A 461,373-nucleotide genomic window follows, 5' to 3' on the forward strand; every position below is an offset into this window, starting at 1 on the left:
ATTGTTGATGTTCCGATTAATCTTAACAATAATTACAAAACAATACACTACTGTAATGTTTACGATAATCGAAAAATTCCTTTTACGAAGCTTGCATTGAACAGTCTTTTTTGCTATACTGCTCGGCAGCACTACAAAAACGGAGTTTATTATGAAAAAACGAATGTTGATTATTATCGCATCTTTATTTCTTTTTTGCAGCACAGCGTTTGCAAAAATCGGAATCGGTCCCGAGCTCGGATTTTCCGGAACATATTATTATAGCGGCTACATAGGTCTTTCACTTAAACTTGAAAAGCCGAACCTTGTATTTACCGTCATGGGCGGAGGCGGCTATTGGGGCGGTACACTTGGATTAGCAGTTGATTATTGGTTCTTAAATAATAAAATTCAAGATCTTGAGAAGGGGGCTACCTTTAACTGGTATATCGGTGTAGGCGGAAAAGGCGCTGTTAATTTTTTCAATTATTATGGAGCAGCAACAAGTGCAGGCGGCTTAATTTTGGCACGCATGCCGGTAGGGTTTAATTTTTTTGTTTCACAACAAAAAATAGAGCCGTACATTCAGCTGGCTCTTGGTCTCGGTGTGGGTTTTTATCCGAAATATAAGTATGGTCGAACAAGCGCATATTTTGCTTGGGAAATTCCTCTTTCAATCGGTTGCAGATTCTGGATTTAATATTTTTGAACGCCCTTATTAGAGGGCGTTTTTTTTGGGTTGATAGATATCTCTAAAAACTCGGTTAGTTTTTACAGATTTAAAGATATTTTATTATCGGTGAGGTTTGGAGGCTTATGGAAAAGAACAAAACAAAGTTAATAATGGAAGCGGATGCTCTTGACGGCTATTTAACTGAAAAAGATGCTGCGTATTTAAAAAAAATGAATAGTTTATATGAATCGGCAATGCTTTCATTTAAACAGTTTGCAGATGGTGATGAAAAAACTGCGGAAAAAAATATTATTGCCGCCTATGATGAGATGGGACAGGTTATGCAGGAAATCTGCAAGGAAGTGTCTTCGCTCAAAGTTTATTCATTTGAAACTCAACATGAAAACCACGCCGAAGCTTCACGAGTAATTGCAAAATTACGCAATATCAATACCGGGCATAACGAATTTATTTATTATACGCAAAGAGCCTTTGAAATGCTTTTTAAACTTGCGTATCGAGGAAAACACGAAGATAGAAAAAATTATCTTATTTCAAAAACGCCGGTAACCGACCCTGTGCAAAACTATGCAGTACATAAAATTACCGATATCGATTATAAAATCGAAAACACGGTCCAATGCGTAATGCTGCGCGGAGCTTTATTACCCTCAATGATTGTTTCAAAAGAAATTGAAGAATACTCTTCTCACGGATATGTAACTCCTTTTGCTTTTTTTAAAATCAACCGTAATGATACTCGCCAAGAAAATAACATGCAGTATATTCTTGATTTGAATAAATCCTATTTTTCTCTTGAAGACCTTGACGGGAAAGATCTCATTTTTGCGGATCCGATGAATGCTACAGGTGGCAGTTTGGTAACGGTTGTAAAATATTTGCAAAAACAAGGCGTAAAGCCAAAGTCAATTAGCTGTTTCCATGTAATTTCCGCATTAAAAGGCGCTCTTCGTATTGCCCGAGCTCTTGATAACTGTACCATTTATACGTTATGGATGGATCCGGTTTTAAATGAAGCTGCTTATATTATGCCTGGCTTAGGCGATGCGGGAGACCGATTAAACGGCATAGATACCCACGAACATCCGCGAAACATTATTCAGCTGCTTGCTGATTACGGTGCAAATATTGCCGGCTTGTACCGCTCTCAAATTCGAAAAATTGAAGAAACAGTATTGGGAACATAAGCATATTGTGAATTTACACTGAGGAGTAAAATGTATAAGATTTTTGCAGTTATGATTTGTATCGGAAGTTTTACCTGCCTATATGCAAAAGGAAATGCGGATGCTATTCCCGCAAAAGAATTTTTTGATATTGCGGAATCATATGAAGAGCTCAAAAAATATGATAAGGCAATAGAGTATTATGCATTGGTGGCAAAAACTAAGGAGTTTAAAAATGCGGCCGAGTATAGTATTGCCCGCGTGTACGGCTTGCAAAAAAACTGGAGCGCATCGGCTGCAATCCTCAAAAAGCAACATAAAGCGGCGCCGGAAAATATTCAAATCGCAACTGCCTATGCCTATGCGCTTGCCGCATCGGGGCAAAATAAGCAGGCTTTGGCAATGTATAAATCCCTTTACGATTCCGATACCGAAAATCCTGAAAAAGCTATGAATTATGTTCGGATGCTTATCGGCACAAAAAATTATACGGAAGCGGAAGACTTGCTTAAAACTCTCACAAAAGAGTTTGAAGGGAGTGAGGAAATAAAAACTTTGCATGAACTTTCTGAAAAACTTGAAGCATTAAAAAATCCGCCAAAAGAAAAAAAAGAAGATTCCAAGGACAAAAAGCAAGACGAACAAAAACCGGATTCCGATATAAAGCAGAAAACTGAAAAAACTTCTTCCGAATCAAATCCGCACGATGCGCAAAAATCCGGTAAACAGGATAAAGAAAAACAAAATGCCGCCGTAAATAAAAAGCAGGACAAAAACGCGCCCGCTATCGAATCTAATCAAAAACAAGAAGATAAAAAGCCCGCCCTTGATGCCGACAAAAAAAAGGAATGAACAAGACGGATGTTCTGCAAATTCTCGTACCGATAAAATAAGAAATACTTTTTAGCTTTTTGGTTTGGAAGAGGCAAGCGTAAGTTTTTTCTTTCGAAAAAAAGAATCGGATTCTTTGAGAATATTAGTATTAATCAATTCAGTAATTAAAAACTTAAAATCTTTTGCAGTCCAATATTTTATGCGAGTTTTTAACTGGTCAACCAACTCCTCCGAAGTATAAAGGAGATTATTTTTTTGCACAAAATTGCAAAGGGCTTTTTCATCCGCGCAAAAAAAATTTGCAGTGCCATTGCACACATCGCAGCCGGCACAGGCAATTGTCTCGTCCCCCGGATTGAGGGCAACCGCATTTTTTTCTCCAAGTGCATGCAGCAATACTGTTCTACGACAGCGCTTGCTTTCGGCAAAATCCCGTAAAACCATTGAGCGCTGTTGCTGCGTTTCTGACATTGTGGCAAGCTTTTCGGAATCTTTCGGGCTCCATAAAAGTACCGCCTCTGCGGCTTCCCGGTCGCGCCCGCCTCGTCCGGCTTCTTGCACATATGATTCCGCAGTGGGAGGAGGGTCAAAGTGAATTACGGTTCGTACGTTTTTTTTATCAACTCCCATTCCCCACGCGCAAGTTGTTACCAGAATTGCGGAATCATGAGTATGAAACCATTGCTCAACTTCGGTTTTTTCTTCCCGCTGCAAGCCTGCATGATAAAAACGAATGTTTTTATCATGCAGGGTGTTTCGTAAAAAAGCGGCAATGCGTTCTGTTTCCTTTCGTGTTGCACAAAAAATCACTAAAGGTCTTTTTCGAATTTCAAGCTCCGCAAGAAGAGCCGGCTGCTTTACTCTGCAATGCCGAACTGCATAGCTAATGTTCAGGCGGTCGGACTCTCCCCGGACGATATGCGCTCGTCCCTCAAAAAGAATTTCGGAAATGCGCGAAAGCACTGCATCTCCGGCAGTAGCGGTGAATGCAGTAACAGCCGGAGGGTTAAGCTTTTTGATAATTGAAGCAAGCTCAAGGTAAGCGGGACGGAAACTGTCGCCCCACTCACTGACGCAATGCGCTTCGTCAATCGCAAGATGTGCAATACCGATTTTTTCAATTTCATTAAGTACCTGTCCCGCTAAAAGAATTTCAGGATTTGCAATAATAAGTTTTGCTTTTTGATGTCCGTTTTCGCCTTTAAGTAAGGAAAAATTATGCTGGCGCTCTTCAGGGGTTTGTCCGCCGCGAAAAAGAGCGGGCTCAAGTCCTGCTTCCTTTAACCGCCGATACTGGTCTTGCATTAAAGCAAGTAAAGGATAAATAACCAACGTCGGTTTATCCAGCAACAAAGCAGGAACTTGAAAGCAAAGTGATTTGCCCGCTCCGGTAGGCAGAAGGACAATTTGCCTGCCGCGCAAAATGCCGTCTTGGTCATAACGTTCAAAATTTTCGCAATCAGCGTCCGGATCTTTATGGGAATTTGTTTTTACTTGCTGCTCTATTGATTCTTCCGCACGGATTGCATCAAGTATATTTGCAATCGCAAGCCGCTGCCAGGGAAATAAAGTGGAAATTCCGAAAACAGTTTCAGCACAGAGCGCAACAGCATCAAAACTTTTTCCCAAGCTATATGCGGGATTATCGGAATCAACGTGCGGACAAATATCTCCTTCCTCAGCGAAAAAAGGTTCCGCAAAAGTTTTCATTTTTATCGGGTGTTCTTGCATATACTTATTATTAAAATAAAAATTCAAATCGGCAAAAAATTGTATAAAAAGAGTTCGACACAACGGTTTCATTTTGACGTCCGTGTCAAAATGAAACCTACGAGTTTTAAAGCTTTGTAAACTGCCTTGCTTTAAAACATCGTTTCTGTTTGGAACCACCGCCGTCCGTGGCGGTTCTGAGTTTTTGACGTCCATGTCAAAACCAAAACCTGCGAGTTTTAAAGCTTTGTAAACACTCTTGCTTTAAAACGTCGCTGCTGCTTGGAACCACCGCCACGCCCTGATTTTTAGTATTCTTGATTAAATCAGTGCTGCGAGTTTAAAAACTCCTATTTATGTCGGTGCGGTAGTTTTTAAACATCGTTTTACATTGTTCTGATTTTGCCATCCGTGGCAAAATGAAACCTGCGAGTTTTAAAGCTTTGTAAACGGCCTTGCTTTAAAACGTCGCTTCTGTTTGGAACCACGGGCGTCCGTGCCCGTTCTGAGTTTTGACGTCCTTATCAAAACCAAACCTATGAGTTTGAAAACTCCGAGTACGCTGTGGTAGTTTTCAAACTCAATTCTGTGTGGAACCACCGCCGTCCGTGGCGGTTCTGAGTTTTTGCCGTCCATGGCAAAATGAAACCTGCGAGTTTTAAAGCTTTGTAAACGGCCTTGCTTTAAAACGTCGCTTCTGCTTGGAACTACGGGCGTCCGTGCCCGTTCTGTGTTTTGCCGTCCATGGCAAAACCAAACCGTCTGCTTGGAGCCACCGCCATGCTCTGATTTTTAGTATTCTTGATTAAATCAGTGCTGAGAGTTTAAAAGCATCAATAAGAAATTGTAAAATTGAAGCTTTTAAACATCGTTTGAATTTGTTCTGTTTTTGACAACGGTGGGTAAGTTTACCATAGGAATATTGAATCTGCACGCACGTCATTGCCAACACCCCAATCACATGCCAGCAAATTAATTACATCCCAGTCGAAAAAAAATACACACGACTTGAATTTACAGATTCCACAGTCAAGCGAGAATAAACTCTTGCAACCCCGTAATAAGGGTAAAAATTTCCGAATATAATGAATTGACATTTTATTTGTTATTCGGTATACTTATTCAAACATGACGACTGATGCAATTAGTCTTTTCGCAAATGCAAAGATTAATCTTCATCTGGAGGTTCTTGGTCTTAGACCGGACGGTTATCATAACTTGCTAAGTATATTTCAGCGGATCTCTCTTGCTGATACCCTTACGGTTATAAAACGTCCCGAAAAGAAAGGCTGTACCGTATTTTCTCCGTTAATGGATTTACCGAAAGAAAATACTTTAACACGTACTTATGAGCTTTTTAAACAAGCGACGGGTATCGGCTCAGGTGTGGATATATATTTATTAAAACATCTTCCTGCAGGATCAGGATTAGGAGCCGGTTCTTCAAATGCCGCAATGTTATTGCTGGGGCTGGATGAACTTTTTCAGGCTGATTTAACTGCCGAGCGATTAAAAACAATTGCGTTAGGCGTTGGAAGCGATGTTCCCTTTTTTTTAGGGAATAGCGCGGCAATTGTTTCCGGGCGCGGTGAGGAAGTATGTCCGCTTCAGTCAAGGGTCGATTGTTTTGGTCTTTTAATCTGGCCGGGTGTTTGTAGTTCAACTGCGGAAGCGTTTAATCTTATTGATGCAAGGTATAATTACGAAAGTTATGATAGAGATAAGAAGTTTACGGATAAAAACAAGCTTGTTTCGGCGTATGCCTTGGATTTTAAGCATTGGCGCTTTTTTAACAGTTTTGAAACGGTGCTGCAGGATAAATATCCTGCTATCCGAAAGGCAAAAGATGATTTAATTCATTCGGGGGCGACCTTTTCAATGATGAGCGGAGCAGGTTCTTCAGTATTTGGTTTATATCAAACGGAAGAACAGGTAAAAATGGCGTACAACATGCTTTCAAAGCAATGGAATTGGTGCCAAATGTTTGTTATGCTTGCTTAGTTTATATTAGGGATGTCGAAATACTGGCTCTGCAAATAGTAATTGAAGGGGGCTCGAAATGAAGGTAACAGATGTTCGGATACGAAATGTAAACACGGAAGGGAAGCTTAAAGCTTACGTAACCGTCACTTTTGATGACTGTTTTGTTCTGCATAATGTCAAGATAATTGAAGGCAAAACAGGGCTTTTTATCGCAATGCCAAGCAGAAAAGTGCGCTCAGGAGAGAACAAGGATGTAGGTCATCCTATTTCACCTGAGTTCAGAGCGGAAATGCAACGCGATATTCTTGCCGCATATGAAAAGACTCTTGAAGCGGAAAAGGGAGAGATCTAAGTTATAATTAAAAATAATTATGGCATAGAAAAAACCGAATCTTGAATAAATACAAATAAAGCTCTGTGTGAACGGAACTTTTAAAAAATTTTATAATCCGTACTTGATGCGGTTATTGGGACGTCGGCAAGTGGTAAGCCAACGGCTTTTGGTGCCGTCATTCCGTAGGTTCGAATCCTACCGTCCCAGATATGGAGGAAACCTCCAAGGCTGTTTTAAGCGTTTTATTTTAATCTTCTGTAAATATACCGTAATTTTACATTGTATATCACTACGGAAGATCCTTTTTATTTTATGAGGAGTTCTTTAGTTATGGGTCAGAGAATATTAAGCGGTCGGCGCAGAACCGGCTTGGGAAAGGCTGCTGCTGCACGATGCCGTCGAGAAGGACGTTTACCTGCTGTTATGTATGATAGATTTGGAAAGTCCATTCCTATTGATGTTTCTCAATACGATTTTTATAAGTTGTTTAGGAATATTACCGAAAGTACCATCATAACCGTTAAGCTTGATGATAAAGATGAGTTTGAGGTTTTTGTAAAAGACTATCAACATAATATTATTACCGACACAGTTGAACATGTAGACTTTTACGAAGTTGAACGAGGAAAGGTGCTTCGTACAAAAATACAACTACGCCTTTCAGGTTCTCCGGAAGGAGTTCGACAAGGAGCGGTACTTGAATCGGGACTTACAGACATTGAAGTGGAATGTTTACCGAAAGATCTTCCTGAACGCATTATCGTAGATGTAAGCAAGCTGGATTTAAATGAGGCTTTGCATGTCCGCGATATAAAAGTACAGGGAGAAGTAAAAATTCTTACCGATCCTGATTTACCTGTCGCGACCCTCAAATTCGTACATGTTGACATACCTGAGACAACCGAAGGAGAAGGCGAAACAGAAGAAAAAGCCGATTCAGCAACTACTGAAAAAACTGCTGAGTAAATACCGGGACCGCAGCATTCAACTGTATAAAGAACCTGCATGCTGCGGCATACTCTCCTATGGCAGACAGTCTCTTAGATGCCGTTCTACAAAATCTTTCCTCGATTCTTAAAGTAAAAAAAACTTATCGCCTGCTTATTGCTGTTTCAGGCGGTGCGGATTCTCTTGCTTTATTAACAGCTCTGCACACAATTAATACCGATTTTAATCATAGACTTTTTGTAGTAACCGTCAATCATAATATTCGTGAAAAAAATGAGACAAAAGCGGATGCCGACTTTGTTTCTTCTTTTTGTGCGCATTTACAGCCGCCTGTTCCTTGTATAGTAAAAACAATTCCGGCAGGCAGCGTAAAGGAGTTGGCATCTATCCGTAAAACAGGTACTGAAGATGCTGCTAGAATACTGCGGTACCGCGCCTTTGAAGAAGCCGCAATAGAAGTTTCTGCGGATTTTATTCTCACCGCGCATAACAAAAATGATATGTACGAAACAATTCTCATGCGATTGTTTCAAGGAGGCAGCCCAAAAAGCATTGCAGGAATTCCGCTTGTCCGCGGAAAATACCTACGCCCCCTTCTTACTGTCGAAAGAGCCTCAATAGAAGCATTCTTACGCCAACGTAATATTTTTTGGCGTGAAGATAAAACAAACTTTGAACAAGTATACCTAAGAAACAAGATCCGACACACCCTCATTCCGGTCTTACACAGTGTTTTTGTCGGATGGCAATCAGGACTCGATACCGCAATAGCACGCATCAAGGCGGATTCGGATTATTGTGATACCCTGTTAGAAAAAAAACAAAAAAAAGCAAATAAGTTTTGGCAAAAATACAGGGACGCCTCACTTTCTCTTGACTATGCTTTTTTTACCTCGTTCCCGCTTCCGCTGCGCATTCGTCTTATACAGCAAGCGTGTAATCTTTTAGAAATACACAAAAGAATCCCCTTTGCCTCAATTCAACGACTCGCACTATATTCCGGCAAGAAAACCGTGCAAACGTCTGGTATCAAACTCTTCCGTGAAAAAGATCTCCTCATTTTTTCAAAAGCCGACACTCATATTGCCCATAGTCAAAAAATGGGCTATCTTTTATGGATAGAAAAGACAGGAAACTATAAAAGTCCGATCGGAATTTTTGAGATACGAAAAAAAAGCACAGGCATTTTTATTTTTCTTAATCCAGATTATGAAGGCATCGGCCCCTTTCCACTTCCTCTTTGTATACGGTCATGGCTTGAAGGAGATATGCTTACGATAAAAGGCGGTAAAAAAAGTATAAAAAAATTGTTTACCGAATGGACTGTAAGCTTAGCTCATAAAGAAAATATGCCGATTATAGAAGTAAGGGGAACTGTCCGTGCGATATATGGAAAACCCTTCGGATATAAAAACCGGTTTTCGGAAAACAACTGATGTTTAAGCAAAAAACAGTTGTCAACATATTAACCGGCTTTTGTCATAATTCTAATGGAGCGATTAATGAAAAGGTTATTGCGATCGGTTTTTGTTGTATTTTTTATACTAGGTATATCTTTTGTTTCTGCACAGGATTCCGCACAAGCAGTCAATGCGGCGGCGGCATTAAAACATCTTCAGTCTGCAGCGGAAAACTGCGCACAGCAGAAATGGCAAGAAGCATTGTTTCAGGCACAACTTGGTTCAGTATACGATGCAAAACTTGCCGATTTGCCGTATATTGAGGCTCTTTGTTATACAGAGCTTGGCTATACCCGTGCTGCGGCTATTGAACGCGCTGAACTTGCCTCCTCTCTCGGTATGATGTGGCGCCTTTACGATGCCACCGCAATCAATATTCTCCTTGCAAAATTATACACCGAAACACTGAGATACGATGAGGCGTTAGCCGTACTTGCAGATATCCCCTACCCTTCCGCAGACAGCGATTTTTATACTGCAGTTGCCCTTTACGGACTCAAACGTTTTTCGCAAGCAGAGGATGCCATTGTATCTTCTCTTAACCGATGGGCATTTGATTCCCGTTTCCCTAAACTGTTTTTTTTGCAAGAAAAAGATCGGACACCCTCAGCAAAAGCAAAAAGGATTGCATCCGATATCATCAGTAAATTATACGTTTGGCAAGATTCCGACCCCGAAGTATTATTGTATGCGGTTGACTTTGAGCCGAATACAAAAGAAGCGGTGCGGAAACTCAAAATCTACTTAAACATGTATGCCCAAAACAACAGCACACAAGAGCCGTATGCACAGGCATTTTCTATTCTTGCCGCCTTAAAATACGGCATTATCAATGAAAAAACAGCGGTAGAGCGATTTTTCAACCTCACTCTCCCGTTTAAATTTGCCGATTCACAAGAAACACCCTATCGATTCTTTTTTACCGACCTTTTAGTTGACTTTTGTAAATTGATAGGAGATTCTAATTTACGAAAGCAAATGGCAGCAGATCTTTCAACCTTTAACGGCGTACTCGTTACCGATGACAACAGAGACGGCATTATTTCGTCAAAAATATTATACACTTCGGGCAGACCGCAATTAGCGGAATTTGATACCGATCAGGATGGTATTGCCGAATATACAATAGATGCTTCTTACGGAACTCCTACAAAAATTATAGGAAAAGCAGGAGCATACGAGGTAGACTACGATACGTATCCTTGGATCAATACCGTAAAAACAAAAAAAGGCGTGTATACTTTACGCCCCGTATCTTTTGCATGGAAACCGGTAGAACAACGCTCTCTCAATATAAACCTATTTTCTTTAACAAAAAAGTATACCGACTTTTTTACTCTTAAAACAAAAAATGTATCCGGTTTAAGCGAGCGGGAATTAATTTTTGCGGCAGCGTATTATGAGTATTCCGATGATATGATCGAAGGCGCAATAACAAAAACATATTTTGATAAAGGAGTGCCGATATCATCAGAAACACGGATAAACGAAATTCCTTACTCGGTTTTATATTATGTCAACGGCAGGCCTTCTCAAAAAAAGATTGACCGCGATGGGGACGGCTATTTTGAAACAATTGAAAAGTATTCACCAAAGGGCAAGCTCCAAATAGTTCTCACCGATATTAATAAAAACAAACTCTATGAGTACTCGGAAGAATATCTTACCAACGGGGATATTACAAAAAAATGGGATAACGATGAAGATGGAACTCCTGAAATCGTATACACTCAATTTAAATCCGGAAATGCACAATGTAGGTGGACACATCCGGTTACCCGTCAAAAGGTTATCGTTGAATATAAACAAACCATTCCCGCAAAATTAACCGCAAATGACAAAGCAGAAGCGATTATCAAAGATACAAAATTTCCTCTGTATTGGATTCGAAAGCCGCCCGTTTTTTCGGAAACAATTACAAAAAAAATATTGGAAGTATTTAACGAAACCAAAGCTCCGGTTGTTTCATATTTTGTTGAAGTAAACACCGTACCGTTTTTTGCGGTGCGATCGGGAGGATATATTTTTGTTGAGCAGCTTGAAGAAATGCAGAACGAGCCGGATAATGACAAAATATAAGCGCAACATTCTATCGGTTTTTTTTTGCACCGTATTGATTATTTCTTGCAAAAATTTCGATACAGTACAAAGCACCGGAGATTTTTCAAAAACCGCAAGCATCAACTATGAAATTTCACTTGCGCGAAAAAACTTTGCCGATAAGCCCTTGCAGGGGCTTTGCCGCGCCAAAGTTTTATTGCAAAACACATCCGATAATGCCGATGTTTTAAACTTATACCGCGATGCGGTGCAAAATGCGCAAAAAGCCTTTCTGAGCGCAGCAGAAAAAAAAGATTGGTACACTGCGCTGATTTTTTATCAATCCTTGCAGAGTCTTGGAGAAGCGCCGCAAAATTGGACAGAGGAAAAAATACGCACTGCACAAAAAGCAACATGGAAAGAATTACACCGCGATATTCTATTAGAGATTTTTGAAGATACAAAAGCAACTCCGCAAGATGAGGCACCCTCAATTCAAACCGTTGCAAAAATGATAAAAGGAACTACAACCGTTTGGGTTGATAAAGGAATACGAGTTGAAAAAGGCAGAGGCTTTTCCGACAAGATACTCGGCTCCGGTTTTTTCATCGATAAACGAGGATATTTTATCACTAATTATCATGTAATTCAAAGCGAGGTAGACCCAGAATACGAGGGGTACTCAAGGGTGTATATTAAACCATCCGCAAATAAGAATGTAAAAATTCCTGCAAAAGTAATTGGCTGGGATTCTATTTTTGACCTTGCGCTATTAAAAACCGAAATTGAACCCGAGGTTGTTTTTAAACTCGGCTCATCCGAAGGCTTAAGCATCGGCAGTAAGATTTACGCAATCGGCTCCCCTGCGGGACTGGATAAAACCCTGACTTCAGGAATTGTATCTGCTAAAAACCGCAAACTGTTTTCTCTCGGTGATGCGCTGCAAATTGATGCTTCAGTAAATCCCGGCAGCTCAGGCGGGCCGATTGTCGATGAAAAAGGAAATGTGCAGGCAATTGTTTTTGCAGGGCTTGAATCGCTTGAAGGACTTAACTTTGCTATTCCGGTTGAATTTCTCAAACTCATTCTGCCCGACTTATACCGCGGCGGAAAAGTTGAACATTCATGGCTCGGTGCATTCGGGCAAGTATTGGCGCCAAGAGCCTTGTCGAACACAAAGGGGGTTAAGCTGCTGTATACAATTCCCGGCTGCCCCGCCGCACTTGCAATAGTTCCCGAACAAAGCATTATCACCGCTATAAACGATACCCCGATTGATACAATCGAAAAACTGCAGCAAGAGCTTTTACATTACAGCCCCGATACAATCATCAAAATATCGGGTTATGCGCTACAGGATAAAAACAAACCCGACACTATAGACTCGTATGTAAAAAAAGACTGGTTTGTACAAACAGCTGCCCGCCCCGAATTTCCGGTAAAACTTATTTACGAAAAAGACCTATCATATCGTGCGTTCACGCCGCTGTTCGGATTTGAATTTGGCTCAACCGGCAAAAAAAATACTTATCGCGTTGAGCGAATTGTTTCCGGAACCTTTGCGGACGAAAACGAATTTACACAAGGAGACGTGATAGAAATTCAAAGAGTGCGAATAAATGAAGAAAACAAAGTAGTTATTGCGGATGTGTATGCGAAACGCAGAAAAGCGGGTTATTTTGATAGCTTCATGCAGTTCGGGCAGTATCTGGACAACCCCCTGTTTTTTTAATATAGTATGACCCATGTTTAATCCCGATAACATTCGTAATTTTTGTATTGTCGCTCATATTGATCACGGAAAATCCACCCTTGCAGACAGACTTATTGAAAAAACAAAGGCTGTTTCGGAGCGAGCCCAGCGGGCGCAAATGACCGATGATATGGATATTGAACGAGAGCGCGGCATTACAATCAAAAGCCATGCGGTGCGCATCCCTTATACGGCTCAGGACGGAAAAGCATACATACTCAATTTTGTCGATACGCCCGGACACGTGGATTTTACCTACGAAGTTTCCCGCGCTATTGCGTCATGCGAAGGTGCTATCTTAATTGTGGATGCAAGTCAGGGAGTTGAATCTCAAACGCTTTCAAACATGTATCTTGCGCTTGAACACAATTTGGAAATTCTTCCCGTTATCAACAAAATAGATTTACCTGCGGCGAACATCCCGGAGGTATTGCATCAAATCGATCATGATTTAGGACTTGATTCTGAGCAGGCTGTGCCGGTATCCGCAAAAACGGGACAAAACATTGACGCACTTTTTGAAGCGATTGTAACCCATTTTCCGCCGCCCACCGGTTCGGATAATAATCCTTTACAAGCACTCATCTTTGACTGCAACTACGATCCGTATCGAGGTGTTATTATTCATGTACGCGTGTTTGAAGGCGTTTTAAAACCGGGAATGACCATACGTTTTATGAATAACAAAGCCGAGTATAAAATTGAAGAAACCGGTGTGTTTGTTTTTGCGCTGGTTGCAACCGAGTGTTTGCATGCAGGCGAAGTCGGTTATATTATCGCAGGCATAAAAACCGTTTCAGATGTAGGCGTCGGCGATACCATTACCGATGCAAATGCTCCCTGTGCGGAACCCTTAGCGGGTTTTAAAGAAATAAAGCCGGTGGTTTTTTCGTCTGTGTATCCGGTTGACACCAATGATTACGAAGAGCTGCGGGAATCTTTTGAAAAATTAAAACTAAACGATGCAAGTCTTTCATGGGAAAAAGATTCATCGCTCGCTTTGGGACACGGGTTCCGCTGCGGTTTTTTAGGACTTCTCCATCTTGAGATTGTGCAGGAGCGATTAGAGCGAGAGTTTGACCAGTCGGTTATTTTTACCGCCCCCTCTGTGCGCTACCAAATTCATTTGCGCAGCGGAGAAACTATCATTTGTGATAACCCCGCGGATTATCCCGATGAAACTAAAATAGCATCCGCCGATGAGCCGTATATTAAGGCAATGGTTATTACGCCTACCGAATATCTCGGAAACATTATGAGCCTTTGTATGGAAAAGCGCGGTGTGCAAGCCGGTATGAATTACCTTGACGAAAAGCGCGTAGAAATGATATACGAAATGCCGCTCGCCGAAGTGCTTTTTGATTTTTACGATCGGTTAAAAAGTGTCAGCCGCGGTTATGCGTCATTTGATTATGAACTCATCGAAATGCGTCCCACCGATTTGGTAAAGATTGATATTTTAATAAACGGAAAATCCGTTGACGCCCTTGCGCAGCTTGCCTACCGCCCGAATGCGTATAAAAAAGCATCGCACGTATGCGCTCAGCTCAAGGAAGAAATCACTCGTCAGCAATTCAAAATCGCCATCCAAGGCGCCATCGGCAATCAAATTATTTCGCGCGAAACAGTCAATGCTCTGCGCAAGGACGTGCTGGCAAAATGCTACGGCGGCGACATTACCCGCAAACGAAAACTTCTGGAAAAACAAAAAGAAGGCAAAAAGCGCATGAAGATGATCGGCGATGTTGAGCTGCCGCAGTCCGCCTTCCTTTCCGTATTAAAAACAAATACCGATTGAGCAAAACTTCTCCTGTAATATGCATCACAGAAACATTTTATAATTAACTTGCTGTTATACAAATCGGAGCACCACAATAAGGGCTTAGGAATTCAGCATCACTATGGTAAGTTTACTCACCGTTGTCAAACTCAAAACGGGCACGGGCGCCAATAGTTCTAAACAGAAACGATGTTAAATCTCTTTATACAAAAAAATATATTCTTACTTGATAAATAAAATATTTCTGATAAACTATGTATAGCGTTTAATCAAGTTTATAAAAAATTTTTTGTCTTTAATCTGTGATAATTTCACCCCTATAAGTTTTCAATGAATATTTCGCCCCTATATTTTACCGAGGTGAAATTATTGACTTATTACATTACACTGGAGGAATGAAATTATTTATGAGCATTGATCAAATTACACGAGGACATGTTATCGCCAACTGCTTAGAAGGGAGATGTACGGTACAACAGGCTGCGCTTCGATTAAACCTTTCACGAAGACGCGTACAGCAATTAAAAAAGGCGTTCAAAGAAAAGGGTTTAGCAGCAATGCTGCATGGCAACAGTCAGCGTCCCTCTGCAAAGAAGACCTCGAAAGAAATTGAGCAGCGATTACTTGCGCTGCGAAGCGATCCCGCATTGTCAAAAAGCAATTTTTTGCATTTTCATGAAATAGTAACTGAAGAATATCAATTGCAGCTGTCATATTCGACTCTGCGCCGTATTCTGTTATCACATGGAATTTATTCACCAAAGAAAAGACGAACACGAAAGAAGGTGCATAAAACGCGCGAGAGAAGAGCTTGCTTCGGAGAGCTGTTGCAAGTGGACGCAACCCCGTTTCCTTGGTTCGGCGGGAAAGAAAAATCCGCATTACATGCTTTTATTGATGATGCGCGCGGAATGATTACCGGTCTTTATTTATGCAAAAACGAGTGCCTGCTCGGATATTTAGAAGTTCTGCGGCAGACACTCGAAAATTACGGACTCCCTGCCGCTCTTTATCCGGATAAGTGTAGCGTTTTTTTTGTTAATGCAAAAAAACAGTTATCCATTGAGGAGCAATTACAAGGAACCAAGGAACAAGTAACACAATTCGGCAAAATTATCAAGTACTTAGGAATCGATATGTTCCCGGCTCATTCATCACAAGCAAAAGGACGTGTTGAGCGATTATGGCAAACTTTACAAAGCCGACTCCCTGTTGAATTTGCACGACGCGGAATTACAACCATAGAGCAAGCAAATCAATTCTTAAAAGAGTATATCGGTATTTTCAACAAACAGTTTGGTGTTCCTGCCTGCGATTCATATTCAATGTTTGTACCGACGCCAAAAACACTCGATCTTGATAAACTGTTGTCATCGGTTATTACGCGCAAACTTTCAAGCGGATCTACCATCTCAATCAAAAACCATTTGTTTAAAATTGAGCAGAATAAATTCGGCGCAGGCACAATGGTAAATGTATTGATTTCCCAAAAGCATGGTATACGCGCTTTAATACATGATGAATTCTATCCGATTGTACCGCTCGATGATATATACCGAACCGATACGGTTGGACGAACCGGAGACCTGCCTCAAGTAGTTATTGACTTGATTTATGAATTCTTACTTAAAGATGCAAAAGCAGGATAACTCGATGTGTTAAGGGGTGCAATTTTCATTGCAAAATTAACCCCCTTTAGGGGTGAAATATTCACTGGTTATTGACACACGTACTGTTTAAAAACAATTGCACCGTTATATACCGGAATGTTTGTCAGGTTTGTATTTTTAATATACTATTCAACCTCAAAGGTTTACTTGCGTTGCCGGCACTACTGTAGCGTTTTGTAATTAAGTTCCTGTTATAAAAATAGGAGTATCAACAATAAGGGGCTGCGGATTTAAGCATTCCTATGGTAAATTGCTCACCGTTGCGCCGTGTCGGACTCAGAACCGCCACGGATGGCGGTGGCTCCATGCAGAAACGATGTTTTAAAGCAAAGTAATTTGTAAAGCTTTAAAACTCGCAGGTTTGGTTTTGACATGGACGTCAAAACTCAGAACCGCCACGGATGGCGGTGGTTCCACGCAGAAACGATGTTTTAAAGCAAGACTGTTTGCAAAGCTTTAAAACTCGTGGTTTAGTTTTTGACAAGGACGTCAAAAACTAAACCGTTGTGTCGGACTCTTTTTTATAAAATTTTTTACGTTTTTGGTAAAATGTATTAAAAAAATTTAATCGAACTTATTAAAAAAACGCTGTACTACCCTAATAATAGACAAATTGATTATTCATTGTAAAGAGCAGTTTATAAAAGTCTTGAAAGTATGTTAGTATAGGCTGACTGATGTTTGCCAGATGATCTTAACCGTGTTGATAGCTGTTGCAATTTATGCACCGTTATAAACTAAGTTGTTTTTGCTCTGTCATTCATCAAAATAAAACCATCACTCGAAAATCATCGAGTATCCTATAGGAGGGATTTTTATGAAAAAAGGATTAGTCCTTACCATTACTTTATCACTTTTTATATTTGTTTTGGCCTTCGGCTGCTCCAAGAACAATGAATCTGCGGAAAAAACTTCTCAGCAAGATTCTACACCGGTTGCAGAGGTTGAGGTTAAGGATATCCACGGAACCGTAAAGGTTAAGGTAAAACCTGAAAAGGCTGTAGCGTTGGATAATAGAACGTTTGAAACGCTTGCCGATTGGGGTGTAAAGCTTGTCGCCGTACCGAAAGGTGTTATGCCGGCAGACAGTCCTTACGTAAAAGATGCATCAGTTAAAAATATCGGTAACCATCGCGAGCCTAATTTGGAAATAATTGCAGCTGCAAATCCCACCTTATTATTGTAGGGCAGCGTTTTGCAAGATATTATAAGCAGCTTAAGGAGTTAGTTCCTACTGCCGCCATTGTTGATTTCAGTTTTGATGTTTCGACTAAGGCTGAAAAGCCCGGAGATAACTTAATCAACGGATTAAAAGACGCCACAACAGCTCTTGGGCAAATTTTTGATAAAAACAATGAAGCAAAAAAATTAATTGCTGATTTTGATAAAACTATTGCCGATGTAAAAGCAGCTTATAAAAGTGAAGATACGGTTATGTCCGTTGTTGTTTCAGGCGGAGAAATCGGATTTTCCGCTCCTCGCAGGACGCGTATGGGGACCGATGTATGAAATCTTCGGATGGAAGCCTGCTCTTACAGTAAAGGATGCGTCCTCAGATCATAAAGGCGATGATATTTCCGTTGAAGCTATTGCACAAAGCAACCCGAAGTGGATTTTTGTTTTGGATAGAGATGCCGCAATTTCATCCGCAAAAAATGCAAAACCCGCAAAGGACGTTATTGAAAACTCCCAAGCACTTAAAAATATTAGTGCGGTAAAAGAAGGACGTGTTGTCTATGCACCGAATGACACATACACAAATGAATCAATTCAAACCTATATTGAGTTATTCGGTAACTTGGCAAAAACTCTTTCTAAATAAAGAATTTTAGAGCATAAGATGACTACACAACCAACCGTTGAGGCAGAAAAGCCTCAACGGTTTGACCGAAAACTATGGACTCCTGCTTTTTTTATCGCAGTTGTAGTGATAATTGCTTTGGGAGTAGCTTCTCTTTTTACCGGTGTCTACGATATACACGGACAAAAAGACGGCTGGCAAATGTTTTTTATTACACGTGTACCCAGAACAATTTCGCTCATGTTGACAGGAGCTGCGATGGCAATGTCCGGTATTGTAATGCAGCTTTTAACTCAAAACAAATTTGTTGAACCGACAACAACCGGCACCATCGAATGGGCAGGACTCGGACTCATCTTTGTTTATGTAACAATTCCGGGACCGACTTTAATGCAGCGAATGACAGGCGCAATAATTTTTTCGTTTGTCGGAACAATGATTTTCTTTTTGTTTTTGCGGAAGGTGCGTCTGCGCTCTTCGCTCATTGTGCCTATAATCGGCATTATGCTTGGAGCAGTTGTTTCGGCTCTGTCAACATTTATCGGTCTTGTTTTTTCCATGACTCAATCGTTGGAAGTATGGTTTGCCGGCTCCTTTGCTTCGGTGCAGCGGGGACGCTACGAGTACTTATGGATAATTATTGCAATTACCGTTGTTGTTTTTATTTTTGCCGATAGATTAACAGTTGCAGGTTTAGGTGAAGACATTGCGACAAACCTCGGATTAAATTATAACCGAATTATTTTATTCGGCACTGTTCTTATTTCTCTTGCAGTAGGAATAGTTGCCGCAGTTATCGGGCACCTGCCATTTCTGGGACTTGTAGTACCGAATATTGTATCAATGTTCCGCGGTGATGATCTACGTTCAAACCTTCCTTGGGTTTGCGTGTTGGGAATGGGAACTATCACCCTTTGCGATATTATTGCGCGCACAATTATTATGCCCTTTGAAGTACCCGTATCTCTTATTTTGGGAACAATAGGAGCTGCGGTTTTTATCGGTCTTTTACTGAAGCAGAGACGGAGGAAGATAAAAAGATGACGAATAATAATTTAACTCAAACATGTTTACATAATGGTAAGCGAAGTGCAAAAGCTTTTCGCTCCGCAAAAGAACAGCGGCATTATTTTTACATTTTATTCGCTTTTTTTGCCTTGGGCTTACTCGCATCTTATGGACTTTTAGTTTATAAAAATCCTGTACCCGTTAGCTCGCCGTCTTTTTTGCCGGTGGTAAAAAGGCGAATGATTGCGGTTACCGCAATGATAATTGCCGCAACTTGTCATGGGCTTTCTACAGTTGCCTTTCAAAGTGTAACAAACAATAGAATAATTACGCCTTCTCTTTTAGGCTTTGAAGCGCTTTATTCTGCAATCCATACAAGCACAATCTTTTTTTTCGGAATTACCGGCTTAATGCAGTTTACCGGAATATATGCTTTTATCATACAAATTGTGATTATGGTAGGTGTATGTCTTTTGCTTTACGGTTTTCTTTTATCCGGAAAATACGGAGACTTACAATTGATGCTTTTAGTCGGGGTTATTTTGGGAACAGGCTTGCGCTCTATTTCGGCATTTATGCGAAGACTGCTTGCTCCATCCGAATTTGATATTTTACAAGCAAGACTTTTCGGCTCGGTAAATAACGCGGATCCGGTTTATTTTCCTGTGGCAATCCCTTTAGTTTTAGTTACCTCTATTTTACTCTTGTTTTATTCAAAAAAATTAAACGCACTCTCCCTGGGAAGGGATGTTTGTACTAATCTCGGCATTCCCCATAAAAGATGTGTTATATACACTCTTATCTTAGTTTCGATACTTATGTCCGTTTCAACGGCACTGGTCGGACCTATTACGTTTTTGGGTTTTTTAGTTGCGGCATTGACATATCAAATTGCCCCAACATACGACCATCGCTATGTTTTTCCGATGGTTCTGGCAGTTTCGTATACAGTACTTACCGGTGCATATTTTTTAATGTATCATGTATTTAGTGCGCAGGGCGTAGTCTCGCTCATTATTGAACTGTTTGGCGGACTTGCATTTTTAATTGTGATATTGAGGAAGGGAAAATTATGATCGAAGTAAAAAATGCAAAAAAGAAATATTCTAAAGAGGTTCAAATCGGACCGCTTACAATTAATATACCGGAGGCGGGTATTACTTCGCTGGTGGGACCGAACGGTGCGGGAAAATCTACAATGCTGCTTATGATTGGCAGACTTTTGGGTCTTGATGAAGGGCAGATTTTAGTTGCGGGCTTGGACACGGTGAGCGCTAACTCGGAAGCCTTGGCAAAGGTTCTTGCCGTGCTGCGGCAGGAAAATCTTTTTGTAACCCGCCTTACTGTGCGCCAGTTGGTCGGCTTCGGGCGTTTCCCGTACACAAAGGGAAGACTCAATAAAGTAGATGAAAAGATTATCTCAAAATATATTGACTTTTTGGGATTGACAGATTTGGAAAACCGCTATCTTGACGAGCTTTCAGGCGGACAGCGTCAGCGCGCATACGTTGCCATGGTGCTCTGTCAAGACACGGATTATCTTTTGCTGGATGAGCCGCTCAATAATTTGGATGTTTCCCGGTCGGTGCAAATGCTTACCCATCTTCGCCATGCCGCAGACGAATTCGGCAAAACTATTGTTATGGTTTTGCATGATATTAACTTTGCTGCCCGCTATTCCGACAGAATATGCTGCATGAAAGAAGGCAGGATTGTTGAATTCGGCACGCCTGCGGAAGTTATGCAAGGCGAAAAACTAAGCAAAATCTTTGAAACTAAAATAGAGATTATACAAGGCCCATACGGACCGATTGCAATATATTAGTACAGCGTTTTTTGACATCTTCAATTAGTTTTTTTAATTCATTCAATATAAAAGAGTCCGACACGGCGCAACGGTGGGCAGTTTACCATAGGGCGAAGTTTTGAAAATTTACTGTAACTTCGCCAACGAGTTTTAAAGCTTCAATTTTACAGTTTTATGTTGATGCTTTAAAACATCGTTTGGAATTTAGCAACGGTGAGTAAGTTTACCATAGGAATGCCTGCACCGCGCTGACGCCAAGCAAACTCCCAAAGCATCGCACGCCAAAAACCATCCCCCGACAGTCTGCGCGCACAGCAGAATGTCTATCATTATAATGCTAGACTCTTTCTCTTTTTTTATGTGGAACCACGGGCGTCCGTGCCCGTTCTGATTTTTCCATCTGTGCGTAATTTACCATAGGAATGCTGAATCTCTAACTCGTTAGTACAATGCAGCAAATAATATAACAAAAACTTACTTACAAAACCGTTTTCTTAATAAAAGAGAAAGTTTGTCGATTTACAATTGATCGATAAAACTTTTATCGTTGTGAATATCTTCCGCAAACTTGTATAACCGAGCTTAAAATTTCTTCTTGACTTTTGCATCAAACGCATTAATCGATTCTTCTTTTTGTTTATTTTAAATTGCAGTTTTTTATTTTCTCTTGCCTGCTTTTATTTACACTTGATTCATTCTTTACCGATATGAAAAAAGCAGCTATAATCTAAACGGAAAAGACAGGTTTTATTTGTTTGAATTATTATTTTAAAGGATTTTTTATGCGGATATGTTTTAAAAAAATTTTAGCAGTGCTTCTGCTGGTTCTTAACACCGCAGTTATGCAGGCGGAAATATTCAGGTTCAAATTTAAAGACGGAGAGTCTTACCGGATTAATTCTTTGGTAATCGAGGATGTATTTGTAAACAATTTTTTTAGCCACACTGCGGAAATTACCAATAGAATAACCGTTGATATTTCCGATGTAAAACCGGAAAGCGCGGAAAATCGTCTTTCCGCCTTACACACCTGTACTTTTATGACTTCAGAGCGGAACTTACATAAAACTTTCCGCTGGGGCAGAAACTACGAAAGCGTTTTCAGAAGGGACGACCTCGGCGTATATACGATTGAGCCCAAATATTTTATGCCGGTGGTACGAAACGTGCCGGTTTTTCCAGAAAAAGACTTAAAACCCGGCGACACTTGGGAATTTGAAGGAGAAGAAGCGCACGACCTGCGGGACGGATTTGATATTCAAACTCCTTTTCGGGTGCCTTTTACCGTAGCATATACTTATAAAGGAGAAATTGAAAAAGGCGGAAAAAAATATCATCATATTATTGCGGAATACAATTTACTGTATAATGTTCCGCCGCAGCTTATTGCAAAAAATCAGCATAAACTTCCCACCCTCTATCCGGTACGCACAATCGGCTATTCAAAGCAGGATTTATACTGGGACAATGAGGCGGGCAACCTGCCAAAATATACTGAAACCTTCAAAATTCAGCTCATGCTCAATTCGGGGCGAACGCTGACTTATGAAGGCACCGCTTCAGCTGAAATTACCGAAACAAAAAAACTGGACAAGGCAGCAGTTGCCGAAGATTTAACTCAAAAAATAGAAGAGCTCGGCATCGAAAATACCACTATCAGCCAAACAGACGAAGGAATTACCATCAGCATTGAAAACATTCAGTTTGAGGCCGATTCTGCGCGGCTTTTGTCTTCCGAAAAAGAAAAGCTGCAAAAAATCGGACGCTTATTGCAGGACTTTCCCGATAAAGAGCTGCTTATTTCCGGACATACCGCCCTGCGCGGCACCGCTGCGGAACGCCAAAAACTTTCAGAAGAACGGGCGGACTCCGTTGCGCGCTATCTTGAAGAAATAGGCATTCGCGATACGCAACACCTTTACACCCGCGGTTTTGGAGCTCGTCGTCCCCTTGCCCCCAACACCAACGAAGAAAACCGGGCAAGAAACCGCCGTGTTGAAATAACCATTTTGGAAAAATAAAATCCACCTCCTTTTTGGACCTATTTTTTGCATAAGCATTATAAACCGCACCCACTTACGCAAGAAAAATACAAACGTAGATTTGACGGCACTACTACAGCGTTTTTTTAATAACTCGATCCGTTTTTTTTAATACGAACTATAAAAAATTTTGTAAAAAAGAGCCCGGGTTAGTTTTTGACATCCGTGTCAAAAACTAACCCATCTGCGTGGAACCACCGCACGGTATAATTTTGCCGTCCATGGCAAAAACTAAACCACGAGTTTTAAGAGCACTTGGAAAAAATTTGTGCTTTTAAAACATCGCTGCTGCGTGGAACCACCGCACGGCATAATTTTGCCGTCCGTGGCAAAAACTTAACCTGCTAATCTTGACCCTAAAACAGGAAAACACTCTAAGTTGTTGTAAATCAATAACTTACCACTTCTTTTACAAAAAATCAAAATGAAAATCTATACTGTAGTAATTTTTGTAACAAAAATGAACTGCAGAACATGCAGATAAGTCGTTTGAACTCTGTTTCGGCGAGGCAATTCGGTTATCTGTTCAATAAGTCAAGGCATCGTAAAAGATAGTTTAGCATAAACTCATCTTTTAGGTTGCTTTGTGCAATCTAAGCACAACGAAATATCGGCTAGGGATGAGTCGTTGTGCTGCTATTTGAGGAAAGACGAAATAATTTTTCGGGTCAATTATTTCGTCTTTTCATAGACGAATCCTTTTAAGCACGTGAGACGACCCGATTTTAGTCTTGCGTGCTTTTTTTTATCGGTTTTGGAAAAATTGAAGTCGGAAGATGAGCTAATGCATTTTAAAGATTGCATTGAGGCAAGTTTAATGTAGGAGAAGTATGAAAAATGAATATTGAGGAAATTAAAAAATTATCTTTAAACAGAAGGAAGACAATAGCGAAAAGCGAAAAGACGCCACAAAATATTTTATTGTCTCTTGCCGCAAGCGATCCTCATCGTTATGTACGGGGTGCGGTTGCAGAAAACATAAACGTAACAGCAGATATTTTAGAAATCTTATTAGAGGATGATGACCTATATGTACGGAATAAAGCACGTGAGCGGCTGGGACTTTTTAAGCTCCGTTTATCAGAAGAGCGAGAAAAAACGATTGAGGAAAAAGCGGAAGATATAGAAGATGAATGCGACTGCTTGGCTGATTTTGAAGCAAGAAAAAAAGAACAAGAAAGATGGGCAAAGGGAGCGGAAATATGTATTCCTTTCAAGTAACGAAAGATGGATTTGAATTAACAGACAGAAGTACAGGGCTAATTGTTAAAACGGGAACTTTCAAAGAATGTTGCAGATACATCATCGAAAGTGAAAATAAAAAATCTATAAACCACAAGAAGGAGTAAAAAGATGAGCGAACCTATTACCAAAGTATCCGAAACAATCAGCTTTGAAGATGATTGCACTTTTGGGAATGTTGAAACAAAGCTTTCTAATGGCTGGACTGTTACGCAAAAATTTAGCTGGAGCTTTGATAGTTATTATGAACCTGAAATTGACTATCAATGCGAAGACGTCGGGGATTTATCCATTTTTGACAAAAACATGGAGCCTTATTCTAACGAGCTGACCAGCGAGGAAGAAAAAGCGCTTGCGCGGTTATGTATAAAAGACGCTGATGAATTGACAGACGCCGTATATCAACAAACGGACTGGAAATCACTAGCGGAAGAAGTGCGGGAATACAACAAAAACCCTTATTCATACTATGGAGTAACTCCACTTGATTTTATTTAAAAGGTAAAACGGATGACAAAAGAGCAAGTAATTAAAAGTATGACATTTTTTAGGCACGATAAGTACATGTATATCTTTTGGCGGAATGTATATAACCGTCAATATAGCAACGTATCCGGAAGCAATAAATGCTCCGGCGCATGTGAAAATTGCAAATGCAAAAACAAGAAACAAGGAGTAACAAATGGAAAACTTAGTTAAACAACTTTTAGGGAAAGACACAAACTATGTGTTTACGAAGAGCATGGCAAAGGATGAGTGGCGCAACGCACGCCGCTCAAGTATCGGCGGCAGTGATGCCGGTGCAATCATGGGACTTAACAAATGGGCAAGTCCATTGACGGTATACCTTGATAAAAAAGGCTTACACTCATTTGAAGGGAACATGTTCACCGAACGCGGATCATGGCTTGAAGACCCGATCCGCCAGCGATGTAGAGAAGAGTTCGGCGTACTCATCGAAGAAGTGCCGTACATGTTTTACAGCGGCGAACAAAAATTCATGAGTGCAAATATTGACGGACTCATCTATGTTCAAGAGCCGAAAACAATTTCCGGCATTGAAGTATCAGGTCTTGGCGGCCATGAGATTAAAACATCTCAGCGTGGAGACGGCTTTGGAGAAAATGAAATCCCCGATAGCTACTTTGCGCAAGTGCAGCACTACATGTCCGTGCTCAATCTTGATTGGTTTGTTTTGTCGGCGTACATCATTGATAAAAATGAATTAAGACATTATGCCATTAATAGAGATGAAGCGTTTATTACTCGCCTTGTGAAAGCAGAGAAAACTTTTTGGGAAGACTTTATTGAAGAAAACATAATGCCTGCTCCTTCCGGAGTGGATGCCGAAGATGAAGCTATCGCAAAAATGTTTGAGGGTGCAGAAAACACACTCATCCTTGATGGTGAAGCTGAAAGCATGTCGGCAGAATATCTTTTAATTAATGCACAGATAAAAGAGCTTGAAGAAAAAAAATCAAAGCTTTCATCATCTCTCAAATTAAAGATCATCGAACAACAAACCAACAGCGAAGAGAAAAAAGCAAAAGCTGTTGCCGGTAAGTACAACCTCTCATTTTCAAAATCAATACGAAGAACAGTTGACTCGGAAAAATTAAAAAAAGACGGATTGTATGAGCAGTATTTGAAAGAGAGCGAAGTTGCAATGCTGCGCATTACGGAACCAAAAGCAAAATAAAGTAAGGAGCATTTTATGTTATTGAAAAATATTGAAATTAGAAACGTGCGAAAAATCAAACAAGCCGAGATTGAATTTCACGGTGCCGGTGTACAGGTAATTCAAGGACTTAACAAGTCAGGCAAAACAACAATTGCGCAATCAATTGCATTAACGCTTGGCGGCAGTAAAGATTTTGTGCCGGGAATGATAAGTGCAGGAGAAGAACAAGCGGAAATTATCGCGTATACAGACGATGAATTAAAAATCCGCACACTCATCGGCGAGAAAGTAACGCAAGATGTTTCGCAGCTTGATGAGCTAACAGGTCGCTATGCAAAAGTTTCAGGCGGCGTGCGCGCTTTTCTTGATTCAATTCGCTCAGGTCTTGAAATGCCGTTTGCAATTAAAGATTGGACAGACGAATCAATTATCGAGCTTTTAAAAGAGAGAACAGGGACAAGCGAAAAAATTGCATTGATTGATGAAGAATTAAAAAGACTTGAAGAGGCACGAACACAAACAGGACGGGATAAAAAACGGCTTGGCACGCCTACTCCTGTTCCGAAAGTAGAACATGCAAAACCGATTGATGAACTGCAGGCGGAAAAAGAAAAAGCGCAAAACTTTTTATCAACTCTTAAAAATGCCTTTTCTAACATCAATCAGGAAATGCACACGCTAAATATTGAATCGGAAAGCGATATTGATGCTGCAATTCAGCGGCTTGAACTTGCAAAAGAGAATTTGCATAAATGGCTTTCAAAAAATCATAAGCAATATTCAAAAGAGGATATCGCCGAAATTGACGCTGCAATTCTTGAGTGGAATAAAAATGAAACAGCTGCAAACGCATACGATGCCTACATTGCCGCTTGCGATGAAATTAAAAAGCTTGAAGATGAATATAACGGACTGACAAAAAAAATCGAAGCAAAGCGGCAAGAGCGAAAAGACACACTTGCAAGTATGGACTTAGGTGTGTCCGGATTGGAAATAAACGAAGACAATCAGCTTGTTCATAATGGTGCAATTCGCGGAATTACAAAAACGAACACAATCGGCAACTGGTCGACAGCGCAAAGCATACAAGTATTTTTTTCTCTTGGTGTACGGTTTTCCGGCGAAATGAAAGTGATGGTTGTTGATAACGCTGAAAGTCTTGACGAAGCGCACACTGCAATTATCTCAGAGTGGGCTGAAAAATCGGGCTTCCTTGTAATCATGCTCAAAGTTGGCGATGTTCCGGAAGAATTAGAAGAGGGAATCATCTATTTGAAAAACGGAGAGGTTGTAGCAAATGAGTACAGAATTTAACAATGAAATAAAAATGCGAACAACCGCAATCTGGGTTGGGTTCAGGGTTACAACAAAAGATGGCAGCCCGTGTGAAGTATGGAACGGTGGTAAGAAAATAGCGGAGCTGCAAAGCGACAACTGGGAAAACATTGCTGTCCCGAATAACGCAGAAGAGATAATCATTAAGGGGTATGACATACAAGAGTTGTACTGTTGTGGTAGTCAACTCACCGCATTAGATATAAGCGGCTTAACAAGTTTGAAAGAGCTGTACTGCAACAACAATCAGCTAACCACATTGAACGTAAGCGGCTTAACAAGTTTGCAATGGCTGGACTGCTCCGACAATCAGCTAACCGAGTTAGACGTAAACGGTTGTACAAGCCTGCGACTGCTGGACTGCTACGACAATCAGCTAACCGAGTTAGACGTAAGCGGTTTAGTGAATTTAGAAGATATTGACTGTTCCGAGAATGACCTAACCGAATTAAATGTAAGGAATTGTAGGGCTTTACAAAGACTGAACTGCTCTTTCAACCGACTAACTGAATTAGATGTAAGCGGCTTAACAAGCTTGCAGTATCTGAAATGCTACGGCAATCAACTTACCACATTAAATTTAAGTGGTTGTGCGAGTTTGGAGGAGCTGGAATGCTACCGCAATCGACTGACCGAATTAGATATAAGCGGATGTACGAGTTTGCAATGGCTGTACTGCTACAACAACAAACTAAGTGCCGAAGCATTCAAAAAACTTTTTGAAGATTTACCTGAAAATAAAGGTGTGTATTGCGAAGCGGTTTTATACGCAGATTTAGAAGAAGAGAACAACTACCATTATTTTACGCACCCGACTGAATTAGCAGCTGCTTTTAAAGCAGCAGAAGGTAAAGGCTGGCGGTTCTATAAAGATTTTGCAACATCTGAAAACAGATTATAAAAAAGGAGTAACAATATGAACACGATTTGGTGCGATACGGAAACAACCGGATTAGAGCCTGAGAATTCGGGAGCCTTTGAAATTGCATTTATTTTTGCGGGCAAGGGAAAGGTAACTTGCGAGCGTCTATTTAAATTGAATCCGTTAAATGAAACTATTCTTTATCACGAAGAAGCTGCAAAAACACACGGTGTAAGTGAAGAAGAAATCAGGTCTTTCCCGCCTGCCGAAGAAATAGTGCCGAATATTGCGAATTTTTTTCAACAAGCAATTCACGTATTCGGAGACGGAGAGAAGCTCACCTTTGCTGGGTATAACTGTAATTTTGACTATCGGCATTTAGAAGCATTGTTTAATCGCTGCGGGCTTACACTTGCCGATTATTTTTCCAAACAGTTTGACGCATTGAAGTTTGTAAAAAAAGCAACAAGACAAAAAGCTATTCCGCGTCTTGAGAATTTAAAACTCGGAACGGTTTGTAAATCTCTTGGGGTTAATCTTGAAAATGCTCACACGGCGTTGGCAGACATTCAAGCGACACAGGCTCTTTGTATCGAGCTTTTTAAGCGCGGTGTAAAAGTAGAATAAGAAAAGCACATTTGTGCTTTAACAAAAACAGAACTGAAGGAGTAATGTATGAACGTAAACAACACAAACAAAAATCAAGTTACCGCTAAAACAAAAGGCGGCGACTTGCGGTCGATGATTATGGCAAACATGGATATGTTTAAGATGGCATTGCCGAAGGCGATAACGCCTGAACGAATGACTCGTATTGCAATGACAGCGGTTACACGGAACCCGAAGCTTGCTCTTTGTAATCAAAATTCTTTTTTTGGAGCTCTTTTAACGGCAGCTCAATTAGGATTAGAAGTAAACACGCCGCTCGGGCAAGCGTATCTTTTGCCTTATGATAGTAAAAATGGATTGCAATGTCAGTTTCAACTCGGTTATCAGGGCATGCTTGAACTTGCCTACCGCAGCGGACAATTCAAACGCATTAAAGCGGTAGTAGTCCACGAAGGAGATGAGTTCACCTACTCATATGGCTTAAATGCAATTCTTGAGCACACGCCAAGCGGCAACGGAAATCCTACCCACGTATATGCTTTATACGAACTTACTAACGGCGGTGTTGATTTTGAGGTTTGGACTTGGGAAAAAGTTATGCAGCATGGAATGACTTTTTCAAAAAGTTTTGAAAACGGACCGTGGCAAACTGCCCCTGAAGAGATGGCAAAGAAAACCGTTTTAAAAGCTCTTTTAAAATATGCACCAAAGGCGGTAGAACTTGCGGAAGCGGCAAATCTTGATGAAGGCATCATCGATAAAAAACTTGTGCGTAATGACGGAATAGCAGAAATTGTAACAAATATTGAATATACGGAACCGGTGCAACAACAAACAGCGGTACAATATGCAGAACAGGATCCGGTAAACGCGAATGGAAAAACGCGCAGTTCCGAAAGACAAAAATCCGGAGCTGCTGCACAGATGAGCAAAGAACAACAAATGGAAGATGAGCAAGCAATTGAAAAGTTTGAGCTGCAGCAAAATGCGATTTTTGACATTGCTCCTGAATTCCCCATGTGATGAGGTAAAAGTCAGATGAAGGTTACAGGGCAGTACTTAGCGCGTAAAGTTTATTCAAACAATGTTCATTTTGTCATGCTCAAAATCGATGATAAAAAACAAGCTGACTTACTGGACACGCTATTCAAACGAAAAGCGGAACGAGACGCAAGAGCTGGACACGAATCCCTCTTGAATGTTTCGTTTAATTTGCAATATCGAGAAAAGTCTTATAAACAATTGCGCACGGTTTTTGCCCTTGTAACTGCAATCTTTATTTCGATGGATGGGCGGCTTCCGACTGAGGAAGAAAAATACGCATTGTATTTGGATTTGCTTGATGTGTATGCACTTAAAACGCCGAGCAAAATAAAACCTGATACTCTGCGAACAATTCATCTATCTGAATCAAACACCTTTGAAGCCGCTCATTTTATTAACGGACTTATGCTGCACCTTGCAACCGAATGCGATTTAGATTTGGATTTGCAATCCGATGTAAAAAATCTTTTATGGGAATGGGAACTGCACAGAGGCGGTGAAGAAAAAGACCCGCTTGATTATTACGATACGGAATGCACGCAACTTATTTCTGAGGCGGACTGGCGGGAACTTCATCAGTACAGTGAAGCAAGCGGACTGCATGAGGCAATTCATCTTCATCATATCGTAACGCGTGGAGCGAATGCGGCGGCAATCGATAAAGCGTGGAATTGGTGCGCCTTAACTTCTGACGAACATGAGCAGCTGCATCATTACGGCGAAAAAGCATTTTTAAAAAAATACCCGCACCTTGAAGGCAAGTTTAAACGAGCCCACAGAATGGCGGGAAAACTATAACCGATGAGGAGGTTTATATGGATAAGGTAACATTAGAAACCTTAAACAGCGGAGCAGTTATCGACCTTTTCAATGTTGAGCTTGAAAAAGTTTTAAAAAACATGGAATTATAGAAAAAACCTGACAGGGGGAAAAACAAATGGATAAAATACGAATGAGAACAAATGCGGGAAGCATTAAGCTGCGTGTTACAACAAAAGATGGCAGCCCGTGTGAACTGTGGAACGGTGGTAAGAAAATAGCGGAGCTGCAAAGCGACAACTGGGAAAACATTGCTGTCCAGAATAACGCAGAAGAGATAATCATTAAGGGGTATGACATACAAGAGCTGGGCTGCGACAACAATCAGCTAACCGCATTAAACGCAAGCGGTTGTACAAGATTGCAAGAGTTGTACTGCAACAACAATCAGCTAACCACATTAAACGTAAACGGTTGTACAAGCCTGCAATGGCTGGACTGCTACGACAATCGACTGACCGCATTAAACGTAAGTGTCTTGACAAGCCTGCAACATCTGGACTGCTCTTTCAACCAGCTTACCGCATTAGATGTAAGCGGTTTAGTGAATTTAGAAGATATTGACTGTTGCGAGAATGGCCTAACCGAATTAAATGTAAGGAATTGTAGGGCTTTGCAAAGACTGAACTGCTCTTTCAACCGACTTGCTGCATTAGACGCAAGCGGTTGTACAAGCCTGCAAAAGCTGTACTGCAACAACAATAAACTAAGTGCCGAAGTTTTCAAAAAGATTTTTGAAGATTTGCCTGAACGCAAAGAGAAATGCGGAAGGGTATTGTTATATAAAGACGGCGATAGCAACTACAAGGATTTTACGCAGCCTCCCGAACTTGCAGCCGCCTTTAAAGCTGCAAAAGCGAAGGGTTGGAGATTATATAAAATTAATAATGATGATTTGATGGAATTATAGAAAAAACCTGACAGGGAGGAAAACAAATGGATGGAATAAAAAGAGAACAACCGCAAAAAAGGGGTAACATATGAAATCAAATTTTAAAAGCTGTATTTTTTCAGAAACAACCAAAAAACAAATTGATGCAATGACGGATATCAACATGAAATTACGCTTTTATGAAGCAGTTACTAATTACGGAATTTACGGTATAGATCCGGATTTTGAAGGGATTGATTTACTTATTTGGATTCCAATGAAGGATATCATCGATAACGCAACAAACAAACGAGGAGCTCCTGTAGGAAATGCTAATGCCAAAAAAGCTAATAATAAAACTAGCGATAGCGATACAGAACAAGAAAAACAAATAAAATATAATGAAACAAAAAAACTGCCTAAAAATATAGAAAGCAATTCAGAGCAGAAAAAACAAATGGATTTAATTGAAAACAAAGAAAACAATTCAAAACAAGAAAAACAAATAAAACAATTGAATTCAATAAAAACAAATAAAACAATTCGCCCTAATGATAATGATAATGTTAATGTTAATGTTAATGATAATGTTAATGATAATGTGAATCATCCTCCTCCTGAAGATACAGCAGGACAAGATATATATACATGTTCTGACAAACAGGAGGATGAGGAGGTTTTCTCTGACTTTTCAGAAAACGAAAATTTAACCCAGCTTGCAAAAGACATATACGGGGTTTTTGTTGAGGCGGGAATAAACAAACCAAATACCTTTTTGCTCTTCTTGCAGCGAGACTTTCAGCTTGGACTTGATAAATTACGGGAGCAGGCAATTCCTGTTACCCCTGACATTCTTGCGGCATGCAAAAACTACGCAAAGGTTTTGGCGTTAAAAAAACAACAAGCAACCTGGTGGAACTTTACCGGCGGGTTTGACGGTTTTTGCGGGAAAAACATAATCCTTAAGTTTTTGCCAGAGCGATTTACTCTCACGCAGTTTGAAAAAAATAACCGCTCCCCGCAGGCGGAGAAGGATTATTCAAAACAGGATTTTTCGCAAAGCAGCATTGATGAGTTTTTCGGTAAGCCACAACCGCCGCCACAGGTGGTGAGTGCTGACGTCGGCGATGAACTAGAGGGCGTTATGTTTTAGGGGGTAAAAGACTATGAGAGTTTTAAAACAAGGGAAATGGCAACAGGTAAATATTACGCAATCTTTTTTGCCGGACTATTTGCGGCAATCAAAAGCTTTATGTAAAACACACGGTGAATACAAATGCCTCATTGACACAAGAACAAACGAAGCATCCCCTTGCCCTCTTTGTGAACAGGATCGAGAGCGGGCGGAACTCGAAACGCAAAAAGAGCTTGAGCAGTTTGAAGCACGCTTAAAAAAAATAGACGGGCTGCCCAAGCGGTACCGCAATGCCGGCTTTAAAAATTTTGTCGTTGACGAAAAAAACAAAACCGCACGGGATAGCGTTTTGTCGTTTGCGAAAAATCCGAATAACAAATGGCTTTTGCTGCTCGGCAAAAACGGCACCGGTAAAACTCATCTCGCGCATGCTGTGCTAAAACTAACGGGCGGCATCTTCCGAGATTTTGACGACGTCTCAACCGACTTACTGGACGCACAAGCGGGATACGGCGCAGGCTTAAACAAAACGCTTGATAAATACGCTAATGCGCCCATGTTGGTGATTGACGAAATTGACAAGGTGAAAAACACCGAAGGGCGCATAACTTGGCTTAATACAATCTTGCGCCGCCGTTACAACGAAATGCTGCCGGTTGTGCTTGTTGGAAACATTGACCTTGAACGTCTATGTCAAATTATAGACTTGCACGGAGGAGAGGCAATGCGGGACAGAATTAAGGAGTTGGGTATAGTTGTCAATTTTAATTTTGAAAGTTATAGACCCGTTTTAAGAAATGAGAAGGAGTGAAGAAAGATGGACAAAGACCTGGAAATACGAAGGCTATAAACAACCATAAAAATATAAGGAGTTTTATTTATGACAGACTTAAACAAAGTAATGTTAGTTGGGCGGCTTGTCCGAGACATTGAGCTACGCTATACGGCTTCAGGAACAGCCGTAGGGAATATCAGTCTTGCGGTTAATCAAAGCCGCAAGGTTGGCAATGAGTGGCAAAACGAAGTAAGCTTTTTTGATTGCCGGTTATGGGGTAAAACGGCAGAAAGCCTTCAGCAGTATTTAACGAAGGGCAAACAGATTGCAATTGAAGGCTCACTGAAACAAGAGCGATGGGAAAAGGACGGGAAGACACAAAGCCGCGTAATCATTGATGTTCAGTTTGTGCAGCTATTGGGCGGGAATGAGAGAGCGAGCGGAAACTCGGGCGGGGTGTTAGGTAATTACAATGCGGCGGATGAAGAGGCTATACCGTTTTAGTTTTTAACAAATAGGAGGAATGAAAATGGATTTAACAAAAAAGATTAATGATTTAATCAAGGCAAAAGATGAACATGGACTGGATGCGCTTATCAATAAACATGGCGGGCATATTTTTAAAGCAGAGTGTCTTACTGCAGTAGATCTTGTTGGAATAAAGGGAGAGTGTTTTTACAGCGATTCTTTTGAAGAAGCTTTGAAAAAAACAAAGGATTATTTAAGGCCTTTGCAACAAAAAGAAGCCAGTCTTTTAATATCTCTTGAATTAATAACCAAGATTTTTGGTGGAGGCTTAGAATACTGCTGCTATTTACATTTCATCCGCTTGCAATTATTTTTAATTTGTCTATACTATAAAAAGTATTATTTAAATTCTTGAGAGTAACCTAGCCGTGCCCTCAATGAACATTCTTAAGCGTCTTGTCTTTTTTTAATAAGGACAAGGTTTGTTCATTTTTGGGGAAGTATGCTGGGGGAGAAACAAGAACACTGTTCAAATTTACAACACGCCAAAAACGCCAAATGCGAATCTGAAATCCACGACTTTATTGACTCCCTTTGTAAAGAGAGCTTTTACGGGGAACTCATCTTTTATTTTCAAAAAGGAAATATTGAATATTGCCGCACGGTTTCACGTATTCCAAAAAATGAAATAATAAAAAAAGTACAATCTCAACAAAAGAAAAAGACCTCCACTTGCAAGGAGGTGAATAAATGATTGTCTGCCCTTCATGCAAGAAGCCTGTCAAATATATTGCCTCAAAAGATAACACTATTCTCATCGTAAACGCCGAATTAAAAACGCTAGTCAATGAGCGCGGGCGATTTATTCAAGGATATGAACTGCATGAATGTCCTTCTGAAGTTGCAGCAAAAACAATACCGACAGCGGAGGCGCAAGCATGAAAAAAGAAAAAGAAACTCCACCTGAAAAAAAGCCGAAAGAAAAACTAAAAAAGACAACCGCTGCAAAAACAAGCGCCGCAAAAAAGAGCGTAAAAAAAGAAGCATCGCTTTCGAAAAACGACGTGCTTATCAGTATGGAAACGTTTGATGTCGGCGATGCAAAAATAACCGAAAAAGAAAAGCGGTTTGTGTTCTGGTATACCTATCCCGGAAGCGATGCCTTTATGGTGCAAGCCCGCGCTGCAGAGCTGGCGGGTTATAAAAGCCCAACGAGTGAAGGCTATCGCTTGCGCAAAAAAGATACTGTTGCAAAGGCAATCCGGTATGTATTAGACACCAACATAAAAAAAGACCTCGATGAAGAATATTATAAAATACTCGAACTAAAAAAAAGGCGTATTCATTATGACTTAGCTGATTATGTAAAGAAAGAACAAAAGACAATTATAACCAAAGAGGGTATCGAAAAAATAATTGAAATTGAAGAGCTGAAAGATTTACAAGACCTTACCCCGCAGCAGCGGCAGGTAATTGACGGACTGGACCTTAAGGGCGGCAACAATACATGGGTGTATATTTTCGCCGATCGGGATAAAGCAATGGCGGATATTATTCGCATCCGTGAAAAGCTTTTTGAGCGAGAGCAAGGCGATGAAGGGGATAATATTGAGTTTGTTGCGGAGATTATCAAAGAGGGCTTGGCGTTAAAAGTTTCCGCACGTAATAAAAAGCGCGCAATAAGCGAATCGGCCGACTTTCTCGAGCTGAGCAATGAGGGCAGCGAGGAGTTTTAAAATGATGAAAAGAGCCTATTTACGCCTATATTCGCCTATATTTTTGCCGTTTTTTACCCTCTTTTTTCTGTTTTGTGCCGCACAATTGCAGGCGGCGGAGGTATAAAAATGGGGGCATTGTTTACACCGGATGAGCGGCTTAACTATACAGACGCCTTTATAAAAGTAGATGAAAAACCGATTGACCTGGACTTTTGGCAAGAGCGGTTTTTAATGGATGCACAGCGGCATAGTATTGTTTTAAAAAGCCGCCGTACCGGGTTTTCATTTATCACCGCCCTAAAAGGCTTGGTAAAAGCGATGGATGGTAACCGCACAAAATACGTAAGGCAGTTTGTAAGTTATAACGAAGAAGACGCAAAAGAAAAAATACAATACGCACAAGAGTTTTATGCATCCATTCATCCGAAGGCAAAAAAGAAACTGCGCTCCTGTACAAAAACTGCAATGGAGTTTTACGACAAAAGCGGTAAAACAGTAAGCCGCCTTATTTCAATAGCGTGCCGTCCGCCGAGAGGGCGCGGAGGCGATATAGTCTTTGATGAGATGGCTATATACCCTGAGAACAAGGCGGAAGTTATTTACACGGCAGGCATCCCTGTAACAGCGCGCGGCGGGTGCGTGGAAATAGGCTCCACTCCTCTTGGTAAAATCGGGCGGTTCTACGATGTGTTTATCGACAAGAAAAAATACAGAACCTATAACCGCTACACTATTCCCTGGTGGTTTTCTGCAGCACTCTGTACAAACGTTGAAGAGGCGGTGCGCAACGCTCCCGCAATGGATACAGAAGAGCGGGTGTATCGCTATGGAACGCCTCCTGTTATTGAAGCCTTCGAGGCAATGCTTTTAGAAGACTTCCAACAAGAATTTGAATGCACCTTTATTGATTCAGCGTTGAGTTTTATTACCCTTGATTTAATCTATGCAAACACGCCGGGTATGAGAGCGGAAGACCGCACTGAAGAAATTAGAGGCGGCAATATTGAAGATGCAGACATTGAGGATGAAAAAGACCTTGAAATAAAAATCTTTCGTACAAGCGATGAGCTTTGTGCAGGTTATTCTCGCGAAGAACATGGAGCCCTTTATTTAGGCTATGACGTAGCCCGTTATCGGGACGCCGCCGTTATTTATGTTTTGGGCGTGGTTGACGGAAAAAAAAAATGCGTTGCGGAAATAGAAATGAAAAATAAAAAATTTGAATATCAGCGCGATGAAATCAGAAAGATAATGAGGCAGTTACCTGTTGTACGCGGCTGCATTGACCGCACAGGGCAAGGCTTAGACACAACAGAAACATTGCAAAAAGAATTTGGAGAATCAAAACTTGAAGGTATTGATTTTACGACACCGGCAAAAGAAGTGCTTGCGATGGGTGTCCGTACCGGTTTGGAAAAAAGGGAATTTTTATTGCCCAACGACCAAAAATTTCGCAAGCAAATTCACTCAATTAAAAGAATACCGAGTGCAGGCGGGAGCTTCCGCTATGATTCAACGCGGGATAAAGACGGACACGCCGACAGCTTTTGGGCGTTTGCCCTTGCCAATCATGCGATTATTGGGAATACGGCGCAGGCGACAACAGGCTTTTATCAACAGGTAAAACAACGGAATGAAGCCGGAAAAAAAGAAACAAAAAAAAGCTCAAGCAGGCGGACTAGAGGAAAGACCCTTGCGCAAATTGATAAAAAGATAAAATAACCATGATGAGATGAGGGGGAGGAAAATACGTCATGAGAAAACAGAATAAAAAGAACAAACGGAAAGACAAGATTAAAAAAGCAGTAAACACCGGGCTTGCTTCAAATGAAGTGCAGGTTGTAGAAAAGGCTGTTGCGCCAAATCAAATAAAAACTGAAGAAATCGACGTTGATAAAATGGTGCGAAAACAAGTTGCTCGCCGTACGGCATTTTCACAGCAGAGTGCCCTCTTTGGCACAGTAGACAAACAAAAAGGCTTGCAGTCGCTTTTTTACGACCCGTTACAAATGAATACGAACGCATGGGGAAGAGTGCGGACTCTATCCCCGTATTACGGCAGGCAAATATCCTACCGCATTTTGCGCCGAGTATCAGAGAAGGCATGGGTTCTTAATCTTTGTATTAGTAACCTCATTAGAAAAGTGCGCCCCTTCTTAAAAGTGTCTACCGATGAAAACACGCGCGGGTTTAGAATTATTGCAAAAAGCGCGAAAGACAAAAAAGAAGGTATGAATGAAAGAGAGCGGAAAACCGCCGAAGTGCTTGCCGATTTTATGCTTAAGACAGGAGATATTCAAGACAATAACCGCGAAGATGATTTGGATGCGTACGCCTCCAAAATAATCCGGGACATCTGCCAGCTTGACCAAATATCAACCGAATTACAGCGGACACGCTCGGGAGAACTCGGAGCCTTTTGGGCAGTAGACCCCGCAACGATTGAAATGTCATTACCGCAAAGCGAAGAAGAAACCGGCATAAAATACGTGCAGGTTATTAACAATATTCCGTATGCGTTTTACAGCCGAAGCGATTTTATATTCACTTGCATGAACCCGAGAACCGATGTTGAGCGTTCCGGATACGGATATTCAATTGTGGAACAAGCAATCGATTTAATCACCTCCTCGATAAATACTTTCATGTTTAACGCAGGTTTCTTTGTCGAAAACAAATTGCCGAGAGGAATGCTCTTGCTTAACGGCGATGCCGATCTTGATGAGGTCGAAGAAATTGAAGACTACATTGTCAATCTTATGTCGGGCGCACCGTCCAGCCAGTGGCGGGTGCCGATTATCCCGAGCGGCAAAAGTGCGGGCGGCGAAAGCAATCGACGCTTTGAGTGGATAAACTTACAAGGCAGCAATAAGGATATGGAGTTTCAATCATGGTTTGACTTGCAGCTTTCCGGCATTGTCGGGCTTTTCGGCTTCAGTATGGAAGACCTAGGGCTCCACTCCCAAAAGTCAGCACCGCTTATCGGAGCCGATGTAAGCCCTAAACTCGAGGCAAGTAAAAGTCTTGTGCTTGGAGACATGCTCAGCTTCTTACAAAAGCACCTTAATAAAATCTTGCAGGAAAAGAACCCCGATTATGAATTTGAGTTTGTCGGTTACGAAAAAAGCGATTCCCGCCTTGTCTTAGAAATTGATAGAAGCGAGGTAGGAACGTTTAAAACAATCGATGAAAAGCGCATTGAAAAAGGCTTAGAACCATTTAATGAGTCATGGTCTACCGTACCGCTTAATCCGCAAGTTGTACAGATTCTTCAATCAGAAAAGCAGCAAGATGCAGGCGGTATGTTCGGCGGCATGGGCGGTATGATCGATGATGAAGAACATAACGAAGGTGATGATGAACAAAATGAAGGCGATAACGATGGGCAGCAAGCCAATTCGGAAATCGAGCAAGCGGAACAGGATGCGCCGCATGGAGGAGATAAAAACAACAATGAAAATAAACAATGGAATAATCTATCAAAATCTTTCGGCATTAAAAGAGAAGCAATACGCATAGCAATATAAAGGAGTTTAAATTATGGATGGGAGGAACAATATGAAAATTACACGAATTTTTATTTTAATTGTCGGGCTTGTTTTGGCAGGCGTATTATTTATGAACTACGGACAAACCGTTCCGATTGATTGTGTCGGGGCAGCTATTATTTTGGCTGGCGGCGCATTCGGCGTTTATGATTGCGTAAAACGCAATAAAAAGCGGGCACTTATTCCGCTTGGAATTAGTCTTCTAATATTGATTATAACAGGCTTTGTGCGGTTTAAAGGGCTCATAGTCCTTGCTGCTGTCGGGCTTGCGGCGTTCGTTGTGTACGCCTATTTGAGTTTTTATGAGAAGAAAAAATAGCTAATCATTTTGCCTTTCAGAAAGCACGTGCGTTTTTTTTACTCCTTTTACGCAAGATGTTTTTCTGAAAGGCGTTTTTTAACGGGAGAAAAAAGAGATGAACGAGATAACAAAAAATAAAACGACGACGACATCTGTACCGCCTAACCTTACATTTCAAAGTAAGGTTGAAAACGCCGGAACAGAGTTTGAGCAAAATGAAATATTGAAAATTGATACCGTAGAAAACCGTCAATATGTAAATGCGCGGGAACTGCATATGCAATTACAGGTTGGCAGAGATTTTTCAACATGGATAAAAGAGCGTATTGAGAAATACAGCTTAATCGAAGGGAAAGATTATCAATCTTGCTCACCGAATTTGGGGAGCGAGATTCACGGCGGGCAAAACAAAAAAGATTATTTACTAACCGTCCAAGCCGCCAAAGAATTGGCGATGGTAGAAAACAATGAGCAGGGGCGGAAAATACGGCAATATCTTATTAAGGTTGAGGAAGCGTGGAACACTCCCGAGATGATAATGGCAAGAGCCTTGCAGGTTTCCCAAAACACAATCAATTCATTAAATGAAAGATTAACCATAGCGGAAAAAACAATCGAAGCGCAAAAACCGAAAGTAGAGCTTGCCGATGCCCTCACCTCAAGTAAAGGGGCTATCAGTATGGCGGAAGCGGTAAAGGTCTTACACCTACCGTTCGGGCGCAATACCGCTTTTAAAATGCTGCGGAATGCAAAAGTCCTCAATGCAGATAATATCCCATACCAAGAATATATCAATCGGGGCTATTTTAGAGTGCGGGAAAGCAGCTGGAGGAATGCAAAGGGCGAAACAAAAATATCACTGGTAACAGAAGTTTTCCAAAAAGGCATGGATTATTTACGCTCATTTTTTATTAACAAAGAGGTACTATCGGCATGAGACCACCATTAAGCTATTACGGCGGCAAACAGCAGTTTGCAAAAAAGATTGTATCACTTATTCCTGAACATAAAATCTACTGCAAACCCTTCTGCGGAGGTGCTGCTGTTCTGTTCGCGAAAGAACCCTCACAAGCTGAAGTCATCAACGATACAAATGCGGAAATCATCAACTTTTACCAAGTTGTACAAGAAGACTTCCCTGCACTCCAAAAAGAAATTATGAAAACGCTGCATAGCCGTGAAATGCACCGACATGCCCGCGTAATCTACGAAAACCCTGACATGTTTGATACGGTAAAAAGAGCATGGGCTGTATGGGTACAAGCTAATATGTCATTTGGAAATCGTCTTAATAGTGGTTTCGCATATGCAAAAAAGAATGAGAGTATAACAAAGACGATTGTAAATAAAATAGATGAGTTTACGGATAAAATATCGAATAGAATTAGAATGCTGCAAATTGAAAATTGCGATGCCTTAAAGGTTATTGCTTCCCGCGATACAGCCGGTACATTCCACTATATCGACCCGCCCTATGTAGGTACAGATCAAGGACATTATGACGGTTATACGCAACAAGATTTTGATAACCTTTTAGAAACATTACAAAACATAAAAGGAAATTTCTTGCTTAGTTCTTTTAGAAATAAGAAGCTATCCGAATACACAAAAAATAATAAATGGTATCAAATCGAATTTAAAATGGTAAACACAATGACACAAAACGGAAACAAAAAAAAATCAAAAAATAGAGGTTTTAACCGCAAACTATCCTATTAGCCTTGATAAGGGGCAAGAGGCAAAAAAAGAAGATAGCAGCATAGGGCAATCAGAATTAATCTTCGAAAAAGAATTAAGCGAGGAGCGTGCATGAAACTCTATATCTCGGGCGGAATAACGAATGTTCCGGATTATAAAACACAGTTTAAAGCAGCAGAAAGGAAGCTAACGGAAAGCGGCTATACGGTTATCAATCCCGCCGATTTTGAATTTACCGAAGGGGCAACTTACGATGAAAAGATGCGCTTTGATTTAATGCAATTGTTAGGATGTGATGGAGTAGCTCTTTTAGGCGGCTGGGAAAAATCAAAGGGAGCGAACATTGAGGCTTCGACCGCATTGAAAGTCGGCATCCCTGTTTACGATGTTGATTATTGGTTGGTAAATGGTAAAAAAGAACGAGACGAGGTAGGTGCATGAAAGACTCTATGAGAAAAACACGCCTATACGTATTTAATCGAGACGGTTTTAAATGTACCGTTTGCGGTAAAAAAATAGATTGGACAACAGGACAGATGGCGCACAGAATACCAAAAACAAAACTAAACATAAAAAAGTACGGGATAGGCATTATAGACCATGCTTTTAATTTGCGAACAACATGCTCATTAAAATGTAATTCAGCCGTTTTAATTGACAACAATCCGGCAGAAAAAGAACAGCTCATTGAGGCGATACGGAGGCAGGGGAAGAGGTGAGCTATAGTCATTGGCATAAATATAAAACAGCCCCTAAAGAGCAGCGCACGGCAGACGGCATAGTTTTTGCAAGCAAGGCGGAAATGTTACGATACAAGGAGTTAAGACTTTTAGAAAAATCAGGCGTGATAAAAAACCTTGAATTACAACCTAAATTCTTAATTATCCCTGCAACGGAAAAAGGCGGAAGGGCAACCCATTATGTCGCCGATTTTCGCTACACGACAAAAGGCGGGGTAGAAATAGTCGAGGATGTGAAGGGTGTTAAGACGGAAGTGTATAAGCTAAAGAAAAAGCTTTTATTATGGCAATATCCGGAAATCAATTTTTACGAGAACAAAGTATAAAAAAGTATACATGATGAGAATAAAACGAGGAGAAAAATGAAAATAAAAAATATAGAAATTGCAATTAGCGGCATAACCGAAGAAAACAAAAAAGAAAAACTAAAAAACCTTGTGCGGGTGCTTTCCGCCTTCCTTAATGTGCCCTGTGAGTTAAACGGAGAACTGTTGGAAAAGGCAAAAACCCATAAGTACATTAAAAAAGAGTTTAAAAACGGGCAATGGGTGTATACATACGAAACCGACCGCAAAACCGCACGGGCAAAGGTTGAGGTTTGCACAGCCAAGCCGCTTGCGGTTATACCTGAAAATGCAAAAAAAATAGGAAATAAATTTATCAAAGAGTGGCAGAAAGATTGGCAGCGTAACCCTGAAAAAAGAAAATGTCCCGCATTGAATTATACTAAGATAAGCTTTGGTAATATCAGCTTTAAGCATATAAGTCTTAAAGGTGGAAATAAGCCGAGAGGAAAAGATAAGACTGCGGAACGTGTAAGCTTGCTCCCTTTTGCCAAAGAAATATTAGAGGGTGAAAATAAGGGGGTTTGCCATTCAGTACGGGTTGAAAAAGACCTTGTCTATTATGAAATTATCGGAAGGGCAAACATAAACGGAAAAGAAGAAGCAATCAGTGTTATTGTTTCAAAATTCAAATCAGATGCTAAAAAATATATTTCAGTAATAAAAAAAGCCGTCTCCAAAATACTTCACAGAGACGGTTCAAATAATAATCATGCCATGGACGGCGGCACGTGCCACATCAACCCTTTGCAGGGGCAGGCCTTACATAGAGATAGTGAAGCGTATCTCCGTAAGTTCGAGTCGTCATTATCCAACACGGCAAGCGTGAATACATCACGTCCTACAACTGAAAGTAGTATATCACATTCAGATAAAAAAATCAATTCAGTAATAAAAAAAGCTATCTCTATATTGCTTCACAGAGATAGCCCCTCGAGTGTTACGGGCGGCGGACTGGCTAGCAGCGACTTTCGTCCTGAAACTGTCCTTCAAAGAAGGTTAGCCCACAATGGCGGTGAAGCTATCAACCAAAGCTTATTCCTGCCGCCTTACCCCAACGTATCACGTCCTACAACTGAGGATATTGTACCACAGACAGCGGAAAAAAACAAGTCATATCCTGATATTATTTTAGAAATAAAAAATCCCACACCGGCAAACAGTCAAGAAAAGTTTTTAAAAGCAATTAGAGCCGTATCAAAACAGCTTGATATACCGATAGGTATTGATAAAGAGCCAAGCGAAAGCGGGGAAAAGCATATTTTTCCGATTAAGCAGGAGCTTGCCGAGTATTGGTATAATTTATACCCGCTCATTCTCCAATCACTCTATGAAGATATTGCCTCTGTTTTAGGTTTGCCGATTATGAATATTGAAATCGTGCGCAAGGCTCTTTTTTCAAGTACAATTGAAAACTTGAGAAGCTTTTTAATAAGGTTTTTTAATCTTAAAAATACAAAATTACGTTATAACGGAAAAATCATATTTAACCCTGAAACGGGGGAGCCGCTTAAAAAAAAGGATTTTGACGCACTCATTAAGGCAATTGAAAACGTGCTCAATATGAACACAAAAGAGGCAGCCAAAAAAATAACGCTTGATGCGGTTACCACAGAAAAACTCTTAAAAAGAATAGCAAAGCTTTCATCCGTTAAGGATATGGAGAAGCTGTCAATCGGTGAATTAAAATACAAAGGAAAAACATTTGAGTGGATACGCGAAGATTATCGCAACCTCGAAAGCGTTTTAGGAGAGCCATTATCACGAGCGGAAAAAGCCCGCTATCAAGTATGCGAAGACTATGCTACTCATTTAATCACGAGGGCAAATGATGAGATAAAAAATGGGATTAAAGAAACATTGCTTGACGGAATTAGAGGGCGAAAATCAAAGTCGGAGATATCGCAGGAGCTGTATAATAAATTTGCACAAGAAAATCGCAGCTGGAAAAGAATAGTTGATACCGAAACGGTAAACACGGCAAACCTCGCGCGGGTTCTTGATGAAGTGCAGGAGGCGAAGCAAAGCGGCAATGCTGAAGGCGGAAAAATATATTTTAAGCGTTTCGAAATGGCGAACTGTTGCGAAACCTGTAAAAAGTTTAACGGCGTAATAGCCCTGTGGTCAGATGTTCCGCTTGCAAGTGATAAAATAAAAGACCCGTATGCGAGTGTTGCAATTTGGGAGGGGAAAGAACCTGATGCAAAAAACAAAACCTTAGTGGTCGGTGCTATTCATCCGCATTGCAGGGGCGGTTGGACGCGGTGGGGAACTGATGAAATGAACGCAATAATCGCAAAACAAAACGGCAAAGAAAAAGAATGGGATGCTGCTGTTGCAGCGGTAGAAAAAGAATACAAAGCAAGCGGAAAAAAGAAGGTGCCGATAATTTACGAAATGCAGCTTGCCGAAAAATACAAGCAAATGTACGGAGAAAAAAAATAAGCACTAATATTTTTATACTTGCAAAAAATAAAAAAAACAGTTATACTGCCGGCGGTTGATACAAGAGTATCAATAACTGATATTTTACAATTTTAGCTGTCTGCCGTTGTATGGTTCGTGCTTTAAGAACGCAGCGGGTAAAACGGATAGGTGAAAGCGGCACTTTTAAAAGAAGGCTGTGAATTTATTTACAAAATCTAATTTTAAGGGATACAGAGCACCCTTTTTAGATTGACGGGGATAGTATGCCCTTGTAAGTAAGTTCACAGCCTTTTTTTATTTTTTTTTGATTTTAGGAGGTGTTACATGGAAAAAGCAGCGGGGATACCGCCTATCGGGTGGGGCGTTATTTTAGTTATAGCCTTCCTTATTTTTATCGTGATTATGATGAAGGGCATCCGCTTTGGGATGGGCGATAAAAGCCTTTCTATCGGGAAGATGGACGAGAAAATAGAGGACATAAAACAAGATATTGAGTTAAAAGAAAAAGAGGCGGAGCGGAAAACGGCAATGGTGATGCACGACGAAGAATTGCGGAAAAGTCTTTTTAAAAAAAGCATGGATATTGACGCACACTTAACCGCCGATTTGCGGCGATCGGTGCGGCGTATGGATGAAAAGATAGCGACAATGTTTGAACCGTTTATCCATTGCCCTTTCCCGTCAATATCTACAATCAACATTATTAAAGATGAATTGAACGAGCGGCTTGACTACAACAACATGCGGGAGAAGTTAAGCGGCGATGAGCGCAGGGCGTATCTAAACGATATCCTCAAAGATATTAGAGATGCCTACTCAACATTTTTATTGCGTATATCAAAAGTATCATGTGGCGAAAAATATCCTGAATGGGCGGAGGTAAAAAAACCCCTAGAGCAGCTTATATCAGAATGGGAGGACGAAGTTATTGACCTTTTCACAAAACACATTGAAGAAAAAATCCGCATGTATGAAATGTCAAAGCGATATTTTAAAACAGATGAATACATAGAAAACAGTATCTCATATCCAATCGAAAAAAATAAAAAATACTTATCAAAATTGAAAAATGTCAGTGTCAAAGGAAGTGAAGGGGGAGTAAATGAGCTTAGATGAGTTTGTAAAAAAATATCTCGGGAAAAAAGTAGACTATGACGGGCATTACGGCGCACAGTGCGTTGACCTTTTCCGGCAGTACTGTAAGGACGTGCTGAAAATCCCACACACAGGCGGAGTAATCGGCGCAAGCGAGTTATATACAAAATATGAAAAGCTGCCGCTAGAGATGAAGTATTTCGAGCGAATACCGCGTACAAAAGGAAAGCCGCAAGCAGGGGACGTTGCAGTTTTTATGCCGACAAAAGGGAATAAATACGGGCACGTGGCAATTGTTATTTCGGCAGACAATGAAAGTATGCGCGTATTTGAACAGGATGGCTTTGCACAAACGGGGACGTATATTGTTACCCGATCGTATACCTATATTTTAGGTTTTTTGCGAAAAAAGGAAGGGATTGGATGATTGTCGGTAGATGTTTTGTATTATTTCTTTTATTCGGTTTTGCATTTGCTGCGATATTTTTAAACCTGTTTTCAGGAGAGGAACATGAAAAATGAAAAGATTATTTTTTTGCTTGCTTGTCTGTTTTTGTTTTCCGGCTGCTGCACACGAGGCGGAATACACAATCTCGGAGACGGAGTTAATAAGGTTAGAGACAATCTGTCAAAACTTGGAGACGAGCAAACAAGCGCAGCAATTACTAATACAGAGCTTGAGGGAAAAATTGAACAAAGCGGCGAGCTTGCAAGCGAGCTTGAAAAATCAATTACAGATGGAGCGGGAAGTATTGAAGAGTTTAAAAAAATCCTACAGCGCATACGAAACAGAGGCGCAGGCGGCACTAAGCAAAATGACGGAAGACAATCACAAAAAGGAGTTGAAAATTGAAAAGCAAAAGCGGGCTATTGTGATTTTGTCAGCTGTTGCTGGAGCGGCTTTTATTGCTCTCGGTGCGATGGTGTTTTTGAAGGTAAAAAAACTATTTTAGCAGGAGGTACGAGAAACCTTGAATATTGATAACAGAGTTCTTGCAGTTTTGCGAGTATGCAAAAACGAAGCGGAAATAGAGGATAGTTTTGAGCGCTTTCACATTAAAAATTTAAAAGACAAGCAAATCTATCTTTTAACTGCAATGCTTAATAATGATTATAGCATGACGGATGGAAAAACAACACAAAAAGAATTGTATAAAATGACAACTGCCTTGTTTTTCAATGTAAGACGGTTGTCAAATGTTCTTAATAAGCTAGATATGCTGGGGCTTGTGTTAAAAACAGAAGAGGAGACGCCGCCTCTTTTCAAACAATTAAAAGCATGTAAAAGCAAAGAAGACATTGACTCCGTTTTTTCTCATGCGGGTATTGATGAGGCGAGCGAGCGCATAGAGAGCATCCGAAACTGAGCGTACAAGAGGAATACGAATTTGAATGCGAAGTATTACTTCATAACGGGCAATTACACTAATTATAGTAAGGAGAAATAAATGATATTGACAATTAGACAAGATGAGCATTTTCGCATAATGAAAACACTGAGCGGTTTTATAGAACTTGATACTGGAAGCGAGCGGATGGAAAGAGTGTTGGAAAAAGCGGTAGGACATAAATATATCCGAAAGGTGCCGAAAAAAAGCGGTAAGGGATTTTATTATATGTATGCTGAAACGTTTAAAAAGCCTTTTACTTTCTTAAAAACAATGTTTAATATTCACTCAAAAAAAATAGATGATGAGTTTGAAAAAGAAAGCATTGCGAAAAATTACGGTGTGGATAAACAAACATACGCAGCGCATGTTCTTGAGTACCTAACCAATAGGCTTAAATGGGATGGGATTTTCAGTAAAAAAGAATCACGAGAAAAATATAAGACAGCTGTTAAAAAGCCTGTAAGCGGCACAGCAGAGCCAGCGGGCAAAACGCAAAGCAAGGGAGAAAGCCCTGAGAATAAAAAAGAAACTACCAGCCAAACCGAAAAGAAGGCGCAACCGGTACTGAAAATAAACCGCAGCCTCATGTATAAGGTGTGGAGCTTATACAATAAACAAGAAAAAAGCGTAAGTGTCGGAGATGACGACGGAAACAAAATAGGCGGAGCAACAGTAAAAGAAGATTTAAAAAAACTTACCTCAGTACTTGAGACGGGTAAGTCTTCAAGTGTGCACCATAAGGACTTAGGTGAAATAATCGTTGATGTGGGAAATACCGGAAAGTCCGGCTATGGGCTAAAACATATTATTGAACAGCGTTATAGCAAGGACGGAAAAAATGAAGATGAAATTACGGCTCTTTGTATTCTTTTGCAAGATGCAATGAAGGATGGTAGTTTTAGAAAGAATGACAATCATTTTGCTGAAATAATAAAAAATGGAGTAATGGCTGTTGTGTCAAAACAACGGAATGGTGATAAAGAACAATGGCTTTTAACCGGATATGATTTGCATAGTAAAAAAGAAGAGGCAACAGACGCTATACAGACGGTGATCGCCAAATATAGCTACACGCCTGAATTCTCCGATTTAAGAAAACAGGTGGGAGCTGTTACCGCCTCTCTACAGACCAGTATACCACAATCCGGCATAAATAGCAATCGCTCTGAAGCAATGAAAGGAAATCAAAACGCAAAAAAAGATTTTGCGGCGCAAGAAAAAGAGCGGGCAAAAAAGAATGAAGCACGCAAAAAAGAAGGCTTACCGCAAACGGGGCTTTTCGAACGGGAGAGCGCACTCAAAGACGCAACATGGGATCCGAACAGTGAGCAATACCGTTATCGCGACACCGGCTATATTGCAGGCAGTCGCAAGGAGCTTGCTCAAAACTATATTAAGCAAATGGCAAAAGCCGAAGAGCAAATACTTGAACATGAAATCGACTGGGAAGGGTTAGAGGAAAACCCTCGAAGCGCAAAAGAGCTTATAAAAAAATCAAACGTGTTCGGCAAGGTTAATTTTAATACGCTGATAAAAAACGGCATGGCAAGAGGAGCGGCTTTTTTAATCGACAGAGTCTATGCTTCTGTTGCAACAGAAGCTTTCGACAATCCCGAAGGAAGGCATAATTATGTTATCGCAATAAACGGTTTACGTGGGCGGTTGGAAGATTGTAAAACAGTACAAGATGTAATAGATACTATTAATGAAATAAACGATGAAAGACAGGGAGTGTTTTTATCAGTTCGACAACAACAAAAATACTTAGATTTAAAAAAAGAATACGATGAAGTGCATAAAAAAAAGCATGATATTGAAATGAAAGAAACTGCTTTAATGGATAAGTTACGACGGGAGAAATACGGAGCTAAAATAAGTTTTACTGAGCTTGAAAAAACTCCCGAAATACAGGCGTTTCAAAAAGCAAATGGATGGGATTCAAATGTTGATGTAGGGGATGGAAAAACTCGATCCGGATATTTTGAAAAAGAAAGGGTGGCAGCACGGGAAAGGCTTCAAGCTTTTGAAAAAGAAGCAAATGAAAAAGCCATTGCCTCAAATTCACTTTATGCGGCGTGGAACTCGTTAGGAAATAAATTTATCGCCACGATAAACTACAGCGGTTTTGGCGGGTCTGCAACTTTTGAAAAGCACATACAACAAGCAAAACACGGAAATTATGATAATTGGGAATGGAAAGAAACAGGAACACTAAAAGGGAAACGTTCTGCAAAGGGAAAAGGACGGGCAATTTTTCAATTGATTGTTGCTTCAAAATTCAGTAGAAAAGGCGGGCGAAATGTAAAAGCACATTCTACCGAAGAGCTTAAGAAAATGTTTAACTTGCGAGACATTCAGTCCGGGAATTGGGTATTGAAAGACCCGATGAGCGCAAAGTTTCATGTTGATCATGCGTGCGAGGCTTTTGCAGATTTGGCGGATATTACCGGCATTCCAGATAGTCTTATTTCACTAAACGGACGGCTCGCTCTTGCAATTGGATCGAGAGGAAAGTCAAAGGCTGAGGCACATTATGAACATGTGGAGCGTGTTATCAACCTCACAAAAATGAAAGGAGGCGGAAACCTCGCACATGAATGGTTTCACGCTTTCGACAACCTCATTTCAGAGGCTATGGTAGGTGGAAAAATCGATGTTTTCTTAACAAACCCTATGAATCATTTAAGCAAAAAACAGCAAGACCTACTTACTGAGTATATGAGGATAAAAAACAATACTTCATATTCACAAAAGTATAAGGATTTCCTACTTGACACCCAAAGAGATAAACTGAAAAAAGCAGGAATTACTCCTCCCGTAGAAAACAGTCAAGAAGAACACGTACTGCAAGTGCGGACAGCTTTTGACAATCTTGTAAAAGCTATGACAGAAGGGAATACACCGATTAAACAAGAAGTTGAGTATTCAAGTGCAGACTATAAGCTTGCAAAGTTCAATTTTGATAAAGCCACAAGCGGGCTCGCAGAGAAAATACGGTATGCAGGCAGCCTAGAAAAAGCAATTGAGCTTGCACACAAGTTCTGGGGAATACCAATTACAAAGAATGAGGTAAAACAGAAAAACGAATGGATTAGAATGATTTGTGCATACTACGGAAACGCTGAAGGCGGACGGGCAGCAATTGATAGCGGCAAAAAGGGTTCTGCTTTTCATGAAGATGCAAAAGCTCTTGACAGCGGGAAAGCAAAACCGTATTGGTCAGCTCCACATGAAATGGCAGCACGGGCGTTTTCTGCATATATTGACGATATGCTAAAAGCAAGCGGAAGAAAAAATGATTATCTTGCATATGCTACCGAAAATGATGATTATGACAGTGGGGATGACGAAAATGTAGCGAAGCCTTACCCCGAAGGCGAAGAACGAAAAAAAATCAATGCCGCCTTTAAGCAGCTTTTTGACGTTGTAAAACAAACAGGCGCGATCCGGAAAGCGATAGCGGTTGAACAAAAGAACACAGTTAAAAAAAACATAAAGGAAAAGATACGATATATTTTAACGGTAAAAGTTCCTGTCAGCAAAATGAAAAAATCATTTGAAGAAGGCGAACACCCTCGAGGCGAGAACGGAAAGTTCACGGATAAGGGGAGCCTGAAAAGCGTTTCAGATGTTTTTGATATTTCTGATGATGATTTTAGCAATTCAACGAAGAATTTTAAGTTGCCAAGTTTACCTGATTTTTTTTTAGCTACCATTGGCGTTGAGAAAAAAGATGTTTTGCTCAAGAGGTCAATAATCGAAAAAAACGCAACACGCCATGAAGAGATTGCCTCTCCATCTGAAAGCAAGATGATTCTTGCAAATGCTCTATACAATAATAATATTGCAATGCTTTGCAAACCAAGCAATAAACCTAATTATTGGTCAGCTGTTAAAGTTGGGGAAAATTATTGTGTTGCGGTAATTGATACGGATACAAATAAGAAATATCACGAAATTGTTGGTTGGAGAAAAGTTAATAAAAAGGGATATGAAAAAATGATAAGACAAACCAAGCGTGAGGGCGGGCAATTCCTCATAACGAACGGTAACTCCGAACGGTCAGCTGCCCTTTCTGATCTTACGCTTGGTTTAAAAAGTATCGGGGACGCACAGATACAAAAGTCTCCCGCATACGTCCGAAACGCTTCCCCGTCTACTTCTAATATACCACAATCTGCGGAAAAATCAAGCATCCCAAAAGCTAAAGACTTCTTAAAAAAGAAAATGCCGTTATGGGAAAAACCTATAAACGGCATTCAAAAATCATCTGTGGACGGGCTCCCCACAATCAGCCGTTTGGATAAGTCCAAACCCGGCAGCCCCCGACTTTCTGCTCGTGATGATACCTTATTATCGTCTAATACTGCGGAAAAATCAAGCATGCAAAAAGCGATGGAAAAAGCCTTTATAAAAGTATTTGTAAAAAAGGTAGCGGAAAATATCTATAAATCGCTTACGTATTCAGGATACCCGTTACAGGGCAGAACAAAAATACACGGCATGGATATTTCAATCGAAAATAAAAAAGGCAGCGTGCGAAGCGGCGTTGATAAAGACGGGCACGAATGGGCTATTAAGATGGCGTATGATTATGGTTACATTCGCGGCACTGTCGGCAAAGATAAAGACCATGTAGACGCTTACATCGGGAACAATCCCGAAAGCGAACAAGTATTTATTGTGCACCAAAACGACCCGACAACCGGTACGTATGATGAAGACAAGGTTATGCTTGGGTTCAATTCCGCAGCGGAAGCAAAAGCCGCCTACTTGCGCCAATACGATAGACCTGGTTTTTTCGGCAGCATGGATGAAATGAGTATTGAGGAGTTTAAGGAAAAAGCATTTGATAAGAAAAACAAGGGAAAGATGATTGCGTAATGTGGCGATGATTTGTCAAAGATAAGGTGTCATCAGCTAATGTAGTATTCTCATTTTTTTGAGGCAATTTTTTTTGTGATATACTGCAAAAAAAGAGGTGAGAAAATTGAAGGAGGCAATATTAAGAGTAGCGGAATGTGGGAGTGGCTATAAATTTCAAGGCTCAAGATTTATTCACTTAAGCCCCGATTCCGGAGAAGAATTCAGAGATGAATTTTTAATACCGTTTCTTAAAAAAAATAAAACCGCGTGCCGGTTGTGTGTTGACTTTGCCGGCACTGTTGTGTTTACTCCGGGATTTTTGGAAGAAAGTTTTGGCGGAGCAATTCGGCGCGGGTTTCAAAAAGAGGTACAGAAAATTCAATTTAAAAATATTCCGCCTGAAATAAAAAAAGAACTTTTACGGTGGATAAGAAAAACAAGGGAAAGATGATTGCGTAGAGGCAAACTCATTACTTGACGTACAAGGAAAAATAGTATATATTGATAAAAGCTGCTTTTATTGGCAGCATTTTAATAAACCTGTATAGTACGGCCTCCCACTTATCCGGGATAGGTCGGAGTTACGGGTTTTTTTTTACCTATGGAGGAAAATTTCTATTCGTTTGCAAGTTACCGATATAACCGAAACCGATTTTGATTTAGTTTTACGGCAAAAAGGCGTTGATATGAAGATAGGGATAGATATAGCCACACTTGCCTATAAAAAACTGGCTGATCAAATTGTTCTTATAACAGGTGATAGTGATTTTGTCTCTGCTGCAAAACTTGCACGGCGGGAAGGTATCGATTTTATAGTTGATCCAATGGGGCATAAAATTTTACCTGATTTAATGGAACATATTGACGGCTTACGATCATATTATAGGCATAAGCAGCTCAAAGGCTCATTTGGACAGAAAGAACAAGATGTTACATTATTTCCTTATTAACTTAACTGACTGTTGAAGAAATGTTTTCAATAATGAAAGAAGTTGCGGAAACTGCACTTCGATATTACATTTATTGAATTCCCCTCTTGATTATTTTTAAAAAAAATATATAATAAGTGCAACAGATTAAAAATAAAAATCTGTAACTGATATTTTACATTTTTAGCTGCTTGCCGTTGTATGGCTCTTTTACGGGCGCGGCGGAATAACGGGCAGGAGAAAGCGGCACTTTTAAAAGAAGGCTGTGAATTTATTTACAAGGTCTGAAAATGAGCAAGGACTCTCATTTTTTACGACTGACGGGCGAGGTACGCTCTTGTAAGTGAGTTCACAGCCTTTTTTTTTGCTTTTTTCAAAAAAAGCTAAGGGCAGTTTTTGGAAGTTTTAAACTCCTTGCACTCTGTTTCGGCGAGGCGAGGGTTTAAGCTTCCGTTATCAAAGCATGAGGAGGGGAACAAGAGAAAACGATGGACGAAAAAGAGAAGCGTATTTATCTACAGATGGAATTAAAAAAAGGCTCTTTTTCAAAAGATGAATCGGGGGATTTTATTTTTGATGTTGAGGCAAGTAATGAAAACTTAGACCTTGAACAGCAAAAAGTTTTACAACAAGCCCTTCTTGATTCAAAAGACTACTTTTTAAAAAACGGGGTTATCAGCAAAGACCATTTGCACCAGTCAAGAATTCTTGAGGGCGGAAATGCAAAAATGGTTTTTGATGAAGACTACGTTATCGGAGAGCCATTGAGCGTGTACACAGACGGCAGCTCTACTCGTGTTCGCGGCAAGCTCTACAAAAACAATAAATACGCAAAGAAGTTTATCGAGCTATTGGAAAACGGCTCAACACGAGTTAAGGCAAGTGTCGGCGGCATTTCTCCAATTGTAGAAAGAATCCAAGAAGGCGGGACGGATTTAGGGCGCATTGTTTCGGTGTTATGGAATGACTTGGCTCTGACGATTGCTCCGGTTAATCCGACTGTCGCTCCTGCATATGTAGTTAAGTCTTTAAGCAGCTTAGAATTTGTGAAGGCACTGTCAGCGGGCTACGGCACCGATTCGGAAGCCTTTACCGGCGGGAGGACTTTAATTCCCGAAGATATCGAAGGAAATAAGAGAGGGAAAAACGAAGATGGAAAAAACATTTTAACTGCATTAGTTGAAAAAGTGGTTGATGGGACTATTACGGATGAAAGGGAGGCAAGAGCCTATTTATCCGGATTAGGCATTGAAGAGGATACAGCTGAAAAATATATCCAAGCTGTACTGCAAAATCAAGAAAATATTTTGGAGGATTTTTTAATGAGTAAAGGAAATTACTGGGATGATGTTATGACCAAAATGCAAAAAGCATTTGGTAAGTCAAAAGGGAAAGAGGATGACGAAAAAAAAGAAGACGAAAAGCCTGAATTAGATGATAAGGACCTTATCGATGATGATGAGGAACTTGAGGGTGTTAGCGATGACGATGACGATGACAAAGATAGCGAAGAGTTTGTTACAAAAAGCCTTGATGCAACAGTAGCCTTAGGCGAAATAACAAAGAATATTGCAGAACTTAAAGAACAACTCGCTACGCTTACTAAGTCTTTTCAGCATAGCCGCGAAAAACAAGAAGTCATGGGAGAAGGTTTAACCGCTGCAATGAAGCGGGTTGAACAACTTTCAAATGAGCCCTTGCCGCGCAGTGCTGTTATTTCAACACGCGGACAACAGCCGATGGCAAAAGGCGGTGCTGCTGCAATGGTGCGGCATGGGCAATTTACACAAGCCGACAAGGAGACCGCAATGGAGGTGCTTTCAAAAGCAATCGAAAACGGCGAGATAACTTTACACGAATTCGGAAAAATTGAAGCACAAATCAATAAGTCCCTGCAGAATCCCGCATTCCAGCTTGACCAAAAGTATGTGCGGTTTTTGCAGGAAAAGTTAACAAAATAAGGATGAGGAGGAAAAAAGATTATGGGTTTTTTTACAACAGTAGAAACAGCTTCTGTGAGTGAGGCAGAACTTTTAAAATCATTGCAAGCCGGTTACCAAACCGACTCTGCACAGATGGTAGGCGGACGAACTTTAATACCTGAGGATATTGAAGGAACAATGGTTAATGCTATGCGCGAGCAAAAGGAAGATTGTAAGTTTGTAAATAGTGTTAAGAAAAAATCAGTGAACTCGACTATTCATGAGTATAATCGCCGCACCGGTGTAGGTAATTATAAGTACCTGACAACGGAAGAAGGCGGAGGCTCTGAAACAAGTGATCAAGAGCTTGAGCGAAAAACTGTAAAGATTAAATATCTGCAAGACCGCAGAGCTGTTACCGACCAAATGGCATTAGTTGACGGTTTTGAAGATGCGTACACAAGTGAAAAGATAGCAGGTACTCTTAATGTTTTAAAAGCTGCTGAATACTTTTGTTTTCATGGTGATGAAACTGTCGTGCCTACACAGTTTGACGGTGTTTTGCGTCAGATTGAAAAGTCGAAAAATGCAAACATTTACGATGTCCGCGGCAAGAGCATTGCAACGGTGGGCGAAAGAATAATTACCGATCCTGTAGGAATGATTTTTGAAGCGGGCGGAGATGCCAATAAACTTTTCTTTCCGCCAATTTTGGCGCAAGATATTCAAGACCTTATAAGGGACCGAATCCGCTTTGGTACTTCAGGAAGCGGTGCAATGAACCTTGTCGTTGACCAGTACCCGACGCCGTACGGTTCCACTATATATTTTGGGCAGGAAGCCGGTGCAGATAAGTTTTTCCATGTAAAAGGCTTAGTTACTGCTGACGGTTCGCCTCTGAAACGCCCGAAAGCTCCTACTGAAGTAACGACAACAAGTGCAGCCGATGGAAAATCAAAGTTTGCGGCAGCCGATGCCGGAAATTATAAATACACCGTTCACTCAGTCAATAAATACGGAATATCGGACGGCAAGGAAATAGACGCTTCTGTTGCGGTAAGTGCAGGACATAAGGTTACTCTTAAAATAAAAGCAAGTGCCGAAAACACAGAATCAGGCTATGTTATTTGCCGCTCTGCAAAAGACGGGGATGTAGTAATGGAGATGGTGAGAATAGGAAAAGATGAAAGCGGAACAACCGAGTTCAATGACTTCAACATCGAATTGCCGGGTACTGCTCAAATGGTTTTCTTAACTGAGAAAAAAATTCAGGAAGTAATTAACTGGGATCAGTTCTGTCCATTGCGTTCACGTCCATTGTACGAAAGTAACAGAGCCGAGATACCTTTCCTCATTCAGCTTTTTGCAGCTTTGGATGTTAAGGCTCCCGAGTGGTGCGCTATTGCAAAAAATATCGCATACAGAGGCGGCTTATATTACTAGGTAAAAGCAAAAAGAGCTAGGAGTGCTTAAGTCGTGAAATCTTAAGCACTTTGAAGCTCTTTTAAAAAAACAGGGGGTTATTATGTCAAAAAAAGAAACTGAAAATAAAAAACAGGGGGTTATTATGTCAAAAAAAGAAACTGAAAATAAAAAACAGGGGGTTATTATGTCAAAAAAAGAAACTGAAAATAAAAAACTTGATGCAGCACAAAACAATCAAGAAACCGAAGGAGGAAATAAATTAACCGAAAACACTTCCGGTGAAAATCAAAATCCTTCAAACGAAAATACGAGTGTTCAAAATGAGGAGGCTCTGAAAACCGAAACGCAAAATAACAAAGATGCTGCGGGCGGAGAAACTCAGAAAGAGAACACAGACGTAAAAGAGGAAAATAAAAAACCTCAAAAGTCAACCGGCAGTAAAAGACGTATTAAAAATGAACAACTCAAAAAGAAAAAAATCATTGTCTTTGACGGTTCTACAGTTTCGTTCGATGAAAAAGGAATAGCGGAGCTTGAAGAGAAATACGCTGAATATCTTTTGACTATTCCTACTTACTCTGAAGTATAAGCTAAGGAGTGTATAAATGCTTGAAGTGGTTAGTGCTAAAAATTATTGCATTATCAAAATGCCAAACTCTACACAGGAATACAGGCTTGAAAGGAAAGCAGGTATTGACGGCGAGTGGGAAACGCTGACCGCTTCAGGCTTTATAAAAACAACAACGGAGCCTCCCGTTCCGGTTAAAGATGTTTACTTAGATAAAAATGTCAAGGACGGCGTCTACGGGTATCGGGTGCAGGATGTAACAAACGCCGCAGCGGATTGGGAGTATTCAGTTTGGGTAAAGTGCGGCGCGGGAAAACCTGTCGGCTATACATTCGGCAATTATAAAGCACCTGAAGGACAGTGGGGCGAAATTGTTACGCCGGATGATTTACATTACACCTATCTTTGGGGTGTTGATTTTAGGGCAAGTAACGGAATGCCTTATACTGATGAACAGGTGCGCTTTCATATCAACTCTTCGCTGCGTGAAATGGAGCGAAGGCTCAATATTACAATTGAAAAAAAACGCATCGCTTGTGAGCCGCAACGGCGGGGATTAAAAAAAGGCGTTGACTATGACGAAGAAGAATCGTTTTATAGTTTTCATCAATCCCGCATTCAGCGGCAGGGATTTATTCCTACGCGGAAAAGACCTGTTATAAAAGTTTCAAAGCTTGATTTATTGAGCCGCACCGAAAAGGTGCGAAGTCTTATGGATTGTTACACGCTTGATAAAACAAAGGGCTTAATCAAATTTTTTAATCGTCCTTTTAGAATGAGCGACACACGAAAAGCAATACACACTTCTATTTCTCCTTATGGAGCTGCGACATGGGAGAGCAATCTTTTTTACAGTATTGATTATGTTGCAGGTTATGAAAGCTCTGACGATGTGCCGGCGGATTTGCGGGCAGTAATCGCAAAGCTCTGCGCTGTTGAGTTATTGAATATCATTGGAGACGGACTTATCTCGGGCTTTTCATCTTCAAGCCTTTCGATGGATGGAGTAAGTGAAAGCTTTAGCTCCACTCAATCTGCAACCAGTGCGTACTATGGCGCACGCATTAAGGTGTATGAAGATGAATTAAAAAATTATATCGAAGAAAACAAAATGAAGTTCGGGCATGTGGTGATGGGAGCGTTATGAGAACAGTTTTACTATTGAGAAAATCAGCTGAAAGTGAAAAGTTTATTTTTAACGCAATAAAGAAAAAAATACTTGACTATTTAGCAAGCTTAGAAAAAAAAGAAAAAGCGGCAATTGAAAAAGCTTTTTCAAAAATGCTTATGCTTGCAAAAGGTGGCAAGGGTTTGCCTGTCGGCACGGTACGAGATTGGAAGGGAAAAAAGTTTATTAAAACTGCACCCGGAAAATGGAAGCCGAAATATGAAAGCCATTCACGCGGTGCAAAATTAGCGATTAGTGCGTTAAAGAAAAAGATTGCCGCTTGCGATACCGCAAAAGACATGATGAATGTTATGCTTGAAAACAGGGACAGGTTTAGCGACAAGAACGGAAACCCCTTACCCTTTGTTCAAGAGTTAAGCAAGTTTATTACAGAGACGCAGGAAAAGAAAAGAACCGGAGGTGCAAGTAAAAAAGAAACGTTATCAGAAAATGATAAGAAATATTACAAAACACTGCTTATAGACACTGCGGAAAAATTTCGAGTAGGTACCGGGACAAAGGACGAATATCAAAAATACTTAGGAGAACCGATTAATACCCCCTTAGGTATTGTGAAAATGGGAGAAAATCAATACCAAAAATTTGTAAAAAATAATAGGCAAGATTTATTCATTGCAGCTCACGATACATTAAAAGACCCCGCTCTCGTATTTACGGCAGAGAATGGGGCAAAAGTATACACAAAATGCTTTCTAACAAGTAAGGGAAAACAGAAAAACATTGTATCAATTACGATTGATAAGGGCGATGTTTCTGTATCAATTTCTACACATGAAGAACGGCTTAACCAAATATTTAAGAAAATAGAAAAAGCCGGCATTCTTTATGAAAAAGAACCCGGCTCACGAGACGGCACTGTACACCGAAAAGGTGCAGCCGATAGGGATGGCATTACGCACATCCCTACTACTAGTATACCTGATTCTGATAAAAAAACAAGTGCCGGTTTAGAAAAAAATCACAAGCAATATTATGCGGCAGAGCATACAAGCGGCGACGAGGCGGGAAAGTTTACGAATAAGGGAGCTGAAAAGAAATGGTATGAAAAGCCTCCAGCAACAGAAAAAGAGTTACTCGATTTTGCAAAAAGGGCGATAGAAGAAAACGCAAACGAAAGGCTTTTTGTAGGACATGTAAGCAGTGAAGCACAAAAAAGAATAAAAGAGGTAACAGGCTTAGATGCAAAAAGTATTATTCTTGATAGCAATTCTGTTCGACATGTGATGAACAAAGAAGCTCATAATTTGGAACTTGAGGATTTGAAATATATGCAAGAAGTTATAAATGATCCATCGAGTATAAAATTATCAGAACGAAAGCATCGTTATAACCCTGTAATTGAGTTTCGAAAAGACATTAATGGAGAAATAACATTTGTCGAAGAGTTTCGATCTAACAGAGGACAGCTTGAATTAGTTACGTGTTATCGAAAAAAAAGAAAGTCTGCCGTCAAGGTCTCAATGCTGCGTAAAAGTACGCCCCCTGAGACTAACGTCCGAAACTGTGATGACGGTCAGACAGATATAAGTATATCACAATCACAAGAAAAATCAAGTATAAAAAAGGCAGGATAATTTATATGCTGTATTTTTTAAATAGACCGCTCATTTTAGAGCACGTAATAGTAAAAGCTTTTGATGATTATTTTAAGGCATTGCGCACACAGGAGTATTACCGGAACTGGAGTATTCACGTTACGAATGAACACCCCTTTTCTTTGATGATACCTGATTTTACTTATAACGCAAGTATATTCCCTTGTGTTGTGGTGTCAACCGAAAGCGATGAAAAACCTTCGGAGTTGATGAACCTTGTAGAAAGCAGTTTTTTTATTCTTGAAAAAACGGATATCCCGTTACTTGAAGAAGAAGGCTATGTACTTTGCGATGAGTTAAAAAAAGATTTAGAAAATGAGTTTGCAAAAAAAGAAAAGCTCTGCGGAGTATCACGGGTAATACGGCGGCAAGAGCGGATAAGTATAGAAATATGGAGCGAGAATATTCAGCTGAAAAATGAATTGTATGAAATGTGCCGCTTGTTTCTTGCAGGCGGCATAAAGGATGCGCTTGCCGAATATCGCAAGAAAAATAATGTAGTCATTTTTGACAACACCATACAGGGGGATCGAAGCGGGAATTTTAATTATGACTTCGGGGTAAAACTTGCAGGCAGCCGCTTAAGTTTTAACGCTGATTATTTTATTGAGCAATCAATAATCGATACAAAAATCGATGGAAATAAAAACATTATTTGGGAGGTGATTGATAATGTCAAAGGAAGTAAGTGAAAAACAAATAGGTATTACTACATTTTTTCAAAACCGCAAGGGTGAGTATGATGATGAGGTAATTTTTGTTTTGCAGAAAATGTATGCGGATGTGGCATTCACAGAAGCGCAGTGGGTTTTAAAAGTGAACGAGTTTTTAGAACAAAAAATTGTGTAAGGATTTGGGAGGAATAACAATGGGAGTAAGACCAAGAATTTTCGAAAGTGCGGGACGGAGGACAAGTCATCTTCAGCCGGGAGTGTTTTCTCGATCCGCGTCAATTAAAGGGAAAGGCGGCGGGGTTTCCGCAAGTAATCTTGTAGTTTTAGGTTATGCAATTGCGGGAAAGCCGAATACATTATATGAGTTTGGCTCTCTTGAAGAGGCACAAGCGGTATTAAAGGGAGGCGAATTGCTGGAGGGAATAGCACACGCCTTTAGTCCGGCAAAGGGCTATACACCGCAGAGCGTTTTTGCAATGCGTGTCGGAAATGCGGAGCAAGCAACCCGAACACTTAAAGCGGGCGGAACGGATGTATTAAAACTTTTTTCTAAAGAATACGGAGTTGGAGCAAACAGCTTACAATTAAAGCTTACCAATGATTCAGGTGCGCACACAGTAACTCTTGTGTTGAAAAACGGCACAAAGACTGAAACTATCGGACCGATTAAAAATGAGCTATTAAAAATAAAATATACCGGCACGGGGGCAGCCTGCAAAGTTTCGGTACACACCGATGCGTTAAAAATTGAAGTGCCCGATAAAACGGTAGACGGCATAGAAATTCTTTTTGAGGAATATCCGACTATTGAAGCTGTGGCAAATAGGCTTATTGCAAAGGGCTGTTATGTTGCGTCAATAAATACAAATGCGGAGCCTACCACTTCATCGAGGGAATTAGATTTTATTGCAAAAGAAACAGCAAAAAAAGATGAAGACTTTTTTATGTTCGGCAATCTTTATGCAATGATTAAAAAACTTACCGAAAGCGATTTTATCGACAAGGTAGAATTACTTTCGCATGATAATAATCTTCCTGAAACCGATTCAGATTTTGTCAATTTTGCGGGAGGTGTCGGCGCAAGTGAAATAGCTCTTGAGTGGGTTGCAGCATTGCAAGCTTTAAAAGCGGAACAAATCAATATCATTACAACACCTTGTCAAGATGAGATGATACACAATCTCATTGTCGGACATTGTGAACTTATGAGCAGTGTTGATAACCGCAAGGAGCGAACTTGTATTTTAGGCGGCGGCGTAAACGAGACAAATGAAAAATCAATTGAAAAAGCGAAAATGTTTAATAGCCGTTTATGTTCTTACACAGGTGATTCAATTAAAGCAGTCAACCCGATGACGGGGCGCATTGAAACCTTCCCCGCTTCATATTTTGCCTGTAAGCTTGCAGGCTTGGAAAGTTGTCTTGCAATTAACGAGCCGCTTACAAATAAGGTTGTTGATGTTGTTGAGTTTACTAAAAAACATTCGCCTACCGATTTTAAAAAACTTATTCAAGCAGGCGTATTGGCAGGCGGTAAAAATGATGACGGAGCACTTGTTACAATTAGAGCTATGACAACCTATCAGGGAGACACCTTACAAGATGTTGAGCGCAGTATGGTGCGGGAATCAATATACATGAGCATGGATTTACGCCAACGGCTTGGAGCTGCAATCGGCACACCGGGAATATCCGGAAGTTTAGAAGATGATTTAGCAACTCTTTTGCAGGCGGCTAATGATTGGTTTAGCGCAGGCTTAATTTTAAAAAGTGATGACGGGGAGCTTATTTGGGGCATATCAACTCGAGAAGAGGGGGATACAACATTTATCACGTTTAGTAGATATTTGGTAGCTCCAAGAAACTTTATTTTTATTACGGAAAACAATCATGTGTATTCCGGATCGGCTGTTACGGTCGCTATATAATTTTTTTAGGAGGATAGGAAATGCCATTACCGAGAGTAAGTGAAAAAATATTAACCGAAGGATACCGCTGTTATGTTAGATCCGGGAAAAATGCGAGTACCGCAAAAGTTATAGGCTTTGTAGAAAGCTTTCGCGCTTCTTTATCGTACATGACACAAGAGGCACGAGTACTGGGAGAATTAGTTCCTGTGTCGATTGATGCTCAAGGAGTTTCATGCTCAATAAGCATGTCAGGGTTTTTACCATCGAAGGATGTAATAAAAAACGGTATATCGATAAGTAAAACAAATGATGTAAAGATATCGCTTTACACCTTTTTCCCCAGTCCGAAATCAATCCGCGATGATAAGGTTGTTACGAAAATTCCATACATGGACTTCAAGGATGAAGACAATGGAAATATAGTAGCAACGTTTGAAGGTATTATCGTTGATTCAGGAACTATAAGCGGACAAGGTTCAAGTTATGTAAAAGGCGATGTAAGCATGAAAGCTCTTGATTGGAGCGTACAAGAACACAACAATTCATTTTTGAAATAACATAAAAAGGAGCAATAAAAAGAAATGGAAATAAAGGTAGTTGAAAATGCGGTGCCTGTAACGGGCACGGATATTGAAAATAAATCTTTAAGCGATTCAAAGCGCGAAGATTTATTTATACAGCTTTTGCTTGGGCAGGATGCAACAGGCGAAATAGAAACTTCGCGCGGAAGTTTTACGGTAAAGTTTCCGAAAGAAAAAGACCGCCTGCAAATTGGGCGTCTTATGGGTATAAACAGATGCGGTATTCCTGCCACAAGTTTTGATATTGATACGGAAACCAGGAATCTTGTTTGTTCAACGTTGAACGTGGTTATCGTTAAAGGACCTGAATGGCTTGAGGCGGTAAAGAAAAAGCAAAACGGTTTTAGATTTGAGGAGGTGCCTTGCGATGAGTTTTTAATCGAACTCTACCAAAAGGCATGTGAGTTTCGTGATCAGGTGCAAGAACGCCTTAAGGCGGGGACAGAAGAGCTTACAGGAGTATCTACCGGAGAAAGTGCTGCTCCTATTGTGGACAATGGTATTTTTGACGGGCTTGAAGGAAGTGCCGACTGATGAATGGACGTTAAAAATACTGTATGAGTTTTCGCTTGAGTATGATAGAGATGAATTTAGAATGCTTAGGCAAATGGAAAAAATGGAAGAGCAAAAAGTTGCGGCTCCTAAAAAAGCCGTAATGAAAAATCTTGGGTATTCTGAAATGGATTTGTTAAAAGAATAGGAGGAATATAGTGGCAATGACAATGCCCGCGCTTGGCAAGGCGCTTGAAGATTTAACAAAAGCTTATAATGATTTAAAAAAAGAGCTTAAAGATAACGGCGGTATGCATAATGCGTTATTTCTTGCTGTAGAAAAATCATTAAAAGCTGTACAAGCGGCAGTAAGTGTAGATGATTTTATAACAGGACAAAAAGAAAAGGTTCTTACCGACAGTACTCCTGTAAGTTTACAAGGATTTGTGCAAACGGTAAAAGATGAAGACGGTTTTATTCTTGTTGCAAATGGGCTTGATGTTTTTAAAACCGGAACGAGGTATGGTATCTCCTCTGATTTTAGAGCAACGACTTATGTTATACCCGATTATGCGCAAATTGTTTGCATGAGCAATAAACGCGGCGTATTATCTGAATCTGATAAGATACAAGCTATGGCAAACGGGAGCATAAGCCTTGAGTTTTTATATGAGCCTGATGCTCCCGATGAAGAAATATCTTTAAATTTTGTCGTAGGAAATAATGAGGGCGAGTATAAGGGCGAAGTTGAGTGGAGCAATATAAAAATTGAGACTATCAGTTTTGAGTTTTCACAAAACCAAAAAGAGATGGCACAAAAAGCTTTAGATGCGCACGTTGAAAAAACGGAACACTACCATAATGTAATTCGGAATAAGAACGGCTCAATTGCGGTGCCCAATCCTCAAGGCGATAATGAAGCTGCAAACATGAAGTTTGTAAAAGAGGAAATAAAGGCGCATCTTGCGGAGCTTGTCGACAATGCGCCTGAAGAGCTCGATACACTCAAAGAATTGGCGGACGCTTTAAAAGCAAATGAAGATGGAATGGCGGCAATAAACGCAGCCTTAACAAATAGGTATACAAAGACAGAGGCTGACGAAGCCTTTATAAAGAAGGCTGCGTTTGCGTTAAGCGGTACGACACTGGAAATCACCTTATAAACAGAAGGAAATTGATATGGCGTACGGTTTAGGCAAAAATTCACCTGTTACTCTTGCACTTGGGAAAGAAAGTTATGAGGCGATGATTGAAAGGCACGGGCAGTATGTACGCTGGAGAGTTGCTAAAAAATGCCCCTGTGTTTCTACGGGAAACCAACCGGATATTCATTGTAAAAAATGCGGGGGCTCTGGCGAGCTGTATTCGTATCAAAAAAAGTATACGGATAACGTGAGGCTTTCTGTTTTTGACGGGCTTATCGAATTACCGGAAGACATAGCGGATTGTGTTATAAAAAGTATTTACAACTATGCAGGCGTTTTGTTCGAGTTTAAAAAAGAAGATCGTTTTATTCAGCTTCAAGACAAGGAGCATACGCTTACGCAAGGAGAGACGGTAGATATAATTTTTGAGCAAGAATTAGTTTGCATTTTAAAAGAAACAAAGGCAGAGCGTATATGTAAAGGCTTTTATCGTATCCCTGATTTACGCATGCCAAAATCGACTATCGAGGGAGTATATTACAGCCCCTGTTGCGACATTCTAAAAATAGAAAACTTAAAAAGCGAAGATGGTGCCGATGTTGAAATTCTAAACTATTATAAAGATTGCATTGAAGTTCTTAGCGAAGAAGATTATCCGTATTTGATTGCAAAAAATATTGAATACATAAAACCTGTAAAGTTTATTGTCTTATCGCAAAACTTACACAAAGAAAATCTAGCCTTAATTCAAAAACACAATGGGGATGCGGTTTGCACCTTCCCGTATAAGTTTGATGTTTCCGAAGGAGATATTATTACAATTATTTCAGGAACAATGACTAACAAGGTTATTGTAAAACGAGGGAGAGAAACTGCAGATGATATCATCCCTGAATTTTTTGTTGACTCAATTGATTTAATTGAAACTAAAACAAGTGTTTTTAAAGAAGGAGAAGATTTTATTTTGATTGGGACAAACCGTATTCATTGGCTTGGAGCTGCAAAGCCTGAAGCGAATGAGAGCATGTCAATAACGTATCGGTATAATCCGACATATCGGGTTTGTCAAAATATTCCTTCCTTGCGAACAAGTGAGGATCAGCGCATACCGCGCAAAGTGGTGCTCAAACTATTTGCAAGTTATCAAAATGCTCGGAGGGTACACACGAATGGTTAAGATTAAAATAACAGCGGATAATCCCGCATTACAAGAACTTGCGGCTGCGGTAAAAAAAATAGGACGATCCGATATTCTTCCTGCAACCGATGCAACGTTTCAAGGTTGTGCAAAAATGGTAGCGGACTCTTGGAGAGCCTACGGTCAGGGACAAAAAGATATTCCGGGAGTGCCGCCGATGAAAAAGCCTTCAAGCAATTATTCAGGCGGTGTAAAGGTAAAAAAAAGCGCACCGCTTGAATACACAATATCGAATGAATCTAAGGCAGCCCCCTTACTTGAATACGGCACCGATGGTTATGATATGAAAACAACGCATCCATACGGGAAAAAAAGCAGGGTAAGTAAACAAAAAAATCCTAAAACAAAAATGATAGAACTCATTCCGTATTTGATTGTGCCCTTTAGTTGGGGAACGCCGGGAACCGTAACGTTTCAAAACACAATGACAGAAGACATTTATGCAATTGCAGAGCGCATGAAAAAAAGTGTTGTAATGGAAGAAACGCATTTTGAGGAAAACTGGGCAGGAGAAGCTATTGAGCGGCATGAATATACGTGGGCAGATAGATTAAACGAAAATGACTTAGGCAATGCAGACGGTATGGTAAGAATGTCTGACACTCCGACAGGTAAGTCAACCTATTGGACGTTTAGAATTATTTCCGCTAAGTCTCCGAAGAACAGCTGGATAAATAAGGGCATTCCCGCCCGCAATGTAACGGAAGGTTTAAAGGCTTTGCATGAAAAAGAAATAGCCGATGCAATCCAAAATGCCCTTGCAACCGATTTAGGGTAGCAATAGAGGAATAGACGCGTATGGGAATGAAAGAAGTTGCGATTAAGCTTAATTTAGAAACCGGTAGTTTCTCATCATCTGCACAAACGATATCCGATGCTTTTGATAAAATGCTTGGCAAGATGAAAGAAGCACAAGAAGTCGGCAATTTTGATTTAGCAGCACAGTATGCAAAATCGGCACAACAAATGCAGCAAGTGTATAACGGCATGGCAAACGGGAATCAAGCCGGAGGCGGAGGAATTGCAGGGTTTAATAATACAGTAGGGGGCATTTCTAATACTGCACAATCGGTTATCGGACAAATTGGTGCGGGCGATGCTGCGGGCGGTGGATTAACACTTTTAGGGAAAGGAGCCGGTTTACTTGGTAAATTAGGAACAGGCGGAGCAATTGCAGGAGCAGGACTTCTTGCGGCAGTTGGCGCCGGTTGGGGGGTAAAAAAACTTTCAGACCTTTATACATCGCATGATGATGCGGCAGAAGCATTAAATGCAAGCCTTAATAACACCATGCGCACTCGCTTTGATTTAAGTACTAAGGAAGGACGTGGAGAGTGGCGGCAATTTGCAAAAGATTATCCCGAACGAAAAAATGATTTTGAGATAAGTAAAGACGGTAAAACCATGATTGAAACATTGGAAAGCCGTTATAAGGTGAACACAAAAAATATAGAAGATGCGTTTACAAAAGCAAGTGCTGCCGCAAACAGTTTCAGCTACTCAATGGAAGACGGGTTGAGTATGGTTAAACACCTTACGCAATACGGACTTTCTTCGGGCAGTTATGATGTTGCCCGTAATGTTTTCGGCTGGTCAAGAATGATGGGAATCCAAAAAGAGGAGGCAGCAGATTTTAAAGGTACTTTTTCCCGTTACGGAAATAAGGACGCGGACAGTTTAGCGCAAGCATATCGAGCGAGCTCTTTTATGGGAATGAAGGAAGGCCAGTACAGTGAAACACTTGGTTTATTACAAAATATTTTTACTGATGGTATATCAAAAGGGTTTACAAAGTCGATTGCTGAAATAGGCAGCACAATGACTTTTTTAAAAAATGCAAGCGGCAATAATCCGTTATGGATGGGAGAACAAGGCGCAAGTCGATATCAGCAATTAAATGAAAGCGGGCGCAGTGCAACATCTCTTTCTTCGGTTTCGGATATCTTAACGTACCGAGCTATTGCAAGTTTATCGGATGCAGAAAAGGCACGCATATTAAAAGAGCACGGATTAGAATCGCAAGGCGGATATCTTGATAATATGCAAATTGCGGAACTTGGATTTTTACCGGAAATATACAAGAAAAAAATGGGTCTTTTTGAACAAATGTCGGGAAAAGGTAATAAAGCAGGGATGATCGAAATGATTAGAAAAGATACCGGCTTTGACTATATACAGGCGGCGCAGTTTTATGAGTTGATGAACAACGGGGAAATAAATAAAGACGCATATGAATCAATAACAAATGCAAGTATACGCCCTGAATATACCTCACGTGTCGGAGCATCTACCGGTTCTGCCGAATTGTGGAGGACTTGGACAGCTGAATTGGGAAAAGGTCCGGCGGAACTGACAAAATTTCTCTCGGTATTTTTATCCGGCACTCGCCAAGAAGAGTTTAATACGGGTAAGCTACCGGGCATAGGCGAAGGAAGTGTAAATAATGTTTCACTAATAAAAGAATTACAACAAAGAAAACAAGATTTAGCATTTGAACTCCAGACTCTGTATAATACCTTTTTCCCCGACCAAGAAAAAATTAAGGAAAATACGGAAGAGTTAAAAAAGATAAACGCGCAACTTGAGTTATTATTGAACGGGGAAATAAAGGTTGAAAGTCGATGATGATCACCATTCACAAAAGCCCGCAGCCAAAAATAGAAATCTTTGATTATAATGCGCCAACAGTGCCTGCTTTTACATTATCGGCACAAACCCATGAGTATACGCAACTTTTAAGCTATTCGTTTACCGAAAGCACAATGGATTTAAAGGGGCGTTTTCAGTTTAGCATTGCAGGCGGAGACAATAATCTTTTTAATGAAATACAGCCGCTTCAAATTGTAAAGATTTACGAGGGGGCAAATACTCCTGTGTTTATTGGTGTAATTGCAAATAAAGATTTAAGTTGCACAATGAGTCAAGGTGGCGTGCAACGACAAATCAATTTTTCCGGGATGAGTATTACGGGGTTAATTGCAAACTTTCAGCTCATTCTTGATATTAAGTTTTTATCATTAACACAAATAATGAGTGCGGAAACGATAAACAAGGATATGGTGTTACGCATAAATGAACTGCAAACTAAGGAACCTTTAAAAATAAAAAAGTTTTTAGAGCTTACATGGGATACATATTTAGGCTATGTAGGTGTTAGATATTTAAAACCTACCGCAGATAAAGCTCCGGTAAAAGGAAAGGCGGGAGAATCAAATAAAATAGTCTATGACATAATTAAAAACTTTATGGGGAATGATTTTTTTGAAGTAGGAGAAGCAGAAAGTATTCCTGTGCCGATTGCTAATACCTTTTTTAATCAAGGAATAAATACGGTACAACAAATATGGCAAACGATTTTAGCGCCTCCTGTGTATGAAATGTTTTCTCGGGTGAATGAAAAAGGAAAAACAAAAATAGTTGTTCGTGAACTTCCATTTAGTTTTAGGGAAAACGGAATAGTGCATAACCGTTGGGGCAAACTACCAATAAGAAAAATAAAATCACCGCACCTCGTCGATTATTCATTGCGTTTAAGTATTGATGAAGTGTACACAACTTTTTTTGCCTATATCGAGGGTTCTTCTCTTTCGGCTGATCAGTACATTGTAATTGAGCAAACTGACGGCGACAAAATAGAAAAAAAGATTTTACAAGTTGATGAAAAAAAACTTAAAACATACGGCATGAAAATGTTACAGGTTGCTTTCAGAGGCTATAAAAAACAAACGGAAAAAACGGAAACAATTACCAATGCAATGCACAAACTTTCTTTGCGCCTTCGCTCTTGGTTCGGGCGACTTGACGAAATGTACACAGGAAGCATTCGCATTATCAACGATTTTTCTGAAAAACAAATACGCTGCGGAGAGCGAGTAAGCTTTTTAGGCGGGGAGTTTTATGTTAGAAGTTGCGACCATTCATGGTCCTACGGAGGGACTCCCACAATCAGCCTACAAGTAATACGAGGCGGAAAGTATAACAAGGGAGGAGAGTTTGTAAAAGTAATGCCTGAAATGGGAACAAGCAATATCGAACTTAAATTTGACGGGGAAGAAACGAATAGTTTAGTAGATATAAGTTGGGCGAGGTAAAAAGCTATGAGAATTGTAATACGAGAGCGAAGCGGACAGGTTACCGGGCAAGTGCCGCTACAAAATACAGTGCCGAGAATAGGCATGTGGGGAACAGTAACCGATGTTGACTCTACAAGAAATGCGGTGAATGTTCGACTTACCGGCGGTGTGTTATTGGAAGATGTGCCGGTTGCCAGCTTAGACGAGTGGATATGCGAGTTTAAAGATGAGGGGTATTTATCGGGAAGCAGAAACTTACCGCCTGAAAATGCTCGGGTTTTTGTGCTGATGCCTACAGGCACCTTTGAAGGCGCTTTTGTTTTATGCTCAAGCCTTTCGATGTTTGAAAAAGAACATCAAAAGAAATTTATGAGCACAAAGGAACAACGCACTGAAAAAAATGTTGAGCGGCTTCGGGTGCGACCGGGAAAATGGATTGAAAAATACAATTATAAAACGGGACAGCTTGAACTTACCTCTTCGAATGAAAAGGTAAAGATCGCAATTACTGATGATAACAATAAAAAGGAAGTGAGTGTAAACGCTTTCGGCGCAAACATTACAATTGACAAAGACGGCAATATTGCCGTGAAGGCGGCAACGGATAAAAAAATAAGTCTTAACGGCGAAAACTTAAGCGGTATAGTAAAAGCCGATGAACTAAAAACGCAGCTTGATAAGATGAGCGATCGTATTGATAAAATGGTAAATACTTTTAACGGGTGGGTTGTTCTTCCTAATGATGGAGGTGCTGCTTTAGCTACCGCAATGAAAACCGTAATAGGCACTATGGTAAAAGAAGATTTTTCAAATATAAAAAATGACAAGGTAGTGCACGGAGGTTAAGCAGTGAGACAAGGATATTTACGAGAGGGATTATGGCAGAATGTATACCTCATTGAATTTTATGTTGACAATAATACTTCCCCGTCCGAGTCTTTTGCCTTCGGGGTACCGCCTGAAAGTGAAGAGTTTGTTTTAACGCAACGGAAAACCGAAACTAAAACTTTTGGCGGACTTGTCATTGATGACTATGGTCATGATGCGCTTAAAATAACGCTTTCAGGAAGTACGGTAAATAATGAGCTTAGGCGAATGTACCATACAACCGGATCGAGTGAGTATGTTACCGGCGAAGAAGAAATATTTAGGCTCAAAACATTGCTTGAAAAATACAAAGGTAATATAAACACGCTTGGAAAAAAAATCCTTTTATATGATTTATCAAAACATACAAATAGGAGCAGACGAAAAAAAACGATTGACAGTTTTTGCTGGCAAGTGTATCCGGGCGAATTTAAAATAAAGCGAACAAAAGAAAAGCCTAATGTATATACGTATTCAATTGAGTTTACCGCCATTCCGGCCAAAGATACCTTTGTGTTTTATAATACAATCTTCGGAGTTGATTTTAATAAGGCCTTTGATGCAATTGAACAGTATTTACAAAAGTTAGAAAAAAGTTTGAGTTTTTTTAAATCCGTCTTAGAAAAAATCAACGAGGCGAGGCGTTTTGCCGCCGCCTGTAAAGAAGTTGCCCTGTATGCGATAAGCGGTACTATTAACGCCTTTAGGATACTGCTTGACGACACTTTTCAACTTGGCCATTCAGCTATTGCCTTATACCGAGAAACAGTCGGAGCAGAAGGAATACCTGCACTTATTTTTGAAACGGGTGATTTTGTTGCGGCAATGCTTATTGATTTTATGACCAACATAAACGTATTGGCAAACAACATACATGCAATGAGTAAAAAAGAATTTTATATTCCTGCTGGCGTTTTTGAAGATTGGGAAGTTACTATAGAAGAACTTGACGCCTTAAGTCAGCTGCAGTGTAGCGGCATTTACAATGAACTATGTGCCTTATCTGTCTCTGCTCAAATGGAACGACCGAAAGAATACACATTACCGGTTGCACGTGGCGCTGCAATAACCACGTATGGAATGCAAATAGGTTTAATTACCGATGGCATGAGTTTTGAAAGCATCGCCCAAAATCATTACGGAGACAGTAGCAAAGCGTATATTATTGCTTCTGCAAACAGCGCTGGCAGTATTGATGATTTAAGCGCACGCGGACAAAAGAATGTGCTAATCCCAGTGCTGGAGCGAAGCGCTTCTAATTATCAAAATAGGATAATCGGTTTAAGCGGACAGCGCGATAATTACGGGGTCGATATTGCGTTAGACGAAAACGGGAATATTTTACTCAACGAGCTGCAAACAGATTTTAAATTTGTTACCGGCAGAAGAAACATATCGCAAGCGGTACTTATGCGCTTGCGTGAAAATATTAATAAACGAGTGATGCTGCAGCTTTATGGAATTAAAACAACAATTCCCGACAGTGAAAGTGCAGGCTCGGCTTATATTTTATCAAGCATAATTCAAACACTCAAACAAGAATCGCGTATTAAAGAATTGTTGAGCGTTTCTTTTAAAGGAGATGGGGACGCTTTGCGAATTGATATAGAATACACCGATATTGGCGGACAGCGGCGCTCTTTAAGCGAGCTTATATAACGGAAGATGAACAGGAGATAAAAAAGAATGGATTTTGATTATAAAATAAAAACCTTTGATGAGATTTACACCGAAATGCAGCTAAAGGTATTCGGTAAAATACTTACCGCAACGGACGCTAACTCAGGCAGTGTGCTTTGCTCTTTATTAGAGGCAACTGCACGGCTAATTGCTGAAGCGTATTTGCATTGCCAAATAGGGTATGCAAAATACTTACAAGATTTAGTGGAAGGGGCTTTTGGCGTAAAAAGGCTTTTAGGAACTAAGGCAAAGGGGAAGGTTGTTTTTTTTACCGAAAAAGGAAAACCTGCCGCCAGTCATCTTTATATAGCGGTAGGAACCGAAATTGCCTGCGGTGATACTGTTTTTGTTACCACAGAATCGGGAATGATAGATAAAGGGACGGAACAGTCAAATCCTATTTTTGCTGAAGCAAAAGAAATAGGAGAAAAAGGAAATGTGCCATCTGAAAGCGTTGACACTATTTTAAGCGGCTTACATTCAAGTATTGCGGGAGTAAAAAATATACGGCCGTTTGAAAACGGTACTTCCGCCGAAACCGATCCGGAGCTGCGAAAGCGATTTGTAAATTATTTACGAGGCTTACAACGGACAAACTTTTACGGGGTAAAAGAAGCGGCTCTTAGCACAAAAGCATATCACGTGAACGTGGTATTATGTGCGCCGCCAAAAGATATTCCCACCCGAGATTTTGACGGAAACCCCATAACAGAGCATAATGTAAATTGTGCGGTGTATGTTTGCGACAAAGAAGGAGAGTGTTCAGGGGCATTACTTGATGAGGTGCGCAAAACATTACGCGGAGACGGCACGTATAACAATCCCGGATATACACCTGCGGGTGTTCATCTTGCTGTCGCTCCCATTGTTGCAGACAGACGGTTTCAAGGGGAAGGCAATAAATTAAATCTTGAAATATTTTCTGTTCTTCCTGATAAAGAAGAGGCAAAGGAACGAGTACGAAAAAAGGTTATAGAGTTTTTTCAAGGCTTTGAGGTAGGTCAATCTCTTATTATCACTGATTTAATTCTTGCCGTCAGACAGTTTGATTGGGTTACCGATGTAATCATTAAAGATATGAACCTTCCGCAAGGCAGCGCAAACCCTTCCGCAACTGAGTCGCATAAACTCTTGGTTGTAAAAGAAGAAGATGTGCTTATCACAATAAAACAACAGGGGTAGTAAATGACAATACAAGATTTTTTTTCAACTGTTAAAACAAATCCGTTTGAAATTGTAAAAGCAAGCGATATGGACGTAGGGTTCCAATCGATTGTCGATAATGCAAGCTTTCTTGTACGCTTAGCGGTACAGGCAGAACATGATTTTATCATAGGCGGACAGGTTACACCGATAAAAGATAGCTTAAGCGTACGGGTTTCCCCCTTTATTGCGTTTAACAAAAAAACACAACGGCTTTTGTGTAAGGGTACGGAAACGATTGTAGAACTTAAAGCCGCCCACGCAACGAAAAATAGAAGAGACGTACTTTTTATTACCGAAAAAGGTTGGGTTGATTTTAAAAAAGAAAACAGAGCCCGTTGGTTTGTTGCAAGAGGAAATGCGGGACAGACAGGGCAAGAAAACTCAGGGTTTGCAAAGGTAGAACCGCTTAATAAGCGGCAAGCGTTTAAGGTTGCACTTGCCGTTATAAGCGGAGAAAACAATTCAGGAACTGCAAAGTACTGCGATGAAGAATGTGTAAAACTAGGTGAAATATCGGTAAAAGCATCTCAGACAAAGTTCGGCAAAGAAGATATTTTTGCGGTAAGTGCCTTAGCTGAGAATGAAGAAAATGTAGGCTGGACAAATGAAACAATGAGAACCTTCTCACTTGCACCGATGAGCAAAGCGGCAATGCGCTTTTTTAAAATCCATAAACCGGACGGAACACTAAAAGATGGTGTTGTCGGAAAATCAAACCTTGCGCTTTCAGGCGGCGACATGTTAACCGGTGATGATATTGTGATTGGAAAAAAGATTGCAGTAAAAGCGGGCAGCATAAATCCCGCAACAGGAGCATTTGAGTATACTATTCCATTTGTCGGTACCGAGCGCCTAGAGTTTACTATTTTCGAGTCTGCAAAAATAAAAGAAGTTTTTGATGTTGTTTTTAATGCCTTTGCGTATGTGTGGAAAACATTTATCGCAAATGATGCCGCCGTGTATCGATATGCGCAAGGATATACCGATTTGGGGATTGCTGATTTAAATAAAGTTTTTTTTGAGGCTTTGCAAAAAGAAATACAGGAACGCATTGCCGCAATTGATAAGGAAGCGAAGGAGCGTAAAGAAGCCGATGCGGCAATTAAAACATTTGCAGAAGAAGCAATTGCACAGGAAGCACAAGAGCGCAAAGAAGCTGATGAGAAGGAAACAAAAGAGCGCAAAGAGGCGGATGCAGAAATTAAGACGTTTGCAGAAGAAGCAATTGCACAGGAAGCACAAGAGCGCAAAGAAGCTGATGAGAAGGAAGCAAAAGAGCGCAAAGAGGCGGATGCAGAAATTAAGACGTTTGCAGAAAAGGCAATCGCACAGGAAGCGAAGGAGCGTAAAGAAGCAGATGAAATAGAAGCTACAGCGCGCATTGAAGGCGATAAACAAATTAAAGAGTTGGCAGAAGAAGCTATCAGCTTATCGGTTCCGGAAGGTTCAACACTCGGTATATATGATGATGAGGAGCACAAAACATTTTTAAAGCTTGACGGTAAAAGTTTTGAGCCCGCCGAATATCCGCGCTTTTACGAATACTGGAAAGAACATTTAGCTTTTTTAGGTGAAGACAATGAAAAAAAGCCTTTTTTGCCGCTTGTTGAAACAGCAGACTATACCCGATTAGGCGAGGTTGTCAGCTTTATCGGAACGGATTACCACCATGAATTTTTGTTGTGCGATGGGGGACCTTTTAGCCCTGATGTATACGCCGAGTTTTACGAGCAGTACTGGAAAAAACATTTAAGCCACTTAGGCAAAGATAGTATCGGGTGGCCATTGCGCCCTAAACTGGAAGGCAGCATTGCAGGCAGCAATGTATACATTAAAGCCTTGCCGCATGTCGAACATGAGTTTATTACGCCTGTTATTAAAACAGGAAAATAAGAGATACGGGGAGGAAGGTAAATAATGATAACGATAAACGGAACGGAAATAACAGAACTAAAATATAATGGTGTAGAGATAGAAAAAGCTATCTGTAACGGCGTGGTGGTGTTTGAGGAAAGAAAGAAAAATCCGGGCGATATCAGTATAAAAACGTCTGCGGATAGCATTAAGCTGCGTGTTACAACAAAAGACGGCAGCCCGTGTGAACTGTGGAACGACGGCAAGAAAATTGCGGAGATGCAAAGCGGCACGCATCAAACAGTTAGTATCCCGAATAACGCAGAAGAGATACTTATCAAGGGTAAGGATATACAAGTGCTGAACTGCCAACACAATCAACTAACCGAATTAGATATAAGCGGATGTACGAGTTTGCAAGAGCTGTACTGCCAATACAATCAACTAACCACATTAAACGCAAGCGGTTGTACAAGATTGCAAAGGCTGCACTGCGACCGCAATCAAATCACCTCATTAAATATAAGCGGGTGTACAAGCCTGCAACATCTGTACTGCTACTACAATCAGCTAACCACATTAAACGTAAGCGGCTTAACGAGCTTGGAAGTGCTGGAATGCTACCGCAATCGACTGACCACATTAAACGCAAGCGGTTGTACAAGCTTGAAAAGGCTGGTCTGCTTCAATAATCAGCTGACCTCATTAGCCGTAAGCGACTTAACAAGTTTGCAATGGCTGGACTGCTCCAACAATAAACTAAGTGCCGAAGTTTTCAAAAAACTTTTTGAAGATTTGCCTGAACGCAAAGAGAAAGATGGAAGGGTATTGTTATATAAAGACGGCGATAGCAACTACAAGGATTTTACGCAGCCTCCCGAACTTGCAGCCGCCTTTAAAGCCGCGAAAGAGAAAGGTTGGAAGTTCTATAAAAATAACTGGAGTACAGAAATATAAGGCAGCGGTATGAGAATAGTAATAGACGCTGATGTTTCAAAACAGATTATACATACTCTCAAAAGATTATCAGAGCAGCAGTACTTTCATGAAGTGTTAAAGCTTATGCAGAAGACTTTTGTAGAAAGCAAACACCCGCGCGATGAAGCCGGAAGGTTTACGGATAAGAGAGAAGAAAAAACATGCCTTAAAGAAAATATCAGCTCGGCAAGTGATGTAAAACAAGCTCTTGAAGCGATTAAAAATACAGATATTGTAAACAAAAAGACGGGGATTATTGCGCGCATTTCTTCTACCGGAATTAACAAAATGATTTCAAACAAAGCGGTAGAAAAATCTGAAGCTAACGGTTTTACACGGCAAGAACATTACCGAGCCGCTGCGCAAATTAAAGACTTGTTTGAAAAAGCGCATTTAATAGAAGCTCGAGCCGACAAAAATAATGATCCGAATATTCAATCAATTAAAAGGTTTTATTCATCGGTAGTTTTGGAAGACGGGCGGGAAGGAAAAGCTTTAATCACTTTAAAGGAAACATACCAGAGCGGGCATAGAATTTACACTGTAGAACTTAATAGAATAATAAAGCCGATTGATATGCGCAAAGCTGTAGCCCAATACGCTCAATCGGCTTATAGTCCTAGTACGTCAAAAGGGTGGGAGACTACAGACACCCACGCCCGCACGAGGACAGAGCAAAAGGCCCCAACTGATTTTAGTATACCACATTCACAAAAAAAAGCAAGGGCGCAAAATGCAGCCTTGCCGAAGGATTTTGTATCGAGGTGTAACATGGTAAGCATTCAGCTTATGCTTTTGAAGTGGGATATAGCCGCAATACAGGAAGAAACAGACCGCCGTAATAATATGTATGACTTGGTTTTAAAGTCTTTTAACGGAATTGTGCAGGAATTAAAAAAAACACAAGGTAGTAAACAAAGGAGGCTATGAAATGAAAAAAAACCCGATAGGGAAACGATTAAAAGAGTATACCGCAAGCGCCATCAACACCGGAGGCGAAGTGTATGAAAAGATTATGGCAAGTGGAAAAGAGCACGCGGAAGAGCAAGGGGCAATTGAAAATGCGCTTTGTCAGTTATTTGATTTTATCGATTATTATCGGCAACCTGAAATCTTTAACCATCAGGGAACGCATTTATTAAAAGGGCTGAATTTTTTTTCAGGGCTTAAAAAAAGCCGGCAAGAACCATACTCATCAACAAAACATAAATACAAAGCGATGATGATACGGGTTGATGACGATGCGCCGCTTGATACGGTATGGGGCACCAAATGGAATGCGGAGCATGCGCTGCGGTATTACTTTAACAATGATGATTGCTTTGTGATGGAGTTTACCAACGAACAAGAAAAAAACCTTTTAAAAAATCAATTTATTTCTGACGGGTGGCAGGTTGACGGATTGCCGGTAGAAAAAAGCCCGCATTTAAATGATCAGGCAAGCTTGGTAAACGTGAACGGCATTCGCATGATAAACAACACCGTATTACAAACCGCTCAGGCGGTACGCATAGCGAAAGGCATTTACTCACTGCATTTTTTTATTCGAGGAGCAATGCGAAACAGCAAAGGCGTATGGCAGGGAAAACTCAATCTAAAAATTGTGCGGAAAGACGGTGCGGCAATTTTTACGAAAACCTACAGTTGCGGCATGCATTGGGAAAACATACAGGAACACCTGTATTTTGAACAAGACGGGGAATACGATTGTATCTTTACGTGCGAAAAAAACGTTGACATTGATTTTATCAACTTATTTCCGGAAGTACCGTATCCATCACTTTCAATACTGATTGGGCACGGCGGCATGCGGGATTTATTTTCAATCTTTTTTGCGCCGCACGTAGCGGACCCGAAAGATAAAGACGATGAAAAAAACTTTAAGGACAATGAGTTTATTGTCTTTGATTTACTGGACAAATACAAATTTTGGTTTCCGTTTGCAGATGACTCGGAAAGCAAAAGAGAACGGCTGCGGCTTAAAATTGATTTTAACGACAAACACTGGGGCTACTGGACGGAGGACATCCGCTGGCTTGATTTATTATACGTGTCGGCACTGCTTGACTCCTTACTACCGGTTGGTGTTAAAGTATTTACGATTATTTCCTCACGGAGGGGAAGTTAAAAGATGCAAAACAAATCGTAAAAAAAAATTATAAAAAAGAGAGCGACACGGCGCACGGGCGAACCCTTAGAATTTTTACCTATGGTTCGCCAACGAGTTTAAAAGCTTCAATTTTATAAAACAGTGTTGATGCTTTTAAACATCGTTTAGAATTGAGCACGGGCGAGCCCTTAGAATTTTTACCTATGGTTCGCCAACGAGTTTTAAGGCTTTAATTTTACAGTTTTGTAAGGAATTCAGTACAAAACAGTATACGAAAAATACAAAGAACAAAACAAACGGGAGGTTGTTATGGCGTTCAAAGACAGAAAGGTACTAACAACGGTAAAGGTTAATCCATATGAGATTGCAAAAGCAAGCGATATGGAATTCGGATTTAGGAGTATTCTCGACAATTTCAGCATGCTGCTTAATGCTATCGGGGCAACACACACGCCGCTTGTCGATGAGGCGGGATTTAATAATAGTAACGAGCTTAAGTATGTCGGGAAAAAAGAAAAAGATTTTATTATCGGCGGCGGCTTAGTTGATGCGGGCAATAAACAGCTGCGCCTTTTGCCGATCTTGGCATTTAATAATAAAATCGGGCTTTTAATCAGTGATGGACTTGATAAAGATAATAAGCCCATCGAGATAGAAATAGGCAGCGGCTCAGGCAGTTTTATTCTCACGCATCAAGAAGATTATTTGTACCGAATTGAAAGTGTGTATATCGGCAATGCCAATACGGGAGAAGAGACAAGCGGCACAACGGCGAATATAAAAAAGAGCGATCCGATATGGGATGAGTTTCAAACGGAATGGCGGGGAAGTTACCGTGTCGGCGAAAACGATACTATGCAGGTAAGTACCTTTAACAAGCGGCAAAGCCAAGCGGTACGCTTATTTGTTGATTTTGGTGCACTGGTACCCCGCGCAGCTGATGCCAGCGCGAATATACCCGACGAGCGCAGCATTTGGAGCGAACGGGTAAAAATTGCCGAAGTGCTGGTATGTTTTAAACGGAACGAAACAAATTGGATTTATGAAATGCAGCCCATAACAAAAGACGATGTGCGCTTTGTAACCGCCCGCTGCTATTTTGACTGGAGAGTGCAAGAAGAAGTCATAGAAAAAGCAAAGGCGGCGGATTCGGTTTGGGTACAACATGCAAAGGTGGCAAAACCAAACCAGAATGCACAAAACCAGAAAGCCGAAGAAAAACGGATTGCAGGCATAAACCTTGACAACAAAGCATGGCGGGCGGAGCATTATAACTACCGCTGGACGGCGGAACACACCCGCACCTACCGGCTTGGCAGCATTGCCGAAATCAATGAGCAGCTCTACAAAATGCACAAGTCTGACGGCGACATAAAAGAACGAGTAATACGGCTTGACCATATCAACCTACGCCCGGAAGATCCAAACGCATTGCGCGCCGAAAAAATCCCGATTGACCTTGTCGGCAATGCGGATATTCCGCTGCCGTATAACAAGGAAATAAAATCCTACGATGATGTCAAAAAAGGCTTACGTGCCATTGCCGAAACATTGCGGGGAGATTTGATACCGGTCGGACCTGATGACGGAAGCGGAAACAGTGATATCTCCTTGCCGCATAATAAAAAAATAGAATCAAAAGAGAATATAAAAAAAGGCTTACGTGTCATTGCCGAAACACTTATTGCGGCGGATGAAAAAACTAATACGGTTAACACAACACTCAACAAAAAAATTGATACGGTTAACACAACGCTCAACAGCAGGATTAACAGAGTCGGCGAAGTTTTAACCAACCACATAAACGCTACCAACGTCCACAGCGCAACCAGCGACCCAACCGCCCACCGCATTGCCATGCGCGACGGTAATGGTAGAATGCAGGTTGCAAGCACCGACAAAAACTCAGGCGAAAGCATTGTAAACGTCAACTTCCTTACCAGCGAATGGAGCCCCGATTTTGTCATGAAAGTACTGCGTACCAAACTCATCACCAACCAACAGGAATTCGACCTCTGGGTAGGACAAGAAAACCCGAACGAAATGTATACTTTTGTCTACTTAAAAGGAGAATTTAGATCAAAACAAACGATCGACCTTGTAAAAATAGGAACAATGGAAGTAACAGGATATCCGGCGGCAAAGATATCAGCATATTCTGAACGTAGTGGGCGCAGTTTTTATACAGGAATGAAAGGAGATGGCAGTGATCGGAAAGTAATGAATATTAATCTATTATCGAATGACAGTCGGAATCTCTACTACAACTGTAGGCTCGGCATTGAGAAATGCACCTGTATTAACTGTATAGTTGATATATACAGTAGCGCAGGGGGTCGTGATGAAATTGTCGGATTTTCTGAAAGCACTTGTATAAATTGTACGGCTGATGTGAGCGGAGCAAGTGGCTATGATGGAGATAAGAACATCCGTGACGGAACTTATGGTTCTGGTGCTATCGGTTTTTACAAATGCGACAGTGAAAACTGCACCGCAACCGTACAAGGTGGATACGGCGGCAAGGGTTTTGGAGGCAATGAAACATGGAGTGACGGCGGCAATGGTGGAAACGGTGGCAATGCAATCGGGTTTAGCTATGGTTCTGTTAGCAACTGTTCTGTAGAAGCAAGAGGCGGATCGGGTGGAGACGGTGGAAGGGGTAGCCGTTTTTCAGAAATAAATCCTATTCATTACAGTGGATGGGATGGTGGGCATGGTGGCTCTGGAGGAGATGCGAAAAGTTATTATGGAAGGATATAATAAACGTACAGTCAAAAAAGCCCCTAAGGTATATAATAGGGAATAGTAGGAGGATACTATGCGACGTTATAGTCAAGAATTTAAACAGCAGGCATTACAACTGTCTGATGAAATCGGCACAAAAGAAGCGGCGAAGAATCTCGGTATTTCATACGGGACGCTGACCGATTGGCGAAAAACGAAAAATCGCTATAAAGCAAGCGACGGAGCTGCAACGGCAAAAGCTATCGTTTTGGATGAGCGAGAGAGACAGCTCCAACGCGAAATCAAAGAGCTCAAAGAAGCCAACGAAATCTTGCAAGGCGCACTCGCTTTTTTCGTGAAGGGCTGGAAGAAGTGAAAAAAAGCACTATCTTTGCATATATTTTTTACACGTATGAAAATGCCGACGGCAAAAAAAGCCATCCGGTTTTGTCGATATGCAAAGCGTTAGGCGTCAGCGAAAGAGGCTATTACAAATGGAAACAAAATCGTAATAAACCGAAACGCTGGCAGCTTCTTCTGGCCGAAATACATAAGATTATCGAGGAAGATTATTACAATGATAATTATGGCGTTGTGCGAATGGTGAGCGCTCTTAAGCAGCGAGGCAATCCCAAGTCGTATGCGACGGTACGAAATGCCATGAAAAAGGGAAATCTCCTGCATGAAAGCCGCAGAAGTCCTGACGGACTTACCAAAGCGGATAAAAAAGCGCAACGACCTGAAAATTTAGTAAAGCGAAACTTTTATGCATCAGAACCGGATACACTCTACTTCACGGACATAACAGAAGTTCCCTGCGCTGACGGAAAATTATACATCTGTCCGATGTTCGATGCCTGTGGCGGAGAGATTGTCTCGCTTGCGATGGATAGTAATATGAAAAAAGAGTTGTGCATACGAGCACTAACCGAAGCGTTTGAAATGAGGCAGCCTGGAGCCGGAGTCATAGTTCACAGTGATGCCGGAAGCCAATTTACAAGCATAGCGTATAAACAAACGCTTGGAAAATTCAAAGCTATCCAAAGCATGAGTGATGTTGGAAAATGTTATGACAATGCGCGCATGGAAAGTTTTTTTGCAACACTAAAGAAAGAACTTTTATATAGAATCGATACAACAAAGATGATGCGGGAACAAGTGAAAACGCTTGTATGGCAATACACCATGGTCTATTACAACCGGAAAAGAATCAGTACGGTTAATGAGGATGGCTTACCGCCGACATTGTATCGGCTGAAAGTCACAAAGAAAAAGAATGGAGTGGCTTGAACATACATTTAGGGGATAAAAATACTGAACTGATATTGACATTTCCACTGAACAAGTGTCTTCTCTTCCCTCTAGCGGCGGGGTGCAGGGGTGCCGTAACGCCCTGCATGCGAAGCATAAGCCAGTAAAACCATGCGTAGCATTAACGAAAAAGCCGGGGTCTAAAGGGCAGCGCCCCTTAATGCGAAGCATAGGCAGGTCTAAGGGCTGCCCAAGCCCTTAATACAACGCATCAGCGGGGTTCAAGGGGCAGCCAGAACCGCCCCGTATTTCTTGGAAGAATTATCCCCCTATGCGGAAAAGATTCATGTAGCAACGGAGGACGGCTCATACGGCAGCAAGGGTTTTGTAACGGATATTTTAAACCCAAAAGATTTTGATTTAATTTTATGCTGCGGGCCGAACGCAATGATGCAAAGCGTAAAAAAAATCCTCAACGATACTCCCGCCCTCTTTTCCTTGGAAAGTCACATGGCATGCGGAATCGGTGCCTGCTTAGCATGCAGCGTCCGCACCGTCGAAGGAATGAAACGGGTGTGCCGCGAAGGGCCGGTTTTCCCCGCAAAGGAGGTATGCTTCTCATGATGAAAGTTGATTTATGCGGCATAGAATTAAAAAACCCCGTTATCGCCGCCTCCGGCACCTTCGGCTTTGGCAGAGAGTTTGAAGAGTATATTGATTTAAGTCTTTTAGGCGGCATTTCCACTAAGGGACTTACCCTTGAAGCACGCGAAGGCAATCCGGGCATTCGCTCGTTTGAAACACCCGCCGGAATGATGAACAGTATCGGTTTGCAAAACCCTTCGGTTGAAGTGTTTATGCGCCACGAGCTGCCCTATATGGAAAGCTTGCACACGGAAATTATCGCCAATGTCGGCGGAAGCAAAATTGAAGACTATGTGCAAAGCGTCACCCTTTTGGAGAACACCTCCATTCGCATTATTGAGCTAAATATTTCCTGCCCGAATGTAAAAGAAGGAGGCATGGCATTCGGCATCAAATGCGAAACCGCATACCAAGTAGTATCGGCGGTGCGGAAGGCAACCCGCAAAAAACTGATGGTAAAACTTTCCCCCAATGCGGAAAACATACGGGCAATGGCGGCAAGCTGCGTGGAAGCGGGTGCGGATATGCTTTCGTTGGGGAACACCTTTAACGCATTAGCAATCGACATAAAAAAGCGCAAGCCGGTATTCAATAATATCACAGCGGGACTTTCAGGCCCCTGCATTAAACCCATTGCCCTGCGCATGGTGCGGGAGGCGGCAAAGGAAGTTGATGTTCCGGTTATCGGCCTTGGCGGCATTATGAATTGGCAAGACGCGATAGAATTTATTATGGCGGGAGCCGCCGCCGTCCAAGTAGGTACGGCAAACTTTACGGATCCGACCGTAATGCTAAAAATCATTCGGGGAATCGAGCAATTTATGCACGATGAGGGAATTAAGGATTTATCCGAAATTCGCGGAATCATATAAAACAAGATAGCAAGGAAGAACATTTATGACGGACACTTATATGGAAGAGAATTTACAAATTTTGCAGGACTGCGAGGCGGTACTTCAGGGACACTTTTTATTATCATCGGGTAGACACAGCGACGGCTATGCACAATGTGCCAAACTCTTAATGTACCCAGACAAGGCGGCTCAGGTTTTAAGCGGCGTGGTGCGAAAACTAAAAGAACTCAAAATTGACAAGGTTATCGGCCCCGCAATGGGCGGCATTATTGTGGCATACGAAATCGGAAGACAGTTGGGCGTGCCCGCCATGTTTACCGAACGCGAAAACGATGTAATGACGCTGCGCCGAGGTTTCACAGTTGAAAAAGGCGATCGCATTCTTATCACCGAAGATGTCATTACCACCGGCAAATCAAGCTTGGAAACTATCGAAGCCCTGAAAGACTTCGGCGTGGAAATAGTAGGCCTTGCCGCCATAGTAGACCGCCGCAACGGCGCCGACTTCCCCTATCCGGTGTATGCCGCATTGGAATTTAACGTTACCTCCTACACACCGGAGGAATGCCCGCTCTGCAAAAAAGGACTGCCGCTGGTAAAACCGGGCAGCAGAAAAAAGTTTTAAACCAACTCATAGATTTAGTTTTGCCATGGACGGCAAAATCAGAACGGGCACGGACGCCCGTGGTTCCAAACAGACAGGTTTGGTTTTGACACGGACGTCAAAAATCAGAACAAATTCAAACGATGGTTAAAAACTACCACGCCAACATACATAGGAGTTTTTAAACTCGCAGCACTGATTTAATCAAGGATACTAAAAATCAGGGCGTGGCGGTGGTTCCAAGCAGACAGGTTTAGTTTTGCCATGGACGCAAAATCAGAACAAATTCAAACGATGTTTAAAAGCATCAATACAAAATTGTAAAATTGAAGCTTTTAAACTCGTTGGCGAAGTTACAGTAAATTTTCAAAACTTCGCCCTATGGTAAGTTTACTCACCGTTGCGCCGTGTCGAACTCTTTTTTTATGCATCTTATACAAAGATTTCGGATGCGGCGGGGGCGGTGTAGTTTTTTTCGAGCATTGCCTTGTGGGAGAGAAAGGCGGGGTCGTCAAAGGATTTTGCACCTGTGTGGCAGTAAACCAGACAGGCTTGGCATTTGATGCAGATTCCGAATACATTTGCGGGGTCGTCTGCCGCGATTGAGCCCATCGGGCATACTTTAATGCATACGCCGCAGCGGTCGCATTTTGTCATGTCGGTAATCGGTTTTGCTTTTAAAAAATTGGTAGGCTGCCCGTCCAAACCGAGCGGTTTGTAATAGCCTTCAAGTTTTTCGTTGCCTCGTACCGCAAGGGCGGGAAAATCCGTTTGGGTTTTCAGTTTGTCCAAAACGGCGGTGCATAAATTGTTCAGAAGGTCAAAATCGGTTTTGTCGGGTCTGGTTAACGCAATGTCTGCAAAAGCGTGTTCGCAGACAAAGGCGCCGGCGCCGATTACCCGGAAATTATTTTTTGTCAATTCGCTTTGCAGCTCGGTAAGCGAGTTGTCAAAACTTCTGTTGCCGAATGTTACCAAGGCAACCGTGAGTGCTCCGTTCCCCTGAAAAAGCTCTTGCACAAAAGGCAAAACTTTATTCGGGATTCTTCCCGCATAGGTAGGAGTGCCGAAGACAACAAGGTCTTCAGCGGAAAACTGCCTGACCGCAGTATGGTTTTTGGGAAGGGTAAAGTCGTCCGTTTCGAGCGGAACCGCAAGATTGTCCGCAAGATTTTTTGCACACTGCAGTATAATGTTTTTTGTTTTTCCCGTTGCGCTGAAAAAAACCGCTTTTACCTTTTTGATTGTTGCCATAATTTACCTCCGCATTTTAACACCGGTAACATAAAACTAAAATAAAAAGTTCTCTATATTATAAAGTATATTTTTAAAAGAATCAAAACATTGACGAGTTTCGGGAAGGCTTGTGATAAAAATTTGCCCGTATCGTTTAGCGATTATCCGCTTGTCCAAAAGGGTTACAATGCCGCGGTCTGATTGGGAGCGCATAAGCCGCCCGAATCCTTGTCTGAATTGAATAACCGCCTCGGGTACACTGAGACTCATAAAGGAGCTGCCGCCCGCCGAATCTATTGCATCAGCCTTTGCTTTAAACACTGGGTCGGTAGGAACCGAGAATGGGAGTTTTACCAAAATAACATGGGTTAAAGATTCTCCGGGAACATCAATGCCTGCCCAAAAAGATGTAGTGGCAAAAAGGCTGCTTGATACATTCTCTTTGAAAAAGTTCAGAAGGCGGCTGCGGTCATCTTCTCCCTGTTGTAAAATTAAAAGGTCGGTATCTTTTAAGGCTGCCCGCGCATGAGCGCATGCGGTTTTAAGCGATTCATACGAAGTAAAAAGCACTAGGGTTTTGCCGCCGCTAAGCTCAATCATTTCTGCAATTGCCTTGTTAATCCAGTTTTGAAATTCCTTGTCATCGGGCGGCGGCGCATCAATCGGAACATTTAACAGCACATTCCGCTTATACGGAAACGGAGAAGGAAAGGTTTTGGTTATCAGCGGTGCGTCAATCGGAAGATTTAAGCCGGTTCTGTTAAGCCAGTAGTCAAAACTTTCTCCGATTTTAAGCGTTGCCGATAAACAGATAACCGTCCGCATTGGAAAAAACACCGCATCGTGTAAAAGCGATGCAAGGTTAAGCGGCGTTTGATGAAAGCGCACCGTCTCTTTTTGTGCGCTTCTTATTTTCTCAATCCAAAACACTTTTTCAGAGAGTTTTTTCCACTGCTCAAAACTTTCCGCCGTTTCTTTTAGTTCACGAAAACGCCATAAAATAAGCTTTGCATCCTGTACCGTATCTTCAGATTGCTCATCATCACTGACTGTGTCAATCAGGGCGGTAAAATGCTGTATCACTATTTCAAGATTGCGTCGAACTGCGCTCAGCTTTTGGGTAAGCGCATCCCTTTGGTACGGCAGCATTTGCTGAAAACTTATCGCCCCCGACGAACAGAGCGGAAGTGCCTCCGAATCCAAAACAGCATAGGCTGTTTGCAATTCAAAAAGAGTTTTTGTAATTTCCGGAACGATTTCATCTGCGTGCGCAATGGTAATCAGCTTCGGTAAGACTCCGATCGGTTTTCCTTTTTTGTGGCGATAAAGGGCGTTTATCTGCCGCTGTAATTCAAATTGAGAAAATGTTTTAGAGAAAAAACTTTGCGCCGCATCTTCCATAGTGTGTGCTTCATCAAAGATGAGCCGTTTGAACGGCGGCAAAACGGCGGTTGTTTGGTAACCGTATCCTTCATAGCGAGCTGCGAGGTCGGCAAATAAAAGATGGTGGTTGACAATTAAAAGAGAGGCTTTGGCGGCTTCTTTTTTTAATTTCATCACAAAGCTGTCGGCATAATACGGGCAACGCCGTCCAAGACAGTTATCCGATTCGGCGCACACCTTTGCCCAAACCTTATCGCTCGGGACAAAGGGCATTTCTGCCTTGCTCCCGTCTGCCGATGTTGCCGCCCATGCTTGAATCTTTTTTATCTCATCATAGTCATCATTGAAAAGGTCGGGCTCCTGTAATGCCTGCATAAGGCGGCGTATGCAAAGATAATTATGCCTTCCTTTCAGCAACAGTACTTTTAAATCTTTTGCCTCTTTTCCGATAATTTTTTTTGCGGAAGGCAGATCCTTTTCCATGAGTTGCTGCTGCAAGTTAATGGTGCCGGTAGAAATTACCACCCGTTCCTTGTTTTGCAGTGCCCATTTTATTGCCGGAATAAGATAGGCTAAACTTTTGCCTACGCCGGTGCCCGCCTCAAAAACTCCGATTGAATCGTTATTAAAACAGTTTGCAATTTCTTCGGTTAAGTCAAGCTGCGCATGCCGCACCTCATAACGCTCAAAAAATGAGGCAAAACTTCCGGTCTCATCAAGGTACTCCACAATTTGAGCGGTATCAAGCGGAATAATTACAGGCTCGGAATCCTCATCGCTTTCAGTATCATAAAAGATTTCGGAACTTTCAACATCGTAGTCATTTACAGAGTCGTGATACGCCTCATCGCTGAAATCATTGAGCTCGCCGAAATTATCGGCATCGCGATAACCATCATCGCTGAAATCGTCAAAGGAGTTTTCTTCCGTGTCTGAAGGGTCAAAATGCTTGCCGAATAGTTTAGCCGAGTTTTTCATTGATATAAACCCGCGGAACGCGCTTATTGATATCACAGGTAATTTCATACGGAATAGTGCCGGCTATTGTTGCAAGCTCTTTTGCGCTGTTGTTTTTGACGCTGTTTTCCGATGGGCCGAAAATAACGGCGGTATCCCAGCGCGTAACGGTCGGCTCCGAACCGAGGTCAACCATGCACTGATCCATACAAATCCTGCCGACAATTGGATAAAAAGTATCGCCGATTCGCACTTTAAGTCCCGGAGAAAGAGCGCGCATCAAACCGTCCGCATAACCGATAGGCAAGGTTGCAATAAAGGTGTCCTTATCCGCATGCCATTTTCTGTCATATGAAATATCGCTGCCTTGAGGAGTGCATTTTATCAGTACCACCTGACTGACTAATTCCATAACCGGTTTGAGCGGTATTTTATCGGCAAGACAATCAGACGGAGGATACCCGTACACAATAATGCCGGGGCGCACCATATCAAATTGCGCCTCAGGATATTGGAGCACCGCCCCCGAATTTGCCGCATGCACAATTCCCGGGTCAATTCCTTTTGCCCGCAGCGCATCAAGTGTTTGCGTAAACAAGGCAAGCTGCTTTTTTGTATACGCGATATTTTCGGGGCTGACAGAGTCCGCAACCGAAAAATGCGTACAAACTCCTTCCAGCTTTAGGTTTGGCAGCTGCACAATTTCTGCCGCAAGCGTAATTGCATCTTCCGGCTTGCACCCGATTCTGTTCATGCCGGTATCTATCTTTAGATGTACCGCTTGCACGGTTTTCATTCGAGCCGCTTCTTCATTTAAGGCATGAATAAATTCGCTGTCAATAACTAAAGGATGAATATTGTATTCTATTATAGAATGAATCTCTTCAAGAATAGGCAAACTGAGTGAAATAATCGGCGCCACAATTCCCGCATCCCGCAGGTCAATCCCTTCTTGAATAGAGGCCACCGCCAAACTTGAAACGCCCGCACGAATTGCCGCAACCGCCACACGAAAAGCGCCGTGCCCATAGGCATCAGCTTTCACCGGCAAACAAATTTTCACCCCCGGTTTTAAACGTTTTTTAATCTCTGCAATATTATATTGTAAATTATCCAAATGAATAATAGCCTTTGTCGCTCTCATACTATACCCGCAATGAAATATCGATAATTTGCACAGTGTACCGCTTTGCCGAGAATTTTGCAATGGTACAGAAAATCTTTTGAAAGCGTTTTAACCGCCCTTTAACATGCTAAAAAGGCTTTTTTTTATTATACTAAAGCGAGTTTTGGCAACCCTTGACTTCTCCGATTGCCGATTAAGCAGTACAGCGTTTTGTAATTAAGATGCTCGTGTACTCATTGCGGCATTAACAATAGTTGCGTGCACATTCAGCATCACTATGGTAAATTGCCCACCCTTGCAAAATTCCAAACGATGTTTTAAAGCATCAACACAAATATATCAATCAGAACGGGCATGGACGCCCGTGGTTCCACGCAGCAGCGACGTTTTAAAAGCACAGACGCTTTCAAGTGCTTTTAAAACTCGCAGGCATAATTTTGCCATGGACGGAAAAATTATGCCGTGCGATGGTTCCAAACAGAAACGATGTTTTAAAGCAAAACTATTCGTAAAGCTTTAAAACTCGCAGGTGTAATTTTGCCATGGACGGAAAAATTACACCGACTCGTAGGCGAAGCGAAAGGAAAACAGGTAAAGCTTCGCCCTTGCGCCGTGTCGGACTCTTTTTTATAACAGGAAGCTTTAAAACTCGCAGGTTTCATTTTTTTCTTCGTTGTGATACAATCAAGGCGAAAAAACGGTTTGTGTATTTTGTACTCGGCGTTTACGACCGAGTAAGCAAGACGATACTTTTTGTTTGACAAAGTAAACAAACTAAATAATTATTTGAGGAGACAGAATTGACCATACCTGAAAGATTAGCGGCATTACGAAAACGAATGGCGGAAGAAGGGATCGATGCGTACTATATTCCTTCTTCGGATGCGCATCAAAGCGAATATCTTCCGAAATATGCAAAAACGCGGGAGTATATATCGGGATTTACGGGCTCGGCAGGAACGGCGGTGGTAACCAAGGATAAGGCGCTGTTGTGGACCGACGGGCGTTATTTTTTGCAAGCGGAGCAGCAATTGCACGGCAGCGGTTTTGAGCTTTGCAAAATGGGCGAGCCGGGCGTACCGAGTATCGAAGAATTTTTTCAGCACGAGTTACGGGCGGGTGATACGCTTGGGCTTGACGGTAAGGTAACCGCCGCCGCTTCGTATCGGCAGCTGAAGGACTGTTTGCCCGCAATTCGTTTTGTTGCCGACAAAGACCTTGTGGGCAGTATTTGGAACGACCGCCCCGAACCGCGGTATAGTACGGCGTATATATTGGAACAAAAATACACCGGCAAAAGCGTGAAGGAAAAGCTTTCCGAAGTGCGGGCATTGCTTGCAGAAAAAAAATGCGACGCAACGGTTATCGGTGCGCTTGAAGATATTTGCTGGCTGTACAATATCCGCGGCAGCGATGTGAAATCAAATCCCGTGCTTACTTCGTATGCGATTATTGAAAAAACGCAGGCGAAGCTTTTTATTGACCCACGCCAAATGCCGAAGGATGTAGAGGAAGCATTACGCAAAGAAGGCGTTGACTGTTATCCATACGAAGCGGTGTTTGAGGCGGCGGCAAAACTTGACGGTGTAGTGTTCATTGATCCGTCCCGCACCAATATTTATTTGCGGAATTGTATTCAGGCAAAAGTGCTTGAAGGGATTAACCTCACCAGTATTCTTAAAGCGGTAAAAAATGAAACGGAACTTAAAAGCATTCGCAACGCAATGCTCAAAGACGGTGTTGCAATGGTGCAAATTATAAAATGGATAGAAGAAAATGCGGACGCACGTATCAGCGAATGCGATGTTGCCGATAAGCTTTTGGAATTCCGTGCGGCGCAAAAGGATTTTATCGAGGCAAGCTTCGGCACTATTTCGGGATACGGGGCAAACGGCGCGATTATCCACTATGCGCCGCGGCCGGAAACCTGCGCAACCCTTGAGCCGAAAGGATTCCTGCTTTTGGATTCGGGCGGGCAGTATCGGGACGGCACAACCGATATTACCAGAACTATTCAGCTCGGGCCGCTTACCGAAGAAGAGCGCGAAGATTATACGCTAGTATTAAAATCGCATATTCAACTTGCGATCGCCCAGTTTAAAGCCGGCACGCCGGGGTATGTGCTTGACGGTATTGCGCGCCTCCCCTTATGGAAGGCGGGCAAAGATTATAAACACGGCACCGGACACGGCGTAGGGTTTGTGCTTTCAGTTCACGAAGGGCCGCAATCAATCTCCAACCGCTATACTATCAATGTGCCGCTTGAGCCCGGCATGGTAACGTCAAATGAGCCGGGAATGTATGTTGCGGGCAGTCACGGAATTAGAATAGAAAATCTGACGGTTACGCAAGTTGCAATCGAAAATGAATATGGCCCCTTTTATTCGTTTGAAACCGTAACGCTGTGCCCGATTGACACTCGGCCGGTAATTAAAAGTTTATTGCTGCCAGAAGAGCTTGCATGGCTGAACAATTACCACAAACTGGTTCAGGAAAAACTGAGCCCGCTGTTGGATGCCGAGCACCAAGCCTTTCTTGCCGAGCGGTGTAAGGCGCTGTAATGTCATTAAACTCTGCGGAAATAAATCTCATTTTAAAAGAGTTGGATATCGAAGGCTCCTATGTGCAAAAAATAGTGCAGCCTTCGTATTCCGCATTGGTGCTGTTCCTGTACAAAAACAGGGCGATAAATCTTTTTATCGGGTTGGAAGGCGGTGCCTGCCGTTTGCACGAAACAGCGAAGAAAATCCCCAAGTTTGAAAAGCCCTTACGCTTTATGGAACTTTTGCGGTCAAAAATTCGCGGTATGAAAATCACGCAGGCGGAGCAGCTGCACAATGACCGAATTATTAAAATCAGCTTAAGCGGCGGCGATGAAAAACTTTTTTTGTACATCAGACTTTGGAGCGGCGCGGCGAATATTATTTTGACGGATTCACAGCAGCGGATTATCGACGCCTTTTATCGCCGCCCAAAACGGGGCGAAGTTTCAGGGGCGCTTTGGAATGAGCCGGAGCCGCCGCAAACCGCATCCGTTTTTTCAGTGCGTGAATACGATAGCACAAAAAGTTTTAATCAGGCAATAGAGGAATGGTATGACCAAAAAGCACCGAAGGTATCGCGGGAAGCCTTATTGGAGCAGGCGGAAAATCTTTACGGTGCAAGAATTGATAAACTGCGCGCGGTAATTAAAAAACTGACCGCCAAGCGGCAAACTTTTTCTCAAAACGAGCAGCTCAAACATCAGGGTGATTTGCTTTTAAGCAATTTGCATTTGATTAAACCCAATAGCGATTTTGTTGAGCTTGAAGATTATACCGCACCCGGCACCGTTTTGCGTATTCAGCTTAACCCGCAGAAAACCGCAAAAGAAAATGCCGCTTTTTATTATGAGCAATATAAAAAAGCGGTTTCCGGTTTGCAAGCATTGAGCGAAGATATACAGGCGGCAGAAAACAGAATTGCCGGTTTACAAGCCGAACTAGCAAATATCAGAGCCGAAGAGAATCCCCGCCTCATCGAAAAACTGCTCCGCAAGCAGCCTGCCGCAACCAAACAAAAACCGGCAACGCAAAAAGAAAAAACAGGCTTAACCTTTTTTGTTGACGATTGGACATTGCATGTCGGCAGAACAGCGGCGGAAAACGATTCCCTATTGCGCCATGTTGTAAAGGGTGCCGATCTTTGGCTGCACACCCGGGATTATGCCGGCGGGTATGTGTTTATCAAAGCCAAAAAAAACAAAACAGTGCCGCTTCCCGTTTTAATCGCTGCCGGAAACCTTGCCGTTTTTTACTCAAAGGCGCGCAAAGCAGGCGCTGCGGATTTATACTATACACAGGTTAAGCACCTCCGCCGCGCAAAAAACGCTCCCAAAGGAACCGTCCTGCCCTCCAACGAAAAAAATCTCTCCGTCAAACTTGACCCCAAAATTCTAAAAATGCTTGAGTCGTGCAGAGCGGACTGAGAAGAAAACTTTTGTGCTTGTGTAAAAAGTTTTATAAACCCCATTACAGTGCCGCTTCCACGCAGAAGCGACGGTTTTCCTGTCCCATCAAAACGAAAGACAAAATTCGAGCGCTGCCAGTAAGCCTATGGTAAATTGCCACGGACGTCAAAATCAGAACGGGCACGGACGCCCGTGGTTCCATACAGACGGTTTAGTTTTTGACACGGACGGCAAAAATCAGAACAATGCAAAACGATGTTTAAAAGCATCAATATAAAATTATAAAATTGAAGCTTTTAAACTCGCAGCTGTGATTTAATAAAAAATACTAAAAATCACAGCAAGGCAGTGGTTCCAAGCAGAAACGATGTTTTAAAGCAAGACTATTACAAAGCTTTAAAACTCGTGGTTTAGTTTTTGCCACGGACGGCAAAAACTAAACCGTTGTGTCGGACTCTTTTTTATAAAACTTTTTACATTTTCCAGAGCCTTAATCGTAGTTGTGGCAAAAAAGACCGCAGTTGCAAAAATATTCCATTACCTTGAACCAAAATACTACCAATTTATAAAACGGTATTTTAAACTCACCAACCTAGTTCTATATTAATTACTAAATACAAATTATTCGGGCGTTCCCCTTCGTGCGGCGTTTTTATTTCTGGCGAACGCCGCACGGAGGGTCGGCGTACTACGGGCTCCGGCTATCGCCTGCGGCTCTTTTTGCGCTATTTTAGGCGCGCAAAAAGGATCCGGCTTCGCGCTTTTGAAAAAGCGCGAAGCCGCCCTCCGTCCGCCTAACGCAATGCCTACAACTCAAACAGGTTTTACTCTTCTTAATACCGGTTATTTTTTTCATATACGCACGCCCTGCATTCCCGTTCAGGGCAGGCATAAAAATTTTTGTATCTGTATTGTGAGTTAGCCCCTAGTATAACGTTTTGTAATTAACTTCCTGTTATACAAATTGGAGTACTAACAATGAGGGAGTGCGGATTTAAGCATTCCTATGGTAAATTGCTCGCCGTTGCCAAATTCCAAACGATGTTTAAAAGCATCAACACTGTTTTGTAAAATTGAAGCTTTTAAACTCGTTGGCGAAGCGGAGACAAATTATTAACGCTTCGCCCGTGCGCCGTGTCGAACTCTTTTTTATAAAATTTTTTACGTTTTGGGTAAGATGTATTAAAAAATATAATCGACTTAATTACAAAACGGTATACCTGCAATGACTTACCGAGAAAATATCGCTAAAAAATCTAATGTTTAAAGAAAAGCTTCTAAAAATTAATATTTTTAGAAGCTTTTTTATACTTATAATCCGCCTTTTTTAACCTCAAAATGGCTGAAGGTCATTGCAAAGGAAGCCCTTCCCTGACTTACCGAACGGAGGTCGGTGGAAAAACCGAACATTTTTGCCATCGGTGCCTGTGCATGCACCACATCAATATCGGTTTTAGAATCCATCCCCAAAATAAGCCCGCCGCGTTGGGTAACAAGACTCATTGCATCGCCGACAAATTCTTTCGGACTTGCAATATCGACATTCATTACCGGCTCAAGCAATTCAGGCGAAGCTTTTCTGCACGCCTCGTCAAAGCCCATCGCCGATGCCGCCTCAAAGGCAAAAGGAGTTGAGCTTAACTCGTCATACTCGGCGGAAAGGAGGGTTACGCCGACATCAACGCAAGGGTACCCGTACTGAATACCCGAACCGAAAGCGCCTTCGATTCCGTGTTTTATTGCTTCTAAAATTTCTTTTGGCACTGCATGAGACGAATACGCACCCGAAACCGCTTCTTTTACATTTGAGGTAAATAAATTTCCTTCCCCACGCTTACGAGGTTCAATTTTGAGCGTGAGTTTTGCGGTGTTTTCTTTTCCGCCGAGCATCTTACTGAAAGCTTCAGTATGTTCAACAGAGGCGGTAACGGATTCGCGGTAGGTAACTTGAGGATTTCCCACGCGGGCGGAAACCTTAAAATCATCAAGCATGCGAGTGGTTAAAACCTCAAGATGAAGCTCTCCCATACCGGAAATAATCAGCTGCCCCGTTTCAGCATCTTCCCGAGCGGTAAAGGTTGGATCTTCCCGCGATAAAATTTCAAGCGTTTCTTTCAGTTTTGCCCGTTCCGACAAACTTGACGGCTCAATCGCAACGGAAATAACCGGCTCGGGGAAGTGCATGGACTCAAGCAGGATGGGCATCCCCTCGCTGCCAAGCGTATCGCCGGTTTGCGCCGTTTTTAAGCCGATAAAAACCGCAATATCACCCGCCTGTACCGTATCCATAGACTCCGATTTATTGGAATGCATACGTAAAATGCGATTAACCCGCTCCCGCTTTTTTTTGCCGATATTCATAACCTGTTCGCCTGCGCGAATCTTTCCCGAATACATGCGCACATAGCAAAGCGAGCCCGCTTCCCGATCATACTGGATTTTAAATACCAGTCCCAACGGTACACCACTTTCCTTGCAGGGAATGGAAACCGTTTCCTCTTTTTTTATTTGAATGCCTTCTGCCGGTGCTACCTCATCGGGAGCGGGCAGGTAATCAACGATGGCATCGATTAGCGGCTGCACCCCCGTGTTATGCCGCGCTGAGCCGCATAAAAAGGGAATATATTGCCGATTCAGCACCGCTTTCCGCAGCTCTTTTTTTATCAATTCGGCGGAAGGTTCTTCTCCCTCCAATAAGAGTTCGGTAACTTCATCCGAGTATGAAGAAATCACGTCAAGCATTTTTTCGCGCCAATTTTCAGCTGCTTCGCGGTTGGTATCCGAAATCGGCTTCCGCTCAAACTTTTCGCCTTCACTTGCCTCATCCCATGTAATTTCTTCCATTGTAATGAGGTCGATAACACCGCTAAAGCTCTCCGCAGAGCCGATAGGGATTTGTAAGGGAACCGTTTCGATAGCGAATTTTTTATGCACATCCTCCATCACCGAAAAAAAGTCAGCACCAATCCTATCCATTTTATTTACAAAACAGATTCGCGGTACCTTGTACCGGTCAGCCTGACGCCAGACGGTTTCGGTTTGCGGCTGTACCCCGCCGACCGCACAAAGCACGGCAACTGCTCCGTCCAGCACACGCAAGGAGCGTTCAACCTCGGCTGTAAAATCCACATGACCGGGCGTGTCGATGATGTTTATTTGAAAATCGCGCCAATATGTTGTAGTTGCGGCAGACTGAATAGTAATTCCCCGCTCCTGCTCCTGCGCCATCCAATCCATCGTTGCAGCTCCGTCATCAATCTCTCCGATACGATGAATTTTTCCGGTATAAAATAAAATGCGCTCGGTTGTGGTAGTTTTGCCGGCATCAATATGCGCCATAATGCCGATATTTCTCATTTTTTCCAACATGGTGAAAATCCTTAAACTGATTTGCTAAAAAGAAACGGTGTATTCTTTAATAAAACTGGAAATAAGTGCAGAATAAGACATGTCCGTTTGTAAACTCGGATAGTATAACGGAAAAAAAATAAATTTTCAAGTTAGTTTAAAAGAGCCACGACAAGAGCTAAGAAGATTTTTATTCTTTCCTTTGCAGTAAAAATAATCTTTTTTTTAAGTGTTTCGTGAAGAATTAGATTGATAATGCTTGTGCTAAACTGCCGAACGGGTCTAAACTCATTGCGTAGCGCTTAGCTTTCACCTGAATATTTTTTGCCGTGAATATGTTCTACCCGTTTGAGAATTGCAAGTGCCCATTTGCGAATAATGTTTTGGTTCATTGCGGCATTCTTGTCTATCGTGGTGTTCGCATCTTCTTTGAACGTAACATCCAAATGCCAATGCATACTTTCTATCGCTCAATGTCCGCGCACCGCTTTCATAAATAAGTCGATATGAGCAGCCAAAGAACTGATGTAATACCCGTCGTTTGATGGTCGTTTTCTCTCCCGTTATGATAACGGTTTCAACCATACTGGTAGTTTTTATGCCTTCCCACTTACCATTAATTGCAAACCATGTAATGTCATCAGTTATATAGTATTTTCTTGTTTCAAATTGTCCGTGTGCTTTTTCAGATGTACTTCGGTAATTTTCGCACGCTGTAAGGTTTTCTCGTATCTCGTCAATACGAAAATAGTCAGAAATATTATCGGTGAGCGTTTGTCCGAGTGTGTAACCGTCTTCATTGCAATAGGCGCTGACGATGTGCGGGATCCGTATCGTCTCCGCTTTGCAGCTCGGGATATACCGTTCCGAATTCTTCCATATCCATAAAAGCGTTTTAGCCGCTTATCTCGAAAGAGTAAAGAGTTTTGCTTATGTGATCAGGGCTTACGCATGAACAAGGTGAGGCTGCCCATTGAACCCCGCTTTATGGCGGCTGTTGGCTGCTGCATTTTTGAGGATGCGAAAGGGATGGGAGTGGAAATTGTGCCGCCGATTGTATTTGTACAAGGAGCAACTTATGGACGTTAGGGAATAACGTTGCTGGTTTTTCGCAGAAGAGGCGGCACAATTGGAGCGGACAGCCCGGTTTTTTCATTTAAGGTCTAATGTCAAAAATGAAAAAATTCGCCCGTATGATTATGACTCTGCCGAAATGTTATAGAAAGGCTTCTATGTCAAGTTCGCCGGCAAAGCAGGCAGTCCAATAACGGCGGAGTATGAGTCAAACACGCTGCGTAAGTTTTGAGTATGGTATCTCTCGTGCGGAATTATAGATTATACCTTGACCTTTTAGCACTTTTACGGTAACATTTTTGCATGGGATTTGCTACAAGTCAGCAGCTTAATAAATTTTATGACTCATATAAAAATATTGATGTAACATTTACAAAAGATGTTATACAGGCATTGAGTTTGAATACGCAACAAGTGTATGTACGGTGTGCCGGCAGCCAATGGCCATGTATTATCAATTCCGCATCTATGGTTGGCGCAAAAATTATAGCAGGCAAAAAAAGCGGTTTGTATGCAAAAATTGAAGAAGGACACACAAACCTCAGCATACGTTTTTTCTTTTTTGAACCGGGAGCAAAAGATAGTCTTTCTTTTTTTGTTTCTGCAAAACTTATCGATACAACTCCGTACAGAAGTTCTGCCGATTTGGTAATTTTCAGCTTAGAATATACACAAAGAGCTCCCGATGATTTAATCGAAAAGTTGGGATTTTTACTTGAAGCAAATATCAGTTCAACAAAAAGAAAAGAAGAGCGAATTCAGCTTGACCCTGCCTCTATGCGGAAAATGAACTTAGCAAAAAAAGAAACTATTGTCTTTATTCAAGGTATTCCGAGACGTTGTATTTTACGAGACCTCTCTTTTTCCGGAGCGAGATTTATTATGGTCGGAGTTGGTTCCTTTTTAAGTCAAAAAGGGGCTATGCTGAAAATTGATTTTGAAGAGCCCGATGTTAATATCGGTATTCGAGGAAAAATTGTTCGAGCGGAACAGGTCGAAGGCAGAAAAGATCTTGTTTCTCTGGCGATGGAATTTACGCCGGGAACCGTACCGATGATTTATAAAATGCACCTCAATCAGTATTTCTCTCATAGCAGAAATATACCTCCCTTGAAATCTGAACAACAACCGGTACAAGAAACGAATCAGCAAATTCAAAAACCGCAAGAACGGAACCCCGCGGAGCCTAAACAGGCGGAAATTCCCGGCGGATTAAATGATCTTAACCTTCCCGATTTTACCTCATGAAAGAATTAGACTCGCTTTTTTTTATACAGTTGCCTGAAAATTATACGATCGCCTCTGCAATTCCGGACTTTGATCCTTCAATCCCGCTTCCTATTCAGTTGCCCGCCGGCGAAGAAAACATTCAGCCAAAGGAAATTACGCAAGAGATGATTCTTGCAGGAATGCTCACTGTTTTCGCATACGATCGGGATAATTTGCATACTCAATATTATCGCGATATTTTCCTCAATTTAAAACCGAATATTAGAGCTGAAATGACAGAAGCAGCTATCATTAAAACAAAAAACGGAGACTTTGAACTCGCGGAAGAACTTCTCCTTGCATTAGAAGGTTTGTTTTCCGCCGATATGTTCACAAAACTCAATCTTGCACTATTAATGGAAGAACGCAGCCGTTTTTATCGGGAGGCGGGAGCCGATGACGAAGCGGATTATTACAACGATGAGGCTTTTCATTTTTATAAAGAAGTTTTAGCTGCAGAACCGCCTATTCCGCAAGCATTTTTTAATGCAGGGTTTTTCTTTATCAAGCAGAGCAATTACGCGAAAGCACGTTCGGTTTTTGAAACTTACTTACAATTGGAAGATACAACAACAGACACCGCAGAAACTCGGAAGCAAAAAGCGCGAGATCTTATTGACTGGATAAACACACAAGCGCTTGATGATGATTTATTTAAAGAAGCCTATGACTTCATGCAAATGAATCAAGAGGAAAAAGCTTTAGAAAGGATTAGAGAATTTCTTTCGCATCATCCTAAAGTTTGGAACGCATGGTTTTTACTCGGCTGGGCATTACGCCGACTAAACCGTTGGGAAGATGCAAAAGCCGCCTTTTTGCATTGCCTTGAACTCGGGCAGGATAACGAAGAAATAAAAACCGCATACAGCGATATTTGCAATGAACTTTCCATCTGTTTAACAGAATTAAAAGAATATCAAAAAGCTGAAAAATGGCTGCTTTCCGCTCTTGCCGAGGAGCCTGAAAATATAAAAATTATCTCAAATTTGGGCAGCCTTGCGTTGAAAAAAGGCAAAACTGAAGAAGCAAAAGGTTTTTTCCGCACTGTGTTGGAAATTAACCCCACTGATAACCTTGCAAAAATGATGCTGGCGCAGTTGAACGACTAAAGCGAATAACTTAAAACACGTACGAATGCTTTTGCAGTCGCTAAATTGCTGTAACGCTCTGCAATTACCTTGCTAGTATAACGTTTTTTGATAACTTGATTATTTTTCTTAATGTATTTTATACAAATCGTAAAAAGTTGTATAAAAAAGAATCCGACACGGCGCAACGGCGAGCAATTTACCATAGTGATACTGAATCCACAAGCAGTCATGGTTAGCGCTCTAATTACTAACAGCAACTTAATTACAAAACGCTACAGTAGCACAGGCGAAACCTTGGAATTTCTCCCCTTGTTTCGCCTACGAGTTTTGCCTGTTTACGCTGGAGTGTCAGGCAAAACATCGTTTAGAATTGAGCACGGGCGAAACCTTGGAATTTCTCCCCTTGTTTCGCCTACGAGTTTTGCCTGTTTACGCTGGAGTGTCAGGCAAAACATCAATACAAAACTGTGAAATTGAAGCCTTAAAACTCGCAGGCACTGTGAGCAAGAAAAACTAAAACTACATTCAGAACGGGCACGGAATCCCTTGGTTCCACATCTGATTTGAGTATTGTGATTTTATGAAAATTAATTATTGCTTGTATCATGCGTCTGCATTGTTTTTTATAAAAAATAGGTATATAGTAGTAAGTATAGTGGTTTTAAAATATTGCTCGGAGAAGACAGTTTAGTTTTAGTAAATTATAAAGGGAGTAACAATGAAAGAGCTGAAATTTATTAAAAAAATAGGTATTGAATCAAAGGATTTTACCGCAATTAAAGAAGCAGTGGAAAAAGCGGAAAAAAATACGGATGGAGAAATTGCGCTTGCAGTTATTAAAGAGTCCGATGATTATTCGAAATATGAGCTTGTATCGGGGCTTATAGTTGCTGCCGCAGCTTTTCTTGCACTGTTGCCCTTTTCAGATTCGATAAACTGTTTTTTAAATACTACATTTTGGTATCCTGCAACATGGTATTTGCCGGCTTTTGTCGGTTTGATTGCAGCTGTCGTTACGGGTATCTTTTTTATAATAGCAAATATTCCTGTTGTTGATAGATTCATTATTCCTAAGCGTGAAAAAAATGAACGGGTATATACCCGTGCTTTACGTCATTTTATGGAAAGCGGAATTTATAAAACAAAAAACAGAGCGGGGATTCTTATTTTTATCTCTGTGATGGAGCGGAAGGTTTTTGTGTTAGCCGATGAAGGCATTAACGCAAAAATAGAGCATGGTGAATGGCAGAGCGTATGCAATAAAATTTGCGATGGGATAAAACAAAAACAGGCAGGAAAGGTACTTTGTGAAGCTGTGGCTGACTGTGGGGAAAAGCTTGCAAAATATTTTCCGGCAAAAAATATTAATCCGAACGAATTGCCGGACGGCTTAGTGGTGTTATAAAAAACATACTTAAATTGAAATCCTAAGAAAACTCTATTTTTATATGGCGCATTCATAGTTTACCGAGTGTGCGGGTTTTTGTTTTTATAGCTTTCATTATGCAAAAATAGACAGGCTTACACATGAACAAGTGGCGGCTACCCCTTTGCAGTAATAGGAGTTTTCAAACTCGTATAACGTTCTGTAAGTCGGTACAAAGCTTTAAAACTCGCAGGTTTGGTTTTGCCACGGATGACAAAAACTCAGAACAATGTAAAACGATGTTTAAAAGCATCAATACAAAATTAACAAAATTATAAAATTGAATCTTTTAAACTCGCAGCCACTGTAAACAAGAATGCCAAAACTACATTCAGAACGGGCACGGACGCCCGTGGTTCCACGCAGAAGCGACGTTTTAAAGCAAGACTTTTTGCAAAGCTTCACCCTTTCCCTAAGAATCCGCCTGGGAACCAATGCCTATATCCTTTTTATTGTGCAAACTATTTTCACTTATGTCTAACTCACAATAAAAATACAAAAATTTTCATGCCTGCCCTGCAAAAATGAATAATGCTCTTGACATTTTTTGTGAAATACGATATTTTGCTTTCGTCTTCCATACGGGCGCTTAGCTCAGCTGGTACGAGCGTCTGGTTTACACCCAGAATGTCGGCGGTTCGATCCCGTCAGCGCCCATCACTAACCCATTGCCACATAAGGACTTACAGCATTTTATACTTTCCTGAACTGTCTCGGTATCAACAAGGAGTATGTCGACAATGGATTATTAATCCCTTAAACGAATACCTTTCCTGTTTTTCCATTCATCAGATAACAAACCAAAAGATTATAATGAGAAACTCAGTGTTTATGTCGATACAGGGGTTCGTTCTATTTTTCATGCGAATAATTTCATCGCGTTGAAAATTAAGAAAAATTATCCGGTGTGCTAAAATAGCTTGTAAGCCTTACTGAGACATCCGCTGTTATTTTCCGGTTTTTCAGAATATCCCGGTGCTATCATAAAATAGGAGTTCCCAACTTATAGTTTTGCTCCTTCAGTATAACGTTTTATAATTAAGCTGCTGTTTACTTATCGGAACATCAACACTAATGGCTTGCAGCTTCAGCATCACTATGGTAAGTTTACTCACCGTTGCGCCGTGTCGAGATCTTTTTTATAAAATTGTCTTGATTTGTATTATTAACATGTCTTGTTCTTGTCGTGCGCCGCATTATATTTCTCTTGATTTTTTTGCCGATATTGCATAGACTGAAAGCCATGATAGGACTGATTTATTTTTCAAAAAATAACGCCGCGCAAAAATTACTCGACAGTATTTTAAATGCTGCAAAAGAAAAACACGCCGATATCCGGCTGATTGACGGCAACCGTATGACGGAAACCGATCGATTAACCCCGTATCAGTATTTGGCTGTTTTTATCGGAGATAAATCGTTCTTTCAAAAAAAGCCCGACCCTAAAACTTTTGACATACTAAAAAATCATGGGAATCTGCAAGGGAAAAAAGGGGCGGTGTTTACTCTGCAAAACGGCTTTTTTTCTCAAAAGTTTTGTAAAAATGTTATGGAAAATCTCGAAGCAATGGGTATGCTCTTAGATTATTTTAAGCTTATAAAAAACACAACCGACGCCTCAATCGCGGGGAAAAACATCGGCTAAGCAAATCGGGAGCCCCATCAGCATGGAAAACTACTATCGCATTTTAGGAGTTCGCCCTTCAGCCTCAATCGTAGAAATCAAACACTCTTTCAGAAAAAAAGCAAAGCTGCTGCATCCGGACATACCCTCAAATGCCGCATCTTCTGCCGACAGAAAAAACAGAGAAAAAGAGATGCAGCTTTTGATAACCGCATACGAAGTGTTAATAAACCCGAAGCTGCGAGCCGAGCTTGATACATTTTATGCGCGCTTTCAAAAAGAAACAGTGGATTCCGGTTTTGATTACCGGCTTTGGCTTGTCGGACAAACCGATTTGGAAAGCAGAACACAGCTGATAGTTTTTGACCTCTTTCATAATCTTGAAGAAGAGGCGGTGGCGGAATATTTGCGATTACGGGCGGCTCCGAAAAGTTTCTGGCTTTCACTGTATATGGATCGGGAAGATTTTATGGACTTCGGGTTTATCCTTGCGGAAGAATTATATTTGCGGGATCATCATTACGAAGCCTTTGTTATTCTGGAAGAGATTATTTATGAAGAATTAAAAAAAAATTATTTTAAGCATTTTTTCCCCGAAGTTTTAAAGCTGGCAAAAACTCTTATCATCGGAAAAATTATTCCGGCATTAGGCGATGACATTGCGCTTGAATGTTATGAAGCAGCGGTTGATTTCGGTTTTGAATCAAGTATAACCGCAGAGCTGTATAAAAAAATGGGGGAATGCCATCTACGAATAGGCGATAAAGAGCTTGCCATACACTGCTTTCGGCAAGCCCTTGCATTAAACCCGCGAATACGCGGCATAAGCAGTACAAAAATGCATACTATTTTGGAGAATATATGATACGCATTAAAACAAAAGAACAGATCGACGGAATTCGCCGTTCCTGTAAAGCTTTGGCTCAACTGTTTGAGGAGCTTATTCCTCATGTAAAACCGGGAGTCAGTACAAAACAATTAGACGATTTTTGTGTTGACTTTATTACTAAAATAGGCGGGAAGCCCGCATGGTATGCGGAAGGCTTCCCCGGTGCAGCCTGTATTTCCATCAACGAAGAGGTTATACACGGTGTGCCGTCAAAAAATAAATTCGTTCAAGAAGGTGACCTTGTCTCCCTTGATATCGGCATCGATTTGGGCGGTTATATCAGCGATGCATGCAGAACCGTGCCGGTCGGTAAAGTAAGTCCCGAGCGGCTGCAATTGCTGGAAGTTACCACAAACTGTTTGGCTGCGGGAATTGCGGCATGCCAAGCGGGAAAACGCGTTAAGGCAATATCAAAAGCGGTATTCGAGCTGGCAAGTCAGTATAATTACGGCGTTGTTTACGAGTACTGCGGGCACGGCGTAGGGCTTTCCGTACACGAGCCGCCGAATATTCCAAATGTCCCTTATCCCGGCGGACCGAATGAGCGCTTGCGAGCGGGAATGGTTGTTGCCATTGAGCCGATGATCAACCTCGGCACCGATGAGGTTAAAACACTTTCCGACGGTTGGACTGTTGTAAGCGCCGACGGCTCCTGCTCCTGCCATATGGAAAACACCGTCGCCATCTTTGAAGACCACACCGAAGTGCTTACCATCCTCGATTAGAGTACCGGTTTTTATTCATTCAAATACGGATTATAAAAAAGAGTCCGACACAATGGTTTCATTTTGCCATCCGTGGCAAAATGAAACCTGCGAGTTTTAAAGCTTTGCAATTTATTTTGCTTTAAAACATCGTTTCTGTTTGGAACCACGGGCGTCCGTGCCCGTTCTGAGTTTTGCCGTCCGTGGCAAAATTATGTCTTGCGAGTTTTAAAGCTTTGCAATCTGTCCTGCTTTAAAACGTCGCTGCTGTTTGGAACCACCGCCGTCCGTGGCGGTTCTAATTTTGCTATCCATGTCAAAAACTAAACCGTCTGTTTGGAACCACGGGCGTCCGTGCCCGTTCTGAGTTTTGCCATCCGTGGCAAAATTATGCCTTGCGAGTTTTAAAGCTTTGCAATCTGTCCTGCTTTAAAACGTCGCTGCTGTTTGGAACCATCGCCGTCCGTGGCGGTTCTGATTTTGCTATCCATGTCAAAAACTAAACCGTCTGTTTAGAACCACCGCTACGCAGTGATTTTTAGTATTTTTGATTAAATCACTGCTGCGAGTTTAAAAGCTTCAATTTTGTAATTTACTGTTGATGCTTTTAAACATCGTTTGAATTTGTTCTGATTTTGATGTCCGTGTCAAAAACAAAACCGTCTGCGTGGAACCACCGACATCCATGGCGGTTCTGAGTTTTTGCCATCCGTGGCAAAACCAAACCTGTGAGTTTTAAAGCTTTGTACCGACTTACAGAACGTTATACGAGTTTGAAAACTCCTATTACTGCAAAGGGGCAGCCGCCCCTTGCTCATGCCTAAGCCCTGAAAAAATGACCACAAGTATATACAGGAATAAAAAATTTATGTAACATACCTGTAAATTTTGATTTCTTAAAAATTTTTTATAGGAGACGTTGCTATGAATTATTTTGTATTAATCGGCGTTGCAATTATCATTATCGGGTTTATTGCAAAGCTTGATGTAGTGGCGGTTGTGCTTATTTCTGCACTTGCAACCGGACTTATTGCAAAGCAGGGATTTATTGCGGTGCTTGATTCGATCGGCACCGGCTTTGTAAATAATCGGTATATGAGTTTATTTTTTATTTCCTTTCCGGTTATTGCGATTATGGAACGCTACGGACTGAAGGAGCGGGCTGCGGATTTTATCAGGAAGATTAGGGGTGCAAGTGCGGGAATGGTAATTTGGCTGTATATTTTAATTCGTACAATAGCCGGAGCTTTTTCGATTCGCTTAGGCGGACATGTGCAATTTATTCGTCCGCTTATTCTTCCGATGGCAGAGGGTGCGGCGCAAAAGCACGGCACATTAAGCGATGAGGATATTGAGGGAATTAAGGCACTTGCGGGCGCCTCGGAAAATTACGGAAACTTTTTCGGGCAAAATATTTTTCCCGTTGCCGGCGGAGTTCTTTTAATCACGGGAACGCTGCAGGAACAAGGGGTTCCGGTAAGCAATGCTGATATTGCAAAATACTCGATTTTAGCCGGTGTCGCGATGTTGGTTATTGCTTTGGTGCAATGCTGGCTTTTTGAACGCCATCTTAAGAAAGGAGAAAAAAACAATGCTTAGTGCTATTTTTAACAACAGTATTTTAATAGATGAAATCGTATACGGGCTTTGCGGAATTGTTTCGATTGTAACCGGCTATCTTGCACTCAAAGGCAAAAAGACTCCGATCGGAACTTTTTTATTCTGGACTATTTTGGGTTTACTTTTTATGTTCGGTAAAGCTTTGGTGCTCTATGTTCCAAAAGGAGGTGCGATTATCGGCGGACTGCTTATTCTTTTAGGTGTGTTAACATTAATCAAGCAGGTAAAAATGGGAGAATTTGCACCGCTTACAAAAGAAGAAATTGAAGAGAACTCAAAAAAGGTAATGAATAAGATTTTTATTCCCGCCCTGCTTTTGGGAGTGGTTGCGATGTTTTTGGCGCAGGTAAAAAGTTTTAATATCGCAATCGGTACCACTGCCGAAGGAAAGGCTATTATCTTCGGATTTTCAACTGCGCAAGTAGTTGGACTTGCCTCAATTATCGCTTTGATTGCGGCGGTGCTTTTGACAAAACCGAGCTTGAAAAATACGGTGCATGATACGTCAAAGATGTTGATGCAGGTAGGTTCTTCAAGCCTTTTGCCGCAATTGCTGGGAGTACTCGGTGCTATTTTTGCTACAGCCGGAATCGGTACAATTATCGGGAACTTTGCGGGCGCGATTGTGCCACAAGGAATTCCGGTATTGGGCGTTATCACCTATTGTCTGGGTATGGTAATTTTTACCATGATTATGGGAAATGCTTTTGCGGCTTTTACCGTTATCACCATTGGGGTCGGCATACCTTTTGTAATCGCACAGGGCGGTAATCCTGCGGTTGTCGGCGCCTTGGGAATGACGTGCGGATACTGCGGAACCTTGCTTACGCCGATGGCGGCAAATTTCAATATTGTTCCCGCCGCTATTTTGGAAACGAACGATAAATATGCGCTAATTAAAACTCAGGCTTTTTTGTCTGCATTTTTAATTGTTGCACATATTATTCTGATGTTGTTGTTTGCTTTTTAATTGATAGTGATAATAGGAGCAATAATTGAAAGAGTCTGAAACAGAGTCTTGTTTGCTATTCGGTCAAGCAAGTTTTGCTCCTTAAGCCGCTAAGGCAAAACACTGCATAATCACTGTGTTTTTTAAGATTGCTTAAATTAATTGTCTTAAATTTTTTATAGGAGAGTAAAATGAAAATATTGGTTACGGGCTTTGATCCCTTCGGCGGAGAGCGCATTAACCCCGCAATAGAATCGGTAAAAAAACTGCCTGATACGATTTTAGGTGCGGATATTATCAAACTTGAAATTCCGACAGTGATCGGAAAGTCTTTGGATAAAATAAAAGAGGCGGTAAAAAAAGAGAGTCCCGATGTTGTGCTCAGTATCGGGCAGGCGGGCGGCAGGTCCGACATCACGGTTGAGCGGGTTGGTATTAACATTGACGATTGCAGAATTAAAGACAATGAGGGTAATCAGCCGATTGATACGCCGGTAGTAAAAGACGGCCCCGCCGCATACTTTGTTACAATCCCGATTAAGGCTATTGTGGAAAAACTGCGGACAAAGGGCATTCCCGCTTCGGTTTCCAACTCGGCGGGAACTTTTATCTGCAATCATGTTTGTTACGGCGTTGCGCACCTTGCCGCCTCAAGCAAAAAACCGATGAAAAGCGGCTTTATTCACATTCCGTTTTTACCCGAACAGGTTACGGATAAACCGCCGCTCACGCCGTCCATGGCTTTAGACACCATCGTGCACGGAATCACACTCGCCATTGAGGCTATTATCGAAAATGATACGGATATAAAAGTTTCTGGCGGCAAAATTTGCTGAGGTTTTAACAACTATTTTTATGCTGCGGTTTAAGCGGCGAACTGAAAGACCCGATCCATTTTATCAAACGCATGAACCGTTTGCTTGAAGCATACCCTATTTATAAAAAAAAGAGAGGCAGCGTCCTCTCTTTTTTTGCCCATTGTTTTGTGTAGAAGCTTGTAATTAACTCCCATTATAATAGGAGCATTGACGATAATGGCTTGCCGATTCAGCATTTCTATGGTAAATTGCCGCGAATGCTAAAATCAGAACGGGTATGGACACCCGTGGTTCCACGTAAAAAACAGGGGGTCAGTACAAGTCGTCCTGCTCTGCGCGCAGAGGCTGTCGGGGGATGGTTTTTGGCGTGCGGAACTTTGGGGTTTTGCTTGGCGTTAGCGAGGTGTAGGCATTCCTATGGTAAATTACCCACCGTTGCGTTGTGTCGGGCTCTTTTTATAAAATTGTTTATGATTCATTAAAAACGCATCGAATCATCAAAAAATGTTACACAAGGAGAAGAGATGAAGAATTCAAAGAAAAAATCAAAGGAAAATCCGGTAGGTATTTTTGCAGGATTTGCCCTTTTGTCGAAAGCTCAATGGGATAAGGCAAAATTTATTTCCGATCTCAAAAAAAAATGGGGTTTGGACGCGGTTGTAAACAACGATGGCTGGGACAAGCGTCAAGATACATTAGCCTTCGAAGTCGGTAACATGATAGCAATGGTCGGTTTTGCATCTGTTCCTATTCCAAACGCCGAAGCGGAGGAAAATGCAAAATATAACTATTTATGGAACAAGGCTGTCGAAATGGCAAAGGCACACAAAGCTCATCTCGTAGTCGCGGTAGTTGGTAAAGAGAAAAACATAATAGAAAAAGGCAAGCTTTTCAGCAAAGTTATATCCTGCCTCTGCGATCAGGATACTGTTACCGGTATTTATGTCAATGGAACAGTGCTTGAACCGCAATTTTACAAAGATTACGCCGAAGTACTAAAAGACGGGGAGCTTCCTATTATGGTATGGATTTGGTTCGGGCTGCATCCGACGGAAACCTTTCGTGTATGTTGTTATACCAATGGGCTGAATGTATTCGGCAAGCCTGAAATGGAAATTCTGAACGCCGATGCCAATCCCAATGATGTACGGGATTTTCTTATTGATATGACATACTATGTGATAGATGCCGATGTAACTTTGAAAGGCGGAGAAAAAATCGGATTTTCAGACAATGATGTACACACCATCACTCGCAGTAAGGGCGTGTTCTTGCCCGGAATGACGCTAAAAATCAGTTATGAACCAAAAAAGCCTTTTGACGAAGAAGATTGATTGTGCGTGTTAAGTAATTTTGAAGACTTCTTAGAGCGATTGAACGGAAAAATCAAATAAAAGATACACTAAATCTGACAATGACTGCTCATTAAAGGTTTTTTTACGTTCGCTTGAAGGCTAACTGAAAACTTTGGAGTTTTTATTTCCGTCTAAGTATATTACTGCCTTTCCCGGTGTGGCTTCATCTCGTTGTGGGAATGCTTGAAATATGGCTTTAAAGGCATCTTTAGTCAGTGTGTTTGTAGCAGCGCAATGTGGTCAGTTTGGGTAGGCTGCTTATATTTAAGGATGTGAGTTGATTGTAACCGCAGAATAATAAAACCTATTTTTATAGTGGCTTGACACCCTGCTATTAGAGTATTGCAAAGATTTTATATTTTTTTATATTGTAAGGGTATACATTTTTTTCTGTTTTAGGGGGGTATAATGACAAGTGATACCGGTTTTAATCAACATGAGGCGATAGATCAAAGTAACGTCGCATTACCAAAACGAATTTTAGTGTATGATTTAATTGCAAATACTGCATGAATGCTGACAGCGGTTATAACAGTTTTAATTTCCGGGGCGATGGATGCTTCAATTGTGAATACAGCCTTAGCTTCAAAATTTTTTGTTGCTACAATTGTTATTCCGCCAGCGATAGTCATTATAAAGTATAAAAAACTTAATAAACACTTACAAAATTGGAAAGAAGATCTCCTAAGTGCTCAAAAAGCCATAGTAAGCTACCAACGAACTGTACCTGTAACTCCTATTGCGGTTTCTCTTGTTTCTCCGCTTCTTATCAGTCTTGAAACGGGAATAATTAAAGACTCTAATTTGTTTATGACATCCTATGTATTATCTGTTGGAAATGTTTTTGCTGTAGCGAGTTTTTTCGCCACACTCACAATTAGGCACCTTGAGAAATCTACAAATTTTATTCCATTAAATAAAGATTTACTCGGAATGTCGCTGACGAGTAAAATATTTATGATAAGTTTTTTTTCTTCCGTATCAATTGCTTTTCTCACACTCCTTCCATTCTTAAATAAAAATTTTGAACCTGAGTTTATAAATCTGGTTACTCGGCTTTTACCTTTGCATATATTTGGCATTGGATTTGCTGTTGTAAATATTGTTTCCGTTATGCGTGGAAATATAAATAGACTTATGCTTATTTATGACAATATTGAAAATTTATCTCACGGAAATTATAAGCTTGACGACATTGTAATTACTTCGCGGGATGAAATAGGTTTTTTAATGACTAATTTTAACTCGTTTTTATCATTTAACAAGCAATTTTTAAAAGATATTGACGTAGCGATAAATAAATCGAATGTAGTTGCGGATGAACTTGCCGCAAATATGAATGAAACTTCGGCAACTTTGCAACAAATAAGCGGAAATGTAAGTTCGGTAAATGAAAGTACACAAATGCAAACAAGCGGTGTGCTTGAAACCCAAGCAACAATAGAGCAAATTGCAAGAACGATTGAAAGCCTTGACAGAAATATTGAACATCAGGCAAGCACTGTAGCCGAATCCTCTTCTGCCATCGAAGAAATGGTTGCGAATATTCATTCGGTCGCGGATGTCTTGGAAAAAAATGCGATATCAATTGCAAATTTGGATAAACAGACGCAGACAGCTACGAATTCAACTCAAGAGGCCGCCACTCACATAGAAAAAGTTGTAGAGGCTTCGGAAGGTTTGCTTGAAGCGTCAAACGTTATTCAACATATTGCAAGTCAAACAAATCTTTTAGCAATGAATGCCGCAATTGAAGCCGCACATGCCGGAGAAGCCGGAAAGGGCTTTGCCGTTGTTGCCGATGAAATTCGAAAACTTGCGGAAGAAGCCGGTACACAGGGAAAACAAATTTCCGTAGTACTTAAAACGCTTCAGCAAGATATTGAAACTGTTGCTAATGGTGCCAAAACAGTTGTTACACAAATTACCGAAATATCGAATTTAAGCTATGCAATACGGGATCAGGAAACTGTTATAATGAATGCAATGGAAGAACAAACCTCCGGAAGTACGCAGGTGCTTGAAGCAATAAGGGATATTACTAAAATTACCGAAGAAGTACGGTTAGGTTCGGGTGAAATGCTTACGGGAAACACCGAAGTCGGAAAAGAGATGACACGTCTTGCAAACGGTGCACAGCAAGTTCAAAATAGTATGCATGAAATAAGCGGCGGAACAAACCAGATCGCAAGTGCTGTTGAGCAAATTATAACTATGAGTGAAGAAAACAAAAAAGCGATTATAACAGTGATGGGGCATTTGGCAAAACTTAAATTTTAGTCGATGCTGTATTAATTTAATAAGCTGGTGGAGAGTTTTTTAATAACTCGATCCGTTTTTTAATACATCTTGCAATAATCGTAAAAAATTGTATAAAAAAGAGTCCAGGTTAGTTTTTGCCGTCCTTGGCAAAAACTAACCCACGAGTTTTAAAGCTTTGCAAACAGTCTTGCTTTAAAACATCGTTTCTGTTTGGAACCACCGCCGTCCGTGGCGGTTCTGAGTTTTTGCCGTCCTTGGCAAAAACTAACCCTGCGAGTTTTAAAGCTTTGCAAATACTTTTGCTTTAAAACATCGTTTCTGTTTGGAACCACCGCACGGCATAATTTTGCCGTCCATGGCAAAATTATACCTGCGAGTTTTAAAAGCACTTGAAAGCGGCTGTGCTTTTAAAACGTCGCTGCTGCGTGGAACCACGGGCGTCCGTGCCCGTTCTGAACTTGACAACGGTGAGTAATTTACCATAGCGATGCTAAATCCACCAGCCATCATTGCTGATGCTTCACCTTGCATAACAGTAAGTTAATTACAAAACGCTACACTAAACTAAAAATCTTATCTTCCCAAAAGAGCTGCAAAACTCTTGATAAGATCATCGAGATAATAAAAAACTTGAAGCTCGTACAAGCATTATTGAAAAAAGAAAAGCCGACCGCTAATAGCCGACATCAATTCTTTGCTATCGGCTATTAACTTAATTTATGGAAGCGGTGTGCGGGCAGTAAAGCGATAAAAAGTATATAGAAACATTAGGATCTTGCATCCAAATCTCCTGCAAAGAAAAAACAAACAGCTTCGTGCTTTTGTCGTGCGCAATTATTATAAACTGTATTCAAAACTTTAAAAATAAGATATTATTTACAGATAAAAATATGCTTTAATTATCTGTGGAGGTTATTATATGAAAAAGAATGAATTAGATTCTATCGCCCTTTCTATAAGGAGTTTATCAATTGATGCAATCGAAAAAGCTAATTCGGGGCATCCCGGCTTACCCTTAGGAGCTGCCGAGCTTGCAGCGGTTTTGTATGGTAATATCTTGAAATATAATGCGGAAAATCCGAATTGGCATGATCGGGATCGCTTTATTTTATCTGCGGGGCATGGCTCCATGCTCTTATACTCAATCTTACATCTTGCCGGTTATCCTGTTACGCTCGATGATATAAAAACGTTCAGACAAATCGGATCCGTGTGTCCGGGGCATCCCGAATACGGCTACACTCCGGGAGTGGAAGCGACAAGCGGGCCGCTTGGTCAGGGTGTTTCGATGGCGGTAGGCTTTGCAATTGCCGAGTCAATACTTGCGGCAACGTATAATACGCAAGAATATGAAATCGTAAATCATTATACGTATGCCTTAGTTGGTGAAGGTTGTTTAATGGAAGGCGTCGCATCGGAGGCGTGCAGTTATGCAGGAACATTGCAGCTCGGAAAACTCATAGTTTTTTATGACGAAAATAAAATCAGTATCGACGGGTCAACCGAGATAGCTTTTACGGAAGATGTTGAAAAACGTTACGAGGCTTATGGATGGCAGGTGCTGCGCGGGTCCATGTATAATTATGATGAGATTGAAGCATTGGTAAAAAAGGCAAAACAAGATACGCGCCCTTCCCTCATTATGCTAAAATCGGTAATAGGAAAAGGGGCACCCACTGTTGAAAACTCTGCGGCGGCACACGGCGCACCGCTTGGAAAAGAAGGTGTTTTAGCGGCAAAAAAAGCTCTGGGGCTTGATCCAAGTAAGCCCTTTTATGTTGCCCCCGAAGCATATGCGGCATTTGCAGAAAAAAAACAAAAAAACGCCGCGCTTGAAAATTCCTGGAATACGGTTTTTGAAAAGTGGAGTAAGGCGTATCCCGAAAAGCGAAAAGCATGGGATCAGGCATTTACAAAAGGCGGAGTTTTAGCAGAGCTTTTAGAAAAGGTTGAGCAACCTTCCTACACAATAGAAGAAAGTATTGCAACAAGAGCGGGTTCCAAAAAAGCGCTTAATGCGTTTGCAAAAGTTTTGCCTAATCTTGTAGGTGGCTCAGCGGATTTACAAGGACCGAATGCGGTTGGAATAGACGGAGCAAAAGCTTTTTCCGCTTCTAACCGCAACGGTCGATATTTACATTTCGGCGTGCGGGAATTCGGCATGGCCGCGATTATTAACGGTATGCAATTACATGGCGGATTACGCGCTTTCTGTGCAACCTTTGCGGTTTTCTCCGATTACCTGCGCCCCGCATTGCGCCTTGCCGCTTTAATGAAAATTCCTTCCATTTATGTTTTTACCCACGACTCGATTTTTGTCGGTGAAGACGGCCCGACGCATCAGCCGGTTGAGACCTTGGCATCCTTACGTGCTATTCCGAATACATTGGTATTACGTCCCGCAGACGCTGAAGAAACCTCTGAAGCATGGCGAATTGCCCTCGCACATTCAACGGGACCGGTATGCCTTATATTGAGCAGGCAAAATTTACCGATACTCAAAAAAGAGGATAGCAATTGGCGAAAAACTATTGAATGCGGCGCGTATATTGTGCAAAAAGGCAGTGATACGCCCGAAGTCTGTATTCTCGCAACCGGCTCCGAAGTAGAGCTTGCATTGCGTGCTGCCGCTTTAAGCGGAAAAAAAGTCCGCGTTGTTTCGGTGTTAAGTAAAGAAAGCTTTGAAAAAACTCCCGAAGAATTAAAACGAAAAATAACCGGAACTGCAAAAATCATCACTGCCGAAGCGGGAGTCCGCCAAGGCTGGGAAGGATTGACGGAATCTCCGCAGAATTGTTTTTCTATTGAGCAATTCGGAGAGTCCGGCCCTGCAAAAAAAGTTGCCGAACACCTCGGCTTTACTGCGGAAGCTCTTGCAAAACTTTTATAAACAGATATTTTTAGTAAACGCTTTGCAAAAAACGTTTACTGAAAATACACACCGGAAACGGTGCTTTACTCAACAAAGACAGTGCAGCCTTTTGCTATTTTAAAACTTGAAGGTTACCTGCAAAAAGTTTTTAAGCAAAAATGCTAATCAAAACAATTGTAAAAACAATGTGTAAAAATAAGCATTTTTAAAGAGTCCGACACGGCGCAAGGGCGAACCCTTGGAATTTCTACCTTTGGTTCGCCTACGAGTTTTAAAGCTTCAATTTTACAGTTTTGTGTTGATGCTTTAAAACTTCGTTTAAAATTGAGCAACGGTGGGTAAACTTACCACAGGGAAAATGTTTCAAACCGAAAACATTGCGGACAATTCTCAGATCTGCCTGTGTACACGTATTCCTGCTCATAGCATTTTCGTAATTCCCAATACTAAAATATAAAAAAAACTTCCATCCGCCTTTTATCCACGCAAAAATCTGTCTTCAGGAACTTCGGCAAAATAGTGTTGCAGGCGTTTTTCGGCTTCGGGGATGTCCTCGGCATTTAATAAAAGGGTTTTGCAATAATGCGCAAACGTGAAGTTGTCGCAGTAAAGCGCAAAAAAACGCTGCATTCTTGTTTTCCAAAATTCTTTCGGCTGTTCTTGCTGCAAAAATTCTAAAAAAAGCAATGCGGTTTGGTAAAGGTCAATAGGCTTTTCAAACTGTTCGCCCCTTAGCTCGGCAAAAATCCACGGCTTTTGAATCATTGCTCTGCCAATCATCCAGCCGGCACAAGGGTACGACGATTGCATCCGCTGTAATTTTTGGAAAGAGTTGATGTCGCCGTTTCCGTAAATCGGAATGGGAAATTCTTCCGCCAAGCGGTGCGTAAATTCGTGCTTTGCGGGACGGGAATACTTTTGTTTTTGGGTGCGCGGGTGCAAAGTTATCAGTTCGCCTCCTTCATCAATAAGCATTTGTACAAAGGAGTGCAAAAACGCAGTGTTTTCCGTTATTCCGAGCCTCAATTTTACACTCAGCCGAAATGCTCTCCCCTGCGTTTTCTCATATTCATTGATTGCCTGCCGCACCGTCCGCACAAAGTGCGCGGTTTCCGTAAGCGGTTTTTGCATCCACGCAAAGCCCGCTCCGGATTGTACAATTTGAGGAGCGCAGCAGCCCATATTGAGGTCAACGCCGATGCCGCCTTTTTCCAGCACAATGGGAACCGCCTTTGCGGCGTATTCCGCATCATTTGAGGTAAGTTGCCACACAAGTTTTTCAGGCGCCGGCGCGGTATGCAAATACCAATCCTCAAATTGTCCTTTGCACACAAGAGAGGGACAATGAATCATTTCGGTAAAATATTCATCCGGGTCTGCAAATTGATGAATAAGCAAGCGTAAACCGGCGTGGGTAAGAGCTGCCATCGGTGCGGAAGCAAGAATCATACAAAAGACTGTAATACAATTTCGGATAAAAATCCAGTGCAAAAATTTACGGAATAAAAATTGAGTCCATTAATTTTCTATATTAGAGTTACAGAGTTTTTTATAGAAATTAAAAAAACAGTGAATTTTTGTAACCGTTTAGGGATAACTTTTTTAAAATTTTATGATATACATTTCTTGCAAATATTGTACAGCCGTTTATAAAAACGATGTAAAAAACGATATTTGCTATCAAAAGATTTTGGAGGTATATAAATGAAAAAATCTATGATTCTTCTTTCTATGCTTATCGTAAGTATAGCCCTTGCTTTTGCCGCAGACCCGGCGGAAGGTTTATGGAAAAGCATTGATGAAAAAACCGGAAAACCGACCGGCGTTTGGAACATCTATGTTGAAAATGACAAATTGTACGGAACAATGCTTGTTTGCATGGATCATAATCCGAAAGCAGCAGTAACCGCCTGCAAAGACAGCTACCCCGATTTTCCGAAAAAAGGTAAGGTCAAAAACATGGCGCTTGTAGGAACTCCTTTTATTTATAATTTGGTAAAAAAAGCGGAAGGTTCCTGGCATAAAGGCTATATCATTGATCCCGCAAACGGAAAGCGTTACCAGTGCAAAATTAATTTTAAAAAAGCGGACGGCAAAAAATTCAAGGTTGATACCTTACAAATGCGCGGCGAAATCGGGCTCGGAATAGGTCGTAATCAATGGTGGGTAAAATCTTCACCCGAAGAAGTGGCGGAATTGATTAAATCAAATGTGGTAAAACACGAGTTTGTCGAAGCCACCGAATAACGCATGTGGCTGCCCTTTTAAGGCAGCCGCTATTCTTGAATTATCAATATAAACAGCCGCGGATACACAAAATCTATAAAAACTTCTATCGGCGTTTTACAGCCAAGGATTTACGCCTGACATAATTTGATTTACGCCTGACATAATTTGTAATTAAGTTCACATTCGAGAATATGTCGACAATAAAGCTTACCGAATAAAACATTCCTATGGTAAACTGCCCACCGTTGTCAAACTCAGAACCGCTACGGACGGCAAAACTCAGAACAATGTAAAGCGATGTTTAAAAACTACCACACCGACATAAATAGGAGTTTTTAAACTCGCAGCACTGATTTAATCAAGAATACTAAAAATCAGGGTGTGGACGCCCGTGGTTCCACACAGAATTGAGTTTGAAAACTACCACATTTGTATAATAGGAGTTTTCAAACTCATAGGTTTGGTTTTGCCACGGACGGCAAAACCAAACCGTTGTGTCGAACTCTTTTTTAATAAAATTTTTTATGATCTCATATCAGATGAATTAAAAACATTATTTGAGGATATTAAAAAACGCTACGCTAAGTTATAATATCGAATCTACCAAAGCTTTAAAATCTTTATCAAGATTTGTAGAATTTTCTTTCGGTTTAACTGCAAAAAGTCCGTCTTCCATACTGATAATGCTGTCTTCGCTCGATAAATCAATCAATTCTTCCGCTTCGGCCTCTCCTACCGCTTCTAAACTTACGGTTGCTCTTTTATCAAAATAAGGAGATATAAATAAGCTGTCGGTATTGATTTTAGGAAGATAGGTAACTTCGTCGGCGTCGGAGGCTGCAAACAAAGAATCTTCAGAAAAATTACGTGGTTGTTCTGCATTGTTTGTAGCTTCGAGGATCGTGTTTTCGTTCATAGTTGCATGCAAGAGATTCTTTTCGCCCGCCGTTTCTATTTCATCTGCCAAGTCTTCCACACTTTCTAGCTCAGGAATATCGTTTTCAAAAACTTCTTGTATAACTAAACGATTTTCATCATCAGCATATATATGCTGAGTATTTTCTATTATTATCGGTTTTTCTTTTTTCTCTTCGGTTAATATGGAAACCATATTTTCCCACTCCTTATTGAGTAGTGCATCTATTTCTTTCTCATGTTTAATCAGAAATGTTCTGCTTATGCCGTTTTTAAATTCAGCGTCTATTTCTCTTCGTCTATATAGCATCTTTTCTTGAATTTCTTGTCGGTTTAATGCTTGTTTTTCTTTAAAAAAATCCTGCACTATCTGATTATAAAAATGCTCAATTCCGGTTTTTATCTTTGTAAGCGGATCCCGCCTGATATTGATTAGCAGGAAGCAAAATAAAAAAATGGTAACAAACCCGACAATAAGTAAAAAACCTTTAGATGATCGACTGAAAATAAATAAATTTTCAGGAACAAACTGTGCACATGCTCCGTATTTTGATTCTCCGCTGAGTACAATCCAGCTGATATTATTTGCCTGTATCGTTTTTTCCTCATTAAAATTACCGGACTCCCATTCAGTTAGTAAAAATTTTTTTATAGTATCTTCATCGCAGTATGGTAACCCAAGTGCAACTCCTTTAAAGGAAAAATCATCATCATGTATAAATTGCACGTTATCCGCAATTTGAAGTTTGTTAAGTGTAAATAAATGAGAAGTCAAAGCCTTTGTTGAAAGATAAAATAAAATCTTTCCGCGATAGTTATCATAAACAGTATAAAACGGCAAAGAATATACAAAGCTATTGCTTTCAGCATCCAGCAAGATTTCCGGCGTGTCAAGAGTATTGAAAAAATACTTAATCGGAATACTATGATTGGCAGCGTTATAGGTCTTATATGCAATACCGGCATCTTTTTGCGCCACAATATCTGATTTAAAAGAGCTAAACAAAAGAGAGCCGGTTTTTGGGTCTATAATACGGATACCTTTTAACCCGACAGTATCCGTTAAAAGCTTTTCTATTGCTGCTTCATATTCCATAGTATCTTTGCTTTTATATCCGATACCGAAATTCTCTTTTACTTCCTGCAAATTTGAAAATGCGGAAAAAGCTTTTAGTTTTTCTTCATGCCAGGTATCAATTATTGCTATAAGTTTATCTAAATGTTCATCCATTGTCCTCAAAACAGCCGGTTTATATAAATTTTTTTCAACAACCCGAAACAAGGTCTGTCCCTTTAGCAAAAAAAGAACTTCAATCAGAGCAAAAAGAATAATAAAGCAAAACAGTGCTTTAACACCGACACGCACAAAAACCTCCAAAACTTGTATTACACAAATAGAATTATATAACATTTTGATTATTTTTTCCAGCATCGGCACATTTTAATTTTATTACGCGTGTAATTTTTACAATTGCAACAAACAGTGGTTATTAAGAAAGGCATCGCTTTTGAAATATAGGCTTTTAAGCGGCATAAAGCATATTTCATAAAATATTGTTTGTACTTTGTCCGATTTTTCGCTTTGTTAAAATTCGGTTAAAAAGACACAAAAATCTTGTGTTCCGGAATGAGGTATTGTATAATACAAGCCATGAATACAAAGCGGAAAAAAATGACATGGCGAGTATATCTTGCCTACGGTGCTGCTGATTTATACGGCGGAGGCTGTTTTTTTATTGTAACCACGTTTTCCATGTATTATTTGGTAAACGTAATCGGTCTTCACCCGGTTCTCGCCGGTTTAATTCCCGGAATCGGGAAATTTTGGGATGCGGTTTCCGATCCGATGATGGGGTATATTGCGGATAATACACCGCAAAACAGGTTCGGAAAAAGGCGAGTTTGGTTTTTAGTTTCTATTGTTCCGATTGCCCTCTCGTTTATTCTTATTTGGTTTCCGTTCAGCGGAGAAAGTCAAATTGGAAAATTTATTTTTTATACAATAGCCTATATCATATTTTTTACAGTTACAACGGTATCCTATGTGCCGTACGCAGCCCTCAGTGCGGAAATAACAAAGGATTTTTCAGAGCGCAATAAGCTTAACAGCTCCAGACTCATGTTTTCGTTTATTGCGACCTTGCTTGGCGGGCTTTTAGCTCAGCCGATTATTGACTATTTCAATGGCAGTAAAACCGGTTATTTTGTAATGAGTTGTGTTTTTGCCCTCATTTTTGCCCTCCCATGGATACCGCTTTATTTTGAAACATGGGAATTGCCACAAGATGCCCCGCAGGAAAAAGAAAAAGAATCGTTTATTAAAAATTTTCTTTCCCTGTTTAAAAGCCGCTCATGCAGAATCCATATTGCGATGTATGTATTTTCGTATGGAACGTTAGATATTTTTATGTCGCTCATTTTATTCTATATTGTGGATTATTTGAACAAAGGAAGCGTTTTTGTTATCGCACAAGGCACATTGCTCATTGTCATGATGTTGAGTTTGCCGATACACAGTTATTTTATAAATAAAAAAGGACATAAACCCGTGTATCTTACCGGACTCATAATATTTGCACTTTCAATTTTACTTATGGCTTTTCACCAGCCGAATACAAGCAGTATATTTTTAATTTTAAACATGGTTATCATGGGCATTGGCATTTCCGCGAACAATCTTATTCCGCATCAGCTTTTGCCCTTTTTATCGGATATTGACACGGTGATGAGTGGCAAAAATCGGGCGGGAACGTATTCGGCGGCAATGTCTCTTATGCGTAAACTGTTTTTAGGTCTTGTAATAATGACCTCTATCGGTTTTGTGCTAAGCGCTATCGGATATAAAACCCCTGTTCCCTCAATTTTAACTCAGGCGCAATTGAACGAGGCGAAGGAGTTGAGCAACAAAAATAACACGCCGTTTGAAAAAATTGAAAAATATTATTCATTACAGGAAGACGGAAATCTGCACTTAAAATACCTGAGCTTGGATACTGATACTATTATCGCAAACCTATACAAAAAAGAGCTCGAGAAGAAAAATAAAAATGCGGAAAAGCATGCCTCATTTTTTGAAAATAAAAAAACATTTCCTGAAATTCCTTCAGAGATTTTTGAAAATTTTATAGCGGCATCTTTTGATAAAAAAGATTTTTCCCAAGCGAACAGTCTTTTTTTCCTGACCTCATCGTATACAAAAGAAGGAGCGGTGTATAAAAAAATTGAGCCAGAAGGATTTTACACAAAAGACGATCTTTACCATTTAAAGGAAACACTTGATGCAATAGACTTTAAATATTCAGGCATCGGGCAAGTGCAAAAGCCGCAGCAAAAACAAAGCACGCTCATCGGTATAAAAACCTCTTTCATTCTTATGCCGCTTTTTATGCTTATGATTGCAATTATCATCGGCTTTCAATTTAAACTTACCCCTGAAAACCACGCAATCATACTTACAGAGATTAAACGCCTCGAAGCAGGCGGCAAAAAAGAAGACGCCGATGAAAAAACAAAAGAAGTTTGCGAGCTCTTAATCGGTATGCCCTACGGAAGAACGGTATAAGTGTTTATCTGAAATGAAGGCACAAGGGCGAAACCTTGGAATTCTACCTTCGTTTCGCCTGCGAGTTTTAAAGCTTCCTGTTATAAAAAAGAGTCCGACACGGCGCAAGGGCGAAGCTTTACCTGTTTTCCTTTCGCTTCGCCTACGAGTCGGTGTAATTTTTCCGTCCATGGCAAAATTACACCTGCGAGTTTTAAAACTTTGCAAACTACTTTGCTTTAAAACGTCGCTTCTGTTTGGAACCACCACCGTCCGTGGCGGTTCTGATTGATATATTTGTATTGATGCTTTTAAACATCGTGTGGAATTGAGTAAGGTGGACAATTTACCATAGGGATGCCGAAATCCTGTTTTAACATCCGTGTCCGTTCTGAGTTTTGCGTCAGGGACAAAAGTAATCTGCGAGTTTTAAAGCGCTGGTAAAATTTGCAATATCTTTGGCATTTCTAAATATTAATTCCTAATTTTGCCTTAAGTGCATTTTGCAATTCTTGCGAAAAGTTCAAATTAGCGTTTTCTGCCGCTTCTGCAAGCCATGCCGGCAAGGTTAAATTTTTGCGAACGCTTTTTTCCTGCGTTAAATATTTTTTATCCGTTTTTATCAATGATATGAACTCGGCAGCTTTAGGTTTTTTAATTTTCTCAATACTTGATGGCAGCGGCAGTGTATGGCCGTCTTTTAGCATAAGATATACTCTGCCGGTCAAAGCTTCCTCCGCCATTATGATTGCCTCTTCCAAGGTATCGCCGCATGTCGCAAGTTCAATATCATGGAATACTACAGAATAACCGCTGCCTTCTTTATAAAATATCGCTGGATAAATATACATAATGTTACTCCTTTAAGCCGGCTTGTTTTAAAATGCTCTTTACAACAAATTGAGGCAGTTCTTTACCGCCATGAAACAGAATAGTAACTTTACCGCTTTTTATTCGGTGCCTGTAATGATGGTGAGAGCCGACTACTTCAACTTTAAACCATCCGTTTTTTTTGATAATCTTTTCCATTTCCTTAAAATTCATAAATCATTATACGCATAAACACGCATTTTATCAACGAGTTTTAGTATTTTTGCTTTTTCATCATGTATACTGTATTCTTATAAAAACTAACCCGCGAGTTTTGAAAGCACTTGGAAAAAGCTTGTGCTTTTAAAACATCGTTTCTGCGTGGAACCACCGCACGGCATAATTTTGCCGTCCTTGGCAAAAACTAAACCACGAGTTTTAAAGCTTTGCAAATAGTCTTGCTTTAAAACGTCGCTTCTGCGTGGAACCACGGGCGTCCGTGCCCGTTCTGAATGTAATGTTTGCTATTCCTGTTTACAGTAACTGCGAGTTTAAAAACTTTCTGTTATAAAAAAGAGGTCGACACGGCGCAAGGGCGAACCCTTGGAATTTCTACCTTTGGTTCGCTACGAGTTTTGCCTGACTTACGCAGGAATATCAGGCAAAACATCGTTTGGAATTGAGCAACGGTGAGTAATTTACCATACTAATGTTTAATTCGATAAGCGGTATAGTCGATTCATTCTCGAATGATAACTGAATTAGAACGGTATACAACCACACCATACTTGAAGTTTTCAAACTCATGGGTTAGCTTTTATACAATTGTTATGATTTGTACACGCTTGCATTGTCCGAAAGAGCTTTCAGCTTTTCAGTAAATTTTTTACCAACTGTTCCTTACGCCGCCAGTTTTTATCAACTTTTACTCGAATGTCAAGGTCTATTTTATAGGGAAAGATTTTTCGTAAAGTCCTGATTGCGGTAATGCGGATATTTTTTATCACTGCCGCATCTTTGCCGATGAGCATAGCTTTTTGTCCTTCTCGATCAACAGCGATAAAAGCTCTGCACCATAACACTTTCCCGTCTTTTTTCATTTCGAGATCTTCAATTCCTACGTATAACGCGTGGGGGACTTCTTCCCGGGTATGTAGGATTGCCTGCTCCCGAATAATTTCCGTTATGCGAAATGCAGGATCTTGATCCGTATAAAAATCGGGCGGATAGAGGGGTTCTCCTTCGGGAAGTAAGGTCATTAAACAACTAAGCAGCTCATTAATTTTTTGATCTTTTTCTGCAGAAATTTGAATAAAACGATTAAGCGGGATTTCCGATAAGCGATTGGTAATATTGACGGTTAAAAGTTGAGGTTTTGCTTCAGGTAAATCAACTTTATTTAATCCGATGACGATTTTATTTTGCAGTGTCGAAAGAAGCGCACAAATAGATTCTTCTTCAACACCGAATTCTTTGGAAGAATCTACAAGATACAGAATTGCATCGGCTTCAGCAAGTTTTGCACAGGTTATTTCTTGCAGCTGTTTGTTAAATTTTTTTTCCGAAGCGTGGTAGCCTGGCGTATCGATAAATACAATTTGTCCTTTGTTTGTGTTAACACTTCCTCGCACCGCATTACGCGTTGTTTGAGGAATATCGGATACAATGGAAACCTTTTCTCCGCAGGCAGTATTTAAAAAAGTTGACTTTCCTGCGGAGGGTCTTCCGATAATAGTTACAATTCCGCTGCGCATTATGCTGTTGCCGTATGCGCGGGGCAACCGGTAAATACAAGTTTATTTTCAAGCAGTACCAGAACTTTTGTCGGACAGCCGGAAACGCACAGGCCGCAAGAATCGCATAAGGTGTAGTCGGTAACGGGTATTCCGTTTATCACTTTAATAGCACCTTTTGGACAGTTTCGCTCGCACTTCATACACTTAATGCAACCGCGCTTACAATTCTTCATTATTTGTGCTTTTTTTGGATTACGGCAGCTGCAAAGCGCAAGGGCACCCGTTCTCGTTGTCGGTACGGTACGCAGTATCTGCTGCGGACATTCCGCTACACAAATTCCACAACCGGTACACTTATCATAATCAACATGAGGCAATCCGTCTTCTTTTATATGAATTGCATCAAAAGGACAAGCACGCTCGCAATCGCCAAAACCGATACATCCCCAATCACAGTTTTTTAAACCGTTGATCGAAATTTTAACTGCTGTACAGGTTTGTATACCGTTATAAGAAGCTTTATCCTTACAAACATCGTGTGAACCTTGGCATAAAAGCACACAAACTTCAGATTCCGCAGTTCCGCCTGTGCCGAGAATTGCAGCGATTTTCTCGGTTACGGGAGCTGCACCGACTTTACAACCGTTTACCGGAGCTTCTCCCGTAGCAACCGCTTCGGCAAATCCGTCACAGCCGGGAAATCCGCAAGCACCGCAGTTTGCCCCCGGAAGCGCATCTCTGATTTGTGCAACTTTTTCATCAACCTCAACAAAAAACAATTTTTTAAAAAAGCCAAGCGCAAAGCCTAAAAGGAGCGACAGCGCAAGGGAGACGACAAGTGTTAATACTAATGAATGCATACTCTTCTCCTATAAAAATTCTGAAGAATTGTTAAATAATTCCGGCAAAGCCGCCGAATGCCATGGAAATTAATGCAGCGGTAACAAAAAGAATCGGCGTCCCGCGTAAGTATTTAGGAACGGGAGCTACATCGATTCGTTCACGCAACCCGGCAAATACTACCATCGCCAAAACATATCCAAGGGCACAGCCGATTGAATATACCATAGATTGCAGAAAGCTATAATCTTCGGCAATAACGTCGAGGGTTACCGCTAAGATTGCACAGTTTGTGGTAATTAAGGGTAAATACACACCCATTGCCGTGTATAAGGCGGGGGCGGATTTTTTCAGATAAAACTCTACAAGCTGAACCAAACTCGCAATAACCAAAATAAAAATCAGTGTTTTTAAAAATCCAAGATCGTACGGAGCCAAAACATATAGATATAACGGATAGGTTGCGGCGGTCGCTAATACCGTTACAAAAAGAACAGCCCATCCCATACCGGTTGATTTTTTTAAATCGGATGTCATTCCGATAAAAGAGCAAAGAGCCAAGAATCTCATAAAGACAACATTCTTTACTAAAATTGCGGAAACAAATATTTTAAACAAATCGCTTATATCAATTCCACTCATTCTTCCGTACCTCCATTCGTTGTTTTTTCGGATTGTTCATTGTTTTTGCCACCGGTTTTTTCACTGTTTTCAGATACCGGTTTTTCTTCTTGAGCAGCGGGAGTTTGAACAGAGCCGGTTTGCTCCGTGGCTGCCGCAGCTTGCCGTTCCGCAGCTTGTAATTGTAAAGCATTTTCTATCTTTTTCTTCTTCATATATGCAACAAGGTCATTAAACCCGTAAGTTGCGGAGATTAAAACGGCAAATACAAAAAAGCCTCCGGGAGGGTTGGAAAAGAATTTCATAAAATATCGATCACTGTACAATACATGTCCAAGAATAGCCCCCGCACCGAGCAGTTCTCGAATAAAAGAAATAGCAACTAAGACCCAGGTATATCCAATACCCATGCCGAGAGCATCAATAACGGATTTTCCGACGCTTTCTTTAGAAGAAAAGGATTCGACTCGTCCCATAATAATACAGTTTACAACAATAAGCGGAATAAAAACGCCCATTGAAGCTGAAAGCTCAGGGGTAAATGCCTGCATGGAAAGGTCAACAATCGTTGTAAAAGCCGCAATAACGATAATAAATACCGGAATTCGAATATCGTTCGGGATAAGTTTTCTAAATAAACTGATAATTCCCTCACTCATTACAATAACAAAGGTCATTGCCAACCCCATTCCCAAGCCGTTAACGGTTGTGGTGGTAATTGCCATACCCGAGCATAAACCAATCATCAATATAAGCAGCGGATTTTCTTTTAATAATCCGTTTGTAAAAATCTTCATATAATTATTCATAGCTTTCCCCTCTTATTGCCGATTCATAAAAAGCGTATGCAATTTTTCTGCGGAAACAGGATCCGGTGCTTTGCCGCCATAGTTTTCAGCCAAATATCCCGCACCGTAATACGCCGCAAGCCGTACCATATTTGCCAAGCCTTGTACGGGAATTGTAGCCGCACTTATTGCATCAATAGTGAGCTTTTGAGATAATCCTTCATCAAACAGTTCATTTACCTGCATTCCCGTAAAAGGACTGCACAAAGACTCATCAAGTTTACGCGCAGCAAATATATCCGTATCTTTTGTTTCATTTATACAAACTTTGAGTACCCGACCGTTCATATCAATTCCAACCACTACAGTCGAATGCGTATAGGTAATATCATCCATTTGAATAGCTATACCGCGCACTTTTCCCCAACTCTTTACTATCCATGCGCCCATACTGCTGATGGGACCGTACTCACTTTCGATCTGAAATTGAGAAGAAATATCTTCAAATACGCCGTTAGGAAATATTGTCGCAAGCGCTCTGTCCGGAGGCATGAGGGTGTTTTTTACCGGCTTTTCGGCAGGTTTTTCCGCAGGCGTTACTTCACCCGCCTTCGGACAACCGTAGTTTTCCGCTAAAAAATTACCGGCAAAAAGAGATGCCGCTTTCACCATATCGGCAACCGCTTTAGACGTAATGGTTGCCCCGGATATAACCGCAATATCTTCTCCGAGTTTAAAGGGATCATCAACCAATTTATTATCAAACTGGGTAATAAAAGGAGGCTCAGCAGCTAAGCTTCCCAATCCCGGTGAATCGGTAAGCTCAAGAAATTTAATCATTTTAAGATTTCGATTGGTATCAACGCCGACTAAAATAGTTGCATCACCAAAAGTATGTCCGCTAAAAGTGATCGTCATACCGATTGCCTTCTCTCCCTGCTCCGCAATGTACGCATCTCCGACAGTACTTGCTTCTATCTGACGAGGCAGCTCTGTGGTTACCTCTTTAAAATTATCAGCATCAGGGAAAATCACTTTTAAAGCTTCGCCGATTTTTCCTTTTTTTGCAGCTTCAATGCGAGGACTTGTTTGCATATTTACAGCGGCAAGCGCAAGGCACGCGATAACCGAATATACCGCCAGGGTCAAAGCAAGTTTAATCATCTGTTTCATTTGCTTTCTCCTTTTTTTGAATCCCGCGGCTTTTTCACAAATCCGTATTTTTTCGGGATTAGCCTATCCAGGAAAGGTACAAAGGCATTCATGATAAGAATACTGTACATGACGCCTTCAGGGATTCCGGCAAAGAGTCTGATAAGTGCGGTAATAATGCCGCAGCCCATACCAAACCCAATGCGTCCCAAAGGTGTAACCGGCGTGGTAGCATAATCCGTTGCCATGAAAACAGCGCCAAAAACCAATCCTCCCGACATGAGACTGAGTAAGGGGTCAACACCGGCAAGAAAACTGATGACTACCGTAGTTACAATCATTGAAACAGGAGTCCGCCAATCGATTACTTTCATTACGATCAAAAAAACCGCGGAAAGAAGAATAAGCAGGATACTTGATTCTCCTACACAACCGGATCGATCGCCGATAAACATGTGCAGATAAAGGTCGTTTGCAGAAGAGTACCCGAGTTTTTCCGCAAGTTGTGTCGCTGTAAGCAAGCCATGCTCACCTCCCGGTTTTAAAAACCCAAGAGGAGTTGCCGAGCTGCAAGCTGCCAGCATATTGTTTTGTGTGGTTGCAGAACCGACAATATCCCATCGCCAATTTTTAGTGGAAATCCATGAGGTCATCGGTTTTAAAAAGCTGACAAACATAAAAGCACGCCCGAGCAGTGCGGGGTTAAAAGGATTCGCCCCCAGCCCGCCGAAAAACTCTTTTCCAACGATTATCGCAAAGACTCCACCTAAAATAATGTAAATGATTGGTAGTGTCGGCGGTATGACTAAACCGAGCAAGGTTCCCGTTACTACTGCGGAAAGATCAGACACGCGCGAATCCCGATAAAATACGCGACGATAAATAGCTTCCGTGGCAACCGTAGTAAGCACACTTAAACATATTCTTGAAAAAGCCATCATTGAATAAATGTATACACTAAAAGCCACTTGAGGAACCAAAGCAAGCAGCATATACATCATGAGCTTTTGCGTTGTAACCGGATTTACAATATGAGGTGCAGGTGAAAGAAAAATTTCATTCTTATCTGATTCAGCCATTATTTTGCTCCTTCCGTTGATTCTGCCGTAGCAACTTGCATCTTCGCTTCTTTACGTTTTTTAGCTTCTTCTTTTTCTTTTTGCTTTTTTCGCTCAGCGATAACGGCACGCTTACCGATTTTTATCCATTGCACCAATTGTACCCGTGCAGGGCAAATATACGAACAGGTGCCGCATTCAACACAATCTAAAAGCCCACAGCGAACCGCCATATCGTAATTATGCGCTTTTAATGCACCAACCATAAGCACGGGAGTAAGCCTGCAGCTGCAAACACCGATACATCTTCCGCAGCGAATACAAGGGCTTTCCTGATCAAGCGAAGCCTCTTTCTCGGTTAAAAAAAGAATTCCCGAAGTGTTCTTTTGAATAGGAAAATCCGCATTCTTCATAGACATTCCCATCATCGGACCGCCTGAAATAATCTTAATGATACCGGTATCAAGCTCAATCGGCTCCGGAATAAGATCCCCAACGCAAGTACCGATCGGAGCTACTCCGTTAAATGGTTTTTTGCAGGCATCGCCGCTGACTGTAAAAGGTCTATCAATAAGCGGCTTACCCAACCTGAAAGCTTCGGAAACAGCTTTTAATGTACCAACATTCTGTATCGCACAACCGATAGAAAACGGCAAACCTCCGGAAGGAATCTGCCTGCCGGTAGCTACTTCCACCAAGTTTTTTTCACCACCTTGAGGATATTTTGTTTTACATAATTGAATAGATATATCGAAAGAACCGGATGTGTCCGGACGATCTTTTAGTTTTGCAAGTGCTTTTTCCAAAAAGGGAACAAGGTCTGTCTTGTTATCTTCCAAAACAATGATCCCCTTTGAAGCACTCAAAATATGCATAACAATGGAAAGTCCGTCAACAATATCATCAGCACTGTGATACATTGTTGCTGCATCGGTTGTAAGATAGGGCTCACATTCCGCCCCGTTTGCCAACACATACTCAATCTTTGTATTGGGCGGAGGAGACAGTTTTATATGAGTAGGAAATGCCGCTCCCCCCATGCCGCAAATACCGCAATCTCTTATACGAGCGATAGCTTCTTCCTTTGTGCAGGAGAAGGGATCAAGCGGAGGCAAAAATTCTTCCCGATTTTCTTCATCTATTTGAATCATAATACAAGGCATCTCAGTATTTCCAAGAACAAGATGATTTTCGATCTTTTTTACTGTTCCGGACACTGAAGAATGAACGGGAACCGACATCTTATGCTCGGATTCGGCTATTTTTTGACCGCGCGCAACAGAATCTCCGACCTTTACAATCGGATTATTCGGTACGGCAGACTGACTGACAGGGATCCATACTGTTTTGGTAGAAGGAAAAACCTGCACAAAAGCATCCGAGGCGGGCACGTCCTTTTTTTCAGGAGGATGGACTCCCCCCTTAAATGATTTGATACTCATAATCCTATAATACACGGAGTCTAAAAATCCGTCAAGCAAGAAAATAAATTTAGAGTGAAAGAGGCGGAAAATATCCGCTTTTATCTTACTTTAAACGAAAACCTCTTAATACAATTATCTGCTATAAATATTCCATATTTAGCTTGAAGTTAGCCCCGCTTTTGAGTAGCACTCTAACGATGTGTAAAAACTGCCGCATCGTCATATCGGAAGCTTTTACACTCGCGCAGTATTTTTTTAATAAACTTACCGTAAGTTTTAATGCATTTTATAAAAAAGAGTTTGACACAACAGTTTAGGTTTAAAGCTCTGCAAAGTATCTTGCTTTAAACCATCATTGCTGCATGGAACCGCAGGCATTCATGCCTGTTCTGATTTTGACATCCGTGGCATTTGATAAACCGCAATCCATTATCGCTGAATGTCTCGATCAGCGTAGCAGTAAGTTAATTACAGGACGCTGCACTCATAGGCGAAGCAAAAGAGAAATTGCAACGCTTCGCCCCTACATAAGAACCCGCATTGGAACCACTGCCTGTATCCTTTTTATTGTGATAACTATTTTCACTAATGTCTAACTCAAAATAAAGATACAAAAATTTTCATGCCTGCCCTGTCAATTTAAAGTGAAAGAGTACGGAAAATCCCCGTTTTTATTTTATCTAAATGAGACCCGCTTATGCAATATCTGCCAGTCTAGCATTTTTTTGCTATCGGCGTTTTCTTGTTCATAGTGGCTGTAAGTTTAAAAGTTGTGTTCTCAATGAGTGCATCGGTGATTTTACAGTCTCTTATCGATACGAAGTACGGGGGTAACCTCTAAGCCTTGTATGCAAGGTGTAAGTGATAAAGTTTTTTATAGTATGGTAAGTTTGCCCACCGTTGCACCGTGTCGGACTCTTTTTAGTAAAAATTTTTCAATTCTCATTAATTTAATTTTACTATCGGCGAAGTAAAAAATATTGCGGCAGCAAAAAAAGGTTGCACTCCATTAAAATGTGTAGGATTTCTAACAACATAGAGTCTGCAATAAAAGTTCGGCGCACAATGCCTTTGCGTTTGAGTGTCCAAGCGCCGACAAAACCGGACTGTTTTTATCTGATAAAAAGCTTTTCAAACAGTATTGACAGAAATATAAAAATGAAGTAAAGTACATTCCGTTGCATATGCCAACTTAGCTCAGCTGGTCCAGAGCACGTGATTTGTAATCTCGGGGTCCAGGGTTCGAATCCCTGAGTTGGCTGAGCGAAGGGGAGATACCCAAGCGGTCAACGGGGGCAGACTGTAAATCTGTTGGCTTTGCCTTCCAAGGTTCGAATCCTTGTCTCCCCAAAGGGATTGCTTTCATCAAACGTGAGCAATCCCTTTTTTTATTTAATTTATGAAAAATATTGTTTTTTCATTATACCTTTTTGTACTTGGAGGCTTTGTATGAAAAGGCCTTTTTGGGAAAGCGGTTTGTATTTTTCATGTACACGCTGTTCCGCCTGCTGCCGTTTTGATCCCGGTTTTGTATATCTTTCCGAAACGGATTTTACCAATCTTTTACACTGGTCAGAGCTTTCCGAGGATGATTTTATAAAAAAGTATTGCCGTTGGGTTGAAAAAAACGACGGTTATGAGTATCTTTGTTTACAAGAGAAGCCTAATTATGATTGTATTTTATGGAATGAAGGATGTGTTGCGTATCAATATCGTCCTTTGCAGTGTTCTGCCTATCCTTTTTGGTCTTCGCTGTTAGTCGATGAAGATTGGTGGAATGTAAATGCGACGGGTTGTCCCGGATGTAATCAAGGGGCTTACCATGCTCCCGAAGAAATCCGCGCCGCCTTGCTGAAAGAGCGGCTGCAACCTCCGATTAGGCGTAAAAAATAGGGGAAGTGTATGCGAATACATTTTTGGGGTGTTCGAGGGTCGATATCCGCCCCGATAACACCCCTACAGATACAATCAAAGATAGCGGCTGTTGTTCAACGTATCTCGGAAAAAGATATAAAAACGCAAAAAACCAGGGAGCAGTTTATTGCGCAGCTTCCCGAATGGATTTACGGCACTGTCGGCGGGAATACTACCTGTGTAGAGATAGAAACCAATGACGGCGAAACACTTATCTTTGATGCCGGTACCGGTATCCGTGAGCTTGGAATTGATCTTACGCGCAGACCCGATTACAGGAAGAAAAAACATACCTACCATCTCTTTTTTACCCATTTTCATTGGGATCATATTCAAGGACTCCCCTTTTTTATCCCCGCTTTTGATCCTCGCAATACTATCATTGTATACAGTACCAGAAAAAAAGCAAAGGAATTTCTTGAAGAACAGATGAAGTATCCGTATTTTCCGATTTCGATGCTCGGAGAAGACGGTTTTGCCGCCAAATTTGAATTTCGGTATATTAAACCGGACGAGCCGATTATTTCGATTGGAGATGTTGATATCGGTTGGCATCGGGTGCGACATCCGGGCGGGTGTAATGCGTACTCGATAACTGAAAAAAACGGGAAGAAAGTTATTTTTTCTACAGATACTGAACTGCGCGAGCAGGATTTTGAAAAAAATGAGGGGAATAAGCTTTTTTACAACAACACCGATTTGATGATTATTGACTCTCAATATACGGTGCCTGATTCAATTGAAAAACAAGGATGGGGACACTCGACCTTTTCTATTGTAATTGATTTTGCGGCAAGCTGGGGAATAAAGCAGGTAGCGCTTTTTCATCATGAGCCGACTTATGATGATAAAAAGCTTTTCAGTATTTTACGGAGTGCCGATTTATATCGCCAGCATACACAGGTTAATGAATTACGAGTTTTTCTTGCACAGGAAGGCAGGGATATTATACTGTGATGAAAAAAGATATTCCGTATGTTTTTACCGATGAAGAATTAAAAGCGCTCGCTCTTTTTTTTAGAAATTCCGATTTAGAGGTTCCGCAAACGCTTTCCAGGCTTTCAATTTTTGCGGAAACGTATATATATAACCAAATGACCATTAGCGAAGCCGAAGCGTTTTTTACTAAAGAACATAAAAAACGGAAAAGATAAGCGTTTTGTTAAGTTTCGGCTTTTATATCTCTTAAGGTATAAGGAATATATGGGAAAGAAAAAAAAATACATATATCTGTGGTCTGCATTTGCAGGCGTTCTTTTTATTATCGTTATTGTTCTTGCCGCTTTTCTTGCCGACTCTCCGGTTATTACCACGAACGCAGACAAGGATGAAATAATTTTTAGTATTGAAAAAGGAGCGGGCGCAAGCGCTGTTGTACATAATTTAAAAACCGAAGGGCTTATTCGATCTGAATTATTTGCAAAAATATATATAAAACTGCGTAAGCTAACCTTAAAGGCAGGAAATTATCGGCTTTCCGCAAATCTTTCAACAAAAACTATTTTGCATATACTTGATTCAATGCAAAATCAGGCATTAATCCGGATTACCATCCCCGAAGGCTTAACTTTGAGGAAAACAGCCGAACTTTTTGAAGAAGCGCAAATTATTCCTGCCGCCGCCTTTATTGCCGCCGCGGAAAACACTCAAATGCTTGCCTCTTTCGGAATTACCGCAAAAACCGTCGAAGGCTTTTTATATCCGGATACCTACATGTTTGCCTTGGATGAAACTGCGGAGGCGATTGTGAATCTGATGCTAAAAACATTTTTTGCGAAAGTGCGCACCATACCGAATTTTCCGAAAGAGTCCGAAAAAATTTTTGAAACGGTTATTTTAGCCTCTATCATTGAAAGAGAGTATCGGCTTGCTTCAGAGGCACCGAAAATAGCCGGAGTTTTTGTAAATCGGCTTAAAATCGGCATGGGGTTACAGTCTTGCGCAACAATTGAGTATATTATTAACGAAATCCATGGAAAGCCGCATCCTGACAGGCTTTTTAACAGAGACTTGGAAATTGATTCTCCTTTTAATACGTATAAGTGGCGCGGATTACCGCCTGCACCGATTGCAAATCCCGGTTTAACTGCACTTTCTGCAGCCGCAAATCCAGAAACGCATAATTTTTTCTATTTTCGACTTGAGGATGTAAAAACGGGAAGTCATGTATTTACCAAAACCTTAAATGAACATGACAGAGCAGGCGCGCTTATTTTGAAAAAGGCGGCGGGGAAATAGCTGATGGCAAAAATAACCGCGCAAACAATTGATGCCGTTAATGATAAAACCGATCTTGTTTCCCTTGTGGAAAATTATACACATTTAGAGCGACGCGGGCATGATTGGTGGGGATGTTGTCCCTTTCATAATGAAAAAACGCCGTCTTTTCACGTAGTTCCCGATAAAAAAATGTATTATTGTTTTGGCTGCGGGTCGGGTGGCTCTACAATAAAGTTTCTGATGGAAATGGAAAAAATCCCCTTTGCTGAAGCAGTGGAACGCTTGGCAAAAAGAGCGGGAATCCCTGTTGAGTACGAAGGCGGCGGATATCAACCTTCCGAAGACAGTGTTTTCAGGGATCAGCTGCTTGAGCTTTATGACAGAATAACAAAAACATTTCACCATTTTCTGATGCATACCGAGCAGGGAAAGCCCGCTTTAGATTATTTGAAAAGCAGAGCTGTAAGTGCTTCCGTCATTGAAAGTTTTAAACTCGGGTTTGCGCCCGAACAGCGCTATTGGTTGTTTAAGTTTTTAACAAAAAAAGGATATTCGGCGGAATTTTTAGCGCGTTCAGGACTTTTTGCCCGCAAAAACCCAGAAAGCTCTTTTTTTGCCGGCAGAATTATTTATCCTATTACCAATAGGCACGGACAGGTTATCGCTTTCGGCGGAAGAATCCTTTCCGGAAACGGACCGAAATACTTAAATACCGCGGATATTCCTCAATATAAAAAGGGAGAAAATCTTTTTGCCTTTTATCAAGCACTCCCTGAAATACGAAAAACAAAATCCGCAATTATTTGTGAAGGTTATATGGATGTTATGGCGTTTCATCAAGCGGAGATTCAAACCGCTATCGCCCCGCTCGGTACCGCACTTACAGAAGAACAAGTGCATCTTATTCATTCATTTGCGGATACGGTATACCTTTGTTTTGACTCTGATACAGCCGGACAGGCCGCCACATATAAAGCAATTAAGCTTTGCCGAACATCAGGGCTTGATGTACGAGTGTTAAATATTCAAAAAGGGAAAGACCCTGCCGATATTTTATTAAATGAAGGGAACGACGGCTTGAAAACTCTTTTAAAAAATGCTATATTAGATAGTAATTATCTTATGAAAATTGCAAGCAATACATACGATTTAGGAACCCCTGAAGGCAAACATAATGCGGCAGCTTTCCTGTTTCCATATATTGAAGTATTGGAGTCGGATATTCAAAGAGAATCGACAATCAACAAAGCGGCCTCAGCTTTCGGTATAAGTCAGCGAGCTTTATATGCGGATTATCAAAACCGCAATCAGGCAACCCCCTCACCGGTAACACAGCCGAAACAAAGGGCTTCTGTTGGAATTAAGCGTAGTGCGGAATTGCGGGTTGTACTTGCCGTTGTTGCAAACCCCGAATTATTTAAAAAATTGCGCTATTCGTTAACAGCAGACCACTTTGAAGACGAACTTGCAAAAGATTTATTTATCGTGCTGGAAGAATGTTATCGCGCCGATGCCGACACTTATGACAGCTTATTTTCCCGTTGTCAAAACGAAGAACTGAAAAACCTCATAAGTGAGACTATTATCAGCGGAGAGTTTTCTCAAAATGCGGAAAAAATTGTCGATGACGGCATACGTTTTATTAAGCGAAACATTCTTTTTAAACGGAAAGACGCTATTGTTGGGAGGTTGCGTCAGCTTTCCGGAAAACCGCATGCGGAAGAACTTGAGCAGCTTGTAGCGCTCCTGAGCGAAAAGCAGCGGATTGATGATGAGCTGCAAGCATTAAAAGAAAAAGCATAAGCGACTTTCGTATATGTATATACGTAAAATTGTTTGCCCTGGTAGAGCAGCTCAACGCTTAGTATAGATAGTAGTGGCATAACTGATTTTATACCGACTGACGGTAAGGGAGAATTAATGACAAATATTGCGGGAAATCCTATTTTTACGGAATTGTTGGTTTACGCAAAAGAAAAAAAATCAATCACTTGGGATGAAATATATAAGTTTTTGCCTGACGGAATGGCAGTGTCCGAAGACTTGATGGACGAGATTGCCGAGTTTTTAACGCAAAAGAAGATCTATATCCTCTCCAATAATGAGGACGAAAACGAAATTGACTTTGATCAAAATGAAGAAGAACTTGATTATGAGTCTGAAGAGTTTGAAAACGAGGATGAATCCGGAGAAGAAAAAGAGGAAACACAGAAGAGACTGCTTGTAAATACAAAAGACTCACTAATAGACGATCCGATTAAACTATATTTACGCGATATCGGGCAAGAGCGATTACTTACCGCAAAACAAGAAGTCATCCTTTCAAAAAGAATGGAAGACGGAGAAAATATCATTAAAGACGTTATTCAAAATTCTGGAATTCTTATTCCGGAATTTTATCAAATCGGTAAAAATATTTCTAAAAAGGCCTTTGCAGTCATAGATCCCGCCGAGCAAAACAAGCCGCGCAAAGAATTAAGCGAAGAGATTGTTGATAAGCGCCGATTAAAGCAAGCGTATGGCGATTCTTTAAAAACTGTTTTTTCGGAAATTAAACAGTATATGGCGGCAAAAAAACATTTAGACGACCGCGGAGAACCGATTGCAACCTTTATTGAAGACCCTGCCGCAATAAAACAGAGGAAAAAGCTCTTAAATAATTTGCAAAAAATAGAATTGCAATCCGAAGAGCTGGATCGATTTTCTAAAAAATTTCTTGATACCGCAAAAAAAATAAAAGAATTTCGAAGAAAAAAAGAGCGATGCGAAAAACAATTAATGATTTCAGATTTAAGCGACATGCGAAAAATCGGCAGGAGTCTTGCAATTCCTCGTCAACGGGCAAAGCTTGAAGATGAGCTTGGTATGTCTTCCGACGAAATTCAGGAAATTTACACTCAAATTCAAAAAATTACTCGAAGATTGCGAAAAATTGAGTATGATTTTGAGAATAACATTGATGATATTATTGTAATGGCGCGGGAAATCCATCGCGGTCATACAATGCTCAAAAAAGCAAAAGATAAACTTATCAATGCAAACCTCAGACTTGTTGTATCAATTGCAAAAAAGTATACTAACAGAGGGTTGCTCTTTTTTGATCTTGTACAAGAAGGTAATATCGGACTTATTAAAGCGGTAGAAAAATTCGAGTATCGGAAAGGGTATAAATTTTCTACGTATGCAACTTGGTGGATCAGGCAGGCAATTACCCGCTCTATTGCCGACCAAGCAAGAACGATTCGTGTACCCGTCCATATGATTGAACAAATCAATAAGGTTGCTCGGGAATCCCGTCAGCTTTTACAAAAACTCGGCAGGGATCCAACCGATGAAGAAATTGCAACGCAACTTTGCTGGACAGTAGAAAAAGTAAAACAAGTAAAAAATGTTGCACGGGAACCTATTTCGCTTGAAACCCCGATCGGAGAAGAAGAAGATTCTTCTCTCGGAGACTTCATCCCCGATACGGAGATAGAAAATCCTTCAAATGTTACGGAAAAAATTCTTTTACGAGAAGAAGTGCAATCCGTACTTTCAACCTTACCGAGCAGAGAGCACGAAGTGTTAAAAATGCGTTTCGGGCTTGACGGTGATTACTCTCAAACATTGGAAGAAGTGGGTTTATACTTTGATGTTACGCGGGAGCGCATTCGACAGATAGAAGCAAAAGCCTTACGCAGACTGCGTCATCCGAGACATAGTCGCAGATTAAAAGATTTTTTAGATAACTAAAGAGGTTAGGAATGGTAACAACAGACGTTTTTGACAAACTACGGGAATTACAGGATATTCTTGCGGAAAAAAATGAGCTTGAGCAGCAGATTTTTGAAGCTCCAAAACTATTGGTTGCACAGGAAGAATTGCTCACTCGGTATAAAGAAGGATTTATCAAAAAAAATGCAGAATATGAGGAAGTCAGAAAGGCTATCGGTGCATTAAAAGCGGATCTTTTTGAAACCGAGCAAAGAAGAGAAGCGGCGGAAGCAGCAATGGATAATATTTCCACGCAAAGAGAATATGATGCGCTGGATAAAGAAATTCAGGAAGCAACAAAACAAGAAGAAAAAATCCGCGCCGAAATGGTAAAGCTCGATACTCGATATAAAAAACTTGATGAAGAAATTAAACTTGATCAAAATGAAATTGCGCATCAGGAAAAAGAGCTTGAAGAAAATAAGGCTGTTATTGATACAAACATACAAAAAAAACGTGATAAAATAAAACAATTGGAAGAAGAAGAAAAACAGCTTTCTCCCGACCTTGATGGTGATACGCTTTTTAAATTTGAGCGTATTATTAAAAGCAAGCAGGGTGTCGGCATTGTACCTGTGCAAGGAAATATTTGTTCCGGTTGTCATATGATTTTGCCCGCGCAATTTGCAATTGAAGTGCATAAGGGAAAAAGCATCATGTATTGTCCCTATTGCAGTCGAATTTTATATTATCAGGAAACAACCGGACCTGAAACCGCTTTTTTTGATGAAGAAGATATGGGCGGTTTGGTTGATCTGGTTGATGAAGATACCAATGACACCGTCTCTGATAATTTTGACGATGATTGAATTGTTTATAGTAACAGAGGACTGAAGATAACCGCTGCAAACAGTTGCAGAGGAAAGTCCGGACTCCTTCGGAAATGATGCCGGTTAACGACCGGGCGGCAAGGGCAAAAGTTCTTGCCGACAGCCAGCGCAACAGAAAGTATACCGCCTTAGGGTAAGGGTGAAACGGCGGGGTAAGAGCCCACCTCATTCCGGTAACGAGAATGGAATGGCAAGCCTCATCAGGAGCAAAATCAAGTATGCAAAGGATGTTCCGATCCGATAATTTGCGGGTTGATTGCATAAATTTATATAGTGATGTATAAATAAGACAGATGGTTATCTTAAACAGAATCCGGCTTATTCGGTCCTCTGTTTTTTTTATAATAAATTAATCAATTAAAGAGTGCTATTAAAGATAAAGATGAAGCAAAAACATAAAAAATATACAAGTTTTAGCCGGCAAAAAAAATTTCCCGTTCGAATCCTCATAGTTATTTTTATTTTACTCTTATTAGTTTCCTCTATTGTGTTTGGTATACGATACTACAAAAAATATTATGCAAGTTTACCTTCAATACGTTCGGTTTATAAGGATTGGAATGAAAATAATTATCAGGCGGTATATGATAAAACGGAAATCTTGTTGAAACGCAGACCCTTAGACGGAGAAGTCCTTGCTTTGCACGGATTCGCTTCATATTATATTTTTTCGGAGCAAACAGATCTCTCCATAAGCTATACTTATCTGAGTACCGCTGTTACATTTTTACGACAAGCCTTATACTTTGCCGCACAAAACGAGATTCCGAAAATTTCCTATGTGCTTGGAAAAGCTTATTATCAACAAGGCTATTATTATGCCGATCTTGCCGTGAAATATTTAGATAACGCATATAATGCGGGCTTTCAGGCAGAGGATTTATCAGAATTTCGCGGTATGGCTGCGGCAATGCTTGGAGACATTCATAAGGCAATAGACTCTTTTACTCAAACCCTTGTCTCAAATCCTTCAGATCTGGTGTTGTATGCTTTGGCGGAAAACTATGCAAAAATCTCAGATTCTGAAAAGGCTAAATTGTATTTTTATGATACAATCGATAAAACAAAGGATATTCTTTTAGAATTAAAATGCAGGAACAAACTTGTTTCTATCTATTTGGAAGAAAAAAATTTTTCAGAAGCGGAAAAAGAAATACACACCGTTTTGGAAAAAGATATAAACTCTGCGGAAGCTCATTATAACTTGGGCGTAATATATGAAGTAAAAGGCGATATTGTCAAAGCACGCTCTGAGTGGCGAAAGGCTTTACGCCTGAACCCTTTGGATGAGCAAACGCGAACAAAATTAAATTTGAAATAACTGGAGGCTGTATGGGCTTATTAAAAAGATTTTCTGCGGATATTGGTATTGATTTAGGTACCTGTAATACGATTATTTATGTAAAAGGGAAAGGGATTGTTGTCAATGAGCCTTCCGTTGTAGCGGTGGAGCGGGGAACCAAATCAGTGGTAGCAGTTGGTTCCGAAGCAAAGCGAATGCTTTGGAAAACGCCCGGCAATATTATTGCAATACGTCCTCTAAAAGACGGGGTTATTGCCGATATGGACACAACCGAAAAGATGATCCGCTACTTTGTATCAAAAATTCTTCCCCGACATAGATTGATTAAACCTCGCATGGTAATCGGCATTCCCAGCTGTATAACCGATGTTGAATGCAGGGCGGTAAACGAAAGTGCAAGCAAGGCGGGCGCCGGTGAAGTAAAAGTGCTTGAAGAATCCCTTGCGGCTGCGATAGGCGCTCACATTCCTATCCATGAGCCTGCGGGAAACATGGTTTGCGACATCGGTGGCGGCACCACCGAAGTTTCCGTTATTTCACTGCTCGGTATGGTTGTAACAAATGCAATCCGCGTTGGCGGCGATGAATTTGATCAGGCAATCATTAAACATGTCCGATCGGTACACAACTTAATCATCGGAGAGCAAACAGCAGAGCGGCTTAAAATAGAAATAGGAAACGCTTCTCCCGAAAAAAATATTGAAAAGGTTGAAATCAAGGGTACCGATGCTATTACCGGCTTACCGAGAAGGCTTGAAATAGATTCTGTGGAAGTTAGAGAAGCCCTTAAAGAGCCAATCACACAAATCGTAGAAGAAATTAAACGTACGCTCGCGCAGACTCCTCCGGAACTTGCCGCGGATATTGTAGAGCGCGGGATTGTGATGACAGGCGGCGGCTCTTTGCTCAAAGGATTGCCAAAACTCATTTCTAAAGAAACGCATGTTCCCGTTATCCTTGCGGAAAATCCAATGGATTGCGTTGCGATAGGCGCAGGACTCTATCATGATGTGTACAAGGATATGTCCGGAGACAGAAGTTTATATGCCGGTTTGAATACATAATGAAAAAGAAATTTTTTTTTCGGTTTAATTCGGATTTATTTTTACTTTGCCTTTTTCTGCTCATATCTTCTATTTTTATGGCATTTTCAGGCGGTGATTTTATCGTCAGATTCAAGACCGTCGGATTTACCGTAACATCGGGAGCTGAAAAAGCAGTAACCTCAGCATCTTCATTTATAACCGACACAGTGAGCGCTGTGCGGGAATTGGCACAGTTAAAGATAAAATATGCGGAATTACATAATCAATTAAAAGATTATGAACTTTTGCAGCGCACCAATGCGGATACAAAAAAAGAAAATAGAGAGTTACGCAGTCTGGTCGGTTTCTCGCAGGAAATAGCCATAAAAAACATTCCGGCGGAAATCATCGGTTTTGATCCCGATAATTTATATTCCGGTATTTTAATAAATCGAGGTGTAAAACACGGAGTCAAAAAAAACATGCCGGTAATTGCTTTTCAAGGCACAAATATGGGATTAGTCGGAAAGGTTGTGCAGACAGGCAGAGGAACAAGCATGATAATTCCGCTCTATGATTACCAATGTTATGTAGCGGCAAAGCTTGAACAGACAAAATATCGCGGATTAATAAACGGACAAGGCAGAGATGACTTCCCACTTCTTATGCGATATGTAAGAAAGCATGCGCGCGATGATATTCAAATAGGAGACCGGGTAGTAACTTCCGGAGAAAACTATTTATTTCCTAAAAACATTCTGATAGGCACAATTAGAGAAATAAAAATGCATAATTATGAAACGTCTTTGGAGCTTTCAATAGAACCCGCGCTTGATTTTTCAAAATTGGATTATGTCTTTGTACTTGATCTTTCCGAGTTACAAAAGGAGCTTGAATAATGAAAAAACCGGTTTTCTTTTCGGTTCTTGTAGCCTTTTTTTTAGGGGTATTTGAGACATCAATTCTTGCATATTTTTCTTTGTTACCGGTATCCCCCGACTTGGTGTTAGTGCTTATTTTATATCTTGCAATTTATAATGGGAGTAGAATCGGTATTTGGACAGGCTTTTTTTCAGGCTTGGCAATTGATTTCCTATCTATCTCTCCTATAGGGCTGCATTCCTTTACTTTCACTCTTATCGGTTATTTGGTCGGTAAATTATACGACAGATATAATCTGAATAAATTTTTTGTTCCCATTGTATTAGCTTTTTCCGCTACACTAATAAAAGCAGCTCTTTTTTTTGTTCTTCATCTTTTATTCGGTACGAATATCCAAGTATACAATGTTTTGGGATTAAATTTCTGGATAGAGGTCGGAATCAATGCTCTTTGCGCACCGATTCTTTTCGGATTGCTTAATATATTCCCTACGGTTTTTCAATTTCGGGAGTCTGTAATTTAATGTATAATAAATCTGATAAACCTGATCATAATGTTGAAGCAAGAATTCGGTACTTTACAATCTTTGTTTTTATTGTGATGGGTTTATACGTATGGCGTTTGTTTTCTATTCAGATATTACAGGGAGAAACTTTTAAAAAAAAGTCTCAAAATATTTCTCAGCGCAGTAAAATGATCCCTGCACAGCGCGGAGAAATATTTGACAGAAATATTGACTTACCGATGGTATTAAATACAAATGCTTTTGCCGTCGATGTAACACCGGGAGAAATTCCGCGCGACAGCTTTGATACCGTTATCAATAAGCTTGCAGGAATTTTAAACGTTTCCGTCAATGATATACATAAAAAAATTCCCAATACGATTAAACGTTCTTTTCAAACAATTGAAGTTAAGGCAAATGTCAGCTATGAAAATATAACAAATATTGCCGAGCGCATTGATGAGTTGCCCGGCGTTTCCTGGCATTCAAAACCGGTTAGAAACTATGTTGATACCGGCTCCTTTTCGCACATTATCGGGTACGTCGGTGAAATCACAAAAGAAGAGTTAAAACATTTTTACAGCAAAGGATATAAACAAAATAGCGTAATCGGAAAGGCAGGCATTGAAAAAGAGTATGATGAGGTATTACGCGGTGTTGAAGGGAGTGAGTATCGGACGGTTGACGTACGCGGCAGATATATAGAAAATACCACCGTCATAAATCCTCCGAAAAGCGGCAGCAATCTTGTGTTAACAATAGATAGAAGAATACAAAAACTTGCAGAACAAGCATTGGGAGAGCGAATCGGTGCTGCGATTGCCTTAAAAGCCGCTACGGGAGAAATCCTTGCAATGGTCTCGTATCCTTATTTTGATCAAAATATTTTCACCAAAGACAATGCAAACGAACTATATGCAAAACTTTTACGAGACACAAAGGATCCTTTATTAAATCGCGCGGTTAATGCCGGTTACCCGCCGGCTTCCACTTTTAAAATTGTCATGTCTTCCGCAATTTTAGCGGAAAAAGCCTATCCTCCTGAAAAAACAGTTGATTGTCTCGGAGAGATAGAGTACGGGAATCGGCTTTTCCGTTGTCATATTCGAAAGCCTGGCCACGGAAAAGTAAATTTAAAAATTGCGCTTGCACAATCCTGCGACATCTATTACTGGACGGTTTGTCGTGATTATCTTGGGATTGATAAAATGATAAACTATATCACTGAATTCGGCTATGGTGATTTTACGGAGATAGATTTACCAAGCCAGACAAAAGGTCTTGTCCCAACGCCGCGCTGGAAAGAAAGACGGTATCATGAGAAATGGCTTGATGGCGATACTATGAACCTTTCGATAGGACAGGGTTATATGCTTGCCTCTCCATTGCAGGTTGCAAATATGGTTGCGATGGTTGTGAACAACGGCATTATTTACAAACCGCATTTATTAAAAGAAATTCAAGATCCGGAAACCAACATGGTGATTCTTGAAAAGAAACCTGAGATACTTAAAAAATCAAGTATTGCTCCGGAAGTATTTGCTCAAGTGCGATCCGATATGCACTATGTTGTTACGCAAGGCTCATCTCAGTACGCGATGAGAAACAAAACCGTACGTCTTGCGGGAAAAACAGGTACCGCAGAAGTAGGCTTCCACGATAGATGGCATTCATGGATGGCTGCGTATGGGCCGTATGATGGGCCGGCAGAAGATGCGATTGTGGTGGTAGTATTAGTTGAAGCACGAAATCAATGGGAATGGTGGGCACCCTTTGCAACCAATATTATTTTTCAAGGGATTTTCGCCAATCAAAATTATGAAGAGGCAGTTGAATCTCTTAGATCCTTAGGTATTTCTTTAGGAATACGGACGGGAGTGCGACAAGAATGACCATAAAAAAAATTACGAACTTTGATTATTTGTTACTTCTTATTGTGCTGATTCTTACCGGAATAGGAATTTTATTTATTTATTCATCAGGAGTAAATTCAGATGGAGTTTCCGTATCAAAGGAGTATATTAAACAAATTATCTGGGCAATAACCGGTGTTATATTATTAATTGCTACCACCTTCTACGATTATCAAAAATTTAAAGACAGAACTTTTTTGCTGTTTATAATTGCATTGCTTTTTCTGGTTTATACTCCCATTTTCGGTCATTATTCAAAAGGTGCAAAAAGCTGGATAGGCATCGGCGAATTCGGCATTCAAATCTCAGAGTTTACGAAGGTAATTTATATTTTGTATCTAGCTTATTATCTTGATAAATCAAAAAATGAAAATCCATTTAAACGATTTATAAAAGCATCCTGTATTATGGCAATCCCTATGGGATTAATTTTACTGCAACCAGATCTGGGAACCGCCTCCGTATATATACCGATATTTTTAATTATGTGTTTTATTGCCGGGCTTCCTTTACGTTTTGTATTCGGTCTGCTAAGCATAGTACTTTTAACTCTTGTATTTACCTTACTTCCGCTCTGGGAAAAAGCAATTATACAACATCCCGGAATTGCAACAAAAATATTCAGTAATAAATCCGTTTCCGCCTTGATATTTTTATCCTTGGCAACAACAGTGATTATTGCGGCAATAGGCTATATGTGGGTAAAAAGAAAGTATTACTATTGGGTAACCTATGTACTAATCCTTATCAGCCTTTCGTTCGGGATTGCCCTGGTCGGTATTCGCGTATTAAAACCATATCAAATGATGCGCCTTATTATCTTTTTAGATCCGAATGTTGACCCCTTAAATGCGGGCTGGCATATTTTGCAGTCGATGATTGCAATAGGCGGCGGCGGAACCTTTGGAATGGGATTTTTAAAAGGAACTCAAAGTCATTATCGATTCTTGCCGCAGCAAAGTACGGACTTTATTTTCAGCATTCTATCGGAAGAGTGGGGGTTTGTCGGCGGCGTTGCTGTTTTCATGCTATACTTGTTGTTCTTTATCAGAATATTGCTGATCATGAAGCATACCGATGACTTGTATGAAAAACTTATTGCAAGCGGTATCCTTGGAATGTTCTTTTTCCACTTTATCGTAAATGTGGGAATGGTTATGAGCATTATGCCGATTACCGGAATTCCATTATTGCTTTTATCTTATGGTGGCTCTTCTCTTTGGACTGCAATGATTGCAACCGGTTTACTCATCAGTATTGATTTGCGTCGGGTATAAAATCAAAGACAATAATAGCTCATCAAAGTTCAGCTTTTACATAAGAGTCTTTCTGCAAACAAACCTGATCGGTCTGCCATCGAAACATGATTTTTAGTGGACACGGATATCCTCTCGATAAATGCTTCGCGAGTTTAGGTAAAGAAGTGCACCATTAGAATCAGAAAGTTTGCCCGTAAGAAGATACTTTACTCGGAAACTTAGCCCTTGTGTAGAGCGAAGCATCAGTAGGAGTTTTGTGGATTCAGCATCACTATGGCAAATTGCTCACCGTTGGCGAAGTTACAGTAAATTTTCAAAACTTCGCCCTTGCGCCGTGTCGGGCTCTTTTTATGATAGGAAGTTTTTAAACTCGTAGGTTAGTTTTTGACAGGAATGTCAAAATCAGAACTGCAACAGACGCCCCTTGCAACTTGTAGGTATTCGCTATAGAATGGCGTTCGTATGGGTACACAACATCGAAAAGAATTACCGGTTTGCGGTTTTGAGGCGGTAAAGGCGCTGGTAAAACAGCACCCCGAAAAGATTTCTCGGCTTTTTTTTACGCAAGAGCGGGCAAAAGCCTTCGGCGATGCTAGCAAATATCTTGCGGCAAAAAAGCGACTCTATCGAGTGGTTGAAGAAGCCGATCTTGAAAAGCTTTCACTGTCGGTGCATCACCAAGGGGTTGTTGCAATGATTGAAGAGCCGGTTATTCCTTTAATCGATGAGCAAATCATTGACGGCTGGGCGAAGGATAGTGCCGTCGTTTTGTTTTTAGACCGCGTGGGGAACTCCAACAATCTCGGAGCGATTATTCGCAGTGCCGCTTTTTTCGGTATCCCCGCCGTAATTATTACCGATGAAGACCCGCAGGCAAAAATTACCACATCCGCATATCGGGTTGCGCAAGGCGGCATGGAGTTTGTAACGATATATCACACTCGTTCAATACAGTGGCTATTGCGTGCCTGCGAAGGAAAAATCACTCGGATAGGCGCCGACCATCGCTCCTTCCGCAATTTGAACAGCTTGCCCACCCTACTCTCCCCTGATGAGGCGACAATGATTATTCTCGGCAATGAAGAAACCGGTTTGTCGGAGGCTTCAAAAAAAGCCTGTGACCATCTGGTAAAGATTCCCGGTTCGGGCGCTATTGAAAGTTTGAATGTCGCACAGGCAGGCACGCTTTTCTTAGCCGCCCTTGCGGACATTCACCGGCAAAGATAAGTTTATCAAAAACTTTTTTTGAATTTGGGAAAAGCGTTCTGCAATTTTGTCAAACCGAAATCAGGGTTAATCGCAGTACTCATGGTTAAAAAGAGCTTCGGGAAAGCGGCGCTGCAATCCACACGCCTTCGGCACCGAGATAATCTTTTTTCTGACCTTCGATTAAAAACTGCACTGAATTAACGGTTGAAAAAGCGGTTGCGGTGAACACAACCTGTGAAAGCTGAGCAAGATAGCCTTCTATTCCATATTGGTTAAACTGAAACTCTTCGCTAACGCTGATGGTTGCAACTCCGTCTTTTACATAAGCGCTGCGCAGCTTTGTCCCGGCGGGAATTAAGCTGCGGTAATTCTTACTCCGCTCACTTGCATTCGGCCCCTGAAAAAGCGCATTCAACGCATCTGACATCGGAGAATCGGACTTCGGCAATTCCCGCGTTGTTTCCTGCCGGGTAATTTTCCCGTCAGAATCAATATATACCCAAAAAATAGTTGTAGTACGTTTTTCCGGTTGAGGCTTTTGCACCTGTGCCGCCGTTTTCGGCTTTTGTTCCGGTTTTGCCGGCATCTGCCGCTTTTGCGTTTGCTCGGGTTTTGACACTGTGCTGCTCGGCTTTTTTTGTTCTTGAGACGGTGTTTCTTTCTTTATATTTTTGGTATCGGTTTTTTGAGCCGATTTTGCCGGCTGGTTTTTCACTTCTTTTTGATCGGGTTTTGTATCCTGCTTTTCCGGTTCTTTAACCTGCGGCTCCCGAACCGCAGGCTTGGGCTCCTCAGGCTCCTGACTACCGTCCCCCTTCGCTTCTTCTTTCTCTTCTTGTATGCTGATTTCCGGTAAAGAATCGGAAGCCTCTTTCTCCTTCTCTGTTTTCTGGTTTTTTGAAAAAAGTATATCCTTCGCCTGTGTTTTTTCAAGCACGGCTGCAATGTTATCTTTGTTTAAAAAGAAAAGAACAATAAAAAGTAAAATTAGCGCTATCCAAAAAAGGCATCCGAGCGACGCCCTGTTTTTTCTTTGTTTTGCCATGCCTGTATCATACGCTTTCATATGAGAATTTTCAAGGGTTTTGCCGGTTTATATTTAAGACTTACGTTTCATATTCTCAAATAATAGATTGCACTGAATTCTATTGCCGTGTTCTTTTGATACAACACTCCGTTTTTAATCTAACCTTATACAAATCATAATTTTTTTATAAAAGAGACCGGGGCGAAACCTTTGAATTTCTACCTTCGTTTCGCCTACGAGTTTTCCCTGTTTACGCTAGAGTATCAGGGAAAACATCGTTTTGAATTGAGCAACGGTGAGTAAACTTACCATAGGCATACTGTAATTTTCGAATCGTACCTGCCCATTATTGGAACGGCAGGTAAAACATCACTTCTGCATGGAAGCGCCGCCTCCCCGTAATTTTTAATACCCTTGCTCAAATCACGGTTACGAGTTTTAAAACTTCACAAACTGCCGTGCTTTAAAACATCTCAGCGGCGTGGAAGTGCAGGGGCCTGTTCTGATTTTTCTATTTATAGCAGCTTACTACAGGCATACAAAATTCTGTAAGCCCATACTGTTGACGCTCCCTATTAGTATAGCGTTTTGTAATTAACTTCCTGTTATAAAAATTGGAGTATTAACAATAAGGGGCTGCGGATTTAAGCATTACTATGGTAAATTGCTCACCGTTGCGCCGTGTCGAGCTCTTTTTTATAAAACTTTTTACGTTTTTGATAAGATGTATTAAAAAAATTTAATCGACTTATTAAAAAAACGTTATATTAGTATAAGAGAATCAATTACTGAACGCATACTATTTCATTTCACAAAGTATTTTCAGTAATTGATCCGCTTCTTCTTTTGTGTTAAATGTTGAGAAAGATACCCGCACCATTCCCCGTTCGTATGTTCCCATTGCCTTATGATAGAGCGGAGCGCAGTGCAAGGCAGGTCTTGTTGCTATCTGTCCTTTTTCCCACAGATAATCGGATACTTTTTTTGATGCGTAGTTTTTATAATTAAAAGATACTATGCCGCCGTTATTTTCTATTTCATTATAGAGCACAGCTCCTGTAAGATTTTTTAAATTTTCGTATACATATTTTGCAAGATCTTTATTATGTTTTTCTATTTTTTCTATACCGTATTTTTTTACGTATCGAACTCCTTCAAGTAAACCCGCATTTGAATGCACATTGATTGTTCCGTACTCAAATATGTCGGGCATTTCTTCTAGTGTTTTTAATTTTGAGTTTCCGCCGCCGCCGGTAAAAACTTCATGCAAGTCAAAATCTCCTACTCTGATTATTCCGCCCGTGCCTTGCGGGCCGTATAAACCTTTGTGTCCTGTAAAGCAAAAAATTGTTTTTGGATATTTACCTTTGTTAAATTTTATATTGATTACGCCGGCACTTTGGGCGGCATCAATTATGAGATATAAATTATTCATAAGGCAAAAATCATATACCACTTGTAAATTTGTAACAATTCCGCTGACGTTTGACATATGGGTTATAACCACAGCTTTTGTTGTAGGCCGAATAAGTTTTTCTAAAAAGCTGAGGTCAATTTCTCCCTTGTCGGTTAAGGGTAAAAATGATATTTCCACTCCTAAATTATTAAGATGATACAAGGGTCTTAAAACAGAGTTGTGTTCTGCGAGTGAAGTTATCACATGGTCGCCGCTTGCCAAAATTGAATTAAGACTCAAGTTCAGCGCTGTTGTTACATTGCTCGTAAGTGCAATATTTAACGGTTCATCTATTCCAAAAAATTCCGCCAATTCACTTCTCAGGGTATAAATTTTTCTTAAAGAGTTTACACTCATATCATAGGTTCCCCTTGAAGGGTTGGCGAAAGCCTGGGAGTTTATACTATCGCGTACCGCATCTCCCACCTCTTTCGGCTTTATTAATGTTGTTGATGAGTTATCAAAATAAATTATGTTACCATCATCCATAAAAATAAATCCCGTCTATGTCTTCTTCTTTCATTATTTTTATAACTTCCTCATAATTTTTTTCCCACACTTTCAGTGCAAACCCGCAATCACTTTTTATTTCATTCGGTACCGTTATTAACCTTGTATTAAATTTTTCGGTTTTCGCTTCATTAGCAACCGCACGGTTTGATGATTTAAAAGTTATCAGATAATAGCCTAGCATGGCTTAACTGTTTTTTTGCTTATCATTAAATCAACTATGGTATCCATATTTGTAATACTTCCGACGCACAGCGAATCTTTTACGTTATAGTTTTCAAGACAAAGCCCGCAAGATAAAATTTTTGTTCCCTTCGCTTCCATGCTTTTTAAATCTTCAATAGTGTTTTTATTTACGGTTGTAAGTCTTACCCCTTTGTTGTAACAGATGATATGCGTCGGGATTTTGTCTTTTTGCGATAACGAATACACAAACCCTTCAAGAAGTTTTTTTGAAAAATCTTCATCTCCGACCCCGAGTCTATCTGATGAAAACACTACAATAAATTCATCACCTTCATTGCTCATCTTTGTTTCCTCCGATCGCACTTCTCCTGTTTTTGTGAAATAAACATTGTAATCTTTTTCTTCCTTTGTTACTTCTACTTTAAATCCGAGTTGAGAAGCTAACTTGGAAAGATTTTGAGTTGCTATTTCATTATCAACAATTACCAGTATCGTATCCGGATTTTTTTCACTTATCAATTTTTTTGTAAGTATTACCGGCCGCGGACATAAAAGTCCTCTTGCATCAATTTTTTCCATAAATTACCTCACTATTATTTTTTTATTTTCCTTCGGCACAATTTCGCCGATTATACTTGCATCAATAGCATTGCCTACAAGATCCTCGCAAAGTTTTTTTGCATCTTCTTTTGCAACGCTTATTAAAAGTCCCCCTGAAGTTTGAGGATCAAATAAAATTTCTTCCATTGCAAAGTCATTAATTTGAAAATCAACAAGAGATTCAAAACTGTTTCTGTTTCTCTGTCCTCCTGCGGTAAATAAAAATTCGCTTGCAGCTTTTTTTGCACCCTGTAAAACTTTAATGTCCTTTGTATTGATTATTGCAGTTTCATGCACCATCTCCGACAAATGTCCTATGAGCCCGAAACCAGTAACATCGGTGAGAGCTCGCACCGCATAGTTTTTTATAATTTCAAGGGCATATTTATTAAGAGTACGCATTGAAGCAACCGCAGCTTTAAAATCTTCTGCATGTATTTCTCCGACACTCATGCCGCTTGACAGAAGCCCTACCCCTAGAGGTTTTGTTAAGACTAACATATCTCCGATTTTCGATGTATTGTTTTTATAAATCTTATCAGGATTTACAACACCGAGAACACAGAGTCCGTACTTTATTTTAGGGTCATGGATTGAATGGCCGCCAACCAAGGCAACCTCTGCTTCTTTTAATTTTGATGCCCCGCCTTTTAGAATGTCTTCCAAGATTGCCTTATCTTCATCTTCAGGAAAGCACACAAGGTTGAGTGCGGCGACAGGTTCCGCTCCCATTGCATACACATCCGATAGAGCATTAGCTGCCGCAATTTCACCGAATATAAAACCGTCTTCCACCATTGGGGGAAAAAAATCCGCCGTTAAGACAACCGCAATTTCATCACTGAGTTTTATAACCGCCGCATCTTCATTGCCCGAAAATCCTTCAAGAATTTCTTTACGATTAAAAACATCAATGCTTTCTAAAATTTTTTCAAGGGATCCTGCCGCAATTTTTGCATTACAGCCGCCGCAAACATTAAGTTTCATATTATCACCGCCTCTATAATATCACTATTTCTCCTTTTGCGCAAGCTAAAATTTACTTAAATTTTTATGTTTATATAATCTTTCGGATAAAACTAAACTGCTCGTCTGTTTTGCAGTTTCAGAAAAATCCGGACTTCCATTACTGCAGCGTTCTGTAATTAACTTCCTGTTATACAAATCTGAGCACCAACAATGAGAACTTCCGGATTCAGCATTCCTATGGTAAATTACTCACCGTTGCGAAATTCCAAACGATGTTTTAAAGCATCAACATAAAACTATAAAATTGAAGCTTTAAAACTCGTTGGCGAAGTTACAGTAAGTTTTCAAAACTTCGCCCTATGGTAAATTGCTCACCGTTGCGCCGTGTCGGACTCCTTTTTATAACAGGGAGTTTTAAAACTCGTGGTTTAAATTTTTTTCACCGGACGTCAAAAATCAGAACGGGCACGGACGCCCGTGGTTCCACGCAGCAGCGATGTTTTAAAAGCACAAACTTTTTCCAAGTGCTTTTAAAACTCGTGGTTTAGTTTTTGCCACGGACGGCAAAAACTAAACCGGAGCTCTTTTTTATAAAATTGTCTTGGTTTGTATACAATATTAAAAACGGGGAGCTTATCAAAAAACGCTGTATTAGGATGCTGCATTGTTTTTTATTTTTAACACCATGATGGCTTCCAACACTGCCCCTCCGATTGCTCTCGCCTTATCTGAAATTGTATTGCAGTCTGTTTTTTCTCTCGGGTCAACATCCGCTATTTTCATTCCTTTAAAAACCTTATACTCATTTTTTATTAAGCCGCGTAAAACCCCCGCTATTTTAGCTTTGATTTCATAGTCATCCACCACGGCGATTACCTCATCTGTATGAACAATATCGCCGATGTTTTTTAAATTAGTAATAACGCCTTCAGCCGGAGAATGTATAACCCTTTCCGCACTGAACCCCATGATGGCTCCCGGTATTCCCGTATTTTTTTCTGCTCCTCCGCTAAATATGAGGCGCCCTAAATTATGTCCTCTATTAGTTTCTATTCCAATATGACAATCTTTACCTGCGGTAAAACCCGGACCGAGCGCCACCACTCCTTTTGCCATTTGCATACCGGTTCCTAAATTTTTTTTTGCAAGAATTGCATCAACCATAAAATCAACTTTTATGCGTTTTAATGTCTCACAATTTTCATCTACAATTATCGCTACTTTATTTTTTTTCCATGCGTCGTGTATGTCCGATATGGTTTTACATAGTACGGCTTCAATGTCTTCAACCGTAGCCGTGCCTTCATATACGGCTTCGCATAACGCAACACTTCGTCTAATGGCACTTGGAGTTTTGCATTCAAGAGCAAGAACTTTAAAACCTGATCTATGCAGTTTTTGAATTACGCCTGTTGCAATATCGCCCGCACCTCTTACAGCAATTACTTCATCCATTTAATGCCTCTCGGTAATCATTTTCATCATCGATATCAATAGCTTCTCTTTTATTTTTGATGAGGACTGCTTTATGATTGTCCTCTTTTATTAGTTTAACTCCGCCTTCATCCGCTGTTAAATTGAGTAAATCGTTTTTGTATTTGTTCGGAAAAATCATTGGCCCTCCGCGTTTTTTTCCATACACGGGATGAACTATTACATGAGGATTTAAATTAAATTCTCGCAGTAATTTTTTAACAGTCGTTTCACTAATAAATGGTTGATCGGATACAAAAAACATATAGCCCTTTGAATTAAGATTTGTCAGTCCTGATTTTATTGACTCACTCTTTCCAAGAAAAGCTGTCGGATTTTCTTTTACAACTATTCCACGTTTTTGTCCATAGTTTCGTATATCCTCATCATTGGTTATTAGAATTTTATCTTTAAAATCAAACTTGGATACTAAGTCAAGCACGTATTCATAAAGTTTTTTCCCATGCAAATTTACTTTCAATTTATTATCGCCAAATCTTTTAGAAAAACCGCTTGCCAATATTATTGCACTAATTTCATTGGCATTGAGTACATCAAACACCAACCTTCCTAAAATAAATTTAATATTTTCAAACTCATCTTCAAATTCTTTTATTACGCTCTGAATTTTATTTACCTCGTTTTTTTCTTTAACGCAATCCATTTTAGTAAAGTATAAATATTTTTTGCCTTTGAAGTTTTTGAAAATACCGTACGGAGACGCTATAATGTTTTTATAAATCTCTTTTGTCATGCTTCCCTTAAAATTAAATTCATTTTTAAAAGCATCTGATTCATAAATATTACTTTCGGTAATTTCTTTATCATAAATGTCTATTGGTATTACGCCAATTGTTTTAGTTGTTCCGTTCAAAATTACCGGCTCATTTTCTTTCCATGCTTTTAATGGCAACTGTTTTGATCCGTCTGCTTCTATTAAGATATAATCAAAATCTTCTTTTATGCTTTCTAAATCATTATCGTTAATTCCGTAAAGTTTCTTATTTTTGATAGATGATGATAGGATAACTAAACTGTTTTTTTTAATATCATTTTTTTGTTTATGGTATGTTTTTAAATCGGTAAACAAAAATTCATTTTTATCCGGCTTAACATCGGCAGACAATTTTGTTGAACTGGTTAAAAGAACTTTGCCGTGCATTTTAAGTTCTCGCGCCAAAGTAAATAAGAGCGTGGTTTTTCCACCGGAGCCTGTTATGGACACAATATCTTTTTTATGTATATTAAATTTTTTATAAAGCTCCATACGATTTTTCCTTAATAATTATAAATCCAAGAATAGTAAATCATCATATTTATAATACAGTATTATCTCTTTGTTAATATTTTTATTTAAGTACGCAAGAGTATCACCATGTATATTAAACTCAAGTAGTATGGTTTTATTATTAACGGATAATATTCCGATTAGTTTTTCTATGTCAGAGATAAGATTTTTTAAAATTCCTTTAACTGCAAACGCGTCATGTATGCTATCAAGATAAAAGCATTCGGCTCTCAGTGAAACGCAGGGAGTATTTATGTTTTTTGATAGGTTTATGTTATAGTCTACGAGCGTCGGCATACCGTCAACAAGATTAACCGCACTGAAATTTTTATGTCCTAATATTTTTGCCGACTCAATATTTTTAGGATGTTTTATTATATTCTTTGAACCGAAGTCTACTACTTTACCGTTGGAAAGAATTAAGATTTCATCACTAAGTCTATATGCCTCATTCTTATTATGTGTAACAATTATCCGAGGTATATCAAAGTCTTTTAAAAAACTTATAATTTCCTGTTCCATATCCCATTTCAAATTAGTGTCAAGCGCAGAAAAAGGTTCATCCAATAATATTATGCTTGGATTTGTAGATATTATTCTTGCAAGAGCGACTCTTTGTTTTTCACCTCCACTTAAATCTTTCGGATACCTGTCTTTTAAATGATACACTCTAAACTTTTTTAACAAGTCATGTGCGGTGCTTATTTTATCTTTGCCTTTCATAAAATAGGTTAAGTTTTTCTCTACCGTAAGATGAGGAAACAAGGCAAGACTCTGAAACATATAACCGACACCTCTGTCTTTTGAATCAATGTTAATATTAGTGTCCGTATTATACAGCATCCTATCCGATACCTTAATGTAGCCCTTATCCGGTTTTATCAGACCTGCAATTGATTTCAGTGTTAGAGATTTACCCGATCCTGAATGTCCGAGAATACCCAAGGTTTTTGTTTTTGTTTTAAACGATACATCAAGGCTAAAATTTTTATAATCTTTTTTGATACTGATTTCTATCGCCATTTTTTCATTCCAAAAGTATTGAGGAGTATTATAAAAATAAAACTCAAGGTTATTATCACAAGAGAATACTTTAATGCCAACATCTTATTTCCTGCTTGTACCGCACTATATATTGCGGTAGATACTGTTTGAGTTCTGCCGACAATATTTCCGGAAATCATTATTGTTGCACCGAATTCGCCTATAGCCCTTGAAAAGGATAAAACGATTCCCGCAAGCAATCCGTCTTTTGATAAGGGTAAAAGAATTTTCCAAAATATTTTTCGTTTATTCATGCCAAGCGTTTTTGCTGCATCCAAGTATTCTTTATCAACTTGTAAAAACGATCCAAGGGCTGTTCTATACATTAGCGGAAAACTTACCACAACCGCCGCTATCACTGTTGCCCAATACGAAAAAACTATTTGGAAATTGAGCAAGTTATATATCGGCGCAAAGACTCCTCGTGCGCCGAAAAACATGAGCAATAAAAACCCGACAACGGTTGGAGGAAGTACTAACGGTAAAGTAAATATTCCGTCAAATAATGCTTTGTATTTTGTTTTCATAACAAAGTTAGCGGCAAAAATCCCTAAGAAAAATGTTATGAATGTGGAAATTATTCCTGTCTTAACCGATATTTGAAGCGAACTCATTTTACTTTAAATCCGTATTTTTCGTATACTTTTTTTGCGTCATCCGATTTTAAATATGCAAAAAATTTTTGTACCTCTGTTTTGGATTCGCTACCCTTTATTATGGCTATGGGATAATTGACAGGACTATGTGTTCCTTCGGGAGCGGTGTCCAAAATATTTATCTTATCTTTTTCGATAAAGGCATCTGTCTTATAAACCGTTGCACAATCCACATTGCCGCTTACAACCCAATCCAGAGACTGTCGTACATCAGCAGAACTTACCATTTTAGTTTTTACAAAATCAAAATTTCCGATCTTTGTAAAAATTTCTTTACTGTATGCTCCCACCGGAACAGATTCTGGGTCAGCAATCGCAATTTTTTTAACATCGCTGTCTTGAATAGTTTTAAACGTCAGAATTGTTTTTGAGTCTTTCGGTGTTATCAACACAACTTCATTTTCCAATAGTTCAAATCTGGAGTTTTTATCTATCAGATTCTTTTCTTCCAACCTGTTCATCTGTTTATCCGCAGCCGAAAAGAAAATATCACAAGGGGCATTTTCTTCAATTTGAGCTTGTAATGTCCCCGAGCCTGCAAAGTTTGCAAGTATTTCTATGTTATTATCTTTTTTATAAATATCGATAATTTCCTTTATTGCATCTGTCAATGATGCCGCCGCCGATATAAAGATTTCTTTTTCTTCCGTTCGCTTATTCTCATTGCAAGCGGTAAATAAAAAAATCACAGTTAAAATTGTTAGTAGTATTTTCCTTGTCATATTGTCTCCTAAAAATATTTGTTAAAAATTTTTTCCGAATAAGATTTTACCTCTTCTTCAAACTTTTTATAATTTTCTAAAAACTGTTCCGCATATTCTGTAAGTGTACTTTCTCCTCCGGTTATACCTCCTGATTTTCTATCAACTATTTTTGAACCAAGTTCTTTTTCCATATTCCCTATCATCTTTAATGCCTTGGAATAGGACAGCCCCATTTTTTGTGCTGCTGTTTTTATTGCGCCTTCTTTTTTTATTAAGGTTAATAAATCATACACGCCGGGGCCGAAAAATTTATTCTCATTAACCAGTGTTATTTTGATATAATGATTAAACTTATTTTTCATCTGCTATCATCAACCTTTGCGCAATCATTTTTTTCATTGGTCAGTATTTTTAACGCATGAGGAATTGCAGTGATAATAAACCCTAAGTTTTCAACCGCAGCTTTCGGACTGCCCGGTACATTAAGTATTAAGGTGTGATTTCTAATCACGGATACTGCCCGCGATAAAATTCCGAAGGGAGTTATTTCCAATGACCGCCTCCTCATCTCTTCTCCAAAACCGGGTACAATTTTGTCTGCAATTTTAAGTGTCGCTTCCGGAGTAACATCTCTTTTATTAAAACCGGTACCACCGTTTGTGATAACTAAATTTACCTTTTGAGAATCGGAAATTTCAATTAGTAAATTTGAAATGGGATTAATTTCATCCGGTACAATATCATAACCGCAAACTTCAAAAGAATGCTCAGTAAGAAAATCTCTTAATGCAGGGCCGGTTAAATCTTTTTTATTTTCATAGTAGCTGCTATCGCTCACGGTTATAATATGGACTTTAAACATACCGCATCACCTTTTTTTATTGCGCCGCCCTGTATAACTTTTGAAAAAACACCTTCTTCGGGCATTATACATCTTCCTACGATATCTTTAATCTCACAGCCTTTATGGCAATCCTTACCGATTTGCGTTACTTCCAACTCCGCATTGGAAATAATAATCCTATCGCCTATTTTTATTTTTGAAAAATCTATTCCCGATATGAGTAAGTTTTCTCCAAAGATTCCATGTTCCATTGGTATTTTTATCGTATCCTTAAATTGTAAAAAACTTTCATACGATAAAAGACTCACCTGTCTATGCCAGTTTCCTCCGTGTGCATCATTTTCTATTCCGAAATTTTCTATGAGATTTGCCTCTGTAACTTCTTTTTTAACGGTTTGTCGTTTCGGACTTATATTAATTGAAATCAGTGTTCCCATTTAACCTCCTAATTCATTCATGCTATATGAACTTTCGCTTTTTTTGTTAAATATATTTTCCATCGGTTTTAGCAGTATTTCCTGCGTAACCCTTTTTAGAAATTCATCTTTCGTTATGCTTCCGTCAATATAATCAAGCGTACTAAATCCGGTATCATAACATAAGCAAAATACAATTTTGCCGTCGCTGTCTAATCGTATTCTGTTACAGTTTTTGCAAAACGAATGTCCAAGCGCATCTATAAAACCTATTTTTATTTTCAAGTTATCATAGGTAAAATATTCTGCAGGCCCATTGCCGAGTTTTCCGTTATATCTTTTTTTATTTTTATAAACCTTGGATACAACGCAGTCAATTTCTTCTCTTGAAAATTTATTATACGCCTTTCCGTTTCCCATAGGCATAAGTTCAATAAATCGTAAAATTAGATTATTATCTTCCGCAAACGTAATAAGATTTAAAATTTCTTTATCATTAAATCCCCTGATGAGTACCGTATTAAGCTTTATATTTTTATACCCTCGTTTTAAAAGCAGCCTAATATTTTCTTTTAAGTTTTGAAGCTCTCCTCCAGTTATGTATTTATACATACTATCGTTTAGAGAATCAATGGATATGTTAACGCCGTCCATATAATTAATAATTTCATCAATATATTTATCAATTAAAAGTCCGTTGGTTGTAAGTGTTATCTTTGTAAATTTTTTACTCTCTTTTAAAGATTTTACTAAATCCATTGTATCCTTTCTTACCAGCGGTTCCCCTCCCGTAATTTTTATTTTTTTTATCCCAACCTCGCTAAGCGCTAATAATACTTTTTCATAATCTTTTATTTTAAGCAAACTTTCTTTATACACTCCGCATTCGGGCATACAGTATTTACATCTCAGATTACAATTCTTTGTAAGTGAAACTCTTATATAGTCTATTTTTCTGTTAAAGGAATCTTTAAGTTCTATTATACTCACCGCTTTTGCCGCCTGATTTGTGAACTAGCTTTATATCGGATATTACCATTGAACGATCGAGCGCTTTTACCATATCGTAAATGGTTATAAGAGCAATTGACACTCCTGTTATAACTTCAATTTCAATACCTGTCTTTGCATAAATCTCCGCTTCGCATACGGCAATAACGGAATGCTCAGTTTCATCCAACTCAAAACTCAACGCCAGTTTTTCAGTATTGATAGGATGCGTCATTGGAATTAAATCGGAAGTTTTTTTTGCAGCCATTATTCCCGCAACTTGCGCAACAGTCAGTACATCGCCTTTTTCAATTTCTTTATTTTTTATTTTCTCAAAGACATTGTTATTCATCGTAATTTTTCCGCACGCAACAGCTTTTCTTTTGGTAACGCTTTTATTCGAAATATCAACCATTCGTGCATTGCCCCTTTCATCAAAATGAGTCAGTGTATTCACAGTAATCCTCCATGCCCTAAAGAAATCAAATATTCTTTGGTAATTATTTCTCCTGCCGCAATCTTTGGCAAAATTAAATCAAAGACAGTTTTTTTATTAAATATAATAGAGCCGGGCAAGCCCAAAACTGCAGTCCGATTTTTATGCGCAACTAAAAACATTGCCCCCGGAAGTACCGGCGTCCCATACGAAACCACATGATCGGCATAAGCTTTTATTGCACCGGGAGTTAAATCATCGGGGTCTACACTCATTCCTCCCGTGCATAAAATTAAATCGCAGTTTTTTTTATCTGCTGCGCGTATTTCAGTTAGAATACTGTCTATATCATCTTTAGAATAACTGTGATGTATAATTTCAAAATCAAAAGGAAGCAATTTTTCAGTAAGCACCTCTTTAAATCCGTCTTTAATTTTCCCGCTGAATACTTCAGAACCGGTTGTAATAATTCCAACCCTTTGTTTTTTATACGGTAAAACTTTGAGTATGTGTTCACCTTGCGCACTATCGAGGCAGTTTTTAATTTTTTCCTTTTTTATAATAAGCGGAATAGCCCGCGTCCCTGCCAACACATCTCCTTCTTTAATTACAGAATCATTATACTTAGTTGCAATCATAACATCGGGCATTGAATTAATTGTATGTAAAAGTTTAACATTAACTTTAAGAAGCCCGTCAATTTCTGAAATTAAATTTATTCTTCCTTCAGATACATCCGATAGTCTAATGTTTTCTCCCGCGCAAATCCCTGCAAGAATTCTTGCAGCATCTTCCTCATGGTAGTGCGTATCATCAAGCTCATAAACATAGACATGCTCTTTGCCCATTGATAAAAGCACTTCTATATCTTCTTCTTTTATAACATGTCCCCTTTTGAATCTTGCGCTCTTGCTTTTACCAGGAATGATTTGAGTGAGATCGTGAAATAAAATTTTTCCCACCGCATCTTTTGTCTGTATTACTTTCATTATTTACCTTCCATAAAAAACATTGCGGAATCATCGGAGCGGAGCAGCTCTATACTCGCCGATAATTTCAGCGGCAATACTGATTGCAATTTCTTCGGGCGTTTGTGCACCTATATCAAGTCCTATCGGAGAATGAATTTTATCAAGCATTGTTTTAGAGTACTTATCTGAAATGTTTTTAAACATAAGCGCCACCTTCCGCTTGCTTCCAATTACACCAATATATTGAGGATTTTTTTCAAGAACTTTTTCTAAGACTATGCTATCCGATGTATGTCCTCTTGTAATAATACAGACATAATCATCAGAAGTTATATTGACGGTATCAATATCTTCATAGCCAATCAAAATTCTTTTAGAGTTTGGAAAATCTTTCTCTTCTAAAAATTCAGCTCGCTCTTCTACCACAACGCTGTTTAATTTTAGGAAATCTAAAATCTTAACAAATGCTTTTGAAACATGCCCTCCTCCAAAAACAAATACTTTTATTGAATCTTTCACTAAAAGCTGAAAAGAATTTCCGGAAATAGTTTCATTCGGAAAAATTTCTCCGTCAATATTCGCAAATATGTTTAAGCGTTCTAAATCAAAAATCAGTTTGGTTTCTTTTTCTTTATAATTTTCAATTAGCCGATTAAATATTTCCAAATAAATTTTATTTTTTGTATCAATATATTTTAAAAATATTTTATTTGAACCGCCGCATACCATACCGATTGAAGCGGCCGTATTGTCGGTTAAAATATATTCTTCTATCGACGAGGAATTTTCTTCTATGAGAGATTTTGCTTTTTTAATAGCTTCATTTTCTATAGCTCCGCCTCCGATTGTTCCTTGTGCCAAACCGTTTTGTGTTACAATCATAGATGCTCCAACCTCTCTTGGAGATGATCCCTTCTTATCTATAATCGTTGCAATTACAAAGGGTGTAGTTTTTAAAAACAACTCCCTTGCAAAAACAAATGTTTCTATCATAGAATTCTCACCTTCTCATTACTGCCCAATCAAATATGGACAAGTTTTTTAGTATGATTAAAAACTCAAACTCTTATTACACCTCGTGTACCGTTTTTTTATAACTCGATCCGTTTTTTATACATCTTACAAAAATCAAGACAATTTTATAAAAAGAGATCGACACGGCGCAACGGTGAGCAATTTACCATAGGAATGCTGAATTTGCAAGCTATCATTGCTCGTACTTCGATTACTAACAGCAACGTAATTACAAAACGTTACACTAGAGGTTCATGCCCTGATAAAAACTTCCTATGCATTTTTTCATAGGAAGTTTTTAATTTATTATTTCTTATACGCCGTTTCTTTTAACGGTAAATTTGTTCTGAATTTTTTATCAAAGGCATAGTATGCGCCTGCCGCCGCCGGAGCTGTCGGAATGGTTGTAATTTCCCCTACTCCTATTGCACCGTACGCTTCTTTTATTCCCTCTTTCTCCACGATTATTGAATGAACCTTGGGACTGTTTGTTGCTTTTAAAAGCCCTAAGGTTCCGTACTTAACTTTCGGAACGCTATTTTCCAGCGGAAAGTCTTCCGTTAGCGCATAGCCGAGCCCCATCACTACTCCGCCTTCAATTTGCCCTTCAAGCGCTTTTTTATTAATCGCCCGTCCGATCCCGTGGGCGGCATATACGTCTGCCACCTTTCCGCCATCATCAAGTATTACCACCTGTGTTGCATACCCATAGGCTAAGTGAGATTTAGGATTTTCTTTAGGCGAGCCGAGCGGATCCGTCGGATCAAAATATTCATAAAAATATTCTTTACCCTCAAGCTCTTCCAAGCTTGAATTTTTGAGGTCTTCTAAAAGAAGAGCGGCAGCACCTCTGCAAGCTTCTCCGGTAATAAGAGTGTGCCTTGAACCTGAGGTTGTTCCAGAATCGGGAGAGTCTTTTGAATTAACAACCATAAACTTTACCTCATGTTTTTTAAGCCCAAGTGTTTCACAGGCTATTTGCACAAGAACGGTTGCTATTCCCTGTCCGATATCCGTTGCGCCTGAATATATTTCTACCGTTTTATCTTTTACCACAAGCTTACACCGTCCTTTATCCGGCAGCCCGACTCCTACTCCGGCATTTTTCATAGCGCAGGCAATTCCCGCTCTGTCTTTATTTTTTTCGTATACCTCTTTTACCGCAAGCAAGGTTTCAACAAGAGACGTTGAGGGGTCTGTTATTTGACCGTTCGGCAACACCTGCCCCGGTCTTATTGCATTTCTGTATCGGATTTCCCACGGGCTTATTCCTACTTTTTCCGCAAGTATGTTTAATAAACTTTCAATGGCAAAACAACTTTGACAAACTCCGAATCCTCTAAAGGCACCCGCAGGAGGATTATTTGTATAGAGTCCGTATCCGTTAATTTCCGTGTTTTGATAGTTGTACGGACCTACCGCATGCGTACACGCTCGTTCCAAAACCGGCCCGCAAAGCGAAGCATAGGCACCCGTATCAAAATAGATATCGGCTTTCATTCCCTGCAATATTCCGTTTTCATCACAGCCGATTGTAAACTCCGCTTCCATCGGGTGCCGTTTCGGATGCGTGTTAATGCTTTCCTGCCGTGTAAGTTTAACCTTTACCGGCCGCTTGAATTTATCCGCTGCAAGAGCCGCATGCGGTTGAACGGACATATCTTCTTTGCCGCCAAAGCCGCCGCCCACAAGCATGTTTTCAACAACAATCCTCTCAGGCTCCCACCCGAACATTATAGCGATTTCTTTTCTTGTATCGTAAACACTTTGATCGGAAGAGTATACTTTCACTCCGTTATTGTATGGAAATGCCACCGAACATTCCGGTTCGAGAAAAGCATGTTCGGTAAACGGTGTGGTAAATTTATCCGTTACAATGTATTTAGAGTTTTCCAATGCTTTTGCGGCATCTCCTCTCGCAACATGTTTTTCCGCGCACATATTTCCTTTTTCGTGCAGTTTCGGAGCATCTTCACTAAGTGCCTGTTTGATTGTGCTGACCGGTGTATGAACTTCATACTCAACCTCAATTAAGCTTAAGCCTTTAAGAGCCGTCTCATCATCTTCGGCAACCACAAGCGCAAGATCATCTCCGACATATCTTGTAAAGTCTCCTTCAGCGATAAATACGTCCCAGTCCTGAATAATATGTCCGATTTTATTATGGGGCACATCTTTTGCCGTAAGAACACCGATAACACCTTCAAGTGCTTCCGCTTTTTCGGTATTGATGCTTAAGACTTTCGCCCGCGGATATTTTGATTTCAGCAGTCTTCCGTATGCCATGTTCTCAAGGTAAAGATCATCGGTATACATTCCCGTTCCCAAAACCTTATCATAAGAGTCTATCTTAATAGTGTTTGTTCCGACACCTGTTTTTTCATCTTCTTTTTCAATTGACTTTCTGTTATGTAATATATCCGAAGACAGTTGTATCGCCTCAATAATTTTAACATATCCGGTACATCTGCATATATTGTTACGGATTGCGTGGCGTATTTCTTCTTCTGTAGGATTATCATTTGTATCATTCAGTGCTTTTGCAGCTATAACCATTCCCGGAATACAAAATCCGCATTGAACGGCTCCCGCAATACTAAAGCTATGAGCATATACTTCCTTTTCCCAATCACTCAAACCTTCTACGGTGATTATAGTTTTCCCGACACTCTTCGCTACAGTAGGAATGCACGCCTTTGTCGGCTTTCCGTCAATTAAAACAGTACAAGTACCGCAAGCACCTTCACTGCATCCGTCTTTTACCGAAGTGAGCCGTAAATCATCTCGTAAAAAACGAATAAGTTTTTTATCTTTGTCCGTCTTGTAATTTAAGCCGTTAATGTTTAACTCGTACACTATACCACCTCCTCAATCGGTTCTTATTATTGCTCAAAAGATACAGCAGTCGGTATTGCGCTATCGACTGCCGCATCTTCTCATATTATTTTGCGATGTCTTCCGCTTTTTTCGGAATTATAACATTTAAAATTATTGCACATAGAGTCGCAAGAACTACCGGAGATGAACCTATTGCCGTCTTCACCATTAAAGCCGTAGGCCCGTAAACTTCAACATTAAAGAGTTGCGGCACAGCCGTAACTCCCATACCGATAGCAACCGAGAGTCCGATTATGCTTGTATTTCTAAAACTTAACGGTTCTTTCGCAATAAGCTTGATACCCGTCATGGTAATTGAAGAGAATACGGGAATTGTCGCTCCGCCAAGAACCGGTGTAGGTATTGTCGTAAGCAGCGCACCGAACTTCGGAATTAATCCTGCTATTAAAATAATAATCGCCGCTTGGGCAAACACTCTTCTGTTAACAACCTTGGTCGTGCCAACTATACCGACATTCTGACTGAACGTTGCGGTCGGCAATCCGCCTATAAGAGATCCAAGCATATTGGTAATACCGTAAGCAATAATTCCACCGCTTAATTCTTTTTCCGTCGGCTCTCTGTCAAGCCCTCCTACGGTAGTTGCTGTAAAATCCCCGATTGCCTGAACAGAGTTTACAATAAATAAAATTACAAAAGATATAATTACCGATGTTTCAAATTGCGGTGCAAAATGAAGTATGGGATTTTGATTAATAATTATACTTGAACTTGCTATCTTGGAAAAATTTACCAATCCAAGCGGTATCGAAACAAGATATCCGATTATTATTGAAATCAATATTGAAGAAAGTTTGATAAATCCTTTTCCAAAATGATTTAAAGCGGTTACAATTGCTAAAGTTAAAAATCCTACAAATAAATTTTTCGGATTTGCAAAGTCTTTTGCCATAGCATTACCGCCGCCAATATATCTGATGGCTATCGGATACAATGAAAGGCCGATTGTAAATACAACGGTTCCCGTTACCAGCGGCGGGAACAAAGGCTTTAAATACTTTACGAACATACCGAAAAGCAATGCACAAGCACCGCCGACAATCATCGCTCCTACTATTACACCTATTGCCTTCTCGGAACCGAATGCAGGATTCTTGCTGTATGTAGAAGCAACCGATTGCATTGTGGGAACATACGCAAAACTGACTCCCAGTATTACCGGTAAGCTTGAACCGATTTTTTTCCCTATCGGGAAAAGCTGCACCAGTGTTGATAAACCCGCTATCACCAATGACATTTGTATAAGCAACACCAAATTGTCTTGTGACAGATTGGCTCCCGCCACTCCACCTACCAAAAGCGCAGGAGTGATGCAGCCTACTATCATTGCTACAACGTGCTGAAATGCCATCGGCATAGTTTCATTAAGACTCGGTTTTCCTTCTAATTGGAACAACAACCCTTTTGTGTCTTTTTCCATAGTTTTCTCCCATAAAAGTCCAGTCGCTACCTAGACTTTTTCAATAGTTTGTTTACAAACAAAAGCAAATCGACAGCCGCTTACAAGCACGGCAATCGCCACCCTGTTTGTTTTATATGCTCATAACGCTCCATCAATCGCCATGCAGCGGAATCTTTGCAACGTTTTTAAGCCTTACTAAAACACACGCCATCCTTTCATCGCCGGATGCCGTCATCATTTGCGGAACACAGGAAATACAATTTTTCCGCATCTTTTAATAATCACCAAAGAACATCAAACGCTTCCGTCTTTGAGTTAATTTTTTCATTCCGTGTCGGGCGTTGCGGTTTGAACTTTTTCGCACATCCGGCACAGTTTCGGCTGCGGAGATTAACACTTACAAACCGCCGGGCTTTCCGGGGCTGGCAGTATTTTTCCGCGGGAATTATGAGCACGGTACCGTCGAACAAGTTTTGAAAAACTTGTCCAACGCTCCTCCAATCCCTAACGCAGGTTGATATTTTGCTTAGGAACCGTTGCAAAATAGCAACTTATCGGCTGTTAGCGTCAGTGCGCACCGCCTATCACATCTCCTTCCAAATTTCAGCAGCACGAATTCTTGATTCGCTCATTATTTTATCTACATCAATTCCAAGCACTTCTCTATCTTTCATTACAATTTTTCCGTTTATAACCGTGTGTATGGTTTGTTTTCCGCTTAGCCCGAAAACCAGATGACCGAACCAGTTATCTTTATGCATCGGAGTTGGAGGGTTATACTCTGCAACCGCAATATCGGCGTAAGCACCTTTTTCGATAACTCCGAGATTTTTATTAAAGTATTTGGAAAGTATAATAGGATTATTTGTGAATTGCATTTGTTTTGTTTCCGCAAAGCCAACAGTCGGATCGGAAGCTTCATGGCTCATCAGGATTTTTGCAACCTTCATGGACTCATACATATCATTTGTATATGCATCAGTGCCAAGGCCGACTACAATACCTTTTTCCAAAAGCTTTAACACATTGGTTGTTCCCACCGCATTATTCATGTTTGACTCGGGATTGTGTACCACATTGGTATTTGTTTTTTTTAATATATCCATCTCACCCGCATTAATATGCACACAGTGAGCCGCAATAGTTCGCTCGCCTAAAATATCAAAATCAAAAAGCCTGTTGACAATTCTTTTTTTGTATTTTTTTAAGCATAAGAGTTCATCCTCAAGCCCTTCAGCCACGTGGATATGATACCCGTCATAAACTCCTTCCATTGCTTCTCTTACTTTATAAAGAGTTTCATCCGACACGGTAAAAGATGCGTGAAGCCCGAAAAGCCCTTTAATCATATCGCTTTCATTTTTTTGAGCAGCCTTGATAAAAGCTATGTTTTCTTTAATTGCCCTATCCCGTACATCATCACCATATCTGTCGGTTACTTCATAACAAAGGGAAGTTCTTATGCCGAGTTTTTTTGCCGCCTCCGCAATGATAAATAAAGAGCCGTCTAAAGACTGAGGCCCCGAATGGTGGTCAATTACGGTGGTAACCCCGTTCATAATAGAATCGATATACGTGGTAAGCGCATTGAGCTCAACATCTTTTTCCTTAAGTTTGCTGTCCAATGACCACCATAAATTTTCAAGCACATTGAAAAAATTATCGGTAGGTTTGGTTACGGATATGCCTCTTGCATAGGCGGAATAGATATGACTGTGAGTGCAAATAAAACCGGGAAGAATAATTCCTCCCTTTGCATCAAGAATAGTTTCTGTCTTGTAGTGTTTTTTAATTTCATCGGAATTTCCGACATCGACAATTATATTGTCTTTTATATAAACAGCGCCGTTATCGTAGAATGTTGAATTCTTGTCATTTGTTATGACTTTGCCATTTGTTATTATCATGCATACTCCAAAATCAGACTGAAAACTCAAATCTATCTGATCGAAATTTAATTTATTGAAAACCGATGTTAAAAAACAAAAATCTTCAGCTTTCAACGCCGTGATAAATTGTGAATACTCATTATTTAACAGTCATCTTTTAAATTAAATCACTATTCATTTTTAAAGATGATGTTAAACATAATAAACCCCGCCCTCACTGTTAAAGTAAGCGGCATTTATTCTTTTTATATTTTATCGCTATAGTGTGAATATAGTATACAGTGTAACACAGCTTGCTTTTTACGTAAACTGTTTTTTTAATATATCCGGTAAAAAAATTCAGCCGTCACCAGCAGCTCAAAAACTGTTTTATCAATCTCCCCCATCTTATGTAGTAACGGCTTCAGCATTCCGACGGTAACGGGCACGGATGCCCGTGGTTCAAGGCAGCAACGGCTCAAAAACTGTTTTATCAATCTCCTCAATCTTATGCAATAACGGCTTCAGCATTCCGATGGTAACGGGCACGGATGCCCGTGGTTCCAGACAGCAGCGATGTTTTAAAGCAAAAGTGTTTGTAAGGCTTTAAAACTCGCAGGGTTTGTTTTGCCATGGACGGCAAAACAAACCCGTTGCGCCGTGTCGATCTCTTTTTTATAAAGAGTATGAAAAACGAATCACGTTACCGGAAAACCCTGCAATCAATAAAACCGTTAAATTAAAAACCAGCGGCTTCAAAAAACAATCAATTTTCCGACTGTTGTTTTCATTCTATATAGTACGGCATGTCTTCCGCAATTTTACTATATATATTTTTAAGTTCTTTCGGCAGTTCGCCAACCCCCTCATCTCCGTTTAGCCGATAATAAAATTCTCCTTGCTTTTTATAAAACCCCGGATTTTCAGAATTATGAAAATCATCAAGCGTATTAAAAATTGTTATTCTGTCTTTATAAGGGCGCGCAGGCTCAATGCAATAAAACTGACAATTTCCGCATTCATTACAAACAGAATCGATATGGACTATTATTTTTTTATCATCTAAAACCAATTCTTCGTTTGCTCTATTCGGACACACCCTTATACAGTTTTTACAAAGAACTCTGCATTCGTATGAATCATCTTTAATTCCTTCAAAGCTCTTATGTAAATCATATTTTTTTCTTTCTTTTTCACTCTTTATATAGTTTTTATTTTTAAGCGAGTCTTTTCTTAATGCTTCGATTTTTTCGGTGTCTGTTATTTTGTTTTTCTTGTATTCAACCTCTTCCAACTTATCAGCAAGTTGTTTTAGGTTATCAAGCCCTGCCGGCTTCAAAAGAACAGTGCATACGGTTACCGGAAATATGCCCGCATCAAATAATTCTTTAATATTATTTTTATCCGCTCCGCCCGAAAAGCTTATCGGAAGTTTTCCGTCAAAGGCTTTTGAAAGTTTTGCAGCTGTTGCAATTGATAAAGGATACAGTGCTTTCCCAGACATATACATATCGCTGCCCGGGAGCTCTCGGTTATTTATTGCAACTTGGAATGTATTTGTAAGCTTTACGCCAAATTCCAAATTTAAATTTTTTGCTAAGTTCTGAAGATTTTTTATCATTACTACCGCATCGTCAAATTGTAAATCGATATCAAATTGATGACGACCGAATTGTATATAATCATATCCCATCTCATCTAAAACTTTTCTTACATACTCATAGCCTAAGAGCGTCGGATTACATTTAATATACGTATGAAGTTTTTTTTCGGTGAGTATGTATTTTACTATTTTTTCTATTTCTTCAGGCGGAGTTCCGTGCATTGTAGAAAGGGTGAGAGAGTTGCATATATTCGGGCTTATAGATTCTATAAATTCTCTGTCAACTTTTTTAAACATCGGCAATAGTTCGATTAAATCTTCCTTGCATTGTTTATATACTTTTGTATTACGCGCGTCTTTTAAAGTTTCAATAAACTCATCAATCAGAGGATGTTTTATGCCTTCAAGATTATACCCTACCGACATATTAAAGATAAATCCTTCAGGCGAACCTAAGTCTAATTCTTTTGCCAAAACTTTACATACAAACCATGCACGTACATATTCATCTCGCGCAATATCGGCTCTGAATTCACTTGACCATTCAATATTATACGCTTCATCATCGGCACGTATACAAGGTCTTTGTATTCCCAGTTCTTCTCCATAAAGATATTGCACTGTTTTTAATTCTATAAATCTTGCTCCGCCGACATAATCGGCTGCAATATTATGTGCAAGCTGGGTATGCGGCCCTGCCGCAACGCCAAGAGGCGATTCCAAGTCAGAACCGAATATTTTTAAAACCTTATCATTGTTTTTTTTAAATATACCTTTAACATTATATATTGTTTGTTTCTTTTCATATTCAGTAAATATGTGTTTGAGTATGTTTTTAAAGCCAACGCCATACATTGTATCGCTCATAGATACCTCCCTGTTTATGAATTACAAACTTGAATCTTTACCGTCCCAAACAGTCTTTAAATAGTTGTCCTTGTCGGTATCTCCTTCTGTTGAAAAACAAAGTACAATCGATGAAGAGTCAAGTCCTATTTTTTCTTTTATATTTTTAAGACTATCATCCGTCATAAGCTTTGATACAACCCCTGCCGTAACCGCACCGGATTCTCCAGAAATTATTTTCTTATCATTTTTAAGAGGATTACCCAGCAGTCTCATTCCGTGTGCGGCAAAACAATCATCAACCGATAAGAAACTGTGTGCATATTTTTTAAGTATCGGCCAGCCGACGGTTACCGGTTCTCCGCAGTTAAGCCCTGCCATTATTGAATCCATATCTCCCGTAACAGGATGGAGTTTGCCGTCATCCGCCTTAGCGGTTTGATACAGACATGCCGCTTTATGCGGTTCAACAATAACGATTGTGGGGATGGCATCTTTCATTACATTCGCAAAAAAGCCGGTAACTGCGGACGCAAGCGAGCCTACACCTGCTTGCAAAAAAATATGCGTAGGAAGCGAGCCCTTTTCTTTCAGTTCATTATATGCTTCATATGCCATTGTCATATATCCTTGCATGATATATCGGGGAATATCTTCGTATCCTTCCCATGATGTATCCTGCACTAATATGCCGTTGTGTGTTTTAGCATACTCATCTGCAAGGCGAACACATTCATCATAGTTGTATTCGTAGATATCGGCATCGGCATTTTCAGCCCGTATATTATCAAGCCTTTCACGGGCGGTTCCCTTAGGCATAAAAACTTTTGATTTTTGCTTTAATTGGTTTGCAGTCCATGCAACACCTCTGCCGTGATTGCCGTCAGTTGCCGTTGCAAAAGTAATTTCTCCTAATTTTTCTTTTATTTCTTTTGAGATCATTCGTTCATAAGGAAGGTCTTCCACACTCATACCAAGTCTGTCCGCAATATAACTCCCGATCGCAAATGATCCGCCAAGTACTTTAAACGCATTAAGGCCGAATCGATATGATTCATCTTTTACAAAGATGTTTTTAATTCCCAAATAATTTGATAAATGCGCAAGTTCTACAAGAGGTGTTTTTTCATATTGAGGAAAGCTCTTATGAAAATTTATTACGCGCTTAGCTACCGTATCATTTATAAAACGTATATCAACATCCCGGGGGTCTTTTCTCATAGAAGCCAGTAATATTTTTTCCATAGTTATTCCTTTCCGTTATTTTTATCGGTTAAAAGTTTTGTGTAACATGTTCTTCTTACATGTTCGATATGTAAACAATGAGCTATCATAGAGATAGCTCATAATGTTTAACCTTCGATATACATTGTCGGCAGTGCGGCATACACTGCGGCACAAGTGATTAAATCTTGCTTAAATGTTATTTCGTTCGGCGCATGAGCCTGATCTTCCGCTCCCGGTCCAAATCCGATTGTCGGAATTTTGTGCCGCCCCATAATTGCTACGCCGTTTGTCGAGAACGTCCACTTGTCTACAAGAGGCCGCGAAAATCTCTTCTCTTCTTCTTTTTTTATCGGAGGAGAAATTCTCTTATCCCCATAAAGTGCTTTGTATGCTTTTTCCAAAGCGACTGTTACTTTATGGTCTTTAGGAATTACCCACGTCGGAAAATAGCACTCTTGTTCATACGAAAGTCCTTTCCAAGACGGACGCGCATACTTATACATGGTAACCTTTGCATTGTGTTTTTTACAGGCGGGCAAGTCTTCAATTTCCTTAATGCAGCTTTCCCAAGTTTCTCCGGCGGTCATTCTTCTATCAAGAGATATAGCACAAGAATCGGCTACCGCACACCGCGACGGAGATGTAAAGAAGATTTCAGAGGTTGTTACTGTTCCTCTTCCAAGGAAATTTGCTTCTTCATATTCGGGGTTATATTTTTTATCAAGCATCTTTACAAGGCCTTTGATTTCAACACTGTCATCCGCCGGATTCTCGTTTAAGGCTTCAACCTCTTTTAAGATTTCAGCCATTTTATAAATAGCGTTGTCTCCGCGTTCGGGAGCGGATCCATGGCAGCTGACTCCGCTTACTTCTACGCGAATTTCCATTCTGCCGCGCTGTCCCCGGTAGATACCGCCGTCAGTCGGTTCGGTGGAAACAACAAACTCGGGCTTTATACCTTCCTGTTCAATCATATAAAGCCAGCAGTTTCCGTCGCAGTCTTCTTCTTGCACAGTACCTGTTACCAAAACTTTGAACTTATCATTTAAAAGTCCCAAGTCTTTCATAATTTTTGCAGCATATACCGATGCAACAGGGCCGCCAAGCTGATCGCTTGTTCCTCTGCCGCCTATTGTATGTTCGTCTTCATAACCTTCATACGGATCAAACTTCCAGTTATCCCTGTTTCCGATGCCTACCGTGTCAATATGTCCGTCAAATGCGATTATCGTCTTACCGGTTCCCATTTCTCCAAGCACATTGCCCTGCTTGTCAATCCATGTTTTATCAAATCCGACCTTATCCATTTCCTGTTGGATTCTTTTTGCTTTTTCACCTTCTTCACATGATTCACCCTTAAGCTGTACCAAATCTCTTAAGAATTTAATCATATCTTCGTGATATTCAGCCGCTTTTGCTTTAATTTTTTCAAAATCCATGTTTGCCATTTCTATCTCCTTATTGAATTACTTATCATTAATTCTTGCCGTATCTTTATTCCAAAGCTCTTCCAATTTTGCTTTGGGATTTTGTATTTTTTGTAGGAAAATCATTGCTGCGATTATATACGGTTTAAAGCTTGCTTCGGTGTACAGCTCTTTTCTGTATTTATCAAAAACTTTTTTATCAACTTCTCCCGCTTCACAGGAAACGCCGGTAATATCGGCAGGGAGCGGGTGTCCATAAAGAGCGTTCCCGTTTTTTGTCAGCTTCATAAGTTCTTCGGTAACTGTCCAATCTTTATGCGTTGCGTTTTGCTTAAGAAGTCTTTGCTCAAGTTTATCTATTCCGTCAAAGTCGCCCCTGCCATAGAGCTCTGTTCTTTCTTCCATTGCCGCAAAAGGCGCCCACGATTTAGGATATACAATATCGGCATCTTTAAATGCTTCTTCCATAGAGTTTGATATTGTAAATGAACCGCCGTATTTTTTAACATTGTTTTTTGCAACACCGACTACATCTTCCATTACGTTATATCCTTCCGGATGTGCAAGGACAACATCCATGCCGAGTCTTGTCCAAAGCCCTATGCCACCTTGAGGCACCGATAAGGGTTTACCGTATGACGGTGAATATGCCCATGTAAGCGCAATTTTTTTGCCTTTCAGGTTTTCAAACCCGTTAAAATAATGTGCAAAGTGGAGTGTGTCAGCCATCATTTGTGTCGGATGGTCTATATCGCATTGTAAAGATATCACGGTGGGCTTTTGCTCAAGAATGCCTTCTTCATATCCAAGCTTTACGCTGTCGGCAAATTCTTTTTGATATGTGTGTCCCTTTCCGATATACATATCATCCCTGATACCGATAACATCCGCCATAAATGAAACCATATTTGCGGTTTCAAGCAATGTTTCGCCGTGTGCAATTTGAGATTTCTTTTCGTCCAAATCCTGTACTTCAAGCCCTAAAAGATTACACGCCGATGCAAAAGAGAATCTTGTTCTGGTTGAATTATCTCTGAAAATCGAAATCCCAAGTCCGGAATCAAATATTTTTGCAGACTTGTTATTTTCGCGCAGCTTTCTGATAGCATCCGCAACGGCAAATACCGCTTTCAACTCGTCATCGGTTTTATCCCAAGTCAGAAAAAAGTTCTCATTGTACAGTCCTTTAAAATCCAACTTGTCCAAGCTTCCGATCAACTCTTTAAAATCCATGTTAAACCTCCACAATTGTTTTAATTGTTTTATTCTTGTATCGATTTTTCAATTTCGCCAAGATATCTGTAAATTGTTTGGGCGGATATATCCAAAAGTTCCGCAACCTTATTAACCGAGCCCTTATATTTAAATACATTTAATTTATAAAGCTCCCGTATAGGATTGCCTTCCGATTCTATATTCTTAACAGGAATATTTCTATCCCAATGCACAAATACATTTCTTATTATTCCTTCAAGGATTGAGTCCATTGATTCGTCAAAATAATCTTTTGAACCGGCAAGATTTTCTTCAAGCCCGTAAAGCACTTCATTGGTGTAAAAGTCTCTAAACTCCAAATACTTTGTCAGGTCATAATTTACGCAAAGCAAGCCTATAAGCTCTCCGCCCTGTTTTATATAGTATGTAGATGCTCTAAACACCCGCTGGTTAGACTCATTGATGATGATATAATTTAAAACACAATCATGTTTCCGATAATCGCTTCGCATTATTTTCTCAAGCGTATATCCCGTTATCTCATCACCTACTTTTCTGTTTGAAAGTCTTCCGTTTACCATAAAAATTATTTTGCTATATCCCTTGTGATAATCCCGCAAAACCACTTCGCAATTTGGTCCCGCAACAACCGAAATAAACTGCGCAATAGAAATGTATTGCTCAAGAATTCTTTCTTTTTCGTCCCTCTCTATGATACCTGCCTCCTCATTATTGTATAATAAAAAATTACCCAAGTCAACAATTTTTAAGAATTTTTTATTGCATTTTGCACTATTTTTACTCTTATTTACAAGTAAGAAAAACCTGAATTTTCTTAAACCTATCGCACCGCAGCGTATGCTTGTTCGCGTTTTCTAAAGACAAATGCTCCATCCCCTTTCTTGCCTAAAAATTTTCCATACTGCGCAACAAGTTTGCCTCTTAAAAAAACCATTGCAATGCTGCACTTACTTTCAAAACCTTCATACGTATTATAATCGCAAACAGAGTGTTGTGTTTTAACGGAGATGGTTTTTTTCCTATTGGGATCTATTATTGTGATGTCGGCATCGGAACCGACTTTTAATGCGCCTTTCTTAGGATACATTCCGAAAATTTTTGCGGCATTTGTACTCATTACCTCAACAAACCTGTTTAAACTCATTCTTCCCTTCATAACTCCTTCGGAAAAAACAACCATAGGTCTTTCTTCAACGCCCGGTGCGCCTCCCGGTGAAGCGGTAAAATTTTTTATATGAGGAAGTTTATCTCTTTTTAAATTGAACGGGCAATGGTCTGTCGCCACAACTTGCAATGTTTTATCTTCAAGAGCGTTCCATAACGATTCTCTATCAGCTTTTTTTCTCAGCGGAGGCGCCATAAGGTATTTCATCCCCTCCTCATCTCCGTCTTCAAAATACTTTTCCTCCGTCAGCGTTAAATATTGGGTACATGTTTCAGCATAAAGATTTTTTTGTCCGAGAGCCCTTCCCAATCTAATTCTTTCAACCGATTCATGGGCAGAAGTATGAACAATGTATATCGGCCCGTCTCCTATCAATTTTGCTAAATTTAAAAGCTCATCAACAGACTCCGCCTCTGCTTCATTTGGTCTTGAATACGCATGATAAATAGGGGAGATTTTGTTCTCGCTGACAAATTTATTTCTTAAATAATTGGTTATCTTATCATTTTCGCAATGAATGGTGAGAAGCCCGCCCGCTTTTTTCATAACCTCAATAATCTTATAAAAATCAACCTCATTCATTGCGTATCCATAGGTTGAGTATGCTTTAAAAGACGCAATGCCTTCGTTTTTCACGATATCATATAATTCTTCCAATATAGAATCATCAACGTGTTGAATAACACCATGGAAAGAATAATCAACAACGGACTTTTTCCCAAGCTCTTTATAATTGTTTAAAGAATAATGAAGATTACACCCCTGAGGCCCAAAGGCAATATGGTCTATAATCATCGTAGTTCCTCCGCATGCGGCGGCAATCGTCCCTGTATAAAAATCATCTACAGAGGTGTACGTTTCGGATTGCTTCAGTTCCATATGCGTGTGCGGATCAATAAGCCCCGGCATCACATACAACCCCGCCGCATCATACACTGCCTCACAAGTCTTTTCCTTATGCGCAAAGTCGCCAATCCCTGCAATAACTTCGCCCTCAATAAAAACATCCGCCTTTTTAACTTCTGAATCGGTTACGATTGTTCCGTTTTTAATTAATATGTTCATTATTTTACTTCCTAATTGTGTGAGATAGGTTGATTATAGTACATCAAATAATAGCTTGCAATTAGAACAGAGGAATTTTTAAATTTTGGGCATTCCTCGATACCTTGTAAGAGTTTTAAAGCTTTGTAAGCAGACTTGCGTTAAAACATCGCTGCTGTGAGGAATCACAGACATGTGCCACAAAAGGAGAAATACCTTATACCTTCTCCAGATATTTTTCCAAAAGTTTGCACGCCGCCTGTTCATCAACTGTTGCGATAAGTCCGGCGGAAGCGAGTAGGTAGGATTTGTCGAGCAGGAATGTGCAGTTTTTCGGTGCGAGGTAGTTTTCTTCCATTTGATGTATTGCGCAGAGTATGCGCTCGGGAGCTTTGCTGTGTATTAAAACGCCGCCGGTTCCGATAAAGTATTTTACAAAGCGAAGGTCTTTTCCGTTTTGCTGAAACATGGTGCGGGTTGATGTGGGTACTTTTTTTACAGTGCCTACATGGCGTTTTAAAGCTTCTTTTGCGGCAATATGCGCCATAATTTGGTCAAACTCATATTCATCGAAAGTTTCCGGAATATAGGCGGTGTTGCGAAAGCGAAAATCCGTTTTTTCTTTTGCGTTTTCTATGCCGAATTTCCGAAAAGCTTCTTCGCCGACCGATTCATAGAGGGCGCAGGCGGAATAGCGCATGCCCATGTCTCCTTCAATGGTTCTTTTTTCGTACGGGTCTTCAAAAAGCGGGGAAAGAATGTTTTCTTCGCCGTGAAAGGATTTTGCAACCGAATGAACATCCGTTGTGGCTCCGCCAATGTCAACCGCCATTACTTCGGCTCCCTTCACTTTTTTAACTGCGGCAACCGCCTTTTGCACCGCAACCGGAGTCGGTAAAAGGATTTCAAAATTTTTTGAAAGTTCGTGAATGCCTTTTGCAAACGCAATTGTGTTTATAAAAATATTCCCGATTGTTTCCCGCAAGGGTTTATAGTTGACCACATTGGTTGCGGGCATAACGTTTTCAGTAAACACGGGAACGATGGGGGACTGCTCAAATATCGCTTTGATTTTCGGATTTGCGGCGGTGTTGCCGGCAACAAGAAGCGTTGCGTTTTGTAAATTTGCGGCGGACAATTTTTCTGCATTTACTATGATGTTTTGCTTGTTACCGTTTTCGGTTCCGCCGCTTAACACAATAATGTCCGCTCCGGATTTTTCTATCTCTGCTACATCCTCATCGCTTAATTCATACGAGTATATTTTTAAAATCCGCCCGCCCGCACTCAGGGAGGCAAGCCGTGCAGCTTCCGTTGTCAAGCTTTTTGAAAAGCCTATCACAACGATTTTTAATCCGCCGGATGCGGAAGAGCAGCCCAAAATCCTGTCATAATCCGCAGCGCCGGCATCTTTCAACTTTTGAAAAGCTACATTAAAACCGACGGCGACATCCGTTTCAACAGTTGTGTATGCGGATGCCGCAGCCGTTACTGCATTTTTTTCAGTATCTACTATATGTAATTTTGTGTATGTTGAACCTAGATCGACCAACAAATACTTCATCAGAGTTTTGTCTTTACAATCTCCATAATTTCGGCATCATTTTTTTTCACCAGTGCTTGCACCTCATCCATTTTTTTATTGAGCTCAGCTTTATATGCCTCGTCTTTTAATGAATTGAGATTAATGCGTACGTTTAAAAATGCGCCTTCAACCGCAGCCTTTATATTGATAAGAGCAACGGCAACATCGGTTATCGCATTGGCGTTTCCGGTTTCCGCAAGCTCTTTTGCATAAGGATATAACGCCGTAACCTCTGTTCCCAAAGAAAGCGGGACGGCAATTGCTTCCTTATAACCTTCCTGAATTTTTGCCGACCTGACTTTTTGTTCAGACTCGGTTTCTTTCGGAAGCTTCATCGCATCCATAACGCCGTTAAAAGAGTTTGCATCCTTGTCAATGCCGTCCACAAAGGTATCTTTATATTTACCGCAAACTTTTGCAATCTCTTCCATTCTTTCGGAAACATCGAGGTATTTTTTCTTGCCCACGGTAAGATTTGCAACCATGGTAAGAAGCCCCGCCGCAACAGAGGCATTAAGCGCCGCAATTGAGCCGCCGCCGGGAGCCGGCGAATTTGATGCGGTCTCATTTACAAATTCTACTACTGTTAAATCTTTTAACATATTTCTCCTATAAAAAATTTTTATACGACAGGTGTTTTTACCCTGCCGTATAAAAACACAGTTATTACGTGATGTTTTGCCTCTTGTAAAAAATTGTATAAAAAAGAGCCCGACACGGCGCAACGGTGTTATTTTGGCATCCGTATCGCAATACCGCCTGCGAGTTTTAAAAGCACTTGAAAGACGAGTGTGCTTTTAAAACATCGCTTCTGCATGGAAGCCGTCGCCATCAGTAGCGGGTACCATACGAATGCTGCATTTGCCAAACCGTTATGGGCAACGCTCCGATTAGCATAACAGCAACTTAATTACAAAATACTACACCGGCACGTTTAGAGGCAAAACCCAACAAATACCCCAAGCAGACCGGACAAGTCCGCTCGGGATACTCCTCTTAGAACAATCCGCTGACTCGGCCGTTGTTATCAATGTCCATGTTTTCAGCGGCGGGAATTTTCGGCAAGCCCGGCATAACCATGATATTTGAGGTTTGCACCACGATAAAGCCCGCACCGTTTGAAACCCGCACATCGGTAATTTCTATTGTGAAATCTTCAGGTGCGCCCATTACCGACGCATCATCGGTAAATGAGAATTGGGTTTTTGCCACGCAGATAGGCATTTTATCAAGTCCGAGCGCTTCCAGCTTTTTCACTTGACCTTTTGCGGCTTTGGTAAATACCGCGCCCTTTCCCCGATAGATTTCTTTTACGATTGTATTTACCTTTGTTTCGATAGAATCGTTTACATCGTAAAGATATTTAAAATCCTTTTTGCCTTCGTCAATCAGCTCCACAAGTTGTTGCGCCAAATCTTCGGCACCTGCGCCGCCTTTTTCCCAGCACTCGCACAATGAAATTCTCACGTTAAGCTGTTTACAAAGCTCTTTCAGTTTTGCAATTTCAGCATCCGAGTCATTTGCAAATTTATTTATTGCAACAATTGCCGGCACGCCGAATTTATGCACGTTCTCAACATGGCGTTTTAAATTGGCAAAGCCTTTTTCCAATGCCGCAATATTTTCAGCTTTGAGCTCGGTTTTCGGAACTCCGCCGTGCATTTTAAGCGCTTTTATTGTTGCCACAATAACAATTGCATCCGGAGAAAGCCCCGACATTCTGCACTTAATATCCATGAATTTTTCAGCACCTAAATCCGCACCGAAGCCCGCCTCGGTTATCGCATAATCGCTTGTTTTAAGTGCAAGTTTTGTGGCAAGAATAGAGTTGCACCCATGCGCAATATTTGCAAAGGGGCCGCCGTGAATAAACGCCGGCGTGTTTTCAAGCGTTTGAACAATGTTCGGTTTTAGCGCATCTTTTAAAAGCATGGCAACCGCACCTTCCGCTTTTAAATCGGAAACCTTCACCGCAGAACCGTCTTTTGCATACGCAACAATAATTTTTCCTACCCGCTCTTTCAGGTCGGTAAGCGTTTTTGACAAGCATAAAACCGCCATAATTTCAGATGCAACGGTAATCATAAAATGGTCTTCACGCGGAACGCCGTCAGCCTTTGCGCCCAGCGATATAACGATATTTCTGAGAGAGCGGTCATTCATGTCAAGAACACGTTTCCAGACAACTTCCCTTGTGTCGATATTAAGCGCATTCCCCTGATGAATGTGGTTATCTATCATTGCCGATATTAAATTGTTTGCAGCGGTTATTGCATGAATATCTCCGGTAAAATGGAGGTTTATATCTTCCATCGGAACTACTTGCGCATATCCGCCGCCGGCAGCGCCGCCTTTAACGCCGAATACAGGCCCCAACGAAGGCTCTCGAAGTGCCACGGCGGATTTTTTTCCTATTTTGTTAAATCCTTGTGTAAGCCCAATCGAAACGGTTGACTTGCCCTCTCCGGCAGGAGTGGGACTTATTGCCGTTACCAAAATAAGCTTTCCGTCTTTTTTGCTTTCAAGCCGATCCAAGGCCTCCCAAGAAATCTTCGCCTTGTATTTTCCGTAGTTTTCCAATTCATCGCTTGAGATTCCGATTTTTGCGGCAACATCCGCTATGGGCTCAAGTTTTGCTTCTTCCGCTATTTGGATATCCGTTTTAAATTCCATATTATTCCCCAATCAATAATGTTTCCAAAACCTGCTCGGCTTTTAAATCCTCAATTTGCATATAATATGCGGCGGAATCTATTAGAGCCTGTAAGGGGAGGAGCCCGATAAGTTCGGTATTTGCTACGCTTACGCCGTACCGCCGTGCTTCGGATTTTACCATTTCAAGTGCTTGATATATCGCAGTTTTTTCAAAGTTTACCAGATTCATCGACACTTGCACTTGATTTTTTTCTTTTAACTCAAGTCCGATTGCTTTTACAAACCTGAGCCCGCCGCCGATAAAGCGCACCTTTTTGGCTATTTTATCCGCTACTTCCAAGTTGGGCGTATTCAAATTGACATTAAACGCCACAAGATGGAAGCGCGCACCTACTGCGGTAACACCCGATTTTGCATTCATTTCTGCGGGGCCGAAATCAGGCTTCCATTCAGAGTCTTTAATTTTGTCAAAAAAGCCCTCGTACTGCCCTTTTCTGATGCTAGCAAGATTTGTCCGCTCGGGTTTTGTCGCCGCATCTTCATACAAATACACCGGAATTCCCATATCGCCGATTGCTTTACCGACCTCTTTTGCGTATTCAACGCATTCCGCAGTGGTGGTTTCGGTAACCGGAATAAACGGAATAACATCAACGGCGCCCATTCGCGGATGTGCTCCTTGATGCGTGCTCATGTCTATAACTTGAGCGGCAACCTTTACCGATTCTATAACCGCTTTTACAACAGCACTCGGCTCTCCGATTACTTCAACAACAACGCGGTTGTGATCGGCATCGGGCTGATAATCGATAAGTCTGACATTTTCTTTTGCTCTAAAGCATTCTACTATCTTTTCGATTTTTTCCAAATCTCTTCCTTCGGAATAATTCGGAATACACATTACTCTCTTCATAATAGCCTCCTAAAAAGTTTTGAGTAATTATAAAATTTCGAGCTTCGCAAGCAAAATTGCAAAGCGAAACTCGACTGATATCATTAAAAAAATAATTTTAAACAGATTTTAAATTTCCAGTTTTACCGTTTTTGATACTTCGTTCAACAATTTGCCGGTTCGTATGGCGTCGGTTGCTTTTTCAAGCTCATCATAGATTTCAATGTTATCATCTTTTTCGATAAAGTTTACGAATTCCCGCATAACTTTGTACGCAACGCCTGTCCCCTTCCCGAATTGATATTTATTGTCTTCCATTTCTTTTCTGAAATCAAGGGCTTGAGCGGCGATCATAAGCTCGGCGGCAATAATCCTTGTAGCGTTTTTAACCACTTCGCGCGCCTTTCTGGCCGCCCACTGCCCCATCGAAACAAAATCTTCTTGATTTTCGCATGAAGGAATGGAATCCACACTTGCCGGGTGCGAAAGTGTTTTATTTTCCGATGCAAGGGCGGCAGCCGCGTACTGGGTAATCATAAAGCCGGAATTAAGCCCCGGATGCTTTACCAAAAATGAAGGCATTTTTGAAAGCTGCGTGTTTACCAATCGCTCAATTCTTCGCTCCGAGATATTTCCTATTTCCGAAGCAGCTATTGCAAGAAAGTCAAAGGGCTGTGCCATCAATTCTCCGTGAAAATTGCCGCCGCTTATTACCTGCCCCGCTTGCGTGATAATCGGATTATCCGTTGCGGAATTTATTTCTATCTCAACTTTTTCTTTTACATAATTGAGGGTGTCTTTGCTTGCGCCGTGAACCTGCGGCATACATCTGAACGTGTATGAATCCTGCACCCTGATTTCCGCAGTATGCGTAATATATCCGGAATCCGCAAGCAATTCCCGCAAATTCTTTGCCGTTGTAAGCGAACCCTTATGCGGGCGTATTACATGGAGCTCTTCATAAAAGGCGTCTATAATACCTCGTGCAGATTCAAGCGACATTGCGCCGGCAATATCCGCTATTTTTGCAAGATTGATTGCATCGTAAAGGGCAAGGGCGCCTATGGCGGTCAACACCGTTGTTCCGTTGATAAGGGCAAGCCCTTCTTTTGCGGCAAGTTTGATTACCGGTATTCCCGCCTTTTTCATAGCCTCGCCGCCTTGCAAAAGTTCTCCATTATAGTACGCTTTCCCAAGTCCCAACATGGGCAAAACCATGTGCGCAAGAGGAGCTAAATCTCCGGATGCTCCCAGCGAACCTTTTTCAGGTATAAACGGAAGAAGATTTTTGTTTAACATGTTCAGCAATGTTTCCACGGTGGAAAGCCTAATTCCGGAAACGCCTTTTAAAAGAGAGTTTATCCTTATGAGCATTACCGCCCGCACCTCATCTTCTCCGAGCGGATCCCCGAAACCGCTTGCATGCGTTCGTATTAAATTTTCCTGAAGCTGAGCATTATCTTCTTTTGATATACTCACACAGGACAGCGAACCGAAACCCGTATTGATACCGTATACGACCCGCTCTTCTTCAACTATTTCCTCAACATATTTTCTTGACTTTTCAACCGCTTCAATGCTTTTTTTGTCCAGCTCAACTTCCGCATGATTTCTTGCGACGGCAATTACCTGCTCTAAATCAAGATTATTTCCTGATAATATAACCTTCATAGTGCTCCTTCTTGCTTATAAGATTTTATTTATGAGCGCCTCTAAAACCATTAGAGACTCTCCTTAGATTTTTTTGATACTTTTTTGTAATTTATTTAGCATGATTTTACTAACATGCTGCAATAAGTTGTTTTTTAATAAAAGGTAAACCTCTAAAAACGGATGTTTTTAGAGGTTTACACCGCGGTCTTTTATAAAATCATTGCGGCAATTGTTCCGAATATAATAAGCGAAATATTATAATGCATAAATGTCGGAACGCATGTGTCCCATATATGGTCATGCTGCCCGTCAACATTAAGACCTGCCGTCGGCCCCAGTGTGGAATCCGATGCCGGAGAACCTGCATCCCCCAAGGCTCCCGCAACACCGAGCAAACAAGCAATAGCCATCGGGCTAAATCCCAGTTTTACTCCAAGCGGAACATATATGGTTGCAATTATCGGAACCGTACCGAATGAAGTTCCTATTCCCATCGTAATACCTAAGCCTATTAAAAGCATTATTATAGCTCCGATTAACTTGCTTCCGCCAATAAGGCTTGCACTTGCTGTAACAAGCGCATCCACACCGTTTGTAGCTTTTATTACCTCCGCAAAACCTGCTGCAACGAGCATTACAAAGGCTATAAAACCCATAAGCTTAATGCCCTGAGCGATAACGTCATCAACTTCTTTTATTTTGATTACTCTTGTCACCATCAGTATTAAAATACCGGCAAGACCTCCGAGCGGCATCGAGCCTGTCAAAATCTGAATTACAAATGCGGCGACTATAGCAATGATCGTAAATACTTCGCGTATTCCAAAGTTTGCATCTTCTCCGGTATGTACAACTGTATCAGTTGCTTTGTATTCTCGCGGTTTTCTGTACGAAAAGAATACCGCAATAAAAAGACCTAAAATCATACCGCAACCCGGTATTAACATAGCCTTCCATACGTTGGTAGTTTCAAACGGCAGTCCGTTTTGCTCCATTGCTTTTGCAATAATTCCATGGAAAATAAGACCGAAACCTGCAGGAATTGCCACGTATGGCCATTTTACGGAAAAGGTTAAGCCACAAGCCATCGCCCGTCTATCCAATTTCATATTATTCATTACAACCAACAAAGGCGGAATTAAAATAGGAATATACGAAATATGAATAGGGATTGCGTTTTGTGAAAAACAACCTAAAAAGGCAATTATAAGAACAAAAAGTATTTTTTTATTCTTAAGTCCTTTGGATAACTTTACTGCCAGCAGCTCTACGATCGACGTCTGGCTTATAGCGGCCGCCAAAGTTCCCAACAAGATATAAGACAATGCTGTTTCCCCGTTATTGCCCATACCGCCGATGAGGATACCTACCGTTTCGGTAAAGCCCAACCCTCCGACAACTCCGCCAACCATAGCAGAGATCATAATAGCAATCAAAACATTGACTTTAAAAAGACATAATGCTGTCATTACAATAACAGCTACAACTACAGGATTTAACATAAAACCTCCTTATAATAACTACTTTAAACGCTATCATGAGAAAACAGAGCTGTCAAGTTTTTTTTATACTGTGTCTTTAATCTGTGATAATTTCACCCCTATAAGTTTTCAATGAATATTTCGCCCCTATATTTTACCGAGGTGAAATTATTGACTTGTTACACTAAACTGGAGGAATGAAATTATTTATGAGCATTGATCAAATTACACGAGGACATGTTATCGCCAACTGCCTAGAGGGGAGATGTACGGTACAACAAGCTGCGCTTCGATTAAACCTTTCACGAAGACGCGTACAGCAATTAAAAAAGGCGTTCAAAGAAAAGGGTTTAGCAGCAATGCTGCATGGCAACAGTCAGCGTCCCTCTGCAAAGAAGACCTCGAAAGAAATTGAGCAGCGATTACTTGCGCTGCGAAGCGATCCCGCATTGTCAAAAAGCAATTTTTTGCATTTTCATGAAATAGTAACTGAAGAATATCAATTGCAGCTGTCATATTCGACTCTGCGCCGTATTCTGTTATCACATGGAATTTATTCACCAAAGAAAAGACGAACACGAAAGAAGGTGCATAAAACGCGCAATAGAAGAGCTTGCTTCGGAGAGCTGTTGCAAGTGGACGCAACCCCGTTTCCTTGGTTCGGCGGGAAAGAAAAATCCGCATTACATGCTTTTATTGATGATGCGCGCGGAATGATTACCGGTCTTTATTTATGCAAAAACGAGTGCCTGCTCGGATATTTAGAAGTTCTGCGGCAGACACTCGAAAATTACGGACTCCCTGCCGCTCTTTATCCGGATAAGTGTAGCGTTTTTTTTGTTAATGCAAAAAAACAGTTATCCATTGAGGAGCAATTACAAGGAACCAAGGAACAAGTAACACAATTCGGCAAAATTATCAAGTACTTAGGAATCGATATGTTCCCGGCTCATTCATCACAAGCAAAAGGACGTGTTGAGCGATTATGGCAAACATTACAAAGCCGACTCCCTGTTGAATTTGCACGACGCCACATCACAACCATAGAGCAAGCAAATCAATTCTTAAAAGAGTATATCGGTATTTTCAACAAACAGTTTGGTGTTCCTGCCTGCGATTCATATTCAATGTTTGTACCGACGCCAAAAACACTCGATCTTGATAAACTGTTGTCATCGGTTATTACGCGCAAACTTTCAAGCGGATCTACCATCTCAATCAAAAACCATTTGTTTAAAATTGAGCAGAATAAATTCGGCGCAGGCACAACGGTAAATGTATTGATTTCCCAAAAGCATGGTATACGCGCTTTAATACATGATGAATTCTATCCGATTGTACCGCTCGATGATATATACCGAACCGATACGGTTGGACGAACCGGAGACCTGCCTCAAGTAGTTATTGACTTGATTTATGAATTCTTACTTAAAGATGCAAAAGCAGGATAACTCGATGTGTTAAGGGGTGCAATTTTCATTGCAAAATTAACCCCCGTTAGGGGTGAAATATTCACTGGTTATTGACAACTTTTTTTCTTTCTCTTGACCTTTTAAGAAAATAACGATATTATAATGTAAATCTATTTTTAAGGAGTGCTTAAGTGCCCTGCGGAAAAAAACGAAAAAAGAGAAAGATAGCAACACATAAACGTAAAAAAAAGCTGAGAAAGAATCGGCATAAGAATAAGAAATAACGATTTTACAGCGAATTACTATCTTTAGCAGACGAGAAAGGGGTTGATAAAAAGAAGAGCTTTTTTGCAACCCTTTTTTTTGTTCTACCTAATTTAAGATAAATCTATACGTTCTCTTAGTTTAAAAGAAAACAATTGCGGATTGTAAGTGGTTTATGTGTTTTATTTTTACACATACGCTCGGGAAAAAATATGAATCAGGATTTATTATCAAAAATAAAATCGCCTCAAGATTTAAAAGACTTATCTGCAAAGGATATTCCTTTGCTTGCAGCGGAAATTCGTAAAACAATTTTACAGGTAGTAAGCAGTAACGGCGGACACTTGGCAAGTAACCTTGGCGTGGTTGAGCTTACAATTGCCTTACATAGAGTGTTTTCCTCTCCCGAGGACAGCATTCTTTGGGATGTCGGGCATCAATGCTATACTCATAAGCTCTTAACCGGAAGGTATGAAAGGTTCCATACGCTACGTTTAAAAGACGGTATTTCCGGTTTTCCGAAGCGGGAAGAAAGTATCCATGATGCGTTTAATACGGGACATTCGTCAACGTCAATTTCCGTTGCGGAAGGCATTTTAGCCGGAAATCGCTTACAAGGAAAAAGAGGAAAAGTTATTGCCGTAATCGGAGACGGGGCGCTCACTGGCGGTATGGCGTTTGAAGCGCTTTCCAATACATGTCAAGAAAAAGACAGTGATCTTATTATCATTTTAAATGATAATAAGATGTCCATCAGTAAAAACACCGGCGCCATATCGGAGTATTTAAGCCGGCTTACCATGCGCGCCGGCTACCAGCGATTAAAATATCTGGCAAACAAGGGTCTTAATGCAATTCCTTATGTCGGACCGAAGCTGCGGGACATGCTTTGGCGTTTAAAACACGGTGCAAAGGGGTTCTTTTATCGAAATAATATCTTCGTTGATTTCGGATTTGAATATGTAGGACCATTAAACGGGCATAATGAAAGAGAGCTTGAAAAAGTTTTACTCAACGTGAAAAAGCTTAATCATCCCGCAGTTGTGCACGTACAAACTGTAAAAGGAAAGGGGCATCCGCTTGCAGAGCATAATCCTTGCGCTTTTCACAGTGTTGGCCCCGTTGTGCTTGCCGAAGGAACTATAGAAAAAAACGAGACTATTACCTTCACGGAAGCATTTTCGCGGGCAATTCTTGCAGAAGCAAAAAATGATGAACGAATTGTGGCAATTACTGCGGCAATGTCTGACGGAACAGGGCTTGCACCTTTTGCGCGCCTTTATCCACAACGTTTTTTTGATGTAGGTATTGCGGAACAGCATGCGGTTACCTTTGCCGCGGGATTAACGGTTACCGGGCTTAGACCTATTGTTGCCATTTACAGTACGTTTTTGCAAAGAGCAATCGACCAAATTATTCATGATACCGCAATACAAAATCTTCCGGTTATTTTTGCAATTGATCGCGCCGGAGCGGTTCCGGACGATGGGGAAACACATCAAGGCATTTTCGATTTAAGCATCCTCAGAACGATACCGAATATGAATATTCTTGCTCCCGCTTCAGCGCAAGAACTTGCCCTCATGCTTCATTGGGCACTTGCGCAAGACACGCCGATAGCAATCCGTTATCCGAAAACACGCTGCGCCATAGAACAGGATGCTTTTTCACTTCCGGTACAGACCGGCAAAGGCGTTCTCATCCGCCATAATGATAAATCAAAAATTCTTTTCGTATGTACCGGCGGTATTTTTTCGGAGGTGCAGACAGCCTCAAATATGCTCGCTCATAAAGGAATATTCAGCGATATGTATAATTTGCGGTTTGTTAAGCCGGTCGATAAAGAGTATTTTCTCTCAATTGCAAAGAACTATTCAATTGTTATTTTTATCGAAGACGGAGCAAAAATAGGAAGCATTTCGTTTGAGCTTCAAACTGAATTACAAACATCGTATGCAAATATAAAAACCGCTCTTTTAGCCTTTGAAGATATGTTTTATCCGCATGGAGCTCGACTTGATATTTTGATGGCGGCGGGACTTTCTCCCAATCATATTGCGGAAAAAGCCGAAGAACTGATTATGCAAACCATAAAAATTTTGTGAGGTTTAGATCATGGCTATCGTTTTTAACTGCGGGAAAAATATTACCATTCAAACAGAGTTACCGGCATTCATTCAAGGAATCATAAACGTAACGCCGGATTCATTTTGGGAGGGAAGCAGAACACCACAGGCAAAAGCCGCGGCAGAGCGTGCTTTGCGCCTCATTGAAACCGGCGCCGATATTATCGATATTGGCGGAGAATCTACCAGACCCGGTTCGGAATATGTTTCTGCCGAAGAAGAATGTGGGAGAATCATTCCGGTAATAGAACTTTTGCGAAAAGAAACCGATGTCCCCATTTCGGTGGATACCAGAAAAAGCTTTGTTATGAAAGAAGCTTTTAAAAAAGGCGCAAATATTTGTAATGATATTTCCGCATTAGAAGATGACGATGATATGGCGCAGCTTATTGCTTTGGAAGATGCAGCGGTTATTTTAATGCATAAAAAGGGAACGCCGGCAACTATGCAGAATAATCCGCAGTATCACAATATTATAACTGAGGTGCGGGACTATCTTTTAGCGCGAGCCGCCTACGCAGAAAAATTCGGAATTAAAAAAGAGCGCATAATTCTTGACCCGGGAATCGGCTTTGGAAAAACCGCTGCGGATAATTTTATTTTGGTTTCAAACCTTGACCGGCTTTGTGATGCGGAATACGAGGTGTTAGCAGGACTTTCGCGCAAAAGTTTTATCGGTACCGCAACCGGTCAAAACCAAGAAAAAAGACTTGCGGGAACAATTGCCGCAAATATGATTGCGATACAAAAAGGAGCCCGTTTTTTACGCGTACATGATGTGGAAGAAACCCGCGATATGTTGAGCGTTTTAAAGGAAATACAAAAATATGCAATTCATTAGAACGGTTTTTACCCTTTACACCGATTATATCCAGCATATTTTAGACATCGCGTTACTTGCATTTTTAATATATAAAACCTATGAAATACTGATTCAAACACAGGCTGCTCAATTATTAAAAGGTGCGCTATCTCTTTTAGTAATCTATGCCATAGCCTTTGTATTTCAACTGCAAACACTGCTTTGGTTACTAAAAACAATTACAGCGGGAATCGTTATCGGTGCGGCTATTGTTTTTCAACCTGAACTGCGTAAAATCTTTCTTAAGATAGGGCAAGGGAGTTGGCTCCGTAACAATACATTATCCAAACAACGGCATATTGATGCGACAATAACAGCTGCTGAAATTCTTTCCGAAAAAAAACGCGGCTTACTTATTGTATTTGCAAGAAGAAATAATTTAAAAGATATTATCGATACCGGAATCCGTTTAAATGCAGAAATATCTTCTTCGCTTATTGTTACTATTTTCGGACATGACACGCCGTTACACGACGGCGCAATTATTGTACAAAACGGAATAATTGTTGCAGCCGGTTGCTTTTTACCTCTTTCCGAACAACAGGATATTAGAAAATCTTTTGGAACTCGCCATCGAGCCGCTCTCGGCACAAGCGAAGAAACCGACGCCGTCGTACTCATCGTTTCGGAAGAAACCGGGGCAATAAGTCTTGCATATGATTCAAGGCTATATTATGATTTAAGTTCAACCGATGCTTTGCATCAACTGGAACACTTACTTGATTTAACCATACGAGATACAAAAGAGCAGGGAGGTGCTGAACATGAACAAAATGAGTTGGCTTGAATCTCTTGTTCACAATTGGCCGGCAAAAATTCTTTGCCTTGCGCTCGCTCTTTTGCTCTCTCTTTTTTATAAGGGCAGCTTACAAGAAAGACGATACATATCTGTACCGCTTATCATAAAAAATCAGGGAAGCGAGCTTGTTCCCGCAACTACTTATCCGCGAATGATAAAAGTTTCTCTTTCAGGAGAAAGCGAAAGTATCGGTCCCATCCGAGAAACGGATATCATTGCGTCTATCGATATTTCAAATTATAAAAATGAAGGAGAATTTAAAATTCCGATAGATATTCAATTGCAGGGTACTGCCTCAAATATTAAACCGCTGGAAGTTTCTGCAGAGCCTGCGAATATTTTTCTTAAGCTTGAATATGATATCGAAAGGAAGGTACCCATAGTTTTATCGATAAAAGGGAGCCCTCCGGACGGTTATCAAATATCGGAATCAAATATTAGTCCGGAATTTATAACCGTAAAAGGACCGTCTTCAACTGTGCATGCATATGAAAATTTAAACACCGAGGAAATAAATGTCAACGATAAAACCGCTACTTTTTCGGGAGTGGCAAATATCGTCAACACAAATCCTCTTATTTCGGTAATCGGCAATTCGCAAATACAATATAACATAAAGATTCAAGAAGTTGCCACCTTGAAAACATTTGAAACCTCAATAATAAATATAACTAATGTGGCGGATAATCTTCTGGTTTCTTTTGATCCGATAAAAATAAGCGCACAAATTCAAGCACCGAAAAAATTGCTCAAGATGCTGAGTCCCGACTTATTTTTTTCGCTGTCGTGCAAAAATATCACAGAACCCGGAACAGCAATTCTTCCGATACAAATAAATTTACCGGCAGGAGCATCCGTACTCTATTATACACCAAAAGAAATGCAAATAACCGTTACCGAAAAAACGGAGGAAAAAGAAAAAAGTGATTCTGGGAATCGGGATTGATATTGTAGAAATACAAAGAATGCAGAAATGGAGAAATAATAAAAAACTTTTGGAGCGTTTTTTTCACAGTGAAGAAGTGCGTTTGTTTTATGATTGCGGTAAAAAAAATGAATTTCTTGCAAGTAGATTTGCCGCGAAAGAAGCCTTTGGAAAGGCGCTCGGCACGGGACTCAAAAATATTAGGCTGAAAGAAATACAGGTAACAAAAAACATCAACGGAAAACCGATATTAAAGATTTCGGGAAATGCGGAAAATGTTTTCCGTAATCTTAAAGGAAAATATCTGCATCTTTCACTGAGTCATGAAAAAAACAATGCCGTTGCTATTGTAATTATAGAAGGAGAAAAAAATGATTAGAAGACAACCGGAAAAAAATGAAAAAAAAGAATTGAATATTTCCTTTTATGCAAAAGATCAAATTGAATGCCCTATTTGCGGAACAAAATTTAAAAAAGAAGAGTTGCATTCAGGCGGAGGCAGGTTGATTGCAGGGGAACTTACTGACGAGTTAAGAAGAACATACGAAAACTCTGAAAGATACGGAGAAATATTTCCACCGATTTATCAAATTGTTGTTTGCCCGAAATGTTTGTACGCAACTTTTTTAAATGATTTTAGAAATATCGATAAGGATACAATAAAAAAAATTTTTGACACGATGGAATCTCGCTATCTTTCCGTAAGAAGATTAATTCCGACTGTTGATTTTAATACCATGCGAACCTTATCCGAAGGGGCTGTTTCTTATTATCTGGCAATTTTATGTTATGATGCTTTTGATAAGAAATTTTCACCGACCATTAAACAAGCGGTTTGTGCTTTGCGCGCCGCATGGCTTTTTTCAGATCTTGGTACAAAATATCCTGAAGAAAATTATACCTATGTCTCTTCTCTTTTTTATCAAAAAGCACTTTTTTTCTATCGAAATGCGGTTGAGCTTGAAAGCAAGGGAAAGGAAATGATTGCAGGAATGCGATCGTTCGGTCCGGATACTGATAAAAATTACGGATACGATGGGGTCTTATATTTAAGTTGTTTGCTTGAATATAAATATGGTTCAAAAAAAGATCCCGAATTGAGAAAAGAGCGAATGCAATATAATAAACGAGTGCTTGCAAAAATGTTCGGACTCGGTAAATCCTCAAAAGAAAAACCCGGTCCCCTGCTGGAAATGGCGCGTGATCTTTATGATAAATTTAAACTTGAGTTAAATGAAGACGACTAAAACACATGGAAACTCAGCGCAATATACTTTTACGTATCTCTTATGACGGAACTTTTTTTTCAGGTTGGCAAAAACAGGTAAAAAACGGTATAGAAACATTTCCAACTATTCAGGGTGAGATAGAAAAAGCTGCATCAAAAATTCATAAACAAAAAAAAGAAATTATTGGGGCGGGAAGAACAGATACCGGCGTGCATGCAATCGGACAAGCTGCGAATTTTTTTACCGAAATACAAACGATAGAAGCAAAAAGTTTTATTCCCGCCTTTAACTCACTTTTGCCGAAGCAAATACGAGTGGTTGATGCGCAAGAAGTTTCGCCTCAATTGCATGCGCGTTTTTCAGCACAAGCACGCACATACCGCTATTTTATACAATGTGCAAAAAGAGAGTTTGCTCATGAACAAGCATATTGTTGGCAAATAAAACGGTATCCCGATATCAGCACATTAAATCGATATGCAGCCGTTTTGCGTGGAGAGCTTGATTGCACCAGTTTTTCTTTTGCAAAGGATCAGAGCGCCAGTAAATCCAGATATATTTTCTCCGCTCATTTTTTTATCGAAAAGGATTTCCTTGTTTTTGAGATTTCCGCAAACGCATTTTTATGGCGCATGGTTCGCTCTCTTACCGGAACGCTTTTACGTTGCGAAAAAGAGCACTACACTCAAAATGATTTTAAAAAAATTCTCGAACTCAAAGATAGAGGATTAGCAGGACCTACCGCCCCTCCGCAAGGGCTTTTTCTCTGGCATATAACATATCCGGAAGATTTATTAAAGGGTACATAATTTCCGGCATAAGGTTTTGTAATTAAGTTCACATTCAAGAACATATCGACAATAAAATTTCCCGAATAAAAGATTACTGCTAGTAAATTGCTCACCGTTGCTAAATCCCAAACAATGTTTTAAAGCATCAATACAAAATTATAAAATTGAAGCTTTTAAACTCGCAGCACTGATTTAATCAAGAATACTAAAAATCAGGGCGTGGCGGTGGTTCCACGCAGCAGGATGTTTTAAAGCAAAAGTATTTGTAAAGCTTACCGGATTCAGCATCACTATGGTAAATTGCTCACCGTTGCTCAATTCCAAACGATGTTTTGCCTGATACTCCAGCGTAAGCAGGCAAAACTCGTAGGCGAACCAAAGGTAGAAATTCCAAGGGTTCGCCCTTGCGCCGTGTCAAGCTCCTTTTTATAACAGGAAACTTTGAAACTCGTAGGTTTGGTTTCTATAAGATGCATTGAAACAGGATCGAGTTATCAAAAAAACGTTACACCGTATTTAAGAATCACGTTCAATACCGTATAACGGAAAATAGCTTTTTTGTATAATATGCTTCCAAGAAAATTTTGTTTTTATTTGCCGGATCGCATTTTGTATAATCGCGGAATAAGCCGGAATTTCAGAAACAGTGCGGCAGTTTGCGGCCGGAAAGGTGTTAATTATTTTTATAAGCGTATCCCTTAAAACAGTTTCATGCAGAAAGATTTTTTCATCCACGCTTAACTCCGAAATAGTTTTTCCGTTCGGAATAGGAATCCGGTATAAAAAGCCGGTTTTTTTGTCTTCAATCTTTGTTAGCCCGCCGATAGCATGCGCTATGGGAATAGTTGCAAATATTTGTCCGATAAAATCTTCAAGACCGCAGGGTTCAAACAGACTCGGCAAAACAGTAAAATCAGAAGCAGCGGTTACCAGCCTTGCAAGAGATCGATTGTAACCCTTAAAAAAAATGCAGTGCCCTTGAGCATCTTTTGTAGCCTTCATACAAAGTTGCTCAAGCTCGGCTTCTCCCTGCCCCATGATAAAAAAACGGGTTTGAGGAAACTTGCCGACTATTTGAGGAATAATTTTCAGTAAAATATGTATTCCTTTTTGTTTTACAACTCTCCCGTGGTACATAAAATAAATAGTCGGTTCATTGCTTGGATAAAAATTGCCAAAACATTTTATGCCCTCATACTTATCAATATTTTTTCCTTCAGCATCTGCAAGAGTCTGCAATAAAAATTTTCTATTTTTATATTTACCCTCATAGTTGTTTTCTTCAGGATTAAAGGTAAAGGGAAGAAGGGAAACCGATTTTTTCATCGGATCGTAATGATCATAATCTATGCCGTTTGTAATTCCTATAACCGAGATGTTTTTTTCTTGTAAGGCGTAAGAAAATTTTTTAGAAAAATCTGAAAGCGCCGGGTTCACTAATTCTTTTGCATACTGTCCGGAGACTGTGGTAAGAACGGCAAATTTAACTGCAATCAGAAAAGGTTCAATTCCCTCCCCTGCCCTTGCGCAGGATAAAATTTCATCAGTAAAACCGGTTAGCTTTTTAAAATCTTCATAATCATAATGCGTTTGTCTATATCCGTCTCCTGCATTATGAATGGTAACAATCATTTTAGTGTTTGCAAAAGAGTCTGCGAGATATTTTTTTGTCATAATAAATGCCGGTAATAATGCAGTATGCGCATCATGGCAATGAAGAATATCGGGCGTTTTATTAAAAAATTCGGCATAAAAGGCAACCGCTTTTTGAAAAAGAATGTTCATTTCAGGCGTATCAAGATAGCCCTCTCCTTTCTTAACTTTGATACTTGAATGCGCATTAAAATGCTCAGCCTCTTCTTCCGAATAAGTATAAACATTTTGTTTAGTATTAAATATTTCCGTATCAACAAAAATAAATTGTACCTTTTTTTTTGTCAAAGAAAAATATCGAACCGTATGCAAGATGTCGCGTATTGGGATTTTTGTTTCCAAAATAGGAACTGTTGATAGCGGCGGCGAGCAAGCATATTGCGGAAGAAAAACTTTCACCTTTAAATCAAGAGACGCGCAACCTGTTGCAAGAGATTTCACAACATTTTTAACGCCCCCCGCTTCGGCAATACCTGCATACTCTCTACTTACTAACCAAAGTTTTTTATGTATCATGGTGCAGATCCTTTGTTGCAAAAATATCGGGTCTTAAAACTTCGGCTCCGAAAATATATATGGGGGAAGGTTTTTGTTTTCCATAAAAATGAATAAGTACCCGAATTGTTTTTTTTAAACTTTCAGGGTATTCCGGCTCGCAAGCGCAAAATAACGGAATATTTGTCGCAAATTTTCTTCTCCGTAATGCGGCTGCAGGATTTAAAGCATCCAGATCATCGGTAACAGTAAATTGAATTGAAATAATATCTCTTTCTTTTATTCTATTTTTGGAAAGGATTTCTTTATACAAAGATGAAACTTTTTCTTCAATATCATCTTTTGCATTTTCACAACAGACAGCTCCGCGAACAGCAAATAGTTTTTTAAAAAACATTTAAAGACCCTTAGACAAGATAATGATGACAGTGCCGGTTATCGAGATAATAACTGCAAAAATAAATGCAAAAAAACTTATCAGCGATAAACGTCGATATGTTTTAAATTTTGTACGCAAATAAAAATATAACTCAAAGCAAAATGCAAATATGCACATAAGAGAAAGAAATAATCCGCATCCTGAAATAATTCTTAGTAACAATAATTGGCTTTCATCAAGGAATCCTTGAAAATTACCAAAGAAATAAAAGAGTAAGAAAGAGATAAGGAGCACAGTAAGATATATAACCGATCGATGTAAAAATCTTACCGTTAATTGTTTTACTTTCGATTGCATTGCATCCATAAATATACTAAAACATACTAAATTTCATTCTATTCAAATAAAGAACAAACATGTTCGTCCGTCTTTATGCCTAACGTTGACCATATCCGAATTTCAATTTTTAAAACTGCGAACCAAAAAACGGTTACAACGTGCTTTCAAAAATATATCTTTTATTTTAAAATTTAAAATAGTTATTAAAACAGTCTTTTAAGATAAAATACCACCGCAAAATTTTGCCTTTTATTGAAACAAAAATTTTATACGGTGGTATTTTATAGCAAGAAAGCATATAAGGTGGTAATTTACCCTTATCTCTTGTTTGATCGCTTCCAAATTTGCATTTTTTCAGCTTCTTTTATAAGTTGATCACGAAAATCCGGATGTGCTACCGAAATTAAAGCTTCAGCCTTTTGCCAAGTAGAAAGACCTTTTAAATTCACTTTTCCGTATTCAGTAACAAACCAGTGCACGTTTGCCCTTGTGTCGGTTACAACAGATCCTGTTTCAAGGGTTGGTCGAATACGCGAAGAAACGGTTCCGTCTTTTTGCGTAAACGTTGATGAACAACAAATAAAACTTTTTCCGCCTTTTGAAAGGTACGCTCCAAGCACAAAGTCAAGTTGGCCTCCAGCACCGGATATTTGTTTTACTCCCGATGTTTCAGCATTAACCTGCCCGAATAAATCTATGTCAACCGCGTTATTCACAGACACAAAGTTATCGATTTGAGAAATAACTCGTACATCGTTTGTATATGATACGGGGGCTGCCATACATTCGGGATTATTATGCACATAATCATATAGTTTTTTTGTGCCCGCAGCAAAGGCGTATACCTGTTTGCCGGTATCAATCGCTTTTTTTGCGCCGCTTATTTTTCCCGCCAATGCAATATCCACAAAAGCATCAACATACATTTCAGTGTGCACGCTGAGATCTTTAAGATCCGATTTTGCAATCATTGAACCAAGCGTATTGGGCATTCCTCCAATACCGAGCTGTAAACACGCGCCGTTTGGGATTTCTTCAATAATAAGGTTTGAAATTGCTACATCAACTTCTGTAGGCTCCGCTTTGTTCGGAATCTCCGCAAGAGGCGGGTTGTCCCCCTCAACGATCATATCTACATCGGATATATGCACCTTATCATCAATCCCATTAAGACAGTTCGGCATGTTTTTATTTACTTCTACAATTACAACGGCCGAACAGTCGATAAGGGCTTTTAAATGTGAAGCACTTAACCCAAAATTAAAGTATCCTTCACTGTCCATCGGAGCGACTTGAAAAACAGCAACATCCACATGTTTTATATTTTCGGTATACCAACGCGGTAACTCCGAATATCGCAGTGGACTATAAAAGCCAAAGCCCGCGGCAGCCGCTTTTCGCTCAATCCCGGACATATGCCAGGAATTCCAAATAAAGTGATTTCCCGGATTTTCAATTTTAAAAATCTCGGGCATCCATACCAAAACGCCGCCGCGAATTTTCACATCTTCAAGTTCATGCATTCTTGCGGCAAGCGCTTTGTCAACGGCAACGCTCGTATTAACACACCAGCCGTAGTCAACCCAGTCACCTGATTTTATTGTCTGTGCGGCTTTCTCCGCAGATGTAAGTTTTTGCTTATAAAGCGTAGAGTAGTCCATATTTTTCCCTAAAATTATTAGTTTTAAACAACGGTTTTAAACAAAAATAATTATTTATTTTTAAAACCTTCATTCTTTTCTTTATTCACAAAAGCCGTCATGGCCATCTTTTGATCTTCCGTGGCAAAGCAAGCTGAAAAATACTCGGTTTCGATCCCCAGGCTTTCTTCAATAGGAACCTGTATTCCCTTATTTATTGCCGTTTTCGCATTTTTAACTGCAATCGGTGCCTGTGCACAAATAAGCTCGGCAAGTTTCATTGCTTCTTCCATAAGTTTTTCAGGCTCCGTAATTGCCGTTACAAGACCAATCGATAACGCTTCATCGGCTTTTACATGGCGACACGTATAAATAAGTTCTTTCGCTCTTGCCGTGCCGATAATCCTCGGTAATCGTTGTGTACCGCCAAACCCCGGTGTAATACCGAGCCCGACCTCCGGTTGAGCAAAACGTGCTTTATTTGAAGCAATGCGAATATCGCATGCCAAGGCAAGCTCACAACCTCCACCTAAAGCAAAACCGTTTACCGCCGCAATAACCGGACAATGTAAGTTTTCAATGCGTGTAAATATACCGTGTGCAAACTTAGCGTACTCTGCCGATTCTTTAGGGTTTTTATCCTTCATTTCAGCGATATCTGCTCCGGCAACAAAACTTTTTTCTCCGGCACCGGTTATGATCACTGCGTATAGATCGTTGTTTTTTTCAAGTTCGGTAACAACTTTGTCAAGGTCGGTTAACACTTCGGTACTTAGCGCATTGAGCACGTTCGGTTTATTGATCGTAACTATCCCGATATGATTCTTTATTTCTAATAATACTGAGCTCATTTATACTCCTTAAACTATTATCAATTAACTAAATACGGTTATTTTGAGTAATCAAAAAAGCCTTTTTTAGTTTTTCTGCCTAATAATCCTGCCCGCACCATTTTTTTAATAAGCGGACAACAACGATATTTGCTATCTCCTGTTTCATGATAGAGGACATCCATAATTGCCTGTACCACATCAAGTCCGATTAAATCGCAAAGCGCTAATGGTCCCATCGGATGGTTTGCCCCCAACATCATTGCAGTATCGATATCTTCTTTTGAGGCAATGCCTTCCTGCAGAATAAAGGCTGCTTCATTTATCATCGGGATGAGAATTCTGTTTACGACAAAGCCCGGCGCTTCTGCAACTTCTACCGGAGTTTTATCAAGTTTTTTAGACACTTCAATAATTGCATCTTTAACGGTATCCGGAGTATTCATTCCTGAAATTACTTCAACCAGTTTCATTCGATCTGCCGGATTAAAAAAGTGCATTCCAATTACACTGTGCTTTAAGCCTCTACCGATTTCGGTAACCGATAGAGAAGATGTATTTGTTGCAAAAATTGTCTCTTCCTTGCAAATTGAATCAAGCTCGGTAAAAAGATTTTTCTTTGCATCCATTGTTTCCAGAATTGCTTCAACAATTATGTCCGCATCTTTTAGATCTTTAAGTTCGCCGACTTTTAAGTTTCCTTTTGTGGAATTCGCTTCATCAGCCGTTATTTTTTCACGACTTACGAGTTTATCAAGATTCGCAATAATTTTATCAACTCCGCCTTGTGCGAATTCTATTTTTATATCACAAACAGTAACCTGATATCCGTGTGAGGCAAAGGCAGTTATTATTCCCTGTCCCATCGTACCGGCACCTACAACACCGATTTTTTTCATTTTATACTCCCAAATAAATAAACATATAAATCAAAAGGTTCTGAAACCATTCACAACCTTTTGATTTTTAACTTAAGCCTTATTTTTCTTCTTCATTCATTGAATCAATGATGGCTTGAGCCAAATCATCAATTTCTTTTTCTTTGTCTCTACCCAACGCGGAAGCCAAAGTCAATCGCTCATTTAAGATTGTCATGTTCTTCATGTTCTCTTCAATGAACTTTTGCATCAGGTCTCCGGATCTACATGCCCATGAGCCGTTTTCGATTATACCGATTGTTCTGTTTTGCATATTCAGCATTTTCATCTCATTAAGGAAGTTTTCCATAACGGGATAAATACCTAAGTTATAGGTAACCGATGCAAGAACCAAGTGCGAATACTTAAACACATCGGCAATAAGATACGATACATGTGTGCTTGATACATCGCATACCTTTACGTTTGTCATGCCTTTTTCACATATTTTGCTTGCAAGACATTGAGCCGCATTCTCTGTGCTGCCATACATTGAAGCATACACAATAAGCACGCCCTTTTCTTCCGGAGTATATGTTGACCAGTGATTGTATTTATCAATATGGTACATAATGTTATTTCGCCAGATAAGTCCGTGCAAGGGGCAGACGATTTTTATTTTATCGAGTACTGTTGCCGCCTTTCCCAAAAGCAATTGAACGTGAGGGCCATACTTACCAACGATATTACAGAAATATCGCCTAGTTTCATCAATCCAATCCCGATCGTAATTAACATCGTCATTCCAGAGTTTTCCGTCAAGCGCAATAAAGGAACCGAAAGCATCCGCTGAGAATAAAACACCGTTTGTCAGGTCAAGAGTGATCATAACTTCCGGCCAGTGAACCATCGGTGCTTCAACAAAGGTAACCGTATGTTTTCCAAAGCTGTATGTATCGCCCTCTTTAACCTTAATTTGAGCATGGGTATCAATCTTATATCCAAACTGATGCATTAACATAAAGGCTTTTTCGGTTGCGATAATCTTGCACTTAGGATAGATGCGTAAGACTTCAATCATGCTGGAGCAGTGATCCGGCTCAAGGTGGTTTACTACAATATAGTCAAGCTCCCGCCCGTTTAAAACGTGTTCCAAATTCTCCAGCATCTGTCGTGCAACAGACCAGTCAACAGAGTCAAAAACTACCGTTTTTTCGTCCATGAGCACGTATGAGTTATAAGAAACTCCATAAGGAATTGGGTGAATGTTTTCAAACAAGTGCGTTCGGTGATCATTACCGCCTATCCAATATAAATTATCTGTAACTTTTCGTACACAGTGCATAAAAATCTCCTTAATTCTATGATCTGAATTCTATACTTTTAAAAATTGTGCATGTGCACATTCTTAAAGTCCTCTAATTGCCGAATCAATAAAGTTTTGCTTTGGTTCGGCACATTCCGGACATACCCAATCTTCCGGTAAATCCTTGAACAAGGTTCCGGGAGCGATATCGGCTTCCTCATCCCCAAGCTCGGGCACATATTCATACGCACAACCATTGCAAACATAAATCGGTCCGATTGGCTCCGGTTTTGGAGCGCGCGGTCTCTTTATTTTAACCATCGGCGGAGCCGGCTTCTTCTTTTCTGTTCCCAGTTCCTGTATCAACAGCGGTAATATCTCATTTATATCACCGATAATGCCGTAATCGCAGTTCTTGAAGATCGGAGCATTTCCGTTCTTGTTGATTGCAACGATGGTAGATGCCTCTTTAATTCCCTTTAAGTGCTGTTTTGCACCGGAAATACCACAGGCAATATAGAGGTTACCGGTAAATTTCTGTCCGGACATACCGACATATCGGTTAAGCGGTAAATATTTTAATGTTTCCGCAACAGGGCGTGAAGCTCCGATTGCCGCACCTGCAGCCTGTGCAAGGGCTTCAATAAGCTGCATATTTTTCTTATCTCCAACACCCTTACCCGCGGAGACAACTCTTTCAGCCAATTTGATAGGTGTATCAATCGGAATACCGACAGTAAAGTCATATCCGTCAGCCTTTAGTGTATCAACCAGAGCCTTGACCTTTTCTTTTGCATCTCCGTCTCTGAATATATGATTCTTGCGAATGCCGGTTACCAGAGAAGGCTTTTTCATAGCGCTGCGGCTTGCACCACCACCGGTAGCTTTTCCGATTTTTCCAAGCAAGTGAGAAGCAATAACAACACGTTGGATTTCGTTTGTTCCTTCATAAATAGTGGTGATTTTTGCGTCGCGATAAGCTCTTTCAACCTGCATACCTTTGAGGAATCCGCTTCCTCCGAAAATCTGAAGCGCATCATTTACCACTTCAAGACAGATGTCCGAAGCATACATTTTTGCCATTGCAGATTCCATACTGTAGCTTTCATGATTCTCTTTTAATTCAGCAGCAGAATAAATAAGGAACCGAGCTGCTCTCAATTTTGTAGCCATATCGGCAAGTTTGAAAGAGATGCCCTGGTGTACTCCGATAGGATTTCCGAACTGCTCACGCTCTTTTGCCTGCTCAAGAGCTTCTTCGTAAGCACCTTGTGCAATACCGAGTGCTTGCGCTGCAATACCGATACGACCGCCGTCAAGAGTTGCCATGGCAATCTTAAAGCCCTGTCCTTCTTTTCCAAGCAAGTTTTCTTTCGGAACTTTTACGTTATTAAAAATAAGTTCCGCAGTAGAGGATGAACGGATACCGAGTTTATCATAGTGATCGCCGAACTCAAATCCCTGCCAGCCTTTTTCAACAATAAAAGCGGAAATACCGCGTGTACCGATATCAGGAGTAGTTACCGCAAACACAACATAAATATCAGCAACAGGGGCGTTGGTGATAAAAATTTTTCCGCCGTTTAAGATATAGTGATCGCCTTGCAAAACGGCTGTAGTTTCCGTTCCGCCCGCATCACTTCCCGCATTTTCTTCTGTCAAACCGAAAGCACCGATTTTTTCGCCTTTCGCAAGAGGAGTTAAATATTTTTTCTTTTGTTCTTCTGTTCCGAATGCAAAAATCGGAAAACTGCCCAAAGACACATGTGCAGATAAAATAACGCCGGTTCCTCCGTCTACTCGGGAAAGCTCTTCTACCGCTATGGCATAGCTTAAAATATCCCTTCCGGCTCCGCCGTACTCTCTAGGATAGGGAAGTCCCATCATTCCCATTGAAGCAAATTCTTTAATTACTTCATGAGGGAATTTGTTCTCCTGATCCAATTCGAAAGCAATGGGTTTTACTTCAGTTTCTGCAAAGTTCCTAATTGCCTGACGCAACTCTTCATGTTGCTTTGTCGTCTGAAATAGCATAGTTTACTCCTTACTATATTTTTGTTTTATATTGAAAGAAATTCAGCATACTCTATATTGTTTTTTTACATCACACATTTTTATATTTAATCTATACTTAATAGAGGAACAGCCCTGCAGTACAATAAACTGCTCCTCCGATTAACTTAGTCAACCGTCTTGATAATAACCGCAACGCCTTGCCCACCGCCGATACACAGCGACGCCAGTCCTATTTTCTTTTTTGATTTCATCATTTCATGGATAAGCGTTACGAAAATGCGGTTTCCTGATGCGCCAACCGGATGCCCTAATGCAATCGCACCGCCGTTAACATTGGTTTTTGCAAGCAAGTCCTCTCGTTTAATTCCGTGCTCTTCGATCAATTCATGAATAACACCGAGTGATTGTGCGGCAAAAGCCTCATTCAACTCAATGAGATCTATATCGGAAAGCTTTAAACCTGCGTACTTTAACGCGTTTCGGATAGCCGGAACAGGACCAAGCCCCATTGTTAAAGGATCAACTCCGCCTTGCCCGATACCGATAATTTCAGCAAGCGGCTTAAGATTATGCTTTTTAACCGCTTCTTCGCTTGCGAGAAGTACAAAAGAAGCTCCGTCGTTTATCCCCGAAGCATTTCCTGCAGTAACCGTGCCCCCTTCTTTAAAGGCCGGCCGCAACTTTGCAAGTTTTTCCGGCGTACTTGTCCGGTTCGGATGCTCATCGGTATCAAAAATAGTATCGCCTTTTTTGCCGTGAATTGTTATCGGAACAATTTCATCTTTAAATTGCCCGGAATCAACCGCTTTAATAGCCTTTTGCTGAGAAGCATATGCAAACTCATCTTGTTGCTCTCTGGTTATATTATACTTTTCAGCGATGTTTTCAGCGGTAATGCCCATATGAATATTTGCCCTTGCATCGGTAAGAGCGTCATAAATCATGTGGTCAACGACTTGCCAGTTTCCCATCTTATTTCCGGTGCGAGTATTTGCCGGTACCAGATACGGAGCCAAAGACATTGATTCCACTCCGCCTGCAATTACAATATCATTAAATCCTGTTTGAATAGACATATGCGCTTCCATAACGGATCGCAAACCCGAACCGCATACCATATTAGTCGCATGCGAGCAAACTGTCTGCGGGATCCCTGCCTCCAACGCAATAGTACGAGCGATATTCTGCCCCAACCCGGCACCAAGCACATTTCCGCAAATCAGCTCATTTACATCCTCAGCCTTCACATTAGACTCTTTTAGAAGAACCTTCACCACTTCCGAACCTAAATCCTTAGGCTTTACCGTAGAAAGTCCCCCAAGAAAACTTCCGATGGCAGTCCGTTTTGCGCCGATAAGGTATACTTTACGCAATTCCATTTATTGCCCCCTCAACCTATTGTTTTAGTTTGTATTATTTCTGCAATGTATAAACAAACTAATAACTAATCTTACTATGGGATTTTTGCCTTGTCAATCTTTTTTTTTAAATTGTCTTTAATCTGTGATAATTTCTATACTGACCTCCGTTTCCTCGGTTTGACGGGAAAGAAACATCCGCATTACCTGTTTTTATTGATGATGCACGCGGAATGATTACCGGTCTTTATTTATGCAAAAACGAGTGCCTGCACGGATATTTAGAAGTTCTTCTTAAAAGAGTATATCGGTATTTTTAACAAACAGTTTGGTGTTCCAGCCTGCGATTCATACTTAATGTTTGTACCGACACCAAAAACACTCGTATAATGTTTTTTTGATAACTCGATTATTTTTCTTAATGCATTTTATACAAATCGTAAAAAATTTTATAAAAAAGAGTCCGACACAACGGTTTGGTTTTTGACATCCGTGTCAAAACCAAACCTATGAGTTTGAAAACTCCTATTATACAAATGCGGTAGTTTTCAAACTCAATTCTGTGTGGAACCACGGGCGTCCGTGCCCGTTCTGATTTTTGCCGTCCATGGCAAAATGAAACCTGCGAGTTTGAAAGCTTTGTAAACGGCCTTGCTTTAAAACATCGCTTCTGCTTGGAACCACCACCGTCCATGGCGGTTCTGAGTCCGACACGGCGCAAGGGCGAAGTTTTGAAAATTTACTCTAACTTCGCCAACGAGTTTTAAAGCTTCAATTTTACAGTTTTGTGTTGATGCTTTAAAACATCGTTTTGAATTGAGCAACGGTGAGCAAACTTACCATAGGAATGCCGACACCTCGCTGACGCAAAGCGAAGAAAAAAACCGTATCAATGCCTCTTCCCTTACTGCCGGTGCAAGTTTTTTAAAGCGCTTGTATTTTAATTTTTTTTCCGTTTTTTATCTGTTTTAATAACGGCAGGTATTTTGCCGGAACTTGTCCGATGACGTTTACCCTGTTGTCTTGCGGCAACGTTTTACGGATGAGTTGGATTTCCCCGCTGTAGCGTAAATAGTTTTCGTTATCTATGGTAAGCGCCCCTTTTATGCGCTCTTTAATAATGCCGACAGGAATGCGATTGCCCTGCGCCGCATAGTCCCGCGATTCTTGGAATCGCAATAATCGATTTGGGGAATCGGAGCGGATGGTGAAAATCTTTTCATGCAAATACCGATAGTCTTTTTCCAAAACAATCGGCACTGTGATAATATCCTCGAGGATGAATGTTTGTATATACTTGTATTCCTGAGAACTGATAATGCCATCTCCGATGAAAACTCCAGTTACGCCGTATTTTTTTACCATTTCAACATAGGCGGCGTAGGGTGATATGTTCCGATGCTTTTCTAGCGTGGGCAAGCCTTCATGCAAAGGGCCGCGTAAAAAAGTATCGCCCGGAATAAATGAAAAAACTTTTATACGCTGCCGGCTTAAATTTCTGTTAATTTTTTTAAAGGTTTTTCCGTCAAGCCCTGTTTCAGGGCGCGGATAGTAATTGTGCATTGCAAGGCATTTACCGCCTTGTTTTTGCAGTTCGATAATATCGCCTGTTTTTAAGGTTGAGGCATTCAGACAAAGGGGGATTTTTTGTGAAAGAGCCGCTGTTTCTTTAAAGGAAAAACCGTAGTCAAGCCGCAGCATGGAAATGCGCAGTTTTTTTGCAAGCTCGGCAGCATCTTTTTCGTCAAAGACGGTAAGCGTTTTAGGAGAAACATCGGCAATAATATCGTAGCCCATATCTTTGAGGGCATGACACATGGCGAATGCACGCTTTGTGTAGTCGGGATCAAACTCTTCCGTAATATGCAAAGAGGTAAAAATCATTGCCTCTTTTGTAAACAAAAGGGGCAAGTTATTTTTTACCAAGTCAAATTGAGATATAAATACCGACCAACCAAGCATATTAGTTTGATTCTAAATCTTTTGGCTTCATGACAAGTTTGGTGATAATAAAACCGGCAATATATGAAACAACGAGTCCGATAAAATAATTGAGCATGTGCTGCGGCTGTATGATTGCAATGGCAACAAGTCCGGACGGGCCCCATGCGCTTGACATTACATGCGTTAACATAACGTATGCTCCCCCGAACCCCGCTCCTAAGCCGGCTGTAATAAAGGGTTTGAACAACGGCAAGGTAACGCCGTAAATAAGCGGTTCCCCTACGCCTAAAAATCCTGCGGGTAAGGCGCCGGCGATAACTTTTTGCATTCTTTCATTGCCGGCTTTTTTTGCCATTACATAAATAGCAATTGCGGCGCCGACTTGTCCCGCGCCGGCCATTGCCAATACGGGGAAAAGGGAAACACCGCCCATTGCTTCAAGCTGTATTGCGTAAATGGGAATTAAGCCGTGATGCAAGCCCATAAGCACCATCGGAAGAAAGAGTGCGGATAATACATAACCGCTTATTACGCTGATAACGGGGTTTGGCGACATGATAATAAGTTTTAATGCGGCAACTAAACCGTCTGAAATAAATCCTGCAACAGGCATAATAATAAACACAAAAAGAATGCTTGTAATTAACATAGTTATAAACGGGGTTATCACAAGGTCTAATACATCGGGAATTTTTTTTCGTAAAGATTTTTCTATCTTTGATAAAATCCATACTCCGGCAATGACGCCGATAACGCCGCCTTTTCCCGTTGTTAAGATAGAGTTTAACGGAATCTCTTCATTAAATAAGCCGAATATTTTTGAAATTGCAACAATATTTGCACCAATGGAAAGTCCGCCTATCATACCGCCTAAAGCTTCCGTTGCACCGAAAACCTTTGCCGCATTAATTCCCGTATAAATAGCAAAATATCCGAGGAAAGCAGCGCCGATAAGCGAAAACAACAGCTGCACAATCTTCCAAAATCCGGTACCCGCAATAACGCCCTGCCCTTGTAATGTACCGATAAGACTTGCAAATCCGTTAAATAATCCTGCTGCAATAATTGCGGGAATGAGCGGAATAAAAATATTTGCTATAATCTGTATCATTTTTTTTAAGAAATTTTGCTTTTGTCCGGTTTTAATTCTTTCTTTATTTTCCTGCCAGCTTTCGGTAACACCGCCGGAGTCTTTTCCCGTAAGCGCCAAAACAACATCAGTTACTTTTTTTGCCTTCCCCGGGCCAAGCACAACCTGAAAACTGTCTCCATCGGAAATAAGCCCTAAAACACCTTCTGTGCTTTTTAATGCGGACTCTTCTACCAATGAAGCATCAAAAACGGTAAGACGGCATCGCGTCATGCAGTTTGTAACACGTACCAAATTCGATTCTCCGCCGCAAAGGGTGATAATCTGTTTTGCCAACTCTTCATTATTCATCCTGTCCTCCTAATTTTTCAGCGCTTGCATACAGTCAAGAACCGAAAGATACAATCGATAAACAAACAGCCGTTTTGACTGTTCGTTTTCACGCTTACTTAAAGCAATTTGTATATATGCCCTTCCGCCTCTGCAAGTTTTTGGCGGGCTTCTTCTACGCTGACATTGAGCAAAAGAGCGGTGGCGGCAAGCTTAACGCTGCCGCCTGCTTCGTCTAAGGTTTTACGCGCCGCCTCCCTTGTACAGCCCGCAACATTCATCACATTGTTTTCCGCCCGTACATGCAGCTTTTCGTTTGTCTGCATAAGGTCAACCATCATATTTTGATACACCTTTCCGATTCCAATCATGCTGCCGGTTGAAATCATATTCAATACCATCTTTTGAGCAGTACCTGCTTTCAGCCGAGTGGATCCGGTTAACACTTCGGGGCCGACAAGCAACTCTATTGCAACCAATGCTTCGGCGGAAATTTCCGCATTTTGCGTACAGGAAACAGCAACTGTTTTGCAGCCGAATTCTTTTGCAAATCTAAGACCATGTACCACATAAGGAGTTCTGCCGCTTGCAGCCAAACCGATAACAATATCGTTTGGAGAAATATTTTTTGCACGCAAATCCTGTTCGCATAACGTATGACTGTCCTCGGCTCCTTCAACCGCTTTTATGAAAGCCCGCTCGCCGCCCGCAATCAAACCGATTACAACCGTATCCGGCACTCCGAACGTAGGCGGACACTCCGCCGCATCAAGCATCCCCAACCGCCCGCTGGTACCTGCGCCAATATAAATAATGCGTGCATTCTTTTTTAAAGCTTCGGTGGCGAGCGCTATCGCTTCGGCAATCTGCGGCAACTGCGATTTTACCGCTTCAATAATGCGAGCATCTTCCGCATTCATAAGAGCCGCTATTTCCAGCGGACTCATTTTATCCAAATGCATAGAACGAGGATTCCTTTTTTCCGTTGCCAACAATGAAAGATCAATCATATTTACGCCCTTGCCAAATTAGGTAACTCTTACCCCTTTATTATATGCTCTGATATGGCAGTTGTCAAGAAAAACCGAATCTAGCTTAGGGCTTACGCATGGACAAGGGACTGCCGCCCCTTGAGCTCCGCTTATGCGTTGCATTAAGGGCTTCGGCAGCCCTTAGACCTGGCTTGCTTCGCATTAAGGGGCTGCTGCCCCTTAGACCCTGGGAAATTCCAAACGATGTTTGAAAACTACCGCTACTTAAAATAGGAGTTTTCAAACTCGTAGGCGAAGTGAAAACCGGAATGTCAACACTTCGCCCTTGCTGCTGGCGCAGGGCTTTTTTCGCTTATGCTTCGCATTAAGGGCTTGGGCAGCCCTTAGACCCGCCTTTGCTTCGCCGCGAACCTGTCCCGTAACCCCTGCACCCCGCCGTTAGAAATGTAAATTTTAGAACGGGCATGGACGCCCGTGGTTCTAAACAGAATTGAGTTTGAAAACTACCATAGTTATATAAACAGGAGTTTTCAAACTCATAGGTTTCATTTTGACACGGAAGTCAAAATGAAACCGTCGTGTCGGACTCTTTTTATAAAATTGTCTTGATTTGCAGTAAAGAATTAAAAATCTAATTGAAGCTATCAAAAAAATGTTGTGCTTGTTTATGCAATACCTTCTTTTCCCCGCCCGCTTGAAAACTTCCGATAATTATGTAGAATCTTTTGTATGTTGAACATCATTTCATGGAATGTAAACGGTATTCGAGCTGTTGAAAAAAAAGGTTTTGCGGATTGGTTGTATAATGAATCGCCGGATATTCTTTGTTTGCAGGAGATTAAGGCGCGTAAAGAGCAGGTGAGCGGGGAGTTGCTGGCGCCGGTTTGGGAAGGCGGAACGTATAAAACGTTTTGGCAGCCGGCGAAGCGCCCCGGTTATTCGGGGACGGCGCTTTTTACGAAAAAAGAGCCCGACAACATCCGAATAATGGATTTGGAGGAATTTGACAGTGAAGGGAGGGTAATTGCCGCTGATTTTGGAAAGCTGACGGTGATTTCCGCGTATTTTCCGAACTCGCAGGATGCGGGGGCGCGGCTTGCATATAAACTTGAGTTTTGTGCGGCAATGCGTGAGTTTTGTGATAATTTGCAAAAAGAGGGGCAGGATGTGATCCTCTGTGGAGATTATAATATTGCGCATAAACCGATTGATTTGGCAAATCCTAAAACAAATGAGAAAAATCCCGGCTATTTGCCCGAAGAGCGGGAGTGGATGGATGTTTTCACCGGTGCGGGGTATGTTGACACTTTCAGGCATTTTTGTGCGGAGCCCGAGCACTATACGTGGTGGACGTATCGGTTTAAGGCACGAGAAAGAAATGTCGGGTGGCGTATTGACTATCATTGCGTAAATGAGGACTTTTTGCCGAAGGTGAAAAGTTCAATTATTTTAAAGGATGTTTTCGGCTCTGACCATTGCCCGATAAAACTAAGCGTTTCAAATTAAAAGCCGATAGTACAGTGTATGAAAATTAAATATAATGCACCGGTTACCCTGACTTTCAGTTTTATTTGCATCGGAGTTTTGCTCATTAGTTTTTTCTTATCGAAGAATTTTGTTTTTCAGTATTTTGCGCTTCCTTCTTCGCAGAATTTTCAGCCCGCGAATCCTTTTCATTATTTGTTATTGTTCACGCACGTGTTCGGACATACGGACTGGGAGCATCTTATCGGGAATCTTGCTTTTATTCTGTTGCTCGGTCCGATGCTGGAAGAGATTTATAGCTCGCCGGTAATGCTTTTGATGGTTGCAACCACCGCCTTTGTTACGGGCGTGGTCAATGTCTGTTTTTTCCCCACCGGTTTGATGGGCGCTTCGGGCATTGTGTTTATGATGATTTTGCTTGCTTCGTTCAGTAATAACATGAAAAGCGGTATTCCTTTAACCTTTATTTTGATTGTTATTTTATATATCGGAAGAGATATTGCGGATGCGTTTACCAATGACAATATTTCTCACCTTGCACATTTGGTGGGCGGGCTTTGCGGCAGTTTGTTCGGATTTTTCAGACCGACGCCGCAAGTGCGCAGGCGAAGTGTAAAAAAAGCTGCAGCGGCAACGGAAGAGTGATGTTGTTCGGTAAAAACAAAGGATTTTTTATAAAATATTTGGCAAAACAGAGTTAAATGTCTATAATTTAAGAGACGTGTTGATTTTACAATTTTATTTGGAGGTAGATACATGGCGGATGAGTTTAAATATACGGTAGAAGGTAAGTTCGGGGTGCTTTCAGAATCAAATGCCGGCTGGAAGGTTGAGTTACGGTTAATTTCGTGGAATGAACGACCGGCAAAATATGATATACGGAGTTGGGCGCCGAATGATGAAAAAATGGGGAAAGGCATTACGCTTACCCGCAATGAATTGGCAGCCTTAAAAGATTTGCTCAATTCAATGCAGATTTAAGCGCAAAGGTTTTATTTTACCGATTGGGCGGCGGCAACCGCGAGCTCATCGCAGAGCTCGTTAAATTTATTGCCGGCATGCCCTTTCACCCAGTTCCATTCAGGTTTGAGTTCACTTGAAAGCTTGTCAAGTAAAAGCCAAAGGTCTTGGTTTTTTACCGGCTGCTTTGAGGCTGTTTTCCAGCCGTTTTTCTTCCATTTTTGAATCCATTCGGTAATACCGTTTTTCACATATTGAGAGTCGGTATACAGGCAAATACGGGCTGAGGCATAGTTTTGCGAAATAGCTTGCAAGGCGTTTATTACCGCCGCAAGTTCCATGCGGTTGTTTGTCGTAAGCTTTTCCCCCGCTGATTGCGTAAACGGCTCTTTTCCGTCAATTACCATCACAAATGCCCAGCCGCCCGGCCCGGGATTCCCGGAACAGGCTCCGTCAGTATATACTTCAATTAAAGATTCTGTGTTCATTATAGCTCCTGTTAAGAATTTATTTTATGCAGTTATCATAGCATAAAAGGTTTAAGGATTTTAAGGGATTATAAAATGCCGAAAAACCTCACACAAATCCTCTATCCAGTTCAAGCAGGTTTTGGTAGTAGGGGTTGTTTTTTGCGAGGTCGTGCGGGGTGCCTTCAAGGAAGGGTTTGCCGTTTTGGATAAAGATAACCTTGTCCATTGCCTCAATGCCTTGCAGGTGGTGAGTAACCCAAAGGACGGTTTTGTCCTGTAAGGTTTTAAAGAGGGTGTTTAAAAGTTTTTGCTCGGTTACGGGGTCAAGGGAAACCGTCGGTTCGTCCAATAGAATGAGGGGTGTGTTTTTTAAGAGAATTCGGGCGAGGGCAAGCCGCTGGCGCTCGCCGCCTGAAAAGCGTTTGCCGCCTTCGTATAAAACGGTTTGCAAGCCTTCGGGCAGGGATTCAACTTTTTTGCGTAAATCTACCTGCTCAAGCGCATAGAGTATTTCTTCGTCGCTTGCGGTTTCTTTTCCCAATGCAAGGTTGTTCCGTATGGTGGTGTTAAAAATAAAGGGATTTTGCTGTAATAAGCTCACGTATTCGCTGATGTTTCTGCCGAAATCGGCGGCGGGGATTTTTGTTTTGCCGAAGTCAAACAAAAGGCTTCCCGCTTGCGGCTGTATGTCTCCGCGGATAAGTTTTATCAGGGTGGATTTTCCTGCCCCGTTTTTTCCGAGTACGACAATTTTTTCGCCTTTGTTCATTTGCAAAGAAAAATCGGAAAGGAGCGGCGCATTAAGCCTGTAGGTAAATTGCACGCCGTTTATATGCAGCGCGGTAAAGTCCGATGGTAAAACCGCGCACTCACACTCGTTTTGTACTTTTATTTGTAAAGAGTTCAGGCGTTGTAAGGAATCTTCGTAATCGGTGAGTTCGGTGATTGCCTCCGAAAGCGGTAAAAAGGCGTCGGTGAGCGGGAAGATTGCAAGCACAAAGGCGGCAATCCAGTTTTTCCACAGTGTGAACGCCGGTGTTTCGGGCAGAATATAGTTTCCCGCCCAGCAAATAACGGTTACGACAATCGCCGTATACCAGATTTTCTGTATAAGATTGCGCCTTCGATTGAATGCGTTGAGCGTGCTTTCGGAGCTTTTTAATGTTTTTTCCTGTTGTTTTATTTTTTGCAAAAACAGCTCTTGTTTGCCGGAACAAATCCAATCGCCGATGCCTAAAACCGCATCGGTAAGTCCGGTATACAGGGCGTTTTTATGTTCTTTTTGCGTTTTTTTATGCACTGTGTTTATACTGAGTGAGAAAAGAGGCGCAAGTACGGCAAGCATAAAGATTGCGATGAACATCCACAGGGCAAAAAGCGGCGAAAAGAGGCCGAAACCGAGTACAACTAAAAAGTATAAAACCCATGCGGTAAGCAGGGGTAAGATGCTGCGGATATACAGATTTTGCACATGCCCGATATCATCGGAAAGGAGCGAAAGAATATTGCCGCTTTGGTACCGCTGTTTGTAATTCATTGCATCGGTTTCGAGGTCGCAATAGAGTCTGCGCCGCAAAAATGAGGTTATTTTCAGCACCCAATTATGGCTGACAATTCTTTGCGCGTATTTAAAGGCGGGTCTGCCCACGCCGAAGGCTCGCAGTAAAACCGCCCAAATAGCAAGCACCTGAAAATGGTTTGGCATGGTTGCCGCCAAGCTGATTAAAAAGCCGGAAATAAACATCAACGCTGCCGCACAGGAAAAATATAAAACGCCGAGGAAAACCGAAAGCGCGTACATGCCTCTGTTTTTTCGCACGTAGGTTTTTACCCAGGTGTCTTTTTTGAACGCTTTTCGCAAGTTTTTAAGCCGTTTAATCATTGCCGCCTCTCAGTTCCGCAACTAATTGCGTATACGCACCGTTTTTTGCCAAAAGCTCTTCGTGCGTTCCTTGCTCCGCAAGCGCTCCGTTTTCTAAAACAAGGATAGTGTCCATTTCGCGCATCCAATGCAAACGGTGTGTGGAAAAAAACACCAGCCGGTTTTCAAAAAGCGGCAGCATTGCCTTTTTGATTTCAAGCTCGGTTTCGATATCGAGGTGGGCGGTTGGTTCATCAAAAAGGATGATATGCCTGTCGTTGGCTAAAAACGCCCGCGCAAGGGCAATACGCTGTGCTTGTCCGCCGCTTAGGGCTCGTCCCTTTTCTCCGATGAGCGTTTCAAAACCTTCGGGGAGGGATTCAATAAATTGCAGAAGTCCCGACTGTTCAGCCGCTTTTTTTACCTCATCGAGGGAGGCGGAGGGTTCGTAAAAGCGAATGTTGTCGGCAATGCTTGCATGAAAAATATAGGTGTTTTGCGGTATGTATACAATTTGTTTTTGCCAGTTTTTTTCGGTAAGATGGGCGGAGTGCTGCCCGTTTATGCTGAATCCGCCGGAATTCGTATCGGGCTGCGTAAAGCCTGCAAGTAAATCTATCAGCGTTGATTTGCCGGAACCGCTTTTTCCGATTATGCCGATTTTTCCCGTTCCGTTCCATCGAAAAGAAAAATTATGCACCGCAGGTTTTTCGGAATTCTTATACGTGTAGGAAATGCCCGTGCAGGCAAATTCGGAGTCTTTATTCCATAAATTGAGTTGCACGGTATTTTGCTGCAAGACAATTTTTTCATCGATAATGTTTAAAATTGCGTGCAAAGCGTTTTTTCCGTCAAGGGTTGCGTGATAGTCGTTTGCAAACTCTCTTAAAGGTAAAAAATATTCAGGCGCAAGAATTAAAATAAACAGAGCCGGAAAAAGCCGGATAGAGCCCATAAAAAGGCGGGTTCCTAAAAGCAGGGCGATGACTGCAATCGACAGGGTGGTAAAGAAGTCAAGCGCAAAGGTGGAAAGCATTGCCACTTTCAAGGTTCCCATTGTTGCCTTTCTGTAGCGCTCGCTCACGTTAAAAACACTGTCCGCATGTCCTCGGCTCTTGCCTAAAATTGCAAGTGTTTCAAGGCCTTGCAGGGAATCCATAAAATGGTTTGATAAAAGTTTGTAAGAATCAAATTGACTGTCCGCCTTTTTTTGCGCCGCAAGTCCAAGTAACATCATAAATACAATGACAATCGGATATCCGGCAAGCATAATGCCTGCGGAAAGCGGGTCTGCTATAAAGGCTGCAATAATCGTTATAACGGGGATAAGAGCCATATTCAGCATTTTTACCGGCACAAGCGCAAGATATTCTTCAACACGCAGGATTCCTTCCAAGCAGGTTACGGTTAAATGAGCGGCGCCTTCTTCGCGTACCAAACGCGGCCCTAAAAAAAAGATACGGGTGAGCAGCTGTTCGCGTAACCGCTCCCCTTGTTTTGAGCTGTATGCGCTTATCTTTTTGTCGCGAATAGCGTCAATACTATGGCGAAGGAAAAAGGCTAGGGCAAAAATCAGTATGGGCATAAGCTGGGAACGCAAACCGGCACCTTTCCATAATGCTGAAAGCGTAAGCGAAAGGTAAAATGTTTGTATTATAATAAGAACAGCTTGCAGGAACGACGCCTCCGCAAGCTTTATCATCAGAGATTTTATTCCGTTAAAGCGAAATAGTTTTTTATCAAACAAAAATCAACCTCAGCATTTTATTCTTTCACTGAATGAATAGTATGCAAAAATCTGATAGCCGAGGACAAAGGGCAATAAGCAGACGGTAACAATCGTCATTACCAGCAATGTGTATTCGCTGCTGCTTGCATTTGCAATAAGAATGCTGTTTTCCGGGGCAATGGAGCTGACCATTACACGCGGGAACAAACCGACAAAAAGCAGCAATACAAGAGAAACAAAACTAAGACTGCTGGCTATAAATGCTTTTCCCTCTTTGCCGTTATACACGGATAAGGCAGCCCAAAGACTTAATGCAACAATAATGAGCAGTGAAGAAATGGTCGAAATCGGACGTAAAAAAAAGAAGTCCGTGGAGAAAAACAGTAACACGGCAAAAAGCACCAAGCCGACAAAGAGCACCAGATATAATTTTCTTGCCCAATCTTTTGCCCGCATTCGTAAATCTCCGTCCATTTTAAGTGCAAGATAATTTAAGCCATGCAAAAGACAGAGTACCGTTACGGCAACGCCTCCGACAAGAGAGAAAAAATCTATATAATCGAAAAAGCCTGCGACCATATTTCCCTTTTCGTCAATAGGCATTCCGCGAACCATTGCGGTAAACAAAACGCCGAGGAAAAATGGAGCCATAAAACTGCTGATCCCGAAGATAAAATCCCAGATTCGTTTTCCCCTTGAAGTGGGCATTTTTGCACGGAAAATAAAAGAAACGCCGCGTAAAATTAAACCGACAAGCACTAAAAAAAGAATAAGGTAAAACCCGCTGAATAAAGCCGCATACCAATACGGATATGAGGCAAACATTGCGCCTCCCGCGGTTAGCAGCCAAACCTGATTGGCGTCCCAAACATGCCCGATTGAAAGTTGTATTGCATCGCGCTCTTTTTCATTTTTTCCCATAAGAAGATGCAGCATCCCGACGCCGAAATCAAAACCTTCCAAAATAAAAAAGCCTGAAAAAAGTACGCCAATTAAGGCAAACCATAAAAGTTGTAAAAAGCTTATATCACCGAACATTATTTGTCTCCTTTTTCAAACGGATCAACGTCTGCGGGTTTACTTACTGGCGCATATGACGAAGGCCCTTTTTTGAATTCAAGTTTCATTAAAAAGATTAAAACCGCCGCAAGAACGGTAAAAAGCATAAAGTATACAATATTTGTAAACAGCAAAGAGGCTGCCGAAACATTTGGCGACACACTGTCCGCAATGGTAAACACACCGTAGACCGTCCACGGATACCGCCCGAATTCAGTGATAAGCCAGCCTGCAGTGGTGGCGACAAACGGAACAAAGGCGCAAAGAGCGATAAGAAAAAGCAGCCAGCGTTGTTTTTCAATCCATCGAAGGATGAGTCTGCTTAAAAGAAATAAAAACATCACACCGAACGAAAAGCCCGACATAATTCTGAAGCTCCAAAACAAAGTCTTTGTGGGAACATAATAATCAGCCCGCTCTCCATACGTTGATTTCAGTTTCCCGTATTTTTCAACAAACTCTTTTTGAATAGTATTCATTCCTTTTATCGGTTTGGAGGTTCCTGAAAGAATTCCGAGCATATACGGCACTTGTCCGATCGGTTTTGTTGTTTTGTTTTTAACATCAATTGAGGCCATAATCGTCCATGGAGCATTCGGTTCGGAATCTTCATATAGACCTTCCATTGCGGCAAATTTCATCGGTTGATCGTGAAGTAATGCTCGCATTTGTAAGTCTCCGATAATAAAAAGAGCCACAGCTGCAATAACTCCATATGTAAGCCCCATTTTAAGGGATTTTTTATAAAATGATAGCTCCTTTTTTTTCAGCATTTGAATAGCGGAAGTTCCTGCTATAAAACAGGCGGCAACTAAAAGAGCCGCTGCCAATACGTGTGTGTACGCATACCATGTTTGGTCATTTGTCAGCAATGCAAAAAAGTTATCAAGTTCCGCACGTCCGTTACGCACGGTAAAACCTACTGGTTTTTGCATAAAACTGTTTGCCGCAAGAATCCACAACGCTGAAAGCATGGAGCCGATTGCGGTAAGCCAAATAAACGCAAGATGTGCTTTTTTACTGAATCTGTCCCAGCCGAACATCCATATACCGATAAAGGTTGACTCCATAAAAAAGGCAAGAAGAGCTTCTACCGCAAGCGGTGCGCCAAAAATATCACCGACAAACCGTGAATAATTAGACCAGTTCATTCCGAATTGAAATTCCTGAATGATACCGGTTACCACTCCTACCGCAAAGCTGAGTAAAAACATTTGTCCCCAAAACTTTGTCATTTTTTTATATTCTTCATCGCCTCGTCTTACATATCTGGTTTCCATAACTGCTACCATAAATGCAAGTCCGATGGAGAGAGGTACAAAAAAGAAGTGGAACACCGTTGTCATTGCAAATTGAAAACGTGCAAGACTTAAAATACTCATAATACGTACATCCTTATTTAGAGATTTTAGCAATTATTTAATTATACGCCAGCATTATATATCAATTTTTTATTAGTGGCAATTCTTTCCGCATGGTTAACAGAGTTTACATATGAAAATTTTTGTATTTTTATTGTGTGAAAGACATTAGTGAAAAGAGTTTATACAATAAAAACCATACCGGCATTGGTTCCAAGACGAGTTCTTAGGGCAAGGGCGAAGCTTTACTATTTTCCCTTTGCTTTCGCCTACGAGTTTAAAAGCTTCAATTTTACAAAACAGTGTTGATGCTTTTAAACATCGTGTGCAAGGCAGGTCTAAGGGCTGCCCAAGCCCTTAATGCAAAGCATCAGCGGGGTTCAAGGGGCAGCCGCCCCTTATTCATGCGTAAGCCCTATCTATTACAATACTACTGGAAAAAACACTGTAATTATGATACAGTGTGCCCATGTCGGACATACATCTAAAATCATCAGGGAAAGCAAAAAAGCTGTTTAAAAAAGCTTTATATGCGCCGAAGCTTCCTATTCAAACGATACGCAGTAATTATGATGCTTTTTTTTATTCTCCGTATATTCCCAACCGGGTTGATGTTTCTACAAAGGAGATTGCGGGGATATCTGTTGATGTTCTCAATCCTGAACTTGCAATTACCGGTCGTGTTATGCTTTATGCGCATGGAGGGTCATTTATAAGCGGCTCAAAAAAGGCTTCAAGAACGCTTTGTGCTTTAATCGCGCACCAAGCAGGTGCAAAACTTTTTTTACCCGACTATGCGCTGGCACCCGAACATCCTTTTCCCGCAGCGCTCGAAAATCTCTATACCGTATATGCTTCATTAATTGATAAATTCGGATTTTCGCCTTCCAATATCATTTTAAGTGGAGACGGCGCGGGAGGGGGGCTTGCGCTTGCACTTGTACATTACTTACACGAAAAAAAAATCGTAAAACCGGCGGGACTTGCGCTTATTTCACCGTGGGCTGATTTAACGGTGGAAAACATGGTAAAACAAGCATACGGGAAAAAAGATCCTCTTTTCACAAAAGATATTTTTCACAACTGTGCGCTACAGTACACGTATTCAAATAATCTGAAAAATCCGCTTGTTTCTCCCTTGTTCGGAAACTTCAGTGATTTTCCTCCGGTTTTTATACAGTGCGGGCAGTTGGAAATGCTTTCTGCGGACGCAAGCGAAATTGTAAAAAAAATCGAAGCTGCCGGCGGTTCTGCGGAATTTGATATCTGGGAAAATCGATGGCACCTTTTTCAAGCAATGGAAGATTTTGTACCTGATGCGCATCTTGCAATAGAAAGATTCGGAGCATGGATAAAAAAATTATTTAAAGATAACGAATAGCTGCAAAATCGCTTTAAATACCATGTAACCGGCATTTTCACGCATTGTTTTACAGTATATTTTTACATTTAGGAGTTACATTATGAGAAAAAGAACCTTATTTATTACCGTTATTTGTATGGCAGTCTTACTTGCCTCCTGTGCTTCTACGCAAACGGAAACAGAAAAACAGCCGGCAGCAAAAGCCGAGCAATTTTTTGATTCAACTTTTGTCGGTATTCTTCCCGCTGCGGATGCACCAGGAATCAACACCCGTCTTACATTGAATGCGGACTACACCTTTAGCTGCACTCAGCAGGGACTCGGAAAGGTGTCGGATGTTTTTAAAGAAACGGGAAAATGGGAATTTACAGCGGAGAAAAAAATACAGTTGTTCCACGATTCGGGAATGGTAACCTATTATAAAATTATCAACGAAAATGAAATTCAACTTTTAGGTATCGAAAATGTTGATGAGCTGAACTCTCCGCTTGCAGAATTTTATATTTTAAAAAGAGAGACAAAATAACTTCTCATACCGGTAAATTTTCCGTGTTTTGCGATTCAAACTCATGCAAAACACTAACTGCGACGATGCTTTGCTTGTTTTCTAAAACAAACAGGCAAAGCTTGTTGACGCTATTTTGCTTTGAATAAAAACAAAGCTATTGCTCTTCTCCCTTTTGCAGGTCAGCAAATATAAAACAATTCCAACACGATAAAGACATTCCTTTTTAATTCAGCGGTTGCACAAATAAGCGGGAATATTAATACAAACACCACAAAAATTGTATTGTAGACTACGCGTGTAACGTTTTGTAATTAACAAGCGGCGTGAGGATTTAAGCATTCCTATGGTAAGTTTGCTCACCGTTGCGCTGTGTCGAGCTCTTTTTTATAAAATTGTTTACGATTCGTATAAAATCATAGCATTGTCAAAAAAAACGTTACACCGGCGTAACTGAAGCCGTTTCGCAAATACATTCGGACTGACACAAGAAACATTGCTTGATTAGCCTCATTGAAAAACAATTTTTCAAAAAAAGATGGATAAACTCTTTGTAATTTTATAATCTTAGTGTATAGTGGTTTTTATGAAACGAAAAATAAAATTGTTTTTTGATAAGCAGAATTTACGCAGAATGATTAACCAAACAGCAAGTTACTCCGAGATAATTATTGCGGGAATTATGCTTGTCGGAATTATTCTTCTTTCGGTGCGGGCATTCAGCGGTATTGTTACTATTATAACAACCTTTTTTACCGAAGACTCTATTCCGCCGGTGTCGGAATTTTTGTCTATTGTGTTTGAACTTGTGATTGGAATTGAGTTTATCAAGATGCTGGTAAAGCGCACACCGGCGAGTGCCATTGAGGTGCTGCTCTATACCATTGCACGAAAACTTGTTGCCGACCACGGAAGCATGCTGGAATCTCTTTTAGGAGTTGTTGCGATTGCGATTCTTTTCGCAACGCGGAAATATTTGAATGACCCCGAAATTTATAATCACGAGTTAGAGGGCGACTATATTGTCAACGGCGGCACCAGTATTCAGGAAGTAAACAAACGTCTTGGAGCGGATTTTGATGCGGCAAAAGGAAACACGGTTGCCGGGTATCTTTTTAACTACTTAAAAAAAGAGGGAGTAAAACCAAGCTATCGATTAAAAACCACCATCGGCGATTTTGTGTTCGAGATTTATGAGATGGACGATGATCTTATTCGACATATAAAAATTACACCGCTAAAATAGGTTTACTCGTAAGTACATTTTTTACTGAAAATAAGTCCAAGTTGGCGGAACCCTGCGCTTTCCATTGTGGTATAAAAATACGATGGCAACCATCGGTCGGTAAGTTGTAAAAAGCGAAACATGGTATCATCTGCAAAGCTTATCGCTTTGTGCAATAATTCTTTTCCCAGCCCAAAACCGCGATACTCGGGTAAAATACGAAAAACAGGAATTTCTAAACTTTGCCCCTTAGAAGGAAGAAGCAAACAGCAGCCGATTACTTCTTCGTCATTTTTTATCAAAATCACCGTACTGTTTTCCGTATCTTTCAAAGCTATTTCTTCTATGCACAGTTCTTGCAACAGGCTGTACTCAAAAAGAGAAAAAGCATCTTGATTTTCATGATTCAAAGGCATTGCTGAAGAATCTCTTAAAAAATCAATTAAAAAAGAAGATGAAAGCGTTTTTAGCGGCACGGTTTCAAAAACAAAATCTTCTCGAATAAGGTCGCCGGTTTCCTCTTCTTCAAAACATAGCGGCTCTAAGTTGTGTTGCTCCCGCAAATCATTAAACCATGCATAAATTACCGCGCGCATTTCCGCTTCTTTAAATTTATACCAGCGATGTTCAATTTCAGGAAAGTCTTTTAGTGCTTCTTTAAAGTTTTTAAAAACTCCCTTCCGCTGCGAAAAAATATCACGCAGTTGCTCTCTTAAAACAGGATTACGGATTTCCGCCGTAAACCGCTCCATAACTCTAAATCCGCAGGAGGAATTCCAATCGGGAATAGCATAGAATCTATTCTCCGGTTCATTCTCTATTGCTGTTATTGCATCCGTTTGATTGATACATTTACCGGTTTGAATATCAAAAAGATAGCGGTCATGTTGATTTTCCATAGCGAAAATAAGCTCGCCTATTGTTTCAGGCGATAGAAAAATATCCATACCATTTGATATTATCATGGAAAAATGATATAATAAAGTCCTCAAGGAATGTTAGGAGGTTATAACATGAGTGATATTGTTTATATTGAGGGACGAGAGATTCTTGATTCAAGAGGCAACCCCACTGTAGAAGTAGATGTCGTATTAAGTGACGGAAGTTTGGGAAGAGCCTGTGTTCCTTCCGGGGCTTCTACCGGTGAGTTTGAAGCATTGGAAATGCGTGACGGAGATAAAAACCGATACGGCGGGAAAGGTGTATTAAAAGCGGTTGATAATGTAAACACGCTTATTGCCGAAGAGCTTGACGGTATGGATGCTTTAGAGCAAGGCGAAATTGATGCGGCAATGCTTAATCTTGACGGCACACCGAATAAATCAAAACTTGGCGCAAATGCAATGCTCGGCGTTTCGATGGCGGTTGCCCGCGCTGCGGCGGATTGCATCGGCATTCCTTTGTACCGCTATCTTGGTGGTGCCCATACTTTCCAAATGCCGGTTCCGATGGCAAATATTATTAACGGCGGAAAGCATTCGGATAATAAAATAGACTTTCAGGAATTTATGATTATGCCGCTCGGAGCGGACTCTATTCATGAAGCAATTCGCATGAGTGCGGAAGTATTCCATGCATTAAAAGCATTACTGAAGGCTGACGGAAAAGCAACCTCCGTCGGAGATGAAGGCGGTTTTGCCCCCGACCTCGATAACGAACAAGCGCTTGAATATATTATGAAGGCAATTGCAAAGGCGGGATTACAACCGGGTGCCGATATTTCTATTGCGCTTGACTGTGCCTCATCGGAGCTTTTTGATGAAGGAGACCGAAAAGGCTATAAGTTCTGGAAATCAAATCCGAATAAATTGTTTACCGCAGTCGAAATGGTAGAGTTGTACAAAAAATGGGTTGATGCGTATCCGATTGTTTCAATTGAAGACCCGCTTGATCAAAACGATTGGGAAGGCTATGCACATATTACCAAAGAACTTGGCAATAAGATTCAAATTGTCGGAGACGACTTTTTTGTAACCAACACCGAACGTCTTGCTCGCGGAATTAAGGAAGGCTCTTGCAATTCAATTCTTATTAAATTGAATCAAATCGGCACGGTAACCGAAACGATTGATGCAATCAAGATGGCACAAAACGCAGGCTACACAGCCGTTATTTCCCACCGCTCAGGCGAAACCGAGGATGCCTTTATTGCAGACCTCGCGGTTGCCCTTGAAACCGGACAGATTAAAACCGGATCTATGAGCCGCAGCGACCGCATCGCAAAGTATAACCAGCTTATCCGCATTGAAGAAGAGCTCGGTGTACAAGCACGCTACGCAGGCGCCGCAACCTTTGCAAAATTTAACCGCTAAACGTTTTTAACGGTTAATCGTAAAAAAAGCTGCCCGAAGAAGGCAGCTTTTTTTTTAAGCTGATCTATTGCATTATCATAAACAATTTTATAAAAACTAAACCGTCTGCGTGGAACCACGGTCGTCCGTGCCCGTGCCGAAATCTACATTTCTCTGGTGCAGGGGTTAAGGGGACGGGAGCGCGGCGAAGGATAAACCGGCAAGACTAAGGGCAACCCCAAGCCTGTACAATACACATTAGTATGGTAAATTACTCATCGTTGCTAAATTCCAAACGACGTTTTAAAGCATCAACATAAAACTGTAAAATTGATGCTTTAAAACTCGTAGGCGAAGTTAGAGTAAATTTTCAAAACTTCGCCCTTGCGCCGTGTCGGACTCTTTTTTATAAAAATTTGGTTTCGTATTGGATACATTAAAAAACTATTGGAATTAACACACCAAAGCGGGGGCAAGGGGCGACAGCCCTTTGTTCATGCATAAGCCCTGTACAAAGAACCGAGTAAACGGTTGTTATTTTCAGGCAGGTCAAATATAAATTATTATCCGCAAAATAATTCGGGGGATAATCCTGAAAATTATTGTTATGAGGTTCTCTGCTATGTTATTTATCAGCCATTTCAAGGATTAGCCCTATTTCACCTTCGGAACGTTTTAGTGCATTTGCGATTGCTTCAATAGTCCACCCGCTGTTGTAAAGTTTAAGCACATTTTCTCGTGTTTCGATTGAGGGAGAGCCGCTTCCTGCAGTTTTTGCCGGCATTTCAGATTTTAGAAGGACTCCTAAAAGCTTTAACTGGCTTTCGGAATTCTTTGAAATTTCCTGTAATCTGGTTTCGGTTGCCGCAAGCCATTCCCGGGCATTTTGCATCTTTTCGATCCGCTCTTCCATCTCTTCTAAAAGAGAATCTATTGTTTCCATTTGTGCCCGAACGGCTTCGGTTTTGTTTTGATTTTCCAAAACCACGGTTAAATCATTTCGTACGCTTTCAAGCTCCGGAGAAACGGTGGTTAGTTCCCCTTTAAAGTCTTTTATATTATTTTCGAGCGCTTTAAGATTTTCAAAGGCATCGTCAATATTTTTTACCGTTTGATCAAGTACAAGACCTTTTTTCTCAAGCCTGTCATATCGGGTATTCACATCACTGATACTTTCTTCAATTTTTCTGATTTGAACTTGATACTGCTGCAAATCATCATTGACAGCATTAATTTCCAGAATCTTTCTATCCATTGACTCTGAAAAGCCTTCAAGTTTTGCAAATTCTCCTTCAAGAATGTCAATGTTTTTTCGCTCTTCCATAAAGCGAGCTATTTTTTGCTCGGCTTCTTCTTCTAAGTGTTTGACTTTTTCATATTGTAAGCTGAGCTTATCCATTGTATCCCGATAAATTTCAAACTTGGCAATTTCATTAGTGATTCTTGTGATATCTTCTTCAAGTCCTGCTTTTAATTCATCTGCGCGCTCAAAAACCTTTGTTTGATTAATAAAGGCTGCTTGCCTTTTTTCAATTTCATCAAGGCTCTGTGTAAGTCGCTCGGAATCGTTTTGTATTTTTGTCAAAAGTCCTTCTTGTGTGCTAACGATTTGAGTTTGTAACGATTGAATCATATCTCTGACTGTCTGCAAAGATGATTCAGTTTCAAAAGTTGCCTCACGGATTTTTTTGTCGATTAGCTGACTCGCCTGCTCACAGTCGTTTTGTAAGGTTGCCGTTACGGATTCCGCATGATTGGTTAAATTGTTTTTTACATTTGCAATCATCTCATCCATTTCTTCAAATTTTTTATTTAATTCTTCAAAAGCTTCATCGCTTTTTAACGCAAATTCTTTATATTGAGAATTATATTTTGCATCAAGATTTTCTATTGCAGTCTCGGTCAAAGCTGCAAAACTGCTGATTTTTCCGTCAAATAAGCTCCGGGCATCCGCAAATTGTCTATCGCTTCCGGTTTTCCAGGATTCAAGGTTCTGATGTATTTCGGCAAAATTTTGTTCAGCCTGCGTTTTTATATTCTCTATATATTCTGACAGTTCTTTAGCGTTTGCTTCTAAATCCCGCGTTTGCGTTTTTAGCGTTTCCTGCATTTTTTGTTGCATGTCCAAAACTTCTTCTTCCAACGAGATGCTTGCTTTTTCTTTTAAGGTTTCTGCGGTGTTTTTCAGTTCTGTAATATATTGTTCAAGACTTTGATCGTTACCGCTAATTCTTCGTTTAAGATTTTCTTCTATTTGAGAAACTTGTTGGCTCAATTTTAAAAACTGCCCATTGTTCTCTTCCGCAAGTTTTAGTAACCGTTGTTTTAATTCTTTTTTATACGCATCTTCAATATCACGGCGGGATGATTCGTTTTCGGAAGCAAGTAAAGTCAACTTTTCTTCCAAATCATTACGCCACTCATCAATACGAATATTTAGCACATCCCCGCGCTTTTGCAAATCTTCAAAAAAGTCATCTTGAAATAGCTTCAATTTTTCAGATGCATTTGCATATGCGGTATTCTTTAACTCATTTAGTTCATTATTGATTTCTTCCATTTTGGTTATCAAGGTATTATACCGTTCGGTGAAGTTTGCCTCAAAACCGGTTTGCTTTTCTTCAGCAATCCGCACATAGTCATTAAAGCTTTGCTTGAATTTTTCTTCAGTTTCTGTACTCAGTTTTTTGAGCTCTTCCTCTAATGTGTCAATCCCCGCGATTGCTTGTTCAATTTTATTGTAGCGAAATTCCACCTCTTTTTGATAGTTAATAAATTTAACATTAGACGATTGCGAGAGTTTCGTAAGGCTTTCATTGAGCGTTGTGGAAATTGTTTGGAGCTTTTCATGAGAAGCTGTGGAAAGCGTTTGGATGTTTTCATTAAGCGTTGCAGCCAATGTTTGTATTTTTTCTTTTAAACCTGTTTCCGTGTGTTTAAAGGTGTTTTGAATTTGAACCGAATGCTCGGTTGATTTATTTTCTGCGTTGCTTATCTTTTCAAGTAGATTTTGCACCTTAGCATCTACTTTGCTTTCAATTTCGGCAAAATCGGTTTTCATAACGGAAACATAAGATTTAGCTTCCTCTGTCCAGCCTTGTTTAAATTCCGCAGCAAGTTTTTTTGTATCCGCGAGATTGGTTTTTATCTGTTGATCAAGCACAGCGGAGCGCTCCTCAAGCGTATTTTTATACTTTTTAATCCGCTCAATCGTTTGAGATTCTAATTTTTTAAATGCTTCATCTTCAAAATTTTCCGCTTTTTTTGCCGCATCCTCTAAAGCTTTTTTATATAATTCATTCAGTTTAATGGCGGCAACCTCAAATAACGATTCGGATTTTCTTTCAGTGTCGGTAAGGCGCTTTTCAAGCTCGGAAATTCCCTCGGTAATTTCGGCAAAAATATCCTTTTTGGCGTCTGCAAGATTTTGTGCGTTCTCCGCTCTAAAGGTATTTTGTACTTCAGGAAGAGCATCAATTATTTGTTGTAATTCCGCTTTTGAATCGTGGATAGCTTTTCCTAAAGAATCTATAAATCCGGACTCTTTAGTAATTTCAGTTAAATTTTTTTGTGCAACGGAAGTTAATTCCATAAGTTGTTTTATTGTTTGTTCCGAGTTTTTTGCATGTTGATCGATACTTTCGATGGTAGCACTTCTTACCGCAAGTTTATCGGCTTGTTGCATAAATTTATCATATATATCATCAAGTCTTTTTACCGAAGCAAGGGCTTGTTCCTGTTGCACGCTGAGCTCAATGCCGGCATTTCGCAGTTGATTTGTTTTCTCGGTTACAAAAGCTTCCAGCTCTTCTCTGACTCGATCTCCGTACTTCTTTGCTTTTTCAATCGATCTATTGTTTTTATCCATTTGACGCGATAAAAGAACCATTCCTAACGAGATTGCGGAGGTTATCGCAACGATTAAAAAATATTCCATGTTCCCACCTTATGATAAATCCTGCTAAGTAATTTTTTATTTTAACAGTATTACTGTATCATATATTGTAATAATTGACGATAGTCGGAGAAAAAAAAGTCAGCGCCTTGTATGCGCTTTCCGAAAATCCTTGAAAATCCGCTTTGTATACCAACCATGCAGCCGGCAGCTTTTGCCCCTTCAACATCATAGTTATTATTGCCTATATAAAGTATCTGATTGCAAGGCAACTTAAGTTTTTCTGCAAGTGCATAAAATGAAAGCGGAGAGGGTTTTAAAGCGCCCACTTCTTCCGTTCCCAATGCGGCATCACAGAGGGGCAAAACACCCCAAACATCATTTTTTTGAGATGGAGGAAAGTCGGAAAGCAGGGCAATTTTATAGCCGTGTGCTTTCAGCGTTTTAATTGTTTGCAACATATGGGGAAATGGTTTCACTTTGTCAAAATATTTTTTCCAACCTTGATAAATCTCTGTTTCTATAAAATTTTTTACCGCTTTTGCATCTTTTCCCGTTTTTTCCGCAATAAGCGTAGCTTGCAAATCAAAAAAATCAGCAAGAGGTTCCTCAGGATTTTCTATTTGAAGTTTCCGCAACTTTTTTCGAACTTCCCCAAAGGCAATCATAAGCTTCAAATGCCGAATCATAAAGGGAGTAATTCGTAAAAAAAAATGCTCTTCGGGGTACAATGTGCCGTCTATATCAAAGGCAACTGCTTTAACAATCTTAAGTTTTTCAATGAGTGTTGCCATAAGATATTATACAATAGAATAAAAGATTTTGTCTATTATAAAAATCAAGTGATTTATTGCTGCTTTTTGCATGACGGCCGCATCTTACAGGATCCTTGGTGCTACGATAATGTTTTGTAATTACGTTGTTGTTATACTATTTGGAGCATTAACCATAACGGCCTGAAGATTCAAGCATTACTATGGTAAATTGCCCACCCTTGCGAAATTCCAAACGATGTTTTAAAGCATCAACACAAAACCATAAAATTGAAGCTTTAAAACTCGTTGGCGAACCAAAAGTAGCAATTCCAAGGTTTCGCCCTTGCGCCGTGTCGGGCTTTTTTTATAATAGGGAGTTTTTAAACTCGCAGGTTTCATTTTGCCATGGACGGCAAAAATCAGAACCGCCATGGACGGCGGTGGTTCCAGGCAGAAATGAGTTTGAAAACTACCACATTTGTATAATAGGAGTTTTCAAACTCATGGTTTAGTTTTTGCCATGGACGGCAAAAACTAAACCGGGACTCTTTTTTGTAAGATGTGTTAAAAACGGATCGAGGTATTAAAAAAACGTTATACCGGAAAACTTGCTCTCCATGCATATGGCTTCTTCTTTGTTGACAGTAGATTTTCCTCATGTTATTTTGTTTTTATGAAGTCCGGAATTATGATAGATTCAATTTATGTGGAAGTATGGCGTAAAAATATAAAAACTATTCGCTTGGTAATCAATCCCAGAACGGGGGAGCCGCGCGTTTCAGCTCCGATGCATGTTTCCGATGAAGAGCTTTTGCGTTTTATAGAAAAATATGCTGAATGGATTAAAAAAAATCGAAAAAAAATGAAAGCTCGCAGGGACGGACGGGAATCACAGCGCCGACTTAATGAGGGTGATACGGTTCCGCTTTGGGGTGAGCCACACCGGATTCGCATAGATTTTGACGCAAAAAGAGCTACTGTTTCTGCCTCTGAAGGGGTTCTTCATTTTAAATTGCCGCATGGCGCTGATATCATAAAGAAGAACGAAGTTTTGGAGCGTTTATACAAGAGAGAGTTAAAAACTTTTATTGAAGAAATTTTACCCCACTGGGAGAATAAAACAAAAGAGAAAGTGTCGGTAATTCGATACCGTAGTATGCGCTCAAGGTGGGGAACATGTAACCCGCGCGATAAAATTATTACATTGAATACAAAACTCGCCGCTTTTCCGTATGAGTGTGCGGAAGTTGTTTTAGTGCACGAGATTGCGCATTTTAAAGAAGCCTCGCATAATGCAAAATTTAAATCGTATTTAACAAAGTTTTTACCCGACTGGAAAAAAAGACAGGATTATTTAAAAGAGGCGGCATATTAACGGAGCACTGTTAAAAATATCGATTTATTGTTATTACCGCTTCGAATAAGTTTGCCGACATCTGTTTAATGCTGATCGAGTAAACATTTTGCAATTAAATTGCTGTCATACCTATCGGATTATCAACAATGTCGGCTGATAATTTCGGCATTTCTATAATAATTTGCCATGAATGGCGCCGATTTCATGCAAACACGATGTTTTAAAAGCCTAATATTTTTCAAGAGCTTTTAAAACTTGTCGGCTAGTTTTGCTTAGGATTTTTTTCGCCCAACTCCCGTACCTGATTTTTCAACTTAGCTGCGTCCTTTGATTGCTTTGCAAGCCGAGCCGCCAAAAGCCGCGACAAAAAAATACCGTAATGAGGATATTCTTCAATCAGATGCATAAATTGCATCTTAGGAATTGAAACAAGCGTTCCTTCTCCGATTGCAACAATGGTTGCGGATCGCTTATCATTTAAGAGAAACGCCATTTCTCCGATAAAAATATCTGCAGGTGTAAGCACTGACAAGAGTTTATTGTCTACGTACACCGCATATCTGCCGGAGCAAATATAAAATAAATGATTTGACTCTTCATTTTCTTTACACACAACCTGCATATGTTTAAATGTCAGCATTTTTTGTGATTTTAAAATTGCCGGTGTAAGGTTTGCTACGTTTTTTTGGTTTGGAATTTCAAACGAAACCTCATTTCCAATATCATTATACCTAAGATTTTGTATAAAATTTTGAATAATTTTTATGCCCATGCCGTGCAAATCAGGTTTAAATTCAGCCTTAAGTCTTGATCGCCAATCAAACCCTTTTCCTTCATCTCGTATACTTATCTGAGTACGCTCGGGAGTAATATCATAGGTTATATACACCTTTTTTTTGCTTATCTCAGGCTCCTTTTGTTTTATGGCGATAAGGTCCAGCATATTTTTTCCCTGACTGAGCCACGCTGTTTTTTCTTCATAACTGATATTGCAATTTCCATGCTCAATTGCATTCAGCAAAAGTTCCATCATTGCATTCTGGAAAGAGGTGCGCTCCGAATCATTTATTCTATTGGTATTATATAAATAAGTGCCAATTAAACTGGTGTAAAAAATAATTTCAAACGGATCAGTATTGCTTATAAAATTACCGTGTTCATGTTCTTCAATACTATTATGCATTCCCCGGTTAAATAAAAAATGCTGATGTCTGTCGATAATTTTTATAATTTGCGAAGAGTGATTTTCAAAATCTTCACGAGTCGCTACAAATAAAAAATTCGGCTCTTTTTGTCTTTCAAGGGTCGCTTTTTCACTTGCGGTATTTGTGATAGCAATAACTCCGCCGAATAAAAGCCAAGGATCATCGGTTATAATTTTAAGACATGATTTTGCATCAACCGCAGGATCTCCGAAATCAATTATTTTGATTTCAGGCATTTCATATTTAAAAACGGAAACAGCTTCTTCATAAGAAGATAGTGTTTGAATAACAATATCCGATTTCGTATTGCGGTATGCTTCTGTTACTGCTTGAATGGTTGACGGAACAGTGGTTACAATAGGAAATTTTTTCATCGTTATACACCTCAAAAATATATAGATTACTTGTAAAAAATTCTAAATAAGTTTTCAAGTAACTTCACTATACACAAATTTTCTACTCTTTCATATAGCCCGGTAAAAACATCGATATAATTAATGTAGCGTTTTTTTGATACCTCTATCCGTGTTTGATATATCGTAAACAATTTTATAAAAAAGAGTCCAACGGTTTGGTTTTGACGCCCATGTCAAAACCAAACCTTGCGAGTTTTAAAGCTTTGCAAATAGTCTTGCTTTAAAACGTCGCTGCTGCTTGGAACCACGGGCGTCCGTGCCCGTTCTGAGTTTTGACAACGGTGAGTACACTTACCATAGGGATGCTGAAGCCGCAAAACCATTACTGTCAATATACTGAACTGATATTGACATTTCCAGATGCATTAAGGGCTTGGACAGCCCTTAGACCTGCTTATGCTTCGCATTAAGGGGTGTGCTACGTATGCAATTAAATTTATGCCTGGCATAATTAAATTTACGCCTGACATAATTGGATTTATGCCTGACATAATTAGATTTATGCCTGACATAATTAGATTTATGCCTGACATAATTAGATTTATGCCTGACATAATTAGATTATGTCTGGCATAATTAGATTTACGCCTGACATAATCCAGTTGGTTACGAGGTTGTCGGAAGTTTGTGTCGGAGGGTAAAAAAATTACAAGGCCGGTGCAGTGCACCGACCTTGCAAAAGCTGTACCGGTTTGGTGGAATTATGGAATGGTTTGCAATTTGCCGTCTTCGCCTATTGTATATTTGGTTGGCGGAGATGTCGTTGAATTGGGAGTAACCGTGAATTTGGTATAATTGGTTTTGATATCTTCGCCTCCATCATCGCTAAGCACTTGTACGCTGTTACCATACATTTTCGGTGTAATTTGAGCAACAGGATTTTTTGTTAAGTTTTCGTTCTTATCAATATAAATGGTTTCAGTGTCACTTAAATACACGTCATTGGCGTCAGTAAGAGTTCGACTACTGCCGAATGTTCCGATTTGCACATTCCCCTTGATTTTAAATGGTGTAGAATTTAAATTACCAACATAGACTCCTGTACCTGATCTATCTGAGACGGTGCCTGCAGTTAGCTCATTTTCTGTGATGGAAGAGTTGCCTTCCAGTATAAAAAAATTGTCAGTGCCACTTGAGTTTCTTATAAGAATTCCTCCTCCTTTTTTATCAGCTTTGCATTTAGTTACCGTAAGATTTGTTGCAGTTCCTTTTCCTTCGTTAAAGAAAATGCCCCCTCCGTCTGTTTTCGCCACACATTCTTTTATCTCAACGTTTGCTAGAGTGAGGGTTTCTTTTGAAGCAAAGTAAATGCCGCCGCCATCTTTTATCGCATTGTTTCCGCTGATAGAGCCGTTTTCCATAGTGAAACTTCCTCCCTTCTCTACGACTGTTCCCTCTTTCACATACACACCGCCGCCGTTTCCGCCACTGGAGTCGTCTCTGGTAACTTTGTTGTTGGAAATGCTGCCACCGTTCATAGTAAAGCTGCTTTTCATTCCTATGTATACCCCGCCGCCATTGCATGCCGAACCAGTAGCTCCGATACTACCTGCCTCACAGTTTAGTATATTTAAGTTTGTTAGTGTAACGGTACCGCCTGCTGCTAAAGAATCTCCGCTTACCTTTATACCGCCTCCCTCTGAACGTACCTTACAGCTTTCTATTCTTAGGTTGTCAGCTTTTAAAGTAGCTCCATTATATATATAAATGCCGCCGCCATTTTCGCCTTCGCAACCGCTAATTGTTGTGTCGTTTATTGTAACGGTAATTTTATCTCTCATATAAATGCCGCCACCATCCGGGCAGTAGAAAGCGTTGTGTCTTTTACAATCTTTTATTGTGGAATTTTTTATGGTTGCAGTTGTAAGTGCTGTTCCTTCCAAATATATTCCGCCGCCGGGTCCTCCGATTTTAGTATTACACTCATTTATTGTGCAACTGTTTAGAATACATTGCTTATCGCTTTTAAAATATATGCCGCCGCCACTATTGCTTGCCGTGCATTTTTTTATCTCAACCGTGTTCATGGAAAGAGAGCCGTTCATTAGATAAACACCGCCGCCATATCCGGTCTCGTTACAGTTTTGTATGGTAACGTTGTTTAGGGTGAGCGTTTTGTTTGAGTCAAAGTAAATGCCGCCGCCACTATTGCTTGCCGTGCATTTTTTTATCTCAACCGTGTTCATGGAAAGAGAGCCGTTCATTAGATAAACACCGCCGCCATATCCGGTCGCGTTACAGTTTTGTATGGTAACGTTGTTTAGGGTGAGCGTTTTGTTTGAGTCAAAGTAAATGCCGCCGCCGTTCTGCGGAAAAGTGGAGATACCGCTTCCATCTATTATAAGGTCTTCGATGGTTAATGTTATATTGTTATCATTGCCGGTATTAAATCCCGCATGGATGGCAGGCTTTGAAGCAGTTGTATTTTTTATACAAGCACCGGACAATCCCTTAAATTTGATGTGGGCATTATTAGCTTCTCCGGTATTCAAAAAAAATCCTTTTACTTCTCCATCAATATAAATAGTAATTTCCTGCCCTATGCCTAATGTTTTGCAGTGCGCCCAAGCTTTGTTCAGCGTAAGAAATGGTTTGGCAATGGTACCGTTACCCTTAGTGTCATCACCTGCCACATTTAATATGTTTTTTGCAACATCATCGGACGTTTGCAACATCATCGGACGCTACAAAAACATCGGTTATTTTTATAAGGTTGGTATTTGTTATCGTGAGTGTTTCACCCATGCTGGTGCCGTCGTCTTTGTACCAATTACTTCTCCATCAATATAAATAGTAATTTCCTGCCCTATGCCTAATGTTTTGCAGTGCGCCCAAGCTTTGTTCAGCGTAAGAAATGGTTTGGCAATGGTACCGTTACCCTTAGTGTCATCACCTGCCACATTTAATATGTTTTTTGCAACATCATCGGACGTTTGCAACATCATCGGACGCTACAAAAACATCGGTTATTTTTATAAGGTTGGTATTTGTTATCGTGAGTGTTTCACCCATGCTGGTGCCGTCGTCTTTGTACCAAGTATTTGTTTTCATGCCGGGGTATACCACTATGCCGTTTGCAAGGTATTTGCCGATTATTGTGCCTCCCTGTTTAACCGTGAATACCGCCGTGTGGATACCGGGTGTTGCATTATCAACCTTAAATGTCCATGTGCCGGAGGGGCTTTGTTCAACTTTTTGCAAGTTAGGATCAGGATCATTGCCGTCATAGGATTCAAGTTCCAGTGTATTGCCAACGCTGCCTATGTTGATTTTTAATGCAATAGAGCCGTTTCCTGAACCGACCGGCTTTAGGGGTACAAAAACCGTGCCAGCTGCCGAGGGTGTAATTGTTGCGCTGCCTTCCATGAGCTTATCGCCGCCCATTTCTGCCGCATACGCGGTAAGGGTAATAGTCCATGTAACGCCGTTTTTAAGCGGTAAAAGTATTTCACCCGCCTTTTTTCGCCCTTCCGAGGTAACTTCGGGTTCGCCTGCCGCTGCAGCCTTTGCCTCATAGTACCAGTTAGCGGATGAAGACAGCTCTGACGGGTACGCCGACCGCGCGGGGCTTCCCACTTGTATGCGTATAATGCTTACATCGTCCGCAGGGCTTTCCCCGCCGCCCTTCACCGGATTATTGCAACCGCCAAGCACAAGCGCAATAAGCGCTAAAGTCGATACAATTAATTGTTTTTTTATAGTCATTCTTTTTCCCTCCTTACATTATGGGGTGTAGCTTTTTATTTTATTTTGCGGATAATCTGAGCCCTTTACTTTTGCCGCTATTGAATCAGGGGCATTAAAATTAAGTGGATTTTCCGGAACCCACACTATAAAAGAAGGTTCTCGTGCTGCTTTGGGTAAAGCCCTGAGCCGTTGCATACACTTCAAGCTTGTAGCTCTTGTTTTGCTCAAGTGTTATGCCGTCGGCAGATATGGTTGCAAAGCTGCCGGCGGGCGTTGTCCCTTCGGTCAAGCGGTAGAACACTGTTGCACCGTGTGTTACACAGGAAGCGGTCAGGGTTACTCTTGTGTTTCCGATGTTGGGGTACAGTTTTATCGGAGACGTTGTCGAACTGCCGTCAGCATTTACATCGCCGGTGCCTGACCTAAGCGTCATTACTACGGAGGCACAAACGTCTGCGGGGTCTATTTTGTAATAGAAGGTTCTTGTCTCGCTATCCGTAAAGCCGTCAGCGGTTGCGTATACTTCAAGCTTGTAGCTCTTGTTTTGCTCAAGCGCTATATCGCAGGGGCTGTTTGTTTCCTTAGCGATACCTGCGAATGTTGCCGGCAATTCGGTTAGCGTATAATGTATTTTTGCACCCGGTGTTCCGGAAGAAGCGGTAAGCGTAACTCCCGGCTGCCCGGCAGCTGTTCTAAGCTGTATAGGATCTGCCGCCGTGCTGCCGTCCGCATTTACAGTACCGCTTAGTACTGTACCCGTATCGGGTTTAAGCGCAATTTGTGCCGCTTGAGCTTTTTTTTGCGTAATACTGCCGGTTGTTTTTGCGGATTTTAAGCCTTTTAAATCGGTAAGATAAAAACTGTATCCGGTAACACCTTGCCCTGAGCGTACCTGAATACCGGTATTGTAAAAAAGCATCCAGTTCCGTGCCGGTATTTCTTTAGAAGTTGAATCCATTTTCTCAACATCAGCGCGGGTAATAAAAGATTCCGAACTCGGCTTTTTAAAATCATCGTTTTCCACCCCAAGCCCGTATGACTCTTCTTTTGTACCGCTATTCACAATAATTTTTGCAACATCCTTATGCATAAGTTCCCCGTTCATAAGCTGATCCGCCATTTCGGGAACTTCCAGATAAAACGCATAATACGAAGGAGAACCTGTGGTTTTGCACAAACCTTTTTCGCCTATTTCAGGCGGCGGCGTATTGCACCGCAGCTTAAAAGAGTGGGATTCTGCAAACTTGCGCCCGGTAGAATCATACAGGGTAATAGTCGCCCCAAGATCAGTCCGACCATACTCATTTTTTTGTAAAAAATCTTTTTTATAGGTAAGCCTTAAATTGTTAGCGTCTATTTGCTCAAGCGTATAATCGGTTCCTAGCTGCGGCTGCGTCGGTGTGTCAAAAACAATAATATCCTGCGGAGCGGACGCAGCGCTCGGCATGATAAACGTATACGATTGAGGATCACGCACCTTTAAGGTCAGCACCGCATCCGCTTTTGAATGCACCGAAGGAACAGTTTCGGCATCGGCAACAAAAGTAAAATCCGCCTGAGTTACCATTGCCTGCTGCGTCCAATAGGCGAAATCCGTCTCAATATCCGCCCTAAACTGATTACAACTTACAAGCTCCGCCGCAAACAAACTCACCGTAAGCATTTTTAACACTATTCTGAAAGGATTTTGCATTTGAATTCTCCCCGTAAAACGTTTTTTCAATGTGCTTAAAGGCTCCGCCCACACACAAGGCGGCGTATCGAACCGCCGCACCTCATACATATCTAAAAACCATCAGACTTTTCCATCCCAATACGCCGCCAAAAACACCGCCGGCGAAAAGTCCGAATACCGAATGATACTACTTTTAGTATATATCAAAAACAAGGATATTTCAACGTATAAAAAACAATTTACCGGGCATTACCGTATGGCACAAGAGGCGTCTGCCATTATGTAGGCAGATCGGCTGCCCACCCTGAAGGGTTGAGTGTCTACCTTTATAGAGATGGATTGCTCCCCCGCTTTTGAAAACTGCTCGTTTTACCGCATTGAAATCACAAGTGTGGCATTATTTTACCGTTCTCAATACCTGCCGCCGATTCACACATATGGGTGTGAGGTGTTCACACGTATGGGTGTGAGGTTCAACAAACCCTTTCTCACACACAAACGCTTTTATCCTTGCATGAATGTTCCTTTTTGTTTATCATACCACATATGAGTGAAATAAAAGAAATAATACAATACGATGACTTTGCAAAACTGCAAATGAAAACAGGTAAAGTTTTGGAATGCATAAAAGCCGAAAATTCAGATAAACTTTATATTCTACAAGTTGACATCGGCGAAGAAAAACCGCGCCAAATTGTTTCGAGTTTGGTGGACTATTACACGGCGGAAGAACTTGTCGGTAAGGAAATTATCGTGCTGGCAAATTTAAAACCCGCAAAAATGCGCGGACATATTTCTGAAGGGATGCTTCTGTGCGCAGAATCCCCGGACGGCAAAACTTGCGTACTTTTAAAACCTGAAACTTCCGTTCCGAACGGTACTGACATCACCTAAAAAACCTGCCCACAGAAGAAAACTCGTAGGCGAAGTCTTGGCAATCGTACGTTCACTTCGCCTATGAGTGTAAAAACCTTGCAAAATGCCTTGCTTTAAAACATCGCTTCTGTTTGAAACCACCGCCGTCCGTGTCGGTTCTGAAATTTACATCTCTCTGGTACAGAGGTCAGGATCGCGGCGAAGCATCGGCAGGTTTAAGGGCTGCCTAAGCCCTTAATGCAACGCATGGGGGTGCCGGAATAACAAGTTTGCCGTTTGTGGTATGCAGCAGCAAGCTTTGAGTGGACGAACGAAAAGCCTTGCTCGAGTAAAGCAGAAAAGGCAAACTTTTATGGAGGCAGGGGGCTTGCCCCCTCCATACTTTAAAAGAGAAAAAGCGGTTTTAAGTTTTAGCGTATTCGTTTGATGATTGCCGACAGGGTTTTGTCTTTTGTGATGAGCAGCAACACGAGTCCCGCTGCGGAAAAGATGCAGAGGTTTAAGAAGAGCGGAACGCCTTGCCCGATGAGTCTGCCGTGCCCTGAAAATAATCGGTAAATTGATTCTCCGAAAAAGTACAGCGGCAAGGCGGCTATCAATGAAAAAAAGGTGATTTTAAGGATAAAGGCTGTTGAGCTTACCAGTACCGATTTTATATCGATGGTTTCTTTGCGACGTAAAAATGCAAATAGCAGGATGGTGTTTGCAATGCTTGCCAAGGTGAGCGCAAGGGCAATACCGCCGCCTCGCATCGGTAGTACAAGGGTCAGTGCAAGGAGGATGTTTACCGCAAATGACGCAATCCCTGCGATGGTCGGGGATTTCGGATCGTTTTGTGCGTAGAAAGCGGGGGCGATAATTCTGTTTAATGCAATCGCGAAAAGGCCGACAATATGCCAGCGAAAGGCATCAAGGGTTAAGCGCACCGATTCATCGGTAAAGGTTCTGTTTTTATAAATGAGGGTGATAACATGCTCGCCCGAAAGCAGGGAAAAAACGGTTGCGGGGATGGTGATAAGTGCGATGATTTTTGTTGCCTGTATCAGAAGGTTTTGAAAAGCCGCCCAGTTTTTTTTCATTGCGTAGCTTGTCATGTCAGGCAAAATTACGGTTCCGATCGAAACGGCAAATACGCCCAGCAAAAGCTCTTGCAAACGCAGCGAGTATTGCAAGCTTGAAGCAATGCCGGTGCCCGCAGCGGTGGCAAGCGCGGTTGAGATAACATCATTTACCTGATATGCCGCCATGCCGATGATGGTCGGCCCGATCAGGCGCAGCACTTGTCGGGTGCCGGGGTTTTGAAGCGTGCGCGTGAGCGATATAAGGCGAAAGCGAAAACCTTGCCGCAGCACAAAGGGGAGCTGAAATCCCGCCTGCACAAATCCGCCGATAATTACGCCGATTGCCATTGCGAGGGCGGCGTTCTGCAAGGGTTTTGCAAATGCATAGGTTGCGCCGATGATAATCAGGTTAAAGAGTATCGGTGTAAAGCCAGCCGGTGCGAAGATTTTTACGCTGTTTAATATTCCTTGAAAAAAGGCTGCAAGGGAGATGAGCAGCAAGTACGGGAACATAATGCGGGTGAGCAAAACGGTCAGTGAAAAGTCGCTTTTAAAAAAGCCGCTGATGATCGGCGCAAAAAGGATTCCTACGATAACTACGCAGGAAGTGGCGAAGCTTATCAAGGTAAACGTGGCTGAAAGGAATTCTTTTATATTTTCTTTTTGCTCGACAGAGTCGGGCTCTTCCAGATATTTTTTGAAGGTGGGGATAAAGGCAACCGTAATACTGTTCTCGGCAAAAAGGCGGCGCAAGAGGTTCGGAATCATAAAAGCAACGGTGAACGCATCAGCCATTGCCGTTGTGCCCATAAACGAAGATTTTGTCATCTCCCGAATTAAGCCTAAAATCCTTGAACCGAATGTAAGAATTGATAGAAATGCGCCGCTTTTAACTAACGATATTTTTTTCATAACCGGTATGATACCCCCACGTGTATTCTGTCGGAGTATAGTATTTTCACTCGGAATGTACAAGCGGCTGTTTTTACCCCGTGGCAGCCTCTGAAACAGCGGGGCTTATTTTTTGTCGATTGAGCGGGAGGCTACAATGTCGATGCCGGTGCCGAGCACGTTTTGAATAATAACATCGCCCATTGTTACCGGTGCGGAGACGGAAGTTTTATTGATTTCCGTCATAACCTCAAAGATTTTGCCTTTCGGAATGGGGGCGGCGGTTTTTACGGGCAGCATGGGGATTTTGCTGTTTGAAATGCGCACGGTGGAGCTGATGTTTCGTCTTGGGTCGGTCATTTCCTGTAAGCCGTATTCCAAGCCGCGTTTGCAGCTGTTTCCGGTTACAATATATTCGCCGTTTTTTTCGGTAACGGTTAAGCGGCACCCGATCGGGCAAGAAACGCAGATAAACTCTTTCATAATGATGACTCTCCTTTTGATGATGCCGGCAATTCCACTTCCGAGGTGATGGGTTCGGTCAGGTCTTTGATTTTTTCATATCCCAGCGAGATGGTAACCATTTCGGAGGGCACCATATGCGGCACCCGCTTTTTTATCAGCACCGTATCTCCGGAGCGGACAATAACCGACGCATTTGTATAAATGGCATCCGAGCGCATAAAAAGGGTTACGCCGTCGGGATTGTCGGTCAACACTTTCGGCGGCATCACATAGCGGATTCCTTTCAGGGGTTTGCAGGGAATAACTTTTGACGGCAAATCTTTTCCCAAGGCAAACAGGGCGGCATTTTTGCCGGCAATGCGGCTTTCTTTTGTTACAAAGTCCACAATGTCATGCACATGCAGTACATTGCCGCAGGCGAATATGCCGGGAATGTCGGTTTGCATCATGCTGTCAACAATGGGGCCGTTGGTAACCGCATTAAGCGAAACATGCGCTTTTTTTGAAAGCTCATTTTCGGGAATGAGTCCGACGGAAAGCAAAAGCGTATCGCAGGGGTAGTATTTTTGTGTTCCCTCAAGTTCGTTAAATTGAGAATCTATTTGAGAGATGGTAACTCCTTCGATGCGGTCTTTTCCGTGTACATAACTGATGTTATGGCTTAAAAAGAGCGGAATGCCGTAATCGTCCAAGCATTGGGCAATATTTCTGCTGAGTCCGCTTGAAAAGGGCATGATTTCCACTACCGCTTTTACCTTTGCACCTTCCAAAGTCATGCGCCGCGCCATAATTAAGCCGATGTCGCCTGAACCGTAAATTACCACTTCTTTGCCTACCATGTAGCCTTCAATATTCATCATGCGCTGCGCCATGCCGGCGGTGTATACTCCTGCGGGGCGGTATCCTTTTAAACTGATTGCGCCTGCCGTCCGCTCGCGGCAGCCCATTGCAAGCACCACCGCCTTTGCCTCAAGTATTTGTAAGCCGTTTTTGTTTATAACGGTAACTTTTCTGTCTTCGGAAATATCGAGCACCATGGTGTCAAGCATAACCTGAATATCAGTGTCTTCTACCTGTTCAATAAAACGCTGCGCATATTCAGGACCGGTTAATTCTTTTTTAAATTCATGTAATCCGAAGCCCGCATGAATGCACTGATTTAATATGCCGCCAAGCTCATGGTCGCGCTCTACAATTAAAACGGAGTCGGCGCCTGTTTTTACCGCTTCAAGTGCCGCACCTAATCCCGCAGGGCCTCCGCCTATTACTATTACTCCGTATGTCATTTTGCCGCCTCCTTGAGCTTTCCGATTACAATTTCAGAGCCTTGATGGTCTTTGAGAATCTTTTCCATCGGAATATGCAGCTCTCTTGAAAGGATTTCCATTACGCGCGGGGCGCAAAAGCCGCCTTGGCATCTGCCGGCTCCGGGGCGAACTCTTCGTTTTACACCGTCAAGGGTTCGTGCGCCGGCGGGTTTGTGTATTGCCTGTACAATTTCGGCTTCGGTAATGGTTTCGCATCGGCAAATAACATGTCCGTATAAGGGATTTTCTTTAATCAGTTTTGCCTGCTCTTCGGGCGGCAGCAGAGCGAATTGAGGAATGGCTTCCCGCTCCGCCTTAAAACTCTGCTTCGGCTGCAATACACAACCTTCTTGGTTTAAGAGTTCGGCAACATATTCCGCAATTGCGGGCGCCGATGTCAGCCCGGGAGATTCTATGCCGCCGGCATGGATAAAGCCTTTTGCGTTTTTTGAGGGGTAAATCATAAATTCACCGGTGTTCGGCCGGGCACGCACCCCTGAAAAAACACGGATTGTTTTGCGTAAATCAAGACTCGGCACTGATTTTTTAGAAAGCGTGTCGAGCTGCCGCAGACCGTTTGTGTCCACTGACACGTCTTCAACACTTTCAACATCAGTGGCGGTAGGGCCTACCATGATATTTTCGTGATAGGTGGGCGTCACTAATATTCCCTTTCCCATTTTGGTCGGCGCCTGAAAAATAACATAGTTTACCAGATCTTTATAACTTTTATCGAGAATGCGGTATTCGCCTTTGCGCGGGCAGATAGTGTAATCATGGTCGCCTACAAGGGCGGCGATTTTATCCGAATATAAGCCCGCCGCATTTACAATATATTTTGATTTATAGGTTTGGTCTTTTGTTTTGATACGAAAGCCGTCGGACTCTTTTTGTATATCAAGCACTTTTGAGTCGGTTTGTAAACGTACACCGTTTTCAATTGCGTTTTCCATAAACGCGCAGGTCATATTAAAGGGGCAGATAATGCCGGCGGTTCCGCAAAAAAGAGCTCCTACCGCTTCGGGCGAAATATTCGGCTCTTTTGCGCGCAGCGTTTGCGTATCCCAAATTTCCATTCCGGGAACTCCGTTTTTTATGCCGCGCTCGTACAAGTTATGAACCGCCTGCATGTCGTCATCAGAGAAGGCGACAACCAGTGAGCCGCATTGTTTAAAATGAAGGTGCAGCACGGGGGCTAACTCTCGTATTAACTGATTTCCCCGCACGTTTAATTTTGCTTTTAAGCTTCCTTCTTTTGCATCGTATCCGCCGTGCACAATGCCGCTGTTCACTCTCGAGGTTTCCGCACCGACTTCGGGATTTTTTTCCAGCAATACCGTCTCTAATTGATATTTGGAAAGTTCCCGCGCAATGCAGGCACCGACAACGCCTCCGCCAATAATAACTACATCAAGCATACTCACTCTTTAAGCCCTCGCTCTTTAAAATATACATACCGCTCCGCTGTATTCGCAACCTTTAAACGATTTCGTAAGCGCCTCCCTCATAACAAGTTTTTATGAGGGAAGCGCTTGCGTGTTTTGTTAATCTTTTTCCCAGTCCATTGCGCGTTTTACCGCTTTTTGCCAGCCTGCGTATTTTTCGTTGCGCAGTTGCTCCGTCATTGTGCCGGTGAATACCCTGTCAACCGCCCAGTTGTTGACAACATCCGCCTGGTCTTTCCAGAATCCTACGGCAATTCCCGCAAGATAAGCGGCACCGAGGGCTGTTGTTTCAAGTACTTTCGGTCTGTGAACCGGAACATTGAGAATATCGGATTGGAACTGCATTAAGAAATTATTTGCAGCGGCTCCTCCGTCAACCTTTAACTCTTTTAATTTGATGTTTGCATCTTTTTCCATTGCGGAAAGCACATCCTTTGTTTGATATGCAATAGATTCAAGGGTTGCCCGCACAATATGTTCCCGTTTTGCCCCTCTGCTTAAGCCTACAATAACGCCGCGCGCGTACATGTCCCAATAGGGCGCACCCAGTCCGGTAAAGGCCGGAACAACGTATACGCCGGCGGTGTCTTCAACAAGACCGGCATAGTACTCGGTTTCCGCTGCATTGTAAATAAGTTTTAGCTGGTCGCGCAGCCATTGCACCGATGCGCCCGCCACAAAGATACTTCCTTCAAGCGCGTATTCAACCTTATTTCCGACACCCCAGGCAATCGTAGTTAAAAGCCCGTTTTTTGATTCAATCGGTTTTTCCCCGGTATTCATAAGCATAAAGCATCCGGTGCCGTAGGTGTTTTTTGCCATTCCTTGCTCAAAACAGGTTTGCCCGAATAAGGCTGCCTGCTGGTCGCCCGCAGCTCCGGCAATCGGAATAGCGGCGCCGCCAAAGGTGCGCTCATCGGTTTTGCCATATACGCAGGAAGAGGGTTTTACCTCGGGAAGCATGGATTTCGGAATCCCGAGTTCTTGTAAAATCTCATCATCCCATTGCAGTGTGTGAATATTAAACAGCATGGTTCTTGAAGCGTTGCTGTAATCGGTTACATGCACCTTGCCGCGTGTTAAATTCCAAATCAGCCAAGTGTCAATATTACCGAAAATTAGGTCGCCTTTTTCAGCTTTTTCGCGCGCTCCTTCCACATTGTCCAATATCCATTTTACCTTAGTGCCTGAAAAATACGCATCGATGATGAGTCCGGTCTTTTCGCGTATTTTGCTTTCCCAGCCTTTTGCTTTTAGCTTGTCGCAAATATCGGCGGTTCTTCTGCACTGCCAGACGATCGCATTGTAAATCGGTCTTCCGGTAGTGCGATCCCAGACAACGGTTGTTTCGCGCTGGTTTGTAATACCGATTGCGGCAACCTCATCGGGGCGAATAGCCTCTCTTTCAAGTGCTTCGCGGGCAACACCGCTTTGACTTCCCCAAATTTCCATCGCATCGTGTTCAACCCATCCTGAATGCGGGAATATTTGTGTAAACTCCTGTTGAGCGGTGGAAATAATTGTTCCTTGTTTATCAAACACAATTGCGCGGGAACTGGTTGTTCCCTGATCAAGTGCTAAAATATATTTTTTCATAAGAGCCTCCTAAATTAATTAAAACAACGCCGTATAAGCAAGCGCGCCTAAAACACCGCCGATTATCGGCCCTACAACGGGTATCCACGAATAGCTCCAATCACTGTCGCCTTTTCCGCTGATGGGAAGAACCGCATGGGCAATTCTCGGTGCAAGGTCGCGTGCGGGGTTAATCGCATAGCCGGTAGGCCCGCCCAATGACATACCGATTGCAACAATCAATGCCGCAACCGCTATCGGGCCAAAACCTTCCGCCCAGGAATTCCCTCCGATAAAAAGAATACCGAACAAAAGCATAAAGGTGCCGATGATTTCTGTTATGAGGTTTGCAACTGGATTCCGTATTGCGGGAGCGGTACAGAAAACAGCCAATTTTGTCGCCTTATCTTCGGTTGCCTCCCAATGGGGTAGATATGCAAGCCATACAATAACCGCGCCGATAAAGCCGCCGATCATTTGCCCCGCAATATACGGAAGCACTTCAGACCAGGGTAAATTGCCTATTGCCGCCATACCGAGCGTTACCGCAGGATTTAAATGAGCACCGGTAAATCTTCCTACCGCATAGATTCCCATCAATACGGCTAGCCCCCACGCAATAGTGATGACAACCCAGCCCGCATTTTCCGCTTTTGATTTTTTTAATACAACGCCGGCAACAACCCCGTCACCGAAGATAATCAGTACGGCGGTTCCGATAAGTTCCGCTAAAAAATTTGTCATATAAGCCTCCTTCCGGCGATTTCAATAGCACAGGTTCTCGAGAAATTCCTGAGCCGATGAATAACAACCGGCTCTTCCTTTTCTTTATGCAGAGAAACGGAAGTTTAGTTGAAAATAGTTATAAGCGCATTTTTCGCTTATAAATAGTTTCGCTCAAAGCATGCTTGTATGATAAGTATACCATAAGAACCGCCGGAAAGCAATATTTTTTTTATAGTTATAAGACTATTATCAAACGAAACAGATTTACGCATGAAAATTTTTATATCTTTATTGTGTGTACGGCATCAACAAGCAGCTTGCGGATTGACGCATTTCCATGGTAACCGCCATGGGCCTCAAACGATGTTTTAAAAGCACAACTGCTTTTTTAAAACTCGTGAGTTAGTTTTTGCCATGGAGGGCAAAACTCAGAACGGGCACGGATGCCCGTGGTTCCACGCAGAAGCGACGTTTTAAAGCAGGACTGTTACAAAGCTTTAACACGTCGCGGGTTAATTTTTGCCTATGGTAAGTTTACTCACCCTTGCTCCATTCCAAACAATGTTTTGCCTGATACTCCAGCGTAAGTAGGCAAAACTCAGAACCGTCACGGACGGCGGTGGTTCCACGCAGAAACGATGTTTTAAAAGCACAAACTTTTTCCAAGTGCTTTTAAAACTCGTGGTTTAGTTTTTGACAAGGACGTCAAAATCAGAACGGGCACGGACGCCCGTGGTTCCACGCAGCAGCGACGTTTTAAAGCAAGACTATTTGCAAAGCTTTAAAACTCGCAGGTTTCATTTTGCCACGGATGGCAAAATGAAACCGTTGTGTCGAACTCTTTTTTATAATAGGGAGTTTTTAAAATTCGCGGGTTTGATTTTGACACGGCCGGCGTTTTTGTTATTGCGCTTTTGTTTTGATTTTTTCTTGCGCCAGCCGCAACGGTATCTTTTCTTCTGCGCGCGTAGGAAGATGCTTCAGCGTAATTTGCTGGTCTTCGATTGAGCCCGCAGATGTTTCGGGAAAGATACCCCACGGGATATGCTTTTTTTCGGCATAGGTGTACTGTTGCGCCATTTTTTTTGGATCGGGGAAAACCTCGCACGGGATTCCGTGCTCGGTGAGGTACGCCGCTATTTGCTGGTTCCGCGCAATGTCCGCATCGCCGGTGCAAAATACCAGCGCAGAGATAAAGCCTTCATCTTTGTTGATTTTGCCAAGTTGCTCCAGCCCCGCAAGAAGCCTGTCCAAACCGATGGAAGCGCCGGTGCCGCTGATGTTCTCTTTCATGTACAAGCCGGTTAAATTGTCGTATCTTCCGCCCGAGCAAACCGAGCCGATTTCCGGCAATTCGGTTAAGAAGGTTTCAAATACCACACCGGTATAATAATCAAGTCCGCGTGTAATTGACGGGTCTAATACATAAAACTCATTGATGCCGAGTGCTGAAATCAGCCGATAAATTTCACGCATGTGTTCGGTGTCCGCAGCGGGACCTCCAGCAAGTTCTTCAATATAGGCAAGCGTTTGCTCAAAAAGCTCGGGCTTTACGGCAGGAACACCGCCTTTAATATAGCTTAAAATCTTTTGTGCGGAAGCTTCATCGGATAAGGCGGTCAGCTCTTCCAGAACCTGCGCTTCGCCCACCTTTGCCAGTTTATCGACAATACGCAAAACATCCGCACTTTTTTCAGTCAGCTGCAGCCGCGTTAAAAATCGATTAAAGATTGCCCGATGAGACACGTGAATGAGGATTTTATCTACGCCAATAGCTTTTAAAGACTGCCGCATAAGTTTGAGTATTTCAAAATCCGTGCAAGCGGCATCGGAGCCTACAATGTCAAAATCGCATTGCACAAATTCCCGAAACCGTCCCGCCTGCGGCTTTTCTCCGCGCCACACTTTTGCGATATGGTAACGCTTAAACGGAAAATACAACTGCGAATAATGCTCGGCAACAAACCGCGCAAAAGGCACAGTCAAATCAAATCGCAGCGCAACATCTCTGCCGCCGTTATCGGTAAACCGAAAAACCTGCTTTTCCGTTTCGCCGCCGCTTTTTCGCAGCAGCACATCGGAGTACTCAAGTGCCGGCGTATCAATCGGCACAAATCCCGCCTCCCTGAAAACCTCAGTAAGTTTTTCTATTAAAAGGGCGCGCCTAATCTCCGCCTCCGGCAGAAAATCTCTAAAACCTTTTAGTATTCTTGCAGAAATTAAATCACTCATAATTAGGCAGTATACAGATTTTATTTCTTTTACGCAAGGTATAAACAACTTTTGCAAAAACCGATTCAAAAACAAAACTCGTTATTTGAACTTTTCGATAATCGATGTTGTCTATCATTACAGGAACAACTATCACGTTTTTCTGATAACCTGACCGGTTTTTAAAACATTTAATACAAATTATAAAAAAGAGTCTGACACAACGGTTTGGAACCACGGGCGTCCGTGCCCGTTCTGATGTTGACAATGGTGAGTAGTTTACCATAGGAATGCTTAAATCCGGTTTTAACGTCCGTGCCTGTTCTGAGTTTTTGACGTCTTTGTCAAAATGGAATCCATGAGTTTGAAAACTCCGAGTATAGCTGTGGTAGTTTTCAAACTCATTTTATGTGGAGCTTCCGCACGGAAGGGATATGTCCAATACAAACTATTCGGCTTGGAGTTTTTTATTTACGAGGTCCGTTGCCTGTTGCGGGTTTGCTTTGCCTTTTGATTTTTTCATAACCTGCCCCATGAGCCAGCCTGCAACGTTTGTTTTTCCGTTTTTCCAATCTTTGATTGCTTGCGGGTTTTCAGTAAAAACCTGCGAAACAATGGTTTCGATAAAAGCGGAATCGCTGATTTGCTCCATGCCTTTTTCAGCAATGATGGCGTTCGGCGCTTTGCCGGTGGCAAGCATTTCCGCAAACACTTCCTTCGCCTGCTTGCCGGTAATTTTTTGCCCGTCAATCGCGTTTACTAATTCGGCAAGCATCGGCGGCGTAAAGGGAAGTTCTTTCAACGAAATATTTTTTTCGTTCAACACCGCAAGCACTTCCGCTAAAATCCAGTTCGCTGTTTTTTTCGGATCATGGGCGGATTTCACCGCCTGTTCAAACCAGTCGGCAAGCTCTTTTTCCGCAGTCAAAGTTTGCACATCAAAGGCAGAAAGGTTATATTCTTTTTGGAAACGCTCGCGCTTTGCCGCAGGAAGTTCCCCGACAGACTCTATCGTCGATTGAATATAGCCCTTGCTAAGCCGCAGCGGTTTAACATCGGGCTCCCGCATAAAGCGGTAATCAATCATCGAGTTTTTGGTTCTTTGAATAACCGTTTTTCCGTTCGGCTCGTCCCAACCCATTGTGCGTTTAAAGCCGTCGGAGTATAGCTGACGGTCTGTTTGGAATTCTTCAAGCTGGCGTTTAACTTCGTATGCGCACGCATCGCGAACCGCCCTGAATGAGTTCATATTTTTTATTTCGGAAATCGGCGTGCGGTATTCTTTGCCGTTTTCGATAATTTTTAAGTTAATATTTGCATCGCAGCGCATCGCCCCTTCTTCAAGGTTGCCGTCGGTAACGCCGATGAATTTCAAAATCTCCCGCACTGTTTGCATGTACTGAGCAGCTTCCTCAGGGCTTTTCATATCGGGTTTTGAGACAATCTCGATTAACGGAACGCCGCAGCGGTTATAATCAATATAGCTGTGCGCACCCTCAATATGCAAACTCTTACCGACATCCTCTTCCAAATGAATACGCTCAACGCGTATGTTCCGAGTAACAGGTTTTCCCTCGGCATCCTGTTCGGTAATTTCCACTACTCCGTTTTCGCAGAGCGGAATATCATACTGAGTAATTTGATAGCCCTTTACGAGGTCGGGATAAAAATAATGCTTGCGGTCAAATTTGCTTTCAGCGTTAATAGTACACCCAAGGGCGGCGCCCGCTTTAATGCCGAGCCGCACATATTCTTCGCTGATAACCGGCAATGCCCCCGGCAACCCGAGACAGACCGGGCACACGCGGGTATTCGGCATGCCGCCATATCTATTTTCGCACGAGCAAAACGCCTTTGTTTTGGTTAATAATTGACAATGTATTTCGCAGCCGATAATAACTTCGTACTCTAATCCGTTTTCTGTTTTATTCATTTGTGCTCAATCTCCCATGTTTTTGCCAACCGAAGAATGTTTTTTTCGTCAAAATGTTTTCCGACTATCTGCATTCCGATCGGCAAGCCGTTTTCGGTCATTCCGGAAGGAACCGATACAGAGGGAACCCGCGCAAGGTTTACAAAGGTAGTAAATAAATCGGAAAGATACATTGTTACGGGGTCATTTATTTTTTCGCCTAATTTGAATGCGGGTGTCGGCGCAGTCGGACTGCAAATAAAATCATAGTGCCGCAGAGTCTCGGAGGTTTCCCGCTCAATTCGGGCGCGGACATGTAAACTTTTTTCGTAACAATCTCCCGAAAAATGATGAGACAGCACATAGTTTCCGGTAATAATCCGCCGTTTTACCTCGGGGCCGAAACCGTCGGAACGGGTGGCAATGTATAATTCATCATACCCTTTTCCCGGGTCTTCACGCAGTCCATAACGGATACCGTCAAAGCGCATCAGATTGCTTGCAGCTTCAGAAACGGCAATCACATAATAAACCGGCACCGCCGCATCCAACACAGGCAAGTCTATTTCCTGCGTTTGAACTCCGCTCATGCGGAGCCAATCAAAAAAATCCACCATTGCCTTTGAAACATCGGCGGCAAGCGCCTTTTGGTGAATAAATTCTTTGGGCAAGGCAACCTTGATATTTTTCAATTCTTCTTTTGAAAACGGCTGTATGGAGCTTAAACCGGCAAAATCAATATCGGCGCTTGTTTCATCGCGCGCATCCTTGCCCACCATAACGGAAAGCGCAAGAGCGATATCGTCGGCGCTTTTTGCAAAAAGCCCTACCTGATCAAGCGAGGAACCAAAGGCGACAACGCCGTATCTGCTTAAAGTGCCGTAGGTTGGCTTTAAGCCATACAATCCGCAGTACGAGGCGGGCAAACGCACCGAGCCGCCCGTTTCGGTACCAAGCGAAAGAGGCGCCTGACTGCCGGCAACAACCGCTGCGGAACCGCCCGAACTTCCGCCCGTGGTGCGGCTCCTGTCAATCGGATTTCGTGACGGGCCGTATATCGAGTATTCCGTCGAAGACCCCATTGCAAACTCATCCATATTGGTGCGCCCGATCGGTATTGCACCCGCTGCGAGCAGCCGCTCAATAACAGTTGCGTTAAAAGGCGCCGTATATCCTTGCAAAATCTTGCTGCAACAGGTACACGCCTCGCCCTTAATCGAAATATTATCTTTTACCGCAAAAGGCAGCCCCAAAAGCGGCTTATCCGCCGCACCGCCGGAACCTCGCTCCTCATCGGCCTTTTTCGCCTTCTCCTCCGCATCGGAGAAAAACTCTATAAACCCGTTTAAGGGAAGATCGTTTTTTGCATCATCCTCATACGCTTTTTTAAAAGCCTGCACTATTTCCAAAGAGCTTAACTCCCGCGAATCGAGTTTTTGTTTAAGCTCGCTAAAATTCAAATTACAAATATCCATACGTAACCCCTAAGCCCCGCTTCCCAAAACTTTCGGCACACGGAAATAGCCGTCCATATATTCGGGAGTCATTTTCTTTAATCCGCTTTGATCAATGCCCTGTTTTATAACATCCGAGCGAAGCTGTGTTTCCGTTTGCACATTCTCATCGCAAAGTTTTTGGTCGGGCTCATCATATTTTGATAAAACATCAAAATACTGCACAATTTGTTCAACTTGTCGAGCGGTTTCTTCGCGGTTTGCATCATCTGCTGAAAGGCGGGATAAATACAAAAGATTATCAAAGATTTCAGGTGTAATTTTATGTTTTTCCATTTTGAAAAATCCTTACAAAAAACTGAGGATCGCACAAAATACTATATCTTTTGCGCGTGTTTTACTATACCAAAAAAAGGTATTTTATGGAAGATGATTATTTTAGGAATCACGGCGTCCGCCGCAAATGAAAAACAGCGGCATCCTAATACCGTCAGAAAACAACCCCGACTCTTTCAAATAAAACGAGTCCGACCCAACGATTTAGTTTAAAATCTTCTATTGTATCGGTGTAATAATGCAACATTATTTTGATATCATCAATAATAAAAAGAGTCCGACACAACGGTTTGGTTTTGACGTCCTTGTCAAAACCAAACCTATGAGTTTGAAAACTCCTGTTTATATAGCTGTGGTAGTTTTCAAACTCAATTCTGCTTGGAACCACGGGCGTCCGTGCCCGTTCTGAGTTTTGCCGTCCGTGGCAAAATTATACCTTGCAAATTTAAAAACTCCGAGTATGCTGCGGTAGTTTTCAAATATCGTTTGAAATCAGTACTCAAAAGTCAGGTTCAATGGGCACAGCCCTTTATTCATGTGTAAGGCTTGCGAATAACTATTGCCTGCTTCTTCAAAAGAGTATAGAATACTGTATAATATCGATGGGAGGTAAATATGAGATTCAAAAACAAAGTAGTTGTTGTTACTGGAGCAAGTTCCAGTATGGGAAGAAAGATTGCGCTTGATTTTGCAAAAGAAGGAGCCCTTGTCGTAGTTGTTGCACGAAGAGCCGAGCGGCTTGAAGAATTAAAAAACGAAGCCAAGGGACTTGAAGGAAAAATCCTTCCGTATCCGGGCGATATCAGTAAAGATGAAGTCATTGAAGGTATGATTGATTTTGCCGTTAAAGAAGGCGGAAAAATTGATGTGCTTGTAAATAATGCCGGAATTATGGATGAGTTCAAACCTGTTGCAGAAATCACTCGTGAGCTTTACGAAAAGATTCTGAATGTTAATCTTTACGGACCGCTTATGGCAACAAAAAAAGCTGTGTCTGAAATGCTTAAACAAGCAGACGGAGGAAACATCGTAAACATTGCCTCAATCGGCGGAACAAACGGTGCCAGAGCCGGTGCGATTTATACCGCATCTAAACATGCAATAGTGGGTATTACAAAAAACACGGCATACATGTATACACATAAAAAAATCAGATGCAATGTCATTTGTCCCGGCGGCGTCGACACCGAAGTAATGGACAGCCAAAAGAATTTAAGTCAGTTCGGACTTGAAAGAGTTATGGCGGGCTTAGACTCCACGATAACACCCGGGAAGGTAGAAGATATTTCCGCCGCCGCTTTATTCTTGGCGAGCGATGAATCAAAGTTTACAAACGGAGCAGTTCTGGTTGTTGACGGAGGCGTTTCCGCAAATTAATTTTTACTAACGGTTCGTGAACACCGGTTTGGTTTTGACGTCCTTGTCAAAACCAAACCTGCGAGTTTTAAAGCTTTGCAAATAGTTTTGCTTTAAAACGTCGCTTCTGCATGGAACCACGGGCGTCCGTGACGGTTCTGAGTTTTTGACGTCCATGTCAAAACCAAACCTGCGAGTTTTAAAGCTTTACAAATTACTTTGCTTTAAAACATCGTTTCTGCGTGGAACCACCGCCACGCCCTGATTTTTAGTATTCTTGATTAAATCAGTGCTGCGAGTTTAAAAGCTTCTATTATAAAAGAGTCCGACACGGCGCAACGGCAGGCAATTTACCATCGGAATGTTGAATCCGCAAGTCATTATTGTCGTTTCCTCGATTAACATAGCAGCTCGTTAATTACAGAATCTTGTACCGGTTATACGCACAGCAGAAAATCTATACGGACTCGCTTCTATTCAACATATTTTTTTTTCTATATAATGGCTTTGAAAAATTTTTATCGGAGTGGTTATGATAGAGATTACCAACATTTCAAAGACATACGGAAATTCAAAAGTTAAGGCAGTCGATACTATTTCAGTACAGGTACGCAGCGGCGAGATTTTCGGATTTCTCGGGCCGAACGGTTCGGGAAAAACAACAACGATTAAAATGATAACCGGAGTGCTCAATCCCGATTCGGGACAAATACTTGTTGACGGCATTGATATTGCCGAAAATCCCATGGAAGCAAAAAAAAGAATAGGCTATGTAAGCGATAATCCCGAACTTTTTTCTCAGCTGAAGGCGGTGGAATATCTTAATTTTGTCGGCGATGTATACGGTGTGCCAACAGATCTGCGGCAAGAACGAGTGGAACGCTATGCGAGCCTTTTTGAAATAAACGAAGTTTTAAACAGCAGCATCGGGAGTTTTTCTCACGGGATGAAACAAAAACTTTTGATTACTGCAAGCCTCTTACCCGATCCGGCGGTTTGGATTCTTGATGAGCCGATGGTCGGCTTGGATCCAAAATCCGCATTTCAATTAAAAGAGATTATGAGAGAGATGGCAAATGCGGGCAAGTCGGTGTTCTTTTCCACGCATGTGATGGAAGTTGCGGAAAAACTTTGTGACAGACTTTCGATAATCAGCGCAGGAAAAATAATGTTTGAAGGAACGCTGCAAGAATTGCGGGAGACGCGCGGGGAAAACAGTTCTTTGGAAAAATTATTTTTGGAATTGGTTGATACGGATCGACTTTCCTCATTCGGAAATTCGGATTCAGCATTTGATAATGAAAACCCCGAAAATGATCCTAAAAAAGACAAGTAAAAGAGCGGCGATATGAAAGTATTTTTTAGATTAGTTAAAATATATTTAGCCTCAACATTTAATTTTAAAAATTTAAAAGAGCAGATAAAAAAGAAAAAGAAAGGACAACCGGGCGAAAAAACGTCCAAGCTAAAAGCATTCGGTATGATAATTCTTTTTGCATTATTGCTTGTAGCGCTCTTGTTTTTTTTCGGAGGAGCGGCTTACAGCTTATACACGACGGCAAAAGCGCTTCACAATATGAATCTTTTGTTTGAAATTTCAGCGGCGATTATTTCCGTTTTTACACTTTTAATCGGATTTATGCTTACCACTTCCACGTATTATATCGGCGATATTGAAGAGCTTTTTTTGTCGATGCCGATTAAACCGCGGGCTCTTTTCGGTGCAAAGTTTGCCGCAAATTCTGTAAACGGAATCCTTACCTCCGTTTCTTTTTTTGCGGTTCTTTCGATAATTTACGGGATATTCGAAAAGCCTCCATTTTTATTTTATGTTTATGCGCTTGTTTGCGCACTTGCCATACCGCTTCCGATGATTGCGCTTTGTTATTTTTTTAATATTCTAATCATGCGGTTTACCAATTTTTTAAAAAACAAAAACCTCATTTTGACCGTCAACGGAATTATAGGTATGGGGTTTGCAATAGGATTTAATTATATTCTGCAATCCGCAAAGGGAACTCCCGATGAAATTTTACAAACGCTTGCTTCGGGAACAGCGGCACTGCAAGATTTCGGCGCATATTATCCGCTGGTAAAATTTGTAGGAGTTGCTTTAACACAGCCTGTTTCTCTTTTCGGCTTTTTTTCGTTGTTTGGATTGCTGCTTGCCTCGATGGTGCTGCCCGTCTGTGTTATATTTTTTATGTCAAACATGTACGCAAAAAGTTTAATCGGTTTTGGTGAACATAGGGTCAAAAAACTTGAAGCAAAACACGTTTCTCAATATATCAAAAAAAAGATAAAGGCAGCACCGCTCCTTTATACCTGCGTAAAAAGAGAATTTAATATGATGAACAGAACGCCGATTTATCTTTTGAACGGCCCCTTATCGATTATCTTTTTACCGATTTTACTGATAGTTATTTTCAGCGCAAAAAACAACGGGTTAAAAATGTCTTCGGAAATTATGCAATTTATCGATACGAGTTCGGTATTTGTAATTACCGGTTTAGCCGCAGGCATCTTAGGCTCAATGACTAATATTGCGGATACCGCTGTTTCGAGGGATGCAAAATTTATTCCGATTATTAAAAGCTTTCCGATTGATATAAAAATCTTTATGTACGCAAAGCTTATTCATGCAATGATTTTCGCTGTCTTTGCAACAATAATCATTGTAGGCTTTGCCGCCGTTTTTTTTAAATTAAGTATTTTATATATCATTTTTGCCTCTTTAATTTCGCTGGCTTTTTCTGCAATGCTTAATCTGGTTGGTTTGTTTTTAGATACCGCAAAACCGAAATTGCACTGGGATAATCCTGTAAGCGCAATGAAGCAAAACTTAAATGTTATGTTTGTGATGTTTTTTAATCTTATAATTATGGGAATTGCCATAGTCGTATTTTTTTTAAGCCGCAACACATATGATTGGGTACTTCTTATCTATTTTGCGGGCATTCCTGCGGCGGTTTTTTTCGTATTGCTCAAACCATACGGTATTTTTGCAGAAAACAAAATAGCTAAGATTGAGTTGTAAAAGCAAGTACACCGTTCTGTAATTAGTCCAGCACAAGAGAGCAGCTCAGTACTACCGGATTTGCATTCCTATGGTAAATTACAATGGACGGCAAAACTCAGAACAATGTAAAACGATGTTTAAAAACTACCACACTGACATAAATAGGAGTTTTTAAACTCGCAGCACTGATTTAAGCAAGAATACTAAAAATAAGGGCGTGGCGGTGGTTCCATGCAGAAACGATGTTTTAAAAGCACAAACTTTTCCCAAGTGCTTTTAAAACTCGTGGTTTAGTTTTTGACACAGACGGCAAAACTCAGTACTGCCACGGATGGCAGTGGTTCCACGCAGAATTGAGTTTGAAAACTACCACAGCGTACTCGGAGTTTTCAAACTCATAGGTTTGGTTTTGACAAGGATGTCAAAACCAAACCGTTGTGTCGAACTCCTATTTTTTTAAATTTTTTCGATGTCTTTTTAAATAAAGCGTCGATAGTAAAAATATAATTGAGATATCAAAAGAATGTTTTATACCGTATCGATAAAAGAAGTGTTTTTTCTGCGGTTTTTAATCTTAAATTTTACCGATTTTCACACTAACCGAGACTCTGCATTACAGCTGAATTCCGGCCGGTATCCTTTTCTTCTCCGGTTTGTTTCAATTTTTGCAGCTAAAAACCGATAATATTGGCAAGCAATACGATATGCGATATACTGGGGCGCAATTACAGGTACCGAATTCAAAAGCTTTCCATAGTATTGGGCTGGAAAGTCTATCGTGAGAAGTCAAAATCGCCGCAAAAACCTCATAAACAGAGTATTAAATGCGGATTTTACAAAAACATCAAAAAGATTTCTCTAACATACGCAGAAGTTTCGGAGCGCCAATGATTCTTTCTTTTTATTTTAATTATGAGTGTGGTAAGTGAAACGAAATAGTCGGCTAAAAGTAGTATTTTTCTTTTTTTCTATTTTTTCTTGTCAGAGTTCAAAAGATGCGCCTGTCCCGATAGAACAAGCCGTTGTTGTACCCAAAAATGCAAAAGAAACAATACTAAAAACCCCCGACAAGGAAGAATTCATGGAGGAGCGGGCAAATCTTAATATACTGAGAAATATTCAAATAGGCTCCCCTTATTCATTTCGGAAAGCCGTAAAACAAATTCAAGAGGACAGTTTAGGTTTAACAATAAATAATCGGCTTTACTTGCAGCTTATCACAAGGTTTATGCGTTATTTATACCCTTTTGAGCCGATTTCATGGAACACCCCCTTGTACACTGAAGAAAATGTGTTTTTAACCGCACTCAATAAAATTGAAAGCGGAGAATACCCGTATGAATTATCTGAAAATGATTTTCTTTCGTTGATCATTCCTCCTCTGCTTCTTACCGTTAAAAACATAACTATAAGCAAAACTCATTTAACCGATATTTTACACAGGATCCAGGCTGCACAAAAACTCATGCCGGAATCCGTGTTGCCGGCTTTTTTGCTCGGAAAATATTTTGAGCTGCAGGGAAGTTCTTCTAAAGCGGAAACCGCTTACCGACTGGCATGGGAAATAGCCCCCTCGTGTTACCCCGCAGGAATTCAGTATGCCCGATTTGCCGCTGCGGGAGGGAATACCGAACAGGCAAAAAGAATCGGCAATCAACTTTTACAAAGATTTCCGGACAATATCGAAATTTTTCTATTACAAGCAGAAATCTATCTTAAATTAAAAGATTTAGATTCCGCAGAACCCTATATAATTGAAGTATTAAAGCGAAGACCTGAAAATACCGCAGCTTTATTACTGCGTATTCAAATTCTTATTGAAAGAAAAGAGTATCTTAAAGCAAATGCACTACTTGACGCCTATGCGACAAAAAACAGAACGGATAAAGAGTATCTTTTGTTTCGTGCAAGGGTTGCAAAAGAGTGGATAAAAAATTTTGCTTCCGCAAAAGCCTATATTGAGCAAGCATACCAATATTACCCTGAAAATATCAGTGTTTTACTCGCTTGCGCTGAAATTTGTTTTGATACCGGAGAAACCATTACGGGCATGGATGCAAACGATTTTATTACAACTATTTTAAAAAAAGATTCAGAGAACATGTTTGCGTTAAAGCTTTTAATAAAGAACGACATTGCACTGGAAAAATGGCAGCAAGCTATTCCGAGAGCCGAGCATTTAAATGCAAAATACCCCGGTGATGAAAATAGAGAATTGTTGATACAGGTATATATCGGTGCAGGCAACACGGAGAAAGCGGTTAACCTTGCGCGACAATTATATAATGCAAGCGAAAATCCTTCCGATGCCCTTATTTCGTTATACTTGGAAACTCTTTATGCATCAAAAAATTTTCAACAAATTCGTTTCATTATTAATGGAAAACTTGATTCCGCACGCTCACCGCTAAAATCTATACTATTATATTATCAGGCAATGCTCTCAACCTCGGAAGATTCAAAACTCGGACTTTTGCGTTCAAGCTTGCTTGCAAACCCGCGCAACAAGCCTTCCCTTTTTGCTATGTATACGTGGTATTATCGAAGGCAGGATTACCGAAAGGCACAGTACTATCTTCGGCAGCTTATCGCCTTGGATCCAAGCAACCACTATTATGCAGACTTGGCAAAAAAACTTGAAACTATCATTGAGTAAGTTTTCATATCCTATATCATTTATGTAAATATCGATTCTATTTAACGATTGATACTGGATTTTTATTATAAAATAAATTAATATAATAATCATGGATGCAATGAAAATTTTGAGACCGCTTTTCGAAAAGGGAGATTTAAAACAAAGCATTGCGCTTGCTGCGGTTGAACATCAGGATTTGGAAACCGTACAACACGAAGGCTTGAATTTTATTACAGCTTCTATTTTGGCGGATGTCCCTACCATAAAAAAAATGGATTTAATAAAAAAAACAGGAGCTCTGTTTGGATCGAAGGATTACTGCGATTTATTAAATCAAAAGGTATTTACCATTCATCCCGCAAAAAGAGATATTTTAAGAGAACAAAAAGTTTTGCTCACTGATGAATCAATCAAACCTCATTATGCCTGGTATAATATTTTTGATATTGCTTTTCCGTGGCTGCCGCTTTCTATTTTTGAAGATTTTGTTGTTTATTTGCATGATGACAAAGGGCTTGTTCTTGATAAAGAAACGGTGAATCTTGTGAAAGAAAATTTTACTAATTCCAAGCGTTATTCAGAACGAGAGCTTGAAACCTGCTTTAACTCTTCCCTATTCCGCGACCCTGAGTAAAAAATTTCATGCAGAATGCTAATCTCTAAGCTGTTCTCTGTTTACAGATCCGGATAAAATATCTATACTCATTTTCTTATGAATATTCTCTTTTTCAGCACCTTGTATACTGTTTTTTTCAGTATCATATTGCAAGCTTTTCCTTTTATGCTTTTGGGAGCATTTCTTGCTTCAATATTGCATATTTTTGTCTCCGATCAATTAATCATAAAAATATTTCCGAACAAGAGCGGAATAGGCTTTTTAACCGCCTTATTCAGCGGGTTTATTTTTCCCGTTTGCGAATGTGCAACTGTTCCACTAATGACGGGGTTGATAAAGAAAAAAGTTTCAATGCCCATTGCAGTAACTTTTATGCTCGCCGCCCCGATTGCAAACCCTATTTCGATTATTGCAACCTTGTATGCATTTTCGGAAATGCCTCTTGTTGCGGTATATCGGGTTTGTTTTGGCTTGGCAACAGCCCTTATTATCGGGCTTTTCCTGCTTTTATACCCCGATAAAGATATTCAAAAAGATGAGACGGCAGAAGCCTGCGCTTGTGCATGCGGGCACGAACACGGCGAGCATTGTCATGAAGATCGGCACGCAGACTCGTTTAAAGAAAAGCTTATCGCACTTTTCCTCCATACTGGCGACGAATTTTTTAATGCGGGAAAATTTCTCATTATCGGTGCTTTTTTTACCGCCGTGATACGGGTCGCAATCCCCGAAAATATTTTTTTCTTACACGCAACATCCGGACTCTTAGGCATTTTAATACAAATGCTCTTTGCCTTCCTCTTTTCAGCTTGTTCAACATCCGATGCTTTTATCGCAAAAAGTTTTTTAGGGCGCTTTAACCTTGCCTCTGTGATGGGCTTTCTAATATACGGTCCGATGATGGACATCAAAAACCTATTTATGCTGCTTTCCATGTTTAAAAAACGTTTTGTTATAGAGCTTGCGCTCATTGTTACCGTTTTAAACATACTTGCGATTTTCGTATTCACACATATGTTTATGTAATAAAAATGCGCATAGATTAAAAGAAAATAAATGAGAGAAATAAAAATGACTAAAAAAAACTATTTTGATATACAAGAAGCCGGACAAATCCTTGTCCTTTTTATCCTTGCCATTACTTTCCTGCTTACCATATTTTCAGGATCAGTGTACGCGTATGTGCATAAAAGGCATATCCCGATGATTGTTTTTGCCGCTTGCACTTTCATGCTCATTGCGATACTTAAAATAGCCAAACTGCAAAACACAACAAATTGTTCACATAAAAAGCCTTGGTACCTCATCCTTTTCCTGCTTGCGCTCGCACCCTCTTTGCTGCCCTCAAACAAGAGTCTTTCGATTTCTTCTTTAAGTTTTAATATGGATACGGGAACATCGCTTGTACAAAATCATACGCCTATAAATCCGTTTACGGACAACGGAACCTCCGCAGCGCAGTTGACAAACGGAAAAATCATTATGAATGATATCGATTTCGGAAAGTGGCTACCCGAACTCTACTTGCGATTAGATTCTTGGACGGGAACAGAAATCGAAATAAGCGGAGCAGTTTGGCTTCATGATTCATTTACCGAAACACAATTTGCAATCGGAAGGCTGTTAATGGTCTGCTGTGCGGCGGATATGCAGCCGGTAGGTATTCTCTGTGAAAGCAAAACTCCCTTACATCTTGCCGATGATGAATGGGTGCTCGTTTCCGGTATCGTGGAAAAAAGCGCTTACGAAGAAGGCTTTGAACCGCTCATCCGCGTACATTCGGTAAAAAAAATCCCCCGTCCCGCCCAAGAGTACGTATACCCCTTTTAGGTGTTTTTAACAGCCCCAGAGCATACGCATAGAAGAGTAAAAAACATTTGAGCATTGCGGTTTGCGCTTTTACTCTTCTATGCATTGCCAAAGCGCTTTTTGATCGATTATTTTCAGCTACAACAAAACAATGCCCGTTTTTACATTACCTCAAGGAAAGGAACCGGTGAGGGGTTTACTTGGCTGCCGTTTATGCTCCGCATTACGTGGCCTTCGCCCCTTAGCCCTCGGATTTCACTTGTTGCTGCGCAGGAATTTGTTCGCTTATGCTTCGCACACAGAGCTCAGTTTCTTATGTACTGTCGATTGAGAGGAGTTTCCCTATTTCTTGCCGACAATCGACCTTTCAGTCCTTGCAAAGCTTTGCGTTTTATGTTAGTAATACTTTACGGGGGATTTTAGAAAATATAAAGCGATGAAATATTCTATACCGACAAATTTAGCAATAGTGGCATGCCCTGGCGGAGAGAGTTTTGCGGACGAAACAATTAAGCATCTAACGCATATTTATGCACGGAGGTTTCGTCAAAAGCTGGATAGGCTTTCCAAACGATATAATCAGGATAAATCCGAGCTTATAAAAAATATTAATTTTTATACCGATTTATTTTCTTCAAGCTCTTTTGCGAATAAAAATATTTCGGATTTTCGAGTTCCGAAGTTTAAGGTTGATGCCTTATTTACCTATTTTATGAATGGGGAATTCAAAACGGAGATTAATGAATGTATCAGAGGAAAGGATGTGTTTATCTTTCAAGATGTGGAAAACCATCAGGTCCTTACGGTTAATCAGGGGAAAAACAAGCAAAGGTTTTCCGTGAATGACCATCTGATGTCCTTAATTGTAACGATTGATGCGGTTCGTCATGCGGGGGCTGCGCGGATTACGCTTGTGGTGCCGGTATATCCGTATAGCAGACAGCACAAGAAAAAAGGACGGGAAGGTCTTACTGCAAGTTTGTTGGGGCAGCTGTATGAAACCCTCGGTGTCAGTCAAATTATCACACTCGATATTCATTCCAGAGAAATTGAAAATGCTTTTCATTCTGCAAGAATTGAAAACTTGCATGCAAGTTACCAAATTATTCGCGAACTTGCAAAAATAGAAAAACTTTGTGATCCCGATGAGCAGTTTGTGGTTGTGTCCCCCGACAGCGGTGCAATTGATCGAAATAAGTTTTATTCTACAGGTTTAAAAAAACCGCTTGCAATGATTTACAAAGAGCGGGATTATTCGGTTATAACACAAAATGCAAAACAGAGTAATATTATCAGCATTAATTTGCTTGGAGATGTAAAGGGGAAAACCGCTTTTATTGCCGATGATATGCTCGGCACGGGCGGCACCTTGCTAAAGGCAATGGAGTTTTTAAAAAGCAAGGGCGCAAAAAAAGTTATTGCCGCTATAAGCTTGCCTTTTTTTACCGGCGATGCTGTTAGACTTTTTGATGAAGCCTATGCAAAAGGGCATTTTTATCGCATTATCGGCACTAATGCAGTGTATCACGAAGAGCTCCTTACTAAAGAATGGTATATTAAAACCGATGTTTCGGGGCTTTTTGCACAGGTTATTGCCCGTTTGCATCATAATCAATCTTTAAGCGGCCTTTTGGATAACCGTGATATTATTGAGCGGCTTTTGCACGGAACAAATACTCCAAATCAGGATAGCAAAGGCACAAAAGAAACCACATAATGAATTCAGGAATTTTTACTGCCGATATCGGCACTTCCTCTTTAAAGGCTGCGGTGATTAATGATGAAGGGGCACTGTTACAGTATAAGCGGATTTATTTTCCGGAGCCGGTAACCGCCGAAAGTTGGTTCACAAGCTTGATCCGAGCCTTTGATGTCATGTCTCAAAAGAATACAATAGAGGCAATTTGCATTTCGGGAAACGGACCTTCTTTTGTTGCGGTTAGCAATACCAAGAAAAAAAAAGATTTTCTTTTACTTTGGAATGAAAAAGCTCCGCGAGATTTTTCTACACCGCCCTCTATTTTTTTGCCGCGTGCACTTTTTTTTAAAGAATGCTATCCGCATATTTTTCAGTCTGCGCGATATCTTCTTTCAGGGCCTGAATATCTTATTTACAAACTTACCGGAGAAGCGGTAACCGTGTTGCCTGAACAGCGGTACACGGCGGCATATTGGGATGATAAACGGCTTGCAGCTTTAGATCTTGCGCCGGAGCTTTTCCCGCCTTTTGTGATGGCGGGAACGAAGGTCGGCACGTGGAAAGGAATTCCGGTTATTTGCAGCGTCCCCGATTTTCTTGCTGCCCTCATCGGCACCGATACTTTGGAAGCGGGGAAAGCCTGCGATCGCGCGGGTTCAAGCGAAGGTTTAAATATTTGCATACAAGAACGCCCCGAAAATGCTCGCGGGTTGCGGTTTTTGCCGTCAATAATAAGTGATTTATGGAATATTTCCTACCTTATCCCCGATTCGGGAAGTAAATTTGCAACCTATTTACAAAGCACCGGATTTGGCAAAAGAAATTTTTACTCTTGTATGCAGGCAATTTCCAAACTAGAAATAAGCCTTGATAATTCGTATCCGAATACAAAAATCGGCGAAGGAAAAATGCTGGTAGAAACCATCGGATTTGAGATCAGAAAAGGCTTGGATTTACTGGAAAGCGTAAGCGGATACAAACCGGTGTACGCGGTTTCGGGCGGGCAGGCACAGGACAGGATCTGGCTGCAAATAAAGGCGGACATCACCGGCAGAAGCTTTGCCCTCCCCTTTATTCACGATTCCGAGCTTACCGGTAATGCCGCCCTTGCATACACCGCCCTCGGAAAATACCCCGACCTCGGCACGGCGGCGGCAAAGCTTTGCAAAATAAAAAGAATATATACCCCGAATCCTGAACATTACGAAACATATACGCGGAAATTTAATAAAAGCCTCGCTTTTGAGTGCTAATTCTAAACCATGCTTAAAAACCGCTTAACATTTTTGATACCTCCCTCCTTTTTTCATTTTATACAAATCAAGACAATTTTATAAAAAAGAGCCCGACACAACGGTTTGGTTTTGACATCCTTGTCAAAACCAAACCTATGAGTTTGAAAACTCCGAGTACGCTGTGGTAGTTTTCAAACTCAATTCTGTGTGGAACCACCGCCATCCGTGGCGGTTCTGAGTTTTGCCGTCCATGGCAAAAACTAACCTGCGAGTTTTAAAGCTTTACAAATTACTTTGCTTTAAAACATCGCTTCTGCGTGGAACCACTGCCATCCGTAACAGTACTGAGTTTTGACGTCCATGTCAAAAACTAAACCGTCTGCTTGGAACCACCGCCGTCCGTGGCGGTTCTGAGTTTTGACATCCTTGTCAAAACCAAACCTATGAGTTTGAAAACTCTCCGAGTACGCTGTGGTAGTTTTCAAACTCAATTCTGCGTGGAACCACCGCCATCCGTGGCGGTTCTGAGTTTTGCCGTCCATGGCAAAAACTAACCTGCGAGTTTTAAAGCTTTACAAATTACTTTGCTTTAAAACATCGCTTCTGCGTGGAACCACTGCCATCCGTAGCAGTACTGAGTTTTGACGTCCATGTCAAAAACTAAACCGTCTGCTTGGAACCACCGCCGTCCGTGGCGGTTCTGAGTTTTGCCGTCCTTGTCAAAACCAAACCTGCGAGTTTAGAATTGAGCAACGTTACGCAATTTACCATAGTAATGCTTAAATCCGCAGTCCCTCATTGTTGATACTCCGATTTTTATAACAGGAAGTTAATTACAAAACGCTACACTACCGTTATCTACCGGAAGGTTCATACAAGGGGCATTTTTTATGTCTCGGCATTTCCGGTGCCGTCTGCAAACGGCAGAGCAGCGATACTTTGAAGATACGGACAAAGCTGAACCATAGCGGCAGGGCATTGGAACCCTCCAAAGCAGGCAGACACGCTGCCCGCTAAGGGTCTTGTATTTTGTCGGTATTTTGATATACAGTAAGCCATGCAATATTTTAAGAATAAACCGCTAGTCTTCTTACTCTTTTTGTTTCTTTTTTTGAGTTTTTTTCTTTGTTGTAAAAAGAACCACTTGCAGCAGATGGAACGAGAAGATTTATTTAGTTTATCGTATGGGAGCTTCGAGAATCAGATAAATCTTTTTGAACTTGAAAGCAGTTATACTCGACCTGACAGTCAAATTTCTATGAAAGACGGAATTTTCTATATTTCCAATTCCGCTTCCGGAAAAATTATGCAAATGACCTCTTTCGGTGATTTGCTTTCTATAATATATAACGTTGATAAGAATCCTCAACCGATATTCACCAATTCTGAGAATTCGCAAACAAAGGCGACAACCCGTAAGTCGGTGCAGTATCCCTTAAATCATCCGACATTCTTAGCGATTACCGACAATAAGCAGCTTTATGTGGTGGACAGCGTTTTTTCGGATCGGGTTGAGTATGATCCCGAGGAGAATCTTGCTTTAACCAATATTGTCATTCACTTTAATGAAGAAAGTGAATTTGTTAATTATATCGGGCAAGAAGGAATTGGCGGCACGCCTTTTCCTATTATCGAAGGACTGTATACCAATACAAAAAATGATATCATCGTTGTGTGCCAGACTACACAAAGTATAAAAGTATATTGGTTTTCAGCTGACGGAGAACTTCTTTATAAGGTGCCCATCTTTTTTTCCTCATTACCATCTCCATATCGAGAGGGAGGCAGTTTTTTTTCTTCCGTAGAAACTGTCGTTCCTGATTTTAATGCAATGGGACTCTATGTTAAAATTGATTACTATACGGAAGAAATTGATCCTGAGACGCAGGTGAGTGCTGGCATTAATTATGATAAAAGCTGCCTATATTTTTTGGCAATTGAAACAGGAAAATACGAAAACAAAATCGATATTGCCCCGCATGAAGAAACAGAAACGGACGCCGCAGGCACAAACACAAATAAAAAAGTTTTTTCTCTGATAGGTATCAGTCAAAGCGATAAAGCGTTTTTCATAACACCCACCGCTAAAGGTTATTTGCTTGGAATCCTCGATTTAAATTCTCTCAGGCTGCTCAAGCGTGATTTAATAATTACTCAAGATGAACAAGTATATAATGCACTTAATCTTTCAACTAACGGAATATTATCGGGATTATTGGCAAAAAACAATCAAGCAGAAATTGTTTGGTGGCGTACGGACAAAATTATAGGAGAGTCTATTAGATGAAAGAGTCAAACAATAATCCTGACAGTTTAGAAACAAAAGCATCTGACGAAGCTGCCCCGCCTTTACGATACAGTAGAGAAAAGAGACTCGCCCGCAGCTCTGAAGCGGTCAGGCGTATGCATGAGGAAGATTATATACAGCGACCGGGATTATTTCGATCGTTAACCGCAACCCGATCGCTACGAGCTCTTTTTTTTGCAATCCTATTATTAGTTGCGGTTAATTTTTTTATTTTTTTCACACAGTCTACAAAAAACAAGGGAACTGTGGCGGGTGTTGCCTGTGTGCTTGAATCAATGATATATGAAAAAAGCACTTTTGCAACAATCACATTATTGGAAAACAAAAAAAAAGCGGAAGAAAAAGAGGTTGCAATATCCGTTCGATTCCTTTCGAAAGACGGCACGCTTATTGATAAAAAGCAAATTCAAAGTATTTATATCGGAGCGGAGGTACCGCTTTCTGCAAAAAGCGATGAAAAAGAAATAGCTGCTGTTGAAGCATATGTTACTGTTAATGATAAAGCAATTCTTTTAAAACAAAAACCGCGCGGAGCAAAATAAAATATAATAACAAGGCTTAGCAACCAGTATTTCCATAAGGTAGTTTCTCAACTGTTAAAATAAATTTTTTATCGAGCTTTTGACCATTTTTTAAAAAAAAGGTATACTTTTCAAATGAAAAAATTTTTTTTAGCGTATAAATTTTTTCTCTTGCCCTTACCGGCAGTTTTTTTTCTCTCATGCTCATTTAACTACACTGATAAGGCGCAGGAAGACGGCGCAAAATATCCGGATATGGTATTTTCAGAAATACAGATAAGAAGGCATGAAAACACAACTTTGCGAACCGAAATTTTTGCAAACACTATTGAGTTTTACGTCGGAGAACAGGTTTGGGCAGGTGAAAACGTACGCTTTACGCAATATGATGAAAAAGATAACTCCGAAGCACTGCGCGGCACTGCCGGTTTTTTGCTTGCATCTGAAAAAGAAAATGAATTTCGGCTTGGAAACAAAGTAGCAATTGAATTTTTAAAAGATAAACTTTCCGCACAAGGAACCGCCTTTGTATGGAAAAAAAATGAGCATACACTTTTAGCCCCGGAAAACGGCATTGTTTCCATAAAAAAAGAGAACGAGATTGCCATTGAAGGTAAAGGCTTTGTAGCGGACAGTCAGGCAAAAACTTTTGCGTTTCAGGAAACCGTTTCCGGCACCATCTATCAAAAAGAACAAAAAGCGGAAGAAGCTTCCGACACCGAAAAGGAGCAAAAATGAAAAAAATTGCGGCGATACATATCTTCTTTTCTTTATCTCTGGTTCTTTTTGCAAATTCAAAAATAAGCTTTTCTTCCGACAAACTTGAAGGCTCCGCAGGGAAAGACAAAACAACAACCATTTTAACGGGAAATGCATCAGTTAAAATTGATAACCTTCAAATTAAAGCGGATAGAATTGAGCTTTCCGGAAAAAACTATCGGTTTATCAGTGCCACCGGAACGGTAAGCGGAAAAGATGAAGAGAAAGGCTTGGAATTTTCCTCATCAGCATTAAACTTTGATCGCGATACCGAAGTAGCTGAGTTTTTGGGTTCTGTTTCGGTAAAAGATACCAAAGAAGATGTATTGGTAAAAGGCGAGCGAATATCCTATAATAAAAAACACGAAACAATGCTTTTACAAATGAACATTGAGTTAACACAAAAAGATCTCAGTTGTAAGGCAATGTTCGGCATGTACTATCGAAAAAAATCTCTTCTTGAATTAACCGGCAGACCCGAGGTTACAAAAGAAAAAGATATTTTTAAAGCGGAACGAATTACGGTTAATCTTGATACAAAAGATATAACCCTCAAAGGAAAGGTGAGTGGATCCATAATCGAAAAAGAAAAGAAAAAAGCCGATACGTCCTCAAAAACCGAAAATACATCCGCCGAAAAAGAAACGAGTCCGGAGAAAACCCCCACTATAAAAGAACGCGACAATACAAGTACTGGTAAGCCGAATTTGGATTCTGCAAATAAAGCGGAAATAACTATAAACGATTCTAAAGGAAAAAATTAATGAATGAAAATATAAGCCTTGACGAAATAGAATCCGACGGATTAGAAAAAAGCTGTTCTACAGCAAGTGAAAATACGGAAAAAGTTTTGCAGGAGTTTTCCGATTGGAATATAACACTTGCAGAAGAACAAAAAAAAGTTTTTACCGGATCAGTGCTGCGCGTTGACAGCTTAAACAAATATTTTAGAAAAAAACATGCGGTAAATTCGGTTTCCTTCTCAATGCAGCAAGGCGAAGTTGTCGGCTTACTCGGACCGAACGGAGCGGGGAAAACAACCTCCTTTTACATGATTGTCGGCTTTTATCAGCCAAATTCGGGGAATATTTACCTTGACGATTTGTGCATTACCGGCTTGCCCATGTATAAACGCGCGCGGGTAGGAATTTCCTATTTGCCGCAAGAGCCCTCTGTTTTCAGAAAACTCTCCGTTGAACAAAATATTTACGCAATACTTGAAACTCGTCCCGATTTAACCAAAGCCCAGCGAAAAGAGCGGCTTGAATTTCTTCTGGAAGAATTCGGCATTACCGCAAACAGAAAACAGCCTGCCTACACCCTTTCGGGCGGTGAGCGGCGCCGTACCGAAATCGCTCGCGCCCTTGCAATAGAGCCAAAGTTCCTTTTGCTTGACGAACCCTTCGCCGGCATTGACCCCATTGCGGTGCATGATATTAAAAAAATAATCCGCCTGCTTTCCACTCAAAAAATCGGCGTACTGATCACCGACCATAACGTGCGGGACACCTTGGAAATCACCGACCGCGCCTACATCATCAATCACGGACAAATTGTCGAGCAAGGCGGAAAAGAAACAATACTTAACTCCGAGGTTGCGCGCGCGGTGTACCTCGGCAGTGAATTCAGAATGTAAGCTAAAACCTTTCTGTTTACAAAAAAACCTGAGCTTTTTGATTCGGGCGTGCCCCTCCGCTTACGCTGCGGGTCGGCGTACTACGGGCTCCGCTATCGCTTCGGCTCTTTTTGCGCTATTTTGGCGCGCAAAAAGGATCCGGCGGACAGGTTTTGAAAAACCTGCCCGCCGCCCTCCGTCCGCCTCACGCAAAATGCTTCGCATTAAGGGCTTTGGCAGCCCTTAACCTGCCTTCCCGACGATGTTTAAAAGCATCAACACAAATATATCAATCAGAACCGCCACGGACGGCGATGGTTCCACGCAGCAGCGATGTTTTAAAGCAAGGCCGTTTACAAAGTTTTAAAACTCGCAGGCGAAGTGAAAGCCAGAATGTCAACACTTCGCCCTTGCTGCTGCGCAGGGCTTTTTTGGCTTATGCTTCGCCGCGATTCTGACCCCTTAACCCCTGCAGCAGAGGAATGTAAATTTCAGAACGGGCACGGACGCCCGTGGTTCCAAACAGACGGTTTAGTTTTTGACATGGACGTCAAAATTAGGTCGTTTGGTTTCACGCAGAAGCGATGGGTTTCCTGTCTTATCAAAACGGAAGACAAAATTCGAGAGCTGTCATTAAGCCTATGGTAAGTTTACTCACCGTTGCGCCGTGTCGGAATCTTTTTTTTATGAAAAATGATACAAGCGCTTTGCGAGTTTACAAGTTTAAATTGTACAATTATCTACGAGATTCTTCCCGAATCAATATTGATTACCGTATCCGCAATTCCCATTGTGGATTTTCTGTGGCTGACCAAGAGGATGGTTTTATTTTCTTTTTCCCGTAAAAGCGATTGTAAAATAACCGCTTCGTTTAAGCTGTCAAGATTACTTGTCGGTTCATCAAGCAGAATAAGCGGTGCCTGATGTAAAAATGCGCGGGCAACTCCTATTCGCTGCCGCTCGCCTCCCGAAATGCTTAAACCGAGTTCGGCAATTTTTGTGTCATACCCTTGGGGAAGGGTCAAAACAAAATCGTGCAGGTTTGCTTTTTTTGCCGCCGCAATAACCGTATCTTTTGAGGCAGCCCTGTTTGCAATAATCAGATTTTCATACACACTCTTGTTGAAAACATAGGTGTGTTGCGTTACATAGGAAATTGCTTCGCGCAATGAGGCAGTGTTAATTTCTTTTAAGTCGGTATTATTTATTTTGATGTTGCCCGATTGCGGATCGTAAAACCGCATAATGAGTTTGAGTAAGGTGCTTTTTCCGCTGCCGCTTTTTCCGTGTATGCCGATGATTGTGTTTTTTTTCGCAGTGAATGAAATATTTTTAAGTACCTCTTCGGTATCGTATGCAAAACTTACAGAGTTAAGTGCAAGCGTTTCAAAGCGAATGTCATGCTTATCGGTAACATCGGTGATTTCAGGTTTTTCTTCCAGCAAGGAAATAACCCGCTCCGCACTTGCAAAGGTTTGAATTAAATTTGTGGAAAGATTTGTTACCGCAATAACCGGCCCGAAGCTTGACATAAAAAGCACGGCGGAAATAACCATGCCGATAAAAGAGATTGAGCCTGAGGCAAACAGAATACTTGCGGCGGCAACCATTGTTATATCAAAAATTAAAATGCAGGCCTCAGAGACCGCACGATTTAATCCGCTGAAATTTTTTATTCGTTTAAAAAGAGAATCAACTTTGTTGTTTTTTTCTTCAAGGGTTGCTTCTCTTTTTGCAACAAGGTTGAAGAAAAAGATTTCTTTCATGCCGCGTAAAGATTCTAAAAAATAAGCATTAAGGTCGCCGACTTGCGCGCGGTATTCAGTGCCCAGTGTTTTTTCTTTTTTAGAAAACACGAGCGGTAAAAACAATCCGAGCACAAGATAGGCGATTGCTGCAATGCTTGCAAGAATCCATGAAATGCGTACAAACAAAAAAATAAAAATACTTGAGCAGATAACAGCGATTGAAACAGGTGCAATTGTATGTGCGTAAAAAACTTCAAGTAACTCAATGTCGGCAGTAATGATGGATAAAAGCTGCCCCGAATCTTTTCGCTGTAATTTTACAAAGGCAAGTTTTCGTAATGATTCAAAAACCTTGTCTCGAATAAGCGCTAAAAGTTTGAACGCAATATAATGTCCTGAAAGCTGCTCAAGATAGCGCAGCACTCCGCGCGAAAGTGATAAAATAACAAGTAGCACAATAATTGTTTTTATCGTAAAAAGGTTTTCCGCTCCGGATACCTGTAATACTTGCAGCACGCCCGCCGCACCGAGTACGGGAATAAAGGTTGCCGCCATGAAGCCGGCAACGCCTGCAATAATCGTAATAACCATAATAGGCAAAAGCGGTTTTACAATGTCAAAAAGTTTTATGATAAGCTGAAATTTAGTATAACGCATTTTTTTCTTCTCTTATTTTTTCTAAGTTTTGTTGTTGGGTAAATAGTTTTGCATACACTCCGTTTACATGCAAAAGTTCCGAATGTGTTCCGAGTTCGCAAAGAGTGCCGTTTTTCAATACCGCAATACTGTCTGCGTGCACGGTATTTGCAAGCCGATGCGAAATCATAATAATTGTTTTCTGTTTGCTTAACTCGCGAATGTTTGCAATAATAATCTCTTCGCTTTCAATATCGATATTACTGGAAGCTTCGTCAAAAATATAAAGCGGCGCATCAAAAAGCAAAGCACGCGCTAACGCTAAGCGTTGGATTTGCCCGCCCGAAAGATTTTTCCCTTGTGTTTCAATTTGAAAATCAAGTCCGCCGTTTTGATGAATAAATCCGTCAAGCCGTACTTGTTGCAAAACGCTAAAAAGCTCTTCATCGCTTGCATCAGACTTTGCAATTAAAAGATTTTCACGCACGGTTCCTTTAAACAAATAACTGTCGCTGCTTACCATGTGCAGATATTTACAGCGAATTGAATCCGGAATTTTTTTTATGTCAAAATCATGTATGGTAATTTTTCCCGTATAGTTTTTTTGCAAGCCGGTAAGTAGCGCCGCAATACTTGATTTTCCCGAACCGCTTTCGCCGACAATCGCATACAGCCCCGCTCCGGGAAAGGAAAGTGAGAAGTTTGTAAAAAGTTCCGTTCCTTCAGTATATGAAAAAGAGAGCGACTCAATGCCGATTCCGCAACCCTTTGCATTATCCATCGCATGTTCAAACTTAGTTATAAAACCTGAATCATACTCCGTCTTTTCTTCCTGAACATCAAGGATGGCAAAAAGTCTGTCGGCGGCGGTAATGCCGTTCATTGCAACATGAAAAAAAGAACCGAGCAAACGGAGCGGTAAAAAGAATTCCGCAGACAAAAGAATAAACAAAAGAGCACCGCTCATAGAAAGATTTCCCGCCTGCATTTGCAAAATCGAAACAATGATTCCTAAAGCAGCGCCGCCGTATGCGAATATGTCCATGAGGGAAACCGAATTAAGCTGCATGGTTAAAACTTTCATGGTTATTTTTCTGAACTCTTCTGCTTCCGCACGCAGCTCTTGTTGCTTATGTTCATCATCGTTATACGCTTTTAAAATAATTAAGCCTTGCAGATTATCAAGAAAATTATCGCCGAGTCCTGTGTAAATTGTAAAATATTTTTTCAGCAAACGTTTGGCAACTTTCTGCACCGCGATAATCGAAAGCGGGATAAGCGGCACGCAAAGAAAAAGAATAAGCGCCGCAATAAAATTGATTGGCGCTAAAATAATAAACAACGTGAGCGGGGCAATCATGCTGTAAAAAAACTGCGGAAGATACTGCCCGAAATACATATCAAGCTGCTCAATACCTTCCGAACCTATTTGCGTAACCTCCGCTGAAGAAACAACTTCGCCGTAGTTAAGCTTTAAGGAAGTAATTTTATCATACAGAAGTTTGCGCAATGTTTGCTTTACATTTTTACTTGCCCGATACGAGCAGTAACTTGATTGCCTTGCGCTTACAATTCGTATAAAAAAAACAAAAATTAAAATGCCTGCAAAAAAAACAAGCTGCCTTTTGGACGGGAACGATTGGTTAAAAACAATTTCAATTCCTTTTACAATGATGGCGCTGATTGCAATATTGCAAAGCAACGCAATCCAATTATAAAAAACAATCAGACGTATCCATTTTTTAGAATCTTTTACAACAGTCATTAATCGTTTATGAAACATAAAAATCCCTTAAAAAAATTACTTAAAAATAACAGACATGTTACTATAACGAAATGAAGAGATAATAACAAGTAAAGATTTTGCTTACAGCATCGGTAAGGCTCTTATTGCTTAAATATTTTAAAACAGCATGAGTATGGTAAACTACTATAACGTTTTTTTGATAACTCGATTATTTTTCTTAATGCATTTTATACAAATCGTAAAAAATTTTATAAAAAAGAGCCCGACACGGCGCAACGGTGAGCAATTTACCATAGTAATGCTTAAATCCGCAGTCCCTTATTGTTGATACTCCAATTTGTATAACAGGAAGTTAATTACAAAACGCTACACTACCCACCGTTGCTAAATTCAAAACTCGTAGGCACTGTAAACAAGAATAGCAAACATTACATTCAGAACGGGCACGGACGCCTTTAAAAAATGATGGCTTTTGAACATCCTTTGCAATTTTCCGGGGCATAAGGGGCGGCCGCTCTTAAATTCAAAGCACCCTTTACAAGATTTTCGTATTTGCTATACTACTCTTATGAGAATTCTTGTTGGCGGAATTAGCCATGAATCAAATAGTTTTAATCCGATTATTACCGGAATAAATGATTTTGTTGTGTTTCGGGGTGAGGAAGTTTTAACTAAGGGGCTTTTGCCTTATTATTCTTCAACCGGTATTATTGACACGCTGCGCGGATGGGGCTGGGAGGTTGTTCCGGCGTTAGTGGCGCGCGCAGTGCCGAACGGGCTTGTGCAGCACGAGCTGTATCAAAGTTTAAAGGCTGAGTTTTTGCACTATCTCGATGAGGCTTTGACAGAAGCTCCGATTGACGGAATTTGTCTCGGCTTGCACGGCTCTCTGAAGGTTGAAAACCTAGGTGCTGCGGAAGGTGATTTGCTTGCGGCAATTAGAGAGCGGCTTCCCGATGTTCCGCTTACGGTTGCGCTTGACATGCATGCTACTGTTACCGATGAAATGATTCGCTATTGTGACGGAATTGTCGGATACAAAACCGCCCCCCATATTGATTGTTATGAAACCGGTGTGCACGCTGCAAAACTTTTGCGCAGTGCCTTTGACTCAGGTAAAAAGCTTTGCATAGGACGGGTTTCCATTCCGATGTTAATTGCGGGCGAAAAAAGCGAAAGTGCGGAAGAGCCGATGAAAAGTCTTCTAGCCGCTTGTGTTGAGGCTGAAAAGCGGGACGGAATTCTTGCCGCCTCTATTTTACTCGGCTTTCCTTGGGCTGACTGCGAGGATAACGGCGTAAGCATTGTAACCGTTTCCGACGGCTGCCAAAAGCTTGCCGACGAAACCGCAAAAGAGCTTGCCCGCAAGTTTTGGAGCGAACGCCATAATTTTCGGTTTAGAGCCGAGCATTATGATTCAGTTTCTTCCATACTAAAGGCAATTGAAGCGGTTACCATAAATAAGGAACAGCCTGTTTTTATTTCCGACTCGGGCGATAATCCCACAGCCGGGGCTACGGGCGATGCCACTGAATTGTTTGAAGCAATGCTTTCTTTTAGCGATAAAATACAAAGCCTGCCCACTCCGCTTTTATATTCAGGATTTTTTGATGCACCCGCCGTTGATGCCTGTATGCGGGCAGGAGAGGGCAAAACGCTTGATATTACAATCGGAGGCAATTGGGATAAAATCAACGGTACGCAAATTCCCTGCACCGTTAAAGTTTTGCGCTTGGTAAAGGACTACGGAACATATCGCTCAAACCTTGCCTTAGTTGAATACAAAAACATGCACATTGTGCTTACCGGTAAGCATATCGGCTTCGGGGATGAAAACCTCTTGCCCGCACTGGGGGTGAACCCTTTGGATTATTGCATTGTAACGGTAAAGCTCGGCTACCTTGAAGCATGCTTTCAGGATATTGCGGCGCGCGCCATTATGGCAACCTCAAAGGGCTGTTCAAATGAATTGCTTGAAACGCTTGACTATCCTAAAACGCGAAAACCGATTTATCCGCTTAATAAAAACATGGAGTGGAGCTGTTAAGCTTTCGCGTAAACGTATAAACTTAAACGTAAAAAACAGAACAGAAGAAAAAAGGAAAAAAGATGAAAAATATTACGATTGAAATTTGCGCAGGCTCCCTTGATGATGCCCTCCTTGCCGAAAAAGCGGGCGCACAGCGAATTGAGCTAAACTCAAGCTTATTCCTCGGCGGCTTAACTCCTTCACTTGGAACCCTGCGCTTAGTAAAACAAAAAACAAAACTTAAAGTGCTCACGATGGTGCGCCCGCGGGCTGCCGGCTTTTTCTACACCGAAGCCGAGTTTGAAACAATGAAAGAAGATGCACGCATTTTTATTGAAAACGGAGCCGACGGAATTGTATTCGGCTTTTTAAATGCCGACGGCACCCTTGATGCGGCACGGTGCGAAGCTTTGTGTAAAATCGCAAACAGCAGGGAAACAGTTTTTCACCGCGCAATTGATGTAGTGCCCGACCCGCTAAAAACCCTCGATGCTCTTATTGAGCTCGGCATTACCCGCGTGCTCACAAGCGGACAGGAACCGACCGCCCCCGAAGGAGCGGAATTAATTGCGGAAATGGTGCGCCATGCGCGCGGTAAAATAGAAATCCTTCCGGGCGGCGGCATTACGAAAAAAAATGCTTCCCGCTTGGTGCAGGAAACAGGCGTAAGCCAAATACACTTTGCCGCCCTCTGCTCAAAACCTGAACCCTCGGTGCAGCACAACCCGAAAATCTACTACGGCGGTGCCCTCTACCCGAACGAAGACCGTTTTGAAATAGCCGACCTTGATGAAATGCGGCGAATTATCGAAAAGGTAAACTAACCCGTCTTGCGTAGAAACACGGGCGTCCATGCCCGTTCTGAAATTTACATTTCTCCTAGCGGCGGGGTGCAGGGGTGCCGTAACGCCCTGCATGCGAAGCATAAGCCAAAAAAGCCCTGCGCAGCAGCAACTGCCATCCGGGGTCTAAGGGGCAGCGCGCCCCTTACCACAACACACCTACACTATAAGTTTTTGTACCGCTTTGAACTCATCGGTGCCGGCAACGGAGTTGAGGTCGAACATAACGGATTCGACATTAGTGATAACCGCTCCAAGGTCATTCATTTGGTGCAACGCATTGTGTTTATTCCGCAAATCGCGTGAACTAACCGCATCTTCGCAAACAAAAACCTCATACCCGAAGGCAATCAGATCGCGCACGGTTAAAAGCACACAAATATGCGTTTCGATACCTGAGATAATAATTTGTTTTTTATTCTTTTTTGTTAAAGCTTCCGTAAAGTTTTTTTCCAGCATACAGGAAAACGATGTTTTTTCAATAGCCGTACTTTTTACACTGTCAAACAAACCTTTATTTGTATGTCCCAAACCTTTCGGGTATTGTTCGGTAAAAAGCGTTTCCAGCTGCATGATATTTGCCATCTTCGCCAAAACAACGGCCTTTTTCAGCACCTCCTCTTTTTCCTGCATAATATCAAGAAGTTTATCTTGAATATCAACAAACAAGATAAGAGCATTTTCTCTTTTTAATTTATAATTTTTCATACAATCCTCCCTGTGGATGAAATAAACAGAATTTACTAAACCTGCTGTAAACAGTATACAATAGATGTTTATTTTTTTCAAATTCTATAAAATATTTTAAATTTTATAGAATGCGAATAAAAAAATACTGTCAAATCCCTAATCTTGTGTAAAAGCCATGTATAATATTTAGCCTCTTTGTCTAATCAAACACAAGATATGTTCTATCTGTGCGTATCCATTTTCGTGAATGTCAATAAGAACTGGCGAAGCCCTTAATGCAACGCATAAACGAATAAATTCCACACGACCTTGTATCTTTACTTCGCCTGCGAGTTTAAAAACTCTGAGTAAGGTGCGGTAGTTTTTAAACATCGTTTGAATTTGTTCTGAGTCCGACACGGCGCAACGGCGAGCAATTTACCATAGGAATACTTAAATCCGCAGCCCCTTATTGTTGATACTCCGATTTTTATAACACTAACTTAATTACAAAATGCTACACTGGCACTTATAAGCGGAGTTCAAGGGGCGGCAGCCCTTTATTCATGCGTAAGCCCTGCGCATAATTTTACTTGCGTCTTTATTATCTTCATGTTATAATTCAATTGGAATAGAGTTTATAAACATATTCCTATTAGTTTTTTTAGTTTTTTATTTTATACGCCGAAAATATATGCAAAGGAGTCTGCTATGAAATCCCACCTCAAACTTAAATGGAAACTTTTATTATTAATCACTTTATTATCACCGGTGTTTTTTACCTGTAAGGGGAATGTCGGTCTTGGTTCTACCATAGACATAACCCCGCCGACGGTTCGCATTGATTCTCCGGAAGCGGCGGGAGCCCCTGCGCGCGGTTCTTTTGTAATTAAAGGAAAAGCCGAGGATGATACGCAAATAAAAAGCGTACACGTTATGTTACTTGATAGCAACGGCGGCCTTAAATCCTCAGGGCATGCAGAACTGAGCGATAAATCCGGTGCATCCCGCTCAACGGCGAAGGATGTGCGGGAGTGGTGGATACTTTTTGAAAACAAAATGGAGGGCGGAAAACATGTGTTGCCCGACGGAGAATATACAATAAAAGTTGATGTTGTGGACGAAAGCGGGAAAACGGCAACAACGACCACAAAGTTTACGATAGACAATACGCCTCCTGTGTTGGTACTGCATCGTCCGAGCACGGTAATGAGTTCGGAGACACCTGACCGGTACGGCAAAGACCTGTGGTTGGAAGGCATGTCAGCCGATGATGCGGGGGTTTCAAAAATAGTTATGCGCGCGTATGCAGACAAAGAGGGTACAACCTTGTTGGCGGAAAAGACCCTGGAAAATGTTCCGCCGACGGTAGAAATTAAAGTAGGCTCACGTAACGGCAGTAACAATGGCAATAAAAAGGATGATTTTTATAACACGATTTATAACAAACGTGGAAAAAATCCGGTGTACTGCACGATAGAAATATTTGATAATGCAAAGCAGTATACAAAAGAAGGAGCAAGTGGCGAAGGGAACAGCACCACAAGCTATTACTTATATGCACCGTTGTATGATGAAGTATTCTCGTTAGTAAACACAAACGATATATATAGGGCATTTGCGGGGTTCAATATTGCTGAGGATAAGGGGCTTGATAAAGGCAAGATTATTTCCCTGCTTTCAAAAGACAACGCCGCCGTCAGCGAAGCGTTCAAAGCGAATGGAAAAGAAAAAGGCTCTTTTACACTTGATCCGGATGCGAGTCCTGAATATGAACTGCTCGGATTTCAGGCGGTTGCAGAAGACGCGGGTGTTGATTCGTATAATACAATAGGAAAGGGCAGCACGATAACCGTGCAACTTTCAGCGGGACTTGATAAGGCTCCGCTTGATAAGAACAGTTTTGTCTTTTGCTACATGACAAAAGAGACGTATGAAAAGTACAGAAAAGATCCGGCGCTACAGAGTTTTGGTCAGACTCCTGAATCATTATTTAAAGACAATTCTAAAAAAGAGATACGAGACGGGATAATACAACTTGATGCAAAACTGACCCCGCAAGGCACCTCCTATATAGCGACCTATACCTTTAAAGACAAGGAGTTAAAAGTTAATCACCCGTATGTATTTATAGCGGCAGGGCGTGAGAAAAAGGGGAGAAATAAGCTTGGGAATCAGCTAAGAATGAAAACCGAGACTGCCGGTAATTGTATTTACGGATTTAAGGTTGCAGGTTTGGTAGACATCGAACCGCCGCGCATTCTGCCGGAATATCCGCAAGAAGGAGTTCTCTTTGATCCTGCAAAAAAAATTAGCGCCATTATTTTTGATGCATCCGGAATACAAGAAGCAAAAGTTCATTATCGATATGGGAATGGGGAAGAAAAAGAAGCCCTTCTTTCACCTGAAAGCGGAAAAGCAAATATGTATACCGCGGCACTGCCTGCTGCTGACCTAAAAGAGGGTCAGTATGAAGTATGGTTTACAGCAATAGATAAAGCGGAACCCCCGAATACAAATACAGGAGCAAACAGCAAAATAACGGTAACGTATGATAAAGAGGATCCGGACATTAAAAACGTACAAGTGAATGGAACAGCTATAAGTAATGGTGGCAAACTCAATGTTAAGTCGAATGATATACACATAACCGGAGAAGTTATAGAATCGCATGGACTTGAGTATTTGAAAATAAAAGGCGACGGGGTAACCTTTTCTTCTAGTGGTGACGCCTACAGCTTTGACCGAACACTGTCACTTGACGATGGAGACCATTTTATCAAAATTGAGGCAAAAGATAAGGCGGGGAAGGTTAGCAGTATAGAATTTACTCTTTGTGTGGATACGACAGCGCCTACGTTTGATGAGATGAAAGTTGCAGAGCAATCTGCAAATAATGGCAGCAGTCTTATTTCAAACTCGCAAGTTGTAACAATTACCGGAAAGGTAACCGATGGTACAAATAGCAGCGGAATAGATGTGGTAGAGTACTCATTAGATAACAGAGCCACATGGAGATCATTGGTCGGAACTCGTGAGCAAAATGGAATCTATATCATCAATGATTTTGTATCAGTAAATATTGGTGGTGCAAAAACCATACACTTACAGGCAAAAGACTATGCAGGTAATAAAACAGAGCAATGGTCGTGTAATGTTACGGTAACATCAAATATCCCGACCATAACATTAGAGGTGGTTCCTCCCACTGCCGGTAATAGCAAAACATTTGAGCGGAACGGCTTAGTTTACTTGAAAGGTACAACGAATATTCAAATATACGGGCAAATGGAGGGTGCAAGCGGTGCCGAGTCTTTGGAAGTAACCTTAAAGAAAGACTCTATTAGCGCCGATTTAGACGTTTTATTTGCCGAACCTAATAAGGTTCGTGATCTCAAAATACAGCCGAATAATAACGGCTTAGCTGCTTCATTATTTGCGGTAAAAACCGGAAGCAAAGACGGTGAATACCGGATAACCGCAAAACAAGGTACGCACGCTAAGACGGTTAAACTTATTATAGACAACACGCCTCCCAAGGTTGAGTCAAGAGTGCCGTTTTATGATCCGGCTTCGTCCACCGAAGTTTATAAATTTAATTCTCTGCAAAAATTCTACGGTACCATTACCGATGGCAGCAGCGGCTCGGGCGTTAAAAGCATAACCGCTAAGATTGACGGGGCTGATCACGAACTCATACGTACAGGCGGCGCATGGGAATCAAAAGAAGTTCCTTCTATTAAAGAAGGAAATCATATGTTGGTACTTAACTATGAGGATAATCTTGGAAATAAAGGCACCCAGCTTGAAATTCCGTTTGTATATGATAAGGCAGACCCCAAAATTAGCGATGTAAACATAGGGGCCAATACTATTGATAACGGCGGAAAAATCAACGTTAAATCTAATAGTATAACAATTAAAGGTATCGTTACGGAAACGAATGGGCTGGAATACATACAGGCAAAGGATGGCACTAATACCAAGAAAGCGACTCTTGTGGGTCAACTTGCACCAGATGGAAAAAATAATTTTTCATTTGACTTTACCGATCTTGTAGAAGGGGAGCATCCCTTTGAAGTTGAGGCTAAAGACAAGGCAGGAAAAAATAGTGAGAGGTTTGCATTTAAGGTTTTTGTTGATACAAAAGCACCTAAACGTATGGATATCAAAACGGATGATGCTAACGGGGAAATAAATGGAACTGATTTATTAGCAACAAGCAGCACGGTAAAGATAAGCGGCAAGGTAAAAGATGACGCCCCTTCAAGCGGTATCGATGTTGTTCAATATGTTTTAACAGATACCACTCCTGACTGGACAAAGGCAAGTTCTTTCAGTCTGAAGGGAATTAGCGCTGAGCTCGACTTTGAAGGCTATGTACAGCTTGAAAAGGGCAAAAAGCTCCACATTAGAGCCTTAGACAAGGCAAAAAATCCTTCGGAGCTACAAAGTTATACTGTAACACTTGATACGGAGCCGCCGAAGGTTACGCGGCTGGAAGTTGCTGCAGTAACCAGCGCTCAGCATACACAGGTTATTCCCGCCACAGCGACAGAACCGTATTACGGAAAGGGTAAGCTGCAAGTAAATCTTACCGTCTCTGATGACACGGGGGTACAGTCTGTAATGCCCATCATAAAGAAAGACGGGATAGCCTTGTCAGAGGCTGATTCCAAGGGCTTTTTTGCTAACTTTGATACTGATTTCAAGAAGGCAGTCGACGCAAACAGTAAAGAGCCGGCCATTCAGCTGACTATAAAAGATGGTACGCAAGACGGCACCTATGAGATAGGCTTTAAGATAGAGGACAAAGCAAAGCCGAAACCGTGGGAAAAAAGTGAAACCATTACCTTAGTAATAGACAACAAGGAGCCTGTGCTTACACCTATTGTTCCGGTTGAAGGGCAACCGTTTTCTAACCAGAAGGTTGCTTTTAACGGTACTATTTCCGACATAGGTTCCGGAGTAGAAGAGGATAGCTTTACATATGAAGTCAAAGACTCAAACGGAGTAGTTGTGTCTGCAACGCCAATTACGATAACCGGCTCATCATGGAAAATAGATGGTGTTAACTTAGGAACGAAAGAAGGCGAAAAGACAATAACCTTTAAAGCAAAGGATAAGCTTGGAAATCCCACTGAAGAGACAAAAACGGTATATTATGATAAAGCTAATCCTACACTTACCGAGGTGAAGGTAAATAATCAACAGGGAAACCTTGTGTACGTTAAGAAGGACGTTTCAACACCTCAAGCAGAAACAAAGGTAGTAATTACCGGACAGGCAACTGATACAAATAAGATGCAAAAGGTTGCGGTTTTTGAAGGTGCGGAAGAAAAAGGAACTACTGCGTGTGATGTGGACGGAGACTGGTCTATTGAGCTTGCGGTACCGGGCACACTTGCGGAAGGTATCCATAACCTTACGATAAAAGCAATTGATATCGCGGGTAAAGAAACCATCGCAAAAAAAACGGTTGTTGTGGATACAACGGCGCCTAAGTTAGACATTACAACACTTGGCGACAAAACTATATTAAGCAATGACTTCTCAGCCTTTAGCAGTAAGTGGATAGGTATTAAACCGATAACGGTAGCAGGTTCCGCTCAGGATACCGGTACAGATCCCGCCGGCATAGATCGTGTGGAATACGCGTTTAAAAAAGGGACTGCGAATATTCCCAACGATGCGTGGAGACTTTTGAACCTTACTTCTACTGCTAATAATGCGTACAGCTTTAACGAAGAGTTCGCAATTCCGTCCGATGCTGTAGCGCTGCATTTTAGGTGTATTGACAAGGCGGGAAACGTAACAGAGCTGACACCGATCGCATTGCAAATTGATTCAACTCCACCTCAGCTGGAAGTTACGGAAATAGACGGAAAAGCCGGGTATAAAACCGCTGTAACAGTGAGCAAAAAAGATATTAGTATCAAAGGCGCGGTAACTGATCTTAATGCAGCGAATCAAAAAGAATCCGGTGTTGCAAAAGTAGTATGGACATTGGATGGCAGTGCTGAGAAAGAGCGTACTGTATCCCAGAGTGGTGAATGGGCGGTTTCCATCCCTGCGGCTGAAATGAAAGCCGGTATGCTTACGATTACGGCTATTGATACGGTAGGTAATATCTCCGCACCGAAAAACATTGTGTTCTTACTGGACGAAGACGCTCCTACTGCAAAGATTATCAATTTTGATGCGAACAGTACGCAAACCGGCTCTATCACGGTTAAAGGCTTAGTGGAAGATATCGGTAATGCCGGTGTGGATAGTTCCGCAACCGCATGGAAAATCGTAAAGCGTAATGATCCAGACCCTGAAGAAGATAAAGCAAATTGGCCGGAAAAAGATGACCTGAAAGGTTGGAAAAAGGTTGATAAGCCTACTGTGGGGAACTGGGAAATAACAACACTCGATTTGAGTAGATACATTACCGCAGACGGCACCACAGCCAATCAATATAAAAGCGAGTATGCTGTGCAGCGGGGTGCTGACATCTTGTTTGATTTGCCGCTCTATGTTTTTGTAAAAGACTCTGTCGGAAACGCAAAGGTTGTAAAACTGAACATCCTTGTTGATCCTGCGGGCGATATACCGGTAGTAAAAATCTTATATCCTCAGAAAAACGGCGATACGGTAGGCGGTTTAATAAAAATATACGGAACCGCAGCGGTTAACGATCCTGCTAAAGGCAGTGTTGAGAATGTGTATATTCAAATTACCAAGAACAAAGACGGAAATGGTAATCCTACATTTGATTCACCCTGTACATTTGGCGGCAAAGAATGGTGTACCCCCGGTACTACTCACGGTGTACAATTAACTGCGGATGAATTCAAGGCAGGTTCCGGTTTTTGGGCTCTTGATATCAATAGGGATAAAGAGTTTGAAGAAACCGGAAATAACACGCAGCAAACCATTTGGTTCAGACTGCGAGGCAAAAATACAACCAACAAATTCGGTGCATGGACAGAGCCGTTTAAACTGATAGTCGATAAGAATGCACCAAAAATAACTGCTGCAAAAGTTGCAACAGAAGGCAATATCGGCAGTGCGCCTACCGGCGACTTTGACAACCGATTCTATGTGCCCAATATGTGGATAAAAGGCGCTGACTTGTATCTTTGTGCGGACTTATCCCACACAGCGGGGATAAAGTCGGTAGAAGTATCGGGAACACTGAACTGCTTACAGAGCAATCGCCAGGACTTGAAAGACGATAAGATAGTCGGCGTTAATATTGCTGGAACGGGAAAACAATGGTTCTTTGAAAACCCGTCAGGTTCTAAAAACTATCAAATGAGAATTCCGCTTAAAACAACGGATAATCCCGGTTCAAATAATGAATTTAGCATTACGGTAAAAATCACCAGTAATGTAAGCACTTCGGGACAAGAATCAACGGCGGAGAGCACGTGGACTCTTAAATACGATAATGCTAAGCCGGCGGCGGTGTTTGGTGCAAAAATCAAAGCGTCACCGATGAAAATTTCGGGGGCTTCCTTTACCGATGCAAGCTTAATCGATTCTAAGATTGATACGAATAGCATGTATGTATTTGCAGCCGGCGAGGCACGTAAAATTACAGGCTTTAACGAGACTTCTGGCACGGTAACGCTTGAAAGCGCTCTTTCCGGTGAAAGTTCGGGGTATATAATCTATAGTCCTGCAGACTATACGTGGAACACAGGTGCAGGTCTCTGTACGGTGGAAGGTATCGCCGATGATGTTGGCGCCGGCGTAAAAACGGTAAAGGCAGCCCTTAAGATTAATGGCACGACAACGCCGGATAAAGTGCTGAACTTCCCCCAAGCGAACGGATTGACCTCTGACATAGGAACATTCGTAATATGGAAGGGTGAGGTTAATACAACGGGCATTCCTGACGGCCAAGGCATGCTTACATTTACCGTAACCGACGAGGCAGGGAATGAATCTACAAGCTCGGTAACGCTTAAGCTTAAAAATAATCCGTTGCAAATTAATAAGCTGGGTATTGGCACAGACCTGAACTATAGCGAAACAATCGGCGACGGTGAAGGCGAGTTCGCTTGGCAAAACATTAGTTACCTGCCCGATACTGATAGCGGTGTTGATCGGGTAACAAAGGATTGGAGCGGAACGGTAACTGCTAACCTTAGCTTTAAAAATCCGAATTCTCAGATAAAGGTTGAATCCTCGGGCGGCAATGGAACAATCAAGTACACGCTTAAATGCGGTACTGAGACAATCCACAGCTTAGCAGACCTGCCTACCGGCGGCATAATCCCATTAACTGCGAATGATTTTGCCAAAATCGGCCAAGGCAATAAAACATTAGTGCTTACCCTTTGGGATGCGGCTGCCGGTTTAACGCAAGGTACGGACACCTGGAAAGCCGAGGCAACAATAACTGTGAAAGTAGATACAACGGATCAATTTGCACCTACTGCAGGTATTAAGCCGCTCCATTGGACAAGCAAAACCGACAACAGCTTGTATAAGAACAGCGAGCTACAGGGGCATATCGAACTAAAAAATGGTACAAGCGGCAATGACAAGGTTTCGGGCAAAATCAGTATACGCGGAACCGCACAGGATAACCAAATTATAACGGAAATCTGGGCGGCTATTACCGATTTTGAATTTGCCGCCGGCATTCAAGTACCGGTCGAAGCTAAAAATGCGGATCGAGGTATAAAAATTGCCGAATATAGCAGAAAGACAAAAGAATGGATATACTGCTTTGATCAAAACAACAACAAATATGTCCGCTTTAAAGATGGTACGCTTCAATTCTTTGAAGCAAGCAATGCTTGGAAAGAATATACATGGGATAATGCGGAAAATAAATGGTACCTTGGGCCGGAGTCTGCAAAAACCTATTATGGACAGAAAGATGTTTCAAATACGGGGTGGTTCTTTGAAGTAACCAAAAGCACGTTTAGTCAAGACAGCGGACATGACATTGCATGGCAACTTGATTGGGATACCGCAAGAATTAAGAATATTGCGGGCAAAAACAAAACGGTAAAGCTCTTTGTCAAAGACAGTACAAATTACAGTTTGGAAAAGGCGATTACTGTTGATGTTGTGCCCTATATAACCAAGGTTACAACTGCTCTTTCTGCTATGAATCAATCGAAACCGTCCGAAAATGACAGGACTGCGCTCGGGCACTACCCTGTATGCAGTGATGAAACAATTACGGTAGAAGGGTTTAACCTTACGGATGCTGTTTACAAAATAGGCGGTACTAATCTCGGTGCAGGAGCTGCTATTCCTAACGGTGCAAAGATAGCTGTAGCAAGTGCAGCTGCTTCGGGTGACTTAACAGCCGTTGTAAATGGGGTTTCCTCAATCAACAACAGCAATAGTAATGCCGCCATATACAACCAAAAACCGAACGGGCTGAACAATAATACCTTAACCGATGACGTGTTTATTGATATTTGGCAGTTCAACCCAAAAGCGGTTTTGCCTTCAAACGGTACCGTTGAGGATGCGGTAATGAAAATTAATCCTAAAACCGGTATAATTGGTTTTGCCTTTGCAAACGGCTCTAACCTTTTCAGTATGCCAAGCGACTCTACCAGTTATACAAAATGGCAACAGAACTGGGATGACTACGGTGCTATCGGCCTTGCATATGATCCTCAAGGAGGTGCGCATGGGGTTGCCTCGGTGCGTGACACGAATTATGACAGTGAACAAGCAGGTCCATTTACTTATTTTCCTGCCAAGGATGTGGCTCCCGGCGGCAGTAGCGCTGGAGAAGGCTATAAGGGAACAGGAGGCTATAGGCTTGAAAGCCTTGGGACAACTATAGATAACATGAATAAGAAACGTATACAATCACCGAGTCTTGCTATAAGCAAGGAAGGAAGGTACCTTGCTTATTACGATATGCTAACCGACCAGATACGCTTTAGACATAAAAGTCAGTTGTTAACGACTAGTGTTTATAATAAGCCGACGGTAACACCGGTAGACCATTATAGTCTTATTGCAGGCGGCCGAACGGGTAACACTGCAGGCGAATTTGTATCAATTGCGGTAAAGTCTGGGGATACAGAAGCTGACGATGTGGTAGTTGCCGTATGGTACACGGGCAGCTCTCTAATGTATGCCTATAAAACAAATCCTGCAAATGACACCGATGCGGATCAGACTGGCAGCAGGGACGGGTACTGGTCTAAACCGAAAAAGGTGTTTGAAAATCTCTCCAGTGTCGGTGAATACTGCCAAATAGCGGTTGACAAAAATGGTGGTATTCACATTGCCGCCTCTGATGTTGGTAATACCGCATTGGTATACGCTTATATGTCTGACTATAAGGGTGTCGATCTTAAAACATGTACGATTGATTCGTACGGTATTATCGGAACGCATATTACCCTTGATGTGGCTTTATCGGAAAAAGGAAAGCCCATACCCTATATCGGTTATTTCTCAAATTCGGCGGGAAAACCGAAGCTCGCGTATCTTGTTGAACCCAATGACCCGGCTGAATTTGAACAAACAGCGGCGGGTGCCGTTTCTGACAAAATGACCGGCAAATGGGAAATTACACTCGTACCCACGCAGCAGCGCGTACGGGAAGGTCGTGTTAATGCCGGTGTATGGAAAGCTGCAGGTGTTATAACAAAATCAACAAAGGGGACAACTACCCCACAGACCGGGTCAACGTCTGATACGGGGAACGTTTACGGCAACGAAACAGCAAATCCTGTATTAGGATATCTCATCCGACAAAACTGGGCTGTAGAAACCGCCCAAAAGAAATAAGGCTCAAAATGTATAGCTGAAATGCAGGGCATTCCCCGCACGGGGAATGCCCTTTTTTTAACCGCCCTGTCCTGCGTGCAATTGTCGGAGGGCGGGGTTGGCGTGCGGAGCTGTGGGAGTTTGCTTGGCGTTAGCGAGCTGTCGGTATTCCTATGGCAAACTTACCCACCGTTAAAACTCAGCACGGGCACGGACGCCCGTGGTTCCAAACAGAAGCGATGTTTTAAAGCAAGACTATTTGCAAAGCTTTAAAACTCGCAGGTTTCATTTTGCCATGGACGGCAAAATTATGCCGTGCAGTGGTTCCACGCAGCAGCGATGTTTTAAAAGCACAAATTTTTTCCAAGTGCTCTTAAAACTCGTGGTTTAGTTTTTGCCATCGACGTCAAAATCAGCACAGCCACGGACGGCGGTGGTTCCAAACAGAAATGAGTTTGAAAACTACCACAGCGTACTCGGAGTTTTCAAACTCATAGGTTTCATTTTGCCACGGACGGCAAAACTCAGAACCGCCATGGACGGCGGTGGTTCCAAACAGAAATGAGTTTGAAAACTACCACAGCGTACTCGGAGTTTTCAAACTCATAGGTTTCATTTTGCCACGGACGGCAAAACTCAGAACCGCCATGGACGGCGGTGGTTCCAAACAGAAATGAGTTTGAAAACTACCACAGCGTACTCGGAGTTTTCAAACTCATAGGTTTCATTTTGCCACGGACGGCAAAATGAAACCGTTGTGTCGGACTCTTTTTTATAAAATTGTTTACGATTTGTATAAAATATCGAAAAACGGGTTAAGTGATTAAAAAACGCTATATTAATTTACTTACCTTACTGCATCTTTTGTAAAAATATAAGGAACTGTCTGGCAGCAGTTTTTAAAGGCTTTCCGTAGATTCTTTTGTAACGTTTTTCGGTCTCTGTTTAAGAAACGAAAGCTTTGTCTCCGAAATAATAATTGCCAAAACGATGAGCGTGCCTCCAATAAAAAGGGCAACTGTCGGTTTTTCGCTCGTAAAAATAATAGAAATAATAAGTGCAAAAAGGGATTCCAGCGAATAAATAAGCGAAGCGGTGGTAGCCGGCGTATTTTTTTGTCCGTGGAATTGCATCGGAATTGCAACTGCTGTACAAAGCACCACAAGATGGAATATTGCAAACAACGACTGCGTATTCCAAACAGTTTGAGAATTATCTTCAAACAGAACAGTAATAACAAGGGCAAGCAGACCGGCAAAAAAGAATTGTACAATGGTAAGCAAAATCGCATCAAGGTTGCGCACAATCCGCTCAATTACTACCAGTTGAATCGAAAAAGTAACGCTGGTAAGCAGGGCAAAAACATCGCCGAGGTTTGCCGCAGCGCCGCTTTCTTGGATAAGTGCAGGCAGGGAAATTGAGCCGATTCCGATAATGCAGATAAAGGCAGCGCTGATGTTATACCCATCGAGGGGCGTTTTGTTCATAAAACGGCTGATAAAGGGCACCAGCACACAATAACCCGCAACTAAAAAAGCACTTCTGCCGGGCAGTCCGCCAAAAGTCAGTATGCCGATTGTTTGCAATGAATAACAGATAAAAGCAATCGCCCCGAGTATTCCTCCGGAGATAATATAGCGCATGTTGACGGCTTTCAATCTCTTATAAAAAATAATGCAAAGCAGCACAAACGAAAGCCCGAATCTGAGCGCAAGCAGAAAATTCGGTTTAAAAAATGCGGCCGAGTTGCCAAGCACGGTAAAAGAGCTTCCCCAAATAAGAGTAACAAGCAAAAGTTCCACTCGGGATTTAATTTCCTGTTTTGAAAAAGACTGCATAGCGCAGACTATACAAAAAAAACGAAAATTATAAAAGCGGGTACCGGTGCGGCGCACAACAAGAGCATGAACAAAGGGCGCCTGTCCTTTTACCCTCGCTTTTAATACAAACCAAGACAATTTTATAAAAAGAGCCCGACACGGCGCAAGGGCGAGCAATTTACCATAGGAATGCTTAAATCCACAAGCCCCTGCCAACGATCTGATTAACCCAAGGCTTACGCGAGGTACAAGGGGCGGCAGCCCCTTGTACCTCGCGTTTAAGTGCCGATCCCAAGCGATGTTTAAAATCGGAAATTCTCATTTTTAGATTTCGATTTTCAACTCGTCGACTTAGTTTATCACAAATATAAAAAACGAAGTCATGGACTCCGCTATCGCTTCGCTTTTTTTTACGCTATTTTAAGCGCGCAAAAAGGATTTGGCTTCGTCCGCCTAATGCAAAGCTTTATTACCACAACAGCTCTCCCCTATCCACATTGTCTTTTTCACGTATCTTCATATAGATCCTTTTCATAACAATTCATGTAAAGGTTCTTGAGCTTGCCGCTATTCATTCGCTGCTTAAATTCTTGCTTGAATTTTTCAGTATGAACATTTATACTGCAAGAGTGCGTAAGCATTTTATTTTTATTTTTTTACTTTTCTCTTATACTTGTTTTGCGGATTTAGATATTTCGAATTCTTCCTTTTATGATTATGATAATGCACAACTTTCCTTGCGGGCAATTCAGCTCGCGTATCCCGAATTGGAAGCTCATGTGGTATACGATCCGCAGGCAAAGGATTGGTGCTTGCAAACAAAAAAGGAAACACTGTACTGGGCACACGGAAGAATGTTGTCGAAAAATGAAAAAGATCGATGGAACGAGTGGCGAGCGCTTATCGATTATTTTTATCCTGACACTCCTTTTGATCCGCAGTATTTAATAAAAGAAGAACTTGAGCGTTTAAAGCCCCGGAATCTTGCGCCTTCCCGAGCCAAGATGAAAACATATAATAATGCTTTTTTTAAGCTTTTATACGGGAATTATACAAAGTCGGACATATTGAAAAAACTTACCCGCCGTTACACTTTTTTGGGAAAACCGATATTTATACACAAACATATTGCCGGCAAGTTAACTGCCGTTGAAAATAAAATCTTTGCAAAAGCTCACCGCTCTCCTGAAGTGCGTCAGTTTGTTAAAAATGTTTTGAGAGCTGACGGGTTTAGCTGGCGAAGTATTCGCGATTCTGAACAGCGCAGCAATCACAGCTGGGGAATTGCACTGGATATCCTCCCAAAAGATTGGAAAAAATATAATGTATACTGGCTCTGGGCTGCACATAAAAAAGAAATGTGGATGAAAATTCCTCCTAAAAACCGCTGGAGCCCGCCTCAAGAAATTATCGATATTTTTGAAAGTGAGGGGTTTATTTGGGGCGGTAAGTGGATGCTTTGGGATACCATGCATTTTGAATATCGCCCCGAGCTTATCATATTACAAAAACTCCTTTCCGAGAATAAAGAGTATCGGTATCATGAGGAAAACATCCGTATTTCTTCTGAGGATTTTCCGCCCGATTATTTTTTACCGGAGGTTGTTTTTGCAGAAAAAAATATACTGAAAAAAAACCACCCGGTGTCTAAAAGCGAATTATTTTCTGACGCGGTAAAAAATACGCTTGCACAACAACAAACGTTATCTGCCGTATTGAACGTATCTTTTAAAAAATATATTTTTATTCCCGTGCAAGAACCGAAAAATATACAAACCGCAGTTTTTGCACTCATTAATCGACAAACAAGTCAATTTGCAAAAAACAAAAAAGCGATGCAGCATAAAAGAGAAAACATGCTGACAGATTTTAAAACTGCATATATTTCGGTTCTGCAAATTCTTGAAAACCACAAAAAGGCGACTGCAATGCTCCTCCCCGCATTGGTCCAGGATAATAGAAAACTGCAAGCTCGATCCGAACTCTATATGCAGGCAATTAAAAACGCCTCAATTGAAGCAAAAAAAATCCGCGCAAAACACCGAATAACTTCAAAAGAAGAGTCTGTAAAAGAAGCCCTCCTTTTTGCGACTACCATGGAAAAAAGGCAAAAAGATAGTATACATTCACTCGGCATTATATCGCCGGTAAATATTTTTCCTGAACACTTCGGCATATTCGGCAGTTTGAAAAACGCTCTTGTTTTTGCCAAATCCTATGATTTAAAACAAACAACTGCCGAAAATTTTATAAACCCAATTATCTTATCCCGCTAATTGCGCGGATACAATGCGGATAACCAACTTGGAGTATTAGCATGATTTCTATCACAGAGATGAGTTTTTTATATTTTATCCTCGGCAGCTTATCGGCAGCTTTTTTAATCTTTTTTATAGGCTTGAGCATGGGTAAACTTACCGCAAGAAAAGAAATGCAACGACTTTTAAAAGAAGCCCGTGAAGATGCGGTAAAACGCTCTCGGGCTGTACTCGGCGGGCAATTTTCAGAACAGATTGCGCCCTTTTTACCCGGCTTCCCCGCAGACCCTACGGAAATTCGTTTTATTGGAAAGCCCATAGATTTTATCGCTTTTGTCGGCAACTCCATGGAAGATATTTCAGAAGTGCTTTTCATTGAAGTAAAATCAGGAAAATCGGAGTTAAGCAAAACGGAAAAATCTCTTAAACGAGCTATTGAAAGCGGTTTTGTTCGCTGGGTTGAGTATCGAGTACCGCCGTATTAAATTAGTTGTGCTTTGTAAACAATTCCGGTGTGTCGAACTCTTTTTAAAATGTACTTAATTATTTTTTAAATCTGCAATCAGGGCAACCTAAGATATGAATGTGTTTGCTTTCGTCCTTACGCTCAAAAAGCCGCGCAATCAGGTAAGATTCTCCACCGAGCTTTTTATGGCAAACAGGGCAAGATCGTTCAACATTAGATTCAGTATGCGGATAGCAGTGCGGACAGCCGTAAATATAGCAAAGTTTATCGTCCGAATCGGAATACACTGCAGACTGCACACGTTCGTTCTTTTTTAACTTTTTTCCGCAAACAGGGCAAAACCCTGGATCGCCGGCTTTTCCATATTCAGGTATTTTTTCCTGCCCCGCTTTTTTAGTGAACATGCTGAAAACAGCGTAACCGATCACTAATAAAAAAATACCAACAAATGTTAATATAAGCCAAGAAAACGGAGATGTAATCATATGTGGTAGTATATACTTTTTTTCGTTTTATTGCAAAGCCTTTCAAATACAAAGAACCGGAGTTTATGCATAAAAATTTTTACCTCTTTATTGTGTGAGAGACATCGGTGAAAATAATTTACACAACAAAAAGCATACCACATTGCTTCCAAGACGAGTTCTTAGTTCGAGGGCGAAGCTTTACAATTTTTCTATACTTCGCCTCCGAGTTTTGCCTGGTTACGCCGGAGTATCAGGCAAAACATCGTTCGGAATTGAACAACGGTGAGTAACTTACCATAGTAATGCTGAATCTACACGCCACTTATGGTTAATGTTCATAAGTAATTTCATTCCTCCAGTTTAATGTAATACGTCAATAATTTCACCTCGGTAAAATATAGGGGTGAAATATTCATTGAAAACTTATAGGGGTGAAATTATCACAGATTAAAGACATTTTATAAAAAAGAGCTTGACACAACGGGTTGGTTTTGCCATCCATGTCAAAAACTAACCTGGCTGCGTGGAACCACCGCCATCCGTAGCGGTTCTGAGTTTGACAACGGTGAGCAATTTACCATAGTGATGCTGAAGCTGCAAGTTAATTATGATTAACACTCAAAGTAGTATAACAGCAGCTTAATTATACAAAACGCTGCACGAGTTGAGACATCGAAAGGGCGTTGTTGCAGGGTGTTTTTCAGATTTGTTTTTTCGGGTGTTTTAAAATTACCCATGTTGTTCCGCTGCCGCCGTCTTTGCTTTTAGGATGTGTGCATTCGCCGGCAAGAGGGCTGCCTTCCAAATAGTTTTTAACAAATTTTTTAAGGATTGCTTCTCCTTCGGAGTGGTTTCCCTTTCCGTGAATAATTGCAATTTTGCGGAGGCGTTGTGCTGCGGCGGCGGAAAAAAAATTATTTAAGGCAATCTCCGCTTCATCCGTTGTTAAGCCGTGTAAATCGATTTCGGCATCAGGGCGCATTGCACGTATTTTTTTCCGTTGCTCTGCAAGGCTTTCGCTTTGTTTTTCCGCAAGCGCTTGTGCATCTTTGTCGATAATTCCATAGCGTCTTAACGCAAGCTCCATCGGATGTATTTGCTGACGGTTTTGTTCATTCATCAATTTTTCTATAGCACTTGCCGGGTGTTTTTTAGTTGAATCGGTTTGTTTTTTTTGTGCGGAAATTTCCGTGTGCATATCCCATTGCTTGAGAATTTCAGCAAAGCCTGTGGAGTTTTGAAGCGCTTCGTCAAAGCTTGGTATCTTATTTTTCTTAGCCATGAGACCCTCTATTTGTTATGGTAAAAAAGCAGAAAATCTTTTTGAATCCAGCCGTAGGTGTTGTTAATTGTTTTGACATAATACCAAAGTCCCGCCTTTTTTTCAATGATAAGTGTTTCTCCTTCCATTGGTTCTGCAATGACAGAAGCAGATGTTTCGGGAACTGTATAAATAAGCGGATTTTGGTTTTCTATTGAGCGGCAAAGAGCGGTTTCTTTAAAGATTGAAGCGCGAGAAAGGATGTGAAAACTTATGAGTACAAAAAAGATACTAAAAAAAACAAACAAGACCAAGAATACGCGTTTTTGGTTTTTCATTTTTACAAGGTGGAATATAATTGCCGCAATAAAAAGAATCACAAATGCCGAGAAAAAGAGTGTTAGTTTTGGAAGCGAATGGACGGGGAAGCTTTTTTCAATTCCGAGTTTAGCTTCAATTTCTTTTTGTTGTTTTTGAAGCGTATAGGTGAAAAAAGAATTTCGCTGTTGTTTTCTCAGCTGTGAAAGTTTTTTTATAAGCGGCGCAGTATCCGCCTGTGCTCTTTTTTTGGGTAAAGGCTCTTGTGCTGGTTTTATAAAAGCGCTCTCCGTAAAGCTCTCGTGTGTAGCGGATGCCTCTTGTGTAAATTTTGCATTGGGGTGTACCTGAATTGTTTGCGGTTGTGTTTTTATTTCCATACCGTCTGAAAGCATAATTGTTGCAAAGGGAAGACTTATTTCTCCGGAAGTGATTGGCGTCCATGTAAATTCAGCAGCGATATACAGGTATTCATTTTTTTCTTTTGAAATAAATTCATCGTTTTTTGAGACTACCGCATTTTCCGGTGCGGGACAATACACGGATTTAATACGTACTCCTTTTTTTGCGCTTTCCGCATTATTAAATTCTCCGCAAAGAAAAAGGGGATATGTTTTGCCCTGTATAATTTTTTCTGTATTGCTGTGTGTGCTGTTTTCCGCCTCGATTATCCATGTGAATTGGGTTTGCGTCGAAAGAGGCGGTGCGGTTACTGTTAAAGAAAAGGGATCTGAAACTTTAAATTGTTTAGTTTTTGATTTTATAAAAACGGGGCCGATTGTAAATTCTCCCGCAGAATGAAAAACATAGGTATAGGTAATTTCTTTGCCTTTAGCGCCGGTCATACTGTCAACCGCAATTCGCTCTGCACTTTTCGGAAGGTTTTCAATGAGAAAATCCGAGTCGGCATCTATTTTGTAAATAGTAAATTGCTTACTTATGCGTATGCCGATTTTAAACGGCGCTCCTTTTTGGATAGTATTTGTTAGTAAAAACAATGCGTAAGCTTCATCAGGAAAAAGGATAGTAAGCGGAAAGAACAAAAGCAGTCCTAAAAAAATTAATAATCGTTTGCGTGCGGTTTGTATTCTTGTTGATTTTTCTTTTTCCATTCCTCTTCCTCCTTTTCGCGTATAATAGTTAATATGATATTTTCTTCAGCATTGATTTTTGTTTCGATGGAAAGAGACCGTGTTGTTTCTTTTTCCGTAATTGTTTCGTTTTGCTCGGCTGCACGTTTACTGATTTCATAATTTATTTTTGAATCACTTGCAAAGGGTTCCAACTCTAAACATTGTTTAAAAAATGAGACTGCTTGTTGATAATGCTTTTTCCGGTATGCAATAATACCCGATTGATACAGAATTGCTGCTTGCAGTTTTTTGTCTTCCGGATCGCTAATTTTTTTTAATCGATCGTTCGCTGCATCGATTTCATCTTGCATAAGATAAGTTGATGCAAGAGCGAAATTTGCATAATCGGCGGAATCCTTACTTTTTATTTGTGCAGCTTTTTCATGTGCGTCAAGAAATTTTTTAACCGCCTTGTCCCAGTTTTTATTTTTCCATGATAGATATCCGAAAATCATAGTATTTTTTATTTCAAAGGTTTCTGTGCAGGAAAGAAAAAACAGAGAACAAAACAGTACTAAAAAAATCGGTTTTATTTTTTGCATATGGAGCCTTCTATAAATAGAGCGATACAAAATAAAACTATCGCTATTGTTATAAATTCAAAAACTCTGCGTACAGGTTTTTGAATATATGTAAATTTATCCATCGCTAAATCGGTTTTATTAATTGCTTCAAGAATTACCCATGCGGAACCGCTTACACTCGCAGAGGTATACATACTATTATTTGCGGCAACTTTTACAGCCTCTTGTAAAACAGTTTCATTCAAAGAAGAGCGATGCAGGGCGGCTTCTCCTTTTTCATTGACAATTGAAACATCCCCGCCTTCTATTGTTCCAAATCCGACGATGATAAGCTGTATGCCGTGCCTTTGTATTTCTTTTGCAGCTTCTAAAATATTTCCCTCGCTTTGTTCTCCATCGGTGCAAAGAATAATAGTTTTTGCGGTTGCTCTGTTTTTCGGAAAAACCGCAGCTGCCTTTAAGAGTGCTTTTTGTAAATTTGTTCCGCTTGCCGTGTAAGAAGAAGGAGAAAGACTTTCAATTGCTTTAAGCAAAACTTCGTGCTCAAAAGTGAGCGGCACGGATAAAACCGAATCTCCCTTTACCGCCAATAAAGCACAGGATGCGTTTGAAAGTTTTACGGTGAGGAATTCGCAAAATCCTTTTGCAAGATTAAGTCGAGACGGTTTAACATCTTTTAAGGTCATGCTCTTAGAAATGTCAACAGCAAAAACCACTGATACGCCCTGCCTCCGAACTGATTTTATTTTTGATCCCCATAAGGGACCTGCTGCCGCCAATACAATAAAAATCCATGCAAAGGCAAAAAGGATGTTTCGTATGATTAAAAAGGGTAGAATGCTTTTTTTATGTTGTGCAAAAGAATAGGCGGCATTAATGCGAAAAAGTTTTTTTAAAGAAAAAAACACTGCGGGAATAACGAGTACAAGCAATAACAAGAGTCGGGATTTTTCAAAATAAATCATAGGTACGCCTTCATCAGTATTCTTCGTATTATCCAAACAAGGATAAAAGAAAAAACCGCAAACAGAATAAGCGGTTGCCATAACGGAACTTCTTTCACTTCGCTAAACCGCGCGGGAGTCGGAGAAATATTTTGAGAAATGTTTTTGAATATTTCCTGTAAAGAGGCAAAAGACTTTGCCGAAACATAGATGCCGTTTCCGCGGTGTGCAAGTTCTCTCAACTCTCTTTCATTGAAGATTGTTTGTAATGTTCCTTCTCGCTTTTCGCCGGTTGAAGGATCAACATATTCAAGATTTGCATAGCCGTCTTTGCCTATCCCGATAATATAAAATCCGATTTTTTTGCTTTTAATAAGCTCTGCTGCAAGATTAGGATGAATTTCACCGGTGTTGCTTTCTCCATCGGTGAGCAAAATAATCGATTGTGTTTGGACTGTGTTTTTTGCAAAATGAGCTGCGGCAACAGCGAGTCCCATACCTAAGGCGGTACCTTCTCCAAGCTCGCCTATTTGCAAACTGTTCAATCGTGCAAAAAACTGTTCATGCTGAATGGTCGGCGGAATAACTAAAGCCGCCGTGCTCGCAAGTGCGGTAAGCCCGAATGCATCGGCAGGATAGGTTTGCACAAAGTCGGTAATAATATCTTTCGCTGCCTGAATTCTTGTTTTTTCGTTTATGTCTTTTGCCGCCATTGAAGGACTGATATCAATGACAAACATGATTGAGTTTGCCGTTTCCGTATATACATATTCTGTTTTTAATTTAACCGGTTCCGAGGCGGCAACAATCAAAGCAATAAGCGATAAGAACACAAGAGACTTTGAAAGGAAGGAAAGGCCTCTCATCTGTGAAGACGTTTTAATTATTGTATCATTCCAGTTATGAAGGGTAAGAGAAAAAGAAAGCGGTTGAATAATAGCATGTTTTCGTAAAAAATAAAAAAGAGGAAAAATACAAAACAACACTAACGCGGCAGGGCGCAAAAAACTAATCATGCGGCAACGTCCTTTGTTCCAACTCTGTTTCTAATGTCAGTATCAACGGATCCGCTGCATCAATTAATTCTTTTTGCAGCCTCAAATGCTCTACTCCCTTATTATTCCCATACCTTCCCAGCTCAAGCTTTTGAAGCATTTGTGCTATCTGCGCCCCCGCTTCGGAATTTTTTTTTGCATTCTTTTTAACGGCGTAATTAACCTCCGGGTATGTAAGAGCGCTAAAAGAAGCGAGTTTTTCTTTATTTATAAAAGCGCTTGAAAAAATATATACTCTAAGAGCTCTTTCAAAATTTTTATACCATGTTTTAATCTGCACTTCATTTAAATGCTGTCTTGCTCCAAGCTCTCTTTTCAATTTTTTAATTTGTTTTTTAAATTTTCTGACTCTTCTTTTTGCCGGAAGTTTTTGCAGGAAAAAATACAGATACTTTTTTAATAAAAATATGATAAGCAGCAAAATAAAAACAAAGACAATCCCCGCTGCGATAATCCCGTACATAAAATAAGCGGTACGTGATGATAAAAGAGGAGCCCTTGCTTCTTGCAAAGTATTAGTCTGCGTTTTTTCCAGTATTGATGATACGGTAATATCCGGAATTTTAATTCCAATACCTTTTGATGCAAGATCCGGAAAATGTATGAGTCCGGAATCCCAAGGGATAAAATGAATCGAAAGATGCGGCTGGTTATTTCTTTCAATAATCATAATCTGAGAAATAGTAATCGCCGGTGTTTGAATCGGACTTACAAGCAAGGCTTCTTCGATATGAAAATTTTTCAAAGAAGATATATCGGATTTTGAAAGCGGAATAATTAACTCCGCCGGATCCCCGACAAAAATTTCCTGTGGAATTAAAAGCGCTTTGCTCATATATATCGTTCCGTATATTTTTTTTGCGCGTGCGTCTTAGATCTTTGTGAAAAAAACGAATAGAGTATTTTAAAACTATCTTGTTCGATTGGAAACAAAAGCGGCGCTGCCCCTGCGCGGAAACAAAGAGCCTTCCAACGATGTATCTCTTCAGTGTACAAACGCTTTCGCTCTTGCATAAACTGCTTTGAGCTTGTGGGCAGCGAAAGCCGTATACCCGTTTCAGGGTCGGTAAAAGGAATGAACCCTCCTTCGGGGATTTTTTTATCCGACGGGCTTATCAATCGAACGGCAATCAGATCATGAGTTTTTCCTAAAAAAATAAATTCGCGCTCAAAGCCCTCTACCTTAAAGTCGGAAATAACAATAACCATTGACCGTGTATGTAAAACCTTTGCGCTTGTTTGAAGTGCTTCGGCAAGTGCTGTTCCGGGCGATCCCGGTTGATTAGCAAATACATCGCACTCTTTTAAAAAACACAGCACCGCATTTTTTCCCGCCCGCGGCTCAAAATATTTTCCAATCTTTCCATCGAAAATTAAACCGCCAAAAGGAGTTGCGGTATGCAGCGCCGCAAATGAAAGCAACCCCGCCGCCTCTAACGCTTTTGATTTTGCACTTACACAGTCAAAACAGGATTCCATTGAAAAAGACAAATCGACAATGATGAAAATTTGCAGCTCTCGCTCTTCCTTATACAATCGCACATACGTTTTACCGCTGCGCGCCGTAAGATTCCTGTCGATACTGCGAATATCATCACCGATTTGATACTTACGCACCGAATCAAATTCAATCCCCTGCCCGCGGAAACAGGAATTAAACGTCCCCGTTCGCATTCCCTCCGCAAGATAAAGCGCTGAAAACTGTAACTTTTTTGCCTTTTCAATAATAGAATCCGAATTCATACCGCTGATTGTATAAACATTTCCCATCTTTTTCAACATGCCCTGCCCGCACAACAAAAGCATGAAAAATCTTTTAAACCTTGAGTGTGGTTATTTGTTTGATATTTCGATTAGATTTTAACTCACTCAATACAAATCGTAAACAATTTTATAAAAAAGAGCCCGACACAACGGTTTCATTTTGCCATCCGTGGCAAAATGAAACCTACGAGTTTTAAAGCTTTGTAAACTGCCTTGCTTTAAAACATCGTTTCTGTTTGGAACCACCGCCGTCCGTGGCGGTTCTGAGTTTTGCCGTCCATGTCAAAACCAAACCTGCGAGTTTTAAAGCTTTGCAAACAGCCATGCTTTAAAACACCGTTTCTGCATGGAACTACGGGCATCCGTGACGGTTCTGATTTTGCCATCCGAGCTCACTTTGATTAAGATAATAGCAAGTTAATTACAAAACGTTCCATTAGTTTTGCAAAACACAGGGAAATAAAAAATCGGTGTTACTATTTGGGAATAATTTTGCCTCTTACCTCCGAGGTGCGTAAATGGCAACAAAGTTGTTCTGAAATTTGCATTCTTCTGCTGCCGGAGTGAGTTTACAGCCCGCTTAATGCGAAGCATAAACGCGCCCTGCGCATGCACAATGTAAATGCCTAACGAAATAAGCTGTTCTTCCATGTACAAACCGTTTCTTGTTTTTTAATTGAATTGAGTCAAAAGCACCGATAAAAAATGGAGCGTAAAGAATATAAAACAAGTAGAAAGAGAAGAAAATTTTAACTAAAAAATACATGAAAGTGTAATTAAATACAAAAAAAAGCGAGTTGCTTTCGCAACTCGCTTTTTTTAAATCATAAAAAGATTAGAAAGAAACCTTGCAGCCGAGCTTGAAGCGGCCATTATGTTCTGTACCGGCACTTTTCTCGATAAAGCCTTCGTGCTTGTTCTTCACAACCTTACCCTGCTCCCAATCAGCAGTAAGTTCAAGTCTTTCAAGCGGGCTAAAGGTTAGACCGACATTATAGTAAACTCCAAACTTGGGCTCTGCGTGATTAGTTTCCCCATAGAAAGAAGCGTAAGGTTTGAGCCACATGGAATCGTTTATGTCGTATTTGTAATCAGCATAGACTTTCAAGCCTATAGGCACAGTCTTAGGAGATACCGGTTTAGAAAGAAGATGGTGTACGTATATCGCAGCACCTGCATTTAAATTTTCAACAAGGAAATTTGCCTTTTTTTTATCACCCTTTGTTTCAAATTTTGCATAGATACTCATATCAACTTTATCTTTATTTGACTTATAGAAAGTATTTTCGTTTCCAACATAAACACCTGCACCTACCCACTTATAGGTGGTATCAAAAAGCATGTCCCAAGCGAATTTTTTCTCGCCGTTTACAAATGGTTCGCCGTCAAAAGCGAGGACAAGACTTAGATCTTTTACAGGCTCTGACGTAATTTTTGTACCGAAAGAAACATTAAAATAATTACCTTTTTCTGTATTATTTTCCCAGTCTTTGTGAGAACAGAAAGTGGTATTTATATCAAAATTAAAACCGATATATTTCAGATCACCCGGTTTATATGCAACAGAGGTGTAAAAGCCCATTCCATATCTATTCTTTGTAGCGGGAGTATCTTTTTTTGTAAGGCCATCGACTTTTGCATAGTATTTACCCTTTTTAACTTCAAGATCTTTATCTGGCGACACTTTTTTGAAGTTACTTGTAATTTTAAAACGTTGATTATCAAGCATTATATAAGATGCTTTTTCTTCCGCTTCCTTTCCATATACAGGCTCTAATTCTACATAAGTTGAACCTTTCGCTAGAGTCGCTGGCCCCGTAATGAGGGCATATTGGGGACTTCCTTCATAGTCGGATTTCCCTTCGGTTTCCCAGTTACGGTTCGATCCAAATTTTACACCTGCATCAAGATCAAGACCGCTATTTCCGATATTGTCTTTTTTATACCCGAGAGTGGTACCTCCTGCTATATCAAAGCCCGGTTCAAATTTATAGCCGCTCTTGTCCCAATCGTCAGCCTTTAGAGGGTCCCATATCTGGGCATAGTTTACTTTAAAGCCCGGCTTCTTATAAATTTTTAAGTATGCGTCATAAAAGTACAAGGTACCTACAATTTCGTCTACTTTTCCGGTAAAAGCAAAATCTTTTTCCTTTTTTGACTTATTCTTACTTTGAATTCCAAGCTCTACATCCTTTATGATAACTTCCGCATATACGGGTGTATCTGCTTTAGAGGTAAAACTTTTCTTTTCAAAAAGCGGAAAGCTTACCTTCCATGAGGCTGAATTTTTAAAGCCGTGAGCAATTGAATCCTTCGTAACTTTACCTGCTCCAAGATCAATTCCCCATTCAAGCGTTGTGTCTCCCTTAATTGAGGCTTTAGCCCCTGAAGTAAGAGCATAAACTTCGGGCTCTTTTGCAGGCTCTGCGGCAGCCGCCTTCTGTGCAGGCTCTGCGGCAGCCGCCTTCTGTGCAGGTTCTGCGGCTTCCGCCTCTTGTGCAAACGCAATGCCTAAAGCAAACGCAAATATGCTAAAAGCAATAAGATATTTTTTCATTAAAATATCCTCCTTAATATAATTGTATTTGAAAGAAGTAACACTTCTTTTATTCAAACACCTCGTAAAAAGTCTACATGAAGTTATGGTGATTGTCAAGTTTTTTGTAACATTAAATGAAAAAACTTGTTTGTGTATGAAATTGTTTTTTTAGTTTAATATCAATCTATAAAATGTTTTATACAGTATTTTTAATAAAACAACCGAGTCTTTCTTAATTTTATCTCTTTTAAATTACTAAATTTATGATATACTATTGCTGACAGGAAGGAGGCTTACGTATGAAAATCCTAATGGTTACCAGTGAGGCGGTTCCCTTTGCAAAAACCGGAGGACTTGCCGATGCAGTTTCAGCTTTGGCGCTGGCATTACGCAAAAAAGGACATGATGTTCGCATTGTTATGCCTCGCTATTATAAAATTGACAGAAAAAAACTGAATGCGATCCCCGGTCCTTTAAGTATTCACATCGGGCATCAGGAATTTTGGACTGCGGTTTTTGAATCGGTTTTGCCTAATTCGGACGTTCCGATATATTTTATCGATCACGAACAAAGTTTTGGCAGGGACGGTATTTACGGCTCTTCCGCGGAACCGGATTTTTCCGATAATCCTATGCGGTTTTCAATTTTATCGCATGCGGCTTTTCAGGTTTGTCGAAAACAGCATTGGTATCCGGATATTATCCACGCTCATGATTGGGCAGCGGCACTTGCGCCGGTTTTACTGAAATTTAAAGCATCGCATACAGCGGAATTTTCAAAAACAGGATCCGTTTTTACCATTCATAATATCGGCTATCAAGGAATATACGGCAAAGATAAATACCCTGATACCGGACTAGACTGGAATTATTTTTATGCCGCCGGTTTTGAAGATTGGGATAGAATTAACTTTTTAAAAGCGGGAATTATTTCCGCCGATAAGCTTACCACCGTTTCGCCGACTTACGCAAAAGAAATACAGCGCTCCGAATACGGATTTAGAATGGACGGGATTCTTCGCTATCGATCGGAAGACTTAACCGGAATATTAAACGGTGTCGATACGGAAATCTGGAATCCGCAAAAAGATACGTATATTCCTTTTCAGTATTCTGCAAAAACATTAGAGAAAAAAGAGAAAAATAAAGCCGCCTTACAAGAACGGATGGGGTTACCGGTAGACCCTGATCAGCCTCTGTTCGGTATGATTACCCGCCTTGTCGATCAAAAAGGCATTTCAGAGCTTTTCGGCCCCGCATACGGATCCGCATATAGGATTTGCACCGACATCAAATTGCAAATGGTAGTACTCGGCTCCGGCGACCGCTGGTGCGAAAATGAGCTTTCAGCTCTTGCATCAAAGCTGCCGAACCTCAAAGTATATATCGGCTATGACGAAGCTTTAAGCCATTTAATAGAAGCGGGAAGCGACTTCTTCTTAATGCCTTCGCGGTATGAACCGTGCGGCTTAAATCAAATGTATTCTTTATTATATGGAACTTTGCCGATTGTACGAAACACCGGCGGGCTTGCCGACACGGTAGAAAACTACAACGAACGCACCGGCGAGGGCACCGGCTTTATGTTTAACTACGCAAGTCCGCAGAGTATTTACGACACGGTCGGCTGGGCTGCATACGCGTGGTTTAATAAAAAAGATCATATTCTTGCAATGAGAAAACGCGGTATGGCAAAAAAATTCGGCTGGAATATTTCCGCCGATAAATATATTGACGTGTATAAACGAACTTTAAAAGACAGAGGGTTTTGATTTTAGGGAGTAAAATACTTTGAGGTAAAACTTTAGATTCCCTTAAACGTGCTCATCCGCAATTTAGTGTGCGGAGAAACTTTCGGCACTGCTCTGTAAAGCCCGCTTTTCAGAGGGTCAGTAACAATAACCGACCCTCTGTAATTTACTAAACGATAAGCCGGTAAATAATCTAAGGTATCGTTTTTTGACATCTTTAATTAGTTTTTTTAATCCATTCAATATAAAGGAATTCGACACGGCGCAACGGTGGGCAGTTTACCATAGGGCGAAGTTTTGAAAATTTACTGTAACTTCGCCAACGAGTTTTAAAGCTTCAATTTTACAGTTTTATGTTGATGCTTTAAAACATCGTTTGGAATTTAGCAACGGTGAGTAAACTTACCATAGGAATGCTAAATCCGCACGCACCTGTCAATGCTCCGATTTGTATAATTAGGAAGTTAATTACAAAATGCTACACTAAGGTATCGAATAATTTATATGTTGTATAATGATATCGATAATTAATCGTATAAAAAAAACAATTTTTTTCAATTATCTTTATTAAGATTTTTACAAGCTGAAAATAAATGCGGCAGTAAAATATATTACAAACACCAGATTGCCCCATCCTCCACGCAAAATAATTCTATAGGGCTGCGGAAGTTTTTCCCATATAGATTGTAAAAAGTAGGTAGCAAGCGGTGTAAAAACAACGAACCATCTTGGATACAACGTTTTGCCAAACACGATAAGTACAGCAAGAGACAAAAGAAAAATACCCATAATCGATAATGCAATTTTTGCAAGAAAACTGATATTTTTTTCAACATAATCAAGTCCGCGCTTATCATCACACCGTCCGATGAGTCCAAAATAGGTAAAATGCGAATGATAAGCACCTCCAAGTATAATTCCAAAACAGGCAAGAAGGCTTATGACAAAACCGATTATTTTATATTCCTCTGCGGCGGTGAGCCATATATTAAAGAAACCTACACAATAAAAAAATGCAGCAATCGGACCTAATAGTCCGCCAATTCGCAATCTTTTTTCGGATATATTTTTCATTATCTCGATTACGGGTTTAATAGTTCCGTCTATTTTAAAATCATCTTTTGTAAAATACAAAAGCATATCACCGCAAAACATTAATAAAGAACCGAACAAACCTGCGGCAGCAGTTAAAATTATGTACATATATAACTCCTTAAATAAATATTGTAAGCAAAAGTTTACATAATTATAGCATATAAATTCAAGTAGTTAAAATTACGCCGATAGTAAAATTAAGCTGGAAAAAGTGCACCAAGCAACGGTGATACACTGACATCCATATTAACCACCACGAAAATAAGGAGGAGTGTACACCGCATATAAAGATTTTTATACAACAGAACTTGTTTGGATAGAGGAGTACTGGAAAAAAAGACAAATGTGAGTGAAATTGCCGATAGACTGAATCGCTCGCGTCAAACAATTTACAATGTAGTCAACTATTTAAAAAAAGGTGGCAGCATTCAACAGTAGTATGAACGGTACAAAGCCAACAAAAAGAACTGCGGGTTATCAGTAATGATTATATTATTCGATATGAACATAGATTCTTTCAAATAACAAAATCAAATAAAAAACTCCCAAGATCGAAAACAGCAATTACAGTACGGGAGCTTTTGGATAGAACAATACGATTGGTATGGAATAACATTAAACTGAATTTTATAGAACTTAATAATAAACCAAACAAGGAGGTCGCCAAAGCTTGCTCCTCATAATAAAAAGAGGACATTTTTATAGTGGCTTGACAATTCTTTGTTATAATGCTTGACATTAGCCCTTGTTTTCGGTTATCATGCCATATTCAAGTTTGGAGCGGTGGCCGAGTGGTTGAAGGCGGCGGTCTTGAAAACCGTTGTGCCGCGAGGTACCGGGGGTTCGAATCCCCCCTGCTCCGAATTATCGCTATTTGTAATTTATAAAGTATTTGGAGTGGTGACCGAGAGGCCGAAGGTGGCTCCCTGCTAAGGAGTTATACCCCAAAAGGGTATCGGGGGTTCGAATCCCCCCTGCTCCGTTATCACACAGCAACTATTTGGTTGCTAAAAATCTGAGACTATAGCTCAGCTGGATAGAGCGTCAGATTGCGGATCTGAAGGCCGGCGGTTCGAATCCGCCTAGTCTCATAAAAGAGATTTTCTTTCCGAAAATCTCTTTTTGGTTTTATCTTTAGGAGAGATGCGAGAGCGGTCGAATCGGGCGGTCTCGAAAACCGTTGTACCGCAAGGTACCGGGGGTTCGAATCCCCCTCTCTCCGCTATATAAGTATAATCTCTGATAAGATAAAGCACATCTTTTGGAGAGATGTCCGAGTGGTCGAAGGTACACGATTGGAAGTCGTGTGTGCCCGAGAGGGTACCGAGGGTTCGAATCCCTCTCTCTCCGTTCCGGGGCCTATGCAAGGAATGTTTTTCGAACCCGCCAGGTCCGGAAGGAAGCAACGGTAGATTAATTATTTCTGTGCCGTAGTGTCCCCGGTTTTTATTTATATAATTAAGTACAACCGGTCTTTTATTTTCACGAATAGTCAGTTAAATCTTTATAACCTTCTTCCAAAATTCAATTTTTTACGGTATACTGCATACATGGCATTAAACATTTTTATTACCGATAATCGATTACAATTCAGCCGCAGCTTAGCGGAAATGTTAAAAAATAATGGAGATACTGTTTGTATAAGTTCCGAAACTCATCCGAACGCTGATCGTCCTTTGCGAGAAATTTATTGGAACAGAAAATCCCCTTTTTCACTGCAATCTTTGCACTTGGAATTAAAAAATCTAAACATCACTATTGATGCGGTAATTTTTATATTTGACGGACCTGCCTATATCGATCTTTATCAAAAAGATGACATTGCCGGAATCGATACCACTGTAACCGATCTGATTTCCGCAAATATGAGCCTTGCATATGTATTTTCAAAATTTTTTCTAAAACAAAACCGGGGAAAGTTTATTTTTATTCATAGAGAAATTGCAACCGGACAGTCTAATGCTCCGCTTGCCGCCGCATCAGGCGCTTTCATCAGGATGGCGGAAGAGGTTGTCCACTCAATGATAAAAGAAGAAAGCCCGCATCTCCAAACTTTGCTGGTAAAACTTGAGGGCACCGAAGACGACTCTTTTATCCAATGGATTACTACCCAATTGAGCCTTCCCGTCCTTACTCGGAGCCCGGGACGATGGATACGTGCAGGGCAACGAGGTTTTTTCGGAAAATAAAAAATACTTTTGGGAACACTCACTTTTTTCGGACACCCGCCTTGTCCGGCTTAGCGCCGTACCTGCCGCCCGAAATCGTTTTAAAGCTCTCTTGCGGTATTTGGTGTGAAAAATACCGCAAGCAGATCTTGTTCCGCTAAAATTACACGCCGTTTTTATCTGCGGCGGTCTTTGGCAAGCAGAATAAGCCGAATAAGACTTGCCACAGCGGTTAAGGCTGAGGCAATATAGGTGAGAGCTGCGGCAGTGAGTACTTTTTTTGCACCTTGTAACTCTTCTTCGCTTAAAATTGCGTTTTGCTGCAAAAGTATGAGTGCTCGGCGGGATGCGTCAATTTCCACCGGTAAGGTTACCAGATAAAAAAGCACGGCAACGCCAAAAAAAATAATGCCGAGATTTAATAGAATATTTATGCCGAAAATAAGCCCCGCCATCGCGAGGTAGGGACCTGCCATTGAGCCGATGTTTGCGACAGGAACCAACGTGCTGCGCAGCACCAGCGGTCCGTAATGCAGTTTATCTTGAATTGCATGACCTGTTTCATGTGCCGCAACGCCTACAGCCGAAACTGAGGTTTTACTGAACACCGGTTCCGAAAGGCGCAGCACTTTTTTTGACGGATCATAGTGATCGGTCAAGTCTCCCGAAACCTTATTTACTTCAATATTTGAGAGTCCGTTATTTTTTAAAAGAATTGCCGCCGCCTGTGCACCGGTTATGCGTCTTCTGGTTTCAATTTCCGAAAACTTGCTGAATGTGGATTTTACCTTAAATTGCGCATAGAGTGAAAATAATAAGGTAGGCACAATCAAAATTAGATAATAAGAGTCAATAAACATAAAAGGCTCCTTTCGCTTGCATTGATTTTATAAAAAGTATAACGTAGCACTTACGTAAGATATAATATACTCAATTTTCGGAGCTTTGTCATGTTTCAGTATCTGATTTTATTTCTTTTTTTAGGGATTGAGGGCTTTGTCATTTTTGTGCTTGCGGCGGGAATGGGGCTGTATTTCGGTTTTATGCGCAAGCTGCCGCAGCCAAAGTTTTCTTCCGAGCTCCGTCCCGATTTTACCGCTGTTAAAAAAACGAAAATACTCACCGTGTATATTACCGACTTCCCCGCAAAAATAGAAAACAAAGCGGAAAATGCGGCGCTTATTGTGCCGACTCAAAAGCAAAGTGATTTTCGCTCATTCGGTTTAAAAACCGCGTTACGCATGCCGGAGGTTTTAGCAAGTTTACAAAAAACCTCCCGGTGCACTTCATTCAATTTTATAGTAGGAAACACCGGCATTATTTCCCTTGCGGAATTTCTGGAAACCTCCAAAACGGAATTTCCTATTGCCCGTATCTCCGTCATTGAAGATTTTCCCGATATCGGTGCGGAATATAAAGAGGCTTTGCAAAAGCTTTTACGCATTCAGTTTTTTTGGAAGCCTGTTTATGCCGTTTCCGTACTGGTTAATACAATCACCGGCGGTGCAAACTTTCGAAAACTACGCACATTGCGGGAAAAAGCTAAATCCTGGGATTCGGCATAAAAGATCGTGCAGAACGCCGCTCAAATCGATACTTTCATATGTTGAGAGTGAGGGTTCTGGTTCCCTAAATCCTTTAAAAAACGGAGGCTTACGTATGAATATAGGTTTGGTTTTGACGTCCGTGTCAAAACCAAACCTGCGAGTTTTAAAGCTTCAATTTTACAAAACAGTGTTGATGCTTTTAAACATCAGTTGAATTTATTCTGATTTTGACGCCTGAGGCACAACCAGCCCACGAGTTTTAAAACGTAAAGCCGAAGGGGACAGCGAAATGTCAAGACTTCGCCCGTGGCGCGCACCGATGAGCGGCAAAAAAAAGCGCAAGCTGTTTTTATCGTAAAAAGAAGAAACAGCTTGCGCTTCGTTTGGATGGGGCAAGAAACTTACTTATCGGATTTTAGCCCGCTTAAATACTCATTAAAGGATTTACCAAAATCGTTTTGAATTTTTTTCTCCAGTCCGGTAAAAATCTTATTGTCGGCACTAGATTTAGCCAAATGGATTTCTCTTCCGCTTACCGAATAGGGAACTAAAACCGTACTTGAACCGGTTTCGGTAAATTCGGCATCCAGCGAATACCTAACCAATATTTTATTATTGGCTTGCACTTCTCCATCAGCAAGAGAAAGCTTTGCGACTAACGTATAGTTCGGATTTTCATTAGTGGATGTATTAAATCCCTCAGCCGATAAAACCTTTGCAAAAGCCGATTTTATTTTTCCGTGATTATCGCCGTCAACAGAGATCACAATATGAATATTTTTTGCAACATCCATACACTTCAACTTTAAAGATTGGGCAGTCATTCCCTTTTCTTTCGCCAAAGCATGGGCACTCGGTTTGATTACCGAAAGGCGTGCTCTATATATAGCGTTTTCCGCTGCAACCAGATATGCGGAGCGGTACCGAATAAATTCGCGTATTGTGTTTTTATCCGTATCGGGAATTTGAGTCAATTCCGCAATAGTCCTCTCATTTGCATTTATTTTTTCCATATACGCTGATGCCGTTTTTGACTTATCCAATACCGCTAACGCATAGTGAGTTCCATCAGGGGAAAGCCAGCGCTCCTTTATTTCCACGCCTATTAAATCATCAACATTAGTAGAAATAGAAACGTTTTGCCCTACATTTTTAGTCTTATTCACTTTTTCAGATTGTCCGTCCGTTACCGAACTCGTGTAATTAAGTTCCGCCTGCGTTTCGATAGAAATTTTCCGGTCGAAAATTGCCGCTAAAGCTTCAAGAGCTCCTACCTCAGCCTCTTTACGCGACTGTCCCGTTCCAAGAGCCGTTAAATACCGCTCCTCGGGATATACGTTTGGCGCATCGGTAACCCAAACAGGAGGGTCTTTTTTCCCTTGTTTGCTTCCCGCCGCATATACCCATACCGAAAAAATTGTCAAAACTATAAAAAATGAAACTACTCTAGGCATAGCGACTCCAAAAGGTTCAAACCCCTTTCCTGTACCTGTACATTATCAAATACTTCTTCATATACGACCATATTGTCCCCCAAATAACAAATTTTTACGTTATATGTACCCGGTTTTAACCGAATATTTGCAACAGAAACTGTTGCAGGAAGGTACGCCGCTTGCCGCGTATCCGCCCGTATTGCCGCATCAATTTTTTCAAGAGCAAGCGGCAGTGATTCTTCCGCAATATCAAGTGCTATTTGCGCGAGAGTTTTTAAAAACCCATTTTGTTCCTGCTGCACGCGTCTTCGTGCCGCAATAATCGCAGTTGCCGAAATAATGGTTACCGTTAATTTTTTTGCTACCCCAGCCGCAAACTTTGCCTGAAACTCTTTTCGTGCCTTCAGCGCAACATTTTTTTTTACATTTACGCCGAAATCTTCAAGCAAGGTAAGCGGGTATGTTTGAGTAGCTCCCGTTTCGGTGTCTGTTAAAGCTACTCGTATATTTTTGACCTTTGTAACATTTTCGCCGGCTACCGTATAGACTGCTTTAAACCGCATCGGTGGAAGTTTAAAAGGAGTTCCGGCAACCGTTATGGTCTTTCCGTTTGCAAGTTCGGAGCTTTTATCATGCTCCGGAGGATAGTAAAATACCCGTTCTTCCTTTTTTGCAATAAACCCGGAAAAAGCAAGAACATTCAGACTCGCCATTCCGGATTCTCTTTTTAAACTCATATCGATATTGATTTGTGGATTAAGCACTTTTAAATAGTCTTTACTGAGCCTTGCGCCTTCCGTATCGCCGTTTGCATTTCGCATAAGGGCTCCCAAGTAATAGGCGGTTGGCGATCCTCGGTATAAGTCTGCTTCTGTCGGTTTAGGAATAACCTCCTTGCTTATTTGTTCAGGTTCAATCCCGAAAGCGTTAAATGCTTCCTGCTCTTGGACAGAAGGGCGTTCATCGGAATCAAACCCGCGAATCAAGTCAACCTTACTGCTCTCATCTTTAATAAACCATAACGAGCTTCTGCTTTCACGCCCTACCTTGACTTTTTCATCATCCACCTTTTTTATTTCTACAACCGCATCTTCAAGCTTTCCCATATGGTAATAATTCAAAGAATTTAAAATATTGAGGTAAAAGCTTTCAAACTGAGCAATGCTGCGTAAATCGCCTTCGTCTAAAAGCCGGTCTCCTTCATTAAAATTCTTTGACGACAGCTGATAATCCTTTGCGTAATGGGCAATAGCACCGATATCAACATATTTTAAAACATTGTTTTCTTTTCCATAGCTTTTCTTTTGCAGCATTTTCACGCAGAGCTGGTAATCCTTTTCGTGAAATGCTTTATCAAACGCAGCTCTATTAAACCGCGTCGATGCGCATGAGAAAAAAACAGGAATCACGATACCGAAAAGCACATAAAAATATCTGTGCTTTTTATCTAACGGCCCCATGTAAAAATAGTTCCTTTACACTAGTATCTAACCTTATTTAATTTTATAACTTTTTTTATATCATCATTAAACCCGCTCCAGATAATTTTATTTGTTTCGATATTGATAAGTTCCGCAGAAACATGGTAGGTGCGGACCATTTTACTGCCCGCTTTTTGAACAATGGATTTTACCGCTCCTTGCAGTAAAAAATCCGCACCGGTTTCATTCCCTAAGGCCTTCGCGGTCTCTTCGCTGGCATTTCCCATGTTTTGCTCATCACGTTCGGCACGAACCTCTTCGCGGCTTCTGCTGTCTGCAACGAAATCGGCTTTACCGCTTTTTATGATAGCCGATTGCATTTTTTTTACGATAATTGACGTATCAATATGCTCGGAGCTATCATTTCTAAAAGTTCCGACAATAAATACAGGTAGCGCATTATTTTTAATCGAAAAGCGTTCTATTCGCGGCGAACTGATACAATCATCAATTAACGCTTCACAAACAATCCGCACATCGGTGTCGTTCCAGTAACCGCTTATGTCGGTTACTGCAGAGGAAGGAACTCTGGTCACTCCTGTAGTGGCGCAAGACATACATACTGCTGCTATCACTAAAAAAACAATAAAAAAGCTCTTATTTTTCATTTTATAAATTACCTCTTAGTATTTTTGCCTGTCTTATTCGTAATCACAGTCCTTTTTCCATAGACTGTTTTACCAAGTCGCGAGCTCTTATCTGTTCCTCGGTTTTCGGTTTGATTCCGTTAATTGCATTTTCGATTAGTTTATCAAGCGTTTTTCTCGGAACGCTATACAAGGCAAGAACCGTGTAAAAATCACCTTCGGGCTCTCCTTCGGCATCAAAAAAACGTCTTTGCACCCAATAATCGCTTTCGCGTTTGATGCCGTTGATTTCAGCTTCGCTGACAGTATGCACAACTTCCTCGATGTATGAATCGAGCAGGTCTTTGTTGCCTACGGCAGCGGCGGCACCGGTGTCCCTAATTCTTTGGGAAATCATTCGAGCCAGCTCACTAGCTGCCTGAAAATTCCTCAACCATAATTGACCGCCTTCCAAATCTTTTGACTTTTCAGATTCAAATTTAAAAATATACATTTTCTCATATTGAGCCATCTGTTCAATTTCGTTACGCTCCATTGAAACCCAGTCAGGCGGAGCTTTGTCCCATTTCTGGTTTTTGTGATCAATAATCACCGGCTTATTAATACCTCGTTTTGTTGCGCAACCGAACAAAAGAGAAACAACCGCAAGTCCTAATACAATTTTTGCTGCAATTTTCATACATAAATCTCCTTAAAAATAGTTTTTTGCAACTCTGCTTATTAAATACCGAATACTCTTTTACCCATAACTGCTTAGAAATGTTCTTAAAACCATTACAATCCTCCTCATCACGAACATATATTATGAAGTATATATCACTGTTGAACAAAAAGCAAAAAAAAACTGGTTAAATATCAGTGGTTTTATTAGAAAAGCATCTTTTTTGAGATTATCAATAGTAAAGAACTTGTTGCGCCGCGCCTCAAATATTTTCAAGGTAAGCTTACAAAACCCCCGAAAAAATAACGCTGATAGCGGCGAAGATATACTGCTGCTAAAAAATGCGTGAATGCTTTGCTTACCGCATTCGCATCGGCCTCCTTATCTTTTGGAAAAAAGTTTTGCCTTTTGCCGATGCTTGCGGACGACCGGACAAAATCAGAAAATATTGGACACTTCGGCAGCGGAGACTTAAAACCTGGCAGCGTTTTTTTGGTGACTCGATCCGGTTTCAATACATTTTATACAAATCATAAAAAATTTTATAAAAAGGAGCCCGACACGGCGCAACGGTGAGTAATTTACCATAGTGATACTGAATCCTGCAATGCTTCGTTGTGCATAACAGATAAGTTAATTACCAAAAGCTACAGTAATCAAAAGAGCGTGACCGAGTATATTTTACGGACATAACGGAATCTATTTGTTCAAACGGAAAGTTATACATCTATCTGATGTTCGATGCCTGTGACGAAGCGAGTGTCGATCGTGCAACGGATGGAAACATGAAAAAAAGCTTATGGACACAGGGGTAACCGAAGCGTTTGAAATGGGGCTGCCAAAACCCTTATCACACCACATAACCAAAACTCTTTACTCTTTCGGGATAAGCGGCTAAAATGCTTTTATGGATATGGAAGAATTCGGAACGGTACATCCCGAGCTGCAAAGCGGAGACGATAAGGATCCCGCACTTCGTCCGCGGCTTTTGCGGGATTTTCAGGGACAGGAAAAGATTAAACAAAACCTGCACGTTTTTATACAAGCCGCACGGGAGCGCTCCGAAAGCCTTGACCACCTGTTTTTAATCGGCCCGCCGGGGCTGGGAAAGACAACTCTTGCGCAAATTACCGCAAATGAGCTTGGCGTTGAGTTTAAGGTAACCGGCGCTCCCGCCTTAGATAAGCCGAAAGACCTTGCTGGTATTCTGACTACCCTGACCGAGCGCAGTGTGTTTTTTATTGACGAAATCCACCGGCTTAAACCCGCCATTGAGGAAATGTTGTACATTGCTATGGAAGATTATGAACTTGATTGGATTATCGGGCAGGGGCCGGGAGCGCGCACTGTGCGGATTCCCATTCCGCCGTTTACCCTTGTGGGCGCAACTACGCGGGCGGGGATGGTTTCAAGTCCGCTTATCAGCCGGTTCGGTATTGTTCAGCGCTTTGAGTTTTATACCGATGAAGAGCTTGCTTCCATTATTGAGCGTTCCGCAAAAATACTGCAAATCCGTATTGAACCGAGTGCCGCTCTCACGTTGGCAAAAAGTTGCCGCGGTACGCCGCGGGTGGCAAACCGCCTGTTGCGCAGAATGCGTGATTTTGCCCAAGTTGCCGGTAAATCAAGCGTTACTGAAGAGGTTATCGCCGTCGGGTTAAAACGCCTGAATATTGACAGCCTCGGTTTGGAAAACCATGACCGGCAAATCCTCCGCTCTATTATCGAAAACTACGGCGGTGGCCCCGTCGGTGCGGAAACACTTGCGATATCCATCGGCGAATCGCAGGACACCCTCGAAGACTATTATGAGCCCTACCTTATTCAAAGCGGCTTAATCCAGCGTACCCCGCGCGGACGCATGATAACCGAAAAAGGCTGCCGCCATCTCGGAATGTCGGTGCCGGAGCAATCGGCGCAAAAAACTCTTTTTTAAAGTACGGCGACTGTCAGCCGAATCGTACCGCAAAAAAAAATTTACCGCATCGGAGCATTTGTATGAACACAAAAGATTTTGACTTTTACTTACCCGAACACCTCATTGCCCAAAAGCCTTCGGGCAAACGCGGCGAAGATAAACTCCTTCTTTTGGATAAAAAAACGGGAGCTTTTTCAGACCGGCAGTTCAGCGAGCTGCCCGATATTTTGCCGCCGAATGCACTGATGGTTTTTAATAATTCAAAGGTGCGCCGAGCGAGAGTGTACGCAAAAAGTAAGGATAGCGGTGCGCAAACGGAATTTCTTTTGATTGACTCTTTGGATGACGGCAGGCTTTGGCAGGCGATGACCAAAAAGGCAAAGCGGCAGCGCATCGGGAAAACCTTCCTTTTTGATGAAGGAGTGGAGGCGATGGTGGTTGAGCCGCCCGCAAACACCGACACTTCTGCGGAATTTCGCTGGCTGCAATTTAATACGCCGATTACCGACAGCTGGCTTGAAACGCACGGGCATATTCCGCTGCCGCCCTATATTCGCCGCGAAGACACCGAAGAAGATGCGAGCCGCTATCAAACCGTGTACGCACAAACAACAGGCTCCATTGCGGCGCCGACTGCGGGGCTCCACTTTACCGATGAAATACTGCAGCGCATAGACGCACGCGGCATTGAGCGCACCGCCATAACTTTGCATGTCGGGCTGGGCACGTTCCTTCCCGTACGCACGGAAAAAATCGAAGAACACCGGATGCACACCGAAAAGTTTTTTATCACCGATGCAACCGCCACAGCGATTGAAAAGGCAAAGCGGGAAGGCAGACCGATTATCGCTGTCGGCACCACCTCGGTGCGCAGTCTTGAATCCGCATGGAATCCCGACACGCAACGCCTAATGCGCGGAAGCCAATCAACCAATATTTTTATTTACCCGCCTTATCAATTCAAACTGGTTGATATGCTGTTTACCAACTTTCACACGCCGGAATCCACCCTGCTGATGCTGGTTTCCGCCCTTGCAGGCAAAGACCAAATCCTCGCCGCCTACGCCCACGCCGTCGAACAGGAATACCGCTTCTTTTCGTACGGCGATGCAATGTTTATTCGGTAAAAGTACCGCGTGTTTCCATCCAAACTTTAGACACGTGCTGTAGTGGTTTGTAATTAATTTGACATTAAAAATGTATCAACAAAATCGGCGTACCGGATCTGGCATTCCTATGGTAAGTTTACTCACCGTTGCTAAATTCCAAACGATGTTTTAAAGCATCAACACAAAACGGTAAAATTGAAGCTTTAAAACTCGTTGGCGAAGTTAGAGTAAACTTTCAAAACTTCGCCCTTGCGCCGTGTCTGGCTCATTTTTATAACAGAAAGTTAATTACAAAACGCTACACTAGACTCTTTTTTAATATAACGTTTTGCGGCAAGCGGCAATCGGAATAAATTAAAAACGTTTTGTGGCGGTTGTTTTTATTTGTGCATATGCGGTGCGTTTTGTATAAAACTTGACGAATAAAAATAATTACAGTATGCTTTGCAAAAATACAGAAACAGGTTATGAGGATGTAGTATGAAAAAATTAGCCGGTTTTATCGGAATGATGACAGTGTTGTTATTATGGAGTACTTGCGCAGGCGATCCGGCGGTCGCAACGTCGCGGTCTGCAAATATGATTGTGGTGGAAGTGCCGAAAAACGGTGAATTACAGGTGTACATTAAAACTGCGGATAATCGAGCCGTTACCATACGTGGTTCAGAAACGGAAATACTGTCGGCTGCCGATGAAGGAGGCGAGCTCGATGCTAAGGTTATGCAGCGCGTAAAAGCACGGGGGACAAAACTTTTGTTTACCGGAGCCATTGTTGAATTTGATATTACGGATAATGGGACGGTTAATGCTCTTGATGTTTCCGCTTGTCCTAAGCTTGAGGTTTTGCGGTGTTCCGGGAATCAGATAAAAAGTTTGGATCTAATTACCAATAACGTGCTGAGAGAACTGTACTGTGGAAATAATCAAATAAGCGCTCTCAATCTTAAAGCACAAAAAAATCTTGCAGTGCTCCATTGTGAAGGGAATCTTTTGCGCACGTTGAATTTGACTGCCGCAAAAAAACTTACAGAGCTGCAGTGTTCGGAAAATGCAATACAGACAGCCGAGATGGATGCATTACTGAAAACCCTGCCGATGCGAAGTAGTGAGTCCTCTGCAGAAGCACGAATCCATGAATCAAACCCAACGGAGAATAACCAAATGCCGTCGGCTGATGCAATACAGGAAGCTGAGATGAAAAGATGGAAAATTCACGTTGGCAGCGATCAACAAATAAACGAAAACTAATTACACAAGGAGGTTCCCCGAGGTTTTAGGGGTATCAGTACTATGAACAAAGCACAAGAATTAATTAATTTTATCGAAAAGAGTCCGACTGTATTTCATGTTATCCAAAATGTAGCAGATATTTTAACTGCACACGGATACAAGCAATTACAGCAGGCGGATACGTTTAGCCTTGTACCGAACGGTAAATACTTTATCACAAATAATGGCAGCGCAATAATCGCATGGCAAATGGGTTCCGCCGCAATTACGGAAGGTTTTCGCATTATCGGCAGCCACAGTGATTCACCGGGTTTTCGAATTAAGCCAAATCCGGAAATCGTTGTGCAAAACTCTTTTATCACACTTAATACCGAAGTGTATGGAGGGCCAATTCTTTCCACCTGGTTTGATCGTCCGCTTTCAATTGCCGGAAGGGTAGTGCTGAAAGGGAAGGAAGTTTTGCAACCGATTGTGCGGCTTATTGATTTTAAGCGTCCGCTTTTAATTATTCCGAATTTAGCAATACATATGAATCGGGAAGTAAATGAAGGGTATGCGTATAACCGACAAAAAGATACCTTGCCCTTGCTTAGTATTATTGATGAAAATCCTGCAAAAGAAGACTTTTTATTAAACTTGATTGCGCAAGAAGCTGATTGTGCTCTTTCGGATATTCTTGAATTTGATTTATTTTTATACGATGTGCAAAAAGGCTCAATACTGGGGGCGAACAACGAATTCTTTTCGGTAGGAAAAATAGATAATCTCGGTATGGCGTATGCTTCGGTTGATGCCTTGGTGCAAAGCGCATCAACTCCTTTTACCAAAGTGGTCTGTATTTTTGATAATGAAGAAGTCGGCTCTTCTACTGCGCAGGGAGCGGGAAGCCCTTTTTTAAGTGATGTGCTTAATCGAATTGTGCAAACGCAAGGTGATTCTGAAACTTTCCAACAAGCCCTTGCCGCATCTTTTTTAATTTCAGCAGATCAGGCACACGGTACACATCCGAATTATCTTGAGAAAAATGATATTACGAATTTTCCGATTATTAATAGAGGGCCAGCAATAAAACTTGCCGCTTCAATGTCATATGCTTCCGATGCGGTATCGGTCGGCGTGTTTAAACAGGTTTGCGAAAAAGCGAATGTCCCCTGTCAGACATTTGTGAACCGATCGGATATACGCGGCGGGTCTACAATAGGGCCTATCAGCGTGAGAAATCTGAATATTAAAACTGTGGACGTTGGTAATCCTATTTTAGCAATGCATTCGGTGCGTGAACTTGGCGGCGTACAGGATCAGGAATCGATTACCGAAGCGTTCAAGGCTTTTTATCGGTAAGACGTTTTGCGGTTATCGGTCAAAGGCTCATAAGTGTCTTTTCCGATATTTCGGGTTTTTTAAAACTGAAAGTACAAAAAAAGACCGATAAAAAGCTGCTCGCTGCAACAGCTTTTTATCGGCAAACATTAAGGAGGTCGATATGAAAATCAACAGAACTTTTTTACAGACTGTCATCTATAATATCGAATCCAAACTGAAAAACTTTAGCAAAAATAACTCTTTTTCATTTTTTCGCTCTTTTTTCGTAGGCGAATAGTTTACCTATCTCATTATTTACAATAGATTTGTATTAGTATCGACAGGAGGTTTTTAAATGAATTTTCAAGAGATCTTAGAAAGGCGGCAAAGTTGTCGTTCTTTTGATTTTGAGAAAAAAATTGAAGATCAAAAATTGCAGCGAGTATTGGACGCTGCCCGCCTTGCACCGTCAGCCTGTAATGCACAGCCGTATGAACTATTTGTGGCACAAGGAGCTGTTGCGGAGGCGGTGGCAAAAACAAGGGCTATTGGAATGAATAAATTTATGGAGCAATGCAATACGTTTATCATTCTTTCCGAAGATAGTTATAATTTATTGGCAAAAATCGGCGCACAAATTCAAAGTAAGCACTATAAATCAATTGATATAGGTATTGCCGCTGCACATATTGTGTTGGCTGCTGCTGCGGAAGGTTTAGAAACTTGCATTATCGGTGCATTTAGCGAAAAGAAATTACAGGAAATTCTCCATACGCATAATAAGATTACACTTATTATTGCGATCGGGTATGGGAGCGAGCAAAATATTTTGCGGGAAAAACAACGGAAGCCTTTTAACGAGCTGATAAAATACTTACGTTAATCGTTAATATAAAAGATTTTATATAGTATAGCGTTTTGTAATTAACTTCCTGTTATACAAATCGGAGTATCAACAATAAGGGACTGCGGATTCAAGCATTCCTATGGTAAATTGCTCACCGTTGCGCCGTGTCGAGCTCTTTTTTATAAAACTTTTTACGTTTTTGGTAAGATGTATTAAAAAAATTTAATCGACTTATTAAAAAAACGTTACAATAGTTTGAAGCAGTGAATGCAAACTGCGTTAAAAGATTAATGCGTTATAAAACTTCCGCTTCAAGACTCCCTTTTGCGGGGGTGATAATCAGTTTTGTTCTTTTCGGAACAGAGCTCGCATCTCGGATTGTTTTTCCCTGTTCATCGCGCACAATAGCATAGCCGCGATTTAAAATAGTTTGAGGATTTGCCCCTTCAATGCTGTGTTGCAAAAGGTTCACTTTATGCCGAACCTTTTCCAAACGCGAGGAAAAATTTCGCAGCAGAGCTTCTTTTGCATCATCAAAGCGAAGCAAAAAAGGTTGTTCTATTCTTCTGAATTTCATTTCAAGGGTTTCCGGATCAAATCCTGAGATCATAAGTTTAATATGTTCAATTCTGGCGCGCATTAACGAAATAAGTATTTCCCGGTCTTCGGTAAATTTATTGATAATATCATCAAGGAGCGGTGCCGCCAATTCCGCTGCTGCAGAAGGTGTCGGAGCCCTGAGATCCGCAACATAGTCGGAAAGCGCCCAGTCCGTTTCATGCCCGACTGCGGAAATAACCGGAATATTTGATTCGGCGATGGCTCGCACTACTTGCTCATCTGAAAACGGTAAAAGATCTTCAAGCGAACCGCCACCTCTTCCTACAATAATAATGGAAGCAAGTTTATGTACGTTTACAATTTTTAATTGGGCAATAATTGATGTGGCTGCTTCCGCCCCCTGCACCGCCGCAGGCAGTACTAAAATATTCACCTTTTTATTTCTTCTTGTAATAACATTAATTATATCTCTTACTGCGGCGCCGGTGGGGCTGGTAATAACGGCAATAGTTTTTGGAAAAAAGGGAAGAGTTTTTTTCTTTTCAGCATCAAACAAGCCTTCTCGTAAAAGCTTGTTCTTTCTTTCTTCAAGGAGTCTTAGAATGTCGCCTTCACCCGCAAGCTGCATTTTCTCTGCGATAATCTGATACGATCCGCGTTGTTCATATACGGAAATATTTCCGGTTATTTGTACCAACATTCCGTCTTTTGGTTCAAAGTTTAATGCCCAAAGCTTACTCTTAAACATAACCGCTTGCAATAACGCCTTATCATCTTTTAATGCAAAATAAAGATGTCCGGTGCTGGATGGTTTACAGTTTGAGATTTCTCCCTGCACCGTACATCGGCTTAAAGACCCTTCAAGTAAGGCTTTAATTTCTGCGGTTATTTCTTTTACTGAATAAACTTTTATCATCGACTAACCTCTTTTTTAACCGCGACTATCGGCGGAAATATATAAACGGTAAAAATAGACATGCGGCTAAATAACCGCGAATGTTCCGTAATTGAGCCGCCATTGTACTAGCAGGGGCATTAACAATAAAGGCTTACAGATTGATTTAGCACCACTATGGTAAATTACTCACCGTTGCTCAATTCCAAACGATGTTTTGCCTGATACTCCAGTGTAAGCAGGCAAAACTCGTAGGCGAACCAAAGGTAGAAATTCCAAGGATTCGCCCTTGCGCCGTGTCGAACTCTTTTTTATAAAATTTTTTACGATTTTTATGACATGCATTAAAAACTGATTGAACTATCGAAAAAAATGTTGTATCGGCGATGGCGATTGAGTTTAATTGCTTTTTGTATTAAGCAGTTTTTTGATAACCTGCTTTATTTGGTTTACTCGTTCCCCTTGCGGATATACCGCAATTGCTTTGCGTAAATAATCGATAATTTCTCCGGTCGCAATCTTTTCCGAAACCGCATAGGTGTATGCCGCCTGATACCAAAGAGACTGTTTTTGCTCGGCGGTTAAAAATTCGGACTCGGCTGCTTCTTTATATGCATCGCCTGCGGAAATTAAATCGTTTACACGAATAAAAGCTTCGGCTTTTATGTTTGCAATTTGAAAAAGGTATTTTCCACGCAATCCCGTTTGATTATTCGGATCCGCTTCTATGACCTGTGTGCGCAAAGAATCATAACGTGGAGAAGAGGATGCATAAACAATTTGTAAAAAATCATCAATAGCGAGGGCTTTTTCAGTTCCTTCAGCTTTTCTGATGGTATTACGGGCGGCGATTATCTTTTGACGTTCCGGTAAAGACTGCGCTATGAAAGCGGAAAACGAATCCACAGTATTCACTTCGGGAGGAATAATTTTTGCAAAATACACATCGCCCTCAAATGTTTGGAGAATCAAAAACGGAACTTCCGTTACTTCGTATTTTGTAAAAAGAATATGATTTTCTTTTAACGTTTTTTCTGAAAGCGCATCGTTGTTTTTCGGAATATCAACCACGGAAAGCACATAGTCTTTTGAGAATCGGTCAATAAACTCTTTGGTAAAAAACCATTGTTTAATAGATTTGCATTGATCATTCCAGTCGGAGCCGGAAAAATAAAGGAGTAAATCCTTCTTTTCATCAATCGCTTGTTTTTTTGTGTCCGGAAAGTCTGTATGCCAACTGTTTTTTTTTGTTGCACAGCCGGTTAGAATTATCAAGACAATAAAAAGAATAGAATATATTTTTTTCATAAAAACTTCCTCACCTGTAAAAATACCAATTGAACATTAAGTTATTGTGGTAACTATCGAAATAGTGAGGAAAAGTATAGGGAAAGCAATTTTTCTTGTCAATAAGCCGAAGCAAGAGCATAAAAATAAAATCTTACATGTATGGGCGGGGAGCCGATATTTAAAATCGAAAACTTTCATTTTCGGAGTTTAGTTGTAAAGCTGAGTATAAAGAAATGTTTTATACTCAGGCAGATTCTGAAGCAAAATCAGGGTGCGCCCTTTTACGCTTTGCCTGCGAGGTTGTTTTGCAGCTGAATGGGGTGCATTGCTTTTTATCAAAAATCGTATATGATAAAAAGCGACGGATAAAAAATTTGGGAGGTAAAACATGCAAAAAGCAACTTCAATAATTACGCAGTCTGACGGAGAAAAAGTTTTTTTATACGAGTGGATTCCGGACGGTAATTTTCGCGGAGTTATTCAGCTGGTGCATGGAATGGCGGAACATGCCGGACGGTATGCGGAATTTGCGGGCGCTGCAGTAAAAAACGGCTATGCGGTTTTTGCGGCAGACCATCGCGGGCACGGAAAAACCGCAGGCTCAAAAGAGAATTTAGGTTACCTTGCGGATAGTGACGGTTTTAATCGCGTACTGGAAGATCAAAGAGAAATCAATGCGATGATTCAGCAGCGGTATCCGCAAAAACCTGTTTATTTGATCGGACATTCTTTCGGTTCGTTTATTTCACAAGGGTATATAGAAAAATATGCGGATACTGTCAAAGCCTGCATTTTAATCGGCACAAGCGGTCCGAATCCTGCCGCCGGTGTCGGGAAACTTCTGGCGGATAGTATTTGCGCAATCAGAGGCAGAAAAAAAGTTTCTTCACTTTTGCAGGCGCTTTCGTTCGGATCGTTTAATAAGGGAATTAAGAATCCGCAGACGCCGACTGACTGGCTTTCCCGCGACGCAAACGAGGTTGCAAAATACAATGGCGACCCTTATTGCGGATTTGCCTGTACGGCGGGATTCTACCAAGACTTGTTGGGCGGCTTACGACAAATTCATCGGAAAGAGGCAATGGCTGCAATCCCGAAAGAGTTTCCCGTTCTTTTGCTTGCGGGGGCTGCCGATCCTGTTGGTAATTACGGAAAAAGCGTAAAAATGCTGGAAGCAATTTACAAAGGCAATGGAATGAAAAATGTTTCCTGTGTTTTATACGAAGGAGCCCGACACGAAATTTTAAATGAGACAAATAAAACCGAGGCCATGAAGGATATTTTTCAGTGGCTGAACAAAACCTGAAAAAACGGCGTTTTTGTTTTGCCGACACAAATGGCGTGCAATTTACTTGAGCGCAACGCGGTATGCAAGCAAAAAATCGAAGTTCGGCTGCGTATTTTGCAGTTTAATTTCCGCGGTGATTCCGTGTTTTACAGGCGTTGTCAAAATATCAAATGTCCATTGCAATGCCCCGCCGTATTTAGGCGCATTCCATTCATGTACCGGATCAGCCTTTTTTTGTTTTTTTACCGCATTGGAGCGATCAAAAAAACCGCTTGCGGCAAGGCTCATTCGCTTTTGGATATTAAAACGGATTGCGGTTTCGATACCGTATTTTTTTATACTATATGGATTTATCTTTTTTTGTTGAAACTCGTACTGGAGGCCAATGAAGAAAAAATCAAAATATCTTATGCCGCTTGGGAACCACTCTTTTATCGATTTTATTTTTAAACTGTTTTGAAGTTTATATGTATCGGCTTTAAAGGTGAATAGATTTTTTTGCTCCGCAATTTTATGATTTATATTCACTGCGGCACCGTAATCAAAAGCAATTTTTTTTGTTTCATTTTTTTCGGTAGTAAAATATGAAAAAAACATTCCGCGTGCTTCAAGAAAATTCCATTTAAAAATGGGCTGCACAAAAAAGGCAATCTTTTCTTTTTGCATGGTATTGTGCAAACCGATGTAATCTTTACTAAGATATGAAGTCCCTAAATTGATTCCCGCATAGCGGTAAAATATGTCAACTTCCGCTCTGCCCGCTCCGCCGATTTTTTTGTCAACCTGCATGTTCATTGCGGCGAATATTTGTGTTGCAATAATCGGATGTACAAAAACTGTGCCGAATGCCAGTACGGTATTATACGGATGATACGCAAAATTTTTTTTATTCACTTTAAAAAATTTCGGTTCAGGATAAAATCCGCTAAACATCGACACCGCAATTTTATCGGTTTTGTTTTTGCCGATTTTTGCCTTCCAATCGGCAGTCACATAATAGTTAAACCCTTTTTTGGGAATATGTATTTGTGCAGCATCTTTTTTTGTCAAAGCCTTCGCTATAATACTTTCGGAATCGGTTTGTGTATTATTTTCCGCAAAAAAAACAACTGAAAAATCCGTAATACGAAACTCAACCGCGTAGTGAATTTTTTTGCTTAACTGAGAAAAATTCATCGATTCTTTACGTGGAAAAATAATTCCTGTAAAATTCGGCTTTAATGCTGAAAAAGCCGGTTTTGTTGCCATGGTTTTTAAGCCTGACAGAGAAGCTGCTCCGACAAAAAATGTAAGCTGCGGTAATACTTTATCGGGATATTTTTTATGTAGGCGCTCAAGCGGCATAAGCATTAGACCGAAGTTTTTTACACGAAGAGAAAAATCGGGAAGCGGTTCGGGACTGTGCAAATTTAAAAACGCTTTATAGACATCCGAAGACACTCCCGCAGAAAGCAGATATCCTTTATGTAATTGCATTTTTTGATTTAAAAATGCTTTTTCAAAATCTATCTTTTTGTCCTGCTCTTCATTAGTATCTTTTTTAATTAAATCGAAATCTTCACTCTCTTCGTCAAGCAAAGCCGTAGGACTATTATCTTCTAATATAAAAGCGGTTTCGCCGCAGATAAAGCCGCTGCCGATAAAAAATAAAAACAGCAGGCAAAGCAGCTTTCTATATTTTGTGTCGGTTTTCTTTTTTCCCATATAGTTATATTGGGAAAAAAGATCTGTTTTGCCATAGTTTTTATGCGTTTATGCTAAAAATACGCAACAATATTTACGGAGATACATCCTGCACATGTTCATTGTTTTTTCGTACCTCTTTGAAAAAACCGGTTACAATAATGATCATAATTATTCCCAGCGGAAAGGCGGCAATAATTGATAAACTTTGCAGCTGATTGAGTGTTGATTCTACAAAGATAAATGCGGCGGGCAGTAAGATAAATACAATTGCCCAAAAAGCGCGCAATGCCTTATGCGGCTCTTCATCTTTTTTTAATTGACGCTGCGAATATGAAGCGATAACCAAAGTGATTGCGTCAAAGGTGCTTGCATAAAGGGCTATCATGGTCAGAATCAAAATAACAAAGCCGACTTTTGCAAACGGGAGTGTTGTCAGAATATGCATAATTACCACGGAGGGAACGGCCCCTTGGGCAAGCATATCCGCAGCAGATACGATTCCGTGCGTTTCCAAATATAAGCCGTAATTTCCCAAAATGATAAACGAACAATAAGTTCCCGCAATGCCGCAGGCTAAGCCGCCGAGAATCGTATTGCGGACGGTTCTTCCTTCGGATATGCTTCCGATAAAAAACGGCGTTGCAACAGACCACGCAATCCAATACGCCCAATAAAAAATAGTCCAGTTTTGCGGAAAGCCGTTTCCGCCATCGCCTGAAAGCCGCAACGGATCCATCCACGTGGACATTGAGAAAAAGTTTTGAACCATTTTTCCGATGCCGCTGATTCCCGTTTCGATTAAATAAATTTTCGGTCCCGCTAAAAAGAAAAAAGCAAGTAGGGCGGAAAAGCAAATGACGGAAATTTCCGCAAGCTTTGATATGCCTTTTATTCCGAGCAAAACCGCCGATGTGTAAACAAGAGCGATAATAAATAAGATGATTAAGGTCAAAATTCTTGATTCGGGAATTCCGAATAATCGGGAAACCGCCAACGAAAGCAATGGTGTTGCAAGAGAAAAAGTTGTTGCCGTTCCTGCAAGCAAGCCTACCACCGAAAAAATATCTATGATGTGCCCTAAAACACCGTCAATGCGTTTTCCCAATATCGGACGACATGCTTCCGAAAGTTTTTGTTTAGTACCGCCTTTTACGTGCAGCATATAGGCAAAGGCAACGGCGAGCAAAATATAAAAAGCCCACGGCGTTATGCCCCAATGGAATAAAGGATACGCCGATGCCCAATCCTGTTTTTCTGCAAGCGTCATTCCCTGTTTTGCAAAAGGGGTAGAAGTAAAATAATACGCCCACTCAATCAGCGACCAGTATAAAATATCCGCTGCCATCGTGGAAGTAAAAATCATTGAACCCCATGCAAAATTTGAATAGCGCGGTTTTTCCAATGTTCCTAACCGTATGTTGCCGTATTTTGAAAATGCAAGCACAATGGATACGATGACAAACCCGAGTCCTATCAAAATATAAAAGAAGCCGAGCTCATTTACAAATAAGCTCCATAAACGATCAATAATTCCTTTCGCACCTGTCGGAAAAACGATGAGTAAAAGCGAAACAAGAATGATAACCGCAAGCGGTGCGATGGTAATAAACCAATCAATTTCGTTTTGTTTTTTTTGTCCTGTTTCTTTCATAAAATCTTTCCTTTGTATGAATTATGTTACTGCTTTTAATAAAAGAGTCTAATTTAGTTTTTCATATCTGATTTGATTGCCATCACCGCAGTGTAATAGTCTTTTGCATATCGGTACATCTTTAAACCGTATTCGCCAAAGGTAACACCGAGCACCTGTTTATAGCAGGTCCAAAGTGCCCATAAAAAACCTGCAAGAGCTACATAGCAAAATACACGCAAGCGTTCTTCTTCTTCCGGCTCTCTTTGAAAATATCGATACATTAAATCTTCAATCTGTGCTCGGTTAAAATATGCGTAAATAGAAAACATTGCGATGTCGGCAAGGGGATCGCACATACCGGCGTACTCCCAGTCAATGAGTTTCACTCCGTCTTTATAAAAAATAAAATTATCAGGAATTAAATCAATGTGTGTTAAAGCTAAAGGCTTTTCAATTGTATCAAGTAAATCCAAAAGCTCATTCATTTTTGCGCGCACCTCGTCATAATCGTTATACAAAATACCGTGCCGCTCTTTTGCAATCTTTTCATAAAACTCAATACGCTCTCTAAAATTAAATTCATGCGGAACAGTTATTCCCGAATTATGCAGTTTTCGGGCAAACCTCATACACATATCTAAATCATCAGGATTATTTGCATCCGCATTTCTGCTTCCTTCTTTGAACTCGGTAATTTTTATGCCGATTCGACTGTCAAAATAAATAGGATCATCGGAAATATGAAGCGGCTCAATCGCTTTATAAACGTCAGCCTCCTGATGGCGGTTAATCAGTTTTTCAGTTCCTGCACCAGGAATTCTGAAAATATATTTTTTCCCATTAAGCTCAAATAAAAAGGATTTATTTGTCATGCCGAAACGTAAGGGCTTTAAACAATTTATGCGCATTTCAGGTTGATTAAATACTTCTGAAATAAGATGCAGCCATTTGTCATTAGTGGAAATCATATAGGATGAATCAAAAAGCCGCAGCTCATCCAAAGATTCAAATTCATACACTTGATTTTCAGGCTGTTTATTTGCAAACATTACCAGCTTGTCAAGGTTTCTGATAAAAACATCTTCCCAGTACCACTCGTCCGTATCGTCACGCAAATACGCTGTTTCAATCATTGGAATAATTTTCTGAGAAAATTCTTTTGAAAAATACACCGGCCCGTACATAACCCAGCCGTTTCGCCCGCCGACTTTAACACTGAGGATTTTATCGTGCAAACCTGTTTTTAACACCCACTCTTTTGTCTTTCCAGAAACCTTTATCGCCGAGTACCAGGAATCATATTCATGCGAATGATACATGTTTTCCCGCAACCAATTATCGCTTGAAAGTATATAGGTATTTTTTAATTTGTCCCGCACGTGATACAGAGTTGAAAGATTATTCTTTGTCTCATAATCAGGATTGTACACAAGCTGTACATTGTATTTATCGATTAAATATTCAAAAGTGTCTTTTAAATAGCCGACCACAACGGTTATATCCGTGATTCCGACTTCTTGCAACTGACGGATTTGACGCTCAATCATACGCTCACCGAATACTTCAAGTAAACCCTTCGGAGTTGCATAGGTAAGCGGCACAAAACGAGAACCGAACCCCGCCGCCATAATGATTGCATTATCAACCTCACAGGACTCATATTTTTTTTGAGCTTTTGCGGTAAGTTGCCGCTTTCCCAAAGTAGGAATCCCTTCTGTCCGTAAAAAGCCTTCGTATTCCATTGAAACCAAAATCTTATTTACATATGCAAGAGAAATATCTAACTGATCCGCGATCTCGCGTTGCGTTATTTTAGGATTTTTTTGCATAAGCTCAATTATTTGAAAATAGCGTCTTTTCATGGCGAGCATAATACAAAAATAAATGTTCACTGTCAATATATTTATAATACAAATGTGAACATGGTGTTAAAAATATATAAAATTAAATAGATAAACGACCAAATATAACTTTGAATTAATTACGGAACGCTTACCGAAAAACATCGCTTTTAAAACTCGCCCGCCGATCTACTCCGCAACAAGAAGTCGAATAAAAGGGAAAAATTAAGTTTTAATCCCATAGCTTCCACACTTTTATACGTAAGCCCCTATTTAATTCTGTGGGGCTTATCATGAAAAAAATACATAAGAAGAGTAAAAACAATAATCAGAGCTGCCACGAATGGCGGCGAAGCGTTTTTTTAAAAATGCAAAGCCGGATAAGAGAAAATTTTCAACCCGCAACGCCATATTTTAAAAATGTATATTTACAGCAAAAGCTATCCCGTTTCCTCTTTTTTCTTTATATTATATGCATGATTATAAAAACAATTGATGATTCTGTTTTACTCAGACATTTCACTACAATACAGCCGGACGGTATGTCTATTTTTATGCTTGGTAATGGACAGGTGCGCGGTGCTTTTTTTCACGGTACCCGTTTTGTTAATCAGATGCGAATGCAGCATACGCTCGGCATTCTTGAAACACTGGTGCTCGGACAGGCATGCCTTTGCGGAGCTTTACTTATTCCGACAATGAAAGGCAGAGATCGCGCCGTTTTTCGGTATGATACAAAGGGGCCGGCTGCAGGTTTTGCTGTTGAAGCAATGAGCGAAGGCATTGTACGCGGCTATTTATTTCAGGATCCAATCCCTGTTGAGGAGGCTCCGAAAAATTGGGATTTAGCGCCTTATTTCGGCGACGGCTTTGTACGGGTAATCCGGTTTCCAGAAGGAGCCAGGGAACCTATCTCTGGTTCGGTTGAAATTAAACATAAAAATATAGCGAAAAATCTTACGGAATATTTTTTGCTTTCCGAGCAAACCCATACGGCATTTAACACCGGCATTCAATTTGATTCACAAGGGAGAGTCATCGGTGCAGGTGGTTTGTATTTGCAGGTCATGCCCGGAGCGGATGAGTCTTTGCTGATTCAGGCGGAACAAGCTTTTTCCGCATGTCCTTCAATCGGTCAATGGTTTGCCGAAAACGGCACTCGAGAAGATATTATTTACGGACTACTCCGTGGCATGGAGCCTGAAGTATTACTTGAACGGGATATCTCGTTTTTTTGCCCTTGTTCCGCCGAAAGATTTTTAGAAAAAATAAAAACATTACCAAAAGACGAGTTACGAGACATGTATGAAAACGGCCCCGAAAATATTGAAACCTATTGCCATTATTGCGGTTCAGAGTATACCTATCCGAAAGAAGTTTTAAACGGTTGCTTTTAAGCTTTGCAAAGTATTTTAGCAAGCAGGTATTTTCTAATATAGTAGAGTAAAGTTTTTGATAACTCGACTCGTTTTTAACTCATTACTACAGATCGTAAAAAAATTTATAAAAAAAGAGTCCGACACAACGGTTTCATTTTGCCATCCGTGGCAAAATGAAACCTGCGAGTTTGAAAACTCCGAATACGCTGTGGTAGTTTTCAAACTCAATTCTGTGTGGAACCACGGGCGTCCATGCCCGTTCTGAGTTTTGACGTCCTTGTCAAAAACTAAACCGTCTGCGTGGAACCACCGCCACGCCCTGATTTTTAGTATTCTTGATTAAATCAGTGCTGCGAGTTTAAAAACTCCTATTTATGTCGGTGTGGTAGTTTTTAAACATCGTTTTACATTGTTCTGATTTTGCCGTCCGTGGCGGTTCTGATTTTGGCAACGGTGGGCAATTTATCATCCGCTACAAATTGACGCCTCCGAGTTTTGCCTGTTTACAATAAAGCACAGACAAAACATCGTTTGGAATTTAGCACGGGCGAACCTTGGAATTTCTACCTTTGGTTCGCCTACGCTTCAATGTATAGCTACGGTTATGTTTTCATCTATTTGCGCAAAACAATTGTTACCTTGATGAAATAAATACCTGTGCTTGACTTTTACTCTATAAATTATTTATACTCTTAGTGAGTAAAAATACGGTCAAAAAATCTTAACTCGATTATTTACCGGTTAAGTAAATATAGCAGTTTATAATTTCAACATATATTACACTGACTCATACATTAGAAACTCCGATACTGAATCGGCATTTTAAGGATATCTTATGCGAAAATATTTTTTTAAAAACTTACGATTTCAAATAATTTTTAGTATGCTTATTCTGGCTTTTTTAATGGTCATAACCAACATTATCGGTTTTGCGGTATTTTCAAAAAAAAGAATTCAGAACATGATTTTTGAAAAAGGAATGAACCAAGTGATTGCAACGGCAGATTATGCAAACTATATTCTGAATAATTCAAAAGACTATCTAAAAGATTTATAAAAATTGGTGGATTCCGAAGCGAAAAAAAACTCCGTGGCATATATGGTTATAATTGATACCAATGTTACCGCAGTCGCTCACAGTGATCATATTAAGCTCGGAAAAGTATACGATGATGATTACACGATTGACGGATGTACACGCGGAAATATTAAAACGTCTCGATTTTGGGCAGATGTTCAAAACACCTGGACATACGATATCATGTATCCTATCTATAAAGACGGAAAACTTTTCGGCTCACTTGATGTAGGCATTCCGGAATCGGGGATTCTGGAAATACAAAATGAAATCATACGCGTGCAAATAATAATCGGAGTGCTTGCCTTGTTCCTCGCTACGATTTTTTCATGGGCAATAACTCTTCTAATTACTAAGCCATTAGCGGAAATAACAAAAATCCTACGAAATATTTCGGAAGAGGAAGGAAATTTAACACATCGGCTGAAAGTAAGCCGCTCCGACGAACTTGGGCAGGTTGCTTTATATTTTAATAAAACGCTTGACAAAATACGAAATTCCGTTAATGCGGTTGCCGAAGCAACAAAGGGAATGAAAGAGGTAGGAGGAATCCTATCCGCCAGCGTAAACACAACGGTTGATTCATCGGAAAAAATTATTGCAAATACCGGAAACATGGAAGAACAAATACTTAAACAAAATGATGAGATTAAAAAAACAACGGCATCAATCAATGAGGTTTTCGGCTCTATCGAAAAATTAAAATCAAATATTGACAGTCAAGCGAACACTGTCGAAGAATCTGTTTCCGCAGTTACAGAAATGATTTCAAACATTCGTTCAATTTCTGAAATTTTGCATAAGAACACGGATACCATCAGTTCTCTTGGAATAGAAACAGGTTCAGCTCGAGAAGCAACGGCACAGGCAACCGATATGACAAAAAAAATCAGCGAAGCATCAAGCGGTCTTATGGAGGCGAGCGCGGTTATCCAGCATATTTCAAGTCAAACAAATCTTTTAGCGATGAACGGCCGCTATTGAAGCAGCCCATGCAGGATCCGCAGGCAAAGGATTCGCCGTTGTTTCGGAAGAAATTAGAAAGCTTGCCGAAGAATCCGGCATTCAGGGAAAGACAATTTCAACGGTACTCAAAAATCTGAAAAAAGACATAGATAAAATTACCAATGATTTCGACACCGTCCAGAAACAGTTTTATAATATTTTTAGTTTAGCAGAATCGGTGAAGGGACAAGAGGAAATTATTATGCACGCGATTTTTGAACAAAACACGGACGACGAGCAGGTTTTAGAAGCTATGAGCGAGATCAATACAATTACCGCTGATGTACGTAACGGAGCAGAAAAAATGCTCAATGAAACAAAAAGCGTTTCCGGAGATATTGTCGGGCTTACAGCTGCAACGGATAGCATCGATCAAAGCATTAGAGAGATGACAGATACGCTAATCGAAATGGCTTCGGCTGTTACTGCCCTTCAAAAAGCAGATGATAAAAATAATGCGAATATCGAAACTCTTATAAACGAATTGTTACAATTTAGAATATAAGGGAAAATAGAAAACCTGAATTGTCAAATTAAGCTAGACGCGGATACACAAAATCCATAAAAACTTCTATCGGGGTTTTGTAAGTATGTTGCTGGTATACTAATCCGCGCAGCAACACTAACGGCTTTGCGAATTCAGCATTCCAATGGTAACCGCCGCGGATGGCAAAATCAAACCTGCGAGTTTTAAAAACGGATAGAGTTATTAAAAAAACGCTGTGCTAACTGTTCTCGCAAATCCGTATTGTGACAAAGCAAATATCTTCTTTGTCGTCATTGTCCAGTGTTTCGTATGCAAGGGCAAGGCTGCCGTCGGGGAGTTCCGCTAAGCATGAATAAGCAAAAAATTTGTCGGCGGCGGTAACGGCAAGTTCAAGCGGACTGCCCTCGTTCCACAGAAAATCAAGTTGCCATTTGTCGCCGTTTTTTACCAATGCGCCGATTTTTACCGTGCCTGCCGAGCGCGTGCGGTCTAAGCCGTTTGCATATGAAAAAGCGACAAGCGTTTTATTCTGTAATTCCGAAAGCCGCTCTAAATTGATTACCGAAATTAAGTTATTCACGGTAGCCGTAAACCCTGCAAGCGGTTGTGCTTCCGACCATGTTGCGCCGCCGTCATTGCTTTGACTCATCATAACACCTTGAAAGTCGGAACGGCTGAATATAATCAGCGCTCCGTCAGGCGCTTCGATAATTGCGGACTCCGACATTTTATGCACAGGGGTTTTGATATAGCGGCTATGCTGCCAGGTTTTGGCTTCGTCATCAGTCCAAAAAACGGCAACACGTTCGGCAAAATGTGCGCCCCATGAATTTGCGGTAGAGCCTCCGTAGGCGGAAAAAAGCAGTCTGCCTTTATGCGGCGCCTTCTGTTTTAAAAGTCCGCAGGTAGGCGAAACAAAAAACGAACCGCTCAGTTCGTCCGCCGGTTTTACCATATAGGTGATGTCAAGCGGGGCTGCCCAGTTTTTTCCGTCGGCGCTTTCGGCATACGAAAGGTAATTTCCGCCGCGCCAAACTTGAAAAGGCGCGATAAACATCCAAACGTGCGCATGAGTTTTACCGCCGGTAAGCGGCAGACAATTTTCCGACTCGGTTAACGGGAGCCGCACCTGCGCGCAAAACAGGGGTTCTTTCATTTTCTCATCAGAAAATAAATACCCCTGTTTATTCATCCACGTATGCGTGTCCTCATCGGGGAAAGAATCGTTTCTGATTTTGCCGCCGCGCACGGGAACACTGTAACAAAAAACACTTGAGTCAAAAATTTCCGCATCTTCGGGAACGCATAATGATTCAATCGCAGCTGCTGAAGGGTTTTGCTGCAAACCTTGAAGCCGCTCGGAGGGCTTCCTCAAAAATAAACGCGGTTCCCCGTCGGTGTTGTCATAGGCAAAACCTTTCATGCCAGTTGCGCCTCCGCACAGTCCCGTGGAATGCGGCGCGGAAGTGGTTACCGTAATAATTTTGCCCGACTCCGTTTTGCCCGCTGCCGTATCGCTCATGCCGATTCCGTACTGCAAGCGGTTACAAAAAGCCGAGTCGGCAGGAATCAGCACATCATCAAAATCATTAAACAGAATCGGATCGCTCCAGCTTTGTCCGCAATCGGCGGAAATCCTCGCCATTGTCGAAACTTTATTTGAGTTATCATCCTGATGCGTAAATCGCGCATCGCAGATAAACAAGAGCTGCCCGTCAAGTCGGGTGATAAGAATCGGAATACGGTATGTCTTACAGTTCGGCAATCCGTCCCGAATTAAGCTTATCGGTTTTGACATTTCCAACGAATACTGCATATGCCACCCCTATTTTCAAAGTGTATGCGAAAATTTTCCCGTTGTCAAGTATAATTTAGAAACTGCAGGAAATATAATCGAGTAGAACGTTTTGTAATTAACTTCCTGTTATAAAAATCGGGGTATCAACAATAAGGGACTGCGGATTTAAGTATTCCTATGGTAAATTGCTCACCGTTGCGCCGTGTCGAACGCAGAACCGCCACGGATGGCGGTGGTTCCATGCAGAAGCGATGTTTAAAAGCATCAACACTGTTTTGTAAAATTGAAGCTTTTAAACTCGCAGGTTTGGTTTTGCCACGGACGGCAAAACCAAACCGTTGTGTCGAATTCTTTTTTATAAAACTTTTTACGTTTTGTATAAAATGCATTAAGAAAAATAATCGATTTATCAAAAAAATGTTATACTAGTTATTAAAAGACTGTTATCGCAGTATTGAAATTTCTACATTGTGTAAAGCGGGAGGTTTTGGTATAATCGGTTTGTGGATAAAAATACTGCCGCCGCAATTATTCATTCCTCATTATTTAAATCCTTTGTGCAGCTCGGGATTGATAGAGCCGCTTTTATTTCCGCATGGTTGCGGGCGCATGCGGTGCCACATACGGTTGTTGATATAAGCGGAAATAAAAATATTATTGTGCGATACGACTCGAGCGCATATAATCCGATTTTTAAAACAAAGATTTTGGTCGGGCATTATGATCGCGCAGAAGGCACGCAGGGGGCGAATGATAATTCAGCAGCGTGTATGCAGTTAATGCTTTTTGCGGAACATCTTGTACACGTGCAAGATTTTCATAATATTAAAATTATTTTCACGGAGGGAGAAGAAAAGGGCGCAAAGGGAATTCGCAATCAGGGGGCGTATGCGCTGGGCACCGGCTTGCGCAAACTGCGTATGGATAATGAAGAAATCTACGTGTTTGATTGCTGCGGCAGAGGTGATACGCTTATTCTTTCTGAGTCCGGAATTTACGGGCGGGATTCCGACAAAACGCAAGGGCTGCAAGCCTTCCACGAACGCTGTATCGGCTATGCGCAGAGAGCTTGTCCAAACAGATTTTTGTCTTTGCTTACACCGTATAGCGATAATGCGGGGTTTATTGCGGCGGGAATTACCGCACAGGTTTTCACGGTTTTACCCGCAGTTGAAGCGGGGATTTTGCTGAAAAACATTCCGGTACCGAAAAGCGGAAGAGCGCAGGAGCCCCGCCGGTTTTTCTCTTTTCAGAAAAAAAGCAAAACCGCCGCAGAAGAATTGACCGACCTCGTAATCAAAAATAAAAAACCTGATCCGGATTCTCCCCTCGCCGCACTTATTCCAAAAACATGGCAGCTCATGCACACCGAAAAAGATGCCATAGACTCTTTAACTCCCGAAGCCTTTTTGTTAATGTTCCGATTTTTGCGATTTTTAGAAACCGTAAAAGAACCGTAAGTGCGGACGGGTTATGGCTGTTCAAAGAGTTGTTCCTCAACGCAGGCAAGAATGCGTTCTTTGCCAAGTTTTTTTGAGGCGGAAGAGGGAATAATTGATTCCGCATCAACAGAGAAAAAATCCACCCAGTTGCGGGTAACCTTTGCAAGGTCGTTCTTTTTTAGTTTATCCGCCTTAGTGCCGACAATCACCACTTTGATATTATAAGACTGAAAAAAAGCAATACTGTTTTTTTCAATTTCTCCGGGCTCGCGGCGCATGTCTATTAAAAAGAAAATAGTTTGTAAGTTTTGCCGGTTTGTGCAATAGTCGTACAGCATGCTGTCTATTTTTTGTATAACGCCGCCCGAAACTTTTGCATACCCGTATCCGGGTAAATCAACCAAGGCAAAAATATTTTTCTTTCCCGCAATTTCAGAAACAGGCACGGCACTCGGTCTGTTTACCAAAAAGAAATTTACTTCTCTGGTCATTCCGGGGCGGGAGCCGGTTTTTACCAAATTCTTTCTATTAACCAGCATGTTAATCAGCGATGATTTGCCGACATTTGAGCGCCCGAAAAAAGCGAACTCGGGCACAGGAAGACTTGGATACTGTTCGGGCTTTACCGCTCCCTTGATAAATTCCGCCGAGATAATTTTTATTGCCATTTTATGTCCACTACCTTTTACATAATTTTAAAAAAGTTTTTTAAGATTAAATTGCTCTTTTGTTTTTTCATATCCGCAGCTTTGATAAAATCGATGGGCATCCGTGCGGCTGCTGCTCGAAACAAGCCGTATGCCGTGTGCTCCCGTTTTCTTTGCCCAGTCCTCTATCGCCGCAAGCAGCTTCCTGCCAATGCCCTTTCCGCGATGCTTCGGCGAAACCGCAATGCTCATAATATTTTTCATCGGAGCGGAAAACAAAAGTTCATAATTATTTGCATGTACATATCCGACAATCTTCCCCTCATCTTCCGCCACAAAGATTTTATCTGTATCCCGCTGTAAAATTTTTTCGATATTTTCTTTTGTGCCCTCTAAATAAAAATCATATCCCAACTCATCTCTGTTTAAGAAAAAAATCGGCTCGGCATCACTGGCCTTACATTCACGAATAGTCATTATCCCTCCCAAAATTCAAAAGCTAAAATTCAACACAATATTTCTCTGACGGAATAGTATAAGAGTTAGGAATTATATGCAATGGCGCTGAATAAAAAACTTGGAAAGCTTTACCTGGTACAACAGTTTGTAATTAAGTTTATATTCGAGAGAGGATGAGGGAGAATGTATCGACAATAACGCGTACCGAATTAAACATTCCTATGGTAAATTACTCACCCTTGCGAAATTCCAAACGATGTTTAAAAGCATCAACAGTAAATTATAAATTCGTATAAAATATCGTGCAGTATATTTTTTAAATACAAAGAGAATTTCTGTAAAGTCCAAACCATAGCGTCCAAAAGAGCAATAACAGGATAGTTTATTGTGAAGCGGTTACTGACTGCGAGCGGGACAAAATCAAAATATTTTGTTAGAATTGTCAAGGAGGAAATTATGGTGCTTACGGGAGCTTTAGTAAACGGAATTGTAATTATAGCCGGCTCATGCTTGGGCTTACTTTTAAGAAAAGGAATTCCGAAAAGAATCGGTGAAACAGTTATACAGGGAATGGCGCTGGTTGTATTTTTTATAGGATTTTCCGGAGCACTTAAGGGACAATATATTTTAATTGAAATTATTTCAATCGCAATAGGCGCAATTATCGGAGAAGTCCTTGATTTGGAAAAGAAAATTCATCAACTTGGTTATATGGCAGACAAACTTTTTAAAGCTGTGGGAAAAGATGTCTCGCTGTCAAAAGGCTTTGTCGTGGCAAGCCTTTTGTTTTGTGTCGGAGCGATGGGAATTGTCGGCGCATTGCAAAGCGGCATGCAATTAAATCACGAAATCTTATTTGCAAAATCTCTCATTGACGGAATTACCTCAATAATTCTGACAACTACATTAGGTGCGGGCGTTGCATTGTCCGGCCTTATGGTATTTTTATATGAAGGCGGTATTGCGCTTATAGCAAAATTAATTGCGCCGTATTTAACCACTGAAGTTATTAATGAAATCAATTGCGTAGGCTCTATCATGATAATCGGTTTAGCGTTTAACATGCTGAATATTACAAAACTGAAAATCATGAACTTTGTACCGGCAGTATTTATTCCGATCATCCTGCTTGCAATTTTTAAGTAGAAGAAATTGAATCCGATTCAGCATTTTTTTGACAACTCGATTAGTTTTTAATACGTCTTATACAAAAGAGTCCGACACGGCGCAACGGTGAGTAATTTACCATCGGCGAGAACTAAACCTACGTGTTTACAAACAAAACTTTAATATTTAGGGTTTTTGTTTGTAAACATCGCTGCTGCGCGAAACCACGGGCGTCCGTGGCGATTCTGATTGTGTTTTTTGCCAAACCGCGTGTAAAGTTACACTGTGCTAGTGTAGCGTTTTGTAATTAACTTCCTGTTATAAAAATCGGAGTATCAACAATAAGGGACTGTGGATTTAAGCATTCCTATGGTAAATTGCCCACCGTTGCTCAATTCTAAACGATGTTTAAAAGCATCAACACTGTTTTGTAAAATTGAAGCTTTTAAACTCGTAGGCGAAGCAAAGGTAGAAATTCCAAGATTTCGCCGTTGCGCCGTGTCGATTTCTTTTTTATTAAATAGAGAAAATGGTTTTGCTATACAGGCTGCAACTTAATTTTGCGCCGATGTTTGCGGAATATCTTTTTTATAGATGAGGGCGGGGGCTTTCCCGAAGCCTTCAAATCGGGTAAAGGTTGCAATTTCGTAAAACCCTTGTTGTTGATAAATATATTTTGCCGCGGTCCACTCATTGTGCACAAGTAAAAGTTGGGTATCGATTTTCGGGTAGTCCGAGCAGATGGTATCAATTGCCGAACGAAAAAAGAAACTTGCCAGGCTCTCCGTTTTTCCGTGTCGCAGTACTTTTTTTCCGCGATTGTTTTTTGCCAGCGCAAACGAAGCAATATATAGTACTTTTCCTTCTTCGCGATGTCTTTCCTTAGCCGAATGCCCGAGTGCAAAAAATTCATCTTTCATTGGGGGAAGCTCTTCCCATAGCTCAGCACTCAAATAGGCAAGAATTTTTTCTTCTTCCGCTCGTTCGCCTTTTGCCGGAGTTTTGCATAAAAGATAAAAACAGTTGCCCGCATGACGGATCCTTTCTGCAAAGGTTTCGGGAGATTCCACAATTTCCGAAGAAAAACTTTCGGTTTCAATTTCTAAAATACGCGGCAAATCTTTTTCATTCGCAAGGCGCAAGCAAAGTTCATCGGGTTTGATCTGTTTCACCGCTAATTCCGATTCAATTGATTTTGATTTGTCTGTTTGTCTCATAATAAATTTGCCCATAAACTATCAATCGTTATATGTTTATTATATGGATTGATTTAGCGTTTCTTGTTTTCAGTTCTTTCGTAACGATTTTACCGTAAGTCTACAAATTTTACAAGCAGATGTAATGTACAGACCGGAGCTTGCAGATGAAAAATAACCACATATAAATATTTGAGGAATAGAAAATTATATTAGGTTGATGGCAAAATTATTCCTGCAATAGAAACGGCGCGGCAAAATACGGGTATCTGCAAAATGCCTACTGTACAGTCTTATTTTTTTCTGTTAAGCTTGTGCCATGACAATCAAAGAAAAACTCAAAATTTTACATTCGCTTTTTTGGGCTTTTTTTAAGATAGGCTCAGTAACTTTTGGCGGCGGTATTGCGATGCTACCGATTCTTAAGCGAGATTTAGTTGACGATAAGAAGTGGCTGACCGAAGAGGAAATTATCGATTATTTTGCCATCGGGCAGTGCACGCCGGGAATTATTGCGGTAAATGTGGCAACGTTTTCGGGCTATAAAAGGTTGGGGCTTTTGGGAGCAATTATTGCTACTGTGGGAATTGTAACTCCTTCAATTATCGTTATTACCATTATTGCAGCCTTTATCAGCAACTTTCAGGATATTGTCTGGGTGCAAAAAGCATTTAAGGGTATCAATGTTGCCGTTGCCATGCTTTTAATTCGGGCTGTATACGATTTCGGCAGAAAAACAGTGTTTGATATTGCGACTTTTGCTATTGCCGCCGCCGCCTTTATAGCCATGGCGATGTTTAATGTGTCGGGTATCATTATTGTGCTTTGCTCGGGCTTGCTGGGCTATGTTTTTCAGTATTTTAAAGTGAAGGCTGAAGGAGGAGAAAAATGAGTTTGCCTGCATTGTTTTTTCTTTTTTTCTATATCGGGTTTTGCACAATCGGCGGCGGTTTGGTTTCTATCAGTATTATGCAGCAGGAACTGGTTTCGCGGGGGCTCATCTCGCCGGAGAACTTTTATGCAATGGTTGCAATTTCTGAATCAACTCCGGGACCGATCGGAATCAATATGACAACATACATCGGCTATGAGCTTTACGGTGTAGTCGGCGATTTAGTGGTAACAACGGGTATTGTTTTGCCGTCTTTGATTACTATTGTGTTAATTGCAAAATACTCATCAAATTTTCAGGACACCCCGATAGTAAAGAAAACTTTTTATGGCTTACGAGCGGGAGCTACCGGTATGATTGCCGTCGCTGCATGGAATGTACTCAATGTTGCATTGCTTACTGTTCCGCGCTTTTTAAGTACAAAAAAAATACTTGATATCGGGAACTGGAAAGCAATAGGCTTTTTTACTCTTTTATTTGTGCTCAGCACGATTTTTAAAAAAATCCATCCGATAGTATTTGTTGTTGCCGGAGCAATTTTAGGCGTTTTGTTTTTTTAAAACCACACCCCGTGCGCTAAGGCTTTGCCTATGGTAAATTGCCACCCTTGCGAAATTCTAAACGATGTTTAAAAGCATCAACACTGTTTTGTAAAATTAAAGCTTTTAAACTCGTAGGTTTCATTTTGCCATGGACGGCAAAACTCAGAACGGGCATGGATGCCCGTGGTTCCAAGCAGAATTGAGTTTGAAAACTATCACAGCTATATAAACAGGAGTTTTTAAACTCATAGGTTTCATTTTGCCACGGACGGCAAAACAAAACCGTTGTGTCAGACTCTTTTTATAAAATTTTTTACGTTTTGGTAAGATGCATTAAAAACGAATCGATTTATTAAAAAAACGCTGTAGTAGGAGATACAAGAGGCTCTCTAAAGAGAAAAGTTTATATATAAGGCAACGCCCAAGAATGTATGATTCTCGTTCTCCATGCGTAAGCCCTGATTTAATCTCTCCCACGACAAGAGCTGAGAAAACTCTTTTCATGTACAGCGGATAATAAGTCGATATTATTTTTATCGCTCTCGTTGCAACAATCGCAAATGCCGATGAATGGACTGAAATAGAAATGTTTGCACAAAAAATGAACAGTTTTTTAGGCAATATATTGCACTTGAAAACGGCATCCCGACACATGACACCATCCGCCGTGTTATGGCCCATCGGAACACAAATGAACATTGCAAAAATGATAAAAAAAGAGTGCAAAGCTGATTATGTTCTTGCGGTAAAGGAGAATCAAAAAACGCTCTACGATGATATTTCTGACTATTTTCGTATTGACGAAATAAGAGAAAACCTTACAGCGTGCGAAAATTACCGAAGTACATCTGAAAAAGCACACGGACAATTTGAAACAAGAAACTTTTATATAACTGATGACATTGCATGGCTTTCAAATAAGAGCAAGTGGGAAGGCATAAAAAGTATCGGCATGGTAGAAACCGTTATCACAAAAGGAGAGAAAACGACCATCGAACGGCGGTATTACATCAGTTCTTTGGCTGCTCATATCGACTTATTTATGAAAGCGGTGCGCAGACATTGGGCGATAGAAAGTATGCATTGGCATTTGGATGTTACGTTCAAAGAAGATGCGAACACCACGATAGACAAGAATGCCGCAATGAACCAAAATATTATTCGCAAATGGGCACTTGCAATTCTCAAACGGGTAGAACATATCCACGGCAAAAAATATTCAGGTGAAAGCTAAGCGCTACGCAATGAGTTTAGACCCGTTCGGCAGTTTAGCACAAGCATTATCAATCTAATTCTTCACGAAACACTTAAAAAAAAGATTATTTTTACTGCAAAGGAAAGAATAAAAATCTTCTTAGCTCTTGTCGTGTGAAAAACCTGGTATAACGTTTTGTAATTAAGTTGCTGGTATACTAATCGGGGCATTGGTAATAATAGCTTGCAGATTCAGCATCTCTATGGTAAGTTTGCTCGCCGTTGCGCCGTGTCGGGCTCCTTTTTATAACAGGGAGTTTTCAAACTCGTGGTTTAGTTTTTGCCACGGATGTCAAAACTCAGAACCGCCACGGACGATCGTGATTCCAAACAGAAGCGACGTTTTAAAGCAAAAGTATTTGCAAAGTTTTAAAACTTGCAGGGTTGCTTAAATCATTTCATGCAAATTAACGATAAGTTTCGCGCTAAAATTTGCCGATAACAGATAAAAGGAGTATCTTTTAGCAGATTATCCTTTGTTTTAAAGCCCACCGGTAGGAGTACAGTCCCCCGCCTGTCTGGTAATTCAAAGCAAAAAAGACTATAATGCAGGATAATAAACATTAAATCGCAGAGGAAAATTTCAGGAATTACTTCATGCCCGCTTGAGCGGTTAATATACTAAATTCCTCAAAAACTTTTTAGTTAAGGATACAGGTTAAGCAAGTGTTTGAAATAGCACAGGCTTGTTTAGCTGCCCGAGTTTGTTTTATATTTTGCGGGCAAAACATTGTTGATTGGATGCAGTTGGTATGAGTCCGAATTTTATCCGGCGGATATACTGCGGGATAAGCTTTTTTCGGAATTTCATGATTTCTCAAAATTTTTTACTTTAAGGAGAGTATATGCTTCAAGACCTTTCATCAAATGCACGAAGACTGCTGATTGAGTTAAGCCAAACAACCGCCAGAAGATTAAACGCAAATCTTTTGCAGCCGGAGCATGTTTTGCTTGCCTTGGTGCAAAATAAACTGGGCAAAGGCTTTGAGCTTTTAGAAAAACTCAATATCAATTTATTAAGTTTTCAACTTGTTCTTGAGCAAAGCACCCCGTCTCGTGAAGGGCCTCCCGTATTGGGCGAAATTCCTCCGTCGGGCAGAATAAAAAATATGCTGGATGCTGCGGCAATAGAAGCTCGAACACTGCGCCACAATTATATCGGCACCGAGCATATTATTCTTGCCTTTGCGCGAGAAGAGCAAAGTTCTTTGGCGCAGCTTTTTACTCAGGAAGGGATTCTCCTCTCCGATGCCAGGAGGATTGCGATACGTCTTTCCGCTCCCTCCGAAGCTGTAAAACCAAAACAGGATAAACAAAGCATTTTACCGGAATTCAGCACCGACCTTACGGAGATTTCTCAAAACGGTGAGCTTGACCCGGTTATCGGCAGAGCGAAAGAAATTAAGCGCGTTATTCAAATTCTATCCCGAAGACGAAAGAACAACCCCGTTTTAATCGGAGAGCCGGGCGTCGGCAAAACGTCAATCGTGGAGGGACTGGCTGCAGCAATTATCCGTGAGGAAGTTCCTCACTCTCTTTTAAACAAACGGGTTATTGCCCTTGATTTAGGTTCAATTATAGCCGGCACCAAGTACCGCGGGCAATTTGAGGAGCGGCTCAAGCGTATTTTAAAAGAAGCTTCCGATTCTAAAGATATTATTCTCTTCATCGATGAGCTGCATACCCTCATTGGGGCGGGCGGCTCGCAGGGCTCCCTTGATGCGGCAAATATGCTCAAACCCGCACTTGCGCGCGGCGACATTCAGTGCATTGGAGCAACCACCCTTGAAGAATACCGTAAATACTTTGAAAAAGACGCTGCCCTTGAACGCCGTTTCCAAACCGTTATGATTAACGAGCCCTCATTTGAAGAAACCTGCGAGATACTGCGCGGCTTAAAGTCAAAGTATGAAGAGCATCACCGCGTTGAATACACCGAAGAATCGATTGTTAAGATTGTAGAACTTGCAAAACGCTATATACCCGATAGGTTTTTTCCCGACAAAGCGATTGACGTAATGGACGAAGCGGGCGCAATGAAAAAAATTGAGCATGATGAAAGCCCAAAAGAACTTGCGATTATAAAATCTAAAATAGAAGATCTCAGCAAAGAAAAAGAAGCTCTTGTTGCATCGCAAAATTTTGAACAAGCGGCTATTGTTCGTGATGAGGCTAAAGAATTGCGCACCCAGCTTGCACAATTAAAAATGGAACAGCAAAATGAACAGCCGATTGTTTCCATCCTCTCCGAAGATATTGCGGAAACGGTTTCGTTAATGACGAATATTCCAATCCGCTCGCTGGGTGAAGACGAAACAAAACGAATTATGAACATTGAAACAGAACTGCGCAAAAAAGTTATCGGGCAGGACGAAGCGGTGAGCATACTTTCAAATGCAATCCGCCGTTCTCGCGCGGGCATTGCATCGCCCGAACGCCCCATCGGTTCTTTCTTATTTTTAGGCCCGACCGGCGTCGGAAAAACGCTGCTTGCAAAAACTCTTGCGGAATTCCTTTTCGGCTCCGCCGAGTCGCTGATTAGAATTGACATGAGTGATTATATGGAAAAACACAACGCATCCCGCCTTGTCGGAGCGCCGCCCGGATACATCGGTTTTGAAAACGGCGGCATGCTGACCGAAAAAGTGCGTCGCCAGCCATACTCGGTAATTCTGCTTGACGAGATCGAAAAAGCACATCCCGATATTTTCAATCTGCTTTTGCAAGTTTTGGAAGAGGGAGAATTAAAAGACAATCTCGGACACACGGTAAATTTCCGCAACACGGTCATTATTATGACAAGCAATGCGGGGTCTCGCTCTATTACAACCGATCGGCAACTCGGTTTTACCAATTCAACCGAAGGTATTATAGATTACGCCGATATTCGGGCAAACGCACTCAACGAAATAAAAAACTTTTTCTCGCCCGAGTTTATCAATCGGCTTGATGAAACGCTTGTCTTCATGCCGCTTGGCAAAAAAGAAATAGAATCAATTTTGATGATTGAGTTTGAGAAACTTTTTGCGCGGCTTAAAAAGAAAGATATTCATTTGCATCTAAGCGATGAAGCAAAAGAATTCTGTATTGAAAAAGGCTATGATCCGGCATACGGCGCCCGCCCGATGCGCAGGCTTTTGCAAACGGAAATTGAAGACCGCCTTGCGCTTTTAATCATCGACGGCACCGTTTCTTCCGGCGACACTGTTGACATACAGATAGAAGGGGACGGCTTACAGCTTACCTGCCAACCCGGAATTATCGGCTTGCCGCAAGAAACTTCGGACATTCCTATTACCTGTGAACCCGAGGTTTAGTCCTTTTTCAGGCGGCAAAAAAGGCTTTTTCCATATATGCGTGAAAAGATAATTGTAGGCATTGATCCCGGGCTTGCCTCTGCCGGATACGGCGTGGTAGCGCAGTCGGGAAGTCGACTGCGCTGCCTCACGTACGGTGTAATTCAAACAAAGCCTGAAAACACACAAGGAGAACGGCTTGCGATAATTTTCGATTCCATCGGCGGAGTGCTGAAAGAGTTCACCCCTGATGCAGCCGGAATTGAAACCCTTTATTTTGCAAAAAACGTAACAAACGGATTATCAGTCGCCGAAGCGCGCGGAGTTATACTTTTAGCATTTGCACAATGGCAAATCCCTGTACGGGAATACGCCCCCAACGCCATAAAAAAAACCGTAACCGGAATAGCGCAAGCAAATAAACATCAAGTGCAAGAATCGGTCAAAATCCTATTAGGCTTAAAAACCGCACCAACCCCCGACCACGCCGCCGATGCCCTCGCAGCCGCCATTACCGCCGCACACACAGACAGCTTTTTGTGAAAACCCTAAAAAACGCTTTTATTCAAAAACTACAGTGCAGCGTTCTTTCAATACCTGAATTGTCAAGTTAAACTAGACACGGATGTACAATCAGAACGGGCACGGACGCCCGTGGTTCCATGCAGAAACGATGTTTTAAAGCAAAACTATTTGCAAAGCTTTAAAACTCGTAGGTTACTTTTTGACACGGATGTCAAAATCAGAACCGCCACGGATGGCGGTGGTTCTATGCAGAAATGAGTTTTGTCCGTACAAAAAAGTAAATGGGCAAAACTCATTGTGAAGCATTGTACACGGATGTACAATCAGAACGGGCACGGACGCCCGTGGTTCCAAACAGAAGCGACGTTTTAAAGCAAAACTATTTGCAAAGCTTTAAAACTCGTAGGTTACTTTTTGACACGGATGTCAAAATCAGAACCGCCACGGATGGCGGTGGTTCTATGCAGCAATGAGTTTTGTCCGTACAAAAAAGTAAATGGGCAAAACTCATTGTGAAGCATTGTACACGGATGTACAATGCTTCACATGCGTTAGGCATACGGAGGACGGCGAGCGCTTTTTCAAAAGCGCGAAGCCGGATCCTTTTTGCGCGCCTAAAATAGCGCAAAAAGAGCCGCAGCGACAGCGGAGCCCGTAGTACGCCGGCGGTTTGCGAGTGCGTTGTTTCGGCATGCTATAAAACAAAGCCGAATTTTTATACGCTTCAAACCGCAACGCCCCGATTGGGTATTATTTAGATTCTCCGCGGAGTGTACGTTTCGCTAAAAAGCATAGTGATGAAATTACCCTTGATTAACAACGGGTATGATTTGTCTATTTCATTTTTTAGCGTGAAAGTGTAAAATGAGGATGGCTATAAAACAAATGCGAAAGGAAATAATTATGACAAATGATATTGCGGCGCGTGTTCAAGCGTGCAGGGATTTTTTTGATACAAATGCAACAAAGCCGTATGCGTTTAGAATTGCGCAGTTGCAAAAACTGAAAACGGCATTGAAGGAAAATCAGCAAAAACTTTTGAATGCGCTTTACTCGGATTTGCATAAAACCGAGATGGAAGGATATTTTTCGGAGCTCGGAATAGTGTATGAAGAATTGAACTTTATAATGAAGCATCTAAAAAAATGGATGAAACCGAAAAAAGTAAAAACGCCGATCGCGCAATTTCCCGCAAAGAGTTCAATTCTTTATGAGCCCTTCGGTACCGTTTTGATTATGTCACCTTGGAATTATCCGATTAACTTAACGCTTGCGCCGTTAGTGGGCGCCATCGCTGCGGGGAATTGTTCAGTCGTAAAACCGTCCAATCAAACGCCTGCAACTGCTGCGGCGCTCAAAAAGCTTTTATCCGAAAATTTTCCCGAAGAATATATTTCCGTGGTGGAAGGCGGCAGAAAAGAAAACACCGAGCTGTTAACACAAAGGTTTGATTATATTTTTTTTACCGGCGGTATACAGGTTGGAAAAACTGTAATGGAAGCGGCGGCAAAACATCTTACGCCGATAACGCTTGAACTTGGCGGGAAAAGTCCTTGCATTGTAGAAAAATCCGCAAACATAAAAATTGCGGCGCGGCGTATTTTATTCGGTAAATCCTTGAATGCCGGTCAAACCTGCGTTGCGCCCGATTATCTTTTAATTGACGAAAGCATAAAAGAAGCATTTATCGCGGAAGCAAAAAATGTTTTCAAAGAGTTTTTCCCAACGGAAACATATTTGCAAATGCAGCTGCCGCGAATCGTAAATGATAAACACTTTGAGCGACTCAGCAATCTTTTACACGACGGAACGCTTGTGGTCGGCGGCAGCACCGAAACAAACAGCAGATTTATTGAGCCGACAATTATCGAGAATATTGATTTTGATTCTCCGATAATGCAGGAAGAAATTTTCGGCCCGATTTTGCCGGTTATTACTTACAAAGATTTGAATGCCGCCATCAGCGAAATTAAAAAACGGGATAAGCCTCTTGCGCTGTATCTTTTTACCGAAGATAAAAGCATAGAGAAAAAGATTTTAACCGAATTGTCATTCGGCGGCGGCTGTGTAAACGACACGATTGTGCATCTTGCAACAAATTATTTGCCTTTCGGCGGAGTCGGCTATTCCGGCATGGGAAAATATCACGGCGAAGAAAGCTTTAAAATTTTCAGCAATGCAAAAAGCATTTTGAAAAAATCAACTCTTTTTGATTTAAAACTGCGCTATCATCCCTACTCCGAATCAAAATACAACACCATAAAAAAATTTATGTAAAGAGGCGCTGTACAAGCTTCCCATACGGAAGCGTTCGCAAAGTAGATATTCCAAATGCGCGGTGGTTTTTATGCGCGGATTTTATACCACGCAACTCCGTTGTCATCGATTGTCTCAATTACTTTGCCCAATTGAACAAGATGTAATAAATGAGCGGCGGCTTCTCCGGCAGCAAACCATTTTTGCGAAGGCGGAAAGTTCTCCCAGTTTTTAGCGCGAATATCCCAGTGCATACGGCAGGTAACATCTCGGACTGTCAGAGCTTCGTCTTGGCGCAGGATAGACATAATTTCGTCAAGCCGCACTCGGTGATGATGCAGTATTTCGTCTATGCGCTTATTCACATCATCAACAAGAAAGCGATGCGAACTGAAAAGATGGTCAATGGAGTAGTTTTTTATTTTGTTGAGGTTCTTCATGTATATCCCCAGTGAATCTCCGAATTCTTCTCCCCAATAAGTTATATTTGGAGTGATTTTTCCTAAAATATGATCTCCGCAAAAAAGAATTTTTTTCTCCGCTTCATACAAGCCGAGCATGCCGGGTGTATGCCCCGCTTCGTCTAAAAACACAAAGTGAAAATCACCGATACTCAATGTATCGCCGGGCTTACAGGGAATATAAGAGAAAGACTTTTCGGACCTGTTTTTAAATCCCGGATGCTCCTCAATTTTAAGCCCTTCTATATCCATCCCCTGCCTATGAGAATTTTTTATAATTCTTTGCCAATGGGAACTCTCTTTTTTAAAACCGTTTTTTATAATAGCGCCGTCAACCGCCGAAAGATAAATTTTCCTCACTCCTTTTCCCTGCAAAAAACTTGCCAACCCTATGTGATCCGCATGAAGATGCGTTAAAAAAAGCGCCGTGTTATTTAAATCAATTTTTAATTCATTCAGAAAAAGCATCATATGCTCCCGCACTTCCTCATTGTTAAAGCCGGTATCTACTATGAGCGATTCTTCCGGAGTTTTTATGATGAATATATTGATTGATTTTAAAGGATTGCCGGTTAGCGGAATCTCTTTCATAAAAATATTTTGATAAACTTCTTTCATTTGTTTCCCCTAAACTTCTTATCGAAGTTTTTTCATTTCTTTTTCCTTATGTAAAATATTTTATAATTATAGCACTATCAATCTATTATTTATACTGATTTTAGTCCAATCTTTGCAATTAAAATTTTTAAAGCATAAATTCAGCTGTGAGTTTTTAAAAAATCTGCTATACTGTCTTTTGACGACGGAATGTTTTGTAAAGGCTTGATTAGTTTTTGCAAAATATCAAAATCGCAATGGAAGGAGATTCTAAGACAGTTATTTTAGCGGTCTCCAATACAATACGGAGGATAAAATGAAAATCAATTTAATTGAGCCTTTGGGCGTTAAAGCGGAAATTATCGAAGATTTGGCAAAACAATTCAGCGTGCAGGGGCATGAATTCAAAGCCTATGATTCTCTTACAAAAGATATTGCCGAATTAAAAAAGCGAACCGCCGATGCTGATGTTGTCATGATCGGCAGCAATCCGCTTCCGAACGAAGTGATTGAAAATGCAGAGAAATTAAAATTACTCAGTGTTGCGTTTACCGGAATTGATCATGTGGGGCAGGCGGCATGTAAATCAAAAAATATTGTGATAACAAACGCCGCCGGCTATAGTAATGAGTCGGTTGCCGAGCTTGTCATCGGTTTTGCCATAAATCTTTTACGAAATATGAAAGCTGCAGACGAGGCAACAAGAAAGGGCGGCACTGGGAAGAGTCTGATTGGAAACGAACTGATGGGTAAAACCGTTGGTATAATCGGAGCGGGGCGCATAGGCACAAGGGTTGCAAAATTATTTAAAGCATTTGATTGCGAGGTATTTGCGTATAGTAACCATGAATCTGATGAACTGAAAAAACTTGGCGTAAAATATTTTTCGCTTAATGAAGTGATGAAAAACAGTGATATAATAAGCCTGCACTTGCCGCTTAACGATTCCACAAAGGGTTTTATCTCAAAAGAAAAAATTGCACTTATGAAAGAAAATGCTTTTTTGATAAACTGCGCACGCGGACCGATTGTTGATAATACCGCACTTGCCGAAGCGCTTAATGCCGGAAAAATAAGAGGAGCCGCAATAGATGTATTCGATATGGAGCCACCGATTCCGAGCGACTATCCTCTGCTGCATGCAAAAAATACAATTTTGACACCGCACGTTGCATATGCAACAGATGAATCCATGATTACAAGAGCGAAGATAGCTTTTAGCAATGTCTATGCTTGGCTAAACGGTAAGCCTAAAAATGAGGTTAAATACTGATACCGTTCCGTAATTAGCTTTCTGTGTACTAATCGGAGCATCCACAATAACGGCGTTCGGATTTAAGCATTCCTATGGTAAGCCGCTCTCGGATGTCAAAAATCAGAACGGGCACGGACGCCCGTGGTTCCACGCAGAAACGATGTTTTAAAGCAAGACTGTTTGCAAGGCTTTAAAACTCGTGGGTTAGTTTTTGACACGGACGTCAAAATCAGAACGGGCACGGACGCCCGTGGTTCCAAACAGAAACGAGTTTAAAAACTACCACACTTCTATAATAATAGAAGTTTTTAAACTCGTGGGTTAGTTTTTGACACGGACGTTAAAACTCAGAACCGCCACGGACGGCGGTGGTTCCACGCAGAAACGATGTTTTAAAACAAGACTGTTTGCAAGGCTTTAAAACTCGTGGGTTAGTTTTTGACAAGGACGTCAAAAACTAACCAGGGGCTCTTTTTTATAAAATTTTTTACGATTTGTATAAAATACATTAAGAAAAATAATCGAGTTATCAAAAAAACGTTATAGTAGGGTATAAAAATTACCCCTTAAAGAGTCTACCATATAAAGCGTACCAAAAATTATCGCTTTAATGACAATTTTTGGTAATACGGTTTAAATCTCCTGAAAAAAAATTGTGCTTTAAAACATCGTTTGCCTTTGCCATCCCCGGCTGTTTTATCATTACGCGAAAGGAGGGCTGTATCGAAAAGAAAACTTTTTAAAAAATTTCTAAAAAAAAGGGATTTAAAATATCTTTTAAATCCCTTCGCAGTTATATTACGTTTTATGATATTTTTTTATTCTTCCTGCACGCTGTACATCTCAAAAGGGGATATTGCGTTTTTATGTTTATTCACAAGAGCCGGAATGGAAAGCAACACCGCATCTTGAAAAAGCGGTATTTGAAATTCTCCCTTGAAAGGGGGTGTTCCGTCAAAAAAAGTAACCACAAGCGTATGATTTTGTCCGCGCAATAAGATTTTATCTCTGTCGCCTTTAAACATTTCTATTGAGTCTTCATTATTCAGCTTAATTTCAAAACCGGGTATCGCTTTATATGAGCCGTCTGCGGCATCTCTATTGTCAAGAAGAACCGTATGTGTTCTTCCAAATAAAAACATTATACAAAGCAACAATACATATATTACCGCAAGCGAAATTCGAATGATAATTTTTATTTTCGTATTTTCAATACGGATCATGATTTAACCTCACTTTGCATTCTCAGTAATGCACGTTGTTTCTCTGCATTACGCTGTGTTTTCATTGCATGCATAACCAACGAAAGCGCAATAGCCGCATAACCTGAAAACTGCCTGAAATACTCGCCGATCATTGCCGAGTTAAATAAATGTTGCCCCGCCATCGGAGTAACGACGTATAAAAAATGCAAGAGGATTACACCTAAAAACACATTGGGAATTGTTGCCTTGTTTACCGATGCTCCTCCTACCAAAATTGCGGCGGCGGCAAAAAAACCTGTTTGATCGTGAGCGTTATAGGTACTTATGTTTCCCATGTTTTGTAAGAAAATTATTTGACCGAAACATGCTAAAACCGTAGAAATTACAATCGCAAGAATTCTCGTCCTTTCAACATCAATACCCGCTGAATTTGATACCGCCTGATTTTGCCCGATTGCGCGCATATCCTGTCCCAGTTTTGTTTTCTTAAACCAAATAATAAAAAAACAAAGCGCAATAATAATGAGATAAGATAGCAATGGTATTCTAAAACCTAAAATATTTACCGGCAAGGCGGAGTCCAACACTTGACGTACCGGCGCAAGTTCAAGCGTATTTCGTACACCGTAACCGCGGGAAAGGGTAATCGCTTTATTGTGCATCGGAATAAGGGAACCGAATAAATACAATACAAAAAACTGATATACACCCGTAAAGAAAAAGCCCAGAATATAGCTTGTTACCATTTCTCTTCCGCGTGCGTTATTCAGAACCGATCCCGCTATCCACCCAAGAATAACAGAAAGCGGCATCCCGATGAGAGCGGCAAAAACCAATCCATATATTCCGCCTATTCCCCAATCCATTGCGATGATCAAACCTATTTGCCCTGCCATCGCACCGAGAACCATACCGAAATTGATTCCCATCCCCGCCATAATCGGAATAATAAGAGAAAACACTAAAAAAGAATTTCTTCCGATACGGGTTAAAATCTCATTGATAATATGATGCGCGGAAAGTCCTGAAATAGGAATTGCAATAAATGAGATCGTCAAAAATAATAGTGATACAAGGTTGTCTGCCAAAAAATCTATTAGTGAAAAATTTTGTAATTTGTTTTTAATCATATTCATCTACCTTGTTACCTGTGTTTTTCTGGTAAGCGCATATAAAATCATTCCGTTAGAAAGAACGATTCTAATTACTTCCGACATATCGGTTTGCAAAATACTGTTAATAACCGAGGGAGTCATTGTCAAAACTCCTTGGAATAAAAGCGTTCCGATGATGACATTCAATATTGAAGCTTTGTTAACCGATGCGCCGCCTATGAGTATGGCTGCAACTGCCGGGAAAGGCATAAATAGCGGCGCTTGATATAATTGAATAAATCCAAAACTTTGTTGGTATAAAAGAATTCCCACTCCTCCGGTAGCTGTAGAAACAATAGTGCTTATTGTTCGCGCCCTTTCGATATTGATTCCGCTTGCCCGAGCAAATTCGGGATTTGATCCTACAGCGGTAATTGCCGTGCCTGTTTTGGTGTGCATAAAAAGTTTCATTAGAGCAAAACAAATAGAAACAAATAAAATGAGCATAAGCGGAAATTCAAATTTTTGAATTTTAATAACTAAATGCGTGCTGAGTATTTTATCCCAAAATCCTTCAAGGCTTATAGTAGTACGTAACCCGCGCCCTGCATATGCCCATACCATGTTTGCACTTGAATACGGTAAAAGTATCCACATGATGGACATGAACATCACCGCAGCAAAGCCGATATATAAAGCAATAGTCATTTCTTCGCCTTTTACCCTATTCAACATAATACCATATGCCCAACCGATAATACTTGAAAAAAAGACTGAGAAAATAATTGCGAGGGTAAATCCCATAGCGCCTTGTGCCCCGGTTTGCATTGCAAGTGTTGATCCGAGCAATCCCCCGATGATCCCCAGAGAAAGTCCGAAATTTAATCCGCAACCAGCTTGTATCATCGGCACCAGAGCAAGAACCATCAAACTATTCATACCGAATCGATTTATAAGATCTTTTAAAGATGCGCCAATGCTTACATCTACAAAAGGCGCCACTATAAAAAGAGAAAGTAAAAATAGAAAGATAATAACACGCGGCCAACCGAATTCTCTTAAGAATATTCTTATTTTTTCCATTTATTTCACTCCGGCCATATATAAAGCAAACTCTGCAGGCTCTTCTTTTGGAGAAAGTATTCCTGCCATTTTCCCTTGAAAAACAATGCCTATTCTGTCACAAACCGAACGCAATTCTTCAAGCTCACTGGAAACTATAATAATTGTAGTTCCCTCTTCTTTATTCAGCTTTCTCAGTGCATCAAGTACAAGAGTTTTAGCCCCCACATCTATTCCCCGTGTCGGCTCCGCTACAAAAAGAATTTTCGGATTCATGCAAAATGCTTTTGCCAAACAAATTTTTTGCTGATTCCCTCCGGAAAGCTCCTTTGCTTTTTGTTTTGTACTTGTACATTTTATTTGCAACATATCAACGTATTTTTCTGCAAGTTTTTGCATTGCGCGATCATCGCGCACTTTTATCAACTTTCCGAAAAGGTTGATAAGGTATTCATCTTTTACCTGCATAGCAGTAAACGCAATATTCCACTCTAATGTTTCATCAAGCAAGAGTCCAACCCCGCGCCTATCTTCAGAGACAAAAGCAATTCCCTGCTCCAATATTTTTTTTGTATTATTCAGTTCAAGTTCTTTTCCCTCAAAAGTTACAGTGCCACCGCAGGTAAAAAGTCCCATAATTCCATTTAAAATTCCAACCTTTCCCTGTCCGGCTAATCCTCCAATTCCAAAAATCTCTCCTTGACGAACTGAAAAGCTTACATCGCGCACAACCTCTCCGGGCATATCAACCCAAAGATTTTTAACATCAAATAATACCTGCCCAAAATCTTTTTCTTCAGTATCTTTTACTGCTTTTTTTATATCGCGTCCAACCATAGAGGCAGCTATTTCTTTTATACTTGTCTCTGCAATGGGTATATCTTTAATTGATTTCCCATCCCGCAAGGTTACCACTCGATCACAAATATCCATAACTTCCTGCAATCGGTGAGATATAAAAATGATAGCAATTCCTTTTGCCGCTAATTTTTTTATAGATTCAAGCAAGATTTTTGCTTCGGATTCGGTAAGAACAGCGGTCGGTTCATCAAGTACCAAAATTCTGACATTTTCCCGGTCAATCTCACGGGCAATTTCAGTAAACTGTTTATGCCCGACCGGCATTTCCGACACATGTGTCCGCGCGTCAATTTGAACGCCAAGTTGATCAATGGCTTTTTGCGCACGCTCACGCATAGCCGCTCTATTTAATAAACTGAGTCGTTCCCCGAAAATATCCGATAAAAGACTCGGTTTTTTGATTTCTCTATTAAGCATGATGTTTTCCGCAGCCGAAAACCCCGGAATGAGCGAAAATTCCTGGTGCACCATTCCGATTCCGGCATCAAGCGCATCAAGCGGAGACTTAAATTTTATTTCTTTGTGGTCAATGATTATCCTGCCGCCATATCCGCCGGTTTCCGCAATAACGGGCATTCCGAACAAAATGCTCATAAGCGTGGTTTTCCCTGCACCGTTTTCTCCGACCAACCCGAGAATTTCGCCTTCATGCAAATCAAAGGTTACGCCTTCCAACACCTGCGTGCCTGAAAATTCTTTTGTAACATTATCCAGTGATAGTATTGTAGTATCTCTACTCATCTTCTTTATAACCAGTAAAAACCTTCATCTAATCATAAGACAACGGAAGCATTAGAGCTTCCGCTGTCAACCAATTAGGTTTTAACAAATTATCCAATTTTTAGGAGGCTTTTAGATAATTTATTTTTTAAATTTAATGGTGAAATATTTTACCGGAACTTCCTGTATTGTGGTGGGTAGGAAGTCTTTCCCGAAAATATACGTATCCATAAATACCAGCGCTTGGTTTTTTGCACGAACACCGGTATTTGCATCAATATAAAATTCACTCTTCCACTGTGCGCCGGGCGTAAAGGTTCCGAGGGCTTTTGACAGATCGTTTAGGCTTCCCTGTTTTGCTTCACCGTCAATAATTCTGCGTGCATATTCTCCAAGCCCAACCGATAAGGTAAAACCGTAAGAGAACGCCCAAGTACCAAACCTGCCGGCTCCACCTTTGGCGATAACCGCTTCTTCAACTTTCTTCAAAATCTTTGAAAAATCCTTTGCCTCATTGGAAAGGTCAATACCCAAGGCTCCGGGGTATCCCATCAAAGGAGAAGGAAGATCGGCTTCTACAAAAAATCCGCCGTAAGCAAAAAGCTGTTTTAACAAAGGCTCGGTGTGTGCATCGTTTGTACAGAAAAACACCGTGTCTTTTCCGTATTTTTCAATCCACTGCGGAACTTTTTCAAGAATAAACTGTTGAGCTCCCGCAACTCCTACATCACTTGTCGGATCGGGTGCAGTTTCAAAAATAAATTTTAATCCTAAATCGTTACATGCCTCTTCCATTATTTGGCGGCGAAGACCTAGTGTTTCATAGGACATATGCCGCGGGAAAGAAATATGTACGAAATTCTTTGCACCGAGTTGTTTTGCCGCCCAGGGAATTGTATAGCCACGCGTAATAAAGTCATTATTGACTGCCATGTCCGCTGCTTGTTGAATAACAAGCGGATCTTCGTGTGGCTCACCTACCAGCAGTAAAATATCGGGATTTTTCTCTCTTACGCGTTTAAGCGCTTCGGCTGTACCGGGTACGCCTTGATTTACGACAATCGCTTTCATGAGTGGATCATCGGCGAGCGCAACAATCTGCGAAATAGTGGTTTCCTGCTGAGACATAAAATCATCCGGATAGGTGATATGGGTAATCATACCGCCGTCTTTTGCAGCCCCGTACAGTTCAATCAGCTTCTCAGCTCCTCGCAAATCATCTTCTGATTGCGATACTGTTCCGGTTACAATACCGATATGATAGGCGGCTTTTGCCTGCGATGCATTTCCAGCTGATTTTTCTTCTTCTTTTTTTGAACAACCGCTTGCCAATAGGAAAGCAGCCGCTATAAGCATAAGAAAAACACTTCTTTTTAATTTCATAAAACACTCCTTTTCTAAGTGATAGGTAACTTTATAGGAATAGTTTAAAAATGTCAAGCGATTCTCTGTATAAATATACAAAATAAGTGCATAAATATTGTTTTTTATGCATCGTTTTAATGCTGCCCGTTTTGTCCCGACAGTTTTATGCCGCCCCTAATTAAAAAATGCCAAAAACAATCCTTATGGAAGTATACTTCTCAAGAAATAGAGGGTTCATATGTAGAAAAGGTGTTAGACTTATGAATTATTATTTAATAACACAACAATTATAAAACAGAACACCTATTACGGTACACATTGGAAGATTAGTGTAACGTTTTTTTAATAAGTCGATTCGTTTTTTACTACATCTTACCCAAAACGTAAAAAATTTTATAAAAAAGAGTTCGACACTACGGTTTGGTTTTGACGTCCTTGTCAAAACCAAACCACGAGTTTTAAAGCTTTACAAATAGTCTTGCTTTAAAACATCGTTTCTGCTTGGAACCACTGCCGTCCGTGGCGGTTCTGAGTTTTGACGTCCTTGTCAAAACCAAACCTATGAGTTTGAAAACTCCTGTTTATATAGCTGTGGTAGTTTTCAAACTCAATTCTGTTTAGAACCGCGGGCATCCGTGCCCGTTCTGAGTTTGACAACGGTAAGTAAACTTACCATAGGGCGAAGCGTTAATAATTTGCATCCGCTTCGCCAACGAGTTTTAAAGCTTCAATTTTACAGTTTTGTGTTGATGCTTTAAAACATCGTTTGGAATTGAGCAACGGTGAGCAATGTACCATAAGTGATGCTGAATCCTCAAGCAGTTATTATTGATGCTTCGATTAACATGAATGGAAGTTAATTACAAAACGCTACACTGGGACGAAAGACATATTTAAGTAATAGACAATTTGCATTAGCGGACGACTTTTGGAAAGCTCAAACCGCAACGCCATAAATATATGATTTTTCTTCTTTCCCTACGAACCCTGTAACACACCGCTACCTGAATTGACAGCAGAGTTTGTTTTTTTTATAATAAGCCGGTTATGCGGAAAGGAAACTGAAAAGCGCTGTGTGTGCAAAATTGCATGCGTTTTGCCTTACCTGCATGCTAAGCCAAGCAGATACACTGTGAAAGTTGAGTAATCCCATAGCCGAATTTTTGATTAAGAGGCTTTTTATGGGAAGATTTACGGGAACAACTGCCCGCGGGTTAATTGCACCGATTGTGCGTAAAGGTGATGATATTGTTGCAATTGCGGTAAACACTTTGCTTGCCGCAGCGGAAGGTGAAGGGTTCACCATTAAAGATAAAGATGTGTTAGCAATAACCGAATCTATTGTCGCACGAGCGCAGGGTAATTATGCAACAACCGAGCAAATTGCCGCAGATACCAAAAAAAAGTTCGGAGATTCTCCGCTTGCCTTGGTTTTTCCTATTTTAAGCAGAAATCGTTTTTCTCTGTGTTTAGAGGGTATTGCAAAAGCAGGTAATAAACTGACGGTAATGCTCAGTTTTCCTGCTGATGAAGTTGGAAATCATTTGATGGATCCTGAAATTTTTAATACGGTAGATATAAATCCGCGTCAAGATTCTTTTACCGCTGAAGAATTCAAAAAAAGATTCGGGCAGTATAAACATCCGTTTACCGGCATAGATTATATAGAATTTTTCCTTTCGATATTGCATGCATATAATAAAAACTCTTCGGTACTTATTTCAAATAATTTAAAAGCAATTGTACAGCATGCGGAAACGGTTATTGCCTGCGATATTCATACGCGGGAAAAAACAAAGCGTTTTTTGCAGTCTTACGGAGTAAAAAAAGTTTACGATCTCACCGCTCTTTTAAATGAGTCGGTACAGGGAAGCGGGTACAATACCAAATACGGATTGCTCGGATCAAACAAAGCATCGGACAATTCGGTAAAACTTTTTCCGAATGACTGCACTGAAATTGTCAACGCAATCCAAAAACAGATAAAAGAAAAAACCGGTAAAACAATTGAGGTCATGGTATACGGAGACGGTGCGTTTAAAGACCCAGTGGGAAAGATTTGGGAACTTGCCGATCCGATTGTTTCTCCCGGATTTACCTCAGGATTGGAAGGCACCCCGCATGAATTAAAACTGAAATATCTTGCCGATAATACCTTTGCCGATAAATCGCATGAGGAGCAGGAAAAAGCAATTGCCGAATATATCCATAAAAATAAAACACAGGTAGCCGATGACGCTGCAGAGCGGCAAGGTACAACTCCGCGAAGACTTACCGATCTAATCGGCTCGCTTTCAGATCTTACCTCCGGCTCCGGTGATAAGGGCACGCCAATTGTGTACATTCAAGGGTATTTTGATAAATTCGGCGAATAATTAAATCTTAGTGCAGCGTTCTATGATTAGCTTACTGTTATGCTGATCAAAACATCCAACGATACCGGATTTAAGCATTCCTATGGTAAGCCCTTGCTAAATTCCAAACGATGTTTTGCCTGATACTCCAACGTAAACAGGCAAAACTCGTAGGCGAACCAAAAGTAGAAATTCTAAGGGTTCGCCCTTGTGCCGTGTCGAACTCTTTCTATACATCGAAGTTTTCAAACTCGCAAGGTTTGGTTTTGACATGGACGTCAAAACTCAGAACCGCCACGGACGCCCGTGGTTCCGAGCAGAAAAGTAGCGCAAAAAGAACCGAAGTCCATGACTTGGTTTTTGTAGTTACGCAAACCTAAGTCGACCGGTTTAAAACCGAAATCTGAAAATAAGAGTTTTCGGTTTTAAACATTGCTTTACATTGTAGCACGCGGCGGTCTGTAGGTGTTAAGTTCCGGCAAAGTGTAAGGTAAAGCCAGCTTTCTGTACGCTGCAAACTGCAACGCCCGTATATAAAACGGGTTCCCAAATTTTTATGTAATTTTAGCGGATATTTTCTCCTGCCTATTTTATCCGTAATTGAAACTTAAAGCGAATGCGCATCGTTTTGTTTTTCTCTGTTTTTGTTCAGGGGAGCTGTTTAAATTTCATGAAGCAATGCATCCTCCGCAAAAAACTTCTTGTACTCTTGCGGTGTTTATGTTACTCTTTGATTATGTTTAACAGCATTAACGGTGTGCTTACCGAAAAATCTTCGGAGAGTATTTGTATAGAAACGCATGGGATTGAATGGAGTGTTGCGGTTTCCGCAAAGAGTTTGGATAGCTTCGGAATGGTCGGAGCAACGGTTCGAGTTTTTACGTGGTTGTATCATCGTGAAGATCAGATGCGGCTTTTCGGTTTTCCTACACGAGAAGAAAGGGCTTTGTTCCTTGACCTTATTAAGGTGGACGGGATTGGGCCGAAGCAAGCGTTGCGAATTCTCTCGGGGATCACTGCGGAAAATTTGGAGACAGCACTTGAAGAAGGTGATGTTCATTTACTGCAAACAATTCCCGGGGTCGGCAAAAAAACTGCACAGAAAATGGTGCTTGCATTAAAGGGACAGCTTTCCAATATTCACGAAATCGGAAAGTCGGCAAGTATACCGCAGTCCGAGTTTGAGGATATTATTCAAGCGCTGGTACAAATGGGGTATGATCGAAAGGCGGCAACGGAGCAAGTTGAAGCGGCAGCGAGTGCTTTGCGCAGTAAGGGCGCTAACCCGCAAGAAAATGAAAACGAGTTATTCAGATCCGCAATTGTTGCCTTAAGTACTGGAAAATAATATTTTATAATTCCGGACTATTATCTTTGGTAACTTTTAAAATAGGGAATGTATGAAAAGAAAAACCATATTAACGGAAAAAACCGCCATTGATTATATTCGCTCAAAAACCGACTTTTTTTCCGCAAACGAGCGATTGGTATGTGAAGAAATCGGAGACGGAAATATTAATTATGTGTTTAGAATAAAGAGTGTGGATAGCGGACTTTCAGCTATTATCAAACAGGCAGATGCGCAAACACGGGTACGTCCCGACGGGTATCTTGACCCTGCAAGAAACACGCGGGAGGCGGAAGCCTTACAACTATATGAAAAACTTTTTCCGCAATCGGTTCCGCATGTTTTCCTGATTGATACTGAAAACTCATGTATGATTATGCAGGATATCGGCGAATATAAAAATTTAAAACAAGAGCTTTTGCATAATAACGGTGTTCCCTGCTTTGCCGAATGTATTACCGATTTTATCGTTAAAACGCAACTGCCACTCACTGATTTTATTTGTCCGCCTCAAGAAAAAAAGGAATTAATTTGCCGATTTATGAACCCTGATCTTTGTGCAATTACCGAAGATTTAGTGTTTACGCATCCCTATAAAGATGTCAGAAACAGGAATATTCTTTTTAAACCGAATGAGGATTGGCTTAGAAAGAATGTGGAAGAAAATACGGATTTGCATGTGTATGTTGGTAAACTTAAGTTGAAATTTCAAAATATGCCGCAAAGCTTAATTCACGGGGATTTGCATTCAGGCTCTGTTTTTGTAAAACACATAAATGCAAAAACCCTTATAAAGGTTATAGATCCTGAGTTTGCTTTTTTCGGTCCGATTGCATACGATGTAGGGAATGTTTTTGCGCATCTTTTTTTTACAAAAGTCTATGCGGAAGTACACAATTTTAAAAAAACTGAAACTTGGGCAAAAGAAAATCTTCATGCCCTCCCGACTCTTTTTGAACAAAAGGCTGTACAATTTTTAAAAGCCAATACGGTTGATCCCTTATATCGAAATGATTCTTTGATTAAAGATTTTGTACAAGAAATTCTTGCCGATGCACAAGGCTTTGCGGGAACAGAAATAATCCGGCGAGTAGTCGGCTCGGCAAAAACGCCGGAAATAACAACACTGTCTGATACGGAGCAAAGAATTTTTGCAGAACAAAAACTTATCCAAACGGGTATTCAATTATTAATGAAATAATTATCTAAACCCGTGAAGAGCGCAAAATTTTTTAATACTTGTCAAAAGTATTCCGATACTATATTTTGAGAAATCCTTGGAAAAATTACAGGTCTGCAAAGGTTTTTATCTGTGATTGTAATTACTGTTAAAAAAGGAATTAAAACATGCTTTGTATTTATTTTGAAGTTCCATACCGACGGCAACTCATGCGGATTGCTCCATCCGAAACAGTAGAATTTTTTACTAAATTAAAAGATATGGCTTCATACAATGGAGCGAAAATTGCTGAAATCCAATTCAATCATATTTTTACATTTATTGAAGAAAGCATTGCGCATGTATTTTCTTGTACAAGATTTTTGCAGGCAACGTATAAGCTTCTTAAAAAAAATGCTTTTCGGTTTTCCGAATACCGTATTGTAATTGACGATTTGCCTACCTCAGACACAGAAAACCTTATAGATCATTTTATGCATTTTCAAAAAAAACTTATTCCTGACAGAGGATTTTTTGTCACAATGACTGCGAAGCAGGTTTTAAAAGAATACATGAATTTCCAATATGTTCCGGAAATTGATATGTACCAAATGATTTCATTTACGCAGCCTTCAAATAAAACCGACGAAAATCAAATCGAACCAAACAGTTTTATTGTTAATCAATATTCTACCTGTCCTGCAGCCTTGTATAATTTTTTCAGTATGCATCCTGTTAACGAAAAAGATTTTACTATACTGAATACCGAAGAAAAAAAAGTACTTGCCGAAACAAAAGCATCTCTTGCATTTTATAAACGATATCGTTTTTCTGCTGAATTTCCTCAATACTTGGCAGATGCATTTTTGCAACACATGGGTTTATGTTGTAAACTCTACCGAAAGGCATATAAGATTGATGATGCACCGATCATTTATGTAGAGTCCATTGAAGATGAAGAAAATTATAAGCAAGCTGAAAAAATACTCTGGGCAAGCTCATCATCGCCTATTAGAAATATGCCGAAGTCAGAGGCGAATATAGATGATATTCCGCAAGACCTTGCGGAACTTATGTATACAACAATAGTTGCATCTCATTATATTTTTGCAGATGAGATGGAAGATTTTTTTCTTTCATTAAAAAAGAATGCCGGCTTTTTCTCCGACCTGCTTTTGCAAATGGACAGATATGGAATCACATTGATTAAAAATAATATTTATTCTGTTCCGATAAGCATTTTTACTACGCTTGAAAAAAAGATTCAACAGCGGAAAGAATATCTTTTTAGATTTGTTGCCTCTTTCCTTTGGAAAAAATATCAGGCAGGAAGTTTGCATGCAGATGATAACCTTTGTGCAATTTTTAAAACACTTCATTCAGATTCTACTTCCATATTCTTTTTGCATAATTTCTTTGATAAATATTCGGATGTAAATATTCTTCATGTAGATATTGATGAGTATCAATACGAGCCTTTTTATGCGGTAATAAAAAAATATCAGCAAGCGTTGCGGTTAAGTTTTCAAGGAGATCCGCTTGGAGCATTTCAGGCAACAAAATCAGTGCTGAGCATTTTGCAAGAGGATCATTTTTTAGCGGGAGAATACCGCACCTTTTCTCTTTTAGGATTTCTTTCTTTACAACAAAATAAGCTTAGCGATGCGGTAACGTACTTTGACTACGCTTTAGATGATGCCGAGAGCTTACGTGATTCAGGATTTATTTGTGAAGCACTTTTTCATATTGCAATAACTTATTTTTTACAAAACAATATTAGCCAAGCGCAAACCTTTTTAATAAAACTCTCAGATGCAATTAATATCTACTTTGAACAAACATGGAAAATTCCAATGCTATTTTTACGCGGTAGAATTGCACTTAAACTCGGAGAGCATGAAAGTGCGAAAAAAATATTTGATGAGGCAACGGATTTAGCAGAACTTTATTTTGACCAATGGAAAACACTCTGTATAATATGGTCTGCACGCGCGGTTTCATTAAACGGGAAAACACACCTTGCACAAAAAGTTTTTCTTGACCATATATACTCCGACACTGATGCCGCATTATTTTTCTTGGAATCATTACTCCTTTCACCTATCAATAATGATGAAATTTCCAACCTCCATATTCACTTTGATGATATGACTCTTAATCAACTGCATTGCCTTTCCTCAAAAGATACAAAAATTTCAAACGGATATTCATTTGCGGAAGATTTTATTTGGGGAAGAATATATGAGCAATCGATATGCACAAAAATGTATCAATTTTTTTTAACATATTATCGATGCAGAATTCATTTATTGCAGAATAAAGAAGAGGATAAAATTACTCCTGAGCTGAGTAAACTGGAAGAAGCTGCAGGGCAAGCTCTTCATATTAACGATCCGTTCGCCTCTATCTACCTGTATCTTTGCTTTGATATCTATTCGCAGATAGAAGGAACGGAGAGTGCTTCCGCCAGCGCCTATTTAAGCAAAGCGTTTAAAGCAATGCAGTACTCAATTATAAATATCGGAGAAAACAGCATCCGCCAACAATTTATGCAGGACAATGTATGGAACAGCAAACTCTTTTCCGCTGCTCAAAATAATAAACTTATTTAGTGTAGTGTTTTTTTTGATAACCCGATTGTTTAACTCACTCAATACGAATCATAAACTTTTATAAAACTAATACAGCGTTTTTTTAATAAATCGATTCGTTTTTAATACATCTTACCAAAACGTAAAAAATTTTATAAAAAAGAGTTCGACACAACGGTTTCATTTTGCCGTCCATGGCAAAATGAAACCTGCGAGTTTTAAAAGCACTTTAAAGCAGCTGTGCTTTTAAAACGTCACTTCTGTTTGGAACCACCGCCGTCCGCGGCGGTTCTGAGTTTTTGACGTCCTTGTCAAAAACTAAACCAGGAGTTTTAAAGCTTTGTAAATTACTTTACTTTAAAACATCGTTTGGAATTTCGCAACGGTGAGCAAACTTACCATAGTGATGCTGAAGCTGCAAGCCTCCTGTTGATGTTCCCATAGGCATAACAGCAACGTAAGCACAAAACGTTCTATTAGTTGTTTTGGGATAGTATTGTTTTTGACTTCAGTAAAATTAAAAAAGCCGGCAGTGTTTTAGCCGGCTTTTATTATACTTTTTAAACAAAAGTTTTTCTTGCTGTTTGCAAAGCTTCTCACATCAAGCGTTATAAACCAAATGCAAGCAATCAACCTCCCTGATATTGAAACCAGCGCGCAAGAAAACCCGCAATTTGTTTGAACGGTGTAATTCCCGTTTTTGAGTATTCTTCTAAAGCAAACCCCAGCTTTAAAAACCCTCTGCTTATGGCGGCTAATCCCGATGTCAGCATAAGGATACCGAAGATGATTATTAAAATCCCGGAAATAATTTTAACCGCTTTCATATGCTGTTTAAACCAATTGAGGATCGGTTCCGCCTTATCAAAAAAGAGTCCTACCAATAAAAACGGAAGCCCCAACCCGAGTGAATACATGGCAAGCAGCAGCGCCGCATAAAGCGCATTCCCTGAGCTTGCCGCATAAAATAAAATTGAGGACAAAATAGGTCCGATACAGGGCGTCCAGCCTGCGGCGAAAAGCATTCCGAATAAAAATGCTTTCACGGGGCCGGCGTTTTTCATATCAGTGTGCCCCCGCTGCTCGGTGCGCAAAAAAGGAATAAAGTCAAAAATAATATTGATCCCTAAAAGTATGACTAGCCCGCCGGCAATTCGAGTAATAATTATAAGGGATCGCCCGCCGGCAAGCTGCATTCCCCCGCCGAACAAAAGGGACAGTAATACAAAAACAGCGGTAAACCCCAAAACAAAAAACAGACTGCGGAAAAATAACTGCAGCCGCGCCTTTCCTTCTCTGATATTGCTTACAGACTCTCCTGAAATAAACGAAAGGTACACAGGGATAAGCGGCAAAACGCAAGGACTTAAAAACGAAAGTAAGCCCGCCAAGAGAGATCCTAAAATTCCGGGAGCACTATTCATTTGCCAACTCTTTAAAAATTTTAATAATTTCAGGCTGATCGTATTCAAGCCCGCCGATAACAACGGCAACGATTTTTCTTTCTTTATTGATTACATACGTGGTGGGAATTCCGCGTGAAGCAAAAATCGAACTCCATGTACCGGACTCGTCAAGATACACTGGGAAAGAATATTTTTCTTTAGAAATAAACGCTTCTACCTGCGATTTTGATTCTCCGACATCAACCGCTACAATTTGAAAATCAGTTCCCTTCATAAGCTTGTGCATTTTTTCCAGTGAAGGCATTTCCGCGCGGCAGGGAGGGCACCACGTTGCCCAAAAATTAAGCAGGGTTATTTTTCCATGCAGATCATCCGCTTTTATTGTACCGCCTTTTAAGCCTTCAACAGAAAAATCTGCAGGGATATCCATCGGCTTCGGATAAATATAAAATCTAAATTGTTCAAGCTGCCGAATCCCGCTTGCGGTTTTTGAATCCGCTTGAGCTTCTTTCTCTGAACACCCAAAAAAGAACAGCGCAACCATAAAAGGCAGCACCATGGTTTTAATATTTTTACTAAGTCTATTCATAATTTTAATATACTTGAAAATAAAATTTTAGGCAATCTTTCGTATTACAATGACTGAAAAATAATGTAAAATCAACACGGGCTTTGTTACATACGCCATGATAGTAGTATCACGCCCATTTGATACCTCGATTAGATTTTTAATACAGCCGCTATAAATCATAAAATAAAAAGAGTTCGACACAACGGTTTAGTTTTTGACGTCCATGTCAAAAACTAAACCACGAGTTTTAAAAGCACTTGGAAAAAGTTTGTGCTTTTAAACATCGTTTCTGCGTGGAACCACTGCCATCCGTGGCAGTTCTGAGTTTTGCCGTCCATGGCAAAACCAAACCTGCGAGTTTAAAAGCTTCAATTTTACAAAACAGTGTTGATGCTTTTAAACATCGTTTCTGCTTGGAACCACCGCCGTCCGTGGCGGTTCTGAGTTTTGCCGTCCATGGCAAAACCAAACCTGCGAGTTTAAAAGCTTCAATTTTACAAAACAGTGTTGATGCTTTTAAACATCGCTTCTGCTTGGAACCACCGCCATCCGTGGCAGTTCTGAGTTCGACACGGCGCAACGGCGAGTAATTTACCATAGGAATGCTTAAATCTGCACTCCCTTATTGTTGATACTCCGATTTTTATAACAGGAAGTTAATTACAAAACATTATACTAGTATAACGTTTTTTAATTAAGTTTATATTCGAGAGCGTCGGTTATAACCGCTTCAGAAACATCGAGATCATCAAGATTGTATTTCCAATGGAATACGACCGGCTCTTCATTAATCTCGTCAAAGTATTTATACAGTCGATTAACTAGCTCTGTTTTTGATTTTACTCTCATGCCCCGCAACAGTTGTCTTGTTAGTTTGCTGAAAAATCCTTCAATCATATTTAACCACGAACCATGTTTTGGCGTAAACACAAACTCAAATCTTCCCGGTACCGTTGAAAGATATCGAATGGTTTCTTTGGAGGTATGTACTTTTAAGTTATCCAAAATGATTCTAATTTTATCTTCTTGCGGGTATCGTTCATCAAGTATTTTAAGAAATTGTACATAATCTTTACTGGTGTGACTGTCGCTTACAAGAGGAATGGCATCCCCCGTCTGTAAATCAATGCCTGCTAAAAGTGAGAGCGTGCCAAGCCGTTTGTATTCATAATCACGGCGAATGCATTGATGGGTTTCATCAGCAGGTAAATCATCGCTTGTCGTCGCGATAGCTTGTATGCCGGGCTTCTCATCATACGAAACAACATGGATATTCTTCCCTTCTTCTGTCTGTAATGGCTTATTTTCCTCAAAATAAAGTTCAAGTTGCTTATAAACGAGCAAAACATTGTGCATTTTTCTATCACAGTCAGGGTCTCTGTTTTCACAGTAATATTCTATTTTGTAAGGTTTAATGTCTGCTTCAGTTAGTATTTTAAATACCGTTGTTTTATGGATAGTAGCGAGCCGTAGGTATCCTGCACTTTCAGCGGTGGTGTTAATATGCTTTGTTAACAGTGCGTAAGTCCATGTTTCTGCAGCATACCCAAAAGTAGTCGGTTTTTGACAAGCGAGATTTATAATCCACGATTTCTCTTCATCGGTAATTTCCGGATTGTTTCCGCGTCCGGGTGCATCGGTGAGAGCATGCTCTACGCCGCCCTGCTTATATTTCTTAAGGCAGAGCGCAACGCTTCTATACGTATAGCCTACCTTTCCGGCTGTTTCCTTAATGGACAGCCCCTTGCTTTTAAGCAAAAGTATTCGTGCACGCGTAAGCGTTTGTGCTTGGATTGTTCGTAAACGAACAAGTGATTCAAGGTACGTGAGCTCTTCAGGATTTAGTTCAAGTTTACTCGGCGGTTTGGGCATGCAATACTCCTTAGTGATAAAAAACTGTTGAGATAGTATCACAAACCAAAGAAAAATACAATATACTTTTCAGAAAAACGTTATACTACAATAGAGCATATCTCGTGTTTAGTTAAACAAAACCCGACATTATGCATGGTTTTTACACAAGATTAGGGGCTTGACATTACAAAAAACGATTTGTGTTATATAACAACCTCTTTGCTTTAGGGCACCTCTAAAAACCCCCTTTAAAAAAGATTAAAAAGATGATAAAATGAGGTATGAAACAAAAAGGATTATTTGATGAAGAAGATCGTTTAAGAGTATTAAGTAAGCTAGGAGATAGTCTTGAAAAATTAAACGAAAAAATAAATTGGGAAATATTCAAGCCCCTATTAAAAAAAGCATTAACTAAAGAGCCAAAAGGTTTAGGCGGAAGACCTGCATACGATTATGTAATGATGTTTAAAATAATAATTTTACAAAAATTATACAACATAAGTGATGACCAAACGGAATATCAAATAAACGATCGGCTATCCTTTATGAGATTTTTAGGATTGGAATTAAAAGATAAAGTACCCGATGCAAAAACAATATGGCTTTTTAAAGAAAAACTCATTGAAGCGAGAGTATCAAAAAAATTATTTGAAAAGTTTGGAAAAGAATTAGCTAAAAATAACTTAATAGGAAAAGAGGGAACGATAATAGATGCGACAATAGTAGAAGCACCGATACAGCATAACAGCAAAGATGAAAATGAACAAATCAAAAACGGAAAAATTCCTGAACAATGGCAAGAAAAACAAAATAAGGCAAAATTATCGCAAAAAGACTGTGATGCGAGGTGGACAAAGAAGCATAAACGTAATTATTACGGTTATAAAGATCATATAAAAATAGATAAAAAAAGTAAGCTTATATTGAAAGCAACGGTAACAGCAGCCAATGTTCATGATAGTAGAGAGTTAAAAAATTTAGTTGAAAGGAAAGATGAAAGATTATACGCAGATAGTGCCTATATAGGAGAAGAAATAGAGGGGATTTTAAAAGCGAAAGGGATAGAAGGACAAATTTGTGAAAGAGGAGCAAGAGGGAAACCTCTTACTAAAAAACAAAAAATCGGTAACAGAAAAAAATCAAAAATACGGGCAAGAGTTGAACATGTATTTGGCTTTATGACAAACTCAATGAAAGGTATCTATGTAAGAACGATAGGACTAGCTCGTGCAACATTTTCGATAATAATGATGAACTTAACATACAACTTATGCCGATATTGCTATCTAAAGAAGTAAAATGAGAGAGCATATAGGTAATAAAATGGAAAAGTAAGAGAACTAAGATAAAGAATCCAAGTTTTACACTAGACAATTTATAAAAAAGCTACTAAAATAATAAATAGGTACACTAAAAAATAGGTTTTTAGAAGTGCCCTTTAGTACCTCAACGGCAACAAAAACAAACAAAGGATAAAGAAATATGGCACCACAGTATTTTATACTCATAATTGCAGCTCTTTTAATCTATGGAATTGTAACCATGATCATCTTCAAAAAGAAAAACCGCGAAGCAAAGGACAATTACCTGTCCCTCTATCCTAACTCCTGCAAAGTCTTTTTGAAGAGCAGCTTCATTGGTGTTGCATCCAGCAACATCGAAGTTCGCAGCATCGACGGAGTCAAAGCGGCATTTGCAGACCACGAAAGTATTTACGTCAAGCCGGGTAAAAGCGTTCTCGAAGTCAGGTTTACCTCCCATCGCAAAGGTGTTGTTTTCAAAAACGTCCATGCAGCCACCGACTTCATCCCTTTTGAAGTCGACCTTCAGGAAGGCAAAGAATACACCCTCTCATTCGACAAGAACAATGGATTCCAAATCGCAGAGCGAAAATAGCATCGGCTCGAGGATGCTTAGGTAAATTTTTCATGCTTGTAAGAATTTTGCGACGATAGCAAATTTTTAAAGACAGAAGGCTTTATGCGGCTTTCTTTTTTCCCACAGGTTTGCTTTTAATAGCGCATTTGTGGTTTTACTTCCCATATAATGATGAATTAATTATCCGCCTCCACGACAAGAGTTGAGAAAACTCTCGTCATATATGGCGGATAATCAGCCGATAAAAAGTCCGTAAAACATTTTATAAAAAATTACTGTTACCGAAGAATTAACAGATACCCGCCGGCAATGGCAAGTAAAACATACAGTATCCGATATCATTTTTGTTGTTCTCGTTGCAACAATCGCAAATACCGATGAATACGAAAAACCAACGTGATATCTACTGAGGAAAATACGGGGTGATGGCTAAAAAACGGATGCAGATTATGAAAGGCTGTGAGGGGTTGTGTCAGGAGCCGCATGAGACGGCAGCTATTTTGCCACCGTCTTATACATCGCTATCGGCCTAATTGAAGCTTAGAGGTTTTCCTTTAAGAAGTCTTCTATAGCTTTTGCTGCGGCACTTTCGTCATCTCCCTCGATTGTAATAGTAATCGGTGTTCCTTGTTTAATTCCAAGACTCATGATTGCGATCATTCTTTTGCCGTCTGCTGTTTTGTCATTTCCGGAAATGGTTATTTTACTGCTAAATGTTTTTGTAAGAGCAACAAGCTTTCCGGCAGGACGAGCGTGTATTCCAATCGGGTCGGTAATTGTGTAAGTAAATGTTTTCATTTTATCTTCTTTGTTAGTATACATAAATTTGACAGTCCTTTTAGGAATTTTTCTGTCAGTTTTCTGCCGTTTTCAGCATGATGCCAAAAACGGCGTTTGATTGATATGTCGGTTTGTAAAATCAAGCACATCGCCTAAAATGACTATCTATGTACTTTGAGTTTATACCATCCGAACTCTATTTTATTCATGAACCGGTTTCTTTGTCAATCCTAAAAGCAGCGCACCAACGATGGATCCTGCCAAAAGGGCAACAAGATACATAAGCGCACCTCCTACCACCGGGAAAACAAATATTCCGCCGTGAGGAGCCATTAAAGTACAGTTTGCCGCCATTGAAATACCGCCGGCAAGTGCCGAACCGATGATACAGGCCGGTAAAACCCGTAAGGGATCGGAGGCTGCAAAAGGAATAGCCCCTTCGGTGATAAAGGAAAGCCCCATAATAAAGTTTGCAGGGCCTGCCTTTCTTTCTTGGACAGTAAACTTGTGTTTGAATATAATGGTTGAAATAGCGATTGCAATTGGTGGCACCATTCCGCCGACCATGACGGCTGCCATAATATTGTAATTGCCTGCCGCTATTGAAGCGGTGCCGAATACATAGGCGGCTTTATTTACCGGACCTCCCATATCGACGGACATCATCCCTCCAAGGATAATACCGAGTATAATGCTGCCGGAGCCTGATATTCCGGAAAGTGTAGTATTTAAAACCGTGTTCAGTGCTCCGATGGGCGGCTCAATTACAAAGGTCAGTATCAAGCCGGTAACGAAAATCCCGAGAAGCGGATACAACAAGATAGCCTTAATTCCGTCAAAAGCTTTGGGCAAACCTGAAAGAAGTTTTTTTATCAGCTGCACACAATATCCCGCAATAAAGCCTGCAGCCATTGCACCGAGGAAGCCGCTTTTTCCGTTAGCGGCAATGTATCCGCCGACAAATCCGGCAACAAGCCCCGGACGGTCTGCAATACTCATCGCAATAAATCCGGCTAATATCGGCAGCATAAAGCTAAAAGAACCGCCGCCTATTGACATAAAGATTTTTGCAATCGGTGTTATTGAACCGAAGCCTGAGCGTTGATCGACAGGCAGAGAATTGAGATCAACAGTTAATCCGTCAATTAAGAAAGCAATAGCGATTAAAATACCGCCGCCCACAACGAAGGGAAGCATATATGAAACGCCGTTCATAAGATGAGTATAGATTACATGAGCTACACTGTCTTTTTTATAATCTTCACTTTTATGTGCTGCTCCCGTATCATTTTTTGCATGATAGATTGAAGCATCTCCCCGCATTGCTTTTTCAATAAGAGTCTCGGCTTTATTAATTCCATCAGCAACTTTGCACTGGATGAGCTTTTTGCCGTTAAATCTTTCGAGCGGAACCTGTGTGTCTGCGGCAACAATAATGCAATCAGCTTCCGCAATTTCAGCTGCGGTCAGTTCGTTTTTCGTACCGCCGGTTCCCCGTGTTTCTACTTTAATGGTACAGCCCTTTGCAAAAGCATGTTTTTGCAAAGCTTCAGCCGCCATGTAAGTATGCGCAATACCGGTGGGACAGCCAGTTACCGCAAGGAGTTTTGCTTTTGCGTTTTCTGTCGGTTGGTGAGGCATTTCCTGTGCATCTTTTTCAGACTCTGCTTCATCAATAACAGAAAGGAATTCATCAATATTTTTTGCTTCAAGAAGATTTTTTGTAAAATCCTCATTGAGTAGCAGTGTTGAAAGTTTGCTTAAAACATCAACATGCACATTATCCTTTGTTTCCGGAGCGGCAATAAGAAAAAGTACTTTTACTTTTTCTCCGTCCGGAGCATCAAAGTCAACCCCGTTAGAGAAAGTCATTGCCGCAAGGCCTGCTTCTTTTACCGCATCGCTTCTACAATGCGGAATTGCAACCCCGTCTCCTACCGCAGTGGTAGCCTCTTCTTCGCGGGCATATACTCCCTTGGCATATTTTGCCTTATCCGCAATTTTTCCGCTTGCTGCCATTAAATCAATAATTTGATTAAGCGCATCGTCTTTGTTTCCTGCAAATCCGTTTAGTGAAATACTTTTCGGATCAAGCAAATCTCTTATACGCATAAATCCTCCTATAAAAAGTTTTTCCTTCGCTTTTTTAAAACATTGCTTGAAAAAGCTGAAGTTAATAAGTTATGTTTTGCAAACAAAATATGAAGCAAAACTCATCAGATACACAGACAGGAGATTTTAACCTGCTTGTGTGATATTAAAACCACAGGCACTGTTTTCCGTGTTTTAATTTCCGTATTAAAAATTAAACTGCTGATTTTTAAGCAATTCTTCTACCTGATACCGCTTTGCAAGCTCTTCGGAAAACGCGCTTGCAGAACCGGTACACAAACCCATCTTGAAAGCTTCGGTGTATGAATTGGTTTCTAAAAATCCCGCAATAAAACCAGCTACCATGGAATCTCCGGCGCCGACTGAATTTACTTTTTTTCCTTTTGGAGCGGCGCTTTGATACACCGATCCTTTTTCGTTTATAAAGAGCGCTCCGTCCCCTGCCATAGATATGAGTACATTTTGCGCGCCAAGCTCTCGTATTTTTTTTGCATAAAAAATAATTTCTTCCGTTGTAGTAATTTCCGTATCGAAAATTTCCGAAAGCTCATGTTTGTTCGGTTTAGTTAAAAAGGGTTTATATGGGAGCGTATTTTTTAATAAATCTTTTGTTGCATCGACAATGATTTTTGTTTTCTTTTTTTGTAAGAGTTTCATAATATCAACATAGAGAGTTGAGGAAAGCGTAGATGGAATACTGCCGGCAAGAACAAGAATATCATCATCTTGCAAGGCGGCTATTTTGCTAAAAAGTTTTTCCACATCCGCAGCTTCAATAGATGGTCCTTGTCCGTTCATTTCGGTCTCTTCATCGGATCTCAGTTTTACGTTGATGCGGGAAATTCCGTTTTTAACGGAGATAAAGTCATTGGTAATTCCTTTCTCAGAAAGCATGGCGCAGATTTTATCGCCGGTAAAGCCCGCGGCAAATCCGAGCGCAATTGAGTTAAACCCAAGGTTACGCAACACAAGGGAGACATTAATCCCTTTCCCACCGACATTAATCCGCTCGGCGGTAACTCGATTTAACACACCGGTTTGGAAGTTCGGCACATCAATAATGTAATCAAGTGAAGGATTAATTGTTACGGTATAAATCATTTTTCACCTCTCATAATTTTTTTATCCTACCTCAATAATATTTCTATACTCTGAATATGAGGAGTCCGGTAAAGTTGACGTAATAACGGTCGCCTTCATAAAGTCGGCAAAGGTAACGCTGGCAAGTTTTGAAAATTTGCTTGCATCGCAGATAACATAGCGTTTATGCGTACGTTTCATCGCAGCCTTTTTAATGAGTGCTTCACTTATGTCGGGCGTGCTGAAACCGGTATTCGGGCTCACCCCGTTTGTTCCCCAAAAACCTTTAGTAAAATTATATTTTAAAAGAGATTCTATTGCTTCTTCTCCGACGACCGCTTCGCTGGTTTGTTTAATTTCTCCGCCTAAGATATAGGTACGAAACCCCCTCTCCGAAAGGCGCTCCGCATGGGAAAAACTGTTTGTAACAAAAGTAATATTTTTTTGACTGATGAAATCGATCATGCAACCCGTTGTAGTCCCCGCATCAAGATACACAAAATCATCTTGTTGAATGAGAGAGGCGGCATAGCGCGCAATTTCAAGTTTTTCCGATTGGTTATGAGTTTCGCGAGAAGAGACTGAAACATCTTTTGTGCTGAATGTTAGGTCTTTTGTAATTGCGCCGCCGAAAACTTTTGTAAGTCGACCTTGCGAATGCAGGCTGTTAAGATCTCGGCGAATAGTTGATTCGGAAAAATGCAATTTTTCGGCAAGCTCTTGCACCGTTACGGATCCTTTTACATCAATAAGAGAAAGTATTTTATCAAATCGTTCTTCTGCAAGCATTTTTCTAAATTTAAATTTTTAAAGTGATTTTAATTAAATTGAGCAAGTCTTTAAAATTGCTTAATTTAATACTCTTAACATATAGTTTTATTATAAATCCTGTTTTATTCAAAGTCAAGCAAAATAATTCAAATTCAAGCAAAACTATCCAAAATAAATCAGATTTTTTTTGATTTAACGGCTGTATAAAACGTGAACAGGATATTTTTAGTAAAACAAGGTATTTGCCGAGTATTTTTACTTTTGACTGGACTTTTTTGCTGATATTTAGTATCTTATATTAAGAATGATTATTAATATTGAATGGAGGTAATTTATGGAAAATTTTAATTTAATCGGTAGAAAGATTGCTGATTTTAAGCTTCCCGCGTATCATGACGGAAAGTTTATTGAGGTTTCAAATGAAACAATCAAGGGGAGTTGGGCAGTATTTATGTTTTATCCTGCGGACTTTACCTTTGTTTGTCCGACAGAATTAGCTGATTTAGGACATGTGTATCCTCAGTTTAAAGAAATCGGTTGTAAAGTTTTTTCCGTTTCAACGGATAGCGAATTTGTTCACAAAGCATGGGCAGACGCAACCGATACAATCAGGAACCTTCCGTATCCGATGATTTCCGATAAAACAGGTAAGTTTGCCGATTCTTTCGGGATTTTAATTCATGATGCATGGCAAGCACTGCGCGGTACCTTTGTAATTGACCCGAACGGAATTATCAAGGCATATGAAGTGCATGACCTCGGAATCGGACGTGATGCTGATGAGCTTTTGCGCAAGGTAGAAGCTGCTCAGTTTGTGGAAAAGCACGGCGACCAGGTTTGTCCCGCAAAGTGGAGACCGGGCTCAAAGACTTTGACCCCTGGAATTGACCTTGTAGGCAAGCTCTAATATTTTCCCCGTTTTTTGAAAAAGCCGGTGCGTTTTAAAGCGCACCGGCTTTTTTTTATTTTTCTGCTTGCATATTTTAAAAATACGATATAATTAATAAATATTACTTAAAGGTTGTTTACTGTTTTATGTACGATCCGGTTTGTTTAAAAAATTTCTCACTATACCGCATTTTGGCACGGAATTCTCTCTCTCTCTCTCTCTCTCTCTCTCTCTCTCTCTCTCTCTCTAAATAAATAAAACCGCTTCATTACCGGAAAAAACTAAGTCCGGTTTTCAATATAGTTTCTTTTCGAAGATACGTTTTTTACAACTTCAAAAACTTTTTATTCTTTTTTTCTTAAACCGACGTTATTTGTCGGGTTTGGTATGGTATGCCGTTTTTAAGAATAAAATAAAGCGTACTATCACCGTTATAAAATGCGGACTTCCGAGCTTTTTTGATTACCGAAAAAGCCATAGTCAAAATATACACGCAGCCATACGGCTGCAAAGGAGCATTATTATGAAAAAAGCAGTATTTTTCTGCTTGTTGTTGGGTGCGGTGTTTGCAACCGCTTTTGGTCAGGAAGAACCGCAGGAACCGAAAGAGCCTAAAAAAAATTGAGTTCCTTCTGTCGCCGACAGTTGGGCTGTCAGACATTGAAATGGGGCCGATATCAGTGGTAAACGCTAATGTAGGTTTAGACGCTGGACTTATAACAAAAAGCGGATTTACCGTCATGGCTAATAACCATGTTTTAATCGGCGGTGCACTAAAGTATTCTGATTCTGTTTCTTATTATGATTATGATAGGCACTTTAAAGCTAAAATGAGAGGCGTCGCATGGCTTGGAACATTGTTGTTCGGATATTCCTATCGCGGTGTCAAAAATTTATACATACATGCTTCCGGCGGTATCGGCATTCAGTATGGAGGATTCGGTTCAACAGCAGGATCAGAGGAATCTGTTAGTTTCGGCTTATTAAACCTCAGCTTTCCTGCAATCCGTTTGGCTGCACAATACTATTTTACCGATTTAATCGGTATCAATATCGGTTTGGAAGATGCGGTCGGTTGGGGTTATAACAGCATCAGTGGGAGCCGGTGGCTATGCGCAAACACCTTTACGCTTAAAGTCGGCCCCTCATTTAGACTGTAGTCGTGTATGACAGCGCAGCAACGCAGCTTTTGCTGCGCTGCCGGCTTCGGCAAGCGGCGGTTCCAAGCAGATGGGTTTGTTTTTGCCTATGGTATGTCTACCCGCCGTTGCGAAATTCCAAACGATGTTTTAAAACATCAACACAAAACTGTAAAATTGAAGATTTTAAACTCGTAGTTTAGTTTTTGACAAGGGCCTCAAAACTCAGAACGGGCACGGACGCCCGTGGTTCCACGCAGCAGCGACGTTTTAAAAGCACCGCCGCTTTCAAGTGCTTTTAAAACTCGCAGGTTTCATTTTGCCACGGACGTCAAAATGAAACCGTTGTGTCGAATTCTTTTTATAAAAAATAGGCGATTCTAAAAGGCAGCGAGTCGGTAAATCCTATTTTTTTATAGGCAGTGATGGCGGCAGTGTTTTTTACCTTTACAAAAAGCGCAAGATTTTTTCCCGCCTGCATTCTGTCCCGTACGAGATGAGCGGTAAGGGCGGTTGCAAGTCCGCGGGTGCGATAGGCGGGGAGCGTGTATACGCCGCCTATTTGGTTCCAGTTGAAGCCTTGCGCGTTGGTTCCCGCTTTAGCAATCGGGGTTTCATTTATTGAAGCGTGAAAAATTATTTCCGATTGCAGCTTTGCTTTTAGCTGTTTTAAACAAACAGGAGTTTTTACCGTTGCCGTATTTGAAAGCACTTCGGTATTTTCATAATCAATTTGCAAGGGTAAAAGTTTCTCCGCATCATCTAAGGTTGAGCGGGAAAAGTGTACACCGGAAAATTGTATACCGGCAAAAAAGTTTTGCTGTATTTTTTCGAATGCGGTGAGCAGCATGAGGGTGTAATTTTCAATTCTGGAAGGACTTTTTGCAAAGTATCGCTTGAGCAGTGTTTCAAAAAGTATGGTTCTATCCGCAATGCCCATAATTGAATGAATTGAGAATTCAAGGAAATAGCCGGCAGCTTGTTCAATTAAGGAATCGCTGATTGATTCATCAATATTATGAAGGAGTATGCCGTTTGCGGTAAGTAAAAGTACTCCGCAAACTTTTTGTGGCTTTGGAAAAACTGCATAAAACAGCAAGCACTTGCGCACAAAATGTTTCGGGCTTTTTCCCAAAAAAAAATCTCGTAATTCACGCAGTTTTTCCGCCAGGTTTATACTATAAGCTTCTCGCAATATAATAAATTGAATTGCCTCGTCAATATTTTTTTTAGTAATTGATTTAAGACGATATTGCATAGGTTATTGCTTTATCGGCTTTTTGCCTTTCGGGATAAAGTCTCCAAGCAAAGCGGCAAAGGCTGCCGCAAAAGAATATCGAGAATAACTGTATACTGCAACGGCAGATTGTATTGCAGGCAGCTCTAAAAGAGGTACAGGAGAAAGCACCGAAATAATGACATAATTTTTATGCGGAAAAAAACGTAATAGCTCTATAAGTTTTTGCTGAGAGTATGAATCGGCAAGACAAAAAATAACAGTATCCGCATTGCGCACTTTATAAGAAAGCGAGTCCGAAAGGTTTGAGGTTTCCGCCAAAGGGATGCGTTTTTTCCCGACTTTTAAAAAATCTTGATAGCGCCCCGCAAGCAAAACGTTTTGCAAAGACTTTTGAGGAAGCGGAATATTTTTGTTTCGTACTATTGTTACTGCATGTGCCGCAATCGATAGAAAATATTGTTCGCTTTCAGGATCAGGCAGTTTTTGCGGGATAGAGGCAATATCGGGAAAGATTGGGGCACTTTTGCCGCTTTTAAAATAGTTGAGTTTCGCAAGCAGTATTTTATAGGCGGCATTTTTAACTCTTTCTTTAAACGCAGGATTTTTTCCCATGTATTGCAGATTATGTTTCCAGAATGCATCTTGCTCACGCGGCGTTGTGGAAGACTCAATAATATCATTGCCCGCCTCGAGCGCGAGTTGTACCGCCTTTTCAATATTCCCTGCATAGCGAATTGCGCCGTGCATCATCATATCATCGGTGATGATCAGTCCGGTAAATCCCATTTTTTTTTGTAAAATATCGGATAAAAGATAGCGGGAAAATGTTGCCGGAATATTTGATTTTAACGCATTCGGAAAGCTGAGGTGTCCGCTCATAATTGCGGGAACGCCGGAATCAATTAACATCTGAAACGGAAGGAGCTCCCTATTAAAAAAGACTTCTTCAGATATTAAGATTTCAGGCAGTCTTCCGTGACTGTCTATGCTGGTATCTCCGTGCCCGGGGAAATGTTTTGCCGTTGTAAGCACACCGGCGTCCCTACTGCCGCGCATAAAGGCTGCCCCTAAAATGCCGGCTGATTTCGGATCATCTCCAAAAGCGCGCGGACCGATAATTGAAGAATTTTTATTAGTTAAGAGATCGACCGCGGGGGCAAAGTTAATATGTATCCCGAGAGTAGCAATTTCTCGTCCGATATAGAAGCCTGCATAATACGCATCCTGCGGAATTCCTGAAGCACCGAGCGCAAGATTTCCCGGTGTTTCGGACGTAAGTCCTTTGACGTGCCGAATCCATCCGCCTTCTTGGTCGGTTGCTACAAATAAAGGAATAGAAAAACGGCATTTTTTTGCCGTCTCTTGTAAGTGATAAATTGATTGCGCAAGCTCAATACTGTCATGTGTGTTCCAACCGAAAATTTTTATGCTGCCTAAGCCTTTGTTTTTAACCCAACCTGTCAAAATATCGGTGGGCTTTTGTCCCGCCCAACCGAACATAAAGGTTTGTGCAAGCAATTCCTCATCGGTCATTGCCGAAATAATTTGTTCGGCAAGTTGAGGCGCAGGGAGATCATCATAAAAGCTTGGCAAAGAAGCTTGTTGTGCAAAAAAAACCGAGCAGGGAAATAAAAAAGAAAACAGCATTATAAGCTGTTTTCTTTTTAACCAAGTTACATACATCAACCGTTTAATTTGTCAATGTACCCTGCTGCACTATGTGCCGCAATAGCACCGTCCGCAGATGCGGTAATAACCTGTCTGAAAGACTTGGCACGAACATCGCCCGCGGCATATAGACCGGGGATTGAAGTTTCCATTTCTTCATTTGTGATGATATAGCCGATAGAATCTTTGTTTGCGTCAGGGACAAGATCGGTGATCGGAACCATACCGACAAAGAAGAAAACCGCATCACACGCAAGTTCTTTTACTTCACCGGTATTCTTATTCTTTAAAACAACACCGGTTACATGCGATGAACCTTTCACTTCTTCTATGATAGTATCCCACTCAATTTTGATATGCGGATTTTTCATTGTGCGCTCCGCTAAAGCTTTTTGTGCTCGCAACTCATCTCTCCGGTGTACCATCGTAATTGTTTCGGTTAAACGAGATAAAAACATTGCTTCATCGCAGGCTGCATCACCGCCGCCTACCACGACAATATGCTTATTCCGGAAAAAAGGACCGTCGCAAGTTGCACAATAGGAAACTCCTTTACCGTAAAATCCTTCCTCACCGGGAATACCCATCTTTCGGTGCTCCGCTCCGGTTGCAAGCACTACTGTCAAACTTGTATATGTTTTATCCGCTGTTTTAATCGTAAATACAGAGTCTGTTTTACTCAAACTTTCAACATTTTCATATACAATCTCCGCTCCAAAGGCAATCGCTTGTTTGCGCATATTTTCCGCATATTCATATCCGCTGACAGGATCCGCATAACCGGGATAGTTTTCCAAGGAGTCTATTAAAATCGCCTGCCCGCCATGCGCCTTACCTTCAATCACCAGGGCTCTTAAGTTTGCACGACACGCATATTGCGCTGCAGTAAGCCCGGCCGCTCCGCCGCCAATAATAATAATATCGTAATCTGTTTTCATACTATAAATGTACGGAATTATATATAAATTGTCAACAATAAGAGTTCTTATTATTATTTAAACTTTTTTTAAAATTGAGAAGAGTCTGCGAGTTTTAAAGCTTTACAAACTGCTTTGCTTTAAAACATCGCTTCTGTTTGGAACCACGGGCGTCCGTGCTCGTTCTGAGTTTTGACAACGGCGAGTAAACTTACCATAGTGATGCTGAATCCTCAAGCCGGCTGTTAATGCTTCGATTAACATATATGAAAGTTAATTGCAAAACGGATTATAAAACTGAAACTTTTAAACTCGAAGGTCAAGCTGTTTTGCTTAAAACATACTACGGAACAGAAATCAGAATCGCCACGGCGGGCGGCGACGGTTTTTCAAAAGTGCGAAGTCGGAATCTTTTTGCATGCTAAAAATAGCGCAAAAATAACCGGAGCCCATGACTTAGTTTTTGTATTTGTGATAAAACTAAGTCGACGAGTTTAAAGCTAAACCTAAAAATGAGCGTTTTCGATTGTAAACATAATTTTAAAAGTCGTGTTTTGCAACAGCTTTGTGTGGTATATGCAACCCTGAAACCGGCATTGCCGTGAATGATGTATTGTGCGATTTTATTACTGTCAGGAAATTGGAACTATATGAATAAAAAGGGGCGCTGGCGTTTAGCTCAAGCTTATGGTATATTTATAAGCGATTTAATTTTCATTAGCAAAAACCTCTCCGCAAATAGTAAGCAAAAAAAATCGCAGAGGATGACATAAAAAAATGCACAAAAAAATAGAACCTAAAATAATTGAGCAGGCAGTATATTTTAATCCGTACCCCGGGATAAGCATTCATCATTATTATACTGAGTCTAATAAAATTTATCGATACGATGCGGGGAACCCCGATGAGCATGAGTGGACAATTAGAATTGACCATTGCAGGATTGGCAGAATGGAAGCAGAATTTGAAGGAGACAAGTTTGCGTATATTGATTCAGGAGATTTAGTTATCAATTCAAATGATTGCAAAATGGTATCGTCAAGATTTCCCTGCGGAGCTTACGAAGGATTTAGCATTATTATAAATGAAAAGCTGCTGCCGAAAAATGTAAAACTATTTTTAAAAGAATTACACTTAGGTTTGGGAAGCATCAATAATAAGTTCGGCTTGCGAATGTGGTATACAATAGAAACGGAAAACATAATTAAAGATGTTGTTGATTTAATTTATAAATTGATTAAAGTAAAAGATGAAAAATATTTATTTTTAAAATGTATAGAGCTCTTGTATGTGCTTAATGATTTAAATCCGGATATTCAAGAAAAATTTTATAGCTACAACCAACCTGAAATAAAAAGAATTAAAAAAGTAATAGAATCCATAAAAGATTCTGAATTAAGTTATATAGAAATTTCAACATTAATACAACAATCAAATATAAACCAATCAGATTTTTATCGACTCTTTAAAAAAATTTGCGGCTTATCTCCAAGAGCGTATCTTAACGGGCTTTTGCTTAGCCGTGCCGCCCTACAATTAGCTACTAGCGATAAAATGATTTGGGAAATTGCAGTTGAAGCGGGTTATTCCAATTTCAGTAAATTCTCAGCATCATTTAAAAAAACTTATGGAATAAGCCCCCGTCAATATCGGAAAAACAATATAAGTACGGAGCATTTATAATAAAAACGGAGCAGAAACCAAATAGGAAAATTAGTATAATTATTGTTAGTTCTAGCTAACAATAATTATACTAATTTAAATACGGAGGATAAAATGAAAAGAAAATATATTGTAGGTTTTGTATTGGTTTTGTCGGTTTTTATTATTTCGTACGGAGTACAAAAATCCGGAAATAGTGAAATAAAAAAAGACGGTGTTCTTAATATCGGAGCAATCGGAGCGTTTAAGAATTCAAAAGAGGGCGGAACCTTAGTATTCGATACACTTACTCGAATCGATCATAATTATCACGCCTTACCGAGTTTAATCCGCTCATGGACACCGAATAAAAATTATACGGAATATAACTTAGAAATAAGGGATGATGTAAGTTTCCATGACGGCACTAAGCTTAATTCTGAAATTGTAAAATGGAATATTGAAAAAGGCGGAGTGATTTATTATGCAAGCTATAGTTTTGTTTTAGAAAGCATTGATATTATAGATGAAACGCATCTTAAGGTAAAATTTTCGGAACCGAATTTAAGCTTTCAAAGCGACTTAGCACTGATTCCTTGCATTCCGATTAACGGTTATACTCAGGAAGGAAAATTTGCAACCCATGTAGGAACAGGAGCATATCGATTTGAAGGTACGGATTCAGGAGGGGTTACTACACTAATACGAAATGAAAAATATTGGGATGCCGATTTTAAAACGGATGTAAATAAAATTTTATGGCACGTAATTCCCGACGAACAAACAAGAAAGCTGGCATTGGAAAGCGGTAAGGTTGATGTTATTGGTCTTAGTGAGCACTACATCTCCATGCCGTATTCCGTTATCAATGAGCTGAAAAAAAATAATCGATTTGAAATTATAAGAGAAAACGAAGATTCTTATACCAGTGTCGGCTCGCTGGTGCCTAACTGGAAAAACGGAGTTTGTGCGGATAAAAACATAAGGCTTGCTCTTACAAGCATGTTCGATCGAAAAACTTTGGTAAAAAATATTTTCTTCGGAATTCCGAAAGCTTGCGGGCATGTGTACAATCCTAAATTTGATGACGGACCGAAAAATCAAAAGGCATTTGAGTATTCGGAAGAAAATACGAAACGCTACTTAGAAAATGCCGGATACATTATCGGAAATGCAAATAAGCCAACCGTTAATGCGAAGGGCGAGCCCTTAAAACTAAAAATTATTTGCGGCGATGAAGAATATGAAAAGGACTTACTTCTTTATATTGCTGATGTAATGAAAAAGTGGGGTATTGAAACTATTGCAACTTCGTTGGATGTAGCACAAAGAATGAAAACGCTTGCCGCAGGCGACTATGACATACATATACGGCATCCGTGGTTTGTACCGCTTATTGGGAGCATAGGATATATGGGATTTTCTCGGGATCACAGCGAATACGGAATTGGACTTTGCATAAATGATGAGATGTTCGAAGCAAGCAGCGGATATCTTAAAGCAACAACTGAGGAAGAGGCAAAAAACTATGCGGCAAAGATTTGGGAAATTCAATATAACAACGCAGTAACCATCCCACTGTTTGCTGACTTGCGATACATTATTCACAATAAAAAATTTAAAAACTTTCATTTTGATGGTAGTGTATTCAAAATTGATTTAAACGGAGTTGTATATCGATAATGAAATTATTGCGACGACGGTGGTTTAGAAATATTCTTTTCTTTTTTCCGATACTTATAATTATCACTCTTATTGCATTTGCAATAGTTTATTTTTCTCCTGGTGATGCAGGGAATTTACTGTTGATGAAGCATTTGAGTAAAAACATTGTATCAAAAAGCGATGCCGCCGACTATGCAAGACGACTTGGATTTGATGGAAGTTTTTTTGAACTCTACGGCAAATGGATGAAAAATATTTTGCGGGGCGACTTCGGGCGGTCTGCTTTAAACGGCGAAACGGTAATAAAAGTTTTTTGGAGTAAATATAAGATTACCTTTTTGATGGCTTTAATCAGCATTGCAGTGGAGATAATTATTTCTTTTTCAATGGGCTTGTATGCAGGAATAAAAAAAGGTCTGCGGCAGATCGCTTTATTAACTTTTGGGCTGTTGTCAGCTGTGCAATTCCGCCTTTTTGGATTGGCTTGATTGCACTTTGGTTTTTAACAATTAAGCTCCAATGGAAACATGCAATAGGCTATTCCGGTATTACAAGCCTTATTATCCCCGCACTGATTATGGGTGTAATAAGCATGGGCTTTATGTCAAAAATTGTAAGAGCTAAAACTCGGGATGTGATGAACAAGGGCTTTGTTGAATTTTCGTATTCGCAGGGTTTGAGTAATTTTGATATTTTAATATACCATGTGCTTCCTCATGTGCTGCCTGCCGCAATTTCTATTGCAATTTTAGATTTATCTTCGTTTTTAGGCGGCGCTGTTTTAATGGAAAAAGTTTTTAACATTCCGGGATTCGGAGATACTTTAATAGAAGCAATTAAATTTAAAGATTACTTTTTAATCAGCGGTTCGTTGTTTTTTATTGGGATAATGATTTGTGCTCTTAATCTTATTGCCGATACAATCTACCCAAAACTCGATATGAGAAATGAAAACGAAATCGGAAGCTTGAATAAAAGGGAGCTGCTCTATGCAGAAAATTATTAAAAAAGAAAAAACGTTCAGACTGCTCAGCTTATTTATTATTCTCTTTGTTTTAATTGTCTCCTATTTGAGACCTGCCCATGTATTAAATTTTAATGAAAGATTGATTCCACCAAGCTTTTCGCATATTTTCGGAACAGATCACATGGGTAGAAATGTGTTTTTTTTGAGCATCGAAGGTTTTAGAAACACATTTTTAATTGCTCTTCTTTCACAAGTTATTCCGTTTTTTTTCGGGGGGCTTATCGGAGCTGCTATAGGTTTTTATAAAACAATTTTCGATGAGTTTTTGCTGCATCTAATGAATATTATGCTTACTCTGCCAATGATTTTATCTGCAATTTTTCTTAGCGCAGTTATCGGCAATGGGCTTATCACTGTTTTAATAGTTATTTCTATTTTTGGATTTGTCTATAATATTAAGTTAGTCAGAGCGGAAATATCAGTGGTTAAAAATGAAGACTTTATACTTGCGCTTCGTGTAAACGGCGTATCGGACTTATCAATTTTTATTCATAACATTCTGCCGCGCGCATATTATCTTTTACTTCCAATACTGCCTTTAATTATTGCACATAGCATGATCGCTGTTTCATCGTTTTCATTTTTGGGAATGAGTTTTGATCTTAGCACACCGGAGTTGGGAACAATTTTAAAAGATTCATTACGATTTTCCGGCAGCGCTCCGTGGCTTATTATCTTTCCGGGACTTTTTCAATTTATATGCGTGATGATTTTTACAAAGTACTCGGACTTGTTGGAAGAAAGATTAAAACAGGGAGGCGGCGTATTAAAATGAAAGAGCTTTTAAAAATTGAAAACCTCAGTATTTCTCTAAATGAAAAAAAGATAATAGATAGCGTCTCGTTGAGTGTTCAAAAAGAAGAGGTTTACTTTTTAGTCGGAGAGACAGGCTGCGGCAAAACAATTCTTGCTAAATCAATTTTAGGACTTACTCCTAAAACGATGAAAGTAAACGGTGCAATTAAATATCTTTCCGCAGAAGGCGAATACATAAACTTGCGCGAAAACTTTTCGTGTTTAAAAGATTTAAGAGGAAAAGAAATTTTATGGGTACCGCAAAACACTAACAGCGCATTAAACCCCTTACTCAATATGGAAAAGCAATTTTTATTACCGATGAAAAAAAGATTGGGGCTTAAAAAACAAAATGCACGAAAAAAAATCTTAGAGCTTTTTAAAATGCTTTCACTAAATCCCGCCGAAGAAATTTTACGCTGCTATCCTTATGAATTATCAGGCGGAATGAAGGTTCGCGCGATGATAGCAATCGGGCTTGCCTTAAATGCAAAGCTGCTATTATTAGATGAGCCTACAAAGGGTTTGGATGCAAGCTCTTGTCTTGAATTAATGAATTTACTTTTTAAACTTGTCAAAGAATATAAAATGAGTATTTTGTTTATCACGCATGATTTAAGAATTGTGGAACAATATTCGGAAAACATTGCAGTTATGCATCAGGGAAAAATTGTTGATAGGGGTAAATATCAGCATGTCGTTAGGGAAAACCCGAAAGCCTATGTGAGGGCTTTTTGGAAAGCCCTCCCTGAAAACGGAATGGAGGTGCTGTGTGATGCCTAAAGTTATTGCAGAGTTTCAAGATGTAAGTATTTCATACGGAAAGAAAAACACCACAGAAATATTAAATAATGTGCATTTAAAAATTTACGAAGGTGATGTCCTCGGTATTACAGGCGAATCCGGTTCAGGTAAGTCAACCCTTGGGTTTGCGCTTACAGGATTAAAATCAATAAGCAGGGGAAAAATTATTTCCCCTTTAAAAACAGTTGGCATGGTTTTGCAAAATCCGGAAACCGCATTCGATCCGTTAAAAACAGTCGGCTGGACTCTTATGCAAACTAAAAGAGCATATCTTAAACGGAATTCTTTGACGGTTGATAAAAATATAATTAAAACCGAATTAAAATCTTTTTTTAAAGACTTTGCAATTACCCCGTCAAGACTTAATGATAAACCGCAAACTTTTAGCGGCGGAGAGTTACAACGAATATCAATTATGTGCGCCCTGCTTTCAGGTTCAAAGCTAATAGTTTTAGATGAAGTAACTTCAATGTTGGATGTTATTACGCAGGCAAAAATTATGCATCTTTTATTGGCACTTAAAAAAGCATATAGATTAACCTATGTATTTATCAGTCATGATATTGAATTAGTAAAAAGGGTTTGCAATAGACAGTACCAAGTTGTTGATAAAACACTTGTGCCTGTTAATTAATTTGCATGTTTTAATTATTTTTTAACTAGTTTTTAACTAGTATAACGTTTTCTAATTAAGTTCATATTTGAGAGCGTCGGTTATAACCGCTTCAGAAACATCGAGATCATCAAGATTGTATTTCCAATGGAATACGACCGGCTCTTCATTAATCTCGTCAAAGTATTTATACAGTCGATTAACTAACTCTGTTTTTGATTTTACTCTCATGCCCCGCAACAGTTGTCTTGTTAGTTTGCTGAAAAATCCTTCAATCATATTTAACCACGAACCATGCTTTGGCGTAAACACAAACTCAAATCTACCCGGTACCGTTGAAAGATATCGAATGGTTTCTTTGGAGGTATGTACTTTTAAGTTATCCAAAATGATTCTAATTTTATCTTCTTGCGGGTATCGTTCATCAAGTATTTTAAGAAATTGCACATAATCTTTACTGGTGTGACTGTCGCTTACAAGAGGAATGGCATCCCCCGTCTGTAAATCAATGCCTGCTAAAAGTGAGAGCGTGCCAAGCCGTTTGTATTCATAATCACGGCGAATGCATTGGTGGGTTTCATCAGCAGGTAAATCATCGCTTGTCGTCGCGATAGCTTGTATGTCGGGCTTCTCATCATACGAAACAACATGGATATTCTTCCCTTCTTCTGTCTGTAATGGCTTATTTTCCTCAAAATAAAGTTCAAGTTGCTTATAAACGAGCAAAACATTGTGCATTTTTCTATCAAAGTCAGGGTCTCTGTTTTCACAGTAATATTCTATTTTGTAAGGTTTAATGTCTGCTTCAGTTAGTATTTTAAATACCGTTGTTTTATGGATAGTAGCGAGCCGTAGGTATCCTGCACTTTCAGCGGTGGTGTTAATATGCTTTGTTAACAGTGCGTAAGTCCATGTTTCTGCAGCATACCCAAAAGTAGTCGGTTTTTGACAAGCGAGATTTATAATCCACGATTTCTCTTCATCGGTAATTTCCGGATTGTTTCCGCGTCCGGGTGCATCGGTGAGAGCATGCTCTACGCCGCCCTGCTTATATTTCTTAAGGCAGAGCGCAACGCTTCTATACGTATAGCCTACCTTGTCGGCTGTTTCCTTAATGGACAGCCCCTTGCTTTTAAGCAAAAGTATTCGTGCACGCGTGAGCGTTTGTGCTTGGATTGTTCGTAAACGAACAAGTGATTCAAGGTACGTGAGCTCTTCAGGATTTAGTTCAAGTTTACTCGGCGGTTTTGGCATGCAATACTCCTTAGTGATAAAAATCTGTTGAGATAGTATCACAAACCAAAGAAAAATACAATATACTTTTCAGGAAAACGTTATACTAGTAAGGAAGGAAAATGAACAAGTCTTTAATAAACAATTTTATAATAACTATATTTAAAAGGAGACGCATATGCTAATTCACAGAAGAATTATAGAGTTGATGAGCGGTGTTACCCGTTATGTTTTATCAAAATCGTTCATTGGTCTTATAATTAATTTTACGTTTATCTTACAAGCACTTGCACTTGGACAGATTGTAAAAGCTCTTTACGTTCATGCAGAGTTTTCACAAATCCAAAGATATATTATCTATCTGGTCATTATTGTGATTGTACGATTTTTACTGGTTCGGGCTAATCAAATATACGGAAAATGGATTGTCGGAAAAGTAAAGGGGGCATTACGCAAGAGAGCATACGAAAAACTTTTGCGATTGGGTCCCGGTTATTTAACAGAAACAAGGACGGGAAAGCTTGAATCTACAATCGTTGCGGGTATTGAATATTTGGAAGGATACCTAACATTATACATCCCGCAAATTATCATTTGCATTATAGGATCAAGTGTAATGGTTACCTATATTTTCACGGTAGATTGGACGCTCGGTCTTTTAGTTTTAGTTTCTATTCTCATCACTATGTTTGCACCGATTTTATTTTTAAAAGTATTATCAAAATTCACCGAAGAACATTGGAGTGCTTACTTGCATCTTAATGCCGAGTTTGTTGATTGCGTTCAAGGAATTATGACACTGAAGGCGATGAATGCGGCAAAGCGAATCGGAAATAAATTAAAATCAAAAATGCATAAGCTGTATAAAAAAACAATGGCAAGTCTTCGCATAAATCTTGCCGAGTTCGGGTTTGCAAGTTTTTTTACATCCCTTGGTTCATCTTTTACACTTGGACTTGCAGGCTATTATGCGGCAATTGGACGTATATCGATTTCATCTCTTGTTATACTTTTATTTATGGTGTCGGAAGCTTTTAGACCGGTGCGCGGATTAGCAAATTATTTTCACCAAGGTTTTATGGGAATGACTTCGGTTGACGGCTTAGTTGATCTCTTTGATGAAAAGGAAACTATTACGGATACTCTTAATCCGCCCGATCCTGCAATTGATAGTCCGCATCAAAATATATCGTTTGAAAACATATCTTTTTCATATGCTAAAGAAAAAGTTTTTGACGGGCTCAGTTTTGAAGTGCGTGCCGGAGAACGGCTTGCAATTGTCGGAGAGTCGGGTTCGGGAAAAACTACCATTGCCCGATTGCTTTTGCGGTTTTACGATCCCGACAGCGGTGTAATTCGCATAAACGGAGTTGACACTAAAACAATTCCGCTAAAAAATTTGCGCGAAAAAATTGCAATGGTATCTCAGGATACTTATTTGTTTAACGGAACAATTGAGGAAAATTTAAAACTTGCAAACGAAGATGCAAGCAAAGAAGACTTGGATGAGGCAATTAAAATTGCCCGGCTTGAAGAATTTATGCAATCTTCGGAGGACGGTTATAACATGAAGCTTGGGGAGAGGGCACTAAATCTTTCCGGCGGACAGCGGCAAAGGTTTTCCATTGCACGCGCTCTTTTAAAAAACGCTCCGATTATTATTTTGGATGAAGCCACTTCAAGCATTGATATCGAAAATGAAAAACAAATTAAGCTCGGGCTTGACGCCCTGTTGAAGGGACGCACATCAGTTACTATTGCGCACAGGCTTTCAACCGTTGTCGATGCGGATAGAATTTTAGTTTTAAAATCCGGAGTGATTGTAGAAGAAGGAACCCACGAACAGCTGATGAAAAAAGGCGAGTATTATTACAAACTTGTGCTTGCACAAGCAGAGGAGATGAATCAATGAGTAAATATTCAAATCTTATAAAACTTTCAAAGTATTCAAAACGCTATATTGGAACATTAATTGGTTCTATTATTTGCGGAGTTATGAATTATGTTTCGCAATTAGTATCGCTTTTGTTAGGAGCATATTTAACAGGTCTTGCCATAGGCGGAGCTGAGGGCAGCATTATTGTTAAATTCTTCCCATACCTTTTGGGCTTTATTCTTGCAAAGGGCCTGTTTGCATATTTGCACATGCTCATCGCCCATGAGCTTGCCTACCTTGTATTGGAAGATTTACGCGGCGATGTATTTGACGCAATTGAGAGAGGCGGACCTCTCACAAGTTTAAAATACCGCACCGGTGATGTAAGCTCCATCATTATGGAAGATGTTGAAACTTTGGAAACTTTCTTTGCCCACATCTTCGGTGATTATATGATAGCTATTATTTGTATGCTGTCATTTTTGGTGCTTTGCTTAACAGTATCTTGGGAGATTGCCTTACTTATGTTTGTATCCTCGTGTATTATCACAACAATACCGTATTGGTTTTCAAAGGAAAACCAAAAAAACGGAAAAAACATTAGAACAGGACTCGGGCTTGCGAATGCTCGGATTGTGGATGCAATTCAAGGTTTAACAGAAATTATTATTTTCGGGAAAGAAAAAAGCTTTACTCAAAAAATAAGTAAAGACACAGCGGACTTGAGCAAGCACGAAATGCGTGACGGCAAATTAAAAGGATTGGAAGCAGGCATTATTGATACGGTGTCGGCTATAACAATGATAGCGGTAATTCTTTTAAGCCACAGCATGACAATTTCAGGACGCCTCGATAATACTCTGATAGCTCCTCTTATTATTTTAGCAATGAATATTTTTTTGCCGGTAATAGCGGTAACAAGCACTGCCGGAAAAATTAGCCTAACAGCTGCTTGTGCTGACAGGGTGTACGGATTAATTCACGAGCCGTCTCCGATTAAAGAGTATTCGAAGGATGAGCGTGCAACAAAATTTGCAGAGATTGAAACCGAAAATATTTTGGACGTAAAGAATATCAGCTTTTCATATGATAAAGAAAATCCGGTGCTCAAAAATTTAAATGTATCTATTAAAAAAAATGACAATGTTGTTATTACCGGAGAATCCGGTGCAGGCAAAACAACTCTAATGAATTTACTTTTACGCTTTTATGATCCCGATGAGGGGACCATTTATTTAAACGGAAAAGATATAAGATCGATGCGCACTGAAGATTTGCGAAAAAACATTTCATACGTTTCGCAGGATGTGTACTTATTCAACGGAAGCATTGCGGAGAATTTAAAATTGGGAAACCCGGAAGCAAGCGATGAAGAAATGATAGCTGCGGCAAAAACAGCCTTGGCTGATGAATTTATCACTAAGCTTGAAGGCGGCTACAAGGCTCGTGTCGGGGAGAGGGGCATGACGCTTTCGGGAGGACAAAAGCAAAGAGTCGCAATTGCGCGAGCCTTACTGACAAATGCGCCGATACTCATAATGGACGAAGCGGTTTCCAATTTAGATTCCGAGAGCGAGCGGCTTTTTAGAAAGGCACTTGAAAATATAAAAAACAAAAAAACTATTATCACTGTTGCGCACCGCCCTTCCACAATAAGTGCCGCCGACAGGCGAATTCATTTGGAAGACGGAAAAATTGTAGACAGCCAACAGTTGTAAGCAGTGTTTAGTATTGTAGACAGCCAACAGTTGTTGTCAGAGGCTAGTGTTATAGCCAGTCAACAGTTGTAGTCGGTGTTTACTAAAAAAGCGGAGTTGGTTTTTTTACCGTAAAGAAAACTACTCCGCTTTTTTTAACCGCTTAAAAACAAGCTACAAACAAGTTACAGGTTTTATACCGCAAGCGATTGTTTTTCCATCATCGATTTAAACAAGCTGTTCTTTTCCAAAAGCTCGTTCGGGCTGCCTGTTTCTTCAATCTTGCCATTCTTGAGCACGACAATTTTATCGGCACCGGCAACCGTTCTCATTCGGTGAGCGATGATGATAACGGTTTTATTGCGTACAAGCTCTGAGAGAGCTTCTTGAATTAAGCTTTCATTTTCAACGTCGAGGCTTGCGGTCGCTTCATCGAGGAGAATTACAGGCGCATCTTTTAATATTGCCCGCGCAATTGAAATACGCTGTCGTTCTCCACCTGAAAGCTTTTCGCCGTTTTCACCGATGAGGGTATTGTACCCATCAGGCAGCTTTTGCACAAACTCATCACAGCGAGCAAGCTTGCTTACGCGAAGCACATCCTCATCGCTTGCGTCTTTTCTTCCAATGCGGATATTATCCATTATACTTGCATTAAACAAAGTTACATCTTGGAAAACAATTGAAAAACTTTTAAGTAAAGTTTCCGGGTCAACCCCCGAAATATCCGTACTGCCCAAAGTAATTTTTCCTTCGTTAATGTCCCAAAAGCGTGCAGCAAGTTTTGTCAATGTGGTTTTTCCGCTTCCGCTCGGTCCGACAAGTGCGGTTGTTTCGCCCTGCTTTGCGACGAAGCTGACACCGCGGATAACTTCAAAATTGTCATCATAGGAAAAGCGAACATTTTCGAATCCGACATCATAATTGTCGGGTTTAAAGTTTTCAGTTCCTTCTTGCGTCGGCATTCCTTTAATTTCTTTTAGTCGTGTAACTAAGGTGTCCAAATACAAAAGCATTGATAAATTGTTAAAGATATCCGAGATAGGATTGTAAATACTCATTGACAACATTAAATATGCGGCATAGGTAATAATCGGTATTTCTCCGGCTATGAACATTTTAGCTCCGACAAGAGCAACCGCAACAATACCTATTTTTAAAACAATTGCGGCAAAGTTTAAAAACACGCCGGCGGAAAGTTCACCTTCCAGCTTAATTTTTTTCTCTTCTTTTAGCTTGGTTTTGAAATTTTCCAAGAATGAATTTTCCATACCGTAGGACTTTATTTCCTGTATTGAGTCCATTCCTTCTTGCAAGCTGTCATAAATTTCACGCTTTTTTGCATAGCCTTTTCGGTAGCTTGCTTTTTGGAATTTTCGCGATACAAAAAATATTAAATATGCAAAGGGAATAACGCAAAATACGGCAAGCCCCAGTTTTACATTATAGCGGATTATCATTGCGGATAAAATTATTGTTGAAATTACAGTTGCATAAAGCTGTGGTACAGCATGAGAAAAAAGCTCTTCGTATACATTGAGGTCGCTCATAATAGTTGCGCTTAAATCCGCAATATCTCTTTTGCCGAAATACGCAAGCGGCAGTTTTTTTAACCGGTTTGCAATATCAATTCGATAATTTTTTGATTCCTGATATACAACCGGGTAAAGCCGCATATAATCAATCCTTCCGATAATAAACATAAAGATAAACATAATGCCTATTGTTAAAAGATATTGCCACATTCCCCATTGAACCGTGGAGGGCGTTCCGAAATATACGCCGAAAAATTGATCTAAAAAAATAAACCCGAACATTGGCGGAAGTATTTTTGATAAGTTATTCAGCGTATGGGTAAAAATTGCAATTACAAGATTTTTTGCACCCACATCGCTCATTGAATATCGGTTCTTTAAATATTTTTTCATTTTTGCACCCCGCTTTTTTCTCCGATTTTCCAATCGACAGATTTTTTATATTCATCCCACATTGATTTATAAACTGCACCTTTTTGTAGTAATTCTTCGTGGCTACCTTCTTCAATAATCTTGCCGCCGGAGATAACCAAAATTCTATCCGCATCTACAACCGACGAAAGGCGATGCGCAATCATTAAGGTTGTTTTGCCCTTTGCTAATTCTTTAAACGACTTTTGAATAATGTGTTCGTTTTCCGGATCTGCGAATGCGGTAGCCTCATCCAATAAGATAAGCGGGGCGTCTTTTAAAATTGCCCGCGCAATTGCAATGCGCTGCGTTTCTCCTCCGGATAAATACGTTCCCTTTGTACCGATTATTGTATCAAGTCCTTTTTCAAGATTTTCCACAATATCGAGTGCGCTCGCTTTTCGCAATGCTTCTTTTAATTCATCATCGGTAGCATCTTTTTTTGCAAGTTTAAGATTATCCCGAATGCTCATTTTAAATAATTTTGAGTTTTGAAAAACAAAGGAAACATTTTTCATCAAGGCTTCTTTTGTGTAATCCTTTATGTTTCGACCGCCAAAAACTACCTCGCCTTCATCGGGATCCCAAAACCGCGATGCAAGCCGTGCAATTGTTGTTTTACCTCCGCCGCTCTGGCCGACAAGCGCATAGGTTTCGCCTTCTTTAACATGAAAGCTTATATTATCTAAAACCTTCCCTGCTTCTCCGCTGTATGCAAAAGAAATATTTTTAAATTCCAATTCAGCCTTTAGCGGTTTATCGTTTACGCTTCCGTACTCCAATTCATCATACTTTAGCATGTTTTCAATTTTTTCAATACTCAAAACCGCTTTTTCCCCATAGCTGAATAAAAAAGCACTGCGCATTACAAGACTGCCGAAAGTAGGTCCGACTAAAAAGAAGATAATACAGTTTGATAAAATCATGCCGATGTCTGCACCGCCATTAATTAAAATAAGCGCAATCGGAACAACAAAAAATGCCGTACTAAAAACAATTGCTTCGTAAGCAGGCATAATGTTTTTCCATAAAAGACAGATAGACCTTACAAATTTATCATATTCAATGATTGATTTATAGAAGCGCTTAAAAGATTCTATCGACTGTGCGAAAACTTTAACTACCGGAATACTGCGCACATATTCAACCGCTTCGCTGCTCATGGCTGCAAGCGATTCGTAATAGTCCTTTCGAAGTGCCTGTGCCTTTGGAGAGCTCATTTGCGACATACATGCCATTCCCAAAATTAAAGGCAAAAGGCTTGCCAAACCCAATCGATAATCAAAAATAATAAACAATACCAATAGGACTATCGGGCTCACCAAGGTTCCCGCTAAGTCCGGCAGCTGGTGTGCCAAATACGAATGGGTTTCCGCAGCACCGTCTACAATAACTTTTCGCACGCGTCCGCTTTCAACTGTATCAAAAAAACCCAAGGGCTTTTTCATAATGGTTTGCATGGAAACCTTAATAATGTTTTCTTCAACTTCAAATGCCATTAAATGCGAAAATAAAACTGCAAAAAAGTACAGCACAATCGAGACAGCCGCAAATATAATCGCCATTATTGCGTTTGTCCCAATTGCCCCAACACTGATATTCTTTGCATTCACTATAAGCTCTTGAATAATCTTCCATATATAATACATTGGCATAATCGTACATATTGCCGATAGTGCGGACATCACCAACGACAAAACCAAAAAACCTTTTTTATTCCCGATATACGGTTTAATCGTTTTTAATCTCGATGGCTTTTTTTCTTTCTTCGCCATATTATAGCTCCTCTACATAAAACGTAAACAACGTTTAATGTTAGATGAGTATAACAAAATTAAGGTTTTATTTCAACACGGAAGTTAAGAATAGGAAACAAAAGAAGATAATAAAAAGAAAAATATTTTTGGCGTGCCCCGCAGTGCAACGTTTTTTTACACCCATACTTTAAAACGCCGCACTGCGGGTCGGGCTTTCCGCTTGTAGTTTTTTGCCGCTTCTGAATATCCGTAGCAACGTTATTCCGCTATTCGCTCCATAAGTTGCTGCTGCAACATTCGAGCGGCAAAAAAGCTACCGCTGCAATCCCTCACGCAGGCGAAGCCTTACAAACAATCTTGCTTCGCCTCCAACTTTTGTCATGGACGGCAAAACCAGAATAATGTAAAACTAAAACTTTAAAACTCGTAGGCAAAGCGGAGGCAAATTATTAACGCTTTGCCCTATGGTAAGTTTACTCACCGTTGTCAAACTCAGAACAAATTCAAACGATGTTTAAAAGCATCAATACAAAATTATAAAATTGAAGCTTTTAAACTCGCAGGTTTAGTTTTTGCCACGGACGTCAAAACTCAGAACGGGCACGGACGCCCGTGGTTCCACGCAGAAACGATGTTTTAAAAGCACAAACTTTTTCCAAGTGCTTTTAAAACTAAACCGTTGTGTCGAACTCTTTTTTATGAAATTTTTTACGATCTGTCTTAGACGAGGAGAAAAGACTTGCGTATTATTTGGAATAAAAAACGGGCGGTTTAAAAATCTTTTTACTGACTGAAAACCGCCCGAAATAAGCTTAGTTATGGTTGAATGTCATGGTAAAAATAAGTGCAGCTCTTTTGAAGAAAACCTTGCGTGTAGGGTTAGCAAGTTTTCTGTATTGATAAAAATCATTAGGACTTACATACTGATTTTTTGTTTCAGCTTGGACTGCAAGCATTAAATCCATCCATTCAAGGATTTTAAAATTAAACACGGGACCAAAGACAACCTGCATTTTATCTTCTCCCCAGTCTTTTCGATTTGCCGGCGTTTTGTGTAAATCTTTGGTTGTTTCCGCCATCATCGCAATCATGTTGAGCGGAATGGGCATTTGATAGCCAAAAACATAGGAACCAATATACTGCCAGCCGTTACGCCTTGGGGCTCCCGCCTGATATATCCAGCTTTTGTCTTTACTCATACCTGAAAGAGCTGAATATTTTGCAACCTGATCCGTTCTGAACACAACATGCGCCCAATCATGTTTGATTACCGCTCCTAAGTCAAATTGAAAAGCTCCGCCGAGCTGTCCTCCCCAATATGTTTTGGTAAAATTAAAAGGAACATAGCGAGTAGTTTTGTCAGCTGCCGGCAAAGCTTCCGCTAAGCCGAATAAAGAATCGCTTGCTTTTTTTCGTACAATGTTCCAGCCTGACCCTGCAAATAGCGAGCCGTATAATTCCAAAAATGCAATAGGAGTCCATACCACTTCGGTTTTTCCTTCAAGGGTGAGCGGGCTGAGTTCCATACCGATTTTAATGGTAACATTGTTTCCCTGCGTAAGAGGAGAATTAAAATTCATTGCGGGGATTTTGATTTTTTCTTTTACGGAAATAAGCGCTGCAGCGGGAAATGTCGCTGTAAGTCCGACTTCGGTTGAAAATTTTACGTTGTTTTCTTGCGGCATATTTTCCGTTGATTGACTACTCTCTTCCACCGCAAAGCCGGTAAAGCAAAAAAAACTGATTAGCAGTGTGGCAATAATTTTTCTCATTTTTGTTTAAACCTCCAAATTAGTTTATAAGTACTATAACTGAGTTTCTTTTTTCTGTAAAGATTACCCTTTCCAAGATAAAAAAGAACGGGATTTTATCTCAGTCTTTTTAAGGGACATTAGTGTTTGTATTATTTACCCCTACTTGTTTTCAATTTGCGTTCGGAATCAAAACGCTCAATTGCCAGTTGCAGCAACAAGGTAATAAGGTCGGGATAAGGGAGTCCCGAAGCGGCACACATTTTCGGGAACATTGAAATTGAGGTAAACCCCGGAATAGTATTTATTTCATTGAGGTATATTTTTTTTGTTTTTTTATCAATAAAAAAATCTACACGGGCAAATCCCGAAAGGTCTAAGGTTTTATATGCTTTCATAGCAATTTCTCTGATTGTCTTTCGTTCATCGTCGGTAATTTCCGCCGGTATTTTAAGAATAGCCCCGTCAGGATCGGTATACTTTGCTTCGTAATCATAAAAGCTATGTGAAGGAATAATTTCGCCGGGAGTATAGGCAATACAGGTTTCATTCCCGGTAACCGAACACTCAATTTCTCGCGCGGGAATATAGGCCTCTACCAGTATTTTATAATCCCAGCTAAAGGCTTCTTCAGCGCGCGAAAGCAGTTCGTTTTTATCTTTTGCGATTCCCGCTCCGACGGAGCTGCCGGCGCGACACGGCTTTACAAAAAGCGGATAATCAAGCTCTTTTTCAATTTCTTGTATGAGCAGGTCTCTTTCGCTTTGAATATCCCAGGTGTTTTTTCTGACGGTAAAAAAAGGCACAATCGGTAATCCCGCCGCTTGACAAAGATTTTTTGTTTTCTCCTTATCCATGGAAAGGCTGCTTGCAAGGACACCGCAGCCCACATACGGTAATTCCGCCATCTCGAAAAGCCCTTGAATAGTACCGTCCTCTCCGAAAGAACCGTGTAAAACGGGAAATATGACATCTGTTTCCAAAAAGCGCTGCCCGACTTTAAGTGCTCCTTTTGTACCGCCGCCGGGAATAATCGACACTTGATTTTCGGCAGCGGTATGTATTTGAAGAACTGCTTGTTCATCGGAGCGAATTCTCATAAGCTCATCTTGGTTCTGCAAAAACCATGTTCCCTGTTTTGTGATACCGATTAAATGTATGGTGTGAAGGCTATTTATATTCCTTACAATGGAAGTTGCGGAAACCAAAGAAACCTCATGTTCACTTGACTTTCCGCCATACATAATTGCAATATTCATATTACTCCTACTTAAAACACTGTTGTATTACGCGATACTATAAATCTTTTTTATGCAAACGGCAAGGGCAAACTTTTTTCTCCCACGACAAGGGCATTAACCATACCGGCTTGCAAATTCAGCATTCCTGTGGTAAGTTTGCTCACCGTTGCGCCGTGTCGGGCTCCTTTTTATAACAGGGAGTTTTAAAACTCGTAGGTTTAGTTTTTTTCACCAGACGTCAAAACTCAGAACCGTCACGGACGGCGGTGGTTCCAAGCAGAAACGATGTTTTAAAGCAAAACTATTTGCAAGGCTTTAAAACTCCTGATTTAGTTTTTTTCACCGGACGGCAAAACTCAGCACTGCCACGGATGGCAGTGGTTCCAAACAGAAACGATGTTTTAAAGCAAGACTATTTGCAAAGCTTTAAAAATCGTGGGCTTGGTTTTGCCTGTGGTAAGTTTGCCCACCGTTGTCAAAATCAGAACCGCCACGGATGGCGGTGGTTCCAAACAGAAACGATGTTTTAAAGCAAAAGCATTTGTAAAGCTTTAAAACTCGTGGTTTAGTTTTTGACACGGATGTCAAAAACTAAACCGGGGCTCTTCCTTAATAAAACCGAATATAAACGCCGATTGCCGAAGATTTGCAACCCCTTCAGTATTTAAAACGCGCGGACTCTAAAACAGCCCCTTGAAATCGGCTTTTTTTTTCTCTATAATGGATTTTATTATTGCGAAGCGGAAATGTAAAACTGTCCGCGTTTGCAATGCAGATATACCGAAAGGACAAAACTATGCCTAAAATTGATGTAAATGAAAAACTTTTTTTTAACTTGCTTGGAACAAAACCGGACTACACGGATTTTGAAAAAATATTAACCTCGGCAAAGGCGGAGCTTGATGAGCTTCCCGATGAAGACGCCGCAGAGGATGAGCGCTGCATTAAAATAGAATTAAACGATACAAACAGACCGGACCTTTGGTCTACCGCCGGACTTGCCCGTCTTTTGCGCATTCATGCGGGCGGAAAATCAAATGCGCCCCTGTACGAAAGCTTTTTTTCCACAACGGAGCACAGCCAAGACGCTGAAAAAAGAATCGTCATTGTCGACAAAAGTTTGGAAAAGATCCGCCCCTTTATGACCGCCTTTGTCATTTCCGGCAAACCGATTGACGAACCGATGCTTTTAGACATAATCCAAACGCAGGAAAAACTTTGTTGGAATTTCGGCAGAAAGCGAAAATCATTTTCTATGGGCGTATATCGGTCGGATATGATTCAATGGCCGGTGCATTACACTTCGGTTGACCCCGACGCTGTGCGTTTTATCCCGCTCGGCTGCGAAAACGAAATGACCTGCCGGCAAATTATCAGCGAACATCCGAAAGGCAAAGAATACGGATGGATTTTAAAAGACACCAAACGATTCCCGCTCTTACAGGACTCAAAAAACGAGATACTTTCAATGGCGCCGATTATTAACAGCGCAACAATCGGTGCGGTAAAAACCGGCGATACCGATTTACTGGTCGAGCTCACCGGAAACGACATGATTTCTCTTTTGGTGGCAACCAATATTGTCGCCTGCGATTTTGCCGACGCCGGCTACAAAATACTGCCGGTTCAGGTTCAGCACCCGTACGAAACAGGCTTCGGAAAAACAATTACCACGCCTTTTTATTTTCAGCAAACAACAAGCACCACAAAACAGGCGGTAAACAAACTCCTCGGCTCGGACTTTTCCGTAAAAGAAATCACGGCGGCGCTTGAGCGCATGGATTGCAAAACAAAAACTGCGGGCGACACTGTTACGCTTATTCCGCCTGCGTACCGAAACGACTTTTTACACGAAGTTGACATTATCGAAGACGTAATGATGGGAAAAACCGTCGACTTTTTTGAGCCCGAAGTTCCGCACGAATTCACCATCGGCAGGCTCAGCCCCGTTACCGCCTTGAGCAGAAAAATTAAAACCCTGATGATAGGCTTCGGCTATCAGGAAATGATTTTTAACTACCTTGGCTCAAAAAAAGATTTTATCGACAGAATGAATATCCCCGCCGATAGAGTTATCGAAATTGCAAACCCGATGACCGAAAACTATCAGTTTGTACGCCCTTCGATCATCGCCAGCCTGCTGTCGGCGGAAATGGTATCCGGACATGCCGTATATCCGCACCGGATCTTCGAAATCGGAAAAATCGCCTTTCTCTGCGAAGAAGAAAACACCAGCACGCGCACCCGCCAAAGCCTCGGCTTTTTATCCGCTTCCCAAACCGCAAACTACAACGAAGCGGCAAGCCTCGTCGCCGGACTGCTCTACTACCTTGACGCCGAATATCAGGTACAGGAAGCAGCCGACCCCCGCTTTATCGTCGGGCGACAGGCAAGCATCGTGCACAAAGGCGAAACAATCGGCATCTTCGGCGAAGTACACCCGCAAGTACTGTCCAACTGGGACATCACCATTCCCTGCTTTGCCGGCGAACTTGACATAGAAGCCTTTCTGTAACATTTCGGCAGAGTCATAATCATACGGGCGAATTTTTTCATTTTTGACATTAGACCCTAAATGAAAAAACCGGGCTGTCCGCTCCAATTGTGCCGCCTCTTCTGCGAAAAACCAGCAACGTTATTCCCTAACGTCCATAAGTTGCTCCTTGTACAAACCCAATCGGCGGCACAATTTCCACTCCCATCCCTTTCGCATTCCCTGCAAGTCGGTGTAATTTTGCCGTCCGTGCCAAAATTACACCTTGCGAGTTTTAAAGCTTTGCAAACTACTCTGCTTTAAAACATCGTTACTGTTTGGAACCACTGCCATCCGTGGCAGTTCTGAGTTTGATAACGGTGAGTAAACTTACCATAGGAATGCTTAAATCCGCAGATCGCCTGTCATTATGCAGGCAGCGTGTCCACACTTATGGGTGTGAGATGTTCTGTCAAACCTATGCCGCGTGAGGGATTGTAGCGGTAGCTTTTTTGCCGCTCGAGTTTTGCAGCAGCAACTTATGGAGCGCACAGCGGAATAACGTTGCTCCTGAAATGCAGCAGCGGCAAAAAACTACAAGCGGAAAGCCCGCCCCTCCGTGCGGCGTTAGTCTAAAAGTAAAAACGCCGCGTGGAGGGGCACGCCCAGATAATACATAAGCATTCGCGGTGTAATTTTAATCGGCTTGCAACGCGCTTTTATACAAAAGGGCGTATGACATCCTCGTATGTGCAGATGTTTTGCTGTTTCCATTCGCATTGTGCGCATATTGACTCAAACACCGGTTTTGTGAATTTTTGTGCAATTATTTTGTCAATTTCGTCATAGGAATACCGTCTTTGTTCAATTCCGAGAAAATGTATAACATTTTTGTCGATGTTTTGGACTTTTGCTTCGGTTTCGCATTTCCCATCTGAATACCGCGGGCAAGCGGAGCAGATAGTATCACCGCCGTATATGATGGTAACTATCCGCTCTTTTTTTATGCGTTCGATGATATTGCGCATAGTATGCAAGAAATCATCCGAATAGCCTTTGCCTCGAAATGCACGTGTACACAAAATATGGTGCGGTCTGATAGTTGCCGTATTTCCCATTACCAGATAGCGTTATTTTGCGAGAAAATAAAATAAAGAAGCTGTTCTTGCTTCTCATCCAAAAGTTTAAAACCATCCGCTTCAAACTGAATATAAGCTGTTTTCCCCAGGAGGGTAAAAAAATCGCTGTCAAATTTTGCGCTTATTTCATTTTCCGCCGCCATTCTTGTTACACCGATAGTGCCCAGTGAAAGAGCGTATAGATTCTCGGAAACTTTTTTTCCTTTTTTCCAAGAACCGTTGCCAAGGTTTACTCCGCTTGTAGCGGAAAATTTCCCATCTGATTCAAACTTAATTTTTCCGAAAGAGCCGTGTTCGGGCTCCAGCGGGATAAAACCTTGTTCACTGCGGTAACCGGCCAACAACCAAATGTTTTGAGTAAAATCAGTCTCAAACGAAGAAATTTTTTTAACTTTTGAGTCTGTGTACTGCCCGGTGCTCCGGCATGAGCCTAAAACAAGGGGTATTAATACCATCGAAAACATAATACATTGATATTTTTTCATTTAGAATCTCCTAAAAAAACAAAATCCTCTTGAAGAAAAAACAAATTTACGGTAGTATGGTTTCATACGTGAGGGGAATTAGCTCAGGTGGTAGAGCGATTGGTTCGCAATCAATAGGTCAGGGGTTCGAGTCCCCTATTCTCCACAGTTTCTCTATCTCCTTTATAAAAAAAAGGCTGAACTTTTAAAAGTTCAGCCTTTTTTGTTTTCAGCTTATTTAAGCATTGCTCCAAGCATCCAAACAGCTTTTTCTAGATTTTGGATAATATCCGCAAGAATTGCATCCGTTGTGGAGTCATTGGAATCAGCCGCCATGATGCGTGTTTCCTGTAGCTCTTTTGCAAGATATATAAAATCAGCTTTTACCTTTGAAACAACTTCGGTTTCGGTAAATTTTTTCGCAGTCTCTTCTTGAATCCCTGCGAGTTTTAGGTACTCACCCATAGAAGCAGGCGCAGTTTCTCCAAGCTGCAAAATACGCTCGGCGATGGTATCAAAGGCTTCTGTTACTTCGTCATAATATCCTTCGGTCAACGCATGGATGGTTGAAAACTTCATGCCCTCAACATGCCAATGGTAATTATGTAATTTTACATATAAAACTCCTAAATCGGCTACGTGTTTACTTAATCGTTCAGTAATTTTGTTCATTTATTCCTCCAAAATAAAATAAGTTGTATATTAGGTTATATGTATAATATACTAAAGAAAAAGGGAATCGGCAAATTTAATTTTTCAAACTGGCATTTATAAAAAACTTACGGTGCATTATTTTTTATCAAAAAGAATATATTGAGAAAATTTACTACGCGTGCGAAATTTATATCGATTTACAGTGGAAAGTTGTCTTTAATCTGTGATAATTTTACCCCGATAAGTTTTCAATAAATATTTATATCTTCAGATAACTAAACTCTTCATAAAGGGCCATGCGGCGTATAAACAAAACAGCAATAGCAAGCTATAAGAAATCAATCCCAAGATCGAGGTAATATGATTTACAATTTTTTCATTTGCTTGTAATTTATAAAAAAAACCCGCTCTTCCCGCCCAGGCAAGATACGCCGCCGCCATAATCGGTAAACTCATTCCTAAAGAAATACACAGTACCGCAACCAAACCGAGTCCGACCGCATCAAGGCTTACAACAAGGATCATTACCAACAATGCGGCGGGGCAGGGAAAAAGCCCGCTTAGCAAAAGCGTCGCCCATTGGATATTGGAAATTCTGTCGTACTGCCCTTTAAACAATGCCTTCTTTTTTCCGGCTTCCGTTAGCAGCGCCCGCTTATCATCTTCTGCAGGTTTATTATCATGTGCATGGTCGCACTCTTTTACGTTTGAGTGTGCGTGAGTTTTTCCGCATTCGCCTGCATGCGCATGAGAGTCGCAATCATCAGAATGGGTGTGTTCATGGCACCCGCAAGAAGTTTCGTTACACCCGAAGCCGAAAATACGATGCGGAAAAATACGCGGAAACATATGTGAAAGAATATGCAAAATTGAAAAAACAGCTAATACGATAAGCAAAATATAGGTAATGCCTTCCATATAGATTGCGGCGGTATTGCTTTGCGCCGAAACAGCCCCCGAAACTCCTCTGAAAATATATAAAAGCACAATAGAAACAATGCTATGTAAAAGAACCAGCACGGAAGAAGTAAGAAAAGGCTCCCATATCGGCGCGGTCCTCCCGAGATAAAAAGAAAAAACCACTGTTTTCCGATGCCCCGGACCGAGCGCGTGGATAAAGCCGTATAAAAACGAAATTGCAAGCACGGCAAACAGCGCTTGCATTGAATTGGTTTTACTCCATTCCAAAATATGATCGCCCAGCAAGCCCTGCAGCCGCTCCTGCATAACCGCAATTCCATCCGACGGCTTTCCCGCCTGCACAGGCGCCGGAGAATTATCCGTGCCGAAAAAAGGATTTGCCGAAGAAACCCCGATGCTAAAAAAAACAATCACTAAAAATCCGATACAACGCTTCATGTATAATTCCTATAATGTTTTGCAAATTATTTGCATATAACACTAAATCAGAGATAAAATCAAGAGCATGAGGCACATAAAGCACTAAAATACCGGGTGTAAGTTTCCTGAATTGTCAAGTTACACTAGTGTAGTGTTTTTTTAATAAGTCGATTATATTTTTTTAATACATCTTACCAAAAACGTAAAAAATTTTATAAAAAAGAGTTCGACACGGCGCAACGGCGAGCAATTTACCATAGGGATGCTTAAATCCGCAGTCCCTCATTGTTAGTGCTCCAATTTGTATAACAGGAAGTTAATTACAAAATGCTACATTAGATATAAAGCACAATACAATTCCATATAAAAGGCAAGCAAATTTTACCGCTATCTTAAATTCTAAAAAAAAGATTCATAAATAAGCAGTTTCTTGCAAGCATATAAATGCTTTCATGTGTTTTATTAACGCATCGGTTTTTATACTTTTTATGCAATCGCGGATTAATTATAATAGCAACCGTCAATCGATAAAATAAGATACTTTAAGAAGAAAGCCATAGCATACCCCTTCGTGCAAAGTTGCACGCCTGTTGCAGAAAAAGGCAAAAAAAGTTAATCTCTTGTCGTTGATGTATCGATAAACAAAGAAAGATATCTGAGAATAAAAATATGTAAACCGACAGTCCCGTGTCGAGCTCGGGTTTTGTAAAATCGCTGAACTTTCACAGTGCGAATTATACAAAATTAAAGGGATTTAAAAGGAGCTATATAATGCAATTATCTTTTTGGGCAATGAGTTTTTTATGTTTTTTTGTGTTTCTTGCGGGTTTTGTTGACTCGGCGGCAGGCGGCGGCGGATTAATTTCGCTTCCCGCTTTCTTTTTTGTCGGAGTTCCTACGCATCATGCCATCGGCTGTAATAAATTTTCCGCAGCCTGCGGAACAACTTTTTCTGCCTTCCGGTTTTTTACACACAAGGCTTTGGACTGGAAAGTAGCCGGAATATCCGCGATTTTCTCTTTCTTCACCTCATTTCTCGGAACAAAGTTGGCATTAAAAATTGATCCGATTACACTTAAAACCGTTTTTATCATCGTCCTGCCGATAGTCGCCGTTTTTCTTTTGCTTAAGCGCAATTTCGGCAGCGAAAATAAATCCTTTGAAATTCCGCAAAAAAAAGCATTTATACTTGCAGGGGGTATCGGTTCGGTAATCGGTTTTTACGACGGACTTATCGGTCCCGGAACGGGCACTTTTGCAATCATCGCGTATTCAATGTGGATGAAATACGATTTAAAAAACGCTTCCGGAAATGCAAAAATACTTAATCTTGCATCAAACTATGCGTCTGTGATTGCCGTTATATTAAGTAATAAGGTAATTTATTCTATTGCCCTGCCGGTAGCGGTTTGCAATATTATCGGAAATTATTTGGGATCCGGTTTTGCCCTTAAAAAAGGCGCAGCCTTTATTCGCCCGCTGATGATTATCGTTATTCTTTTGCTCTTCGGCAAAATCTTTTTTGATGTATTCGGCAGTATGATTTTTTAATCTTTTATAATGAGAATTAACCATCTTGCAAAAATTCTTTTTGCAGCCAATCAATTGCTTCATCAAGCATTTGAATACTGATATAATGATCCATTCTTTCAATGCTCATTAGTTTTATTTTCGATGTATCAGCATATTTCGGCTGCAGTGTATCGTAAAACTGTTTTTGCACTTTATACGAAACAAAACTGTCACTCATCCCGTGTAAAAGAAATAATGGACGATTAATAATTTTTTCGATATTATTTGCCGGATCCGCTTGCCGTGCCGCTGCATCAAATACGATATGCACTCCCCGATCTTTGTACTTTTCTTCGGTTTCCCGCACAGCGCCTTGCCAGTTACACGCTCCGTTAAATACAAGGGCGGTTTTTACCGTATGATTATGCGTAAAAATTCCCGCAGTTGTGTATCCGCCCATTGAATGCCCGGCAACCGCAATTCTGTTTTTATCCGCCTTACAATTATCAATCAAATATTTTTGCAGTATGGGAAATTCCGCAAGGTTTTGCATAATGGTCGGCAAAAAGAAATTATTCAGCGTTTCGTCATAGTTTTTAAACCGATCCCGTTCACCATGATGCATTGCATCCGCTACAAGTATCTGATATCCTAAATTTGCAAAAACATATCCGAGAATTCTCTGTTTATTTTTTTCCGAAGACCATCCGTGATAATAAATAATTGAAGGAAACGGTTGAGCAAAACCGCTTGTTTCAGAAGGATAAAATCTTAGACAGGGAATTCCGTTAATAACAATTTTTTCTTCTATTATATTTTGATTAGTATAAATACTCATATCTTAATTTATTCCTTTTTCAGCCACCCCGTCAAGCGATAAGACAGGGTTTAGCATGAACAAAGGGCGGCTGCCCCTTGAACTCCGCTTTTAGGCGAAGTAAAGAGAAAATAGCAAAACTTCGCCCGTGCCACGTACTACTTCGTTGAAGATCTTGTGAGATTTTTTCGCTTATGCTTCGCATTAAGGGGCGTGCTGCCACTTAGACCCTTGGAAATTCCAAACGATGTTTGAAAACTACCGCTATTATAAAATAAGAGTTTTCAAACTCGTAGGCGAAGTGAAAGTATATTACTAAGGCTTTGCCCTTGCCTGTGGAAATGTCAATATCAGTTCAGTATTTTTATCCCCTAAATGTATGTTCAAGCCACTCCATTCTTTTTCTTTGTGACTTTCAGCCGATACAGTGTCGGCGGTAAACCATCCTCATTGACCGTACTGATTCTTTTCCGGTTGTAATAGACCATGGTGTATTGCCATACAAGCGTTTTCACTTGTTCCCGCATCATCTTTGTTGTATCGATTCTATATAAAAGTTCTTTCTTTAGTGTTGCAAAAAAACTTTCCATGCGCGCATTGTCATAACATTTTCCAACATCACTCATGCTTTGGATAGCTCTGAATTTTCTAAGCGTTTGTTTATACGCTATGCTTGTAAATTGGCCTCCGGCATCACTGTGAACTATGACTCCGGCTCCAAGCTGCCTCATTTCAAACGCTTCTGTTTGGAACCACCGCCATCCTCCGTGGCAGGTCTGAGTTTGACAACGGTTGGCAAACTTACCATAGGGCGAAGTTTTGAAAATTTACTGTTACTTCGCCAACGAGTTTTAAAGCTTCAATTTTACACTTTTGTGTTGATGCTTTAAAACGTCGTTTGGAATTTCGCAGGGGCGAAGTTTTGTGTAACAACCGATACCTTGTTGTCTTGCTCAAAACTAAAAAATATCTTGCAGGAAAATCCGGCGCTAAAAGATAGAACACTGCCGGAAGGGGCGCTCCTTTCTTATAAAGGCAGAAAATACGGATGGCTTACACTGAAAAACAGCAGTATATATCTTTCCGGAAATCTAATGCAAAATTTAAAAATAAAAACCGGTGATAAGCTTCTCGCTATCAGAAGCAGTAATATTGCTTTTACGATGGGAGTGCGGGGAACATTGATTGATAAATCAAATAGCTATATAGGCGAAATAAAAATATATTAAATTCCCCCCTACTTAAAAAACGCAACCAAGATAATCGGAATAAATACTGCCGGTACAAAGTTCATAATTTTCAGTTTAATGTTATTCCATACCAATCGTATTGTTCCATCCAAAAGTTTCCGTACCGTAATTGCTGTTTTCGGTCTTGGATGTTTTTTATTTGCTTTTGTTATTTGGAAAAATCTATTTTCATATCGAATAATATACTCATTGCTCACAACGCGTCGTTCTTCAAAGCAAAAACGAGTATCGAATGTCGCTGCACGCCGGTGCATGAGCATCCTTAAAAAAAGCAAGTGGTACTGAAAATTTTTTATTAATGCGCGGCAAAGATGTTGTTTCTAAAAATGGGTTTGCTTGTTCAATGGTACTTATATTGGTAAGACGTAGTTCTTTCACAAAGCGATCTTGATATGCATCGTGATTTCTTTCCTCTCGCCTTTTGCTTGCGGTGAGTGTGCCACGATAACTTCAATGCCCAATTTTTCGCAAACAACTTGGAAATGGCTTTTAGGGGTTATACCTTTAAGCATTTCTTCAACGGTAAGCTTTCTGATAAGTACAAAAGTATTTTTTTATCACAATAAACGGCTTGTGGTATGTCGGATAAATTATCGCGTTTTTTTAATCTTGTATCCGATAATAACCTGTGCTATTATTCTAAGTATAAGGGACAATATATCGAATACGTATTGCTCTTGTTCTCGAATACAACTTTTGGGCTTTTGCAGTGTCTCTCCGTGTAAACAGTGCATCGCTGTTCGGTAGTCACGAGGTATCGCGCTATGTGCCTTTGATTATGGAAATGGGCTTGTACCTCCAAGTATTACGTATGAAAAAACAAGCGTATAGGGAGAGTCAAATGACAATCAGAACGGGCATGAATACCGGTGGTTCCATGCAGAAATGAGTTTGCAAACTACCGTTGCGATACCTGAAAAAAATTTTAGGAGGTTCACGATGAAAAGCTGCTTTTGGAAACGGGCAACAATGCTTACCGTTCTCATGGTGCCGATATTTTTTGCCGGTTGCCCGATAATACCAGTGTGCAACGAGAATACATGTCTTGAAAAGTCCGAAATAATCGTAACAGAAATATCCGTTTTTGAGATCAAACTGTCAATAAAAACATCGGACGGCAGTTCGCGAAAAGTGTTTATTAACGGTATTGAAAAGGAGGAAATACCGGGAAATGACCAAAATCCGGTAGTGTACGGGGCTCCTTTCTGTGCGGAGTTGATTATTAAAGATCCGGATAATAAAATACAAGCATTGACTTGTTCTTACACAAACTTGATTAGACTGGATGCAAGCGTTATGGTAAAGTTACAAAAGCTGGATTGTAGCGGCAGGCAACTTACAACTCTGAAACTAAACGGTTGTACTGCCTTGAAAGAACTGACTTGTTCCGGGAATCCAGCTCTCGAATCGTCTCTGCCTCAGATATTGGCTGCGGTGCCGAATTTACAAACGCTGCATTGCTATCGGAACAAATTAACGTCTCTCGATATAAGTATGCTGCCTGCCCTGCAAAAACTGGACTGCTCGGGCAATCAATTGACGCTTGCGGCATTTAAACAACTCTTTAATAATTTGCCTGACCGAACGGGAAAACCTTCAGGTATCGCAGTGTTGTATGATGACTACTATGACAACAATGATAAAACCTGCACGAGTCTGCCGGAATTCACGGCTACAAAAAATAAAAACTGGATCTTTTATAAAAATTATAGTTTGAATGATGAGAACAAACTATAATCCTCCAAAAGGCTCGTAACTCATGGAAATCTGCTGCCGTCCGTGTCAGCGCTGATTTATGCACGTGTAGCTAGTATAACGTTTTTTTAATAACTCGATTATATTTTTTTGATACATCTTACAAAAACCATAAAAAGTTTTATAAAAAGAGTTCGACACGGCGTAACGGTGAGCAATTTACCATAGGAATGCTGAATCTGCAAGCTATTATTGCCAATGCTCCGATTACTAACAGCAACTTAATTACAAAACGTTATACTAGGTTTAGTAAACTGTAAGTCTCCGAATATGCAGCGCTTTTGTGTATACCCATTGCTAAAAATAAACCGAAAACTTACAGCCTCTGTAAAAAAACTCAAGGCCGGCTTTTTAAGATACCCATGAGTTTTTTTACAAGTTTTTTGATAGTGATAACTTAAAAAAACATCGTAAAAGGATTCCAGGGGAACCGCTAAAAATTGCTGTTATGAGGTTCACAATATTTATTTTTAGCAGTATGATAATGCATGATAAAATCTATGGTAGATCGTATCGTTATAAACGATATTGCAAAAAAATATTGAAGGAAAGGGAAAAACTCATGAAAAAGATTATTACTATTAGCCGTGAATTCGGAAGCGGCGGGCGTGAATTAGCGCGACGGTTGTCGGAAGAACTTACTATTGCCTACTATGATCGAGAAATTATAACGGAAATTGCAAAACAAACGGAACTATCGGAGAGTTATGTTCAGCAAATTGTAGAAACCGACTCGGTTATTTCTTTTCCTATTCATGTCGCCAGAAGCTTTTATGTATTGCCCGATCCCCTCGAAGAACAAAACCGCGAAATTTTTGCGGCACAGCATCGTATTATTAAAGAGATGGCGGAAAAATCTGATTGCGTTATTGTAGGCAGATGCTCGGATTTTATTCTTAAGGAGTATCGGCCTTTCCGTATATTTGTATATGCTGATATGGAATCAAAAATTCAGCGCTGCAAAGAAAGAACTTCCGAAACAGACCTGTCAGACTCTGCTTTGAAAAAAGAAATTTTAAAAATCGATAAGAACCGTGCATGGTATTATAAATTTTATACGCGCCAAATCTGGGGGGATCGTCTTAATTACGATCTCTGTATAAATACCGGCGGAAAGGATATTAAAAAGATAGCAGTATCAATTTCAAAGTTTTTGTAAGGCTGTCATGTCGTTAAAAGTATTTTTAAACGTATGTAAATTTCATTCCGCATAAATTACTTTTTCAAAACTCTGCGGAATGTATTTTAGTTTTATTCTTACGTATTTTTTATGCTCGATTTTAGTTTGACTCACAAGCCGTCCCGGTAAATTTAAAAAACCTGCTTAGCAGGAGCTAAGCAGGTTTTTTAATAGTTTAGAAGCGGGCTTTTTTGCCCAGGAACTTTACTCCGATATCAGGGAAGTCGGTAAAGACACCGGTTATTTTTGCTTTTTTAAACAATATTTTTAATAACTCGTTTACATCTTTCATGTAATCGGGAACATCTTCTTTACGTATAGTGTAAACATGACACTCCAACTTTGCGTCTCTGATATCATCAACAAGAGGAGAAAGCTTTACTGCGTCTGCACTTGAATGTACATCATCAATAAGCATATAAATCCACGGTCCGACTCCGTCCGCATATTTTTTTATTTCTTGCATTGCGCCTGCCCTGAACATCCAATCATAATCGTAATTTACCCAATTGCCGGCAGAATCCTTTTCTTGTGTTTTCTCCCATTCGGTAAGACTTAAAAGAAGAATTAATTTTAAATCCATTCCGAACTGAGGCAAAAGTTCTGTTTTAATTCTCTTTAACTCATTATAATCGAATGTTTGTAAATAAACAGGATCTGTTTCTTTTGTATAGCCGTATTTTTTTAACGCAGTCAAAGCCGCAACGGAAATATCCTTTCCCTCTTTATGATGGAACCACGGAGCCTTTAATTCGGGATAAATACCTATTTTTTTCCCTGTTGATTTTTCCAGCCCTTGAATAAATTCAATCTCTTCTTCAAAAGTGTGCAATTTAAATGTAGAATTCCAAAGCGGAAAGCGATCCGAATATACAGCCTTTTGTACTCCATCTTTTTCTTGAAACACCTCTGTGACATTCAGTTGACGTAATTCATCAAGCGTAAAATCAATCACATAGTAACGTCCATCGGCTCGAGCTCTGGTTGGAAATTTTTTTGCAACATCGGTAAGGTTATCCAAATAATGGTCATGAATAACGATGAGTTGGTTATCCTTTGACATAGCCAAGTCCTGCCCAAGATAATCCGCTCCTTGCGCAAATGCAAGAGTTTTTGATTCCAGTGTATGCTCCGGAAGATAGCCGGAAGCACCGCGATGAGCTATGACAATTTTTTCTTTTCCGCCGCCGGCAAACATGGCTGCGGTTGCCGCCAAAAATGCCATAACAATAACAAACCTCTTGTACATATTTTGTACCTCCTAATTGTAGGAATAAATTTAATAAGCTTAATCTATAAGCCATTAAACCCCAAAGATTATTTTTTAGTCTTTATTAAATCTTTAGCTGCAGATACTATTGAAGTTTTATCCAATCCGTATGCGGCCAACAACTCTTCTTTTGAACCTGATTGTCCAAACAAGTCCTTGATCGCCATGATTTTTAAGGGAGCGGGATTCTTTTGAGCAAGAATTTCCGCAATGCAACTGCCCAAACCTCCATACATGGAATGATCTTCCAAGCTCAGTACACAGCCTGTTTTTTGCACCGACTGAATGAGTGTTTTTTCATCAAACGGTTTGATAGAAGAACAGTCAATAACCTCGGCAGTTACACCTTCTTTACGTAATTCTTCCGCTGCCAACAAAGCATGATATACCATAATTCCGGTGCCGGCAAGGGTGATATCTTTTCCTTCCCGCAAGACATAGGATTTGCCAATCTCAAATTTAAAACTATCGTCATACAGTTTCGGCATTTCAGCTCTGCCGATTCGCACGTAAAATGCTCCGTCCGTTGCAACAGCAGTTTTCACCGCTCCCTTTGTACTCATTTCATCAGAGGGGGCAAGTATTTTCATATTTGGGATAGCGCGCATAAGGGCAATGTCTTCCATGCATTGATGAATAGCCCCATCCGCACCGACCGATAAGCCCTGATGCGTAGCCATAATTTTTACATTATAAGAATCAAATGCAATACTTTGCCGCACCTGATCAAAAGCTCTTCCCGCAGCAAACACCGAGAAGGTAGAGGCAATGACAATAAAGTTTTCGGATGCGAGCCCCGCTGCAAACGACATCATATTTTGTTCACAAATTCCGACATTCAAAAATCTGTCGGGAAAAGTTTCGGCAAATTGTTTTGTCTTTACCGCAGTCGCAAGGTCTGCGCAAAGAACAAAAAGATTCGGATATAAATCGTGTAATTCAATGAGTGCTTCGCCGAAAGCATCTCGAGGAGCTTTTAATGTGGTCATAGTTGTCCTCCCAACACCGGTGTGTAATGCAGTTCGCTGCATGCAAGGTCAAATTCTTCGTTTGTCATTTTAGCGGCATGCCATTTGACATTATTTTCCATAAACGAAACTCCTTTCCCTTTTATTGTATCTGCAATGATCACTCGTACTCCCTGCGTTTGAGGTTTTTCCAAGAGTTCCGCCAAGGCTGATACATCATGTCCGTCAACCGCAAAGGTTTCCAAACCGAATTCCCGTATCTGCGCTTGAAAGTTTTTATCGGAGTTCAGAATATCTTCGATGGTATTATCAAGCTGCAATTTATTATTATCAATTATTACAGTCAAGTTATTCAGTTTTAGTTTTGCCGCCAACAGCAACGCTTCCCAGTTTTGCCCTTCCTGCATTTCACCGTCTCCGGCTAAAACAAAAACACGTGCCTTTAAGTTTTGCTTATTGAGCGCAAAAGCCTTTCCCAAGGCAAAAGAAATTCCCTGCCCGAGGGAGCCTGAGCTCATCTCAATACCGGGAATTGTTTTTATCGGATGTCCTTGCAATAATGCCGAAAACTTTTTGATAGAGCAAAGTTCTTTGAGCGGATAAAATCCTTTGTCCGCAAGAATGGCATACAACGCAAGCGCCCCATGCCCCTTGCTTAAAATGAACCTATCCCGATTTTCGTCTTGAGGGTTTTGCGGAAACACCTGCATAACCTCATAATACAGAGCGGTCAATATTTCCACCGTAGAAAGCGAACCGCCGACATGCGCTGCTCCGGTATGGAATGCAGCTTCCAACGTTAAGCCCCTTATTTTATGGGCTATCTCATGTAAATTCTTATTTTGCATACGCCTATCCATAGTAGTTTAAGTGATAACTAAGACTTCTTGCGAGATCAAAAAACAGTTAATACGGAGTCTTATAATTTTATTTGAAGATACGGTTCTTAAATTTTAGATTCCGATTCTAAATAGTAGAATCGGAATCTTATTTGCATTTAGGGATCTCTAAAAACGAACTGAGATTCCCTGCCGCTCATTCCTTATCTGAAAAGCCTATCTGAAAAGTTTGATAATACCGCCAAGCAGAATTCCTACGGTACAGAAGTCAGTATCGCTGAAAGTGGCTCCGGCAAAACCTAAGCTGCCAAGCAGGGGCATCAACAAAATCGGAAGGAAGGTGATAAGTAACCCATGCGCAAAGGAGCCGATAACACAACCTCTGCGCCCTCCGGTTGCATTCGCAAAAACGCCTGCGGAAGCCCCACAAAAAAAGTGAGGCACAACACCCGGAATAATAACCGGCAATTTAAAAGCGATACATACAAACATTCCGATAATGCCGCCGATAAAACTTGACATAAACCCAATCAATACCGCATTCGGTGCATAAGGAAATACAACAGGGCAATCAAGCGCAGGTTTTGCATTCGGAACCAGTTTTTTAGAAATACCGGTAAAGGCAGGAACTATTTCTCCAAGCACAAGGCGCACACCGGAAAGTACGATAAACACACCACCCGCAAAAGTGATTGCCTGTAATATTGCAAACACAATAAAGTTTTGTCCTCCGCTCAATTTTTCCTGAATATACGTAGGCCCTGCAAAAATTGCCGAAAAGATAAAGATTACTCCCATCGTAACGGAAATGGCAACAGAAGTATCTCTAAAGAATACCAGCCATTTCGGGAACTGTATTTCTTCAGTGGACTTTGAATTTTTCCCGACAAGCTTCCCGATATATGCGGCAAACATATACCCGAATGTTCCGAAATGCCCGAAAGCGATCTCATCGGAGCCGGTTATCTTTTTCATAACCGGCTGTGCCCATGCCGGCATAAGCGCCATAGTAAAGCCCAACATTACAGAACCTATCACCACCAAAGGCCAGCCGGACAATCCGCCGACCGATAAAATAACCGAAATCAAAATCGCCATATAAATGGTATGATGTCCGGTTAAAAAGATATATTTAAGCGGTGTAAAACGGGCAATTAAAATATTTGCAAACATACCGAAAAACATTATCAACGCCATTTCCGAGCCGAGTGTGTTTTGTGCAATTGCAACGATGGCTTCATTGTTCGGCACAACACCGTGAATATTAAATCCGTATTGGAACATGTCGGAAAAATGCCCCAGCGAACCGACAATAACTCCCGCTCCTGCGCCAAGCACTAAAAAGCCCAAAATACTTTTGATAAAACCTTTAATACACTCGGACGCATCTTTTTTTTGAATAAGCAATCCGACAAGCGCAACCAAACCGACAAGCACAGCCGGAACACTTAATACATCATTCATTAAAAATCTAAAAAAATTCATAATACACCTCTTCGCTTTTTATTTTATGCACGTAGAATACTTCTACCTACACAAGACCTGTTTTTTCCTATAATTTTATAAGAGTTAAATAACGTTCATCTCTTTTAATTTTTTTAACAATTCCGTTTTAATATAGTCCTTGTCAATCATATTAGACAAAGAAAGAATTTCGCCCGGAAAATCCGTAAACTGGTTTGTAATATCCCGCGTACCGATATATAAATCGGCTTGCATTCCCTTTGCGGAACTTAAATCGGTGTGATCAACTTCTATTCCGGAAATGCCCTCAGCTTCAAGAATGTTTTTAACATTCATTTCCATCATAAAACTGCTCCCTAAACCGCTTCCGCACACAATAAGAATTTTCATACGTACCTCCAAATTTGTGATGTTTAGTATTACCGAATTTTATTTCGGCTCATTATTACTGTAATATGCTTTTCCGTTTAAAACAAGTATTTATTTTCTCCGTAAGAAAAAAAAGCAAAATCACAAGGCTACAGAATCGGGCAGGTATGAAAAAAGAGACCGGCAACCGGATAATTATCACAGAGGACGTTAGCTTCCATGCCATAAGCCATTGTACGGGACTCTTAAAATCTGATAAAAATTGAGTGTAAATTAAGAATGTGAAAGTATACAAAAAATAAAAATTATTACGGGGAAAGGCTGCCGACTACTACAGCTGAATTTGAAAACTCCGAGTACGCTGTGATAGTTTTCAAACTCAATTCTGTGTGGAACCACGGGCGTCCGTGGCGGTTCTGAGCTTGACAACGGTGAGTAAACTTACCATAGGGCAAAGCGTTAATAATTTGCCTCCGCTTTGCCAACGAGTTTAAAAGCTTCAATTTTACAAAACAGTGTTGATGCTTTTAAACATCGTTCGGAATTTTGCGAGTTGCCTGTTGATATTCCGGTTAGTATAATGGGAGCTAATTACAGAACGGTACGGTAGTGATTCAATAAGAAAAATTATCCAACGAGAAAATCTATTCATGTCGGAAAATTATTCTTTTTATCAACCGGTTTTTTGCAAACCGCTTGAAGAATTGCCAATGTTTTAGTTTTCGCGCTTTCTCAATTTAAAACAAACCGCGCCGGTTTTGCAATGCGCGTTCTGTTTGGACGGCAAACTCAAGTAATTCAGTGATGAGTATCGGCAAAAGAATTAAAGGTTTTTTCAGCTTCAGCCAAACCCCTGCGTGATATCTTGTTCTTGCAGTCCATGCCGACGAAATTTGATTCCAACAAAAAAACACTTGCGGAATAAAATTGAGCGTTAAAGCAAAAATCAGTACAAAACCGATTTTGTTTTTTTTCTTTTTTGCAAAAATATTTTCGATTGATTGCAGCAGTTCAAAAATCTCACTCCGCGATGTCGTGCTGTAAAACACCGAAGCGGCAAACAAAATGCAGAGAATGTTTTTTGTAATCAACAAAGCTTCAATGCCGTGAGCATAAAAAGCGTTGAGGCTTACTGGCTGTCCGATAATTTTAAAAATAAAAATAAATAAAAAATAATAACCACTGAGTTGCGTGTTTTTTTTAATCATCGCAAAGGGAAGTTTTGCCGCTATGCTTATCAGCACAAGAATCGGAAGCAGTACAAAAAAAATCATCGTATTGTTTTGCGTTATTAACAGCGAAAACACAATAAGAAAAATACATTTAATCGATGCCGGCAATTTGTGAATACAGGTATTTTTATTTTGATACTGAAACAAAACTATATTGCGCATATCATTTCCATAGTAAGTCTTCAAAAGCCGGAGTCCCCTGAAGCGGATTCCTTAGCCCCGCTTTTTCAAAATCCAATTTTGAAAAAGCATTTTGCGGCGTATCATCAAAAATAATTTTCCCGTTTGCCAAAACCAAAAACCGATTTGAGGCGGCAAGAATCTTTTCTGTTTCGTGCGTAATAATAATAAGCGTTTTCCCTTCCGCTTTCAGCTGCAAAATTAACTGCACCGTTTGACAAACGCCCTTATAATCAAGATTGGCAAACGGTTCATCAAAAATAATTAAATCGCAGTGCAGCACTAAAATAGAAGCAACCGCAAGCTTCCGTTTTTCTCCGCCCGACAAACTGCGCGCGGGCAAATCCTTTTTTTCAAACAGTTCGACCGATTGCAGCGTCTGCTCAACCATTTGTTTTATCTGCGCTTTTGAAAACCCGCAATTAAGCAACCCGAACGCGCAATCATCAAAAACAGTGTCGCCGAGTATTTGCGCATCTGCCGATTGAAAAACTAAACCGATTTTAGTATCCGCATTTTTTTTGACCGTTCCCGAAAACTCCGTTTCCAAACCGGAAAGAATGGTCATTAACACCGTCTTGCCCGCCCCGTTTGCTCCGGCCAAAACAATACAATCATTTTCAAAAACATCAAAAGAAATATCGTCAAGGATAACCCGCGAATCAAACGTTTTGCGGATATCCTTAAGAGAAAGCAAAGCCTCCTTCATGTTATTTAAGATAGCGTTTTACTACGGGCGCAAGCGCGAACGAAATCGGTACAATAATAGCCGCTTTTATAAGGCCGGGAATAATAAAAGGAACAAAACCTTTTAAGAATGCATCTGCCCATGTTAAACCTAAAGCAACTTTTAACCATGGAACGCCCGGAACATACACCGTCAAAAATCCGCAGACAGCGGCGAGGGAAAGTAGAATTGAGCTAATCAAAATCGGACAATCTTTTTTCATAACAATTATACTTATCAGTCCCGCAACTACGGCGCCTAAAAAATAACCGATCAAAAATCCGCCGGTAGGCCCCGCTAAAACAGCAATGCCGCCGCTGCCTCCCGCAAATACCGGCAGCCCCAAAGCTCCCGCAAAAAGAAAAAGCAAAACAGCTAACCCGCCGTACACAGGCCCGAGCAGCATACCCGAAAGTATTGCCAAGGCGTTTTGTAACACAATCGGAACCGGCCCGACCGGAATAGTTATTACCCAGCCCGCACACACAACTGCCGCAAAAATTGCCGAAAAAATTAAATTTCGAGTTTTATTCATATTTTTCTCCGAATAAAATAGTAAAATATTTTAGTTCATATATAAACCAATGTGGACATAGTATATCATAACCAAAAACAAAATACAAGAGAAAATACGGCTTACATAAAAATAAAAAATGCGCATCCTTACTTCAACCATCATTTTCATTTTTTAAAAGAGCCTGACACGGCGCAAGGGCGACGCTTTGCCTTTTTTCCTTTCGCTTCGCCTACGAGTTTAAAAGCTTCAATTCTACAAAATAGTGTTGATGCTTTGGCAAGGGCAAGCAAACTTACCATAGGAATGCTTATAGTAAGGGGTTGTTGCCCCTTAGCCCCCGGATGGCAGTTGCTGCTGGCGCAGGGCGTTTTTCGCTTATGCGTTGCATTAAGGGGCGGTTGCCCCTTAGACCCCGGATTGTAGGTGCTGCTGGCGCAGGGCTGGTTGCGCGTATGCTTCGCATTAAGGGGACTTTGCGTCCCCTTAACCCCTGCACCAGAGGGGAGAGAAGACACTTGTTCAGAGCAAGTTTCCTCTCTCCCCTCTGGGACTCCCCTCTCTCCTTCAACACTGCTTAGGGCGCTGCCCTAAGAACCCGTCTTGGTAGCTAATGTAAAACGATGTTTAAAAGCATCAACATAAAATTATAAAATTGAAGCTTTTAAACTCGCAGGCGAAGCGAAAGACAAGTATCAAAGCTTCGCCCGTGTCCGCCGTCGAGTAAATAGGTTTTCAGTTGTGGTGGGCACGCAATAGTGGATGTGTATTTGGAAGTTTTCAGTGGCTGCTGGCGCAGGGCTTTTTTGGCTTATGCGTTGCATACGGGGCGGCTGCCCCTGTACCCCGCTTTGGTGTGCTGCGAACCACTTTGTTGGAGGTCTTGTGAGAGATTTATTGGCTTATGCTTCGCCGCGATTCTGTCCCGTAACCCCTGCACCGGAGGGATGTAAATTTCAGAACGGGCACGGACGCCCGTGGTTCCAAACAGACGGTTTAGTTTTTGACAAGGACGTCAAAAACTAAACCGGAGCTTTTTTAAACATTGAATTTAAAGAACATGATATCGCCGTCTTGGACAATGTATTCTTTTCCTTCAAGGCGGTATTTACCGGCTTCTTTGATTTTGGCTTCGCTGCCGTATGTTAGAAAGTCGTCGAAGCTGTATACTTCGGCTTTGATAAAGCCGCGTTCAAAGTCGGTGTGGATAACGCCGGCGGCTTTGGGGGCGGGGTCGCCCGAGCGGATTGTCCATGCGCGGCATTCGTCTTCGCCGGCGGTGAAGAAGGTGCGCAGGCCGATTAAATGGTAGGCGGCACGGGCAAGGCTTGCAAGGCCGGATTCTTTTAAGCCGATTTCCTCAAGGAAGGCTGCGCGCTCTTCTTCGCTTTCGATGTCGGAAAGTTCTGCTTCAAACTTGCCGCAAATTACCACCGTGTCGGCTCCTTCGGCGGCGGCAATGCGTTTGACCGTTTCGATATAGGCATTCCCGTTTTGCACACCGTCCTCATCGACATTGCAGACATAGAGCTGCGGCTTCATTGTTATCAAATGCGTATCGTATATTGCGGCGCGCTCTTCGTCGGTAAGTTGTGCAAGCCGCGCTCCCTTGCCTTCTTGCAAAAGAGGTTTTATTTTTTCAATTGCGCTGAAGGCAATCGCCGCTTCTTTTTGAGCCTCCTTGCCCATGCGCGTTGCCTTTTCCGCCCGCTCGGCGCGCTTTTCCAAACTTGCCAAATCCGCAAGCGCAAGCTCAATATTGATAGTTTCGATATCGGACTGCGGGTCAATTTTGTTATCAACATGGACAATATCCGGATCGTCAAAACAGCGCACCACGTGGGCAATGACGCCTACCTCGCGGATATGAGACAAAAACTGATTTCCCAAGCCTTCGCCTTTTGAAGCGCCTTTGACTAAGCCGGCAATATCGACAAATTCAACTGTCGCAGGAATAACCTTTTTTGGGTTAAAATGCTCGGCAAGCTTTGTAAGCCGGCTGTCAGACAAACTCACAATCCCGACATTCGGGTTAATCGTACAAAACGGATAATTCGCCGCCTCCGCAGGCGCACGCGTCAGCGCCGAAAAAATAGTAGACTTCCCGACATTCGGCAGTCCCACAATACCGCAATTTATCGCCATATAATTCCTCTGTTCATCTATAAATGCTGCAAGTATACCAAAGTGGGAAGGAGTCTTCAAGGTGTAGTCCCATCATACATAATTTTAGAGAAAGAGCTTGACACAACGGTTTCATTTTGACTTCCTTGTCAAAACCAAACCTGCGAGTTTTAAAGCTTTGCAAGCTGTTTTGCTTTAAAACATCGTTTGGAGTTTAGCAACGGTGGGTAATTTACCATACTGATGCTTAAATCCGGTTTTGCCGTCCGTGTTTGCTTCGATTACGATAATGGCAAGTTAGTTGCAAAGAGCTACACTAATCTCATGCGCTGATTTTTATCATATTTTGGGGAGGCTCCGAGTAATTTTTCAAGCTTTTCAAACCAATTATCTGCGCATTGGCTCGGCAAGCCTGTCACGGATGTAAAAATCGGTATGCAGTACACAAAAAGAATGCAATTTGTTTTATCAGTTGTCTGCTAGGCAGGTGCCAACATTTTTTGCGGCAAGAATCATGGGATCGTCCATGGGCACCGGTTTTATTTTATCGGCAACATCGGCTAACGGAACGCTTACAATTTTATTGTTTTGCAGGGCAACCATTTTTCCGTAATCTTCGCGGGCGGCCATATCGGCTGCGGCGGTACCGAATTCAGTTGCTAAAAGTCGATCATTTGCGCAAGGGATACCGCCTCGTTGCAAATACCCCAGAACGGTTACACGCGGTTCAAGCCCGGTGCTCGCTTCAATTTCACGGGCAATTTGATAGCTTATTGATCCGGTCATTTTACTCCTTATTTTTTTCAGTGTTTTCTTGTCGTAATCTTTCTCCGTTATGGAAATTGCCCCTTCGGCGACCACGACAATAGAAAATTCTTTTCCGCCGGCAGCGCGTTTTTTTAAATGTTCCGCAATACATGAAATATCGTAGGGAATTTCGGGAATGATAATAACATCGCCGCCGCCCGCAACGCCGGAATACAGGGTAAGCCATCCTGCTTTGTGCCCCATCACTTCGATAATCATTACTCTATTATGACTTGTGGCAGTAGAGTGCAGGCGATCAATCGCATTTGTTGCAACATCGAGGGCGGTATAAAAACCGAAAGTAATGTCGGTACATACAATATCGTTATCAATAGTTTTAGGCATTCCGATAATGCGTAAGCCTTCTTGGGCAAGCAAGTGAGCGGTGGTATGCGTACCGTTTCCGCCAAGCACGATGAGTCCATCGAGACGCAGGTTTTTATAATTCTTTTTTATTTTATCAACCGCACCGAATCCGGAATCAGCTTTCCAGTCTTTATCTTTAAAGGGCTTTTCCCGTGATGTGCCGAGTATTGTTCCTCCGCGCGCAAGAATGCCGGAAAGCTCATTTGCGGTTAAAATGCGGTGTTGATTTTCAATCAAACCCTTGTAGCCTTTTTCAATACCGATTACCGTCATATCGTAGCGGTTTATCAATGTACGGGAAACGGCACGTATTCCGGCATTCAAACCCGGAGCATCTCCTCCTGAAGTTAAAATACCGATTCTTTGTTTTGCAGACATACTCACCCTCTTTTATGCATAAATGAATAAAAGAATAACAGGCTTTACAAGCTTTTTCAATATCTATATTTATGCTATACTGCCGTTTATGAAGCGGATTATAGGTTTTTTGTATTGTGTAATATTTTCTTCTTTACTTTTTTCTCAACAACCCTTTCTTGCCGGAACCGAAGAGGGGTTATATAAACTTACTCCTTACGCAGCGTTTCCTCTTTTAAAAGAGGTTGCAATAAAAAAAATTATTGCTCTTGATGATAGCTGGCTTTTTCTTACTTCAAAGGGAGTTATGAAATCAGCCGATTTAAAAACTTTTTCATTTGTAAACACAGGATTGCCGGTAAAAATTATAAAAACTATTTCCAATGCTAAAAAAGAATTTGTTTCCGTGCCGCAGCCTCTGAAAGATTTGGAGGTGCATCCCGATAACCCGAGTATTTTTGTGACGGCCACAAATACCGCGGTCTTTTTAACAAGAGACGGGGGAAAAACGTGGAAAGACTTAGGCTGTAATTCAAACCGCAACGGTGTGAAAGCTGTAGCAGTATTAGATCTCCCAGATACCAAAGGAATCCCGCAATTAACGGTACTCGTTTCGCATGCATTAAACGGTGTTGCATGGATGCAGCCTGATAAAACTTCGCTTTGGACGGACATCAGTGACGGACTCACAATGGGGCCGGAATCGCCCGAAGAAGTTTCGGATATTACCGTAAGAAAAGCCGCCGGAGAGGTGGAAGTGTTTGCAAGTCATACTTTTGTGCCGAAGATTATGAAACTTAACTGGCAGAAAAAGCAGTTTATCGAAATAAAAGAGTGGACAGGAGAATTGCAGGGATCTCATTGTATTGACGGACTTTCTTCCACAGTTGCATCGTTGGTTGGCTGCAAAAACGGCGGTTTATTTGAGGTTCCGCTTATTATGCCGCGACCATTTAATTTACAGCAAATAGAGTTTGCATTACAAAGGCTTTTAACAAAACCGCTTTGTGCATGGGTACCAAAACATATTTCTAAAACAGGGTCTCCGCTAAGCCTTTCGGAGCTTTGGCTCTTGCATGATACAAAAGAATTCCCTTACACCGGGTACCGCGCACAAGCGGATGGGAAAAAAGGATTATATATTCCGGCACATCAAATTCGTGATTCCAAAATGCGGCAATCGTTTTTTACTATAATAGAAAATAACAAACTCAATACGATTGTATATGATGTAAAAGATGAGTACGGTTTTGTCCGATACGATTCGCAAGATTCGCTTGTAAAAAGCGTTGATGCGGTTCGGCCTTTCACCGACATTGATAATTTTATTGCAGAAGCAAAGGCACGCGGAATTTATCTTGTTGCGCGTATTGTAACCTTTAAGGATAAAAACCTATATCGATGGAATAATTTCGAGCTTGCGGTAAAAGATGCTTCGGGGAAGCCTTGGCAAGGGTATACATTTGTAGGTGACAAAAAAGAAGATATCCAAGAACATTGGGTAGATCCGTATAACGAAAAAGTCTGGCAATACGCCATTGCGATTGCAAAAGAAGCGGTTGCGCGCGGCTTTGATGAAATCCAGTTTGACTATATTCGCTTTCCGACTGACGGAGATAATTTACGCCTTGCACGTTATCCCGCACAGGAAAAAGGTATGGATAAGGAAAGCGCGCTAATGTCTTTTCTCGCCTATGCAAGAGAAGAAATCAAGGCTCCTATTTCCATTGATATTTACGGAGCAAACGGTTGGTACAGAACCGGAGCGCGCACCGGACAGGAAGTTGAACTGCTTGCGGACTATGTTGATGTTATTTGCCCAATGTTTTATCCCAGTCATTTTGCGCAAAGCTTTTTGGCCTATGCACCTGCGCAAGAGCGTCCTTATAGAATTTACTATTACGGCTCATACCGAAACAGGATTATTGCTCGCAATAGTGTTGTCGTCCGTCCGTGGGCACAAGCTTTTTATATTCCTGTGTCGTATGACAGAAAATACTATAATGAAGATTATGTACAACGACAAATTCTCGGAATTAAAGATTCAATAAATAGCGGCTATGTGTATTGGAATAATTCGGGCAGATACTCGGATATCCGTCCGGACGGCTCTGATTTAATTAAACGATAGAAAGCACTTGTTTTACAAAAAAAGCATTTTACGTATTATAAGCAGAGCATTGAACTCACACATAAATGATTGAATCGGCAAGTATACGAGCTTCATCTTTATCATGGGTAACATAAATTGCGGTATATCCGATTGTTTGTTGGTGTGCGCGTAACTCTTTTTGTAATTTTATTCGCAAATCCGTATCAAGGGCGGAAAGCGGCTCATCAAATAGAATAATTTCCGGGTTTACCGCAAGGCTTCGCGCTAAGGCAACCCGCTGTTTTTCTCCACCCGAAAGCGTATCAATTTTACGCTTTTCCATTCCTTGCAACTTGAATAACTCAATCCAATGAGCACTCGCTGCTGCCGCCTCTTTTTTTGAAAGCCCCTGAAATTTAAGCCCGTAGGTAATATTTCCTTGTACGGTAAGATGAGGAAAAAGCGCATAATCCTGAAAAACCATACCGATTTTCCGTTTTGAGGGAGGAAACTCGGTAATATCTTTCCCTTCTAAAAAAACGGTTCCCGAGTCCGGAGGTAAAAGTCCTGAAATCATTTTGAGTATCGTAGATTTTCCGCAACCGGAAGGGCCAAGCAGCGCAAGTGCCGAACCTTTTTGTAATCCGAACGATATACTGATTGTTTTTTCGCCCCAACACTTTGACAGGTTTGATACGACTAAAAAATCTGCATTCATTATGCACCTCGCTTTCGTTGTGAAAGAATAAAAATAAATCCGGTTAAGATTGCCAGAACGACCGCCACGGCGGAGCTTTCCGCAAATCGGTATGAACCTGAAAATCTGAATAAAAGCAGGGAAAGGTTATCAAAATCAGGAATACTTAACACAAGCGGCAACGATGCATCTCCGGCGCTAACAGCAAAAACAAAGGCAAAAGCGGTTAACAGGCCGCTTTTGCAAAGCGGTAAACTCACGTACAAAAAGGCTTCGATTTTATTGCCGGATAAAAGAAGCGCCGCGTGAAAACAGGTTTCGGGTATTCGTGCATACGATGTTTGAATTTGTGTCCATGCAAAAGGCCATGCAAGAGCTGTTTGAGCAAGAATTAAAACTATCACCGAAGGCGCCGTGTGCAAAATAGTCCAGCCGAGACCGAACATAAGCGATGAAACTGCAAAAGGTAAAAATGGAAAAATCGTTTTTATTTTTTGCACCCGTTCAGACTCGATATTCTGTGTAATAAAAATAAAAAAGACAGCAGTAATAAGCGCAAGCGATGCGGTACATGCTCCGACTATAATTGTATTAAAAAAAGCTCGCCAAAAAAGAGTCGATGTGATAAGTTTTTGCCACGCTCGTACTGTAAACACTCTAATTCCCTGCATATACACGTGATTGGTATCTAAGATCGAATGGATCATAATGGAAAAAAGCGGCGCCAGTAAAAAAAAGAAAATAATGCTCATAACGAGAAAAAAGAATGCTTTTTCCGCAGTACCTGAAATTGCAAGTCTCTCACGTTTCTCTTTTATACGAATGTTTTTTGCAGAGAGAGATTTTTGCACGGTTACCGTTAAAAATAAGATACACAACGCGGTAAGCGTTTCAATAATTCCGATAAAGCCAGCCTGTTTTAGGTTAAATCCGACGCGCGCCGCTTGATACAACTCAACCTCCAGGGTAGCGGTACCTATTCCGCCGAACATAAGAACGAGGATAAAGCTGAAAAAACAGTATAAAAAAATCATTAAAAATGAAAAGGCAATTGCACTGTATAATGCGGGAAGCGTAATGGTAAAAAATATGCTCAGTCTGTTTGCTCCGAGCAGTAAAGCTGCCTGCTCCTCTTCTTCGGGGAGATTTGCCCACACTTTTGCAATTGTAGACATTGCAATCGGAAAATTATAAAAAGCTTGCGCAATAATGAGTCCTGTTTTTGAGTACAAAAAACCAAAGGGCGGTTTTGAGCAAGAAAAAATTTGCATACAAAGCGTATTTGCAAAACCGTTGCGTCCAAAAAAAAGAATAAACGCAAGAGCAATAATCATCGGCGGAATGCTTAACGGAATAGCGGAAAGCCCGAGAAGCAGGTTTCTGCCAAAAAATTGCCGCCTTGCACAAAAAAATGCGGTAGCGATGCCAATCGGAATTGCCAGCACTGCTGAACAAAAGGCTTGTAAAACCGTAAACCTGAAAACTCGTCCGATAAAAGAATAATTTATGGGGGCTGAATGATACAGCGCATATGCTTTTTGAGGCAAAAAGGAGAGAATAAAAGCTGCCGCAGATGGTACAAAGAAGGAGATGCAGGTAAGCAGAAAAATGCCTGCGGCAGCAAGGAGAATAAATATATGAAAAAGTTTTTTTTTAGCTATATTCATTAAAAACGCAAATTTTAGCGTGTTAAAATTTCAATAATCGGTTGCACAATTTCTTCCGCTTCCTTAGCAGAAAGTGTAAGTGCTTTTTTAGGCAATGGAATTGCTTTAAACGATTCGGGCAGCTGCACTTCCTGCGAGCAGGGGAACATCCACTGTGTTTCGGGAAGCACTTCTTGCGCCTCTTTAGAAAGCATAAAATCTATAAACGCTTTTGCGCCTTGGGGATTAGCAGCTCCTTTTACTAAACCTAAACCTTCAATTTGCATTATATGTCCTTCGGGAAAAATCAAAGCCTTAAAACGATCTGTTTTATCGGCGGCAACATGATATGCCATGCTTGTTGTATAACTTATTGCCATAGCCGCTTCTCCCGAAGTGAATAGGCTATATCCTGCGCTCCAACCGGGTGTCATTGTAATAATAGAAGATTTTAACTGCTCCCAGAATGTGAGGTAGCTTTCACCGAAAGCGGCTTTTGTCCACACTGCAAAACCAAGTCCTGGGGTGCTTGTGCGCGGATCCATAATAACCAGCGTTTTTTCATACTCGGGTCTTGTCAAATCAGATAAACTATTCGGTGCACTAACCTTCGCCTTAGTATCGTACATAATGGAAAAAAAACCGTAATCATAGGGGCTAAGCAACCAGTCTTCCTCAAAAACGTATTCTTTCGGAATAACCGTATCGGAAACATTCGGATGGTAGGGTTCAAGAATATCAGCAGCACGAGCCTTGTTTGCAAGGTAATTATCAATGCCGATGAGTACATCCGCTTTTGGATTGTCTTTTTCGAGGATTGCGCGGGCTAATACATCGCCACTGTCTTTGAGGGTAACGTATTTGACCGTATAGCCTGTTTTTGCTTTGAACCGCTTGGCAATTTCAGGGCCTGCGCCCCATTCAGCCGTAAATGAATCGTATGCATATACGGTAACTGTTTTGCTCCCTGTTTCAATGGAGCCTCCCGCAAAAGCGGGTAAAATCAATAACACTGAAAACAATAATGAAAGGATGGATACATAGAGTTTTTTCATAACTTCCTCCGCCAGTATTATCCGGATCAGGTTTTAAGTTTTCCATACGGAAAACTTTCGGGTATTATCTCAGCACAAGATAAACACTTGGCACCCCGGTACCGGTACTATAATCAGATTTATATTTTTATGCAAGAGTTGAAAGGTCAGTTAAAACTCGCAATGGTTTAACACTGATGGGCTCGCTGACGAATTTTCGGAGCGGAAGAGACAGAATGTCGGGAACGGCAGTAGTATAACGTTTTGCAATTAACGTACTGTAATACTAATCGAAGTATCAACAGGAGTCTTGTGAATTTCATCATCACTATGGTAAATTGCCCACCGTTGCGCCGTGTCGAACTCTTTTTTATAAAATTTTTTACGATTCGTATTATTAAAAAGTCTTGCGCGTGTCGTGCCAATCAAGTGAATAATATTGCTTTTTTTGGTATAATTTGACTCTCATAAAAAATTTATAAGGGGAAACTATGAGACAAAAGCTTACTTTATGTATCGTGCTGCTTTTTGCCGCCTTTTCTGTTTTTGCAAAAGGAGCGAAAGACGCTGATAAAACCGTAAAAGTTGTCGTGCCGAAAGATGCGCGTGTGTTTTGCATGGCGAATATGATAAGCGAAAATCGTGCACTCTGTTTACCGACCGAGTACGTGTTGCTGAAATCATCTGAGCTTATACAGGCGCATGTTATCGCGGAAGAAGCGGATATTGCGCTGCTTCCTCCACACATTGCGGCTCTTTTGTACACAAAAGGAGTCCAAATTCAGGTGGCGGGTTCAATAAGTATGAGGCAGCTTTACGGTATTACAACGGAAAATATTACCGGTTTGCATGAGCTGAAAGGAAAAACCATTGCAGCAGTCGACCAAGGCAGTATTGATGATATAATTTTGCGGTCAATTTTGAAAGAGTCCGGATTAGAGCCCGATAAAGATGTATTTTTCAATTACATTGAACCGGAAGAAGAGTTGGCTTCCATGTTTATAAACGGAAAAATTTCTATTGCTATTGTAAGTGAACCGGAGCTCAGTGTGATTACGTGCAAGAAAAAAAATGCTGCGCTATTTTTAGATGTGCAGGAAGAATGGCGTAATACAGTCGGCGAAAACGCTTTGTATCCGCAACTTTCTTTAGTAATCAGCAAAAAACTTTTAAAAAAGCATCCGAAATATATAGCAGCTTTTGTCAAAGCTCTGGAAGAATCTATCGCATGGGCGCAAAACAATCCAAAAAAAGCAGGAGAAAAAACGGCAGCGCTTACCGACTTCTCTTCCGCAGCTCTTTTAACGCAGGCAATTCCTCGCATGAACCTTGAGTGGAGCCCAATCAAAGAGAATCTTTCCGCAATCAAAACATACTTCCGCATTTTAGCGGAAGCAAATGCCCGGCTTATCGGCGGGAAGCTTCCCGATGAAGCGTTTTATTTTCTATCAAAATAACCCAAAACAGCCAAGCAAACTTGCCTTGCGTTAATCGGTAAGCTTGAAGGTTTTATTCAAAATACCGATTTTCCCTTTGAGTCCGGTAGTGGTTTTTATGGTATCATCATCAAAAATAAAAACCGCCTCGACTTCGGGAAAATCTTTAAGCAATTCTATGCTTTTTTTATACCCAAGCACAAAACAAGCGGTAGAAAGCGCATCCGCATCGGTTGAGTTTTTTGCAAAAATTGAAACCGACACCAGATTTGTTTTTACCGGATATCCCGTTTTCGGATCGATGATATGATGATACCTGACTCCGTTTTTCTCAAAAAATCGTTCATAGCTGCCGGAAGTAACCACAGAAGTATCCCTAACTTCCGCTGATACTACAGGAAATTCATTATGTAGATGCGGATTGCGTAAACCGACCTTCCACGGCTCTCCTTTAGACTTTTCTCCAAGTGCAAAAATATTTCCGCCTAAATCAATAATCGCAGTGTTGATATCGCGTTGTTTTAATATTTTTATAATTTCGTCCGCAGCGAACCCTTTTGCAATTGCTCCAAGATCAAGCATCATGCCGGACTCTTTTAAAAACACCGTATTTTTATTAAACTCTATGTTTTTATAATTGGCAAGCGAAAGCCTGTTTTTGATTTCATCATCTGCCGGAACATTTGCCGTATCAAAGCCGATATTCCACAGTTTTACGATTGCTCCGATTGCAGGATCAAAGGCGCCATTTGTTTTTTCTGCAAAAAACACTGCTGTTTGCAAAAGACTTATTAACTCATGCGATACAGTTACCGGCTTTATCCCTGCGTGCGTATTCACAAGCATGAGTTCAGAGTTTTCGGCATTTGCACTCAAAATTTCTTCCAGTTTTTGAAGCCGGGTAAAAATGGAATCCAAGGTTTTTTCAGCTTCTTTTTTCGGAAGTTTCGTATAGATTCGTATCTGGCAAAGAGTTCCTATTACAAAACCCGCACGCGCATACTCCTTATATGGAGCTGCCCCGCAGCAGATTAACAGAAAAGAAAAGAGAAGAAAAGCATATTTTACGAGATTTTTCATACGCTGACTAAAATACCGTAAAAAAAGGCTTTATACAAGAGAAGGTAAATTTATTTCAGTTGATCGGTTTTGAGCAGCCAATGATAAAACTCCGAGCCCGAAACTTTTCCGCCAGGATTAAAATTTCTGCCGTCAACAAGCGGAATAATATCCTCTTCAACCGAGCCGAGAATGGCATCAAAAAACGGGCTTTCAAAGGGTAAATCGGGAATAGGACTTGTTTGCCGCTTTTCATAAATTCTGCTGTAGCGGTTTAAATTGCGAGTATCGTTTCCGTTTAAAAAATGCCATAAAAAGAGAGCGGCATCTTTTCTTGTGGTGTTTTGTGAAAAATCAATTTCCGGCGCATACCAGCCTGCCTGTTGCAAACGTTCCGCAAGCACAGTTACTTTCCAGCGCGCAGTACCGGTAATATAATGCAACCCGCTGCTATTCTCCTGTGTTATAGCAGTCATCCCCAAAAGAGAAAGTTCAGTTGCTTCAAGGTAACTTTCCGAGCCGGTATAATCTTTAGTAAATCTCCTCCCGAGACAAAAATCTCTTTTTTCTTTGTATAAATTGGTGTATTGTTTAGGTAAAAAAGGCAGCGATGCATCAAAAGCCACCAAAGCATCAACATATTCTTTTAAATGATAATAAGTATCGCCAAGCTCGGCGCGAAGTCGATATGCCGTTGCATCTTTTTCGGTTAAGTTTTCAAGGTAGTTTTTTTTCTCAGAGAGGTTGCGAAGTGCGCGCGCGGTAACAAGCTGTACATATTCATCATAAGGGTCATTAGATGTTGCAAGACGCAATTTTTTTATTGCGGCAGATCGCTCATTCTTTAGCAATAATAAATCGGCATACAGTGCATAACTGCGCGCAATAAACGGTGCATCGGATGAAGGAATCGAAATAATTTTGTCTAAATCTCTTTGAATTGCTGCAAGAGATGCCTTGTTTTTTTCTATTCTTTGAGCAGTAAGTTCTTCTTCTATCTTTGATAACTCCACAACAGAAAAGTCTTTTTTATCGGTTGTGTATAAAACATCCTGTTGCAGAGAAGCGCATCCTGTTAATACGGCAACAAACAATAAAAATATAACATTTTCTTTTTTCATAATTTACCCCAATGCGTGTTTTATTAGTATTTATTATAAAATAGCTCAAAAAGAAAGTATTTGCACATATTTTCAGTATTTTTCAAGTATACTTTATCGGAAAAATCAATGCAAGGGAGCGCATTGCCTCACATTAAATCTAACTGAAATAAAAACGGTTCATCACATAAAAATCTAACCTAAATATAATAGCCTTGCGAGGCTAAACTATGGGATTGGATATGAGAATAAAAAAGATACTTTTGGAAGAAACGGCAAAACGTTATTGTTGGGCATCAAAAAAAGAAAAGACAAAAATTATTGATGAGTTCACTGCAACGACCGGCTACAATAGAAAGTACGCAATTTATGTGCTTAAAAATAAAGCCGTGTTGCATACGAGTGTTTTCAACAATGTAAAAAAACTTTCGGTTAAAATAATCAATAAGCCTCGAAAAAAAAGAACGGTTAATTTCGGCAAGGAGATATCTTGCCTCATTAACCGGTCGAGTTTTGAAAAGCTTATCAGCCACTGTGCTTTTCAAAACATCGCATTATTAAAGTGCCGTTTCTCGTTGTACTTGCGAAACGGCGGAATTCATCAAACCTCACAAACTGATGTTTGTTCGCTTGCTGAATTTATAGGAATGTATGAACCGTATTATGGCGATGATGTCAGACATGAGGTGATTCGGCTTTGGGAGTATTCGACTTGGCTTTGTTCAAAGCGATTGGTCGTTTTTATTCGTGATAATCTTCCTATAAAATCGACACTTGAGCAATTATCAAATTGCGAAAAATGTCGATTTCCGCACTTTTGTAACGAAGTGAAAAAGTGCATTTAAAAAATAAGTTTTGCATTACTGTTTATCAAGCAAAACTTGAGTGGTTTATGAGCCTGCTATTTTGCAGGCGAAATTAACCGTTGCATACTTTGCCGAGCAGTTTTCGTATTCAGATGAACTGAAAATGAAATTGGGTAAAATCTCCAGTGCAACAATCGGAAGATTCTTAAAGCCTGAAATTGCAAAATGCTCTGTCAAAGGCATCTCGACGACACGACCGGCAAAAAACCTCAATCAGCTTATCCCGATACGCACTTTTTTCGACTGGGATGAACGAAAACCCGGATTTTTAGAGCAAAAACCGGAACGCCCAAAAACTTAAACAGAGAGGTTAAGTAAATTCAAGGGTGGTATATTCTACTATTTAACTTCTTAAAGAAAAAACATAGATAAGCTATTATTAAATTTATTGTATTCCAATTTCCGTAAAATATTTATAAATTCCATTATAATAACTTGGATTCATTGTTTTATCTGAGGCCTCGCCCTTTGGCAGAAAAATTATAAAGCCCTGTCTCGCACGAGTAAGTAATACACGATATGCATTTTTTAAATTCGGTATAACTAGATAACAGCTAACTATTTATTTTCACGTGTTGTTGGACTTTGCAGAAAATTATTATCATCTGCTGACAACTCCCAAGTTAAAGGGGTAATTAAAGGGATACCGCCTAATGTTATATAAGGGTAATTTTCATATACAAAGAAATTGACAGATGTCTTTTGACCGTTATTCCTCTTGTGAGTGAAAACATACTTAAAACTTATTTTGGCATCTTTGGGGAGATCACGATATAATATGGTTGAATTATCTTCATCAATATTTTCGGTACTATTTCCCACTAATTCGGCAAAATAAACTATATCTTTTTCTGATGTGAATTCTGCTATTTTATTATCACTAGAATCGTACACAGTTACAATGTCACCATCGTTATTTGAATTGGTGCAAGCAGAAAGACAAATTACGACAAAAAAATACAACAAAAAGCTAAAAAATTTGAAGGATTTTATCATTTTTATACTCTCTTTTATTATAGCATAATATTTTTAAAATGTCAAGGTTGTTGCATTTATCTGTCTTTAATCTGTGATAATTTCACCCCTATAAGTTTTCAATGAATATTTCGCCCCTATATTTTACCGAGGTGAAATTATTGACTTATTACATTACACTGGAGGAATGAAATTATTTATGAGCATTGATCAAATTACACGAGGACATGTTATCGCCAACTGCTTAGAGGGGAGATGTACGGTACAACAGGCTGCGCTTCGATTAAACCTTTCACGAAGACGCGTACAGCAATTAAAAAAGGCGTTCAAAGAAAAGGGTTTAGCAGCAATGCTGCATGGCAACAGTCAGCGTCCCTCTGCAAAGAAGACCTCGAAAGAAATTGAGCAGCGATTACTTGCGCTGCGAAGCGATCCCGCATTGTCAAATTGCAGCTGTCATATTCGACTCTGCGCCGTATTCTGTTATCACATGGAATTTATTCACCAAAGAAAAGACGAACACGAAAGAAGGTGCATAAAACGCGCAATAGAAGAGCTTGCTTCGGAGAGCTGTTGCAAGTGGACGCAACTCCGTTTCCTTGGTTCGGCGGGAAAGAAAAATCCGCATTACATGCTTTTATTGATGATGCACGCGGAATGATTACCGGTCTTTATTTATGCAAAAACGAGTGCCTGCTCGGATATTTAGAAGTTCTGCGGCAGACACTCGAAAATTACGGACTCCCTGCCGCTCTTTATCCGGATAAGTGTAGCGTTTTTTTTGTTAATGCAAAAAAACAGTTATCCATTGAGGAGCAATTACAAGGAACCAAGGAACAAGTAACACAATTCGGCAAAATTATCAAGTACTTAGGAATCGATATGTTCCCGGCTCATTCATCACAAGCAAAAGGACGTGTTGAGCGATTATGGCAAACATTACAAAGCCGACTCCCTGTTGAATTTGCACGACGCCACATCACAACCATAGAGCAAGCAAATCAATTCTTAAAAGAGTATATCGGTATTTTCAACAAACAGTTTGGTGTTTCGGCCTGCGATTCATATTCAATGTTTGTACCGACGCCAAAAACACTCGATCTTGATAAACTGTTGTCATCGGTTATTACGCGCAAGCTTTCAAGCGGTTCTACCATCTCAATCAAAAACCATTTGTTTAAAATTGAGCAGAATAAATTCGGCGCAGGCACAACGGTAAATGTATTGATTTCACAAAAACATGGTATACGCGCTTTAATACATGATGAATTCTATCCGATTGTACCGCTCGATGATATATACCGAACCGATACGGTTGGACGAACCGGAGACCTGCCTCAAGTAGTTATTGACTTGATTTATGAATTCTTACTTAAAGATGCAAAAGCAGGATAACTCGATGTGTTAAGGGGTGCAATTTTCATTGCAAAATTAACCCCCTTTAGGGGTGAAATATTCACTGGTTATTGACAGGTTGTTGCATTTATCATACATTACGTTTGGACGAATTAGTAATTATTTACTTGCGATAATTTTTTATTTTATGAGAATGCTCATCCAAGAGTTTCCTTGAATATTTTTTTTCATTTTTTGAATCTTTAACTTCTTTCCAAAGAATAGAAGCCACTTTCAACTTATTAGAATAGTCGGCACTGCATTCATCTGAACAAAAATCTTTCAAAAGAACATTTAATTTCGGCAAGGAAATATCTTGCCTCATTAAATGGTCGAGTTTTGAAAAGCTTGTCAGCCACTGTGCTTTTCAAAACATCGCTTATTTTTCTGTGTGCTCATCGCACACGGAAATCAGCAACTCTAAAAGTTGATACTTTTTTAGTTGCTGATTTTTAAAGAACGGATAGACAAAAAGGTTATAAAAAAATATGATACAGCAAAGACTCCGTACAGCCGGTTGCTTGAATCTCCTGATGTGCCGGAGAAAGAAAAAGCGGAACTGCGGCGGCGAAAGGCAGCTTTGGATTTATCGGAACTGCTCGTAAAAGTCACGGAACTACAAAAAGCACTTATTGCTACTGCAGTTCCGTGGCGAAACAAAAAGTAATTTCGGTTAGGTTTTTACTTGAGGAACAGCGAAATTACGGTTAGGTTTTTACTTGAGGAAATACGGGGAGAGATTCACGACAAGAGCTAAGAAGATTTTTATTCTTTCCTTTGCAGTAAAAATAATCTTTTTTTTAAGTGTTTCGTGAAGAATTAGATTGATAATGCTTGTGCTAAACTGCCGAACGGGTCTAAACTCATTGCGTAGCGCTTAGCTTTCACCTGAATATTTTTGCCGTGGATATGTTCTACCCGTTTAAGAATTGCAAGTGCCCATTTGCGAATAATGTTTTGGTTCGTTGCGGCATTCTTGTCTATCGTGGTGTTCGCATCTTCTTTGAACGTAACATCCAAATGCCAATGCATACTTTCTATCGCCCAATGTCCGCGCACCGCTTTCATAAATAAGTCGATATGAGCAGCTAAAGAGCTTATATAATACCGCCGCTCAACGGTTGTTTTTTCTCCTTTTGTGATAGTAGTTTCTACCATGCCGATACTTTTTATGCCTTCCCACTTGCTCTTATTTGAAAGCCATGTAATGTCATCTGTTATGTAGTATTTTCTTGTTTCAAATTGTCCGTGTGCTTTTTCAGATGTACTTCGGTAATTTTCGCACGCTGTAAGGTTTTCTCTTATCTCGTCAATACGAAAATAGTCACAGATATCATCGTAGAGCGTTTTTTGGTTCTCCTTTACCGCAAGAACATAATCGGCTTTGCACTCTTTTTTATAAAACACGCATGGTTTGCGTTCCGATGGCGTCGATAGTGATAATCTGATTTTTTATGTTGATTTTTTGCAATAATTCAGGAATTGCTGTAATTTCATTTGATTTTTCATCAGTAAGCATTTGTCCGAGTGTGTAGCCGTCTTCATTGCAATAGGCGCTGACGATGTGCGCGGGTTTTTCATTTCCTCTTTTATTCGTGCCGAGGGTTTAATATCTCATTTTTTGAAGCATCATAAAAAGGATATTAAACCCGAGTGCAACCTCCTTATGAGAACAACAACCTTGCCTAAGTGCGCAGGTTGTTGATTTCCCTTTATGGTTTTATCCTTGGTTTATTGGCATTAATCATTGCCCAAAAAGCGGTATCGGAAAAAGTTGAAACACACCTCGTCGATAAAGCAAAAGATACTGCGTTGATTATTAATGGCAGAATAGATGGTTTTTTCCAATTTCTTGAAAGTCTTGCCCGCTCACCGGTTTTAACCTCACCTTCTGTGCAGCTCGTGGAAAAAACAAAATACTTAAACGCACAACTTTCCTTCAATAAAACATTGCTGCAGCTAAACTTTTATGACCTTTCCGGTATTCGTTCCACGAATGACGGTAAACAAATAAATGTCAGTGATCGAAATTGGTTTCAATCCGCTGCACAAGGAAAAGCCTTTGTGTCAGTGTCATTTTACATGAGATTTGGCAAAACTGTTACCTTTCGAGCAAATCCATATATAGCGTATGTTTATTAAAAAATAAGCAAAAAGCCATATATATAGTGTTTATCAGTGATAAAGTGTGCTTTTAGGAAAAGGTATGATTTTACACGAGGTTTGGCAAAAATTGATGAAAAATGCCCAAAAAGGGCTGTTTTTAGCCGTTTCTGTTACCTTAAATCTTTTTATTTTTTGGTTTTGAAAAATCGGGAAAATTTTTAAGAAAATCCGCTTAAAAAGTAGTAAAAAACCAGATATCCGGGGCTGTTTTTTATGATGTTGTAAAAGTTATTCACAGCTTGTGGATAACCATCGTTTTACAGGGCTTTTTATTCGGATTTTTACGCCGTTTTAATACCCATTAAACCGCTTTTTTTGATTGCCCTTTTATCGCGGTTTCCAGTCTGTTTTTTGCGATATTAAAATAATTATCGTCAATTTCCATGCCGATAAATCGGCGGTTTGTATTCAGGCACGCAATGCCGGTTGTGCCGGAACCCATAAACGAATCCAATACGACATCGCCTTCATCGGTGCTGTCAAAAATAAATTTTTCCATTAGTTCTATCGGTTTTTGCGTCGGGTGTATTTTTTCGCCGTTTGTTTTTCTCGCTCCGATATTAAACGAGGCTACATCATCAATTATATTTGTTATGTAGGACTTTTTAATTTTTCCGGAAAACATAATAAGTTCATGACCTGAACCGTAAACATTTAGAGACGGCCGACCGTGTTTTTTCCAGACTAATAAATTTTTAACCTGTATAACAGAATCAAGAAGCGGATAATAAAAAGCATAGCTGCGCCAATCGCAAAAGAAATATATACAGCCGTCAGGCTTTAAAATGCGCTTATATTCTTTAAAAAGCTTTTCATAAAAAGGCTTACAAATAGCTAAATCATTAAAGCAACCCTTTTGGCTATTGTGAGTCATGCCTAAAAAATACGGCGGATCAGTAATTATTGACTGTATGCTTTCATCCGGAATTTTCGGCAAAAAGTCTAAACAGTCGCCATGCAGTAGTTCGATATTTTCGGTTAATTTCATTTTTTTTACCTTCCTTTTTTACATAATTTTTAAATTATACTGAATTAAACGATGTAATTTTGTAATACAGATAAATGCAAAAAAAAATAAAAAATCTTTCAAACAAACTGCTTGAAAGCTTTTTATATTGAGAAGATAATATGTTTTTAAATTTAAACTTATTTTTTATTTTCCGGTTCCGGTATGGGGCTGTCATCAACAATATCGAAAAAAACCTTTGGGTATAAATAGTCTTCTCCGGAATCGTCGACTATACGATAATATTTTCCCTCTATTGCAAATACCTCATAAGCTTCTTTATCTTGAAACCAAATATCTTTTTTATTTTTATTTACTACCTTCATGTATCACCTTTATAATTCGTTTTTGTTTAATCTCAACCTTTCCAATGTTTTTACATTGGTACCAGTGTATTTCAGCACGATATTCATCACCGTCTTCATTCACAAGTATCGCCGTACCTCTCACCTTATACCAATCTTTTGCTTTTGTAAAGCTCCCGTTTTGATGTTTATATGTTTTTATAAGTCTGTTTACATCTCTTATTTCTTTCCCTTCCGCAATTACTTTTATACTTTTTACATAAGTGCCCTGTTTGATAAAAGTATCAAAATCATATGCGTCATATTCAGGATTATATACGGTTTTTTGATGTTTAATATACCACCGTCGTTCCATTGCTCCAACCGATTTAGGAGTAGTTTTAAACGGTGTGTTTTCTATATCTTCTTTTGTAAGAATATAATCTTGTACACCGATTTCCTTTGCCTGCTCTTCAACCTCTTCTTGTATGCCGTACTCTTCTATCCGTTTTTCCATTGATTCAATTAAACGCCACCAATCGCCATTTTCGATTGGATTTCCGCCGAAGCCTTCTTGCGGCATAAAGTCTTTTTTTATTTCGTCTATTGACGGTTCTACGATGTTGGTGCCTGCTCCCGCTTCATAATCGTATACGGCGCGGATTGTGGTGCGGCAGTTAAAATGGTATGGCGGGAATCCGTAGACCGTCCAAAACGGGTGATCGGCCTTGAGTGCTTTCCCGTTGCCTGCAATGCTTGCGATGTTGTTGCATATGTCGGTTGTTCTTCCGTCTTGGATGACTAAGAGCTCCCACGCACGAGGCGGATTACTTGCGTATTGAGTGAGGCGGCCTGCGGTATAAGCGGTCTGCACATTGGTGCGATAAACTGTTTCCCAATAGCCGGGTAAAAAAGGCTTTCTAATATTTTTGGTAAAGCTTTCTATTTCTTCCCATGACTCCTGCCATCCTTCGCCTTTTTCGAGAGCTTGAATTAATCGCTTACGCACATCTTCGATATGGTCGCATTCGCTCAGGCGTGCAACCGTAAAGGCTCTAAAGCGGAACTTCGGCTCCAATGCATCCCAAACTTGTTTTTCAATTGATACTTTGCTTTTTAAAAAACCAATCGCTTCTTCAAACGGGAGCGGGTCAACGGCGGAAGTATAAGAAACATTATCGGCAAGGTTTACGTCTTTTTTTTGCAGCGTAATTCCTGCATGATTAAAGCCTAAAAGAAAAGCACCCGCAATTATTTTTTCGGTGAGCTTGATAAGCTCCGCTGAGCTTTCAGGATACGAGATATTTTTTACAAGCTTTTTTAATTCGTTTTTCTCAAGCGTTTTATCAATGTTGAAAACATCTTTTAACGCTTGTTTTAACGTTTTAGAAATGCACTCATCAAATCGTTTTTTGCCGGCATCGCAAAAAGATTCAAGCTCCGATGATTTTTCTTTTTCATCGGCTAAAATATTTTTACGGGTGATCTGCTGTTTTGAATTTTTTTTTTAGAGTTTGAATCGGCAAGCATAAAGCCTTGCGCTTGCGGAGCCTCTACAATAAACGTATCCTCATCATCTTTCGGGCGCGGTAAACCGTACCGAGTGTATAAGGCCTCTTTTGAAACAGGGATTTTATTTTGTATTGCCTGCATAATTTCCGTAAACGTTGCATAGCTTTTTAAATCAAAATAACCGGACGGTGCTGCTACTCCTTCGCCGAAGTTAATCGCAACCATCCAATTAATTAATTCTTGGAATACGCCTTGCACCGCTTTTGCATCTCCATGACAAACTCGCACTAAATTTTCATCGTGCACTTCTGCTTGACTTCGTGTGCCATATGTGCCCTCTTGCGTGCTTAACGATTGCGTGGTAAGCGCAAAGCTTATTTCTTGATTGCATGTTTCAATTAATACCTTATGGTCTTGCAGAGCTCCGCTCATTTCAAGCGTCTTAATATCTTTGACATTAGAAAGAGCTAAGCCCGCGCCTCCTTCCATTTCTGAAAGGGTTTGCGAAATAGCCTGTGCTGCATTCCTTGCTTCCTCTGTGTTCGTGCTTTCAAACAATGCAACAATAGAAGGAACGCCAGCCTTTTTTGCAGCCTTAAGCCAAAACTCCCAGCCAAACTGTTTAAATCGCCACGGCCAATAACACATTAGCAAATCTGAAAAACCGTAGGGATTTTCAGCGCGCGGATTATTTCGGTAAATTAAAAATTTACATTTTTCGATAAGCGGTCTATTCTCTTTTGTTAACATCGGAACCCATATTGAACGCTGTCCCTGTTTTGTTTTTATAATTTCCGTTTTAAAAAATATTTGCTCCGGTCTTTTATTTCGAAGTGAATCGGGAATCCAGTAGCCCGCATCGTTTTGGGCCCATAAGACTTCTGAAAACGCAAAACCGTATTCAATGGCGGTTAAAAACTCTTTTACATCATTATCCCAATTAAGATTGGAGGTAAGATTATCGCGCACAAACTCATATACTTTATCGCTTGCGTTTTTTTGCTCAATTACAAAATTAAAACTTGTAACAATATCTTTCCGCAAGCGTAAATGCGAACCGATTTTTGAATCAAGCATCATTTCATCGATAAGCGAATAGAAGCTTACCTTATCGCTTATTATCTCATTCGGATTGGGAAGCTCGGCAATTACCGCTTCGAATTTATCCGGTGATATTATTTCAATGTTTAAATTATTTTTCATCTTCTTCTCCTAAAACCATGCAATGCCGCGCCGAGACGGTCAAAGCCGGATGTTAAATTAAACGCGGTAACTTCTTTAAAACCGATTTGAGAAATTTCCCACGCATAATAGAGCGCGTCCTGCAAATCGTCAAACTCCGATTTGGGATACATCGTCAATTGGTCAATTGTTTTATTCATGTTCTCTTTGAACTTAAGCATGCCGTTTTCAATAAACGGTGAAAGTGAAAGAATGCGTTCTTTTCCGATCCCTTTTGTACTGCATCCTTTAATCGGTAAGTACACACCTTTTTTGCTCGCCGCTTCCATGATGTGCTTTTTATAAATTGATTGAAAACCTACCTCTTCAAATCCGATTAAAATCGGTTTGTATAAAAGATACTTTTCAATTAATTTATTTATTGCTGAGTCAACCGAACAACACTCCGCCCATTCGTTGAGTGCATACATCATTCCATCCGAGGCGATACCTAAAGTAAAAATAGCGAACTCATCATGCTTACCGGCGGAAGGGTCAACGCCCATGTATACTTTTAAACTTGATATATCAACATGAGAAAAGCGCGTAAACCATTCAGGTTTAAAGACTCGCTCCTCATCGCTTAAGGGCTCGTTCATGTATTCGGTACTGAATGCTGCACTTCCGATTTCTTTCTTTTTTGTTTCTAGTTTTTCACTTGTCCAATAGGAAGACCAAAGGGAATCGCCTTGCGGAGTAAACGCTGCAAATCGTAAACCAATCCAGTTTTCCAATTCGCCATTTTCAATTCTTTTTAAAAGCCTACTCGGTAAATCATCTGAATGAAAGATAGTATTTATAATAATAGTAAACGTATCTTGACCGAGCGGCATAACAGCTCGCAAGAACCAATTATATATTTTTTGTCTTTGAGAAAATGTACGTGCTGCTTCATCTTTTAAAATGTCATCACAAATAATTAAGTCAGGGCGGTACTGCCTAAACTTCACGCCTCGAACGGCAGCACCCGCGCCGAATGATTTTATTGCTGTTCCGTTTTTAAACGATAAAAAATCGCTTTTCCAAATTGAGCCTTCCATTGCACCGAAGTCTTCAAAAATTATTTCGTTTCCTTCGATTTCATCTTTGATACTTTGTAAAGCTCTATTTGCCATATCTTGCGTTGCACAAAAAATACAGACAAAATTATTTTTTTTAAATAATAAACGCCATAACGGATAGGCTAAAGCCCATCGGGTTGATTTTGAAAATCCGCGCGGCTCAATATCAACAACTGCTTTTAATTTCTCAGTCGGAATTAAAAGCGAATGATATTCTTTTTTAAGAAGCGATTTTATGTTTTCAACATGCTCATTGGTGAGCGTGTGAGTGTTTGCAATATCAATTAATATTTTATGATAAGGCGCGGGCTCAGATGAAAAATAATGCGGAAGGTATGTTTTGCAAAAGTAAAAAAAATCATGCTCCGCTTTTTGAAGCCGCTCTTTTTTTTCAAGAACTTCTTTTGAATTTTCGCCTACAAGCTCATTTAAAATATCGCTCACTTTACTTCTGCCTTATCCACTATTGCGCAAAGCTTTTGTAAAAGTTCTGGATCGTTTTTGATTGCATTTTGCAATTCTTTTTTAATTTCCCCTTTTGCTTTCTCCAATGCCTTTGCTGCTTTTGTTCTGTAGTTTGAAAGTTTTAATTGAGCTTCTGCAATGCGCGCAGTAGTTAAAAGTAATTCTTTCGGGTCTTCAAATTCCAAACTATCGATTGTACGCAAATCTTTAGAGATGAGACTTGTCATTTGCATAAGGACTGCTTCGCTTGCTTCGGTGCCGGGATAGTCTTTTAAAACTTCCGCCATTGCCTTTGCAGACTCAATCGCTTTTTTTGCATCTTCAATTTCTTCTTTGTGAGATTTTATAACCCGCCGAATGCCTTCGCGGCTTAACGTAACCTTAAGGCCGAGCTCTTGTATTTTTTTATTTACTTCTTCAGTAACATAAACGATTGTGTTTTTTCCGCCTTCCCATTTTTCAATGATAAGTTCAACGAGTCCGTGCTCTTCCGCTTTACTTTTTGCGCCCATAGTTTGCCCCCTTGTTTAGTCGAGGACTATGCCGGCGTCTTTCGAGATGTTTCCTTCAAGCAGGTCAATGCCTTTTGCGGTTATTTTAAACCAGCGAACCTTTTGTTTTTCTTTGTACGGATGCGGCACTTCTTTTTTTTCCGTGTACCCTTTTTCGGTCAGGTACTCTGTTGACATTTTGATTTCTTCCGTTTCGTTATATTCATAGAAACGGTGAAATAATACTTGTTCCGGAATCCCGTCAGGGTATGTTGTCATTAAATAGTTTAAAATTTCACCGCGTAAAAACTTTTTGTTTCCTTTCATTTTTTTTTACCTCTTCTTTTTTAAATTTATTTTTTATTTTGTGATTGCCAAAGTTCAATAATCTTTTGCAGCGTACTATTATTTTGATTGATGACTAAATCTTGTAGGCGATTTATTTCAGCCCGCCAGCCTCCCATGTCTTTATAGAAATCTTCTCGCTCAAGTTTTTCTAACTTTAACGTATCAATTTCATTTTGTTGTTTTTCAATTTTTTGTTTTAATTCCGAAACATTTTTATTGAAATTTTCTTCTAAACGATTCAACCCGTTTGCAAGATTTTTTTTAAACTCATCAGAACGTGCTGCGTCCTCTGCGGCGTTTTTCATTTGCTGCTTAAAAAGATAAGAGATGACAAAAGCAATTATTGTTGTTATTGCTGTCGGTCCCCAATCTTTCGCCGCTATGATTAAACTTTCAAATCCCATTTTTTTATTTCCTTAAATACGAAAAACTAAAGCCGAGAGCTGTGCCTCCGGCAATGCAAAGCGGGATAGTCCACCACGGCACCACGCGCCACGATTGCAGGCGGTTTACTTCCTTTTCTAAATCTTTACTTAAACGTTTATAATAAGCAGCATCGGGAGAGGCGGCGAGTAGACCTTGCTTGTACCCTTCATCAAATGCGCGGTCAATACTCGTGTTCATTTCCTCAAAACAAATTGCAATAATCTTTTCAACTTCGGATTTACTATAATCCGCTTTCTTCAATTCTATTTTGAATTGCTGATGCGGCATCGCTTTTGATGTCGTCTTTGGTTGACTGTAACTCATCTGCATTGTGAGCACCAGAAACAAGATCACCTGCAGGAGTTTGATTAACTTTTTCATATTCTTTTTCCCTTTCGCCTTCCGCATTTTGTTTTGCGGCAAAAAGTATTTTTTTACATCGATGTTTATTTTTAAAAACGACATACAAAAAGCCCGCTGCCGCAGCGGAACAGGCTGCGGCAAACGCTTTCCAATGCGTTTTAAAAAAAGCAATCGCTTGTTTTAAAAGCGCTGTAATGCGTGACAAAATTTCTTGTATTCGTTTTTTAAATTTTGTACACATTCTTTTTATTTCCCTCTTCATCCGTTTCAGTTTCTTTTTTAGGATATGACGTCTCTTGTATTTTTTTCAAAATAGCTTCATAAAAAAATACACTCAATCCGAAAATAGTCGCTCCCCAAAACCACACCTCGCGGATTTTAATAAACTCGCCAAACTGTAAAAGAAACGCAAAAAGAGCGGAAAACAAAAAAGGTATCCATACGCGATAGCCTTTCAGTTTATCTTTCACATCAAGCTTTTTGATAAGTTCCGTAAAAATAACGGTGAGCAGCACCGCAATGAGTACGAATACCGGGAGGAAATTCATAAGTTCAAACATTTTTTAACTCCTTTTTTAAGCATTTATAAAATGCTTATTAAATATTTTTCAACGGCACATTTAAAATCAATCCATGCGCCGAGGTTGCCGATAAAATATCGCGGACAGTCTTTACCGGTGATGTCGAAATGCCGGTATAAATCTGTTTGCGGATTTAATGAAAATTGTTTTAACAAAGTTGCGGTAAGTACAATTGCACTTGCAAGCGTTTCCTCTGTAAATGCACCCGTCCAATTTTTATGACAAAGCTCAATGCCGATGGTGCAATTATTCGGATACGAACTTAAACGGTACTCAATGCCATCCCGATATTTCCACGCGCCGACATGATAGGCTACTTCATCAATCGGTAAACATTGCAGTACATCGCCTGTAATGCCGATGATAAAATGTGCTGAAGCGTATCTGGCTCCGTCTTTTTTTTTCTGCCGCTTTAAACTTTCAAAATAGTTTCTGTTTGCTTGTGCACTTGTTCCGGGGTTTGCAACCCAGTGAATAACCACTCCCTTAACCTCTTGCAGCTTTTGCCCTGGACGGGAAAACGGATTTACCGTTAACATTTGTTTTTCAATATTCATAAAAACATTATAAGAAAGAGAAGCGGGAAAAATCGGAGAAGAGATACATAGAAATAAAAAAACACTTTAAGATATAAAAAATCCTAAAGTGTTTTTTTACGCTGAAAAACAAAATTCTAATTGTTTATCGTTTCGTTTCTTTCGATAAACTTTTTTAAATCTGACTTGTTGATATTCCACTCCCGCTCTCCCGGGATTTTGTACGCATTTAAATTCCTCTTGTATATCAATCGACGGATAGTGATTTGGCTTACGTTGAAAACATCCGCCACCTCTTTGACGCTTAATATTGCCGGCAAGTTCTCTAACAATTCCTGCACACCGCGGATCCCTTCGCTCATAATACTCCTCCAATTCTTGTATTGTTATTTTGTAACTATTACCGATTTTAACCGCAAGCAATTCAAAACTTTCAAGCAAGTAATACACTTTCCTAACCGATACTTCTTTGTTTTCAATTTCGCTCATAATTTGAGCACATTCACAGGGCGTCAAAAACATTTTTACATCCTCTTTTTTTTAACTTTGTTTTGTATCAGGATTATATCCTGCCTTTTTGCAAATATCTCGTAAGGCAAGAATAACCTTACTTGCGTCTTTTTTGCTAAGCCATGAAATATCGTATTCGCCGGTTATTCGATACACGATTGCCCGAAGGCTCCGCTCACTTCGGTTGCGGCTTGCTAAATCCCACAAGCCCCGTATATAGTATTCTTGTTTTGAAGTTAAGCGATTAGCCCCGCCTCCTGAGCGTTTATTTTTAAATTCATAATTAGAAAGTGTGCACTTAAATCCTAAGTTTTCAAAGGCGCGCATAATTATTTTAAACTGCTCCTCGCTTTCTATTTCGCTTGCGGAATTTATATTAGCATTTAAAAGAATCGCGCGATAGTTTTCATCGTTTAACCCAAGCTCTTTTTTTGCAATATGAATAAGTGCAATTTTTTGTTTTCGCTCTCTCAACAAAATAACATCTCTCCTTAATTTGAATAAAAATACACACAGGGGAAAAAGTTTTTTCCCCTGTATGGTTTGGCTTTAAAAATTAACCGGCACTTTTAAGAAGGTCTCGATTAACCTCTTCTTTATTTGCCTCGCAAAAGAAAGTATCTTTTACCTTTCGAACGGCGTCAACTTGTGCAAGCGTTTCATCGTCAAGCTCTGCCATCTTTTCCTTGTCGGCTTCTTTTTTAAGTCGAATATAATCGGTCAGCCCGAGTTTTTCCAGAAGACCGACTGTCGTTTTTGTTTTAATACTAATGCTTGTCGATTTTCTAAATCCGAAAGTTCCGAATGTAAGCTCAATCGTTTTTTTATCGATGAATAATTCATCACGATTGTATTCGGCGAAGGCTCCAATTTTTGCGGCAAGCTCTGCAATTTGCTTTCGCTTTCCCTCGCCGTCTTTTGCTGCCCGCTCTTTAATTGCGCTTATCTCTTTATTTGATTTTGCGTCAATTAAATCAAGTTCATGTTCGAGAAGTCCGATAGTTTTAAGTGCGCTATTGACTTCCTCAATCGATTCAATTTTTCCCGTACTCGGTTTGTACTTCGCCATTATAAAACCTCCTAAAGTTTTATGTTTATTTTTTTTATCTTTTACGCCGCAGGCGGTTCATCACCGCCATCGATGTAAAATTCATTTTTTAAAATCTGCCTTATTTCAAAGACAATATTTTTAATTTCCACACAACAATCGCGCGGGTTTTTTTGTAAAATCCCCGAAGTTGCCGTATTTTCAATTTCAAAAAGTTTGCTATCAAGCAAGCTATATGCGTCAGCACTTACTTTCATATTCTCACCTCCTGCCGATATGTTTTAATCCAAACGGCGTGTCTTCAGGTTCAGGAATTACGCCCTCATCTTCGCACCGCTCTATTTTTTCAAAATACTTTTCAAAAACAATTTGCACTTCGTTTCGCATGGTAAGCCATTCAAGTTCGGGAAGCCCCGCAGGTTTAGTCAGGCGAATATCCGCAATTGAAATTCTGCCGTAGCCTTTCCTGAAGCCCCAAACCGTGCCGTCCTCAACATTCACGCGATACTTCTTGAGTTGTATTCCGCTTAAAGGATTGCGCTTAAATATTTCGGCAAGTTCCGCATCGTATGCTTCTTTCTCTTCGCCTGCGGTAAATACCTCTTCATACTCTTCTTCCGGAGGTGGTAAGGCTTTTTTAACCGCAATGCCCGCTTCTGCGTACGCTTGCATAATGGTAAGGTTTTCCAAGCGTTCGGGATCCTGATAGAAAAACACAAAAAGCTTTTTATAGTTCAAACACGTTTGCCACGAGATTTTTAAATCCTTTGTTACCCAATCAACAAACGCTTGTCTGCCTTTTGAATTGTTCGCTTCAACGGTGTATAAAATTTTCCCAATTTCAAAAGCCCGCAATGTTGCCGTTGTTAAAACTTTTACAAGATCGTTTTGTAAACTCAAAACCTTGTTTGTAGTTTTTTTGTTAATGCCTAAATCAGCCGGTACATCTTTTTTTTCGCTCATATCAACCCCCTATATAATTTCTGCGTAAAATCATTTTGCCGGCCATTTCGATTATTTCAACATTGGGCATTTCAAGTTTGTTTGCTCCCATGATGTTTTGCGCGCGGTTTATAATTTTTACAAACTGGCGTACATCTCGTTTTGAAATCTCATAAATGGCTTCCGTAATTTCTTGCGAAACTTCAGGCCACACACTCTCGGCTATTTTTTCCGCATCCGCTTTTGTAAGTCCTCGCAATTCCAAAAATACCCCGATGCGACTTTCAAGCTGGCGGTGGTCATTCTTTAAGTTTTGAATGCGGGCAGCAAGCCCGGGAAGTCCTATCAACACAAGACCCGTTTCTCCTAAATCGTTAATGAGCCTGCGGCTAAACTCTAAGGCATCATCGCGAAGACTATCCGCTTCATCAATAATTACAATTGCTTCTTTTTCCGCTAACGCCTCACTTACCATATCAACGAGGTTATCAAACTTAACGCGATACGTATTTAGTCCTATTTGCCGCGCAATCTCTTCGGTCATGCGTTTTTTGCTCATCGCTCCGGAGCACTTAATCAAAATAGAAGTGCGCGGGTTGTCGCGAACGTATTGCTCGGCTGTTGTTGTCTTTCCGCTTCCGGCATCTCCTACAATAAGGGCGATGTCCTTTTCATCGTGCGCAAGCCGAATTGCCCGGCTCATTTGCCGCATCGCAGTGGTTTCAATTATTGCGACATGTTTTTTGCCGGCGTTTTCGGTTTTGCGCGCAATCCATTTGATTATTGCCTCTTCAACTTTTACAACATCGCCGCGGTACGTGTCATTTAAATATTGACTTAATACACTCGATGTGTAACCCATTTCTTTTGCCGCTTTCGTTTGACTTATGTCAAAACGCAGCAGCGCTTCCTTCAACCTTTCTTTAACTGAAAGATTATCAATCGAAACATCACTCATTCTCATTCCTCCTATGATGTTAGTATTTGTAAATCATCCGCATCAAAATAATTTTGATACTTGCCCTTTTTAGGTTCAGTTTCTTTTTCTTCTTTTTCAGGCTCTTCAAGCTGCGGAATGTAAGAATCGATTTGCGGCGTTTCAATGCCGGTTGCTTCCATCGCAATTTCAAGCATGTTTTTAGGTTTAAACGAAAGCCGCTCAAGCGGATTGTCTTTTACAAAAGCGCGCACCTTTTTGCGCACCGATTGCACAAACTCCATGTCCGCTTCTGTATTGCCTGTTTCAATAAACATGCCCGCATACGCCCGGCATAAAACCTTGCCCTTTGAATCGCAGACGAGCACTTCATTTTTATTGGTGAGATTTAACCGCGCCATTACTTGTTGCCCCGTTAAGCCCCGCAGCTCCTCAGCCCAATATTCGGTGCTGCCAATTCGAATGCCGTTTCTCGAAACGGTGCGCACCTCCGCCTTCGTGAGCGCAAGCTCTACCGTTTCCATATCGGGGGCGCGCAAGTTCTCAGGTAAGTTTTCTAAAAAAGCCTGCTCAGGCGTTAGCCCTTTTCGCCCCTTTGCATTGCTAACCCATTCGGTATTGTACCAATGCACCCAGTGGACGAATTCGTTTACAACATCAGCCCATTCGCTTACATCATCCCGCTTTGCCTTGCCGTTTATTGCTCTCCAAAAAAGCCGCTGCTCGTCAACACGAGCGCTCGTATTGCTGCCAATATAGTTCCCGGTATTCTTTGAGTAATACTCTTCGAGAACCCCGTAGAACCGCTCTTGAACGCCTTTCGATTGCCCATGGAACGGCGTTGCATAAATTAATTTACTGCCGCAGGTTACAATTGCTCCGGTGATAAGCACTTCCTCTTCTCGCTCAACTCCGGCCGCATCAAAGACTTTCATGCGCGCACTCTGACCCTTGATTACTTTACCCTTGTAGTCCTTGCCGTTGTCGACGTGCACAACTAAAGGAATTCCGAAGCGCACAATCATCATGTAGTACGCGGCGAGAATTGTTTGACTTGAAGGGTTTGTGTTCACGCACCAACCTAAAACCGCCCCGCTTCGCATATCAATAAAAGTACTTACCCATGGCCGCACTAGCTTTCCCTTGTACTTAACCACGCGATCTAATATATGGTGATCCCCCTGCACATGCTCCATGCTTTTGTATAGCGGTTTGTTTCGCTCAATGTACGGCAGGTGCCGCGCTTCAAAGAAAGTTTCGCCTTTGCGGTACCGGTCAACTTGTGCAGGCGGTAAACTTTTTAAATACCGATAACAAACCTGATACGTTGCCGTTGTATCCGGCAAGTTTGCTTTAAGTGCAAGGAAGCAGTGATTAATGCTTCGTCTGTTAATGTCTAAATAAAAATGTTTGAGTACATCTTTTTCTTCGTCGGTTAAACTTGCCCCGCTGCCTCCGCGGCTATTGCCGGAAGAGTATAGCGGGGTTATTCCTGAAATCCCGCTTTGCGTAAACTCACTTAACCAGCGGTAAAAGGTGCGCTCGCTTAAATGCTTGCCGTATGCCTCTTTTAATGCAAGGGAAATTTCCCCTGCATTAAACGCCTTACAAAACTCCTTCGCCGAAAGCTCGGCGGTGTTGTATGCGTTTATGATTGACATTCTAAGCTTTGCAACATCTCGCTCCGATTCGGTAACTTGTGTAAATAACTGCCCCGATTCGCTTTGCGTTTTTGTTGCTACCTCTCGGGCAGAAAGAACGGCAAGCTGCACATCTTCGCTCATGCTTTCGGTTATCCAAAACTTGCCGCCCTGCCTTTTAACGTACTGCCATTTTTCCCGCCCCGCTTTTTCTAATAACGCTTTGCGGCTTATGCTTAAAATATCCGCCATATCTTTTGTTGATACTTTCATGCAACACGCCCCCCGTTACTTTCAATTTGTTTTTTGTTCATCTTTGCAAGTTCTAAAGGAGTACGTACAGTAAAGAGTTCGGCGGCGGGCCTTTTTAAAAAGGCTGCAATACGAGTTTCTGCCTTTCTACTTAAGCGGGTACCGTTGATTATTTCCGATAGGCTTGTATAATTCATTTTTAACCGTTTCGCTAATTCGGAAACGCTTCGAATACCCGCGTCAAACATAGCCCGCTCTACCTTTTGTTTACGCTCAAGGTCAAAGGGGTACGGTCTACTTGTTACCGCGTATTTTTCCAAAATTAAAAAATCATCAAGAGGTACAGTGCTGTTGTCCATAGTGATTCCTCCTTACATGTTGTTTTCCTCCGTTAGGTGAAGTTTCCCAAAGCCCCGCTTCCGGAGTTGAACCGGAATAAAAACCCTTGCGGGGCAACCTTCGGGCGCAAGGCTCGAAGGTATAAAACCATCTTAAAATTTGCTATAATTAATTCGCCAAAAAAAACTATAAAAATTTTAGGAGTGGTGTTTTTTATGAGTAATGAGTTAGCAATAATTATTGCAGCAGGTATAACCGTAGGCGGAAGTGTGTTAATATTTGCTCTTAATTCTTTGTTTAACTTTTTCGCAAACGCTCGGGCTCGCAAGGAACGATTGTTTTATGAAGTATTCCCAAAACGAATCGAGTTTTATCACGAGCTTTCTGCTGCAATGGTCAAGTTCATTTATGAGTACCCGGATTTGGATTTCTGTTCGCTTATCGCTTTTGATAAATTCATCGAGGAACTCAGCGTACAACTCGTCGATTTTCTCAACCGGGGTGTACTCATTGCAAGTAAAGATGTGTGTAAATATATCGCCGATCTCCATCGTATCGTTTCGGCGACTAAAATTATTAATAACGCATTGTTGCTCGGAAAGGATTCCGGCAACTCCGATAATACCGCCGAAAAGCTCAAAAAAAGCCTCCTCACTCTTAGCCAGCCGCATTATCAAAATATTCTTGCACAAATACGAATTGAGACAGGCCAGGAAATCGTAGACAATTATTGTTTTAATCTTAACAAAAAAGATATAAAGCGGCTCAGAAAGTTGTATAAGAAGATGGAACAAAATCAGTAAATTGTTTGCAATTAAAATAATCGCAAGAAAAAAATAAATATTCATTTTTTATTTTCTCCTAACATTCCTCCGTATACCCCGCCGCATCCACTGCGGCGGGGATTGTGCTTACATCAAAGTTTCCTCAATGAGTTTTTTAAACCTCAATAAATCATCATCCGATAGCGTTTCAGTTCCTCGCTTAATTTGCTCAAAATTACTGCAATCGCTTAAGTTGCAAGTTGAGGTGATTCCCTTCCCTGTTTGTTTTTTAGAAAAGATATTTGCGCCGTATTCTAATCCGCCATTTAAAAACTTAGTTATTAATTCAAGAGATATTGAAAGTCCGTCTTCTTTTTTTTGTAAGGGAATACTTAAATATTCCTTTGTTTTTCCCACGGCTTCTTCAAAAGAATTGCTGTAAAAATACTCTCCCATAAGTCCGTGATTACTCGTAAAACCAAGGTACTCCGTTTTAAAAATATATCCGCCATGTTCTTTGATAATCGCATCCAATCCCGACTCATCATTTGCCGCGATTAAATCGTCAATCTTTTTTGTTAAATTCATTTTCATTCCTCCTACATCAACTCTTCCTCAATGCGGTTTTTAAAATCCCACAAATCATATTCCGGCAATGTTTTAATTTTTTCTTGAATACTTCTAACAGTGTAGGGAATGGTAAGCTCATTGCTTTTTTTAACCGCTTCTTTTGTTTGTTCCTGCAAAAAAACAATACTGCCGGAATACAGTCCGTTCGGTGAGATGTCGCTTATTAAGCGAAGGTATACGGAACATTGTTTTTCATCTTGTTCAAAAGGATAGCCGCAATATGTTTTTGTAATTTTCAGTGATTCATCAAAATCGTTGGTTAAGATATTTATGTATCTTGTTGTTGTACTATCGTCCTTTGCTATGAAATCTATGCTGAAAATATATCCGCCACATTTGGCAATAAGTTTTTGAAGCTTCGACTTAGACTTTTTACGAACCAAGTCGTCAATAATTTTAGTTAAATCCATGTTTATTCCTCCGTTCGGGAAGTATCCCGATGCCCCGCTTCCGGATTTGAACCGGAATAAAAACCCTTGCGGGGCTCTTGCCGTTTTTTTATTTTGATTAAGAAAGCAGCACATCGGCATTGACTGTTAAGGATAGTCATGGTGTACTTATCCTTTTTTCTTTCTTAATCAGATTTTATTTTTTCCCTCACGCACTTGAAAAAAATAAAATCGCTTTTCAAAAATCAGCTTGACTTATGGAGTCCTGCGCTTACTCCCCGTCTTTATTTTTTCCGATTTTTCCGTTATAATCGGAAATGGTAACAGGTGTTGCCGTTTTTAGTGACCTTAGCTATATAAAATGGTAACAAGTGCTGCCATTTTATGAATGCTAGTATTTTGATTCGGTGAATAGCTGTTGCTATTTGTTTAATCTACTATAAAGCGGTTACGATTGTTACCGATATAATTACAGTATACAACATTTCGTTTAAATGTCAAGCGTATTTTCGACAAATTGTTGAAAAATATTATAAATTTACAACAAAACGGAGTAAAATAAATGATTGGAGACAGATTAAAAAAAATTAGAGAGAAAAAAGGCTTAAATCAAGGTGAATTTGCTGCTTTTTTAGGGGTAAGTCAGCAAAATTTAAGTCATTATGAGAATAATAAACGGGATATATCTGAAACAGTAAAAATAAAATTACAACAAAATGGCGTAAATTTAAACTGGCTCTTAACCGGCACAGGAGAGCCTTTTTTAAATGGAGATTCTGAACCGGATAAACCAGCTATTTTACAGGAACTTGAAAACACAGCACTAAATGCTACGGCCTCTAAATTTGCCGATTATGATGAGCGACTAAACGCCATAGAACAAGAGCAGCAAAAACTCCGGCAAGAGTGGGAAGAAATTATACAATTATATTCTCCTGAAAACATGAAAAAGCCGGAGAATCCTCGTAAGTCAATTATTCGCACAATGGGTTCAACCGGTGAAGTGCACGAGCGGCTTGCCTATTACGGCACGGACGGCGAAGAGGAAGAAACGGAAGATTTACCTCTTGCCGAAAACCTTGCGGCGGGCTTTCCTATAGAAGCTTTCAACGAGTATAAAACCTACCCGGTGCCGAAACGCTTTTTAAAAAAGAGGCATAAATATTGCGTGGCAAAAATTAAGGGTACCAGCATGACAGCGGCGGGAATTGCGGACGGCAGCCATGTATTATTAGAATACTACAACAGCCCGGTAAACGGTTCAATTATGGTCGTAAAATATGGAGAAAATACCACGTTAAAACGACTCCACCAAACAGATGAGGGAGAGTGGCAGCTGTTGTTTGAAGACGGCAGCGGGGCGATAATTCCTCTTAAAGAAGGCGATTGGGAGGCAAAAGCTAAATTTATAGCCGTTTTGTAAAAACGGCTTTTAACGCGCTTTAAACCGAAAAAGGCTAAAATGATAGCCTTAAATCTTTCGAACGTTTTTTAAACGGCATTACGCAGCTGTGGGCAGGGTTTAAGGGCGATGAGGGATTGTAAATTCAGGAAATTTGAGGTATAATTAGGTAGTGATAATAAACAATTCTTGGGGGCAAAGTATGAGTAAGGAAAATATGGATCAACGTATAGTCGTATCATTACGCGAATCAAAGACTAAAGAAAAAATAGAAGATACTTTTAAAACATTTAACATTCAAGATATACAAGAAAAAACGGCTTATCTTGATGAAGCTATGTACAGTCCCGAAGTGTTTTATTCTTCCGGAGAAGAAAGAATAACGCCTGAGCATAAATATGAATTAGCTCTGCAAATGTTTTTAGAAGGCAGTTGGAAATTATATTCATACTATGAAAAATTAGGGCTGGGTCAAGAAAATGTTCAAAATTGATAATGAAAAAAAAGCCAGAATAGCAAAAGAATTTGATGTCAAAATTGAATCTGTAAATATTATTGCGGATGAATATAAAAAAATTCAAGATGGTATGAAAGAACAATATTTAGCACATATAATACGTACGATGGAAATTCAATTGCAAGAATTAACAGAAAACCCGATGTTTAAAATAATTATAAAACCATTACCATTGACTAAAGATAATCTTTCGGCTCGGGCGCAATACCAACGTGGTAAATTTTTCTTAATCGGCTATTCTGAACGGTTAAACGATATACAGCTTAGGGTTTGCCTTGCACATGAATCGGGGCATTTATATTTGATAGAATATATAAACAGCATTGATAAAAACGCAAACCTTACAGAAAAAACAAACATGGAACCGTTGTCGACTGTTTTCGGTATTTTAGCAATACTGGATAAGAATGATTTTTATTCAACAATTAGCGACAAACAATTATTGCATAAAACTTGGGAAGACGTGCTTGCCGATTTTAAGCAGCTCCAAAATCGCAATAACGGGATAGATAATATATCATAAGTCTAAATTTTAATCATCAAAAAAAAGCTCCGGCAAAATGCGCGGGGCTTTTTTATTTTTCTTTTATCAAGCGCAAAAGCTCTTTTTTTATTTCAGGCGGAATGTTTTTAAATTGAATTTTTTTTACCGTTTCAAACCCGAGCCGTATTGCGCCTCCAAAACTTTCTTCCAAAAATCCGTGCGTAAATACAACAGTGCCGGCAAAGTCAACACACAACCTGCAATCGGATTTATTTTTTTTAAGAAACGGAATTAAAAAATTCTCTCTGAATTCTTCTCCGGAATCGGGGCCTAAATGAATAAACCTTGCGCCTTGATATTTATAGCCGCTGCCGCATTCCGCTACTTTTAATGTTGCTTCCTTCAATTTTCTCACCTCTTTTTTTTTCACATTATACCTTAAAAAATAAAAAACTCAACTAAAAAAAAATTACATTCAATGTATCTCCTCTCCGATTTTCGCATTTAAAACGCGGTATCATCAAGCTATGAAAACAAGAATAAGACCGATTGCGCGTGCCGGAGTTTTCGGCTCGGAATCGAATACGCAAATTGTAAGCGAACAAGACTTACAGGAAATTTACGAATCATTTACCGCACAAGATTCAAGCCCCATCACAATCGGGCATGTTACCGAAGCGGCTGAACCTCGACTCGGATCTGTTGTAAGCCTTGAATTAAAAGACGGTATTTTATACGGCATTATTGAAGAACAGGATGAATTAGCGAAAGCCGTTGACGCGGGATTTTTCCCGGAATGCTCAATCGGAGCGAAACGCTCAGGCGAAACCGGAAAATTGTACTTGCACCATTTGGCATATTTGGGCGAAGAGCCTGCGGCAATTAAAAGTTTTAAAAAAAATATAAAAGAAAAAATACAGTTGGATGACAGCGGAGTAATTCACGCATTTCCCGCGGTCTGGAAAATCACATTGTCCGATATGGACGAAGGAGTAAAAAAAATGAATGAACTTGATGAGGCTAAAAAAAGGATAGCCGAACTTGAGGCAGAGGTTCAAAAACTCACCGCGGAACTTGAAAAAGCAAAGGCCGGGAGTAATGGAAGCGGTGAAGATTTTGAAAAGCTTAAAACTGAAAACGAAGAGTTGAAAAGAAAGCTTTTAGCATTTCAGGAAAAACACCCTGAAGATGAATTGAGCTTGTCAGATTCCGACCCGCGCACAAAAATGCTTTTGAATGAGCTGCGTAAAACAAAAACGGCAAGCCTTATGCAGGCAGCAAAAGGGAAGGTTCCGGCGGCGCATTTAAAAGACCTTGAAGTGTTAGCGAATGGGCTTACATTAAGTAATGAGCTTTTGCTCTCGGACGGAAAGAAGGCATCAAGCATTGAAACTCTTACGGCAATTTTTAACGCAATGGCTGACCCGGTACTGGGCACTGAAATTGTTTTAAGTGACCCTGAGGCAAAGAGCGCGGGGCAAGGCGCAAGTTATGCAAGCTCGGCTGCAAAACTTATGGGCGCTTTGTAGTTTTTTAATTTAAGGAGATAAAAAAAATGATTAATGCAAATATCGGAAAAGTTGGAATTGAACAATCAAGCATTCTTTCAGGCAACAATCATATTATCGTTTCGTACTCGCTGAAAGATGGGCTAAAGGGTTTAAAAGCCGGCACGGCTTTAAAACTGGTTGACGGCAAGCTTGAACATCTTGCAGCCGATACCGAAGATGCAATCGCTCTTTTGCTTTCTGAGGTTGAGGGCGACAGCAAAGACAGCACCGCAGCGGTCGTTGTCTTCGGTGCGGTAAAAAAGGAAGCGGTAACATTCGGGGCAGACGGTGCGGCTTGTACTGAAACCTTGGTTGAGAAGCTCCGTAAAAACGGGCTTTATGCAATCAATTAAAAAACGTTTTATACGTTTTTAAAAAAGTATTTTTAAGGAGATTAAAAAAAATGCCAATACGAACACAATTAGCGGGATCGCTCAATGCGTTTTTTAATTTAAAGAATTTTACCGATGTGGTAAGCGGTCTACCAAAGCCGCAAACGCCGATGACCGATCTACTCTTTCCGGCTGCAAGCCGAAAGCAAAAAACAAGTCCGTATATTGCGGTTGCTGACATTCAAAATGTAACCGGTGCCGTTCCGGTTGTCTTACGCGGAACAAAGTCCTATGCGGTAGGCGGCGATAAAAAATCGCTCGGCATGATTGAAGTGCAGCCTTTGAGCATGAACAGATTTATATCCGGGGCTGAATTAAATAACCTTATTGCAATGGGCGATGTTGAGAACATTAACGCAAAACTGACCGAGGTAATCGAGAACTTACGCGACCGCACGGCGGTATCAACTGAAATTCTTGTATGCCAATCGTTGAGCGGAAGGATAGCGTATCCTGCAAGTATCGAAGGCGGAGCCGATGATATATATCAGGTCGAAATCGGCAAGCTTAAAGAATTAAGTGCTGCCGCTCTTACCGCTACGGCAACATTGGCTGATGTGCAAAAAGAACTTGAATCGCAATTTGTTGAGCAGCAAAAAACGGGCGCATCTGCTGATGTAGTATTCTTAGTTGGCTCAGATGTGTATTCAAAAATCATTGACATTATCGCAAAGGTAACAAGTAACGTTCCGGTTCAATGGACAGAAACAGGCTGCACCTTATTCGGTAAATATAAACTTATGCCAATGAGCGGCACCTACGCACTTCCGGGACAAACGGCAACAACGCCTATAGTGGATGCAAAATCAATTCAGACTATTGATCTAAAAAACACCGGTAAGTTGTTTTATGCTGCCCTCGATGAGCTTGATGCAAAGCTGCAACCCTTGCCGTTTTTCGCAAGCTATGAAGAGATAACCGATCCTTCAGGGATTAAGGTTTTATCCTCTTCAAAACCATTGCCGGCATTTGCAGTTTCAAAATCAACAATTAAGAAGTATTTAAAATAGAACCCTCTATTTATGTAAAAATGTCGATGTAAAAAAGTTTATGTTAAGGAGATGATGGAAAATGAGTAACAAGATGTTTAATTTACCCGCCAATCCGGCCAACATTCCTCCGTCGGGGAAACAGGCGGGAACTTCGCGCACTCAATCTATCATCTCCGTTTTTGATATTAAAAATTTTATATCGCCAAAACTGTATAGCGAATTGAGTTGGGATGAAGATCGTGCAGCAGATGAGGTAACGCAAGATTGTATCAATCGTGCTGAAGAATTAGCGGAAACGCTCCTTCATTTAGTCGGCGAAAAAATAAATCCTTTTAGCAGAACACAAAAGGAAGTGTTAAAAATTTTAACCGTATACGAGCTTTACACGTATAACGGCGACCGCATAAAAGCAAAGGAGTACATGGAGCGCGCAGAGCGTTTAATAAGCGACCGGTACCGCTCCATTGAAAAAGAGCGGGAAGCGGTGTTGCCTGAAATTGCATTGACAAATCCTAAAAGTGAGAAGGTAAAAAAATGAAGATACAAGTTACGCTTCAATATGATAATTTAAAACCTGCAGATTCTCTAGCTCCTCTTATGAAAGAGTTTTCGCTTATGGGTTTAAGTGCAATTCAAAAAAATATTGAAAGCAATGTAAAGCCTGAAAATGCGCCGCTTACAAAATCGGTAAAGCAGGGAGATAATACGCTTCGCGATTATGGAAAGTTGCGCGCAAGTCTTACCGCGCAGCACTCTGAAAGCGAAGCGGTAATCGGAACAAAGGTTCCGTACGCAAGAACTCACAATCCTGAAAACGGCGAAAAAGAAACGGTTATTCGTCCTAAAAACGCGCAGTATTTGTGCATCCCCGCAAGTCCTTATACAAGAACGTTATTTAGGCGTTACGGATTTTCTCCGCGTAACGTTATTGACGGATTAAAAAAGAACGGCGTTTCAGTGTATCGCCCGTATAGAAAAGGAACGAGTACAAGGGCGAATGTTATTTTGGCAAAAGAAAAAGACGGACAGCCAAAAGTAATTTTTATTTTAAAAAAACAAATAACAATCCCTGCGCGCCCGTTTATGTTTTTACCGGATTCAGTAATTAAAGCAATGGAAAAAAGAGCGGAGGACTATTGTGCCGTGTAATTTTTTAAAAATTATAAAATCCTATGCAGAGCTTTTATCGGAACAAACAAAAACGCCGGTAGTTATTGCACCAAGTGAAGTGAAGTCGGAGCGTTTCCATGTTGAGCTTACACTGTTGCCGCACCCGGCATTAATTGGAAACGGGAGAGCACGTTTTAGAATGCGCGGCACCGTCTTCGCGGAAATCCCCGCAAGTGAGCCGGCAATAAATGACTGCTTATCCCGCTCTCTAGTATAACGTTTTCCTGAAAAGTATATTGTATTTTTCTTTGGTTTGTGATACTATCTCAACAGCTTTTTATCACTAAGGAGTATTGCATGCCAAAACCGCCGAGTAAACTTGAACTAAATCCTGAAGAGCTCACGTACCTTGAATCACTTGTTCGTTTACGAACAATCCAAGCACAAACGCTCACGCGTGCACGAATACTTTTGCTTAAAAGCAAGGGGCTGTCCATTAAGGAAACAGCCGACAAGGTAGGCTATACGTATAGAAGCGTTGCGCTCTGCCTTAAGAAATATAAGCAGGGCGGCGTAGAGCATGCTCTCACCGATGCACCCGGACGCGGAAACAATCCGGAAATTACCGATGAAGAGAAATCGTGGATTATAAATCTCGCTTGTCAAAAACCGACTACTTTTGGGTATGCTGCAGAAACATGGACTTACGCACTGTTAACAAAGCATATTAACACCACCGCTGAAAGTGCAGGATACCTACGGCTCGCTACTATCCATAAAACAACGGTATTTAAAATACTAACTGAAGCAGACATTAAACCTTACAAAATAGAATATTACTGTGAAAACAGAGACCCTGACTTTGATAGAAAAATGCACAATGTTTTGCTCGTTTATAAGCAACTTGAACTTTATTTTGAGGAAAATAAGCCATTACAGACAGAAGAAGGGAAGAATATCCATGTTGTTTCGTATGATGAGAAGCCCGGCATACAAGCTATCGCGACGACAAGCGATGATTTACCTGCTGATGAAACCCATCAATGCATTCGCCGTGATTATGAATACAAACGGCTTGGCACGCTCTCACTTTTAGCAGGCATTGATTTACAGACGGGGGATGCCATTCCTCTTGTAAGCGACAGTCACACCAGTAAAGATTATGTGCAATTTCTTAAAATACTTGATGAACGATACCCGCAAGAAGATAAAATTAGAATCATTTTGGATAACTTAAAAGTACATACCTCCAAAGAAACCATTCGATATCTTTCAACGGTACCGGGAAGATTTGAGTTTGTGTTTACGCCAAAGCATGGTTCTTGGTTAAATATGATTGAAGGATTTTTCAGCAAACTAACAAGACAACTGTTGCGGGGCATGAGAGTAAAATCAAAAACAGAGTTAGTTAATCGACTGTATAAATACTTTGACGAGATTAATGAAGAGCCAGTCGTATTCCATTGGAAATACAATCTTGATGATCTCGATGTTTCTGAAGCGGTTATAACCGACGCTCTCAAATATGAACTTAATTACAAAACGTTATACTAGCATTAGCACAATTCTTTGATGATACGCAAGGGTTCACCATTCAAAATAAAACGAATGAACAAAAAGGAATATACGGCTTAGCGTATCACCGACCATTACGGGATGATGACGACCTCTTTTCAGATTTAGAATCGGAGGAGAGGTCTTATTCATACAATGAAAGTTGGCTCATCGAACTTGAATTCAATCTCGATGAAGTAATGTAAAAATCGTTTTTAAGGAGTTAAAAAAAATGGATGTAACAAAATCACGATACCCGAATAGTATCGTTCTTGCAAGTGCGAAAATTGAAATTTCAAAAAAAGATATTTTACTTGACCGCACTACTAAAACATGGGATTTGCAGGACTTGGAAGATTTAGGGCTTGCGCGCGGAATTAAAATTTCTTTTTCCTCAAGCAAAATCGACATCAAGGCTGACAACGGCACGGTGCCAATTAAAGGACAAACGGATGTTAAGGGCAAGGTTGAGTTTGCGCTACTTGAAAGGCATATTCCGCTTTTAGGAACAATCATGCACGGACTTGTAACCGTAAGCACACAGGGAGGGAAAGAGCAGGAAAAAAGCGAAAAGCTTCAAGCAAACACATTCGCCCTCGATAAGTTTTATGAATTCAGCCATGCAAGTTTTGATAATAGTAAGCCGAAGGATATTACTATCAAGCAGGGCGGTAAAAATTTAACCCAATCCGATTATGAAATATCTCAAAGTAAATCTGGAGCATGGGGTTATAAGTTTTTACCGACAGGTACTTGCGATATAACAAAGCCTATAACAATCGAATACAAAACAATACCGATTAAAAGCTATCGGTTAACAAAAGGTTCAGGCGGAGTTGTACAGCCGATATCAATGCGCTTAACAAACAGTCGTAAAGCCGATGACGGACGAATTATCAATCGCACGTTTGAATTCCCATACGGCTTTTATGATGGAGAAGATTCAATTCAATTAAAATCAAAAAACGATGCGGACAATGTCGCAGAGGTTCCGATGAGTTTTGAATTTTCTCCACATCCAGATTTAATCGGCGATGAAGAACTTGAACCCGGAAGTTTGTATCGAGAAGATCAAGACGTGTAATAAAATGTTTTTTTTGCCGGATGCAAGTGCGCAACCGGCAAAGATTTTAAAAAAAAGTTAAGGAACAAAAGGTAAAAAAAATGAAAATGGTAAATCTTGATTTATTAAAAGCTGAAAGCGTAAAGATAAAATTTTTAGAAAAAGAATTTGAAATAGGCTATATTCCTTCAGGGCTTGCAATTCCCTTACTTGATAATCATAATCAAAACGTAGAAACGCAAAAAGAAGATGACCCGCCTGAAAAATTATTCCATGATACGGTGCGCTCGGTTTCTCTTTTTTGTTCATTTTTTCATCCTGAGTTTACCGAAGAGTATTTATTAAAAAATGCAACAGCTCAACAAATCAATGCAATGTATCAAAGTATCGTATATGCAATTCTTACCAATTTTACCTCCGCAATTCCAAACGACGGCGAAGATGATACAGGGGAAGTCACAGAAAAAAAAACGACTGGGGAGAAATAATTGACCATGCGCTTTTGATGTACAATGTCAGTGAGCGCGAAATATTAACCGAATGGAGTCTTGAAACCTTAGTTAAAAAGGTTCGCTCAGGTTTCAATTTTGAATTAATGAAAAAAGGTATTCCGATTAAAAAAGAAAAAAAGTTATTGACACAATCGGAACTTGAGACTATCGAAGATTTGTATCGATAGATTTAAATATTTTAAAAAAAAGTTTAGGATGTAAAAAAAATGGCAACAGTGCGAGAGCTCATTTTTAAAATCACTGGGGACAATGAAAAATTTAAAGCCGCAATTGATGAGTCAAAAAAAGCCCTCGATGATTTTAATAAAAAAACAAAAGACGTAAGCGAGCTTTATGGCAGTATTGCAAAGCAAGCGGCAATTGCAACAACAGCGATTGCCGCTGTCGGCATTGCAACTGCAAAAATGGCGGTTGAATTTAACGAAGGCTTTGGGAAGGTGCAAACACTTATTCCGGGAGCTACAGAGCGCATTGCAGAACTTGAAGAAAACGTCCTAAATCTTTCTCCTGCTGTCGGCAAAACAACCAAAGATTTAACCGAAGGCTTATACGAAATAATCTCCGCATTCGGAGATTCAGCCGATAGCGCAAAGAATCTTGAACTTGCCGCAAAGGGAGCAACGGCGGGAGGGGCAACTACAAAAGAATCTGTTAAGCTTTTATCTGCCGTAACAAAAGCATACGGGAACACTTCTTTTGAAGCTCAAAAAAGGGTTTCAGATTTAGCCTTCACAACATTAAAGCTCGGACAAACATCAATGAGCGATCTTGCTGTTTCCATGCAGCGGGTAACATCGATGAATAATGTTCTCGGTGTCTCTCAAGAAGAACTTTTTGCCATATTCTCTTCCGGAACCGGTGTAATCGGCGGAGCTGCGGAAGTTTCAACAAAGCTTTCGGCTGTATATACTGAATTGCAAAAACCGCAAGAGAGGCTTGCAAAAAGTTTTAAAGAATTAGGAGTTGCAACCGGTGAAGAACTCATTGCAAAATTTGGAGGACTTTCCGGAGCACTGCAAGCATTAAAATCGGTAGCCGATAAAACAGGGGAACCTATTAGTAATCTTTTCGGTTCTGCTGAAGCGGGGAACCTCGCCTTGTATGCGGCGGGAGAAGGAGCTGCAAAATTCGCAAGCGACTTAGAAGCAATGAACGAATCGGCGGGGGCTACCGAGCAGGCATTTAACGATGCAACCGTAGCGGGACCAAATGCGTTCGGTTTCCAGCTTGAACAAGCAAAACTTAACGCACAAAGCTTCGCAATTAAACTTGGCCAAGAATTAATTCCGAGTTTACAAGCCCTTTTATCTCCCGTCTTTAAACTTGCCGAGTGGCTTAAAAATTTAAATGAAGAACAACTAAAACTTATTGTTTCTGTTGGGAAAGTTCTTATCACATTCACAGCGGTAACCGCCGGGGCGTTTGGATTGGTAAAAGGAATCATTGCCGTGCAGCGAGGTTTAAGAGCAATGGACGCCGCATTTAAAGTTATCGGTGCGAGCAACCCGTTTATGCTTGCAATTGCAGGAGCCGCAGCGGCTGTTGTTGCAATTAAAGAACTGTTGGCATGGATGGACAGAGCTGCTGAAAAACAGTTTAAACAAAAGCTTGCAACAATTGAAGCGAATACCGCGACAATGGTACAAGCGCAGCGCATAAGCGAACTTGCAAAAGCATATGAAACATTAAATCAAAAAGAAAAACTGAATGCGCAAGAAGCATTGCGCATGAAAGAAATCGCTAAGGAAATAAACGCAATCACCGGGCAGTCCTTGATTATGATAAGTCAGTCAACGGGGAAAGCACGAATTGATGTTGAAGCATCGGTTGAAGCTGCTCATGATGTAGCTGACAGGAAGCAGGAAGATTTAGAGCATAATAAAAGAGTGCTTAGTCAATTGCAATCGGCTGAAAGCGACCTTGCGAAAATCGTAAAAGAATACAGCGAAAGCACTGCATGGTCTATTGAAGAAGTTTTTGAAAAATTTGCATTACTGCCTGACTCTTTAAAAACGGTAACAAATGCAAAAGAC

Annotated in this window: 390 protein-coding genes, 10 tRNA genes, 2 other RNA genes and 4 pseudogenes (1 of these 406 cut by a window edge); 224 read left to right on the forward strand and 182 right to left on the reverse strand. The window is 40.6% G+C overall.

Translation table 11 applies throughout. The features are described 5' to 3' along the window. The first annotated feature begins 151 nt into the window (after positions 1 to 151). The 3 genes from FUT79_RS11515 to FUT79_RS11525 all read left to right on the forward strand — a co-directional run bounded on the left by FUT79_RS11515 (position 152) and on the right by FUT79_RS11525 (position 2,691). Positions 152 to 679 carry a hypothetical protein gene (locus FUT79_RS11515; protein ID WP_024752201.1) on the forward strand — a complete coding sequence of 176 codons (528 nt, stop codon included), beginning with the start codon at positions 152 to 154 and terminating at the stop codon, positions 677 to 679. 116 nt (positions 680 to 795) lie between these two features. Then, the gene (locus tag FUT79_RS11520; protein WP_024752202.1) at positions 796 to 1,860 is read left to right on the forward strand and encodes a uracil phosphoribosyltransferase; all 1,065 of its coding nucleotides are present in this window, start codon (positions 796 to 798) and stop codon (positions 1,858 to 1,860) included. A 30-nt stretch (positions 1,861 to 1,890) separates the two neighbouring features. Beyond that, positions 1,891 to 2,691, forward strand: coding sequence for a tetratricopeptide repeat protein (locus tag FUT79_RS11525; RefSeq protein WP_052335658.1), 801 nt, complete (start codon positions 1,891 to 1,893; stop codon positions 2,689 to 2,691). Positions 2,692 to 2,742: 51 nt separating this feature from the next. On the opposite strand, the gene FUT79_RS11530 is transcribed toward FUT79_RS11525, so the two are convergent. Next, a complete protein-coding gene (locus tag FUT79_RS11530; protein WP_249417361.1) occupies positions 2,743 to 4,383 on the reverse strand; it encodes a RecQ family ATP-dependent DNA helicase in 1,641 nt (546 codons plus the stop codon). A gap of 1,128 nt (positions 4,384 to 5,511) precedes the next feature. Between FUT79_RS11530 and ispE the strand changes: the two genes are divergently transcribed. The 74 genes and pseudogenes from ispE (at position 5,512) to pyrE (ending at position 84,473) form a co-directional block, all read left to right on the forward strand. Then, entirely contained in the window at positions 5,512 to 6,384 is an 873-nt protein-coding gene (ispE, locus tag FUT79_RS11535; protein ID WP_024752205.1) for a 4-(cytidine 5'-diphospho)-2-C-methyl-D-erythritol kinase, read from the forward strand. Positions 6,385 to 6,442: 58 nt separating this feature from the next. Beyond that, positions 6,443 to 6,718: a septation regulator SpoVG gene (gene spoVG / locus FUT79_RS11540; RefSeq protein ID WP_002696684.1), complete on the forward strand. Its 276-nt coding sequence runs from the start codon at positions 6,443 to 6,445 to the stop codon at positions 6,716 to 6,718. Between the two features lie 116 nt (positions 6,719 to 6,834). Beyond that, a tRNA-Gln gene (locus FUT79_RS11545) sits at positions 6,835 to 6,907 on the forward strand. A gap of 123 nt (positions 6,908 to 7,030) precedes the next feature. Next, a complete protein-coding gene (locus FUT79_RS11550) occupies positions 7,031 to 7,666 on the forward strand; it encodes a 50S ribosomal protein L25 (RefSeq protein ID WP_148889691.1) in 636 nt (211 codons plus the stop codon). A gap of 59 nt (positions 7,667 to 7,725) precedes the next feature. Continuing rightward, positions 7,726 to 9,084 (forward strand): tRNA lysidine(34) synthetase TilS, encoded by a 1,359-nt coding sequence (gene tilS / locus FUT79_RS11555; RefSeq protein WP_002696680.1) that lies wholly within the window; start codon positions 7,726 to 7,728, stop codon positions 9,082 to 9,084. A gap of 66 nt (positions 9,085 to 9,150) precedes the next feature. Continuing rightward, positions 9,151 to 11,187 (forward strand): hypothetical protein, encoded by a 2,037-nt coding sequence (locus FUT79_RS11560; RefSeq protein ID WP_052812492.1) that lies wholly within the window; start codon positions 9,151 to 9,153, stop codon positions 11,185 to 11,187. Further along, positions 11,174 to 12,880, forward strand: a complete 1,707-nt coding sequence (locus tag FUT79_RS11565; protein WP_024752207.1) for a S1C family serine protease — start codon at positions 11,174 to 11,176, stop codon at positions 12,878 to 12,880. The genes FUT79_RS11560 and FUT79_RS11565 overlap by 14 nt, the downstream gene beginning before the upstream one ends. 13 nt (positions 12,881 to 12,893) lie before the next feature. Beyond that, on the forward strand, positions 12,894 to 14,699 hold the full coding sequence (gene lepA / locus FUT79_RS11570; RefSeq protein WP_024752208.1) for a translation elongation factor 4: 1,806 nt from the start codon (positions 12,894 to 12,896) through the stop codon (positions 14,697 to 14,699). 377 nt (positions 14,700 to 15,076) lie between these two features. Further along, positions 15,077 to 16,330: an ISNCY family transposase gene (locus tag FUT79_RS11575; protein WP_148879628.1), complete on the forward strand. Its 1,254-nt coding sequence runs from the start codon at positions 15,077 to 15,079 to the stop codon at positions 16,328 to 16,330. Between the two features lie 838 nt (positions 16,331 to 17,168). Next, positions 17,169 to 18,173, forward strand: a pseudogene (locus tag FUT79_RS15930) (siderophore ABC transporter substrate-binding protein). Positions 18,174 to 18,191: 18 nt separating this feature from the next. Further along, positions 18,192 to 19,196 (forward strand): ABC transporter permease, encoded by a 1,005-nt coding sequence (locus tag FUT79_RS11585; RefSeq protein ID WP_002698061.1) that lies wholly within the window; start codon positions 18,192 to 18,194, stop codon positions 19,194 to 19,196. Next, positions 19,193 to 20,236: an iron chelate uptake ABC transporter family permease subunit gene (locus FUT79_RS11590; RefSeq protein ID WP_024752211.1), complete on the forward strand. Its 1,044-nt coding sequence runs from the start codon at positions 19,193 to 19,195 to the stop codon at positions 20,234 to 20,236. Before FUT79_RS11585 ends, FUT79_RS11590 begins: the two co-directional genes overlap by 4 nt. Then, entirely contained in the window at positions 20,233 to 20,985 is a 753-nt protein-coding gene (locus tag FUT79_RS11595) for an iron ABC transporter ATP-binding protein (RefSeq protein WP_044634438.1), read from the forward strand. The genes FUT79_RS11590 and FUT79_RS11595 overlap by 4 nt, the downstream gene beginning before the upstream one ends. A gap of 764 nt (positions 20,986 to 21,749) precedes the next feature. After that, on the forward strand, positions 21,750 to 22,988 hold the full coding sequence (locus FUT79_RS11600; protein WP_024752213.1) for an OmpA family protein: 1,239 nt from the start codon (positions 21,750 to 21,752) through the stop codon (positions 22,986 to 22,988). An 858-nt stretch (positions 22,989 to 23,846) separates the two neighbouring features. Then, positions 23,847 to 24,230 (forward strand): hypothetical protein, encoded by a 384-nt coding sequence (locus FUT79_RS11605; protein ID WP_044634969.1) that lies wholly within the window; start codon positions 23,847 to 23,849, stop codon positions 24,228 to 24,230. 132 nt (positions 24,231 to 24,362) lie between these two features. Beyond that, positions 24,363 to 24,749 (forward strand): hypothetical protein, encoded by a 387-nt coding sequence (locus FUT79_RS11610; protein ID WP_044634970.1) that lies wholly within the window; start codon positions 24,363 to 24,365, stop codon positions 24,747 to 24,749. A gap of 184 nt (positions 24,750 to 24,933) precedes the next feature. After that, positions 24,934 to 25,950 carry a YqaJ viral recombinase family nuclease gene (locus tag FUT79_RS11615; protein ID WP_148879526.1) on the forward strand — a complete coding sequence of 339 codons (1,017 nt, stop codon included), beginning with the start codon at positions 24,934 to 24,936 and terminating at the stop codon, positions 25,948 to 25,950. Positions 25,951 to 25,965: 15 nt separating this feature from the next. Next, positions 25,966 to 27,246: an AAA family ATPase gene (locus FUT79_RS11620; RefSeq protein WP_148889692.1), complete on the forward strand. Its 1,281-nt coding sequence runs from the start codon at positions 25,966 to 25,968 to the stop codon at positions 27,244 to 27,246. Continuing rightward, entirely contained in the window at positions 27,230 to 28,168 is a 939-nt protein-coding gene (locus tag FUT79_RS11625; RefSeq protein WP_148889693.1) for a leucine-rich repeat domain-containing protein, read from the forward strand. Before FUT79_RS11620 ends, FUT79_RS11625 begins: the two co-directional genes overlap by 17 nt. 15 nt (positions 28,169 to 28,183) lie before the next feature. Beyond that, complete coding sequence (locus FUT79_RS11630) at positions 28,184 to 28,756, forward strand: 3'-5' exonuclease (protein ID WP_024751742.1); 573 nt, start codon at positions 28,184 to 28,186, stop codon at positions 28,754 to 28,756. Positions 28,757 to 28,804: 48 nt separating this feature from the next. Then, positions 28,805 to 29,761: a recombinase RecT gene (locus FUT79_RS11635; RefSeq protein WP_148878748.1), complete on the forward strand. Its 957-nt coding sequence runs from the start codon at positions 28,805 to 28,807 to the stop codon at positions 29,759 to 29,761. A gap of 15 nt (positions 29,762 to 29,776) precedes the next feature. Next, positions 29,777 to 30,580, forward strand: a complete 804-nt coding sequence (locus tag FUT79_RS11640) for a hypothetical protein (protein WP_002696692.1) — start codon at positions 29,777 to 29,779, stop codon at positions 30,578 to 30,580. A 139-nt stretch (positions 30,581 to 30,719) separates the two neighbouring features. Further along, positions 30,720 to 31,511 carry a leucine-rich repeat domain-containing protein gene (locus FUT79_RS11645; protein ID WP_244951091.1) on the forward strand — a complete coding sequence of 264 codons (792 nt, stop codon included), beginning with the start codon at positions 30,720 to 30,722 and terminating at the stop codon, positions 31,509 to 31,511. A 70-nt stretch (positions 31,512 to 31,581) separates the two neighbouring features. Next, entirely contained in the window at positions 31,582 to 32,625 is a 1,044-nt protein-coding gene (locus FUT79_RS11650) for a hypothetical protein (protein ID WP_148889694.1), read from the forward strand. 13 nt (positions 32,626 to 32,638) lie between these two features. Next, positions 32,639 to 33,418 (forward strand): ATP-binding protein, encoded by a 780-nt coding sequence (locus tag FUT79_RS11655; protein WP_024751636.1) that lies wholly within the window; start codon positions 32,639 to 32,641, stop codon positions 33,416 to 33,418. Between the two features lie 69 nt (positions 33,419 to 33,487). Then, entirely contained in the window at positions 33,488 to 33,886 is a 399-nt protein-coding gene (locus FUT79_RS11660; RefSeq protein WP_024751666.1) for a single-stranded DNA-binding protein, read from the forward strand. 19 nt (positions 33,887 to 33,905) lie between these two features. Then, complete coding sequence (locus tag FUT79_RS11665; protein WP_148879533.1) at positions 33,906 to 34,265, forward strand: hypothetical protein; 360 nt, start codon at positions 33,906 to 33,908, stop codon at positions 34,263 to 34,265. A gap of 335 nt (positions 34,266 to 34,600) precedes the next feature. Further along, positions 34,601 to 34,792: a hypothetical protein gene (locus FUT79_RS11670; RefSeq protein ID WP_044634232.1), complete on the forward strand. Its 192-nt coding sequence runs from the start codon at positions 34,601 to 34,603 to the stop codon at positions 34,790 to 34,792. Next, positions 34,789 to 35,586 carry a hypothetical protein gene (locus FUT79_RS11675; protein WP_148884482.1) on the forward strand — a complete coding sequence of 266 codons (798 nt, stop codon included), beginning with the start codon at positions 34,789 to 34,791 and terminating at the stop codon, positions 35,584 to 35,586. The genes FUT79_RS11670 and FUT79_RS11675 overlap by 4 nt, the downstream gene beginning before the upstream one ends. Positions 35,587 to 35,694: 108 nt before the next feature. Then, positions 35,695 to 37,290: a phage terminase large subunit family protein gene (locus FUT79_RS11680; RefSeq protein WP_148878755.1), complete on the forward strand. Its 1,596-nt coding sequence runs from the start codon at positions 35,695 to 35,697 to the stop codon at positions 37,288 to 37,290. Between the two features lie 32 nt (positions 37,291 to 37,322). Continuing rightward, entirely contained in the window at positions 37,323 to 39,095 is a 1,773-nt protein-coding gene (locus FUT79_RS11685; protein WP_148884481.1) for a phage portal family protein, read from the forward strand. A gap of 31 nt (positions 39,096 to 39,126) precedes the next feature. After that, entirely contained in the window at positions 39,127 to 39,435 is a 309-nt protein-coding gene (locus FUT79_RS11690; RefSeq protein WP_039914875.1) for a hypothetical protein, read from the forward strand. A gap of 97 nt (positions 39,436 to 39,532) precedes the next feature. Next, positions 39,533 to 40,354: an antA/AntB antirepressor family protein gene (locus FUT79_RS11695; protein WP_024751624.1), complete on the forward strand. Its 822-nt coding sequence runs from the start codon at positions 39,533 to 39,535 to the stop codon at positions 40,352 to 40,354. Next, positions 40,351 to 41,136 (forward strand): DNA adenine methylase, encoded by a 786-nt coding sequence (locus tag FUT79_RS11700; protein ID WP_244951092.1) that lies wholly within the window; start codon positions 40,351 to 40,353, stop codon positions 41,134 to 41,136. The genes FUT79_RS11695 and FUT79_RS11700 overlap by 4 nt, the downstream gene beginning before the upstream one ends. A gap of 90 nt (positions 41,137 to 41,226) precedes the next feature. After that, a complete protein-coding gene (locus FUT79_RS11705; RefSeq protein ID WP_024751735.1) occupies positions 41,227 to 41,556 on the forward strand; it encodes a DUF4406 domain-containing protein in 330 nt (109 codons plus the stop codon). Continuing rightward, positions 41,553 to 41,834, forward strand: coding sequence for an HNH endonuclease (locus FUT79_RS11710; protein WP_024751714.1), 282 nt, complete (start codon positions 41,553 to 41,555; stop codon positions 41,832 to 41,834). Before FUT79_RS11705 ends, FUT79_RS11710 begins: the two co-directional genes overlap by 4 nt. After that, the gene (locus FUT79_RS11715; RefSeq protein WP_044634588.1) at positions 41,831 to 42,181 is read left to right on the forward strand and encodes a DUF1064 domain-containing protein; all 351 of its coding nucleotides are present in this window, start codon (positions 41,831 to 41,833) and stop codon (positions 42,179 to 42,181) included. The genes FUT79_RS11710 and FUT79_RS11715 overlap by 4 nt, the downstream gene beginning before the upstream one ends. A gap of 36 nt (positions 42,182 to 42,217) precedes the next feature. Then, positions 42,218 to 44,644 carry a hypothetical protein gene (locus FUT79_RS11720; RefSeq protein WP_148889695.1) on the forward strand — a complete coding sequence of 809 codons (2,427 nt, stop codon included), beginning with the start codon at positions 42,218 to 42,220 and terminating at the stop codon, positions 44,642 to 44,644. Between the two features lie 306 nt (positions 44,645 to 44,950). Next, positions 44,951 to 45,742, forward strand: coding sequence for a hypothetical protein (locus FUT79_RS11725; RefSeq protein ID WP_148878653.1), 792 nt, complete (start codon positions 44,951 to 44,953; stop codon positions 45,740 to 45,742). After that, positions 45,729 to 46,148 carry a CHAP domain-containing protein gene (locus FUT79_RS11730; RefSeq protein ID WP_002695145.1) on the forward strand — a complete coding sequence of 140 codons (420 nt, stop codon included), beginning with the start codon at positions 45,729 to 45,731 and terminating at the stop codon, positions 46,146 to 46,148. The genes FUT79_RS11725 and FUT79_RS11730 overlap by 14 nt, the downstream gene beginning before the upstream one ends. Positions 46,149 to 46,232: 84 nt before the next feature. Beyond that, positions 46,233 to 46,574 (forward strand): hypothetical protein, encoded by a 342-nt coding sequence (locus FUT79_RS11735; protein ID WP_148879070.1) that lies wholly within the window; start codon positions 46,233 to 46,235, stop codon positions 46,572 to 46,574. Positions 46,575 to 46,692: 118 nt separating this feature from the next. Continuing rightward, entirely contained in the window at positions 46,693 to 47,088 is a 396-nt protein-coding gene (locus FUT79_RS11740; protein ID WP_148879069.1) for a hypothetical protein, read from the forward strand. A gap of 81 nt (positions 47,089 to 47,169) precedes the next feature. Further along, the gene (locus FUT79_RS11745; protein WP_148889696.1) at positions 47,170 to 51,996 is read left to right on the forward strand and encodes an LPD1 domain-containing protein; all 4,827 of its coding nucleotides are present in this window, start codon (positions 47,170 to 47,172) and stop codon (positions 51,994 to 51,996) included. 97 nt (positions 51,997 to 52,093) lie between these two features. Beyond that, the gene (locus FUT79_RS11750) at positions 52,094 to 52,429 is read left to right on the forward strand and encodes an STAS-like domain-containing protein (protein WP_081718570.1); all 336 of its coding nucleotides are present in this window, start codon (positions 52,094 to 52,096) and stop codon (positions 52,427 to 52,429) included. A 112-nt stretch (positions 52,430 to 52,541) separates the two neighbouring features. Further along, on the forward strand, positions 52,542 to 52,928 hold the full coding sequence (locus FUT79_RS11755; RefSeq protein WP_280525106.1) for an NYN domain-containing protein: 387 nt from the start codon (positions 52,542 to 52,544) through the stop codon (positions 52,926 to 52,928). A gap of 467 nt (positions 52,929 to 53,395) precedes the next feature. Then, the gene (locus tag FUT79_RS11765; protein WP_148889367.1) at positions 53,396 to 54,868 is read left to right on the forward strand and encodes a hypothetical protein; all 1,473 of its coding nucleotides are present in this window, start codon (positions 53,396 to 53,398) and stop codon (positions 54,866 to 54,868) included. A 21-nt stretch (positions 54,869 to 54,889) separates the two neighbouring features. Then, positions 54,890 to 56,272 (forward strand): SU10 major capsid protein, encoded by a 1,383-nt coding sequence (locus FUT79_RS11770; RefSeq protein ID WP_148879066.1) that lies wholly within the window; start codon positions 54,890 to 54,892, stop codon positions 56,270 to 56,272. Between the two features lie 82 nt (positions 56,273 to 56,354). Then, on the forward strand, positions 56,355 to 56,843 hold the full coding sequence (locus tag FUT79_RS11775) for a hypothetical protein (protein WP_148879065.1): 489 nt from the start codon (positions 56,355 to 56,357) through the stop codon (positions 56,841 to 56,843). A gap of 16 nt (positions 56,844 to 56,859) precedes the next feature. Then, positions 56,860 to 57,969, forward strand: coding sequence for a hypothetical protein (locus FUT79_RS11780; RefSeq protein WP_024751751.1), 1,110 nt, complete (start codon positions 56,860 to 56,862; stop codon positions 57,967 to 57,969). After that, a complete protein-coding gene (locus FUT79_RS11785; RefSeq protein ID WP_024751750.1) occupies positions 57,966 to 59,585 on the forward strand; it encodes a PBECR3 domain-containing polyvalent protein in 1,620 nt (539 codons plus the stop codon). Before FUT79_RS11780 ends, FUT79_RS11785 begins: the two co-directional genes overlap by 4 nt. Before the next feature lie 5 nt (positions 59,586 to 59,590). Then, on the forward strand, positions 59,591 to 60,298 hold the full coding sequence (locus FUT79_RS11790) for a hypothetical protein (RefSeq protein WP_148879064.1): 708 nt from the start codon (positions 59,591 to 59,593) through the stop codon (positions 60,296 to 60,298). Beyond that, entirely contained in the window at positions 60,279 to 60,455 is a 177-nt protein-coding gene (locus tag FUT79_RS15170; RefSeq protein WP_156009218.1) for a hypothetical protein, read from the forward strand. The genes FUT79_RS11790 and FUT79_RS15170 overlap by 20 nt, the downstream gene beginning before the upstream one ends. A gap of 19 nt (positions 60,456 to 60,474) precedes the next feature. Beyond that, positions 60,475 to 62,208: a hypothetical protein gene (locus FUT79_RS11795; protein ID WP_148878920.1), complete on the forward strand. Its 1,734-nt coding sequence runs from the start codon at positions 60,475 to 60,477 to the stop codon at positions 62,206 to 62,208. 20 nt (positions 62,209 to 62,228) lie between these two features. Then, positions 62,229 to 62,747 (forward strand): hypothetical protein, encoded by a 519-nt coding sequence (locus FUT79_RS11800; RefSeq protein WP_024751728.1) that lies wholly within the window; start codon positions 62,229 to 62,231, stop codon positions 62,745 to 62,747. Positions 62,748 to 62,771: 24 nt separating this feature from the next. Then, entirely contained in the window at positions 62,772 to 63,305 is a 534-nt protein-coding gene (locus tag FUT79_RS11805; RefSeq protein ID WP_024751748.1) for a hypothetical protein, read from the forward strand. Continuing rightward, positions 63,277 to 63,471, forward strand: a complete 195-nt coding sequence (locus FUT79_RS11810) for a hypothetical protein (RefSeq protein ID WP_148879542.1) — start codon at positions 63,277 to 63,279, stop codon at positions 63,469 to 63,471. Before FUT79_RS11805 ends, FUT79_RS11810 begins: the two co-directional genes overlap by 29 nt. A gap of 16 nt (positions 63,472 to 63,487) precedes the next feature. Beyond that, entirely contained in the window at positions 63,488 to 64,426 is a 939-nt protein-coding gene (locus tag FUT79_RS11815; RefSeq protein WP_231577584.1) for a hypothetical protein, read from the forward strand. Positions 64,427 to 64,442: 16 nt separating this feature from the next. Continuing rightward, on the forward strand, positions 64,443 to 65,585 hold the full coding sequence (locus FUT79_RS11820) for a hypothetical protein (RefSeq protein WP_024751746.1): 1,143 nt from the start codon (positions 64,443 to 64,445) through the stop codon (positions 65,583 to 65,585). Continuing rightward, positions 65,578 to 66,384, forward strand: coding sequence for a hypothetical protein (locus tag FUT79_RS11825; protein ID WP_024751723.1), 807 nt, complete (start codon positions 65,578 to 65,580; stop codon positions 66,382 to 66,384). Before FUT79_RS11820 ends, FUT79_RS11825 begins: the two co-directional genes overlap by 8 nt. A gap of 20 nt (positions 66,385 to 66,404) precedes the next feature. Continuing rightward, positions 66,405 to 68,231: a hypothetical protein gene (locus FUT79_RS11830; protein WP_024751722.1), complete on the forward strand. Its 1,827-nt coding sequence runs from the start codon at positions 66,405 to 66,407 to the stop codon at positions 68,229 to 68,231. After that, positions 68,228 to 69,697 (forward strand): hypothetical protein, encoded by a 1,470-nt coding sequence (locus FUT79_RS11835; protein WP_002695630.1) that lies wholly within the window; start codon positions 68,228 to 68,230, stop codon positions 69,695 to 69,697. The genes FUT79_RS11830 and FUT79_RS11835 overlap by 4 nt, the downstream gene beginning before the upstream one ends. Before the next feature lie 6 nt (positions 69,698 to 69,703). Continuing rightward, positions 69,704 to 70,525 (forward strand): hypothetical protein, encoded by an 822-nt coding sequence (locus tag FUT79_RS11840; RefSeq protein ID WP_148889697.1) that lies wholly within the window; start codon positions 69,704 to 69,706, stop codon positions 70,523 to 70,525. A gap of 3 nt (positions 70,526 to 70,528) precedes the next feature. Beyond that, positions 70,529 to 72,205, forward strand: coding sequence for a hypothetical protein (locus FUT79_RS11845; protein ID WP_148889373.1), 1,677 nt, complete (start codon positions 70,529 to 70,531; stop codon positions 72,203 to 72,205). A gap of 27 nt (positions 72,206 to 72,232) precedes the next feature. Continuing rightward, positions 72,233 to 73,408 carry a baseplate J/gp47 family protein gene (locus FUT79_RS11850; RefSeq protein WP_024751719.1) on the forward strand — a complete coding sequence of 392 codons (1,176 nt, stop codon included), beginning with the start codon at positions 72,233 to 72,235 and terminating at the stop codon, positions 73,406 to 73,408. A gap of 3 nt (positions 73,409 to 73,411) precedes the next feature. After that, positions 73,412 to 75,325, forward strand: a complete 1,914-nt coding sequence (locus tag FUT79_RS11855) for a cell envelope integrity protein TolA (RefSeq protein WP_148889698.1) — start codon at positions 73,412 to 73,414, stop codon at positions 75,323 to 75,325. A 24-nt stretch (positions 75,326 to 75,349) separates the two neighbouring features. After that, a complete protein-coding gene (locus FUT79_RS11860) occupies positions 75,350 to 76,243 on the forward strand; it encodes a leucine-rich repeat domain-containing protein (protein WP_148889699.1) in 894 nt (297 codons plus the stop codon). Positions 76,244 to 76,252: 9 nt separating this feature from the next. Then, on the forward strand, positions 76,253 to 77,194 hold the full coding sequence (locus FUT79_RS11865) for an LPD3 domain-containing protein (protein ID WP_148889700.1): 942 nt from the start codon (positions 76,253 to 76,255) through the stop codon (positions 77,192 to 77,194). 1 nt (position 77,195) lies between these two features. Next, positions 77,196 to 78,392 carry a hypothetical protein gene (locus tag FUT79_RS11870; RefSeq protein WP_148878928.1) on the forward strand — a complete coding sequence of 399 codons (1,197 nt, stop codon included), beginning with the start codon at positions 77,196 to 77,198 and terminating at the stop codon, positions 78,390 to 78,392. A gap of 291 nt (positions 78,393 to 78,683) precedes the next feature. After that, entirely contained in the window at positions 78,684 to 81,134 is a 2,451-nt protein-coding gene (locus FUT79_RS11875; RefSeq protein WP_148889701.1) for a hypothetical protein, read from the forward strand. Between the two features lie 58 nt (positions 81,135 to 81,192). Next, positions 81,193 to 81,474: a transposase gene (locus FUT79_RS11880; RefSeq protein WP_024752184.1), complete on the forward strand. Its 282-nt coding sequence runs from the start codon at positions 81,193 to 81,195 to the stop codon at positions 81,472 to 81,474. After that, positions 81,456 to 82,388: pseudogene (locus tag FUT79_RS11885) on the forward strand (IS3 family transposase); the annotation flags it as partial. The gene FUT79_RS11880 and the pseudogene FUT79_RS11885, both read left to right, overlap by 19 nt. 273 nt (positions 82,389 to 82,661) lie before the next feature. Next, a complete protein-coding gene (locus FUT79_RS11890; protein ID WP_024753221.1) occupies positions 82,662 to 82,973 on the forward strand; it encodes an iron-sulfur cluster-binding protein in 312 nt (103 codons plus the stop codon). Continuing rightward, the gene (locus FUT79_RS11895) at positions 82,970 to 83,866 is read left to right on the forward strand and encodes a dihydroorotate dehydrogenase (RefSeq protein WP_024753220.1); all 897 of its coding nucleotides are present in this window, start codon (positions 82,970 to 82,972) and stop codon (positions 83,864 to 83,866) included. The genes FUT79_RS11890 and FUT79_RS11895 overlap by 4 nt, the downstream gene beginning before the upstream one ends. A 25-nt stretch (positions 83,867 to 83,891) precedes the next feature. Next, positions 83,892 to 84,473: an orotate phosphoribosyltransferase gene (gene pyrE / locus FUT79_RS11900; RefSeq protein WP_002696868.1), complete on the forward strand. Its 582-nt coding sequence runs from the start codon at positions 83,892 to 83,894 to the stop codon at positions 84,471 to 84,473. 411 nt (positions 84,474 to 84,884) lie between these two features. Here the strand turns inward: pyrE and FUT79_RS11905 are convergent, their stop codons facing one another. From FUT79_RS11905 to alr, 3 genes are read right to left on the reverse strand one after another with little or no spacing between them, the layout of a single operon-like run. After that, positions 84,885 to 85,706 carry a flavodoxin domain-containing protein gene (locus FUT79_RS11905; protein WP_148879153.1) on the reverse strand — a complete coding sequence of 274 codons (822 nt, stop codon included), beginning with the start codon at positions 85,704 to 85,706 and terminating at the stop codon, positions 84,885 to 84,887. Positions 85,707 to 85,742: 36 nt separating this feature from the next. Continuing rightward, complete coding sequence (locus tag FUT79_RS11910) at positions 85,743 to 88,097, reverse strand: ATP-dependent DNA helicase (protein WP_244951094.1); 2,355 nt, start codon at positions 88,095 to 88,097, stop codon at positions 85,743 to 85,745. Continuing rightward, entirely contained in the window at positions 88,033 to 89,172 is a 1,140-nt protein-coding gene (alr, locus tag FUT79_RS11915) for an alanine racemase (RefSeq protein WP_024753216.1), read from the reverse strand. Before alr ends, FUT79_RS11910 begins: the two co-directional genes overlap by 65 nt. Positions 89,173 to 89,954: 782 nt before the next feature. On the opposite strand from alr, the gene FUT79_RS11920 reads away from it, so the two are divergent. Then, on the forward strand, positions 89,955 to 91,715 hold the full coding sequence (locus FUT79_RS11920; RefSeq protein ID WP_024753214.1) for an aminopeptidase P family protein: 1,761 nt from the start codon (positions 89,955 to 89,957) through the stop codon (positions 91,713 to 91,715). Then, the gene (locus FUT79_RS11925; RefSeq protein ID WP_148879155.1) at positions 91,715 to 93,121 is read left to right on the forward strand and encodes an NFACT RNA binding domain-containing protein; all 1,407 of its coding nucleotides are present in this window, start codon (positions 91,715 to 91,717) and stop codon (positions 93,119 to 93,121) included. The genes FUT79_RS11920 and FUT79_RS11925 overlap by 1 nt, the downstream gene beginning before the upstream one ends. 1,293 nt (positions 93,122 to 94,414) lie before the next feature. On the opposite strand, the gene fusA is transcribed toward FUT79_RS11925, so the two are convergent. Together fusA and FUT79_RS15175 are read right to left on the reverse strand one after the other, a co-directional pair. Beyond that, the gene (gene fusA, locus FUT79_RS11930) at positions 94,415 to 96,472 is read right to left on the reverse strand and encodes an elongation factor G (protein ID WP_024753212.1); all 2,058 of its coding nucleotides are present in this window, start codon (positions 96,470 to 96,472) and stop codon (positions 94,415 to 94,417) included. Between the two features lie 281 nt (positions 96,473 to 96,753). After that, positions 96,754 to 96,909, reverse strand: a complete 156-nt coding sequence (locus FUT79_RS15175; protein ID WP_156009298.1) for a hypothetical protein — start codon at positions 96,907 to 96,909, stop codon at positions 96,754 to 96,756. Between the two features lie 493 nt (positions 96,910 to 97,402). On the opposite strand from FUT79_RS15175, the gene FUT79_RS15180 reads away from it, so the two are divergent. The 14 genes from FUT79_RS15180 to tkt all read left to right on the forward strand — a co-directional run bounded on the left by FUT79_RS15180 (position 97,403) and on the right by tkt (position 114,422). Continuing rightward, positions 97,403 to 97,540 carry a hypothetical protein gene (locus FUT79_RS15180; protein WP_156009297.1) on the forward strand — a complete coding sequence of 46 codons (138 nt, stop codon included), beginning with the start codon at positions 97,403 to 97,405 and terminating at the stop codon, positions 97,538 to 97,540. A gap of 288 nt (positions 97,541 to 97,828) precedes the next feature. After that, on the forward strand, positions 97,829 to 98,773 hold the full coding sequence (locus tag FUT79_RS11935) for a PilZ domain-containing protein (RefSeq protein ID WP_148889702.1): 945 nt from the start codon (positions 97,829 to 97,831) through the stop codon (positions 98,771 to 98,773). After that, positions 98,770 to 99,903, forward strand: a complete 1,134-nt coding sequence (locus tag FUT79_RS11940; RefSeq protein WP_148879158.1) for a tetratricopeptide repeat protein — start codon at positions 98,770 to 98,772, stop codon at positions 99,901 to 99,903. The genes FUT79_RS11935 and FUT79_RS11940 overlap by 4 nt, the downstream gene beginning before the upstream one ends. Positions 99,904 to 100,603: 700 nt before the next feature. Continuing rightward, positions 100,604 to 101,290 carry a TPM domain-containing protein gene (locus FUT79_RS11950; RefSeq protein WP_024753208.1) on the forward strand — a complete coding sequence of 229 codons (687 nt, stop codon included), beginning with the start codon at positions 100,604 to 100,606 and terminating at the stop codon, positions 101,288 to 101,290. Between the two features lie 604 nt (positions 101,291 to 101,894). Beyond that, positions 101,895 to 101,968 (forward strand) — tRNA-Val (locus tag FUT79_RS11955). Between the two features lie 586 nt (positions 101,969 to 102,554). Then, positions 102,555 to 102,956, forward strand: a complete 402-nt coding sequence (locus FUT79_RS11960) for a hypothetical protein (protein WP_002696237.1) — start codon at positions 102,555 to 102,557, stop codon at positions 102,954 to 102,956. A 22-nt stretch (positions 102,957 to 102,978) separates the two neighbouring features. Continuing rightward, positions 102,979 to 103,800 carry a DnaJ domain-containing protein gene (locus FUT79_RS11965; RefSeq protein ID WP_044634401.1) on the forward strand — a complete coding sequence of 274 codons (822 nt, stop codon included), beginning with the start codon at positions 102,979 to 102,981 and terminating at the stop codon, positions 103,798 to 103,800. Beyond that, complete coding sequence (gene map, locus FUT79_RS11970; protein WP_024753206.1) at positions 103,797 to 104,549, forward strand: type I methionyl aminopeptidase; 753 nt, start codon at positions 103,797 to 103,799, stop codon at positions 104,547 to 104,549. The genes FUT79_RS11965 and map overlap by 4 nt, the downstream gene beginning before the upstream one ends. A 903-nt stretch (positions 104,550 to 105,452) precedes the next feature. Further along, positions 105,453 to 106,127, forward strand: coding sequence for a DUF969 domain-containing protein (locus FUT79_RS11975; RefSeq protein WP_044634402.1), 675 nt, complete (start codon positions 105,453 to 105,455; stop codon positions 106,125 to 106,127). Further along, complete coding sequence (locus tag FUT79_RS11980) at positions 106,120 to 107,118, forward strand: DUF979 domain-containing protein (RefSeq protein WP_044634403.1); 999 nt, start codon at positions 106,120 to 106,122, stop codon at positions 107,116 to 107,118. The genes FUT79_RS11975 and FUT79_RS11980 overlap by 8 nt, the downstream gene beginning before the upstream one ends. Before the next feature lie 170 nt (positions 107,119 to 107,288). Continuing rightward, entirely contained in the window at positions 107,289 to 107,933 is a 645-nt protein-coding gene (gene pcp, locus FUT79_RS11985) for a pyroglutamyl-peptidase I (RefSeq protein ID WP_002696912.1), read from the forward strand. Positions 107,934 to 108,439: 506 nt separating this feature from the next. Beyond that, positions 108,440 to 109,249, forward strand: a complete 810-nt coding sequence (locus FUT79_RS11990) for a DUF4261 domain-containing protein (protein ID WP_044634404.1) — start codon at positions 108,440 to 108,442, stop codon at positions 109,247 to 109,249. 534 nt (positions 109,250 to 109,783) lie between these two features. Further along, complete coding sequence (locus tag FUT79_RS11995; protein WP_044634405.1) at positions 109,784 to 111,550, forward strand: methyl-accepting chemotaxis protein; 1,767 nt, start codon at positions 109,784 to 109,786, stop codon at positions 111,548 to 111,550. Between the two features lie 901 nt (positions 111,551 to 112,451). Further along, complete coding sequence (tkt, locus tag FUT79_RS12005; RefSeq protein ID WP_044634407.1) at positions 112,452 to 114,422, forward strand: transketolase; 1,971 nt, start codon at positions 112,452 to 112,454, stop codon at positions 114,420 to 114,422. Between the two features lie 459 nt (positions 114,423 to 114,881). On the opposite strand, the gene FUT79_RS12010 is transcribed toward tkt, so the two are convergent. Next, a complete protein-coding gene (locus tag FUT79_RS12010) occupies positions 114,882 to 115,853 on the reverse strand; it encodes a tRNA-dihydrouridine synthase family protein (protein ID WP_024753204.1) in 972 nt (323 codons plus the stop codon). Positions 115,854 to 116,108: 255 nt separating this feature from the next. On the opposite strand from FUT79_RS12010, the gene FUT79_RS12015 reads away from it, so the two are divergent. After that, the gene (locus FUT79_RS12015) at positions 116,109 to 116,651 is read left to right on the forward strand and encodes a DUF2147 domain-containing protein (RefSeq protein WP_002696889.1); all 543 of its coding nucleotides are present in this window, start codon (positions 116,109 to 116,111) and stop codon (positions 116,649 to 116,651) included. 568 nt (positions 116,652 to 117,219) lie between these two features. On the opposite strand, the gene FUT79_RS12020 is transcribed toward FUT79_RS12015, so the two are convergent. Further along, positions 117,220 to 118,914 (reverse strand): hypothetical protein, encoded by a 1,695-nt coding sequence (locus FUT79_RS12020; protein ID WP_024753202.1) that lies wholly within the window; start codon positions 118,912 to 118,914, stop codon positions 117,220 to 117,222. 285 nt (positions 118,915 to 119,199) lie between these two features. On the opposite strand from FUT79_RS12020, the gene FUT79_RS12025 reads away from it, so the two are divergent. Then, positions 119,200 to 121,110, forward strand: a complete 1,911-nt coding sequence (locus FUT79_RS12025; protein ID WP_187426862.1) for an MFS transporter — start codon at positions 119,200 to 119,202, stop codon at positions 121,108 to 121,110. A 446-nt stretch (positions 121,111 to 121,556) separates the two neighbouring features. Here FUT79_RS12025 and FUT79_RS12035 read toward each other — a convergent pair whose 3' ends face one another. The 9 genes from FUT79_RS12035 to rsxC form a co-directional block, all read right to left on the reverse strand. Continuing rightward, a complete protein-coding gene (locus tag FUT79_RS12035; protein WP_002699419.1) occupies positions 121,557 to 121,940 on the reverse strand; it encodes a type II toxin-antitoxin system HicB family antitoxin in 384 nt (127 codons plus the stop codon). Positions 121,941 to 121,944: 4 nt separating this feature from the next. Further along, complete coding sequence (locus FUT79_RS12040) at positions 121,945 to 122,133, reverse strand: type II toxin-antitoxin system HicA family toxin (protein ID WP_002699417.1); 189 nt, start codon at positions 122,131 to 122,133, stop codon at positions 121,945 to 121,947. 632 nt (positions 122,134 to 122,765) lie between these two features. Beyond that, positions 122,766 to 123,653 (reverse strand): GTPase Era, encoded by an 888-nt coding sequence (era, locus tag FUT79_RS12045; protein ID WP_148889704.1) that lies wholly within the window; start codon positions 123,651 to 123,653, stop codon positions 122,766 to 122,768. Beyond that, positions 123,653 to 124,495, reverse strand: coding sequence for an RnfABCDGE type electron transport complex subunit B (locus FUT79_RS12050; RefSeq protein WP_002699413.1), 843 nt, complete (start codon positions 124,493 to 124,495; stop codon positions 123,653 to 123,655). Before FUT79_RS12050 ends, era begins: the two co-directional genes overlap by 1 nt. A gap of 31 nt (positions 124,496 to 124,526) precedes the next feature. Continuing rightward, a complete protein-coding gene (locus tag FUT79_RS12055) occupies positions 124,527 to 125,117 on the reverse strand; it encodes an electron transport complex protein RnfA (RefSeq protein WP_002699411.1) in 591 nt (196 codons plus the stop codon). Next, positions 125,114 to 125,905, reverse strand: a complete 792-nt coding sequence (rsxE, locus tag FUT79_RS12060; RefSeq protein WP_002699409.1) for an electron transport complex subunit RsxE — start codon at positions 125,903 to 125,905, stop codon at positions 125,114 to 125,116. The genes FUT79_RS12055 and rsxE overlap by 4 nt, the downstream gene beginning before the upstream one ends. 12 nt (positions 125,906 to 125,917) lie before the next feature. Further along, on the reverse strand, positions 125,918 to 127,057 hold the full coding sequence (locus tag FUT79_RS12065) for an FMN-binding protein (RefSeq protein WP_024753196.1): 1,140 nt from the start codon (positions 127,055 to 127,057) through the stop codon (positions 125,918 to 125,920). Further along, complete coding sequence (locus FUT79_RS12070; protein ID WP_002699405.1) at positions 127,054 to 128,115, reverse strand: RnfABCDGE type electron transport complex subunit D; 1,062 nt, start codon at positions 128,113 to 128,115, stop codon at positions 127,054 to 127,056. Before FUT79_RS12070 ends, FUT79_RS12065 begins: the two co-directional genes overlap by 4 nt. After that, complete coding sequence (gene rsxC, locus FUT79_RS12075; RefSeq protein ID WP_044634452.1) at positions 128,115 to 129,536, reverse strand: electron transport complex subunit RsxC; 1,422 nt, start codon at positions 129,534 to 129,536, stop codon at positions 128,115 to 128,117. Before rsxC ends, FUT79_RS12070 begins: the two co-directional genes overlap by 1 nt. Before the next feature lie 1,168 nt (positions 129,537 to 130,704). Here rsxC and FUT79_RS12080 point away from each other — a divergent pair. The 17 genes from FUT79_RS12080 (at position 130,705) to FUT79_RS12160 (ending at position 146,352) form a co-directional block, all read left to right on the forward strand. Continuing rightward, positions 130,705 to 130,779 (forward strand) — tRNA-Thr (locus FUT79_RS12080). Positions 130,780 to 130,786: 7 nt separating this feature from the next. Then, positions 130,787 to 130,868, forward strand: a tRNA-Tyr gene (locus FUT79_RS12085). Between the two features lie 99 nt (positions 130,869 to 130,967). Further along, positions 130,968 to 131,411, forward strand: coding sequence for a YkgJ family cysteine cluster protein (locus FUT79_RS12090; RefSeq protein WP_024753194.1), 444 nt, complete (start codon positions 130,968 to 130,970; stop codon positions 131,409 to 131,411). Positions 131,412 to 131,420: 9 nt separating this feature from the next. Beyond that, on the forward strand, positions 131,421 to 132,389 hold the full coding sequence (locus FUT79_RS12095) for an MBL fold metallo-hydrolase (protein ID WP_024753193.1): 969 nt from the start codon (positions 131,421 to 131,423) through the stop codon (positions 132,387 to 132,389). Next, entirely contained in the window at positions 132,389 to 132,586 is a 198-nt protein-coding gene (locus FUT79_RS12100; protein ID WP_002699391.1) for a hypothetical protein, read from the forward strand. The genes FUT79_RS12095 and FUT79_RS12100 overlap by 1 nt, the downstream gene beginning before the upstream one ends. A gap of 49 nt (positions 132,587 to 132,635) precedes the next feature. Beyond that, positions 132,636 to 133,670 carry an endolytic transglycosylase MltG gene (gene mltG / locus FUT79_RS12105; protein WP_024753192.1) on the forward strand — a complete coding sequence of 345 codons (1,035 nt, stop codon included), beginning with the start codon at positions 132,636 to 132,638 and terminating at the stop codon, positions 133,668 to 133,670. Positions 133,671 to 133,673: 3 nt separating this feature from the next. After that, the gene (gene dnaG / locus FUT79_RS12110) at positions 133,674 to 135,455 is read left to right on the forward strand and encodes a DNA primase (protein WP_044634451.1); all 1,782 of its coding nucleotides are present in this window, start codon (positions 133,674 to 133,676) and stop codon (positions 135,453 to 135,455) included. A 117-nt stretch (positions 135,456 to 135,572) separates the two neighbouring features. Continuing rightward, positions 135,573 to 137,387: an RNA polymerase sigma factor RpoD gene (gene rpoD, locus FUT79_RS12115; protein WP_024753190.1), complete on the forward strand. Its 1,815-nt coding sequence runs from the start codon at positions 135,573 to 135,575 to the stop codon at positions 137,385 to 137,387. 11 nt (positions 137,388 to 137,398) lie between these two features. Then, the gene (locus FUT79_RS12120; RefSeq protein WP_024753189.1) at positions 137,399 to 138,217 is read left to right on the forward strand and encodes a zinc ribbon domain-containing protein; all 819 of its coding nucleotides are present in this window, start codon (positions 137,399 to 137,401) and stop codon (positions 138,215 to 138,217) included. A gap of 15 nt (positions 138,218 to 138,232) precedes the next feature. Then, positions 138,233 to 138,574: RNase P RNA component class A (gene rnpB, locus FUT79_RS12125), an RNA gene on the forward strand. A gap of 46 nt (positions 138,575 to 138,620) precedes the next feature. Next, positions 138,621 to 139,559, forward strand: coding sequence for a tetratricopeptide repeat protein (locus tag FUT79_RS12130; protein WP_002699382.1), 939 nt, complete (start codon positions 138,621 to 138,623; stop codon positions 139,557 to 139,559). A gap of 11 nt (positions 139,560 to 139,570) precedes the next feature. Continuing rightward, on the forward strand, positions 139,571 to 140,605 hold the full coding sequence (locus tag FUT79_RS12135; protein ID WP_002699380.1) for a rod shape-determining protein: 1,035 nt from the start codon (positions 139,571 to 139,573) through the stop codon (positions 140,603 to 140,605). Continuing rightward, complete coding sequence (gene mreC / locus FUT79_RS12140) at positions 140,605 to 141,465, forward strand: rod shape-determining protein MreC (RefSeq protein ID WP_024753188.1); 861 nt, start codon at positions 140,605 to 140,607, stop codon at positions 141,463 to 141,465. The genes FUT79_RS12135 and mreC overlap by 1 nt, the downstream gene beginning before the upstream one ends. Beyond that, positions 141,465 to 141,971: a rod shape-determining protein MreD gene (mreD, locus tag FUT79_RS12145; RefSeq protein WP_024753187.1), complete on the forward strand. Its 507-nt coding sequence runs from the start codon at positions 141,465 to 141,467 to the stop codon at positions 141,969 to 141,971. The genes mreC and mreD overlap by 1 nt, the downstream gene beginning before the upstream one ends. Then, positions 141,971 to 143,845, forward strand: a complete 1,875-nt coding sequence (gene mrdA, locus FUT79_RS12150; protein WP_002699369.1) for a penicillin-binding protein 2 — start codon at positions 141,971 to 141,973, stop codon at positions 143,843 to 143,845. Before mreD ends, mrdA begins: the two co-directional genes overlap by 1 nt. Beyond that, positions 143,842 to 145,143 (forward strand): rod shape-determining protein RodA, encoded by a 1,302-nt coding sequence (gene rodA / locus FUT79_RS12155; RefSeq protein ID WP_148889705.1) that lies wholly within the window; start codon positions 143,842 to 143,844, stop codon positions 145,141 to 145,143. Before mrdA ends, rodA begins: the two co-directional genes overlap by 4 nt. Positions 145,144 to 145,587: 444 nt before the next feature. Beyond that, positions 145,588 to 146,352 (forward strand): TrmH family RNA methyltransferase, encoded by a 765-nt coding sequence (locus FUT79_RS12160; protein WP_002699366.1) that lies wholly within the window; start codon positions 145,588 to 145,590, stop codon positions 146,350 to 146,352. Positions 146,353 to 146,437: 85 nt separating this feature from the next. On the opposite strand, the gene FUT79_RS15615 is transcribed toward FUT79_RS12160, so the two are convergent. The 32 genes from FUT79_RS15615 to FUT79_RS12320 all read right to left on the reverse strand — a co-directional run bounded on the left by FUT79_RS15615 (position 146,438) and on the right by FUT79_RS12320 (position 183,921). Further along, positions 146,438 to 147,400, reverse strand: coding sequence for a GerMN domain-containing protein (locus tag FUT79_RS15615; protein ID WP_244951095.1), 963 nt, complete (start codon positions 147,398 to 147,400; stop codon positions 146,438 to 146,440). A 760-nt stretch (positions 147,401 to 148,160) separates the two neighbouring features. After that, entirely contained in the window at positions 148,161 to 149,306 is a 1,146-nt protein-coding gene (locus FUT79_RS12170) for an aminotransferase class V-fold PLP-dependent enzyme (RefSeq protein ID WP_002699362.1), read from the reverse strand. Next, on the reverse strand, positions 149,299 to 149,511 hold the full coding sequence (locus FUT79_RS12175; protein ID WP_148884605.1) for a putative Se/S carrier protein: 213 nt from the start codon (positions 149,509 to 149,511) through the stop codon (positions 149,299 to 149,301). Before FUT79_RS12175 ends, FUT79_RS12170 begins: the two co-directional genes overlap by 8 nt. Next, entirely contained in the window at positions 149,505 to 150,092 is a 588-nt protein-coding gene (gene yedF, locus FUT79_RS12180) for a sulfurtransferase-like selenium metabolism protein YedF (protein WP_148884606.1), read from the reverse strand. Before yedF ends, FUT79_RS12175 begins: the two co-directional genes overlap by 7 nt. Positions 150,093 to 150,095: 3 nt before the next feature. Then, positions 150,096 to 151,100 carry a selenide, water dikinase SelD gene (gene selD / locus FUT79_RS12185; RefSeq protein WP_024753182.1) on the reverse strand — a complete coding sequence of 335 codons (1,005 nt, stop codon included), beginning with the start codon at positions 151,098 to 151,100 and terminating at the stop codon, positions 150,096 to 150,098. A gap of 633 nt (positions 151,101 to 151,733) precedes the next feature. Continuing rightward, positions 151,734 to 152,537 carry a selenium-dependent molybdenum cofactor biosynthesis protein YqeB gene (gene yqeB / locus FUT79_RS12190; protein WP_002699348.1) on the reverse strand — a complete coding sequence of 268 codons (804 nt, stop codon included), beginning with the start codon at positions 152,535 to 152,537 and terminating at the stop codon, positions 151,734 to 151,736. Continuing rightward, entirely contained in the window at positions 152,530 to 153,822 is a 1,293-nt protein-coding gene (yqeC, locus tag FUT79_RS15400; RefSeq protein WP_082048192.1) for a selenium cofactor biosynthesis protein YqeC, read from the reverse strand. The genes yqeB and yqeC overlap by 8 nt, the downstream gene beginning before the upstream one ends. Before the next feature lie 18 nt (positions 153,823 to 153,840). Continuing rightward, positions 153,841 to 154,866 carry a sulfate/molybdate ABC transporter ATP-binding protein gene (locus FUT79_RS12200; RefSeq protein WP_024753181.1) on the reverse strand — a complete coding sequence of 342 codons (1,026 nt, stop codon included), beginning with the start codon at positions 154,864 to 154,866 and terminating at the stop codon, positions 153,841 to 153,843. After that, positions 154,857 to 155,501, reverse strand: a complete 645-nt coding sequence (gene modB / locus FUT79_RS12205) for a molybdate ABC transporter permease subunit (protein WP_024753180.1) — start codon at positions 155,499 to 155,501, stop codon at positions 154,857 to 154,859. Before modB ends, FUT79_RS12200 begins: the two co-directional genes overlap by 10 nt. Then, positions 155,498 to 156,265, reverse strand: coding sequence for a molybdate ABC transporter substrate-binding protein (gene modA / locus FUT79_RS12210; protein ID WP_024753179.1), 768 nt, complete (start codon positions 156,263 to 156,265; stop codon positions 155,498 to 155,500). The genes modB and modA overlap by 4 nt, the downstream gene beginning before the upstream one ends. Positions 156,266 to 156,273: 8 nt before the next feature. Further along, positions 156,274 to 156,609: a winged helix-turn-helix domain-containing protein gene (locus FUT79_RS12215; RefSeq protein ID WP_002699342.1), complete on the reverse strand. Its 336-nt coding sequence runs from the start codon at positions 156,607 to 156,609 to the stop codon at positions 156,274 to 156,276. After that, positions 156,606 to 157,109, reverse strand: coding sequence for a MogA/MoaB family molybdenum cofactor biosynthesis protein (locus FUT79_RS12220; RefSeq protein ID WP_024753178.1), 504 nt, complete (start codon positions 157,107 to 157,109; stop codon positions 156,606 to 156,608). Before FUT79_RS12220 ends, FUT79_RS12215 begins: the two co-directional genes overlap by 4 nt. After that, a complete protein-coding gene (locus tag FUT79_RS12225; protein ID WP_002699340.1) occupies positions 157,088 to 157,528 on the reverse strand; it encodes an MOSC domain-containing protein in 441 nt (146 codons plus the stop codon). Before FUT79_RS12225 ends, FUT79_RS12220 begins: the two co-directional genes overlap by 22 nt. Beyond that, positions 157,529 to 158,497 (reverse strand): GTP 3',8-cyclase MoaA, encoded by a 969-nt coding sequence (gene moaA, locus FUT79_RS12230; protein ID WP_024753177.1) that lies wholly within the window; start codon positions 158,495 to 158,497, stop codon positions 157,529 to 157,531. Beyond that, positions 158,478 to 158,954, reverse strand: a complete 477-nt coding sequence (gene moaC / locus FUT79_RS12235; protein ID WP_024753176.1) for a cyclic pyranopterin monophosphate synthase MoaC — start codon at positions 158,952 to 158,954, stop codon at positions 158,478 to 158,480. Before moaC ends, moaA begins: the two co-directional genes overlap by 20 nt. Next, positions 158,951 to 159,922 (reverse strand): molybdopterin-binding protein, encoded by a 972-nt coding sequence (locus FUT79_RS12240; protein ID WP_002699337.1) that lies wholly within the window; start codon positions 159,920 to 159,922, stop codon positions 158,951 to 158,953. The genes moaC and FUT79_RS12240 overlap by 4 nt, the downstream gene beginning before the upstream one ends. 30 nt (positions 159,923 to 159,952) lie before the next feature. Next, positions 159,953 to 160,897 carry an XdhC family protein gene (locus tag FUT79_RS12245; RefSeq protein ID WP_024753175.1) on the reverse strand — a complete coding sequence of 315 codons (945 nt, stop codon included), beginning with the start codon at positions 160,895 to 160,897 and terminating at the stop codon, positions 159,953 to 159,955. Positions 160,898 to 161,224: 327 nt separating this feature from the next. Beyond that, the gene (gene xdh, locus FUT79_RS12250; protein ID WP_081718799.1) at positions 161,225 to 163,774 is read right to left on the reverse strand and encodes a selenium-dependent xanthine dehydrogenase; all 2,550 of its coding nucleotides are present in this window, start codon (positions 163,772 to 163,774) and stop codon (positions 161,225 to 161,227) included. A gap of 85 nt (positions 163,775 to 163,859) precedes the next feature. Next, positions 163,860 to 165,236, reverse strand: coding sequence for a uracil-xanthine permease family protein (locus tag FUT79_RS12255; RefSeq protein ID WP_024753173.1), 1,377 nt, complete (start codon positions 165,234 to 165,236; stop codon positions 163,860 to 163,862). Between the two features lie 566 nt (positions 165,237 to 165,802). Next, positions 165,803 to 167,125, reverse strand: a complete 1,323-nt coding sequence (gene ssnA / locus FUT79_RS12260) for a putative aminohydrolase SsnA (RefSeq protein ID WP_024753171.1) — start codon at positions 167,123 to 167,125, stop codon at positions 165,803 to 165,805. Between the two features lie 748 nt (positions 167,126 to 167,873). Further along, positions 167,874 to 169,556, reverse strand: a complete 1,683-nt coding sequence (locus FUT79_RS12265; protein ID WP_148879167.1) for a selenate reductase — start codon at positions 169,554 to 169,556, stop codon at positions 167,874 to 167,876. A 21-nt stretch (positions 169,557 to 169,577) separates the two neighbouring features. Beyond that, positions 169,578 to 170,780 (reverse strand): diaminopropionate ammonia-lyase, encoded by a 1,203-nt coding sequence (gene dpaL / locus FUT79_RS12270; RefSeq protein WP_024753169.1) that lies wholly within the window; start codon positions 170,778 to 170,780, stop codon positions 169,578 to 169,580. A gap of 107 nt (positions 170,781 to 170,887) precedes the next feature. Beyond that, complete coding sequence (locus FUT79_RS12275; protein ID WP_002699321.1) at positions 170,888 to 172,210, reverse strand: YgeY family selenium metabolism-linked hydrolase; 1,323 nt, start codon at positions 172,208 to 172,210, stop codon at positions 170,888 to 170,890. Between the two features lie 18 nt (positions 172,211 to 172,228). Next, positions 172,229 to 173,422: a knotted carbamoyltransferase YgeW gene (gene ygeW, locus FUT79_RS12280; RefSeq protein ID WP_002699320.1), complete on the reverse strand. Its 1,194-nt coding sequence runs from the start codon at positions 173,420 to 173,422 to the stop codon at positions 172,229 to 172,231. A gap of 29 nt (positions 173,423 to 173,451) precedes the next feature. Then, complete coding sequence (locus FUT79_RS12285) at positions 173,452 to 174,159, reverse strand: helix-turn-helix transcriptional regulator (protein WP_244951096.1); 708 nt, start codon at positions 174,157 to 174,159, stop codon at positions 173,452 to 173,454. A gap of 86 nt (positions 174,160 to 174,245) precedes the next feature. Continuing rightward, positions 174,246 to 175,655, reverse strand: coding sequence for a dihydropyrimidinase (hydA, locus tag FUT79_RS12290; protein WP_024753167.1), 1,410 nt, complete (start codon positions 175,653 to 175,655; stop codon positions 174,246 to 174,248). A 196-nt stretch (positions 175,656 to 175,851) separates the two neighbouring features. Next, positions 175,852 to 177,198, reverse strand: a complete 1,347-nt coding sequence (locus FUT79_RS12295) for a glutamate mutase L (RefSeq protein ID WP_148879168.1) — start codon at positions 177,196 to 177,198, stop codon at positions 175,852 to 175,854. After that, positions 177,198 to 177,821 carry a cyclodeaminase/cyclohydrolase family protein gene (locus FUT79_RS12300; protein WP_002699312.1) on the reverse strand — a complete coding sequence of 208 codons (624 nt, stop codon included), beginning with the start codon at positions 177,819 to 177,821 and terminating at the stop codon, positions 177,198 to 177,200. The genes FUT79_RS12295 and FUT79_RS12300 overlap by 1 nt, the downstream gene beginning before the upstream one ends. Positions 177,822 to 178,215: 394 nt before the next feature. Then, positions 178,216 to 179,892: a formate--tetrahydrofolate ligase gene (locus tag FUT79_RS12305; protein WP_024753166.1), complete on the reverse strand. Its 1,677-nt coding sequence runs from the start codon at positions 179,890 to 179,892 to the stop codon at positions 178,216 to 178,218. A gap of 1 nt (position 179,893) precedes the next feature. Continuing rightward, complete coding sequence (ftcD, locus tag FUT79_RS12310; protein WP_002699307.1) at positions 179,894 to 180,787, reverse strand: glutamate formimidoyltransferase; 894 nt, start codon at positions 180,785 to 180,787, stop codon at positions 179,894 to 179,896. 108 nt (positions 180,788 to 180,895) lie between these two features. Then, positions 180,896 to 182,437: a histidine ammonia-lyase gene (gene hutH / locus FUT79_RS12315; RefSeq protein ID WP_148889706.1), complete on the reverse strand. Its 1,542-nt coding sequence runs from the start codon at positions 182,435 to 182,437 to the stop codon at positions 180,896 to 180,898. A gap of 191 nt (positions 182,438 to 182,628) precedes the next feature. Beyond that, the gene (locus FUT79_RS12320; protein WP_002699303.1) at positions 182,629 to 183,921 is read right to left on the reverse strand and encodes a Na+/H+ antiporter family protein; all 1,293 of its coding nucleotides are present in this window, start codon (positions 183,919 to 183,921) and stop codon (positions 182,629 to 182,631) included. Positions 183,922 to 184,097: 176 nt separating this feature from the next. On the opposite strand from FUT79_RS12320, the gene FUT79_RS12325 reads away from it, so the two are divergent. The 8 genes from FUT79_RS12325 to truA all read left to right on the forward strand — a co-directional run bounded on the left by FUT79_RS12325 (position 184,098) and on the right by truA (position 192,326). Next, the gene (locus FUT79_RS12325; protein ID WP_148889707.1) at positions 184,098 to 185,351 is read left to right on the forward strand and encodes an ISNCY family transposase; all 1,254 of its coding nucleotides are present in this window, start codon (positions 184,098 to 184,100) and stop codon (positions 185,349 to 185,351) included. A gap of 437 nt (positions 185,352 to 185,788) precedes the next feature. Beyond that, on the forward strand, positions 185,789 to 187,681 hold the full coding sequence (gene dxs / locus FUT79_RS12330; RefSeq protein WP_148889708.1) for a 1-deoxy-D-xylulose-5-phosphate synthase: 1,893 nt from the start codon (positions 185,789 to 185,791) through the stop codon (positions 187,679 to 187,681). A gap of 10 nt (positions 187,682 to 187,691) precedes the next feature. Continuing rightward, on the forward strand, positions 187,692 to 188,543 hold the full coding sequence (gene folP, locus FUT79_RS12335) for a dihydropteroate synthase (protein ID WP_024753163.1): 852 nt from the start codon (positions 187,692 to 187,694) through the stop codon (positions 188,541 to 188,543). Next, positions 188,530 to 189,351 carry a diadenylate cyclase CdaA gene (cdaA, locus tag FUT79_RS12340; protein ID WP_148889709.1) on the forward strand — a complete coding sequence of 274 codons (822 nt, stop codon included), beginning with the start codon at positions 188,530 to 188,532 and terminating at the stop codon, positions 189,349 to 189,351. The genes folP and cdaA overlap by 14 nt, the downstream gene beginning before the upstream one ends. Then, entirely contained in the window at positions 189,329 to 190,309 is a 981-nt protein-coding gene (locus FUT79_RS12345; protein ID WP_002699289.1) for a CdaR family protein, read from the forward strand. Before cdaA ends, FUT79_RS12345 begins: the two co-directional genes overlap by 23 nt. Beyond that, on the forward strand, positions 190,287 to 190,667 hold the full coding sequence (locus FUT79_RS12350) for a holo-ACP synthase (protein ID WP_002699287.1): 381 nt from the start codon (positions 190,287 to 190,289) through the stop codon (positions 190,665 to 190,667). Before FUT79_RS12345 ends, FUT79_RS12350 begins: the two co-directional genes overlap by 23 nt. Then, on the forward strand, positions 190,660 to 191,535 hold the full coding sequence (locus tag FUT79_RS12355; protein ID WP_002699286.1) for a DUF2225 domain-containing protein: 876 nt from the start codon (positions 190,660 to 190,662) through the stop codon (positions 191,533 to 191,535). Before FUT79_RS12350 ends, FUT79_RS12355 begins: the two co-directional genes overlap by 8 nt. 5 nt (positions 191,536 to 191,540) lie before the next feature. Continuing rightward, positions 191,541 to 192,326: a tRNA pseudouridine(38-40) synthase TruA gene (gene truA / locus FUT79_RS12360; protein WP_002699283.1), complete on the forward strand. Its 786-nt coding sequence runs from the start codon at positions 191,541 to 191,543 to the stop codon at positions 192,324 to 192,326. A 498-nt stretch (positions 192,327 to 192,824) separates the two neighbouring features. On the opposite strand, the gene FUT79_RS12365 is transcribed toward truA, so the two are convergent. The 11 genes from FUT79_RS12365 to murQ form a co-directional block, all read right to left on the reverse strand. After that, positions 192,825 to 194,477: a glycogen synthase gene (locus FUT79_RS12365; RefSeq protein ID WP_024753159.1), complete on the reverse strand. Its 1,653-nt coding sequence runs from the start codon at positions 194,475 to 194,477 to the stop codon at positions 192,825 to 192,827. Beyond that, positions 194,467 to 194,853 (reverse strand): chorismate mutase, encoded by a 387-nt coding sequence (gene aroH / locus FUT79_RS12370; RefSeq protein WP_002701277.1) that lies wholly within the window; start codon positions 194,851 to 194,853, stop codon positions 194,467 to 194,469. Before aroH ends, FUT79_RS12365 begins: the two co-directional genes overlap by 11 nt. Before the next feature lie 638 nt (positions 194,854 to 195,491). Then, the gene (locus FUT79_RS12375) at positions 195,492 to 196,835 is read right to left on the reverse strand and encodes a butyryl-CoA:acetate CoA-transferase (RefSeq protein ID WP_002701272.1); all 1,344 of its coding nucleotides are present in this window, start codon (positions 196,833 to 196,835) and stop codon (positions 195,492 to 195,494) included. Positions 196,836 to 196,885: 50 nt separating this feature from the next. Further along, on the reverse strand, positions 196,886 to 197,665 hold the full coding sequence (locus tag FUT79_RS12380; RefSeq protein ID WP_002701270.1) for an enoyl-CoA hydratase-related protein: 780 nt from the start codon (positions 197,663 to 197,665) through the stop codon (positions 196,886 to 196,888). A 38-nt stretch (positions 197,666 to 197,703) separates the two neighbouring features. Next, entirely contained in the window at positions 197,704 to 198,543 is an 840-nt protein-coding gene (locus tag FUT79_RS12385; RefSeq protein WP_024753157.1) for a 3-hydroxyacyl-CoA dehydrogenase NAD-binding domain-containing protein, read from the reverse strand. Between the two features lie 79 nt (positions 198,544 to 198,622). After that, positions 198,623 to 199,846, reverse strand: a complete 1,224-nt coding sequence (locus tag FUT79_RS12390) for an FprA family A-type flavoprotein (protein WP_024753156.1) — start codon at positions 199,844 to 199,846, stop codon at positions 198,623 to 198,625. A gap of 63 nt (positions 199,847 to 199,909) precedes the next feature. Beyond that, a complete protein-coding gene (locus tag FUT79_RS15630) occupies positions 199,910 to 201,841 on the reverse strand; it encodes an acyl-CoA dehydrogenase family protein (RefSeq protein ID WP_148889710.1) in 1,932 nt (643 codons plus the stop codon). 146 nt (positions 201,842 to 201,987) lie between these two features. After that, a complete protein-coding gene (locus FUT79_RS12400; RefSeq protein ID WP_002701261.1) occupies positions 201,988 to 203,202 on the reverse strand; it encodes an acetyl-CoA C-acetyltransferase in 1,215 nt (404 codons plus the stop codon). Positions 203,203 to 204,105: 903 nt separating this feature from the next. Next, positions 204,106 to 205,143, reverse strand: coding sequence for a MupG family TIM beta-alpha barrel fold protein (locus FUT79_RS12405; protein WP_002697168.1), 1,038 nt, complete (start codon positions 205,141 to 205,143; stop codon positions 204,106 to 204,108). A gap of 1 nt (position 205,144) precedes the next feature. Continuing rightward, positions 205,145 to 206,566, reverse strand: coding sequence for a PTS transporter subunit EIIC (locus FUT79_RS12410; protein ID WP_024753153.1), 1,422 nt, complete (start codon positions 206,564 to 206,566; stop codon positions 205,145 to 205,147). Positions 206,567 to 206,664: 98 nt separating this feature from the next. Further along, the gene (gene murQ, locus FUT79_RS12415; protein WP_024753152.1) at positions 206,665 to 207,555 is read right to left on the reverse strand and encodes an N-acetylmuramic acid 6-phosphate etherase; all 891 of its coding nucleotides are present in this window, start codon (positions 207,553 to 207,555) and stop codon (positions 206,665 to 206,667) included. 711 nt (positions 207,556 to 208,266) lie between these two features. On the opposite strand from murQ, the gene FUT79_RS12420 reads away from it, so the two are divergent. The 3 genes from FUT79_RS12420 to FUT79_RS12430 all read left to right on the forward strand — a co-directional run bounded on the left by FUT79_RS12420 (position 208,267) and on the right by FUT79_RS12430 (position 210,003). Beyond that, positions 208,267 to 209,043: an exodeoxyribonuclease III gene (locus FUT79_RS12420; RefSeq protein ID WP_002697161.1), complete on the forward strand. Its 777-nt coding sequence runs from the start codon at positions 208,267 to 208,269 to the stop codon at positions 209,041 to 209,043. Positions 209,044 to 209,061: 18 nt separating this feature from the next. After that, positions 209,062 to 209,667, forward strand: coding sequence for a rhomboid family intramembrane serine protease (locus FUT79_RS12425; protein ID WP_002697160.1), 606 nt, complete (start codon positions 209,062 to 209,064; stop codon positions 209,665 to 209,667). A 111-nt stretch (positions 209,668 to 209,778) separates the two neighbouring features. Beyond that, a complete protein-coding gene (locus FUT79_RS12430) occupies positions 209,779 to 210,003 on the forward strand; it encodes a YdbC family protein (RefSeq protein WP_002697158.1) in 225 nt (74 codons plus the stop codon). 11 nt (positions 210,004 to 210,014) lie between these two features. Here the strand turns inward: FUT79_RS12430 and rnhA are convergent, their stop codons facing one another. From rnhA to FUT79_RS12455, 5 genes are all read right to left on the reverse strand, one after another. Next, complete coding sequence (rnhA, locus tag FUT79_RS12435) at positions 210,015 to 210,470, reverse strand: ribonuclease HI (protein WP_002697156.1); 456 nt, start codon at positions 210,468 to 210,470, stop codon at positions 210,015 to 210,017. Positions 210,471 to 210,558: 88 nt separating this feature from the next. Then, positions 210,559 to 212,334: a thiol reductant ABC exporter subunit CydC gene (gene cydC / locus FUT79_RS12440; protein ID WP_039943747.1), complete on the reverse strand. Its 1,776-nt coding sequence runs from the start codon at positions 212,332 to 212,334 to the stop codon at positions 210,559 to 210,561. Next, complete coding sequence (cydD, locus tag FUT79_RS12445; protein ID WP_024753149.1) at positions 212,327 to 214,060, reverse strand: thiol reductant ABC exporter subunit CydD; 1,734 nt, start codon at positions 214,058 to 214,060, stop codon at positions 212,327 to 212,329. Before cydD ends, cydC begins: the two co-directional genes overlap by 8 nt. Before the next feature lie 9 nt (positions 214,061 to 214,069). Continuing rightward, positions 214,070 to 215,080 (reverse strand): cytochrome d ubiquinol oxidase subunit II, encoded by a 1,011-nt coding sequence (gene cydB, locus FUT79_RS12450; protein WP_002697151.1) that lies wholly within the window; start codon positions 215,078 to 215,080, stop codon positions 214,070 to 214,072. Continuing rightward, a complete protein-coding gene (locus FUT79_RS12455) occupies positions 215,080 to 216,483 on the reverse strand; it encodes a cytochrome ubiquinol oxidase subunit I (protein WP_024753147.1) in 1,404 nt (467 codons plus the stop codon). The genes cydB and FUT79_RS12455 overlap by 1 nt, the downstream gene beginning before the upstream one ends. 448 nt (positions 216,484 to 216,931) lie before the next feature. On the opposite strand from FUT79_RS12455, the gene FUT79_RS12460 reads away from it, so the two are divergent. The 3 genes from FUT79_RS12460 to FUT79_RS12470 all read left to right on the forward strand — a co-directional run bounded on the left by FUT79_RS12460 (position 216,932) and on the right by FUT79_RS12470 (position 219,576). Beyond that, complete coding sequence (locus FUT79_RS12460) at positions 216,932 to 217,843, forward strand: alpha/beta hydrolase (protein ID WP_024753146.1); 912 nt, start codon at positions 216,932 to 216,934, stop codon at positions 217,841 to 217,843. 82 nt (positions 217,844 to 217,925) lie between these two features. Further along, positions 217,926 to 218,351: a copper resistance protein NlpE gene (locus FUT79_RS12465; RefSeq protein WP_044634613.1), complete on the forward strand. Its 426-nt coding sequence runs from the start codon at positions 217,926 to 217,928 to the stop codon at positions 218,349 to 218,351. 565 nt (positions 218,352 to 218,916) lie between these two features. Next, positions 218,917 to 219,576, forward strand: coding sequence for an HlyC/CorC family transporter associated domain-containing protein (locus FUT79_RS12470; protein WP_002697140.1), 660 nt, complete (start codon positions 218,917 to 218,919; stop codon positions 219,574 to 219,576). A gap of 2 nt (positions 219,577 to 219,578) precedes the next feature. On the opposite strand, the gene FUT79_RS12475 is transcribed toward FUT79_RS12470, so the two are convergent. Continuing rightward, positions 219,579 to 220,520, reverse strand: coding sequence for a GNAT family N-acetyltransferase (locus FUT79_RS12475; protein WP_052812543.1), 942 nt, complete (start codon positions 220,518 to 220,520; stop codon positions 219,579 to 219,581). A gap of 48 nt (positions 220,521 to 220,568) precedes the next feature. Between FUT79_RS12475 and eno the strand changes: the two genes are divergently transcribed. Next, entirely contained in the window at positions 220,569 to 221,867 is a 1,299-nt protein-coding gene (gene eno / locus FUT79_RS12480) for a phosphopyruvate hydratase (protein WP_024753143.1), read from the forward strand. 604 nt (positions 221,868 to 222,471) lie between these two features. Here eno and FUT79_RS12485 read toward each other — a convergent pair. Both FUT79_RS12485 and FUT79_RS12490 read right to left on the reverse strand, forming a co-directional pair. Further along, the gene (locus FUT79_RS12485; RefSeq protein WP_024753142.1) at positions 222,472 to 225,783 is read right to left on the reverse strand and encodes a SpiroCoCo family coiled-coil protein; all 3,312 of its coding nucleotides are present in this window, start codon (positions 225,781 to 225,783) and stop codon (positions 222,472 to 222,474) included. Between the two features lie 50 nt (positions 225,784 to 225,833). Next, positions 225,834 to 226,535: an HAD family hydrolase gene (locus FUT79_RS12490; RefSeq protein WP_039943745.1), complete on the reverse strand. Its 702-nt coding sequence runs from the start codon at positions 226,533 to 226,535 to the stop codon at positions 225,834 to 225,836. A 649-nt stretch (positions 226,536 to 227,184) separates the two neighbouring features. Here FUT79_RS12490 and FUT79_RS12505 point away from each other — a divergent pair. Beyond that, positions 227,185 to 227,871 carry a M48 family metallopeptidase gene (locus tag FUT79_RS12505; RefSeq protein WP_187426845.1) on the forward strand — a complete coding sequence of 229 codons (687 nt, stop codon included), beginning with the start codon at positions 227,185 to 227,187 and terminating at the stop codon, positions 227,869 to 227,871. Between the two features lie 244 nt (positions 227,872 to 228,115). On the opposite strand, the gene FUT79_RS12510 is transcribed toward FUT79_RS12505, so the two are convergent. The 4 genes from FUT79_RS12510 to FUT79_RS12525 form a co-directional block, all read right to left on the reverse strand. Continuing rightward, positions 228,116 to 229,432: a cyclic nucleotide-binding domain-containing protein gene (locus tag FUT79_RS12510; protein ID WP_002696184.1), complete on the reverse strand. Its 1,317-nt coding sequence runs from the start codon at positions 229,430 to 229,432 to the stop codon at positions 228,116 to 228,118. Positions 229,433 to 230,175: 743 nt separating this feature from the next. After that, complete coding sequence (locus FUT79_RS12515; protein ID WP_148889712.1) at positions 230,176 to 232,152, reverse strand: right-handed parallel beta-helix repeat-containing protein; 1,977 nt, start codon at positions 232,150 to 232,152, stop codon at positions 230,176 to 230,178. Positions 232,153 to 232,396: 244 nt separating this feature from the next. Further along, positions 232,397 to 233,179 carry a hypothetical protein gene (locus FUT79_RS12520; protein ID WP_044634610.1) on the reverse strand — a complete coding sequence of 261 codons (783 nt, stop codon included), beginning with the start codon at positions 233,177 to 233,179 and terminating at the stop codon, positions 232,397 to 232,399. 100 nt (positions 233,180 to 233,279) lie between these two features. Beyond that, entirely contained in the window at positions 233,280 to 234,854 is a 1,575-nt protein-coding gene (locus FUT79_RS12525) for a hypothetical protein (RefSeq protein ID WP_148889713.1), read from the reverse strand. 528 nt (positions 234,855 to 235,382) lie between these two features. Between FUT79_RS12525 and metG the strand changes: the two genes are divergently transcribed. Further along, positions 235,383 to 235,730, forward strand: a complete 348-nt coding sequence (gene metG, locus FUT79_RS12530) for a methionine--tRNA ligase subunit beta (RefSeq protein ID WP_002698683.1) — start codon at positions 235,383 to 235,385, stop codon at positions 235,728 to 235,730. A gap of 392 nt (positions 235,731 to 236,122) precedes the next feature. On the opposite strand, the gene murJ is transcribed toward metG, so the two are convergent. The 10 genes from murJ to gatC form a co-directional block, all read right to left on the reverse strand. Further along, on the reverse strand, positions 236,123 to 237,685 hold the full coding sequence (murJ, locus tag FUT79_RS12535) for a murein biosynthesis integral membrane protein MurJ (RefSeq protein ID WP_024753135.1): 1,563 nt from the start codon (positions 237,683 to 237,685) through the stop codon (positions 236,123 to 236,125). A gap of 105 nt (positions 237,686 to 237,790) precedes the next feature. Continuing rightward, positions 237,791 to 238,147, reverse strand: coding sequence for a DUF1667 domain-containing protein (locus FUT79_RS12540; RefSeq protein WP_002698689.1), 357 nt, complete (start codon positions 238,145 to 238,147; stop codon positions 237,791 to 237,793). Then, positions 238,144 to 239,415: an NAD(P)/FAD-dependent oxidoreductase gene (locus FUT79_RS12545; protein ID WP_024753134.1), complete on the reverse strand. Its 1,272-nt coding sequence runs from the start codon at positions 239,413 to 239,415 to the stop codon at positions 238,144 to 238,146. The genes FUT79_RS12540 and FUT79_RS12545 overlap by 4 nt, the downstream gene beginning before the upstream one ends. Further along, complete coding sequence (locus FUT79_RS12550) at positions 239,412 to 240,854, reverse strand: NAD(P)/FAD-dependent oxidoreductase (RefSeq protein ID WP_024753133.1); 1,443 nt, start codon at positions 240,852 to 240,854, stop codon at positions 239,412 to 239,414. Before FUT79_RS12550 ends, FUT79_RS12545 begins: the two co-directional genes overlap by 4 nt. Positions 240,855 to 240,980: 126 nt before the next feature. Continuing rightward, entirely contained in the window at positions 240,981 to 242,477 is a 1,497-nt protein-coding gene (gene glpK / locus FUT79_RS12555; RefSeq protein ID WP_024753132.1) for a glycerol kinase GlpK, read from the reverse strand. A gap of 18 nt (positions 242,478 to 242,495) precedes the next feature. Further along, on the reverse strand, positions 242,496 to 243,200 hold the full coding sequence (locus FUT79_RS12560) for an MIP/aquaporin family protein (protein WP_148878560.1): 705 nt from the start codon (positions 243,198 to 243,200) through the stop codon (positions 242,496 to 242,498). An 885-nt stretch (positions 243,201 to 244,085) separates the two neighbouring features. After that, positions 244,086 to 245,414 carry a histidine--tRNA ligase gene (hisS, locus tag FUT79_RS12570; RefSeq protein WP_002698709.1) on the reverse strand — a complete coding sequence of 443 codons (1,329 nt, stop codon included), beginning with the start codon at positions 245,412 to 245,414 and terminating at the stop codon, positions 244,086 to 244,088. A gap of 427 nt (positions 245,415 to 245,841) precedes the next feature. Then, positions 245,842 to 247,326, reverse strand: coding sequence for an Asp-tRNA(Asn)/Glu-tRNA(Gln) amidotransferase subunit GatB (gatB, locus tag FUT79_RS12575; RefSeq protein ID WP_024753130.1), 1,485 nt, complete (start codon positions 247,324 to 247,326; stop codon positions 245,842 to 245,844). Then, entirely contained in the window at positions 247,323 to 248,780 is a 1,458-nt protein-coding gene (gene gatA, locus FUT79_RS12580) for an Asp-tRNA(Asn)/Glu-tRNA(Gln) amidotransferase subunit GatA (RefSeq protein WP_002698715.1), read from the reverse strand. Before gatA ends, gatB begins: the two co-directional genes overlap by 4 nt. Before the next feature lie 9 nt (positions 248,781 to 248,789). Continuing rightward, entirely contained in the window at positions 248,790 to 249,095 is a 306-nt protein-coding gene (gene gatC / locus FUT79_RS12585; RefSeq protein ID WP_002698716.1) for an Asp-tRNA(Asn)/Glu-tRNA(Gln) amidotransferase subunit GatC, read from the reverse strand. Positions 249,096 to 249,710: 615 nt separating this feature from the next. On the opposite strand from gatC, the gene FUT79_RS12595 reads away from it, so the two are divergent. The 14 genes from FUT79_RS12595 to lptB all read left to right on the forward strand — a co-directional run bounded on the left by FUT79_RS12595 (position 249,711) and on the right by lptB (position 266,691). Then, the gene (locus FUT79_RS12595) at positions 249,711 to 250,472 is read left to right on the forward strand and encodes an SDR family oxidoreductase (RefSeq protein WP_148889715.1); all 762 of its coding nucleotides are present in this window, start codon (positions 249,711 to 249,713) and stop codon (positions 250,470 to 250,472) included. Positions 250,473 to 250,983: 511 nt separating this feature from the next. Further along, on the forward strand, positions 250,984 to 251,787 hold the full coding sequence (locus tag FUT79_RS12600) for an ABC transporter ATP-binding protein (RefSeq protein ID WP_024753128.1): 804 nt from the start codon (positions 250,984 to 250,986) through the stop codon (positions 251,785 to 251,787). 12 nt (positions 251,788 to 251,799) lie between these two features. After that, positions 251,800 to 253,488: an ABC transporter permease gene (locus FUT79_RS12605; RefSeq protein ID WP_148879615.1), complete on the forward strand. Its 1,689-nt coding sequence runs from the start codon at positions 251,800 to 251,802 to the stop codon at positions 253,486 to 253,488. Positions 253,489 to 254,395: 907 nt separating this feature from the next. Further along, complete coding sequence (locus FUT79_RS12610) at positions 254,396 to 256,126, forward strand: tetratricopeptide repeat protein (protein WP_148879614.1); 1,731 nt, start codon at positions 254,396 to 254,398, stop codon at positions 256,124 to 256,126. A 91-nt stretch (positions 256,127 to 256,217) separates the two neighbouring features. Beyond that, positions 256,218 to 256,742 (forward strand): hypothetical protein, encoded by a 525-nt coding sequence (locus FUT79_RS12615; protein WP_024753126.1) that lies wholly within the window; start codon positions 256,218 to 256,220, stop codon positions 256,740 to 256,742. Positions 256,743 to 256,820: 78 nt separating this feature from the next. Further along, the gene (locus tag FUT79_RS12620; protein ID WP_002698044.1) at positions 256,821 to 257,750 is read left to right on the forward strand and encodes a permease; all 930 of its coding nucleotides are present in this window, start codon (positions 256,821 to 256,823) and stop codon (positions 257,748 to 257,750) included. Between the two features lie 30 nt (positions 257,751 to 257,780). Beyond that, complete coding sequence (locus FUT79_RS12625; protein ID WP_052812541.1) at positions 257,781 to 258,554, forward strand: TIGR03943 family putative permease subunit; 774 nt, start codon at positions 257,781 to 257,783, stop codon at positions 258,552 to 258,554. Positions 258,555 to 258,969: 415 nt separating this feature from the next. Then, positions 258,970 to 260,250, forward strand: a complete 1,281-nt coding sequence (gene prs, locus FUT79_RS12630; RefSeq protein ID WP_002698039.1) for a ribose-phosphate diphosphokinase — start codon at positions 258,970 to 258,972, stop codon at positions 260,248 to 260,250. Next, the gene (locus FUT79_RS12635; protein WP_024753123.1) at positions 260,250 to 261,485 is read left to right on the forward strand and encodes an FGGY-family carbohydrate kinase; all 1,236 of its coding nucleotides are present in this window, start codon (positions 260,250 to 260,252) and stop codon (positions 261,483 to 261,485) included. The genes prs and FUT79_RS12635 overlap by 1 nt, the downstream gene beginning before the upstream one ends. A 1,039-nt stretch (positions 261,486 to 262,524) precedes the next feature. Further along, positions 262,525 to 263,754, forward strand: a complete 1,230-nt coding sequence (locus FUT79_RS12640; RefSeq protein ID WP_024753122.1) for an LIC_12708 family protein — start codon at positions 262,525 to 262,527, stop codon at positions 263,752 to 263,754. Beyond that, a complete protein-coding gene (locus FUT79_RS12645) occupies positions 263,751 to 264,317 on the forward strand; it encodes a hypothetical protein (RefSeq protein WP_002698030.1) in 567 nt (188 codons plus the stop codon). Before FUT79_RS12640 ends, FUT79_RS12645 begins: the two co-directional genes overlap by 4 nt. A gap of 114 nt (positions 264,318 to 264,431) precedes the next feature. Further along, a complete protein-coding gene (locus FUT79_RS12650; protein ID WP_024753121.1) occupies positions 264,432 to 265,034 on the forward strand; it encodes a hypothetical protein in 603 nt (200 codons plus the stop codon). After that, positions 265,031 to 265,819 (forward strand): LptA/OstA family protein, encoded by a 789-nt coding sequence (locus FUT79_RS12655; RefSeq protein ID WP_024753120.1) that lies wholly within the window; start codon positions 265,031 to 265,033, stop codon positions 265,817 to 265,819. Before FUT79_RS12650 ends, FUT79_RS12655 begins: the two co-directional genes overlap by 4 nt. Continuing rightward, positions 265,819 to 266,691: an LPS export ABC transporter ATP-binding protein gene (lptB, locus tag FUT79_RS12660; RefSeq protein WP_024753119.1), complete on the forward strand. Its 873-nt coding sequence runs from the start codon at positions 265,819 to 265,821 to the stop codon at positions 266,689 to 266,691. The genes FUT79_RS12655 and lptB overlap by 1 nt, the downstream gene beginning before the upstream one ends. A gap of 719 nt (positions 266,692 to 267,410) precedes the next feature. On the opposite strand, the gene FUT79_RS12665 is transcribed toward lptB, so the two are convergent. Both FUT79_RS12665 and FUT79_RS12670 read right to left on the reverse strand, forming a co-directional pair. After that, positions 267,411 to 269,075: an amino acid ABC transporter ATP-binding/permease protein gene (locus FUT79_RS12665; protein ID WP_024753117.1), complete on the reverse strand. Its 1,665-nt coding sequence runs from the start codon at positions 269,073 to 269,075 to the stop codon at positions 267,411 to 267,413. Beyond that, positions 269,062 to 270,837, reverse strand: a complete 1,776-nt coding sequence (locus tag FUT79_RS12670) for an ABC transporter ATP-binding protein/permease (protein ID WP_024753116.1) — start codon at positions 270,835 to 270,837, stop codon at positions 269,062 to 269,064. Before FUT79_RS12670 ends, FUT79_RS12665 begins: the two co-directional genes overlap by 14 nt. A 532-nt stretch (positions 270,838 to 271,369) precedes the next feature. Here FUT79_RS12670 and FUT79_RS12675 point away from each other — a divergent pair. Then, positions 271,370 to 272,848 (forward strand): M81 family metallopeptidase, encoded by a 1,479-nt coding sequence (locus FUT79_RS12675; RefSeq protein WP_024753115.1) that lies wholly within the window; start codon positions 271,370 to 271,372, stop codon positions 272,846 to 272,848. Positions 272,849 to 272,910: 62 nt separating this feature from the next. Continuing rightward, positions 272,911 to 273,654: a copper homeostasis protein CutC gene (locus tag FUT79_RS12680; RefSeq protein WP_024753114.1), complete on the forward strand. Its 744-nt coding sequence runs from the start codon at positions 272,911 to 272,913 to the stop codon at positions 273,652 to 273,654. Between the two features lie 177 nt (positions 273,655 to 273,831). On the opposite strand, the gene FUT79_RS12685 is transcribed toward FUT79_RS12680, so the two are convergent. Next, a complete protein-coding gene (locus tag FUT79_RS12685) occupies positions 273,832 to 274,380 on the reverse strand; it encodes an isochorismatase family protein (protein WP_002701359.1) in 549 nt (182 codons plus the stop codon). Positions 274,381 to 275,052: 672 nt separating this feature from the next. On the opposite strand from FUT79_RS12685, the gene FUT79_RS12690 reads away from it, so the two are divergent. Further along, positions 275,053 to 285,111 (forward strand): Ig-like domain-containing protein, encoded by a 10,059-nt coding sequence (locus tag FUT79_RS12690; RefSeq protein WP_148889716.1) that lies wholly within the window; start codon positions 275,053 to 275,055, stop codon positions 285,109 to 285,111. A gap of 878 nt (positions 285,112 to 285,989) precedes the next feature. Here FUT79_RS12690 and FUT79_RS12695 read toward each other — a convergent pair. Next, on the reverse strand, positions 285,990 to 287,048 hold the full coding sequence (locus tag FUT79_RS12695; protein ID WP_244951097.1) for a DMT family transporter: 1,059 nt from the start codon (positions 287,046 to 287,048) through the stop codon (positions 285,990 to 285,992). A gap of 470 nt (positions 287,049 to 287,518) precedes the next feature. Between FUT79_RS12695 and FUT79_RS12700 the strand changes: the two genes are divergently transcribed. Continuing rightward, positions 287,519 to 289,186 carry a M15 family metallopeptidase gene (locus tag FUT79_RS12700; RefSeq protein ID WP_148879175.1) on the forward strand — a complete coding sequence of 556 codons (1,668 nt, stop codon included), beginning with the start codon at positions 287,519 to 287,521 and terminating at the stop codon, positions 289,184 to 289,186. 41 nt (positions 289,187 to 289,227) lie between these two features. Beyond that, on the forward strand, positions 289,228 to 289,653 hold the full coding sequence (locus FUT79_RS12705; RefSeq protein ID WP_024753110.1) for a Holliday junction resolvase-like protein: 426 nt from the start codon (positions 289,228 to 289,230) through the stop codon (positions 289,651 to 289,653). 58 nt (positions 289,654 to 289,711) lie between these two features. Here the strand turns inward: FUT79_RS12705 and FUT79_RS12710 are convergent, their stop codons facing one another. From FUT79_RS12710 to msp, 9 genes are all read right to left on the reverse strand, one after another. Then, positions 289,712 to 290,038 (reverse strand): hypothetical protein, encoded by a 327-nt coding sequence (locus tag FUT79_RS12710; RefSeq protein ID WP_231577539.1) that lies wholly within the window; start codon positions 290,036 to 290,038, stop codon positions 289,712 to 289,714. 763 nt (positions 290,039 to 290,801) lie between these two features. After that, positions 290,802 to 291,383, reverse strand: a complete 582-nt coding sequence (locus FUT79_RS12715; RefSeq protein WP_004266465.1) for a Smr/MutS family protein — start codon at positions 291,381 to 291,383, stop codon at positions 290,802 to 290,804. A gap of 8 nt (positions 291,384 to 291,391) precedes the next feature. After that, the gene (locus FUT79_RS12720) at positions 291,392 to 292,792 is read right to left on the reverse strand and encodes an SH3 domain-containing protein (RefSeq protein WP_004266464.1); all 1,401 of its coding nucleotides are present in this window, start codon (positions 292,790 to 292,792) and stop codon (positions 291,392 to 291,394) included. Then, on the reverse strand, positions 292,741 to 293,355 hold the full coding sequence (locus FUT79_RS12725) for a tetratricopeptide repeat protein (protein ID WP_004266462.1): 615 nt from the start codon (positions 293,353 to 293,355) through the stop codon (positions 292,741 to 292,743). Before FUT79_RS12725 ends, FUT79_RS12720 begins: the two co-directional genes overlap by 52 nt. After that, the gene (locus tag FUT79_RS12730) at positions 293,343 to 294,302 is read right to left on the reverse strand and encodes a vWA domain-containing protein (protein WP_004266460.1); all 960 of its coding nucleotides are present in this window, start codon (positions 294,300 to 294,302) and stop codon (positions 293,343 to 293,345) included. The genes FUT79_RS12725 and FUT79_RS12730 overlap by 13 nt, the downstream gene beginning before the upstream one ends. Continuing rightward, positions 294,299 to 295,297 (reverse strand): VWA domain-containing protein, encoded by a 999-nt coding sequence (locus FUT79_RS12735; RefSeq protein ID WP_024753108.1) that lies wholly within the window; start codon positions 295,295 to 295,297, stop codon positions 294,299 to 294,301. Before FUT79_RS12735 ends, FUT79_RS12730 begins: the two co-directional genes overlap by 4 nt. Next, on the reverse strand, positions 295,290 to 296,171 hold the full coding sequence (locus FUT79_RS12740; protein ID WP_024753107.1) for a hypothetical protein: 882 nt from the start codon (positions 296,169 to 296,171) through the stop codon (positions 295,290 to 295,292). Before FUT79_RS12740 ends, FUT79_RS12735 begins: the two co-directional genes overlap by 8 nt. After that, positions 296,168 to 297,118: a DUF58 domain-containing protein gene (locus tag FUT79_RS12745; RefSeq protein ID WP_157645408.1), complete on the reverse strand. Its 951-nt coding sequence runs from the start codon at positions 297,116 to 297,118 to the stop codon at positions 296,168 to 296,170. Before FUT79_RS12745 ends, FUT79_RS12740 begins: the two co-directional genes overlap by 4 nt. A gap of 817 nt (positions 297,119 to 297,935) precedes the next feature. Beyond that, the gene (msp, locus tag FUT79_RS12750) at positions 297,936 to 299,657 is read right to left on the reverse strand and encodes a major outer sheath protein Msp (protein ID WP_148889717.1); all 1,722 of its coding nucleotides are present in this window, start codon (positions 299,655 to 299,657) and stop codon (positions 297,936 to 297,938) included. Positions 299,658 to 299,938: 281 nt separating this feature from the next. Here msp and glgA point away from each other — a divergent pair, with 281 nt between their 5' ends. Then, positions 299,939 to 301,411 carry a glycogen synthase GlgA gene (gene glgA, locus FUT79_RS12755; RefSeq protein WP_044634318.1) on the forward strand — a complete coding sequence of 491 codons (1,473 nt, stop codon included), beginning with the start codon at positions 299,939 to 299,941 and terminating at the stop codon, positions 301,409 to 301,411. 555 nt (positions 301,412 to 301,966) lie between these two features. On the opposite strand, the gene FUT79_RS12760 is transcribed toward glgA, so the two are convergent. Continuing rightward, positions 301,967 to 302,593 (reverse strand): DUF6796 family protein, encoded by a 627-nt coding sequence (locus FUT79_RS12760; protein ID WP_004266451.1) that lies wholly within the window; start codon positions 302,591 to 302,593, stop codon positions 301,967 to 301,969. A gap of 201 nt (positions 302,594 to 302,794) precedes the next feature. Here FUT79_RS12760 and FUT79_RS15910 point away from each other — a divergent pair. The 8 genes and pseudogenes from FUT79_RS15910 to FUT79_RS12800 all read left to right on the forward strand — a co-directional run. Continuing rightward, positions 302,795 to 302,923, forward strand: a pseudogene (locus FUT79_RS15910) (HTH domain-containing protein); the annotation flags it as partial. A gap of 339 nt (positions 302,924 to 303,262) precedes the next feature. Continuing rightward, a tRNA-Ser gene (locus tag FUT79_RS12770) sits at positions 303,263 to 303,347 on the forward strand. Positions 303,348 to 303,379: 32 nt separating this feature from the next. Further along, positions 303,380 to 303,467 (forward strand) — tRNA-Ser (locus FUT79_RS12775). A 35-nt stretch (positions 303,468 to 303,502) separates the two neighbouring features. Further along, a tRNA-Arg gene (locus FUT79_RS12780) sits at positions 303,503 to 303,576 on the forward strand. Between the two features lie 46 nt (positions 303,577 to 303,622). Beyond that, positions 303,623 to 303,707: transfer RNA gene (locus FUT79_RS12785), tRNA-Ser, on the forward strand. Between the two features lie 41 nt (positions 303,708 to 303,748). Continuing rightward, positions 303,749 to 303,835 (forward strand) — tRNA-Ser (locus FUT79_RS12790). Then, an RNA gene (gene ffs, locus FUT79_RS12795) (signal recognition particle sRNA small type) lies at positions 303,836 to 303,933 on the forward strand. A gap of 102 nt (positions 303,934 to 304,035) precedes the next feature. Further along, a complete protein-coding gene (locus FUT79_RS12800; protein ID WP_004266449.1) occupies positions 304,036 to 304,674 on the forward strand; it encodes a hypothetical protein in 639 nt (212 codons plus the stop codon). Between the two features lie 155 nt (positions 304,675 to 304,829). Here the strand turns inward: FUT79_RS12800 and FUT79_RS12805 are convergent, their stop codons facing one another. Next, positions 304,830 to 305,513 carry a zinc metallopeptidase gene (locus tag FUT79_RS12805; protein ID WP_004266448.1) on the reverse strand — a complete coding sequence of 228 codons (684 nt, stop codon included), beginning with the start codon at positions 305,511 to 305,513 and terminating at the stop codon, positions 304,830 to 304,832. 90 nt (positions 305,514 to 305,603) lie between these two features. Between FUT79_RS12805 and FUT79_RS12810 the strand changes: the two genes are divergently transcribed. Further along, complete coding sequence (locus FUT79_RS12810) at positions 305,604 to 306,218, forward strand: hypothetical protein (protein WP_044634317.1); 615 nt, start codon at positions 305,604 to 305,606, stop codon at positions 306,216 to 306,218. A 383-nt stretch (positions 306,219 to 306,601) separates the two neighbouring features. Here the strand turns inward: FUT79_RS12810 and FUT79_RS12815 are convergent, their stop codons facing one another. Genes FUT79_RS12815 through FUT79_RS12830 form a run of 4 tightly spaced genes read right to left on the reverse strand, consistent with a single transcriptional unit; the run spans position 306,602 to position 310,383 of the window. After that, positions 306,602 to 307,654, reverse strand: coding sequence for an LPP20 family lipoprotein (locus FUT79_RS12815; RefSeq protein ID WP_004266446.1), 1,053 nt, complete (start codon positions 307,652 to 307,654; stop codon positions 306,602 to 306,604). Further along, positions 307,642 to 309,096, reverse strand: coding sequence for a COG3014 family protein (locus tag FUT79_RS12820; RefSeq protein ID WP_024753101.1), 1,455 nt, complete (start codon positions 309,094 to 309,096; stop codon positions 307,642 to 307,644). The genes FUT79_RS12815 and FUT79_RS12820 overlap by 13 nt, the downstream gene beginning before the upstream one ends. A gap of 20 nt (positions 309,097 to 309,116) precedes the next feature. After that, positions 309,117 to 309,725: a penicillin-binding protein activator LpoB gene (locus FUT79_RS12825; protein WP_044634315.1), complete on the reverse strand. Its 609-nt coding sequence runs from the start codon at positions 309,723 to 309,725 to the stop codon at positions 309,117 to 309,119. Positions 309,726 to 309,768: 43 nt separating this feature from the next. Next, the gene (locus FUT79_RS12830) at positions 309,769 to 310,383 is read right to left on the reverse strand and encodes a hypothetical protein (RefSeq protein WP_024753100.1); all 615 of its coding nucleotides are present in this window, start codon (positions 310,381 to 310,383) and stop codon (positions 309,769 to 309,771) included. A gap of 889 nt (positions 310,384 to 311,272) precedes the next feature. On the opposite strand from FUT79_RS12830, the gene ruvB reads away from it, so the two are divergent. The 5 genes from ruvB to FUT79_RS12860 all read left to right on the forward strand — a co-directional run bounded on the left by ruvB (position 311,273) and on the right by FUT79_RS12860 (position 316,807). Then, on the forward strand, positions 311,273 to 312,301 hold the full coding sequence (gene ruvB, locus FUT79_RS12835) for a Holliday junction branch migration DNA helicase RuvB (RefSeq protein WP_004266440.1): 1,029 nt from the start codon (positions 311,273 to 311,275) through the stop codon (positions 312,299 to 312,301). A 62-nt stretch (positions 312,302 to 312,363) separates the two neighbouring features. Further along, entirely contained in the window at positions 312,364 to 313,410 is a 1,047-nt protein-coding gene (gene queA / locus FUT79_RS12840) for a tRNA preQ1(34) S-adenosylmethionine ribosyltransferase-isomerase QueA (protein WP_044634314.1), read from the forward strand. 462 nt (positions 313,411 to 313,872) lie between these two features. After that, positions 313,873 to 314,640: a leucine-rich repeat domain-containing protein gene (locus FUT79_RS12850; RefSeq protein ID WP_024753096.1), complete on the forward strand. Its 768-nt coding sequence runs from the start codon at positions 313,873 to 313,875 to the stop codon at positions 314,638 to 314,640. Positions 314,641 to 314,682: 42 nt separating this feature from the next. Beyond that, positions 314,683 to 315,963 (forward strand): M18 family aminopeptidase, encoded by a 1,281-nt coding sequence (locus tag FUT79_RS12855; RefSeq protein ID WP_148879178.1) that lies wholly within the window; start codon positions 314,683 to 314,685, stop codon positions 315,961 to 315,963. Between the two features lie 316 nt (positions 315,964 to 316,279). After that, complete coding sequence (locus tag FUT79_RS12860; protein WP_004266435.1) at positions 316,280 to 316,807, forward strand: nitroreductase family protein; 528 nt, start codon at positions 316,280 to 316,282, stop codon at positions 316,805 to 316,807. Positions 316,808 to 317,066: 259 nt separating this feature from the next. Here the strand turns inward: FUT79_RS12860 and xseA are convergent, their stop codons facing one another. After that, positions 317,067 to 318,248 (reverse strand): exodeoxyribonuclease VII large subunit, encoded by a 1,182-nt coding sequence (xseA, locus tag FUT79_RS12865; protein WP_148889718.1) that lies wholly within the window; start codon positions 318,246 to 318,248, stop codon positions 317,067 to 317,069. Positions 318,249 to 318,626: 378 nt separating this feature from the next. Next, positions 318,627 to 319,535, reverse strand: coding sequence for a thioredoxin family protein (locus FUT79_RS12870; RefSeq protein ID WP_004266433.1), 909 nt, complete (start codon positions 319,533 to 319,535; stop codon positions 318,627 to 318,629). A gap of 370 nt (positions 319,536 to 319,905) precedes the next feature. Here FUT79_RS12870 and FUT79_RS12875 point away from each other — a divergent pair, with 370 nt between their 5' ends. Then, on the forward strand, positions 319,906 to 320,823 hold the full coding sequence (locus FUT79_RS12875; protein ID WP_004266430.1) for an alpha/beta hydrolase: 918 nt from the start codon (positions 319,906 to 319,908) through the stop codon (positions 320,821 to 320,823). Between the two features lie 42 nt (positions 320,824 to 320,865). Here the strand turns inward: FUT79_RS12875 and FUT79_RS12880 are convergent, their stop codons facing one another. The 3 genes from FUT79_RS12880 to FUT79_RS12890 all read right to left on the reverse strand — a co-directional run bounded on the left by FUT79_RS12880 (position 320,866) and on the right by FUT79_RS12890 (position 326,016). Next, on the reverse strand, positions 320,866 to 322,509 hold the full coding sequence (locus FUT79_RS12880) for a hypothetical protein (protein WP_148879179.1): 1,644 nt from the start codon (positions 322,507 to 322,509) through the stop codon (positions 320,866 to 320,868). A gap of 73 nt (positions 322,510 to 322,582) precedes the next feature. Further along, entirely contained in the window at positions 322,583 to 324,142 is a 1,560-nt protein-coding gene (locus FUT79_RS12885; protein ID WP_024753092.1) for a BCCT family transporter, read from the reverse strand. A gap of 53 nt (positions 324,143 to 324,195) precedes the next feature. Then, positions 324,196 to 326,016, reverse strand: a complete 1,821-nt coding sequence (locus FUT79_RS12890; protein ID WP_231577536.1) for a phosphotransferase — start codon at positions 326,014 to 326,016, stop codon at positions 324,196 to 324,198. Positions 326,017 to 326,441: 425 nt separating this feature from the next. On the opposite strand from FUT79_RS12890, the gene FUT79_RS12895 reads away from it, so the two are divergent. The 4 genes from FUT79_RS12895 (at position 326,442) to FUT79_RS15835 (ending at position 329,932) form a co-directional block, all read left to right on the forward strand. Then, the gene (locus FUT79_RS12895) at positions 326,442 to 327,362 is read left to right on the forward strand and encodes an Hsp33 family molecular chaperone HslO (RefSeq protein WP_044634331.1); all 921 of its coding nucleotides are present in this window, start codon (positions 326,442 to 326,444) and stop codon (positions 327,360 to 327,362) included. An 817-nt stretch (positions 327,363 to 328,179) separates the two neighbouring features. Further along, complete coding sequence (locus FUT79_RS12900; protein WP_148879181.1) at positions 328,180 to 328,401, forward strand: hypothetical protein; 222 nt, start codon at positions 328,180 to 328,182, stop codon at positions 328,399 to 328,401. A gap of 42 nt (positions 328,402 to 328,443) precedes the next feature. Next, complete coding sequence (locus tag FUT79_RS12905) at positions 328,444 to 329,406, forward strand: methyl-accepting chemotaxis protein (protein WP_148889719.1); 963 nt, start codon at positions 328,444 to 328,446, stop codon at positions 329,404 to 329,406. Continuing rightward, positions 329,402 to 329,932, forward strand: coding sequence for a methyl-accepting chemotaxis protein (locus tag FUT79_RS15835; protein ID WP_148879893.1), 531 nt, complete (start codon positions 329,402 to 329,404; stop codon positions 329,930 to 329,932). Before FUT79_RS12905 ends, FUT79_RS15835 begins: the two co-directional genes overlap by 5 nt. Before the next feature lie 220 nt (positions 329,933 to 330,152). On the opposite strand, the gene FUT79_RS12915 is transcribed toward FUT79_RS15835, so the two are convergent. Further along, positions 330,153 to 331,730 carry an exo-alpha-sialidase gene (locus tag FUT79_RS12915; RefSeq protein ID WP_024753088.1) on the reverse strand — a complete coding sequence of 526 codons (1,578 nt, stop codon included), beginning with the start codon at positions 331,728 to 331,730 and terminating at the stop codon, positions 330,153 to 330,155. Positions 331,731 to 332,215: 485 nt separating this feature from the next. On the opposite strand from FUT79_RS12915, the gene FUT79_RS12925 reads away from it, so the two are divergent. After that, positions 332,216 to 333,172 (forward strand): M28 family peptidase, encoded by a 957-nt coding sequence (locus FUT79_RS12925; RefSeq protein ID WP_044634677.1) that lies wholly within the window; start codon positions 332,216 to 332,218, stop codon positions 333,170 to 333,172. Positions 333,173 to 333,183: 11 nt separating this feature from the next. On the opposite strand, the gene yihA is transcribed toward FUT79_RS12925, so the two are convergent. After that, complete coding sequence (yihA, locus tag FUT79_RS12930; RefSeq protein ID WP_024753084.1) at positions 333,184 to 333,816, reverse strand: ribosome biogenesis GTP-binding protein YihA/YsxC; 633 nt, start codon at positions 333,814 to 333,816, stop codon at positions 333,184 to 333,186. Between the two features lie 33 nt (positions 333,817 to 333,849). Further along, a complete protein-coding gene (locus FUT79_RS12935) occupies positions 333,850 to 334,278 on the reverse strand; it encodes a GNAT family N-acetyltransferase (protein ID WP_024753083.1) in 429 nt (142 codons plus the stop codon). Positions 334,279 to 334,716: 438 nt separating this feature from the next. Here FUT79_RS12935 and FUT79_RS12940 point away from each other — a divergent pair, with 438 nt between their 5' ends. Together FUT79_RS12940 and FUT79_RS12945 are read left to right on the forward strand one after the other, a co-directional pair. Further along, positions 334,717 to 335,406, forward strand: a complete 690-nt coding sequence (locus FUT79_RS12940; RefSeq protein ID WP_024753082.1) for a DUF554 domain-containing protein — start codon at positions 334,717 to 334,719, stop codon at positions 335,404 to 335,406. Positions 335,407 to 335,718: 312 nt separating this feature from the next. Next, positions 335,719 to 335,925, forward strand: coding sequence for a hypothetical protein (locus tag FUT79_RS12945; protein WP_024753081.1), 207 nt, complete (start codon positions 335,719 to 335,721; stop codon positions 335,923 to 335,925). Here the strand turns inward: FUT79_RS12945 and FUT79_RS12950 are convergent. After that, positions 335,922 to 336,584 carry a hypothetical protein gene (locus tag FUT79_RS12950; RefSeq protein WP_148879183.1) on the reverse strand — a complete coding sequence of 221 codons (663 nt, stop codon included), beginning with the start codon at positions 336,582 to 336,584 and terminating at the stop codon, positions 335,922 to 335,924. The genes FUT79_RS12945 and FUT79_RS12950 overlap by 4 nt on opposite strands. Positions 336,585 to 336,882: 298 nt before the next feature. Between FUT79_RS12950 and FUT79_RS12955 the strand changes: the two genes are divergently transcribed. The 6 genes from FUT79_RS12955 to FUT79_RS12990 all read left to right on the forward strand — a co-directional run bounded on the left by FUT79_RS12955 (position 336,883) and on the right by FUT79_RS12990 (position 345,349). After that, positions 336,883 to 337,455: a chromate transporter gene (locus FUT79_RS12955; protein WP_002699166.1), complete on the forward strand. Its 573-nt coding sequence runs from the start codon at positions 336,883 to 336,885 to the stop codon at positions 337,453 to 337,455. After that, a complete protein-coding gene (locus FUT79_RS12960) occupies positions 337,452 to 338,015 on the forward strand; it encodes a chromate transporter (RefSeq protein ID WP_002699164.1) in 564 nt (187 codons plus the stop codon). Before FUT79_RS12955 ends, FUT79_RS12960 begins: the two co-directional genes overlap by 4 nt. A 673-nt stretch (positions 338,016 to 338,688) precedes the next feature. After that, positions 338,689 to 339,231: an ISAs1 family transposase gene (locus FUT79_RS12965; RefSeq protein ID WP_162147461.1), complete on the forward strand. Its 543-nt coding sequence runs from the start codon at positions 338,689 to 338,691 to the stop codon at positions 339,229 to 339,231. 865 nt (positions 339,232 to 340,096) lie between these two features. Further along, positions 340,097 to 342,568: an ATP-dependent Clp protease ATP-binding subunit gene (locus tag FUT79_RS12975; protein ID WP_024753077.1), complete on the forward strand. Its 2,472-nt coding sequence runs from the start codon at positions 340,097 to 340,099 to the stop codon at positions 342,566 to 342,568. A gap of 36 nt (positions 342,569 to 342,604) precedes the next feature. Continuing rightward, positions 342,605 to 343,090, forward strand: a complete 486-nt coding sequence (gene ruvC / locus FUT79_RS12980) for a crossover junction endodeoxyribonuclease RuvC (protein WP_002697999.1) — start codon at positions 342,605 to 342,607, stop codon at positions 343,088 to 343,090. Between the two features lie 885 nt (positions 343,091 to 343,975). Next, positions 343,976 to 345,349, forward strand: a complete 1,374-nt coding sequence (locus FUT79_RS12990; protein WP_024753074.1) for an aldehyde dehydrogenase — start codon at positions 343,976 to 343,978, stop codon at positions 345,347 to 345,349. Between the two features lie 68 nt (positions 345,350 to 345,417). On the opposite strand, the gene FUT79_RS12995 is transcribed toward FUT79_RS12990, so the two are convergent. After that, complete coding sequence (locus tag FUT79_RS12995) at positions 345,418 to 346,407, reverse strand: MBL fold metallo-hydrolase (protein WP_002698671.1); 990 nt, start codon at positions 346,405 to 346,407, stop codon at positions 345,418 to 345,420. A gap of 295 nt (positions 346,408 to 346,702) precedes the next feature. Between FUT79_RS12995 and FUT79_RS13000 the strand changes: the two genes are divergently transcribed. Next, positions 346,703 to 347,659 (forward strand): 2-hydroxyacid dehydrogenase, encoded by a 957-nt coding sequence (locus tag FUT79_RS13000; protein WP_024753073.1) that lies wholly within the window; start codon positions 346,703 to 346,705, stop codon positions 347,657 to 347,659. An 800-nt stretch (positions 347,660 to 348,459) separates the two neighbouring features. Here FUT79_RS13000 and FUT79_RS13005 read toward each other — a convergent pair. The 5 genes from FUT79_RS13005 to FUT79_RS13025 form a co-directional block, all read right to left on the reverse strand. Continuing rightward, complete coding sequence (locus FUT79_RS13005) at positions 348,460 to 348,864, reverse strand: DUF6672 family protein (protein WP_039943739.1); 405 nt, start codon at positions 348,862 to 348,864, stop codon at positions 348,460 to 348,462. Continuing rightward, positions 348,861 to 349,982 carry an ABC transporter permease subunit gene (locus FUT79_RS13010; protein ID WP_002698660.1) on the reverse strand — a complete coding sequence of 374 codons (1,122 nt, stop codon included), beginning with the start codon at positions 349,980 to 349,982 and terminating at the stop codon, positions 348,861 to 348,863. The genes FUT79_RS13005 and FUT79_RS13010 overlap by 4 nt, the downstream gene beginning before the upstream one ends. Beyond that, the gene (locus FUT79_RS13015; protein WP_024753071.1) at positions 349,983 to 351,023 is read right to left on the reverse strand and encodes an ABC transporter permease subunit; all 1,041 of its coding nucleotides are present in this window, start codon (positions 351,021 to 351,023) and stop codon (positions 349,983 to 349,985) included. Then, positions 351,024 to 352,604, reverse strand: a complete 1,581-nt coding sequence (locus FUT79_RS13020; protein WP_024753070.1) for a sugar ABC transporter ATP-binding protein — start codon at positions 352,602 to 352,604, stop codon at positions 351,024 to 351,026. 120 nt (positions 352,605 to 352,724) lie between these two features. Next, positions 352,725 to 353,966, reverse strand: coding sequence for a DUF3798 domain-containing protein (locus FUT79_RS13025; RefSeq protein ID WP_002698654.1), 1,242 nt, complete (start codon positions 353,964 to 353,966; stop codon positions 352,725 to 352,727). Positions 353,967 to 355,129: 1,163 nt separating this feature from the next. Between FUT79_RS13025 and FUT79_RS13030 the strand changes: the two genes are divergently transcribed. The 4 genes from FUT79_RS13030 to FUT79_RS13050 all read left to right on the forward strand — a co-directional run bounded on the left by FUT79_RS13030 (position 355,130) and on the right by FUT79_RS13050 (position 361,421). Further along, complete coding sequence (locus tag FUT79_RS13030) at positions 355,130 to 356,323, forward strand: coenzyme F420-0:L-glutamate ligase (RefSeq protein ID WP_024753069.1); 1,194 nt, start codon at positions 355,130 to 355,132, stop codon at positions 356,321 to 356,323. A gap of 715 nt (positions 356,324 to 357,038) precedes the next feature. Beyond that, on the forward strand, positions 357,039 to 357,650 hold the full coding sequence (gene ruvA, locus FUT79_RS13040; RefSeq protein ID WP_002700292.1) for a Holliday junction branch migration protein RuvA: 612 nt from the start codon (positions 357,039 to 357,041) through the stop codon (positions 357,648 to 357,650). Positions 357,651 to 357,702: 52 nt separating this feature from the next. Then, complete coding sequence (gene mtnK / locus FUT79_RS13045; RefSeq protein WP_024753068.1) at positions 357,703 to 358,851, forward strand: S-methyl-5-thioribose kinase; 1,149 nt, start codon at positions 357,703 to 357,705, stop codon at positions 358,849 to 358,851. 146 nt (positions 358,852 to 358,997) lie between these two features. After that, positions 358,998 to 361,421 carry a tetratricopeptide repeat protein gene (locus FUT79_RS13050; RefSeq protein ID WP_044634679.1) on the forward strand — a complete coding sequence of 808 codons (2,424 nt, stop codon included), beginning with the start codon at positions 358,998 to 359,000 and terminating at the stop codon, positions 361,419 to 361,421. Positions 361,422 to 362,029: 608 nt separating this feature from the next. Here the strand turns inward: FUT79_RS13050 and FUT79_RS13055 are convergent. The 4 genes from FUT79_RS13055 to FUT79_RS13070 form a co-directional block, all read right to left on the reverse strand. Further along, positions 362,030 to 362,824, reverse strand: a complete 795-nt coding sequence (locus tag FUT79_RS13055; protein WP_148879895.1) for a cytochrome c biogenesis protein CcdA — start codon at positions 362,822 to 362,824, stop codon at positions 362,030 to 362,032. Then, the gene (locus tag FUT79_RS13060) at positions 362,817 to 363,395 is read right to left on the reverse strand and encodes a TlpA family protein disulfide reductase (RefSeq protein WP_148889720.1); all 579 of its coding nucleotides are present in this window, start codon (positions 363,393 to 363,395) and stop codon (positions 362,817 to 362,819) included. The genes FUT79_RS13055 and FUT79_RS13060 overlap by 8 nt, the downstream gene beginning before the upstream one ends. Positions 363,396 to 363,624: 229 nt before the next feature. Continuing rightward, entirely contained in the window at positions 363,625 to 363,975 is a 351-nt protein-coding gene (locus tag FUT79_RS15185; RefSeq protein WP_044634418.1) for a hypothetical protein, read from the reverse strand. Between the two features lie 92 nt (positions 363,976 to 364,067). Further along, positions 364,068 to 365,249, reverse strand: coding sequence for an IS630 family transposase (locus FUT79_RS13070; protein WP_148889722.1), 1,182 nt, complete (start codon positions 365,247 to 365,249; stop codon positions 364,068 to 364,070). A gap of 263 nt (positions 365,250 to 365,512) precedes the next feature. Here FUT79_RS13070 and FUT79_RS13075 point away from each other — a divergent pair, with 263 nt between their 5' ends. Both FUT79_RS13075 and FUT79_RS13080 read left to right on the forward strand, forming a co-directional pair. Continuing rightward, positions 365,513 to 366,529 (forward strand): IS5 family transposase, encoded by a 1,017-nt coding sequence (locus FUT79_RS13075; protein WP_024751992.1) that lies wholly within the window; start codon positions 365,513 to 365,515, stop codon positions 366,527 to 366,529. Positions 366,530 to 366,713: 184 nt separating this feature from the next. Beyond that, positions 366,714 to 367,127 (forward strand): hypothetical protein, encoded by a 414-nt coding sequence (locus FUT79_RS13080; RefSeq protein WP_002699598.1) that lies wholly within the window; start codon positions 366,714 to 366,716, stop codon positions 367,125 to 367,127. Positions 367,128 to 367,649: 522 nt separating this feature from the next. Here FUT79_RS13080 and FUT79_RS13090 read toward each other — a convergent pair. The 4 genes from FUT79_RS13090 to FUT79_RS13105 form a co-directional block, all read right to left on the reverse strand. Further along, positions 367,650 to 367,907: an HPr family phosphocarrier protein gene (locus FUT79_RS13090; RefSeq protein WP_024753062.1), complete on the reverse strand. Its 258-nt coding sequence runs from the start codon at positions 367,905 to 367,907 to the stop codon at positions 367,650 to 367,652. Between the two features lie 183 nt (positions 367,908 to 368,090). Continuing rightward, the gene (locus FUT79_RS13095; protein WP_024753061.1) at positions 368,091 to 370,001 is read right to left on the reverse strand and encodes a PTS fructose transporter subunit IIABC; all 1,911 of its coding nucleotides are present in this window, start codon (positions 369,999 to 370,001) and stop codon (positions 368,091 to 368,093) included. Between the two features lie 186 nt (positions 370,002 to 370,187). Beyond that, entirely contained in the window at positions 370,188 to 371,102 is a 915-nt protein-coding gene (gene pfkB, locus FUT79_RS13100; RefSeq protein WP_024753060.1) for a 1-phosphofructokinase, read from the reverse strand. A gap of 21 nt (positions 371,103 to 371,123) precedes the next feature. Continuing rightward, positions 371,124 to 371,870, reverse strand: a complete 747-nt coding sequence (locus FUT79_RS13105) for a DeoR/GlpR family DNA-binding transcription regulator (RefSeq protein WP_002699592.1) — start codon at positions 371,868 to 371,870, stop codon at positions 371,124 to 371,126. Between the two features lie 316 nt (positions 371,871 to 372,186). On the opposite strand from FUT79_RS13105, the gene ahpC reads away from it, so the two are divergent. Continuing rightward, complete coding sequence (ahpC, locus tag FUT79_RS13110; protein WP_002699590.1) at positions 372,187 to 372,759, forward strand: alkyl hydroperoxide reductase subunit C; 573 nt, start codon at positions 372,187 to 372,189, stop codon at positions 372,757 to 372,759. A 647-nt stretch (positions 372,760 to 373,406) separates the two neighbouring features. Next, positions 373,407 to 373,901, forward strand: a complete 495-nt coding sequence (locus FUT79_RS13115) for a DUF2715 domain-containing protein (RefSeq protein ID WP_148879211.1) — start codon at positions 373,407 to 373,409, stop codon at positions 373,899 to 373,901. Positions 373,902 to 374,241: 340 nt separating this feature from the next. Here FUT79_RS13115 and FUT79_RS13125 read toward each other — a convergent pair whose 3' ends face one another. From FUT79_RS13125 to trxB, 3 genes are read right to left on the reverse strand one after another with little or no spacing between them, the layout of a single operon-like run. Next, positions 374,242 to 375,138 carry a GNAT family N-acetyltransferase gene (locus FUT79_RS13125; RefSeq protein WP_002699586.1) on the reverse strand — a complete coding sequence of 299 codons (897 nt, stop codon included), beginning with the start codon at positions 375,136 to 375,138 and terminating at the stop codon, positions 374,242 to 374,244. Positions 375,139 to 375,141: 3 nt separating this feature from the next. Next, the gene (locus FUT79_RS13130) at positions 375,142 to 376,767 is read right to left on the reverse strand and encodes a glycoside hydrolase family 3 protein (RefSeq protein WP_044634524.1); all 1,626 of its coding nucleotides are present in this window, start codon (positions 376,765 to 376,767) and stop codon (positions 375,142 to 375,144) included. A 35-nt stretch (positions 376,768 to 376,802) separates the two neighbouring features. Next, the gene (gene trxB, locus FUT79_RS13135; RefSeq protein ID WP_024753056.1) at positions 376,803 to 377,726 is read right to left on the reverse strand and encodes a thioredoxin-disulfide reductase; all 924 of its coding nucleotides are present in this window, start codon (positions 377,724 to 377,726) and stop codon (positions 376,803 to 376,805) included. A 227-nt stretch (positions 377,727 to 377,953) separates the two neighbouring features. Between trxB and FUT79_RS15190 the strand changes: the two genes are divergently transcribed. From FUT79_RS15190 to FUT79_RS13165, 8 genes are all read left to right on the forward strand, one after another. Continuing rightward, positions 377,954 to 378,130: a hypothetical protein gene (locus tag FUT79_RS15190; protein ID WP_156009289.1), complete on the forward strand. Its 177-nt coding sequence runs from the start codon at positions 377,954 to 377,956 to the stop codon at positions 378,128 to 378,130. 352 nt (positions 378,131 to 378,482) lie between these two features. Further along, complete coding sequence (locus FUT79_RS13140; RefSeq protein ID WP_148889723.1) at positions 378,483 to 379,388, forward strand: helix-turn-helix domain-containing protein; 906 nt, start codon at positions 378,483 to 378,485, stop codon at positions 379,386 to 379,388. A 93-nt stretch (positions 379,389 to 379,481) separates the two neighbouring features. Then, positions 379,482 to 381,029 (forward strand): ABC transporter substrate-binding protein, encoded by a 1,548-nt coding sequence (locus FUT79_RS13145; RefSeq protein WP_148889724.1) that lies wholly within the window; start codon positions 379,482 to 379,484, stop codon positions 381,027 to 381,029. Further along, positions 381,029 to 381,499, forward strand: a complete 471-nt coding sequence (locus FUT79_RS15405; protein ID WP_024753053.1) for an ABC transporter permease family protein — start codon at positions 381,029 to 381,031, stop codon at positions 381,497 to 381,499. Before FUT79_RS13145 ends, FUT79_RS15405 begins: the two co-directional genes overlap by 1 nt. Then, complete coding sequence (locus tag FUT79_RS15410) at positions 381,445 to 382,017, forward strand: ABC transporter permease (protein ID WP_197071855.1); 573 nt, start codon at positions 381,445 to 381,447, stop codon at positions 382,015 to 382,017. Before FUT79_RS15405 ends, FUT79_RS15410 begins: the two co-directional genes overlap by 55 nt. After that, complete coding sequence (locus FUT79_RS13155; protein ID WP_002699573.1) at positions 382,001 to 382,813, forward strand: ABC transporter permease; 813 nt, start codon at positions 382,001 to 382,003, stop codon at positions 382,811 to 382,813. Before FUT79_RS15410 ends, FUT79_RS13155 begins: the two co-directional genes overlap by 17 nt. Beyond that, positions 382,810 to 383,616, forward strand: a complete 807-nt coding sequence (locus FUT79_RS13160; protein WP_002699571.1) for an ATP-binding cassette domain-containing protein — start codon at positions 382,810 to 382,812, stop codon at positions 383,614 to 383,616. The genes FUT79_RS13155 and FUT79_RS13160 overlap by 4 nt, the downstream gene beginning before the upstream one ends. Then, complete coding sequence (locus tag FUT79_RS13165; RefSeq protein ID WP_148889725.1) at positions 383,609 to 384,271, forward strand: ATP-binding cassette domain-containing protein; 663 nt, start codon at positions 383,609 to 383,611, stop codon at positions 384,269 to 384,271. The genes FUT79_RS13160 and FUT79_RS13165 overlap by 8 nt, the downstream gene beginning before the upstream one ends. 51 nt (positions 384,272 to 384,322) lie before the next feature. Here the strand turns inward: FUT79_RS13165 and FUT79_RS13170 are convergent, their stop codons facing one another. Beyond that, on the reverse strand, positions 384,323 to 385,504 hold the full coding sequence (locus tag FUT79_RS13170) for an IS630 family transposase (protein ID WP_148889726.1): 1,182 nt from the start codon (positions 385,502 to 385,504) through the stop codon (positions 384,323 to 384,325). Positions 385,505 to 385,661: 157 nt separating this feature from the next. Between FUT79_RS13170 and FUT79_RS13175 the strand changes: the two genes are divergently transcribed. Both FUT79_RS13175 and FUT79_RS13180 read left to right on the forward strand, forming a co-directional pair. Next, entirely contained in the window at positions 385,662 to 387,395 is a 1,734-nt protein-coding gene (locus FUT79_RS13175; protein WP_044634514.1) for an ABC transporter ATP-binding protein, read from the forward strand. Next, complete coding sequence (locus tag FUT79_RS13180) at positions 387,392 to 389,077, forward strand: ABC transporter ATP-binding protein (RefSeq protein WP_044634515.1); 1,686 nt, start codon at positions 387,392 to 387,394, stop codon at positions 389,075 to 389,077. The genes FUT79_RS13175 and FUT79_RS13180 overlap by 4 nt, the downstream gene beginning before the upstream one ends. Positions 389,078 to 389,250: 173 nt before the next feature. Here the strand turns inward: FUT79_RS13180 and FUT79_RS13185 are convergent, their stop codons facing one another. The 4 genes from FUT79_RS13185 to FUT79_RS13200 all read right to left on the reverse strand — a co-directional run bounded on the left by FUT79_RS13185 (position 389,251) and on the right by FUT79_RS13200 (position 395,769). Further along, positions 389,251 to 390,984 carry an ABC transporter ATP-binding protein gene (locus FUT79_RS13185; protein ID WP_024753047.1) on the reverse strand — a complete coding sequence of 578 codons (1,734 nt, stop codon included), beginning with the start codon at positions 390,982 to 390,984 and terminating at the stop codon, positions 389,251 to 389,253. Continuing rightward, positions 390,981 to 392,777, reverse strand: coding sequence for an ABC transporter ATP-binding protein (locus tag FUT79_RS13190; protein WP_044634516.1), 1,797 nt, complete (start codon positions 392,775 to 392,777; stop codon positions 390,981 to 390,983). The genes FUT79_RS13185 and FUT79_RS13190 overlap by 4 nt, the downstream gene beginning before the upstream one ends. Before the next feature lie 794 nt (positions 392,778 to 393,571). Further along, positions 393,572 to 394,531, reverse strand: coding sequence for a hypothetical protein (locus tag FUT79_RS13195; RefSeq protein WP_002698229.1), 960 nt, complete (start codon positions 394,529 to 394,531; stop codon positions 393,572 to 393,574). A gap of 131 nt (positions 394,532 to 394,662) precedes the next feature. Next, positions 394,663 to 395,769 (reverse strand): D-alanine--D-alanine ligase family protein, encoded by a 1,107-nt coding sequence (locus FUT79_RS13200; RefSeq protein WP_024753044.1) that lies wholly within the window; start codon positions 395,767 to 395,769, stop codon positions 394,663 to 394,665. Between the two features lie 778 nt (positions 395,770 to 396,547). On the opposite strand from FUT79_RS13200, the gene pheT reads away from it, so the two are divergent. Beyond that, positions 396,548 to 398,266, forward strand: coding sequence for a phenylalanine--tRNA ligase subunit beta (gene pheT, locus FUT79_RS13210; RefSeq protein WP_148889727.1), 1,719 nt, complete (start codon positions 396,548 to 396,550; stop codon positions 398,264 to 398,266). 677 nt (positions 398,267 to 398,943) lie between these two features. Here the strand turns inward: pheT and FUT79_RS13215 are convergent. Together FUT79_RS13215 and FUT79_RS13220 are read right to left on the reverse strand one after the other, a co-directional pair. Further along, positions 398,944 to 399,342, reverse strand: a complete 399-nt coding sequence (locus FUT79_RS13215) for a DUF1284 domain-containing protein (RefSeq protein ID WP_024753042.1) — start codon at positions 399,340 to 399,342, stop codon at positions 398,944 to 398,946. After that, positions 399,342 to 399,848, reverse strand: coding sequence for an META domain-containing protein (locus FUT79_RS13220; protein WP_024753041.1), 507 nt, complete (start codon positions 399,846 to 399,848; stop codon positions 399,342 to 399,344). Before FUT79_RS13220 ends, FUT79_RS13215 begins: the two co-directional genes overlap by 1 nt. A 72-nt stretch (positions 399,849 to 399,920) precedes the next feature. On the opposite strand from FUT79_RS13220, the gene FUT79_RS13225 reads away from it, so the two are divergent. Next, a tRNA-Ala gene (locus FUT79_RS13225) sits at positions 399,921 to 399,993 on the forward strand. A 68-nt stretch (positions 399,994 to 400,061) separates the two neighbouring features. Here FUT79_RS13225 and FUT79_RS13230 read toward each other — a convergent pair. Together FUT79_RS13230 and FUT79_RS13235 are read right to left on the reverse strand one after the other, a co-directional pair. Beyond that, on the reverse strand, positions 400,062 to 400,499 hold the full coding sequence (locus tag FUT79_RS13230; protein WP_002698206.1) for a Dps family protein: 438 nt from the start codon (positions 400,497 to 400,499) through the stop codon (positions 400,062 to 400,064). A 249-nt stretch (positions 400,500 to 400,748) separates the two neighbouring features. After that, positions 400,749 to 401,840, reverse strand: coding sequence for a nickel/cobalt transporter (locus FUT79_RS13235; protein ID WP_024753040.1), 1,092 nt, complete (start codon positions 401,838 to 401,840; stop codon positions 400,749 to 400,751). A 753-nt stretch (positions 401,841 to 402,593) separates the two neighbouring features. On the opposite strand from FUT79_RS13235, the gene FUT79_RS13240 reads away from it, so the two are divergent. After that, positions 402,594 to 403,373, forward strand: a complete 780-nt coding sequence (locus FUT79_RS13240; RefSeq protein WP_002698199.1) for a sulfite exporter TauE/SafE family protein — start codon at positions 402,594 to 402,596, stop codon at positions 403,371 to 403,373. A 16-nt stretch (positions 403,374 to 403,389) separates the two neighbouring features. Here the strand turns inward: FUT79_RS13240 and FUT79_RS13245 are convergent, their stop codons facing one another. Both FUT79_RS13245 and FUT79_RS13250 read right to left on the reverse strand, forming a co-directional pair. Continuing rightward, entirely contained in the window at positions 403,390 to 404,172 is a 783-nt protein-coding gene (locus tag FUT79_RS13245; protein ID WP_148889728.1) for an alpha/beta hydrolase family protein, read from the reverse strand. A 362-nt stretch (positions 404,173 to 404,534) separates the two neighbouring features. Then, positions 404,535 to 404,882 (reverse strand): integrase core domain-containing protein, encoded by a 348-nt coding sequence (locus tag FUT79_RS13250; protein ID WP_024753038.1) that lies wholly within the window; start codon positions 404,880 to 404,882, stop codon positions 404,535 to 404,537. Positions 404,883 to 405,095: 213 nt separating this feature from the next. Between FUT79_RS13250 and FUT79_RS13255 the strand changes: the two genes are divergently transcribed. Then, positions 405,096 to 405,380: a hypothetical protein gene (locus tag FUT79_RS13255; protein ID WP_231577565.1), complete on the forward strand. Its 285-nt coding sequence runs from the start codon at positions 405,096 to 405,098 to the stop codon at positions 405,378 to 405,380. Positions 405,381 to 405,388: 8 nt separating this feature from the next. Here FUT79_RS13255 and FUT79_RS13260 read toward each other — a convergent pair whose 3' ends face one another. Then, on the reverse strand, positions 405,389 to 405,655 hold the full coding sequence (locus tag FUT79_RS13260; RefSeq protein WP_024753037.1) for a hypothetical protein: 267 nt from the start codon (positions 405,653 to 405,655) through the stop codon (positions 405,389 to 405,391). Between the two features lie 685 nt (positions 405,656 to 406,340). Between FUT79_RS13260 and FUT79_RS13265 the strand changes: the two genes are divergently transcribed. Together FUT79_RS13265 and FUT79_RS13270 are read left to right on the forward strand one after the other, a co-directional pair. Next, complete coding sequence (locus tag FUT79_RS13265) at positions 406,341 to 407,138, forward strand: leucine-rich repeat domain-containing protein (RefSeq protein WP_024753036.1); 798 nt, start codon at positions 406,341 to 406,343, stop codon at positions 407,136 to 407,138. A 580-nt stretch (positions 407,139 to 407,718) separates the two neighbouring features. Then, complete coding sequence (locus FUT79_RS13270; RefSeq protein WP_024753035.1) at positions 407,719 to 408,315, forward strand: cytidylate kinase-like family protein; 597 nt, start codon at positions 407,719 to 407,721, stop codon at positions 408,313 to 408,315. Positions 408,316 to 408,511: 196 nt separating this feature from the next. Here the strand turns inward: FUT79_RS13270 and glpQ are convergent, their stop codons facing one another. The 10 genes from glpQ to FUT79_RS13320 form a co-directional block, all read right to left on the reverse strand. Beyond that, complete coding sequence (gene glpQ / locus FUT79_RS13275) at positions 408,512 to 409,585, reverse strand: glycerophosphodiester phosphodiesterase (protein ID WP_024753034.1); 1,074 nt, start codon at positions 409,583 to 409,585, stop codon at positions 408,512 to 408,514. 68 nt (positions 409,586 to 409,653) lie between these two features. After that, positions 409,654 to 410,595 carry a transketolase family protein gene (locus FUT79_RS13280; RefSeq protein WP_024753033.1) on the reverse strand — a complete coding sequence of 314 codons (942 nt, stop codon included), beginning with the start codon at positions 410,593 to 410,595 and terminating at the stop codon, positions 409,654 to 409,656. Beyond that, on the reverse strand, positions 410,592 to 411,422 hold the full coding sequence (locus FUT79_RS13285; protein ID WP_081718782.1) for a transketolase: 831 nt from the start codon (positions 411,420 to 411,422) through the stop codon (positions 410,592 to 410,594). Before FUT79_RS13285 ends, FUT79_RS13280 begins: the two co-directional genes overlap by 4 nt. 207 nt (positions 411,423 to 411,629) lie before the next feature. Continuing rightward, the gene (locus FUT79_RS13290) at positions 411,630 to 412,898 is read right to left on the reverse strand and encodes a PTS ascorbate transporter subunit IIC (RefSeq protein ID WP_024753032.1); all 1,269 of its coding nucleotides are present in this window, start codon (positions 412,896 to 412,898) and stop codon (positions 411,630 to 411,632) included. Positions 412,899 to 412,982: 84 nt separating this feature from the next. After that, on the reverse strand, positions 412,983 to 413,267 hold the full coding sequence (locus tag FUT79_RS13295) for a PTS sugar transporter subunit IIB (RefSeq protein WP_024753031.1): 285 nt from the start codon (positions 413,265 to 413,267) through the stop codon (positions 412,983 to 412,985). Positions 413,268 to 413,983: 716 nt separating this feature from the next. Then, positions 413,984 to 414,664, reverse strand: coding sequence for a CbiQ family ECF transporter T component (locus tag FUT79_RS13300; RefSeq protein ID WP_148879202.1), 681 nt, complete (start codon positions 414,662 to 414,664; stop codon positions 413,984 to 413,986). After that, a complete protein-coding gene (locus FUT79_RS13305) occupies positions 414,642 to 415,355 on the reverse strand; it encodes an energy-coupling factor ABC transporter ATP-binding protein (protein ID WP_238570006.1) in 714 nt (237 codons plus the stop codon). Before FUT79_RS13305 ends, FUT79_RS13300 begins: the two co-directional genes overlap by 23 nt. Positions 415,356 to 415,368: 13 nt before the next feature. Then, entirely contained in the window at positions 415,369 to 415,920 is a 552-nt protein-coding gene (locus FUT79_RS13310) for a biotin transporter BioY (protein ID WP_044634521.1), read from the reverse strand. A 1,017-nt stretch (positions 415,921 to 416,937) separates the two neighbouring features. Further along, entirely contained in the window at positions 416,938 to 418,044 is a 1,107-nt protein-coding gene (gene ychF, locus FUT79_RS13315; RefSeq protein WP_044634522.1) for a redox-regulated ATPase YchF, read from the reverse strand. A gap of 447 nt (positions 418,045 to 418,491) precedes the next feature. Continuing rightward, positions 418,492 to 419,574 carry a 6-phosphofructokinase gene (locus FUT79_RS13320; RefSeq protein WP_044634523.1) on the reverse strand — a complete coding sequence of 361 codons (1,083 nt, stop codon included), beginning with the start codon at positions 419,572 to 419,574 and terminating at the stop codon, positions 418,492 to 418,494. An 88-nt stretch (positions 419,575 to 419,662) separates the two neighbouring features. On the opposite strand from FUT79_RS13320, the gene FUT79_RS13325 reads away from it, so the two are divergent. Continuing rightward, complete coding sequence (locus FUT79_RS13325) at positions 419,663 to 421,684, forward strand: putative glycoside hydrolase (RefSeq protein WP_244951146.1); 2,022 nt, start codon at positions 419,663 to 419,665, stop codon at positions 421,682 to 421,684. Positions 421,685 to 421,739: 55 nt separating this feature from the next. Here the strand turns inward: FUT79_RS13325 and FUT79_RS13330 are convergent, their stop codons facing one another. The 3 genes from FUT79_RS13330 to FUT79_RS13340 are packed head-to-tail and all read right to left on the reverse strand — an operon-like array spanning position 421,740 to position 425,043. After that, complete coding sequence (locus tag FUT79_RS13330; protein WP_024753023.1) at positions 421,740 to 422,363, reverse strand: ABC transporter ATP-binding protein; 624 nt, start codon at positions 422,361 to 422,363, stop codon at positions 421,740 to 421,742. Then, positions 422,363 to 424,009, reverse strand: coding sequence for an ABC transporter permease (locus tag FUT79_RS13335; protein ID WP_024753022.1), 1,647 nt, complete (start codon positions 424,007 to 424,009; stop codon positions 422,363 to 422,365). Before FUT79_RS13335 ends, FUT79_RS13330 begins: the two co-directional genes overlap by 1 nt. A gap of 14 nt (positions 424,010 to 424,023) precedes the next feature. After that, the gene (locus FUT79_RS13340) at positions 424,024 to 425,043 is read right to left on the reverse strand and encodes a thiamine ABC transporter substrate-binding protein (protein WP_148889729.1); all 1,020 of its coding nucleotides are present in this window, start codon (positions 425,041 to 425,043) and stop codon (positions 424,024 to 424,026) included. 470 nt (positions 425,044 to 425,513) lie between these two features. Here FUT79_RS13340 and FUT79_RS13345 point away from each other — a divergent pair, with 470 nt between their 5' ends. Continuing rightward, positions 425,514 to 426,479, forward strand: a complete 966-nt coding sequence (locus FUT79_RS13345; protein ID WP_002699538.1) for an ABC transporter substrate-binding protein — start codon at positions 425,514 to 425,516, stop codon at positions 426,477 to 426,479. Positions 426,480 to 426,509: 30 nt separating this feature from the next. On the opposite strand, the gene FUT79_RS13350 is transcribed toward FUT79_RS13345, so the two are convergent. Together FUT79_RS13350 and FUT79_RS13355 are read right to left on the reverse strand one after the other, a co-directional pair. Further along, positions 426,510 to 427,538 (reverse strand): FAD:protein FMN transferase, encoded by a 1,029-nt coding sequence (locus FUT79_RS13350; RefSeq protein ID WP_148889730.1) that lies wholly within the window; start codon positions 427,536 to 427,538, stop codon positions 426,510 to 426,512. Positions 427,539 to 427,588: 50 nt separating this feature from the next. Continuing rightward, positions 427,589 to 428,638: a hypothetical protein gene (locus tag FUT79_RS13355; protein ID WP_024753018.1), complete on the reverse strand. Its 1,050-nt coding sequence runs from the start codon at positions 428,636 to 428,638 to the stop codon at positions 427,589 to 427,591. Positions 428,639 to 428,847: 209 nt separating this feature from the next. Here FUT79_RS13355 and FUT79_RS13360 point away from each other — a divergent pair, with 209 nt between their 5' ends. Further along, the gene (locus FUT79_RS13360) at positions 428,848 to 429,462 is read left to right on the forward strand and encodes a hypothetical protein (RefSeq protein WP_024753017.1); all 615 of its coding nucleotides are present in this window, start codon (positions 428,848 to 428,850) and stop codon (positions 429,460 to 429,462) included. A 61-nt stretch (positions 429,463 to 429,523) separates the two neighbouring features. Then, on the forward strand, positions 429,524 to 429,784 hold the full coding sequence (locus FUT79_RS13365) for an integrase (protein WP_218137406.1): 261 nt from the start codon (positions 429,524 to 429,526) through the stop codon (positions 429,782 to 429,784). Positions 429,785 to 429,868: 84 nt separating this feature from the next. Here FUT79_RS13365 and FUT79_RS15935 read toward each other — a convergent pair whose 3' ends face one another. Then, positions 429,869 to 430,045: a DNA/RNA helicase domain-containing protein gene (locus FUT79_RS15935; RefSeq protein ID WP_148879397.1), complete on the reverse strand. Its 177-nt coding sequence runs from the start codon at positions 430,043 to 430,045 to the stop codon at positions 429,869 to 429,871. After that, on the reverse strand, positions 430,042 to 430,377 hold the full coding sequence (locus FUT79_RS13375) for a hypothetical protein (RefSeq protein WP_148884455.1): 336 nt from the start codon (positions 430,375 to 430,377) through the stop codon (positions 430,042 to 430,044). The genes FUT79_RS15935 and FUT79_RS13375 overlap by 4 nt, the downstream gene beginning before the upstream one ends. 280 nt (positions 430,378 to 430,657) lie before the next feature. Here FUT79_RS13375 and FUT79_RS15640 point away from each other — a divergent pair. Then, positions 430,658 to 430,855, forward strand: a pseudogene (locus FUT79_RS15640) (helix-turn-helix domain-containing protein); the annotation flags it as partial. Positions 430,856 to 430,905: 50 nt separating this feature from the next. Beyond that, positions 430,906 to 431,853, forward strand: a complete 948-nt coding sequence (locus FUT79_RS13385; protein WP_244951099.1) for an ISNCY family transposase — start codon at positions 430,906 to 430,908, stop codon at positions 431,851 to 431,853. 124 nt (positions 431,854 to 431,977) lie between these two features. Here FUT79_RS13385 and FUT79_RS13390 read toward each other — a convergent pair whose 3' ends face one another. The 3 genes from FUT79_RS13390 to FUT79_RS15790 all read right to left on the reverse strand — a co-directional run bounded on the left by FUT79_RS13390 (position 431,978) and on the right by FUT79_RS15790 (position 433,372). Further along, positions 431,978 to 432,178 carry a hypothetical protein gene (locus FUT79_RS13390; RefSeq protein WP_002696721.1) on the reverse strand — a complete coding sequence of 67 codons (201 nt, stop codon included), beginning with the start codon at positions 432,176 to 432,178 and terminating at the stop codon, positions 431,978 to 431,980. Positions 432,179 to 432,672: 494 nt separating this feature from the next. Further along, positions 432,673 to 433,260 (reverse strand): ISAs1 family transposase, encoded by a 588-nt coding sequence (locus FUT79_RS13400; RefSeq protein ID WP_174897244.1) that lies wholly within the window; start codon positions 433,258 to 433,260, stop codon positions 432,673 to 432,675. Further along, positions 433,250 to 433,372 carry a transposase gene (locus FUT79_RS15790; protein WP_148878579.1) on the reverse strand — a complete coding sequence of 41 codons (123 nt, stop codon included), beginning with the start codon at positions 433,370 to 433,372 and terminating at the stop codon, positions 433,250 to 433,252. Before FUT79_RS15790 ends, FUT79_RS13400 begins: the two co-directional genes overlap by 11 nt. A gap of 182 nt (positions 433,373 to 433,554) precedes the next feature. On the opposite strand from FUT79_RS15790, the gene FUT79_RS13410 reads away from it, so the two are divergent. Then, positions 433,555 to 433,995 (forward strand): hypothetical protein, encoded by a 441-nt coding sequence (locus FUT79_RS13410; protein WP_244951100.1) that lies wholly within the window; start codon positions 433,555 to 433,557, stop codon positions 433,993 to 433,995. A 325-nt stretch (positions 433,996 to 434,320) separates the two neighbouring features. Here the strand turns inward: FUT79_RS13410 and FUT79_RS13415 are convergent, their stop codons facing one another. The 20 genes from FUT79_RS13415 to FUT79_RS13510 form a co-directional block, all read right to left on the reverse strand. Next, complete coding sequence (locus tag FUT79_RS13415) at positions 434,321 to 435,007, reverse strand: DNA-methyltransferase (protein ID WP_148889277.1); 687 nt, start codon at positions 435,005 to 435,007, stop codon at positions 434,321 to 434,323. 158 nt (positions 435,008 to 435,165) lie between these two features. After that, positions 435,166 to 435,351 carry a hypothetical protein gene (locus FUT79_RS13420; protein WP_024751770.1) on the reverse strand — a complete coding sequence of 62 codons (186 nt, stop codon included), beginning with the start codon at positions 435,349 to 435,351 and terminating at the stop codon, positions 435,166 to 435,168. Next, complete coding sequence (locus FUT79_RS15195; RefSeq protein ID WP_244951101.1) at positions 435,335 to 436,387, reverse strand: phage head morphogenesis protein; 1,053 nt, start codon at positions 436,385 to 436,387, stop codon at positions 435,335 to 435,337. Before FUT79_RS15195 ends, FUT79_RS13420 begins: the two co-directional genes overlap by 17 nt. Before the next feature lie 386 nt (positions 436,388 to 436,773). Beyond that, complete coding sequence (locus FUT79_RS13430; RefSeq protein WP_044634727.1) at positions 436,774 to 438,024, reverse strand: phage portal protein family protein; 1,251 nt, start codon at positions 438,022 to 438,024, stop codon at positions 436,774 to 436,776. Next, the gene (locus tag FUT79_RS13435; protein ID WP_002696334.1) at positions 438,021 to 439,547 is read right to left on the reverse strand and encodes a hypothetical protein; all 1,527 of its coding nucleotides are present in this window, start codon (positions 439,545 to 439,547) and stop codon (positions 438,021 to 438,023) included. The genes FUT79_RS13430 and FUT79_RS13435 overlap by 4 nt, the downstream gene beginning before the upstream one ends. After that, entirely contained in the window at positions 439,544 to 440,080 is a 537-nt protein-coding gene (locus FUT79_RS13440) for a phage protein Gp27 family protein (RefSeq protein ID WP_002696333.1), read from the reverse strand. Before FUT79_RS13440 ends, FUT79_RS13435 begins: the two co-directional genes overlap by 4 nt. A 15-nt stretch (positions 440,081 to 440,095) precedes the next feature. Continuing rightward, positions 440,096 to 440,386 carry a hypothetical protein gene (locus tag FUT79_RS13445; RefSeq protein ID WP_024751680.1) on the reverse strand — a complete coding sequence of 97 codons (291 nt, stop codon included), beginning with the start codon at positions 440,384 to 440,386 and terminating at the stop codon, positions 440,096 to 440,098. A gap of 26 nt (positions 440,387 to 440,412) precedes the next feature. After that, positions 440,413 to 440,811 carry a hypothetical protein gene (locus FUT79_RS13450; protein ID WP_148879273.1) on the reverse strand — a complete coding sequence of 133 codons (399 nt, stop codon included), beginning with the start codon at positions 440,809 to 440,811 and terminating at the stop codon, positions 440,413 to 440,415. Between the two features lie 4 nt (positions 440,812 to 440,815). Further along, positions 440,816 to 441,094 carry a hypothetical protein gene (locus FUT79_RS13455; RefSeq protein WP_238569973.1) on the reverse strand — a complete coding sequence of 93 codons (279 nt, stop codon included), beginning with the start codon at positions 441,092 to 441,094 and terminating at the stop codon, positions 440,816 to 440,818. Continuing rightward, positions 441,075 to 441,437 (reverse strand): hypothetical protein, encoded by a 363-nt coding sequence (locus tag FUT79_RS13460; protein ID WP_024751775.1) that lies wholly within the window; start codon positions 441,435 to 441,437, stop codon positions 441,075 to 441,077. The genes FUT79_RS13455 and FUT79_RS13460 overlap by 20 nt, the downstream gene beginning before the upstream one ends. Further along, positions 441,421 to 441,756 (reverse strand): hypothetical protein, encoded by a 336-nt coding sequence (locus tag FUT79_RS13465; RefSeq protein ID WP_024751776.1) that lies wholly within the window; start codon positions 441,754 to 441,756, stop codon positions 441,421 to 441,423. The genes FUT79_RS13460 and FUT79_RS13465 overlap by 17 nt, the downstream gene beginning before the upstream one ends. A gap of 23 nt (positions 441,757 to 441,779) precedes the next feature. After that, positions 441,780 to 442,334 carry a peptidoglycan recognition protein family protein gene (locus FUT79_RS13470; RefSeq protein WP_024751777.1) on the reverse strand — a complete coding sequence of 185 codons (555 nt, stop codon included), beginning with the start codon at positions 442,332 to 442,334 and terminating at the stop codon, positions 441,780 to 441,782. 96 nt (positions 442,335 to 442,430) lie between these two features. Next, positions 442,431 to 442,835: a helix-turn-helix domain-containing protein gene (locus FUT79_RS15645; RefSeq protein ID WP_024751778.1), complete on the reverse strand. Its 405-nt coding sequence runs from the start codon at positions 442,833 to 442,835 to the stop codon at positions 442,431 to 442,433. An 18-nt stretch (positions 442,836 to 442,853) separates the two neighbouring features. Then, positions 442,854 to 443,297: a regulatory protein GemA gene (locus tag FUT79_RS13480; RefSeq protein WP_244951102.1), complete on the reverse strand. Its 444-nt coding sequence runs from the start codon at positions 443,295 to 443,297 to the stop codon at positions 442,854 to 442,856. Positions 443,298 to 443,379: 82 nt separating this feature from the next. Continuing rightward, positions 443,380 to 443,892 (reverse strand): host-nuclease inhibitor Gam family protein, encoded by a 513-nt coding sequence (locus FUT79_RS13485; RefSeq protein WP_002696309.1) that lies wholly within the window; start codon positions 443,890 to 443,892, stop codon positions 443,380 to 443,382. A gap of 41 nt (positions 443,893 to 443,933) precedes the next feature. Then, entirely contained in the window at positions 443,934 to 444,128 is a 195-nt protein-coding gene (locus tag FUT79_RS13490) for a hypothetical protein (protein ID WP_002696308.1), read from the reverse strand. A 4-nt stretch (positions 444,129 to 444,132) separates the two neighbouring features. Further along, positions 444,133 to 444,834, reverse strand: a complete 702-nt coding sequence (locus FUT79_RS13495; protein ID WP_148889734.1) for a hypothetical protein — start codon at positions 444,832 to 444,834, stop codon at positions 444,133 to 444,135. Between the two features lies 1 nt (position 444,835). Next, positions 444,836 to 445,777, reverse strand: a complete 942-nt coding sequence (locus tag FUT79_RS13500) for an AAA family ATPase (RefSeq protein WP_244951103.1) — start codon at positions 445,775 to 445,777, stop codon at positions 444,836 to 444,838. A 5-nt stretch (positions 445,778 to 445,782) separates the two neighbouring features. Further along, positions 445,783 to 447,663, reverse strand: coding sequence for a Mu transposase C-terminal domain-containing protein (locus tag FUT79_RS13505; protein ID WP_148889270.1), 1,881 nt, complete (start codon positions 447,661 to 447,663; stop codon positions 445,783 to 445,785). After that, positions 447,660 to 448,001, reverse strand: coding sequence for a helix-turn-helix domain-containing protein (locus FUT79_RS13510; RefSeq protein WP_148878638.1), 342 nt, complete (start codon positions 447,999 to 448,001; stop codon positions 447,660 to 447,662). The genes FUT79_RS13505 and FUT79_RS13510 overlap by 4 nt, the downstream gene beginning before the upstream one ends. A gap of 195 nt (positions 448,002 to 448,196) precedes the next feature. Here FUT79_RS13510 and FUT79_RS13515 point away from each other — a divergent pair, with 195 nt between their 5' ends. Continuing rightward, positions 448,197 to 448,784, forward strand: a complete 588-nt coding sequence (locus FUT79_RS13515) for a hypothetical protein (protein ID WP_148889173.1) — start codon at positions 448,197 to 448,199, stop codon at positions 448,782 to 448,784. Between the two features lie 108 nt (positions 448,785 to 448,892). On the opposite strand, the gene FUT79_RS13520 is transcribed toward FUT79_RS13515, so the two are convergent. Then, on the reverse strand, positions 448,893 to 449,339 hold the full coding sequence (locus tag FUT79_RS13520) for a hypothetical protein (RefSeq protein ID WP_148889735.1): 447 nt from the start codon (positions 449,337 to 449,339) through the stop codon (positions 448,893 to 448,895). A 5-nt stretch (positions 449,340 to 449,344) separates the two neighbouring features. Continuing rightward, positions 449,345 to 449,785, reverse strand: a complete 441-nt coding sequence (locus tag FUT79_RS13525; protein ID WP_148889736.1) for a hypothetical protein — start codon at positions 449,783 to 449,785, stop codon at positions 449,345 to 449,347. A 541-nt stretch (positions 449,786 to 450,326) separates the two neighbouring features. Between FUT79_RS13525 and FUT79_RS13530 the strand changes: the two genes are divergently transcribed. From FUT79_RS13530 to FUT79_RS13540, 3 genes are all read left to right on the forward strand, one after another. After that, positions 450,327 to 451,187, forward strand: a complete 861-nt coding sequence (locus FUT79_RS13530; protein WP_044634739.1) for a helix-turn-helix domain-containing protein — start codon at positions 450,327 to 450,329, stop codon at positions 451,185 to 451,187. 181 nt (positions 451,188 to 451,368) lie between these two features. After that, positions 451,369 to 451,659, forward strand: a complete 291-nt coding sequence (locus FUT79_RS13535) for a hypothetical protein (protein WP_002695871.1) — start codon at positions 451,369 to 451,371, stop codon at positions 451,657 to 451,659. Then, positions 451,646 to 452,206, forward strand: a complete 561-nt coding sequence (locus FUT79_RS13540) for a hypothetical protein (protein ID WP_148878545.1) — start codon at positions 451,646 to 451,648, stop codon at positions 452,204 to 452,206. Before FUT79_RS13535 ends, FUT79_RS13540 begins: the two co-directional genes overlap by 14 nt. Positions 452,207 to 452,258: 52 nt before the next feature. On the opposite strand, the gene FUT79_RS13545 is transcribed toward FUT79_RS13540, so the two are convergent. Continuing rightward, the gene (locus FUT79_RS13545) at positions 452,259 to 452,582 is read right to left on the reverse strand and encodes an STAS-like domain-containing protein (protein WP_206172569.1); all 324 of its coding nucleotides are present in this window, start codon (positions 452,580 to 452,582) and stop codon (positions 452,259 to 452,261) included. A 112-nt stretch (positions 452,583 to 452,694) separates the two neighbouring features. Between FUT79_RS13545 and FUT79_RS13550 the strand changes: the two genes are divergently transcribed. From FUT79_RS13550 to FUT79_RS13600, 11 genes are all read left to right on the forward strand, one after another. Continuing rightward, positions 452,695 to 453,696, forward strand: coding sequence for an SH3 domain-containing protein (locus tag FUT79_RS13550; protein WP_187426846.1), 1,002 nt, complete (start codon positions 452,695 to 452,697; stop codon positions 453,694 to 453,696). Positions 453,697 to 453,722: 26 nt separating this feature from the next. After that, positions 453,723 to 454,070, forward strand: a complete 348-nt coding sequence (locus tag FUT79_RS13555) for a hypothetical protein (protein ID WP_148878735.1) — start codon at positions 453,723 to 453,725, stop codon at positions 454,068 to 454,070. A 50-nt stretch (positions 454,071 to 454,120) separates the two neighbouring features. After that, a complete protein-coding gene (locus FUT79_RS13560) occupies positions 454,121 to 455,119 on the forward strand; it encodes a major capsid protein (protein ID WP_002695880.1) in 999 nt (332 codons plus the stop codon). Between the two features lie 61 nt (positions 455,120 to 455,180). Then, complete coding sequence (locus FUT79_RS13565) at positions 455,181 to 455,639, forward strand: hypothetical protein (protein ID WP_024752645.1); 459 nt, start codon at positions 455,181 to 455,183, stop codon at positions 455,637 to 455,639. After that, on the forward strand, positions 455,636 to 456,250 hold the full coding sequence (locus tag FUT79_RS13570; RefSeq protein ID WP_148889737.1) for a phage virion morphogenesis family protein: 615 nt from the start codon (positions 455,636 to 455,638) through the stop codon (positions 456,248 to 456,250). Before FUT79_RS13565 ends, FUT79_RS13570 begins: the two co-directional genes overlap by 4 nt. Beyond that, positions 456,240 to 456,488 (forward strand): hypothetical protein, encoded by a 249-nt coding sequence (locus FUT79_RS13575; protein ID WP_187426847.1) that lies wholly within the window; start codon positions 456,240 to 456,242, stop codon positions 456,486 to 456,488. The genes FUT79_RS13570 and FUT79_RS13575 overlap by 11 nt, the downstream gene beginning before the upstream one ends. A gap of 80 nt (positions 456,489 to 456,568) precedes the next feature. Further along, complete coding sequence (locus FUT79_RS13580) at positions 456,569 to 457,765, forward strand: IS630 family transposase (RefSeq protein WP_148878912.1); 1,197 nt, start codon at positions 456,569 to 456,571, stop codon at positions 457,763 to 457,765. Positions 457,766 to 457,997: 232 nt separating this feature from the next. Beyond that, positions 457,998 to 458,849 carry a hypothetical protein gene (locus FUT79_RS13590; RefSeq protein ID WP_148889738.1) on the forward strand — a complete coding sequence of 284 codons (852 nt, stop codon included), beginning with the start codon at positions 457,998 to 458,000 and terminating at the stop codon, positions 458,847 to 458,849. An 80-nt stretch (positions 458,850 to 458,929) separates the two neighbouring features. Then, on the forward strand, positions 458,930 to 459,316 hold the full coding sequence (locus tag FUT79_RS13595) for a hypothetical protein (protein WP_002695895.1): 387 nt from the start codon (positions 458,930 to 458,932) through the stop codon (positions 459,314 to 459,316). Positions 459,317 to 459,333: 17 nt separating this feature from the next. Then, on the forward strand, positions 459,334 to 459,507 hold the full coding sequence (locus tag FUT79_RS15200) for a hypothetical protein (protein WP_002695896.1): 174 nt from the start codon (positions 459,334 to 459,336) through the stop codon (positions 459,505 to 459,507). A gap of 39 nt (positions 459,508 to 459,546) precedes the next feature. Next, positions 459,547 to 461,373, forward strand: the 5' end (the start) of a protein-coding gene (locus tag FUT79_RS13600) for a phage tail tape measure protein (protein ID WP_148889739.1). Its footprint extends 1,932 nt past the window's final position; 1,827 of the gene's 3,759 nt are visible here — the first part of the coding sequence; its start codon is at positions 459,547 to 459,549; its stop codon lies beyond the right edge, outside the window.

It is taken from the genome of Treponema phagedenis (assembly GCF_008153345.1).
GTDB lineage: Bacteria > Spirochaetota > Spirochaetia > Treponematales > Treponemataceae > Treponema > Treponema phagedenis.

Bases quoted from the DNA above. Each gene is read 5' to 3' on its own strand.
- FUT79_RS13450 (WP_148879273.1), bottom strand. From the start codon at position 440,811: ATGGGATTTGAAAGTTTAATCATAGCGGCGAAAGATTGGGGACCGACA.
- yqeB (WP_002699348.1), bottom strand. From the start codon at position 152,537: ATGGATGAAGTAATTGCTGTAAGAGGTGCGGGCGATATTGCAACAGGC.
- FUT79_RS13440 (WP_002696333.1), bottom strand. From the start codon at position 440,080: ATGGGCGCAAAAAGTAAAGCGGAAGAGCACGGACTCGTTGAACTTATC.
- FUT79_RS11710 (WP_024751714.1), top strand. From the start codon at position 41,553: ATGAAAGACTCTATGAGAAAAACACGCCTATACGTATTTAATCGAGAC.
- map (WP_024753206.1), top strand. From the start codon at position 103,797: ATGATACGCATTAAAACAAAAGAACAGATCGACGGAATTCGCCGTTCC.
- FUT79_RS12690 (WP_148889716.1), top strand. From the start codon at position 275,053: ATGAAATCCCACCTCAAACTTAAATGGAAACTTTTATTATTAATCACT.
- FUT79_RS12035 (WP_002699419.1), bottom strand. From the start codon at position 121,940: ATGTATATTTATCCAGCGATATTTTATAAAGAAGGCAGCGGTTATTCT.
- FUT79_RS13335 (WP_024753022.1), bottom strand. From the start codon at position 424,009: ATGAATATAGCTAAAAAAAAACTTTTTCATATATTTATTCTCCTTGCT.
- FUT79_RS12640 (WP_024753122.1), top strand. From the start codon at position 262,525: ATGCAATATTTTAAGAATAAACCGCTAGTCTTCTTACTCTTTTTGTTT.
- FUT79_RS12700 (WP_148879175.1), top strand. From the start codon at position 287,519: ATGAACATTTATACTGCAAGAGTGCGTAAGCATTTTATTTTTATTTTT.
- FUT79_RS12240 (WP_002699337.1), bottom strand. From the start codon at position 159,922: ATGAAAGTAATACAGACAAAAGATGCGGTGGGAAAAATTTTATTTCAC.
- FUT79_RS12900 (WP_148879181.1), top strand. From the start codon at position 328,180: ATGCGAAAATATTTTTTTAAAAACTTACGATTTCAAATAATTTTTAGT.
- gatC (WP_002698716.1), bottom strand. From the start codon at position 249,095: ATGGAAAAACATAAAATTACACCTGAAATCTTTGATAATCTTTTGTAT.
- FUT79_RS11725 (WP_148878653.1), top strand. From the start codon at position 44,951: ATGGAAAAAGCAGCGGGGATACCGCCTATCGGGTGGGGCGTTATTTTA.
- FUT79_RS12975 (WP_024753077.1), top strand. From the start codon at position 340,097: ATGCTTCAAGACCTTTCATCAAATGCACGAAGACTGCTGATTGAGTTA.
- FUT79_RS13230 (WP_002698206.1), bottom strand. From the start codon at position 400,499: ATGAACAAAATTACTGAACGATTAAGTAAACACGTAGCCGATTTAGGA.
- FUT79_RS12880 (WP_148879179.1), bottom strand. From the start codon at position 322,509: ATGGGAAAAAAGAAAACCGACACAAAATATAGAAAGCTGCTTTGCCTG.
- FUT79_RS12325 (WP_148889707.1), top strand. From the start codon at position 184,098: ATGAAATTATTTATGAGCATTGATCAAATTACACGAGGACATGTTATC.
- FUT79_RS11790 (WP_148879064.1), top strand. From the start codon at position 59,591: ATGCTGTATTTTTTAAATAGACCGCTCATTTTAGAGCACGTAATAGTA.
- FUT79_RS13470 (WP_024751777.1), bottom strand. From the start codon at position 442,334: ATGAATATTGAAAAACAAATGTTAACGGTAAATCCGTTTTCCCGTCCA.
- folP (WP_024753163.1), top strand. From the start codon at position 187,692: ATGGCTATCGTTTTTAACTGCGGGAAAAATATTACCATTCAAACAGAG.
- pyrE (WP_002696868.1), top strand. From the start codon at position 83,892: ATGACGGACACTTATATGGAAGAGAATTTACAAATTTTGCAGGACTGC.
- FUT79_RS13285 (WP_081718782.1), bottom strand. From the start codon at position 411,422: ATGCAAAATAAGAATTTACATGAGATAGCCCATAAAATAAGGGGCTTA.
- FUT79_RS13310 (WP_044634521.1), bottom strand. From the start codon at position 415,920: ATGAATAAAACTCGAAATTTAATTTTTTCGGCAATTTTTGCGGCAGTT.
- mltG (WP_024753192.1), top strand. From the start codon at position 132,636: ATGGGAAAGAAAAAAAAATACATATATCTGTGGTCTGCATTTGCAGGC.
- FUT79_RS12850 (WP_024753096.1), top strand. From the start codon at position 313,873: ATGAAAAAATTAGCCGGTTTTATCGGAATGATGACAGTGTTGTTATTA.
- hutH (WP_148889706.1), bottom strand. From the start codon at position 182,437: ATGAAGGTTATATTATCAGGAAATAATCTTGATTTAGAGCAGGTAATT.
- FUT79_RS13090 (WP_024753062.1), bottom strand. From the start codon at position 367,907: ATGAAAACATTTACTTACACAATTACCGACCCGATTGGAATACACGCT.
- FUT79_RS11825 (WP_024751723.1), top strand. From the start codon at position 65,578: ATGGTTAAGATTAAAATAACAGCGGATAATCCCGCATTACAAGAACTT.
- FUT79_RS13485 (WP_002696309.1), bottom strand. From the start codon at position 443,892: ATGGCGAAGTACAAACCGAGTACGGGAAAAATTGAATCGATTGAGGAA.
- FUT79_RS12365 (WP_024753159.1), bottom strand. From the start codon at position 194,477: ATGATACATAAAAAACTTTGGTTAGTAAGTAGAGAGTATGCAGGTATT.
- FUT79_RS12855 (WP_148879178.1), top strand. From the start codon at position 314,683: ATGAACAAAGCACAAGAATTAATTAATTTTATCGAAAAGAGTCCGACT.
- FUT79_RS12520 (WP_044634610.1), bottom strand. From the start codon at position 233,179: ATGACTATAAAAAAACAATTAATTGTATCGACTTTAGCGCTTATTGCG.
- FUT79_RS12015 (WP_002696889.1), top strand. From the start codon at position 116,109: ATGAAAAAATCTATGATTCTTCTTTCTATGCTTATCGTAAGTATAGCC.
- FUT79_RS13565 (WP_024752645.1), top strand. From the start codon at position 455,181: ATGAGTAACAAGATGTTTAATTTACCCGCCAATCCGGCCAACATTCCT.
- FUT79_RS15790 (WP_148878579.1), bottom strand. From the start codon at position 433,372: ATGCTTACTGATGAAAAATCAAATGAAATTACAGCAATTCCTGAATTA.
- FUT79_RS11960 (WP_002696237.1), top strand. From the start codon at position 102,555: ATGATAGGACTGATTTATTTTTCAAAAAATAACGCCGCGCAAAAATTA.
- FUT79_RS11995 (WP_044634405.1), top strand. From the start codon at position 109,784: ATGCTGACAGCGGTTATAACAGTTTTAATTTCCGGGGCGATGGATGCT.
- FUT79_RS13160 (WP_002699571.1), top strand. From the start codon at position 382,810: ATGAAAGAGCTTTTAAAAATTGAAAACCTCAGTATTTCTCTAAATGAA.
- FUT79_RS12090 (WP_024753194.1), top strand. From the start codon at position 130,968: ATGAAAAGGCCTTTTTGGGAAAGCGGTTTGTATTTTTCATGTACACGC.
- FUT79_RS12485 (WP_024753142.1), bottom strand. From the start codon at position 225,783: ATGGAATATTTTTTAATCGTTGCGATAACCTCCGCAATCTCGTTAGGA.
- FUT79_RS11935 (WP_148889702.1), top strand. From the start codon at position 97,829: ATGGGATTTGCTACAAGTCAGCAGCTTAATAAATTTTATGACTCATAT.
- FUT79_RS11700 (WP_244951092.1), top strand. From the start codon at position 40,351: ATGAGACCACCATTAAGCTATTACGGCGGCAAACAGCAGTTTGCAAAA.
- mtnK (WP_024753068.1), top strand. From the start codon at position 357,703: ATGAAAAGAAAAACCATATTAACGGAAAAAACCGCCATTGATTATATT.
- lptB (WP_024753119.1), top strand. From the start codon at position 265,819: ATGAATGAAAATATAAGCCTTGACGAAATAGAATCCGACGGATTAGAA.
- yedF (WP_148884606.1), bottom strand. From the start codon at position 150,092: ATGGAAAAAATTGATGCAAGAGGACTTTTATGTCCGCGGCCGGTAATA.
- FUT79_RS12815 (WP_004266446.1), bottom strand. From the start codon at position 307,654: ATGCCTAGAGTAGTTTCATTTTTTATAGTTTTGACAATTTTTTCGGTA.
- FUT79_RS13125 (WP_002699586.1), bottom strand. From the start codon at position 375,138: ATGCAATATCGTCTTAAATCAATTACTAAAAAAAATATTGACGAGGCA.
- FUT79_RS12095 (WP_024753193.1), top strand. From the start codon at position 131,421: ATGCGAATACATTTTTGGGGTGTTCGAGGGTCGATATCCGCCCCGATA.
- FUT79_RS15170 (WP_156009218.1), top strand. From the start codon at position 60,279: ATGTCAAAGGAAGTAAGTGAAAAACAAATAGGTATTACTACATTTTTT.
- FUT79_RS13505 (WP_148889270.1), bottom strand. From the start codon at position 447,663: ATGAAAGTATCAACAAAAGATATGGCGGATATTTTAAGCATAAGCCGC.
- FUT79_RS12400 (WP_002701261.1), bottom strand. From the start codon at position 203,202: ATGGAATTGCGTAAAGTATACCTTATCGGCGCAAAACGGACTGCCATC.
- rnhA (WP_002697156.1), bottom strand. From the start codon at position 210,470: ATGAACACAGAATCTTTAATTGAAGTATATACTGACGGAGCCTGTTCC.
- FUT79_RS11835 (WP_002695630.1), top strand. From the start codon at position 68,228: ATGATGATCACCATTCACAAAAGCCCGCAGCCAAAAATAGAAATCTTT.
- dnaG (WP_044634451.1), top strand. From the start codon at position 133,674: ATGGCAAAAATAACCGCGCAAACAATTGATGCCGTTAATGATAAAACC.
- FUT79_RS12675 (WP_024753115.1), top strand. From the start codon at position 271,370: ATGAGAATTCTTGTTGGCGGAATTAGCCATGAATCAAATAGTTTTAAT.
- FUT79_RS11865 (WP_148889700.1), top strand. From the start codon at position 76,253: ATGAGAATAGTAATAGACGCTGATGTTTCAAAACAGATTATACATACT.
- FUT79_RS12605 (WP_148879615.1), top strand. From the start codon at position 251,800: ATGAAAGTATTTTTTAGATTAGTTAAAATATATTTAGCCTCAACATTT.
- FUT79_RS13525 (WP_148889736.1), bottom strand. From the start codon at position 449,785: ATGGATTTAACTAAAATTATTGACGACTTGGTTCGTAAAAAGTCTAAG.
- FUT79_RS12455 (WP_024753147.1), bottom strand. From the start codon at position 216,483: ATGAGTATTTTAAGTCTTGCACGTTTTCAATTTGCAATGACAACGGTG.
- FUT79_RS12420 (WP_002697161.1), top strand. From the start codon at position 208,267: ATGTTGAACATCATTTCATGGAATGTAAACGGTATTCGAGCTGTTGAA.
- FUT79_RS12510 (WP_002696184.1), bottom strand. From the start codon at position 229,432: ATGAAAAAATTTCCTATTGTAACCACTGTTCCGTCAACCATTCAAGCA.
- FUT79_RS13530 (WP_044634739.1), top strand. From the start codon at position 450,327: ATGATTGGAGACAGATTAAAAAAAATTAGAGAGAAAAAAGGCTTAAAT.
- FUT79_RS11975 (WP_044634402.1), top strand. From the start codon at position 105,453: ATGAATTATTTTGTATTAATCGGCGTTGCAATTATCATTATCGGGTTT.
- FUT79_RS13020 (WP_024753070.1), bottom strand. From the start codon at position 352,604: ATGAGTAGAGATACTACAATACTATCACTGGATAATGTTACAAAAGAA.
- FUT79_RS13515 (WP_148889173.1), top strand. From the start codon at position 448,197: ATGAGTAATGAGTTAGCAATAATTATTGCAGCAGGTATAACCGTAGGC.
- FUT79_RS12710 (WP_231577539.1), bottom strand. From the start codon at position 290,038: ATGTTCACTAAAAAAGCGGGGCAGGAAAAAATACCTGAATATGGAAAA.
- FUT79_RS13340 (WP_148889729.1), bottom strand. From the start codon at position 425,043: ATGAAAAAACTCTATGTATCCATCCTTTCATTATTGTTTTCAGTGTTA.
- FUT79_RS13540 (WP_148878545.1), top strand. From the start codon at position 451,646: ATGTTCAAAATTGATAATGAAAAAAAAGCCAGAATAGCAAAAGAATTT.
- FUT79_RS12320 (WP_002699303.1), bottom strand. From the start codon at position 183,921: ATGTTAAATCCTGTAGTTGTAGCTGTTATTGTAATGACAGCATTATGT.
- pfkB (WP_024753060.1), bottom strand. From the start codon at position 371,102: ATGATTTATACCGTAACAATTAATCCTTCACTTGATTACATTATTGAT.
- FUT79_RS15200 (WP_002695896.1), top strand. From the start codon at position 459,334: ATGTACAATGTCAGTGAGCGCGAAATATTAACCGAATGGAGTCTTGAA.
- FUT79_RS11830 (WP_024751722.1), top strand. From the start codon at position 66,405: ATGGGAATGAAAGAAGTTGCGATTAAGCTTAATTTAGAAACCGGTAGT.
- FUT79_RS12805 (WP_004266448.1), bottom strand. From the start codon at position 305,513: ATGTTTATTGACTCTTATTATCTAATTTTGATTGTGCCTACCTTATTA.
- FUT79_RS13115 (WP_148879211.1), top strand. From the start codon at position 373,407: ATGGGGCCGATATCAGTGGTAAACGCTAATGTAGGTTTAGACGCTGGA.
- FUT79_RS12225 (WP_002699340.1), bottom strand. From the start codon at position 157,528: ATGGGAACACTGATTTCAATTAATATAAGTCCGAAACGACAAACCGTT.
- FUT79_RS13500 (WP_244951103.1), bottom strand. From the start codon at position 445,777: ATGAGAATGAGTGATGTTTCGATTGATAATCTTTCAGTTAAAGAAAGG.
- murJ (WP_024753135.1), bottom strand. From the start codon at position 237,685: ATGAAAAAAATATCGTTAGTTAAAAGCGGCGCATTTCTATCAATTCTT.
- FUT79_RS13190 (WP_044634516.1), bottom strand. From the start codon at position 392,777: ATGGCGAAGAAAGAAAAAAAGCCATCGAGATTAAAAACGATTAAACCG.
- FUT79_RS15190 (WP_156009289.1), top strand. From the start codon at position 377,954: ATGCTTCGATTAACATATATGAAAGTTAATTGCAAAACGGATTATAAA.
- FUT79_RS12620 (WP_002698044.1), top strand. From the start codon at position 256,821: ATGAATATTCTCTTTTTCAGCACCTTGTATACTGTTTTTTTCAGTATC.
- FUT79_RS13280 (WP_024753033.1), bottom strand. From the start codon at position 410,595: ATGACCACATTAAAAGCTCCTCGAGATGCTTTCGGCGAAGCACTCATT.
- FUT79_RS12800 (WP_004266449.1), top strand. From the start codon at position 304,036: ATGGCATTAAACATTTTTATTACCGATAATCGATTACAATTCAGCCGC.
- FUT79_RS12410 (WP_024753153.1), bottom strand. From the start codon at position 206,566: ATGAATAATGAAGAGTTGGCAAAACAGATTATCACCCTTTGCGGCGGA.
- FUT79_RS13000 (WP_024753073.1), top strand. From the start codon at position 346,703: ATGAAAATCAATTTAATTGAGCCTTTGGGCGTTAAAGCGGAAATTATC.
- FUT79_RS13005 (WP_039943739.1), bottom strand. From the start codon at position 348,864: ATGATCCGTATTGAAAATACGAAAATAAAAATTATCATTCGAATTTCG.
- mreD (WP_024753187.1), top strand. From the start codon at position 141,465: ATGAAAAAACCGGTTTTCTTTTCGGTTCTTGTAGCCTTTTTTTTAGGG.
- cydC (WP_039943747.1), bottom strand. From the start codon at position 212,334: ATGATTAAACGGCTTAAAAACTTGCGAAAAGCGTTCAAAAAAGACACC.
- FUT79_RS12665 (WP_024753117.1), bottom strand. From the start codon at position 269,075: ATGCGTTATACTAAATTTCAGCTTATCATAAAACTTTTTGACATTGTA.
- FUT79_RS13185 (WP_024753047.1), bottom strand. From the start codon at position 390,984: ATGAAAAAATATTTAAAGAACCGATATTCAATGAGCGATGTGGGTGCA.
- FUT79_RS12160 (WP_002699366.1), top strand. From the start codon at position 145,588: ATGGGTACACAACATCGAAAAGAATTACCGGTTTGCGGTTTTGAGGCG.
- FUT79_RS11550 (WP_148889691.1), top strand. From the start codon at position 7,031: ATGGGTCAGAGAATATTAAGCGGTCGGCGCAGAACCGGCTTGGGAAAG.
- FUT79_RS11990 (WP_044634404.1), top strand. From the start codon at position 108,440: ATGAAGAATTCAAAGAAAAAATCAAAGGAAAATCCGGTAGGTATTTTT.
- FUT79_RS11770 (WP_148879066.1), top strand. From the start codon at position 54,890: ATGGGTTTTTTTACAACAGTAGAAACAGCTTCTGTGAGTGAGGCAGAA.
- FUT79_RS11645 (WP_244951091.1), top strand. From the start codon at position 30,720: ATGGATAAAATACGAATGAGAACAAATGCGGGAAGCATTAAGCTGCGT.
- FUT79_RS13595 (WP_002695895.1), top strand. From the start codon at position 458,930: ATGAAAATGGTAAATCTTGATTTATTAAAAGCTGAAAGCGTAAAGATA.
- FUT79_RS12830 (WP_024753100.1), bottom strand. From the start codon at position 310,383: ATGAAAATTGCAGCAAAAATTGTATTAGGACTTGCGGTTGTTTCTCTT.
- FUT79_RS12715 (WP_004266465.1), bottom strand. From the start codon at position 291,383: ATGGCTAAGAAAAATAAGATACCAAGCTTTGACGAAGCGCTTCAAAAC.
- FUT79_RS11650 (WP_148889694.1), top strand. From the start codon at position 31,582: ATGAAATCAAATTTTAAAAGCTGTATTTTTTCAGAAACAACCAAAAAA.
- FUT79_RS11910 (WP_244951094.1), bottom strand. From the start codon at position 88,097: ATGAAATTACCTGTGATATCAATAAGCGCGTTCCGCGGGTTTATATCA.
- FUT79_RS11605 (WP_044634969.1), top strand. From the start codon at position 23,847: ATGAATATTGAGGAAATTAAAAAATTATCTTTAAACAGAAGGAAGACA.
- hydA (WP_024753167.1), bottom strand. From the start codon at position 175,655: ATGAACATATTAATTAAAAACGGAACAATCGTAACCGATTCAGAAGTT.
- FUT79_RS12935 (WP_024753083.1), bottom strand. From the start codon at position 334,278: ATGACTATTCGTGAATGTAAGGCCAGTGATGCCGAGCCGATTTTTTTC.
- FUT79_RS12720 (WP_004266464.1), bottom strand. From the start codon at position 292,792: ATGGAAAAAGAAAAATCAACAAGAATACAAACCGCACGCAAACGATTA.
- FUT79_RS11520 (WP_024752202.1), top strand. From the start codon at position 796: ATGGAAAAGAACAAAACAAAGTTAATAATGGAAGCGGATGCTCTTGAC.
- FUT79_RS13010 (WP_002698660.1), bottom strand. From the start codon at position 349,982: ATGAATATGATTAAAAACAAATTACAAAATTTTTCACTAATAGATTTT.
- FUT79_RS12950 (WP_148879183.1), bottom strand. From the start codon at position 336,584: ATGAGACAAACAGACAAATCAAAATCAATTGAATCGGAATTAGCGGTG.
- dpaL (WP_024753169.1), bottom strand. From the start codon at position 170,780: ATGGAAAAAATATTACTGGCTTCTATGAGAAAAGACCCCCGGGATGTT.
- FUT79_RS11840 (WP_148889697.1), top strand. From the start codon at position 69,704: ATGAGAATTGTAATACGAGAGCGAAGCGGACAGGTTACCGGGCAAGTG.
- FUT79_RS12470 (WP_002697140.1), top strand. From the start codon at position 218,917: ATGAAACGAAAAATAAAATTGTTTTTTGATAAGCAGAATTTACGCAGA.
- prs (WP_002698039.1), top strand. From the start codon at position 258,970: ATGAAATATTCTATACCGACAAATTTAGCAATAGTGGCATGCCCTGGC.
- FUT79_RS11735 (WP_148879070.1), top strand. From the start codon at position 46,233: ATGAAAAATGAAAAGATTATTTTTTTGCTTGCTTGTCTGTTTTTGTTT.
- modA (WP_024753179.1), bottom strand. From the start codon at position 156,265: ATGACAAGGAAAATACTACTAACAATTTTAACTGTGATTTTTTTATTT.
- FUT79_RS12405 (WP_002697168.1), bottom strand. From the start codon at position 205,143: ATGCTTGGTTGGTCGGTATTTATATCTCAATTTGACTTGGTAAAAAAT.
- FUT79_RS12130 (WP_002699382.1), top strand. From the start codon at position 138,621: ATGAAGCAAAAACATAAAAAATATACAAGTTTTAGCCGGCAAAAAAAA.
- FUT79_RS12275 (WP_002699321.1), bottom strand. From the start codon at position 172,210: ATGGCAAACATGGATTTTGAAAAAATTAAAGCAAAAGCGGCTGAATAT.
- FUT79_RS13170 (WP_148889726.1), bottom strand. From the start codon at position 385,504: ATGCCAAAACCGCCGAGTAAACTTGAACTAAATCCTGAAGAGCTCACG.
- FUT79_RS12745 (WP_157645408.1), bottom strand. From the start codon at position 297,118: ATGTTGAAAAAGATGGGAAATGTTTATACAATCAGCGGTATGAATTCG.
- FUT79_RS11895 (WP_024753220.1), top strand. From the start codon at position 82,970: ATGATGAAAGTTGATTTATGCGGCATAGAATTAAAAAACCCCGTTATC.
- FUT79_RS12385 (WP_024753157.1), bottom strand. From the start codon at position 198,543: ATGAAAAAAATCGGTGTTGTAGGTGCCGGTACGATGGGACAGGGAATA.
- FUT79_RS11680 (WP_148878755.1), top strand. From the start codon at position 35,695: ATGGGGGCATTGTTTACACCGGATGAGCGGCTTAACTATACAGACGCC.
- FUT79_RS11795 (WP_148878920.1), top strand. From the start codon at position 60,475: ATGGGAGTAAGACCAAGAATTTTCGAAAGTGCGGGACGGAGGACAAGT.
- FUT79_RS12895 (WP_044634331.1), top strand. From the start codon at position 326,442: ATGATTATAAAAACAATTGATGATTCTGTTTTACTCAGACATTTCACT.
- FUT79_RS12430 (WP_002697158.1), top strand. From the start codon at position 209,779: ATGGCGGATGAGTTTAAATATACGGTAGAAGGTAAGTTCGGGGTGCTT.
- FUT79_RS13195 (WP_002698229.1), bottom strand. From the start codon at position 394,531: ATGAGAAAAATTATTGCCACACTGCTAATCAGTTTTTTTTGCTTTACC.
- FUT79_RS12170 (WP_002699362.1), bottom strand. From the start codon at position 149,306: ATGGATGATGGTAACATAATTTATTTTGATAACTCATCAACAACATTA.
- FUT79_RS12545 (WP_024753134.1), bottom strand. From the start codon at position 239,415: ATGACATACGGAGTAATAGTAATAGGCGGAGGCCCTGCGGGATTAGGT.
- FUT79_RS13025 (WP_002698654.1), bottom strand. From the start codon at position 353,966: ATGAAATTAAAAAGAAGTGTTTTTCTTATGCTTATAGCGGCTGCTTTC.
- FUT79_RS15405 (WP_024753053.1), top strand. From the start codon at position 381,029: ATGAAATTATTGCGACGACGGTGGTTTAGAAATATTCTTTTCTTTTTT.
- FUT79_RS12265 (WP_148879167.1), bottom strand. From the start codon at position 169,556: ATGAGCGATACAATGTATGGCGTTGGCTTTAAAAACATACTCAAACAC.
- FUT79_RS13050 (WP_044634679.1), top strand. From the start codon at position 358,998: ATGCTTTGTATTTATTTTGAAGTTCCATACCGACGGCAACTCATGCGG.
- FUT79_RS13555 (WP_148878735.1), top strand. From the start codon at position 453,723: ATGATTAATGCAAATATCGGAAAAGTTGGAATTGAACAATCAAGCATT.
- rpoD (WP_024753190.1), top strand. From the start codon at position 135,573: ATGACAAATATTGCGGGAAATCCTATTTTTACGGAATTGTTGGTTTAC.
- FUT79_RS12860 (WP_004266435.1), top strand. From the start codon at position 316,280: ATGAATTTTCAAGAGATCTTAGAAAGGCGGCAAAGTTGTCGTTCTTTT.
- FUT79_RS11600 (WP_024752213.1), top strand. From the start codon at position 21,750: ATGCGGATATGTTTTAAAAAAATTTTAGCAGTGCTTCTGCTGGTTCTT.
- FUT79_RS11940 (WP_148879158.1), top strand. From the start codon at position 98,770: ATGAAAGAATTAGACTCGCTTTTTTTTATACAGTTGCCTGAAAATTAT.
- FUT79_RS12825 (WP_044634315.1), bottom strand. From the start codon at position 309,725: ATGAAAAATAAGAGCTTTTTTATTGTTTTTTTAGTGATAGCAGCAGTA.
- FUT79_RS13200 (WP_024753044.1), bottom strand. From the start codon at position 395,769: ATGAATATTGCAATTATGTATGGCGGAAAGTCAAGTGAACATGAGGTT.
- tkt (WP_044634407.1), top strand. From the start codon at position 112,452: ATGAAAAAGAATGAATTAGATTCTATCGCCCTTTCTATAAGGAGTTTA.
- gatA (WP_002698715.1), bottom strand. From the start codon at position 248,780: ATGGATATTTGTAATTTGAATTTTAGCGAGCTTAAACAAAAACTCGAT.
- FUT79_RS13325 (WP_244951146.1), top strand. From the start codon at position 419,663: ATGAAGCGGATTATAGGTTTTTTGTATTGTGTAATATTTTCTTCTTTA.
- FUT79_RS11805 (WP_024751748.1), top strand. From the start codon at position 62,772: ATGGAAATAAAGGTAGTTGAAAATGCGGTGCCTGTAACGGGCACGGAT.
- FUT79_RS12600 (WP_024753128.1), top strand. From the start codon at position 250,984: ATGATAGAGATTACCAACATTTCAAAGACATACGGAAATTCAAAAGTT.
- FUT79_RS13245 (WP_148889728.1), bottom strand. From the start codon at position 404,172: ATGAGTATTTATACTAATCAAAATATAATAGAAGAAAAAATTGTTATT.
- FUT79_RS12820 (WP_024753101.1), bottom strand. From the start codon at position 309,096: ATGGGGCCGTTAGATAAAAAGCACAGATATTTTTATGTGCTTTTCGGT.
- FUT79_RS12725 (WP_004266462.1), bottom strand. From the start codon at position 293,355: ATGCAAAAAATAAAACCGATTTTTTTAGTACTGTTTTGTTCTCTGTTT.
- FUT79_RS12965 (WP_162147461.1), top strand. From the start codon at position 338,689: ATGAACATTGCAAAAATGATAAAAAAAGAGTGCAAAGCTGATTATGTT.
- fusA (WP_024753212.1), bottom strand. From the start codon at position 96,472: ATGTTGGAAAAAATGAGAAATATCGGCATTATGGCGCATATTGATGCC.
- FUT79_RS12300 (WP_002699312.1), bottom strand. From the start codon at position 177,821: ATGTTAAAAGATTTAACAGTAGTAGAATTTGTAAATGAGACCGCATCA.
- FUT79_RS13415 (WP_148889277.1), bottom strand. From the start codon at position 435,007: ATGAAATTAACCGAAAATATCGAACTACTGCATGGCGACTGTTTAGAC.
- FUT79_RS13095 (WP_024753061.1), bottom strand. From the start codon at position 370,001: ATGCGTATAAGAGATTTGCTTGATCCGAAAAGTATTTCACTAAACGGA.
- FUT79_RS12220 (WP_024753178.1), bottom strand. From the start codon at position 157,109: ATGTTTAAAGTCCATATTATAACCGTGAGCGATAGCAGCTACTATGAA.
- tilS (WP_002696680.1), top strand. From the start codon at position 7,726: ATGGCAGACAGTCTCTTAGATGCCGTTCTACAAAATCTTTCCTCGATT.
- FUT79_RS13510 (WP_148878638.1), bottom strand. From the start codon at position 448,001: ATGGACAACAGCACTGTACCTCTTGATGATTTTTTAATTTTGGAAAAA.
- FUT79_RS12070 (WP_002699405.1), bottom strand. From the start codon at position 128,115: ATGGCTGAATCAGATAAGAATGAAATTTTTCTTTCACCTGCACCTCAT.
- FUT79_RS13320 (WP_044634523.1), bottom strand. From the start codon at position 419,574: ATGTCTGCAAAACAAAGAATCGGTATTTTAACTTCAGGAGGAGATGCT.
- FUT79_RS13130 (WP_044634524.1), bottom strand. From the start codon at position 376,767: ATGCTGTTTTCTTTTTTATTTCCCTGCTCGGTTTTTTTTGCACAACAA.
- FUT79_RS11585 (WP_002698061.1), top strand. From the start codon at position 18,192: ATGACTACACAACCAACCGTTGAGGCAGAAAAGCCTCAACGGTTTGAC.
- FUT79_RS13175 (WP_044634514.1), top strand. From the start codon at position 385,662: ATGCTAATTCACAGAAGAATTATAGAGTTGATGAGCGGTGTTACCCGT.
- FUT79_RS11595 (WP_044634438.1), top strand. From the start codon at position 20,233: ATGATCGAAGTAAAAAATGCAAAAAAGAAATATTCTAAAGAGGTTCAA.
- FUT79_RS13330 (WP_024753023.1), bottom strand. From the start codon at position 422,363: ATGAATGCAGATTTTTTAGTCGTATCAAACCTGTCAAAGTGTTGGGGC.
- FUT79_RS11745 (WP_148889696.1), top strand. From the start codon at position 47,170: ATGATATTGACAATTAGACAAGATGAGCATTTTCGCATAATGAAAACA.
- eno (WP_024753143.1), top strand. From the start codon at position 220,569: ATGAGTGATATTGTTTATATTGAGGGACGAGAGATTCTTGATTCAAGA.
- FUT79_RS12065 (WP_024753196.1), bottom strand. From the start codon at position 127,057: ATGAAACAGATGATTAAACTTGCTTTGACCCTGGCGGTATATTCGGTT.
- FUT79_RS11780 (WP_024751751.1), top strand. From the start codon at position 56,860: ATGCTTGAAGTGGTTAGTGCTAAAAATTATTGCATTATCAAAATGCCA.
- FUT79_RS13495 (WP_148889734.1), bottom strand. From the start codon at position 444,834: ATGAGCGAAAAAAAAGATGTACCGGCTGATTTAGGCATTAACAAAAAA.
- FUT79_RS13345 (WP_002699538.1), top strand. From the start codon at position 425,514: ATGAGACAAAAGCTTACTTTATGTATCGTGCTGCTTTTTGCCGCCTTT.
- FUT79_RS13520 (WP_148889735.1), bottom strand. From the start codon at position 449,339: ATGAAAATGAATTTAACAAAAAAGATTGACGATTTAATCGCGGCAAAT.
- FUT79_RS11980 (WP_044634403.1), top strand. From the start codon at position 106,120: ATGCTTAGTGCTATTTTTAACAACAGTATTTTAATAGATGAAATCGTA.
- FUT79_RS12040 (WP_002699417.1), bottom strand. From the start codon at position 122,133: ATGAATTTTAAGGAAATGGAAAAGATTATCAAAAAAAACGGATGGTTT.
- FUT79_RS12460 (WP_024753146.1), top strand. From the start codon at position 216,932: ATGTCGGACATACATCTAAAATCATCAGGGAAAGCAAAAAAGCTGTTT.
- FUT79_RS13235 (WP_024753040.1), bottom strand. From the start codon at position 401,840: ATGAAGCGTTGTATCGGATTTTTAGTGATTGTTTTTTTTAGCATCGGG.
- FUT79_RS12625 (WP_052812541.1), top strand. From the start codon at position 257,781: ATGAGAGAAATAAAAATGACTAAAAAAAACTATTTTGATATACAAGAA.
- FUT79_RS11880 (WP_024752184.1), top strand. From the start codon at position 81,193: ATGCGACGTTATAGTCAAGAATTTAAACAGCAGGCATTACAACTGTCT.
- FUT79_RS11855 (WP_148889698.1), top strand. From the start codon at position 73,412: ATGACAATACAAGATTTTTTTTCAACTGTTAAAACAAATCCGTTTGAA.
- queA (WP_044634314.1), top strand. From the start codon at position 312,364: ATGAACACAAAAGATTTTGACTTTTACTTACCCGAACACCTCATTGCC.
- FUT79_RS15175 (WP_156009298.1), bottom strand. From the start codon at position 96,909: ATGCATTGGCATTTGGATGTTACGTTCAAAGAAGATGCGAACACCACG.
- FUT79_RS12735 (WP_024753108.1), bottom strand. From the start codon at position 295,297: ATGATTAGTTTTTTGCGCCCTGCCGCGTTAGTGTTGTTTTGTATTTTT.
- FUT79_RS11640 (WP_002696692.1), top strand. From the start codon at position 29,777: ATGAAGGTTACAGGGCAGTACTTAGCGCGTAAAGTTTATTCAAACAAT.
- FUT79_RS13165 (WP_148889725.1), top strand. From the start codon at position 383,609: ATGCCTAAAGTTATTGCAGAGTTTCAAGATGTAAGTATTTCATACGGA.
- FUT79_RS13580 (WP_148878912.1), top strand. From the start codon at position 456,569: ATGCCAAAACCGCCGAGTAAACTTGAACTAAATCCTGAAGAGCTCACG.
- pcp (WP_002696912.1), top strand. From the start codon at position 107,289: ATGAAAATATTGGTTACGGGCTTTGATCCCTTCGGCGGAGAGCGCATT.
- FUT79_RS13350 (WP_148889730.1), bottom strand. From the start codon at position 427,538: ATGAAAAATCTCGTAAAATATGCTTTTCTTCTCTTTTCTTTTCTGTTA.
- ahpC (WP_002699590.1), top strand. From the start codon at position 372,187: ATGGAAAATTTTAATTTAATCGGTAGAAAGATTGCTGATTTTAAGCTT.
- aroH (WP_002701277.1), bottom strand. From the start codon at position 194,853: ATGTTTTTTAAAAAACTATTTGCTGTTCGCGGAGCTGTCTGTTGTGAA.
- FUT79_RS12915 (WP_024753088.1), bottom strand. From the start codon at position 331,730: ATGCAGTATTCGTTGGAAATGTCAAAACCGATAAGCTTAATTCGGGAC.
- glpK (WP_024753132.1), bottom strand. From the start codon at position 242,477: ATGAAAAAATATATTTTAGCACTTGATCAGGGAACAACCAGTTCCCGC.
- FUT79_RS13360 (WP_024753017.1), top strand. From the start codon at position 428,848: ATGGGATTGGATATGAGAATAAAAAAGATACTTTTGGAAGAAACGGCA.
- FUT79_RS11870 (WP_148878928.1), top strand. From the start codon at position 77,196: ATGAAAAAAAACCCGATAGGGAAACGATTAAAAGAGTATACCGCAAGC.
- FUT79_RS15185 (WP_044634418.1), bottom strand. From the start codon at position 363,975: ATGGTAAATTACTCGCCGTTGCGCCGTGTCGAACTCAGAACTGCCACG.
- trxB (WP_024753056.1), bottom strand. From the start codon at position 377,726: ATGAAAACAGATTACGATATTATTATTATTGGCGGCGGAGCGGCCGGG.
- FUT79_RS13240 (WP_002698199.1), top strand. From the start codon at position 402,594: ATGCAATTATCTTTTTGGGCAATGAGTTTTTTATGTTTTTTTGTGTTT.
- FUT79_RS12990 (WP_024753074.1), top strand. From the start codon at position 343,976: ATGACAAATGATATTGCGGCGCGTGTTCAAGCGTGCAGGGATTTTTTT.
- FUT79_RS11565 (WP_024752207.1), top strand. From the start codon at position 11,174: ATGACAAAATATAAGCGCAACATTCTATCGGTTTTTTTTTGCACCGTA.
- FUT79_RS12705 (WP_024753110.1), top strand. From the start codon at position 289,228: ATGATTTCTATCACAGAGATGAGTTTTTTATATTTTATCCTCGGCAGC.
- hisS (WP_002698709.1), bottom strand. From the start codon at position 245,414: ATGAGTGATTTAATTTCTGCAAGAATACTAAAAGGTTTTAGAGATTTT.
- FUT79_RS11730 (WP_002695145.1), top strand. From the start codon at position 45,729: ATGAGCTTAGATGAGTTTGTAAAAAAATATCTCGGGAAAAAAGTAGAC.
- FUT79_RS12615 (WP_024753126.1), top strand. From the start codon at position 256,218: ATGGATGCAATGAAAATTTTGAGACCGCTTTTCGAAAAGGGAGATTTA.
- FUT79_RS11665 (WP_148879533.1), top strand. From the start codon at position 33,906: ATGAAAATGGATTTAACAAAAAAGATTAATGATTTAATCAAGGCAAAA.
- FUT79_RS11530 (WP_249417361.1), bottom strand. From the start codon at position 4,383: ATGAAAACTTTTGCGGAACCTTTTTTCGCTGAGGAAGGAGATATTTGT.
- FUT79_RS12055 (WP_002699411.1), bottom strand. From the start codon at position 125,117: ATGAGTGGAATTGATATAAGCGATTTGTTTAAAATATTTGTTTCCGCA.
- FUT79_RS12810 (WP_044634317.1), top strand. From the start codon at position 305,604: ATGTTTCAGTATCTGATTTTATTTCTTTTTTTAGGGATTGAGGGCTTT.
- FUT79_RS12135 (WP_002699380.1), top strand. From the start codon at position 139,571: ATGGGCTTATTAAAAAGATTTTCTGCGGATATTGGTATTGATTTAGGT.
- FUT79_RS13270 (WP_024753035.1), top strand. From the start codon at position 407,719: ATGAAAAAGATTATTACTATTAGCCGTGAATTCGGAAGCGGCGGGCGT.
- FUT79_RS13460 (WP_024751775.1), bottom strand. From the start codon at position 441,437: ATGTGTACAAAATTTAAAAAACGAATACAAGAAATTTTGTCACGCATT.
- murQ (WP_024753152.1), bottom strand. From the start codon at position 207,555: ATGATTGATCTTTCATTGTTGGCAACGGAAAAAAGGAATCCTCGTTCT.
- cdaA (WP_148889709.1), top strand. From the start codon at position 188,530: ATGCAATTCATTAGAACGGTTTTTACCCTTTACACCGATTATATCCAG.
- FUT79_RS13290 (WP_024753032.1), bottom strand. From the start codon at position 412,898: ATGAATTTTTTTAGATTTTTAATGAATGATGTATTAAGTGTTCCGGCT.
- ssnA (WP_024753171.1), bottom strand. From the start codon at position 167,125: ATGATAATAACAAATGGCAAAGTCATAACAAATGACAAGAATTCAACA.
- FUT79_RS13355 (WP_024753018.1), bottom strand. From the start codon at position 428,638: ATGAAAAAAGAAAATGTTATATTTTTATTGTTTGTTGCCGTATTAACA.
- dxs (WP_148889708.1), top strand. From the start codon at position 185,789: ATGAATCAGGATTTATTATCAAAAATAAAATCGCCTCAAGATTTAAAA.
- FUT79_RS13535 (WP_002695871.1), top strand. From the start codon at position 451,369: ATGAGTAAGGAAAATATGGATCAACGTATAGTCGTATCATTACGCGAA.
- FUT79_RS11965 (WP_044634401.1), top strand. From the start codon at position 102,979: ATGGAAAACTACTATCGCATTTTAGGAGTTCGCCCTTCAGCCTCAATC.
- FUT79_RS11625 (WP_148889693.1), top strand. From the start codon at position 27,230: ATGAGTACAGAATTTAACAATGAAATAAAAATGCGAACAACCGCAATC.
- FUT79_RS15645 (WP_024751778.1), bottom strand. From the start codon at position 442,835: ATGTTTTTGACGCCCTGTGAATGTGCTCAAATTATGAGCGAAATTGAA.
- FUT79_RS11860 (WP_148889699.1), top strand. From the start codon at position 75,350: ATGATAACGATAAACGGAACGGAAATAACAGAACTAAAATATAATGGT.
- FUT79_RS12465 (WP_044634613.1), top strand. From the start codon at position 217,926: ATGAGAAAAAGAACCTTATTTATTACCGTTATTTGTATGGCAGTCTTA.
- FUT79_RS11590 (WP_024752211.1), top strand. From the start codon at position 19,193: ATGACGAATAATAATTTAACTCAAACATGTTTACATAATGGTAAGCGA.
- ruvB (WP_004266440.1), top strand. From the start codon at position 311,273: ATGGATATGGAAGAATTCGGAACGGTACATCCCGAGCTGCAAAGCGGA.
- gatB (WP_024753130.1), bottom strand. From the start codon at position 247,326: ATGAATAAAACAGAAAACGGATTAGAGTACGAAGTTATTATCGGCTGC.
- yqeC (WP_082048192.1), bottom strand. From the start codon at position 153,822: ATGGAGCTTTATAAAAAATTTAATATACATAAAAAAGATATTGTGTCC.
- FUT79_RS12960 (WP_002699164.1), top strand. From the start codon at position 337,452: ATGAGTTTGCCTGCATTGTTTTTTCTTTTTTTCTATATCGGGTTTTGC.
- FUT79_RS13070 (WP_148889722.1), bottom strand. From the start codon at position 365,249: ATGCCCAAACCGCCGAGTAAACTTGAACTAAATCCTGAAGAGCTCACG.
- FUT79_RS11630 (WP_024751742.1), top strand. From the start codon at position 28,184: ATGAACACGATTTGGTGCGATACGGAAACAACCGGATTAGAGCCTGAG.
- FUT79_RS12885 (WP_024753092.1), bottom strand. From the start codon at position 324,142: ATGAAAGAAACAGGACAAAAAAAACAAAACGAAATTGATTGGTTTATT.
- FUT79_RS12670 (WP_024753116.1), bottom strand. From the start codon at position 270,837: ATGTTTCATAAACGATTAATGACTGTTGTAAAAGATTCTAAAAAATGG.
- FUT79_RS12100 (WP_002699391.1), top strand. From the start codon at position 132,389: ATGAAAAAAGATATTCCGTATGTTTTTACCGATGAAGAATTAAAAGCG.
- FUT79_RS11820 (WP_024751746.1), top strand. From the start codon at position 64,443: ATGGCGTACGGTTTAGGCAAAAATTCACCTGTTACTCTTGCACTTGGG.
- selD (WP_024753182.1), bottom strand. From the start codon at position 151,100: ATGAAACTTAATGTTTGCGGCGGCTGTAATGCAAAAATTGCGGCAGGA.
- modB (WP_024753180.1), bottom strand. From the start codon at position 155,501: ATGAGTTCGCTTCAAATATCGGTTAAGACAGGAATAATTTCCACATTC.
- FUT79_RS11610 (WP_044634970.1), top strand. From the start codon at position 24,363: ATGAGCGAACCTATTACCAAAGTATCCGAAACAATCAGCTTTGAAGAT.
- FUT79_RS12505 (WP_187426845.1), top strand. From the start codon at position 227,185: ATGATAGATTCAATTTATGTGGAAGTATGGCGTAAAAATATAAAAACT.
- glgA (WP_044634318.1), top strand. From the start codon at position 299,939: ATGAAAATCCTAATGGTTACCAGTGAGGCGGTTCCCTTTGCAAAAACC.
- FUT79_RS12685 (WP_002701359.1), bottom strand. From the start codon at position 274,380: ATGAAAAATTATAAATTAAAAAGAGAAAATGCTCTTATCTTGTTTGTT.
- era (WP_148889704.1), bottom strand. From the start codon at position 123,653: ATGCGCAGCGGAATTGTAACTATTATCGGAAGACCCTCCGCAGGAAAG.
- FUT79_RS11775 (WP_148879065.1), top strand. From the start codon at position 56,355: ATGTCAAAAAAAGAAACTGAAAATAAAAAACAGGGGGTTATTATGTCA.
- FUT79_RS12050 (WP_002699413.1), bottom strand. From the start codon at position 124,495: ATGCATTCATTAGTATTAACACTTGTCGTCTCCCTTGCGCTGTCGCTC.
- FUT79_RS12355 (WP_002699286.1), top strand. From the start codon at position 190,660: ATGATTAGAAGACAACCGGAAAAAAATGAAAAAAAAGAATTGAATATT.
- FUT79_RS12595 (WP_148889715.1), top strand. From the start codon at position 249,711: ATGAGATTCAAAAACAAAGTAGTTGTTGTTACTGGAGCAAGTTCCAGT.
- FUT79_RS12680 (WP_024753114.1), top strand. From the start codon at position 272,911: ATGAAAAATATTACGATTGAAATTTGCGCAGGCTCCCTTGATGATGCC.
- FUT79_RS11685 (WP_148884481.1), top strand. From the start codon at position 37,323: ATGAGAAAACAGAATAAAAAGAACAAACGGAAAGACAAGATTAAAAAA.
- FUT79_RS13390 (WP_002696721.1), bottom strand. From the start codon at position 432,178: ATGAGGCAAGATATTTCCTTGCCGAAATTAAATGTTCTTTTGAAAGAT.
- FUT79_RS13075 (WP_024751992.1), top strand. From the start codon at position 365,513: ATGAAACAAAAAGGATTATTTGATGAAGAAGATCGTTTAAGAGTATTA.
- FUT79_RS11690 (WP_039914875.1), top strand. From the start codon at position 39,127: ATGAAAATTACACGAATTTTTATTTTAATTGTCGGGCTTGTTTTGGCA.
- FUT79_RS11850 (WP_024751719.1), top strand. From the start codon at position 72,233: ATGGATTTTGATTATAAAATAAAAACCTTTGATGAGATTTACACCGAA.
- FUT79_RS13060 (WP_148889720.1), bottom strand. From the start codon at position 363,395: ATGAATAGACTTAGTAAAAATATTAAAACCATGGTGCTGCCTTTTATG.
- FUT79_RS13550 (WP_187426846.1), top strand. From the start codon at position 452,695: ATGAAAACAAGAATAAGACCGATTGCGCGTGCCGGAGTTTTCGGCTCG.
- FUT79_RS11905 (WP_148879153.1), bottom strand. From the start codon at position 85,706: ATGGCAACAATCAAAAAGGTAAAAGCGGTTTTTTTCAGCGCAACGGGA.
- FUT79_RS12475 (WP_052812543.1), bottom strand. From the start codon at position 220,520: ATGATAATATCAAATGGTATGGATATTTTTCTATCGCCTGAAACAATA.
- FUT79_RS12120 (WP_024753189.1), top strand. From the start codon at position 137,399: ATGGTAACAACAGACGTTTTTGACAAACTACGGGAATTACAGGATATT.
- ygeW (WP_002699320.1), bottom strand. From the start codon at position 173,422: ATGGATTTTAAAGAGTTGATCGGAAGCTTGGACAAGTTGGATTTTAAA.
- FUT79_RS15615 (WP_244951095.1), bottom strand. From the start codon at position 147,400: ATGAAAGCGTATGATACAGGCATGGCAAAACAAAGAAAAAACAGGGCG.
- FUT79_RS12655 (WP_024753120.1), top strand. From the start codon at position 265,031: ATGAAAAAAATTGCGGCGATACATATCTTCTTTTCTTTATCTCTGGTT.
- FUT79_RS11635 (WP_148878748.1), top strand. From the start codon at position 28,805: ATGAACGTAAACAACACAAACAAAAATCAAGTTACCGCTAAAACAAAA.
- ispE (WP_024752205.1), top strand. From the start codon at position 5,512: ATGACGACTGATGCAATTAGTCTTTTCGCAAATGCAAAGATTAATCTT.
- FUT79_RS13260 (WP_024753037.1), bottom strand. From the start codon at position 405,655: ATGCACCGGCGTGCAGCGACATTCGATACTCGTTTTTGCTTTGAAGAA.
- FUT79_RS13560 (WP_002695880.1), top strand. From the start codon at position 454,121: ATGCCAATACGAACACAATTAGCGGGATCGCTCAATGCGTTTTTTAAT.
- FUT79_RS13590 (WP_148889738.1), top strand. From the start codon at position 457,998: ATGGATGTAACAAAATCACGATACCCGAATAGTATCGTTCTTGCAAGT.
- rsxC (WP_044634452.1), bottom strand. From the start codon at position 129,536: ATGAGTATCAAATCATTTAAGGGGGGAGTCCATCCTCCTGAAAAAAAG.
- glpQ (WP_024753034.1), bottom strand. From the start codon at position 409,585: ATGTACAAGAGGTTTGTTATTGTTATGGCATTTTTGGCGGCAACCGCA.
- FUT79_RS11655 (WP_024751636.1), top strand. From the start codon at position 32,639: ATGAGAGTTTTAAAACAAGGGAAATGGCAACAGGTAAATATTACGCAA.
- FUT79_RS13055 (WP_148879895.1), bottom strand. From the start codon at position 362,824: ATGAATAGTGCTCCCGGAATTTTAGGATCTCTCTTGGCGGGCTTACTT.
- FUT79_RS12905 (WP_148889719.1), top strand. From the start codon at position 328,444: ATGGTTATAATTGATACCAATGTTACCGCAGTCGCTCACAGTGATCAT.
- ruvC (WP_002697999.1), top strand. From the start codon at position 342,605: ATGCGTGAAAAGATAATTGTAGGCATTGATCCCGGGCTTGCCTCTGCC.
- lepA (WP_024752208.1), top strand. From the start codon at position 12,894: ATGTTTAATCCCGATAACATTCGTAATTTTTGTATTGTCGCTCATATT.
- FUT79_RS13155 (WP_002699573.1), top strand. From the start codon at position 382,001: ATGCAGAAAATTATTAAAAAAGAAAAAACGTTCAGACTGCTCAGCTTA.
- spoVG (WP_002696684.1), top strand. From the start codon at position 6,443: ATGAAGGTAACAGATGTTCGGATACGAAATGTAAACACGGAAGGGAAG.
- rsxE (WP_002699409.1), bottom strand. From the start codon at position 125,905: ATGAATAATTATATGAAGATTTTTACAAACGGATTATTAAAAGAAAAT.
- FUT79_RS11925 (WP_148879155.1), top strand. From the start codon at position 91,715: ATGTCATTAAACTCTGCGGAAATAAATCTCATTTTAAAAGAGTTGGAT.
- FUT79_RS11615 (WP_148879526.1), top strand. From the start codon at position 24,934: ATGGAAAACTTAGTTAAACAACTTTTAGGGAAAGACACAAACTATGTG.
- FUT79_RS13265 (WP_024753036.1), top strand. From the start codon at position 406,341: ATGAAAAGCTGCTTTTGGAAACGGGCAACAATGCTTACCGTTCTCATG.
- FUT79_RS12760 (WP_004266451.1), bottom strand. From the start codon at position 302,593: ATGTACATAATTTTAACTGCTGCCGCAGGTTTGTTCGGTTCTTTATTA.
- FUT79_RS12375 (WP_002701272.1), bottom strand. From the start codon at position 196,835: ATGGACTACTCTACGCTTTATAAGCAAAAACTTACATCTGCGGAGAAA.
- FUT79_RS11620 (WP_148889692.1), top strand. From the start codon at position 25,966: ATGTTATTGAAAAATATTGAAATTAGAAACGTGCGAAAAATCAAACAA.
- FUT79_RS13490 (WP_002696308.1), bottom strand. From the start codon at position 444,128: ATGAAAGTAAGTGCTGACGCATATAGCTTGCTTGATAGCAAACTTTTT.
- FUT79_RS13420 (WP_024751770.1), bottom strand. From the start codon at position 435,351: ATGAAGGTAGTAAATAAAAATAAAAAAGATATTTGGTTTCAAGATAAA.
- FUT79_RS12635 (WP_024753123.1), top strand. From the start codon at position 260,250: ATGAATTCAGGAATTTTTACTGCCGATATCGGCACTTCCTCTTTAAAG.
- FUT79_RS13220 (WP_024753041.1), bottom strand. From the start codon at position 399,848: ATGAAAAAATATCAATGTATTATGTTTTCGATGGTATTAATACCCCTT.
- FUT79_RS12870 (WP_004266433.1), bottom strand. From the start codon at position 319,535: ATGAAAAAAATATATTCTATTCTTTTTATTGTCTTGATAATTCTAACC.
- FUT79_RS11720 (WP_148889695.1), top strand. From the start codon at position 42,218: ATGAAAATAAAAAATATAGAAATTGCAATTAGCGGCATAACCGAAGAA.
- FUT79_RS12345 (WP_002699289.1), top strand. From the start codon at position 189,329: ATGAACAAAATGAGTTGGCTTGAATCTCTTGTTCACAATTGGCCGGCA.
- FUT79_RS12550 (WP_024753133.1), bottom strand. From the start codon at position 240,854: ATGCTTGATGTAGTTATTATTGGCGGAGGCGTTGTCGGTGCCTGCATT.
- truA (WP_002699283.1), top strand. From the start codon at position 191,541: ATGGAAACTCAGCGCAATATACTTTTACGTATCTCTTATGACGGAACT.
- FUT79_RS13015 (WP_024753071.1), bottom strand. From the start codon at position 351,023: ATGGAAAAAATAAGAATATTCTTAAGAGAATTCGGTTGGCCGCGTGTT.
- FUT79_RS12010 (WP_024753204.1), bottom strand. From the start codon at position 115,853: ATGATTCTTGCTTCCGCACCGATGGCAGCTCTTACCCACGCCGGTTTA.
- FUT79_RS11525 (WP_052335658.1), top strand. From the start codon at position 1,891: ATGTATAAGATTTTTGCAGTTATGATTTGTATCGGAAGTTTTACCTGC.
- FUT79_RS11515 (WP_024752201.1), top strand. From the start codon at position 152: ATGAAAAAACGAATGTTGATTATTATCGCATCTTTATTTCTTTTTTGC.
- FUT79_RS12490 (WP_039943745.1), bottom strand. From the start codon at position 226,535: ATGGCAACACTCATTGAAAAACTTAAGATTGTTAAAGCAGTTGCCTTT.
- FUT79_RS13445 (WP_024751680.1), bottom strand. From the start codon at position 440,386: ATGAAAGGAAACAAAAAGTTTTTACGCGGTGAAATTTTAAACTATTTA.
- FUT79_RS13140 (WP_148889723.1), top strand. From the start codon at position 378,483: ATGCACAAAAAAATAGAACCTAAAATAATTGAGCAGGCAGTATATTTT.
- FUT79_RS11675 (WP_148884482.1), top strand. From the start codon at position 34,789: ATGAAAAAAGAAAAAGAAACTCCACCTGAAAAAAAGCCGAAAGAAAAA.
- ychF (WP_044634522.1), bottom strand. From the start codon at position 418,044: ATGGCGATAAATTGCGGTATTGTGGGACTGCCGAATGTCGGGAAGTCT.
- rodA (WP_148889705.1), top strand. From the start codon at position 143,842: ATGACCATAAAAAAAATTACGAACTTTGATTATTTGTTACTTCTTATT.
- FUT79_RS12560 (WP_148878560.1), bottom strand. From the start codon at position 243,200: ATGACAAATTTTTTAGCGGAACTTATCGGAACCGCCGTACTGATTATC.
- ftcD (WP_002699307.1), bottom strand. From the start codon at position 180,787: ATGAAGAGAGTAATGTGTATTCCGAATTATTCCGAAGGAAGAGATTTG.
- cydB (WP_002697151.1), bottom strand. From the start codon at position 215,080: ATGTTCGGTGATATAAGCTTTTTACAACTTTTATGGTTTGCCTTAATT.
- FUT79_RS12515 (WP_148889712.1), bottom strand. From the start codon at position 232,152: ATGATGTTGCAAACGTCCGATGATGTTGCAAAAAACATATTAAATGTG.
- FUT79_RS12650 (WP_024753121.1), top strand. From the start codon at position 264,432: ATGAAAAAATTTTTTTTAGCGTATAAATTTTTTCTCTTGCCCTTACCG.
- FUT79_RS12380 (WP_002701270.1), bottom strand. From the start codon at position 197,665: ATGAGCTCAGTATTATTAGAAATAAAGAATCATATCGGGATAGTTACG.
- FUT79_RS11950 (WP_024753208.1), top strand. From the start codon at position 100,604: ATGAAAGAGCTGAAATTTATTAAAAAAATAGGTATTGAATCAAAGGAT.
- FUT79_RS13430 (WP_044634727.1), bottom strand. From the start codon at position 438,024: ATGAAAAATAATTTAAACATTGAAATAATATCACCGGATAAATTCGAA.
- FUT79_RS12200 (WP_024753181.1), bottom strand. From the start codon at position 154,866: ATGGCGATAGAAATCAGTATCAAAAAAGATTATAAAAATTTTAGCCTT.
- FUT79_RS13180 (WP_044634515.1), top strand. From the start codon at position 387,392: ATGAGTAAATATTCAAATCTTATAAAACTTTCAAAGTATTCAAAACGC.
- FUT79_RS13215 (WP_024753042.1), bottom strand. From the start codon at position 399,342: ATGGGAAATACGGCAACTATCAGACCGCACCATATTTTGTGTACACGT.
- FUT79_RS15180 (WP_156009297.1), top strand. From the start codon at position 97,403: ATGAACAAGGTGAGGCTGCCCATTGAACCCCGCTTTATGGCGGCTGTT.
- FUT79_RS12305 (WP_024753166.1), bottom strand. From the start codon at position 179,892: ATGGAATTTAAAACGGATATCCAAATAGCGGAAGAAGCAAAACTTGAG.
- FUT79_RS12390 (WP_024753156.1), bottom strand. From the start codon at position 199,846: ATGCACTGTGTACGAAAAGTTACAGATAATTTATATTGGATAGGCGGT.
- FUT79_RS11875 (WP_148889701.1), top strand. From the start codon at position 78,684: ATGGCGTTCAAAGACAGAAAGGTACTAACAACGGTAAAGGTTAATCCA.
- FUT79_RS13570 (WP_148889737.1), top strand. From the start codon at position 455,636: ATGAAGATACAAGTTACGCTTCAATATGATAATTTAAAACCTGCAGAT.
- FUT79_RS12295 (WP_148879168.1), bottom strand. From the start codon at position 177,198: ATGAAGTATTTGTTGGTCGATCTAGGTTCAACATACACAAAATTACAT.
- FUT79_RS13295 (WP_024753031.1), bottom strand. From the start codon at position 413,267: ATGAAAATTCTTATTGTGTGCGGAAGCGGTTTAGGGAGCAGTTTTATG.
- FUT79_RS13465 (WP_024751776.1), bottom strand. From the start codon at position 441,756: ATGTTTGAACTTATGAATTTCCTCCCGGTATTCGTACTCATTGCGGTG.
- FUT79_RS11660 (WP_024751666.1), top strand. From the start codon at position 33,488: ATGACAGACTTAAACAAAGTAATGTTAGTTGGGCGGCTTGTCCGAGAC.
- FUT79_RS12025 (WP_187426862.1), top strand. From the start codon at position 119,200: ATGAATACAAAGCGGAAAAAAATGACATGGCGAGTATATCTTGCCTAC.
- FUT79_RS11705 (WP_024751735.1), top strand. From the start codon at position 41,227: ATGAAACTCTATATCTCGGGCGGAATAACGAATGTTCCGGATTATAAA.
- FUT79_RS12875 (WP_004266430.1), top strand. From the start codon at position 319,906: ATGCAAAAAGCAACTTCAATAATTACGCAGTCTGACGGAGAAAAAGTT.
- FUT79_RS12175 (WP_148884605.1), bottom strand. From the start codon at position 149,511: ATGCTAGGCTATTATCTGATAACTTTTAAATCATCAAACCGTGCGGTT.
- FUT79_RS12540 (WP_002698689.1), bottom strand. From the start codon at position 238,147: ATGAAAGAGTTTATCTGCGTTTCTTGCCCGATCGGGTGCCGCTTAACC.
- FUT79_RS12425 (WP_002697160.1), top strand. From the start codon at position 209,062: ATGAAAATTAAATATAATGCACCGGTTACCCTGACTTTCAGTTTTATT.
- ruvA (WP_002700292.1), top strand. From the start codon at position 357,039: ATGTTTAACAGCATTAACGGTGTGCTTACCGAAAAATCTTCGGAGAGT.
- FUT79_RS12245 (WP_024753175.1), bottom strand. From the start codon at position 160,897: ATGATAGAAACATTTGTTTTTGCAAGGGAGTTGTTTTTAAAAACTACA.
- FUT79_RS12740 (WP_024753107.1), bottom strand. From the start codon at position 296,171: ATGAGCAAAGCGCTTTTAATTCCACAGGAAATTTTTGTCGGGGATCCG.
- FUT79_RS12730 (WP_004266460.1), bottom strand. From the start codon at position 294,302: ATGATTTATTTTGAAAAATCCCGACTCTTGTTATTGCTTGTACTCGTT.
- FUT79_RS11670 (WP_044634232.1), top strand. From the start codon at position 34,601: ATGATTGTCTGCCCTTCATGCAAGAAGCCTGTCAAATATATTGCCTCA.
- FUT79_RS13250 (WP_024753038.1), bottom strand. From the start codon at position 404,882: ATGAGGCAGCTTGGAGCCGGAGTCATAGTTCACAGTGATGCCGGAGGC.
- pheT (WP_148889727.1), top strand. From the start codon at position 396,548: ATGCCTAAAATTGATGTAAATGAAAAACTTTTTTTTAACTTGCTTGGA.
- FUT79_RS11575 (WP_148879628.1), top strand. From the start codon at position 15,077: ATGAAATTATTTATGAGCATTGATCAAATTACACGAGGACATGTTATC.
- FUT79_RS13145 (WP_148889724.1), top strand. From the start codon at position 379,482: ATGAAAAGAAAATATATTGTAGGTTTTGTATTGGTTTTGTCGGTTTTT.
- metG (WP_002698683.1), top strand. From the start codon at position 235,383: ATGAGTGAAATAAAAGAAATAATACAATACGATGACTTTGCAAAACTG.
- FUT79_RS12955 (WP_002699166.1), top strand. From the start codon at position 336,883: ATGACAATCAAAGAAAAACTCAAAATTTTACATTCGCTTTTTTGGGCT.
- FUT79_RS12215 (WP_002699342.1), bottom strand. From the start codon at position 156,609: ATGAAAAATAAGTTTAATCATTATATCAAAATAACACTGGTTAATGAG.
- xseA (WP_148889718.1), bottom strand. From the start codon at position 318,248: ATGATAAAAGTTTATTCAGTAAAAGAAATAACCGCAGAAATTAAAGCC.
- FUT79_RS12940 (WP_024753082.1), top strand. From the start codon at position 334,717: ATGGTGCTTACGGGAGCTTTAGTAAACGGAATTGTAATTATAGCCGGC.
- FUT79_RS12995 (WP_002698671.1), bottom strand. From the start codon at position 346,407: ATGAAAGAAGTTTATCAAAATATTTTTATGAAAGAGATTCCGCTAACC.
- alr (WP_024753216.1), bottom strand. From the start codon at position 89,172: ATGAGAGCGACAAAGGCTATTATTCATTTGGATAATTTACAATATAAT.
- FUT79_RS11815 (WP_231577584.1), top strand. From the start codon at position 63,488: ATGACAATGCCCGCGCTTGGCAAGGCGCTTGAAGATTTAACAAAAGCT.
- FUT79_RS12645 (WP_002698030.1), top strand. From the start codon at position 263,751: ATGAAAGAGTCAAACAATAATCCTGACAGTTTAGAAACAAAAGCATCT.
- mrdA (WP_002699369.1), top strand. From the start codon at position 141,971: ATGTATAATAAATCTGATAAACCTGATCATAATGTTGAAGCAAGAATT.
- mreC (WP_024753188.1), top strand. From the start codon at position 140,605: ATGAAAAAGAAATTTTTTTTTCGGTTTAATTCGGATTTATTTTTACTT.
- FUT79_RS11765 (WP_148889367.1), top strand. From the start codon at position 53,396: ATGGACGAAAAAGAGAAGCGTATTTATCTACAGATGGAATTAAAAAAA.
- FUT79_RS11785 (WP_024751750.1), top strand. From the start codon at position 57,966: ATGAGAACAGTTTTACTATTGAGAAAATCAGCTGAAAGTGAAAAGTTT.
- FUT79_RS11560 (WP_052812492.1), top strand. From the start codon at position 9,151: ATGAAAAGGTTATTGCGATCGGTTTTTGTTGTATTTTTTATACTAGGT.
- FUT79_RS12525 (WP_148889713.1), bottom strand. From the start codon at position 234,854: ATGCAAAATCCTTTCAGAATAGTGTTAAAAATGCTTACGGTGAGTTTG.
- FUT79_RS13030 (WP_024753069.1), top strand. From the start codon at position 355,130: ATGGGAAGATTTACGGGAACAACTGCCCGCGGGTTAATTGCACCGATT.
- FUT79_RS11695 (WP_024751624.1), top strand. From the start codon at position 39,533: ATGAACGAGATAACAAAAAATAAAACGACGACGACATCTGTACCGCCT.
- FUT79_RS15630 (WP_148889710.1), bottom strand. From the start codon at position 201,841: ATGCTATTTCAGACGACAAAGCAACATGAAGAGTTGCGTCAGGCAATT.
- msp (WP_148889717.1), bottom strand. From the start codon at position 299,657: ATGAAAAAATATCTTATTGCTTTTAGCATATTTGCGTTTGCTTTAGGC.
- FUT79_RS11800 (WP_024751728.1), top strand. From the start codon at position 62,229: ATGCCATTACCGAGAGTAAGTGAAAAAATATTAACCGAAGGATACCGC.
- FUT79_RS12255 (WP_024753173.1), bottom strand. From the start codon at position 165,236: ATGGAAAAAGACACAAAAGGGTTGTTGTTCCAATTAGAAGGAAAACCG.
- FUT79_RS13080 (WP_002699598.1), top strand. From the start codon at position 366,714: ATGGCACCACAGTATTTTATACTCATAATTGCAGCTCTTTTAATCTAT.
- FUT79_RS13105 (WP_002699592.1), bottom strand. From the start codon at position 371,870: ATGCTTGCAGAAGAACGATTTGATAAAATACTTTCTCTTATTGATGTA.